Here is a 461,373-nt window from a genome sequence, read left to right as displayed (position 1 = left end):
ATTTCTGTTACTGTCTGTTTGGCACGAAATCTCGTAGCTTCCGCGTACGGATAATGATACGTCAGCCGGTCCTCTACTTCCGCTTTCCAGTCTGCAGTTTCTTCACCAGGCTGCCAGTTGCTAATACGCTGGAGCAGCTCCTGGTTTGCTTCTTCTGCTTGCTCCTCTGCCAGCACGTAATCTTTGCTAGCTTGCAAGCTGATTCGCCACTTGGATTGGTCCTGTGTGATTTCTTGCGGCAGATTTGCAGCGAGCTCATCGGCACGAAGTTCTTCTGCCTGCTCATGCCGCATCAATGCAGGTGCTACCCAATCCAGATAAGATGTCGCTTCTAAACGGTAATAAGATGGCAGCACCCAGTCAGGGTGTTCGGCTACCTGCCGCCATTTTTGCAGCTTTTTGTCTAAAGAAGCCACGTTACCGACCATGACAAGCTTTTCCTTCGCTCGTGTCAACGCTACATATAGTACCCGCATTTCTTCGGCTAATGATTCACGCTGCTTCTCCGCTTTTAACGCATGGTAAATCAACGTAGGATACATAAGCCGTTTCGAAGGGTCGATATATTTACTGCCAAAACCCAAGTCTTTATGCAGCAAATAGCGCTCCCGAAGATCTTGCTGATTGAACATCTTATCCATAGCGCCGGTAATAACGACTGGGAATTCAAGTCCTTTACTTTTATGAATAGTCATAATGCGGACGACATCTTCCTGCTCACCTAAAGCTTTGGCAGCTCCCAAATCATCTCCGCGTTCTTCCATTCGTTCAATAAACTTTACAAAGCGGAACAGCCCCCGGAAGGATGTGTTCTCATAATTGCGCGCCCGGTCATACAGCGCACGTAAATTCGCTTGACGCTGGCGGCCGCCTGGAATACCTCCGACAAAGTCATAATAACCTGTTTCTCGCATAATCGACCAAATGAGGGCAGATAATGCACCTTGCCTAGCTTCCATCCTCCAGCTGTGCAGCCATTCCAGCAATCGTTCAATTTTTACAGAAATAGCATCCTTTGCTGTTTTCGCATAAGATCTTGCTGCTTCAAAATAACTGCTTCGCTGATCAGCTAAGCGAATCTTGGCAAGATCGTCTTCCTTCAGCCCAATGATTGGCGAGCGCAGAACAGCTGCGAATGGGATATCTTGCAGTGGATTATCGATTATTTTCAGCACGCTCATCATTACTTTGATTTCAATTGCTTCCAAGTAACCAGTCGAAAGCTCCGCGTATACCGGAATACCTTGCTGCTTCAATTCATCAACAATAGCTGGCGCCCACGTCATAGAGCGCAGCAGAATGACAATATCGCGATACTGAAGATCACGCTGTTGCTGCGTGCTTTTATCGACGACTTGCATCGCCCCTTCGCCTTCATGTCCAATCCATTGCTGAATCATCCGAGCGTAAGCACGCCCTTCCAGCTGCGCCTTCTCCAAATCCTCTACCATTTCTGTATCAGTATCCGCCTCGTCTGTTTCCTCCGATCCATCTCGGTTAATAACAAGAAGCTCAACGTCAGTGTCTGCTTGTTTGAGCTCATCGTACATCGTATTGGCATAAATCAGCTCAGCTTCCTTCTCGTACTGCATCTCCCCGACATCCTCTGAAAACAGCTGACGAAAAATATAATTTGCTCCATCCAGTACTTGCTGGCGGCTTCGGAAATTGCTGGCGAGATCAATGCGCATACCAGGATGATCTGCGTCGGAAAAGGCTTTGTATTTCGTTAAGAATAACGATGGCTCCGCATGCCGAAATCGATAGATACTCTGTTTGACATCCCCAACCATAAATATATTCCCGCTTCCCGAACGGTCGGAAAGCAAGGTGACCAGCGTCTCCTGCACCAAGTTTGTATCTTGGTATTCATCTAAAAGCAGTTCCTTGAAACGGCTTTGATAGCTTTCGGCAATAGCAGAGGGAACAATATGTTGTGGATTACTATTTTCGTCTATCAGCACTTCCAAGCAAAAATGTTCCAAGTCTGAGAAATCGACTAAAGCCCGCTCGCGTTTTTCCGATTGATAGCGGATGCGGAACTGTTTAACAAGCAGAGCCAGCTGCTGAATGGATGGATAAAGCTCTTGCATATCAGCCAAGTAAACTTCCAGGTTTCGTGCAAACCAGTCCCCGGCAAGCTTGCCCCATCTTTTTTTATAAGAATCGCGCAATGCCTTCGCCTGTGCTTTTTTTGTATCATCACATTCTACTTTTTTAGCCGGCAACCGGCCGAATGACTGCTCTTTAATAAAACGAACGGCGTCATTCCAGCTGCCGCTTACAAGTTCTGTCGCTTTGGCAATGAATTGCTTCTCGGCTTCAAAGGTTTCGGCATAATGATATGGTCCATCTGGTTCTCGCGTCAGTGCTAATGCCTGCTCTGCTTCCTGCAGCATAGCATGCAGCTGATCATTTGCTTCCCGCTTTAATACTTGCAGCCATGGAAGCTCTTCTTCTTCCTCTATTGCTGCGACATCATATAATTGTGCCATTTGATCCAGCCATGTGTCTGGATACGGATTCTGCGTCGCAAAATCATACAGCTTGAGAATGAGGTCCTCTACTTCCAAATCATTTCGATCATTACTAAAACGATCAACAACACCGAAGAAAGCAGCTTGCTCCTCGCCTTCTTTGCCATACCATTCTTCCAGCAAATCACCCATTACTTCTTGGCGGATCAAGTCTGCTTCCAAGTCATCTGCAATACGGAAGCTCGGATCCAAATCTAGCATATACGCATACTTTCGCACTACGTCCAGACAAAACGAATGGAGCGTGGAAATAGATGCGTGCTGCAGCAAAGAAAGCTGTTTACGAAGATGCTGGGAAGATGGATCTGCTTCCAGGGCTTTTTCAAGCGCAGTTCCGATTCGACTGCGCATCTCCTGTGCAGCTGCATTTGTAAACGTAACGACGAGCAGCTGATCGATATCGACTGGATCGTCTTGATTCACTAGCTTTTGAATGATTCGTTCTACCAGTACAGCTGTTTTCCCTGAACCTGCTGCCGCTGCTACTAAAATATCATGTCCTTTCGCGTCAATCGCCAGCTGCTGTTCATTTGTCCACTGAACCATCTTGTTCCACCTCCTTCTTGATGCTATTTAATACTTCGTCATCCTTCATATCTTTTATGGCACGGTATTGATTGCTGGCGAGTGATGCATCAAATTGGCATACTGCCTTAAAGTCACAAAATGTACATGCGCTCCTATCATGATGGCGATACGGATTCAAATGCACACCGCCATTTGTTATATCAAGACCCGCTTGTTCCATCAAAAATCTTGTATGCTGCTGCAATGCACGGAATGTATCTTGATCGGCTGTCTGGGAACCAGAACGAAAAGCCCCATCCTTTTTCAGCCCTGCCGGAATGATTTTACTCATGCCAGATTCAAGTGACGTATCCATCATACGCGCAACCGATTCGTTTTCCAGCAGCATCCCTTGCATCTTGAACTTTTTAAAGATTTCTTCCTCAATATCTACTTGTGATCTGCTTGATTGGGAGATTAGCGGATTATGCACATGGAAATACAGCACACCCGCAGGAGTTGCCCGCAGTCCAAGCCACTGTTCGGAATGCGACAAAACGACATCCAAATAAGCAAGCATTTGCAGTGCAAGTCCATAGTATACTTCTGTCAGATTCAATGCTTTGCTGCTGGACTTGTAATCAATGATTCGGAGAAACAGCTCTTCTTGATCAATCGCTTTATCTACTCGGTCAATCCGCCCGCGAAGCTGGATGTCATACCCATTCGGCAAAGTCAGTTCAATCGGCGGAAGTGTCTGGTTCTCACCAAAATCAAGCTCCAGTCCGACCGGGGAGAATTTACTTTGTCTTGCTTGCTCACTTAGTGTATAGGCTGCCCGCGAAATAATTTCCTGGAGTTTCTGCTGAATATATTTGAATCGATTCGAGCTGTGAAGGATTTGATTTTGGAGCACTGGCGCCAAATTCCCCATCGCTCGTTTCGCATATCCGGAAGCATCCTCCTTATTCAGCTGTGCATAATTCCGCCCCTCAAGCTGCACCCAGTCCGTAATTTGTTTTAAAGCTTCATGGAATAACTGTCCAATATCAGGTGCGTCTAACTTGTATGTTCGTCTGTTTTCCAAGCCAAGACTGTACTTAGCAAAATGCTGGTACGAACAGCGATAATACGTTTCCATCCGTGACACACTTGCTTTCACCTTTTTGGGGAATAGCTGTTCTTTTGTTTCTTCAGCCAAATCTTCTACTTCGTTTTGATAGAAAAGACTTTGCAAAATTCTGCCTGTCAGCTCTTCTTCGCTCTCATGCAGGATGAACCAGTTTAGAACACTGTCCCAAATCGGATGAATCGGATAGCTGCGCATTTTCCGAGCAAGCTGTGTTGTCAGTGCCGACCGGCTCTGATCAATTGTCGCCACAAAACGAGCTGTGTCGAGACTATCCTCTGGGTCCTGAAGCAACCGCTCATCGCAGCACCAATCAAAGAGATCCTTTACTCGCTGTACAAGCGTGGATGCCATCTTGGCTTTTCCTTCTTGATCACTAATTGGATAACTCACCCACAACCGTTCACTCGCTGCCGTAAAAGCAACGTACATATAAAAACTTTCATCCAGCAGCTGTCGCTTGCTTCCGGCCGCAAGCTGAACACCGTACACAGCCAGCAGTTCTCGGTCTTCTTCGCTGATCAAGCCATCTGGCTTCGGCTTCATTGGCCAAACGCCTTCGTTGACTCCTAACAAAAAAGCACATTTCAGACCGCTCACTTTACTGTGATCAATTGTTCCAACGATGACTTGATCCAAACTTGGCGGAATATGGGCAAATTCAAGTGACTCAAAGCCTGTTTCCATCGTATGACGGAAGACCTGCAGCGAAACGCGCTCTTCCCCAACAATCTCTACTGCTTCATCTAAGAGCTGAAGCACGGCATCCCATACTTGGTCTTGTTCTCTTGCTCGCTCCAATTCGCCGCGTTCATCAAAGGCCATTTGCATTGCTTCCAGCCGCTGCGGAACGTGCAGCTGCTCCAGCCAGTTATAAACCGCAACTGCACGCTCACGGAATGTCTTTCCTTCACGCAGCTTGCGATCAAATTTCTTCATTGCTTCGGCTACTTGGCGGCGATAATGGTTTATCCGCTTTTGCGTCTCCAATTCCTTGTCTGTCTGCCGGCCCGATTCGAATCCGCGGAAACGCTGGAAGATCCAGTCTTCCTTTTGCAGCCACCGATCTCGAGAACGAATTCCATATTCCAAACAATAATTTTCTAGTTCATCGATTGCTTCTTCTGTTAGCGGGTATTCGTCATCAGATTTAGGAATGAGACCTGTCTTCAATACACGAAACACAGCTTCATAACGCCAGTTCCCATCCACAACTTCCATTCCAGAACGAATAAGCTCAAGCAGCGGATGATGAATCATTGGTTTCTTCTGGTCAATAAATACTGGTATATGATAATCAGCAAATACAGTTTCAATTAATTCGTGATATACATCAGCTTGTCTAAGCAGTAAGGCGATGTCTTGATAGCGATAGCCTTTTTCACGTACAAGCGTCACAATCTCCTGTGCTGCACCTTCAACCTCTGCTCGCGGGTGGACCGCTTGTGCCAGTGTTACCGGCACTTCTTCTTTTACAGCAGGAGCCGGACGTGTCTCAAAATGTTTTTCCAAATGGAGAAAAGCAGGATTATGACCAAAACGGCCTTCCGCTGGATCCAGTTTCTCTATTGCGGTAATTGGCACATTTCGCTCTTGTGCTGTTTGCTTTACCTGCACAAATGTCTCATGTGTGCGCGCGAACAAATCCAGTTCATCCACATCCTCACGATCCGCACCGTCTAATGTCAGTGTCACCGTTACCTGTTTCGCCTCGGTCATCAAGCTGCCAATCACTTCTAGCTCTTGGGGGGTGAACTGATGGAAGCCATCCAAGTATATTTCTGAATCCTTCACGGAACGGGACAGCGGTATTTTAGATGCCAGCAAATGCAGCTGATCTTCACTGTCAATATATTTATCCCGCAAAAGGGCAGTAAGTCTATCGTAGATATAACTGATATCTTCCAGCTTGTCCCGAAGTGAACCTTCATTAGAATGGGGCTGCTGGAACTGCTCCATCTCGCGAATCTGATCATGAAGCAGCTCAGGTGTTATGCGATAACGCTTCAATTCCGTAATCATGTTCTCCAGCTGTTCCATAAAGCCGTTCTTCTCAATCGCCTTCTGAAACACATTCCAATCTGATTTTCTTTCCTCTGTAATTTTACGCAGCATCATTTGGACACCAGTCGAGGTAATAAACTGTTTCGTTGCCCCGCCCGTTTCCTGCAGTACATACCAGGCCAGCCGGGATAAGCTATAAACTTGTGCCCGAATGCTTCCTTCTACGCCAGTTTGTCTGATCAGCGCTTGCTCTTGCTGAAAAGTCATTTGATCTGGCACTAAATAGAATATATTCGGCCCCATTGGGTCTGTTTGCAGCTTGTCTGCGATTTCATCCAGACAAGCACGTGTCTTGCCGGCTCCGGACCGGCCAATTATAAAACGTACACCCATGCTAGGCTTCACTCCTGTCTTCCAATCTAATATTCTTATTTTACCACGATACGTGCAGCAAAGGAAAAAAGATAAGCACGTTTGTTCGCTTGCATTTACTGGAAGCAGTGGCATAAAACGCTCAATTAACTTAATGGCGATTAAGTAGAGAATTACATCTTAGGTATAACTCCCCTCCGGCAGTCCAGCTAAAAAAGCCGAAGCAATTCTGGGAACCATACCTCAGAATTGCTCGGCTTTTCGTTTGTTAAGATTCTGGCGTTACAATCTCTAATTACTAAGTCCTGATGCTGACATTGGCCAAAACTGGGCGTCAACTTTTCCGACGACTTTTTCAATTGGTATAAAGCCGAATGAGCGGCTGTCCAGGCTATCTCTGCGGTTATCACCCATAACAAACAGCATACCTTCTGGAACTGTTTCTTGCTCCGTAACTTCTTCCAGTGTAAAATCTCTGGTTAGCGGACCATCAACTTTATCTCGATAATTTTCCAAGTAATGTTCGGGTCTGTATACACCATTGACAAACAATTGATCATTATGAACTTCGACTGTATCTCCCGGCATTCCGATGACTCGCTTTACATAGTCTTCTTCTTTTGTTGCATGAAATACGATGACATCAAAACGTTGAATACTGGATGCATCATCCATGAATTTATTTACCATTAGGAAGTTTCCATCCTGCAAGGTAGGCTCCATTGACTGTCCGTCCACACGGTAATCCGCAAATATTAATTCTCTAGCAAAGAAGAACACAAGCAATATACCGCCTAAAGAGAGGAACCACTTCCAGCGCTTTGTCTTTTTCATGTGTTTTCCTCCGGTGTAAGTGTTTTGCAACACTTTACCCCGAGCTAGGATGCTTTAATCCTTATGAGACTGCTCTAGTTTTTTGCTTTTCTTCTTCAATCTCGTTTCCACATACTTTCCGATTATCCAGAAGAGGATAATCGCTCCCGCTACAACAACAGCTTTTATTGGATTTTCAGCAAACGAACTCAGGCTGTCCCCTACATAAGCAATTGAGAAAATCATCAATGCTTTACCGAGAATAACCGCCAGTACAAATTGCTGCAGACTGACTCTCGATAATCCAGCTACTACATTAATGATAGCGGAAGGCGAGAATGGGAAGCATAACAGTATAAAGAGCGGACCAAAGCCATGACGGTCTAGCCACTCGGTTATTTTCTTTACTTGCTTATTATTCCGCAGCCAATTGATCATACGTGTATGACGGTATCGCCGAATCAGCCAAAACACCGAGATTGCGCCAAGTGATGTACCAATCCAGGAATATAGAAAGCCCCATAGCAGACCGTATGCCACTGTATTAGTTAAGACGAATACAACGAGCGGCAGAAATGGCAGAAAACTCTCCAAGTAGGGAAGTGCAATGCCGGGTATAGGACCCAAATTTTCATATTTATCTAACAGGGACCTTACGTAATCGTCCCATGTTCCATTGCGGAACATTTCCATAACATCGTTCCAACTAAAGCCTAAGAGCATCTAACCATTCTCCTATTCCCTGCAAAAAACATCTTTTTTTCCATTCTATACGAAAAGTCCAAGCATGCAAAGTCTGCTGGATCATCCCTTCTTTTCCTGCATTTGGATAATCAATTATAAATTACCGATATAATCCTGTTTTCACTTTACAAGCAATCGGGTATAATGGAACATATGTTCGTAATAGGGAGGGAAGGCAATGCGTTGTCTTAGTGAGTCGGAATACAGGCTGGGATCACGGTTTCTGTTTTTATCTATGGCCATTGTTGTTCTGCAGCAGGACATCCAGATTGTAGAGGAAGGAAAGCACAAAATTAAGGCCTATCTGCTGCATACATTACAGTCTTTGGAGAAAGCAGCTTTAGAGGAGCGCCGACAGCTGCGTTCCAAACTCCGAGCATGTAATATGCAAATCGTGACAGCTGAAAAAAATGATGCTTTTACTACCTTCCTGTTTATTACAAAAGAATGCGAAGAGAAGCGAAACTACTTTAACCCCGCCATACGAAAGAAAGTCGAGGCGATTCTGCTAGAGCTTACGCAAAGGGTTCCGCAATCTGGTCCCCGCCATACTTCCACAAATGCCTGATGCGCTTGTCCAGTAAGAATCTGTATTGGGCTGTGCGTTGTACTTGGTTCATCATAGAGCCATAAGATACATCAAGTGTGAGGGTATGCCCATTTTTGAAGATGATGCGTGTACGCTGATGAGGTGCAGCTTCCATGAGTTTAATGTGGGAATGAGATATCCAGGAGCACGTATGGGAAAGCGGCGAAGAAGTAGGGAAAAAATACATACCACTGACAGGGTCAATTGATATTGGCGCTTTATGCGTGATTCCGCAAATTTCTTTAACACCCGCCTGTCTTCCTTTCAAACTGCTTCCATAAAACTTACAAGCTAAGTCGATGAATTTACTTGGAGGGGTGCGATACGAATAGCTGTTTTCTGTTTCCAGTACTTCGCAGCCAGGATGACCGTTTTCTAGGATTTTCGGCAATACCGCCATCGTAAGCGGTGTAAGTTCTGCCACTGCAGGACTTTGATTTATCATTATGTCATTCCTTTCTGATGCAGGAAAAGAAGGATTACTTTTACAATAGCAAATAAAACGTCGAAAAACAGCAGAATTTTGCTTTCTTAATAGAAACCTTACAATTTAAAGCAGAAGCAAGATGTTTATCACTGCTTCTGCTTGTTTTCGATATATTCTTTTATTGTTTCAATTCGGTCCTGCATGGGCGGATGGGTTGAACGCATCCACGTTATAATCGGCCAAGGATCTGGATCACCTTTGGATACGCTTTGCATTTTTTGAAACATACGAATTCCAGCTTCCGTATCAGGTGCATGCTCAAGTGCATAGGCATCCGCTTGCTGTTCCATTTCCCGCGAAACGTATAACGATACAGGCTGACTGACAAGCTGAAAGGCAGTCAGCATGAGCAGGAAAAGAGGCACAGCTTGCAGCTGATGCGCCTGCAGCCGTCTCTTGGCCAAATAGTTAGCAGAAAGTCTTTTTGTCACCCACAAAAGCAGGAGTCCAAGCACAAGAAAGCCTGCTGTGCCCCAATACACATGATGCAGCACATAATGTCCGATTTCATGCGCCACAATGAACAGCACCTCTTCCTGCTCCAAGCCTTCTATCGTAGTATCGTAGAGGACAACACGCGCACTATCAAATACTCCCGTCACGTACGCGTTATACGTCACCGTATCTGAACTCTTTCCTATCTCCAGGAGTGTGGCATCCGGAATACCAGCTTCAGCAGTCAGCTGTTGAATTTGTGTACGCAGCTGTCCTTCTCGTAAACGATGAAAATCCTCATAAAGCGGATCAATCCAGATTGGCTGTACATAAACGACAAAGAAAGCGCACGGTACGAGCATAACCCAAAGAAGAATCCACCACTTTTGCGGAAACTTTTTCATAAGCAGCTGTGAAAGATAGACTACTGCTGTCACAGCCAAATAAAGCAGCAGTAAACTTAATGCATACTCCCGCAGCCAGTCAACAAAGGGCTGTACACTAATAGCTGCATGTCGCGCATTCCAGTACCCCGCTAGCCGAAACGGCAGCTGAACGACGCCGTACAGCAAAACTAGAACCAATACAAAGACAGCTGCGGCTGGCAGCCTGGAGAGTTGTCTTTCCAGACTAGCCGCAAGCTCCTTCCAGCGTTGGCTTTTCCAGACGATATACAATAACACTGGCAATAAAGGAAGACGTGAGAAATATACCGCATGCCCGATACTGGCGTAACGGCTTGCATCCGTATGAAGCTCCGGATAAATGAATGGAAAGAAGATCCATATAGCGATCACATACAAACTATAAGCAATTACGAGCCGTCTCATCATATTCCTCCTAGAAAAAAAGAGACGGCCCGCAGGTCGTCTCTATGCTAATTAATACATCAAATCGATGAGGTCATCTTTTTCAATCTTGCCAAGATAATGGCTTACATTCACATCTGCCAGCGCTTGCTGAATGGCAGCTCGCTCATAGCGTACACCTTGCAGTTTTTCCTCAAGTTCGCTAACTTCTCCAACGCCGAAGTAGTCACCGAAAATACGGATTTGCTCAATCATCCCTTTTTTCACGTCTAAACGAACGTCGACATTTCCTGCCGGGAACTTGTGCGTTTGCTGGATATTGAAGCTAGGTGATTTACCGTAGTTCCACTCCCATTGCTGGTATCGTTCTTCGCTCAGTTTGTGGATAGCCTTCCAATCTTCTTCTGTCAGTTTGTAACGCGGTACATCTTTTGTATCTTCGACGTTGAAGATATAACGAAGCAGCATATCTCTGAATTCGTCCATCGGAAGTTTGTGATCCATGAATTCAGAGATATTCGCTACACGGCTGCGAATCGATTTGATTCCCTTCGATTCGATTTTCTCTTTCTTCACCTTTAGCGCGGAAACAACATGTTCAATTTCTGAATCATACATCAATGTACCGTGGCTGAACATGAGACCTCTTGTAGAGAATTGTGCGTTTCCTGAGATTTTTCTTTCGCCTACAAGTAAGTCATTTCGTCCTTTTAACTCTGCCGGTACACCAAGCTTGTTCAAGGCATCTGTTACTGGTTTTGTAAACTTAGCAAAATCTTGGAAGCTATTGCCGTCATCTTGTGTGATAAAGCTGAAGTTTAAATTTCCAAGATCATGGTACACGGCTCCGCCTCCGGATAAGCGGCGCACCACATGAATGCCATTATCGTCTACATATTTCGTATTAATCTCTTCAATTGTATTTTGATTCCGACCAATAATAATAGATGGCTCATTTATGTAGAAAAGCAAATAAGTATCGTCTTTTCCGAAATTTTTTAAAACATATTCTTCGATAGCAAGATTAATCCTCGGATCGTTAATCCCTTCATTATCAATAAAGCGCAAAATAAAAACCCCCAGTGTCAATAAATGTTCATCCTAGTAATATTCTACCGAAACCGGAGCCTGATAGCAATTCAGACAAAAAGGGAAGGTGTTACCCTTCCCACGTCAAACCTTCATAAGCGAGATTCACTTTTCCGCCAAAGACACTGCTTGCTTGCTCTAACAGCTGACGATGCTCTCCGAAATGCGGCAGATGACTTAGAAACAACGTCTTTACACCAGCTTGTTCAGCAATTCCTCCGACTTGAAGACTATTCATATGACCGGCTGCTTCCCCATCCTGGTCTTGGTAGAAGTTGCAATCGGTAATAAGAAGATCCGCTCCTTTACTGAATTCCGCCCATTCATCCAAATAACTGGAATCAGCTGTATACACTATATCCGATTCGCCATCTGAGATACGCATACCATAGCAAGGTACTGGATGTTTTGTTTTCATAAAGCTAATCACAAAAGGACCAACGCTGAGAATTTCGTCCGGTTTGTAGGCAATACCTTTCGTAAATTTATGAGTTAAGTTTTTAAAGCCTGCCTCATTTTCTTCATGCGCATAAATTGGCAGGACATCTTCGGTTCCTTTCAAGCTATTCTGCACCTGCCAAACATGCTGCAGCGCTCCTATATCCGCCACATGGTCGGGATGATAATGACTTAAGACTACCGCGTCCAATTTTTTCGGATCTATGAACCCTGGCATACGTGATAAGGCACCGCTGCCGCAATCAAGCAATAGCGCATAGCCATCCTTTTCGACTAAATAACAAGAGCTGGCACTTTCCCATCCTGGGTATGCACCCCAAAAACCAATTACTGTCACTTTCATATTTGTGCACCTCTCCTTCTGTTAATACCATTTACCGATTGTTGCTTAACTAAACCTGCTTATCGCCTCGGAAACTGTTTGTCAAGACTAGTCTATAAATTGTATGTATGACATAATATAACAAAAAGAGAGAATAAAAACAGTTGACGGGGGCTAACTGATGCGACCAGAATTGACACGCGCTACAAATGCAGATGCTTTTTTGGATTATTACTGGCTGAAAGAAGAACTTATACACTTCTGCCGTGAAAATGACTTGCCTGTTTCCGGCTCTAAAATGGAGATTAGTGCAAAAATAGAGCATTTTTTACGACATCACATGGCCGAGCAGCAACCTGCTAAAAAAAGACCTCGAAATAAAAAACGAGCCAATCAACCGCTCAGCCGCTCCACAATCATTACCGAGAATCATCGCTGCAGCCAAGATGTACGTATATTCTTAAAACAGGAGATTGGACCGCATTTTCATTTCTCAACTCATATCCAGCAATACTTTCAATCAAATGCTGGTAATACCTATCAAGACGCAATTGATGCATGGCATGAAGAAGAAAAGAAACATCAGCAGTATGCCGCAACCAAGAAAATAATTGCGCCGCGGAGTGAATACAATCGATTTATTCGAGCGCTCTTCACGAATACTGTAAACAAAGAAAATATGCACAACCAGCCGCTTGAGACTTGGAATCACAATGAAAACGAGCCTTACACCCACAGTTCTTAACACACACATATAGTGATGCCTCTTTGTATAAAGAGGTTATTTTTGTGTACTTAAAAGAATCATATAGTTCAATTGCTGCAAGCCATCCAAGCATCGAAGCCATACTCAAACGATTAGCCGCTCTAGTTTATGCAGCATTCCTCACTCCATAAAACTAGAGCAACAGCAGAACTGTTTAAGCTAGTCTCCTGCTTTTTTTACCTACGAAAAAAAGCTCCTCCATTAGGAGAAGCTTTTATTGCGTAAGTAAGCTAGTACATTTTGCACCGCTTGTTCTCCGCTGTCAATACAATCTGGAATACCAATACCGTCGTAAGAACCACCTGCCAGGAAGACGCCTGGAGTATGGATCGCCATGTTTGCCCGTACGTCTGCAACGCGCTGCAAATGGCCGACAACATATTGCGGCATCGCTTGCTTCCAGCGGCTGACAACAGAAAAGAGCGGCTTGCTTTTTATTTTCATGATTTTATTCAAATCTTTTAACGCAATCTGAACAATTTCATCATCAGATAAATCCACTATGCCACTATCATCTGGTCTGCCGACGTAGCAGCGGAGCATCACCTTGCCCTCTGGCGTTGTGCCTTCCCACTTTTTATGTGTCCAGGTACAAGCGGTGATGCGATATTTGCTATTACGGGAGATAACAAAGCCTGTTCCATCGATGTCCTTTTTAATTGCAGAAGCATCGAATGTCATCGCAACTGTCGCAACCGAAGTTGCTTTCATTTCTTTTAGCTGTTCCATGAAATCATACTGGCTCAGCATACGCTGAACAGCAAAGAAAGGTGAAGCGAGAACAGCGGCATCAGCTCGGAAGACTTCACCATCTCCTAGCAGCAAGTGATAATGATCCGCTTTGCGCTCAATATGGTCAACACTTGTGTCCAGCTGGACAGTGCCAGGTTCAAGCTGTGCTTCCAGACCTTCTACCAATGACTGTAAACCATTTTCTAAAGAAAGGAAAGCACCCGGAGGCTTCACGTCTTTTTTCTGTTTTGGCGGCTTTGGCATCGTCGCCTGTAGGCCTTTGACTACACTGCCATACTGCTGTTCCAACTCATAAAACTTTGGATATGTAGCCATTATGCTCAGTTCATCTATATCTCCAGCATAAACACCAGACAATAGCGGCTCCAGCACGTTCACGACTAGTTCGTCACCAAAACGGCGGCGGAAGAATAATCCCATGGATTGATCCTGCATTCTCTTACCCTTAGGCAGCATCGGTTCAACACTAATGCGCGCCTTTCCTTTCGTGGATAACAGACGCGATTGATAGTATGGTTTCAAGTCAGACGGAACACCCATGAATGCACGTTTAGGCATTTTGTGCAGCTTTTTACCAGCAAGAATATACGATTGCCCCGTATTGTTGCGGATAAGACCATTTTCCATACCAATATCATGAATCAGGCGAGACGCAGATTCTTTACGTGCTAAAAAGGAGTCTGGTCCCCGCTCAATTGTAAATCCGTCTTTTTTTAGTGTATCAATCTTCCCGCCAAGACGGCTGGACGCTTCAAACAGCTTCACTTCATAATCAAGACGATAGGCACGAATCTGTTTCTGCAAGTAATAAGCGGTAGTTAGGCCGGCTATGCCGCCCCCAACGATCGCAATTTGTTTTTTATCAGCCATGGCGCTCAACTCTTGCCTGCTGTTCCAATACCACCTTCGCTAATGTATTGATGAATAGCTGGTCTGTGTTTGGCATAGCAGGACGATAGTATTTCGCTCCTAGTTCGTCACATACGACCTTACATTCATAGTCATTGTCATAAAGCACTTCTAAATGGTCCGTAATAAAGCCAACTGGCGCATATACGAAAGAACGGTAGCCTTTTTTCTCATACAGTTCACGTGTAAGGTCTTGTACATCTGGTCCAAGCCATGGATCTGGCGTATTACCTTCACTTTGCCAGCCAAGCTCCACATTCTTAATACCAGTTTGTTCTTGAATCAAATCAGCAGTTCGTTTCAGCTGATCAGGGTACGGATCGCCATTTTGCAAGATTTTCTCCGGAAGGCTGTGTGCAGATACAATTAGTGCTGCTTTATCACGCTCTTCTTTATCCATACCAGCAAAGATCTCCGCGATATTATCAGACCAGTATTTGATGAAACCGGCTTCGTCGTACCAGCTTTCTACAGAAGTAATTTGCAAATTGCCAGCTTCTTGCGCTGCTTTGTGGGCACGTTCATTGTAAGACTTTACACTGAATGTACTGTAATGCGGCGCCAAAACGATAGAGATAGCTTCTGTGATGCCATCGGCTGCCATTTTTGCTACGCCTTCCTCAATGAAAGGCTCAATATGCTTCAAGCCAAGATATGCTTTGAATTCAATAACATCTTGATATTTGTTCAAAGCTGTCTCTAAAGCTTGCGCTTGCTCTTCTGTAATACGTGCAAGCGGGGAAATACCGCCGATAGCTTTATAACGGCTCGTTAAGTCCTCCAGCATCTCAGGTGTCGGCTTACGACCATGCCGAATATCTGTATAATAACGTTCAATATCTTCTTCTTTATATGGCGTACCATACGCCATTACTAGTAAACCAACTGTTTTCTTTGCCATGTCTTACACCTCTGGTTATAGAATTGAGTTTTGTTTTGCTGAATACGAATGAATGAAGGCTGTCAACTGCTTCAAGACACTTGGACTTATCTCCGGCGTCACGCCATGCCCAAGGTTGAATACATGCGGACCAGCTTGACGTCCTTGGTTCAAAATATCTTTCGTCCGCTCCTCCAAGACATTCCAATCACTTGTAAGGAAAGCTGGATCCAGATTGCCTTGCAATGTTTTTGTAATGCCTTTGTCTCTCGCTTCTTTGATAGAGATTCTCCAATCCAGCCCAATAACATCTACCGGCAGATCATTCCACTCCAGGATCTGATGACTTGCACCTACACCAAACAAGATAAGCGGAACATTCAATTCACGAAGTGATCGGAAAATATGCTCCATTGTCGGCTTAATAAAGGTGCGGTAATCAGCAGCATTTAATGCGCCAACCCATGAATCAAAAATCTGAATGGCAGAAGCGCCAGCTTTCACTTGAGCTTTTGCATACGTAATGGAAACTTCTGCGAGTTTATCCATTAAAGCGAACCATGCTGCCGGGTCACTATACATAAGTGATTTTGTCTTATGATAGTTTTTAGATGGTCCTCCTTCGATCATATAGCTCGCAAGTGTAAACGGCGCACCGGAGAATCCAATTAACGGCACTTCCAGCTGTTCTTCTGTCAGCAGTTTGATCGTTTCTAAGATATAAGGGATATCTCGATTCGGGTCTAAGCTTCCGAGTTTTTCTATATCCTGAAGATTACGCACCGGGTTAGCAATGACTGGGCCAATACCCGACTTGATATCTACATCCACGCCGATGCCTGGCAATGGTGTCATAATATCCTTATACAGAATTGCTGCATCGACATTATATTGTTCGACTGGCAATCTTGTCACATAAGCTGCAAGCTCAGGTTGATGTGTAATTTCGAATAAGGAATATTTCTCTTTTAATTCCCGGTATTCTTTCTGCGACCTACCTGCTTGACGCATATACCATACAGGCGTGTAGTCCGTCGCTTCTCCACGGAAAGCACGCAGTATTGTATCATTTTTGATTTTAGACATAATCGTTCTCCTTTGTCTCCTCATTATCCGTTTCCAACTATACGAAATTTTATGAGCCTTTGTATAGCGATTGACTCATAAAAGCGCTATTTTTTGACGAATTGTGTCAGAGTCGTGAAATTCGTCAGAAACCGAATCCAGACAGGACAGTATGGTTGGATTCGGTGCCGCTTTCATCTGTCAGCGGATTGAAAGGCACAACATAATAAGATGTATCTTTCAGCAAGCTAACTTTATCTACGGTGTACGTACCCTTACCTTGTACTTCCCCTATTTTCTCCGCGCCATCATCGGTTTCTTTGTAGATATGATACACAATCCGTTTGTCATCACTTGCCGTCCATGTCAAATCAGCATTGACGATACGCAGACCGCCAAAACCATAATCGATGGAAGCATCCGTAATTGTCGGCAGCTCAACCGGTCCGCCAATATCCTCGGCATTTTCCGGTTTTTCAAAACTAGATGACATCGTCCGATACTGGGATACTTGGCGCAAAATCGATTTTGTCAGTGCAGTCGGTTTTGAGCTGCCGCTTTCCAAGTAGTTTTCTTCTGATGAATTATCATATCCAATCCAGCTAACTGCCACGTATTCCGGTGTGTAACCAGCAAACCAGGCGTCCTTATCCTTGCCCTCTGCTGAAGCGTGCTGTGTTGTACCCGTTTTACCAGCCAAGGCACCATAGTAAGTGCCAGCTGTTCCTGTTCCGCCGGTGATGACGCCTTGTAGCATACGGGTCATATCCCAAGCAGTTTGTTCGGAGAATACTTGTTCAGTCTGCGGTTCCGCATCGTAAGCTGCCTCTCCGTTTCGGTCATAAATGGCATTAATAGACTGTGCTTCAATCCATTGTCCTTCATGTGCAAACGTACGGAAACCTTCCGCAATTTGAAGCGGCGTTAGTCCTACCTTTAAACCGCCCAAGGCAATAGAAAGCCCTTTATCCTCTGGCAGCTCCATTTGCATCTTTTTCAGATAAGACTTGCTTGTCTTTATGCCAATTTGGTCAAGCAGCCAAACCGCCGTCGTATTTTTCGACTCCTGCAGTGCTTCGTACATCGTAATGTCGCCCTCATACTCATCGTTATAATTCGATACGCTGTATTTGCCGCCATCATATGACTTCTTCTCATCGGGCAGTTCGCTGTATGCATTATAATCTCCCGTCTCCAGCGCCGGTCCATAAACAGCTAGAGGCTTCATAACAGATCCCGGCTGGCGCTGCACCGTAACGCGGTTTAAGTCACCATATTCAAACTTACGCGCTCCGGCAGCTGCTACAATTTTACCCGACTTTTGGTCGAGCATGACGAACGCTCCTTGGATACCTTCTGATGACCCATTAAAATACGTATCATCTTGCATCGTCTTATAAGCTGTGCGCTGAATATCTTCATCCACATTTACCACAATCCGATATCCGCCCGTACGCAAATCTTCGAGGGAAAGGTCATATTTTTCTTTCGCTTCCTCTGCAACCAAATCAATATAACTCTCAATCCACGGGCGTTCCTGTTCTTCTTTCGGCTCTGTTACGCCTAAATCTTCCGCTTGAGCAGCTTCCTTCTCTTCAGTCGTAATATAACCGTGTTCTTCCATCTCTTCGAGTACCAAATTCCGTCTTTCCTTCGCCAAATCCGGATTGTTGTTCGGCGAATAAGTATTTGGTGCTTTTGAGAGAGCAGCAAGCAATGCACTTTCCGAAAGCGTCAAATCACTGGCACTTTTATTGAAATAATAGTTGGCAGCCGACTCAATGCCATACAGACCGTGCGCAAAATAAATTTCATTGAGATAATATTCCAGAATATGCTTCTTTGTGTAATGACGCTCTAAATAGACAGCAGCCATTGCTTCCTTCGCTTTTCGCGTGAATGTCTTGTCATTTTTAAAGAACAGATTCTTCGCTGTCTGCTGCGTAATTGTGCTGCCGCCTTCTACTTTGCTCATTGCAATGATATCCCGATACAAAGCTCGGGCAGTTGCCCGGAGATCAATGCCGTGATGCTTGTAAAAACGGGCGTCTTCTATCGAGACAAATGCATTTTTCACATGATCCGAAATCTTATCAAACTTCACCGGCTCCCGGTTTTCTTCATAGAATTCGGCAATCACTTCTCCATCTTGATTCTCAACTGTCGAAGCAGCTTTCAATGTTAAGTCATCTTTATCAATAACGAGTCTTCCCCCGAAAAAAAGCAGGATATAGGCAGCAGTCACGAATGCAAGCAGAATACCTGCTCCGAAAAGATAAAATGTCTTCCGGCGCATACGCATTCGCAATTTATGTTCTGATCGTTTCATTATCTTTTTATCACCTCTTACATATCCCCATGTCATTCTATAGCTTTATTATACGACAAATTATGCCATTTACCCATTATTCCTTACGAAGGCAGGGCAGTGCTTGCTTTTGAATGGGAACAATTGCTAAACTGACTCTAACATACTACCGGGAGGATGAATAGAATGGCCGTATATTTCACCAATGGTACAACTGAATTTCTACGCAAGCTAAAAGCAAAAGAAACAGCTAAGGTTTGGGTATTTGAAGGTGCGGAAGGTGCACTTGCATATACGGAGGAACCAAATGCTGCGAGCTTTACTTCTCCACGCACGTATGAACAAGTAATTGGTACAGGTGACCTTCCTGATAAAGGCTATATCGCAATTAATAACATCCCTGTAACGGATGAAGGGAAACCTATATTTGAGGACATGTTCAAGCGCAGAGCAGGAAAAATTGATCAGACTCCGGGCTTTCACGCGCTCCGTGTTCTAAGACCGCAATCCGGCAATACATATCTTGTATTGACAGCTTGGGAATCCATGCAGCATTTTGAAGACTGGAAGCAATCAGAGGCCTTTCAGCATGCGCATAAGAAAGATGATAAACAGCCGAAAAAACCACCATTCAGCGGCGGCCCTGCTTACGTTACGACATATCATATCGACAACGAAGCATAAGTAAAGAAGTCGTTGTAAGATAAGAGGCTGGCACAAAACAAGATTAATTCATCCTAAAAGCAAACGATAACTAGATTCATACTTTTTCATGCAGCCCTCTGACGGCTGCTGCTTTCCAAATCTAGCTGTTATCGTCGGTCAAAAATGGCTTTTGAAGTAGATGCCGACAAGAAAATCGCTTTTTATTTTCGAGGAGTCTACGTATTCTATCTACACTAGTAAGCTCCTCATAACAAGAATCAGTGTAGGAAATACACGGAGACTCCCGCGGGAGGAAGGCTAGGGGAGACCCCGCAGTGCGCTTTTTACACGAGGAGGCTTCCCAGCCGCCCGCAGGAAAGCGGAGCGTATTTCCGAAGCGATGCTCTCGTCTTCGTTTACAATACAAAAAATCCAAACAATACTGCTTTTAAAAGCAGTATTGTTTGGATTTTATATAGCTTAAACAGCTATGTCTCAACCTCTTTGTACAAAATTAATAGGAGCGCACTTTCTCTCTTCCATATTTATGCCGAAGCCATTTATACAGCAGAATCCAGATAATCAGGAATATTAATCCAAATGAATACCCGCCCAATATATCTGTTATGTAATGAACGCGCAATACATAGCGGCTCGCGCCAATTAACAACACAAGAAAACCTGCCAAGACAGCAATAGGAAGACGCAGTTTTTTCTTAAGATGCTTCCAGAGAAAATAAACAATGATACCGTACGTAATAAAAGATACCATCGAGTGACCTGAGGGAAAACTAAACCCTTCTCCATCAACCATTGCTAATATTAACGGCCTTTCTCTTTGCACCATTCCTTTTATTAGAAAATTGAATTGATAACCAAGAGCTGTTGCTGTAAACACAATACCTGCTCCGATTAGATCTTTTCTTTTCACAGCCAGAAACAGACCAAATACAAAAGCTAACACACTTAAAACTGTACTGGAGCCAAGCTCTGTTATCCAGCGGAATAAGTTATACCAAAATGTTCCTTCCAAAGTGGCAGGATAAGCAGATGTCCATTGATCAAGTAAAGGCACTGGGTGCAATCTGACATCCATCATTAATAGAAATGACAGTAAAATTGAGATAGTAAATAGCAGTATATATCTTTTTCTGTGCGGAAGTTCCATTATTTCACCTCATCCAGCATTGTACTATGCGTATTGTTTAGAAAACAAATCAAAGGGGAATATACAGAATAGATAGCCAATCAGAAAGGATGATAAACATGGCAGATAATATTAGAAAAATCAAAGATGACTCTCAATTACAGGAACTGATTGACGGCTTGAACGTAGACTTAGCGAATGAATATGCCGCTTCCATCATGTATACAACGTACGGTGCAGCTGTTTCCGGCTTATACCGCACCGTCTTGAAGCCATTCTTCGAGGATGAAATCACAGATGAAATTGGACATGCGAAGTATTTGGCAGATAAAATTGTAACACTTGGCGGCACACCTACGACTTCTCCAGCAGACGTACCGTACCATACAGATGTAACAAAAATGCTTACAGAGGCACGTGACGCAGAACAAGCTACAATTGAACGCTACGAAAAACGCAAGCAGCAGGCTGAAGAGCTGAACATGACCGAGCTTGTTATTAAGCTGGAGGATCTTATCTCCGATGAAACAAATCATCGTGATGAGCTGAATCGCCTCTTAAATGACTCTCGTTTATCTTAAGCAATGAAAAAGCTGAAGCATTTGCGTTTCGGCCAAAGTCCAAACCATCCTTTTTCGGACGGTTTGGACTTTTTACTATACCGATACATCTTGTTTTCTGAATAAAGTAATTATTAGCGTTTGGAGATATGCTATACTAGATTTATTTCATACTAGGAGGCGGGTTATGATGTTAACGAAATTATTTAATAAAATTGATGAATTATATGAAGATATGGTAGCAACAAGAAGATACCTGCACCAACATCCAGAACTGTCCTTTAAAGAAGAAAAGACAGCAGCATATATTGCCAATACATACGAGGAACTCGGCATCCCTTATCAAAAGAACGTCGGAGGAAATGGCGTCGTTGCTACACTGCAAGGTGGAAAGGCAGGCAAGAAAATCGCCTTGCGAGCCGACTTTGATGCGCTGCCAATACAGGAAGAAAATGATGTTTCTTATAAATCGACTGTAGCAAATGTGATGCACGCTTGCGGTCATGATGGCCATACTGCAACCTTGCTCGGTATTGCCAAAGCAGCAAAAGCGCTGCAAGATGAATTACCAGGTACACTCGTGTTTGTCCATCAGCATGCCGAGGAATATGCACCAGGCGGAGCCAAACCAATTATTGAGACTGGTATTCTTGATGATGTGGATGCAGTATTTGGCACCCATCTCTGGTCTAATACGCCGCTTGGCACTATTGAAACTGCTGATGAAGCATTTATGGCTGGTGCTGACCGCTTTGAAATTGAGATTATCGGTAAAGGCGGCCATGGGGCTCAACCGCACCAAACAAAAGACGCCGTTCTAATTGGCTCCCAAGTGGTAACTGCCCTTCAGCAAATTGTCAGCCGTCGCTTGGACCCTCTAAGCACAGCTGTTGTAACAGTTGGAACATTTGAAGCAGGCGCTGCATTTAACGTAGTTGCCGGAACAGCCAAACTGACTGGAACAGTACGTACATTTGATACAGCTGTACAAAAACAAATCAAAACGGAGATTGAAAAGGTGCTCCAAGGCATTACAACGTCTAATGATGCTGGCTATACGTATGAATATATTGAAGGCTATCCACCTGTCATCAACCATCCAGCTGAAGCTCAACTAGTGCTGAAAGCTGCTGAGCAGGTAACGGAAGTACAGCAAGCTAATAGCGTGCTGCCAACAATGACTGGAGAAGATTTTGCTTACTATGTGCAAAACAAACCTGGAGCGTTCTTCTTTACTGGCGCAATGAAAGAAGATCATTATTATCCGCACCATCATCCGAAGTTCGATTTTGATGAGCGCGCGATGGCTATTGCGGCTAAAACTTTGCTAAGCACCTATATTGCCTATCAATAAAAAAAATCAGCGTGATGCTCCACGCTGATTTTTTTAAGTTAACATACGCATGCGATACGCATGCATTGCTGCTGTTCCCAATTGTTCAAGAAATTTACCATTGATAATGGCACCAACAAAAGCACCGACACCTGGCAGGAGCTGCATCATTTTTACCAAATCAATATGATCACGATATTCCTGCTGCAAAACCCGCCAATTCACGTCATCTATCGCCCCAGTTACTTGATTCCAATTACGAATCTCTTTCCAGAGTTGTATTCTTGTATCGACGCTGGAAAAAGTAGCGCTGAAAACCTGCAGCAAAAACACACGTTCACTAAATGCCGTTACATCAAATCCGTATATTCTGCCGATATCAAAAAGACACTTCATTTTAATGCTAAGCAACAGAGGGAAATCCGCCGCTCCCAGAATTAATCCGCCGGCACCAGTGCCTGCTCCTTCAATTCTTGCAGTCGTTTTATAGCGGTTGATCACTTTCCGCACTTCTTTTTCTCTTTCTTCAAAACTCCAGTTATCGTCTACCTTTATAGGAAGGATATATTTAGAAGACGTCAAGCTCAGCTCGATCATTTGCCGGACAGCTGTCGTCATTGTACTGTGAACAGCCTTAGGGATTCGATCTGTAATGATATTCTGCGTCCCTTTCGACATCCTCTGAAACCTGCCGCCGCGGCGCTGCAAGGAGTTGTAGTAAAACAAGGCTTCCTTCCGTTTTCTTTCTTTGTAATGATCGTCCTGCATCTCCCACCCCTCCTATTTTAACCGTTTTGATACATACAAACGCACAAAGCCAATCGTGAAAACGATTCCGGCAGCTAACGTTAAGACAAAACCAATAACATTTGCATGCAGCAAAAAGACAACACTTAATAGGATTGCTTGTATAATTCCTAGTATTTGCAGCAGAGATAAAAGCGCATGCTTTCGTGTATCATCTTGTACAGGGTAAAGATCCATCCATGCAATTGTCCGATGATGCTTCCACATACCAACAAGCTGAAAACCGGTTAGATACAGGAACAAAAGAGCAAATGCCAGCTGCACCCAAAGATTTGGTATAAAGTAAATGATCACGCCAGCAAGTACCGTCAGCCGCAAAAAGAGACCGAAGTAATCCCCGCCTCTGACAAAAGTGACGCGGAATAAATAATCATACGTATGCTGCTGATCAAATGGAACCCTTCTTACAAACAAATTCACGATCGCTTGTCGCTTATGCACTTTTGTTTTCAAATGCGGTACATCCGCAAATTGATTTGCGATGCGGTAAAACGCCTGCATGCGGGCTTGGTCCTTCTCAATAAGTAAATCCCAAGCCAAACCGCCCTGCTTGCGGCTGTAGCTGTAATCGGTAAACAGCAACCCCACAAATAAAACTGTTATGACACCTGCCGCAATCAGATCGCCGCGGACGAGCAGCCAAAAGCTGCCTACATTGAGAATAACCCGCAGCGTCTGCTCCAGCCTTCTGTTATTCACATTGCGTATCTTCAGCATCCACCAATTCATATACAAATTCCAAATTTTGAAGATCAGCATCACCACGAAGATAAGCAAATAAGAAGTAAAATTATCTCCTAAGTTTGCTGCAAAAAACAACGGTGCAAGAGCCGCAGCCGCTAAAAGCAGCATATAGAGCTGCGTAAAGAAACTATACCCAATCGTCAATCGAAAATAACGATGCATTTTTGGTTCGAGCGGAAGTAAGAAAATTAAGTCTGCTTCCTTTAACAGGGTCCGCACTGGGCTGTAGCTGACAAGCAGGCCGAACACAGCACCTATTAGCAGTGCCGCAGGAAAGTCTGGAGATATTGTCTCCAGCCATTGCTGGTAATAATACGCCAGTCCAGAAATGATGAAAAGCATGGCAATGGCTAAATGCTGATTAAAAATATAGCGCAGGTAGCGGTTCAATTCTTTCATATGATCAGATAGCCGCTGTTTGAAAAAGATTTCCGCATTAAACATGGCTGTCTTCTTCCTTTGTCAGCTGCACATACAAATCGTCCAGTGTAGCATCTGACATATGAAATTCTTGACGAAGCTCGTCCATCGTACCAGCTGCACGAAGCTTCCCATCATGCAAGATAACAATACGGTCGCAATAGCGCTCCGCAGTAGCAAGTATATGGGTAGACATTAGCACACCTGCTCCATTCTCCTTTGCTTGATTCATTAGCTGTAAGTACGATTGAATACCAAGCGGGTCCAAACCAACGAATGGTTCATCCACAATATAAAGATCCGGTTCAACAAGGAACGTACACATTATCATTACTTTTTGGCGCATTCCTTTTGAAAAATGAACAGGAAACATCTTCAGCTTCTTCTCCAGTCGAAATTCTTTCAGCAAAGGCGGCAGCCGTTTATCAAAATCTTCTTTCGATACATCATATGCTTGAGCAGTCAGCCGCAGATGATCATATAGCGTCAGTTCATCATAAAGAACCGGCATCTCCGGAATATAGGAAAAATTGCTTCGGTATGTTTCTGGTGATTCAGCAAAATTACTTCCATTAATCCGAATGCTTCCTCCCTTTGGCTGCATCAGTCCAATAATATGTTTTATGGTCGTGCTTTTACCCGCCCCATTTAAGCCGATGAGTCCGACAATCTCACCAGCATTGACGTGAAATGACACGTCTTTCAAAACATTTTTATGTGTATACCCACCGGTTAGTGAATCAATATGTAATAAAGGCTGCATGGCCCTTTCCCCTTTCTCCACACTCTACTGCTAAAAGTTTACCAAAGCGAGCCGTATTTGCCAAAATAAAACGGTTATAACTTTTGTCAGCGTGCACATACTATTCTCGAAGCAAAGAAGTTGCCAAGAGGGTTTCCAAAGCAGGACCCATTAAATGAGATGAGGTGTTGGTAGGAGATACAGACCGCTACGTCCGAAAGTAAGCTGATTTACATTACAATCGTAAGCAAGCTGAAAGTGTACTGGCGCTAACTACGTAAGCCGCTGTACAGTTCGAAATGGTTTTTCCTCTTGGCACCTTGCTTCTGAGGCAGACACTCCCAAAACGCGAAGAATTCCAATATTCCGGCCGTTACGGGAGGTCTGCCTATTTTCATTCAACTTTACTTTACAAGCATGTCCATTCCTTTATACAATATGTATACATGCCAAAGGAGTGATCATATGCACGAAAAGGATTGTATTTTTTGTAAAATTGCTGCAGGTGAACTGCCATCTGCGAAAGTGTATGAGGATGATCAAGTTCTAGCTTTTATGGATATCGGTCAGGTAACAAAAGGCCATACCCTCATTATTCCTAAGACACATGCGAAGAATATATACGAAACACCGCCAGAACTGGCCCAGCAAGTGTTTGCACGTGTACCAAGAGTAGCAAACGCCATTAAAGAGGCATTCCAGCCCGCAGGTATGAACATACTTAGCAACACGGAAGCCGCAGCAGGTCAGACAGTCTTCCATCTGCATGTACATCTTATTCCCCGATACGGCAAAGATGATGGTTTTCAAGCTACCTTTGAGCAGCACGATACTAGTGCAAGCGACCATCTTGGTGAATTAGCAGCAGCAATCAGCAGCAGGATTTCATAAAGCTCGTCCGAAGAGGTTTCACTGCTACATAAGAAGAGAAAATAGTATAATGAAGTAGGAAGGAGTGAGATGATGGCTAGTAGCAAATCAATCGCTTTAGGTATACTCGTTGGGAGTACAGTCAGTGCCGCAATTACACTGCTGACAGCACCATCCTCCGGGAAGGATCTGCGTTCAGATGCAAAGCAGCGCAGCGACGAATGGAAGGTTACATTCAATAATCTTAAAAACGAAGGTATGCAGCTGAAAGAACAGATTTCCAAGACGTCAAAAGAAGGCTCTGCAATGTTCAAAGAACTGTCAACCGATGTTAAAAACTCCATCGACAGCTGGAAACGAACAGTTGAACCTCATCAAAAAAACATCCAGAAAAGCTTAACTCAAATCGAGAAAAGTTTAAAAGAACTGGAAGAAAAAGCGAACCAAAAAAATGATCAGTAAAAAATGCTCTCCGTGATGGAGAGCATTTTTACTCCTTTATAAATATCTATTCCTATATGGATCCATACCTTTAAAGCGGAGTCTCTAACGTCTCTCAAAACCATGCCGTTCTTCTATCCAAAGAAACCTCTCCCGCATGGAAGAGGTTTCTTCAGTTATTCTTTTATTTTGCTTCAAGATCTTCAATGGAATCGGCATCTACATAGTCAGGTACGACAAGACCTGTTTTTGCGCCTTCCAAGTTTGGTCCCAAGTCAACAACTTGATCTTTGTATTGGTCATACAAGTCACCATGCGTTGTTGGAAGCCAAGCTGCTACCATTGCGTCTGCTTCACCTTGTGCAACAGACTGCCACATAACAGCGTTATCGATGGGCGTAATCGTTGTATTGAATCCTAGGTCATCAAGTACCACTTTCATAACATTTGTAGAAGCTACCTCAGAGTCCCATTCTACGTATGCAAGGCTTACGTCTCCGCTGCCTTCCTCTACGCCCTCTGTCCACTCAGCCACTTTATCAGCGTTGTTGTCTACCCAGTTGCGAGCCGCTTCAGCCGGATCTGTACCATCGCTAACTTCCAGCATTACTTCTCCCATATCTTCGGTTGTCCAGTTAAACTGATCTAGCACTTTGTTAGCATCAGGCATATCGTCTGCAAAACCAAGACGTGTCATTGTATTGATTGTTTCTTCTTCACCGAAAGAACCTTTTGGATCTTCCAAATATTTCAGATCATATTTACTGAACATCCAATGTGGTGTCCAGCCTGTAATGATGATTGGTTCTTCGTCTTCAATAGCGTTGCCTAGCTCTGTCGCCATAGCACCGCTGGAAGATGGCTGCAATGTCCAGCCTTCTAGCGAATCATAATCTTCAATTGCTTTTTCTGTCGCTTTCATTACGCCGGCACCAGCTTCAATACCTGTAACCGTATAATCAACTTGTTCACTAAAGCTGCCAGAAGCAGAATCGTCATTTCCGCACCCTGCTGCTACCAATGTCAAAGCTAACCCTGCAGATACACCCAATGTTTTCCATTTCTTCATATAATGAAACTCCCCTTTTCTTACGTTTATTGAAAGCCTGTAACAGGCATTTCTACTTATTTGGATTTGTCTTTATAAACATTCTGCGTAAAGCGGTCGATGATGATTGCAAGCACAACAATACTTAGTCCAGCAACAAATCCCGGCCCTACTTGCGCGCGTTGCAGAGATGACAATACTTCGCGGCCAAGTCCAGGCGCACCGATCATGGATGCGATAACAACCATTGATAGCGCCAACATGACTGTCTGGTTAATACCAGCCATAATTGTATACTTCGCCATCGGTAATTCAACTTTAAACAGTTTTTGCGGCCCTGTTGAACCAAACGCATCAGCTGCCTCTACTAATTCATCGGATACTTGGCGTATACCAAGGTTTGTAAAACGAACTGTTGGCGGTGTAGCGAAGATCAATGATGCAAATATACCAGGCACCACTCCAATACTGAAGAATGCAACAGCTGGAATTAGATAAACAAATGCAGGCATTGTCTGCATAAAATCAAGTATTGGCGTAATAATAGCTTCAGCAATCTTGCTCTTAGACATTAAGATACCAATTGGGATACCAATGATGACACATAAAATACTAGCTGTTAACACGAGTGTAAATGTGTCCATCAATTCGCTCCATAACTCCTGATTCCAGATGAAAAGCAACCCAACAATACTGAATATCGCCAAACCAAACTTTTTCCCTGTCATGAAGAATGCTAAGATAGCGATTACTAAAATAAAGATTACAGGCGGGATTGCATCAAGACCTTGCGTTACCATGTCCATGAAGTTGCCTAATCCTTCTTTAATCGGATCAAACAAAAAAGCAAATGTATCTGTTAGTAAGTCAACGAATTCACTTACCCAGTCTGCAACTGGCAGCGATTCGACATTGTCCATAAAATTAAGCATTCACGTTCACCTCACCCTCACCAGCAAGTGCTCCGATAACTGCACCTCTGACGATAATTCCTAATAGCTTGCCATTCTCCGTTACTGCTAGAGGAACTGGCGAATCATGGATTACAGCAAACAAATCATGCAGCTGTGTATCTTTCTCTACTGTCGGTACTTCACGCTGAATAATTTCCGATAAGTTCGTCACTTCATTTTTGCGTGCTTCATTCGCTGCATCTGCCGTAATAATTCCCTGCAGCGTACGTTTGCTATCGACAACAAAAATACTGGACAATCCAGCTTCTCGCATCCTTTCTAACGCAACACGTGGACCATGCTTATCAATATTAATTGTTTCTGGACGTTTCATAATCTGATGAGCAGTCAGTACTTTCGCACGATCTACATCCTCAACAAATTTCTCAACGTAGCTGTTAGCCGGATTCATGAGAATTTCTTCTGGTGTTCCGATCTGCACAATATTACCGTCTTTCATTAAAGCAATGCGGTCTCCGATTCGAAGTGCTTCATCTAAATCATGCGTGATAAACAGAATGGTCTTTTTCATTGATTCTTGAAGATCAAGTAATTCATCCTGCATATCTTTGCGGATAAGCGGATCTAATGCAGAAAATGCTTCATCCATAAGTAAGACCTCTGGATCATTCGCAAGTGCTCGCGCAAGACCAACACGCTGCTGCATTCCTCCGGATAGCTGTCCTGGATACTGTTCCAGATAACCGCCTAAGCCAACTAGCTCCAAGGATTTCTTTGCTTTCTCCGCTCTTTCTTGCTTATCTACGCCTTGCACTTCCAGTCCATATTCCGCGTTTTGCAAGATTGTTCTGTTCGGAAACAGCCCGAAACGCTGAAATACCATACTTAGCTTTTCCCGACGCACGCGGCGAAGCTCTTTTTTATCCATTTTCGCAAGATTTTCCCCTTCGATGAAGACATCTCCGGTTGTTGGTTCAATCAATCGGTTAATCAAACGAACTAAAGTGGATTTACCGCTGCCTGAAAGACCCATGATGACAAATATCTCTCCTGCTTCCACTTCAAATGAAGCGCGATTAACCCCAACTGTGCTCCCTGTTTCTTTTAGTATCTCTTCCTTTGTTTTTCCAGATTCAGCCAACTGAAGTGCGGCCTTCGTATTCTTTCCAAACACTTTAGAGAGATTATTTACTTGAATGATTGGCACAGTATTCACCTCTTTTTCATTAGTTTTCTGTCATGTTCCTGTAACAATAAGGAACAATTACCCATTACTATGTTTCGACTCAATTAATTCTAAACATAAACTAAAAACAAATCAAACGTGATGAAGCGTCATTACTGAACATTTAGTACGTACAGAATATACTGTACGCACTAAATGGAATGTTTGCTTTGAATTCCTTTGATTTACTCTATAATGCTTTATTAAGAGATATTTCCTTTCTGCAAAAGTTTCATGTAAGCTTTACATACGGATAATATATATAAAGAAACAAAGGGGGGACTCTGATAAATGAAAGCGCAAAACTCATTGTACGATTCTCTCATCATGGAATTAACGCGGACCGGAGAGCTGTTCCGTTTATCACCTACAGAAGCACGGCTGCTTGCCGTTTTATATGTAGAAAACTCTTCGCAGACATTAGATCAAATGGCTAATTTAATTGGAAAAAGCAAAACTGCTGTCAATATAGCTATCCGCAATTTATCTCACTTAGGACTTGTTGAACGAGTGTGGGTAAAAGGTGAAAGGAAGGACTATTATACTAGCGCCAATTCAGTATACAAGAAATTGATGACGCTTCAAGTAAAACAGTGGCATACGCAGACCACGCGGCAAGTGGAAGTGATGGAGCAATTCAAGCAGGCAATACCGAAAAATAATCCGCAACGGCTGCAGATGCAGGAGAAACTATCTGCCAGCTTACAATTTCACGAACAAGCAGCAGGTATACTTAAAAAAATAACCGCTATTAGCCAGAGCTAATAGCGGTTTTTCATATCCAGTAAGATTAGTTCATCTACCAGATTTTTGTATGTATCATCTTCTTTTTCCTCACGAAGTGCCAATAGCACCTCCCAATAATGAAGCTTTTCCGGCAGCATGCCGACAAATTCTAGTAAAAGTGACGTGTAATCGAGCAAGCCTTCCTCTTTTTGTTCCAGAAATAACTTGTTTAATCGCTGAAACAATTGTAAGACAGCAGCATACTCCTCCTCATTTACATTGCGTTCAATGAGAAGCTTCCGAAAAGGATATTTGTCTAACACACCTGTCTCTGCAATTAACTGCAAATGAAAAGACAGCGTACTCTTTTTTTCTTCCTCCATAAAAACGCTTCCTTTGTCTTTAAAACTGACCGATTTGCACGATCGTAACTTGTCTCTTTATTTTAAAGTAAAATTTCTAGGAAAGCTATTGATTTTCCCATTAAAACGTACTAATATCTCATAAGTGACGAAGGCTCACCGCAATTTTCTAGATGACCGAAGGGAGCTATGAACTATGAACTGCTGGAGAAGTGTCAACGTCAACAAAGATCTCGGGAAACACCGAATTCTACTTGTATCCACTCTCATAGGAACTTTGACATTCATTATACTTTACCCGATGCTGACGCTGATCCATCCGAATTTTAAGATGAAAGAAACACATTTATTGTTAAGCATGCTATCTATTTATATACTTCCTTTTATCCATAGTATCTCACATTTGATACCTTTTTGGCTGACCAAAAAAAGCTGTATATACAGACTGCATTGGATTGGCCAGTGCACGCCAATGTTTCATTTTAAAGTAAGAACGGAAACCAGCCGTCTTATTCCTTTCTTTTCTTTAATTATGCCAACTGTTTTAATAACAATACCTTTGTTTATAGCTGCTGTACTTTCAAACACGATGCCGATTTATTTTCTGCTTCTTCTTAGTGTGAATGCGGCTATGACATTCTCCGATGGCTTCTATTTATGCAACCTGCTGCAAGCACCGCGTAAATGTGTCATTTCCGGTACAGAGAAGAGTTATGATATATTAACAAAGTAACGCTCCGTATTAGGAGCGTTTTTACATATGGAAAAACTGTGGAATTGCCCCCATAGGTTGCCTTTTCGTATCTGATATGTGATATATTGTCTTATGGGGAAACGGCGGACAAGCCGCCATTCAAATTCAAGTGGATTAGGAGTGTTTATTTACATGAAGAAATTGGCTATCGCTGCAGTATTCGCGACAAGCGTTGTCGCACTATCAGCATGTGGTTCCGGTGAGACAGTGGTAGAATCAAAAGCTGGGGACATTTCCAAGGAAGACTATTATCAAGAATTGAGTGGCAAATACGGCGAATCAGTATTGCAGACAATGGTGCTTGAGAAAGCCCTTGATGATAAATACGACGTGGACAAAGAACAGATTGACGAACAAGTTAACAAATTAAAAGATCAATATGGTGATTCATTTGATTCTGTTCTTCAGCAAGCAGGTTACAGTGATGAAGATGCTTTCCGTGAACAAGTGAAAACAAGCTTGCTTCAGCAAAAAGCTATCGCTGATGGGGTTGAAGTTACGGATGAGGAAATCCAAACTCGCTATGACCATATGAAGACAGATCTTAATGCAAGTCATATTCTTGTAGCGGATGAAGATACTGCAAAAGAAGTGAAAAAGAAGCTTGACGACGGAGAAGAGTGGGATAAACTCGTTGAAGAGTACTCTACAGATACTGGAACAGTTGAAGCGAATGGCTCTTTAGACTGGTTTAGCGCTGGCACAATGGATGCAGCTTTTGAAAATGCAGCATATGCCTTGGATAAAGGTGAAATCAGTGAACCTGTGGAAAGCAGCTTCGGCTGGCATATTATCCGTTTGGATGACAAACGTGATACAGAAAATGAAGTTGGCTCACTAGAAGAAGAAAAAGAGCAAATTAAGACAGAACTTGCCGTTCAAAAAGTTGACTCTGCTGAACAGCAAGAAAAAATCAATAAATTACTAAAAGATGCTGATTTCGATATTAAAATTGAACAGTACGAAGATTTGATTGATAATATGACAGCTGCTCCCACAACAGCTGGCTAATACAAGCAAAAGACCGAAACGTCATTCGTTTCGGTCTTTTTCATGCGTATTTACTTGTGTATGTCGTTTAGCTCGCTCCTCTTCCATTCGCTCCATATAGACATTTCCTTCCCGCTCGATGTATTGCTGCTCTGTTTGGTAATCGTGCCGCTGCGTTCGGAATGCCATGAAGCCGCTGCCTATCATACAAAGAAAGACGAGCATGACCCACATCGGTATATCTGGCATTATTCATTCCTCCTTGTCCTATTGGCTAATATCTATGCTATAGGACAAGCAATTATGCCAACGTTAAGCAGAGGCTCGCTGTTCTTTGTGATAGCGTTTGAACATCGCTTGATAGACGAAAGCACTAAGCAAAGCCAACACAGCAAGAATTGTAAACGTCAGCCGATAGCTAATATAACTCACCAATACGAGACTTAGCGGAGCCAGCAGCTTACCAAGCGTAAACCGCAAGCTTGCAGCTGAAAAATACTGTCCACGGCTCTCCTCTGACGCCAATGTTGCCACAAAGCTTTCCTGCAGCCCAACTACCATCAGTTCTCCCATAGTAAACAAAACCATCGCAATGACAAAGATCCAGAAGCTTTCGGTCAATCCATATAACAAAATACCGGCTGCATACGCAATACTAGATGCAACGAAGACACGTGCAATCCGAAACTTCGTGACCAGTTTCGTTATATATACAGTAAGTAAAGCGACTAATAAGCCGTTAAGAGCCAAGATTAGTGAAAATGCTTGCTTTCCACCTACTTGCATCCTAAAATCACCAATAGCAAAGATAGTCTGATTGGCGATAACCTCACTTGTATAAACAGCAATTAGAATATCCAGCTGTAAAAAGGTTTGCGCAACGAGGACCCCAGCAACAATAAAGAGCAGGAAAGTACGATCCTGAGCGATAAGCCGATACGTTTGCAGCTCGCGCCATACTGCTTTATACCAGGTTCCGTGGTCAGCTTTCGCTTGCTTCTGTTCCTGAACTGTCTCTCTGATAAACATTTGCATAATAACGAATAAGATACTAGTAAGTACAAATCCAGCAAGCAGCATCTGAAACCGGTAAGAATAAAATAATATCGTACCAATTAGCGGTCCAACTACAACGGCAATATTAAGACTTGTATAAAAGACTGCAAATACGGAAGCCCGATGTTTCTCCTTGACTACATCTGCCACCATGGCATGCGATGCCGGCCAATACAAAGCACTCCATATACCAAGTAAACTAAATGCCAAGAAAGTCAGGGCTGATGATGACAGCCAAGGAGAATTGGCAAATGCAAACACGAGAAAAGTGATGGATTGACCAGCCACTGCAATACTCATCATCTTTCTCCTGCCAAATCGATCCGCACAATATCCGCCTACTAAGCTAGCCAGTACGGAAAGGGCTTGCGAAAACATGAGCAAGACCCCGGCACGTCCTTTCCCGAACGCATCTTGAAAAAATATCGTCATAAATGGAAAATACGCCCAAAACAAAAAGTGCATCATTGCTTCTCCAAACAAGCGGATTTTCAGGTTACGATCCCAATCTTTCCATCTCATATTCTCCCTCTATTCTATTACTCTCTCTATTTATTCCCGTTCAAAAGCAGGTTTATAGAAACTGCGGTTTTCCATTGAAAAAATACGTTCAGAGAAATCTCCTGGCGCGACTTTATCCATCACCCGCTGCAAGGTATTCATTTTTGCATCAATTAAATCAATGATATGCAGCAGCTCTGCCTCTCGGACAAGCGGCGGCTTTGGACTTCCCCATTCGCCTTTGCCATGATGACTTAAGATCATATGCTGCAGCACCATTACTTCTTCTGCTTCTATTTTCAGCTCCCGAGCAGCTTTGGCTATCTCATCTGACATAATGGAAATGTGGCCAATTAGCTTGCCCTCTACTGTATAAGAGGGATTAGAAGCACCTGATAATTCCCGCAGCTTACCAATATCATGAAGAATAATGCCAGCATACAGCAAATCTTTATTGATTTCGGGGTAAAGGTTTTTCAGCTCTCGTGCAATGCGAAGCATTGACACAACGTGAAATGCCAAACCTGATACAAATTCATGGTGATTGCGAACTGCTGCCGGGAATGCCAGCAAGTCTTCCTGATAATTAGAAAGAAAATAGCGTGTGATTCGCTGCAAGTTCGGATTCTCCATTTCAAAAATGAAAGAAGTGAGTTCTTCTAATAACTGCTCTTTCGAGAGTGGCGCCCGTTTGACGAAATCATGCGGATGCACCCCGTCATTTGGCTCTGCCAGACGAATGGCTTGGATTTTCAGCTGCAGTCTGCCGCGAAATGCATTCACTTCACCTTGTACTTTAATGACCTGGTCAGCTTGATACCGCTGTTCATCCGCAGGTGAAGCATCCCACAGCTTTGCTTCTATATCCCCGGTATCATCTCCAAGTATTAAGGTAAGAAAAGCTTTCCCGTTACTTGCTACTGCTTTGTCTGCTTGTTTGATTAGTAAATAGCTATCGAATTTGTCTCCTACTTGAAAATATCCAATCCCTTTTTTCAACGTCTTTCTCCTCCCTCATAAATACAGCCCTTACTATACTAGCAAGGGCGTTTACGTTTCATTCCAAAAGCTTATCTCTTTGGCGGCTTTGGAACGTACTTAAATATCTCTCCGGATTCTACAACATGTAAAAATCGCAGAAGCCATGTATAGTAATCACAAGCATATAAAAGACGGTCTATATCCTGCTCAATTTGCTGACGAAGCTCCGGGTCATCTGACTCTTCCTTCAGCTGATGCAGCTCTTCAATCGTCTCTTCTGCTTCTTCCAAGTTAGATTGTGTTGTTTTCTCCCATTTATTTCCGAAGAGAGCTGTAAATGACTTGTACCAGTCTTCCTCTGATTTGTATAAATCTTTGCGCATACCCTTCTTATAAGCAGGTTCCACCATCTTCATCTCTGCTAATGCGCGTACGCCTGTTGACATGCTCGTTTTGCTCATTTCTAAAGCATCTCTCATATCATCCAATGTCATTGGGCGACCTGCAAAATACAGAGCTCCATATAGACGGCCGACAGATGAGGTGATTCCGTACAAATTCATATTCTTGGCGATGACTTGTATGAATTTTTCAATCGATTCCTCATACTTAGCCCAATTTTCTTCATTACTCGGCAATGCCCGTCCCTCCAGCTTACAATAATCCAATTTTTTATCCTATAAGTTTACCATCATTAACGTTTTTTTGCGACTGCTAAACGTTTACTGATAAGTTTCTTGCATTTTTTTCAGGCAAAGCACTTTTGCTTGCTGTGATAGCTCTGCTGCCGGTTCTTCCCATGAGAATAATATAAACTGCTGTGCATTTTTCTCTTCTTGAAGAATGCTGTAAAACATTGCCCTTCTTTTTTGGTCTGAATGACTGAATGCATCATCAATTAATAACGGAAAAGCTTGTATGCTTCCTATCTTCCTCGAAAGTGCCAACCTCAAACAAAGATAAAGCTGCTCCACCGTTCCATTTGATAAAGACTCGACTGAAAATTCTCTGCCGTGACAATCCTTTACAACTAAGCTCCCTGACTCTGTTAATAATAATTGCTCATAATGAGTAGTCACTTTCGAGAAAAGACGAGAAGCTTCCGCTAATACGTCCGGAAATCGATCTTCTTGAAATGCTCTCTTTGTCTGGAGCAGCATATCAAATGCCAGTTTCCTTACCATCCACTTGCGACCAGCGGAAAGCAGCTCCTGCCTTTGGTACTGCAGCTCATGATATGCACTTGAAGCAGCTGTATCCGATTCAATAGCAGCAAGGTTGAACTCCAGCATAGCCACTTGCTTTCGACATACATCTAATTCTTCTTCAACAGCCTCCAGCTTTGTTTCCAGTTCGGCAATTTTCCGCTCTGCTTCTTCTTGCAAGCAGTCAGGCTCTTCTGCAGCCAATTCTTCTTCAGGCAGAAATGATCGTGCTTGCATGTCATAGTGCTGTACATCTGCTTCTAACTGTTTTCTTTTCAGATAAAGTTCCGATAAGTTCTGGAATTGCTTGTCGTCCTCTGCTCCGACTGCAGCAAGCAGCATTGCTTTTTGTTCTCTCAAGGGGTTGAGTTGCTCTGCCAACGTTCCCATTCGATGCCGGATGTCTGCTGTTTGTACTAACAGCTGCTCTTTGCCATGCCTTAGCTTTCGCTGCCTTTCCATTACATATTCTGCTTCCTGCATAATCTCTCGTGTTGGTAGTGATTCGGATAAGCCGACGATTGTGCCTGCTTGTTCCACGACAGATGTGTAGGTGCACTGCAGTTGTTCCAGCTCATGATTTACTCTTTGTATTTCTTGATCCAGCTGCTCCTTCCATTCCCATTCCCGCACTGCTTTTTCCCAGTCAGACAGCGGTATAGCTTGTAGAAAAGGATAACGTTCCATATGTGCGGTTTCTTGGGCATTCAGTTTCTGATAGGCTAAAAACTGCATGTTTTGCTCCTGCTGCAGATCAGCAAGCTGTACTTCTAAAGGATGACGCTGTTCCTCCAGCTGACGCCACCTGAGCCGCAGTTCTTGCTGCTCTCTTACCTTTTCCTCCACATAAGAAGATGTTTCAGATTGAACAGTTGTATTTTTCTTTTCCAGCCGCCATAACAATAATGCACCACCAAGAAGAATAATACCGCTGGCCGCCAAAATCCAGCTAGTCATTATTATCCCGCTTCCAGCGAGCAGAATAGACAAGATCACTTGCATTTTTATAGCGAAGCGTTCATTAGCACTTGGAGAATGCAAGTTGTCATGGTCTCTCTGATCATGCAGCTGTCGATATTCCTTCTCTGGAATAAGGTTTTGCTGCAGTCTTTCCTGAAAAGTATTAACTTTGTCTATTTCTTGTTTTTTTACCGTGACCGCTTTCTCTGTATGTTCTCGTTCAGCGTTGTGAATCATAACTTGTTCGCGCAAAAGCCGCCACTGCTCTTTTGTTTCCGCTCTGTACATATTACTGGTGTAACGTTCCGGAAATGCATAATGAAGCTTTCTAGCTCTTGCTTCCATCTGCAGTTTAGCTGCTGTTTCCTGCAGTTTTTCCAGCCGCGCAAACTGTCCTCGCCAGTCGGAGCGTTCTATCAGTTTTTGTAATTGGTAATAGGCGGCTTCCTCAATCTGCTGCTCTTCTATCGATAGCAAATCATTGTTCAATCGTTCCGCTTCTTGCTGCTGTACATGCGCCTGTGCTTCCAAAGGCTGCAGTTGGATCTGCAATTCTTGCATACGCTTCATTCCATCTGGCGGAAAGGCTTCTATATGTTCGAGTTGACGTAATTGCTCTCTTGATAAAATGGCTTTTTTTAACCAAGGAACAGCTTGCAAAGATTGTTTTTGTATAGGGATTTGTCTGCGCAAGTCTGCTTTTTCATTTTGCAGTTCCACTATTTTAGCTGCTGTTTCCTGCAGTTTTTCTTTGTCTGGCAAGTAAGTCTCTTCCTTGTTATGCAGTTGTCGTACATGTTGTTCCTGTTCAGCAAACGCACGCAGCATGGAATTGATTTCTGGTTTTCTGCCTTGCGGGCGATAGAGCTGCTGTAAATCCTGAAGCAGCTTCTTCTCTAATTTGTGAATGGCTGCTGTACCAGCTTGTCCTGCTTCAAGCAGAACTCGACCTAGCTGTTCTTTATTTGTAAGCTGCAAAGATGACAGTGTTTCAGTGTCCAGCGTAAATACTTGCTTGTATACGGCAGCATCTAGCCCGCCAAGCTGCCGTTCCAGCCATTGCTGATCTTTTTGGTCTGCTTTTGTATAACAAACTGCTTGTCCATTATGTCGGTCTTGGATGCGTTCCACCATCACTTCCCCTTCCGGAAAGAGCAGCTTGAGTCTGCCGCCTGGTGTTCCGCCAGTTCTTGGCAGATACCGCTGCAGCTCACGTGGGCGCATGCCGAAAAGTATATAGATGAGAAAAGCTTTTAACGTGGATTTTCCTGTTTCGTTCTCGCCATGCACGATGACAAGCGATTGGTCAGCGAAGTCAAAAGTAAAATCATGCAGTTTACCAAAATCATAAATGTGTCCGCCGCTAATACGCATGTTCATTCTACCTCCATGACGGTTTGAAGCAGAAGCTGTTTCGCTTCACCTGCTAGCTCCTGCATCTCTTCTTCGGTATATGCATGCTTGATTTTTCGGAACTGACGATTTGCCATGAGCTCATCCAAGCTGCGTTTGATATCCTCCGTCTTGTACGAGCGGAAAAACAAGGTGGCAGTAAAATCATTCCGTTCCAAGAGCTTCTCTTCATCCAATTCAAATTCTACCTGTACGGTAAATCCTGCCAGTACCGTTAACCTGCCAAGCTGCATTTGCTGTTCATTGACCATATCAATCAGCTCCTCCAGCTGATTCTCCTGCTGCCATTTCACAAGCGGGTCGGCCGCTCCATGAAAGTGCACATATAATACCACATGACCGTACATTTCCTCCCACGCAGCACTTGCTTCCATTAATCTGGCTTCTGCTTCGTATAATGCCCAGCCTTCTTTCACAGAAAAGGTCACTTCTTCAAACCGGATAGCTTGTAAAGGAAGAAACGTCAGGGTACTGGCCTGTCCTTCCAATTCGACCAAATAACAGCCTTTCTCGCCTGTCTCTTTACGATGTCTGCCTTGCATGTTGCCGGGATATACGATGGGCGGCTGCTCTGTCAGTATTTCTCGTTTATGTATATGGCCGAGCGCCCAATAATCAAAGTCGGCTTGTTTTAAGTCCTCTATCGTAAAAGGTGCATAAACATCTTCCGGTCCGCCTGTCATGATACTTCCATGCAGCATGCCAATTTGATATATATTATCTCCCATAGATTGATACTGTTTGCTGACCCTCGTTTTCACATGACGAGCAGTATAACTGAATCCATGAATAGCTGCTGCAGGCACATTATTTTTTGAATGAATAAACGTCTCTACTTGCTCAGATTGAAATATATGTACATTGTCCGGATATCTCATCACTGGTTTATTCCCGGTATAATCATGGTTGCCATATTGCATGTATACAGCAATTTGCGCAGCTTGCAGTTCTTTGCATGCTTCGCGCAGCGCAACCAATGCCTTCAGCGACTGTCTGTTAGAATCAAAAATATCTCCAGCCAGTAAGACAAAATCAACTTGTAACGTAATAGCATATTGTACTAGTTGTTGCAACGCCTCAAATGTACTTTCTTGAAGACGCGTTTTCATCGCAGGGTGTGCAGCGGTCAAACCTTCCATTTTGCTATCCAGATGCAAATCAGCGGCATGGATAAACGTTAATTTTGGCAGCATAGGCATCCCTTTCCGTTTTTTAATTCTATAGTAGCATGCACAATCTGCGAATGCACGTTCGGTTTGTAAATATAAAAGAACTCCTTGCTGTCATAGCAAGGAGTTCTTTTATATTATTGCTCTTCTGATTGACCGTAAAGCTCTTCTAGAGGCTTTGTGATGATACGGCTGATATCATTGATTGCAACATTCAAACGTTGTTCTTGTTCCATCAATTTTGCAATGGATTCATTTTGCTGTACTACTTGCACAACGCTTTGTGCTTGCTGTACTTCTTCTTCTGTAATTTCTTGTCCTTGCATTTGCTTCTGCTGAAGTTCCAGCTGAACATTACGGAAATTCTCAAACATCTGTTTAGAAGAAGAATCGTTCATTACCGTATCATAAGCGGCTTTCAAGCCTTGGAATTCTTCACTTTCACGAATTGCTTTTTCTAGTTCATACGCATGATCGTACATATTAGCCATGGGTACGTACCTCCTCAAATTTACTCAAGTTCCACTATAACAAACAAGCGAACCGCTGTATAGTTCAAGCTATCAGATAAACAGTGCGATAATACCTTGGACAATGCCGATAATACCGCCTAACAGAAAGCCAAGATACGTGATGAGTTTGAACTCTCGTTTGGATATCGCCAGTACAAGGTCTTCGACACGATCCAGCGGAAAGCCAGATACCTCTTGTTCAACCATTTTTGCAAGCTCCAGCTGCTCCATAAGAATTGGAACCTGCCCTGCTAGCCGCTCAAGCAACCGATGCACAAGCAACGATACTTTTTCTGACAACACATCATCTTGGATTGGCTTCGTATACACAGAAAGCGGTGTATCAAGTAACTGGTCCAATGGAATAGCGTGTTCGATCAGCTGCTTTATTCCTTCTTCCACGGTATCTTGTCCAATTGCATGCGTTACATCGTTTATCTTTCTGTTTAAAAGTTTATCCATTTCTCCGGTCAACAGCTGTTGCAACCAACGATTCGTCCCCTCAGACCCTACTGATTCTGTAATAACCGGCTGGATTTTATCTGCGGCACTATTAGGATCCATGAAGGAAGACAGCATACTGCCGAGAAAACCTCTACCTTGCAAGAAACTGCGAACAAGATCCTGTATTTTTCTGCGGCCATCATAACTGTCGACATAAGAAAGCAGCATTTGCTGAATATGCGAAGCAGCATAAGCTGCGGCAGCTTCTTTCCTTCGCTTTAGTTCTTCGGGAAGTAAACTGCCCAGCTCCTTGTCTCCATGCTGATGCAATTGTTCCCTTACAAGAGCTGCCGCTTTTGTATAAAGCGTTTCAGCTTCCAACTTAACTTTCATATCCGCAAGCAGCTGTCTGACTGTCCGTTCAGAACGAAGGAAGCGAAGAACTTCCCGCTGTACCCCTGCATCTACTTTGTCTTGAAAATCTATATCTCGCAGTTTCGCCTGCATGCCTGCGGGTGTAAGCAAGTGCTCCACGACCGTTTTTCCTAAGGAACGCGCTAGGTCATCTCTGCGTTTCGGAATCAATCCCGGTGTAAAAGGCAGCCTCCATTTTCCTATATAAATGGCGCGGTGAGGCTTGAACAGCATTTTGATCGCTAAATGATTTGTAACTCCCCCGATCAGTGCTCCTACTGCCGCCATAGTTAATATCAACCAAATATCTCCACTATTCATGTTTTATCGACCTTTCTGTTTTCTTCGGTTTTAGTATAATACAATTAACACCAATTACAAAGAAACTGTCTGTATGAATAGGAGAGGTACATATGCTGGATGAACTGGAAAAAATGATTTCGGGCATCATAAGAGCTGCTAGTACGGAAATGCTTGATATGGAAAATTATCATTGGTTTCGCTTAGAAGATGGAGATATTATCGGGTTCCCAAAGGAGCAGCTGAATGAGCGTGAACTCGTTTTACTCCATCATCTCGGTTCCCCCATCACTGTCCCGCGAGGATCAAGCAGAGATACCGACTGGTATAATTTGCTTCACGGCATAAAAGACACAAACAACTTTCGTACAGATCCGCTGTATGCTAGTGGCTGCCGGTTTATTTTCTTTCATCTAGATGGCTATATCAGTGCTGATGTTTTCAGAGAAGCAATGGACAGCCTGAGCGATTACCCGCTTGCCTGTGTTTGGTATAATCGGCAATCCGGTTTACTAATTGAAAGCCGCCAGAAAGAGTCTATCTCCTACGAGGAGGTGGTGGATGTGGTGATGTATGATTTATCTGTTTCTCTCCGCCTCTTTGTCAGTCCGTGGCTTGCTTCTTTGGAAGATGCACCAGTTCAATATGCGTGGCTGCATGCCGCTTACAAACAGATGCCGCCTTACTCTGCTAAACATGTCCTTCATTTTCACGACAGCATTCCGCAGCTTCTAAGTACGCTGCTGCCGAACACAGACCGGAATTACATCGTGCAGCATATCCTGCAAGGTATAGATACAGACGAGGAACTGCTGCGGACTATTCAAACATACTTTGCCTGCAACCAAAATTTAACACTGACCGCTAAAAAGCTGTTTATCCACCGAAACAGCCTTCATTACAGATTAGAGAAATTAACAGAACGCACAGGATTGGATATCCGAAGATTTCAAGATGCCTTTGCTCTTTACTTTGCCATTCAGAATATGTAAAGTTTTTGATGCTTCCTTGATTACACTGTGGTCCAGCGAGCGAAATGCAACGCGAGCATCGTTGTGCCAATACCCACAAGAAAGGGACACCTAGTAGGTGCCCCTTCAGCCATTCAGATATAAAATTAGAATTGTTGTCCGCCGTTAAGCTGCTGCTGTGCAGTCGCTACAAGACGTTTTGTGATTTCTCCACCGACAGAACCGTTTGCACGAGATGTTTCGTTACCATCTAGAGAAACACCAAATTCTTGTGCGATTTCGAATTTCATTTGATCAAGAGCTTGTTGTACGCCAGGTACTAGCAATTCGTTTGAGCTGTTGTTGTTCGCCATGTTTGTTCACCTCCTATGCCTATAGTTTGAGCAAGAAGGTGTTTTTTATCAGACTTATATAATGGAACTTCTGGTCAAACATGGAAACCCTTATTTCGGGTACGTCATCTCTTCTGGTTTAATATAGGAATCGAATTGTTCCTCTGTTAAAAGACCGCTCGCCACAGCTGCTTCTTTTAATGTCGTATTGTCTGCGAAAGCTTTCTTAGCAATCTTTGCTGCATTTTCGTAACCAATATGCGGGTTGAGAGCGGTTACGAGCATTAAGGAATTCTGCAAGTTCTTGTCAATCTTTTCTCGATTCGGCTCCAACCCTACAACACAGCGATCATTAAAGGAAAGCATACTATCCGCTAAAAGCTGTGCCGATTGAATAAAGTTATAAGCAATAACAGGCTTGAATACATTCAATTCAAAATTCCCTTGACTTGCTGCAAAACCAATTGCTGCATCATTCCCCATCACTTGCACTGTTACCATGGTAACTGCTTCACTTTGCGTTGGATTTACTTTCCCAGGCATAATTGAGCTACCAGGCTCATTAGCCGGAATCTCAATCTCACCGATACCACAGCGCGGTCCGCTTGCCAGCCAGCGGACATCATTGGCAATCTTCATCATATCGGCAGCCAAGCCTTTTAGTGCACCATGTGCAAACACAATGTCATCATGACTTGTTAGTGCATGGAACTTGTTTTCTGCAGAGCGGAAGGCTTTGCCTGTAGCAGCAGCCAATTCTTCGCACACCTTTTCCGAAAATGCAGGATGTGCATTTAATCCCGTTCCAACAGCTGTTCCGCCAATCGCTAGTTCTTGGATGTACGGAAGGCTTGTACGAATCATCTGCTCAGATTTCTCCAGCATTCGATGCCAGCCGCTAATCTCCTGCCCAAGCGTAAGTGGCGTTGCATCTTGTAAATGTGTACGTCCAATCTTCACGATATCTTGATAAGCTGCGGACTTATCTTTTAGCGTCGTCTTAAGCTGTTCCAGCGCAGGCAAGACTATATCTTCCAACTGCGCCACAGCAGCTATATGTAGTGCTGTAGGATACGTATCGTTGGAGCTTTGTGATTTATTAACATCATCATTCGGATGAAGCCTTGTTTCCTTACCTTGTTCCTCTAGCCACTTATTACCGACGAATGCAATAACTTCATTCACGTTCATATTCGATTGGGTACCACTGCCCGTCTGCCAAACAACAAGCGGAAAATGAGCATCCAGATCGCCCGTTATAATTTGGTCAGCCGCATAGCCGATCGCATCACTTTTATCTTGCTCTAAAAGACCGAGTGCACAATTAGCTTTTGCCGCACTTTTTTTGAGTAATGCGAAAGCGTATACAATTTCTTTCGGCATTGTTTCTGTACCAATTGGGAAATTCTCTTTACTTCGCTGCGTCTGCGCTCCCCAAAATTTATCAGCTGGTACCTGAATTTCACCAATCGTATCTTTTTCTACACGAAATTCCATGATGACGTTCCCCTCTCCAAATGCATTTTTTAAAAGCTGTTATTTTCTTCATCAGACATCCCTATTGTACCAAATAATCTGCATTTTTGCGGCTTCTGCGATATAAGGTTATGTATCTTTTCATTTTTGAAAAAATTTAATAAATTCACTACCCATCTTCCTTACAATATGTTAAAATCAAATTGAATTCGTACACAGATGAGTTAGCTAGGTGCAGTAATTACAAGCACAATTTGACAAGTAAGTTTTAGGCATCTTTATGCCGCTGAATTAGTATGTGACCTCCCATCACATAAATATGGAGCCACCGCCTTCTTTAAGGCAGTGGCTCTTTTTCAGCTCTTTAAATCAGATTCCATTTGAAAATGTTCTTCTAATGTTACGCCCTCTTCATGTATCTGTTTTGCAAGATCTTTTCCGACATAACGAATATGCCAAGGCTCATAACTGTATCCTGTAATATCTGTTTTTCCTTTTGGATAGCGTACGATAAAACCATGCTCATAGGCATGATCTGCCAGCCATTTTCCTTCGTCCGTATTAATAAACGTCTCTTCCAGCGCAAGTGCCATCTCGGCGGATGTTAAATCGATTGCCAAACCAGATTGATGCTCGCTGCGGCCTGGTCTTGATGACACTTTATCTGTTTCTTCCTGGCCTTGTGAAGCGACATTATTTTCATAAATTTGCTTTTGTCGAGCTTCTGAGCGGTATCCGCTTGCTGCCACGAGCTCCATTCCGTCTTTTTGCGCGGCATCGAATAGTTCCTCCAGTGCAGAAGCAGCTTCTTTGCGCATCTTTCTTTTCTCGATATGTTCGTTAAAGTAAAATGGTACATCAGGCTCCACAAGATCCTTTGGTGCCCATCCATCTGGGAACTGTCTTGTCTTGTTAACAACCACTTCTATGCTATCTGGATTATCGACAGTGACTGGTTTCTCAATTGTTCCGATAACATCGTCTGCTTCCTGCTGATGCTGATCGGGCTTTGTTTCTACCGGTTCTTCCTCAACGGCTGCTTCTTCTTCCGCTGCCTGATCTGCCTGCTGATTCTCCGCCTGCTTCTCTGTTGTTTTTGTTTCGTTCGTATTCTCTTTCTGGCTTGTTTGCTGGTCTTGACAGCCGGCTGCTACGAGCACGGCACTTAGGACAGCAAACAACATCAAACGCTTCATTTCAAATTTCTCCTCTGCGTTACTTCTATTATGTAATTATTATAGCATAGCCGTACATTTATTTCGCACACAAAAAGACCCGTCATGTCCACAGCACAACGGGTACTTTTCTTATATATAATTATTCCCATGTGTAAGGTCGGTATGCGGCACTTAATTCCTCGAACAGCTCTTGATCATTTTGATCAATGCTGTCATTGATTTGGGCTTCTAGTCTGTTCTTGTTCCAAGTAAAAAGAAATTCATCCAGCATAAGTTTAGCAGCAAGTTTCACTTCATACGCAATCTCTCGTTTAGCAGATACATAAGAACGCTTTCGATTCGTTCTTTGCAGACGGTAGACAACTTTATGCTTTTTCATGGAACAATTCCCCCTGGTTCCTTTTTTTCATTATGCTGGATATACATCAATTTTGCAACAATTTTCTGACTTGTTCGTTAAATTAGTGTAAATGCGGAACTGGATGGTGCTTGTGATCTTTTGGATCAGGGGGTTTGATGAATTTCAATGTTAATAATGCAGCAATAAAAGCTGTACTGCTAAACGTGACGATAAGCCAGATAAGCTCTGTTTGTAAGAGCAGCGCAACAACAGGCGGACCAGCAGCTACGCCGACATACCGCATCGCACTAAATAGGGCCGTAATTGTACCTCGTACATCTTTCTCCATATTGCTTGTGATAAGAGAATCCAGACAAGGCAGCCCTGCTCCTATTCCAATACCAGCAATAAGGAACACAGCCATCATAAAGATGACATCTTTTGAAAAGTACAAAGCGATTGTGATAACTCCGGCACAAACAATACCAGTAAACGTAATCCATTTCATCAGTTTGGCGTTGCTTTTAATCCACTTCCCTGTCAAATAGGATGCCAGACACAGCGCAGCAAGCGGAATTGCCAGAACTGCTCCTTTCACGATACCGTGCATGCCATATTTTTCTTCTAGAACTGTACTCAAATAGAAAAGAATACCAAAGAGAATAAACATAAGAATTGCGCCTATCAGGAAGATTGCCGTTAACCAGCCGCCATGCTTGTGAAAGGTTGCTTTTGTGCTTTCCAGGAACGTTTTAAAGTCATTTCCCTTCTTGTCATCTTTCGGTTTTTTAATGAGAAAGAGTACGAGGGCAAAAGAGATAGCGCAAAATACAGGAATTGCATAAAAAGGCAGATACCAGAGAAATCCTGCCAGAAGCGCTCCCAGTACAGGACTCAACACCTTCCCCAACGTATTAGCAGTTTCAACTATACCAAGTGTAGCACTGACATCTTCTTCTTTTTCGAACATGTCTCCAACAAGCGGCAATACAACTGGTGCGGCCCCGGCCACACCTACCCCTTGCAGTATTCGGCCAATCATAATCCAAAGGTACGGGCTTTCGCTGACTACTGAAAAGATTCCCGCGATCAGTCCTCCTGCGCCAGCGATTATCAAAGAAGGCAAAATGACGACCTTCCGCCCAAATCGATCGGATAAAAAACCAGCAACTGGGATGAAAATAATGGCTACGATTGAATAGAATGTAATGATAAAGCTTGATTGTAACTTGCTTATCCCCAATTCATCTTCCATTAATGGAAGTACTGGAAGGAGCATGGAATTTCCGAGTGTCATAATCAGCGGAATGGATGCCAATGCAACAATTGCCCAGCGCATGTTTTTTGGTGAACTGCTGTTCGATGTCTTTTTAGTTGTGGCCATGAACTTGTCTCCTGCCTTTCGCAAACTACTCCTATCATTTGCAAAGCAGGTACTTTTTATCCAAATAAAAAATCCCGGCACAACGGCTGGGATCAATTCGCCTGCAGCAGATCTGCCTGATCCATATAAGTCCAATAACAATTGCGCCAGCCTTGTTCTCTGGCCAGCATGTCAAAACTCTCTGCGTCGCTTTCATAAAAACGAATGATTGCTTGCTCGGGAGTAACTTCCCCGGGGTCGATTACGATGTCCAGTTCTTTGTAAAAGCGCATCCCTTCCAAGCTGCCTTCGATAATAACTTTTTCCTGGTTCATTTTTTTCCAACCCCTTCGTATATTGATGTAATGGAAGAATATAATGTATTATCTTGTACCCATTCTGGACATGCAGTAATCTTTCCTGCTCCGGAATGAGATCGGAGGAATCTTTACATATGGGCCAGTATGATAACCTTAAAGCAGGCGAGAAAGGAGCAATGCTTAGCATCGCAGCTTACTTGGTGCTTTCATTTATTAAATTAATCGTTGCCTACATCGGTGATTCAGATGCCCTGCTGGCAGATGGCCTGAACAACACTACAGACGTTGTTGCTTCTGTCGCTGTACTGGCTGGATTAAGAATCTCACGTAAACCACCTGACTTGGATCATAAGTATGGTCACTTCCGGGCAGAAACAATTGCTTCACTTGTTGCTGCGTTTATAATGATTTCCGTCGGTCTTCATGTGTTACTTGATACACTAGAGCGGCTCATGCAGCCCGATTATGTGCAGCCGGACATGCTGACAGGCTGGACTGCTTTAGGATCAGCATTCGTTATGTGGGCAGTATATCGCTATAATTTAGCTTTAGCAAAACGCATTCAAAGTCCTGCTCTAATGGCTGCCGCGCAAGATAACCGTTCAGATGGACTGGTTAGTATTGGCGCATTTATCGGCATTTTTGGAGCCCAGTTCGGTTATTATTGGCTAGATCCGCTGGCGGGATTCATTGTTGGGGTGTTAATTTGTAAAACAGCATGGGATATTTTCTATGATGCGACCTATTCGCTTACGGATGGTTATGATGTGGACAGGTTATTAAAAATACGTCATACAATTGTGCAGGATGAAGATGTGTTGGAGGTTGTAGAAATTAAAGCAAGATTGCATGGAAATCAATCGCTTGTTGATGTAATTATCCGAGTAGATGCCTCCCTTAATGTTGCCCAAGGACATGCCATCACCGAAAGACTGGAAAAGCTGCTCGTTAAGAAGCATGATATATTCCATACATTCATTCACATCGAACCATAGAAAGAAGAGGCTGTGACAAAACAAGATTAATTCATCCTAAAAGCGAATGATGACTAGGTCCATACTTTTAATGCAGCCCTCAGACGGCAGCTACTTTCCAAATTTAGCTGTTATCGTCGAACAAGAATGGCTTTTGAAGTAGATGCCGACAAGAAAATCGCTTTTTATTTCGAGGAGTCTACGTATTCTTTTTATACTAGTAAGGGTCCTCATAACAAGAATCAGGGTAGAAATACACGGAGACTCCCGCGGGAGGAAGGCTAGGGTAGCGCTTTTTGCACGAGGAGGCTCCCCAGCCACCCGCAGGAAAGCGGAGTGTATTTCCGAAGCGATGCTCTCCTATTCCTTTACAATGCAAAATCCAAACAATACTGCTTTTAATTGCAGTATTGTTTGGATTTTTATATAGCTTAAACAGTTTTGTCCCAGCTTCTTATTTCATTTTATTCCTCATCTTGATCTGTCAGGATAACAGGGCCCTCTTTCGTAATAACAATCGTATGCTCATATTGAGCAGACAGCGATCCATCAATCGTACGTGCTGTCCAGTTGTTAGCATCCATCTGGCTGCCCCATTCTCCGATATTGAGCATCGGTTCAATGGTGATAACCATGCCTTCCTTTAAACGCGGTCCTTTATTCGGCAAGCCAAAATGCGGAATATGCGGATCTTCGTGGATTGTCGGTCCAATACCATGTCCAGTAAAGTCACGTACGACAGAATAACCTTCAGCTTCCGCATATTGCTGAATCGCATGCCCAATATCACCAATGCGAGAACCAGGAAGTGCCTTCTCAATTCCCTTGTATAAGGAATTCTTTGTTACTTCAAGCAAACGCTCGGCTGCTTCGCTGACTTCTCCAACAGCATAAGTCCAAGCAGAATCAGCTAATCCGCCATTTAAGTTGACAACCATATCTATGGTTACAATATCGCCATTGTTCAATGGCTCGTTTCTTGGAAATCCGTGGCAGATTTCATCATTAATGGAAGCACATGTGGCATAAGCGTAGCCATTATAGCCTTTCTGTTCAGCAGTTGCACCATGCTTTTCCAAATAACTCTCTACAAATTGGTCGATTTCCATCGTTGTAATACCAGGTTTTATCATTTTGCGGATTTCTTTATGAATAGCAGCAAGCAGCTTACCCGCCGCTTGCATCATTTCTATTTCACGCGTACTTTTACGATTGATCATTCGATTCTCTTCCTTTCTGACGACAATGCTTCCTAATCCATAATAGAGTGTATCATATTATGCCAGCACGGTTAAATTGTTACGCTGACTATCTGAATCAATCCAGCTCTTCATTTCCTTTTATATTAGAATGATTGGCAATGAGCAGCGCACATACGAGAAGTACGATAGCCATCGCATATAACAAAATGGTCAGCGGGTTTTCATGATCAATAATAATCAACCGGATGATGGCTGTAATACCGATGTAAATGAAGTATCGCAGTGGAAAATGATAATCATGGGTGAAGTATTTAATAATCAAACTAATAAACTCAAAATAAAGAAAATAAACTAAAATTCCTTCTGCAAGATAAAAATACGTAACTTCTTCGTTCCGTATTAGCAGCACATCAAAAATAAATACTGTCTTCTTCAACAGAAAAACAACCAGAATCATCGCAAGGATGGTTAACGTGATATTAAGTACTGTCTGCAGTAAAACGGCAATCAATGCTGTTTTCTTTTGTAACTCCCGCATCTATATTCCCCCTAAGCTCGTCTTAGAATATATGAAAAACACGATAGATTATGCGGGGGGATATAAGCTTTTTTTATAGAAAATATGCTTGAACAATTGGAAGATAACAGACAGAATGGAAGTAACAGACAGGAGGGTAAGTATTGATACAACTTGATCATGTACATAAACAATACGGTGGCAGGAAAGCTGTCAACGACATTCATTTAACTGTTCCAAGCGGAAAGATTTTCGGTTTCCTCGGACCTAATGGCGCAGGTAAATCTACTACCATTAAGATGGTAACAGGCATCCTGCCAATTGATTCAGGCACGATTACCATAAACGGCAAAGACATATCAACCGACACAATTGCAGCCAAGCATGAATTTGGCTATGTGCCAGATAGTCCTGATCTATTTCTGCGGCTGAATGGGATTGATTATCTGCATTTTATTGGGGATATTTACGGCATTCCAGCAGACGAACGAACTGCTCGAATTGAGGAATACGCCAAAATGTTCAGTATTTATGAAGCACTTAGCGATCAAATAAAAACCTATTCACACGGCATGCGGCAGAAATTATTTATTACCGGCATGCTCGTACAGCAGCCGTCTGTGTGGATTCTCGATGAACCAATGACTGGTCTGGACCCGAAATCGTCTTATCAGCTAAAAGAGTTAATGCGGCAGCACACAGCAAAAGGAAACACCGTCTTTTTCTCTTCTCATGTACTCGAAGTCGTCGAGCAGCTATGTGACGAAGTGGCTATCATCCGAAAAGGAGAAATGCTGTTTCATGGCACCTTACCGGAAATGAGAGAAAAATTCCATTCTGATGAAAGCTTGGAGCATATTTTCCTGGAGCTGACACAAGATGCATAAACCGATTCGTGCTCTTATTCGTATTCAGTTAAAAATGCAGTACAGTAATGTATTTAAAAAACCGAGCGTCATCATTGGCTTGCTTTTCGGGTTATTCGGTTTACTTTTAATCGCGCTGATGTTTGGCGGTTTTGTCCTGCAAGTGATTGATATAATCTACTCTATACTCGAACCATCAGGAAACGCGGATATTATTTTAGGCGCGTTGTTTCTCATGAATTTCTTCGTGGTACTTCTATTGTCATTAACTTTAATTATGAATGCTTTTTACTTTACTGAAGATATAACATCTTTCCTGCACTTCCCGGTACATTCTTATCAGCTGCTGATTGCGAAATCAGTGAACCCGCTCGTTTATGCTTATATAGTTACGGCGGGGACCTACTTTCCTGTCAGCATGTACTATGGCGTTCTGTCTGATGCCGGCCCGATGTATTATATTTTCGCTTTCCTTCTATACTTCGTTGTCCCAGTTATTCCTTACTCATTGGCGTCTGTCCTTGTCATGTTTGCGATGCAGTTTGTTAACAAAGGTAAAAATAAAGATAGAAGCAAAGTAATCGGCGGCATTCTCGGCTTTCTCTTGCTGATTTTGTTAAATGTCGTACTTCGGTTACAGCATGACCCAGAAAAAATTGCCGAAACGATTGCCTCCAGTGCAGAAGGTGGCGGGATGCTGCAAATGGCGACTATGTACTATCCTCCCGCATGGCTCATGACAAATTTGTTGACAGCAGACAACTTCGGATTGAGTTTGATGTACCTGATTATCGTTTTAGTAATTGCCTCAGCTGCCTTTTGGCTGTTTTATGCAGCATCACAAAAACTATATTTGAAAGGTGCATTAGGACTGAATACGGGATCAGGTAAGCAATTTAACAGCAAGAGATTGTACCGCAAAGAAAATTCCGTTGTCCATGCTTACCGCCGAAAAGAAATACAGACTATATTCCGCACGCCCACATACTTTTTGCAATGTGTTGCTGGCACACTTATTATGCCGGTTTTACTCGTCGTCATTGTTTTCATGGGTGATTTTACATCCGCTGCTTCTTTGGCCAAAAACTTGGACGGCAACGGCCTTTACGTTGCCATATTAGCAGCAAACATCCTTACAATAGGACTTAATCCAGTAAGTATTGTAAGCTTTTCAAAGGACGGACACAGCTGGGAAGCCCATCTTTTTCTGCCATTGAAAATGCGGCAAATTGTTTTTGCCAAGCTGCAATCTGCTTTTTTAATCAACCTGCTGCCAATCAGCGTTATGTTCCTTGTTGCCGTTTTCGTTTTACAGCTGACTGTTTTGCAAGCAGTACTTTGGCTGTTCCTTGCCTTGCTAGTGAATGCAGCTGTGACAATTATCGGGATGCTCAGCGATCTGTATTATCCTAAACTAGGCTGGACAGAGGAAACGGAATTGTTCCAAAACAGGCTCGCAAGTCTTATTGCCATTGTTCTTTCTGTTGGCTCCTTAGGCATTCTGATTGCATTGTTGCTTGTATTGAACATGCAGATGCTTGTTTCACTGTTTTTCACAGTTTTATACATTAGCATCCTTGCTGCTGCATTATTGTTCACTATCAGCCGGCTGCTGCGGTCTGTTGACCGCACAACTCTGACAAAGTAAAAAGAAGCTTTGCACGACCGCGTGCAAAGCTTCTTCGTGTTCATCTATTAATAACAGTAGCCACTGCCATATCCATAATCGTAATTGTTGCCACCTACGTAGCAAGAACCAACGATAATTAAAAGAATAAACAATACAACGAGAAATGCAAAACCGAAACCTTCGTTTCCATTTTCTTTTGACATCAGTACGTCCCCCTTTTCCTACAGGATAATGCATCCTATGTACATCACCTAGAAAAGGAAAGGGCAGATACCCAGTTTCAATTAAACATAATCCTTTACAGCATACCGTTTGCCATTTTCTATACTTTCACCTGTGAGAATATCGACAAGTACACCACCTACAAACATTGGGTCACGCAATGACTTGTTTGTGACATAGTCTTTGAATTTCTGAACATCCTGGAACTGTTCCGGCTCACTGGATCGTATATCTGCCTGCATCCCTGTATCCATGATACCCGGATTATAGGCTATGGCAATATTCCCGGATCCTGCCTCAGCTTCTTCCAACGCAACTGTCTCCGTATAACGGTTCAATCCAGCTTTCGATGTACTGTATGCACTCCAGCCATGCACAGAACGTTCTGCTGCACCTGAAGTGACATTTACGATTACAAGCGGTACGTTATGTGTTTTTGCATACTTTAAGAATATGGAGCAAACGAGCATCGGTGCCGTTAGATTAATCGCCAGATGTGCTTCCAGTTCCAGCAGACTATACGCATCAGCTGTCGCAATGGGACCGACTACACCAGCATTATTAATTAAGTACACTGTGTCCTTCGCAGTTGAAAATATGTCCGCAGCTAATTCCTCAAAGATTTGCGCACATGCCGCTGTATCCTGTAAGTCCCCATAACGATACGTGTAACTAGCATTTCCCTTCCCTTTATAGCAAGGAAGCGCGTTACTATCTTTTCTGGCGACACCGATTACTTTTACTTCCTTATCCATTAAGTGTTTGGCAATTGCTTCTCCCAACCCGCGGGATGTTCCTGTTACTACTGCTGTCTTCATTTACTCTCCTCCTCTATGTCTTTTAAGATAGCTGGTATTTCCGCATAAATGTGCACAATATCAGCCAACGGCATTCGTACAAGTCCGCTTGAAGACGGCGCAACAAATTCGAGTACAGCAGATGTAACAGGAGCCTTTTGCAAGCCCCAATTCGTTTGTTTCACGTTGCCGTACTGCTGATACACGCCTTTTCCAACAAAGCATGCAATCTTTGGCTGGTAGTGCGCTAATTTCTCCCGAAGCAATCCCGCTCCTTCTATGTATTCTTCCTTCGTAATATCAGCGGCTGCTTTCGTCGGTCTGGCCACAATATTGGTGAATCCTATTCCTTCTTGAAGCAAAGTACGATCTTCGTAAGGCTCATATTTGCGGTCCGTAATACCCGCTTGATAGAGGATATTCCAGAAGCGGTTATTTCGATTTGCGTAATGGTGACCGGTCTCAGCAGATCGTACACTCGGATTGAATCCAATAAACAAAAGCCGGAGACCCTTCTCTAAATGATCCGGTATCGGTTCAAGCTCCATCTGTAGCACCTCCATCTTCCTACATTGTAGCCCGGACTACTTGCAGACGCAAAAAGAAGCACAGCTCGCAGCTGCGCTTCCTTCTTATTTCTCAATATAAATAGCTTGACTGCCTAGCTGTTTCCAAGCTTTCTCAAAGTTTTCTCTGTCTACTTCCTGGTTTTTTTGTCCGTATGGATTATTAAGAAATACGGTATCCTCGGTGTAGCCTGTTACTGCCACACTATGAACACTGTAAGTAACATCTGCATTGCCATTCGGTGTTTTCCAAGACTCCATATCGCCAGTTTGCGTGAAACTTGCGGTAGTAACAATCCATACCGGGTTACCTGAATCAAGCGGTTCGTAAATTGCTTCTTCTACTGTCGCACCCGTTTTATCAACTGCTCTGTCGCCAGCTATTTTCTTAGCAAGGTCCATGACAGGTCCGTGATAAACGCCAAGTCCTGGACCATTCTGCATATCACCGACAAATCCTTCGTTCGGATCTCCTCGCAGCCCATTATCATATTGCAGCGGCACATATGGAATTTGTTCAGCTAATTCATTCTTTGTCACATCAAACCCCGCGTATAAAAGAATCATTGCTAAGCTCGTCACTTCACACCCATTATATAAACGCGGTGCATCCATTTGATTTAAAAGCGGCACATCTAAAGGACCGTCTTTAACCGCGGAAAGCTCTGGTACTTCCTCTTTGGTAGCAACTTTATGTTTTCTAAGGGAGATATCTGATGCTTCCGCCCGCAGTTCATCTGATCTATTTTGATATGTCAGCACTGCCAGAGCAATAGCGATTACTGCCAATGTACCAAGCATTATTACATATTTATTCTTCATATATTCTCTCCTGTGCGCAAAAGTATCAGCAGGTTTACTTTTCATTATAAATTAACCTATGCCGCAGGAACAATATCCATTCATTCATTTAATAAAAAATTACGATATAAGCCATACTAATGCTTGAGGTGATTACGATGCCAAAAAACAACAGCCGCAATAAAAATGCGGCTACGAGCGTAAATAAGCAAGGGCTTACAGAAGACACAGCCAATCAAGAGCCAAAAAGTCAGCTGGAACAGCGCGCCAAGAAAAAGAATACGAAAATATAAAAAACACAGCCTCTATTAAGAGGCTGTGCACATTATTTTTTTCTTGCAACGACAAACCAAGACTGCACATCTTTCTCTGCACCTGCTTCAAAATCAATTCGCTGATTGTGAAGGGTCATTTCGACAATTTGAAATGCATCTTGAAGCATTTCTTGCAACTCGTTCTCGTGGAAGAAATGCATAATTCGATCCTCCACTAAGAAGGTATCTTTCTCCAATTCTGCACCTGCGCCGTAGTACTTTTCATCTCTCGCTGACAAACAGGAGAAAATTAAAAGACCATTCTTATGCAAATGAGAAGTGAAATGATGAAATAGTTTATTTCTTTCTTCCTCTGTATACATATGAAGTATATTTGATAAATAAATGCCATCGAATCTTTCTGTCGAAGGAAAAGGCAAATTCATATAGTCTCCGACAAAATGCTTTACATTGGACAAGCCAACTGCTTTTGCATGATTACTGGCACGTTCAATTGCCACTTCTGAAATATCACATGCTGTTACATGAAAAGCATATTCTCCAAAGAAATTGCTATTTCTTCCATAACCGCAGCCCGGTACAAACAGCCGCTTTGCCTGATCTGCTGCAAAATATGGATATGCCATCACTGCTGATGGTGTTGCTTCCGTTCCCCAAATGTCCCCTGCTTCAAAACGATTATTCCAATAGGTTTGTAACGTTATACTCACAGTGCCATTTCCCCCAGCATAGAGTGTTATACATTGTTTTAGTAAATTACTTTACAAAGAATTTACTAGACATAGTGTAACATGTTTAGACAATGTTTAAAGGTTATTTTCTGAAAAAAATTGTAAAGAAATAAACAATATAATTTGTGCACTTCTTCACTTAAGCCATTCTTCCCGAAGCAGCCCCATCCGTATTGAATCATAATATTCACCATTATAATAACGGCATTTCCGCATCCGAGCTTCCAATGTCATGTTCAGCTTTTCTCCCAGCCGTATCATCCGTTTATTTCCGGACCATGTTGTATACCCTACCCGTACAATTGACAGCGTTTTGAATAAATGCGTAATCCACTGTTCCAATGCTGCTGTTCCATAGCCGCCATTCCAGTATGCTGGATCAAATATAGTTATACCCATTTCCAGCCATCTGGACGGTTTGTGTTCCCAATAATAGCTGACTGTTCCAATGACCGTACCTTCAGCTTCGATTACCCATTGATCTGGCGAGTGCTCACCAAATTGGTAGCTGGTTAAGAATTCCTCTTTCGTTTTGTGCGTCAATGGAAAATAGGGAGCATCCCATTTTTTCCATTCTGGTTCCTGTTCTCCATATTTCAGCTCCCATAAAAGGGCTCCTTCTGACTCTCTCGGCGGTCTAATTGTCACATCAGTCATATAGCACTTTCCTCCATTTGGACACGCGGCCACAGCCGCTGCCAATTCTTTTTGTTCACTCTATCAAGATAGATGGAATGATAAGCTTCACTTCTCACATAAGGCGGTGTTGGTGCAATACGACAAGCGAGCAAATCATCTATTCCATACGGTGCGATCAATTGCAGTGTTCCTTCCTCTAGCTTGACCCCAATACTTGTAGCTGTTTCTGGATAGCAAGCAATCGCATGCGCAGTATTACGAAACGCAGGCATCTGATTGATATGATGCATTCTCGCTTGGTTTTTCACTGACCACGGCACGCTAGGCATCATCTTTATAAGCATGTTTTCAAGTTCTTTCTCAATTGCTTTGTTTATGTCAGCTGCGTCAAAATAAACTACATCTACGTCTGTAAGCGGCGTTCGTTCTATATAACCATGCTGCACATCCCATGCTTTTGCTCGGACAAATCCAGCACTTATGCAGCAATCGGGAAGCTCTAGCTTGGCTGCTGTTTCCAGTACTAACATCATCCATTTGTCTTGTTTGATTGCTTCTAGTAAATCTGCTTCCGTCTGCAGCTGATCAGCTTGTATGCTACCTTGGCTCATAGCGATATTCCTCCAAGTTCACCCGCCCATTTTGTAGTTCCAACCCTTCCTCGTACAAACGCTCCAGTTGTTCATTCCGTGTCTCTTCATCCTGAATTTTCAGCTTTCCGTCCGCACTTATCACACGGTGCCACGGCAGGTCGTGTTTTTGGCTCATGCTATGTAAAATTCTGGATACCTGTCTCGCTCCGTGTGCTCGTCCTGCTGCCGCACTGATCTGACCGTATGTCATTACTTTCCCTTTAGGAATGGACCGAATAACACGGATTACCTCTTCTGTAAATGAATCCACCGTATCCCCTCCTTTTTTAGAACTATCTGTCAATTAGTATAGCAGAACATCTTGTCGCTATGATAAGCCATTTACAATATGATAGACTCTATTTAAATAGTCTAAAAGAGCATCACCTGTTTAACATCTTGCTGGACGGGCTATGTAGTAAACGAGAGGAGAATGTAAAATGAAACATATTGTGTTCTTTGATGCAAGCTGTCCCCTATGCTCCACTGCAAAGCAAGTGATTCAAAAATTGGATTGGTTAGATAATGTGAAATGGATACCTGCACAAAATATCGAGAATTATGAACGCTTCCGTTTTCTTGCCAAAGGGGATGTATACGATCGCATCCATATGATGTCCTTTAAAGGCGATATTTACAAAGGACATGAAACTGTCAAAAAAGTATTAACATTGCTGCCAGCTACTGCAGCATTAGGTTGGCTGTTATACCTGCCATTTTTAGATCCCTATTTAGAGTCTTTGTATAAATGGATATCAGACAACCGCCATGACTGGTTTGGTACAAAACAACTGAAAGCCATATAAAAAAACGGGCAGCGCTGCCCGTTTTTCTTTATAAATACTTTTTCAAAACGCGCTGCCCTTCATAACTGAACAGTACGTTTTTACCTTCCACAACCGTCTCCATGTGCACAAATCTGCCCCATAGCTGATAAATATAAGGCAATGTTCGTTCTAAATACGTCAAATCTAATTCGACCCCTTCATATTCGTGCTTCAGATACAGTTCTCCGTTCGACATATAATCACCATCTGTCACTGTCAGATATGGAAAACCGCCATTCACGCGCATTGTTATTAGCTGATCACGAACTGCTTCCCAATCTTTATCCGTCACTTTATACTCATTCCCTTGTTTTTGGAAAAGGTACATATCTTCACGGTGAACTAATTCCTTCGTTAGATAATTTCGCAAGAAGGAAATATCAGATTCAATTTCTCGGACTTCGAACATCTTCTCTCTGCCAGAACCCGGCTTAACCCCAAACCGCTGCATCTCTTCTGTTGGGTTATCAAAGCGTTCTTCGATATCCTCAAAAATCTTTATGCCTAAATAATAAGGATTAATCTGTGTCGGTGAAGGCTGTACGACACCTGCATTTAGTTTGGCGTACTCAATCGCTTCATCACTTGTCAAATTCATCTCTCTCAGAATACGTGCATGCCAGTATGACGCCCATCCTTCATTCATTATTTTTGTTTCCAGCTGCGGCCAGAAATACAGCATTTCCTCCCGCATCATTGTCAGGATATCACGCTGCCAATCCTCCAGATTACGGCTGTACTCTTCAATAAACAGCAGAATATCCTTTTCTGGGTGAGGGGGGAAAAGCTTTTTCTTCTTGTCTTTTTTCTCGTTCGTTTTTTTCTGATCAACAAACCAGATGTCATCGTATTCTGTTGCTCGTTCTGACACTTCTTCTTTTTCTGTGTCTTCCGCATCCCACCCTAGCTTTGGCCGCAGCAAGGAAGGATCAATATGCTCCTGGATTGCAAGCACTGCATCGAGGAAATCTTCTACTTCCTTCTTCCCATGTTCCTTCTCATACGCTGCTACGCGCTCAGCTGTTGCGGCCATGCTGTCTACCATATTTCGGTTCGTGTTTTGAAAGCGAACATTATTTTTGAAAAAATCACAATGCGCCAGCACATGTGCAACAATCAGCTTATTTTGAATTAAACTGTTCGAGTTAAGCAAAAACGCATAGCAAGGATTTGAGTTGATAACAAGTTCATAAATCTTGCTTAGCCCAAGATCATATTGCAGCTTCATTTTATGGAATTGTTTACCGAAACTCCAGTGGGTAAACCGCGTCGGCATGCCGTAAGCGCCAAATGTATAAATAATATCAGCCGGGCAAATTTCATAGCGCATCGGATAAAAATCCAGTCCAAATCCTTTTGCAATCTCGGTAATTTCTCCAATAGCCCTTTCCAATGCCTGTGTGTCGGATAGCTGCACGGGCTCTCTCCCCTTTGTACGTAATAGTATTTATACTTATGCAAAGAGAGCAGAAAAAAGACGCCCATATGGACGTCTTCCTTACTTATTCACTTACTTTTCCATAATAATAAACCAATGTCTCCATCCCTTTATCAAAACTTTCCAGCGGGAAGCTTTCATTCGGGGAGTGCAATCTGTCTTCTGGCGTGCCAAATCCAAGCAAGATGACAGGCATCTGATACACAGTATCAATCCACTCTACTACTGGAATCGATCCACCCATACGAACAAAGACCGTTTCTTTACCGAAGGCCTCCGTTAAACTGTCTGCTGCTTTTTGAATCAACGGATGATCTGGATCCACTTTATACGCTTTTGCTTTGAATGGTTCCGGTCTAACCTCGACACGAACCCCGGCTGGCGTATGCTTTTTAATATGCGCTGTGATTTTTTCCACGATGTCCGCTGGATCTTGTCCTGGTACAAGGCGGCTTGTTATTTTCGCTGTTGCTTCAGATGGGATAATTGTCTTCGTTCCTTCTCCTTGATAACCGCCATACATGCCGTTAACTTCTAATGTTGGTCGGGCCATGGTATGTTCTTTCGCTGTGTAGCCTTTTTCCGATACTGCTTCCGGAACGCCCACTGTTTTGGTAAAGTCTTCTCCAGGCGCTTGTGCCATTAGCTTGCGCTCTTCTTGCGGCAATTCCTCCACACCGTCATAGAATCCTTCTACTTGAACTACTTCTTCTGTATCTTTTAAAGAACTTAAAATATGTGTCATCGCTTGCAGCGGATTGCGGACCGCTCCGCCGTACAAGCCGGAATGCAAATCGCGATCTGGTCCGTATACCGAGAACTCGAGTGCAGCCGCGCCTTTTAAACCATACAGCATCGTTGGCTGTCCCGTTTCCACCATACCAGAATCACTGATAATCGCGAAATCAGCTTGGAACTGTTCTGTTTGTTCATGCAGAACCGCATGCAAATTCGTGCTGCCGATTTCTTCTTCTCCTTCAATACATACTTTTACATTGATTGGGAGAGCTCCTTCTGTTTTCATGAAAGCTTCAAACACAGCTAGATGCATGAATACTTGTCCTTTATCATCACTCACACCGCGAGCATAAATGCGTCCATTGCGTTCTGTCGGCTCAAATGGCTCACTATCCCAAAGCGGAAGCGGGTCAGCTGGCTGGACATCATAATGTCCATAAAAAAGTGCCGTCGGTTTATCTGAACCTGCACCAAGCCATTCTCCTGTTACGATAGGATGTTTTTCTGTCTGCTGAACGGTCACTTTATCAAAGCCGATTTCTTTTAAATAATTAGCTGTAAAGGCTGCTGCTTTCGCAACATCTTCTTTGTATGTACTGTCTGTGCTGATACTTGGAATACGCAAATAGCTATAAAGCTTTTCCAGCAGCTTCTCCCGATTTTCCTGTAAATAAGCGACTACTTGATTGGTCATGTATGCCACCCTTTCTTTTCTTTCTAGTTTAGCACAATTCTTGCGCTTCTTGTTTAGCTTGTACCTGCTAGTGGAATCGTAAAAGAAATATGACATTTGCAGGAGGCTACAAAATGGGTAAGGTATTAATTGTTGCAACCAACCATGACAGCTTGAAGCAGACACCTGAAACAACGGGGCTCTGGTTCAGCGAGCTGACGAACTTTTATGACAAGCTGAAAAATCGCCATTATATGACTGTTATCAGTCCAAAAGGGGGCAATATACCGATCGATCACCGCAGTCTGACCGGCTTGTTCAAGAGCCATAAACTGCGCAAATATTATCGAGCACCCGGTTTTCGGAGGTTATTGCGCGAAAGTTTATCGCCTAAAGATGTAAAAGCTGCTGATTACGATGCCATTTATTTCACAGGCGGTCACGGGACTTTGTGGGATTTCCCAGAAAGCAAAGAGCTGCAGCAGCTAACAAGAGAGATTTATGAAAACGGCGGTGTTGTGGCGGCGGTCTGCCATGGGCCAGCAGCATTGCTGAACGTCAAACTGTCAGATGGATCATACTTCATTCAAAATAAAACGGTCACAGGTTATTCGGACCGCGAAGAAAAAGCCAGCTTAAATAAGCATGAAATTCCTTATTCACTAGAAGAACAGCTGAAAAATCGTGCGCTCACTTATAACAAAGCCAAGATGCCATTCAAAGGGCATGTAGAAGTAGATGACAGAGTAATCACTGGTCAGAATCCAGCCAGCGTGAAAGGTGTAGCGAAAGCTGTTATTAACCGATTAGAACAGAAAGCATTCGCTGAACATCCAGATTCTTTCCGTGCTGTTTTGCGCATCTCAGAAGAGGATCAAATATTAAGAAGAAAGCCAGCCCCTTGAATGGGACTGGCTTTGCTTATTCTGTCATCGCTTGTTTTAAATCATCAATAAGGTCCTCACTGTCTTCTATACCTACACTAATTCGAATCAATCCTTCTGTTATGCCTAATTCTTCTCGGCGATCTTTCGGAATAGATGCATGTGTCATTTTAGCAGGCAGTGAAATGAGGCTTTCTACAGCTCCCAAACTTTCCGCCAAAACAAAGTACTTTGTTTTCCGCAAGACTTGGTCTGCTTTTTCTCCGCTGCCAACATCAAAGGAAATCATACCGCCAAATCCTTCTGCTTGTTTTGCAGCAATATCATGTCCTTTATGCTCCGCCAAGCCTGGATAATAAATGGTAGTCACACCAGGATGAGCTTTAAGGAACTCTACCAGCTTTCCACTGTTTTTTTCAATCGCTTCCATCCGAATACCAAGTGTCTTGATGCCGCGCAGAAGCAGCCAGCTGTCTTGCGGTCCAAGTACAGCACCAGCTGAATTTTGGATAAAGTGCAGTTCTTCTGCCAGTTTGTCACTGTTCACGACAACTAGACCAGACACGACATCGCTATGGCCACCGATATATTTGGTAGCACTATGCAGCACAATATCGGCTCCTAAATCAATTGGATTTTGCCAGTAAGGTGTGGCAAATGTGTTATCGACAATTAACAGCAAATTATGTTTCTTAGCGATTTCCGCCATTTTCTTTATGTCTGTAATTTTCAATAATGGATTCGTTGGTGTCTCCACGTATATTGCTTTTGTTTCCGGCTTAATTGCTTGTTCCACTGCTTCCGGTGAACTTGTATCTACGAACGTGTGTCCTAGCTGATAACGAGTCAGCACTTTTGTGATAAGACGGTAGCTGCCGCCGTATACATCATCAGTCATGACTACATGATCACCAGATTCAAACATCATCATAATAGAAGTGATGGCTGCCATACCGGAACTAAAGGCAAATCCAGCTTTTCCATTCTCCAATGCTGCGATTGTTTCTTCCAGCGCATGTCGTGTTGGGTTGCCTGTACGGGAATATTCGTATCCTGTATGTTCACCTGGTCCTGGCTGCTTATAGGTACTCACCTGATAGATTGGAACACTTACGGCTCCCGTTTTTTCATCTGTTGTAATTCCGCCATGAATCATTTTCGTTTTCCGTCTCATTTTAACCCTCCTTGATAGATCTGCTGGCTGAGGTAACGTTCACTGCTATCCGGAAAAATCGTTACAATTGTCGTTCCCGGCTTGGCGTCTGCCGCTTCTTTTAAAGCCGCACAAAAAGCCGATCCAGAAGAACTTCCGACAAGTAAACCTTCTTTCGCCGCCAGCTCTTTCACGTAATAAAATGCATCATTATCTGTAATGGTATGAATGGTGTCAAAATAAGCGGTATCCATATAACTTGGCAAAAATTCCATTCCAATTCCCTCTGTCCGGTGCGACCCAGGGGATCCGCCGTTCAGAATAGAGCCTTCTGGTTCTACGATAACGGTCTTTACCTCCGGATTTTGGTGCTTCAAGTAACGCGCTGTTCCCATAAAGGTACCGCCCGTACCTCCCCCTGCAATAAAGACATCGATATCGCCTTTGAGGTCATGCCATAGCTCGGGACCGAGCGTTTTATAATAGGTTTCCGGATTAGCAGGATTTGCGAATTGCTGCGGGCAATAGCTGTCAGGAATCTCATCCAGCAGCGCTTCTGCTTTCTTAATAGCTCCCTTCATCCCTTCCGATGTCGGTGTATTAATCACTGTTGCACCGAGCGCTCGCATCAGCTCCTGCTTCTCCTGACTGAATTTCTCTGGTACACAGAAAACAACGGATATATTGCGCTGCTGTGCAGCTAGCGCCAGACCGATACCAGTATTACCTGCAGTCGGCTCTATAATTGTGCCGTTTTCCTTCAGTTTGCCTGTGCGAACGGCTTCCTCTATCAAATGAACGCCAAGCCGATCCTTTACACTTCCACCGGGGTTATAAAACTCCAGCTTCGCAAATAAACGAACTCCCTCGGGCAGAGAGAAGTTCGTAATTTGCACAACTGGTGTGTTCCCAATCAGTTCATGTACAGATTTGTAAACAGCCATTTTCTCCCTCTATTCAGCGAAAACTTGACGCCATTCATCTTTTTTAGCAAGCATTTCTTTTGCGATCTCTTGGGCACCCTCTAAGCTGTGGTTGGCAGCCCAGCCGCACTGAACTTCATTGCATGCTGGCACTTCAGTTGCCTGCAGCACATCTTGCAATGTCTTTTCTAATGCGTCCAAAATTTCATCGTAACTGTCGTTATTCAAAATGGATACATAAAAACCTGTCTGGCAGCCCATGGGTCCGATATCAAGGATGTTTTCAATATGATTGCGGATATTCTCAGCCATCAGATGCTCCAGAGAATGAAGGCCCGGCATCTCCATATATTCTTGGTTCGGCTGTTTGAAGCGGATATCGTATTTGTATACTTTATCTTGTGTTCCCTCTGTAATACCGACAAGACGCACATACGGGGCAGCAACCTTCGTGTGGTCTAGGTTAAAACTTTCTACATTCATTTTTTTAGTCATTTCTCTCTCTCCTCTTACGCTTTTTCTGCTGTGATCAAGTAGACGAAGCGGTTCTTTTGCATAAATGTAACATAGAATCCGTGAGCTTGGAAAATCTTCTCGAGTACTTCTATTGTCGTATAATATTCTGTCGTTAAGTCTTTAACAAGCCGATCATAGCCTTTCTCCGTCTCTCTCTGAATAAGTTTATCACGGCCGTCTTCACTTGAAAAAACAGTATCTGCAAAAACGATTTTACCGCCTTTTGGCAAAAGTGCTGCATAGCTGGCAATGGCGTGATTTTTTTCATGGTCGGTCAGATGGTGAAACGCCCATGTACTCACTATAGAAGAAACCTGCTCTGCTGGTTCCGGAAATGACAGAAAATCGCCATCGGTAATAGAGAGTTCCGGAAACTTACGTGATGCATGCTCCCGCATCTCTTTAGATGGCTCAATACCAGTTACCTTCAACCCTTTTGCCAGCAGTTTTTCGGAAAGGTTGCCGGTGCCTACGCCAAATTCCAATGTATTTCCCTCTGCTGCATCGGCAACTGCCTGCAAGATGTCGTGGTAATTCTCGAAAACATCTTTATATTGCGGATCTTGGCCAGTAACTGTATCATCATATGATTCTGCCCATTCATCGAACATATCGATAAATTCGCGACCCATTTTATCACCTCAAGTGTAGTTTCCTTATATCCAAGTAAACGAATAAGAATTATCATGTTTATGTTAGAAGAATACCATAGTATCGCAATATATTCAATGAAAATATACGATGACAGTCTCGCTGTTTTAAACTATAAAAATAGTGGAAAAGTTATAAAATCTTGCTATATAATAGGAACGAGAGGAGTGTTCGAATGATTGATCTACGCAGTGATACGGTCACCAAACCAACGGAAGCAATGCGTAAGGCAGCTTATGAAGCGGAAGTCGGAGATGACGTATACGGAGAAGATTCAACTGTTAATGAGTTAGAAGAGACGGTTGCCGATTTACTCGGGAAAGAGTCCGCACTATTCGTGCCTAGCGGTACCCAGGGTAATCAAATCGCCATACTTACTCATTGCAGTCCAGGTAACGAAATTATTCTGCAGGAAGATTCACACATCTTCCTGTATGAAGGTGCTGCTGCATCCATTTTTGCAGGTGTGCAGACACGGACAATAAAGGGCGAGCGAGGCGCAATTTGTCCAGAAGAATTGGCTTCTGCTATTCGCAAGGATGATATCCATTTTCCGGAGACTGGCCTTATTTGCCTTGAGAATACGCACAACAAAGCTGGCGGTGCTGTTATACCGATTGAGAATATGATGGTAATTGCACAGATAGCACGTGAACATCGTATACCGATTCACTTGGATGGCGCACGTCTTTTCAATGCAGCCGCTGCGTCTGGTATTAGTGTGGCAAAATATGCGCAGCTAACGGACACGGTTCAAATCTGCCTGTCAAAAGGACTTGGCGCTCCCGTTGGTTCTGTTATTGCTGGCTCAAACGTGTTTATCGACAAAGCCCGAAAGTGGAGAAAACGTCTCGGAGGCGGCATGCGACAGGCAGGCATCCTAGCAGCTCCCGCTCTTGTTGCACTGCGCGACAATGTAGATCGGCTTTCTGAGGACCACGATAATGCCAAGCTCTTAGCAGATGGACTAGCTGAGATTGACGGAATTGAAATTCTAAACAGAGTAGAAACAAATATTGTGCTGGCTGATGTTCAAGGTACGGGTATGACTGCTGATGCATACGTGCAGCTTTTGAAAGAACAGCAGGTGTTAGCAAATAGTTTTGGACCTTATAGTGTCCGGTTTGTCACACATTATGATGTTGGAAAAGGTGCCATAAAAAAAGCATTGTCTATCGCAGCCTCTCTAACCAAACAGCCAAATTAAAAGGCTGGGATCAAACAAAATTAATTCATCCTAAAAGCGAACGATGACTAAATCCATACTTTTAATGCAGCCCTCAGACGGCTGTTGCTTTCCAAATTTAGCTGTTATCGTCAGACAAGAATGATTTTTGAAGTAGACGCCGACAAGAAAATCGCTTTTTATTTTCGTGGAGTCTACGTATTCTGTCTACACTCGTAAGGATTCTCATAACAAGAATCAGCGTAGGAAATACACGGAGACTCACCAGCCGCCCGCAGGAAAACGGAGTGTATTTCCGAAGCGACGCTCTCACCTTCGTTGACAATGCAAAAACTCCAAACAACGCTGCTTTTAATTGCAGTATTGTTTGGAGTTTTATATAGCTTAATCTCAGCTTCTTTACTATCTTTCGTTATTTGGGAAAACGCGATTCAGCATATTGCCGAACTCAAGGAAGAATCCTTTAACCGGCTGTCCTTCATCAATTTTGTTATTATAATCCTCTGCCATTCCCAAGAAATCAGGATCAGCTGAAACGTACACATTGTCAATGTCTTCATCTACTGACTTAACTGCTTTTTCTACTTCCTTTTTCATTTCATCTGTTACATCATTATTTTGGTTATCCCCCGTATTTTGGGTATCGCCAGTACTGATGTTGCCCATTCCATTATTACCGGAATTGTCATTGTCATCGTTGTTGTTCTGCATGTCAACTGCAACAAAAGCGTTGTTATCTGTTGTAAATACATACGCATTGTCTACACCTTTTACTTCTTTAACTTTTTTGGAAATATCATCTGCAACTTGATAACGCGGCTGCTGGTCATTCCCATTTTTTTGACGGTCATCTACATCCATCGTATCATCACTATTACGATGAACAAGGTTATTGTCCGTATTATTAAATCTGGTCGGCTCGACATTACCTCCCATTCCTGATTCATTATTATCGTCATTCTGACATGCTGTAAGGGTGATGGCAGCTAGGGCAGCCATACTTAACAATTTCCATTTCTTCATCTGGTGTTTCCTCCTTTAAAAGTGCAATACTGCGCTTAGTATGTACGGATTCAAACACCTTATACAAATGAACATAAGGCCTTCGCTTCTTATATCTGCCAGTGATTATCCCGCTCTTTGGAGAGATACTAAATGTACCCTGGCAGGAAGGGGATGCCGAATATGAAAATCCAGGATTATGAAAAAGCATTAATGTTCACGATATGGGGACAGTGGGATGACCTGCTTGTTCTCATGGTGCGCACGAATGATGACTTGCTTTCCAAACGGATTGAGATTTTCCTGCATGCATTTCATTATCCCTCCAAACAGCATGCTGTAGTGAGTTCACATGAAGAATTGCTTCAATATATTGATCATGCTCTGGGGCATACATCGTTATATGCCTTGGATGTATAAGAGAAGACTCGAGCACTTTAGCTCGAGCCTTCTTTATTTCTGCTTCTTATTTCTCAAATTTCTTATACCGCAACTCAAATAAATCTTTACGGCGGTCATGTAAATGACGCACCGTCCCGGTTTTGCGCTGCCGCTGCAATATCTCCAAATCCACATCGCCGACAACGACTGTTTCAATATTTGGCGGACATTCACCGACAATGCCATCTCGGGCAAATTCGAAATCGGATGGCGTGAAAATACCGGATTGTGCGTATTGTATATCCATGTTCTCTACTTGCGTTAAGTTCCCAACCGTTCCAGCAATAACCGTGTAAACCTGATTTTCCACTGCTCGCGCCTGTGCACAGTAACGGACACGCAAATAACCTTGACGATCGTCCGTACAGAACGGAACAAAAATAATATTGGCGCCCTGATCAACTGCATAGCGTGCAAGCTCCGGGAATTCAATATCATAGCAGATTTGGATTGCAATACGTCCGCAATCGGTATCAAACACCTGCACCGCATCACCGGGCTGAATGCCCCACCACTTTTTCTCGTTTGGCGTCACATGAATTTTATACTGCTTCTCAATCGTGCCATCTCGTCGGAATAGATAAGCGATATTATAGATATGATCATCTTCTTCAACGAAATGAGACCCACCGACAATGTTCACATTGTAACGAACAGCCAAAGCAGTAAACAGTTCGATATACTGCTCTGTAAATTCGGACAATTTCCGAACTGCTTGGGACGGTACTTTTTCTTCTAAGAAGCTCATCAGCTGGGTGGTGAAAATCTCCGGAAATACGGCAAAGTCCGAGCCAAAGTCGTATGCTACATCCACGTAATATTCTACTTGTCTGGCGAACTCCTCAAACGACTCGATTTGCTTCATCATGTATTGAATAACAGTAATACGTACTGGATATGATGTTTTATAGTGCCTTTTTGACTTCGCATGGTATTCAATGTTGTTCCATTCCATCAGCGTTGCAAAGGTTGCCGATTGCTTATCATCCGGCAAATAGTCACGATTGATTCGCATGACACGGAAGCCATTCATAACCTGGAAAGTCAGCACTGGATCAAATATATTCTGCGCCTCAACTTCCTCCACATATTGTCTTGGAGTCAGCTCATGACTGTATTTATGATAATTTGGGATCCTTCCCCCAATAATAATGCTTTTTAAGTTCTTTTCGGCAGCCAGTTCCTGCCTCGCTTCGTAAAGCCGCTTCCCTATTTTCATCCCCCGGTAGTCTGGGTGAACCATTACCTCAATTCCATACAAGTTGAACCCATCCGGATTATGGTTGGTGATATACCCTTCATCTGTAATATCATCCCATGTATGCTGATCATCATATTCATTGAAATTAACAATTAAGCTAGAGCAGCTGCCGATGATTTTCCCGTCCACTTCTACACAGAACTGGCCTTCCGGAAAGATATCAATATGACTTTTCAGGTGGCTCTTTTTCCATGGACTCATACCTGGAAAGCATAGTTTCTGCATATCCAGGATTTGATCAATATCAGCTTCTGTAATGTTGCGCAAAACCACTTTCTTCTCAAACTGCGACAAATCAAGTTCAGACATAGGCGGTATCCTCTCTATTGAAAAGTTCACTTCGTACTTACCCTTCATATTGCGCATATAATCCTATTATTAGCCACCGCCAGCCCTACTTTTAATCGTTTGTATCAGAATGATGGCCTTTGCCATGCCATCCTCGATTCTCCTTATCGTTCTTATGCGTATCAGATGATCCATGCTTCTTCTCTTTTTGTTTATCATGGCCATATTTGTGGCCCTGCTCCTGTGCACGTGCCACTTTTTCTTTCGAATTTTCCGACGCATGAGCATGCCCTTGTGAATGGTGTTCCCTGGTGTCTTTCTCTTTTTGCTGCTTTGCTGTATCACGATTAGGTGGTATTTGCCGCTGTTGTTTACTTTCCACCTTGGAATTTCCGTTCGACTTACTTGCTTGCGGCACAGCTTTCACATTTCTTTTTACTTCTTTTTGATTGGAAACAGTTATACGATCTTGATCCTGGTCTGTCTTCTGATTGGAAACTGGTGCACGCTCCTTCTCTTTTTTTGCGGATTGTTGCACAGTTTCATCAGCAGTGTTGTTTTGCTTACTTATCGTGTTTGCTTCTTTTTTTTCAGTTTCTTCTTTCACAACGTAAGCAGATTTTTGATTCACGCTGTCTATCGGTCTTCGGGAAGTCTCGTCTTGTTCTTTCCCATCCACTTCCACATTATCTTTATAGAAATCTTTAATAATGGCTGAATCTGATTGTGTTAGCGGCGGAACAGACGTAGACAAGTAAGTTCCTTCTAAAATGGACTGTGCCATAATCTCATTCATTGATTTCTGCTTATTCCGTGCAACTTCACGAACCTTGTCCGGTACTTGGAAAGAAGCAATATGTAGTGAGTTGTTAAATTCATTCACTGAACCTTCCAGAATGTTCGTCAGTTTCTTATCATCTTGTCTCGTATCAATATAATTAACTCCAATAATAATACTTTCCGAGTCAGCTAATAGACCTAAGTCACTCGACTTACGCAAAATATTCGCTGCTACTTCTTCAACAGCTTCTCCTTGCCAGTCATCCAGATTATCTATGACCGTTCTTGCTTCTTGATTTAAGCCTGTAATAGAAACAACATCCATTCGGTTATTTACTTTTAACTCAATGCTTGGGTTAAAATCCAAACTTACATACGCATAAGCTTTGTTACCAACGTACCAGGAATACATAGGGAATAATGCCAACACAAAAACAAGCACCAATACAGCTACTCGCATTAGATTTTTTACAGATGGGGTCCATTGGCTAATATGCGTTCTGCGAATCATTTCCTCTGCAGTAAATTCGACCTCTTGTCCAATTTCTGTTTTGCCTTTTGCACTGATTTCCAGGAATGTGCCTTCACTGGTCAACACGATTGTGCTCCGCCGGCTCTGCTTCACGACGACTCCTCTTTTCACTAACTCACCCCCTTCATATAATCCTTCAGGTAAATATAATCTTCGCTAAAAATAATAAATACAGCGAGAATATACTTCCTGTTCCTTTCCAGCGTCTTTTTACTGACAGAAACTTTCTCCACAAGCTGTTTTATCGGGATTTTCTTTTTCCGAATAACATAATCGCGCAAGTCCGGATCAGCATGCAAGATCTTTGCAGATTCAATTGCCGTTTCTCTCGCATCACGGTGCTTCGGCGCCACATTAATTAACTCCTGGAATGACAGCTTGTATTCTTTCAGTTTTTTATCGTACTCCTCAATCTCTGCTCGGCGATACCATGATTCTGTTTCTTGGATAAAAGCCGTCTGGGCAGCTTCGGCCTCCCGCGGATTCTCACTGTCATCTTCAAATAATTCATCCAATGACGCTGCAGGAAGACGAATCCGTTCACGTCTGATGTAATCAATCGTTTTTCGTTTAATTACGAGCTTGGCAAATGATAAGAAGGAACTGCCTTTGTCATCTGCATACGACATCATTGCTTCATTAAAAGCAGAAAGGCCGACACTGAATTCCTCATCCTTCACAGGATCAATAAATCTTTTGCATACCTCTGAAACTGACTTTGCGATAAAAGGCTGATACTTCTCAATCAGCTCATTTTGTTTGTCAGTATCACCAACTTGCACTTGTTTGACTTGTTCTTCTAATTTCCCGCGCTTAGGATCATTAGACTGGCGTAGATACAAGACCTATCACCTCCAGCCTTCTATATTTTTCGTAACATAATTGTAATTTTAGGGTGTAACGATTTAATTTCATTTGTAAAATTCGTTTATGATCATGTGTATTTTTTTGATATGACATATGACTTACTCCAATACTTCACCAATATGCCTATCATACATCATTACACAAAGAAGTCGCTTCACAAAACAATTACAAAATAATTAAATCTCTGCAACAATTGTCACCCGCAAAAAGACCGTCCTGTTTCCCAGGACGGCCTCATTTTACCCTGCAGATTGTTTGATACCGCTTTGCTGCATCAAATACATCTGATAATATTGTCCCTGTTTCTTCAACAGCGAGAGGTGATTTCCATTTTCCAATATCTCACCATGATCCAAAACGAATATTTGATCCGCGTGCATAATAGTGGAAAGACGGTGCGCAATGACGAGTGTTGTTCTGCCTTCTTTCAGTACTTCCAAGGCACGTTGGATAATCGCTTCTGTTTCTGTATCAATATTCGCTGTAGCTTCATCTAGTATCAGAATAGATGGGTTGAAAGCCAACGCTCTGGCAAAGGAGACCAGCTGCCGTTCTCCCATGGAAAGGGTTGCTCCGCCTTCTTTGACTGGCTCATCATATTGTTTCGGCAATTTGGAGATAAACTGTTCCGCTCCGACTGCTTGTAAAGCTTTTATAGCTATTTCCCGAGAAATAGCTGGGTTGTTCATCGTTACATTGGTCAGAATTGTACCTGTGAAAAGGAATGGATCCTGCAAAACAATCCCCATACTGCTGCGCACTTGCTGGCGTGACATGTCTTTTGTATCAACATTATCAATCGTAATGCTGCCTTTCTGGTGATCATAAAAACGAAACAGCAAATTCATAATAGAGCTCTTACCTGATCCAGTATGGCCGACAAAAGCCGCCGTTTGTCCGCTCTCTACTTTAAAGCTAAGATTCTTTAATACATAATCTTTCTCGTTATAAGCAAAGCTGACATCTTTAAATGCGATTTCGCCGCGGTTCTTTTCACGTTTCGCCTTCAAGTCCACGTCTTCGCCTTTTTCATCAAGCAGCTGAAATACACGGGAAGCAGCTACACGTGCTTGTTCTAAAAGCGGAAGCTGATTCACCGCATCTGTCATCGGGTTAAATAAGCGATTCAGGTAATCAACAAAGGCATACAATACACCTACTGTTACGATAGAGCCTCCTGTAACAGCTGAGCCGCCGAAGTACCAGATAAAAGCTACAAAAGCTAAATTGCGCAGCACTGTTACCAAGTTATGTGACGTAAGCGCACTCAGCTTCATCAGTTTCCGCTGATAAATAAAGTTCCGCTTATTCAGCACCTCGAATTCCTTTTCTGTCTCTTTTTCTCTGTTAAATGCTTGAATAATCGGCATCCCTTGGATTGATTCGTTGATGTTGCCATTAATTTCACTCACTGTTTTGCGGACCACTTTGTTGTATTTAGTACCAAAGTACTTATACACCTTCATCCATGCCCAAAAGATTGGAATGACGAGCAAACAAATCGCAGCGAGTTTTGCATTTAGAATGAACATTGCCACAAAAATACCGCCCATGTAAACAAAACTCGTCACAAATGTCGCCAGGACTCTTTCATACAAATCCCGAATCGCTTCTGTATCATTTGTAATACGTGCGACAATCGTGCCCGCAGGTCGATCTACATAATAATTAATCGGTACCCGCTGTGTATGCGCAAAGATATCATTCCGCATCGTGCGGACAATTTTATTGGAAGCTTGCTGCAGCAGGAATGTTTTCCAAAACTGAAATATTGCTGCGATAAATAGCAATGCCGCATACACAATCAGCAATATAATAATTGGTTGGAACTGCGGACGGAAAAAGTCATAAAGCTGACCTGCTGACAGTCTGGTACCAGAAGCTTCCTTTGCGCCTTGTGAACTATCTATCTTGATTGTGCCATCTTCATAAGTTCTGGAACCATCGAGTGGCAGAACCGCTTCTGAAAAATAAAAATGCTTGCCAATCTGCAGAATGGTTGCTTCTCCCATATCAGCTTCATCGGGTGCTATTTCATCAGCACGGATATATGTCTTCCCGTTATACTGAACTGTCTTATCTGTCTGATTCCCAACTTCATACCATGTCGACTCAATTCCTAATATGTGATGGTCAATAATTCGGGCTGCAATGAGCGGGCCAGCCAATTCTAACACGACAGCAATGAGCAGACAGACGAGTCCAATATTTATTGTTTTTTTGTTACTTAAAGCATAACGAAATAACCTACGTTCTGTTGTATTTTTCTTCATGAGGAGATTACCTCCTTTTCCTCCAGCTGCTGCAGTTGGTACTGGCTTGCATACCAGCCACTTGCTGCTAGCAGTTCTTTGTGCGTACCTCGCTCTATGATTTTTCCTTCTTCCAGCACAATAATCTGCTCTGCGTGCTTAACGGCAGAAAGACGGTGCGCGGCAATGATTGTTGTCTTGTCTTGACGCTCTTGTTTTAAATGTTCAATTATATTCGCTTCCGTTTTGCCATCTACCGCACTCATCGAATCATCGAGAATTAATATTTCTGGATTCTTAATAAATGCACGCGCTAGCGCCACCCGCTGCTTTTGGCCGCCTGATAAAGTTACACCGCTCTCGCCTACTTTCGTGTCTAACCCTTCCGGAAGACTTTTAATATCGGTGAGAAAATGCGCCAATTCCATTACTCGGTAGATCTCTTCATCTGTTGCATCGCGTTTCCCATATTGGATATTTTCTCGGATCGTTTTGGAGAAAAGAATCTGTTCTTGGGGTACATAACCAATCCAATTACGTGTCGTTTCCAATCTAAACTGTTCGACCGGTGTTCCACCTAATAATAACCTTCCCTCACTTGGCGGATACTGGCGCAGCAGCTGCTTGAAAAGCGTCGATTTGCCTGCTCCTGTCTTTCCAACTACACCTAACGTGCTGCCTTGCTGGATTTTTAGATTTATATGTTCAAGACGTTCCCTGTCGTTACCAGGATAACGGAAGCTCACCGATTCGAATTCAATATCTCCTGGCTTTTGCTGGTCTGCTGGTTTCTCAGGGTCTGTAACATCAGCCGGATAATGGAGTGTTGTATTGACCCGATCGAGAGACGCATTTCCGCGCTGCAAGACATTGATTAATTCTCCTACTGCAAACATCGGCCAAATTAACATTCCAAGGTACATGTTAAAAGCAACCAAGTTACCAAGCGTGATTTGATTTTGGAAAACGAGCAATGCGCCATACCCAATTCCAATTGTGTAAGAAAGACCCACCAGAACCTTCATCGTCGGCTCAAATAAGGCATCAATCTTCGCTACCTTAATGTTTTTCTGGTAAACATCTTCTGTCATGCTCTGGAACCGCTGCTCATCTTGCTTTTCTAATACATAAGCACGAACAACACGAATACCTCGGATGGATTCCAGCACTTCATTGTTTAAGTTACCAAACGCTTCTTGTGCTTCTGTAAAACGCTCGTTAATTGCATTGCCGTATTTGTGCATAACGACTGCCATAATTGGCATCGGAATTAAGGCTACCAACGTTAATTCCCAGCTGATTGTTATACCCATGACAGCAATAATCATCAGCATAAAAATACTTGAATCCACTAAGGTCAAGACGCCAAATCCGCTCGTCATATAGATAGCTCGTAAGTCGTTTGTACCTTGAGCCATCAGGTCTCCCACTTTCTTCTTATCAAAAAAAGTAGGTGTCATTCGGAACAAGTGCCCCATTAGTTTAGAGCGCATCAACCTCTCCAAAATAGCCGATCCGCTGAAAAGCGTATAATCCCACACATAGGAAATGACATAATGTAAGACAATTAACAATACAAATAGCCCGATTACCTGCCAAAGCCTTTCTGATGTGAGGGAATTATAACTAATCTCGTCAATTGTCATACCAATTAACTTCGGTGGTATCAGCCCAATTAAACTAGCCAGTAAAAGGGCGATAACGGCGACGGTATATCGCTTCCAATATTTCAAGAAAAACCAATCTAACTTCTTTAACACATCAAACATACTTTCCCCAACCTTCTCTATCGATTTTTTACACGGAGGCTCCGCTAACCATCATCATTCCAATCTTCCACCCACTGTCTTGTTTGAACAATACACATATTCATTCCTCCTCAAGGTTTTTTATGATAAAAGACTGAATAGCATGTTCAGCCTGTATCAATAATCTTGTAATTTAGGCATAAAAAAACGCGCACGCCCGCAGACGTACACGTTCCTAAAGTATGCAGCAAGCGATTGCGGCAGACCTCTTCAATTGATAAGACAAATGATCAAGATTCCGAACAAAGGAGGAACTGCCCAGTATGAAATTGGCTGAATAATGCTCGTTTCCGGTTATTCATCTTGGGTTCCTCCTCTCCATTGTTAATTTATGCATAATAAGTATATACATATCATTTCTAAACGGTCAATATTATTTTCAAATAATTTGCATAATAAACAATATGTAAACAGTTGTGCTGATATGGTAGACTAGAAAAGACAATGTAATAAAGGAGTGGCTTAATCTATGTTATTAGATGACATCTTAGTTCATAACCAGAAATTCGTTGAAGACAAAGCATATACACCTTACGAAACAGACAAGTTTCCTTCCAAGAAGGCTGTCATTCTAACTTGTATGGATGCCCGCTTACTCGAATTGCTGCCTAAAGCAGTTAATTTGAAAAATGGTGACGCGAAGATTATCCAAAACGCAGGCGCTATGCTTGTGGATACTTCTGATAGTGCGATGAAGAGTATTTTAGTAGCTGTTCATGCCTTAAAAGGAGAAGAAGTATTTGTAATCGGTCATAAAGACTGTGGTATGCATCATCTTCATGGAGCAGACTTGCTGGAACAAATCGGCAAACAAGGCGGAGACGTCGAAACCTATTTACGCCAAGCAGATAGCGAAGACGTTGCCAATACGTGGTTTAATGGCTTTAACAGTGTAGAAGAATCGGTGGAAAGCAGTGCATCACTCATTGCAAATCATCCTCTTCTCCCGACCAATGTTCCCGTCCATGCGCTCGTTATCGATCCAGCTACTGGTGAATTGACTACCATCCGGAACGGCTATGAGAAAACAAATAATTAAATGTTGACATGAAAGAAAAGGATCACACAATTAGACATATCTAATATGCGTGATCCTTTTCATTTTTCTAATAATCCTCTAATTTGATAACGAATAGATTTTTCACGTACTGGTACTGGTTTACATAAAAAAGGATAGTCATCCCAAATGGACGAACTACCCTTTAACACTAAATTAATTTTTAGCTTGTTCTTTTATAATTTCAATTACGCGTTGTTTTGCTTCTTGGCTTTCATAATGGCTCATATTACGCAGAATTTCATTTCTATGTTCTTTTAGATCCTGCAAATGCTGAATTAACGATGCACTAGTCAGTTCTTCTTCTTCTAGTACATCAGCATAACCTTGTTTTTTGAACGAGCTAGCGTTCAACAGCTGATCCCCGCGGCTTGCCTTCTTGGATAATGGAATGAGCAGCATTGGTTTGCGCAATGCAAGGAATTCAAAGATTGCATTCGATCCTGCTCTGGACAGTACGTAATCAGATGCCGCAAACAAGTCATTCAGCCCTTCATTCACATATTCAAACTGGACATAGCCTTCTCTTTTGACAGATTCATCTAATTGATTCTTTCCGCAAATATGGACAATCTGAAACTCCTGCAATAACGTATCCAGACTCGAACGAACGGATTCGTTGATGATCTGAGAGCCGCCGCTGCCGCCCATGATAAGCAGAACAGATTTTTCAGGAGAAAAACCCAGCTTCTCCAGCCCTACGCGCCGGTTGCCTTGGATAAGTTCATCCCGGACTACTGCACCGACCCACTCCGCCTTTTTAGCAGACACGTGGGAAACTGTTTCAGCAAAGGTCGTAACAATCTTCTTCGCAAACGGCATTGCCAGCTTATTTGCTAATCCCGGTGTAATATCTGATTCATGAATAACAGCAGGCAGGTTGCGAAGCCATGATGCAAACAGAACTGGAACGGAAACAAATCCGCCCTTAGAAAAAATAACATGCGGCTTCACTTTCCCCATAATTCGATAAGCCTGCATCGTTCCTTTCATCACCTTAAAAGGATCTTTAAAGTTTTCTTTAGACATATAGCGCCGCAGTTTTCCAGTGGATATACTGTGATACGTAACGCCTTCTAACGGCTCGATTAAATCACGTTCAATGCCATTTTTTGAACCGATATAATCGATCTTCCACCCCTCCTGCAAGAAAACAGGGATCAAAGCCACATTCACGATTACATGGCCAGCTGTGCCGCCCCCCGTAAATAGAATCCGTTTTTCCTTCATGTTGTAAATCCTTCCCTTTCCCATTAAAAGCACTTCTCTATTTAATATAACTGTAATTTATTTGTAATATAAACGAAACATTTCTTCGCCTATTCTATCCTAATGGATATCGCCAAAAAAAGAAAGGGCTTTTTGTCACATGACCAATATATGCTTTTCCTGTCCATTTTTTGCCACAATTAAAAAAGAACAGCAGGAAAATCCTGCTGCTCATACGGAAACTTCTGCTTTCTCATTTGAGAAAAATTGCTGCATGGCATAGAATACATCTGTTTTCTTACGGAGTACATAATATTTGAACTTAGGGTGCTCCAGCTTGCGAAAAATCTGCATCAATGTTGAATGGCGATTGTATTGATTAACTTCCCCATAGCCGAATAGGCTAGATACTTCAATCAGCTGATTAATTAACCCGACACATCTGCTGTTATCAGAAGTCAAATTATCACCATCTGAAAAATGAAATGGATAAATATTGTAAGCAGATGGTGGATATTTCTCATCAATTAGCTGCAATGCTTTTTTGTAAGCTGAAGAGCAAATTGTGCCGCCGCTTTCTCCTTTTGAGAAAAAGGACTCTTCATCGACAACATTCGCTTCCGTATGGTGCGCAATGAACTCAATTTCTACTGTCTCATATTTGGTCCGAAGAAAACGTGTCATCCAGAAGAAGAAACTTCTGGCAACATATTTCTCCCAATTTCCCATACTGCCACTTGTATCCAACATTGCAAGCACGACTGCTTTCGAATCCGGCTTTTCAATATTATCCCACGTCTTATACCGCACATCTTCTGGATAAATTGGCGCAAACGAAGAACTGCCTCCCAATGCATTACGTTTAAATGCTTCTAACATCGTTCTTTTCTTGTCAATATTTCCGGTCAGACCTGTTTTACGAATGTCATTAAAAGCTATATCGGTTACAATCATCTGTTTTTCATCTTTTTGTACTAAATTAGGCAATTCCAACTGGCTGTAAAAATTCTCCTCAAGCTCTTCAAACGAGACTTCTGCTTCGTAATAATCGTGACCAGGCTGGTCGCCAGCTTCTCCTTGCCCTTTACCCGGAGCTTTCTGCTGTTCACCGGCGCGTCCAAGTACATCTCCGACCTTGCTGTTTCCTTTTCCTTGACCTGCATGTTTGTTTTTATCCTGACTATAGCGGATTTTGTATTCATCCAATGACCTGATCGGGATTTTGATCAAGTCTTTTCCATTAGACATGATGATATTTTCTTCTGTTATCAAGTCGGGCAATTTATTTTTCAACACTTCCTGAACCTTATCTTGATGCCGTTTTTGATCATCATATCCTTTTCGATGGAGGGACCAGTCTTCTTCTGACACTGCAAAATGGTTGGAATCAGTCATTCGCCAGCCTCCTTAAGATAATTAGTCTATCTTATGCAGGACAGCCGGCATTGATTAAACAAACTCCAGAAAAGAGTTAAATTATCTGAAAATTCCGCGTGTCCGGATATTTAATTTGATATGCGGAACTATCTCTATATCTTTGTAATCTTTATCCCAATCAATTGTTTTCCAATAGTCCGGATAATGGCCGTAAATGGTCCGGCCAATGCCGAATGCATCACAACCAGCATCTTGCATAGTTTTTATGATATCCTCTGCTTCTTTGGTCAGAGCTTTTTCCATATCTTTTTTAAGTCTAGGTAAGACAGAGAGTGAAAGATTATCTGATGGATACTCCTCAATCATCACCGTTATATCAAGATTAATATCTGTTCTTACTTTATGTTCCTTGCTTGGTTTCGATTTAATTTTACTAGCGTAATCCTCCACGTGTACCGAAACATAGTTCGTAGGATCTGGCTCTTTTCCGTCATAAAGCTTTATTGTCATGCTAGCCACTCGTCCTTTCACATTCTTCATTAATAAAAATAAAGTCGTGTGACCAAATGGTATATCTTTTCCGGTATAACTTGAACCTTTGAAGAGAGCCAGTCCTTCATAAGAAACAGTTTTGCCGCCATCCCCTACCTTCATGGCTGGCGTAACAAAATCCTGCCCCTCCTCGAAAAGCTCCGCTCCAATCGTTTGCAGATTTACCTCTAAAGAACTTGTCGTTTCTACTTTGGATTCGAGTATTCCTTCTATATATTCACTAGGACGCATCTCTGATTCCGGAACTACTTTTAATGCTTGCTTAGCATCTCCCTTAACCACAGCTAGCACTGCATCTAAATGCAAACGCGGGTCACGGTAAAAGGCATCCACATACGGATATATATCTTGTTTAGCTAAGTTCTCACCTAAAAGTAAAACGTCAAGCTGCACTGGACTATAAGACGAAGATAACCGCCTGTCGATATTAGCCCGCGCTTCTTGCGGAGTGCCTCCGGTAGCTGTAAGAAACTGAACTGATTCCTGGCCTGGTCCAGCTGCACTATTTTGGACGTTTGGTATTAAGATTGTATTTTGATAGACGTTATCATCGGTTAAATCATACGCTGCCGTAATACCAAGTTTAACTTCCTTGAATTCTCTCGTATCCCAACACCCTGCCAATACAAGGGTACAGCTTATTAAAACAATAGTTAGTCTTTTCATGAAGCTGTCCCCCCTTGTTTATCTTTTCGGCGAAGAAAGGTTAAAAGAAACAATAAGATAGGAATGCCCAGCGTAAAATACTCAGTAATTTTATCTTGAAAATCAATAATCATTCTTAGATTTCTTTCGTTTAGTCCTCCCCACATTGAAACAGCCAGTACGATAAGTGAAGTAGTATACACATTGATCATTTTCTTTTTGGCCTTAGGAAGTTTTGCAAATGCCCTTTCTGCCGCATATAGATAAGAAGCAAATGCTGTCATTGCGAACACCGTCCATAAGGAAAGAACAAATATATCAATCCTTGTAATAATCGGTGTATCTGCAGTCTGCAGCATATAAAGTATTGGCTGCGAAATACGCTCCAACTGTTCAGACCCAAAGTGACAGAATGAAATTAAAACCGTATAAAGGTAAAACAATGTGACGACGATATTTGCTCCAACAGCAACACGCCTCTTTTGTTTGAAGCTGCCTTGTGTAAAAGGAAGGAATAAGAATAGCAGAACAAAACTGCTTAACGAATACACACTCACACTGACTCCATCTAGATAACCCGAAAACGTTGCTTGACCCATTGGCTGTAAGTAGATGAGTTTAGAATCTACAAGTCCAAACAGAAACAAAGCAGAAATTAAAAATAATACGACCGCAAAGAATGTGAATACTTTCGCAATAACTGTAAGTCCCCCTGAAATGGTGTAAAGCGCACTTATTAAAAGCAGTAAATACAGCACGAGAACCGGAGTCTCTGGCAGCAGCCATTGGTTAATCAATTCCCCATATGATGTTAAGAGGTAAATAGCAACAACAAGAAAATAAACATAATAACCAAATCCTGCTAAACTTCCGAGTCTCTTGCCTAAGCTACTTTTCAAAATGCCGAATAAGTCTTCACCAGGATAACATTTGCTCGTATGGGTAATCATCAAGACAAAAATAATGGATATTAATCCGCCAATAACCAATGTAACCCAACCGTCAGCACCCGCCGATCTATGCAATACTGTGGAGAGATTTAATATATCTACACCAATTTGACTTTGGATATAAATATAAGCCAATTGAGATAATGTGATCTTCTGATTCCTATTACTTGCCATTATTTTCACCAAGTTTATTTGATTTATAAGGTCGAGGCGAATTGAGCTGTTCGGGGCGGCGCTTCATTAAAAACTGCGGAACGCGAATAATCGTATCTTTTATATCTCGGAATTGAATTGGAGTAAAATAACTCAGACCTAATGACTCAATTCTGCACAGATGAATCAGCAGCAAAAGCAGTCCAAATCCGATGCCAATAAAACCTAATACGGCACTCAATATACAGAGCGGAAACGTTAATAGACGCAGCGCATCACTCATTTCATTCGATGGAACCACATAAGAAGCAAGTGATGTAAGAGCAATCACAATTACCATTAAGTTTGAAACCAAACCTGCTGTTACAATCGCATCCCCGATAACGAGTCCCCCTACGATACCAATGGTAGAACCGATTGGGGAAGGCAGACGAATAGCTGCTTCGCGTATGACTTCTAATATGGTAACCATTAGAACTGCTTCTACCAGCGGCGGATAAGCTATGTCCCTGATTGATCCCAAAACAGGAGCAATCAACTGTTCAGGAATGACTTCATAGTGAAATCCGATAACCGCGATATAAAAGGAGGGCAAGGTAATGGATATAATGAAACTGAATAAACGTATCAGCCGTAGATAGGTGGCGACAATCCAACGTGTATTATAATCATCCGGCGTTTGATAGAAGGCGAAGAAGGTGACCGGTGCAATTAGACATGTCGGGTTATTAGCAAACAGGATAGCGATTCTGCCCTCCATTAATAATGCTGTTGTTTTGTCTGGTCTTTCTGTACTTAAAAATTGCGGAAAAATACTGTACGACCGGTCTTCAATATACTCCGTAAACGCTCCTGCACTGAGAAGCGCATCCGTGTTTATATTGCTAATTCTTTTTTCAAGTTCTTTTGTAACATCCTGGTTCACTACACCGTCAACATAAACCATTGCTATCTCAGATTCTGTGTAATCGCCAACCGTCATTTTCTTTACCGTCAGGCTGCGGTGTTGGATACGGCGTCGAATTAGATTGATGTTGGTCTTAATATCCTCGTTAAAGCCATCATGCGAGCCTTTAATAACCTTTTCATTGACAGGTTCCATAATTGTTCTGCTAGCATCCATCTGTACATTAAATAGATAGCAAGTGGAATTACCCTCTACTAAATAAACAGCTTTTCCTCCGATAATTGCTGTTACTGCTTTATTTAAATCACTGCTCTCTTCTCGATCTTTAATTTGTCTGATATCTCCATCTGTTTTCAATAACGGTTCGAATATATACCGCTGCATCTTATCAGGGTCTGTTATATCATCCAAAAAAATTAACGCCTGTTTACTATCTGGCAGCAGTCGAATTTTCAAGTCTGCTGAGTTACGCATTTCTTCCTTAATGAAAGCGACATTCTTTTCCAGAGAAGTGGTGGATTGATGCGGCGGCACCTTGTCTTCCCGGATGACTTTTTCCTGTACTGGCTCTTTCTTTTTCTGCTTGAAAAACCCCATGTCGACGCACCTTTCCTAAATCATTTCCGTTAGTTTGTACATGTAATGGAAAGATATGTAGCAAATCAGGCACAAAAAAACGCCCTCACGAATGAGGACGTTAATATATGACAATCAGCCTTCTAGGAGCAAATCATATGGATCTTCCAGCAGCTGCTTGATTCGTACAAGAAACTGGACCGCGTCTTTCCCATCAACGATACGATGATCGTATGACAGAGCAAGATACATCATTGGGCGAATCTGGATAGTATCATCCGGCATGGCGACTGGTCGCTTCTGGATTGTATGCATTCCCAAAATACCGACTTGCGGCGTATTCAAGATTGGCGTAGACACGAGTGAGCCAAAGATACCGCCATTTGTGATGGTGAAGGAACCACCGTTTAACTCATCCAAGCTCAAGTCTTTATCACGAGCCTTCTTACCTAAGCGGGAGATTTCACTTTCAATACCAGCAAAATCAAGACGGTCCGCATCCCGGACAACCGGAACGACAAGTCCATCATCCGTAGATACGGCAATACCGACATCAAAGAATTTCTTCAAAACGATTTCGTTATCCTGGATTTCGGCATTGATGTAAGGAAATTCTTTCAGCGCACCAACAACTGCTTTTGTAAAGAAAGACATAAATCCAAGTTTCACATCATGCTTCTCTAGGAATTTATCTTTTCTTTCACTGCGGAGCTTCATAACTGCTGTCATGTCAACTTCGTTAAATGTAGTCAGCATCGCAGAAGTTTGCTGCGCTTCTACTAATCTCTTCGCAATCGTTTGACGGCGGCGAGTCATTTTCACACGCTCGACAGGCTTCTCAAATTCTGTCTTTTCCGATTGTTTCGGTTTATCGGCATTTGCCTGCTTAGCGGTTTTTTCTTTTGGTTTCGCTGCTTCTTCAACATCTTCCGGACGGATACGGCCAAACGGATCGCGGGCTGTAATATCTTCCAGACTGATGCCAAGCTCACGCGCACGTTTGCGCGCTGCGGGTGAAGCTAGTGTGTTCTTGTTAGAAGCTGCCGGTTCAGCGGCTTCGGCTTTCTTCTCTTCAGCCGGAGCTTCAGCTACAGCCGCCGCTTCTGCTTTTGTCTCTTCTGCAGCTGCAGAATCGTTCGACTCTTCGCCAGCTTCTCCGTTTTCATCAACTGTAGCGATAATATCGCCTACTTCTACATCGTCACCAGCATCCTTTAAGATTTCTTTTAGCACACCGCTGTATTCTGCATTCACTTCAACATTTACCTTATCTGTCTCTAATTCCAGAACAGGATCCCCTTTTTCCACATGTTCGCCCGGATTGACTAACCACTCGGAGATTGTTCCCTCTGTAATTGATTCTGCCAGCTCTGGTACCTTTAGTTCCTTCATACGCTAACTCCTCCCTTGGACAACTTTAAGGCTTGATTGATAATCTGCTTTTGTTCTGTCTTATGGATGTCAGGCTTACCTACTGCAGGTGATGCACGATCTGGACGCCCGATATATTCTAACGTCTGGTCTTCTGTCAGGATTGCTTCAATTCTGTCGCGAACAAATGTCCACGCCCCCATATTGCGCGGTTCTTCCTGTACCCATTTCACTTCACGAATAGAAGGATAATCTGCTAGAATCTGCTTAATTTTCTGAGCTGGGAATGGATAAAGCTGTTCAACGCGGGCGATATGAAGTGCTTCAAAAGCACCAGTTTCTTTTTCCATTGCTTCTTCGATATCGACCATCACTTTCCCACTGCCTAATACGAGAGTATTTGCTGTTTCTGGCGTTGCCTCGTTATTCGGCTGCGTACGGACAGAAGCAAAACTTCCTTCTGTAAATTCTTCTAGTTTGCTAGCTAAACGCGCACTGCGCATTAAGCTTTTCGGTGTCATCAGAACAAGCGGTCTTGCTTCTTCTCTTCCGCCAAGTTTAGCCTGCCTGCGCAGCAGATGGAAGAGCTGAGATGAGCTTGTAACATTTGCGACGATCAAATTATTCTCTGCAGCAAGCTGCAGGAATCTCTCTACCCTGCCGCTTGAATGCTCCGGCCCCTGCCCTTCATATCCGTGGGGCAGCAGCATCGCCATATTAGATGCTTCTCCCCATTTTGCACGGCCTGCAGCAATAAACTGATCAAACAGAACCTGTCCCGTATTGGCAAAGTCACCAAATTGCGCTTCCCAAAGCACGAAGGTATCCGGATTTTGGACACTATAGCCATATTCAAAACCTATAACGCCAGCTTCTGATAATGGACTATTGTGTAACGCAAACGATTTTGCTTCCTCTAGTCCGTGCAGCGGTGAATACGTGGCATCCGTCTCCACATCATGCAGCACCATATGACGATGAGCAAACGTGCCTCGCTCGGAATCCTGACCTGTCAACCTTATTGGCGTGCCCTCTTGGAGGATGCTGGCATACGCTAGAATTTCACCGACAGCCCAGTCCGCTTTTCCTTCTTCCTCAAATGCCTGGTGCCGTTTCGAAATAATTTTTGTCAGCTTTTTAAATACCTGAAATCCTTCCGGCCGTTTTTGCAGCTGTCTGTTAAGCGAAAACAGCGTATCAGCTGGTACAGAAGTCTGCATCTGCGGCAAATCACAACGCAAGGCTTCCGGCTCATCCTTTGGCATTTTCTCTTTTATTTCTTCCTCTTTCATGTTTTGGAAGATTTCTTTAAGATGGTCACCTACTTGCGCACTGAGCGTCTCATACCCTTCCTGGTCTGAGATAATTTTTTCCTTTTCCAAGTTAGCAGAAAATATTTTCGCTACTGTATCATGTGCGTCAATATCCTGATAAAGAATTGGCTGCGTCGAACGCGGTTCATCCATTTCGTTATGGCCATAACGGCGGTATCCGACAAGATCAATTAGAAAATCCTTATGGAAACGCTGACGATACTGGAATGCAAGCAGTGCTGCAGCAGTGCAAGCCAATGGATCATCAGCATTTACATGTACAATTGGAATTTCAAAGCCTTTCGCCAAATCACTTGCATATCGTGTAGACCGCCCATCTCGGCGGTTCGTCGTGAACCCAACCTGGTTGTTCGCGATTATGTGAACGGTACCGGCAGTGCTATATCCGGGCAAATCACCTAAATTGAGCGTTTCAGCTACAATTCCTTCCCCAATAAAAGCAGCGTCTCCGTGGATGAGTATGCTCAGCGCCTTGGATGGATCTTGATCCGGATAACCTGGCTTTGAAGTGTCGTCCTGAGCTGCTCTTGTAAAACCTTCTACTACCGGGTTAACGAACTCAAGATGTGAAGGGTTATTCGCCAATGTGACGGTTGTCTGCTTCTCTTGTCCTTCGTGATGCTCTGTTACCGCACCAAAATGATACTTTACATCCCCAGTCCAGCCGCCATGCAATCCTTTTGATCCTTCTGAAGGCAGAAGTGCTTTCTCTCCCGTATGATTAAACTCGGAGAAGATAAGGTCAAAAGGCTTCCCTAAAACATGCGCCAAAACGGACAATCTTCCTCTATGTGCCATACCAAGCATCACATTGTCTGTATCTGCAAGGCATGCTTCTTTAATCACTTCATCAAGCATCGGCACCATTGATTCGACACCTTCAATGGAGAAACGCTTCTGGCCGACAAAAGTACGGGACAAGAAGGATTCAAACCCCTCAACATCTGTAAGCCGTCTTAGAATTGCTTTTTTATCATCTTCGCTCCAATTAGGCACATAGGATGCAGTCTCTATTTGCTCCTGCAGCCATTTGCGCTCATCATGATTGCCGACATGGTCGTATTCGAAGGAAGTTGTTCCTGCATACCTTTCCTTCAATAGCTGTACGGCATCCAGTGCCGTATGTACATTGTCTGGCGCTTTTTCCCAGACGAAATTAGCTGGTATATCTCGTAAGTCACTCTCTGTTAAGCCGAAGTCTTCCATCTTCGTAAGTACAGATGTTTCACCATTATCTCCGCCAACCGGATAAATATCTGCTTCCAGATGCCCATAGCGGCGGATCGCTTCTACAAGCTGTATAGCTGCTGTGATTTTCTTGACTGGAGCGTGCGCCGACTGTGCAGATGGAGCGTCTTCCCCTTGACGCTCCATCAGGCTCGGTTCTCCATGCGTATCAAATAATTCCTTCAATGATGCATCCACTGATTCCGGATTTTGCCTGTATTTGTCGTATTGCTCTTCCACATAACCCATATTTGGGCCATGGAAGCTTTCCCAGAATCTTTCACTAGATTCCTTTTGTCTCACGACTGCTCCCCCCAATAGAAGTAACTTTTTTGAAAATCGAAAAGGCTTTTGAATTGGAAATTATTTTAAGTGACTTGTTAGGAATTTACACTCTCAATATACCGTAACGAAACAAAACTTACAACTAAAATGAAAATATTTTTAAAACGCTTTCTTTATTGATATAAAAGGATTTGTACAAGTACGTTACATAAATATCAACATTTTGAAAGCGTTTTTACATTTTTGTTTTTATAAGAAAAAATCATTGCTTTTTTAAGTTAAAAAACGGATAACCGAAAATGTTTTTTCCAGTTATCCGCCAATTATTTATTTGTTTGCCGCCTTACGTTTGTTTATCCAGAATAACGCTACACCTAGAACGAATAGTCCGGCTCCAGCTAAGAGATAATTAAACAGCTGACTTGCTGTTTGCGGCAAAATACTGCCGAATGTTGTCGTTTTACCGCTATCGCCCGAAACAGGCTTTATATTTGCTGCGTCATCAAATCCTGAAGGTATATGCGGCACCGTGGTAACAGGCGTTTCTCCATCATCATGCTGATCTGCCGGTTTACTAGTATCGCCGCCGCTAATTGGATCTTCAACCTTCGTGTTATTATCGTCACCTGGCGGCTTCTCTCCGCCGTTAATTGGATCTGGATCTTGATTGTTACCATTTGTGTCATCTGCTGGAAGCTCGTTTCCATTATCGTCAGGTGAAGGTGCACCACCGCTTGTTGTGAATGTCCAAAGATCCGATTTTGTCTTTCCGCCATGTGCATCTTCTGCAACAGCATACCACGCATACGCATGGTCGTCAGTTAAGCCTTCCCATGTAACAGAAGCTGTATCACCACTTTGCACATTTTCTGCGGTGCCAATCTCCTTTGTACCAAAAACATTTACTTCCACATAGTTAGTAGCTACGCGCTTCTTCTGCGCATCTAGTTCCAGCCCAATTGTAAATTCATCCGTGCCGGGAAACTCTTCTTCATCGTAATAGTTGTAATCATCCATATACGGTGAGTATGTCTTCACTTTAATTTGGTCTGTCTCCGTGTCAAAGAGCAGTATGCGCATGTATCCTTGCCCGCCTTCAGGTCCAGCTTGATAATCAGCCAGCATCTGATATACTTTTCGATCCGTCACACCATCGCCATTATCATCAATTTCATCAACAAGCATATCCGCCGCATGGTAATGCCCGCAAAGAACAGCAAAGACATTCTTATTATCAAGAACAAGCTCTTGATATAGCTGCTCACCAACAGGATGACGATTCCCGGAGGATAATAGATACTCATGGAAATTCAAGATCGCTTTCCGGTCAGGATGGGCCTTCAGCACAGCATCCGCCCAAGCAATACCTTCTTCATCTATACCCCAGCCAAGATAGACCATGATATAGTCATTGCCGTTAGAGGAGATTAAGTCATAATGTCCTCGGTTATTCTTATAGGAACCTCCGTACCAAGGCTTGTCCTCAAAACGGTCTGCTCCGAAATAACGGTAATAATCCTTGTAATCGTTGCTCTTTTGTTCTACATCATGGTTTCCTGCTAATACACCGTAAGGAATACCCGCATCATCAAGTACTTGCATGGCTTTATCTGCAACTTTCCATTGATATTCCTGATTGGAGAAGTTGACTAAGTCACCAGTATGGATGACATAATCAATATTATAGTTGTCTTTGTTTTCCGCAATCCAGTTCACTTGTTCGTTGTAAATATGCGGATAACTCTCTGTGTAATATTGTGTGTCTGACATCCATACGAACGAATAGTCATAGTCCTCTTCTTCTATGCTAATCTCATCCTGGATTAACACATTCATTTTGTAGTCTTTCACGAAATGATCCACATTAACTGTTCCTTGCAAGTCAAAGTCCTCATCGCCGGCCACTTTATAATCGACAAGCTGCCAATCTTCTTCCTTATGGTTCCATGCGTACATGGAGACTTTCCGGCCTGGCAGCGAGTTACCGCTCCAATTCACTTCAACGACATTTTTATTATCTACGTCTTTGGAAACAGGTACCTCAAAACGATGATAAGGGAATTGTTCCGTACTATCGTTGATCAGATACTTGTCGTCCACATTCGCAACTTTCTCGATATCCGTATCTGTGAAGGCTTGTTCTCCTTTTGGGGCATAGTCGGAAGGCGGTTCATAATCTGCAGCATTTTTAAATGCTTTAATGTCACTTTCCTGACTTACTTTATACTTATGCCCTTGATAAAAAGTAACATCCATTTCATCATCGGTAGGGTCCGTTACTTTCACTTCTAGCTCTGGATTTCTGCCAACGTCTCCCGCTTCATCTTCCGGCTTGATTAATTCCGGTGCGTCAGGGTGTTCTGCCGGAGTAACAAATTTAACTGTACGCACTTCTTCGTTCCCAGCCTTATCCACTGCACGCAGCACAAGCTGATGGTCTCCGCCAGTTAATGCGGCAGATGAAGTTTCATAAGGAAGGCCAATTTCTTCTCCGTCCAATTCAGCTGACAAGCTGCTGAGACCGCTGCCATCATCTTCAGCACTGCCATCAATAACAAAGTCACCTTTATATGATTTCCCATCTTCTATAACTGTCTTTATAACAGGCGCTGTATTGTCTACTGTTACAGACACTTTATCAGTATCTTGTCCATCATTTGCTTCTATTGTATGCACGCCATCTTCTGCTGCTGTTGTATCCCATGTGTAAGCATTAGATTGGAATTTTTCCTCGTCAATGGTAAAAGTGAAATCCTGTACTGGACGGTAGTTACCGTTATCTCCGACATCAATCACTTGATTTGGATCGGCAAACGCCGGATCATAGAGCACCGTGCCATCGCCTAATACGAGACGCACATTTTTTGCATCAAAGTCATCTCTGTTCTCAGGAGATTCAAGCTGGAACGGAGATGCTTTGTTTCCAGAGTGGATACTAATTGTATTTTTACCAGGATTTAATGTATTTGGATCAACTGGAACAGTTATCGTTGTGTACGTTTCAATCCAGTCATCAAACACATGCAACACCTCACCATCTTGAACGACAGCATTTTGGAAATACGTATTTATTCCCGTCACGTCAAAGGCAAAATATGCTTGTGTTTCTAGGGCTTTATCGGTTTTCGGTACTACCTTCCCGTCAATCAGCAGAGAAATATCATCCTGCTTTGCTTTGTCGGATGTTGCTTTCAGTTTGTAAGTTCCAGATAGAAGCTGCCCTTCCTCTACATTCAGACGGGGGCTGGTTTCTTTCTGTTCCTTTTCAATAGTCACACGCTTTGCTTCCGTTTTTGTTTCATTGAACCCATCTGTCGCTGCAACATAATACTCAACATAGTCTTTCCCTATCAATTCAGGTGTGTAAACTGTGTGATGATAATAGCCTGACTGTTCATTAAAGGCCAAATCTGTCCGTTTAAAATCTGTCTGATTGTCTGTACGATAATAAACTGTTACACGCTTAACAGTTTTATCGTCAGAGGCTTCTACTTCAATATCTAAGTTTTCCGTTTGCTTAACCATCTCTTTATCCGTCAAATCTGTCACTATTGGTGCTACTTTATCTTCTTCGATTTGAACTGGACTTCCAGGAACTTGGTCAGCTGTTACGGTTCCAGGAGTTCCAGCAGTTGTACCAGCATCTAACTTGAGCATATCTACAGAGCCATCCATCGGGTACTTATAGTTAATGCCCATATTAGCAGCTGTATCATCCTTACCATCAACTTCATTATAGGTAGCATTTACGATTTGACTGCCCGCTTTGGTAGCCACACCTAGACTGCGTTGGCTTCCATTTGCCATACCGCCAGTCTGAACCTTGAATAAATTCTCCCCCAATATAAGTGATGTATCGTAATTGGCATTAAAGTCTTCTGCTGTCAAATCGCTATTTGCTCCATTGTCAACCCAGAATACGACTGTTTCTCCCGACTGAATTACTGGAGATTCATCTGGAACCCACGTTGTCACTCTCATATCAGGATACGTGTAAGTCAAGTTATAGTTCTGCATATCAATAGGAGCAGTTGTATTATTGTATACTTCGATAAACTCGTAACCATCTGCACCGTTTACATTAATTGAATCTGGTGTAATTTCTGTAACCAAGAGTCCAGGCAAAGCAGTGAAGTCCGTATCTGGCTCTTTTACGTTCACTTTGTATGTGTCTGTTTTAGCACTATTGAAGCCATCCGATGTTTCGATGTAATACTCCAGCGTGCCTGCCTCTAAGCCAACAGTAGGGATTTCCGCTTCGTAAAACTCCCCCGCTTGCTGCATGTTAACTTGCTGATAATTAGCGTCTCCTTCTTTTTTAAAGAAAAGCGTAACATGCTGAATAAAGTTTTCCTCAGTTATCTTCGCTTTAATAGATAAAGGATTAGGGACTGCGATTTCCTTTACAGCTTCATGTGAGATTACTGGAGCAGTCTCATCTTTTTCCACTTTGACTGTTTCCGCAGGAACTTGGCCGTCTATCAGTTCTCCTGGGGAAGCAAAGGTCTGCAAGCCAACCTTTGTCATCTCTGAAGTCCCAGAAGCTTTAAATGTTATACCTTGATTCACTTTGGTATCATCGATTCCTTCTGCATCATTGTAGCTTGCTGATACAAGCTGAGCTCCGCTGTCGGATTGAAAAGCAATTGTCCGTTTCGATCCGTTGGCCATGCCACTATTAGCAAGCTCAATAACTTGATCTTCACTCAAGCTGGTTTGATAATGGCTGTTAAAATCAGCAAGGTTTAATGACTGGTTTGCATCATTCTTAATCCAAAAAACAGCTTTACCTGTTGGCTCCAGCTGTACTTTACGATCAATATCCCAATCCGCAGACGAACCATCCGGATATTGATAAGCCAGCTTATAATCTTGTAAATTCAGCGTTTGATCAGAGTTGTTATACACTTCGATAAACTCATATGCATCAGATCCACCAATATTATCACTATCCGGTGTAATCTCGGTAATAAGAACTGGCGGCTGTTCTTGCGAATCTAAATCTGTTTGCTCTATCACTGTTTGCTGATAGCCTTCTTCCGGGTAGCGCAGCGCAGACTCTGTTCCTTGCACTTCCATGCTGTACTGAAAACTTGGGCTCCAAAGCGCGTGTTTCGGCACAGTCGCTTCCCAATTTCCATCCCCCTTATTCGTCATCTCCACTGTTTGTTCGCTCATGCCTGGTGCGGATATATAGGTGAGAATGACTGACGCAGCGCTGCTATTCCCAACAGCTGCCCGAATGGTAAGATCCTCGCCGCCTTTGGCTGTCATGACCGGATCATGTATGAGTGTTGGCTGCTCAGCCTTTTCACTCTTATCGGCTTGTTCCTGCTCTTCGTTTTCAGACTGTGGCGCCTTCTCTTCAACAGACTCTGTTTCACCAGGAGCATTCTCCTGCCCGTCTTCGCTAGCAGGCTGTTCGTCTTTTGGCACTTCCAGTTGCTTTTCTAGTACCTCATTTTTTGTTACCGAATCGGATTCTTCTTCCGTTTTAGCAGAGGTTTCTTCGTCAGCTTGCTTCTTCTGATCAGATCCGTCCGCTTCCTTCTCTTCAGGAGCTTGTACAATCTCAGCAGAACCAGGTGAAGGTGCTGCGAGGATGGTAGGTGTTTTTTGATTATCTTGGAAGTGAATGCTGTCTGTCTGTGTCACATCTTGAAAATGAAATACAGAGACGGAGGTCTGTTCGGTGGCTGTATCCGTAATAGAAAGCTGCTGTTCTTCATCTAGAAATATGTAGGGTTCCGTTGTATTGGTGAAGGCTGTATCCGCTATATCGCTTCCAAAATGTGCATTAAAATCTGCAGCTTCAGCATCTGGATTCAAAGCAAGAACAGCATAACCGCCTGCTGGAATCTCTTCTTCGGCTTCTTGAGTGACAAGCTGTTTTTCTTGACCATTCTTGTATATAACGCTTAAGTCTTTCCACGCTTTCGCTTCATCTGTGCCATTGTGTACTTCGATGAATGCCAATTCTTCTGCATCTTGCTTTTGGCTCCCATAAACTTCCGTGATGGAAATCTTATTTTCGCGGAGCTTTTCCTCTGCTTTTGCTGCTGGCATAGATGCTGGGACTACTGCTTGCATCAGCAGCAAGCTTGCGCTAAGACCTGCTGCCGCTCGATAAAAACGTTTCATAAAGCTCCCCCTCTCAATTGTCGGGAATTGTCTCCCATCGTTCATTCTAATGTCTGTATATGAAGACTAAGTGAATGAATTGTAAATTGTCCTTAGAAGACTTCGACAAAATAATCGGAATGCTTCATATAAACTAAATAAACAATGCGTATTGCAGCTCTATCTCTGTAATTGTTTTGAATAAGCTAAAAGATGGTTAATGAATTGATCACAAGCAGAAGAACGTACACTACCATCTCGTATCGCAATACCGATATTTCTTTGTGTAGGCTCACGCAGGGGAATGCTGCGGACATGCTGAACTTGAAGATTTTCAAATGCCGGAAGCAGCGCCACGCCCTGACCAGCTGCGACGAAACCAAGAATGGTCATAATATCCTCACTTTCAAAAGCTACATTTGGTTTCAAACCATACTTCTCAACGATTTGTTCAAACATCACACGCGCACTGAATCCAGGACTGATAAGCAGGAAGGGTTCTTTCTCTATCTCTTCTAATGTCAGCTGCTGCTTCCAAGCAAGCGGATGTGCGTCCGACACATATACGTACAGCTGGTCGGACCATAACTGCTGCCAAGCCAGACCTTCTTCTCCTTGATTCATGTTACAAATACATAAATCTAATTTCCCCTCTTTCAGCTGATTGATCAATTCCTCGGTTGATCCTTGATTTAGCGAAAACTGTACCGATGGATAACTTTCTTTAAAATTTTTCATTACATGCGGAATATGCTGCAGTCCTTGTGATCGCATAAACCCCAGTGTTATTTCACCGTAATGCGGGTCTTTCATTTTTTGAATTTGCTTTTCTGCTTGCTCCATCTCTTCCAGAATTTTAACAGCATGGACATAAAAAGCATCTCCGTACACACTTCGAACAATGCCCCGTCCTCTTTTCTCAAATAACGGCACACCTAGCTGCTCCTCCAGCTTCCCAATCGACCGGCTGAGGGCCGGCTGAGAAATCGATAAAGCTCTCGCCGCATGTAAATAATGCTCGCGCTCTGCTACTTCTTTGAAATAAATAAGCTGCTGCCATTCCATAGAATCACCTATACCTTTTTTGCATAATTTATATGTTATTTATGCATTATACACTAGCATTTGTTTATGGTTAACTTAACATACAACAAGAAATGAGGGACGTATATGGCTATTGAAATTATTCTTATTATGATTGCTGCCGGACTTATCGTCGGTTTTGTCGGAGCAGGAGGCTCCGGCTTCATTATTAGTATTCTAACTGTGCTGTTTGGATTTCCAATTCATGTAGCGCTTGGAACAGCGCTTACTTCTATGCTCTTTTCATCTTTTTCGGGTGCGCTAAGTCATTACCGTGAAGGAAATGTGACGTTACGTGCTGGTATTATTATTGGCATCTTTGGCGCAGTTGGGGCCTTTGTCAGTTCTCACTTTTCCGGAATTATCCCAGAGGAAATCTTGAACTATCTTACAGCAGGTATGCTTGTATTATCCGGAGTTATTTTATGTATTCGTCTGCTATTGGTAGGCAAACCAACCGGCAAAGGAAATACGATCAGCAGTTTTATCTATTCAAATAAAATCATTTATCTTATTTCAGCAGCTTTGCTTGGCATCGTCACCGGCGCACTATCCGGCTTATTTGGAATTGGTTCCGCTCCATTCATCCAAATCGGCTTGCTGATGCTCCTAGGCCTGTCTGCACAGCAATCAGCTGGTACAACGATGATGATTATCATTCCAATAGCACTGGCTGGCGGAATAGGTTATGCGCAGCTTGGTTTTCTCGATCTAAAGTTATTATTGGAAGTCGTTGCCGGAACAATGATTGGTTCTTATATCGGAGCTAAATTCACGAAGCGCGTCCGGCCCGTCTATTTAAAAACAGCCATGGTACTACTGCCGATTTTTGCAGGCTTTCTGCTTTTATCCGCATAACAACACAAAGAAGCCGCCAGGATATCCTGGCGGCTTTTATTTATCTATTCAGCAAGCTTCCTACATAACGAAGCAGGTCGTTTGCTGATGTGGAATTATAGCCATACTCATCAATCAATGTGGCGACAACGTCATTCATTTTCTTCAGCTGTCGCTCATCTGGTGTTTTAGTGGATGTCGTAATTTTTACCACGTCTTTTAGGTCCGCAAATAACTTCTTCTGAATAGCCTCCCGCAGCCGTTCATGCGATTGATAATCAAATTTCTTTCCTTTACGGGCATATGCCGATATGCGGATAAGGATTTCTTCCCGGAATGCTTTTTTTGCATTTTCAGAGATTCCAATTTGCTCCTCTATAGAACGCATTAGTTTTTCATCAGATGGCATTTCATCTCCGGTTAATGGATCATGCAATTTCGTTTTATTGCAATAAGCCTCTACATTATCCAAATAATTATCCATTAGTGTCTTCGCTGATTCTTCATAAGAATAAACAAAAGCCTTTTGTACTTCTTTCTTGGCAATTTCATCATACTCTTTACGTGCTACCGCAATGAAATTCAAGTAACGCTCCCTGTCTTCTTTCGAAATAGACGCATGACTGCTAAGGCCATCTTTTAAGGAGCGGAGTACATCAAGTGCATTAATGGAACGCATTTCTTTTTTTATGATTGTACTGGAGATGCGGTTTATTACATAACGCGGATCAATACCGCTCATTCCTTCATCGCTATGTTCATTTTTCAATTCTTGAATATCTGCTTCGCTGAAGCCTTCCAGCAGCTTGCCATTATACAAATGCATTTTCTTTAATAAGCTGGTGCCGCCTTGATTTGATTCTTTTAATCTAGTCAAAATGGTAAACATGGCAGCAACCTTCAGTGTATGCGGCGCGATATGAACGTCCTTAATATCACTTTCAGAAATCATCTTCTCATAAATCTTCTCTTCCTCATCGACTTTCAAGTTATAAGGAACAGGCATAACGATCATACGGGAATGCAGGGCTTCGTTCTTTTTATTGGAGATAAAAGAGCGGTATTCCGACTCATTGGTGTGAGCTACGATAAGCTCATCAGCGGAAATTAACGCAAATCGGCCTGCTTTAAAGTTGCCTTCCTGCGTAAGAGATAACAAATGCCAAAGAAACTTTTCATCACATTTCAGCATCTCTTGAAATTCCATTAGACCTCTGTTCGCTTTGTTTAATTCACCATCAAAGCGATAAGCTCGCGGATCTGATTCTGATCCATACTCAGCAATGGTCGAGAAATCGATGGATCCTGTCAGGTCGGCAATATCCTGTGACTTGGGGTCTGAAGGACTGAATGTACCGATTCCAGAACGTTTGTCTTCCGAGAAGAAAATCCGTTCAACGATAACATCTTCAATTCTGTTATCGTATTCTTCTTCTAATCTCATTAAATTCAGCGGAGATAGATTTCCATCAATACGAATGCCATATTCTCTTTCAAAGTCTTTGCGCAAATGGACAGGAATTAAGTGAAGTGGATCTTCATGCATCGGGCAGCCCTTAATTGCGTAGACTGCTCCTTCATCTGTGAAAGTGTACTCTTCCAGCCCTCGTTTAAGCAGGCTGACAAGTGTCGATTTCCCCCCGCTCACTGGTCCCATAAGCAATAGAATTCGTTTTTTTACATCCAGTCTTCTTGCAGCCGGATGAAAATATTCTTCGACTAGCTTCTCTAGCGGTTCTTCTAAACCGAACAAGGCATCTTTAAAGAAATGATAATGTTTGACACCATCCACCTCGTCAATGCCTTTATGCTTAATCATATTATATACACGAGAATGTGCAGATTGAGCAAGATAAGGACGGTCCTTTAACAAGTTCAAATAATCAGCAAGTGTTCCTTCCCAATGGAGCTTCTCTTGTTCTTGGCGATACTGCTGTACCTTATCCAATATATTCATTATTCGTTAACCTCCCAGGCATTGTTAGACAAAAGGCGATTACCTTAATGTATGCCTGGGGCAGTGGTGTCATGCCAGTAAATCCATATTCCAGCTGCTTACGGTTTTCGTTTCCAGCCTATTTCAAGCGTTGCTTCGTCGGTATACGCACTAAACAAAACATCATCCATCTCCAACATCTCTTTTTCATTCGGGTAGACATGCATAAGCTGCGCCAGCTTTTTAACAATCTTTTTCGGATAAGCATCCGACATCTCCAGCAAAAGCTGAATAGCTTCTTCTGCTGGAAGTACTTCTCGATATGTTCGGGATAGTGTTAATGCTGAAAACGTGTCCACAACCGCTAATATTTGAATATCAATGCCGAGCTCTGGCAAATAAGCACCATCAGGATATCCTTTTTTATTCAGACGTTCATGATGGCTCCGTGCATAGCGTCCCATTAAGGGGTCGCCAGCTTGCTGCAGAAGCATTTCTCCTTTGACTGTATGTGTCTGGACAATCTCATATTCCTCTTTTGTTAATGCTGTCGTCTTATCGAGAATCTCACGCGGGATCTCCAGCTTGCCGACATCATGAAATAAATAACCTGTAGCACAAAAGTCCAATTGAACAACATTCATGTGATAGGCGAGCATCGTACCAATGACGAATACATCCAAGGAATGGATGAAAGCGTAAGGATCTCGTTGTTCTAACAAATGCCATAAACTGCTGCGTCCCATCGTTTTTAGGCTTTTAACATACAAGTCTTTTAGGAAACGAATGCTTTCTTCACCATACAGCAGTTTGCCATAACGATATTCAAATGCAATATAAGATAAATTCGTATAAAAGTGCTTCTCCATGCTGCGCTTGTATGTTGCTTGGTGATCTGTTTCCTTTTCCAGGAGCTGCTGAATCGTATGCTGCAGCCGGTCTGACTTGTTAAATAGATCGGCAGCCGCTTCTTCTGTCGTCTCCACAACGACGGAGGGCACGTTGTTCTGCTTCAGCTGTTCAAGCACTGCCTGGCTGATGACGGTTCCTTTTTCTACTGTGGCCTGGTCTGCTAAGATGATGTCATTTCCAATCACATCATCCAGAAGTATATCTTGGATGCGTTTGCGTTTTAATATCAATTCCATTCTCCTTTTCCATCAAAAAAGCTGCCATCATTCCGGCAGCCTAACAACCTATTTTGGAACTGGCCGGCATCGAGAAGTTTTATTCTTTCGCTCTTTAAGTATTACGTATCTATCCTTCAATCGTGCTGCCGTATATATATGTTATCGTTTCCTGTCGGTGTCTTGCATCTAATTCGAGCAGCTTATAATAGTCTTCTTTTGCCGGCAAGAGGTCCCGCATCTCTACATTTAGTGCAGCTGCCAGCTTGCTAATACCAATAAATGATATATTTCGTTTCCCATTTTCAATATCTGAGTAGTACGATCGATTAAAACCCGCCACGCCAGCCAATTCCTCTTGTGTCAGCATTTGTTTCTTTCTGAGATAACGGAGCTTATCTCCAAATGCCCGAAGCAATAGCGTGTAATCACTCACATTATTCATGCATTTCATTATACAGCGTCACATTAGTAAATCCACCGGATATAAGTGACATTAGTCTATTATTACCAAAAAAATTGTTCTATTAGCGCAGGTTGGCGGAAGGAATCTAAGTCCAATTAACTAGAAAAAAATAAACTGCACACAAGGTGCAGTTCAGGATAATCCATCAAAGTTTTGCTGACGAAGCGCTTCATAAATAATAATTGCTGCGGTATTAGACAGATTAAGGGATCGAACTTTATCCGTCATATGAATTCGAAGACATTGTTCTTCTTTCCCTATGAGCAAGTCTTTGGGAATTCCAGTCGATTCTCGACCAAATACAAACAAGATGTCTTGATTCGTATCACTGAAGTCATAGTCCGAATAATGTTTCGTACCAAAATTCTCTATATAATAATAGGCTCCTTCAGGAAATTGCTCATATAGTTCTTCCATACTATCGTAATAGCGGATATCCACGTCATGCCAATAATCCAGCCCTGACCGTCTTAGCATCTTGTCATCTGTCGAAAATCCAAGTGGACGAATAAGATGTAAAGTAGTATCGGTAGCGAGACAGGTACGGGCGATATTCCCTGTATTTGCTGGAATTTCTGGCTGGTATAGTACGATATGTCTTGGCATTAACTTTCACCTCTGTTTTTAACTTTCAACCTTACTAGTATAGCACAGCAGAGGTCAGACCCCAATCTGGAAAAATTTATAGACAACGTTTTCTGTATAGGCAGGGGAATCACGATACGCCCAATTCCGCATTCTGCTATTAGCAGTGTGCGCATTAACTAATGGTTCTCCTTGTGGATCCCGAGCTACCACAATTGTATTGTGATTAAAGTTTCCATCCCCTTCGAAGTCATAGCAAATAACATCTCCAGGCCGAAGCAATCGTGCGTCCGCAACTTCTTTTCCTTGCAGCCCTTGTTTAGACCCGCTCAAATACCACCGCAGCGCGTTCGCTACTGTGAAACTATAGCTCCAGCTATCTCCGTTATACCACCAGCCTGAGCTTCGGTCTGGCTCACCTCGCATTGGCGCCCCGCCTGCATGTAAGCATTGAGAAATATAATTCGTGCAATCGACCTCAAACTTTTTGTATGCCGGATTATAGTCGTTCCACCAGCGCTCGGCATATTGTACAGCAGCCCGTCTGTCATAGTTGAATTGCCGATCAAAGTTTTCATCATTGCTTTCATATCCGACAAGTCCATGCACATGCGGCTGAACTGCCTCTTCCTTTTGTTCATGGCGTACGATTTGACCATTACGCATATAAGCGGTATGCGTATGTACTTCTTCTTCATGATACGTTCCATGCTGCTTATGGACAAGAAAAGTAGCGCATAGGCTGTAGGTAATAATATCTTCCTCACTGTCATGCTCTTCCCTTAGAATTGTGCCTTTTCCTTTAACTTGAGCTACTTTTGCACCTTCGTGTTCATGAGCGGCTATCCGTTCAACGAGCCAATTGCCTTCTTTCCGCTCTTCGACTTCCTGCAGCCAAAAATTCACCAACTGTTCATTCTTCCCCATCTCTATCCCTCCTGTTCTTTCTGCGGTACGACATTGCAAAGCCCCGTAAGAGAAGCAACCCTCCAACAACAAAAACAGATATGATTGTCATGAACGTTTCCATATTGCCACCTCATTTGTATGTATGTAGAATCATGACAGTATATGCTTCAACAGCTTGACCGAAACACAAAATGAAAGCGCAAACATTTTTAGTTACAAATGTGTCTGTTTTGTGTATCCTTATAAGAAAGGGGGAGAATACGATGTCAGATGTTATGCAAACTATCCTTAACCACAAATCAGTAAGATCTTTCTCAGCTGATCCGCTTTCAGAGAAACAGGTACAGGAACTCGTCACGGCTGCCCAATCAGCATCCACGTCGAGCTTCCTTCAAGCGTATTCCATCATTGGCGTAAGTGACCCGTTGGTAAAAAAGGAGCTCAGTACGTATGCGGGAAGCCAAAATTATGTTGTGAAGAACGGTCACTTCTTTGTTTTTTGCGCCGACTTTTATCGTCATAAAGAAATGGCCCAAAACCTGCGAGCAGATATTTCTGAATCTATTCAAGGAACAGAAGCATTGCTGATTGGAACTATTGATGCTTCTCTTGCCGCACAGAATCTGGCAATTGCAGCTGAATCAATGGGACTAGGAATCTGCTATATAGGCGGTCTTCGCAATAACTTGGCAGGTGTCTCAGCCAGCCTTGGTATTCCTGCTCATGTACTGCCGCTATTCGGAATTGCCGTCGGCTATCCCGAAACAGTGCATGAAAAAAAACCACGTCTCCCTTTCGCCAGTGTTTATCACGAAAATCGTTATAATGTAGATAAAGGTACACTCAATGCACATCTTGAAGAATACGATCGTACAATCCAGTCTTATTATGTAAATCGAACGGAAAACATGCGTAACACGAGCTGGACACAACAGACTACCGATAAACTGCGAGTCCCCCGACGTACTTACATGAAAGACTTTATTACGCAAAAAGGCTGGGCGCAACATTAACCAACCGTAAAAGTTAGCTTTATCTATGCGGTTAACTGAGAGCATCATGTTCTCAGTAAATATATTGTCTTTTCATGACAAAACTAAAAAGGAGCATGCGCTCCTTTTTAATTTGCATTCACGTATTCTTTTTCGAATTTCAATCCCTTTTCCATTTCTTCTCGTACTTGTTCGTCTTCCTCTTCTCCCACCGCACGTTTGATAGCTTCAAAACCTTCCGGCAGCCCAATTTTACCGATTGCCCAGGCAGCAGTTCCGCGGATAACAGGACGTGGGTCCTTTTCCATAAGCTCGATTAAATCTGGGACTGCTGTCGTTGTTTTATAATGGGCCATCGTCAAGATAGCATTGCGTTGAATCGGTTTCTTACCGCGCCACGAACCAGAAATCACACCAAACTTGGTTTTGAATTCTTTATTGGACATTTTCAGCAATGGTTTTAATAACGGCTTCACAATCTCTGGATCAGGTTCCATCTCTTGATGAAGGTGGAAGTCCATGCCTTTGTTCTTTGGACAAACAAGCTGGCACGTATCACAGCCGTAAATACGATTGCCGATTTTTGTTCGAAATTCATCCGGAAGAAAATCCTTCGTTTGTGTCAAATAAGCGATGCAGCGCTGGGCGTTCAGTTGTCCGCCCTGGACAAGCGCTCCTGTTGGACAAGAGTCAATGCACTTTGTACAGCTGCCACAACTATCCTCAACTGCGTCATCCGGCTGGAAAGGTATATTGGTAATCATTTCACCAAGATAGACGTATGAACCAAACTCAGGTGTAATAACAAAGCTGTTTTTAGCGCTAAAGCCGATTCCCGCTCGTTCTGCCACTGCACGGTCAGATAATTCTCCTGTATCGACCATAGAACGATAAGCAAACCCTTCCACTCTTTCTGCAAGAAAAGCAGACAGCTTATTCAAGCGATCGCGCAGAACCTCATGGTAATCCATCCCCCAGGAGGCACGGCAAAACAGTCCGCGTGGTTCTTCTTTTGTACTTTTAGGAGCATTAGGGAGTCGGGAAGGATACGCAAGCGCAATGGCAATAATGGATTGAGCTGATGGCATGAGTTTTTTCGGTTCAGTTCGTTCTTCGATTGTCCCTTTTTCAAATCCAGATTGATAATTTTTTTCCTGCTGCTGCTTTAGTCTTTCCTTTAGCTCTTGGAAGACATCTGCCGTTGTGAATCTGATTTTATCAACACCGATTTCCTTACTGTAAGCAATCAGCTCTTGTTTTAGCTTTTCCGTATCCATTATGCCGCCTCCCTTTTTTATTAGTATTTCTAGCATTATTTCCATATTAGGCATAGTAAAAACGCAATGCCTCGTTACGTTTAAAACGAGACACTGCGTTGGCTCAAGGGTAATGTACAAGTTCATGATACGCGAAATGAATACCCCGGTTTATAAATAGTATGTTAAGTAGTATAACAAGGTTTTTACACACGTGCAACATTCAAAGCAAAATTCGACATTTTTTTCACTTTCCCGCTTTTTCTCCTCTGCTATACTTAATCTTAACAAAAAGGAGGTATCTGGATGAACTTGTATAATTATGTATGGACGCAAGATGGCATAACTGCAAAAGATTCTCTCGTCTATCCGTTCGAGGAAAGAGGATTACAGTTTGGGGACGGCATCTATGAGGTTATTCGTATCTATCAAGGAAACTATGACTTACTCGATGCCCATATTGAACGGCTTTATCGTTCAGCAGAAGCAATACGTTTGCAAGTACCTTTCAATAAGGAAGAACTCATCACCTCTCTGCAAAATCTAGCAGAAAAAAATGCTGTGCACACCGATGCAAAACTCTATTTACAAATCACCCGCGGCTCTGCACCGCGTGAGCATACTTTTCCAGATGTGCCGAGCAATCTATACGCCTATATCGAGGAAAGCCCACGTCCGGCTGCACAGCTTCAACAAGGTGTGCGAACGATTTTAACAGAGGATATTCGCTGGGATTTATGTTACATCAAAAGCCTAAACTTACTGCCTAACGTACTAGCAAAGCAAACAGCCAAGGAAAATGGTGCAGTTGAAGCTATCTTTCATAAAGACGGTCAAGTGACAGAAGGCTCTTCGTCCAACGTATTTATTGTGAAAGATAATATGCTTTTCACGCATCCAGCAGCACCAAACATTTTGCACGGCTGTGTCCGAGACCGCGTGTTAACTCTCGCAGCAGAATCAGCGCTGGAAGTACACGAGACAACCTTCTCAACACAGCAGCTCTTAGATGCAGATGAAGTGTTTATCACGAGTACAACAAGCGAAATTATGCCTGTTATAGAAGTGGACGGTAATCGTATTCGTAACGGTAGGCCAGGTATGATTACACGCCAGTTACAACTGGCTTATGAACAAGTTAGTGATATACAACAAACAGCATTTATATAATTGAAGAGCCTGGAACAAGTTAAGAGTCATTCATCCTAAAAGCACAACGATGACTTAATCCCCTTTGACAGCTGCTGCCTTTCCGCCTTAGCTGTTATCGTCGGACAAGAATGGCTATTTAAGTAGACACCTACATGAACATCATTACTAATTTCCGAAGCGATGCCCTCATCTTCGTTTCCAATGCAAAAAAACAAACCATGCTGCTGTTACTTGCAGTATGGTTTGTTTTTTTTATAGCTTAAACAAGCATTTCCCAGTCTCCTCATTATCTCTTTAATTAAAAAACAAAAAAAGACAGTCTAAGCTGTCTTAAGTTAGTATTTCCTTTATCTTATCTCTTTTCCAAAATCCAATCAGAACACAAATCAATATAACTAATATAATAATAGCGAGATACATAGAATTGAAGGATACAATACTTGCACCAACAAGGGCGTATGTCATCGTTCCTGGCAGCACACCTGCGATGCTTGCCACCATATAATGCTTAAATTTAACACGTGTCAGACCGGAAACATAACTAACCAAATCATAGTTGAAAACCGGCAGAATCCGCATGACGAGAACATAAAAAAAGCCTGCATCATGCAATTTTTGTTTGATTTTCTCTGCCCGTTCACCAAAATCTTTATCCCCAAACCGTTCAGAGAATATGCTAGCCAAGAAGTATGCGACAACGGCAGCACCAGCTGCGCCTATCAGAATAAAGATGGTTCCTTTTATAAAGCCAAAAGCCAGTCCCCCAGCAATTGAAAGTGCTGATGAAGGGAAAAAAATGATAGGTTTCACTGTGTAGATTCCAATATAAATTAATGGGGAGACAAATCCAAATGATATAATCCACTTTTGGATCTCCTCAGGTGAAAGTTCTATATGTTCCCGGACAAACCAAATCAGAAAAAGTACAAGCAGCCCTAAACCCAAGCCCTTGATAACTTTGCTTCCTTTCATGATAAGCCTGCCTTTCCAGTGGTATAGTCCAGTCTTTTCTATTGTAGCACAAAAGTTCGTTACCGATAGTATATGAAGGTTTCGCACAAGTGTTCGGACTATAGGAAAATTCTACATACAGGAATACTTATTCCCTATCTACTTCTACCGCGTTTAATGGTAAAATGGAGTTTATGTGCATATGAGAGAAGATGAAAAGCGCAGAAGGCCGTTTTTAAATGCAGGAAAGCGAAGCAACTCAAAGTAACCGTTCTTCGCCTCTTGATTTCTTGCCTTCCGAGCTGGAATTAGACAAGGAGCGTAATAGAGTGAACAATGCATGGTTTGAAGTTAGAAATAGCGGCCCGCTAAACGGAGAAGTCACGATTCCCGGCGCCAAAAATAGTGCCCTTGCACTGGTCGCAGCAGGCTGTTTGACAGATGAGATGATCACGATTCATGATATACCCGCCATCCGGGATATTTTATTAATAAAAGAAATTGCTGAAGATATTGGTTTGTATATGGAAGAAAAAGAGAAAAACACCTATGAGCTTACGGGAAGGCACATTACTTCCGGTAAATTAGATATAGCAAAAACATCAGATTTTCGCGCTTCTTATTATTTTGTTGGGGCTTTACTTGCGAAAGTGAAGACAGTCCAAATCGGCTATCCAGGCGGAGATGATTTTGGTTCCCGTCCGATTGATCAGCATGTAAAAGCTCTTTCGGCACTTGGGGCAACATTTGACTTCAAGCAAAAATATTATGAAGTAACTTGTGACAAGCTGACAGGTGCGGATATTACCTTTGATGTTATTACATCAGGCGCTACAATAAATGCGATGCTGGCTGCAGTTAAAGCTGAAGGCCGTACTGTATTGCATAACGCCGCTAAAGATCCGGAAGTCGTTGATCTAGCCAACTTGCTTAACTTAATGGGAGCGAAAATCAAAGGTGCGGGAACAGATAAAATCACCATTGACGGCGTTGCATCCCTGCATGGCGGTATTGAACATACTGTTATCCCAGACCGTTTGATTGCTGGTGCATTCTTAATGGCTGCCGGTGTAACAAACGGCCGTATCACCGTAAAAAACGTTATTCCGGAACATTTGGCAAGCTGTACAAACAAGTTGATCGAATTAGGTATGACGATTACCGAAGAAGATGATTCGATGACTGCTTCTGGTTCTGCTTTACATGGCGCACGAATCCAGACTGGTATGTACCCTGAATTAGCTACTGACCTGCAGCAGCCGCTGACGACGTTGCTCGTACTTGCTGCCGGATCCAGCTCTATCACAGATAAAGTATATCCAAACCGTACTGGACACGTAGCCGAACTGAAGAAGCTTGGCGCAGACATCAACGTAGTAGATCATCAAATTATGATTAATGGTGTTTCCAAGCTAATGGGCGCAACAGTGAAGGCGCATGACGTACGAGCTGGCACATCCTTGATTCTTGCTGGTCTTGCAGCTGACGGTATTACGAAGATTACCGATATTAAACATATCCAACGAGGCTATGAAGATATTGTTGGTCTGTTCACACAGTTAGGTGCCGACATTACGTTACATGAGCCAGCTCATCAAACGCAACATTAATTTGAACGCTCTCCTTATGACAGGAGAGCGTTTTTTATGATTGCTTAATGAAACATTTGGGTACTATGTCACTGACGGGAGGAAAACGGATGCACATTATCATTTTAGCTGATACACATATGCCTCGCATGGCAAAGATATGGCCTCCTGCTCTGCTTCCATATTTAGAAAGAGCCGACCATATTGTACATGCTGGTGATTTTAATGACCGGCGTGTGCTTGCATCACTCCAATCTTTTGCACCGGTATCTGCAGTTTACGGTAATACAGATGGTCCAGATATAAAGGAGATCTTACCTGAAAAACAGGTTGTTTCCTTTCACGGTGTAACAGTGGGTATTGCGCATGGTCACGGAAAAGGAAAAACAACGGCGCAGCGAGCTCGGGACGCTTTTGCAGATGAATCTTTGGATTTGCTCGTTTACGGGCATTCTCATATACCGGAACACAAGACAGAAGAAGAATTGGTTCTCTTTAATCCAGGTTCACCAACGGATAAGCGACGGCAGGAGCAGTTTTCTTTTGGCGAATTAATTATTGAAGAAGATAGCACATGGACAATCAAGCATATTTATTATAGCGATAAGAAAGGATGAACAAGATGGATTTTACAAACAAAGTAGTTGTTGTGACTGGAGCAGGAAACGGCATTGGTAAGGCTGTGGCTTTGCATTATGCAGCAGCCGGGGCTAAAGTTGCAGCAGTGGATTTGGATGAGTCCGCTGCCGAACAGACTGTTAAGGAAATGGAAGGCAAAGGACTTGCCTTACAAGCTGATATGCGTCTTCACAAAGAAGTAAGCCAATTTATGAAGCTGGCGTACGAGCACTTTGGGCAAATTGATATTCTAATCAATAACGCCGGTGTTAGTGCGTTTAAAAATATGTTCGAATTAGCTGTGGAAGAATGGGATAGTATTATCAATACGAACTTGCGCGGCACTTTTCTGGCTAGTCGTGAAGCAGCCGGCTATATAAAACATAGTGGTAAAGGCGGGGCCATTGTAAACATTGCTTCCACTCGCGCCTCCATGTCCGAACCGGATACAGAAGCCTACGCTGCCACCAAGGGCGGGATCACCGCACTTACCCATGCACTGTCTGTGTCCTTACAACATGACTATATTACAGTCAACTGTATAAGTCCGGGCTGGATTGAAACAGAGGATTACAACGCATTGCGGCCTGTTGATCACGATCAGCATCTTTCCAAACGCGTCGGCACTCCATCTGACATTGCCAGAGCTTGTTTATTCCTGACAACTGCAGAAAATAACTTTATCAATGGGGAAAACTTAGTTATCGATGGCGGTATGACACGCAAAATGATTTATGCACATTAAAAGAGACAATGCCCGCGGGCATTGTCTCTTTGCGTTTAGCCTCTTCCGGCTTGGAAGCTCGGATACTTTGTCATACCGCCATCTGCGAACAGTGTAATACCTGTCACATAGCTGGACTCTTCGGATGCGAGCCACACTGCCACCGCGGCAATTTCTTCTGGTTTTCCGATATATCCCATTGGAATCATACTTTCCACATCTGCTTTTTGCTTCGGATCGGCAAATTTCTCCGCATTAATCGGTGTATTAATGGCACCTGGTCCGATATTGTTCACTCGGATACCTTTCGGTGCATATTCAAGCGCTAGTGTTTCTGTCAGCAGTTTCACGCCGCCCTTACTCGCTGCATAATGTGCAAATAACGGCCATGGAATAACTTCATGCACACTGGACATGTTGATGATATTTCCTTTGATGTTGTTATCAACGAAGTATTTCAATGCTTCTCTGGAACCTAAAAACGCACCCGTCAAGTTCGTACCAATAACGCGATCCCAATCTTTCAGCGTTAATTCATGAGAAGGAACAGGATTCTCTACGCCAGCATTGTTAATCATAATATCAAGCTTGCCGAAGGAATCAATAGCTGTCTGGACGAGCTTTTGCACATCTTCTTCTTGCATGACATTTCCTTGTACTGCTACGGCATCACTGCCGCTATCTTTGATGAGGCGGACAACTTCCTCGCCCTCTTCTTGGTTTTTATAATAATTGATAACGATTTTTGCGCCTTCTTCGGCAAAACGTAATGCCATCGCTTTCCCTAACCCTGTTGATGAACCTGTGATTACGACTACTTTATCCTTTAAACTTGAATACATATTTCATACTCCTTCGCTGCTTTATGATTTTGTATAACCTAAGAGAAAACCTGCGATAACGATGAGCACAATACCAATTCCGACACTAACCAGTTGCCCCCTCGTTTTCTTTTCACCTAATATGAAAATACCGCCAAGTGTGGAAATCACAATTCCCATTTGAGATAAAGAGAAACTTGTTGCCACGCCGACTCGAGGCTGCGAGATGAATAAAAACATATTACCTGTTGCCCAGATGACACCGGGGATTATATTTTTTATCGTATACAAATCATATGGTTTGTACTTTACAGTTAAGATAAGTCCGCCTGCCACCATACCGACAGCTTGCGGGAATAAAGCCGTCCAGCCATCGACGCCAAACAATCTGGCGATAACGACATAAACTAAGTAACCTACGGTAGAGATAGCCAGGAAAACCAAACCCTTTCGGAAAGCCCCCCGACTTGCCTCATCCTCTTTTTCTCCTTTCGCTCGTCTGGAAGTAAGAATTGCCCCGCCAATAATAAGCAGTAATGCCAGAATTCCAAGAATAACGGATCTGGATGTACTCCATTCTCCAAACACAATAACACCAAACAGCGAAGTAGAAACGAGCTGCGCTCCAGTTGAAATTGGCATCGTTCGTGAAACACCGATTGCATGAATACTTTTCAACTGGAAAGTCTGGCCCAGCGACCAGAATACACCAGAAAGGAAACCTATTAAGAAGATGAAACCTGTTAATTCCGGGCGTACAAATAAATACAGTACAATTGATAACAGCAAGGCTCCAATTGTCGTACCGAGGATCTGATGATAAGGGGATCCGCCAAGCTTCACATTGAATAGAACGATGCTGCCCCAAAACAAGGCAGGCAGAACCGCCAGTAAGATATCCATCACGTCACTCCATTTCAGTTCTACTTTAATGCTAGTATGATAATGCTGGAATCTTTTTATGCAAAAAAAAATCCAAAGCAAATGCTTTGGATTAAGTAGTTTGAAATACCGCAGGACGGTCCAATTCGTACAATTTTTTATAATGCGGCGATTCCTGCAGCAATTGTGCATGCGTACCGCGCATCTTGATTTTACCTTCTTCCAAGAAGATGATTTCGTCCATTTCTTCCATTCCTACAAGGTGGTGTGTTACCCATAGCAACGATTTCCCAGCTAAACTGTCGAAAATTGTATGCAGCAGATCTCGCTCTGTAATCGGGTCAAGCCCTACTGTTGGCTCATCCAGCATAACAATTGGTGTATCTTGAAGCAGTACTCGTGCCAAGGCGATTCTCTGGCGTTCTCCGCCAGAGAATCGCTGACCGGTTTCCTGCATGGATGTTTGATATCCTTCTGGCTGACTGGCGACTAAATCATGGAGCTTCACTTGTTTCATAACCGCTTTTACTTGTGCTTCGGTCGCATCTTCATTTGCCAGCAGCAAGTTGTTGGCTACACTTGTATAAAAAAGATATGGATTTTGATTTAATACGGATACTAGCTTTGTCATATCCGGACGAATTGCCGAAGCATCATAGCCATTAATCCGAACAGATCCTTCGTCCGGCTTGAGCATGCCTTGAAGCAGTTTCAATAGCGTTGATTTGCCAGCACCACTCTTCCCAATAACTGCTATTTTCTTACCTTGGGGCAATTCAAGAGACAAGTCCTTGATGACGTTCGCTTGTTCATCATAATTAAAACTTACATTCTGCATTGTTAATGCAGCCGTATCCAATGGGCCTTTATACAGGAATGATTCGAGTGTTTTTTCTGCATCGTCTTCCAGCTTCGTCACTCGATTCAGCGACTCTTCATAGCGCGGATACTTTTCTACCGCATTAGATACTGGTAAAATTGCCTCTGATAATGGAATAATGACAAGTACAAATGCTGCAATGAATACACCAGCAATTTTGCCATCAGCAAATAGGTTCGCTCCGAAACCTAGCATGGTAACTAGCATAGCGGCAACAAGCACTTGCCCAATAAATTCCCGGTAATATGTCCAATTCTTCGACCGTTTATCCGCGATATCCTGCGTCTGCTGCTGTGTGAAGAAGCGGCTGAAGAAATGTTTTTTCTGCCCGCTTAACAGCCAATCATGAATTCCAAGGAAACCGTCTGTCACATATTGATAAAGCTGATCTTTATCTTTCTTATATGCTTGATTGACTGCCCGCATATGCAAGAAGGAGAAAATCGGCATAACAACAACAAGCACAAAGAAGTAAATTGACATAAGTAAAGCAAATCCTATGCTGAAATAACCGAGCGCACAAATACTGATAACATAAAGCAGAACTGCAGAGGCAGTAGGCAGAATCGTCCGTAAATACAGATCTTGTAAGCTCTCGATATCCTCGGACAAAATACCAAGCACTTCACCCGTTTTCATTGATTTACTTGTTGCCGCTTTCGGCTCAACCAAATGATACAATCGTATCCGCATTTTCGCCAGCACACGTAAAATGAAGTCATGGCTGACGAGCCGTTCGGAATATCGGAAAACGGAACGCCCAAGCCCAAATGCACGTACCAGAACAATCGGCACATAAACAAGCAAGATATTTTCTGGGCGCAAGGACGACTTCGAAATCAAAAAACCAGATGTGAACATCAAAGCTGCCGCTGAACCTACTGTCAGCATACTCAGCAGCATGATGGTCAGCATGCGATATTTATATCGTTTAACATATGGCATGATCCAGTCACGATGCTTCATGTTTATCCCCCATTTGTGCTTTCAGCAAACGGACATATTGGCCGTCTTTTGCTGCTAATTCTTCATGCGTGCCGTACTCTGTGATTCTGCCATGCTCCATCACGATAATAAGATCCATTTCCTGCATCCAATGCAGACGATGCGAAGCAAAGAACAGCAATTTATCCGCAACCAATTCCTCGATTACTTCTTTCAATTCATATTCTGTCTCAATATCAAGCTGCGCAGTTGGCTCATCCAAAAGAACGATGGAGCGATCACTAAGGAACGCTCTAGCCAACACGACTCGCTGCGCCTGCCCGCCGCTTAAACTGCGGGCTCCTTCACCAATAAGCGTATCAGAATCCTCGGGCAGGTTATGAATAACGTCGCGCAGACCCGCATAATCAATTGCTTTTTCCACTGCTTCATCACTAGCTTCCGGCGCATAAAAGCGAATATTATCTTTTACACTGCCTTGGAAGATAAATGGATGCTGCGGGATATACGCCGTTTGCTGCTGCCAAGTGTCTGCGTTAAAGTCGATGGCTTTTCCGTCCAATTCCATTCGTCCGCTGGCAGGGTCAATAAAACCGCTAAGCAAATCAATAAAAGTTGATTTACCTGCTCCGCTAGCGCCAATCAGTCCAACCTTTTGATTGCCTTTTATGCGAATGCTTAAGTCAGTTAAAGCAGACTGATTTTCTTCATAAGCAACTGTTACATCACGCAGAACCAGCTCGCTGTCTTGTTTCCACACACCTGCGTCTTTGCCTTTACGTTTCCCGTCAGCAAGCTGAATAACAGCAAGCATTTGGTCACCGGCATCTTTGCCGTCCAATGTGGCATGATAATCATTTCCTACTTCACGAATCGGCAGGAAATACTCAGGAGCAAGCAGCAAGATCATTAAAGCCGGCTCCAATAACAGCGTGCCATCAATTAAACGCAGCCCAAGCGTTACTGCAACAAACGCGATTGCCAGCTGCGTAAACAGATCAAGTGCAAAACTAGACAAAAACGCAATACGCAATGTCCCCAGAGTGGATTTGCGGTACTGCCCGCTTACCTTCTCAATCGTTTCGCCATGTTCCTTGCTGCGACCAAGAAACTTCAATGTTTCCAAGCCGCGCAGGGAATCAACAAAATGATTGGAGAGCATACGGTATGCCTTCCATTGACTATCCATTTTCTTTTGAGCTGCTAAACCTAGCAAGACCATAAATGCAATCAAAATAGGAATAGTTACGAGAAAGATTACACCAGAAATAGCATCGTGCATCCAAATATAAACAAGCACAAGCCAGGGCGTAATCATATTGGAAACGAGCTTTGGCAAAAATAGTTCAAGATAATCCCGAAGCTTCCCTACACTCTCCAACAAAAAAGTAACCAGATTTCCGGTACCTTCTTGCTTGGTATAACGTGGTCCAAGCTTAAAGACACTTTCTAAAAATGCTTTCCGCATCTCTTCTACAGTCGCCTGCGCAAAGCGGAAACAGATCTTTTTAATTATCAGCTGCAGCAGCTGTCTAACAAGAAAGGCTGCTACGAAGCAGCCTATAAGTGGAATTTGTGATGTAAAGCTATGTCCATGGAACAGGTGCGTAATGGCCTCCGCCAGCCACTTCGCTTGAAAGATAATGGCCACAGCTTGCAGCAGTGTGAATGCGGAGAGCACCACCAACACCGTTTTTATTCCTTTATAAGCCATTAAGTTTCTGCCCATTAGTATTCCATATGCTCCTTATGATCTACTCGTTTACGGAAAACGTAGTAGCTCCAAATTTGATAGCCTAACACGAAAGGCAATAGCGCCAAACTAAGGTAGGTCATGATTTTCAAAGAATAATCGCCTGAAGATGCATTTTGTACTGTCAGACTGTAAGCATCACTGATAGAACTAATCATCACCCGCGGGAATAGTCCGATAAACACAGATGCAATCAGCAGGATAATAATTAAACCTGACATCAAGAACGCCCAGCCATCGCGTTTACGCGTAATGAAATAGCCGGATGCGATATAAACCAAAATACCGACCATGAATAAATACTCTAAAATATTGCCATGAACTGCGAACATATCTGTTTTAAAGAAAGTCATGCCCAGGAAGGCAACGAGTAAAACAGCATTGATTGGCAGCAAGTTCTTTGCTGCGCGGCGGCAGCGCTCACGCAGTGTATCCATTAATCGTAGTGTCCCGAAAATTAGACCATGCCATACACACAGCATGGTTAATGTTACACCGCCAAGAACGGTATAGACATTAATAACATCCGTTACGCCTGCATGCATAATCATGTTTTCATCAATCGGTACACCTTGGATTAAAGCTGTGAACATAATTCCGAAAGTGAGCGGCGGAATAATACTGCCGATTAGGATAACCCAATCCCAGACTTTGCGCCAAGTCGGATGCTCTGCTTTGCCGCGGAACTCGAAAGCAACCCCGCGTCCAATCAACCCGAAAAGGATAAATGCAAAGCAGAGATAAAAACCGCTCAGCATAGACGCATACCAACTCGGAAAGGCAGCAAACATGGCACCAATAGCAGTTATGAGCCACACTTCATTTGCATCCCAGAATGGACCGATAGAGTTTATGAACGCGCGTCTTTCTAAATCATTTTTAGCGACGAATCTGCCTGCAATTCCAACACCAAAATCAAAGCCTTCCAAGAAGAAAAAGCCAACGAATAACACCGCAACAAGGATGAACCAAAATTCATTAAGAGAAAGCATGTTGACCCTCCTTCGTAAATGGATCCTCAATCGAATCCGATTGTTCCATATCGTGGTCTGGTCCTTTTTTAATCTCGCGGACGAATAGCGTTATCATGACCGCGAACAAAATTAAATACAAAGCAGAAAACGAAATGAGTGAGAATAACACTTGCCCTGCACTTACACCTGCACTAACTGCGTCTTCTGTTTGCATATAACCAAACACAACCCATGGCTGACGGCCGATTTCTGTCATAATCCAGCCGGCAGAACTTCCGATGAACGGGAAGCTGATGGCAACAATCATCATACGCAGATACCATTTACTATTTATAAGTTTTTTCCGTGCATACAAGTACGCACCCCAAATTGTTAATACAGCAATAGCCCCACCTAGCGCGGACATAATCCGGAAGCTCCAGAATGTTGTTTTCACTGGCGGAATATAATCGCCAGATCCGTACATATTTTCATAGCGTTCCTGAAGGGTATTCATCCCTTCAACAGAGCCGTGGAAATTACCATAAGATAAGAAACTTAACAAGTAAGGAATTTTAAGTTCAGCTGTGTTCTCCCCAGCTTCTGTATCAATGTTAGCAAGCACTGTCCAAGGAGCTGGATCAGCACTGTCTTCCCAAAGTCCTTCACTCGCTGCCATTTTCATTGGCTGTGTTTCGACTAGGTAAAGCGCCTGTTCGTGTCCGGACAATGCAATACCAATACCGCTAATTAAACCAACAATGATTGCTATTTTAAATGATCCTTTATAAAACGCTACATGCTTCTTGCGAAGAAGAGCAATAGCGCTAATTCCTGTTATGAATAACGCTCCAGTCGCAAATGAACCAAATAGTGTATGCGGGAACTCGACCCACAGCTGGCCATTCGTCAAGATAGCTAAGAAATCATTCATTTCTAATCTGCCGTTTTGCAGTACAGCCCCTACTGGATGCTGCATAAAGGAGTTCGCCGACAAAATAAAGAATGCCGAGAAGATTGTCCCTAAAGATACTAACCAAATGCATAATGCATGGAGCCATTTCGGCAGACGGTCCCAGCCGAAAATCCATAAACCTAAGAAAGTGGATTCCATGAAGAATGCTAATAAAGCTTCTATTGCAAGCGGCGCACCGAATACATCCCCAACAAATCGGGAATATTCCGACCAGTTCATTCCGAATTGGAATTCCTGCAGAATACCGGTGACGACACCGACTGCAAAGTTAATTAGGAATAAATGCCCCCAGAACTTTGCCATTTTTTTGTACTTATCGTCTTTTTTCACAACATACAATGTTTCCATGATTGCAATGATGAACACCAATCCTATACTCAATGGAACGAATAGGAAGTGGAACAAAGTCGTTGATGCAAATTGGATCCGAGATAGTTCTACAACATCCATCTTGCCGCCTTCTTTCTTTAACGTAATTTAAACGGATACTTTGTGAAGTTAATCACAATGTCCTGTTACATTTAGTATACTCCTTCTTTCCCATTCGAGATTGTGAAATATTGAACAAATTGTGGCGTAACTGTCACAGCTTTGTTAACAAACAAAAAAATCCCTTCACAAAGGGATTTTCATTGGGATACTCTCTATTTTAATTACGTTTATTCAGAAGCTTACCTATTGCATGGTCCGCTTTTGCCGGCATACCTATCCTGCGCGCTTCCTCTAGAATGTGACGGTTAGAAAGACCATGTAATTGGAAATAGCGCTCCATCAGCTTCCGTTTTGCTTCCTTATTTGGTAGCAGCCAGTATATCACAGACCAAGCCTCCATGCTGCCAAGCGGCAATATACCAGCAGTCGTTTGCTCCTTAACTGCAGTAAAAGGCATCCGGAAAAGAGCGTCTTCATATGTAACAGCAAAGTCGGCCATCAAATCTACTTGTATATTATCCAACATGGTAAAAGTAGTACATGCTTTTGTTATATAACGTCCTTGAGGCGGCTTATCCTCTATTTGAACGGCTCGTTTTTGCAGCACTTGTTTCGCTTGGGAAAAGTTCTCTGGCTTTACCAACAGATCCACGTCATTCGGCTGGACAGACAGTCCTTTTAGAAATAAAAGCAGCGAACCGCCAATGCTATAGGGCACCTCATGCTCCTCCAGCAGTTTTATAACCGGCTGAAAATGCAAACGACCACCCTCTTTCTGCTGATTATAAATTTCTTATATACCAAACATCACATGCATAATGCTCTGATTCGTTCAGCGGTTTGTCCATCTGCCGGAAACCTTGCTTCTGGTAAAAGCGATTGGCAGCATGCATATTGCTCAACGTTTCCAAGTAGCATTGTTTATAATGTTCCCCTGCAAAGGTAAGAGCTGTATCAAGCAACTTCTCGGCAATACCTGTTCCGCGCTGCTCTTTTGCTGCATACATTTTCTGCAGCTCACAAACATCCTCATGCGTTGCGACAGGCCCAATACCACAACCCGCCACAATACGTCCATCTTCCTCAGCAACCCAATATTTCGAACCCGACTGCTGATAAAGAAAATAAAATCGGCCTAAATCTGGGTCACTCCATGCTGTTCCAGGTTTGTCTGCACCAAATTCCTTTAAGCATGTTCGTATCAGCCGCTCTACAAGCAAGTTATCTTTTTCTTCGATTTCTCTAACTTTTATATTCCGCACTTTTATGCTTCCCTTTCAAATATCAGCTCAATACTAGCAGCCATTCCGTCATACCCAGGAATGGGATTCATACTGTGCAACCGCCATCCTTTCTGTGCATATTCCTGCACAGTTTTCCGGTAATCGTTTTTCATTTTTCCAGTAAAACTCTTCATTTCAATTGTCTCAAATGCGTATGTTATCATAAATAAAATCCTCCTCGGCTACTCTTATATACGTTTTCAAAGTCTTTTCACTAAATAGTACTGTGTATGACCGGCAGGGTGATCTTCTAGCTTGCCGTAAACAGAATAGCCGTGTTTCTGATAGAAATGAGGCGCTTGAAAACTGAAGCTATCCAACTTTATCAATCTAGCACCGTTTTTTCGGGCAAAATCCTCTGCCTTCATTAAAAGCTTGGTTCCGTATCCGCTATGTCGTTTCGTTTCCTCAACCCACAGAAAATCAATGTGCAAATGATGCCAGTAAAAGGTACAGGTAACCCCGCCAGTAATATCGCCACTTTCATCTTGTATGGTAAATTCAGTTGTTTCCTTTTTTGTCCCTTTTTCGCCTGGCAGCTGCTGCATGTTGTAAGTAATCACCTGATCCCGAACAAAATTTCTTACCTCTTCACTGCTCGTTTGTTTAATCTCCACTTCTGTCTCCCCCTACTTCCGGCAGTTTTTTAAGCACCTCCTAATTTTACCATTAACTTCGGAATGATGAATGACACAAAACAAAAGCGGTTGGGACAAAACAAGATCAATTGATCCTAAAAGCAAACGATGACTAGATCCATACTTTTAATGCAGCCCTCTGACAGCTGCTGCTTTCCAAATCTAGCTGTCATCGTCGGACAAGAATGGCTTTTGAATTAGATGCCGACAAGAAAATCGCTTTTTATTTTCGAGGAGTCTACGTATCCTGCCTACACTAGTAAGGGTCATCATAACAAGAATTAGCGTAGGAAATACACGGAGGCTTCCCAGCCGCCCGCAGGAAAGCGGAGTGTATTTCCGAAGCGATACTCTCATATTCGTTTACAATGCAAAAAAATCCAAACAATACTGCTTTTAATTGCAGTATTGTTTGGATTTTATATAGCTTAAGCAGTTATGACCCAGCCTCTTTATACAGTATCCCGCTTTTCTACTATTAAACCTATCTTATTCAGTGCACGCTCCAGATTCGCTTCTATCATAATATCCTTCAGCTCCATTTGCAGTGAACGAGCTTTTAATGCTAAATCTGGATGAAAGCCAGTCAGTATAGGTGTTACACCAACAAGCTTTAGTAAAGTTGCTATTTTCAGCAGCGAATTGCTGACAACATGATCTATTTGCGAAATGCCTGATAGATCAATAACCAGATAGTCCAAATTCAGATCCTGGCTTTTTTGCAATGCTAGCTGAATGATATTTTCCGCTCGAACTTCATTAATAAATCCCATCACTGGCAAGACAGCTACTCCAGAGGTAATCGGCACAAAGGGAGCCGATAGATTTTTAATTTGCTGATTGGCACTATCCAGTTCCAGCACAAAAGTTAAAAGTGATGCCATCGTCTCGAATAAACGTATATGTTCTTCTGTAAATGGAAACGACTTTTTATCCAATCCGCAAATCGTACCGTAATTATCGCCATTCTCAAAATAGATAGGAATGCCAATAAAGCTGCCGCCGCCTAAATCCTTCGCTATATCTAGTGATTGTGTCAGTTCACTTTCTGCTAAATCGGAAATAATCAATATATCTTCTCCATGATCAACACTTAGCTTACATAATGTTTCATTGTAAGGTAGGGTTTCTCCTTCCCGTATAAGCTCTTCCTCTTGATTGACGACTTTGACAATTTGATTACGCACATTATCATTTTTGGCGATGAACAGTGTATTGATTTTTACGAATTCACTTATCATATTCAGTACACCTTGCGCCGCTTCATCAAAATTATGAAATAACTTGACCCGCTTTGTCATTTCTGTAACTGTTTTCATTTATGTACCTTTCTCCCTATTGATAAATTCGAATATCATTCCTTTACCCTAAACCATTCTTTTTAAAACCATGCTAGCAACAAAAAAAGCACGCTGTCTATGCAGCGTGCTTCTATCGTTTAATTTGCTTGTTTATATGATTGTGTCAGCTTTTCTGCTTCGTTTGCGAATTTTTGCTCGTCTTGTTTGACCATCTTCATCCAAATTGCGAAACAGCCAATAATACATGCGACTGCAATGATTCCTAATAGGTAGATCATATTTGCACCTCTCCTAATCATTTGTCATGATTATGCCATGAGAGCGCAGGAGAGGGAAACCCTTTTGTGACGATGTTCACAAACCGTTCATATTCTTAGTGACACAGTTTTGTCACATAACTTTAATCGGCAATACGAACAAGATAGCGACCTCGAGCTTGCCCTTTCAGTAACTGAGGCAACGTTTCCGGCAGCTCATCTAAAGTTACTTCTTTCAATACGAAGCTTTCCATATCACCCGGTTTAAAAGCTGTCGCCATTTGCAGCCAGATCTTTTCACGGGTTGGCTTCGGACAATACACAGAGTCTATGCCAAGCAAATTGATACCGCGTAAAATAAATGGAATTACAGATGTTGGTACATTTGTGCCGGCTGTCAAACCGCTAACCGCAGCAGAGCCATTATACTTCAGCTGTGTCAGCAAAGATGCAAGCGGTTCTCCGCCAACAGGATCAACTGCAGCTGCCCATCTTTGGCTCGCAATCTGCTTTACCTCTCCATTATAAACTTCTTCGCGAGAAATCACGCGCGCAGCACCAAGTTCCTGTAGATATTCTGTTTCTTCCGCCTTGCCTGTGCTAGCTTCCACTTCAAAGCCAAGTTTGTTCAATATCGCTACAGCAAAGCTGCCTACACCGCCAGTTGCACCTGTGACAAGGACAGGTCCATTCTCTTTATCTAATCCATTTTCCAATAGACGCTGAACAGAGAGTCCTGCAGTGAATCCTGCTGTACCAATAATCATCGCTTCTCTTGTTGTCATTCCTTCAGGCAACGCTACAATATATTCGGCTGGTACCCGAGCGAACTCACTGTATCCGCCATACCGGCTCACACCTATTTCATAGCTTGTCGCAATTACATGATCACCAGGCTGAAAGCGTTCATCTTCAGAAGAAACTACTTCTCCGGACATATCGATCCCCGGAACCATCGGATAATTTCTTACAATGTTTCCATTCGCTATAGAAGCTAAACTATCTTTGTAGTTAACCCCCGAATAGTGAACTTTAATTAATACTTCGCCTTCAGGTAAATCGTCTACCGTTAGATTCTTCACCTGAACTGAAACGTCATCTGCTTGTTTATCTGCTACTAGTGCTTTAAAAGTATCTGTCATTTTGCATTACCTCCTGCTACTCATACTAGTTGTTTTCCTAATTAGATACAATTCATGTGCACTATAAAGGATACTTTGATACCTTTCCCTTTTCAGCTTCCTGATATTCTATTAAAAATCTTGTCAAGTAATATAGTAAGTCATCTGCTAGTATGATATAATCTCGTGGTTCATCAGTGAAAAAACAACTTAGAAGGGGGTTATCAGATGAAACAAGTAAAACAGCGATTTCTCCGTGACCTGGTATTCCTCATAGCTGGTTCATTCATATTTTCTTTGGCAGTAAACGTATTTGCTATTCCCAGTGAACTAGGAGAAGGCGGCGTAACGGGCGTAACAATTATCTTGTTCTACGCACTTGGCTGGGCTCCGAGTATTGTGAATCTCATAATTAACGGTTTTCTCATTATAGTAGGATACCGTTTTTTAGATAAACAGACCATTTACTACACGATCATCGTCATTATATTAAATTCATTTTTCTTGCATCTTACAGAAAGCTGGCGAATTGCTTCTGACCAAGTACTCGTTAATGCTTTGTTTGGCGGTTTATTTGCCGGAGTCGGCATCGGTTTGGTACTCAAAGTGGGCGGCACAACAGCTGGAACGGCAATTCTAGCGCGGCTTGCGAACAAATACCTAGATTGGAACACAAGCTTTGCTTTACTATTCTTTGACTTAATTGTCGTAGCAGCATCATGGTTTATTATTGGCACTGAAAAACTGCTGATCACCGTCATCATGCTTTATATTGCTACGAAGGTGATGGAGTTTGTTATTGAAGGCTTAAATCCCAAAAAAGCTGTCTTCATTATTTCCAATCAAAAAGACACCATCGCCGAGTCGATTTCAACACAGCTTGACCGCGGTGTTACCCTACTAGAAGGACGCGGCTATTATACGCAGAATCAAAAAGAAATTTTGTACGTTGTGATTAATAAACAAGAGTTGCTTCCTTTAAAACGTATTGTTCGAACGATTGATTCCTCCGCTTTCATCACGTTATATGACGTGCGCGATGTATTCGGCGAAGGTTTTATGGATATTTCAAAATAACAGCAAAAGCGCACCTATCTCCTGCTTGGTGCGCTTTTTGTTTTTTATATTTCTGCAGCAGGAATACACGTAAAGCTGCTTTGGCATTCAACAAATTTACCTAATGTAAGGTAAAACTGGCATTCAACATATAGACAATTTATAATAGTATATGGACATTTAAATTTAATTGCACAAAAGGAGTTCGGAGCCATTGGAGAAGATGAACATTGGTGGCCTTCAATTCGGTTGGGAACTGGATAAGGGTAGGTTCACTTACGAGAACGAAGATGCAGTACTTTTTTGGATCTCCAGTGCCATGCGGGCATTTTTTGATACCATAGAAGAAATATCTGGAAAAGAGGTATCTAACCTTGTTTTCGAAACAACCGGTTACCGCCAAGGCGTTGTAGTCGGCGAGTACTTTCAAAACAAGCCGGATGTTGGATTGCGTGAAGCTGCTGAATTAATTACGAATACATATGCTTCTGCCGGCTGGGGCAAGACAGCCATTAAAGATCTTGATCCGGATAAATTCACCTTAACAGCTGAGCTGATTGACAGCTGGGAACATAAGTTAAATGTTTCGCAAGGTAAAACAGAAGGCGGCTCCTTCCTGCCTGCCCATTATGCCGGGATTTTCAGCGGGATGTTCGGAACGAATATATGGTACAAAGTGGAACGGTATCAATTGGAAGGTTACGAAAGTACAATCATCCGTTACTTCCCTTCCGATATTACCGTCACAGAGAATATCCATCAATTGTCCCGAAGAAAAGAACAAGACCAAATAGTAGAGCTAGAAGCAATCGTCGAAGATAAAACCCGGGAACTGAAGAAGCTCGTCCGTGACTTATCCTCACCGATTATTCCTGTCCTTGATCACGTTGTTGTAGTCCCATTGATTGGAACATATGATGAAGAACGCTCTGAAGAGCTACTATTCAAAACGCTGGAGAATCTCCCAGCATACAAAGCCAATTATCTTCTGCTCGATTTAACAGGACTAGATAATGATATTAGCAAGTACACGGCAAACTTAATTAGCAAAGTAGGCTCTGCCGCTTCCATGATTGGAACGAAAACATTGCTAGTCGGCATCTCGCCAGAGCTTGGCATGGAAATCACCAACTCTGGAATTTCGTTAGACGCTTTTGATTGTTTCCAAACATTGCAGCACGGTATTCATTATGCTTTGGGACAAATGGGTAAAAGGATTATGTAAGCACAAGCCCTATCACACAAAAGTGATAGGGTTATTTTGTATGTAAAACCATTTGAACGAACGGAAACACATCGCCGTTTGTAGCCTGATTAAAACGAGCTGTCTCCTGAAATCCAATTCTCTTATATAAGGTGATTGCCCGCTGATTGAAAGTCGCGACTGCAAGTGTAATACTGTCGGGACTGTATGTCTCTTGAATGGTATCCACCAAGAAAGAAACAAATGCATGCCCAAGACCTTTTCCAGTCAGATCAGGACGCATGCCAAATCCAATTTCTGCTATGTTGTTTTCCATCATTACTTCGGCAAACCCAACAAGCTCCTCTCTTTTTTTTACAGCGAACACCTTATCTTTCCGCGCTTTTGGGTCTAAAAACAACGCTAAATCTTCCTCATCTTGATCTAGGTTATAAAAATGATACATACCATCATACTTCCACTCAGCTGCAATATGTTCTGCCTCACTCTGTGTCATCAGCGTCATTTGGTATTTTGCCATTTCTGCGTCTCCTTCTCTGCTTGCCATTCTTTTATCATTTGCTGCTGCCTTCTCCGGTTGAATAACTTAGATACTAAATAAACACCAATTACTGCGCCTATTAAAGCTAGGACAGTAAGTGCCCAAATTGCGACGGTATATAAGGATACAATCGTCATTTATTTCTCCTTCTAGTCTATGTAAGTTAATTCCATTATAGATTCAAAGCCAGGTGTACACCAGGGAGAATATAAAAGTAAATCTAATCTATCCTAGATCCGAAAACTTTCGTACGCTATTTTTATTTACAAGCTATGTAACAAAAAAATCCCGGCCATCAGCCGGGATTCTCTCATTTGTTCGCTTTTTCTTCTGCTCGTTTAATATCTTCTTCCGTTGGTGAGAGCGTGTTTGCGACCCACTCTTCCTTGTACGCGTGATCAAGTGCAGTCAAGCCTCTTTCTTCTCGCTCAAAATCTGCTTCCGGGCTCGGCTTCTTGTCTTCGCGTTCTTTATCTTGAAGATTTGATCCATTTACCTTGGGCTCATCTTTCTTCTTTTTTAAATAAGAAAAGGTACCTGCTGCTGCGGCTACTGCGACGGTTCCACCTGCAATTAATCCAATGTTTGATTTCTTCATTTGTTACTTCCCTCCACTCATTTGTGTGTTTCAGTAACGTGCTCTAAATTGTATATTCCTTGTTTGCGCTTCTTTTAAACTACTTTAAGCTTCTTGTTTTAACTCAAATTCTACTAAGTTCTCCCCAAGAACGCTCAGTGTAATATGGTTATCACTCATATTAATATAGCCGTATTTAGAACTCGAGGTGTCGGTAATACTTTGTCTTAGGTTGCCAGGTACTTTCCGTTCTCCATTTTTATAACATGTGTAAATATGATCTATGGTAACATCCGCTATATGCAGAACATTTTTCAAGTAATAAACTGCTACCGTGTTGAATTTGATATTTGAATTCACTTCATAGCGCTCCAGAAAATCACGGAATGGCTCTACTCCCGTCTTACCGAGTAAGTCTAAATCCTTCACCATGCTATAGGAGTCCTTGTTTCGGCGAATAGGACGCTTCTTAATTGGTTGAACGCGATTGGAGTCAACTACCGAAATATGCTGTACCGGCTCAGGCTCTGGTTCTTCCATAGTGGCAGCTTCATACGTTTGATCGCCAAGATAGCTTTTGACCATAATATCGAAAACCTTTCCTTGCAGATTCTCCGGGAACTTTTGAATCACTGTTGAAATACGTTCCATTTCCGCTACTAATTCTTCATAAGACGTCGTCATAATTCCCCTCCTATAGCCTTTTTTTATTTCTTTCTCGATGACAAACTGATTTTCCTGCATGTTTTTCAATTTTTCTATATTGAAAGATATCTTTAAATAACATTCCACAATCCTTTTCTTTTCACACTTCTTCAGATTACGCTGCTTCTATGTAGAAGAAAGAGCAGATTACTGCTCTCCTTCCCCTGCTTCCTCCGCTGCTTTTTGTTTGTCCCAAAGGCGAAAGAATGGATAATAGATACAAAACGACAATCCTAAAATAAGCAACTGTAAAATTGCCCCTGATATGCTGCCAGTTATTAAGTATCCCTGCAATATAGGCGGCATCGTCCAAGGGGGTACGATACCAATTGGCTTCGCGACAAGACCCCAGTCCATGGCGAGATACGTAATCAAAACAGATAGAAGCGGTGTAAAAATAAACGGTACAATTAAAAGCGGGTTCATAACAATGGGCATTCCGAATAATATCGGTTCATTAATATTGAAGATTCCTGGACCAATACTAAGTCTGCCCAGCTGTTTCATTTGCTGACTTTTTGCAAACAGAAGCATGGCAAGCACCAGACCGAGCGTTGTTCCCGAGCCGCCGATAAAAACAATATCATTAATCTCATTTGTCACAATATGCTGAACTGGTTCGCCAAGCTCAAATGACTTCGCATTCTCTGCTGTCAATGTCAGCCAAATCGGACCTGTGACAGCGCCGACAATTGTTGCCCCATGCAGCCCGGTACTCCAAAGCAACGTAATTAAAAGGAAGATAATCATTGTTCCAATAAGACTCGTTCCGACAGAAGTGAGCGGCTTTTGGAGCAGCATCGTAATAACATTATGAATGCTTCCAAAGGAGCCAACATTTTCTACCAACAGTCTTAGCAGCCAAACAGCCATGATGGCGAAGAATCCCGGTATCAGCGCAGTGAAGGAGCGAGCTACTGCCGGGGGTACACCGTCTGGCAGTTTAATGACGATATTTCGCTGTACTATAATCCGATAAATCTCTGTACACATTAATGCAATCAGCATCCCGACAAATAACCCTTTACTAGTAAACATCGCTGTTTGGTACGCCGTTTCTGTAATAGCTGCTCCTTCCGGGGTCTTGCCGATCACGTACGTAACAAACGGTGTACCGACAAAGTAAGCCGACAAAGAAACAGCACCCGCAGCCAGCGGATCAACTTTATAAGATTCGGCAAGCCGGTAACCAATACCAAAAACGGCAATCAGCGTCATCAATTCAAATGTACCGCGATATGGATACAGCAAACTTTCTTTCAGATGCGGCCTCTCTGCTAAGAAATCCATATAAGACTGAATAGGAAAGTTCGCAAGTATTAAAAAGAACGAGCCAATTATAATTAGCGGCATCGATAAAATAAGACCGTCACGTAATGCGTTCAAATGTCGCTGCTGCGCTACCTTTGCAGCGACAGGCATAACTTTTTCCTCTAAGAACTGGTTTACTTTGCTCATCATCGTACCCCCTTATCTGAATTACAGCAGTTTATGTAAACGCTTACAATTTGATGATGGATTATCCGCCCAAATAATAAGTACAAGCATATCTTTTGTTTTTCTATATAAATTGTGTAAAATTATATTGTGCACAATTTATATAGAAAGGGTGGCCATCCTTGTCAGTAGAAACTCTGCCATTGAATCAACAATTATGTTTCGCTTTGTATGCTTGTTCAAAGGAAGTAGCTAAAGCGTATCGCAACAAACTTGCTCCACAAGGCATTACGTATCCGCAATACCTTATTCTTTCAGCGCTTTGGGATCAAGATTATCGGTCTGTTACCGAACTAGGGCAAGAACTGCAGCTTGACTCTGGAACTCTGACTCCTATGCTTAAGCGACTTGAAGAAGCTGGTTGGGTATTGCGAAATCGACACAAACCTGATGAACGCCGCGTTTATGTAGAACTTACGGAAAAAGGTAAAGCATTGAAAGTTGACGCAGCCTGTTCTGTAGCTGATATTTGGAGCGAGCTTAACCTAGACAAAGATACTTACCATTTACTGCTAGAACAACTGCATGGAATCACAAAACAATTACAAAAAGGAGATATGTAAAATGAAACCTCTATATACAACTGCCGTTACTGCTACAGGAGGACGTGATGGCCACGTTGCTTCTGAAGATGGAATTTTGAAACTGGATGTTCGTACACCGAAGGAACTGGGAGGAGCAGGTGAAGCAGGAACTAACCCTGAACAGCTTTTCGCCGCGGGATATGCAGCATGCTTTGAAAGTGCTTTAGGCCTAGTTGCTAGACAAAAACGTGTAAAACCCGAACATACAGAAATCACTGCAAACGTAGCCATTGGCAAAGAAGAAGACGGCGGATTCGGATTGGAAGTTGAGCTTGTCATCACTCTCAAAGGTGTTTCAAAAGAACAAGCTGAAGAGCTTGTAGAACTTGCTCACCAAACTTGCCCTTATTCCCGCGCTACACGCGGTAACATAGACGTACAGCTGACCATTGCTTCCTAAACGGAACGTGGTGAGACAAAAAAATTAGCTAAATTGAAAAACCAAACGATAACGCAATACATCGGCGTCGTTTGGTTTTTTAATTATGCGCAGCGGCGGTTTGAGCATGAAGAGGCTGTCTTTATTTAAGTCCTTTTAATTTTTCTGTTAGATACTGCATGATTCCTGGTAAAACACGATCTTATGACAAAGTCAGGGCACAAGAAGTTCAGTACCTTAAGTATTTGCCATTTTATTCAGCTCTTTTTCTTCTGCTTCATTAAGTTTTTTCTCCACCTTATCTCCAGCTCAAATGCGGACCTGTTTTTCTTTAATTTAATTGACGACTTGTAACTTCTTAGCAATTTGAAATTTATATTCAACACTAGCACCAAAATTCAACATGCCTGTAGTAAACATAAACAACAAGAAAAGACGCTCCCTCTGGAACGTCTTTTCTTTTACTCAATTTGATTTTTCTTTTTCTTTGTTATGAAGAAGCGCTTCTCCTTCTACATCGATATTCGGCAAAATCTTATCCAGCCATTTCGGCATATACCAAGCTGCTTTACCCATTAAGGACATAATAGCTGGTACAATCGTCAAGCGAACGACAAAGGCATCAAACAGCACACCAAATGTAAGTGCCATACCGATCGACTTTATCATAGCGTCAGGAGTGACCATGAATCCGACAAATACGGATATCATAATTAATCCTGCAGCAACGACTACCTTCCCGCTATCCCGCATACCTGCGAGAATCGCTTCTTTAGGATCATGTGTTTTCGAGTACACTTCTCTCATACGACTAACAAGGAATACTTCATAGTCCATCGCTAAACCGAAAAGAATACCAATTGCAATAATCGGCAAGAATGCCAAGATTGGACTTTCGCCTGGGAATCCAAACAAATTGATTAAATTTCCATCTTGAATAACAAATGTCACAAATCCTAATGTAGCTCCGATAGAAAGCAAGAATCCTAGAACAGCCTTTAGCGGCAGCAGAATAGAGCGGAATACAAGAACTAGCAGTACATACGCTAGTCCGACTATAAGCAATGCAAAGATAGGCAGTGCATCGTTCAGTTTCTGCGCTATATCAATGTTAACAGCGGCAGTACCGGTAACAAGAAATTCAATATCTTCATCAGACATGTCTCTAATTTCGTTTACTATATCTTTTGTTTCTTGATCATTTGGTCCTGTTTCAGGTGTTACATTAATAATAAACACATCGCCTGTTTCATTCGGCATTGGCGGTGTAACACTTTTAACATTGTCCAGCTCACTGACATCTTGATTGAACGCTTGTAAATCTTGCTGTACTTGTTCAGCACTCTCAGCTGCTTCGTTCTTTGCTGCAACGATTAACGATGCATGATAGCCTTTCCCGTAAGCCTCTGCCAGTATATCGTATGCTTGTCGTTCTGTTGTATCTTCTTGTTTTGCTACTCCATCATCTGGGAGACCTAATTCCATGTGTGTAAACGGAATCGTAATGACTAGCAATATAGCTACAGCAAGAATTGTAACCAGCCATGGGCGTCTTGTAACAAACTTACCCCACACATTTTTACTCGTTTTCCCTTCTTTATATCCTGTGATTTTCTTTAAAAATGAATTGCCCTGCGCAGGAGCTATTCTGGAACCAAGCATTCCCAGTACGGCCGGCAAAACAATAATCGATACTAAAACTGCTAGTAAAATACTGATAGAAGCCGCAATTCCCATCACCGTTAAGAACGGGATACCGGTAACTGCCAGTCCTAATAAACCAATAATAACTGTGATACCTGCGAATACAACCGCACTTCCGGATGTACCAGTTGCGATAGCCACAGATTCTTTAACAGTATGTCCTTCTGCCAGCTGTTGTCTGAAGCGATTCATAATGAATAAAGCATAATCAATACCAACTGCTATCCCTAACATCGCCGCCAAAGATAAGGATACATTCTGAATATCAAAGAAATTAGATCCAATCACGATAGTCAGCAAACTGATTCCTAATCCAATCAGGGCAGATAGAATTGGCATACCTGCAGCCAAGAAGGACGTGAATGTGACTGCCAATACAAGGAAAGCAACCACAATCCCTACAACTTCACCGGCTCCGAGATGTGTACCTGAAAACTCTACATCCCCAGTCAGCTCCGTCTGAATGCCTGCGTCTCTTGTTTGTTCCACTTTATCGGTAATATTATCGATAGAATCTTGTGTTACTTCCTCTGCTTTGTTCTCAAATGTTACTGTACCATAGCCAATTGTTTTATCTTCTGTTAAATTTTGAAGCTGAGCCGGTGTTGCAACAGATACAACGTCAGTATCATCTTCTTTAATGCTATTCAGCATATCTGTAATAGCTGTGTTCGCCTCTTCTGAATCAAGGGTTTCGCCATCCTGCGCTTTGAACACAACTTGCACTTGTGCTCCTGCTTCTGCATTTGGGAAGGCATCCCGCAGCACATCATTAGCTTCTTCAGCAGGTGTGTTCGGTATAGACAAATCTTCATTAAATGCAGTGCCCATCTTTGCTGTTACAAGTCCTAATACAACAAGTAAAGCTAAAGCACCAAACACAATTGTTTTGCGGTGATTTACTGCCCATTCTCCTAATTTATATAAAAGCTTTGCGATTTCAATCTCCTCCAGTTGTAGTTGTTTGAAGTACAGTTACGTTTCCGTATGCAAACGCTGCTGCTTCTCACAGCTAAATTGACACATGTTATGCGTTCCATTACACTTACCCGTAAATAAAATTAACGTTTGTACTTACATTTGTAAGTATACTATCGTGTTAAGATTCTTCAATCATCTTGTGATAAATTGAGCATAAAACGAACAAACAGACGGGAAGTGTTAGCTTTTGAGAAAATCCAGACAAGATAGTTTGTATTCACAGCAATATATTATGGAGGCACTCAGTCAATTACTGGAAGAAAATGATTTAGAGGATATTACTATCACTGATATTTGCAAGAAAGCAGGTGTAGCACGCGTTACTTTTTACAAGTACTATCACTCTATTTACGATGTTATGAACGCCAATGTTGAAGTTACCGTAAAAAGCCTCATTGAGAGACATGTAATACCAACTCCTTATAAAGATATCCGCGATGTGATTACGAATATGATGGAAGAATTGGCTGCCAATCCAACCGCATTGAAACGCCAAATAGATACAAATATGTCTGGCATACTGCTGGATTACTTTATTTATGCCATCGACAAACTAGCCCAATCAGATGCATTCTTCAACAAAGATATGGATCGAGCCAGTGTATTGTTCGTCGCAGGCGGGATGTTCAGCGTTATTACAGATTGGTTTAAACATGATTTAAAAGAATCTCCGCAATCTATCGCTGCCAATATTACTGCTGTTCTGCCTGGTTCGGTGCTGAAAAAGGAATGAATGAAGAAGCAAAAAAAATCGAGAATGATTTTACCATTCTCGATCTTTTCAACGGCTTATCACAACATATTGCCGATCATACCACTGGAATTTTTGCGCTAAACTTTCTATGCGATTATCCTCCTTGAAAAAGCGCTCCGCTTCTGCAGAAATAAACCTGCCTTCTTCCAATAGGATTTCCGTATCATAGGATTCATTTCTTGGCTTCTCTTCTTCTCCATCCAAGCACGTATACAATTTCAGCTTATCGCCAAAATCCAAATTCTCTTCTATAAACCGAAACAGAATCTTATAAGCAAGCCTATCATCCGGGCAATCTAGTTCGTAAATAAACTTATTCTCAACGTGCGGGATGTACATCTCTTTTTGCCGTTTAATCGCAATACCTACTGCATCTTCTCTTGTCTTGCAGATGAGCCAGTATTTCTTCTTGTTTATCTCCTGCATTTGCGCGAAATAAATTTTCTTTAGTCTTTAGCATCTCATCATTTACCTCTTCACTGGGCAGCCAGATTTCGTTTCTTCCATAACTTCCTTGCTTCAATCTTTTGTTAACTGCAAGATAGTGTTTTTCTGTCACTTGTACATCCGCCCCTTTTCACATCTCACATCATATACAAAAACCGTGCTATACTAGTTCCACTATAACAAGCTATAACACATGGGAGATAGATTAGATGATTACAATTAATAAAAACGAAGCTATTCCCCTCTCGAAGCAAATCTATATGTCCTTCGTAGATAAAATTCGCTCTGGCTTATTGCCAAGCGGATCAAAGCTGCCAACCGTTCGGCAGCTGGCAAAAGATATTGAGGTAAGCCTTGTTACGATAATGAAAGCTTATAAACAGTTAGAGGAAGACGGCTTTATTGAATTGAGCAAAGGAAGAGGCACATATGTAAAAACGCAGCTTCAGCCAGAGACAAGCAGTACGGGACAGAATTTTGACTGGCAATTAAGCATCCCCGATTATTTGCATCGTTCCCAATATGCGCGATTTCAAGATTCTGATGCGAGTTACCATTTCTCTTCCTCTATAATTGATCCAGCTTTGTTCCCGAACCAATATATGGATCAATTAATTGAACAAGTTTTCAAGCAAAACCCACGAATTCTTTCCCAATATGGCGGTATTCAGGGCGACCTTGTCCTACGAGAAAAAATGGTTCAAAATCTAATGAAATCTAAGATTGAGACGTCGCCAGAGAATCTGCTGATTACGAGCGGGTCTCAGCAGGGAATTGACCTAGTCGCTCGTACTTTCGTCGGTCCTGGCGATGTGGTTATTATGGAGGCCCCTACTTACCCAGGTGCTATTGATGTCTTTCGCAGCCGTGGTGCTACTATCTTGACAGTTCCTATTGATGAAAATGGCATGCGTGTCGACATGCTCCACGCTTTATGCGAAAAACATAACCCGAAGCTTATTTACACGACACCGACCTTCCATAATCCTACGGGCACAATCATGCCCCTTCAGCGGAGGAAAGTACTGTTAGATATCGCTGAAAGCCATCATTGCTTAATTATGGAGGATGACCCTTTTAGTGATATTTATTTCGACAGAAAACCGCCCTTACCTATAAAATCTTTGGATAAGTCCGGACATATTATCTATTTAAAAGGCTTGAGCAAGACAATCGCACCAGGATGCCGAATCGGTTTGTTAGCAGCTTCTGGTTCTATCTTTAAACGCTTATATGCCGCCAAGGCCAACATGGACCTTGGCAGCCCGCTGCTTACACAAAAGGTAATCGTCCCGCTTGTAGATTCTGCAAAGATGGAACAGCATCTTAAGCGGCTGCGAGCTGCCTTGAAAAGCAGACGCGATGTTGTATTGGCCGTTCTAAAAGAGCATGCACCCAGTGGCGTGACATGCTTTATCCCAAAAGGCGGCCTGAATGTATGGATCCAGCTGCCCGCTTGGATTGACAGTAATGTTCTATTATACGAAGCGAATAAGCGTCATGTTTCTTTCCTGACCGGCTCTGCTTGTTTTGCAATTGAAAATGAACACAGCACGCTACGGCTAAGCTATTCCTACGCGAATGAGAAATTGCTGCAAGATGGTGTTATGATTCTTTGTGAGATTATGCGGGCGATGCAGCCAGCAAGCACCTCTTCGCCTACATTCTAATAAGTTCAAAGCTATCCCTAAACAGATAGCTTTAAATCCAAAAATAAAGCAAATTACTGCCTTGTGAAGATTTTTTATAACGTTGTTAAATTCAGTCCCTCAGCTCTTCGCTATGAAATTAGTCAGTTAACTTAAAATAGGGAGCAGATAAATTTAAGCAGAACCTTTCGATTAAATACATACAAAAGAGGAGTCAGTCCAACACGACTGACTCCTCTTCTAATTTCTTCATTCATCTTAACGCTTCAATATACTCTTATAATGAGAAAACGTATCAAAGCTTGCTTTTCCGTGATATGCTCCCATTCCGCTTGCTCCGACTCCGCCGAATGGCAAGTAATGAGATGTCATATGGCTGAGCGTATCATTTATTGCGCCGCCGCCGAATGAAATGTTAGCTAGGATTTCATCTTGTAACGCCTCATCTTCTGTAAATAAGTAAAGCGCAAGCGGTTTTGGCCGCTCTGTTATACGGTTGATGATATCGGATGTATCGCTGTATTCTATCACTGGCAAAATAGGTCCGAAAATTTCATCCTGCATAATCGGGTCCTCCCAAGAAATAGCATCCAAAATGGTTGGTTCGATGATTAGTTGATCGCGATTGCTTTGTCCGCCTGTCACCACTGTTCCATTGTCCAAGAAGCCTTTGAGACGGTCAAAATGTCTGGCACTTACAATGTGACCAAAGTTAGGGTTTTCTACAATGTTTTCGCCGTACATGCTTGCGATAGCAGCTTTCAATTTAGCTAACAACGTATCTTTTACACTACTGTGGACTAATAGATAGTCTGGTGCAACACATGTTTGACCAGCATTAGCAAATTTACCACGCGCAATACGGAGCGCTGCTTCATCCAAGTTCGCATCGTTATAGACAATCGTCGGACTCTTTCCGCCAAGTTCAAGTGTTACTGGTGTTAAATGCTTGGCTGCTGCTTCTGCCACAATCTTACCGACACCTGTGCTGCCTGTGAAAAAGATATAATCAAAGTCTTCTTTTAACAGCGCCGTGCTCGTCTCCACTTCTCCCTCTACAACATGCAGATATTCTTCTGGGAAATGGTCATTAATAAGACCAGACAGAACGGCTGATGTTTTTGGTGTTAGTTCAGATGGCTTTAACACCGCTGTATTTCCGCCCGCAATCGCGCCTACTAATGGTGATACGGCTAGCTGGAATGGGTAATTCCATGGCGCAATGACGAGTGCACTGCCATAGGGTTCCGGCTGGATAAAGCTTTTTGCACCCGCATGTGATTCGGCTGTTGGAACCTCTTTCGTTTCTGCCCAAGATTCTATGTTATCCAGCGTGAAGTTGATTTCACTTATTACTAAACCAACCTCTGCGCGCTTTGCCTCCATCTCGGACTTGTTCAAATCTTCTTTTACAGCATCCAAAATAGCTTGTTCATGTGCTTGAATAAGATCTTTCAACGCTTGTAACGATTTTATCCGAAATTGTACATCCTTCGTTCTGCCGCTTCTGAAGAAAATACGCTGTTTATTTAAAAGCTCTTGATAGTTCTCCATGGTAAGTCTCCTCTGCAAATTAGGTACATCTAGTAAAACTAGCAAATCTTGCAATATATAATTAATTGATAGCTCAATGATTAGCCGAGGAAAAATATATTACACTGGATAACATATTGCAAGAGATACGAATCGCAGGGTAAACAAAAGAAGAAGATCCCTGGAGATCTTCTTCTTAACGATGCGCTACTTTCCCAGCCGCCTCTTCTACCATTCTTAAAAAATAGCTCATTAATCTCGTATCTTCCGTCAGCTCAGGATGGAAGGCTGTTGCTAAATAATGACGATCTCTCGCCGCTACAATGCGTCCTGTATTCTCACTTAATATCTCGACGCCATCTCCCGCTTCAAGAATATAAGGAGCCCGAATGAATACTGCTGGAAAGTCCTCCCCCACATCTTTAATGGCGAGGTCTGCTTCAAAGCTGTCCACCTGTCGTCCGAAAGCATTTCGCTCGACCGTCACATCCATCAAACCAAGATGACTGGATGCTTGATTATGAATCTGTTTTGCCAACAAGATCATCCCGGCACAAGTCCCGAAGATTGGCTTACCTGATTCTCCAAAAGCGCGTAACGGCTCCAAGAAGTCGTACCGATCAATCAGTCTGCGCATCGCAGTACTTTCACCGCCAGGCAAAATTAATCCATCCAAATCAGCTAGCTGTTCCACATGTTTCACTAGAACCGCTTCGGCACCAACAGCTTCTACTGTTCGCGCATGCTCCGCTACTGCACCTTGAAGTGCTAAAACACCGATTTTCATGATTTGATCTCCTTCCCTTACCAGCCGCGCTCCTGCATTCTGTTTTCAGGAGATAAACTAGCAATATCAATACCTTTCATCGGTGTGCCAAGTCCTTTGGAAAGTTCAGCAATCAGCTTATAGTCCTGGTAATGTGTTGTTGCTTCTACAATTGCTTTAGCGAATTTCGCTGGGTTATCAGATTTAAAAATACCAGATCCGACAAAGACACCATCTGCTCCAAGCTGCATCATCAAAGCCGCATCAGCAGGCGTTGCAACACCGCCAGCAGCAAAGTTTATAACAGGAAGTTTGCCAGCTTCACGGATTTGAAGCAATACTTCGTAAGGCGCTCCTATTTCTTTCGCAAATGTCATTACTTCATCCAAATCCATGGAAGTCAATTTGCGAACTTGCGACTGCACCATACGCATGTGCCGAACAGCTTCGACAATATTGCCTGTTCCTGGCTCCCCTTTTGTTCGCAGCATGGAAGCACCTTCTCCAATACGGCGTGCAGCTTCACCAAGGTCACGGCTTCCGCATACGAATGGTACTGTGAAATCACGCTTGTTCAAATGATATTGTTCATCTGCTGGGGTGAGTACTTCACTTTCATCTATGTAATCCACACCCATTGATTCCAATACGCGAGCTTCTACGATATGCCCGATACGAGCCTTTGCCATGACAGGAATAGATACAGCATTTACTACTTCTTCTACAATTGTCGGATCGGCCATCCGCGCAACACCACCAGCAGCACGAATATCAGAAGGAACACGCTCTAGCGCCATAACCGCTACTGCACCAGATTCCTCTGCAATTTTCGCTTGCTCAGCATTTACGACATCCATTATGACGCCACCTTTTTGCATCTCTGCCATACCTCGTTTGACTAAATCTGTACCTGTTTTTGCCATGTTGACTCCCCCTGCTCTTTTTCCGTTGTCGGAAAAGTTTGATAGGTACATTGTACATAGGTATGGGGTATAACACGCAAGAGAAGAGTATAACAATGTAACAAGGCATTTATAGACCAGCTATGTACTGTTTTTTCTAATAATCTGGTCCTTCCATTGCTTTTTTAGGGATTAGCTTTTCCCGATAGAAAAACACCTCCAGGTTTTATTTCGGATAACAATCCGTTTAAAAACTAAAGGTGTTTTTAGTTTAGAGGAAAACCCTTTGACTTTTGTTTTCACTAGAGCGTAAGAGAGAAGGAGTTCTAACTATCGCCGTATTAATTATGAAATCAAAAAGCCTGCCTATTACCCTGCCGCTTTCGTTTTCTTAAATGGCCGGTTTAATGACTAGTTCGCTTACATCAACGTTATCTGGCTGTTCAAGCGCATATATAATAGCGCGGGCAATCGCCGTCGCTGGCAGTGCAATACGCCGATATTCTTTCATAACTTCTCTTGCCTCGTTGTCTGTAATGCTTTCCGCTAGTTCTGATTCTGTTACACCTGGCGATACGAGCGTCACGCGGATGCCTTGCCCCGCAGTCTCTAGTCGTAATCCCTCTGATATGGCGCGCACGGCATATTTAGTCGCGCAATAAACAGCAGCTGTAGGACTCACTTCATAGGCGCCGATAGATGCTATGTTAATGAAATGCCCAAATCCTTGTTCTTTCATAACCGGAAGCCCTGCAGCAATGCCATGCAGTACTCCGCGAATATTGACATCTATCATTCGGTTCCATTCTTCAATCTTCAAAACTTCCAGCGGAGAGAGCGGCATCACACCAGCATTGTTGATAACAGCGTCCACTCGACCGAAACGACTTTGTGCTCTGTTAAGAAACTCCTGCATCTGTTCCAAATCTGTCACATCAAGCTGTTGAACTGCTACAATACCGCCTTCTGCCCGAATATCTGAAGCGAGTGCCTCTAGTCTCTCCACTCGTCTTGCCCCAATTACAAGATGAGCTCCTTGTCTTGCAAGAAGCCGTGCTGCCGTTTCACCAATCCCGCTGCTTGCCCCAGTAATCACAACCACTTTCCCACGAAGTAATGTCATCATTTCTTGCTCCCTTCCCTGTTTTCTTCCCGCTTGAGCACCATACCGGCATGGTATAGTACCCCGTCGATGAAGTCCCCGTCCGCAGTAAAACCTGTATCATCGACATATTCGATATGATCGCCTTTCATCGTATAACAGCCTTGATAGGCACTTTTGCGGTTACCGCGGGCTTCATCGTAACGTCCGTTTGGAAGTAACTCATGTCGAATATGACCGTCTGCCGTTACCCACATGCCGATATAAGGATGAGCATTTCTATGTTCATTTTTCATTACACTATCTCCTTTCACTGATCAAGAATGATACTTTAATAATAATAGAGCCGATAACCAGAAACATCCTCCCGCCACAAAGTTTTCTGACCACAATTTCATTATGAATTGTTCCGGATAATGAGGGGTATTCGAAAGCTACATGATGATTCCCTAATCCTCCAATAAAAAATATAATATGAAGAACCAGAGTAAAAAAACATTAAATGGTAATGGAGGAGTTGTTATTGCACAGAATGAAGGAACTAGTAGTGTCAATAGAGCGAAGTGCAACAGCGGATGGAACACATGACACATCTATACCTGGCTTACAGCTTGTTCGAGCTTCTCGAGTATCTGATCCTGTATACACTGTTTATGAACCTTCCCTATGTGTCGTGGCACAGGGCTCAAAGATGGTGATGCTAGGAGATGAAAGCTATACATACGATTCGGCCAGTTATTTGACTGCTTCTGTTCATCTGCCAATCACAGGGCAAGTAGTAAAGGCTTCACCGGAAAGTCCTTATTTAAGTGTAAGATTACAGCTTGATATGAATTTAGTTTTAGAAGTGCTTCAATCCTCAACTCAAATTACCCAAGACAAATCCCCAAGTCGTGGTCTAGTCATCAATCAGGTAGACAACTCGCTTATCGAAGCCGTGCTGCGGCTCATCAAGCTGCTAGAAACCCCGCAGGATATACCAGTACTTGGAACCAGTATTAAGCGAGAGATCATTTACCGTGTTCTGCAGCAAGATTACAATGATTCCATGAAGCATTTTGCGCTTGCAGGAAGTCACGGGCAGCGAATTGCGAAAGTACTTAAAATGCTGAACCGGGAATTCATACAGCCCCTAAAGGTAGACGAATTGGCGAAAGAGGCCAATATGAGCTCTTCCTCGTTTTATAGCCATTTTAAGGAAGTTACAGGCATGAGTCCCGTCCAGTACCAGAAACAACTCCGTCTTCAGGAAGCACGCCGATTGCTCTTAACAGAAAACCTGGAAGCAGCTGAGGCTGCGTTCCAGGTAGGGTATGAAAGTCCATCACATTTCAGCCGAGAATACAGCCGAAGGTTCGGTCTGTCCCCAATCAAAGACATACGGCGTCTGCGAGAATTGTTATAAGAAAAAGGCATTGCTGATAACCCTTATTCACGATGTAACTTAAACAAAATAAAAACAAAACGGCATTGTAATTTAAGCAGTACCGTTTGGTTTTTCTCTTACAGCAAATATAATAAAGTTTCTTTGATCCTACCTCACGTCATTCCGCTCTCGACTATGTCTCGTCTTTCATCACATCATACTCACTATTCTGCCGTACCAAAAACAGCAGCACTCCAATCAAAGCAATCGCCCCGCCTGCAAGCTGAAGCCAAGTCAATTTTTCACCTAACAGCCAAACTGCAAGAAGCGTGGCGCCCACAGGTTCACCTAGCACACTCATGGATATGGCAGTTGTATTAACATAGTTTAATAACAGATTGAAGATGACATGCGCTATTGTCGGGAAAATAGCCAATAAAATAAAGATTTTCCATTCATCAAAATTATAACCGCGAATTGGAATGCCTGCTGCAAGATTGTAGATATTCAGCCACATAGCTGCTGACAAGAAGACACAAAAGCTGTAGATCCAGTGCGATACTTTCTTTACATTATTTTGACCGATTAACAAATACCCAACAACAGCAATAACACTGCAGAAAGATAACAAATCTCCAATCAGAACGGTTGATGATTGTAAACCAAAGTCTCCCCACCCAACCATCACAACACCTATAATAGAAATACAAATAGTTAAAACAACTGTTTTTGACGCTCGCTCTTTATACAGAATAAATCCCCCAGCCATTGCAACAATCGGCTGGAGAGAAAGAATGATGGTAGAGCTCGCCACAGTTGTCAGTTTTAAAGAACTGAACCAAAGTGCAAAATGTGCCGCTAAACAAGCACCTGCCAAGACGAAAAACACGGCCTCTTTTCTACCAATTCTCTTAAATTCTTTCCTATTCACCCAAACAACCGGCAAAAGAAAAATGCAAGCCAAGTACATACGGTTCATACTGAGAATCGAAGCTGGCGCATCAGACCACTTCACGAAGATCGCCGCAAAAGATATAGCAATAATAGAAAGTATTAAAAGAATGGCAACCCGGTTCGACTGCATAACGACCCCTCCTCACTTGTGACTGGAATATTTGGTTTGTTAGTTAGCTTTATTCAGTTATACCAAACAACTCTATATTTAGGGATTACGTATGTACCAATAGTAAAGGAACATACCTACCAGGCATGTTCCTTTTGTTTTATTGCGCACAGCCGCCAAACTGACGCTGTCTGGCTTCTGGATTTACTTGTTCATCTGCGTGATAGGAGGAACGGACCATAGGGCCTGCTTCACAATGGCTGAAGCCTTTTTGCAATGCAATTGCTTTTAGTTCCGCGAATTCATCTGGATGATAGTATTTCTGAACTTTCAAGTGCTTGAAAGATGGCTGTAAGTATTGGCCAATTGTCATAATATCCACCCGATGTTCCCGCAAATCATCCATCGCTTGAATGATTTCTTCTTTTGTCTCACCTAAACCGAGCATGATGCTGGACTTGGTCGGCACATCAGGTGCAATTGTTTTTACACGATCAAGCAATTCAAGTGAACGATCATATGTGGCACGGTGGCGAACGGACGGCGTAAGTCGACGCACTGTTTCAATATTATGGTTAAAGATATCCGGCTTGCTGTCCATCAATGTTTTAATGCTTTCGTATGTCCCTTTCATATCAGATGGCAATACTTCCACTGTTGTATTTGGCATTTTACGGTGAATTGCACGTACCGTTTCTGCAAATACTGCGGATCCGCCATCTTCCAAATCATCACGTGCAACAGCTGTTACAACTGCATGACGCAATCCCATCTTGGCAACAGAATCAGCAACTCGCTCCGGCTCAGCCCAATCAAGCTCTGTTGGTTTGCCAGATGTGACGGCACAGAATCGACAGCCTCTTGTACAGATGGAACCTAGAATCATAAATGTTGCCGTTTTCCGCACAGACCAGCATTCATAAATATTCGGGCATTTGGCTTCTTCACATACTGTATGTAAATTCATTTCCCGCATCATTTTCTTTAGATCCATATAATCTTCGTTCGTATTGAAATCAATTTTCAGCCATTCCGGTTTGCGGAGCATGCCTTCCCGCCGCTCTGCCATTGTTTTTTTTACCATTTCCGTTCCTCCTTAACGTGCATATAAGTATTCGTGATTCTGGTATTTTTCCTTCGCTAGCTGTTCAATTACTTCTAGTTGATCTGCTGATAACTCCAATCTTTCAAACGTTACACCCAGCCCTTTTTGAAAACCGTCTAAGAACGCAGCGCGTATATCTTCAATGGTCGTTTCGGGCGGAATAAATTCCTGCAAACTGGCTGCCTTTTTGGCGAAACTTTTGTACGTACGTTCTTTCACTCGTTCATTCGGATAGATAAATAATTCCAATAAATCCTCCAGATCAAGCCAAATTGGAATTGATCCATGCTGGAGAATGACACCTCTCTGCCGTGTCTGCGCACTGCCGGCCGTTTTTCTTCCATCGACATTGATTTCATACCAAGAAGCTTCCTCAAAACAATTCGCTGTACCTTTTGGCTTGGAATCAACCGGTATAGCAAAATCTGCTCTGATACCAAGATTTGCAAATCCAAGCAGCAGTCCTTCTGATAATACCTTGTATGCTTCTTTAATAGTCGATGGCATACCAGGATAGTCTTCTGAAACTATCATGCTATACGTTAGTTCGTTATGGTGCAGAACAGCCTGTCCGCCAGTTGGACGACGCACCAATTCAAATCCTCGCCTTTGAATTTCGTCCAAATCGAACCTCTTATTCGTCTTTTGAAAATAGCCAATCGAAAAACCACCAGGCTTCCACCCATAAAAACGCAATACCGGGGCGATCTGTCCCTCTCGGTGCCATTGCATCAGCATGTCATCAGCTGCCATGTTAAAGGCAGGGGAATGATCACCGTCGTCCCAGAAAATCCAATTCTGCACATTGTCACCTTCTTAGTTTAAAAAGTTTAAATAATCTCAACATTTTCCATTTTAGCTCCCGTTAAGTGCAAATCGCAACCGCTTTCTTAAAAACCGACTATTATACTAGGATAATTGTATCTTTTCTTCCATGGAAATTTCTAAGAGATTGCAAATGTTATAATATCTGTACTGGCATGGCTTCCTGCGCTTAACCTGTCACCTCGTGCACGAAAAAGACCGTCAATTAAAATTGACGGTCTTTTTGTCCTTACTTGTCTTCCCAAACAGTGTTCGCAACATCCACAATAAAGCGCAGCTTATCCCACTGCTGTTCTTCTGTTAGTTTATTGCCATGATGTGTGGAAGCAAAGCCACATTGCGGGCTAAGGCAAATTTGATCTAACGGCACATACTTTGCTGCCTCCTCGATACGTTTAATGACATATTCTTTATCTTCCAATTCACCAAACTTGGATGTTACGACTCCTATAACAACCCTTGCTCCACCTTCTGGAATGTAAGCAAGCGGTTCAAACGAGCCAGAACGCTCATCATCGTACTCTAAGAAGAAACCATCTACTTTTTCCTTTGCCAGCAAGTCTTTGGCAATAAGATCATAGCTGCCTCCAAACATGTAAGTAGAACGATAGTTTCCGCGGCACAGATGTGTTGTCACTGCCAAATCTTCTGGTTTGCCTTCCAGCACACCATTGATAACACGGCGCGCTAAATCAATTAGAAATTCCCTGGAATGGTCCCCACTTAGTTTTAAATCAGGTGAAGATAATCCCGCGATATATACATCATCCAGCTGTAAATAACGGACACCAGCATCATAGAATGCTTGAATTGCATCACGATAAGCTTGAATCACATCAGCAGCAAAATCCTCGATATCTGGATACACGCTGTGATCACGGATATCTTCATGGAATAGCTGATTCGGACTAGGAATGGTCTGCTTTGCAACTGCACGTCCGTCTACAATTTCGTGAAGGACTTTGTAATCTTCAATAAATGGATGATCTGGATTAAATGAGATCTTTCCCGTGTTTTTAATATTGTAGCGTTCCGTTTCTTCACCTTTAAATAGATATCCGGTGTCCGGAACATACCCTGTAATACCATTCAAATTTTCCAGAAAATCAGTATGCCAGAATCTTCTGCGGAATTCCCCGTCTGTCACAAGCTCCAGACCTACTTCAATTTGTTTGTCAACAATCCGCTTAATTTCTGTTGTTTCGATATCGCGAAGTTCTTTCTGGCTGATATCGCCATCTTTAAACTGCTGTCTCGCCTTGTGCAGGCTTTCCGGGCGCAGTAAGCTTCCTACGTGATCGGCTCTGAATGGTGCTGTTTTTGTTGTCGTTGTCATGTTCATCTCTCCCATTATGGTTTTATCGTCTCTGTTACTTGTGCTGCAGCAGCTAAGGCTTGCTGCAGGTCTTCCAGCAGATCGTCTGCATGTTCTAATCCGACGGACAAACGAAGCAGTCCATCTGTTATGCCTCGTTTTTTCCGCTCTGCTTCTGGCATCGCAGCATGCGACATGGAAGCTGGATACGATAGAATCGATTCTACTGCCCCAAGACTTACAGCAAAGATTGGAATTTGCAGCTGTTCTACAAATGCCTTTGCATGCTCTCTGCTCGGCAGAACAAAAGATAATACGGCACCATCTCCACTGGCTTGCCCTTTATGTATGTCATGCCCCTGATGGTTGGGCAAGCCAGGGTAATACACATTTTCCACAAGTGGATGCGCAAGCAGGAAACCAGCAACTCGCTCTGCTGTGCTTGATGATTGATGCAATCTTGCTCCTAGCGTTTTCATTCCTTGGAGCAGTAAATAGCTGTCCTGAGCACCGAGTATCGCTCCAAATGTGTTTTGAATAAACGCCAAGCGGGAGCCAAGTTCCTCATCCTTTGTAATTGTGAGACCGGCAATGATGTCACTGTGACCAGACAGAAACTTCGTGGCGCTATGAATCACCACATCTACTCCAAGTGACAAGGGCTGCTGATACAGCGGCGTCAAAAATGTATTGTCCAAAAATGTTAAGCAATCATGCTGTCTGGCCAGCTGAACAATGGCACGGATATCTGTCACTTTCAAGCAAGGATTTGAAGGTGTCTCCAGGTAGATTACTTTTGTATTTGGACGAATGGCTTCTCTCACAGCAGTCTGATCTGTCAAATCAACGAAAGAGTAACTAATTTGGAATTTAGGCAGAATTTCACTTACAAAACGGTATGTTCCCCCGTACACATCCTCTGTCACAATGACATGATCCCCTGCTGACAGCAGCATGAATGCAGAAGATATAGCGGCCATGCCAGATGAAAATGCCAGGGCGCGCGTGCCTCCTTCCAGCTCTGCCGCTTTTTGTTCCAATGCTTCGCGAGTCGGATTACCCGAGCGGCTGTAATCAAAAGGACCAAAGTCGTCAAAGCTCTCCTGATGAAAAGTAGAAGATAAATAGATTGGCACATTCACCGCACCTGTGCGCTGTTCTCTATGTGTTCCGCGGATACACGTTGTTTCTGTTTGTTGTTTATACATAAGATGACCTCCTAATCCAAATTAGCAAAAGCCTGCTGCAAATCAGCAATCAAATCTTCTGCCTCTTCAATTCCGACTGAGAAACGAAGCAGCCGATCACAAATACCTCTGGCTTCTCTTTCTTCAACGGGTATGTCTGCATGCGTCTGTGTGGTCGGGTAAGTAATAAAACTTTCTACCCCGCCAAGACTCTCGGCAAATGTAATGACGTTTAAGCTGCGAAGAAACGGATCGATCCAGCTGCTGTCCTGGACACGAAACGATAGCATCCCGCCTTTTCCTGCGTATAGGACATCCTTCACTTTTGGCTCTTCTTCGAGATAAGCAGCAATCCGCGCTGCATTGGATTGATGCTGCCGCATTCTTAGCGGCAATGTTTTCAACCCTCGAATGAGCAGCCAGGCATCCAGCGGTGATAGTACGGCACCTGCACCATTATGGAGCACCGCCAAACGATCGGATATCTCTATGCCTTTGCTGACAACCAATCCGGCGAGCACATCATTATGACCGCCAATGTACTTCGTTGCACTATGAATAACAATGTCTGCTCCATCTTTAATTGGCTGCTGCAAAAATGGGGTTAAAAATGTATTGTCGACAATCAGCAGCAAATTATGATTCTTTGCTAATTCGCTGTAAGCCGCAATTGAAAACTCCTGCATAAGTGGATTTGTAGGTGTTTCAAGGAAAATGGCTTTTGTATTTGCTGTAATTGCAGCTGCAGTCTCTTCCACCGTCCGAAATGGGGAGTAGATCGGCTTTATGTCGTATGCTTCTTCATAGAAATCAAACAGCCGGTATGTGCCGCCATATATATCTTCTGGTACAAGAAGTTCATCGCCGCTGCGAAATAAAGATAAAACCAATTGAATGGCTGCCATCCCTGAACTGCATGCAAAGGCGCGATCACCTTTCTCCAGCTCAGCAAACCCTTCTTCAAGTACCGTTCTAGTTGGATTCTTCGTACGTGTATAGTCATAACCTGTTGATTCGCCAATTCCCGGATGCGCATAAGCAGTTGATAGATACAAAGGCGGATTTACTGCTCCTGTTGTACGATCACTGCGATTTCCTAATTGTACGAATGCTGTTTCCAAGTTGTTTTTCATCCTGCTTCTCACCCTTCTAATCAAAAAAAAGAACCTTCTCCCCAAAAAGGAAGAAGGTTCAGTAATTACCGAATCAGCTTCTTATCTTTAAGGCAGATACCTTTTGGATTTAGCACCGGGTCTTTTCGACTGGTTGCTGAGACATCACAGGGCCAATTCCCTCCGTCTCTCTTGATAAGAAATTATTTAATTTTTAATATTAAAGTTATTCTAACATACAAAAAATAGCAGTCAATATATTTTTTAGAACTTTTTTGCTAATTAAACTTTCTTTGTTGATATTTTTAGCATCAGCTGGCAATTTCGTAAGTATGTATAAAAAGAGGATTGACAATCTAGAGTTTTCCGTCTATTCTGTTTCTTACAACTGATATTTCTTATCAAGATTGGTGGAGGGAATGGCCCGTCGAAACCAAAGCAGCAGGCTGTTAACACCAGCACTGTGCTAATTCCAAGTGTGATACACACTGAAGATAAGAAGAGCGGAATTACGACATCATCCCTCCTCTTCTATCTGAAGAGGATTTTTTTTGCAAACAATCCCGATTAATTTGATTGGATATATCAAGATTTTTATAGGAGGTAGAGAATGGAAACAAATACAACAACACTAGCAGATGTACATAATGACTTAGAAACCAATTTTACAGAGGTTGTTGAATGGCGGCGACACCTGCACCAGCATCCGGAATTAAGTTTCCAAGAAACCGAGACTGCCAAGTTCATTGCTGACAAACTGCAAAGTTTCGGCTATGAAGATATCAAGACAAATGTTGGCGGGTATGGGATTGTTGCCACGCTCACAGGAAAAACAGAGGGGCCGACAATCGCCTTGCGAGCAGATTTTGATGCGTTGCCGATCGATGACGAAAAAGTTGTTCCTTATCGTTCTAAAACAAACGGTGTGATGCATGCTTGCGGACATGACGGTCATACGGCTGCACTTCTCGGAACCGCTAAAGCGCTTTTCAAACAAAAGGATAGTCTCAAGGGGAAAGTAGTATTTCTATTCCAGCCAGCCGAAGAGGTTCCGCCAGGCGGTGCAAAAGCGATGATTGAGGATGGCGCACTTGAAGGGGTCGACTATGTGTATGGCGCTCACCTCAACTCTGCTTCTCCGGTAGGAAAAGTAAATGTTGGCGAAGGCTTCAAGATGGCTGCTGTCGATAAATTTGCGATTACCATTCAAGGCAAAGGCGGTCATGGCGCAGCACCGCAAGAAACAGTTGACCCAATTGTTATTGGCAGTGATATTGTCAGCGCGCTGCAAAAAATCGTCAGCCGTCGCGTCAGCCCGTTGGAATCAGCCGTCGTAACACTTGGTGTTTTCCAGTCCGGTCAAGCGTTCAACGTCATTCCAGACACCGCAAGAATTGAGGGTACAGTCCGGACTTTTAATGCCGGTATCCGTCAGCAAGTACAAGAGCAAATTGAAGCAATTGTTGCTGGGATTACGAGTGGCTTTGGTGCAACGTATTCTATTGATTACTTGAACGGTTACCCTGCTCTTTACAACCACCCAGAAGAAACAGCTTTGCTCAAACAGCTATTTACGGAAGAGTTTGGTGAAGAACAGGTTATACCGTTTGAAACCGGCATGGGTGCAGAGGATTTTGCTTATTACTTACAAGAGAAGCCGGGCAGCTTCTTTAAAGTCGGCTCTCGCAACGAAGATACGAGCACGCATTACCCGCACCATCATCCGAAGTTTGACATCGATGAACGCGCCCTGCTCATGACAGAAAAAGCTTTTACAAAAATCGTATTCTCGGTATTAGGAAGCTAAGGAGGAATTAACTTGAAGAAACTCGCACTTATTTTATTTGGATTAATAGGAGCAATTGCACTAATCGGCTGCTCCAGCAATTCCAGCAGCAGTTCGGCCGGCGGCAGCGGAGAACCTGTCGAAGGCGGCGAATTAAATGTTGCGATGGGCTCAGAACCTGACACATTGGACTGGATGTATTCCGGTGAAAGTGCTACACGAAAGATCGGCTGGCATATCTATGAAGGATTATTCGCATTAGATAAAGATTATCAGGCCCGACCGTTACTAGCTGAAGATTATACAGTAAGTGATGACAAGAAAATCTACACGATCACCCTTCGTGATGGTCTCAAGTTCCACAACGGCCAAGATGTCACCGCTAATGACGCAAAAGCATCTCTTGATCGCTGGACAAAGGTATCTTCTGTCGGAAAAATTGCATCAAGCCATATCAGTTCTATTGAAGCAACAGACGATAAAACAATTGTTATTACACTAAATGACGTGTATACATCTTTACTGACAGACCTAGCTGCACCAAAAGCTTCTGCAATTGTCATCCCGGCTGAAATTGCCGAAGCAGCAGGTGAGCAGCCGCTGACAAATGAACAGTTTATTGGTACTGGACCATTCCAATTTGATTCTTGGAAAAGCGGGAATGAAATTGTTCTATCGAAGTTTGCAGATTACAAATCTCGTGATGAAGAAGATTGGGGCGGTTTGACAGGTGAAAAAACAGCTTACCTGGATACTATCCATTTCAAAGTGGTGAAAGATCCGCAAGTTATGCTCAACGGGTTGAAAACAAATTTGTATGATTATGTGCAATCCATTCCGCTAGATTTGTATGAAGTAGTCACTTCCACACCAAATGTAGAAGCTGTCACATCAAGTAATGGTTATTCCGTTATCACACCGGATAAATCAGAAGCGCCATTTGATGACTTGAAAGTCCGTCAAGCACTTCACGCCGCTTTAGATAAAGAAGCAATGGCGAAAGCAACTTACGGAAATGACGATTTTTATGAGCTGGACGGTGCCTTGTTCACGCCAGACCAAACAGCACTATATTCCGGTGAAAACATTGATGACTTTGCTGCCTTTGATCAAGATGAAGCGAAAAAACTGTTAGAAGAAAGCTCCTATGACGGACAGCCGGTGAAGATTATCTTCTCTAATGACAATGCAGATTATAAAAAGATTGCTGAGATTGCAGAGCAGCAGCTAGAAGCAGTTGGATTTACGGTAGAACTAGAATCTTATGAATGGGCAACCTACTTGGAAAAATGGGGCGATGCAAAGAATTGGGATATGGTTGTTGTTGGCTGGTCACCATTCTTCTCTCCAAACCAAGCTGGTATGGTAAGTCGTGAAAATAACAGCAGCGGCTGGTATCACAGTGATCGCTGGCAAGAACTTCTTGCACAGTGGGGAACTGCAGATGAAACAGAACAGCAGCAGATTTTAGCTGAACTTAACAAAACACTTTATGAAGAGCTTCCGTTTGAAAAAGTGACGAATATTTCCGCTTTGGATGCCCGCACGACAAAGTTACAGGGCTATGACGAGTGGTATGGACCTCGCTTCTGGAATACTTGGAAAACGAAGTAATGCCTGCAGAGAATCGCCTGCGTTACATGCAGGCGATTCTCTTCCATTTTAATTAAAAAGGAGTGTAGAAACGTGCTCGGTTATGCGATTCGCAGATGCTTGTCTGTTATTCCGGTTATGTTTGTTGTGAGCATTATCGTTTTCTTACTTGTCCACCTGACACCAGGAAATCCTGCACATATTATTCTAGGAGAAGATGCATCTCCGGAAGCGGTAGCACAGCTGGAAGAGCAGCTCGGATTAAATGATCCATGGTATATTCAATTTTTTGACTGGCTGAAACAAGTCATAACTGGCGATCTCGGTACAAGTGTATTCTCTGCTCAGCCGGTAACCGAATTGATTTTCACTAACTTTGGGCCGACCTTGAGCTTGATGATTCTGTCGCTTCTTTTCATCTTGGTTATCTCGATACCATTAGCCATCTTGATTGTATCTTTGCGAAAAACAATCTTAGATCCTTTATTCACATCCGCATCGCTTCTCGGTGTCTCGGTGCCTGAATTTTGGCTGGCTATCTTGCTTGTACTCGGACTCGGTGTTTCGATTCCGATTTTTCCTGTGGCAGGCTATATGCCAATTGCAGAAGGATTTGGATCCTGGCTTTACCATTTGCTGCTGCCAGCATTTGTGTTAGCAATAGTAGAAATCGGCATTATCGCCCGTATGCTTCGTGACAGCATGCTTGATTCTGTTAATCAGGATTATACAAAAACTGCCCGTGCCAAGGGTGTTCGTGAACGCGATGTGTTAATGAAACATGTTTTTGCCAATGCCTTAATCCCGACAACAACTGTACTTGGTGCCACCGTTGCCGGTTTGCTTGGCGGAACAGTTATTATTGAGACGCTCTTCACGATACCGGGAATTGGACAGCTGCTGATCGACTCTATCCACCGCCGCGATTATCCAGTAATTCAAGGTGTGGTGCTGTTTATCGCTGCAATCTATGTATTGGTTAACTTAATTGTCGATCTGCTATATGCGTTTCTAGATCCAAGAATTCGTTATGACGAATAAGGAGGTACATAACCGATGTTGTCCAAAAAAAGGAATCTAATTGCTTTAGCTATTTTCGTATTAATAGCATTAGGGACAATCACAGCCAACTTGTGGCTGCCACTCTCCCCTTCCGCCATTGACGCAGAACAGCGGCTGCTGTCACCATCTGCTGCTCACTGGTTTGGCACGGATGACTTTGGGCGCGATATTTTTGCCCGGGTTGTCGTCGCTGCTCGCGTCTCACTTGCTGTCGGCGTCATTGTAGCAATTGTCGCTACAATCGTCGGTACATTGATTGGACTTATATCAGGCTACTTCCGTAAAACGGATTTTATCCTCATGCGTATTGTAGATGGATTTCTTGCCTTCCCTGCCTTATTGCTGGCATTAGCGCTAGTCGCAGCACTTGGCGGAAGTATTACAAATATTATTATCGCATTGACTATTGCCTTTTTCCCAGTCATGTCACGTGTCGTTCGTTCAGCTGTATTGCAAATTAAGAACGCGCAGTATATTGAAGCTGCCAAAACAACCGGAACCAATAACGTTGTCATCCTATTTCGATATGTTTTGCCAAATGTACTTTCACCAATAATTGTGCAAAGCACCTTCATCTTTGCTAAAGCAATATTGGCAGAAGCTGCGCTCAGCTTTCTCGGTGTCGGGGTTAATCCTTCCACGCCAACATGGGGAAATATGCTGCAGGAGTCGCAGATTTATATTACCATTGCCCCTTGGTTTTCCATCTTCCCAGGAGTTGCAATTGTCATTACGGTATTGTCATTGAATATACTCGGTGATGGTCTTCGAGATGCTTTCGATCCGCACAGCATGAAGAAGAAAAAGAAAAAGCGCAAACCGAAACAAACAGCACCAGCTGCTTAAGGGGGAATTACGATGCTAGAAGTCAATGATTTGCATGTACATTTAGAGACACCAGCTGGTCTTGTCAAAGCAGTTGATGGTGTCTCCTTCCGGCTTGAAGCTGGTCAAACAATTGGTATCGTCGGCGAATCTGGCAGCGGAAAAAGCGTTCTTGCTCACTCGCTGACAATGCTGAATCCCGAGCCGCCGGCAACTTATCCAAAAGGAGAAATTCTTTTTCAAGGGGAAAATATTTTAAAAATGGATAAACGCCGGCTCCGCAATATGCGCGGGAATGAGATTGCGATGATCTTTCAAGATCCCATGTCGAGCTTAAATCCGGTCTTCAAAATCGGAAAACAACTGATGGAAGCAATCCAAACGCATCAGAAGCTATCCAAAAAAGAAGCCCAGCAAAAAGCGATTGAATTGCTCACAGATGTCGGTATTCCCGATCCAGAACGCCGGATGCAAAGCTATCCGCATCAGTTTTCCGGCGGGATGCGCCAGCGCGTGCTCATCGCTATTGCCTTGGCAGCCAGACCTAAGCTGCTTATTGCCGATGAGCCGACAACAGCCTTGGATGTAACGATTCAAGCACAGATTATCGAACTGTTGAAATCCATTCAGCAAAAATACGGAACAGCAATTATTATGATTACGCATGATCTTGGCGTTGTAGCCAACCTTGCTGACCGCATCCTTGTTATGTATGCCGGCAAAATTGTTGAATCCGCTAGTACAGCCGATATTTTTTATAAGACGGCGATGCCTTATACATGGTCCTTATTACGATCCATTCCCAGACTTGATGCTGGCGCTTCGGAAAGGCTGCTGCATATTGAAGGACAGCCACCGAACCTTATTGATCCGCCACAAGGCTGCAATTTCCATCCGCGCTGCCCATTTGCTAGAGACGCGTGCCTCCAGGAAGATCCGCCGCTTGGGGAACGCGGCTCCGGACACTTGGCTGCTTGCATACTCAGCCAGACGGAATTCGAGAAAGAAAAGAAAGGAGTGCTGCTGTCATGACCGCGTTATTGGAAATTAAAGATTTGCACGTACATTTTCCGATTAAGAATGGCACATTCCAGAAGAAAACGGGCGAAGTAAAAGCATTAAACGGTGTTGATTTGGCTGTAAATAAAGGAGAAATATTAGGCATAGTTGGTGAGTCAGGCTGTGGAAAAAGTACACTAGCCAGGAGCATCGTTGGGCTGCAAAAGCCCACTTCCGGCGACATTCTTTTCAACGGAGAGTCATATACCGACGCATCCGCCAAGGAAATTTACGAGCTGCGCCGCAATATGCAAATGGTCTTTCAAGATCCCTATACTAGCTTGAATCCACGCATGAAAGCGAGCGAAAGCATTGCCGCTCCGCTGAAGGCATATAAACAAACGAAAAATCTAGAATCTCGTGTCAAAGAATTGATGGAGCTAGTTGGCTTAAATCCTGATATGCATTATAACCGGCTGCCGCATGAGTTTTCCGGCGGACAGCGACAGCGTATCGGAATTGCACGCGCAATTGCACTTGAACCGAAGCTAATTGTATGCGATGAACCAGTCAGCGCACTGGATGTTTCCGTTCAAGCTCAGGTCATCAATCTATTTCAGGATTTGCAAAAGAAACTGAATCTGACTTATGTGTTTATTGCGCATGATTTATCGGTCATCAATCACATTGCCGATCGGGTTGCAGTGATGTATCTCGGAAAAGTAATGGAAAAATCCAATCGAGAAACATTCCAGGCGCACGCTCAGCACCCTTATACGAATGCACTGCTATCCGCTGTGCCATTGCCTGATCCAGACAAGGAACGAGCACGTGAACGTATTGTGCTAAAAGGCGAGCTTCCCTCTCCTGCCAATCCGCCATCCGGCTGTGTGTTTCATACCCGCTGCCCAAAAGCGACAGATTTTTGCAAGACAAACATTCCTTTACCGGAAGAACGAGGCGTACCCGGACAGGAAGTTGCTTGCTTTTATCCTGTTGGTGAGGAAGAGAAAGTGAAGATTACATTATGAGAAAAGCAGCCTGTTTTAGCAGGCTGCTTTTTTATGTCTTCCATTGTACCTATCACTTACATATATACTTTTTATAATTATTAATCTTCTTCCGGCCCAAGTTGATGTAGATATAGGCTTAATAAAAACCACATATGCTCCTTAAGTCTAAAGTTGGTAGCAATCAATTTATTAATAAGCCCCTTTAATTTATTTCTGTTGTCTAATATGTCGTTTGGAATATCGCACTCGGCAAAGAATAACTTCATATAATCCAATTTCTTACCTGTCAATCTATATTTATCATCTACTTCAAATACCGCGTGCTCGTATAAAATCTGTTTCACTACATCAGGGATATCCTGTGATTTACATATTTTCTCTACGACAGTTTTTGCTTTCATCTCTATCGCTACTTCTTTATACTAGCAGGTATACGGCTGTCTAATACATAATCTCTAATTTTCGAAACACTGACATTTAGGCATTTTGCAATCTTTTCTATTGTCATATCATGATCTTCTATCAATCTCATCACATGGACATTTTTGAATAACCAACTCGTTCTGTTTGTAGAAGATATTGCTGTATTTAAAATGTGCATCAGACGTTTTTCTTCCAATGTACTTGGACAAACATAACAAAGAATCGGGTAGCCCCGCTTTGCTGTTAGCCATGCAGCATAACAATTAAAATCCTCAATCAGAATGTAGTTACCTGATGGCAATTGCTCGACTGCAACGTCTGCTATTTTATTCTTTCTACTTTTTTCAGCATCTATAATTCTTTATGCTCTCCCGCGATTATCTATTTTGTCATGAAAATAGGTCTCAATTCTTCCTAAATCTATGAGTATATTCTTAGTTGTCATTAGTCGTCACCTCATTCATACGTATGAGGGTCATAGCTTGTCATATACCTTTTCAATTACGTCTAATCTTCACATCATCTTTGGAGAAATGATATTTAAGGAAAATTATAGTAATTTTATTAATCAAAGCAAGCAAGACGTTAATCAAACACACTCTGCTTTTGTTGGTCATCCAAAAATTTATATAACTGTCGGATTTGTTCTTCTGTATTCCGCTTCAACGACAATGGCGGCAGCTCTGCTTCTCCGAAAAAACCAATCTCACTCGTTTCTACACCCTCCAGTGCTCCGCCGCCAACAATCTCGCATTGAAGAAAAACTTTATAATAATGAAACAGCTGTGGTATGTCGGTGTGCTTATCAGAATCCAAAACTGCCAGCAGCTTCACAGGTTTCACATCAAATCCTGACTCTTCTTTTATCTCTTTTACGACATTCTCTCCAGCTGATAAACCTATTTCACAAAAACCACCTGGCAGAGACCAGCGATTGTCCATCTTCTCTTTCACGAACAGCAGTTTATCATCCTTAAAAACAATTCCCCGCACATCAAGTTTCGGCGTAGGATACCCTTTTTCTGCTGCCAACATCTTCCCAATATGCTCTGCCGTTTCCCCTGTATAAGCGGCAATTATCTCTGAACTAAGCTGCTGAAGCTCTGTGTATCTTTCTTTGTCGAAAACATCTTTTGAAAAATGCAGTCCTGCTTGGGAGATTGCCTGCATTCTTCTTGCCCATTCTAACCATTTTTCCAAGACTATCACCTACTATCCTGTTGTTTTTTATGCTTCGTCTACTAGTTTATGCATCAGTTCCTGCACAGTGATAGGCATTGCAGCATTTGGGTTTTGTCCGCACCACAAGCTCATAGTTTCTCTATCATGTTTTTGTGCGGCAGCGGAACGAATCGATTTGGTTAATGTATTTTGTATAGGAAAGGGAGGTAGTTCTGTCTCCACTTTACGCATGTCACGAATAAAGTTATTTTCAATACCCCGGGCTGCCTTGCCAGAAAAAGCACTTGTTAAAATTGTTCTATCTTCTTGGTGCTTTTCAAGGATCACTTGCTTATGTAACACATGTGCACCGCTTTCCTGACAAGTTAAAAACGCTGTACCAAGCTGTGCTGCTTGTGCACCAAGACATGTGGCAGCTTGTATTCCGCGTCGATCCATAATGCCGCCTGCAGCAATGACAGGTATACTTACTTGATCGACAGTTTGGGGAACTAGCGCCATCAGCCCAATCATACTTTGCTCTACTCCTGCTAAGAAATTGCCGCGGTGGCCGCCCGCTTCACTGCCCTGCATCACGACAGCATCCATGCCCGACTCCTCAACGGCTAAAGCTTCAGCCACTGTAGTTGCTGTGCCGATTGTATAAATTCCTGTCAGCTTGAGAGAGTGGATTACCTCATCAGGAGGAATACCGAATGTAAACGAACATACCGGTACCTTTTCCTCTATTATCACAGCGACTTGATCATGGAAATCCTTTTTTGTTTGCTCATAAGATTTGAATACACGAACCTTGCTCGATCCCCGGATAGACTGCATCACTTCCTCCGCTTTCCTAATCTTCTCCTCGTCTATTTGATAAGACTGCGGAACGAACAGATTAATACCAAAAGACTTTTTTGTCTTTTTCTTCACTTCTTGAATTTGCTGTCGTGTGCTTTCTGCATTTAAGTACCCTGCCCCAATCATCCCTAATCCGCCCGCTTCAGACACAGCCGTAACTAATTCTGTTGTCGTAGTGCCCCCTGCCATTGGTGCCTGAATGATGGGATGATCGATGGCTAACACTTTAAGGAAATGGTTCGTCATCTTCCGGCTCCTCTCTTAGTCATCCGTTTGATTGGTTCTTCTTCTCCCATTCGCTTAAATACATCCGGCAGGTTATCTTATTCGGGTTTTCTATTTTTGTAATAAGCTCCAGGCTGTTTCCATCCAAATCATTAAAATGAATCTTGGCATGCGCCATATTATCATGCGCCATAACAAAGGGTTCATGAGGCCCAAAACCAAAAGCTTCTCTCGGCTGGTAACCCCTATCTCTTAACCATCGCGAGGCACCTTTTAAATTCTCCAAGCTCACTTGAAATGCTACGTGTCTGATGGATGGATGGTAAGCAAGATCAGCTTTATCTGATTCCCAAAGCCCAAGCCAGCTATGTTTTTTCTTTATCCAGAAAAATGCTAAACGATCTTCATGAATATGAGACAGCTCTAGTCCTAAACCTTCATAAAATGCAATAGATCTTTTCAAGTTTTTAACCGGCAAATGTGCTTCATATAACCCTTCAATCATGCTTAACTCCCCCTTCACCAACTAACCAAAATATAACAATTATTAGTGCTTTTGAGAATCACTTTTTTTATTTTAGTTCGGCTACACCTTAGTAAAGTGTGTTTAATTTGGAAGAACAATAGGGAAGAAATGAGTATATCGATTAATAATAAGGGAGTAATTAATAATGGGAAGACTAGATAATAAAGTTGCATTGATTATAGGTGGTACTTCAGGGATTGGTGAAGCCACGTCTAAACTATTTTCTAAAGAAGGAGCTAAAGTTATTGTCAGCGGTTTAAACGATGATCAAGGGAATCAAATTGTAAACGATATTAAACAGAATAATGGGGAAGCTACATTTATAAAAATAGACGTAACGAATCAAAAATCTATTGAAGATGGCGTTAATAAAACGCTAGAAGCTTATGGCACAATTGATATATTGTATAACGGAGCTGGAATCCATGACGGCTATAAAGATGTATTGGAAACCGATGAAGAAACATTCGATAATTTAATGAAAATTAATGTGAAGGGGCCCTATCTTGCTGCTAAGGCTGTATTGCCGATTTTCTTAGAAAAAGGGAAAGGAAATATTATAAACATTGGCTCTCAATCTTCATTTGTCGCCGGAGCTGGTGGTAATACGTACGTTACAAGCAAATTTGCAATCAATGGTTTCACGAAACAATTGGTTTATGATTTTGGAAACAAAGGGGTTAAGGCAAATTTAATTGCACCAGGTTTCGTTGATACACCTATGACTGAGGGAATCCAAGATGAGCGATTAAAAGATATTCCTGCAGAAAGGGCTGGAAAACCAGAAGAAATTGCTTCAGTAGCAGCTTTCTTAGCATCTGATGAGTCTGATTATATGCAGGGCTCAGAAATTAAGGTTGACGGTGGCTGGACAGTCGGCCGTTAAGAAGAGAAATGCATCAATTATATACGAATAATACGTCATAACAAAGGAGGAGTGGGTCAGCCCACTCCTCCTTTCAAATTAGTTTGTATGTCTTATTTCAAGCTGCTCGCCAATTCCGTAAATATAACACCTAAGGCATGTGCTCCGGCGTCCGGATAGCCAAGACTGCGTTCACCAACCGTGCCAGCGCGTCCCATGCGTGCCACAATATCCTTTGTTTTTTCTGCCCCATCCACTGCTGCTTCTGCACCTTTATAGAAGGCAGTCTTTATGTTATTTCCATCTGCTGCACTTTTCTGCCAGCTGTTTGCACACGGAACAAGCGCATCAATCAGTGTCTTATCACCAACATCTGCTCCCCTGCCAAACGAGCGTTCACCAATATCCTGAATACCCGCGACCACACGCTGCAGCATGTCAGCAAATTCCGCTACCGAAAGCTCCGTTTTTTCTCCAGCTGCTTTACCAGCCGCACGGAAGGCACCTCCCCAAATCGGGCCAGATGCGCCGCCGCAATGCTCCATAATCACCATAGAAGAGCTATTTAGGAAACGCTCAATCGTGAGGTTATCCTGCGCAGTTATATGCTTCCATTCTCGTTTCAGCTGGCGGAAGCCTTTCGCAACACTATTGCCGAAATCGCCATCCCCCGCATACGTATCCAGCTTATTGAATGCCGCCTCATTTTCAATAATAATCTCACTCATCTTATCTACTAAATAGATGATGTTTTCCAACGTGATTGTTTCCTTTGCTACGTTTGCATAAGCACTTGGTGTTTCCACTGTAAAGCTTGCTTCTGTCTCTCCATCTTCCTCTGCTAGTTCAGTAAACACTGGCTGATCAACCGGTCCGTTCACTTTAAATGCAGGCGTATCAGATGGATTGGATAACAGGGTGCGCAGTTCCTCGTCCAAGGACATCATCGTAACCGACACACCAGCCATGTCGATGCTTGTCATATAGTTGCCGACGAAAGTCCGATTCACTGAGATGTTTCGCTTGGCAAGCTCCCGACTGACAGATTGATTAAACAAATACAGCTCTTGAAGCGGCGTTCCGCCAAAGCCATTGATTAATAATGCGATATCTTCTTCCGGCTCTCCTTCTTTCAGTAAATCATCTACCATTCGTTTCGCTAGTTCATCTGCTTTTAGTACTTTTTCACGACGAATTCCTGGTTCTCCATGAATACCAACACCATACTCCATTTCATCCTCAGCTAGCTGGAAAGTCGCTTCTCCACCTGGTAACGTACAAGAAGTCAACGCCACACCAATGCTGCGGACTCTGGAAGCCGCTTTTTCTGCTGCTGCTTTCACTTGCTGCAAATCTCGGCCTTCTGCTGCAGCTGCACCAGCAATTTTATGTACCAGTACCACACCAGCGACCCCGCGGCGTCCGACTGTATACAAGCTATCTTCCACCGCAATATCGTCATCTACTTTCACGTAATCTACTTCTAATCCATCTTCTTTAGCAAGATGTGCTGCATTCTTAAAATTCATAATATCGCCACTGTAATTCTTGATAATTAGCAGTGTGCCGTTCTTACCTGCCGTCTTTTTAATCGCTTGATAGACTTGAATTTGAGAAGGCGAAGCGAACATATCTCCGCACACAGCAGCATCCAGCATACCTTCTCCGACAAAACCAGCATGCGCCGGCTCATGGCCGCTGCCGCCCCCGCTAATCAACGTCACCTTATCAGCTTGCGATTGTTTTCGTTTAATCACTTTATACTTTTTCAGCAATTCGAGCTCCGGATGTGCGAGAACCATCCCATGACACATTTCCAGGACAACATCCTCTGGTCGATTAATAATCTTCTTCATTCTGTAGTCCTCCTCTTATACAAGCAAAAGTGTTTTTCTGTTTTCAGCTTAACAGAACAGTTTAAGAATTGCACAAACTAGGTAGACTAGTCTGAATAATCTCCGACTAACATTTACTTATACTCGAATGAACAGATTATAAAACAGTAGCAAAGACGACAAAAGACAAGAAGTTTGATCCGCTCCTGGCTTCTCCACCATTAATCAAACAGCTTTTTTCAAACCAAAATACTCTAATAAAGAACCCTTGCGACCTTCTGCGTGCCAATTGTGATATTCCGCAAATACACGCAATACGTCATTATCAAACTCTTCCTCTACCAGATATTTAACCGCATAGCCGCTGCGCCAATAATCATACATGATACTCGTCAAGCTACCCGCGTAAGAACTGCTGCCAAATTCCTCTAATGAATGTGTGCCGTATTTCTCTTTAAACAAACTGATTAACTTTGATTCAACATCTGCAATCGCTTCAAACTCTTGTTTATCTAATAAATGCCTCCGCGATAAGTAATCACACATGCCTTCCTCAAACCAAATACCATCGCTACGGTCATCATTGAATTCATCTAAGAATAGATTCGAATGATGCGTCATTTCATGACCTGCTATGGCTAATACTTGATTAATAGAGATTGTTTCATAAAAAGCTTTAATTTCTGGATAATCACGCTCTTCCAATTGTGCCATAAACAAAGATCTCCACGCTGATAGATCGGGTGTCATATAGATGACATCTTTGTTCGTGAATGCCGGAATGGGAACATTAGAATAGACAGATGTTGCAAGCTCTGAAGTAGTCCATACAAACGCTTTTGGCTTATCTATCAGTTTATATTCTGTCTGAAGCACCTGCTCATAAGCTGCTAGCTTCTCTTTGAATTCCTCTGTAATTACCTGGTACCTATCATAATCTTCGCGATTCTCTACAGAAAATATAAAACGCATAATCAAAACCCCCATATTCTGTTTCATCTCCAAATTTTAACATAAACAGTCAAAATCTTATCTGCAAAACCTAACAGTAAAAGTGACGTTTCGCAGCTCCTGTCTGTGTTAAAATAAATGAACATGCTTTTCATTCTATGAATAAGGAACGGGAATCTATATGAATAAAAAAGATATCGCAACAATCCGAAGACAATTCAAAAAAGGCAATGATAAACTCCGAATTTCGGATATTTTTAACGTATATATTATGAAAGAATCCAGTGATATCTATCATCACGAAAGTATGCCATTTGGGATGTTAGATGAAGACCAGCAAGAACTGTTTCTTGGTAATTTCAAAAAGGTGCTGGCCGGTAATCTTGATGAGAAGTTGTTTGAACTGAAATTCAAACGAGATGCAGAAGACAGCAGTCAATTGATTTTGCACCGTGGGTTGCTTACCAACGATGTGGAAGAGTGGACAAATGACATGCTTGCTCTTGTCGCTAAGATGCTGCAGGACAGGCAGTATGAGCATGATGTTGTTATCTCCTTTATTAAAGCGGAGTATTTAAAAGCACAGAAACGTCCAAATGCAGAAGCAGAAGAAAGCGCAAATGATACGATGTATTCCCACTCCTTCTTGCTATGCAGCATCAACAAAACACAGGAATCAAAGAAAGAGTTGGAATTTGATTATGTGGAACGTGAATTCAAGTACAATGTCACAGTCAATCCCGTTATCAACTTACAGGCGCCGCTTTCCGGCTTTCTCTTCCCTTGCTTTAATGATAGCGCAGCAGACGTAAATCATGTGCTTTACTCTACCGCAAAAGCATACGAGCCAGACACAGCTTTTATTGAAGATGTTCTGACAGCAGAAGAAATCATGACCGCAAGAGATGATAAAAGTGTATTTGAAGAAATCGTCAAAGATATAACGGGTGATCACCTCAGTACGTCAGCCCTCGCCAATGTATACGAAGAAATTAATCGCGTTGTGGAAGAAAACGAAGAGGAAGAAGCACCAAAACTTGATCGGAACGATGTCCAGCGCGTCTTGACGCTTAGCGGTATAGAAAACGTCACGCCAGAAAAGGTCGAAACTGCTTATCAAAAGGTAATTGATGATGAGAAGTATGAAATGAAAGCAACAAGTGTAATACCTAAGTACAACTCTAAATCGATTAAGATTAAAACAAAAGTTGCTAATATCGCCATCAGCCCAGAAGATTTGCGTTATGTACGGCAAGTTGTCTTCAACAATAAACGCTGCATTATGATTGAAGTAGAAGAAGATACAGTTATCGAAGGATTTACAATGGCAGAAGAGTCACTAGTAAATAAGGTAAGCGAGAAAGAACCAGAAAACGCCATTACAGAATAAAACAAGGATGCTGCAGGCTGCAGCATCCTTGTTTTATTTTATTTAAGCTTTTGCTTTCTTTCTTTTGAAAAGATACATAACTGCACCTGCAGCGAGCAATACAGCTCCTGTCAGTATATACGTAAACATATTTGTTGCCGTGTTTGGAAGCTGGTTGCCTTTCACAACCTTATCATTGTCATCGGCAACTTGGACAACTTTATCATCTGAAACATTGTTCAAGTTATTTCCGCTGTTGTTTCCAGCACTTGGCGGTGGTGTCACTCCACTTTTATCTTGATCGTCGTCATTTGTGTCGTTACCTTTATGATCATCTTTTGGATCTTCTTGTGGCTGTGGTTTGTCATCCTTGTTATCACCATCACCGTTTGGGTCTTTGCTGTCATCACCGTTTGGATTTTCATCAGTTGGATTAGGATCCGGCTTTTCATCACCTGGTTCTTCCGGTTTAACAGGACTTGACGGTTCTGGTTTCTCGCCTAACAAGTCAGTAATTCTTCCCTCGGTTACAGGGTCAACAACACCGTTTAAATCTTCTACCATATAATCACGGAACTGTTCCCAATCAATCTCGCCTAAATCTTGTACACGGCCTTCTGCATATGCGTTCGCAAATACATCATAACCATCTCCGCCTTTGGCAGTGAAGTTATTCGTTGTTACAAGATAGGTTTGGTCCGGTTGGATATCTGTATACGTCTCGCCATTCTTCACTTGCATGGAAACGATTCGGGATCCTGCTTCCTTCGTGCTATCATAGCTGAACTTCATCCCAGCAACTTGCATGAATCCGCCGCTTTCCTCAGGAGCCAAGCGAACACTGTATTCTAAAATCTGCTTGATTTCATTCCCACTCAACTCTACTACTGCAGGATCATTTCCGAATGGCAGAACAGTAATGACTTCACCCACTGTAATTGGACCTTGATCAATTGCTGCACGAATACCGCCGCCGTTTTGCATGGCAATGGAAACTTCCGGCATTTTCTCCTGTGCTTTTGCCAGCATAGCATCCGTAATAAGGTTTCCTAATGCCGTTTCATTTGCTCGTACACTTACATCACTGTCAGAAAGACGCGGGTTGGTAAGCGGCTTCTGTGCGACTGCACCTGTTTCTTGGTTGGACATTTCATCAACTTCTGCTTTATAAGAAGCCAGTACTTGAGATGCTTTCGGATCTGCGGTTTTACTTTCAACGTCAATTAAATGACCATCAGCATGTACAACTTGTCCTTCTTCATTAAACGCTACATGCAATTCCCCTAAGTTCTGTGCGTACTGATATCCTTGCACAATGACTGTCGGATCTTTCGGAGCACCGTTTTCATCTTTATCAACTATTGTCGGCTCTTCCAATTTTGTATGCGAGTGACCGCCTACAATAACATCGATGCCATCCACTTGTTCTGCTAGCATCAAATCATTCCCAACGGCTGGATTACTGTCATAGCCGAGATGCGTAAGTGCAACAACCTTATCTATACCTATATCTTCAAACGCTTTAACAGCTCTTTCTGCTTCTGCAGCGTAGTTCGTTATTTGTGCATTAACAGGGCTGGAAGTTTCCAGTGTTTCCTCGGTTGTCAGCCCGAAGATCCCAATCTTTTCACCGTCTACTTCTTTTACAATACCATCATATACATTGCTGTCTTGCGCATCTTCTGTAAATGTATTATTTACTTTATTTCCAACAAATGGATCGCCAGAAAAATCTACGTTGGCAGAAATGAAAGGGAAATTCGCTTTTTCAATGAAGGCTGACAATGATTGATGTCCATTCTCTGAAGAACCTAAATCAAACTCATGGTTACCAAATGTCATTGCATCGATATTCATCATGTTTAATAGCGCCAAGTCCGCTTGCCCTTGAAACTTGTTAAAATAAAGTGTGCCAGAGAATACATCTCCCGCATTAAGAAGCAGCGCATCTGGATCTTGTGCCCGCACTTCTTCAATCGCCGTAATCATCTTCGGCAAAGGCTCCACATGCGCATGTGTATCATTCATGTGCATAATTGTTAAAGAAAAATTCTCTGCCTTCTCGTCCGCAGCGTACGTACTCGTTGGCAAAGCAATGGATGATGATAAAATTGTAATAATAGCAGCAGTGCTAAATGTAAACTTGAACCGTTTCTTACCCTTCATAAATAACATTCCCCCAAATAGTTAAAATTCGACAAGAGATGTATTTCTACCGTACGCAGCCTTTGTCGACTCTCCTACTATATTGTAGAAGCATACTATTAACTTAACATGAAGAGATTGTTAATTTATAAAAAAATTTCGTTTTCTTCCAGATCTCAATCTGTTCTTATTCATACAGCTAAAAGGCTGAGACATAACTGTTTAGTCTATATAAAAATCCAAACAATACGGCCATTGGCTGAGAGCATCGCTTCGGAATTACACTCCGCTTTCCTGCGGGCGGCTGGTGAGCCTCCTCGTGCAAAAAACGCACTGCGGGGTCTAACCTAGCCTTCCTCCCGCGGGAGTCTCCGTGTATTTCCTGCGCTGATTTTTGTTATGAGAAACCTTAACTTGTGTAGAAAAAATACGTAGACTCCTCGAAAAAGATAGCGATTTTCTTGTCGGTGCCTACTTCAAAAGCTATTCTTATCCGAGAATAACAGCTAAAGTTTGAAAACAGCAGTCAGAGGGATGCATAAAAAAGTATGAATCTAGTAATCGTTCGCTTTTAGGATGAATTGATTGTTTTGTCCCAGCCTCTTAGAGATTATATTTTAATTGATACCTCATTCATAAGAAACCCACGAAAATTCCTGCTAATACAACCGACACAATCGTAACGGTAATAAACCCTCCGACAAGCATTGGCGGCAGCATGTGGCTCGTTAATGCTTCTCTTTCTTTTTCATCTTCGGTTAATGACTTGATCACTTCGTTTGTAATAATATAATCAGCTGGGAAACCATAAAGAGCTGTTAAAGAGACGGCAAACGCCATATTCTTGCTCACATTTAAAATCTTGCCTGCTAGGAAAGAGAAGATATACATTCCAATAATTCCAATGATGATTGTTCCTATTAAAGGATATAATATTTCCAGCATCATGCTTGGTGTTGCCTTATTTAAACCATCAAAGATAAACAGCATTAATACTAGTACTGCGATTCCAAAACCATTCGCTTTTTGCAATGTTTGCTTTTCCAGGAATCCCATGCTAGTGGCAATTACCCCAAACAATAAGCAAAGTACATATGGGCTGATCTCAACCACTGGTCCCAGTAAAGTTGAAACAAGATAAGCTGCATAAGACACAAGTGCCAACTTGAAAAACTTATAGAAGTCGGTATTGTACTTTTCCGGCAGTCTCCATCTTTGTGCGTGCGGTTCTACTGTTGCAGCAATTTCTGCTTTAGCATCCTTTTGCTCTGTTACTTGCAGTTCACCATTTCGATAAAGCTCCAGCAGTCGCTTGCCTTCTTTTTTCAAAAAGATTGATGTAATTGGGTAGCCAGCAAATCCTTGAATCACATAGATAACAACGGCAAATACCGCTAATGAAGAAAGACCAGCCGCACTAGCTGCATCTGACATGAGAAGCGAAGAAACAATTCCTCCGACCAATGGAGGCACCGCAACAACCATCGTTTCAAATCCAAAGATTAACGTTCCAACACTCAATAATGTAACGACAACTCCTAATATGCCAGCAAGTGCAATCACGATTGTTTTCCACTGCGCCTTCAGTTCTTTCAAAGATAATAACGTTCCCATGTTCGTAATCAATAAATACATGATCATTGTCGCTACCACAGGCGGCACACCAGCTAATGACACAATATCTTTCGGGAAGAAAGTCCAATATCCGGCGAGAAATAAAATAGCACAAACAAATACAGACGGGACCCATGCTTTCGTTCGAACTGCTACCATATCACCAATAAATAAGATAAAAGTAAGGATTACTAGAGCTAATAATTGTGACATAAGGACCCTCCTACCAACATTTGCATGAATTTTCTTAAAATATAAACATGTTAGCATGGTATTACATTTTAAGTTTTCAGTCAATTGAATGTGTTAATTTTTTTATCTATTTTGGTTCTGCATGCTCTTTTTCTAGCTAGTTTGAGAGATTACAATATGGGGCAATAGAATATATGTAAGTTCTCCGCTACTACAAGCTTAAAGGATAGATGCTCGTGAATAATGCATATGCTGTTGATTACAATTTAAATCCGCCGCTATTTTTACTTGTCTTTATCGTATTTTTTATTTTCTTGTATTTCTACTACAATAAAATAAAAAGGAAGCATTTTAATCTTAGAAAATTATTTATCATCGGTGCCATTCTCTTTTATGCATTGTCTGTTTTTAAGCTCACCCTCCTCCCTATTACGATAGTTTACAATGCTTCTATATTCTTTGACCTACCAAGTCAGCATATGTATCAGCTAAACCCTTTTGAAACAATCACAAGCTCATTACATGCAGGAAATTACAGACAAGTGGTTGGAAACCTTATCATGCTCCTGCCTCTCCCGATACTAATAGGTGTGCTAAACAGAAGAACACCTAGCTTTTCTAAGTTCTTCATAGGTACCGTACTTCTAGTCCTAATCATTGAACTAGCACAGTTAGCATTGGATTTTATTACCGGCGTACCGAATGCAGTAACAGATATTGATGACTTTATAATGAATGTGCTAGGAGCACTTCTCGGTTGGATTATTATAAAGATATACTTTTTAAATTTAGAACATAAAAAAAGATTGCGTAGAAACTGAGGATTCTAGGCAATCTTTTTCTGTATTATTCATCAAGTGAAGCACGAACAGCCTCCAGTGCATGAATTGTCGTTGTATCAAATAAAGGGACTTGTGAATCAGTTTGCTGCAGCAGTAAACCAATCTCTGTACAGCCTAGGATTATTCCTTCCGCACCTTGTTTTTCCAAGTCTTCTATAACACTTTTATAATATTGTCTAGAAGGCTCCGAGATTATCCCTAAGCATAACTCTTCGTAAATCACTCTATTCACTTCTTGTCTCGCCGTTTTATCTGGAACAATTACTTCTATACTATTGGACGCAATACGTTCCCGGTAAAAATCCTGCTCCATTGTATAAGATGTCCCTAATAAGCCTACTTTTTTTATGTTCGCTTCTCGTATTTGTTTGGCCGTTGCATCAGCAATATGTAAGATTGGAATGTTAATATTCTCTTCTATGGAAGCTGTTACCTTATGCATGGTGTTAGTACAGATGACGATAAAGGAAGCCCCGGCTTTTTCCAAGGAAGATGCCGCTTCGCCGAGCAGTTCCCCCGCTTTCTGCCAGTCACCTTCCGCCTGATATGTTTCAATCTCGTGAAAATCAACGCTGTACATCACGCACTTTGCAGAATGTAGTCCGCCTAATTCCTTCTTTACTTCTTCGTTTATAATACGGTAGTATTCGGTGGTAGACTCCCAGCTCATACCGCCAATAAGGCCAATATTTTTCATCCGCTCTCCCCCTTCTCATAGATTTGTTCTATTTAAATTACCTAGTAACAGAACAATTGTCAAACTTAAAAAACAATGCATAGTGATGCTGGCATAAGCTTCAGTTTTACTATATCAAGCACCGGGTAAATTAACTAAAATGCTAATTATGCACAAACAGGAGGATATCATGGAATATATCAATTTAGGTAATTCTGGTCTGCGTGTTCCGAAGTATATTTTAGGAACGATTCCGTTCAGCGGAACGAATGGCTTTGAAGCGACCGGCAATGTACAGAAAGATGAAGCGCGTCGTATGGTAGATATGTCTTTAGAAGCTGGTATAAACATGTTTGATACGGCCAATCTTTATTCGAAAGGTGATGCGGAGCGTGTACTCGGCGCCGCTATTAAGGGACGCCGAGACGACGTGCTGCTCACATCTAAGACTGGATTTCAATTAGGTGACGGTCCAAATGACGGAGGCGCATCACGTGTTAATATCGAGAAATCAATTGATCAGTCCTTGCAGCGTCTAGGTACTGACTACCTCGACTTGTACTTTGTGCACCTATGGGACGGGCGCACGCCAGTTGAAGAGACAATTGAGGCTATGACAAACCTCGTCAAATCCGGAAAGATCCGATATTGGGGAGTATCCAACTATAGCGGCTGGGCGCTTGCGCGAACTTTCTCTGTCGCAGAACAGCAGCCGGGTTATATTCCACCAATCACGCAGCAAATCTACTACACACCAGAAGCACGCGAAGCAGAATATGAGCTGCTTCCAGCAGGAAAAGAACTTGGTATCGGCAACATGATCTGGAGCCCGCTTGGTGAAGGTCTTCTTAATGGTAAAATAGGACGCAATAAAACAGCACCAGAAAACACCCGCCAAGGCGGAGGCTGGCCAGAGCCTTGGGTACAGGATGAAGAACGCCTTTACAAAGTAATCGATGCACTCGAAGAAGTTGCATCCAACCATAACGCATCCGTACCGCAAATCGCTTACACCTGGACTAAAGACCGTCCAAACGTCGGCCCAATTGTTATAGCAGCCCGCAATGAACAACAATTAAAAGAAAACATCGATTCCTTTGACATGCAACTGACCCAAGAAGAACACAACCTAATTGAGTCAGCAGCACGACCAGCACCTCTCTACCCAAACTGGCACCGCGCCATGAGCTCCTTCGAAAAAGGAAGCCCAGTAGAAATGCCTTATTTGGAAGGGTATAAGCAGTCGATGGGGTTGGATGACTAATTAAAATACCAAAATAGAGCCTTATAAGGCTCTATTTTGGTATTTTATCAATTAACTTATAATGCAGCTTGGATTTATCACAACATTTTTGCAGTTATTGCTGCAATAACTGAATAAGATTACCACATGTATCATCGAAAACAGCAATCGTGTTTTCTCCCACCTTTGTCGGTTCCATCGTGAATACCACGCCTTTTTCCTTTAACTGTTTGTACTCTTGATGTATATCAGCAACCCCAAACATGGTCGCTGGTATACCTTCAGAAAAGATTTTCGTCTGATATTCTTTTGCGGCGGGATGAATATTTGGTTCGAGTAAAAGCTCGGTACCTCCTTGATCATCTGAAGAAACTAGTGTTAGCCATCTGTATTCTCCTGCGGGGACGTCATTCTTTTTTGTAAAGCCTAGTATTTCGGAGTAAAATGTCAATGCCTTGGCTTGATCATTAACAAATAGACTGGTAACAATTATTTTCAAGATTCTTTCTCCTCCTTGGTGTATATTATGTTGTGACGCATTTGTAATCTTACTATAGATAGAAGCTCTTTTTAAATAATAACTTGAAACTTACTCCCTAGGATTCCTCAACCACAAAAATTTCAAAGCATTTATCAATAAGCGATATAAGGTTCATTTTAACAGAAGTGACATCCTTCACTTCACGCTGAACTCCTATATGCTCCATCAAGTGTTTATGCTCTCCGCTCTTAAGGCAAAAGTAATTACCTTTATCACCTGTACAAGTAAGCTCATAAATTTTCTTTATTGCATTGCCTTGTAACAAGCAGTTTCTGTCAAACAGGAACTATGCTTGCATCAAAACATCTTCTGTGGCATCTGATTTTAAGTGAATCTTCCATGTGTTGTTAGTTCTATAAATGTTGATTTCCACTGCGAACTAGTGGTTGTTCAAGTTAAAGAAGCCTCTGCTAAATCATGATTGAGCTTTAAAAACTAAGGGGGGAAAGAGAACTAAATTATAGTTCTCTCCTCCCTTATATAACAATCAGTTTATTATAAAAATATTGATTTTTAAATCTACAACTTATTCGCAAACTGATTCAGCTTATCTGCCATTACTTTAATTTCTTCGATAAAAGCGGATGTCTGTTTAATGGAATTTGCTTGTTCTTCTCCAACAGCTGCTACCTTTTCTATATAAATTCCCATCTGCTGGGCTGTTTGTTGCATTTGATTCATTGTTTTATTGATAGAGTCTGTTGATGCAACAGTTTCATTAGATAATTTACGTATTTCTTTGGCTACAACTTCAAATCCTTTACCATATTCCTTGGCACGCGCAGCTTCAATGGCAGCGTTTAATCCTAATAAATTCGTCTGATCTGCCACTTGCTTAATAATAGTCAAGACTTCAGCTGTTTGACTGACATCTTCACCAGCTTTGTGCGATTGCTTGAGCAACTCGTGGGAGTGACTCTCTAAAGAAGCTGAACCTGATTTAATCTGATCAATTTGTTCATTTGCTTGAGAAAGAGAGATTGAAATTTGGTCTGCAATCGTTCTCAATTCTGTTTGCCTTCTTAATTGAACTGCAATTCCTCCAATAATGTTACCTTTTCTATCCTGTACCGGATTGGCGGTACCAGTAAACTCAAAGCCATAAAAATCTGCTGGTACATTTTCTTGTAAATAACGATCTTCTCTTATAGCTATAGCTAACGGTTCTTTAGGATTAAGTTCTTGTCCCTTCTTTATATTCAGATCAATCTCTTCACCAGGAAAGTAGGCAACGAACTTTTGTAAATCACATACTGCTATTGATAAATCTGCTGGTACGGAAGCTTTTATTACAGGAATAATAGCAATAATACTATCTAAAGAATCGACTCTTTGTAACATATGAAGTTGTCCCCATTTCTTTTTTTACCTTACCTACATGCTAAGTTTGTTTGTTAAGCAGCTGAGAAATTTTACAAATAAAAAAAGGACTTAGGAATAATTATCCTAAGTCCTTTCTAAGGCATAATGCCTTGTGATACCGGTGGCCGGGGTCGAACCGGCACTCCTTGCGGAACACGATTTTGAGTCGTGCGCGTCTGCCAATTCCGCCACACCGGCATGTTATAAATGCAATGGAGGCGGCAACCGGATTTGAACCGGTGGTCAAGGTGTTGCAGACCTTTGCCTTACCACTTGGCTATGCCGCCAATATTATGGAGCGAAAGACGGGATTCGAACCCGCGACCCCCACCTTGGCAAGGTGGTGTTCTACCACTGAACTACTTTCGCATAAACTTAAGGTATCGGATTCCGGTTGGAATCCTTACCTGTTTCTTGGCTATAGCCTGAAAGCTATATAGAGGGCGATCGATGGGGATTGAACCCACGAATGCCGGAGCCACAATCCGGTGCGTTAACCACTTCGCCACGACCGCCATAGAATTAAAATAAAATGGCAGGGGTAGTAGGAGTTGAACCCACATCGACGGTTTTGGAGACCGTTGTTCTACCATTGAACTATACCCCTATGGTGGAGGGAGTAGGACTCGAACCTACGAACCCGATGGGAGCGGATTTACAGTCCGCCGCGTTTGGCCAACTTCGCTATCCCTCCGATTAGAGTGGCTCGGGACGGAATCGAACCGCCGACACACGGATTTTCAGTCCGTTGCTCTACCGACTGAGCTACCGAGCCATATGTAACATATACATGTTGTATAAGTGGCGGTCCGGACGGGACTCGAACCCGCGACCTCCTGCGTGACAGGCAGGCATTCTAACCAACTGAACTACCGGACCACTTAATAGATTATCAATTTCACTAGCTAAGAAGTAAATCAACGTAGAAAGTGAACTGTAATGGTTGCACCTTTCAGGTACTCCATTTTAAAAGATAATAATGGTTGCACTCTTCGAGTACTCCCCATGTTCACTGCTAAGAAGCAAGCCGACGTAGAAAGTGAACTAATATGGTTGCGGGGGCAGGATTTGAACCTGCGACCTTCGGGTTATGAGCCCGACGAGCTACCCCTGCTCCACCCCGCGATAATAAAAGGTAATATAGATATGAAGTTAAATCATATGGTGGAGGATGACGGGCTCGAACCGCCGACCCTCTGCTTGTAAGGCAGATGCTCTCCCAGCTGAGCTAATCCTCCAGGATTGGTCTTAATAAAGTATAATGGTGACCCGTACGGGATTCGAACCCGTGTTACCGCCGTGAAAGGGCGGTGTCTTAACCGCTTGACCAACGGGCCATTTATGTAAGTCTTATGGCGGAGAGCGAGGGATTCGAACCCTCGAGACCGCGTTAGCAGCCTACACGATTTCCAATCGTGCTCCTTCGACCACTCGGACAGCTCTCCAATGGCTCCACAGGCAGGATTCGAACCTGCGACCGATCGGTTAACAGCCGATAGCTCTACCACTGAGCTACTGTGGAATGATCGAGATTGCCTGGCAGCGTCCTACTCTCGCAGGGCGAACCCAACTACCATCGGCGCTGAAGAGCTTAACTACTGTGTTCGGCATGGGAACAGGTGTGACCTCTTCGCTATTACCACCAGACCTCTTATGTATCTTGTTGCCTTTTCTCAAGGACAAATTATATTATATATGCTCTAAAGACGAAATGCAATAGTTTTTTTAAGAAAAGTTATTTTTTGTTCTGACGTGCATTTTGCTAAGTCGACTGACTTAACAAAGTCTTTATATAACAACCTTAACTATAATATACTGCACGTCCAAAATACGCAACACTTTTTTATATATGATGTAAATCTGGTAACAGTCTCTTTTCGTACATTTGTAACTGTATATTCCTGCACTGACTACTTTTGCTTCTTTTCCAGTCAAAGTGATTCTCGTACTGCTGCTCGTACTGCTTCTCGCCGAATAGTTAGAAGTTCCTGCTCTCTTCCCTATTTTAAGAATAGGCTTGTACCTGCAATAGAAAAAGCCGCTGGACACAATATACCAGCAGCTTTCAGTTTCGCTTACTACGTAATACACACTTCACTTTAAAAAGAAGCCTTTCTTAAAGTATCATCTTCTCCACTTGTTTCACGTAGAAGAATCGTACAACCAAGAAATAAATTACCTGGATGAATGCGAAGCTTCCTAATACAAAGCCAGCTTCTGCAGTTAGATTGTAGTTAAACAAGCGCGATAATGCAGTTAGCGCTACGGCACCGTGGATAAGCGCGACAACAATTGGCGAGAAGAACAAAATGGCAATCTGTCGTGTAACGACTTTCTTCAGCTCAGATTGTGTTAATCCAATTTTGGCAATCGAGCGGAACTTGCGCTTTTCTTCATCTATATCCATGAATAGTCGGAAATAAAGAAAGCTCCCAGCTGAAACAAAGAATACAATGCCAATAAACAAGCCAATAAATAGAATCGGTCCATATGCTTTATTGATTTCATAGAGTGCGTAATCAACAGAAAACACCTTATGCTCCACTTGCTGCGCTAATTTTTCTCCCGCCTGTATAACTTGCTCTTCGTTTGTTCCATTTGCTTGCCATACCGCATTTGTCTCCGTTCTAACTGGTAATGTCAGCTGTTCATAAACAGCGTCGCTTACGACATAGTAGCCATTCACTTCAGCTAATACAGCAGATTTAATAACAGTGCTTGGTTGGATCTCCTGGCCATCTTGTAATGGGACCGTCGATTTCATCAGTACTTCACTTGCTTTTTGCTGCGTCATCATCGCATCACTCTGCTCAATTATGATTGCTTCGTTATCCTCAGGATGAATCTCCTTTTCGTCAATCAAAGCCGCAAAGCGATTGTAAACCGATGCTTTCGCGATTAAAACCGTAAAATCTTCTGTTGTGTCAAAATAGCCGAGCTCTGCCAATTCCATTTCGGCGTCTACGTTTTCTTCTTCCAAGATTGTATTAACTTGCTCCAAATCGTTTTCAATTACTTCTTTGCTGTCATCCAAAAACGGACTATACGTATAGGTGTAAGGATTCATCTCCTTTACTCCTTTGGTGAGGTACGACTGAAATCCATACAGTGCTCCAATCGCACTAAATGCAACCGTTGATATAATCGCCACCATAAAGAAGGTTCTGGCATTGTCCTTCATTCGGAAAGATAAATCAGAGAAAAACAACATATTTGTTTTGCGCCAAAAGATGGACTTGTTATCTTTTAAAAGACGGATGCAATACACACTCAATTGGGTAAATAAAATATACGTCCCCAGTGTAACAACGATGATCACTGGTATCATGGCTGCAACAACTCCAAACCCCTTCACAGCCAAAGCGGTACCATATCCTGCGAAAAGTAGTAAAGCTGCAAGTATGGAAAGAACAATAGACGCTTTTGGTTCTCCTTTGGATTGCTTATCACCTTTAATCAAATCTACCAATTTATTTGTGCGCAAAATGAATGCAACAAACATGGAGATACAGAAAAACAGGAGCATAAAGCTGACAAATGTCACCACAATCGCAAGCATAGGAAAATAAAAATCGAGCGATTCGTCAATGATTAGTACATTTTCCGCAATTAAAAGAATCGCTTTTGCAAAAACCAAACCAGCTAAAATTCCGCCAACTGTAGAAAAGAATCCAATTAAGATATTCTCCAAAAATACCATAATCCGAATTTGCTTGTTTGAAGCACCAAGATTAATTAGCAAACCAAATTCTTTCTTTCTCGATTGAATGAAAGCGCTCATTGAATAGAGAATAAAGAAGAAAGAAAACACATAAATGATTCCGCCAGAAGCAGCCATTCCGATCATTACATTCTTATTAATAGAGCCTCCTGAAAAAGCTGGATGGAATGCAAAGATGGCAAAAGTGAAGAATACCATTACCGTAAACAGACTGCTGAGGAAATATGCAATATACAGTCGCTTGTTGCGTAATACGTTCCTAAACGCGAACTGACGAAAAGTCATTGCCATCTCCCCCCATCAGTGAAAGCATATCAATGATCTTCTGGAAGAATGCCTGCCTGCTCTCTCCGCGAAGGATTTCGGAATGCAGCTTTCCATCCCGGATAAACACCACACGATCCGAATAACTGGCTGCTTGCGGGTCATGCGTTACCATTAACAAGCTTGTTTTATTGTTTTCATTAATAGACACGAGCATTTTCATAACATCTTTGGACGCTTTTGAATCCAAGTTACCTGTGGGTTCATCAGCCAACAGCAGCTTCGGTTCATGAATCATCGCCCGGGCAATTGCTACCCGCTGCGCCTGTCCTCCAGATATCTCATAAGTGCGCTTGTTCATGATGGGAGCGATGCCAAGGTTTTCTGCAATAGCTTGCGCTTTTTGCTGCATATCACTGACACGAGCTCCGTCTAGTGTTAATGGCAGCACAATATTTTCTTGAACAGTTAGTGTATGCAATAAGTTAAAGTCCTGAAATATAAACCCTAATTCGTTACGACGAAATTTAGCCAAAGCATTTTTCTTTAGCAGATGCGGATTTTCCCCTTCTAGTTCTATTTGTCCAGTCGTTGGGGTATCATTTGTGGAAATAATATTCAGCAGTGTTGTTTTTCCGCTTCCGGATGGTCCCATAATGGCAACAAATTCGCCTTTTTCTACCTCTAGATTAATATCCGTCAGAGCTCGATACGCTACTTTCCCTTCGTAAACCTTACTTACTTTTATAAGATTAAGCATCATTATTCTCCTCTCTATTACGCTCCTAGCATATCCTGTCTGCTGTACGTCGCACTATCGATTATGCTTTCAAGAACCTTACATCGCTGTAAGGTTCTGCGTTTTAGAGAAAATGATACGGAATGTCGTGCCTTCTCCGACAACTGATTCCATTTCAAGACGGTGCTCCAGAATATCTGCAACCTCTTTAACCAAATACAATCCCATGCCTGTTGATTCCCGAAAGATGCGCCCATTCTCTCCGGTATAAAATTTGTTAAAAATACGTTTTCGATCAACAAAAGGAATTCCAATTCCAAAGTCCTTCACTTCCAATACCAGCTCGCCGGCTCTTTCGTAAAACGACAGCACAATATGATTTGATTTGCCCGCAGAGTATTTTACTGCATTATGCACGAGCTGCGACAACATGAAAAACAGCCACTTTTCATCCGTCTCTGCCATAGCTCCTGTTGCTTCCTCTTTCAGCTGCGGATACACTTCATTGCGGATATAGTACCGCTTGTTTTCCTGATTCACTTCATGGACTAGCTTAGAAAGGGTAACTGGCTTAATATGAAAATCTTCTGTAATGGTGCGAAGCCTGGCTAAATAAAGCACCGTATTCAAGCCATCCCGCATACGGTCCGTTTCTTCCCGGATACTGGACGATTCGGGCTCATCTAATGTTTGCGCCGACAGTTCAATAACAGAAAGCGGTGTCTTCATTTGATGCACCCAGCGATCCATAAATAACACATGCTCCTCCTGCCTCTCCTCGCCTTTGCGCAGCTCCTCCTGATACAATCGATACTGAGAAGTAAGCAATAGATCCAATGCTTCACTAATCGGAGCACGCTCCGTCGTTTTCAAAGAATCATCAAGAGCGGGCAATGGATGCTGCAACCTTTGATAAAAGCTTCTTCTGCTTAGATACCGATAAATGAGATATGCCGTTGTGAGTATTAAAGTCAGAAAGAAAGCGTATATGCTTACACCTGTATTTCGGTAGCCGTCTAACCAAAATAGCACAGGAACGATTGCACATTGGCAGAGCTGGACTACAATAAGCAGCACATGCTCACGAAGAAATAGTTTCATGCTTTCTCCTCTTTCCATGTAATGCGCAATCGATATCCCGCTCCTCTGACAGTTTCTACCGCATCTTCAATGCCGACTTCCTGGAACTTATTGCGCACACGCGCGACATTCACGTTTAACGTATTTTCATCCACATAGGCTTGGTCATCCCATAATTTTGCCAGTAAATCTTGCCGGCCAGCAACACGAGGATATCGCTCCAGCAGACTTTCAACAATATCGGTTTCTTTCTTCGTTAGCTGCGTTGATTGGCTGCCAAATCGAAGTTCCAATCGTTCCGGGTAAAAGTGTAATCCATCTTGGATAAGCACCCTCTCTTCATTCTTTGCTGCATACTCTCCATATGCACGACGCACTTGACTTCTAATTTTGGCCATGACGATATCCGGGTGAAATGGCTTTGTAATAAAGTCATCTCCTCCATTTTCAATTGCCATCACTTGATCCATCTCACCAGTTCGAGCCGAAATGAAAATAACAGGACAGATGGAGGCTTGTCTAATTTGTCTGCACCAATAATACCCGTCATAGCTAGGCAGATTAATATCCAGCAACACCAAATCTGGCTGTGCATCTAGGAACGTAGCCAATATATTTTCAAAATCTGGTGCGATTATTACTTCATATCCGTATTTTTCAATATGAGAACATAAATGTTCCGCTATTTTTATGTCATCTTCTATGATCATAATTTTTTTCATACTTTATGCCCCCTGCTTCATTGATTCACTATCATCTTATCATTGAATCGCATTAGATTGTTGCTCCAGCGAAATCGGTTCTGTATATACGAAAAACAAAAAGGACCCTAACACTTTGTTAGAATCCCTTTGTAAAATAATCACCGCAGAAGCCATATCTCCCAAAATTAAGTACCACTCTGTCTGCCAGTATACTGCTTTTCAAATCGGTGCATAGCGAATAAGCTAACTCGCATCCATATCCAGCTGTAAAGCAGACAGAAAGCAAGGATACCAGCAGTCACCGACATGTTCAGCTCACCTGTTAATGACGGACCAAGAATAGGAAACTGAAACAGGTAAAGCAAAACAGCAATCCCCAGCGCCAATGTTAAAGCGCCCGCAGCCGTAACGAATAATCTCCTTTTTAACAGCTTAAATCCGATCCCTAACCCAATACCTAATATGCCCGTCGTAAATAAAAAGACTAGTACTTCTGTAGGCTGGATAACGAGCAGCAATAATGCTGTTAACACATAAGTAAGTAATCCCACCCTGATAGACATAATTGTTGCGAGAATAATGGGGCCGGTAGCTAACATGCTAAACACATAACCTATCCCGGAAAACAGACCTGCCGCTTGCAAAAGTGCTGCTATCACGCCTAATAAACTGCCAAAGACAAGTTTTAAGGTAGCTGAGTAATGGTCTGTTGTAATTCCATGATTTGCATGATAGACGCGCATTCCAATCGTTTTCATTCTCATTGCTATCGCCCCTTTCTATCTAAAATTTAATATCCAGCAATCAAAAATATTCCGAAAGGCTCTGACTTCATAGCTAGGACGATCATATATTTCTTTTGTACAAAATCGATATTGGAGCCATCTCCAGCATATATTCCTGCAGCACAATATGATGCATTTGCTTTTCATGGGTAACAGAAAAACCGATATCCACTATTTCTTTCATTCCGAGCGAATAACCGAGCTGTTCTACGACCGCAAATGCGCCCATAGCTTGCTGATTTAGTAACAGCAAATGATGCAGTCCCTGCCACGAACCAACAGCCCCGCCGAAAAGATCTTGGAAACCAAGTATGCCGACTTCCAGTTTTGCTGTAGCAGCAGCTACTACACTATCTGTTTTCTTATTATATTTTCTGTCAATGAAGGAAAATAGCTGTTTCACACCATGTGCGTGATGCTTATTCGCATCTGCGACCTTTTCTATTGCTTCCCGAATATGCGGTTCTTCTATTTTCGGAATCGCTTTTTGTAATTTTTCCATTAAGATAAATTGTGCTGTCGCTGTATGATCCAGCCAGCTTTCGACTTTGTCCAGCTGATCCGCTAAATAAACTTCATCTAATTCAATCAATGTGATTTGATTCAAGTAAATCCCCTCCCATCATTCTCTGCTTCATATCTTTGTCACTTTCCAAAGCACACCTGTATGGCCGTAAGCTTGCACAAGTCCTTCTGTTACCGGAGAATGTCCAAAATCAAGCACATACAAACTCTTTCCATCGGGATGAAACTTACAATCAACAGGGCGTTCCATTCCGCCTTTTGGACGATTGGAATCGTTAGGCTGTTTATTCCGCAAAAACACTTCTGACTTTCCTGTATGCACATTCACTCGGACAACCTGAAAACCATTATCTTTATCCTTTTCATGCGGAGAGTTCAGCGGCGCATAAGTGCCCCACTCTGTGACAAACAGCTCACCGCGGTATCCGAATGTATCTGAAGTAGAGAATTCCATCTTTGTCATGGCTGAATGCGGCTTTTCTAAATAAGCTGGAGGTCCAGCCCACTCTGGCAAGTTTTCAATCAACTGCTCAGCTGGTTTCCCCTTTTCCGGCTTTGCCCGTTCATCCCACACCGGTACACCGTCAGCTCTTAATTCAGGAAACCCATACCAATCTGGTTTCTTCACACTGCCATAAGGCTTTTTAGCATTTCGAATATGCCATACGCGATCCGGATCTCCCGCCACGCCACGCTCGCCTTTTTCCTCCAGACAATTGTCCGAAGCATATAACTCACCATCTTCGCTAAACGCGAGCCCATAAGGATTACGCAATCCCCAAGCTAACAGCTCCACATCACTGCCATCTGGCTTCGAACGCCATAATCCAGTTGTGCACCAAAGCTCACCCTTCAATTTCTCGCCCTTCTCAGCTGGGGTACCAAACGGTTTAAAAGCACCTGTTTCTGTTAAATAAGGGAACGGCATTAACGGGTCACGTGATGTCACATTATTTCCTGTTAACGTAATATCCTCCCCTGGCACATCATGGGCATGCGGATGTTTCGCCAGATCCACTGTAAAACCAGAAGGCAGGCAAACACCGTTCTGTGAAACAGACCCATTCGCAAAGTACATTAACCCATCCACCGGACTAAACACCGGACCGCCAGGCTCATGCCATCCGCCACTCGGAATATCTTCAATCAACACTTCTCTTTCTCTCGTTTCGACATTGTAGCGAACAATCCGCGCCAAATAGCCCCCCTTACAACTCACATAAATATAGCCATCCCGATACGTAACACCCCGTGGTCCACCTAACGTCTCCTCCGCAAAAACCTCTATATTACCCTCCGGATCCATTTTCAAGATTCTCGGAGGCAGTGCAGGCCGCGTCGGCCACGTACTGCCTCCTTCTAATATGTATAAAGAACCATCTTCTGCAAATCCCATACCGGTAGGAAACGACAAACCAGCTGCAACTACCTCAACCTTATATCCTTCCGGCACCCAAATATCATCCGGATCAATAAGCGGGCGTGCACTTATGGGCAGTTTAAGAATTCTTGTATCTATCTTTTTAGTAGAGAGATTTTTCAATGTTGTTGCCTCCTGCCAGCAAGTATTTTTGATTTCAGCTTCTCCAGATGTTGGTGTTTCTAACCGCGAGTAAAGAAAGAGGTCACCTAGTTGTCCCCGTAAAGTGTTCTTTTTACACAACCCTATCAGGGATTCGGCTATCATACCTTTGAATATATACAAAACAAGATTAGCAGCAAAAAAAAAGACCCTAACTTTACGTTAGAGTCCTAAGTAAACAGCTTAGATATGCTTCTTAGTGACAGCAATTAAGGCGTTACATTTATTTAACCTTAATTACAATTTTCCCTTTAGCGTGATGTGTCTCACTTAATTCATGTGCTTTTTGTAAATCTTCCACTGAAAATCCATATACACTGCCCACTTGAGGCTTCACTATTTCTTTCTCAAGTAATTCCCCTATTTCACCTAATTGTTTACCATTTGGCGTTAACCAATAAGAGCTTGCTGTTACTTGATGCTTTTCTGCTAATTCTTCATCCGGTTGTCCGGCAATCGTCACCAGTCTGCCGCCAGACTTTAATATTTGGAAGCTTTTATCTAGAATGTCTCCGCCCATTGTGTCAACAACTGCATCATAATCACTTAATTCTTCTTCAAACTGTTGTGTGCGGTAATCAATGAATTCATCTGCACCTAGCTCTTTGACATATGCTTCATTTTTTTCACTTGCAGTTGTAGCGACATACGCTCCCAAATGTTTTGCCATTTGAATGGCTAAGCTTCCTACACCGCCAGCACCTGCTTGGATAAGTACTTTATCTCCTTGCTTCACTTTTGTATTATCCACTAAACATTGCCAAGCGGTTAAGCCTGCTAGCGGAATAGAAGCAGCTTCTTCAAACGTCAGGTTGCTAGGCTTTTTCGCCAGCAATTCCTCATCCACAGTCGTAAATTCCGCATAAGTACCTTCTCGGGTTGTATCCGGTCGCGCAAAAACTTCATCCCCAACCTGATAATCCTTCACTTCATCCCCAACTTCTACGATTTTACCTGCAACATCCCAACCGAGGATAATGGGGAATGACCAGTCAAGCATCTGCTTCAAGTACCCTGCACGAAGCTTCCAATCAATCGGATTAATAGAAGTAGCATAAACCTCAACAAGTACTTGGTTTGCCTTTAATTCTGGTTTCGGCAGCTCTTGCTCTTTCAACACATCTTTACTGCCATATTCATTAATAATAATTGCACGCATCATTAGCACTCCCTTTTTACAAGATATATCTGCAAGATCTAGTATTAGTTGCTTCCTAAAAAGTCATTCCTTTTCTCAAAGCTTCCTAAAATCTAATTAAGTTTATCTATCCTGTATATATATTTAAATACAATTATTATTGTAGCTTTATACAACTCGAAATTAAACTAAAGTGCTTAAGGCGATAATTCAACATAAAAGCGGTCTCTTACATGTCAACCTCTGTATCTTCAATTGCATGTACAAATCATTTCTCCTTAAGAATGTGCGCCGCAAAAAATATGCTCTTCATACATTAAAATAATTGATGCTTAAAATAACTGGATTTTTGAATGTCTTTTATAATATAATGATGAAAACGTTTACAAATGTATTGATGGAGGGGAACAATATGATTACTTTTTTTGTAGCGATACTAGCATTGGTTGCTGCGTATTTCACGTATGGAAAGTACGTTGAGAAGGTATTTGGACCGAATGAACAACGACAGACACCAGCATATGCTAATAAGGACGGTGTCGATTATGTACCAATGAACAAACAGAAAAATGCATTAATCCAATTACTAAATATAGCCGGTACTGGTCCTATCTTTGGTCCCATTATGGGCGCATTGTACGGCCCTGCAGCATTCTTATGGATTGTACTTGGTTCAATCTTTGCTGGAGCAGTACATGATTACTTAACTGGCATGATCTCCATTCGTAATAGAGGTGCTCATATTCCGGAACTTGCCGGAAAGTTTCTAGGCAAAGTTTCCCGTCATTTAGTGAACGTTTTTGCTTTACTGCTTTTATTGCTGGTTGGTACCGTATTTGTTACAACACCAGCCTCACTATTGCATAATTTAATTGATGGCAGGGTTGCTTTAGTAGCTATTATTCTCGTTATCTTTGCTTATTATTTTTTATCTACTATTCTCCCAATTGATAAGATTATTGGGCGCGTCTATCCGTATTTTGGAGCTCTATTAATTATTGGTACAATCGCTGTAGGTGCCGCGTTATTAATTAAAGGCTATTCAATCCCTGAATTATCATTAACAAATATGCACCCGGCTAATTCACCCATATTTCCGATACTATTCTTAACAATTACTTGTGGTGCATTATCAGGATTTCACGCAACACAATCTCCACTTATCTCAAGAACAACACAAAATGAAAAACAAGGACGTTATATTTTTTACGGCATGATGATTGCCGAAGGTGTTATCGCAATGATATGGGCAGCCGCCGCAATGACAATCTTTGATGGACAAAGTCTGCAAGGGTTAATAAATGAGGGTACAGCTTCCCTGGTAGTTAGTGAAATCTCCATGACCTTACTAGGAGCGGTTGGCGGTACAATAGCCGTTCTTGGTGCAGTAGTGTTACCAATTACCTCTGGTGATACAGCGTTCCGAGCAGCACGAAATATTATTGCCGATTACATCAATATAAGCCAGACCAAAACAGCAAAACGGTTAGCGATTGCGATTCCGATGTTTGTAGTTTCCTACTGGTTAACAACCATTGATTTTAATCTCTTATGGCGCTATTTCTCATTTGCCAACCAAGGAACGGCAGCACTTGCTCTTTGGATCGGCACCATGTATCTGTTTGTGAAAAAGAAAAACTACTTCATCGCCTTACTTCCAGCGTTATTCATTACTGATATGGTGTTAACTTACATCCTTTACGATAGTAATCTCGGTTTTGGCTTATCCTATGGGACAGCACATACAGGAGGTATTATCATAACAGCCATCATCACTGCTCTGTTCTTCTGGAAAGGAAGCAAAAATAGAAAAGAAAACTTAGCTGTCGATATGGAAGTACTTCCTCTTCGTAAAGCTGAGAAAATCAATTAATTAAAAAGGAGTTAGGTGAGCGCATTCACCTAACTCCTTTTGTTCTTATAGGTAAGAGAGGATGCTTGTTTAGCAAACGCCTTAATAAATATTCTCAGACTAAAGTACTGCAGTTTGTTGAAGAATGCTATTGTTCACTTTATCTTTCTAATAAGATATTTATCAAAGGTTACCGACTAACTTTTAAAAGTAAAATAGTTTCACTTTCCTCTAACAACTCGCCTGTGTTTATGAATCCAAGTGATTCATAAAATCGAAGTGCCGAATAATTATCTGGTTCTGTTGAAAGACCAATATAATGACAGTCATCATTCTTATTAAGCATATCTATGACTTGCTGCATTGCCTCTTTCCCGTATCCTTTTCTTTGATAAGAGACATCAATCATAAATCTAGGAATCCAATGCTTCCTTTCTTCAATCTCGTCTGGATCATATTCCGTTATCACAAAACCTATAACTTCATCATCCAAATGTATGGCGTACGGTGTAAAATTGGAATGTACCTTAGACTCTGCAATAGAGTAGACATTAGGAGCAATTCGAGCAACTTGATCCTCTGCTAGCTTTAGGTTTAGACATGCATACATATTTTTTACAGTTAATTCCTGAATTGATATTTGAGCCATACACATTCTCCTCCAGATAATATTAACAGCTAAAATTTCTGAGTAAATAAACATGACGAATAGCTTAACGGTTTTACTTAAGCGGGACAAAACAGAAAAACGCAGGAAAATTCACAAGCTCAATCAAACAACGCTTTTATAATACAAATCTGCATTATTGCTACTACTTAATAAATCAAGAACTAACTATACAAAAGCACTTTCTAATGAATCAGCAGCAGCAGTTATAACAGCTCTTAAGTAAACCTATGCACCTAAATTTGATACTCCTGTAACTAGTAATGAAGAGGAGGATATTTACATCGTTCTATCAAGTGAATCCAAACTCATTCCTAAAATCTATGTTTATTATCTCCCGGAAATTACTTCGATAATTTATCTTCACTTTTTACATAGAATAATCCTCTTCAAAGTTCTTTACCCTAGTAAGAGAAACTGCTTGACCTGATACATAGTATACGTCCCATCTATATCTTTTAATAAATAATTGAACGCAAAAAAGACCCTAACTTAACGTTAGCGTCTTAATTTGACAGCTTTGGCATACTGTCTGATGATACCGGTGGCCGGGGTCGAACCGGCACTCCTTGCGGAACACGATTTTGAGTCGTGCGCGTCTGCCAATTCCGCCACACCGGCATATTGCAAATGCAATGGAGGCGGCAACCGGATTTGAACCGGTGGTCAAGGTGTTGCAGACCTTTGCCTTACCACTTGGCTATGCCGCCAATATTATGGAGCGAAAGACGGGATTCGAACCCGCGACCCCCACCTTGGCAAGGTGGTGTTCTACCACTGAACTACTTTCGCATAAGATATAGGCATAGGATTCCACTAGGAATCCTACCCTTTTTCTTGGCTATAGCCTAAAAGCTATATAGAGGGCGATCGATGGGGATTGAACCCACGAATGCCGGAGCCACAATCCGGTGCGTTAACCACTTCGCCACGACCGCCATAGAATTAAAATAAAATGGCAGGGGTAGTAGGAGTTGAACCCACATCGACGGTTTTGGAGACCGTTGTTCTACCATTGAACTATACCCCTATGGTGGAGGGAGTAGGACTCGAACCTACGAACCCGATGGGAGCGGATTTACAGTCCGCCGCGTTTGGCCAACTTCGCTATCCCTCCGATTAGAGTGGCTCGGGACGGAATCGAACCGCCGACACACGGATTTTCAGTCCGTTGCTCTACCGACTGAGCTACCGAGCCATACATAAGATATACATGTTGTATAAGTGGCGGTCCGGACGGGACTCGAACCCGCGACCTCCTGCGTGACAGGCAGGCATTCTAACCAACTGAACTACCGGACCACTTAATAGATTATCAATTTCACTAGCTAAGAAGCAAGTCGACGTAGAAAGTGAACTAATATGGTTGCACCTTTCAGGTACTCCCTTTAAAAGATAATATGGTTGCACTCTTCGAGTACTCCCCTTGTTCACTGCTAAGAAGCAAGCCGACGTAGAAAGTGAACTAATATGGTTGCGGGGGCAGGATTTGAACCTGCGACCTTCGGGTTATGAGCCCGACGAGCTACCCCTGCTCCACCCCGCGATAATAAAAGGTAATAGATATGAAGTTAAATTCATATGGTGGAGGATGACGGGCTCGAACCGCCGACCCTCTGCTTGTAAGGCAGATGCTCTCCCAGCTGAGCTAATCCTCCAGGATTGGTCTTGATAAAGTATAATGGTGACCCGTACGGGATTCGAACCCGTGTTACCGCCGTGAAAGGGCGGTGTCTTAACCGCTTGACCAACGGGCCATCTATGTAAGTCTTATGGCGGAGAGCGAGGGATTCGAACCCTCGAGACCGCGTTAACAGTCTACACGATTTCCAATCGTGCTCCTTCGGCCACTCGGACAGCTCTCCATGGCTCCACAGGCAGGATTCGAACCTGCGACCGATCGGTTAACAGCCGATAGCTCTACCACTGAGCTACTGTGGAATAATCAAGATTGCCTGGCAGCGTCCTACTCTCGCAGGGCGAACCCAACTACCATCGGCGCTGAAGAGCTTAACTGCTGTGTTCGGCATGGGAACAGGTGTGACCTCTTCGCTATTACCACCAGACAAATCAAGAATTCAATTGGATGAACCCTCAAAACTAGATAAGAAACTTCATGCTTTTACATCTCATGCGCTGCCAAGCACCGGAGTGCTTGGTCTTTGGCGTTGACTTACTAAGTTCTAGCTGCGTTGAGCTAGATCCAGCTACAGAAACCAGAAACTACGGCTTAAGCGATAAATCCCTGCGTGAAGAAATACACTTCACTCCGGGCTTTCTCACTTATTCCTCCGTTTCTAAACGGTTTCTTTCGCTTTTCGTTTTTAGTTAAGTCCTCGATCGATTAGTATTCGTCAGCTGCACGTGTCACCACGCTTCCACCTCGAACCTATCTACCTCATCGTCTCTGAGGGATCTTACTCATTTAAAATGATGGGAAGTCTCATCTTGAGGGGGGCTTCATGCTTAGATGCTTTCAGCACTTATCCCTTCCGCACGTAGCTACCCAGCTATGCTCCTGGCGGAACAACTGGTGCACCAGCGGTGCGTCCATCCCGGTCCTCTCGTACTAAGGACAGCTCCTCTCAAACTTCCAACGCCCACGACGGATAGGGACCGAACTGTCTCACGACGTTCTGAACCCAGCTCGCGTACCGCTTTAATGGGCGAACAGCCCAACCCTTGGGACCGACTACAGCCCCAGGATGCGATGAGCCGACATCGAGGTGCCAAACCTCCCCGTCGATGTGGACTCTTGGGGGAGATAAGCCTGTTATCCCCGGGGTAGCTTTTATCCGTTGAGCGACGGCCCTTCCATACGGCACCGCCGGATCACTAAGCCCGACTTTCGTCCCTGCTCGACTTGTAGGTCTCGCAGTCAAGCTCCCTTCTGCCTTTGCACGCTACGAATGATTTCCAACCATTCTGAGGGAACCTTTGGGCGCCTCCGTTACTCTTTGGGAGGCGACCGCCCCAGTCAAACTGCCCACCTGACACTGTCTCCGAACCGGATAACGGTTCTGGGTTAGAATGTCAATACAGCCAGGGTGGTATCCCACGGATGCCTCCACCGAAGCTAGCGCTCCGGTTTCTAAGGCTCCCACCTATCCTGTACAAGCTGTACCAACATTCCATATCAGGCTACAGTAAAGCTCCACGGGGTCTTTCCGTCCTGTCGCGGGTAATGCGCATCTTCACGCATAGTATAATTTCACCGGGTCTCTCGTTGAGACAGTGCCCAAGTCGTTGCACCTTTCGTGCGGGTCGGAACTTACCCGACAAGGAATTTCGCTACCTTAGGACCGTTATAGTTACGGCCGCCGTTTACTGGGGCTTCGGTTCACAGCTTCGGGACGAAGTCCCTAACCATTCCCCTTAACCTTCCAGCACCGGGCAGGTGTCAGCCCCTATACTTCGCCTTACGGCTTTGCAGAGACCTGTGTTTTTGCTAAACAGTCGCTTGGGCCTTTTCACTGCGGCTTCTCCTAAAAAGAAGCACCCCTTCTCCCGAAGTTACGGGGTCATTTTGCCGAGTTCCTTAACGAGAGTTCTCCCGATCATCTTCGGTTACTCACCGTGCCTACCTGTGTCGGTTTGCGGTACGGGCACCTATTTCCTCACTAGAGGCTTTTCTTGGCAGTGTGAAATCAGGAACTTCGGTACTAAATTTCCCTCCCCATAACCGCCTGGAATATTGTTGAGTGGATTTGCCTGCTCAACTTCCTCACGGCTTGGACGCGCATAACCAGCAGCGCGCTTTCCTTATCCTCCTGCGTCCCCCCATCGTTCAAGCGGATTTAGGTGGTACAGGAATATCAACCTGTTGTCCATCGCCTACGCCTTTCGGCCTCGGCTTAGGCCCCGACTAACCCTGAGCGGACGAGCCTTCCTCAGGAAACCTTGGGCTTTCGATGAAAGAGATTCTCACTCTTTTTTCGCTACTCATACCGGCATTCTCACTTCTAAGCGCTCCAGCCGTCCTCACGATCGACCTTCACCGCCCTTAGAACGCTCTCCTACCACTGACATCGTAGATGTCAATCCGCAGCTTCGGTGGTGTGTTTAGCCCCGGTATATTTTCGGCGCAGCGTCACTCGACCAGTGAGCTATTACGCACTCTTTAAATGATGGCTGCTTCTAAGCCAACATCCTGGTTGTCTAAGCAACGCCACATCCTTTTCCACTTAACACACACTTTGGGACCTTAGCTGGCGGTCTGGGCTGTTTCCCTTTCGACCATGAACCTTATCACCCATGGTCTGACTCCCAAAGTAGATTGATTGGCATTCGGAGTTTGACTGAATTCGGTAACCCGATGAGGGCCCCTAGTCCAATCAGTGCTCTACCTCCAACCATCATCCTTTGAGGCTAGCCCTAAAGCTATTTCGGAGAGAACCAGCTATCTCCGTGTTCGATTGGCATTTCACCCCTACCCACACCTCATCCCCGCACTTTTCAACGTGCGTGGGTTCGGGCCTCCAGTCAGTGTTACCTGACCTTCACCCTGGACATGGGTAGATCACACGGTTTCGGGTCTACGACCACCTACTATATCGCCCTATTCAGACTCGCTTTCGCTGCGGCTCCGTCTATACAACTTAACCTTGCAGGGGATCGTAACTCGCCGGTCCATTCTACAAAAGGTACGCCGTCACCCATTAACGGGCTTCGACTACTTGTAGGCACACGGTTTCAGGTTCTATTTCACTCCCCTTCCGGGGTGCTTTTCACCTTTCCCTCACGGTACTGGTTCACTATCGGTCACTAGGGAGTATTTAGCCTTGGGAGATGGTCCTCCCGGATTCCGACGGAATTTCACGTGTTCCGCCGTACTCAGGATACACTCCGGAGGAAACCACATTTCAAATACAGGGCTCTTACCTTCTATGGCGGGCCATTCCAAGCCGCTTCATTTACATGGTTTCTTTGTAACTCCAAAGGAGTGTCCTACAACCCCAGAAGGCAAGCCTTCTGGTTTGGGCTAATTCCGTTTCGCTCGCCGCTACTCAGGAAATCGATTTTTCTTTCTCTTCCTCCGGGTAATGAGATGTTTCAGTTCCCCGGGTCTGCCTCATATCACCTATGTATTCAGTGATACGTACTATCCAATAACGAATAGTGGGTTCCCCCATTCGGAAATCTCCGGATCAAAGCTTACTTACAGCTCCCCGAAGCATATCGGTGTTAGTCCCGTCCTTCATCGGCTCCTAGTGCCAAGGCATCCACCGTGCGCCCTTCTTCACTTAACTAATTAAACGCATGATGCTAAAAATTTGCGACAATAAAAATTGTCATTGCTTTAAAGTTTGATGTTCTGGCATGTTGTTTCTTATCTAGTTTTCAAGGTTCACAAGAGAGTTTGATCTCTCAAAACTGAACAAACAACCAATTACGATTTGTCTACTACGAAGTAGTAGTTCCAATTATCCTTAGAAAGGAGGTGATCCAGCCGCACCTTCCGATACGGCTACCTTGTTACGACTTCACCCCAATCATTGATCCCACCTTCGGCGGCTGGCTCCAAAAGGTTACCTCACCGACTTCGGGTGTTACCAACTCTCGTGGTGTGACGGGCGGTGTGTACAAGGCCCGGGAACGTATTCACCGCGGCATGCTGATCCGCGATTACTAGCGATTCCGGCTTCATGCAGGCGAGTTGCAGCCTGCAATCCGAACTGAGAATGGTTTTATGGGATTTGCTTAACCTCGCGGTCTTGCTGCCCTTTGTACCATCCATTGTAGCACGTGTGTAGCCCAGGTCATAAGGGGCATGATGATTTGACGTCATCCCCACCTTCCTCCGGTTTGTCACCGGCAGTCACTCTAGAGTGCCCAACTGAATGCTGGCAACTAGAATCAAGGGTTGCGCTCGTTGCGGGACTTAACCCAACATCTCACGACACGAGCTGACGACAACCATGCACCACCTGTCACGCTGTCCCCGAAGGGAATGCCTTGTCTCCAAGGTTGTCAGCGGATGTCAAGACCTGGTAAGGTTCTTCGCGTTGCTTCGAATTAAACCACATGCTCCACCGCTTGTGCGGGCCCCCGTCAATTCTTTTGAGTTTCAGCCTTGCGGCCGTACTCCCCAGGCGGAGTGCTTAATGCGTTAACTTCAGCACTAAGGGGCGGAAACCCCCTAACACCTAGCACTCATCGTTTACGGCGTGGACTACCAGGGTATCTAATCCTGTTTGCTCCCCACGCTTTCGCGCCTCAGCGTCAGTTACAGACCAGAGAGTCGCCTTCGCCACTGGTGTTCCTCCACATATCTACGCATTTCACCGCTACACGTGGAATTCCACTCTCCTCTTCTGCACTCAAGTTCCCCAGTTTCCAATGACCCTCCACAGTTAAGCTGTGGGCTTTCACATCAGACTTAAGAAACCGCCTACACGCCCTTTACGCCCAATAATTCCGGACAACGCTTGCCCCCTACGTATTACCGCGGCTGCTGGCACGTAGTTAGCCGGGGCTTTCTGGTCAGGTACCGTCAAGGTACGAGCAGTTACTCTCGTACTTGTTCTTCCCTGACAACAGAGCTTTACGACCCGAAGGCCTTCATCGCTCACGCGGCGTTGCTCCGTCAGACTTTCGTCCATTGCGGAAGATTCCCTACTGCTGCCTCCCGTAGGAGTCTGGGCCGTGTCTCAGTCCCAGTGTGGCCGATCACCCTCTCAGGTCGGCTATGCATCGTCGCCTTGGTGGGCCATTACCCCACCAACTAGCTAATGCACCGCGGGCCCATCTGTAAGTGACAGCCGAAACCGTCTTTCCATTTTCAATCAGGAGAAAGAAAATATTATCCGGTATTAGCCCCGGTTTCCCGGAGTTATCCCAGTCTTACAGGCAGGTTGCCCACGTGTTACTCACCCGTCCGCCGCTCATTCCACTAGAATCACCCCGAAGGGGTCATCTAGCTTCCTGCGCTCGACTTGCATGTATTAGGCACGCCGCCAGCGTTCGTCCTGAGCCAAGATCAAACTCTCCATGAAAGTGTGATACTTTGCTTCTTGCGCTGACGTTGATCTTATAAAAGACCATGTCGTTTAGTTCGTAATTGGTTGTTTTGTTCAGTTTTCAAAGATCAATTTTGTTCCGCCGCTCAATTGGCGACTAGAACATCATATCATGTTTCAACTTTCGTTGTCAACATGTTTTTTATTTTCTGTTTGTCAGCCGTTGATGCTCATCGGCGACGCATACAAATATAACACGCTGTTTTATCTATCGTCAACAGTTTTTTTGAGAAAACCATAAAACTAATTAATAACACGATAATATAGCTTTCCCAACTTATCACAGCAGTATGCTAGAAACAACGTGATACAAGCTTTCTTTCTCACTAGGGCAGCCTTTAGAAAACAAAAGCTGCCCACTTATCCAGTTATCATTATTCTTTGATTTGGTACTCTCGATGATAAATTGCTTTTCCTTTTGTCTCAGTCAGCACCGCTTCAATAATCTCTTTTTCCTCTAAATAGTTAAGTAGCGCACTCAAATCAGCAGCATATGCTTCCACTTCCGGCCGGTTCTTCAGTTCGCCAAAAGTCCAAGCTTCTTCCTTCACACGCATAACGCTCAGCAAATGATGCGCGGCGGAGTGTGACCTGGCATTGATAGCGACATTAACAGCGAGCAGCATCAGCTGCACACGCTGATCCGTTTCTTCATTGCTTTGAATAAATTCTTCGCAAAGCTTATATACTTCCGAATCTATTCTACGCACTTGATTCCAAACGGTTACTTCCGGATGATGTCCTTTTTCAATAATCGAAAGCCGTGCTAAATAATGCAAACATCTGACCATCCTTGTATAAGCATCTAAGAATTGTCCGCTGTCATGAAGATCTTTTGTTTCTGCATAAGCACGAATCAGCTTCGCAAACTCGATTGTCATCTTCAGCTTCCGCTTCTCATAAGGAAAGCTTGCCAGCTCATGTTTTAAGTTATCGATATATTCATTCCGATCGAAGACGACCTTTCCCTCGAAGATCCATTCAACAGCACGTCTATATGTACTTGTATCGATCCAGTACTGAAGCAGCGACTCTTCGACAATGTGCATCGCAGCAATTCTTCCTTCATAACTGTAATGCTTCGTATACCATGGTTCCTTAGCATCTTTTACAATGATAAGCAGGATCATATCAAAGTTATCGGTTGTCGGGCTATTGGGGCGCGTTTTCTCTACTAAGATTATTCCAAGTGTATTCGGCATACTTGCACGTTCTTGATATATTGGTCGAAGAATGTTCTCCAAGGCAAATCCCTCCGCTGCTGTTTTCTATATATTTTAGTAATAATTCAACATACTTCTTCAAATTCCCTTTTAAAAGGACAAAAAGAAAAACCTTCATCACGAAAAAGTGACAAAGGCTTTTCTATCTATAGAAGAAATCCGCTGAGGTTAATGCTTGGTTGTTTGCTGACAATCCGGGCACGTACCATACAGTTCCAAACGGTGATGCGTTACATCAAAGTTTGTCACCTGGGCAGCGAGTTTCTCTACTTCATAAAGGCTTGGATAATGGAAGTCGACGATTTTGCCACACTGATCACAAATCAAGTGATAATGTTCTTCCGTATCACAGTCGAATCGGCTGGAAGAATCTCCATATGTTAATTCTCGCACCAGACCGTTCTCACGAAATACGCGAAGGTTATTATAAACCGTCGCCACGCTCATATTCGGAAACTTATCCTCCAGCGCTCGATAGATATCATCAGCGGTAGGATGGATCTTGGAATTCAGCAAGAACTCAAGCACCGCATGACGCTGTGGTGTAATTCTGACGCCGGATTCTTTTAGTCGCTCCACTGCTGCTTGTAATCTCTGTTCAGACACCGTCATGCACCTCGCTTTCACTTGTAGATAATACATTATTTCTAAACGATGACTATTATTAGATTATACTTCTTCTAAATTGTAATGCCGTCTCCCTTATCTTGTCAATAAAAAAACCATAGCTGTATCAAATATCCGGTACAAGCAGCACCTCTTCTGTCTCATGCAGAAGATTAGCATACCTAGCCGCTGTGAAAAGATAATCCGATAAACGGTTAACAAAACGAAGGACTTCTTCCGTGCGTGCTTCTGTTTCCATAGACACAATTAACCGTTCTGCTCGCCTTACAATTGTTCTTGCCTGGTGCAGTGCAGCAGCACTTGGACAGCCGCCTGGCAGAATGAATTGCTTCAATGCTGGCAGTTCGGCCGCCCACTGATCGACTTCTTTTTCCAGCATCTCGGTATGCTTAGGCGCTAACTTCCAATGTACTTCTTTATCAGCTGGTGTTGCCAGTTCACTGCCGGCATGAAACAGCAATGTCTGCACACGCTGCAAGGATTTTATAAATGATTCGCTTTCTGCGGTCAGCAGACTGACTGCTGTACCGATTGCCGCATTCGCTTCATCTAAGGTACCATATGCTTCTACCCGAGGATGATTTTTAGGAACACGTGCGCCATAGATAAGAGATGTATCTCCCTTATCGCCTGTTTTTGTGTAGATTTTCATTAGTATCCTCTGTTCAAATCAATTTTATTTATATATTGCTTTTCCTTTGCGTCTTCGGTATAGAGACCTAAATTTTGCTCAAAGATATTCATTGCTCGTTCCATATAATGAGGAGATTGACCTGCCATATGCGGAGTCAGGATAACACGAGGGTGATCCCAGAATGGATGGCCCTCCGGAAGCGGCTCTTCCTCAAACACATCTAGTACGGCTGCTTTTATTTTGCCTTGATTCAAAGCGTCAAGCAACACATCGGTCGCTACTGCGTCTCCGCGACCCATATTCAGGAATACTGCGTGCTTTGGCATTTGATCAAAGTGTTCTTTCTTATAGAAGTACTTCGTTTCCTTTGTACTTGGAAGAATAGAAATTAAGTAGTCTGCATGCGGCAATACTGATTCAACCTCAGTCTGTTTATACACTTCATCAAAATGCTCTTTTGAGGAGCCGCTGCGGCTCACGCCAATTGTATGCATACGAAAGGCCTTGCCTAAGCGCGCAACTTCCTGTCCAATTGCACCAGCTCCAACTACCACGAGTCTTTTTGCGGTAATTTCATCAATCTTCAGCTCTTTATCCCATACATGTTCTTCCTGCTTTTTCAGATAGTCACGCTCTTTACGGGCTACTGCTAAAATAGAAGAAATCGCGTATTCAGCCATTTGTATACGGTGTATGCCATTGGCGTTCGTCAGCATGATACCTTTTTCACGCATCAATTCAAGCGGCAGGGTATCGACTCCAGCAGAAATGACATGAACCCATTTGAGCTTATCTGCTGTGCGAATGGAATCTTCGTCCGCTCCTCTTCCGCCGGTTACTAGTATCTCTGCTTTCTTGATTAGCTCAGCCACTTCGTCTTTTTCTGTACTGTAATGGAATGTTACACTTGGATAAGAAGTCTCAAAATGCCACTTCATCTGCTGATCTACTCTCAACGCTACAAGAACTTGCATATGTATCCCCTCCAAAAGTGTTGTTGTCTTTCTTCTACTATACCTCTTTTCCTTTCTGTACGAAAAGCATCATCCCTTCATAAAAAAAGCTCAGACGATAAACGTCTGAGCAACTATCATGTAGGGGAGGTTTCGTACTGTACTTTATGCACAGCAAGAGGCCCTGGTATAAGCACTTGTCACGGATTGAGACCTTTCAGTTCATTAAGAACGAATATTCCGTCTTTTCTGATGAGAACATCATCAAAATAAATCTCCCCGCCGCCATATTCCGGACGCTGGATAAGCACCAAATCCCAATGAACAGAAGAGCTGTTGCCATTTTCCGTTTCATCATAACTATCACCTGGTGTAAAATGCAGGCTTCCAGCAATTTTCTCATCAAATAGAATGTTACCCATCGGCTCCTTGATTGCAGGATTTAACCCTAAAGCAAACTCGCCAATGTAACGCGCACCTTCATCTGTATCTAACACTTCATGCAGTTTAGTTGTTTGATTAGATGTTGCTTCTATGATTTTTCCATCCTTAAAAGTAAAAGATACTTGCTGGTGGACAACCCCTTGATAAGGACTCGGCGTATTATATGTAATCTTGCCATTCACACTGTTTTTGACAGGAGCCGTATATACTTCTCCATCCGGCACATTATGCGATCCCGCACAGATAACAGCAGGAATATCTTTTATAGAGAAACTTAAATCTGTTCCTGGGCTGACAATTCGCACTTTGTCTGTTCTTTCCATCAATTCCTTTAAAGGCTGCTGCGCCCGATGCATTGCGTCATAATCGACCGCGCTTACATCAAGCACGTAGTCATAAAACGCGTCGAAGTTCATTTTTGCCTTTTGTGCCGCGCCTGGCGTTGGATACTCAAATAGCACCCACTTCTGATTTTCATACAGATAATCATCTGATGCCTTCATCAATTCTCCCCTCTTGACGAACTGTTCGTTCCGGATACTTGCATATTCAGAATCATTTGCTTCGCCTCGGATGACAAGTAGTGCATCGGTATCCTTGAACTGCTCCAAATCCCATTTGTTTGTTAAGCGAAACTGCTCGTCAGGAGCATGCTCCATTATAATACGAGTTGTTTCTTCGTCATCCCAATATAAAAACGGAACAGCTCCAAGCGTGTATACTTCTTTCAAGATTTCCTTTACGAGCGGTTTACTCGACGGTACAGCATTAATAATCACTTTCTCTTTTTCTTCAAGCTTTAAACTATGCGATAACAGCAGCTTAGCCAGCTTATTTAAACGCGGATCTTTCATAGCATTCCCTCCTTTATTTTCCACCATAACAAAAAAGCGATCCAACGTATCTACATCGGATCGCCATTTTCTTATTGTAAGTTATCTCGGATAAACGCGAGTGCTTCTTCTGTATGACCATCGACTTTTACTTTCCGGAATTCCTTCTGCAGGTTTCCTTCTTTATCAATAATAAAAGTAGATCGTTCAATGCCGTAATATTCTTTGCCGAAGTTCTTTTTCAGTTTCCAGCATTCATAATCCTCTGCCACAGTATGTTCCACGTCTGCAAGTAATAGGAATGGCAAGTCAAATTTATTAATGAACTTCTCATGACTTTCAATCGGGTCTGGGCTGACGCCGATGATGATTGCATTCAGATCAGTAAATTTCTCATGATTGTCACGGAAACTGCATGCTTCCGTTGTACAGCCTGGTGTGTTGTCTTTCGGGTAGAAGTAAAGCACAATGTTTTTGCCTTTGAAGTCCTGCAGCGAAACAATATCGCCATTTGTTGCTGGCAGTGTAAAGCTTGGAGCTGCTTTGCCGATTTCTGTTGTCATGGATAGGCCTCCTTTAATCTGTATATATCTTAGCGTATCCGATTTAGAACGGGAGCACAACTATTCTCCATCACCCTTCATCCGCTGGCGAACGACCGTATGCTGCCATACTTTCAGCACAAGACCTGAAGGAAGCAAGTAGCCAATCAAAGCTTCAATTAATGCGAGTAAACGACCGACCCCAACAGGCAGGATATCCCCGTAGCCGACGGTGAGCAGCGTGACACCGCTGAAATAAATCGAATGCAGCAAGGACCCTGCCAGTGAAGAGTCAATCAAGTCGCCGCCTTCTGCCAAAACTATGCCCTCAATGGATAGCATAAAATAGATTAAACCGAAAGCCAGCATCACACTGATATAGAGAAACAATAAGGATAAGAACAAATCTATGGAAAACATTGAAGAGGCTTTTACTTCATGTTTAAAAAAGGAATACATGCAGCCAATCAAGGCAATGAATATAAAAATCACCAGTACAAATACCATGTTCATCCCTCCGCACTAACAGTTTACGAGCAGCCTGTCCATACTATGTGCAGCAAGCTGCTTTTTTCGAAGCTTTCTATCGCGTATGCTATACTAAAATAGAGAAAGATACGGAGGTTTTCCTATATGAATAAAACAAAATCAGAACAATTACATAAAGAAGCGCTCGAGCATATTGTGGGCGGCGTTAACTCTCCTTCCCGCTCGTTTAAAGCGGTAGGCGGCGGCTCACCAGTTTATATGGAAAAAGCCGAAGGTGCTTATTTCTGGGATGTTGATGGCAATAAATATATTGATTACTTGGCTGCGTACGGTCCAATTATTACAGGGCATGCGCACCCGCACATCACAGAAGCCATTACCAAAGCCGCACAAAACGGTGTGCTTTATGGAACGCCGACACGTCTGGAGAACCAATTTGCCCAAATGCTGAAGGAAGCAATCCCTTCCTTGCACAAAGTCCGTTTCACGAACTCTGGAACAGAATCCGTTATGACAACAATCCGTGTGGCACGTGCTTACACTGGACGCAACAAGCTGATCAAGTTTGCCGGTTGTTATCACGGCCATTCTGATCCTGTACTTGTGGAAGCAGGCTCGGGTCCCTCCACATTAGGCACGCCTGATTCTGCTGGTGTTCCTGCATCCATTGCAGCTGACATGATTACGGTGCCTTTCAATGATCCAGAAGCATTGCATGATGCTTTAGAAAAATGGGGCGATGAGATTGCCGGTGTGCTTGTAGAACCAATTGTCGGCAACTTCGGGATTGTTACACCGGAACCTGGATTTCTTGAAAAAGTAAATGAGTACGCCCATGCAAAAGGCGCTCTCGTTATTTACGACGAAGTTATTACAGCTTTCCGCTTTACTTATGGCAGTGCACAGCAGCTGCTTGGCGTTGAGCCGGACCTTACGGCAATGGGGAAAGTTATCGGCGGTGGTTTGCCAATCGGTGCCTACGGTGGTAAAAAAGAAATCATGGAGCAAGTTGCACCACTAGGCCCCGCTTATCAGGCAGGTACGATGGCCGGAAACCCAGCATCTATGGCGGCGGGAATTGCGTGCTTGGAAGTACTGCAGCAGCCAGGTGTTTATGATCGCTTTGAAGAGCTTGGCGCGAAACTGGAGGCTGGCATTAAACAGCATGCTGCTGAAGCTGGCGTCACGATTACAGTTAACCGCCTGAAAGGTGCGCTTACTGTTTACTTTACAGACGAGAAAATCACGAACTATGCACAAGCATCCAATTCGGATGGCGAGAAATTCGCTCAGTTCTTCCAGCTCATGCTAGAACAAGGCATCAACCTTGCACCTTCTAAGTATGAGGCATGGTTCCTTACGACAGCACATACAGAAGAAGATATCGAACAAACATTAAAAGCTGTAAAAACAAGCTTTGAGCAAATGAAATAAGGGTATTCTAAAAGGCATCAGCACTTTCGCTGATGCCTTTTAGTATGAAATAATTCTGCAGTTAATACTTTATTATCTAGGAGCATTCGTGTAACATCATATAGAATAGTCTTTCATAGAAAGATCGGAGGATCCGAGCATGAAACTTGGAGCCAGAATGTTAAAAACTGGCGTGGCAATTACACTGGCTTTATATGCAGCAACTTTACTTAACTTGACGCCGGTATTTGCTGCTATCGGTGCTGCTTTTTCAATGCGGCAGTCTGTTTATCAATCTTATATTGGACTCATGGATCAAGTAAAAGGGAATATCGTCGGGCTCGTTGTCGCTGTTACGATGTTCTACACATTCGGTACGGAGCCTATTATTATAGGTGTATCGGCCATCTTAACAATTGGACTTTGTGTAAGTTTGAAGATAAAGGAAAGTGTCATCGCAATTGTTTCACTCGTTGCAGTGATGGAGAATAACAGCGGAATAGATTTCCTTCCTTTCGCTATGCTCCGTTTCTCGACATTGACACTAGGGATTCTGTCCGCCTTCTTCGTGAATTTAGTATTTCTGCCGCCTAAATATGAAGTGGTATTACTACAGAAGATCGATCAATTCAGTACAGAGATTCTGCAATGGCTGCGCGTCGCGACACGCAGCTGGTCTGATCAGCCCGCTTTAAAGGACGAAATCGCAAGAATACAAGCAGAGATTGGCAAGATTGATGATATCTATACCCGCTTCCAAGAAGAACGCACATACACGAAAAAGCAAAAACTCGTGAAAGCGCGTAAGTTAGTCGTCATTCGCCAAATGATTACGACCTTGAAACAATCACATGGAATCCTGGAAGAAGTCTATAATCTTGGCGATAAGATGAATGATCTGCCAACACGCTCCAGTGATACATTTGTAGAAGAACTCGACAAAGCCATTATGTCTCACGAGAAACTAATCTTATGTGCAATGGGACGAATCAAGCTGCAGCAAGATGAAAGCACTTTAAGAGAAACGCTTGATCCCGACATTCCAGCGCTTGTTGATCTGTTAATCCATGTATTCGAAAACAAAGAGAACGAAGAGAAAATGCTCTTCCTTCCGCTTTCTTCTCGATTGATGGAATACCATCGAGAGCTTGACCACTTAAAACGACTGCTGAACAGTTACCTGCAGTATCATAATGAAGATTCTACGGTAGTCATGCCTAAGGAATAGCAATTGATACATCACTCTTATCGGGTGGTGTATTTTTTGTTGTCTTCCTAATACGATTTGTTTTGTTCTCCCCTATACCATTTCAGAGCTTTTTCTTCTATTTCTCTTACAAACCGTTCCTTCCCCCTACTATATGCATGCGCATTATACGGGAATTGTTGAGCCAATTCTTCCTTTAATTATATAAAAAATTTGCAGAGAAAAATCCAACTCCATTTGTACAAAAAAAGATAGATGAAACAGGTCTCCCTGTTCATCTATCCTTTTTCTGTCGTTAATGTAGAATGATCATCCAGATGTTGAATTTGATACAAATTGAAATAGTTCCCTTGCAGTGCCATTAAGTCGACGTGCGAGCCTTGCTCGACAATTTCACCGTTTTGCACGACAACGATGCGGTCTGCATGTGTGATGGTAGCCAATCGGTGGGCAACGATAAAGGTTGTCCGGTCGGATGCGAGTTTTTCTAATGCTTCTTGAATCAAGTGCTCACTTTCCAAGTCTAGCGCGGAAGTAGCTTCGTCCAAAATGAGAATCGGCGGATTCTTCAAGAATATGCGGGCGATAGCAATACGCTGCTTTTGACCGCCAGATAGTTTCACCCCGCGTTCTCCGACGAGTGTGTTGTATCCTTCTGAGAGATTTTCGATAAACTCATGAGCATTCGCTGCTTTAGCAGCCGCTACCACTTCTTCATGGCTCGCTTCCGGTCTGCCAAGCTTGATGTTCATTTCGACTGATTCACTGAACAGAATATTATCCTGCAGCACCATGCCGATTTTATCGCGCAAAGAACGAGACTGCACATCGCGGATATCCGTACCATCGATTGTAATTCTACCGCTCGTCACTTCATAAAAGCGCGGAATCAAGCTGACAATCGTTGACTTACCGCCTCCGCTCATCCCGACAAAGGCTACTGTTTCTCCTCGCTTTACATCTAGTGAGATATCTTTGAGCACAAGCTCTTCATGCTCGCCATATTGGAACGATACATTCTCTATTGATACATCCCCAGCCACATGCTTCAATTCTGGAGCATTTGGTTTGTCCTCAATATCGTATTTCTCATCGATAAACTCAAATACACGATCCATTGAAGCAACTGCTTGCGTAAGTGTGGTGGAAGAGTTAGCCAGCCGGCGGAGCGGACTGTACACACGATCCATAAAACCAGCAAAAGCAACCATGGTTCCTAACGTTAAATTACCATGTATCACTTCATACGCTGCATAGGCAATAACGATGAGCGGTGCTAAATCGGTGATTGTGTTAATAACAGCAAAGGTCTTCGCGTTCCAAGACGTATGCTGAATGGCGCTATCTAGGAAGTTACGGTTTTGTGTGTCAAATTGACGTTGTTCGTAATCCTCCAGCGCAAAACTTCTTGTGACCGGTATGCCTTGAACCCGTTCATGTAAATGGCCCTGCACTTCAGCTAATGCTTGTGATCGTTTCCGCGTCAGACTGCGAAGGCGCTCATAAAAGTACTTGATCGCCACCCCATATACTGGAAACAGGACAATCGCGACAAGTGTAAGCGACACGTCCATCGTAAACATAATAGCAACTGCAATAATGATGGTGGCCAAATCAAGCCAAACGTTCATCAAACCTGTCATAATGAAGTTCTTCGTCTGTTCGACATCATTAATGACCCGGGAAATAATTTCCCCTGTTTTTGTTTGCGAGTAATAGCGCAAACTTAAGCGCTGTATATGATCAAACAGTTTATTCCGAATATCATAAAGCACCCGGTTTCCTGTCCATTGCGCTAAGTATTGACGGTAATACTCAATTGGCGGTCGCAAGACGAGGAAGACAATCAAGGATCCGCCAACAATCCAGAAGAGCCGCTGTACTTTATCTTCCATCGCTAAATCTGCATTCACGATATGATCGACAACGTACCCTAAAATTAACGGAATCAGTAAAGGTATAGCAAATTTTACTATACCAATTAAAATCGTAAAAATGATTTTCCATTTGTACGGCTTCACAAAATGTAAATAACGTTTTGTACTGCTCAAACGTATCACCTCTCTGTTGTATACAACGACAAATCCCTGCCGAGGCTGGCAAGGATTTGCAGCTTACTTTATTTATCTGTAGGTTAGGAACAGCTCATACCAGGTATCAATAAAATCTGGGGAAAATGGACCTTTTCCTTGCCGGATCCAGCTAATCAGGATATCCACCTGATTCCACAAAATCCGTTCTATCTCGGGCGGATAGTTCATTTGGCGCTTATGAATATTAAACTCGTCCTCATCAAGCAGCGTAAAAGTCATATCGGGATATATCTTAATATCCAAATCGTAATCAATATACTTCAGCGCCTCCCCATCGTATACATACGGGGAACTAATATTACAATAATAATAAATGCCATCTGTGCGCAGCATACCGATAATATTGAACCAGTACTTCGCATGGAAATAGACAATGGCTGGTTCACGCGTTATCCATGTCCGTCCGTCACTCTCCGTTACCATTGTCCGATCATTGGCACCGATCAAGATCTCTGCCGTACTCTTCAATACTGTGCTGCTTTCCCATACCCGATGGAGCTGGCCATTATGCTTATAGCTCTGTATCTGAATTTTCGTACCTGTCTCTGGGCCAGCCATGCGAATCTTCCTTCCTTGATTATTTTCCTATATGTATGATCATTTCTTTTATTATAAAGATATTTCAGACACAATGGAAATGAAACACGCTGGCTGCCATCATATTATGACTAAAATAGCCCCCCAGCGTGCGCTGAGGGGCTGCATTTACTTATACGAAAATAACAATTCAAACAACATTCGCCTTACTTACGAGACTGCTGGTTCTGCTGCTGTACTTGCTGTACATCAGTTTCAGAAGCGAATTCAGTTCCGAACTGCTGGCTGCTGGAAGCGCCAGTTGCTTTCTGACGAGACTGCTGGTTCTGCTGTTGAACCTGCTGTACGTCTGTTTCAGAAGCAAATTCAGTTCCGAATTGCTGGCTGCTGGAAGCGCCAGCTGCTTTCTGACGAGACTGCTGGTTTTGCTGAGTAACGTGGTTTACTTCAGTACCAGATTGTGTCTTCTTGTTCAATGTTATCACCTCCGCCACATTACTTTCTCCCGAATGTGACGTTGTTATCCAAGAAATATAAAAAAGTATCTGGTTTATTCTGGAATGATAATTTGCTGGAGAATTTTCTGGTGCGGTACCGGAAAAGGATAATTTGCCGTGTCTTCAAGAGAAATAAACTGCCCCTTGTCTGGTACTTCTCCATGATTTACTGTTGTTGCACGAAGCACAATCACTTCCCAAATGATGTGCGAGAAAACATGCCGGACCGGCGATAATGTTTCTTCTAACTTAATCTCCACACCGTACTCCAGTTGGAACCAATAAGCCAGCTGCTCTATTGTCACTTCGGTCGCATCAGCCATTGGAAACTGCCATAAACTTGCCAGTAAGCCTTCCTCCGGTCTTTGCTCAATGAGCAGCTCTCCTTTTTCATTTTCCACGATTACAGACAAGTAAGGCATGGTTCGCTGCTTCTTGCCTTTTGATTTGATCGGTAACTCTTCCTGAATCCCTTGCTTGAAAGCAGCACAATGCTCTTGGACAGGACATAGCATACAAGCTGGTTTTTTCGGTGTACAAATTAAAGCGCCGAGCTCCATGAGTCCTTGGTTGAAGGATGAAGGGTCTTCCTGCGATATCGTTTTCTCTACTGCTGCTTCGAAAATTTTTCTCGTCTTTGGTTTGGCAATGTCTTCTGTGATAAATAATATTCTGGACAGAACGCGCATTACATTACCATCAACTGCTGGCTGCGGAATGCCGTAAGCGATACTGAGAATCGCACCTTTTGTGTAAGGGCCCACTCCTTTCAGCTTTCCTAGCTCTTCGGCATCAGCAGGTACTTGTCCCTCATATACTGTCGCCACTTCCCGTACAGCGTTTTGGAGATTACGTGCTCGGGAATAGTAACCTAAGCCTTCCCACGCTTTTAGAACATCTTGCTCGTCTGCATCCGCTAATGCCTGGATGGTTGGGAAACGTTCCATAAAACGGTGGTAAAATGGAATCACCGTATCTACCTTGGTCTGCTGAAGCATAATTTCGGAAACCCAAACCCGGTACGGATCTTGATTTTCACGCCATGGCAGTTCGCGTTTTTCTTGCTGAAACCAATTAATTAAGTCATCTTGAAATAAATCAATCGAAAATTGCTGAAACTTATTATATAAATCGTCTATTTCCAAATTCATTCACGCTCCGTGTTACAATATAATTAATATGGGTGGTTTGGTTTGATCAGAAGGAGGACTCAACAGATGGACACTGGTACCCATATCGTCATGGGGGTAGCCCTAGGAGGGCTTGCCACACTCGATCCTGCTGTTCACCAAGATCCTGTCTTGTTCAACGCTGTACTTGCAGGCACAATCCTTGGTTCACAGGCACCAGACTTTGATACAGTACTGAAATTACGGAACAACGCTTCTTATTTACGAAACCACCGGGGAATTACCCATTCCATTCCTGCCGTCATTTTGTGGGGATTGGCAATATCACTTCTTTTGTACCTGTTAATACCAGATATCAGCTTCCTGCACCTATGGTTATGGACTGGCGGCGCAGTCGTACTGCACGTTTTCGTTGATGTATTCAATGCATACGGCACACAGGCTTACCGGCCATTTACCCGGCGCTGGGTAGCCTATGGCTTTATTAACACATTCGATCCGTTTATCTTTGCGATGCATGTAGTCGGCATTGTCTTATGGCTTATCGGTTTCGAACCTGGTATCACTTTCCTCGTCATTTATGGTATCCTTGCGCTTTATTATGTGAAACGTTACATGGATAAACGCAGGATTATCAAACAAGTAAGGGAAAAAATACCCGATGCTCAAATCATTGCCACTTCTCCAACAATGAAACAAGGATACTGGCGTGTTGCTATCACTGCCCCTGATCGATTCTGTGTTGGGAAGGTAGAAAATTGGCAGCTGCGCCTTATTGATGAATTCGAACGAAAACCATTACCAGATAACGAGCTAATGGAAGTAGCTAGAGAAGACAAAAATATCTCCGCATTTCTCAGCTTCTCTCCCGTATTTACTTGGGAAGTGAATCTGTATGATGATTTTACTGAATTGCGGCTGATTGACTTGCGCTATCATAATAGTGCGCAGCATTATCCATTTAAAGCTGTCGTGCAGATTAATGATAATCATGAAGTTATGAGCTCGTATACAGGATGGATTTTCTCCGAGCAAAAACTGCAGCGCAAGCTGTTTACAGATGACAATCCTTCCGCATTATAAAACCTGGAGAATTTTTTCTCCAGGTTTTATTATTGTTTTCGCTGTATAAACAAATAGTGATATTTCGGGTTTCGTTCCAGGAACTCATCTAATCGTTGTCCATAATGCTGAATCCACTGCCGAACAATAGACTCTGTCATCTCTTGCCCTTGATATTTACGTCCCGCTTTTGCACGTGTTGCCTCAAAATCTTCCCATAATATCTCTACCCAAGTACGGGCCTCATCCATTGTCAGCCGCTCATTTTGCTGCTGGAGCAACTCGGCAAGCTCTTGAAATTTTGTTTCCATCATTTTTTCTTCCTTTCCAGCATAAACCCAACATAAAGATTAATAAAAGCGCGCAAGCTAGTAGTATTGCGGGACACCCAAATTGTTTGAGGAGGCAGATAGCATGTCCAAGTTTGATCGTTTTTCCAAGTATGGCACCATTAATTCCATTATTCAATCCCCTCGCTCATCCGCGAAGCATGCGAATAATCAGGTGAACGGGGAAACACGTCGAACACAAACCGATATGATCGTCGCTACTCAATCAACGAAGAATAACCGCAAATAAAAGCTGCCTCGGCTCTTGTGAGCCGAGGTGCTTACATCGTTACCTTGCCTAACACACTTATTGGCAGGGCTTCCAGCTCTTGACCTGCTTCACTGCCTTGTCTGCGATAACCCCAAGCAAAGACACCATTCATATAATCAATAGTAAAGACATGTGAGCGATCGCCTTTGATTTCATACGTAGCACCAGCTTTAAAGTCATGCGGATTCAATGTGTAAGCTTTTGCCATCTGACGCTTGCGCTCCAAAATCTGATATTCACTGAAATTGCCCATTTGCTCAGCCTTTTGCTGCTGAATCTTCAGCTGTTTCATTTCATCTTTTAATTGCTCTATTGTCAAATCACTATAGCGTAATTGCATCCTTTGCACCTGCTTTCCCTCAGTAAAGATCTTGTTCCTTTGCTTCTTCCAGATATCTCTGTATCAAATCCATTGAGAAGCCTTTCCGGTACAGTCCCATCTTTATTTTCTGCACCAGCTCATAGCCTTCTGCTTTTTGTACATACTTACGCACCAGCTTGTCTCCTTGATAGCGGACAGCGTCCAGTTCGGCATCAACATCTGGTTCTGCTTCTGACAGCGCCTGGGAAACAGCTTCTTTTGCTGCAGAAGATGTGAATCCTTTTGAGAGTAGCTGCTGCTGCGCAAGCTGACGCTTTTCTTGTTGGGATTTTTTTGACTTGGACTGCAGCTTAGTGTTTGCCAGCTTAACAGCTTTTTCGAGTTCTTTTTCAAAACTATAAAAGGTCATGGCATCATCCGCAATTTTACCGGCAATGCCTTTTTCCTGCAGTTCTTTGCGAATTACAAGCGGCCCTTTGCTCGTTGTATTTACTTTTGTCCGGACAAAGGCACCAGCGAAAGCAGCATCATCCGTATACCCCTGTTCTTCAAGTCTTCGCAAAGCTTCCTCCACATGGTCAGGATGCTGCTCTTTTTTTAGCAAATATGTCTTTATTTCTTTTTTCGAACGCATACGGTAGCTTAAATATTGTAGTGCCAGGGTAAAGCACTTATGAGCAGCATCTTTTTCAATGAGAGATTGAAGTGCTTCTTCGGACATTTCTTTCCCTTTCGCAATTCCGCTGCGTATGAGAAGGTCTTCATCTAGACCAAAGCCGAATTTCTCGCCCTTACCATCATCAAGGAAAATGTTATAGCGGCCAATGTTATTTTTCTGGGTCGTGATTTTCGCGATTTTCACCATTTTCGACACCTCTTATGTGTCTATTCTACCATGAAATAACGTCATGCAAAATTGTAAGCTTAAGCGATGAGGAGGATTTAAAATGAACATTGTAATTAGCGGCGGTACTGGATTCGTTGGGAAACAGCTAGCTGAGACTTTAATGGAACAAGGCCATCATGTATACATTCTGACAAGATCTCCAGAAGAAAAGCTGGATACAAAACAAGTTACCTACATTGGCTGGCTGAAGAAAGGTTATGACCCTCTCTCCCAGTTGCCGGAAGTCCACGCTGTAGTAAATTTAGCTGGGACTAGTTTGTTCGGTAAATGGACGGAAGAGAAAAAGAAAAGCATTCGCAGCAGTCGACTGGAAGCAACCGAAACACTTGTTGATATGATTGGGAAAATGCCAACGAAACCAAAAGTCTTGGTCAGTGGTTCTGCTGTTGGATTTTATGGTACGAGTGAACAGGATTCTTACACAGAAGAAACGAATAAACGTGGAGAGGACTTTTTAGCAGATGTAACTTACGAATGGGAACAAGCAGCTCTCCAAGCAAACGCTTTTGGTGTCCGAACTGTTCTGGCTCGCTTTGGCATTGTCCTTGGTGATAAAGGAGCACTTCCGCTGATGCAGCTGCCTTTCCGTTACTTCGCAGGCGGTAAGATTGGCAGCGGCGAACAGTGGCTGTCTTGGATTCATGTACAAGATGCGGCAGGAATAATCGCTTATGCAATCGAACAAGAATCCATCAATGGAGCTCTAAACGTGACTGCTCCGCACCCGCGCCGAAATAAAGATTTCAGTAAGGCGCTTGCGAATACACTGCACCGTCCTTATTGGACAACTGCTCCAGCACCAATTATTCAAAAAGCATTAGGAGAAATGAGCACATTAATTTTAGAAGGCCAATGTGTGTATCCGAAAAAAGCCATGGAGAGCGGCTACACTTTCCAGTATCCTAACTTATCTGAAGCATTGGAACATGCGTTGTAAAGCTTGATTACGTAGAGAAAAGTAATGTCTCGAGGAGCAGACTTGTGCACAAATATCCCATTTATTCCTGTGGATAATGTGCATAAGTCTGTTTTTCGTTTTCATGTCACTATCATGCGTGTGGATAAAAATGTTTATAACTTTATCTGCTGTTTCTATCTTCATTTTATATAATGCACTCGTTTGCCTCAGTAGCTAAATTCATTTCGAACGATTACAATGAATATACGATTACTCGCCATAATTTTAGGCTATAATGGTAGAAAACTAGAATTTTGAAATAGCAGGCCACAAGAGGAGAGGATTGCCATGCCAGATTTTCAAAGAACCAAGCAGGGGAAATTTCGCAAATTTTTCTTGAACAATAAATTTGTAATTGCCATGCTGATTCTGTTTATTATCGGTTTGAATATATTAGTTTATTCGCATGTATCCTTTATATTTACACCAATTGTTGTCATTGTAAAGACAGTGATATTACCTATCATACTTACCGGAATCGTCTATTACTTGACAGTTCCAATCGTCAACTATTTAGAAAAGAAACGTATCAAACGAGTTTACTCGATTATCGCCCTTTATCTTGTGATCGTTGGACTGCTGACGATTCTAATCGTTTCTGTTATTCCAGTGTTGAAGGAACAGACATTAAGTCTTATTAACAATAGTACAGAGTATTTTGACCAAGGTGTTGACATTGTTCAATCAATAACTGGCAGCAATATTGTTAATCAATTACAGCAATCTGGTAATTTTGATCTGAACCAAATTCTGAATGAGCTGCAAACACGCGGAACAAGCTTATTGAATAATTTATTCGCCAATTTGACTAGCTTTGTTGGTGCTGTAACAGAAGTAGTTATAGCTATCGTTACTGTGCCTTTCATCCTCTTCTATTTACTGAAGGATGGTAAGAAACTTCCTGCATATATTCTGAAACTGCTTCCGGTTCGCTTCCGCAGCCAAACCTTCGAAGTGATGTCTGAAATGAACCATCAGATTAGTTCTTACATACGCGGTCAGATTATTGTCAGCTTTGTCATCGGTATTCTTTTATATATCGGCTATTTGATTATTGGTCTGGAATACGCACCCGTGCTTGCTGTTATCGCAGCATTTACAAGTGTCGTACCCTACCTCGGTCCAGCTATTGCGATCACTCCTGCGATCATCATTGCAATTGTCACGTCGCCGTTTATGCTGCTAAAGCTTGTTATCGTCTGGACGGTTGTACAGTTAGTGGAAGGAAAATTAATCACACCGCAGATTATGGGGCGCAACATTCGCGTACATCCGATTACGATTATCTTTGTTATTCTGACAGCCGGAAACCTATTTGGCGTCGTCGGTGTTATTCTCGCAGTACCTGGATATGCGATTTTGAAAGTAATTGTCACGCATACATTCCATTGGTTTAAGAAAAGATCTCATCTGTATGAGGAAAAAACAAAATAAAACGAGGAAAAGGAGCTGCTTTTTTTTGCAGCTCCTTCTTCTTATGGCTTTAATAATACTTTTATATTATTATCTGCTCTTTCATCGAAAATCTTATAAGCTTCTTTTGCTTCGCTAATTTTCATCGTGTGGGTAATTATATCTGTCGGATCGAAGACACCCTCTTCTACCATTTGATACAACTTAGGCATCAAGTGAATGACGGGAGCTTGCCCCATAGTCAATGTCACATTGCGAGAAAAGAAATCGCCAATTGGAAAACCATTCGCTTCTGTTCCATACACACCCGTCAGCTGCACGGTACCAAATTTGCGCACTGATTCACTTGCGGTAATAATCGGCTGGATTGTCCCAAATTGATTATCGTGTTCAGAACCGAATTTCACGCCCTCTGGTACGGTACCATCCATGCCAACACAATCAATTACTACATCTGCCCCTCCATTTGTTTCACTATGAAGCAAAGAGCCGATTTCTGCGTTATCAGCAAAATTATATGTTTCGACATTATTCATTTTTTTAGCATGATCCAGCCGATGGGCTACGCTATCTACAGCTATCACACGCTTGGCACCTTTCAGCCAGGCAAATTTCTGCGCCATTTGGCCGATAGGTCCTGCTCCAAGAATAATAACGGTATCCCCGTTCTTGAGACCACTGTTTTCTACACTCCAGTAGGCTGTTGGGATAACATCAGATAAAAACACAACGCTTTCATCTTTCAGCTCACTTGATTCCGGTACTTTAAAAGAGGTAAAGTCGGCATAAGGTACACGCAAGTATTCCGCTTGTCCACCCGGATAATCACCGAATTGATCCGCAAAACCAAATAGACCTCCTGCATCAGTATGCGGGTTAGCATTCGAATTATCACATTGACTCTCCATTTGGTGATTGCAATAGTAACATTCCCCGCAGCCTATGTTGAATGGAATAACAACTCGGTCACCTTTTTGCAGGTTTTTCACTTCAGATCCTACTTCTTCTACTATTCCCATCGGCTCATGCCCAATAATATAATCCTTCTCAGGTGTAATACCGCCATGATACAAATGAAGATCTGATCCACAAATACCTGTCGCTGTAATTTTCACTATCATATCCGTTGATTTCTGAATGGAAGGTGCTTCGACTGACTTGACTTCAATATTTTCTTTGCCTTGAAATGTGACGGCTTGCATCATAAATGTCTATCTCCTTTTTCAAGTAGTTGCTCAACTATACCTGTTGCTCACTGTCTCTAAACCTTGCAAAACATTTCTTAAAAAAGTTGAAACCTTTTCCTAAACACGTACGTCTATATATTGAGAACGAAAAATATGTATTTCTAACAACATTATCTCCCGCATATTTTGTCTTCTCACCACACTTATTTCTAACAACAACAGAAAAGCAGGCAGCCCCCGCTGCCTGCTTTTCCACGTATGTGAGCATTGTCACTTTCTCTCCGTGCTCACTTTCTATATAATAGATAAGTGATTCCTTTTTTATCTCTCGCATTTATATATTTTTAAGGTTACATTAAACGAATAAAACACCTATGCTTTTGTAATAGAGATTTCTTTAGGGTCCTATCGATTTATGAGAGGAGAGCATCATGTTCAAAGTCATAGCAGTTGATTCCAACCAAGTGAAGCTTGAATTCGCTAGTAAGGACGGCGAGAACTTCACCTTTGAAACATATGAGGAAGCAGAATCCTTTATGCAGGAAGTAAAAGCAAAAGATACACTCCCAGAAAGATATCGTGTGCTCATCAAAAAGATCGACTAACCCCATTCTTGCATGATAGAAGACGATTCCATCATAATAGAAACAGAAGAAACAAGGAGGCAACCAAATGAAATGGAACTTAACACAGCTCCTGGAAAAAAGGCATGCTTATACACCAAAAGCAAAAGCATTGCTGCAGGATAAGGAAAAATCAAAGGAGCTCCTTGCGAACGTTTCAACAAAAGCAAGCGACAATAAAGGTAAGTTAGCAGAGATTTGGTCGGATTTGCAGCTTATGGTAAACATGCTCCGCGACTGGCGCAAAGGCACTTATAAACAGCTGCCGAAGAAGTCCTTGCTCATGATTGCGGCGACATTTCTCTATTTTCTAAGCCCAATTGATTTTGTACCAGATTTCATACCAGGTGGCTTGCTTGATGATGTCGCATTGATTGGTTTTACTTTCAAACAAATTCAATCAGATGTTGCAGCCTATAAAGAATGGAAAAATCAACAGCCAATTGAAACCACAACATCAGATATTTCGTAAAGAAGAGTGCATTGGGCACTCTTTTTTTGATAGATGCATTCAATTTACTTTTTAATTAAAATCTGTTATACTTGTAGATTAAGAGCCCAAATTTACTGTTTGGGTTTTACTTGTTTTTTAGAAATATAATCTGATAGAATATTTGTCGCAGTTCCATTCAAAAGACATTGCCTGATAAGAAAACGAAGAGGTGAAAGATAATATGAAGAAGCTTCTTGCTTCAAAGAAAGGATTCTTTGCGCTGGCCGTTATTTTCTTATGGGCCAAGACGTATTTTTCCTACCAAACAGTATTTAATTTAGATATAACGAACGCCATGCAGGAATTCTTGCTGGTACTCAACCCACTTAGTGCGAGTATTGTATTCTTAGGTCTTGCTTTCTTAGCGAAGGGCCAACGGATGGGGGTTTGGCTCCTTGTCATAGATTTCCTAATGAGTTTCTTGCTTTATGCCAACGTTCTGTACTACCGATTCTTCAATGACTTTGTTACGCTTCCAACTTTGAAGCAGACGGACAATTTAGGTTCTGGTATGGGCGGAAGTATCTTTGGCCTGATGGAAGGCTATGACTTTGTCTACTTCATAGACATTGTCTTGCTTATTGTGTTGTATGTTATCACAAGAAAGAACTGGAGCACCGAGCGTCTCGCATTCAGAAAGACTGCTATGGTAGTAATCTCCGGTGTCGCTTTATTCGCAGTCAATCTTGGACTAGCAGAGGCCGATCGTCCGCAGCTGCTGCAGCGAACGTTTGACCGTACGTATTTGGTGAAATATCTCGGGCCGTACAACTACACAATTTATGATGCTATACAGAACGCCAAGACTTCTACTCAGCGTGTTATGGCTAGCCCAAATGATATGAACGAAGTAAAAGAATATACGGATGCAAACTATGCTGAACCAAACCCAGAATACTTCGGGAAAGCAGAAGGCATGAATGTAATTAAGATTCATCTGGAAAGCTTCCAAAGCTTTTTGATTGATTACAAACTTCATGGTGAAGAAGTAACACCGTTCTTGAATTCTTTGGTGCATGATAAAGAAGTAACCTACTTTGATAACTTCTTCCATCAGACAGAACAAGGAAAAACAGCCGATGCAGAGCTATTAATGGATAACTCGCTTTACGGACTGCCGCAAGGGTCTGCCTTCTCGGTAAAAGGTACAAACACTTACCAAGCAGCACCTGCTATCTTAAATCAAGAACAAGGCTACACAAGTGCAGTTTTCCACGGTGACGAGAAAACATTCTGGAACCGTGATGAAATTTACAAACAATTTGGAGTCGATCACTTCTTTGATTCCACGTATTACAACATGGAAAACTCCGTGAACTATGGATTAAAAGATAAACCTTTCTTTGAAGAATCCATGCCATTGCTCGAATCGCTGGAAGAGCCGTATTATGCCCATCTCATCACGCTGACAAATCATTATCCGTTCCCGCTTGATCCGGAGGACGCAACGATTGAGAAAGCTGATACGGGTGATACAACGGTTGATAACTACTTCCAAACAGCACGCTATTTGGATGAAGCACTAGAACAGTTCTTCAAAGATCTGAAGGAATCTGGTATGTATGAGAATTCCGTTATCCTGCTTTATGGAGATCACTACGGTATTTCGACGAACCATAACAGAGCAATGGAACAGATTATGGGGAAAGAAATGACCGAATATCAAAATGCACAAATGCAGCGCGTACCGCTTATGATCAAGGCACCCGGTCTTGAAGGCGGCGTGAATCACACTTATTCTGGTGAACTTGATGTGCTGCCAACATTAGAACATTTGCTTGGCATTGACAGTTCAAAATATATCCAGTTCGGAACAGATATATTATCCGAAGAGCATGATGGTACTGTCGGTTTCCGTAACGGTAACTTTATCAACGCAGACTACACAGTGCTTGGCGATGATTACTACGACACCGAAACCGGTGAAGTGATTGAAGATGAAGCCCAGATTGAAGAGATAAAAGCTGAGAAAGACCAGCTTGCAAAAGAATTAAGTCTTAACGATAAAATCCTTTATGGCGACTTGCTTCGCTTCTACGATCCAGAAGGCTGGACACCAGTTGATGCGAGCAATTACGATTACAACCATCGACCAGAATCAGAAGAAGAATAACAATTGCACCTGCCTTCATGGCAGGTGTTTTTTTATGACTTATTAATTTCTTTAGACAATAACATCTAACATCGATACAATGAATAATGCTGTATATAATAGAAAACAGGGAATACATTAGCTGAAAGGAGGAACGTCTTATCGTAAGCTTTATTTATGCAATATCCATCATTCTGGTTGGACTTATTATCGGCCGATTTATAAGGCTAATTGTCGAGAAATACCGGCTTCCCGAGGGCTTTTCACTCAACTATTTTATGAATGCACTTATCCGGATTGTGCTGCTTGTTCTCAATCCAATTATCTTAATCAGTGCTTTCTGGTCAGCTGACTTAACGAATGTCCGGCTCATTTACTTGCCGGTATTCGGTATCGCAACAATATTCCTTGGTGCGGGCTTCGCATTTGCATTTGCAAAGTGGAAGCGTCTGCCAAATGATCAGATTGGTTCTATGTTTGTATCCGGCGCTTTTTTGAACCTAGGAAGCTTTGGCATGCTGTTTTGTGTGCTATTCATCGGGGAAGAAGCAGTTGCATACGCAGCCATGTTCCGTCTTCTTGAGGAATTCACGTACTATACAATTATCTATCCAATTGCGAAGTCTTATGGATCAAGTGAAGAGAATGTTTCAGGATCCCGTCTTATGCGTATTCTGAAAGATCCTTTTATTATGATTACCTTCTTCTCTATCATCATTGGCGCCATATTAAATCTATCTCCTGTTGATCGGTTTGGCTGGCTTGGTGCGAGCAACTCCGCATTGGTTGCATTGGCATCAATTTTGCTTCTTGTACCAATTGGCTTTAGCATGCGCATTGTATCTGTGAAAAAATACTGGAAACTCAGCGTCTGGCTTATCCCGTTAAAATTCTTGGCTGTGCCGCTTATTATTACTGGCACTGCATATCTTATCGGCCTTGGCAGCCTATATGACGGGATTCTTTTACAAGTTCTGCTTATCATGTCCGCCATGCCGCCCGCAGTCGCTTCCCTCGTACCTCCGCGACTGTATAACCTCGATATGGAATTGGCGAACTCAAATTGGATTGTAGCAACTTCCTCCCTTATTTTTGTACTGCCACTTCTCTTTGTCATCGTTCATTGGATGGCGTAGAAAAAAACAGGAGCCTCTCTTAGAGAGACTCCTGTTTTTTTAATCTTCCTTAGCAGAAATATATTCGTTTTCCGCACCGCCAGATCCATTAACGTTATTTTTGAACTGGCTCAATCGGCCATTCCGCTTCTCGCCGTGATTTTTGTTTTCCTTGAATTGATGATCATTATTGGCTTTTTTCTTTGGCATAATGTGAACCCCCTTTTCCGCTTAGTATGCAGAAAAGAAATGATGTTAATCCATCTTTCCAGCTAATAATTGCTGCTGGGAGGCAAATTGCCGGTACAGTTCATGGCGTTCAAATAGTTCCTCATGTGTTCCAATGCCAGTAATGCGTCCTTTTTCAATGAAGACAATTTGATCCGCATCCACGATTGTAGATAAACGGTGCGCTATCACAAATGTTGTTCTGTTTTGCATTAAGTTTTGCAAAGCACGTTGTACATAGATTTCTGAGCTGCTATCCAAACTCGATGTTGCTTCATCCAGCATTAGTATTTGCGGGTCACGCAAAAGCGCCCTGGCTATTGCAATTCGCTGGCGCTGTCCTCCCGATAGTTTAACACCACGCTCGCCCACTTTAGTTTCGAAGCCATCCGGAAGCTCCTCAATAAATTGTTTTGCATAAGCCATTTCTGAAACGCGTTTTAGTTCATCCTGGGGTATTTCCCGTTCCAGCCCATAACAGATATTCTCTCGAATGGTACCAGACAACAAAGCCGTTTCCTGTGCCACATAGCCAATTTGGCGGCGCCAGTCTTGCAGCTTAAAATGTCCAATAGGGTCTGCACCCAATCGAATCACGCCGCTTGTAGGCTCATAATAGCGTTCCAATAAACCAAACAACGTCGATTTTCCGCCGCCGCTTGGCCCGGCAATGGCGGTTACTTTACCCGCTGGTGCTGTGAAGCTGAGGCTGTGTAAAACTTCCTCTGCTTGATAAGCAAAGCTCACCTCATCAATGTGCAAATCACCGTCAACGCGTGTGATTGGTTTTCCTTTCTCCGCATCTTCCGTCTCTTCACCAAGGACATCGTAAATACGCTCTGTTGCTCCCATTGCCTTTTGCAAATGTGTGAAGAACATCGAAAGCTGTGTCATTGGCATGATGATCTGGAACAAGTACAAAATAAATGCGACCATATCTCCCGCCGATAAAGCGCCTGAAGCAACTCGAACACCGCCATAACCGATGATTGTCACAAGAAGCAGCATCATAATAAACAGCATAAGAGGAGATAACAGCGCCTGGATTTTTGCTTCCTTCAAGCCATAAGTGAATAAAGTACGGATGCCTTTATTGCCGCGTTCCTGCTCTACATGCTCTGCATTGGAAGCTTTGACGAGTTTCATTTCCGGAAGTACTTGGTTGAGTACTGCCGTGAATTTAGCTGTTTCTTCCTGCATCATCTTCGATACACGGTACATTTGGCGTCCCAGCACCATAATAATAATGATTGCCACAGGAACAGCCAGCAGCATGACAATTGTCATTTTCCAATCTAAAATAAGCAAAATAATAATCGATCCAACAATCGAAATAATACCAGTAACGAAACTAGTAAGATGTTCGGTAATTAACTCTTTTACGATAGCTGTATCATTTGTAACACGGCTGAGCGTTTCACCTGTATCGTTATTATGATGAAAACGAACCGGCAAACGAAGCAGTTTATCCCATAATTTCTCTCGCAGTTTGGCCACTACATGATGCCCGACTTTAGCGAGCAGATAAATGGATAATCCGCTTGCGAGAGCTTGTAGCACAAACGCAGTAACCAAAATAGCTATCTGGCCGCCAGTAAACGACTGTCCGGAAAATCCATCAACAAGTCTTTTTGTAAACAACGGAACGGCAAACCCAACACCTGTCGTCAGTAAACTCATGACAAGCGCCGAAATGATAATTCCACGCGGCGGATTCGTCCCTTTTACTAACGCAAGAAATAAACGCCAATCAAATTTTCTATTTTCTACTCGGTTTTGTTCCATTTTGTCCCCCTAAGTTCTGCTATATATCTATCTTCTGCAAACAGTATGGCGTAACCTTCATGTGCATTTGTCACGAAATACTCCTTCCCTTTCCTCAAAAAGGACAAGTCCTCCGGGAGCGCTGGCTGCTGCCAGTGAAAGATGCTTTCGGCTGCCCGCAGCAGCACGCTTTGGGATTCTTTACATAGATGGTATTCGTAATTCGGCACCGACACATGGGAATCGAATAGATTTGCTCTTGTACCATTTGTATGTACAATCTCTTTTAAATATGGTTCTAGGTCCGCTAATATACCGCGCAGCGTTCCACTCGGTTTTCCCATCATACGTTTTGGCAGCACAGCAAAGGTAAATGTATCGCAAACGTCACATAATCTGTTAACCAAAGGCTTATACGCTTCCGCATTTAGGTCTGTTTCCATTATTTCATACATAGTATCCCTCCATTAAAATAGGAGTCCTCACACCGAGAACTCCTTATACTAAGGATAGAAATTTTTCTTCTGAGATGATGCGCAGCGGTCGTCCGCTCTCAATCATGCGCTCTGCTTGTACAAGCTTACTCGTTTTCTTGCCGTTGGCGAATTTCTCATAATCTCTCGCACCAACGATCACATAACGTGTTGATGCATCCATCTTGTCTGTATGCACGCCGCCAACATTGACCAGTCTTTGTATAGCATCTTTTCGCTTCATGCTTTTCATCGTACCCGTGAACATAACTTGCTTCCGATAAAATGGATGCGATGGGTCAAATTGATCTGTCTGCGGTTTAATATCGCCATAACGCGATCTGCTGCCCGAGGAACTTGTATCATGAATACTTTTCCGCTTTACTTTTAAAGCTTGCGTCAAATCTTCAATCGTCTGGACACCGCAATCTGCCATCGCATGGAGGAAGATATTTGCTGCCACACAAGCATCTTCCATTGCATTATGATGCTGGAACGTAATCTCCTTACTAGCAGCTAGCGTATTCAGACGATGATTTTCCATATCCGGCCATACTTTTTTCCCGATAATCCGTGTGCATAAATAGTCAAAGTCCGGCATCTCCAATCCAAAGCGCGCAACTGCTTTCCGGATAACACCCATATCAAAACTCGCATTATGTGCAATCACCACATTACCAGCCAAGTAGCTGCTCAATGTGGGCCAGATTTCTTTGAACGTTGGCGCATCTTCTACATCACGGGGTAAAATGCCGTGCACTTGGATATTCTGACTTTCAAACTCCATCAGCGGATTGATCAAGGTATACCATTCATCAATCACACCAGTCTCATCCGCAACCGCCACTCCGACTGAACAAGCACTCGACCAATACCGATTCGCCGTCTCAAAATCTATACTTACAAACCGCACTAACTCGTCCTCCACATACTCTATTAGTAAGACAATTATAGCATAGCAGCCGATAGATTCTTGCGTTGCGTGCTTGAGAAAAAATATTGCCAAGAGAGGAAGGAAGCGCTATAATATCCTTGTGACGAATCAATTACATACGGGGCATTAGCTCAGCTGGGAGAGCGCTTCGCTGGCAGCGAAGAGGTCAGCGGTTCGAGCCCGCTATGCTCCATCATAATATTGATGTGGTGCGGTTCCGAAGGATTTCTATGAAGTCTTTCACTCAACTTTTGAGCGCATTACTACGTTAAATCAACACTCTTTCTTCTGCAAAATTGTAGAATCGAAGGAGTGTTATTTTTATGTCTTTTAATTATTACGAAGAAAAATCAAAAATCTCTAAACGTGCGCCACACAAACGAAAGACCGAAAAAGTTGTAAATAGGGAAACATTGAAAAAGCTGAAGGATAAGTTACAAACAGCAGCGTTGATGTTAGCTGTACTATCCATGATTGCGTGTATGATAGGAATATTCATTGTAACTGCATTTCCTGATCCCAAAGATGGACTTACAGAAGAAGAGCGAGAATTGATTAAAGAAAAGCAGGAACAACGTGCTGAACGATACGCTGAATGAGAATAAAAAAGCGCATTACAAAAAGGTAGCCTACTTATCGAGGCCACTGAAAAACTAGCTCTTTCGTTTTTTCAACGTAAGAAATGATAAAGAAAAGGGGCTCTGTCCGTTCAATTCTGAACGGACAGAGCCTCTTTTCCTTGGTTTTATTCTTTTTGTTCGTTTATCAACTTCATTATTCTTTTTATGTTTACTGTGAATATCGCCATTGCTCCTTGCATTTCCATGCCAATTAGACCCGAGGAAGATGCCACATCATACCCGTGTCTATGTTTCAATTCACTATTTTTCGCCTCAATTTTGTATCGTTCTTCTGCTTTTTCACGAAATTCGGCACTTTCCTGAAAAGCTGCCTGTTCTTGATGCTCAGTGGATTTAATGGTTACGGAGTAAGTCTTCGACTTCGCTCCTTCTTTATAACACCCTTCACGAAGAGGACAGACCTTGCACTTCTCTATGTCGAAAAAATAAGTATGGCTTTGATTAAATGACTTACTTCCAGTGCGCGCTTTCCGAACAGCCAGGTGTCCAGCTTTACACACATACATACCGGCATCCTTATTAAATTCAAACTCATCCTCTTTTTGACGTGCTCCATGAGTAATTTGAGGGTGAAGTTTTGAAATCAATTCTAATCCATGTTGACTTGCGTATTGTATATTCCCTTTTTCGGAATACGCAGTATCTCCGATAACGCTCTTGACTTTCATATCTGTACTTTGCGATTTTTCAATAAGCGTCTGTAGATATTTCCCATCGCTCTTTTCTCCAGTAGTGACAACCGCAGCTGTAATCAATCGTTCTTCACTCATGGCTATGTGTGTTTTGTATCCAAAGAAAGAAGTATCGGCCGATTTATGCCCTTTTCGGGCATCCGGATCGTCGGAGGAAGGCAGGTGCTCTTCGTGATCTTCCTCTAGTTCTTTTAAGTAATTCAGCTTTTCTTTCACTTTCGGATAGGTGGATACAGCTTTTTCTGAATCTAACACGTCAATAAGTTGCTTATTGTATTGAAGTTCATCAGCTAAATTCTCAGTAACGTTTTTAGAAGGGAATTTTTCTTTCAAACGCTCATCCACTTGGTAAACAGCTTTACGCAACAGCTTAGATTTCTCCCTCAGAAATTCAACCGGTGATTTCTCATTAAAGCGCGCTTTTGTATGAGTGGCATCAACAATGATGGAATGACTCGCAATAAGCTCTTTTTCCAGAGCTAACTCCACTGTTTTCTGAATCAACATATCCAGTAACTGTGTATCCTTTAGCCGTAACTTCCGGAACTTAGTTAATGTACTCAAATGAATAACTGCGTCTTCTGGAGCCATCTTTAAAAAATATTTAAAGGACATATCGTATTTTGAGCGCTCGACAACATCTACATCAGACAAATCGAAGATTGTCTTGAGTAAGAGGTGGATAGGCTACACTTGATTGGACAGTTTCGTTAAGGGGCGTTAAACTTTACGAAATATACAGTCGAGGAGAACAGAAAATGACAAAACGAAATCGTCGTACTTTTACAGAAGAATTCAAGAAACAAATTGTGCAGCTTTATGAAGCGGGGAACGAATTACAGGGAATAAATATGTATTCCACAGTTCATCAAATGGCAAATATGTTCCTCCTAGCAATTAGAATATAATAAGTATATTATACCAAAAATATCTGAATTGAAATCTGCATTTGCATCACTCTACAATCCATTTTAGTTCTTTCTAGTATTCTCCTATTGACTACCCCATCAGCGTGTATTTGGCAAGTGTACATTGCAAAATAAAAGTACATAGTCTTGCAATGTCGAAAAGTATTAGCAACTTTATATGGAGAGGTGGGCATGCTAGACTAAATGGCAAGCCAAGCCCTTTATATACTGGCTTCTTGGCTTACAGAGCTTGCCCACAGAGGCTCCATGTCAAGTTGCGGATCTCTGCACTTGCAGTTGCAATATTGTGTATTTTCATTTTGCAAAATACAGCAAGTAGAAAATGCACTGTTTGGCACTTAAAAATGTAGCGCTTGCCAACCTAATTTTATTGTTGCTGATTCATTATGGAATCCTTGTGACGAAAACTATCTCGATTAAACACGATTAGATGAGAGTAGTGTATTAGGCGATCAATAAAAGCTTCTGTTAAGATAGGATCGCCAAATACATGATTCCATTGTCCAAACTGTAGATTTGTCGTTATGATAATGCTTCTCTTCTCATAACACAGATTTAGTACTTGGAAGAGTAATTCTGCACCTTGTTTATGAAGAGGTACATAGCCAAGCTCATCTAGGATGAGAAGGTCCAGATTCTCAATCTGCTTGAATAATTTGCTTAAAGTTCCTTTTTCATTTGCTTCTAATTAAAATATTTACTAACTGAGCTATAGTATTAAAATCGTACTTTTTTCCTTTTTGCCGAACTACGTTCCACCCGACTGTTGCTGCTAAAAAGGTCTTGCCGACGCCAACACCGCCATACAAAATCAGATTTTCTTTTCTTTCCAAAAACTCTCCATCAACGATATCTTTCTTTGTTAGTCCGCCACTCATAGAATTCCCTGCCACTCCATTTCTCTGCCGAATATATCTGGCAGATAAGACTGTCGTATAAGCAGATTGAGTTTTCTGTCTTCTCGTTGTTGTATTTCTCTCTCGAAGAGAGTAAGCAGGAATTCCTCGTTTGTTGTTGCATCTATTTCATGAAAATGCTCTCTAATCCAACTCAGCTTGTGACGTTTGGCATATTCCTCAATCAACTGCTTCATTTGTCATTCTCCTCTGAATTTGGCTTCATTAGTTGATCATAATGGGCCAGTCCTCTCGTTGGAGGAGAAGTTGCCGGTACATTAATTGACAGGGAAATAGTCTCTCGTATACCTCGTCCATTCAACAGTTGATAATAAACATGTTTAATTGTTTCGACGGAAGGATGACTATGCTGAGATGCCAGTTTTAAAGCTTCGACAGATACATGGAAGTCTTGATCCTTCAGAAGCACTGCTAACAGCTGTAATCCATTTCTTTTCTCTTCGGATGTGCAGTTTTCAAAGAAATCTTTCCACTCGTCTGGCAACTGATCGTAGAAGGTACTGTATTTTAAAGCAGTAGGACGTCTTGCCATTAATGTTAAATATGGCTGCCAATCCATTGACTTCGTCTCTTCACCGTAAAGTCTTGGATGCTGTACAATTAGTTCATTCTTCTCGTTCAATATGGTAACGGTATCAAATGATATTCTGGCGGTTACAAGTTCTCCAGCGAAGCGGGGAGAAGTAGAATATTGCATGGTATCTACACGAACAAATCTGTATTTGTTGGCTCGCAACTGCTCATATCTCACGCATTCAAATGCTTTACCTGGTAGCTGAAGAAAATGATTCTTATCTTCCAAATATAATTTGGCAATCATTTTGCCTTTCTCGTAATGTAATCTTTCCCGGTCCCTTTGGCACCAGTTCCATATCTTATAGTTTAAGTCTGCTAATTTCTCGTACGGGACTTCCGGTAGTAAAAAGTTGTTTCGTATATATTTGACCATTGCTTCGACATGACCTTTTTCATTTCCGCTTTCAGGATTGCAAAATTCAGATTGAAATCCGTAATGAGCTACAAAGCGGGAGAATTACTCGGTTAATTGCCGTTCCCCGTTTGGCAGTATCTTTTTCACCGCAGGTGAAACATTATCAAAGCGTATCGTATGCGGGACACTGCCCAAATGGGCAAACATATCAGCCACCCAGGCGTCCTTGAATTTGTTCAGGAGACCAGGTACGCTTCAACTTTTCTTCAATTGTTAGTCTGAGTTCTTTTGTGAATTTCCCCCGAGGAAAGCTGGATTCTCTCCGGATTCGATAAGCCTGATCAGCAGCTTCCGCTGTATAGCTGCTTTGGGAGTTGCGATTTAACTCTCTTGAAATAGAAGCATGATGCCTTCCCATTTCTTTTGCGATGCGACGCGCAGACCAGCCTAGCTTGTGTAGTGTTTCTAGTTTTCCACGTTCAAATGTAGTAAGATGTGTATAGCTCATGTTTTCCTCCGTTAAGGTTAGGTGTGGTAACTTCATCTTACACGAGGAAACATGGGCTTTTCTATTGTTTAACGTGTGTCGCACTTAATATTACAATTCATCAAATTAAAAAAGCAACCTGTACCCAAGAAGGGTAAGGTTGCCACCGTAGCTTGCATGAACAAGCTTCTCAAGTGTATTTATTCCATGGTCAAGAATAATACACAGTACGATTACTCATACACGGTCTCTATGGACCACTAATAGCTATATTGTATCACGAAATCCCCTCGTTTTAAAAATAAATATAACGAGGGTTATTTCCCATACCCAAAAATAGATATAATGTGAAATTATAATTTTAAACACTTGACTAATCGTAGGAATATGAGGCTGGGACAAAACCCGGTGAAGTAAATAAATGAAATAGGCAGGCATCTCCGAGAATCGGAGATGCCTGCCTATTTTATACGTGCATTTACTTGTTTATAGAAGCAAAAAAAGGACCCCTCTGATAGAATTAAGTTACCACACCAAACACAAAAGAGGAGGACCCTTATGTTTAAACATTATACCATGAATGAAGTTGTTTTACCGCTAGATATGGAAAGAAAATTACCTGAACATGACATTGCTTTCACTGTAAAACCGTTGGTGGAAAGTATCCCTGATGAAGCCTTTGACGGTTTCCTTCGAGATACCGGGCATCCTGCTTACCATCCTCGTATGATGATGAAAGTGATTTTGTGTGCTTATACGCAATCGGTCTTTTCTGGTCGTAAAATTGAAGCGTTACTTCGAGATAGTGTAAGGATGATGTGGCTGGCGCAAGGTTATGAACCGAGCTATCGCACCATCAATCGTTTCCGGGTGAACCCACATGTCAAAGAGCTGTTAAGGCAGTGTTTTGTCCAGTTTCGTTGCCAGCTTGTCGAGGATAAGCTGATTGAAGAAGAAGCCATTTTCATCGATGGTACGAAGATTGAAGCTAACGCCAATAAGTTTACATTTGTTTGGCGCAAGTCCATCGAGAAATATAGTGCACAATTGGTGGAAAAATCGAACCAGAGATACGAGGAATTATTAGAAAAAGAAATCATCCCATCCATCGAACGAGAAGATTCGGATAGCTTATCAGCCCAAGAAATGATGCAGGTTGTAGAAGGATTGGACGACAAGGTGCAGGAATATGACCGAAAAATTAACGCAAGTGACGATGTAACAGAACGCAAACATCTCCGCGCTGAGCGTAAAGTGCCAAAACAATATCGGAAGCAGTTTGAAGATTTCGCCAAGCGAACGCAAAAATATCAAACTGACATGATTATCTTGGAAGACAGAAACAGCTACTCCAAAACGGATAAGGATGCCACTTTCATGTGTATGAAAGATGACCATATGAGAAATGGCCAGCTTAAACAAGGCTACAATGTACAGGTGGCAACCGAGGGGCTGTATGCCCTTGCATATGATGTGTTCCCGAATCCTACGGATACGAGAACATTTCCTTTCATGGATAAGATTGAACAAGATTTCTTTTCCCTACCCAATTATATTGTCGCCGATGCCGGTTATGGCAGTGAACCGAATTACAACGATATCGTGGAAAGTCGGAATCGCATCCCTCTTATTACGTATAATCAGTATCGGAAAGAGAAACAAAAGAAATACAAGCAAGACCCTTTCAACGTTAATAATTGGGAATATAACGCGAAAGATGACAGCTTCATATGTTCCAACAACCAAAATCTCCCTTTCAGCCACCTCTCAGATAAACAGGATAAATATGGATTCAACCGAACATATCGTGTATATGAATGTGAGGACTGTACGGCTTGCCCACTGCGCGCCCAGTGTACAAAAGCGAGAGAAGGCAACAACCGGAGAATCTTATACAACGAAAGATGGGAACAACAAAAAGCGTACACGAAACAGCTGCTTTCCGATAAGGAAACAGGCAAGATCTATGGCAGACGCAAAATAGATGTAGAACCAGTCTTCGGATTTCTGAAGGCTAATTTGTGCTTCACTCGATTCTCCGTAAGGGAAAAAGAGAAAGTAGAAAACGAATTAGGATACGCCTTTATAGCGGTGAACTTGAGGAAGTACACCGCCCGGCAGGTAAACTATCTCTTCAATTTAAAGAATGAACAAACAAAAAAAAAATCTCCATCACCAAATACCGGTGACGGAGATCTTTTTTCAATGCATTTGGCTAGTTATGTCCCAGCCTATGATTATCACGTTAATTAAAAAAATGCGTTTTTCAATGATTGAAGAAACATTCAAGCAGACTTACAATCATTAAAATAACGTATGTCCATGTGCTTTTTCAGTTCACAAAAAAAGCTGCGTAAATAAAATAATCGCTACTCTCAGATACCAAATATAACTCATTTATGATCTATATATAACTAGGATTCTTAATGAGGCCTTGCTAGATAAACAGCAAAAAGAATGAGAATGATTCCTAGCACTAGGAAAAACTTGTACAAAAAATTCCGTTTTCTACGAGAAGCACCAAGAATGGTGAAGAATATGCCAAGTACGAATGACATGATCATTGTATAGAATCCCATTTTATTCATTCCTTTCGAGAGTAATTATTCGTTCATGACGATTGGCTACATCTAAATCATGAGTCACTGTAATAACAGTAGTATTAAATTCTTTATTCATATCAAAAAGTAGATTGATAATTTTTTCTTTATTTTCTAAGTCTAAAGACGCAGTTGGTTCATCTGATAAAATTATTTGGGGATTCATAATTACAGCCCTAGCAAAAACAGCTCTAGATCGTTGGCCACCAGAACAATCAAGTGGTTTTTTTTTCAAAATGGGCTCAATCCCAATTTTATTAATAATTCGTTTAAAGTGATCTTGGACAGTTAGGTCTTTTTCAATGTTAGCATACATAAGCGGCAATTTAATATTATCCTCTATGGTCAGAGAATTAATTAGTGAGGACTCCTGAAGAACAAAACCAATTTTTTTATTGCGCCACTCAGCTAGTTTATTTCGTGATAAATCCTTAACAGATGAATCAAAAAGCTTATAGCTCCCTTGATATTGTGAATCAAGTAGACCAATAATATTAAGTAAAGAAGTTTTTCCAACTCCAGACTCCCCTATAATAGAAAGTCTTTCGCCAGGTTCAACCTCCAAATCAAAATTATTTAAGATAGAAAAACCTTTCTTCTTGAATGTCTTTTTCTGGATTTCTAGTTTAATTATACTATTCATTGTAACACCCCTACGGAGATTGGAATACTTTTAATTTTTCTTATCGTAAGTTCAACAATTATAAATCCAATAATGAGATCTATAAAAAGAACAATCAGTAAAGCTATCCAATCCATACTTATTAAGCCAAATATTCCGTAAGTAGCAAAAGTTGGGTCTTTGCTTAACCAATAGCCGTATCTATTGAAAGCGGTTATTGCAAATAATATGGCTAGAATAATAGAAAACAATATTCCAAAATAACTATAAAAAATCACTCTTAGTTTTGAATAACTTAATCCAACTAATAAATTGATTGTAAAATCTTTTCTCATTAATCGAATACTCACCAAAGTATTCCAGATAGCTAGACAAACAATGATTATGAGTAAAATAAAGGTGATAGTACAGATAATCATTAATGAATTGACATAATAATCTTCAAAGTAAGTAAAGTTTTCTTGTTGATTAAAAAAGTTAAACTCCAAATCTAGATTTTCCTGGATATGTTCTTTTAAAATCATTGCTTTCTCTTTTGTCGAATCAAGAAGCACAATGTCCATCAAACCATTAACGTGGAGATCAAGACCCGCACTTTGAATAAATTCTTTATTAACAGGTAGAAAAATCGAAAAATTAAAATAAGTCTTTGAATTGGGAGCATAAAAATTAGAACGATGCGTATTATCCTCCAAGACTCCTTGAACTTTTAAATTTACTTGTTGTTGGGTGACAGGGTCCGTAATATCAATATTTGACCCAATAGGATATGTTTTGGCCAGACCTGCACCTACCAAAACAGGTATTTCTTCTTTATTAAATTTATAATTGAAGTTTAAGTGGCTTCCTTGAGATAATTTAAATTGGTTAATCTTATAAGCCTCTTCATTGATATAATTGAAAGGAACATTCATCTTGTGGCTATTATGTAATGAAGTAACAAAACCATCGACTTGCAGAGCATATGTATAATTGTTATTTAAATATTCATATACTTTTTGCGTTTCATCTTTTTTAATTTTAGCAAAATCAGGATTACTATTTGGGTCTAGATTAGAAATAAAAGTTCCTTCTTGATTCAGATTTTCTATTTCTTGATAACCTTGAAAGGTTGAAACAACTGAACGAGCAGTAGTAAAAGAAAGATAATTGGCTAAAAAAAGTAACATTATCATACCCAAAGCAAGTATCCATCTTTTTAAAAGTATTCTAACTATAAAAAAACGTAAAATTCTCATTCTTTTTCCACCTTACCTGCACTAATTAATATATATATAATAAAAATAAAAACTAAGTAAAGATTGCTGGTTACATTCAGCTTTAAATAGAAGTTTAATAGGAGTGATAGTAAAAAGCTAAAAACTAATATAGCTAGACTATTCAAAATATATCGGAATATAATATTTACCATTGTATCTCCTACAAGTATTCGGCAGGATATTTCTGTTTTTCTACGATTTAAAAATTGATAGTGAAATACTATAATGATAAATGTAAGTAAAATATTTATTATTAGCCGATAATCTATAATACTTTTTAAGAAAGACATTAAAATATAAGAACCTTCTAAATTCAAAGTTTGTACATAAATAAATATTAAGTTTGAAGAAAAACAGATTAGATAGCTAACAAACACCTCAAAAACGTCGATATATCTAAATAATGAATATCTCAATAGTATCACCTTTTAATAATTATCATTCTACGTATTTATTCATAATTAAATAATGCGGTAACTTATAAGATTTAAAAGTAAAATTCGGGCCTTGTAGGAAAATGCCTATTAGGCCCGAACCATTTCTTATAATTCATTGATAATTGAATCTCATAGATACTTTATTAAATATATTGAGAGAGTATTCAATAAATTTACACTATAAAAATTATTTTCTTTAATTACGGCCCCAATTAAATTTCGTAGTATACTTGTCTCCCCATCTTAAATCGTCCCAAACAGAACCTGTTACTTTGCCATTATAAGCTGTCTTACTTAGTAGAGTTCTACCATTTCGTGAATATTTAAACCAAGTAGAATTATAAGGCGATTTAGAGTAATTCCAAGCGGCACCATTGTATCTAATTTGGAAAGATTCTTGAGAAGAAGCTCCACTAGCAGAGTTTCCGAATGATGCTGCATCCGCTGTACTACTTGCACCTAATCCAATTGTGCCAACTACCAACATCGAGCAAATAAACTGTTTAGTTTTCTTTTTCATAGTACGTCCCTACTTTCTATTAATTTTTACTACAAATATAAACTAACATATACTTCATTAAAATACAATTAATTGGTAAAAAAATAAAAAATTTACAGGAAAAATTAATATTATAACGTAAATGGTTTAGGATTGCCCCCCCCCCCAAGCATCTGATTGTAAACGCATTAGTATTCTCTCTTGATACTATCCAGATTAAGTACCCCTTCATATAATAATTGTATTTTGTTTATAACTAATTAAAATATTATAAAGAAAAGTCCCCTTGCTTCATGCGAGAGAACTTTAACATCTACTAATTTACTAATCTACTATTCAAAAGTATCCCACACAAACGGCACCATCAATGCAACCATAATTGTTCCGAACTTCCATCGGTAGCTCCACTCTTTATGTGACTGCCTCTCTTTTTTATACCAATACACACACATATAGATGAATGATGGATTGTCAACACAAAACTAGACAATTTAATTAAGGTGTCTTTCTCTGAATTCTACTGGACTAAAATAGCCTAATTTTCCGTGGATCCGGATGTGATTGTACCAATGGACATAATCAAATAAAGCCAGGTCCAGCTGCTTCTGGCTCTCGAATTTTTGTCCATAAATAAATTCTGTCTTCATCACTTTGTATGTAGCTTCTGCTACCGCATTGTCATAAGGGCAACCTTTCATACTTAAAGACCGATCAATATTGAATGACTCCAATAACTCTTCAATTGCCGTGTTCTTGAATTCGTTGCCATGATCTGTGTGGAAAAGGGCAATATCTTCGAGATTGCCTTCAATGGAAGCGAAGGCCTTTTGCACTAAAACAGCGTCTTTTCTCGGGTCGGAGCTATAACCAATGATTTCACGGTTATACAAATCTAATATCGTACAAATGTAATGCCATTTTGTGTGAACACGCACATAAGTCAAATCACTTACAACTACTTTTCGGATTTGTTCGGCTCAAATTGCCGGTCTAGTGTATTACTTTGTTCCGATTCATTTACCGTCTTTTTTGTCGGCTTGAATTGTGCTACCGTGTACTTCGAGACAAGCCCTTGTTCCTTCATAATTCGCCCGATTTTTCGACGGGAGACGGTATGCCCTTTTTTGTGTAGTTCGTGCTTTATTTTCCTTGTACCGTAATTCTGTCGGCACTGGTGAAAAATAGCTGTAATCAAGTTCGTAACCTCATCATCTTTCACTGTATCTTTCTCTTTCGCTTCATAATAAAACGTGCTTTTTGCTAGTTTTAGGACGGCGCACATTGCTGATACCGAGTATTTGTGTTGGTTTTGCCGAATCACATTTACTTTCGTCCCATGATCAGCGCTGCTTGCTTTAAAATGTCATTCTCCAGGGCTAACTGTTTGACCTCTTTGCGAAGCCGAAGCAATTCTTGTTCCTCAGGGGACCGATTGTCCGCCTCTTTAAATGAACCGGACTGCTTATATTGGCTGACCCAGCGATCAAAAGAAGAGGCTGTCAGTTCGTATTCCCGGACTTCCTCGTATTCTGTCTAGTCCTAGGTTACCACATCCGTCTCCCTGTTAATATATCCCTTTTATTTATAAATCCCATGCTCCTTAATATACCGATAACAACTCTCCGGCAACAAATACCTTGGCTCCCCTTCCATTGCGAATTCATCGCGAATATAAGAAGAGCTGATTTCCATTGCCAAACCTTTATCAATAAGATGAAAAGTGTGTCCGTCGTCATGATTGCGCAAGAGCGGGGAATGGCTGATAACTTTTAGCATATCGATGTCGTTGCGGGCCATGACAATAAAGCGGTTGTCGCGGACGACCTCTTCGCTGTTGTACCATTTTCCTGCACCGATATCTTCCAGCAGGTCAGCTCCCATAATAAAGTAAATTTCATCGTCAGGATAAAGCGCACTAAAATGAGCTAGGGTCTTCTCAGTATACACATCCCATGCTTCCTGCTCCATTTCATAGTTGTTCGCTTCATACAATTCATTATCTTGGATTGCCATATTGACCATGTTCCAGCGGTGTTCGTCCGTCGTATGCAACTGTTTGTCTTTTCGCTTGCTGGAGCATGGCAGGAATATAACTTTATCCAGTTTGCAGCGATGTGCAACCGTGCTGGCGGTCCATAAGTGTACGTTGGTAACTGGATCGAAGGAGGAGCCATAGATACCTATTCTCATGTTATTTTTCCTCCAGTTTCGCTTTTATTCGATCAATCAATTCCATCTTATTGTTCCAGCAAGCAGTACTCAAATCAACCGGATACGCTTCTGGATTATGTGTCCGCTTATATTCATCCCATAGGAAAGTTAAGCTGTGTGTGACATGTTCACGCGTTTCCTCTAAAGAAGGCAAATTGTAAACCAGCTCTCCGTTTTGGAAGATTGGTTTCTGTAATTCTATTGCATCAAAGTCGGTAACAAACTTGCTGATATAGGAGTATGTTGGATGGAACATTTTAAGCCGCTCTTCTTCTTGCGGGTTTTCATCTTTCAGCGCAATATAGTCACCTTCTGATTTTTGATTCATGCGGTTAATAATTCGGTAAACACGTTTCAATCCAGGTGTTGATACTTTCTCTGGGTTCGCACTAATTTTAATTGTATCGACCATCTCGCCATTGTCATCCTCCACGGAAACGATCTTATACACTGCTCCTAATGCTGGCTGATCGTATGCCGTAATCAGTTTTGTTCCAATGCCCCAGTTATCAATCTTCGCCCCTTGTGCTTTTAATGCACCAATGGTTTCTTCATCCAAATCGTTAGATGCGGTGATTTTCGTTTCTGTAAAGCCCGCTTCATCCAACATCGTTCGGGCCCGTTTGGACAGATAAGCTAAGTCACCGCTATCTAAGCGAATAGCGTTAAAGCGTATCTTGTCGCCCATTTCTTTTGCTACTTTAATGGCATTCGGCACGCCTGACTTTAATGTGTCGTACGTATCCACCAGAAATGTACAGTCTACATGACTTTCAGCATACTTTGTAAATGCTTCATATTCGTCGCGGTATGCTTGCACAAGCGAATGTGCATGCGTCCCGGCAACCGGAATGCCAAACTTCTTCCCAGCACGAACATTAGAAGTGGCATGGAAGCCGCCGATATAGGCAGCTCTTGAACCCCAAATGGCTGCATCCATTTCCTGTGCGCGTCTAGAACCAAATTCCATTGCAGTATCTTTCTCATCCAGCACATGCATGATACGAGCAGCTTTCGTAGCAATCAGCGTTTGATAGTTCACGATATTAAGTAAAGCTGTTTCAATCAACTGTGCCTGCGCAAGCGGTGCTTCCACGCGAATGATTGGCTCTGTTCCAAAGACGAGCTCCCCTTCCTGCATACTGTATACATCACCCGTGAAACGAAGATCCCGCAAGTAAGCAATAAAGTCTTTGTCGTATCCAATTTCTGACTCTAAGTAAGCTAAATCTGATGTGGAAAAACGGAATTCCTGCAGATAATTTATCACCCGCTCCAAGCCGGCAAATACAGCGTAGCCATTGCCAAAAGGCTGTTTACGGAAAAATAGCTCAAACACTGCTTTACGATTATGCTTGCCATCTTTCCAATACGTTTGTGCCATGTTGATCTGGTAAAGGTCTGTATGCAGTGCAGTACTGTCATCTTGAAAGTTTGTCATTTGCTTACTCCTCCTTCTATAATCTCTGCTCCTAATACGTTCTTGAAATGATGCAGCGCATATGCATGCCCTTCTTGATGAAAGCTTGCGACTGCATCGGCGTGTACAACCATGCGGAAGCCATAATTGTAAGCATCGACTAGTGTGTGCAACACACAAATATCTGTCGCAACACCAACTACATGTATGTCCTTTATGCCCCGTTCATTTAAACGCTGCAGCAAATCCGTGCCTGCAAACGCGCTGTATCTTGTTTTATCCATATAGTACACGTTTGCTTTGTGTTTCGCTTTGTCATACACAGCTGCCAGCTTGCCATACAAATCACGTCCATCTGTGCCTGCAATATTATGTGGCGGATACAGCTTTGTTTCTGGGTGGTAGGCATCCTCGGCTTCGTGTTTATCGATGGCGAACACAACATAATCACCTGCCTCAATGCATGCAGAGGTAATGGCTGTTAAGCGCTCCTCAATTTTTTGTCCAGGCTCCCCGCAAGTTAGTGCTCCATTGTAAGCAACAAAGTCATTTGTATAATCAATATTAATCAAAGCTTTCATCTTGCATCCCCCTTTGCATTAATGACGAGCTGTATAAATGGATTGTTTTACTTCTGCCTCAATAAAACGATAAAGCTGTGTTGGCAGCTTTGATGTTCGCTGTGTTTTCTGCCCTTCAACCGCTTCGATAAAGGGAAGCGTCTTAATTTTACGAGCAAATGCTTGATCATTTTGAATCGCTTTATCATCTGTTACTGTCAGCAGAACCGCTTGCAGTTCAGAGTACGTAAACAAATCCGGCAGAAATTGCTTTGCTACTGTAGTTTGCAGTAAATCCCGCGTTATATGAGTGATAGCATCTTGGATGATGTTTTTATGATCAAAAGCCAATACCTGCTCACTTAACTCCGCTACAGAGAACAGTTCCACATCCGCTGCATCGTCACTCGCTTTTCTTTCAGATAATCGATATTCCGGAACAATTACATAATGAGCATTGGAGATAATCCAGCCACGCGGATCACGGCCTGGCTGATCATATACCCCAAATTGCTTGAGATGTATTCCAGCTATACCTGCTTCCTCCGCCAGCTCTCTGCTGGCTGCGGTGCAGGCTGTTTCCTCTGGTGTTACAAAACCTCCAGGCAATGCCCATTTGCCGGCTTCGATGTTCGGATTCCCTTCTGTATCTTGTTCTGCTCGCTGAATAAGCATCAGCTTTAAGTTCATTTTTGGCGGCGCGTATGCTTTTGTCTGTTCTGAGGTTATCGTGAACACAGCAATGTCTGACGTGTATCCATCAGGCGTGCGGTAACGGCTGACATCATACCGCGCTTCTGTTTTATTCGACTTCAAACTGTCAATCTCCTTTTAATTAACAATATGTTAAATGTTAATTGTATTGTATGCAAGAAGATCCTCTATTGTCAAGGATAAACAAAAAAGCCTCCTCCTATAAGGAGAAGACTTTACGCTTGCGTTAAAATTAAGTATGTCGCACTGACTGTAATGACGAAAACAACTAGATATAAACAAGCTATGAGCTTCTTTTTGTTCATAAACGCTTCAATTGAAAATAGTAAGAACATAATAGATAAAAGCGGCAGAATGAACTTCGGATTTACTTCATAATCTTTATCAATTAAGCGGTAAACGCCGATTCCGATAATGATAAGCGCGAGCAGTCCATTTATTTTACGTAACATTTGCATTCTCCCTTTCCAGGACGCATGATAGATCATAGACAGTATAACAGGACATTGCTCCTTAATGAATAGAAAGGGGTATGAAACATGCCAACTCATGACGAATGGCAAGTAACCTACAAAGAAACCGCACTCCGGGAAATCCAAAAATACTTCCGTCTCTACGAAATCGGAAATATTTCAGAAGCCGTATTAGAAACAGGATCTGCGCGTGTCGCACAGCAAGCTGACCGGATTGATGATACTGTTTTTGCTTCCCTGCTGGAACAAATCAGCCGCAGCATAGCAAGTAATCATATCCAAGATGTTCGAAATAAATACTATGAACTGGAACAGCTGCCTATTTAGCCAACTTGCTAAAATACGCTGCTGTCTGGTCCAAGTACTTTTGCTGCTTCCCATTCTTTTTTTCCATGCCACCAAACTCAAATAGCTTTACTTTGCGAATGCCTACAAACCGAAACAAAGCTTTTTTCATGAGAACTTGATGCGCATTATGTAAGAAAAAGCGGCTGTAAAAACGCGGTCCTTTCATCGTGGATACGCACACTGCTCGCTTTCCTGCAAGCAGTCCCTCTGGCAGTAAACTGTCATGACGATAAGCAAAATTCGCAGCAAAAACTTGGTCGATAAAGCCAAGCAGCATCGCTGGCGGCCTTCCCCAAAAGATCGGATAAACGAAGACGAGCAAATCTGCTTGCTGGATTTTCTCCCTGTAAATCTCAAGTTCTGGATCTTTGTGCATATCGCGGCGACGCTTGTTTTCGCCGAAGACCAAAACAGGATCAAACTTCTCCGCATACAGATCGAGTGTGTCTATTTCATGGATGGCAGAATTTTGCTGCAGACTCTTTTGCGCTGCCTCGAAAAAAGCGTGGTTTAATGAACGATGATTCGGGTGGGCATAGATAAGTAGCGCTCTCATTTGCTTCAACTCCAATAATTATGATAATAATGCATACGAGAGCAACTAGAAAAAAGTTACAAAAAAAGAATGCATGCGTTGGTCACGCTGCATTCTTTTCTTATGCTGTCAGAAGAATAACTAATATTCCTACGATCTGATAGCCGGCTCCGATAACGCTCGTAGCTAAGCCGCCAATAGCCATTTTTCTCCCTTTTTTTTCTGTTTTCTTGTCATTTCTAATTGTATATAGTGCAAGAATAAACCCTACAATACCAAAGAAAATGCCGTACACAGAAAGAAACAGACTAATGATACCAAATACAAGTGATAGCAAGGATCTATTTTTCATGATAACATCTCCTTGTTCTGTAAGCTTACTTCCATTGTAGACTTTCCCTCTAATTCAATCCAATTTCTTAACTAATCTAAGTGTTTGGAAGTTAGATAAAAGCAAAAAAACCGAACGCGTGCGAAATCTAAAGGAAGATTTCACGTTCGTTCGGTTTTTTAACAAGAATAATCTCGTTTTATTCAGGTGATTCATCTTTTCTTGGCCAAGCATCAATGTTTTTGAGGCCTTCAATGCTATCAGCATAAAATACTGGGTCTTTCCCTGCTTTGCGCTGACGCTTATAGTCGCGTAAAGCTTTAACCGCTGTATTACTCAAGAGGGCAATAACAATTAAGTTCAAGACAGCCATCAAGCCCATGAATAGATCGGCAAGCGTCCAAACAAAGTCAAGGCTGGCAAGTGAACCAAATGCTACCATCGCGACAACAGCTATGCGATAAATGAACAGCCACACTTTACTGCGTTTAATAAACTCGATATTCGATTCGCCGTAATAGTAGTTGCTAATGACGGAACTGAATGCGAATAATAGAACGATAATCGCTAAGAAAATTCCGGCCCATTGCCCAACACCTGACTGAAGCGCTTCCTGTGTCAGGACAATACCATCACTTTCAGTGGACTTATGCATCCCAGAAAGCAGAATAATAAATGCAGTAGAGCTACAGATCATTAATGTATCAACGAACACACCCATCGCTTGAATCAAACCTTGCTTCGCTGGGTGAGAAACAGTAGCAGATGCTGCAGCATTTGGCGCACTACCCATACCCGCTTCGTTGGAATAAAGTCCGCGTTTAATCCCTTGCATCATCGCAGCACCTAGTGCACCAGCACCAATTTGTTTTATTCCATCCCATGCATCAGAAAAAATAAGTGCAATAACATTCGGTAATTCTGTAATATTCATAATCATAATAACTAGTGCGATTAGAATATAAGCACCAGCCATTACTGGAACAATTACTTCAGATAATCTTGCAACTAATTTAACACCGCCGAAGATTATAACAGCGGTAATGACGCATAAAATAACTGTCATGATATTCTTATCTAATCCAAATGAACTTTCAAAAGCATTCGTAATTGTATTCGCCTGAACCGAGTTGAAAGCCAAACCAAATGTGATTGTAATAAGAACAGCAAAAATAATACCTAACCAGCGTGCACGTAAGGCTTTTTGCATATAATAAGCCGGTCCGCCTCGGAATGTGGAGCCGTCTTTTGTTTTATAAATCTGCGCAAGTGTACTTTCTACAAATGCAGAAGCAGAACCAATCAAAGCAATAAGCCACATCCAGAAAACCGCTCCCGGTCCACCAGCAGTAATTGCTAGTGCAACTCCAGCCAAGTTACCTGTACCTACCCTAGCTGCTGTACTGATACAAAAAGCCTGAAAAGAGCTTACGCCTGTCTTTCTGCCTTGCCCGCTTTCCCCTAAAAGACGTATCATTTCCGGAATCATGCGGAACTGCACAAATCCTAATCGAATAGTAAAATAGATTCCTAGACCAATTAATAGAATAATAAGTAGACTTGACCATAGTAGATCACTAGAAGTTGTCACGATTTTTGTAATTCCATCACCAATCGTGTGCATCATATCATTAAAACCCTGCATATCGAACCTCCATCTTTAGCATACATATACAATCTAATGTAACATTATCTAACATGGTACGCAATGTTTATTACTTCCAAAGAGCGGTACCTTTCGTGCTATACTAGGAAGTACTTAGACAAGGTGGTAATAAAAATGAAACGTTCCAAAGAAAAGAAACCGTTCCGTTATCCTTTGGCATTCACCGTCGGTATTATCGCAGCAATACTGTTTGGCATCGCTTTTCAAAGTCCGTCCTTCGGTATATTTATGGGCTTGTTACTTGGTATTGTGTTCGGATCCATGCCAAAAGGGAGAAATAAGGAGGATTCGTAATAATCACCCTCAGACGTTATGAGGCAGCCGACTTGGACAGCGTTATTGTTTTGCTTCACAAGGAAGGCTGGCATGCGCTCGCAGCTGATTCAAATCAAATAAATAGTCCAAATGATACATTTTATAATAAAATGTTTGTCTAGCTGTGTGCTGGGAATACATTACTAACTCAACAAGAGGAGGTAATGAAAATGGCACAAGAAGATCGCGCACAACAAGCTGCGGAAAATCTATCTCAAGAAGATAAGAACGAAATTCTGAACAATTTCCAGAACTTCCAAGATTATTTAGGAAACAAAGTAAAACAAGGTGAACGTCTTGGTTTAAGTGAAGATGCCATGACGAAAGCTGCCCAACGCGTTGCTGATTATCTGGCAGACAAAGAAGAGCCTCGCAACCGTGAGGAATACTTGCTCAAACAGCTATGGCTGGTAGCAGATGAAGAAAATAAAAAGCCGCTTGCGAATACACTCGTCAAGCTTGCTGATCAAACAAATTAACAGAAAGAGCGGATCTCTCAGCAGATCCGCTCTTTTATTTGTATTCGTATATAGGGTCTTTCTTCTCGCTGCTAATTTGACAGGACAGTCCGTTCGTTTCAATGCTGATTGTTCCGCCTTTAGCTGTGCTGTAAAGAATCGCTCCGGCCTGCCGAAGGTTTTGCACCACTTCTTTGGTTGGGTGACCCAATTGATTATCTATTCCATAGGACACGACTGCATAATCAGGTTTTACTTTCTCCAAAAAGTCCAATGTATTGCTCGTCCGAGATCCATGATGTGCCACTTTATACACTTCTGACTCCACCTCAAAAGTACGCCCCATGTTCTCTTCCTGTTCCGCTTCTGCATCGCTCATGAGCAAAAAATCGACCGTTCGATAAGTAAGGCGAAGTACCGTCGACGCTTGATTATTCGACGCATCCAAATGGTTGGCATTTAGCACTTGGATAGAAAGCAGCGGATCCAGTGTCACATACGTTCCTTCTTCTGCGATTGTCACCGGTATGTTTTTCTTTTCTAATAGCTCTGTATAACGCTGGTACGTTTTCGTAGTATATAACTTCCCGCTATCAAGTACATTCTTCACTTCTATTTCCTCTAGCACAGGCAGCAATCCGCCAATATGATCAATATCCGGATGCGTTGCTACTAACAGATCCAGCTTTTCCACACCTCTGTTGCGAAGCTCGGTCATAACTTTCTCCCCTGCCTCCCGATCTCCCCCATCAATTAAAATCGTATAATGAGATGGTGTTTCAATCAGTATGCTGTCCCCTTGACCAACATCGAGAAAATGCACGCGCAATTTCCCAGCTTCTTCTGTATGGGAAAAGATATAATCCCATACACCTGACCCACTCTCCGCCGCCACATTCACTGGGGTAATGCCGCCAAGCAGCAAGACTAAACAGATAATCCGTAAGCAATACTTCATTGCGTTCCGCCCCCTTTCCCATAGGATGCAGTCCGCTTTGCTTTCGTATGCATGCTGATTAATCTCCTAATTTTAACAAACTGCCGAAAATGCTATACTAAAATCAGATGAAAGGAGCGACATAGTATGTTTACACATCGTATTGATTCAGCTACTTATTTAAAGCTATTGGAAGTTCAGGAAAGCGAGAAGCTTTTTCAGCTGATTGACAGCTCTCGTGAGCATTTGCGCAATTGGCTTCCCTGGGTGGATAAGAACACAACGGTTGAGGACAGCAGACAATTTATCCAGCATACGTTAGACCAGTTTGCTGCCGGCAATGGTTTTAATGCTGGCATTTGGTATCAAGGCGCTTTAGCAGGGGTTATCGGTTTTCATAAGATTGATTGGCAAAATAGCACCACCAGTATCGGTTACTGGCTGGGTGAAGATTATACAGGGAATGGCTTGATGCAAAAAGCGGTCAGTAAATGTCTCGATTATGCTTTTCTCGAGCTGCGGCTTAATCGTGTAGAAATTCGTTCGGCTATTGGGAATGTGCGCAGCCGAAAAATTCCCGAAAAACTTGGCTTTACGCTCGAAGGGACGATTCGCCAAGCAGAGAAACTCGTTTATGGCTATGTGAACCATAATGTGTACGGTATGTTGCTGGAAGAGTGGGAAGCAAAAGAAAACAGCAGTATAAATGATGATGAGACCTACGAATAGAAAGTTTATTTCAAATTAATTACAAATTCTTCTCATATGTTTATTCTCTTCGTGTGCCGGTAATATACACACTAAGGAGATGAGAGAACAATGAAGAAGAAAATGCATATTGTATCATCAACGGATGACAACTACGCGCAACATTTGGGTGTAACACTAAGTTCGTTACTTGAAAACACAGCGACTCCCGAGGATTTTGTTATTTCAGTTATTGACGGAGGAATAAGTGAGCAGAAAAAACAACTGCTGAAAGATACAGCAGTGGCCTACGATACCCCGCTTCATTTTCTAGAAGTTGACTTGAACGCATACGATGGTGCGATTGCAAGCCGTCATATTTCCAAAGCAGCTTATTACCGTATCTCCATTCCTGAAATGATGGATCAGTCTATCGAACGGACGCTGTATGTTGATTGCGATATGCTGGTTTTTGAAGATGTGAAAAAACTATTTGAGATCGACTTGGAAGGTAACATTGTTGCAGCTGTTAGTGATTATGGTGAGCACAATCGATTACCGAAAATGGGAATTACAAGCGAAGATCGCTACTTTAACTCTGGTCTGCTTTTGATTGATATGCAGGCATGGCGAGATCATAACATGACAGATAAAGTACTGACATTTATAGATGAAAATCCAGACAAACTAGCTTGGCATGATCAAGATGCACTCAATGCGCTCCTTTGGGATAAGTGGCTTATTCTGCACCCTAAATGGAATGCTCAAGCACATGTTACGTTAAAAGAATACAAAGCAAAATCAGTTGAAGAAGAACGTACATTGCGTACGGTGAGGGAGCATCCAGCTATCGTCCACTTTACCGGAGCTGATAAACCTTGGCAGAAAGGCTGTACACACCCTTATACGGATGCTTATTATGCATACTTAGCCAAAACACCTTTCTCGCCTAAATCCAGTAATTCATTAAGTGTATAAACGCAGTGTAAAACCGGAGTTAAGATAACTCCGGTTTTTTCTATATACTCGTTTCCTGTGATACACTAGTTCAAAAGGAGGTGCTTTCCCTGAAAGCTAGACGCAGGCTATATGCTGTGCTGCTGCCGCTTGGCATTCTCATCGCAGTCTTGTTCGTATTCCGTTCATATTTCTACTTTCCGAGTACTGTTTATGGTGAATCAATGGCACCGACACTGGAAGATCAGAACAAGATTATCATCAGCAGAATCGGAGATATCAAACGTTTCGATGAAATTGTCTTTCGTGCTCCTAATGAAGAAGCAAGTTATGTGAAGCGTGTCATTGGAATTCCGGGAGATACAATTGAGTACAGAAATGACGTTCTTTATGTTAATGGCAAGAAGTATGCAGAGCCCTACTTGAATGAAATGAAAAACGGAATGCAGGGTGATACTCTATTCACGAATAATTTTAAACTTCGTGACGTCATTGGGGAAGATACAATTCCTGATGGTTACCTGTTCGTCATGGGAGACAATCGCAGAAATAGTAAAGACAGCAGGATGTTTGGCCTTATCCCACAAAGCTCCGTCATCGGGGAAGTGAAATTTCGCTATTACCCTATCCCGCAAATCGGATTGACCAATTAAATAAGTTGAGTTGACGAACAGTGCAGGCAAATGCACTGTTTTTTGCATTCTCCAAAATTTGGTTGACATCGTTAAGAGTTTAGTTATATAGTTAGTTACATAAGTAATGAACCAATTACCCCTCACCAAAAGAAAGGAGCGCCAGGATGCTTGATGATGCAAAACCAATCTTTCTCCAGATTAAAGAACAACTCGAAGACGCCATTCTCAACGGGTCCATTGCTATCGGTGAGCGAGTACCATCAACCAATGAATTTGCCCAGCATTACAAAATAAATCCAGCAACCGCAGGTAAAGGTATTAATCAGCTTGTAGACGAAGGTATATTATTTAAGAAAAGAGGCGTAGGTATGTTTGTTACAGAACCAGCCCAGGAGATTCTTTTAGAAAAACGAAAGCAACAGTTCTTTGATGCCTATATTATCCCGCTGAAACAAGAAGCATCGAAACTGCATATTGCCCGAGAAGAAATTATTCGCATGCTCAAAGAGGAGGAACAGTGATGACAATAGTCGCGGATAACCTTACAAAAGTGTATAAAACAGCGACAGCTTTAAAAGAGATTGACTTGCGAATTACGGAACCGAAGATTTACGGTCTGCTCGGGCGAAATGGCGCTGGTAAATCTACCTTCATGCAGCTGCTGGCTGGTTTCGACAAACCAACCCAAGGTAATTTACTCGTCAACGGTATGAAGCCTTTTGATAATCAAGCTGTTACAGAGAACATCTGTTTAATCAAAGAAGCGGATAACTTCAAGAAAGATTTGACCATCGAGCAAACCTTAAAGATTGCATCTATGTTTTATATAAATTGGGATAAACAATTAGCCGGCGACCTGCTGCAACGTTTCGATTTAGACAAAAAGCGCCGAATAAAAAATCTTTCAAAAGGAATGGAATCTGCACTTGGCATTATCGTCGGTCTGGCCAGCAATGCATCTGTCACTATGCTAGATGAACCCTACATCGGACTAGACGCAGCATCTCGCGCTTATTTTTACGAAGTACTGCTCGAAGAATTCCAACGCAACCCCCGTATCATCATTCTTTCCACACATCTCATAGACGAAGTCAGCAACTTGTTTGAGGAAGTAATTATTTTCAATAAAGGCACTATCCTGCTTCGAAAAAATGCCGAAGAGCTCCGATCTGAAAGCTATTGTATTTCAGGACCAGCAGCACAGGTCAAAGCCTTTGCTGCTGGCAGAGACATTATTAAGGAGAAAAGCTTTGCCGGCACAACACAAGTTTATCTGCTGTCCCCTAACAAACCCGATTTAACTGATGATTTAGCTCTCTCTGGAGTGCCGCTGCAGGATATGATGGTTCATCTAACAGAAAAAAGAGGTGTGCGTGTATGAATAAACAAACGCAAGCTTTATTGTATTTTTTCGCTGTTGACAGCAGACGTACTGTTACGATTTTCTTTTCAATCCTGCTATTCTGTATCGCCGTATTATCCGTACTTTCGGTTATTGTAATAGACGTTATGTATATTAGCATCACGGGACCCGCTTATGTCTTTATGGCAATCTTTGGCTTTCGAACAATTCAAGAGAGCCTGCCCTTCGCTATTAAAAGAGGCGCAACACGAAGAAACTATCATGCAGCCGTAGGTCTTTTCATCTTACTGATTAGCTTTGTAATGACAGTTCTCCTGGCCGCAATCCAGTTGGCGCTTTATGCAGTGCTTCAAGCAGTCAATGTGACGAATATCCACATCCTTCGTCCATTTGCATCAAACACAGAGCTGAAAAATATCCTTTACAGCTTACCGCTCGATTTTGGTTTCTTGCTGCTTTTCTTTGCTGCCGGTCTGTTACTTGGAATTATCGTCTATAAATTTGGTTTTCTTGGAGGTTCCATTCTTGGCGGTGGGTTTTTGATTGGAATTACGCTGGCACTAACTAGCCGAGACAAACTCATCAATTTTCTGACATGGGTGCAAGACTTGGATTTACTTCCAGCTTTCGGCATATTGTTCTTAATTGCCTCCATTTGTTATAGCATCAGCTGGTTCTTCATCCGCACCAGTACCTCTATCGGTGAGCGCGCTGCATAAAAAAAAGACTCACGCCCAAAAAGCGTGAGTCTCTTCTCATTTATTTACTTGCTACTGTAAGTTGATCTTCAACCAAGTCTACTACCATACTGCTTATATTTTCTTCTTCAAGGATAAAATCAGTAATCTTATCTTCTACTTCACTTTGGATAACCCGGCGTAATGGGCGAGCACCAAATCGTGGATCATAGCCTTTTTTCGCTAAGAAGAGTTTTGCAGCTTCTGTTACTTCAAGCTGATAGCCTTCATCTTTCATATTGGCAGCCAAGTCACCAATCATAAGCTCGACAATTTGTACGAGGTCTTCCTCTTTTAATTCATCAAAGCTAATAATAGAATCAAAACGGTTTAGGAATTCTGGTTTAAAGTAAGCGCCAAGCTTCTCCATAACAGATACCGCTTCGTTGCTTGAATTTGTAAAGCCGACAGAATTCTGTTTATCTCCTGTACCAGCATTACTTGTCATGATAATGACAGTATCTTTAAAGCTGACTTTCCGGCCTTGGCTATCCGTCAAGTGACCATCTTCCATGATTTGCAAGAACATATGCTGTACATCTGGGTGTGCTTTTTCTATTTCATCCAAAAGCACGATTGTATAAGGGTTACGACGTACACGCTCTGTGAGCTGACCTGCTTCTTCATGCCCTACATATCCAGGAGGAGAACCAATTAGTTTCGCCACAGAATGACGCTCCATGTACTCACTCATATCTAACCGAATAAACGATTCGCGCGTTCCGAACATCTCTTCTGCCAACGCTCGGGTAAGCTCTGTTTTACCTACCCCAGTCGGACCTACAAAGAGGAAAGAACCAATCGGGCGCTGTTTGGATTTCAATCCAGCACGGCTGCGCCGAATTGCTTTAGCCACTCGTTCAACCGCCTGCTGCTGACCAATTACTTTGCTGGACAAATTGGCAGCCAAGTTTTTCATTTTGTTTTGTTCTTCAGATTGAATCTTTGTTACAGGAATACCTGTTTTTTCTTCTACAATCTGCTGGATGACTTCAACTGTCACTTTGCCTTTTTCTTCATCCTTCGGCTCTTCCAGCTTGTGTTCGAGCTGAATCTCTTCCTGACGAAGATACGCGGCACGTTCATAATCCTCACGCGCTGCTGCTTCTTCCTTCTCTTTAGAGATTTGCGCAAGACGCGTTTGGATAGCGTCTTCATCGGTTGTTACTGTTAGTAAGTTAATGCGAGAGCCTGCTTCATCAAGCAAGTCAATTGCTTTATCCGGCAAGAAACGATCTTGGATATAACGCTGAGACAAGTTGACGCTGGCAATAATTGCATCTTCACTGTAAGCAACTTGATGGTACGCTTCGTATTTTTCTTGCAACCCTTTTAGAATCTCGATCGCCTGCTCTGTTGTTGGTTCTTTGACCATAACTGGCTGGAAGCGGCGTTCAAGCGCTGCGTCTTTCTCTATTTGACGGTACTCTTTTAATGTTGTAGCACCTATCAACTGGAGTTCACCGCGAGCAAGTGCAGGTTTCAAAATATTCCCTGCATCCATTTGCGAGCTTTCAGCAGTACCAGCACCTACTAACAAATGGATTTCGTCAACGAACAGAATGACGTTTTTACGCTGCTGCAATTCAGAAATAAGCTGTTTCATTTTTTCTTCAAACTGTCCGCGCATCCCTGTGTTAGCAACGAGCGATGCAACGTCAAGCAAGTAAATCTCTTTGTTTTGCAGCTTCACAGGGACATTACCTTCGATGATTTGCAGAGCTAGTCCTTCTGCTATAGCTGTTTTACCTACCCCTGGTTCCCCGATTAGAACTGGGTTATTTTTATTGCGTCGGTTTAGTGTTTCAATGACGCGTTTCACTTCTTGTTCACGACCAATAACCGGATCAATCAGACCCGCTCGCGCACCGTCTGTTACGTTTTTGCCAAGTGAATCAAGCAATCCACCGCGACCATTACCGCCTGCTTGTGCTTGCTGATTTCCGCCAGCTTGAGAACCGGACTGCGATCCTCCGAACATATTTTTAAAGAAATCATCCATTGTTCCGCCATTAGAAGCGAAACCAGCTGGGTTTTTAGATGTATTTTTTATTTCATTATAGCAAGTATGGCAGAGCTGTAATTGCTGTTTTTGGTTATTGAATTGCATTAACAAGTTTACATTTGCTTCTCGTTCACCACAATGTTGACATTTCATATTACAATTACCTCCCCAATTAGGTTAAATCTTTTATTTGGCCAAGCGTCAATTTGACTTTGACTATCTTTGACCTTGTAAATCTATTATAGTCTGACCTTCTTTGACTTTCAAGTCTTTTGCATTACTTTTTTATAATTATTTTAGATAAGCAGTTAGATATGGACATAACTAATTTATAGCAGAATGTTGACAGCATCTACTTTCACCGTATTCACTATTTTCATTAGAAATAAACCTAAACAAAAAAGGCTGCCGAGATTTACTCGACAGCCTGCACTGCTATATAGCGCAGTTTTTATTTATTTCGCGTTTCGTCTTTCATTGTTGCGAAGTTCCACTCGTCTGATCTTACCAGAAGAAGTTTTCGGCAAATCTTTGACGAATTCAATTTTTCGTGGGTACTTGTATGGTGCAGTTGTATTTTTTACATGTGTTTGCAACTCTTTCACAAGACCAGGCTTGTTCTCGTCAACACCTTCGCGCAGAATGATAAATGCTTTGACGACATTCCCGCGAATCTCATCTGGGCTTGCTACGACAGCACATTCTGCAACAGCAGGGTGCTTCACTAAAGCGTCTTCTACTTCGAACGGTCCAATTGTATATCCAGAGCTGATGATAATATCATCGCTGCGTCCTTCAAACCAGAAGTAGCCGTCTTCATCAATCGATGCTTGATCACCTGTAACGAAATAGCCATTGCGTTCCGCTGCTGCTCGGCGTTCTGGCTCACGGAAATAAGTTTTGAACAAAGCAGGACTATCGAGCTTCAAAGCGATATCGCCGACTTCACCTGTTTTGACTTTGTTGCCATCTTCATCAATGACAACTACTTCATTTCCTGGAGTCGGTTTACCCATAGAGCCTGGTCTTGGCTCCATGCCTTTCATAATACCTAAGAGCAATGTGCTCTCTGTCTGACCATACCCATCACGCACAATAATGTTAAAGTGCTTTTGGAATACGTCGATTACTTCTCTATTCAATGGTTCACCAGCAGAAACCGCACTATGCAGCTCATTTAAATTATAGCTGCCAAGATCCGTCACTTTCGCCATGAGACGATACTCGGTCGGCGTGCAGCAAAGCACATTGATTTTATAGTCCTCTAATAAAGAAAGATACGTTTTCGCATCAAAACGTCCCATATAAACGAAGCCAGTTGCTCCCGTTCCTAATACGGAAAGGAAAGGACTCCATACCCATTTCTGCCAGCCTGGTGCAGCTGTTGCCCATACGATATCTCCTTCAGAAGCAGATAGCCAATTTTCAGCAGCTGTGCGCAAATGCGCATATCCCCAGCCATGTGTATGCACGACCGCTTTTGGATTACCTGTTGTTCCGCTCGTATAAGACAGCAATGCTAAGTCGTCTCTCGTAGTTTGTACTGTTTCCAATTCAGCTGACGCTGTTTCTTTTAATGATTCAAGATTATGCCAGCCCGCAGCAGGACCGCCGATAGCGAGCTTAATCAAGCTATCTTGATTCTCAATAGCTTCAAACTGCTCTGCGAACGCGTGATAGCTAATAATGCTTTTCACCTTTCCGTGATCAATACGGTATTGCAGGTCCTTTGTTTTCAGCATTTCGGAGCTAGGAATGATTACAAGTCCGAGCTTCAATGCTGCAGCGTAGATGTGATACGCTTCTACGACACGTGGTACCATAACAAGAATCGCATCGCCTTTTTCCAAGCCCAGCTGTTTCAGAACATTACCGGTGCGGTTTACATCCTGAAATAACGTTTTATACGTTACTTCCTTATTATTTCCCGCTTCATCCATCCAAATAAGCGCCTTCCGTTCTTCATCTGTAACGAAACGCTCCATTTCATTCACGATGTTGTACTGTTCTGGTGCAATCAAATCTTTTCTTTCCATACTTACGCCTCCTAAATGGCTGCCTGTTTTAACTAATGCACCTATTATAGCAGACGAGGGCGTGAGTTCCCACTAATAATTGTTACCAAATTATAAAACTTGATATTAGTATCAGGTCTCAATACTCCTCCAAAGGGTTACAGCCGCGTAACTGCGGTATGGAGCCCATCTTTCTCCTCGTTCATATATACTTGCTGGTGTTGGTTTTTCAGGCAAATCTTCATAAAACTTCAACGCCTTTTGTATTCCGATATCAGCAGCTGGTAATAAGTCTGGACGCCCTAACCCAGAGAGCATCCAGTTCTGAGCAGACCAGCTCCCCAGACCGCGAATTTTTGTCAGTTCTGCTGCAATTGTCGCATTTGATTCAGTTGATAATAATTCAAGATCCAGCTTCCCTTCTGCAATAAGACGACTTGTATCAATTACATACTCCGCTTTTCGCTGGGAAAACTGCATGCTGCGTAAGTCTTCATATGATAAGGAAGCAACTCTTTCCGGCGACGGATAAAACCTGACACCTTCCTCATACGTTCCATACGCTTCTACAAAACGATTAGTAAGTGTATAAGCGAATTTCAAATTCAATTGCTGATGAATGATTGTCTTCATTAAACAATAATAGAGGTTTGTATCTTTTACGATTGGTGTACCTGCGTGCGCGAAAAAAAGCTGTTCCAAATCTGATTCAACAAAATGGGCGGCAACCTCCGCCAAATCTCTGTCCCATTGCAGCCAGTTTTGCACCCAATCGATAATCTCTTCACTTTTGGCTGTATCTGCAGAAGACACCCGCACAGCAGGCGCTGTAATCGGTCCACTGAATTGCAACAGAACCATATGTCGTGATCCATCTTCTAAAACAACCGGAAGCTTTATAAGATGTTCATCCGCGTCAACAACATTTAATGCATCCATTTTCCATCTTTTCATTAAATAATGATAATCGTATGTATGCTTTCCGATAAGGTCTTTTTCCCACAAAAATAGCCTCTCCTATCCCGCTTGATTTATAACAAATTCAATTGTATCCGCATAACTTGTGGCAACTTGTCTTGGAAGTAGGAACTTGGTGGTAAGCTGATGTATGAATGTATCGCATACTAATGAGTCCTATATATGGTTGAAGTATACACTTTTTCATTAGAAGTTAGAAAAGATGCGATTGTGTTTATCGGATCAATAGTCACAGAAGTAGTGTCGAGCGAACATAAATAAAAGCTGATCCCCTGAACGGATCAGCTTAAAATTGCGTAACAGCTTTTGGCAGGATATCCTGCTTCACTAAGTCGTCAAGTGTACGGAAGGAATAACCTTGCTTTTTAAGTTCAATGATTAATTTCTCCAGAGCTACAGCATTGTCTTCAGAAACGCTATGCAGCAGCACGACTGCTCCTGGATGCATTTGCGTTATTACTTGCTCATACGCATGCTGCCAGCCTTTTTGCTCGCCCGTCTTCCAATCGGCATAAGCAAGCGACCAAAATACATTGGTGTAGCCCATGTCTTCCGACCACTTCAGAGAACGCGCACTGAAAGTACCGCGAGGCGCCCGGAGATAATGCATCTCATCCTGTTCCGTTAAGTCTGCTACCGCAGTCTCCAGCATGTCGAGCTCCTTCTGCATTTTCTCTTTGGAAACCTTGGTTAAGTCAGGATGATGATAAGAGTGATTGCCAATAATATGACCTTCATCCACCATTCGTTTGACCAATTCTGGCGCAGAATCTACATAGTGACCAGTTATGAAAAAGGCAGCTGGTACTTCATGCTTTTGAAGCACGTCCAAGATGTCATCTGTGTAGCCTTGTTCATAACCATTATCAAACGTAATATAAACTGTTTTATCTCCAGAAGCATCCAAATAATAGCTATGGTATTTATCCAACAGCTGTTGATACTTCCCTATTTCCGGGATGCTGCCATTCTTACTTTTTACAAATCCCCATCCGTAGCTGACAGAGCTTTCAGCTGCTGTATATGTTGGTGCACCCAGCAGCATGACGAGAATTAACATAATTGATTTATATCGCATTTGTCACACGCTCCTTACTCCTAGCGTGCGCTAATCAGAAGGCAAGTATGCGACGTAAAAAATAGCAAAGGGCCTGGGACAGAACAATATTAATTCATCCTAAAAGTGAACGAGGACTAATCCATACTTTTCAAAGCAGCCCTCTGATGGCTGCTGCTTTCCAGCTTTAGCTGTTATCGCCAGACAAGAATGTTTTTTGAAGTAGACTCCCGAGGAAAGCGGAGTGTATTTCCGAAGCGATGCTCTCCCCTTCATTTCCAATGCAAAAAATCCAAACAATGCAATATTGTTTGGATTTTTATATAGCTTAAACAGTTATGTCCCAGCCTCTTACTTGAATCTATTCTCCATGTCGTCAAGCATCCGGAGCATTTCGTCAATCTCATCTAGAGATGTCTGTTCCGGTTCAATATTGTCAAGATAGTCCATGAATGCAGCGAGCCGCTGCTTCAAGTCATCTACTTTATGCGTTGGAATTGTCAAGGCTAAAACTCCTTTAACGTATCGTCTGTTTATCATGCAGTGTATACATCATTATAGCATACCCGTACATTTTATTGAACGTTGAAGGTGAAGGATAGATGATCTTGAATTGGAATCCATGCACCAATTCCCTGTTTTGTAACATTTTTAATAATAATTCGTTTCTTAGACCCTTTTAATTCCACATACACTTCACCAAACGTGATCGTCCCCTTTTCATTGACAGCAGGTGCATAAGCAGTAAGAATGCCCGCTTTATTCAATGGAACACCGTATTCATTCTCTTTATTTGTTCCTTTTCCTATGACTGTCTGGAACGATAACGGAAGCTTGGTATTCTTTTGTGCTTGTTGCAGCATCATGAGCTTGATATCTTTTGGATTGTCAATTTCGGCTGTCAGACCGCCTTTTACATAGCGTTCTTCCTGCTGCTCGTAATTCATTTGCTTAGCAGATTCGCCGCCTGCATTGCTCACTTGATTGGAATTCACTTTTTGATATTGCCAATTGATATTTGTTTCTTCAGACGTATATTCCAGCGGCCAGTGCCCCATAAATATCATACCTCGGTAGCCGATAGCCAATGGTGATGGTTTCAGAGAAGATTCATTCAGTATTCGAATAAGCTCTGGATTTTGAATTGCAATGTTGCTTTCTTCTGTCAGTTCTTTTACTAGCTCACTTGGCTCCAAAACAATTTGATCTTTATTCGAATTCGGATAGGTATTTTCTTTGGAGATATTTAAAACGTGGTTCGGAATTTCAGTAATATCCTTCTTTTGTACATTATCTGCCTTTCCTGTGGCTGAAAAAGAAAGTGTCAGCATGAGCAGTGCCATCATTGCAATTAAGATTCTCGTGAATTTCATAAAGAAAAGCCCCTGCCTTTCAGATTTTTTCCTAGTATCTGAAGACAGGAGCTTTCCTATACATTTTAATAATGGTTCAAATGGATGACTTCCAGTCGTTCTTCAATATCAATACTGTCCTTAACTGTTTGGACCATTGAACAGTTTTTATGTGCAAGCTGAAGGTTTTTCTCCAGCTGTCCTTTGTCTAAATGAAAACCGCGCACAATGTAAGTTAGTGTAATTTTGGTAATGCGGTTTGCAGCTTGTTCATCTCGCTCGACTTCTGTCAGAACTTCCATATCATCTATTTCCAAGCGCTGCTTTTCCATAACTTTACGAAAAACAGACGCGCTGCAGCCTGCTATGGAGGACACCATTAACTGATAGGGTCTGATACCAAATGTCTCATCTCCATCGATATCCAACGTCTGATGGGGCAGATCAATTCGAAAACCATGCTGCTTCATCGTTAACTTCATTTCCCTCACCTCTTCTTCACTTTCTAAAGCATATATTCCCCTTTTGAAGCAGTTCTAACCTACTAGCTTCATTGACCATGTAAAGGAAAAACTATACAGTAGAAATGGGAATTTATCTTACATACAGGGGTAATGACAATATGAGAAATGCTTATAGTTTTTGGATCCTTGTCAGTATTGTTGCGATCTCCGGCTTCAGTCAAGGGCTTCTTCTCCCATTGATTGCCATCATCTTTGAACAAGATGGTCTGTCATCTTCCTTGAATGGACTGAACGCCATCGCTATTTACATCGGGATCCTAGCAATATCACCGTTTATGGAGGCACCATTGCGTAAGTTTGGTTATCGGCCGGTTATTATAACAGGAGGACTACTTGTTGCCGTCGCTTTGTTTGCTTTTCCATTGTGGAAATCCTTCTGGTTTTGGTTTGTGCTGCGCTTATTAATCGGGATTGGAGATAATGCACTGCATTTCGGTACGCAGACATGGATTACTTCCTCTTCACCAGAAGCGGCGCGAGGAAGAAATATCTCTATTTATGGTTTATTTTTCGGAATTGGTTTTGCAGTCGGTCCATTAATGACGTCATTGGTTAAGGTATCAGAATCCTTGCCATTTATCTTATCTGGTGCCCTTTGCTTGGTTGCATGGTTTACCCTCTTCCAGCTGCGCAACGAGTTTCCTGAGTCCGAAAATACGCAAGCTGCAAATCAGCAAGGACTTGTGCAGCGGTTTGGATCAACTCTGAAGTATGCATGGGTCGCGTTTTTGCCGCCCCTTGGGTATGGCTTTTTAGAGTCTTCTCTCAATGGCAGTTTCCCTATCTACGGGCTGCGCCAGGAAATTGGCGTTGCTGAGGTGTCTATTTTGCTCACGAGCTTTGCAATTGGAGGCATCGTATTTCAAATTCCGCTTGGTATGCTAAGTGATAAATTTGGCCGCAAATATACGCTGCTCACTGTCATACTCCTAGGAACAATCTGTTTCGGTGCTGCCGGCATCTTGGAAGCTCATTACGCTGCCTTAATGGTTTGCTTATTCGCTGCTGGAATGATGCTGGGATCCACTTTTTCACTAGGAATCAGCTATATGACAGACTTAACACCGCGTCATTTGCTGCCTACTGGCAATCTGCTCTGCAGCATTACATTTAGTCTTGGCAGTCTCGGCGGACCGTATCTTAGCGGGGTATTTATTGAGGAACTGCCGCATGTCAGCTTTTTTCTTATTATGACAGTCATTTTTGCAGGCATCTTTATTACTCTACTTGTACATGCTATTTTTTCCAGACGTGTTGCAGCTTCACAGCAGTATTAAAAGGGGATGCACCCAATCGGGCGCATCCCCTTTTCTTTAATTAATATAGCGTGAAAAGCGCTTTTCCAGCCGCTCCTGAAAATAAGAAATAATAATACAAAGCGGCCAATAAACCAGCGCCACGGTAATGTACATCGTCATGGAGTCAAATGTCCGTCCAGCAACGATCTGTGCCTTTTGAAACATTTCGGGCACTGTTATAACCGCCGCCAAACTTGTCGCTTTCACTAAATCAAGAAACACATTTGTCAGTGGCGGCATGGCGACCCGTATAGCTTGCGGTGTAATGACACGCGTCAGCGTCTGCCAGTAATTCAGTCCAAGGGCATACGAAGATTCCCATTGTCCATAAGAAATGCTGCTCAGCGCTCCGCGATTAACCTCCGCAATGTATGCAGCGCTGTTTAAACCAAATGCGAGTACGGCACACGTAAAAGCATCTAGTTGAATTTTGACGACAGGCAGTCCTTGATACAGGATGAATAAGAAAACGAGAATCGGTGTTCCTCGCATAAAGGAAATATAGAATCTCGTTGGCCACCGTAAGAAAAAGAATCTAGAGCTGCGGCCTATTGCCAAAAAGAAGCCTAGGAGCAGCCCGATTGCCATCGCAGCAAAAGCAACAGCTATTGTCATTGGCAAACCTTCTAAAATGAAAGGAAGGTTCTCCCAAGCTAATGTTGGATCAAAAAACTTCCCTATATCCATTAGCTCAAATGGCATCATTTTGCTTCGTCTTCCTGCTGTTTCACTAATTCATCGATGGAAGGAATGTCTTCTTCCGGCTCCTTTGATACGTCCGCGCCATCAAAGAACTTTTTCGAGAGCTCCGTTAGTGTTCCGTCTTCTTTCATTTCACCAAGCACCTTGTCCACTTGCGCTTTCAATTCAGCTGCATCGTTCGACATAATCACTGCGTTTGCAGATCCGTCAAATTTGAAATCAGGATGAATCGTAATATTGAAGTCTGGGAATGCCTGCAGCGCTAATGATTGTAAGTAATAATCATTGATGATTAGATCAGTACGGCCGTTATCAACATCACGCAAATACACATCATTGGTTGTATTACCATAAGCTACAACCTCGGCACCTAAACGTTCGGCGATTTTACTGTACCCAGTTGTTGCTTCTCCGCCCGCTTTTTTACCTTTCAGGTCAGACAAACTTTCAATACCTGACAAATCATCTTTTCGTACAATCATCGTTGTGTAGGAGTATTTATACGGTTCACTATATGCAAACTTTTCTTTGCGCTCATCTGTGATGCCAATATCATTGGCTGCCATATCCACGCGTCCATTTTGTACAGAAGCAAGCATATTGTTGAAATCAGACGTTTTGAATTCAACTTCCAAATCCAAACGCTTGGCAATTTCTTTTACTACTTCTACATCATATCCTGAAATTTCATCCGATCCCTCTGGATAATAACTTGCTGGATATAAGGTGCCGGAAGTTCCGACAGTTATCTTGCCTGTTTCTTTAATATTTTCCCAAACCTTATCATCAGCAGCTTGCTGATCACTTTCTTTATCGTCAGAAGCACCACATGCACTTAACACTAGGACGAATAGCAAACTGCATAGAATAAAAACGCGCTTTTTCATCGTGAAGTTTCTCCTTTTCTATATCCTTATTTTTGTTCTTCAAGCAATTCCTTCACTGTTGGCAAATCTTCTGCTGGTTCCTTGGACACATCCGCTCCGCCGAAGAACTCCTCAGACAGCTTCGTTAAGGTTCCATCTTCGCGCATCTCATTTAACGCACTGTCCATTTGTTTCTTTAGTTCAGTCGCATCTTTTGGCAGCAATGCTCCCTGCGTAATTTGATCAAATTTGAAATCGGGGTGAATTGTGATGTTGAAATCAGAAAAAGCTTCGAGTGCTAAGGACTGCAGATAATAATCATTGATAATCAAATCTGTACGGCCATTATCTACATCACGCAGATATACATCATTTGCTGCATTATTGTAAGCAACAACTTCAGCACCCAGCTGCTCTGCTATTTTACTATGATTTGTTGCCGCTTCTCCGCCCGCACGTTTTCCTTTAAGATCCTCCAGGCTATGAATGCCTGACATATCATCTTTACGAACAATCATTGAAGTGAACGAATACTTATATGGTTCTGTAAAGGAAAACTGCTCTTTTCTTTCTTCTGTTATTTCTATATCATTCGCCGCAATATCGACCCTTCCATTCTGAACAGATGTCATCGCATTACTAAAATCAGACGTTTTGAATTCTACTTCTAAGTCCAGTCGCTTGGCAATCTCTTTGATGACTTCCACATCATATCCAGTAAGCTCATCCGAGCCTTCTGGATAGTACGAAGCAGGATACAATGTTCCGGATGTTCCGACTACTAGCTTGCCCGCATCTTGAATTCTTTCCCATGCCGCGTCACTGTCAGCGCTTTCAGAAGCGCCATCTGAATTGGTCCCACAAGCAGCTAAAAGAAGCATAATCACAAATAAAGATCCTATAATAACTAATCTCTTCTTCAAAATGACAATACACTCTCCTCTTGTTATATTTGAATATATTTTAAAAGATAACAGGTAATTACCACTATTTCAACATTATTCTTAACTGTTTCACTTTTTTTCATCATCTGTTTCACTTCTGATTAGAATAGCTTCTTTTTTAAATTGATTTTAGTTAGATACTCACATTTGCTTCTCGTTTTGCTGCTTTTTCTCATTCCGCCGATTATTTCGTCTTGGCAGTGCTTCTTTTATGCATCATGCAATTGAAGACTATTTTGCGGAAAGGTCGAGAAAACTTGCCGGGGGAAATCCCTTGTATATGTGGAGAATGAAGAAGCAGTAGCCACCGTGTTCGCACTGCAAGATACAATTCGTCCAGAAGCAGAAGCTGCCATCCGCGCGTTATCCAAGCAAGGGATCGCTACCATCATGCTTACAGGTGATAATGCACAAACAGCACAAGCAATAGCTAAGGAAGCTGGTATTACAACATACCGTTCAAACTGCATGCCAGAAGAAAAAGCTGCCGCTATTAAAGAATTGGAAAGCCGTTACGGGACAATCGCCATGGTTGGCGATGGCATTAACGATGCCCCTGCACTTGCCACTGCTCAAATTGGAATTGCCATGGGGAATGGAACAGATGCTGCACTGGAAAGGGCGGATATGGTGATAATTAAAAATGACTTAGGTAAATTTACAGGTGCTTCGGAATTATCTCGAAGAATGCACCGAGCTAATAAACAAAATATTGTCTTTTCCGTTGCAGTGATTGTGCTGCTCATCCTAGCGAACGGCAGTCAATCTCTCGACTTACCGCTTGGCGTGATAGGACACGAAGGCAGTACAATCCTTGTTATTTTAAACGGATTACGATTATTGCGATAAAAAAAGAAGGCTTTCTCATTAGGAAGCCTTCTTGCCTTTTTTTCTTTCATCCAGCATAGCGTTAATTTCGCCGCCGGTAATAATAATTATGCCCGATAAGTAGAACCAAATCATCAGAACGATGACTGCACCAAGTGATCCGTACGTAGCTGAATAGTTACCGAAGTTATTTACATAAAACGAGAATAACCAGGATGCGATCATCCAGAAGACGGCAGCAAAAGCAGCTCCTGCCATTGATTCTTTAATAGAAATCTTCTTACTTGGCGCCAGCACATAAAGTGCAAGCAGTACAATGAAGAATATGATTAATGAGATAACCCAGCGTAAAGCTCCCCAAACAGTAAGAAAGCCTTCATCCAATCCAAAAATGGAAAAAATATAAAGACCGATTGATTTTCCGAAAATCGGCAATAGAAATGCTACTGCTATAACAAGAACCATCGCAATCGTTAAAACAACAGCTACAGCTCTGGCAACAATAAATGAGCGTTCCTCATCTACATTGTAAGCCTTGTTTAATGCACGAATAATGGCATTGACACCGTTAGAAGCTGACCACAGAGTTGCCAAAATACCAATGGATAATAATCCGCCATTGTGATTACTGACTATACTGGATATATTCTCCTCCAGCAACTGCATCGTTGAGTCTGGCGCAAATGATGATACAGTGTTCATAATATCTTCCTGACTGATTGGCAAAAATGCAATCAGGGATACAAGGAAGATAATAAATGGAAATAGTGATAGCAGTAAAAAATAAGCCAGCTGGGCAGACAAACCGGTCACTTCATCGTTTCCGACCCGCTGCCCAAGCTGTTTAAGAAAACTCCCCATGTCTTCTCCTCCTTCTTCTCTCTCAAGTAGACACACGCTTTGTCTTTATCTAGCTGATGCTGCACCTGCCAGCTGCTTTGTTTGATTTCCTGCCGGCAGTTCCAGCTGGTCGTCCAGCTTACTTACCTTCTGCAAAGCATGCTGCACTTCTTCTACGCCTCTTAACCCTTTGTCTGCTGTTGTGGACAAACTGGTCGCAACTTTTGCATAAGAAGTTTTCACATCATCCACAAATACACCGGGGTTGCGAAGGTAGAACATCGTCTCAGATCCGACACGCATCATGCTGCCTCGCACATGGTGCCTCGTTTGTGCATCATATAACGAAATCAAGCCGCCGACTGTAGCACCTATCGTTAAACCTAACGTAAATTTACTTTTCATCAAACCGGCTCCCTTCCTGTATCTGTTGTTTTATTGCTAACAGCGCCGCCCGCCTAGCTCGCGCATGCGTACAATAAACAACATATTTATGATGCACGCAAACCCTTCATTTTATCAAAACAGATAAATTCGAATGCCTGCTATCCCTTTCCCTCGGAAACCTAAGTTCAAACAGTCAATCTTCCATGCTATAATATGGAAAAGAAAGGAATGATAGTAATGACAATAACGTTTCCGGCAGCTTTAACAGCCACCTCTACTTTCGCCGTGACCGCTCCATCCAGCGGCGTACCCGAACACCTTCATATGCGCGTACATAAAGCTAAAAAGCAGCTGGAGCAAGTTTGTAACCATGTCATTATCGGAGAAACTGTCTGGACTCAAAAAGCCGCACGAAGCTGCCCGGCTGAGATCCGCGCAAAAGAACTAATGCGCTTTATGACAGATCCTGCTATCGATGCTGTGATGCCGCCTTGGGGCGGAGAATTGCTTGTACAAGTATTACCAAAGCTTGATTGGGAGAAGCTAGCTAAAAGCAAGCCAACTTGGCTCATCGGCTATTCTGATACAAGCACATTGCTTTGCAGCTATACACTCCAAACCAATATCGCCAGCGCCCACGCTACTAACTTTTTCGACTTACATATGGACAAGCTCGATCAGACAACAAAGCAGTGGCATAACTTGCTGTCTGCTCCATCTCGCGAAAATTTCGTTCAGCATTCATCTTCTCTTTATCAATCTTCCTGGGATGCTCTTTTTGAACAAGATGACGCGTCGGGCTTTGATTTGGACAGCAAAACAGAATGGAAATCCACAACTGGTAATTCCGTGTCCTTTACCGGCCGGTTGATTGGCGGATGTTTGAATACATTAACCGCCATTGCCGGGACGCAATATGCACCAATTGAAAAATGGCGGAATGGTTTTACAGAGAACACCATTGTTTATTTGGAATGGGGCGACTGGGGGACAGCTGAAGTTTATCGAAATCTTTGGCATTTACGAGAATTAGGCTGGTTTGAGGGGGCAAGCGGTGCTATATTCGGACGACCTGCCAGAAGCACCTCTACGGAAGACTATACAATTGAACAAATGATTCATGAATTTGCAGCCGAACTTGAACTACCTATTATTTATGATGCCGATATTGGCCATATGCCGCCCCAGCTGACAATGATCAATGGTGCGCTGGCCACCATCTCTTACCAAGACGGCAGCGGCACATTGACTTATCTGGAATAGAAAAAAGAGGGGCTGACTATCAGCTCCTCTTCCTTTGTTTTGCTGGGTGTCCAGACTGGAGGTACGGGTGGTTGTATAGTTTCTCTCGAAAAGTACCCTCTTTGTACGCTTTTTTATATAACCCGCGCTCCTGCAGAATTGGAACAACTAACTCGACAAAATCTTGCAAATCTTTTGGTGTAATATAATGTGTCAGGTTGAATCCATCTACTCCGCTGCGAACAAAGAATTCTTCTATTTGATCTGCTACTTGTTCCGGACTGCCGACAAAAATGTCCATCTCAGCAGGTTTACTGAATTTTTCCTGAATCTCTTTAACCGTAAATGGTCGTGCAGCGTCTTTTGTCAGATATGCCGCTCGAGATTGTCCTTGTTCAGTATGCTTATATGTGAATAAATCTTCTTCATTCTCATAAGCAGCCAGATCATACCCCGTTGAACCGCCATATTGCGCCTTAGCTGCATCGGCACTCCAGTATTTTTTTATTTCCTCATACTTGCTGTAAGCTTTTTCTTCCGTTTCAGCTACTACGACCTGCAGGAAGGTGAATGCTTTAATCTCGTCCTTCCTTCTGCCGTAAGCTTCTGCCCGCGACTTAATATCCTCTATATAATACTTAATTTTTTCCGGTGTCGGTCCCCCTACAAAAACACATTCCGCATGTTTTGCAGCAAAATCCCTGCCCTTCTCTGAAGTGCCAGCTTGGTAAAGCACTGGCGTTCGCTGCGGAGAAGGCTCACTCACATGCGGTCCTTCCACGGAGAAATAACTGCCTTTATGCTTGATGCGATGGACTTTTGCAGCATCAACAAGCACACCGCTTTCCGGGTCTGCAATGACAGCATCCTCCTCCCAGCTATCTTCAAGCAGCTTATAAGAAACCTCTAAAAATTCATCGGCAATTTGATAACGTTCATCGTGCTTGACCATTTTTTCCAAGCCAAAATTTTGGGCTGCATTCGGTAAATACGACGTAACAATATTCCATGCAATACGTCCGTTGGTCAAATGATCAAGTGTCGAAAACTTACGGGCATTATGGAACGGCTGTTCATACGAAGTGCTTACCGTAACAGCGAAAGACAAGTGCTTTGTTACGGCAGCCATTGCCGGTATGACAAAAGCTGGATCATTGAGCGGCACTTGCACACCATCGCGCAAGGCTGCTGCCTCATCTCCTCCATACACATCATAAACCCCTAGAACATCGGCAAAAAACACCGCATCAAACTTCCCTTTCTCTAAAAGCCGCGCTAGCTCAATCCAATAGTCGAGCGATTTATACTCGCGGTGCCTTCTGCTTTCCGGGTGTTTCCATAGACCATGCGCATTATGCATGGCGGCTGTCATATCAAAAGCTTGCAGAATGATTTGTTTACGCATTTTGTTCAGCTCCTCTTTTCTATGTAAAAAAGCCTCTTCTGCTTAACAGAAGAGGCTCCTTATCCAAGGTAAATCGCTCCTCTTATCTGCCAGACATATCGTCTGCTGGAATTGGCACAGTGCATTACTGCCTGCTGCCGAAGCTTCAAAGGGCCAGTCCCTCCACCTCTCATGATAAGAAAGTACCATATAATTAGGTTAGTTTATGTTCTATTTGGTCTTGGTATTGCCTGAGGGCACCTGGTGCGTGCTGACGAAGCTTCTCAAGCAGCGCTTCATATTGGATTTCCTTCTCGCTGATCCTTTTTCGATAAGCTGCTCGTTCCCCGTCATCGATGCAAGATCGAAGCAGATCACGCATGCTCATAATCTCTTTTTGCAGCTGCATCTCTGGCGGGATATATCCTGCGTTTTTCAAGATTTTATAGCTCATCCGCATATCTTCCGGCACCCCAGACAAATCCTCTAATTCCAATGGTTTACCCGCGCCAGGCAGGTTGCGAAATTCACCATTGGCTTCTGCTTGCTTGATTTTTTCTTCTGCAAGCAAGGATATCAGATCCATGATTTCCCCTCCTACATACAAGAAAAGCAGCCGCAATAACTACGGCTGCTTTTCATTATATAGTAATCAGAATTATTTGCCAATAAATTGCTGTGTCCAGTAGTTACCGTTTTCGACATATCCGACTCCGATGTTTGTGTAATCAGGGTTCATAATGTTTTCGCGGTGACCTTGGCTGTTCATCCATGCTTGTACTACTTCTTCTGGTGTCTTTTGACCTTGGGCGATGTTTTCACCTGCAGTTTTATAAGAGATACCGAAAGATTTCATCATGTCAAACGGAGAACCGTAAGTTGGGCTGTTGTGGTCAAAGTAACCATTGTCAGCCATGTCCTGTGATTTTGCACGTGCTACTTTGCTTAGTTCAACATCTGCTTTTAAAGGACTAAGACCATTCTTTGCACGCTCTTGGTTTGTTAGTTCTACTACTTGTTGTTCAAAAGCACTTAGGCCTTCTGCTGCTTGCTTTTCTTCTGTTTGCTTGTTGTCAGCTGCAGGTTGCTGCTTTTGAGCTGGAGCCTGTGCTTGCTCTTCTGTTGCTTGCTCTTCTTTTTGTGGTACAGCTGCTTCTTCTTGCTTCGGTGCTGCTGGAGCTGTTACTTCTTCTGCCTCAGGTGCTTGTTGTGCTGGAGTTTTTGTTTCTTCCTGCTTAGGTGCTTCCTGTGCTGGTGTTTGTACTTCTTCTTGCTTAGGTGCTTCTTGTGCTGGAGCTTTTACTCCTGTTTGCTCTGTTGCTGGAGTTTGTACTTGTTTCTGCTCCGTTGTTTCTTGTGCTGGAGTTTGTGCTTGTTCTAGCTGCTGTATACCATAACCTGCTAGCAAGCTATTAAGATTAACTTGAATTTTATAAGGTGATAGGTAGTTATTCACCAAGGTATTTAAATCTTCAATAGAAGAGAAAGATCCTTTTACGACATGCACTTGTGCCTCTGCTTTTACTGGGTGAGCTGAAGCAGCATCTGCTGTTCCTGCCAAAGCACCTCCGGCTAGGATAGCTGTAGATAATGTTGTTACGAGTACTTTCTTAAACATGTATGTTGCTCCTTTCAAGGATGTGTTTTTCTTGTTGCAGCAACATCATAGCATAGGTTTTTGTGTAATATTTCAGCCTAGAATTACCAACAGTGCCGTTCCTCTGGTCTAAAACATACGAAGCCAGACTTTATGCGGAATACTACCCGATTAACAGATGAAGAAACTAGCAAAATCAATCTTGTATGCTAGTTTTTGGATGAAAATAGTGATTGACAGACTTTTTTATTCCTAGTTTCTGTAACAATCCCTCATTATTTGTAATCTACCTGTAAATTGACTTTCTTTTATTCCTTCCTTATAATCCTTTTCTCCTAAGTCTATTAGTTTTATCTGCCAAATTAGGATAAAGGTATCTCTTTAATGCTTTTATACCAGGTGATAGAATGAAATATGTTGAATCGTAGCAGCTTTTTAGCTCTTTCATCGACACACCCCCACAAAGCTTCAGTCTTTAGAGAATGAATATAGTAGAAATATGTCATTATTGGAGGAAATACAATGTTCGCTAACCCCGAAATCGGAATAGACCTTGGTACCGCAAATATTCTTGTATATACGAAACAAAAAGGAATTGTATTGAATGAGCCATCTGTTGTGGCAATTGACTTAGAAACGAAGAATGTCGTTGCTGTAGGTGCAGAAGCGAAGGAAATGGTCGGAAAGACACCGCAAAATATTGTTCCAATCCGTCCATTAAAAGATGGTGTAATTGCTGATTATGATGTTACCGCTCAATTACTGAAAGAAATACTTAAAAAAGTAAGCAAAGTGATGGGGTCTTCCCTTCGCAAACCAACCATTGTTGTCTGCACACCGTCTGGCAGTACTTCTGTTGAAAGACGCGCTATCCATAATGCAGTTAAATCTTATGGCGCGAAAAATGTCCACTTGATTGAAGAACCGATTGCAGCAGCAATCGGCGCTGATCTGCCCGTTGATGAGCCAGTTGCGAATGTGATTGTGGATATTGGCGGCGGAACAAGCGAAGTTGGCATTATTTCATTCGGCGGCGTTGTTTCCTGTCGTTCTGTCCGTATCGGCGGAGATTCAATGGATGAAGAAATTGTGCAGTATATCCGCAAGCAGTACAATATCCTAATCGGTGAAAGAACTGCAGAGCAGATTAAAATGGAAATTGGCTTTGCTTTAATCGATCATGATGAGATGACAATGGATGTTCGCGGTCGTGATATGGTGACCGGTTTGCCGAAGACAATTCAAATCTCCTCCAAAGAAGTGCAAGTGGCACTAAAAGAATCATTAGAACAGATTCTTGAGACAATCCGCATGACCCTAGAAGACTGCCCGCCAGAGTTAAGCGGCGACATCGTAGACCATGGTGTTATTTTAACAGGCGGCGGCGCACTGCTAAAAGGCATGCAGCAATGGCTGGCTTCTGAGATCTCTGTCCCTGTTCACCTAGCACCTAATCCTTTAGAATCTGTTGCAATCGGTACAGGCCGTGCCTTGCAAATGATTACGAAACTGCAAAAAGCAGCCAAATAAACAACAGGCGTATCAGTCAGCTGATACGCCTGTTTCTTTGTATTCTACCAACCCAATACCAACGCCAACTGGGTCGATTAAATAAGCAAGATAGAATCGCTCAAAGTCCATTTTTTCACGAACAACAACTGCTCCCTCTGCCTTAGCATCCTCTATCGCCTGATCCAGATTCTCTACTTGAATCTGTATACGTGTTCCATGGGGAAAATCATGCGGTCCCTTACTAATTCCCCCATTAATTGGTCCATCTGTTGTTACATCATGATAACCCCAATTCGGTTCCATGACCTCCCAGCCAAAGACGTTGGAATAAAAGCTGACTGCTTTTTCCGGTTCTTGGCTATTTAGTTCAAAACCAATCACTTTTCCTTTTATCATGTTCCCGCTCCTATCGATTTAAGAGTTCACGTATTGTATAGGCATGTTCTTCAATGACCGGCCGCAGTCCCGGATTGTAAAAGACGGACGCTGGATGGTAAGTCGGGAAGATACGATACATTTTCTCAGAAAAGATAAACGCATTATCCTCCAAACTTTTTAACTGCTGAATCGGCTGTTCAATAATTTTTCCAGCAACATGTGTGATTTTCTCCTTGGAGCCAGTTAACCGCTCCCAGCCAATTCTGCCTAGCGTTATAAGCATTTCTGGTTCAGCTTGGGCAATTTCATAATCCAATACAGGAGCATGAGCTAAAACTTCAGCTTTTGTTGGCGTTCGGTTGTATTTCTTCGTAATCGTTTCTCCGCGAATCTGCTTCGTCTTGTACTGATAAGGTCTGCTTCGGACAGAGCTGGAAATAAATATTTCATCTCTTTTAACTCCGGCTCGCTCGAGAAATAAATCCAGTTCCTTACCGGCTCTGCCGCTGAACGGTACGTGCGTATGTATTTCCGTCTCACCTGGTGCTTCTCCGACAAAAAACAACACGGGATGTTTCGGTCCTCTGCCTGGCAGAAAACCTTCGCACGGATAAGGAGCCATTCTTTCTTTTGCCAGCTGCACTAATGCTTCTGGAAGCATGCTATTTTTGCTCCAAGAGCAGCTTACGCAGTTCATTAGCTTCTTCGACTGATAACGTTACACCTTTACCCATCTTCTCATGGTTCGGCGCCCAATCCCGAATGTCATATTTCGGTTCCCGTCCATTCCAGCTGATCATGTTAAGTTCCTTCTGCCAGCCTTTCGGAGATACCGAAAGTACGCCTAGTTCTTTAACAATTTCATATGACAATTCCGCCATTTGCACTCCCACCTTTTCCCTTTTCTAAAGTCTAGCAGAACTTTTTGCTATAATAAAACGAAAACAGAGCTTTATGGAGGGATATACTATGCAACAGCCAATTCAACTAAACGACGTGCAGCGAAACGATATGCTGCAATCACTAAAGACTTATTTCGAACAAGAAAAAGACGAGCAGCTAGGCGACCTGGCCGCAGGGCTGCGCTCGACTTCATCCTGGAAGAACTAGCACCTATCTTTTATAATGCCGGAATTGAAGCATCTTATCAGTTTATGAATGAAAAGATAGAAGATCTGTTTGGGATTCAAGTGCGCGAACGGTGACCCACATGGGCAAACGATACAAGTTCTACTTCCTGACTATGCGTAAGCCAATCGATGACTCGCTTAGATGTGAGCAGTTCCACTTCATCTAGCCGCGCGTAGTTATAAGCAGATCCAGTATAAATTGCTTTATCTAAATAGCCAGGATGGGACATGACTTCCAAGGTCTCGGCATCTCCGAAGATCGCAAGCAGCGCTTCTTCATTTGCCAATGCTTTTTCGAGAGACGGCTCAAATTTATCAGTCGCTATCTGTCCCGAAGGAAGCTGCATATTATGGCGAACTGGCAGATCATATTTCTTAGCCAGCCGCAAGAACACCTTGTTGATGCCGTTATACGTATTAATATGATGATGGCTATCCAAATGCGTAGGAGTTAAACCGAAAGATAGAAAACGCTCGATTTGCGCCTCCCATTCTGCTTCTACTTCATCAGCATCAATCGTATACGAGCCTTGATAAAAGGCTAAGTTCCGAAACAAACCATGACTATCTACAATCGTGTTATGCGTTGGGAGAAGCGGCTTACCGCATGTAAGCACTAAGTGGATACCTACACCTAACTGCTTATGCGCTTTTGCTAGAACAGCAGCATGCTCAGCACCTGGCATATTCGGCATCATCGTAGCCGATGTTAAAACGCCATCTTCCAGGCAATCGATAATTCCATAATTGACTGCGCGCGAATACCCAAAATCATCGGCGTTGATAATCAGTTTTTTCATTCGTATTGCCTCCTCTTGGAACAGCGAAAGTGTTATGCACTATTTCTCCACAACCAAGAGAAACTCCTTTACCAATCCTGCAATAAAAAATAAAGACCGAGCAATTTCTGCTCGATCTTCTTAATGTGGAATATATTGTGAATCAGACGCTGCTTCCAACTCATCCAGCACTTTCAAATCCTCCGTCAAGTGCAGGAACCAATCCTTATCACCAGACATCAAGGAAAGGTCAATTAAGTTCAACAGATGCGCACGGCTCTGTTCCTCCACTGGCGGGAAGAATTTGATTTTACTTTGGAACGTCTCAATCGTTTTCCCGATTGTATTTTTATGATCACTTTCTGTTACATATACTTTTACGGTATTTAATTTTGCATTTACTGCTTCTACGAAACCAGTAAATAATTCATCATTTATCGAATGTCCAGTTACCCAGTCACCAACAGTTACAAAACTTTGATTATCAGACATATCATTGTCCTCCTTCAGCTTAACCGGCTGGCTAAGCAATGGTGATTGTTGTAGGTTGAAGAATACTATAAAAGATTCACTCCAAAAGCGCAATACTTTCGCATGATAAATTTTAAAATATTCAGACAAAAGGTCTATTGCTGCCTTAATAACAGTTATAATGCTTACCTGTCTATTCATTTTATACCCCGTATGACGTTTTGTTAATCTTGCTGCTGCGAATCGTTTTCTCTCTGCAGTTGAATGCGATATAATGTGGCTACATATTGCAGGAGGTTGTACCATGATACGCAGCATAGCGATAACACGTGACAACAAAATACGTACCGACCTGCCGTTCCAGGAATTGAACAGCCCGGAAATTATCTGGTATTGGGTGGATTTCAGCATGCCGACAGAGGCTGAATCAAAGAAGCTTAGCGAAGTCTTTCATTTTCACCCTTTGGCAATTGAGGATTGTTTTCATTTTTTGCAGCGGCCGAAACTTGATGAATACGACGGCTATCAGTTCCTTGTCCTCCACGAGCTGAATCACGACACTTTCGTTTCAGATGAGTTGGATATCTTTCATTCTGACCGTTATATCGTTACCTTTCATTTGACGGAATCAATGGCAGCAGATCATGTCTGGAAGCGCGTGATGGAGGAAGGTGCAGCTGAACATAGCCCTTCTAAAATTGTTTACCATCTTATTGATAAATTGGTAGATGACTATTTCCCTCCTTTATACAAAATGGAGGATCGATTGAATGAAATTGAAGACGAGGAGAGTCACAAATCACCGCAAACAGTGATTAATGAAGTATTTGATATACGCAGTGATTTGCTGCGGGCAAGGCGTACGATTGCACCGATGCGGGATTTGATTTACCGTTTACTAGGCATTCAGAAATTTGATTTTGTGCAAAAGCAGAAAGCCTATTTTAATGATATTTACGATCATTTATTAAAGCTGACTGAAATTGTTGATTCCAACCGCGAGCTCACATCTGATATGCGAGACAGCTACGAGTCGATCAATTCAAATCGGATGAATTCGATTATGATGACTTTGACAATTGTATCCACGATTTTTATTCCGCTTACGTTCATAGCAGGTGTGTACGGCATGAACTTTACGAATATGCCGGAACTGCGCTGGGAATATGGTTATCCAGCTGCAATGTTTCTGATGGGTGTCATTGCGCTTGTTATGCTATGGCGCTTCAAACGAAAAGGCTGGTTCAATATCTTTAAATGACAAAATGCGTGCAGACTTGATCTGCACGCATTTTTCATTGGTCGTCTACTACTTCTTTAAGCAGTGACATAGCTTTTAGCGAAGGCGGAAACCCATTTAATAATGCACAATGTTGGATTGTCTCCATAATCTCATGAACAGAAATACCGGATAGAAGAGCAGCTTCAAATTGCTGACGAAGCGACCGCTCATCTCCATTTGTAAGAAATACAGCGATATTCAGCAAAGATAGAAATCTGCCATTAAGTCCCCTGTATTCTGACTGTCCGCTTTCCGCGACGAGATTCTCCTCTTCCTTCATCAGCTTGGCCACTAACGCCCAACCTTGATCTTTCGCTTCCTTCATGGGTAACCCTCCGCTCAATCATTGAGCAAGACTAGAACTATTTTACTAGTTGCACATGTTTATTATCGGAATAATACACTTTATGTGAACTGTAAAAAGGAAAAAATTAAACTTTTTTCCATGTCATCTACTTTTATAATCAGGGGCGTTTATCCCATGGTTCAACGGTACCGACAACATATTGGGGCGGCTTTTGTTCTGCTGCATGCACAACACCCGCGGCTATTTCGGTGTTCGTGAGCCACCTGGAAACACCGCTATCCAGCTGAAATCCGAGAATCACTTCATGATAGATGATAGAATTCGAATATGGCGGAATGAAGTTTTGCTTTGGATTATGCGCACTGCTCCCTTTAATATGAAAAAAAGCTATTCTAGTGTCTGACACCTTATAATGATTGCAAAGCCATTGAATTGCATCATTGCCGCTGCGATGAATCCAGCTGACAATCACATCCGGCGCAGAAAGCTGCGCTAGTTGGTTCTTAAATTTCTCCAATTGAAGATAGTCCGATTGCACTATGTGAAGTCTTTTAGGAAAATCCGCCCGGCTTACTAATCGCTTTAGCTTTTCTTTTTTCCTGGCCACTACGGTTACCGTATGGCCTTGTTGATTCCAAGTCAATACAGCATCCTCCAGCATACCCGTCCCGACAATTACTAAAAAGTGACTCATAAAATGCTCCTTTCAAGCAGAAAGGAGCCTGCAGTAGGCAGGCTCCTCGTATTCTACTTCCATGATTCAGGATACACACTCAAATCCAGTCCCCATATTGGACCAACTAATGTGAAGACACCAAGAATAAGAAGCAGAAGTGTAAAGATATTCAAAGCAAAGCCCGTTTTGACCATATCAGCAATGGAAATTTTACCTGTAGCAAAGATAATAGCGTTAGGAGGTGTACCAACCGGCAGCATGAATGCACAATTGGCTGCCATTGCCGCTGGCACCATAATGGCATAAGGATGTATGTTCAGTGCTAATGCCAAGGAAGCCATCACCGGAAGTATCATCGTAGCCGTTGCTGTATTGGAGGTGATTTCAGTTAGGAACAGCACCAGTGTTGTCGAAATGATAATAATAAGGATGATGTTAAATCCTTCGAGTACTGTAAGCTGATCACCAATCCATTGGGATAAACCGGAGCTCGTAAACCCGGCTGCAATTGCCAAGCCGCCTCCGAACAGAAGCAGTACACCCCATGGCAGATCTTTCGACACTTCCCAAGTCAGCAGCCTTTCCCCTTTCTTACTTAAACTCGGTATAAGGAAAAGCAGCACACCTGCAAGCACGGCAATCATCGTATCACTTAACCCTGGTATCGCAATAATCTCCCACACAGCATCAGCTTGCCATAAGAATGTACGACTTACCCACATAAAAGCTGCAAAACTAAAGATTATGAGTACAGCTTTTTCTTCAAAGGACATTTTGCCTAACTTTCTTTTTTCCTGGAGGATTAAATCCTTTCCTCCCGGAAGTTCCTTCATATTAATTCGAAAGATTATCTTCGTCAGATATATCCAAGCCGAGAATAACAGGATAACAACAAGCGGAACCGCTACGAGCATCCAGCCACCGAAAGAAATTTCGACACCAAACAAACTGCTCGCCATCGCCGCCAGAATGATATTCGGCGGTGTCCCGATTAGTGTACCAAGTCCGCCGATAGTTCCTGCATAACCTATGGCAAATACGAGTGTTTTCTCAAATTTCTTGCTGTCTGCTCCCATGCCCTGCTTACTCGCCTTAACAGCTTGAGTTGCTTGATAAATAATAGCAGTACCGATTGGCAGCATCATCATAACTGCTGCTGTGTTGGATACCCACATGGATAAGAAAGCTGTGGCAATCATGAACCCTAACACAATTCGCGACGTACTTGTTCCGACCACACTGATAATATTCAATGCGATCCGCTTATGCAAATCCCACTTCTCCATCGCCATCGCAATTAAGAATCCGCCTAGAAACAGAAATACAATCGGATCTCCATAGCTGGATGCTGCCGTCTCCCCATCCAGCCCTTGCGTGAGAGGCAGCAAAATGAGCGGCAGCAAGGATGTTGCTGGAATTGGTATTGCCTCAGTAATCCACCAAGTGGCTACCCACAAAGTTGTTGCTAATACCATACGTCCTTCATAACTTAATCCTTCTGGATAATAAAAGAAAATAACAGCGAAGAAAAACAGCGGACCTAACAATAAGCCAATCAATTGGGGACGTTTGTACGATCGAGGTGCTTTTTTGGCAGTTCCAGACTGCTCCGAAGCCTGCGCACGCTCCGCATTTCCTGAGGTAGGTACAGCAAATCGAAGTAACTGTTTCGTTTTGTCATGGGCGTTCCATAATTCATTCCATACAGCTGACATACTATTTTTCATCCAATCCCTCCTTAAAATAAAACGCTTACAAAAAATATAACTTAAGACTATTCGACTTAAGCTTGCTCGTCAACTATTTGTGCTAAAAAAAGAAGCGAGGAAGATTTCCTCGCTACAAATCGTAATTAATTTTGTGTAACTCTAATTTCGCTTTAAAAAACAAGCTCCTCGGCAATACCTAAAAATAGATTAACGCCATCTTCCATACCTGCCTCATCTATCCGGAAATGCGGATGATGATGAGGGGCTGGAGTTGGATTGTCTGCTTCTTTGGCGCCGACAAATACAAAGCAGCCTGGAACAGCGTTGGTGAAAGATGAAAAGTCTTCGCCACCCATAATCGCACTGCCTCGAAGTACTGCATCCTCACCAAGCCGCCGCTGGATAGCGCGTTCCGCAACAGCTGTTGCTGCCTCTTCATTGAAAACAGAATCATATCCATAGATAACGTTAAAATCGTAGCTGGCGCCATTTGCTTCGGTTATTCCTTTTACCATCCGCTCAATTGCTTGAATGGCATTATTCCGTACGTCCTGTTTCAAGGAACGCATGGAAGCTCCAATCTGCACTTCATTCGGAATAACATTTACTGCCTCTCCCGCCTGTAATGTAGTGATGGAGACGACTAGTTCTTCATTCGGACTTGTCATGCGAGAAACAACCGACTGCATATTACTTATAATTTGCGCACCGATGACAATCGGATCGACCGTTTTGTCAGGCTGCGAGGAATGTCCCCCTTTTCCTTTTACTGTCACATGAAACTGATCGGAATTGGACGTAGCAGGTCCGTAAATAACACCCACTTTGCCGCTAGGCAGCTGTGATGCAACATGCAGACCATATACCATATCAACTCCATCGGTAACGCCTGCTTCTACCATCTCTTTCGCACCGCCAGGAAGCAGCTCTTCTGCGTGCTGAAATAAAAATCGAATTTCCCCGCTTATGTCTGCCTGCTTAGCACTTAAAATCTCCGCCACTGTTAACAGGATAGCTGTATGCGCATCATGACCGCATGCATGCATAACGCCATCAACTGTGGAAGCAAACGACAGGTCTGTTTCTTCTTGGATTGGCAAAGCATCCATATCAGCACGGAATGCAATTACCTTTCCTTGCTTTGCACCTTTCAATTTTGCCATCACACTTGTTTTTGTCGGCCGGCTTAACTCCAGGTTGCCGAAACTAGCTAGCGTATCGTAGACAAATTGGGAGGTTTGCTCTTCCTGGAATGAAAGTTCCGGATTCGCGTGTAAATGTCTTCTCCAATTTATAAGATGCTGTTTGTGTAAGTCTGTGGCTTCCAAAGTAACCTGTTTCATCTTCATTACAATTCTCCTGTTCGAACATTTATTTTATATGAGTGAATATTTTTATTGTATTAATCATATGAACTATGCACAAGAGACGAAAGATGGAGTACCGATGCCTAGAAAATTTCCAGTAATTTCTTCTATATCAGCTGCACTAAAAAAGGCTTCCTAAAAAGGAAACCTTTCACGAAACAGCCTGTTCAGCTGATTTTCGAATTCTGTTTGCAAGCATTCGAGTCCATTCCCGTTCTAAAACACCGAACCCGTCCAATGTTTTATATGCTTTAAACGCATCTTTTGTATATATCATTGCTTCTTTAGGCTTTGAACATACCAGCATCGCCTGCATTCGGCTGTATGTCCCCTCACTGAGGCTTGATACACCCGCAGCATACTGCTGAAGCTTCTTCTCATTCACAGAACCATTCAGCACATCAGCCAGCATTCGCCATTCTAAAAATGGTCCGTAATAAACGGAAAGCTGTTTATTAGGCTTCATCTCAAATTGCTCAAACAATCGTTCAATCGCTGGCTTTATCCCTTCCTTATCAGCTTCCACATAGAACACAAACATCGCTTCAATAAAAATATCTTTCAGTTCAGCTGCATCCTCCATTTTCTTGCGGCATGTCTTATACATAGAATCGGACCAATGCGCGGGGCGCTTCGAGCCATACATTTCGCCCATTAAACTAGCAGTTTGAATCTTGTACATGCCTATTTTTGTCTTTCTAAATAAATGATAACAGGCAACCCCATCTGTTTGAAACGGACCGTTTGGCAGTGGCAGAATAGTAGCTAAAAGAATGACTGCATGAAATAAACTACAAGTCCTGAAGAAATCAATAGTTGTAAGCTGCCAGATTGCCAGTGTTAATAAGCTGAGCAACAGACTCATAATTGGTCCGCTAATCGTCATCATCGCTAAGTCTTTTCTGTGTCTCTCTTCCGTCCTGCCTGGAGCAGGCAGCATTAAAGCTACTCCGCCAAACAACCCCCAGCTACGGTTTTCCCGCACCCTTATTCTCTTTCGTCCTTTTTCAACATAAAACGGACCAACAACAAAATACCCAAAATTCATGCCCATCAGCTTACCGCCGATAACATGACCCAATTCGTGCAGTGCGATTGCCAAAAAAGCCGCCATGCCGAGCTGAATCAATAAGAGAATGTCCGCCTGCAGATTAGGAAGAAGGAAATATACTCCTGCCAGAAGACAAACGGCCAAAATAGATCCGAAGAGTGGTCGTCTCACCATTAATCGTCACCCTTCCGGATTAGCTTAATGGTGCGATAGTAGAAAGCAAGTGTCATAGCAACACTACAAATTGCAAGTATGAGTAGTATCGTGCATATGATAGTAGCCATCCAACTATCAGCAGGATCCATAATCAAGAATGCTATGACAGTAAGCGCAGTCCATATCAATGCTGACTTCGGTATAAACGAGCTAGCGCGCTTCAATTTATCTTGTTTTGTATCGGTATCGGTATAAATTGGTGCAGTATCTATCGAAGCCTGGAAAATATACATCCCGTAAGAATTGCAAACGAGTGTCCAGCCTGATTCTTCAAACATTCCTATATACTCTTGCTCTTCCGCTGTGTCCAGCGTCCGATAGTCAATCATGTATTGTACGTGCTTGGGCTCCCCTCGAACGAGCCGGTAACCCATAAAAGCAAAATCCTGCAGATGCCAGCCCCTCGCTGCCTGCTGGGAAAGCTTGCGCATATCTTGTTTTTCACTAAAAGCTAGTCCGCCAGAAGTTATATACTTTTTCTTCCTCATTAACTCTTCCTCCCTTTTCCCTGCAGTACAGACATACCTAAGTCGACCATTCGCTTTCGCCTTTCCACTTCTTCTTCCAGCTTGGTTATACCGGCAGCTGTCGCGGCATATGTTTTCCGCCTGGGGTCGCTTTCTGGTTCTGCTTCAATTAGTCCAGCGCCTACTAGTTTCTTAATAATGGTATAAAGTGTCGCCGGTCCTATCTTGAACGTCCCTTGTGTTTCTTCCTCCACATTTTGCATGATTGCATACCCGTGCCTGGGTTCGACAAGAGCTGTTAATATATAGAAAACAGGGTCTGTTAATTCCTCTAAGGATTTTCCTTTTGCCATAACTGTTCTCCCTTATATCCGTTTTTGATATATCACTTATGGATATAGTAAAGGATATGGAATTTGCTGGCAATGGGTATAAATTCTTTTTATACTATAAGTGTTCCTTTTTTAATGTGAATTGAGGTGACACGTATGTTGATTCTAATTTGCGGAATTGGAGCGATAATCGGCAGTTTTATGCTTCGAGCTTCTGCACATGATCACATAAATAAGGTGTTTGGTTATCGGACAAAACGTTCAATGAAGAACCGAGTATTGTGGGAGATTTCGCAAGTATATGCAGCTAAAATCATGTTGTTTACCGGGATAGCGAATAGCTTTATTGGAGGCCTGATTGTTATTGTCACTCGCTTTTTTCCTTACAAAAACGAGTATTATTTGTTCTTTGAACTGCTATGGGTGATTGGTATGTGGAGCTCTGTCTTTGCTTTAACGGAGAAAAAGTTAAAAGAAGCAGAAAAAGAGTCGTATCGTGCATAGAAAAAAGCAGAGCGCGCTGCTCTGCTTTTCCTTATCTTGATTTAGATTTGAATAGATTGGGAATGTCCGTCACAAATCGAAGTGCTAGCCCTGTAACCGGATGGCTGAAGTTCAGCTTGCGCGCGTGCAGGCAAAGCCGTTTTATCGAGCGATCACCCGCTCCATATTTTCGATCTCCTGCGATTGGGTGACCGATGTCATGCATATGAACACGAATTTGGTTTTTCCGTCCTGTGTCCAGACTGAGCTCCATTAGGGTAAAGTTGTTATTTCCTTGCACAACTTTATAATGCGTGATCGCCTTTTGTCCATCATTCTCGTACTTGCTGGAAAACATCTTATGCGTGCTCGTTTCCTTCAGCCACGAAGTGATCGTGCCTTCTGGCTTGGATACACTTCCTTCAACAAGCGCTACATAAGCTCGCTCTTTTGTAGTTGTCCATTCTTGCTGCATTTTTTGTTTGATTTCTTCCGATCTGGCGAAAACCATAACGCCAGATGTATCCCGATCCAAACGGTGAACGACAAAGATCTTATTGTCACTGTGCTGTGCTTTCACATAGTCAGACAGCTGACGATAAGCTGTATTCGACTTTTCATTATCGGAAGCAATAGAAAGCAATCCGGAAGCTTTTTCAATAACAATAATGGCATCATCTTCATGAAGAATCGTAATACCTGACATTGGCGGGGCTTCGGTTACCATATCGGTCCGGATGGTTACTTTCTGCCCCGGCTGAAGTTTGTCATTAAACTGTGTAGAAACACGGCCGTCAATGGCTACCTGTCCTCTTGATAAGATAGATTTAACGGAGTTTCGGCTTTTATTTACGACTTTGATCAAAAAAGGCAATAGCTCTTCCGCTTCTGTTACATTATATTCTTTCGGCTTCGCAGGCTGGAACCCACGAGTACGCGGTCGTTTATTTTTCATAGTTGAATCCTTTCTGTACCATTCACATGGCATCATTGCTGCATCTTTTCATCATAATTGTTATTGGAAGGAAACACAAGCTTTGCTCCAAATGGCTTCAGGAATATTCTAGAAATATCTATACTTTTTTCCTTAAAAAATATAATATAGACTCGACAGAATGGCAGGAGTGAAGAACCATGAATAGAGACGGATTGGAGTCCTTTTTAGCAGTTGTCGCTAATAAAAGTATATCCAAAGCATCAAAAGCTTTACATATTACGCAGCCAACTTTGAGTACAAGAATTCGGAAACTGGAAGAAGAACTTGAGTTTGTCTTATTAAATCGGAGTTGGGGCGGTATTGAACTTACCGAAGAAGGACACTTTTTCCTTCCTTATGCAGTTGAACTATTAGGAGATTTGCAGGATGCAGCGTTTGCTCTAACTGGAGACAATAAGATTAGCAATCAGCTTCTTAGCCGTATCGCCAACAGTAAAAACGAACTGCGCATCGGCATTAACATTTGGCTGGCGCCTGTGTTCAACCATGTCATTATCCCGTATATGCAAACTCATTTTCCGCATAATTCGTTCAAGTTTATTACAAGGCCTACCAATGTATTGAAGAAGCTAATGGAGTACGAGAGCATTCACTTTTCCATTCATTTCGAGAACTTAGCGAAGACGTCTTATTTATGTGAGCAACTTCTTCAAGATGAAGTGGTTTTCCTTTGTCATAAAAATGATACCTCACTTCTGGATAGCAAACTAGCAAATGCCAGCAAGCTCGATAAAAAATTCATAGTCTTCGAGCACGCTGCACTGACAAACAATTTGGAGAAGGTCAGTTCCGTACTTAACAAATTGCAGGATTCCGATTATCAGATGGTAGATGACGTACAGAATATGCTGGCGTTTGTCCAAAGCGGATACGGCTTCACGATGTTACCTCGGTCTATTCTTTACCATATGAATTTCCCCAGAATGGCTAATATTGCGATAACACCTATAGAAGATATCGACCTCACAGCCCCTGTCTGCTTTGCGTATCGGGAAGACAGCCACTTTCAAGAGGTCATTGGCCAACTCAAACAGGAATTGCAGCGCTATGTAAAAGTGATGTACAAAGAAGAAGAGCTAAGCATATGATCCGCTTAGCTCTTCTTTGTGCTTGACTGTATTTCGTCCAGCACGCTTTGCTTCATATAAAGCTTCATCAGCTTGTCCAAGAAAGTGAGATAGCTGCTCATAATCCGATATAGATGCGCTGTAGACGCCAATGCTCACCGTAACGTTCTCCGCTGCTGGAGAATAGGCATGGTCAATATGTAAGGAAATAACAGACCGGCGAATCGCTTCAGCAGTCTCCTTTAGCTTCTCATCGGGATGATCAAAGATGGCCAGTACAAATTCCTCACCGCCATATCTAGCCCAGCCTGCTGTTGGAATAGCAGCCTCTTGATGCACACTTTGCGCGATTGACCGCAGCACCTCATCCCCGCGCAGATGTCCATAATGATCGTTATACGATTTAAAAGCATCCACATCAAGCAGGAATAGTGACAGCTCTCTTTTTGACCCGTCTGCCAACATAGTATAAATATAACTTTGGAAACCTCTTCTGTTTAAGATACCTGTCAATTCATCCATCGTGGCTTGTTTCTTCAGCTTGTCATTCATAACCTCGTTTTGCTGAATCTGTACCTCCAGTGCTTTATTCATATCGGTAAGCAGCAGCTTATTATAAAAATTTGCCGCAAACCCGTTATAAAGGAGCTGTGATGCAAGCCAGCAAAAGAAAATAAACACACTGACATTGACGTAGTGACCAAACAGCATACCGGCTTCAACCTGATAAATAGGCAGCCCAACGTAAAGCAGCGCCACACTTGGCAAAGCAATCAATATATACCGCTTTCGCTCGGTCAAAAACAAAGCAGAAACGCACATGTAATTAACTACAAATGCCATCACGTGCCCGTAATGCAGCTGATCTTGTAAGGTAATCATCGTTCCCCATACGAGAAACAGAAACACAAAGAAATGCATGAACTGCATTCGGCTCCGTATAGAAGCGTGTTTTCTTTCCATTAGATTTCCAACGATTAAATATATACCAGCCGCGAGAAAAAGACCAATATACATTACTATATAAAAGTCCCACCCTTCAGGCAGCTGCATGATCGTCAAAATCGCTTCAAAGAACATAATGATGACGGCAAATAGTTTTGTCCGCTTCCAGTTCTCTTGCAGAATCAACTCACGAAGTTTCTGCTTGTTTTCCTTTGTGGCAGGCGGCAGCGTAAAGGCTTGCATAATCCCCATTTTTCTCCTCGATTCTCTGTAACTGTGCTTATTATACAAAAAAGTCCTCTTCCAGCCTAGCTTCGATAAAGATATTAATTGTATATTATGTTGACAATTTTCTGAATATGGTTTAATTTTTATTAATATTCTTATTATGTACGATGGAGGCGAGCGTAAATGTGGAGTGAGATTAGTAGCAACCCTGTCATGATTACACTTTTGCTGATTGCTGTATTAGGTTTAGGAGAGCTCATCTCCATCTGGACAAAAGCACGTATTCCTATGCTGCTGGCGGCCTTGCTGCTTTATATCTGCCTGCTGTGGACCGGAATTATTCCGAATGGACTTATGTCAGATTCTGTTGTGACGGCATTCGGTTCCTTAATTGTCGCTCCGTTTATTGTTCACCTTGGAACGCTTGTCCCTTTTTCATTAATTCGAGGACAGCTTAAGCCGATTCTTATCGCTTTGGCCGGTTCCCTCACTGCTGTACTCCTCGTTTTAGCAGTGGTTCCGTTGTTTTTCGACTACCAGACAGCAGTTGCTGGTGCAGGTCCTGTTGTAGGCGGTATTGTAGCCTATCTGGTTACGAGTGAAAAGCTGACAGAACTAGGATTATCCAGCTTAGTAATTATTCCTGCATTAGTGCTCAGCATCCACAAACTGTTCGGTATTCCGCTCGCTTCTTTCTTCTTAAAGCGGCATGCGCTTTCTGTCAAACAGCAAGTACAATCTCGTTTCCACAGCGGTGCCGCTCTTGAAAAAGAAGCAGCTGCAGAAGCTCGTCCGAATACATTGACCAAAGCTCAGAATGAACGGAAATTACTTTTGCCCAAAAAATATCAAACATCGCTTATTCTTATTCTGCAGCTTTATTTGGGCAGTGGTATTGCTGTTTTGCTTGATGCACTTACTGGTGTCAACTACACCATCTTCTGTTTGATTATTGGTGTAATTGGAGCTTATATCGGCTTTTATCCGCCAAAGTCGATGGAAAAAGCAAATGCGACCGGCTTTGCCATGATTGCCGTTATCTTTATTGTCATATCCTCTATGGACGACGTTACACCGGCTGCCTTGGTTAGTTATATCCCTGAAATCCTGCTCATTTGCGCATTAGGAACTTCAGGTGTCACCTTAGGAGGACTGCTTGCCTCAAAACTGCTTGGAGTTGGTAAATATCTTGGCATGCCAGTTGCACTTACCGCACTCTTCGGGTTTCCTGCTGATTATATTCTGTGTGAAGAAATCAGCCGTGAAGTAGGAGAAACAGAAGAAGAGCGAGAAGCAATCATGAACGAGATTGTAACACCAATGCTCATGGGCGGATTTACAACTGTCACAACATGCTCCATTTTGATCGCTACAGTATTAATCGGTACATTGAACTAAGCAATAAAGGAGAATTTGATGGATACTGCCAGAATGAAAGACTATATTCAAACAAATAAACAGCAATTTTTGGATCAGCTTTTTACCCTTCTTCGCCAGCGGAGTATTAGTACACAAAATGATGGGATAGCAGAATGCGCAGCTCTCCTGCAAGGAATGATGCAGGAAATTGGCATTGATACAAAGATTCTTCCAACAGCCGGTCATCCCGTCGTCTATGGGGAATTAATACAAGATCCGAATGCTTTCACCCTGCTCATTTACGGTCACTATGATGTACAGCCGCCAGAACCTTATGAAGCATGGGAATCTCCCCCCTTCGAGCCTGAAATACGCAATGGCAAAATTTATGCACGTGGTGTCGGTGATAATAAAGGCCAGCTGATGGCACAGCTTTTTGGCGTGAAAAGCTACCAGGAAACGGTCGGGAACTTGCCAATTAATATTAAGTTTGTCTTTGAGGGTGAAGAAGAAAAAGGAAGCACCAATCTTGCTGCATTTGTGGAGGAACACAAAGAACTGCTGCAGGCTGATCTTGTTTACACATCTGACGGCCCATCTCATAACAGCACCTCTCCGCTAGTACTGCTTGGCGTACGAGGAATGCTCTCTATTGAATTCCACGCGAAAGGTGCTGATCGCGATAACCATTCTGGTAATACAGGGAATATCGTGCCGAATCCTGCCTGGAAGCTGATTGAGCTCATGCACACGATGCGCGATGCAAACGGTCACGTGAAAGTCGAAGGATTTTATGATAATATACGAGCTTTCACACCTTATGAAGAACAACTGCTCATGAAACTGCCTTATGACAAGGATTCATTAGGAAAGAAAATTGGCTATCCAGCGCTTTCCATGAACGGACTCTCTTATTATCAGAAGATGACTGGTGAACCGACATTTAATATTTATGGAATGGAAAGCGGTTATACAGGTGAAGGAACGAAAACGATCATACCATCTACTGCAAAAATCAAAATGGATATTCGGCTCGTTGTCGATCAAGATCCGCTTGCTATCTTGGAAAAAATTAAAAAGCATGTTGAAACATATGCACCAGATGTAGAAGTCAACTATCTTGGCAGCATGCAGCCTTCCCGCACAAAGGCCGAGCTGCCAATCGTCCAAAAAGTCGTCAGTGCTGTGGAGGCAGCTTATCAAACAGAGCCGCTCATCCAGCCAAGCATGGGCGGATCACTCCCCGATTATGTATGGACGAAAATACTCGGTCTTCCATCTGTTATTGTTCCTTACGCGAATTTTGACCAGCACAATCATTCACCGAATGAGAATCTGGATGTCGAATACTTCTTGAATGGTATTTGCTGCACCGCCTCTGTCATCCATACGTTAGGCAAGACGGACATATAACCACACGCATGAAGAGGTAGGACGTAACTTGTTTAAGCTATATAATTCCAAACAATACTGCAATTAACTGCAGAATTGTTTGGAATTTTTGCATAGGAAACGGAGATGAGAGCATCGCTTCGGAAATACACTCCGCTGATTTTTGTTATAGGAAACCTTCACAGATTTAGGAATAATATGTTGACTCCTCGAAAATAAGAAGTTATTTTCTTGTCGGTCTCTACTTCAAAAGCAATTCTTGTCCCACATAGCAGCTAAAGTTGGAGAGGCAGCAGCCGTCTGAGCTGCATTAAAAAGTATAAATCTAGTCATCTTTCGCTTTTAGGATATATTAGTCTTGTTCTGTCTCAGGTTACTTTCAAAATATTTACAACCACATTTGAGAAGTTACGGCTCTGTCTAATAAGATTTGCTCTTCCTTCTGCTTTATTCTATGAATGTAAGCGCTTTAAAAATATAAGGAGGATTGATTATATTGAAGAAATGTCTGGTAATTTTGCTAGCTTTGCTTCTGACACTTGCTGTCCCCTTCTCTGCTGATGCAAAAAAACTCCCCAAAAGGCAAATGGAGTATTTGGATCGAGGCGCTGTTGCTGTCGAAACAGAGGACGGTATCTTTTTAAGCTGGCGATTCCTCGGCAACGACAAGAAAAAGACTTCATTCCATATTTACCGTGATGGGAAGAAAATCACAAGAAAACCAGTGAAACATGGCACGAACTACTTAGATGAAGCCGGCACCGCGGACAGCGTTTACCGAGTAGAAGCTATCGGAAAAGGTGCGGACCAAGATGACATCAAAGTGTGGCAGAACAATCAGTTGCACATCCCGCTTCAAAAACCAGCTGATGGCAAAACACCAGATGGGAAGTCCTATACGTATAATGCCAATGATGCAAGTGTCGGCGATCTGGATGGTGACGGAGAATGGGAAATTATTTTGAAATGGGATCCATCTAACGCCCAAGATAACTCACGATCCGGCTATACAGGAAATGTATTTATTGATGCTTATGAAATGGATGGTACTCATAAATGGCGTATTGACCTCGGTCATAACATTCGTGCAGGTGCCCATTACACACAAATGCTCGTCTATGATTTTGATGGCAACGGCAAATCAGAATTAGTTGTAAAAACAGCAGACGGCACGACGGACGCAAAAGGAAAAGTCATTGGCGATAAAAATGCAGATTACCGTAACAGCTCCGGCTATATTCTCGAAGGACCTGAGTATTTAAGTGTTTTTGAAGGGAATACAGGTAAACTGAAAGAAACCGTGAATTATGAACCAGCCCGCGGCAATATTTGCGACTGGGGTGACTGTTACGGAAACCGCGGTGATCGATTCTTAGCCGGCGTTGCGTATTTGGACGGCAAAACACCGAGTATCATTGAAGCCCGAGGCTATTATGAAAAAACAACGATTGCAGCTTACACCTATAAAGATGGCAAGCTAAACAAGCAATGGCTGTTTAATAGTGAGACCGACGGTAATGAAGCATATGCACAACAAGGGAATCATAACTTGAGCATCGCGGATGTCGATGCAGATGGAAAAGATGAAATCATTTATGGCTCCATGGCGCTTGACCATGACGGTACAGGCCTTTACTCGACAGGACTCGGACATGGTGATGCTATGCATGTGAGTGATTTAGATCCAAGTCGTCCTGGCTTAGAGGTTTTCCAAGTGCATGAGTCTTCTCCTAATAAAGCCGGCATTGAATTACATGATGCCCGTACTGGCGAACTGCTGTGGGGGATTCCGACAAACAGAGACATCGGCCGCGGTCTCTCTGCTGATATTGACCCACGCTATCCTGGGGCTGAAATGTGGGCCGTTGACGGTGCGTGGAACAGTCCGACAGGCGGACTATATGCAGCTTCAGGTGAGAAAATCTCAACTAATATTCCTCCAGCCAATTTTGCTATATGGTGGGACGGCGACCTGTCTCGGGAAATCCTAGACCACACTTTTGACGAATCTATCCAAACAGGCACAGGATTGATCGGTAAGTGGAATCCGAAAACCGAGAAAGTTGATACATTGCTGGATGCTGAAGGCACGTACTCTAACAACGGCACAAAAGGAACTCCTACCCTGCAAGCAGATTTGATTGGTGATTGGCGGGAAGAAGCAATTTGGCGAACAGAAGATAGCAGCGCACTTGTGCTATACACCACAACTGACATGACGGAACAAAGACTGCCAACACTGATGCATGACCCTGTGTATCGATTAGGCGTTGCATGGCAGAACGTTGCCTATAACCAGCCGCCACACACAAGTTATTTCTTGGGAAATAATATGAAACAGCCCGAAATGCCTCGAATCGAGGTTGTAAAAGCTAAATAATTGCAATGAGCGCACAGAATCAGATTCTGTGCGCTTTCTATTTGCCTTTTTAAAGCAGAACTCGACGCTGACATTCACATAGGATAATAAAAACAGCAGGAAAGGAGCTAAAAAATGTTTTACAGCAATTATTATCCTTGGCAGCCTGCTTCTGTTAATTATAAGCGACAGCAATGGCCGTACGCTGCACATGATTATGGTAATTCACCATATGTTATCAATATTGAACAAGCAACTGCACAAAACCCTCTCTATCGAACAGCCTTATGGACAGGAAAACACTTGCAATTAACAGTGATGACCATCCTCCCTGGTGAAGATATCGGTTTGGAAAAGCACCCAAATACCGACCAATTTCTTCGTGTCGAATCTGGTCATGGACTCGTTCAGATGGGAACAAAAAGAGAGCACTTGGATTATCAGCAATATGTCCAAGATGACTACGCTATTCTTGTCCCTGCCGGCATGTGGCACAATCTAACCAATACTGGTCATACGCCGTTAAAACTTTACACGATTTACGCGCCGCCAGAGCATCCCTATGGAACGACTCATCCTACCAAACAAGACGCCATAGCTGCTGAATAACAGGAAGAACGCAAAAGACCAACAGCCTTCAAGCTGTTGGTCTGACGTTCATTAGCTATATGGATATTGTCTGCGGTCATGCTGAATGCTGATCCATTTCGTCGTTGTAAATGCATCCAGACTCCACTCGCCATTCAAGCGGCCAAGACCAGAATTTTTCACACCGCCAAATGCTACATTTGGTTCGTCATTAATCGTACCATCATTAATATGAATCATGCCTGTATCCATCTGCTTGGCAAGCTCTGCGCCGCGCTCAACATCTCTTGTGTGAATAGCACCACTTAGACCATAGTCACTGGTATTCGCATAAGCTAGTACTTCTTCATCACTACTTACTTTCATAATGGATACAACAGGTGCAAATAATTCTTCATTCGCAAGCGTCATATCAGGTGTAACATCACCAAATACTACTGGTTCCACAATGTTGCCTTCCACTTTTCCTTTAATCAGCGGTGTTGCGCCTTCTTCGATGCCTTTCTCAATCAAAGCTACTGTCGTTTTCACTTGCTGCTCATTAATTAGCGGTCCGATAATCGTGCTTGGATCTTTTGGATCACCGCATGTGAGCGTGGAAACCTTCGCTATATATTTTTCAACAAATTCATCGTACACGTCTTCATGTACAAGTAAACGATTAGCAGACATACAGATTTGACCTTGATGTGTAAAGCGGCTGAACACAGCTGCACTTACCGCAAGTTCCATATCTGCATCTTCTAAAACAACTAAGGCACTGTTGCCGCCTAGCTCCAGATGCGCCTCTTTTAAATTCTTACCAGCTACCATTCCAATATGCTTCCCTACCTTAGTAGAGCCTGTGAAGGAAACAGCACGCGGTATTTTATGCTCCACAAAGTTGTCGCCAATTTCACTAATTTCTGTCACGATGACATTCAACAGCCCTTTCGGAAGACCTGCTTCTTCGAAAAGCTTTGCAATCATTGTTCCGCCGGTAATAGCCGTATGTTCATGCGGTTTTAGCACAACACCATTCCCAGCAGCCAGTGCGGTTGCTACTGATTTCATAGATAGGAAGAATGGGAAGTTAAAAGGACTGATTACACCGACAACACCCACTGGTACACGGTAGACACGATTCTCTTTGCCATCAATTGGCGACGGAAGAATTTGGCCATTCATGCGGAATGGGAAGGTGGAAGCTTCTTTTATAATATTTGTTACAAGACCGATTTCGAATTCCGCTTTTAGCCTTGTGCCGCCGATTTCTTCGATAATTGTTGCAACGAACGCTTCATGATTTGCTTCGATATAGGCGACAGCCTTCTCGAAGACAGCTCGCTGTGCAACTGGATTTGTTTTCGCCCATTCTTTTTGTACTCGAGCAGATGCTTCATATGCTTCGTTTAAATCTCCCAAGCTGGCTGCTTGATACGTAGCGATAATATCACCGTTATATGGATTGCGATTCTCCATTTTCACACTGCTCTGCCCTTCACGCCATTCACCGTTAATATATTGACTGTTCAAATGCTTGAAATTATCCATGCTGGTCACCTCTATTAGTCTTTGATTGAAATATTATCTTTTGCTAATTGTGCAAGAATGTGTACATTTCCATTGATTTCTTCCATCGTAGCTGTCAGTTCTTCAATCGCTGCAGATTGCGTATCAGATTCAGCATTTGCTTCTTGAATGGAATTGCTGAGCTTCGCAATATGCGCCTTGATTTGTTCCGTAATTTGGTGAATTTCAGTTACTTGATCCTTAGATCCAGCCGCCATCTTACGTATCTCATCGGCAACAACACTGAAGCCTCGGCCATGCTCGCCGGCGCGTGCTGACTCAATGGCAGCGTTCAAGCCAAGCAAGTTGCTCTGATCAGCAATGCCCTTTACCACGTTGGACACTTCTTCAATTGTGTCTACACTCTCCGTTACTTCTGAAGCTTTCTTGGATATGTATGTCATACCTTCTGCCAAACCAGAAATAGATTTCGCCATCTCTTGAATCGTAGCAGTCACATCACCGATTACGCTCGATAAGTTCGTAGCAATAGAAGACAGCTGGTTGGCACTCTCTATACTCAAACCAACACCAACACCGCCAATGACATTGCCTGCTTCATCATGAAGCGGAATAGCACGTGCAATAATGCTCACACCAAAAAGCCCTTCTGGCACGACAGCAGATTGATTCTTATTCTGACGAATTGCTGCTGCTACGATGTCTCCATCTACTAAAGGATCACCAGGTGTAACATTCAATGAAAAGGTCTTAGCTGGGAAATTGATGATTAGTTTTTCTGTATTATAAATACCAATGGTGACATCTTCGTTAATTAGGTCCTGTAAAAAAGGGCCCACTCTTACAAAGGCGTCCAACATCGGATGTAATGCCTGCTCCGTCTGTTCATGTAGTTGTATACTCATGGCATCATTCTCCTGTTCATAGTTTTTAACACTATTACTATATATAGACATTTTCTCCAATTTGTAAAGTGATATGGTAGAAAAGGTACAGATAAGATTCAACTTTAATAGGAATAAAGATTCATAAAAGAAAGGGATAGCCTATCTTTTAACGAATGACCGTCTATCAGCAAAACATAAAAAAAGCCAGCTGATTGGTATTCCTCCCATCAGCCGGCTCCCTTATCTATCTTCTGTTCTTTCTTCTTTCACGCGCCCTCACCATACGCCAGTATCCAACCTGGAATAAGACGACACCTATTACGATAATAGCTATCCCCGATATAACAGCAACCTTATCATTAATATCCCAAAACAGAATTAAGAGGATACCGATAATCTCCAATAGTACAGCGGTTATCATAAAACCCTTATTCATTTTATACCCTCTCCTTCACATGAGGTCTCGAGGGTTAATCATAGCAAGAGTTTGATGATCCTGCCACTTTCCCCTTTCTACTTATCTATAATGCGATAGAATCATTCTTACTAGTAAAGCTAATGATTAGCACCTCTAATTACATCCGCTTTTCATAATACACTAACGTAGCACGCGCATTCAGTACTTGGCTCTTGCCAGTCCTCTGATAGCCTGCCTTTTCGTATAAGTAGCAATTTCCTTGTTCTTCCTCTATTGTTGCCAACCGCCAAGCTTTTGCATCTGCAAAAATAATCTCAACCTGCTTTAAGGTTTCTTGAGCATAGCCTTTCCCTTGAAAAGATGGATAAACAAACATAGGGCTGATCCAGTAGATTCCTGGCTCCTTTGTAAAGAGGCAGATAGCGCCGACAAATACTTTGTTGTCCTTCATAATTTTATAAAAGCCGCCGTCTGTTCTGTTAATACGAGTTATTGTACGTGCAAGCGGCTCATTGGCAGGGTTTGAATCTGTATCTTGATACTTAAACAGCAGCGGCTGAAACGCAGCTACTTGACATGCGTGTATCTCTTCGGCATCTGCCATTGTCGCTTTCTGTAATTCGATTGTCATCTGATTTCGCCTCCATCACGGATTATGAAAAAAAGTATGAAACAAGCCAATCCACAGCAGAAGATGCTGTTCTGCTTCTGGATCAGTTAGTTCTATATTCACTTTCGAAGGGGGAATTTTGACAGTATGCTTCCAGCGAGCAACCTCTTTTCCATTTCTCTGAATGACAGCCCAGTCTCCGATCTTCTTCAGAATGACATATACATCATTATGTAACGAAAAAGAAGTCTTTTTCATTGAGTGCAATTTTGTGTCTTCTTTTATTTGCAGTTCATGGACATCTGAAGCCGTCCGATACTTTATGGTAAATGTTCTTCGCAATAAGCGGAATTGTTCCTTCGCTTGGAATACGATCTTACCATCCTTATCTTTCACTTGGTAAATGGAGGATACGAGCCCCTCTTGCCAATAATCAAAGATACGATGGAAAAGAGTAGGATAAACCCTGCTTATATAGCCCACAATGTTATTTGCACCATCATAAATTGCTGCCGGCTTTGTCGATTGAACATGTCGAAATGTGTAAGAATACATTTAATAGTTCCTCCGATGCAAACGATACAGCTTGCTAGTACTCACTTTTACGACTAAAACGAAGTACATACATCGTCAAAGAAAGTACTATTGCTGCACAGATGAGCAAATCAGATATCCACAACACATACCCGTCTATATGTAACCGAATACCAATCAAATAAATGCATGAAAATACCCAAAACCCTACTTCTTTCAATACTTGAATTGTCCGCACGGTGTAACTCCTCCTAAAAGGTTATACATTTTCATACGGAGGATTAATGGAAAAAGTTCCAATTATTGCAACATTTTTTGTCGTTATGATACACCTGTTACACAACCATTTAGATGCAAACGCACCCAGACTACTATAAATTTCTTTTAAAGACATAACTCACTTTATCGTAGCCCATCTTCTCTTGATAAAAACGATGTGCTCCCTCACGTTGCAAACCGGAAGATAATGATACAGTTTGATAGTTGTTTTGCGCCGCCCATTCTTGAACAAAGGTGAGCAATTTCTCTCCATAACCTTTCGATCGTTTTTGGTTGTCAGTAACAAGATCACACACCCATACAAATCGGCCATAATACAAGGTAACCATTGGTTTAAAGCCAACTACCGCCGCAATCATGCCATCATCATACAATGCAAATAGTTTATATCGCTCTTTTTCTTGCGCTTCTGCTACTAAATCAAGGTAAGTGTCTTCATCCAAGTGCGTTCGTAATTGGTTCATTATCGGATATGCTTGAAGTATTTGATCAGTTGTTCTTACTTCTTTAATAACTTTCTGAATCAAATCAATCACTCCTTATGGTCAGCAATGCAGAAATGAGCGACCTGCATCGACATTTTTCGTTAAAAATAAGTTTACTAGAGTCCCTCTTATGAGATACTAATACAGCAAGAAAGGAGATGTTTATGTACGCTTACTTTAATTTTGCTGATGCAGCTGGTCAGACCCAGCATCGGCAATTCATAGAGCAGTATACGTTGTTAACAGCTCATACAATTGATGAAGTTATTCCTTGCTTAGAGCAGGTGCAAGCATATACAGAACGCGGGTATTACGCTGCAGGATTTCTTTCTTATGAAGCGGCTGGAGCTTTTGATTCCAGTTATCTAACAATCCCTGGCTCCCAGCTTCCTCTATTACAATTTGGCATTTATAAGCATTTTATCGCTGCGCAGCCAGAAACTCTAGATTCTGCAACAAAAAAACTAAACTGGCAGCCGGCAATAGAAAAGGCAGCATACGAAAAAGCTATTCAAACCATTAAGGAAGAAATTGCTGCAGGAAATACGTATCAAACTAATTATACAATGCGTTTGCGCACGCCGTTTACAGGCGACCCTGCAGCTTTATTTCGCCAAATGCAGCGAGCGCAGCGTGCTGACTACACTGCCTACCTGGCGTGGGCAGATCACGCTATTTTATCGGCTTCTCCAGAGTTGTTTTTCCGTTGGGATGGTAAACAAATACGCACAAAGCCGATGAAAGGAACGATTAAACGGGGCCGTACATATGCTGAAGATCTCAAGAATCGGGAAACACTCATACAATCGGTAAAAGATCGCGCCGAGAATGTCATGATTGTAGATTTGTTGCGTAATGATATCAGCCGGGTTGCCAAGCTGGGCACAGTACAGGTTCCCGCTCTGTATACTATTGAAAAGTATCCAACTGTCTACCAGATGACATCAACGGTAACAGCAGATACGGCGCCAGGAATAACGATTACCGATATTATGCGCGCCCTTTTCCCTTGCGGATCAATTACTGGTGCTCCGAAAGCAAGTACGATGAAAGTCATAAACGACCTTGAACGGGAACCTCGTGAAGTATATTGCGGTGCTATTGGTTATATAACACCCGGTGGAGAAGCAGTCTTTAATGTCCCAATTCGTACAGCCATCGTTAATCAGAAACAGAAACAAGCAACTTATAGTGTTGGCGGGGGCATCACATGGGACTCGACTAGCAATGGAGAATATGAGGAGGCACTTGCAAAATCCTCTATACTGCAGGAAGAGCTTCCAATATTCAATCTCTTGGAAACAATCAAATACGAAGACGGCAATTACACTATACTAGCAAAACATATCCAGCGGTTCCTGCAGTCTGCTGATTATTTCAACATACAGCTGCAAGAAGCGGACGTGCGGCAGCTTTTGCAGGAACACCAGTTAAAGCACCCTGGTGAGTCCCAGCGAATTCGCCTATTAGCGGATCAAACCGGAAAATTGAAACTTACGTATAGTGAAATGCCCGAACCGATACTTACAAAGCAGCCATTTAAGCTAGCAGCCACCCCAATTGATCGGAACAATCGATTTTATTATCATAAGACAACTTACCGGGATATTTATGCTATGCACAAAATAGATCAACATCAACTGTTTGATACACTGCTTTGGAATGAAGCTGACGAACTGACTGAATTCACCATCGGCAACCTTGTCATCGAACAGGATGGCAGATTGCTTACACCACCAGTTGCAAGTGGTCTTCTGCCCGGTACCTTCCGGGAAGAATTGCTGGAGAACGGTAAAATCGAAGAAGTTATTTTGACAAAGAAAGCCCTGAAAGCTGCTTCTCGTATTTGGCTGATTAACAGTGTACGAGGATGGATAGAGATGGAGCTCGTCTAGTAAAGACGAGCTGTTTTCTTCGCTTTTAAAATAATAAAGGAAGGGCGGCGCAGTTCATGTGCAATCCGCGGTAACTGCGCGATAGCATGGACATCTGGAATTGGCTCATTGACTTCAAGCAGGCTGAAACCATTATGCATCAATCCGTTGCATAGCGCAGAAAACGATCGGTGGTAATAAACAACATCATCTACAAACCAATCTGCCTCACGCCTGCCTTCTTCCTGATAATCATCTATCGCAAAGTGAAGTCGGTTCCCTTCTTCATCCTCAATCCACTTCTTCCCTGCTTTTCGGGCTGTTACAATTGGATGTTCTGACGAAAACAATAAAACGCCATCCTCTTTTAAGGCTGACTGTATGGAGTTAATGACTTTATCGTAGTTGGCTACATAATGCATAACGAGGGAACTAACGGCAATATCGTAATGTGCTTTGGCCAACACAGCATCCTCCAATGATGTCTGCACATAATCAATAGCTGGATGCGCGTTCCTCGTTTTCGCTTCTTGCAGCATGTTTGAAGACGGGTCAATTGCGGTAACGCTAGCCGCGCCCTTTTCCGCGCAATACATAGCCAGATTGCCCATTCCGCAGCCAATATCCAATACATGCTTGCCTTTTAAATCTGGCAGCATACTTTTCATCTGCGGCTGTTCCATGAGTTCATTGTAGTTGACTGGATTCTCACGCAACGCTTTGTAATGCGCAAAGAAGATCGCATTATCATAAATATTCTGGTTCATATAACGCCTCCTCATCTAAAATCGAATACACATTTATTTTCGTATCAAATAAAATTACAAGTTTCATAATTCTGAATTTTTTCTCTAAGATTGAGGTGAACCTTCTTTACGGTAAAGAAAACAATCACCTGCGTGACCTGCTTAAGCCTTCTTCTTTTTAAGCTTCTTCATCTCTTTTTTCATTTGTTTCTTCAGCTGTTTGAACAGCTTTTCCTGTTCTTTCTTTACTGCTTGTTTTACTGCATGAGAGACAATCTTCTCTAATTCATCTGCTTTTAATACTTGATAATCAATCTTCTCCGATTCATTGGACGCCAATGCCGGAGCTTCTGATTCCTTGGCCGGTTGTTCTGTCGATTTGTCATATCCCGTCAACTGCTGAATTGCGTCTGCAAAAGCGTGCTTCTCTGCTAGTAATCTCTTTAATTCTTCTAACGTCGCAAGATCTCTCTCTGCATAAATCCGCTGCCCTTTGCTATTCCGCTTGAACGGGTAATGAGCGCTTTCCAATGCAATGGCCCATCGCCGTAATGTCGAAGTTGTCACTTCTAATGAAGCAGCTAAATCCTTTGCCGTGTACTGTATCTCTTGTTCAAACAAATTTACTCCCCCTTGACTATGTATGATGGAAACGATTTCCTACAGTATACTATAGCCTGTTTGGAATCCCAACAACGGTATACTCATCTCACTCTGGCGGACAGTCCAAAATAGCACCGAATTGCCCATGTCTGATGTTCATGAAATAAATTAGCTGCTGCTTCTTCTGGTGACATCCAAAGTAGTTCATGATCTGCTTCTATGGGGTCACATATTCTAGCTCCGACAAAACTGCTATAAAAGTCAGCAACATTTTGTATATACGCGCTTCTGCCCCTAGATTGGAAGTATTGTGCTCCTTTGCAGACGTATACTGGTTGGCTAATTGAATAACCCGTTTCCTCCATTACTTCCCTTTCCAAACACGATAACTTGTCCTCCCCCTTCTCCATTCCGCCGCCAGGGAGTACGAGCAATCCGTTTGTTTTTAAACGGATGACACCTATTTTATCACCTGTTTTTTGTTGTACGATTCCGTATACAGCTTTTCGTTCTATGTATTGTGCGCCTAATACTTTCTTGCCGAATTGTCGCATAATGCATGCCCCTTCTTTATTGCTTCCCATTAAAAGCTGCCAGCTTTACCGGCCGGCAGCTCCATACAATAAACATAGCTTTGACGGCTGATAGGTTATCGCAAACGAAGGTAATGCTTCTTGCAATTTGGCAACTAGCACTTCCCCTTTTTGGTTAAAAACTTCTTCTGTTTTTTCTGCATCACATGTGAGTCGATCACTATCCCAGTCAATCCACTTACCAAAGCCTCTAGTCCAATCGTCTAACTGTTGTTTCAGTTCTCCAGATATAGGCAACTCATCCACTTCCAAGTTCACTTTACATACTGCACACCACACTGCATCACCAAAATCCGCTTCTATTAATAAATTTGATGTTTTTCCACAACTGCACGCCATCTGCTTTTACTTCCTTTCTTGCTGTTGTACGAGGGAATCCAACAGCTGGTAGAGCACCTCTTTATTATTTTTCGGGATATGGGCAGACAGCATAGTCTGCGCATTTTGAACATAATTGCCATGATCAATATAATCTTGATCATGCGTAATTAACTTGGTTATGCTTTCCACTGTCATTTCCAAGTGGAATTGCAACCCTATTACAAATTCTTTATAGATAAAACCTTGATTCTCACATACTGTATTACCAAAAAGTCTAATTGCTTCGTCAGGTAAGAAGAATTGCTCTCCATGCCAATGAAAAGCTGTCATCTGATCAGGCAGGAAAGAAGAAAAATGCTGGGTGACAGTTTGAATTGGATACCATCCTACTTCCTTATATTCTCCCTGAAAAATGTCTGCTCCTAATGCTTTGGCTATTTGCTGGGCTCCTAGACAGATACCAAACATCGGCTGCCGTTTTGTGATTAACTCTCGAATTAGATCACGTTCCGCTTCTAACCAATCCTCGGTATCATTTGCGCTCATCGGTCCACCTAAGATAATGAGCATGCTTACATCTATTGAAGCTGGCAGTACCGGCTCCTCGTACAAATGATGAATACGAAATTGATGCCCCCGATTTTGTCCCTAATCTTCTATAGCAGCAAGCCCCTCAAACGAAACGTGCTGCAGTACATCAATTAGCATCTGCTTCCTCCTAATTTAAGCTCAGCTCATAATGATAAAATTGCTGATCGCGAACATAACCTTTCCGTTCATACAGACGTTGCGCCTTTTCATTATCTGGAGCTGTACTAAGCGCGATGCTAGCAGCACCCGTTTCCAGCGCCAAAGCCTCAGCTGCATCAAGCAGTTTATCTCCTACGCCTTGTTTCCGGCTGCTTTCAGCTACAAATAAATCGTTTAATATCCAAGCCCGCTTTATGCTAATCGAAGAATAAGTCATATAAAGCTGAACAAAACCAACACATCTCTCTTCATCTTTTGCTAGGAATATAACAGATTCCTCTTTTTCCAGTCTTTCTGTTAAGTAAGCCTCTGCCCCGTTCAGGTTAGAAGATTGATTATAGAACTGGCGATACTGTTCAAATAATGCTGCTGTTTGGTTTACGTCTTGCAGAGTTGCTTTTGTTATCGCCATATTTTCACCTCTTCAAGTGATCTATTAACTTTAATTTACTAATTTATCTATTCAGCTCTTCTTGTTTATCACAATTCCTTATCTTTGAAATAAATGATGTAACAGTCTGCCTCTGTCCTCAAAGAACTGTTTCATAATTTTATAATGTTGTGTCTCTTCCAGCTTCGTAACGGCAACACCATCTGAATCCAGCTCAAAAATCTTTGCATCAGGATAGCCCATTAAAAGCGGAGCATGCGTTGAGATAATGAACTGCGAGCCTTGTTCAACTAGCTCATCAATCCGGGCAAGCATGGACAATTGGCGTATGGGTGATAATGCCGCTTCTGGTTCATCAAGTATGTAGAGACCATTTCCGCCGAAACGTTCCATAAAAGCAGCAAAAAATGCCTCCCCATGAGATTGTTCGTGTAACGAAGTACCCCCGTAAGAGTCAATCACTTTTCGCCCGCTTCCAGGCTCCTGGTCCAACATCTCAATATGCGTTGCTACATTATAAAATGTCTCTGCTCGAAAAAAGTAACCATCCTGGGGCCGGTTACCACCGCGGACAATCCGCATAAATTCATGTAAATCGGAATGCGAGGCATAACTCGAAAACGAGAAATTCTTTGACCCGCCTTCAGGGTTAAATCCAAGCGCAACAGCCAGCGCTTCAAGCAGCGTTGATTTTCCCATACCATTTTCTCCAATGATATAAGTTACATTAGGGTGAAACGAGAGTTTGCCGAGATTTTGGATTATCGGCAGCGTGAACGGGAAATGATTAGGAAGTGGCGATTTTTCTTTCACACTCATTTGTCTCACATACTGGTTCTTCTCATCCAATTTCATATGATTTCACCTGTCTTTATAGCTAGATGTTTTATTTCTAGAAAGGAGAATATAGTCATGCGCGAATACACGCTGTTTGCTATTATGATTATCTTATTCTTAGCGGTCATTCTCTTCACCCGCTACTTAAACAAACCAATAAAAGGTCTATTTGTCGTATACTATCTTGCGCTTGGTACTTTATTTGTTATTGTCAAGGAACGTATCAATAACAAATATGAAGTTTCCTCCCAAACGCCAAATGCTTACTGGCTCGTAAATAATGAATGGGTTGCCGATATCCGTCACTTTCTATTTGTACCGATAATAGGATTGCTAATCTATTTGCTTTACAAAGGCTATACAGACCCGAAAGGCCCGTGGAAACGATCGAACATTTTAGGTGTTATTTTTCCGCTCGCCGCACTGCTGGCGGTTTGTTATTGGTTGTTCTCTTACACGTACGGTTATCATTTTTGAGCATGCTCATTTTCCAGAATGCTATAAAGAAAGGAATCTCGCCATCCTGATTCCATCTGGATATGCTCCCGCAGATGACCTTCTTTAGACATGCCTATCTTGTTTAATACAGCAGCAGAAGCTAGATTAGACGGAGCACAAGTTGCACTGATTCGATGCAGTCCAAACTTATGAAAACCAATGGATAAGACAGCTTGAGCAGTCTCGGTCGCGAAGCCTTTGTTCCAATAATCGGGATGGATGATATAACTGATCATCCCTTCCTGATTCTGTTGGCTAATGATCTGTAATTGCGCAGAACCTATCATTTCCCTTTAAAGAATGACAGCATAAACATATCGTACTCGCGGCTCTTCCTGCGCGTCCCGCAAGACTTCCTCCACGTACTGTTTGGACTCTACCTCGGTGTTTGGCCCCCAGGCCTGATACTGGCAAACTATTTCTTGAGAGGCATATGCATGGACTGCAAGCCAATCCTCGTTCTTTAGTTCACGTAACTTTACCCTCAAAGATATTTCCCCTCCATTCCATTAACCAACAAATGTACTAGATGACTATCGCTATGTGCCGCTAGTAGTTTTACTTTAGAGAAGCCGATTTTTTGTAACAATGGAGTGCTGCTTGTTCCATCTGCTTGCTTTTCCATATGCAGAAAACAAGTCATTGTCTGGACAAGCATATTGTCCCTCCCTCCTGTTGGACAGGACATTCCATCACTTATGTGGAAGATATATAATATTAATCAACAAAGGAGATAGGTTATGGATTTCAAAGCGCAGCAAAATAAGTACACGTATTCATCCAGGCAAGCTGCTCCTGCATGGATGGACTTTATGAGAATAATAGTTCCTTACCAGCAAATAAACCATGCAGTCGACATTGGCTGTGGCGGCGGTATTTATACAAAGGCACTAGCAGAGCTAGGTATACCGCTCGTCACAGGTGTAGATTCTTCAGCTGTTATGCTCGAGGCAGCAGCTGAAAATTGTCAGAAGGAGCAAGGGGTTCAATTCCATAAAGGAGACGCCCTGGCAACCGGTTTGGAAAACGCTAGCTGTGATTTAATTCTGGAACGCGCCTTGGTTCATCATCTGCCAAGCCTGCAGCCTTGTTTCTCGGAAGCATACCGGCTGCTGCGTCCTGGCGGCACGCTGTTGCTCCAAGATCGCACACCGGAAGACTGTCTTCTGCCTGGAAGTCCCGAGCACATAAGAGGCTATTTCTTCACCTGTTTTCCGAAGCTTGCGGAGATAGAAATTAGCAGAAGGCATACTGCTGAACACGTATTTGAGAAGTTAAAAAGTTGCGGATTTCACACATTAGAACAACATACAATATGGGAAGTTCGTCACGTACATGAAACAAAAGAAAAACTGCTGGCCGACCTGCGCTCCAGACTGGGGAGGAGCATCCTGCATACGTTAAGAGATGATGAGCTTGAAGAGTTGGTTTTATATATGAACGATTGTATCACAACAGAAAGGGATATTGTGGAAAAAGATAGGTGGACGATTTGGAAGGCGGTAAGATAAAAAGCCGTGCATGCGGAATTCTGCTATGATGTGAATAGAAAGCATGTATTGAGGAGCGTGAGTCATGCCGCTGGAATATTGGTTAAGTCTAGTTTGTGCGTTTGCATTCGTTTTACAACTATACGCACTAATTGAGCATAGGAACAAGCTGAAAAAACGCCAGAAATTTGGTGGCTATGTAATGCTGTTTATTCTATTTAGCTTAATTTTATCACAGATATTTTCTTAGTTTATACTTCTACTCTCTACCATTCATTAAGAAGACCTTGAAAGGATTGTCCCTTTCAAGGTCTTTTAACTTAAAGCTCTTCTCCATCTGAAGCAATCACATTTTGATACCACGCAAACGAGTCTTTCTTCGACCGTTTCATTGATCCAGTCCCTTCATTATCACGGTCGACGTGAATCATGCCATAGCGTTTCTTCATTTCGCCTGTGGTGAAGGAGACGATGTCAATGATACCCCATGGTGTGTAGCCGAGCAGGTCTACGCCATCATAGGTAACGGCTTTTTTCAACTCTTCGACATGGGATCGCAAATAGTCGATTCGCTGCGGGTCATGGATGGAACCGTCTTCTTCTATGTGGTCGACGGCGCCGAATCCGTTCTCCACGATAAACAAAGGAATTTGGTAACGATCATAGAATCGGTTTAACGTATAGCGCAGACCGACTGGATCAATCGACCAGCCCCAATCGCTCGCTTTGATATATGGATTTTCTACACTTTGCGCCATGCCCCCGTTTGTAATATTGATATTCTGTTCAATTTCTTTATCACTTTTAACAGTTGTACTCATATAGTAGCTAAACCCTAGATAGTCCACTGTTCCGTTACGGAGGATTTCGTCATCGCCTTCTTCAAAAACAATGTTATAGCCTTCCCGTTTGAATTCTTGTAACACGTAGCTTGGGTAATAGCCGCGGACATGGACATCTGGGAAGAAATACCGTTCACGCATTAGTTCCTCAGCAAGCATCACGTCAGCTGGGTTGGAGGAGTAAGGATATACAGGGACATGTGATACCATCGCACCAATCTGGAAATCTGGATTAATCTCCTTCCCCTTACGCACAGCGCGCGCACTGGCAATCAGCTCATGATGTCCTGCTTGGTACATAACTTCGCGCGCGTTTTCCCCTTCCTCAACTGTTACACCGGAATTAGTCCAGAGGAATAACGGATTGTCTGTGTCCATTTTGTTATTGATTTCGTTAAATGTCATCCAGTATTTGACCTTATCTTTATAGCGGCGGAACACGACTTCAGCGAATCGAACGAAATGCTGCACGACTTCACGATTGCGGAATCCGCCATATTCGCGTGCTAAATGCAAAGGCATCTCAAAGTGGGACAGCGTGATAACCGGCTGAATATTATGCTTCAGCAGCTCATCAAATAGATCATCATAGAACTGCAAGCCAGCTTCATTCGGTTCTGCTTCGTCACCTTTCGGGAAGATTCGCGTCCAGCCAATTGATGTACGCAAACATTTTAGGCCCATTTCTGCAAATAGCGCTACATCTTCTTTATAGCGATTGTAAAAATCAATCGCTTCATGGTTTGGATAAAACTTATCTTCCTCGATTGTCTCTGTAATCTCTCTTGGTACACCATGTGCACCTGCTGTCATCACATCAATGACGCTTGGCCCTTTACCGTCCTGATTCCAGCCACCCTCGAATTGATGCGCGGCAAGTGCGCCGCCCCATAAAAAGTCTTTCGGTAATGTTTTCATTTCTATCTCCTCCTATTTAATAGCTGTCATTAAGTTATTGCCGTGCGCTGTCATCTCTGTTTCATCAATCGTAATCTCCGTATAGTTAGCTGGATTCGTCACAATAATTGGGGTAATCGTTTGCACGCCCGCGGACTTAATGGCTTCTGCATCAAACTCATTGATAACATCCCCTTGTTTGACACTGTCTCCTTCTTTCACACGAAGCGTAAAAGGCTCACCATCCAGTTTGACTGTATCAAGACCAACATGTATTAATACCTCTACACCATTGTCGGACTGCAGACCAATCGCATGTTTCGTCGGTGCAATCATGACAACTTTCCCATCAAATGGGGCGTAAACCTTATTTTCATTCGGCTCGATTGCCAGACCCATTCCCATTGCTCCTGAGCTGAATACCTCATCAGGTACTGTTTCCAGCGACATCAGTTTTCCGCTCAATGGCGCGTGAATCGTGTCTTCACTAGTTTGTGCAGCGGATGCTTCTGCTTTGCTGTCTTCCGTAGTGACTGCATCTTTCCCTTTTGCCAAGTCTTCATCGGCTTGTTTGGCTGTATCTTCGCCAAATCCGAAGATCTGAATCAAAATGATTGGCAGCACAATTGCAATGACAGAACCGATTAAGATGCCCCATACGCTTGTAGGATAGTCAGCGTTGATACCGTTTACAATTGTCAGCGGGCCCGGCAATCCGGCGTAAGCAAAGTAATATGGATTGAAAAAGCTTGCTGTAATTGCTCCAATCGCACCTGAAATACATCCAATAATAAATGGTTTCTTAAAACGTAATGTTACGCCGTAAATGGCTGGCTCGGTAATACCAAATATGCCAGTCGTACCAGCGGATATACCGATTCTCTTTGTTTCCTTGCTTTTTGCTTTGATGATTACGCCGACAACCGCTCCAACTTGCGCAATAACCGCAATCGTTTGGTATGCCTGGAAGGAATCCATACCATATTGTTCATAGTTTGCTAGAGAAAGCGGCGTAATACCCCAATGAACACCAAAGATAACAATTACCTGCCAAAAGGCACCAATAATAGCTGCTGCGAGCCAAGGTACATTATCAGCCAGTATATTGTATCCGTTTGCAATTCCATTCGCACCAAGTGTTGTAATCGGTCCAATAATGACTAATGTCAACGGAACGATAATTAAGATACTTAGAAATGGCACAAAGATAGGACGGACAACTTCATGAATGCTCTTGTTTAAGAAGCGTTCCAAGTAAGAGAGAATCCACACTAGAAATAATGGCGGTAAAACGGATGATGTATAGGTTGTTTCTGTCAGTGGCAGCCCTAAGAAGTTCAAACTGCTGCCATTCCCAATACTTTCAGCCATTGCTGTCCACTCCGGACTTACAAGAGCCGCTGTGGCTGCTACCGCAATATACGTATTTGTCTTAAAATGCTTGGATGCTGTAATGGCGATAAAGATAGGCAAGAATGTAAACGGTGCCCAAGACATAAAATCCAAGACTGCAAACGTACTTGTATTTTCAAAGTTTGAAAATAGCATTTTTAGCAGAATCAATACACCTTGCAATATACCAGCAGCAGCAAGTATATAGATGAACGGCGCAAAAACTGCCGACATGGTTGCAATAACTCGGTTCAAAATTGAACCTTTATTCTCATAGTCTTCATTCTCTGTATCTACGTTCACCAGTTTGGCAAACTCTTCGTACACTTCTCCAACATGCTGTCCAATAACAACTTGGAACTGTCCGCCATTTTCAACTACTGTAATAACACCTGGCAGATTGTTCACCTCTTGTTTCGCAGCCGAATTGGAGTTTTTTAGTACTAAACGTAAGCGTGTTGCACATCGGGTAGCACTGACGACATTTTCTTCGCCGCCAACCGCGTCTAATATATCACGAGCAAGTTTTGAATAATCTCTTACCTTCTCAGCCATATTAACACCTCTTTTTTATTTAGTATACGCTTACATTATAATTATACCGTTATAATTTATCAAGTATAATCTAATTTTATTGATAAGCTATAGTTTTAAAAGAGGGTTTTCGTTAACGCTTTGCTGTGCTAAAATCGCCCTATCTAAACAAATAAGGAATGTAACTATGCTAAAATACCAGCAAATCGCAAACGAGATTCAACAGGATATCGAAAAGGATGACCTTGCACAGGGTACCAAGCTGCCTGTACTGGAAACATTTATGTCCAAATACAAAACGAGTAAAAGTACGGTTATTAAAGCACTTAGTCTGCTCGAGCGAAAAGGACTTGTTTATCAAGTGCGCGGCAGCGGCATTTTCGTTCGCCGCCGAAACCGCAAAGGCTATATTGGCTTCTCCAATCAAGGCTTTAGTGACGAATTGAGTGAATTCGATATTACGGCGCATGTAGTGGAGCTTGATATTCGCAAACCTCCTGAAGATGCAGCATTTAATCTCAAAATCAATCCAGAAGAAGATGTTTATTACGTAAAACGTATTCGCTATATTAACGGCCAGACACTTTGCTTAGAAGAATCCTATTACAACAAGTCTATTGTTACGTACTTGAATACTGAAATCGCTACCGGCTCCATTTTTGACTATATTAGTAATGCGTTAGGTGCAAAAATTGGCTTTTCCGATTTATATTTCCACATTCAAAAACTGGACCAAGAGGAAGCACAACAATTACAGCTAAACAAAGGTGATCCAAAGCTATTTGTCGAGACAATATTTTATCTCAATAATGGGGTGCCATTCGACTTTTCCAAGGTCACATATAACTACCAGCAGTCACAGTTCTTTTTCCAATCTACGGGGCATTCGCTGTAAGATGAAAGATCGCTTATGGAAGATTTACGAAAACTGGGAAATAGAGTTAGACAAAAACGAATGGTATTTCAGTGATTGCTACGATGAACTGACTGAAAATCTTTCTTCTTCAGATGCATATGATGCCATTCCAGCTGTTCTCGATGTTTTACTGCATGTGAAGGATACGTATCTAGTTAATGAAACACTCGACTTCCTGCTCATTATCTACAACATCGCCGATACGACAGAAGTGCATCCTATCCTTTTAGCAGAATGGCATGAGATCAATCGTAAATTAGAACAGATGGGAGATTCGTTTAGCGTAAGCGCATGGGATGAACTAAGACAGATGCTGCGTATAACTTAATTTCACTCAAACATAAAGCCACCAAATCTAAGCAGATTTTGGTGGCTTTATGTTTGCTTCTTTATTTATTTTTTTCAATCAACATTCACTGCTCTAGTAATTACTGGATCTGAATCTTCAAATCCATTTGAATCCGCTTGCCGCTTATAATCTCCGTCCGAGCTTTTACGGTACAAGCCGATACCAGATTCGTACTTGACTGAAATGTACTTACCACCTTTATAAACAGTCACTTCGGAGTCCATATTGTTTAGTTCTAAGGAGCTGCCTTCTTTTAAATAAGCTTTTTCCTGGGCAAACACCATGTCCATTTCATCATCGTAGCTTCCTTGGGCACATCCAGTCAAAAACAATAGCAACAAAACAAGAATTAGAGAGCCTTGCTTGGCCATTCTGTCTCCTCCATGCGATAGATTTCGATATATCTATTGCTCGTAAGGTATATATCGATAAGGTTTAATAACATAAGTACAAATATACTTCAATTTAGTTAGCAGAAACTCCTTCCTAGCAATCGATAGCTTCTCCTACGAAATATTCATGCCTTAAACTGATTCATTTAAATATCGTTGTATTAGCTGCTTACGGTAAATCCAATAGACTCTTGCTACAAGACAAATTAATACAATACCGCACCCTGCTAACAGCGGTATATTGGTCCGGAGCTACCCAATAAACATAATTGTATCGGCTAAACGCCATGCAAACCAATAAAACATCAGCAAGAAACAGGTGTATATACTATCGAAAAATAGATTCTCGATTAGTGATATGAGGTATGTCTTTTTGTTTAGTTTGCCTTGTAGGTACAAAGTTATGTCTCCTTTATCTAATCTATTAGTTGTTTCATTTAAAGATAGTTGGTAAATTTCTAATCCATATTATTAATCTATCGACAATAGATTTTTTGTACCAATACTTTATATAACTCTTCACCGTGGATAGAGTGGCAAACTAAATTACTTACATTATCCCTATTCAAAAATGGTACAATTTATTTATATTTCTAGTAAAAGGGAAGGATGAACGCACATGAAATTTTGGAAACAACCTGTGACTATCGTACTAATATTTATTTTATTGGCAGGGTGCAGTACTTCTACATCCAAGGGGTCTGCTTCTGAACTAAAAGATAATCCAGAGAAGGAAGAAATGATAGCTAAGAAGCTATTAAACTATGAAACTGTTGAGTTAAAAGATAAAACAGAACGAAGCGATATCCAAATAGCATATCCAAAGTTCGATTATGAACCTTTGGATAAACTTATTGAACCAAATGCCACTAATTTATTCGAGCACCACAAGACAGAGAAAAATGATGAAGGATATTACCAACTCCTGCCCAACATGATCTATACCTATACGAGCGAGTTTGATGAGCCTATCATTTCAGATGAATTTGTATCAATTCATTATAATAATTACATCTATGCAGGTGGTGCCCATGGTTCGCCAAGTTCCGAAAGCCTATATTTTGATCTAAAGGAAAATCGAGCTCTAACCATTGATGAAGTTTTAAAGAAACATGATGTTTCATTCAGGGCATTATCGGATTTTGTTTCAAATGCACTCATTACCGATGCGAGATTTAGTGAATATCGAGAATCTCCCGTATCCGAGCGCTATAAACAGTATGCTATGAAATCCACCACACCAGTACCCGAAAACTACAAGAATTTTAAAGTAACTGAAAACTCAATCACTATTTATAATGATTATTATTATATCTTTCCGATGGCTACAGGGATTGTAGATATTGAAGTAAAATGGGAAGATTTGAAAAAGCGAACAAAAGAGTTGGAGAAAGAATCGACTGCAAATGGAATGATCACTTACACTAATAAAGAATATGGCTTCGAATTGGAACTTCCATCTTCTTGGAAAAATAAATTCACAGTTGAAAAAAGCGTTTCTCAAATCACGGATACGAGTTATAACTTCAATTTTAAAATAGACGATGCGGTCATATGTAATATATTTACTATCTACGTATACGAGGAAGAAGATTATATGGAAGGTCCACTTGAAACCTATATAGCAACAAAAGATAGAAAAGTTTTTACTTACGGAACTATAATGGAAATGCCACTTGAATTCAGTACGGATCCAAACCTCCAAAATGAAGCAGAAGTATTGTCTAAGATGGTTAATGAGGATGTACCCAAGGTAATGCTGAACTTTACCTTCTAACATAAACATAATTTCTAAATAAACATCATGGAATGTAGTATCGCTTTTTATTTGTACTAAACAACCTCCTAGTGCTGCCAATACAGCTGTTCTTGGAGGTTTCATTTCCTTATTAATTAACTATACTTAACTTAGAAAATTATCACTTTCAAAACTTAAATTCGAATACTTATAGAACCTTCTGCATTTAATATGGCGAATGGTCCTTTAAGAGATCCTGTGGGAACCATCCCTGTCTTATCAATTGTTTCCATATAAAATATTTCATTGACGAACAGTTTTTGATTCGCACCTAGCAGGGTACTAGCAAGGAGTTTAGTCTGGCTGTTCCTTTTAAAGAGGCAACAACTCTTGCTAAATCACTGCTTTAAGCTATGAAATGCGGGCTATACCTCTACTTTTGAAACGTAAAGGCTTGTATATAATCCATTTGCAGCTTTCTCAGTCTTTCCCTCGCTTTTCCGGTTGCTTTCTTATTTAATTCCATAAACGGTGGCGCTGCACTCTACGTATGCTGATTGAAAGGAGATTTTGCTTCCTAATATACCGCCTCTCCAGTAATAGTTAGCTGCTTGAATTTCATTTTCCTCTTTTATAACTTCTCTTTTTCAACAAAAAGGACTGCACCTGTGTCAGGTGCAGTCCTTTACCTTTATGCTGTTTTATTCGAGATAGATATCTTCTCTCCTGCTTTTCGCCTATCCTTAAATTCAGCAACAGCTGTAAATAAGACATCAGTGGAAGAATTGAGTGCCGTTTCAGTGGAGTCTTGCACGACACCGATGATAAAGCCGATTCCGACTACTTGCATGGCAACATCGGCTGGGACGCCGAACAGGCTGCTCGCTAGCGGGATCAATAGCAGAGAACCGCCGGCTACACCAGATGCACCACATGCACTTATAGCTGCTAAGACACTCAATAGCAGAGCTGTAACAAAGTTCACTTCAATATTTAATGTGTGGACAGTGGCTAAAGTTAAAACAGATATTGTAATGGCAGCACCAGCCATATTGATTGTCGCACCTAACGGAATAGACACAGAATAGCTATCCTTATTCAATCCAAGCTTCTCACTTAGCTTCATATTAACAGGAATGTTGGCTGCCGAGCTACGGGTAAAGAAGGCCGTAATGCCACTTTCCTTCAGACATGTAAACACAAGCGGATAGGGATTCTGCCTAATATATATAAAAGCAATTAGCGGATTAACGACAAGCGCAACAAATACCATACTTCCTAACAGGAGAGCCAGTACCTGCCCATAACTCGCCAATGAAGACAAACCATTCTCTGAAATTGACTGGTAGACCAGTCCCATAATTCCTAGAGGAGCGAATTTTATGACCCAAGTGATTACTTTCGTTATTGCATCAGATACACCTGCAATCATCGTCTTCGTTGTATCCGGGGCACTCCGCAGTGCTAGGCCAAACAGCACTGACCACGCGAGGATCCCAATGAAGTTAGAATTAACAAGTGCACTAACTGGGTTGTCAACAACATTAAGTAATAATGTCTGCAGCACTTCTCCAAGACCGCCTGGCGCCGCAGTATCTTCCGGAGGATCAGCTAACGATATACTGACTGGGAATAGAAAACTTGCTACTACCCCGACAACCGCAGCAGCAAAAGTACCGAGAAGATACAGTGTAATAACTGATTTCATATTGGTTTGCTGTCCTTTTTTATGCTGTGATATAGCTGCCATCACTAAGAAAAGAACAAGCAAAGGCGCGATTGCTTTTAATGCACCGACGAACAGTGTTCCAAAAATCGTAATAGGTGTTCCTGCATCGGGAATTGTCAGTGCAAAGATGATACCGATAATAAGACCAATAATAATTTGCTGCACTAAACTAAACCGATTCCACTGCTTAAGTACGTTCTTCATCAAATACCCCCACTCTAATGTTCACACAAGCTGCTAAAGAAAAGCATCTTTTGTCCTCTCTATAAATACAACTGTCTTTATAATAAGAACAATTATAGAGCTAATTAGAAGGGATTACAAGAATTTTTGACGATTTTTATATTTGGCAGATGATACTTCTAGCGTAATTATTTTCTCGTTCTGACTTAAGCATGCTTCAATAGTCTTTTCCCATCATTTTTGTCAAGACTCTTGTTATAACTAGATGTTTACCAGCTTTGACGACGATACTGCTTTTCTGTTTCCATCCAAGATTTGTGCCGCGTTCATGTAAGCCATAGCCTGCATGATATAGGTTACTATCTTCCGGTGGATTTGCATGCCTATTTTTATCCTATTGGGTCGACGGAAATACAGTTTCCCACAACTTATCTGTTAAGCTTTAAGTATAGAGCCTCTTTTTAGAGGACTTCTACTTATTTCCCCATAAGAAAAATTACCAAAATCAGGTTGTACCCTCTCCCTAGTTCTCATAAAATAGAACAGTAGAAAGGGAGTATAAAATGCGTTATATTGTTGGTTTTTGTCTCTGTTTACTTCTGCTCACAGGCTGTCAAAAAGAAGAAGAAGCTGAAAAGCCCGAGGAAAAACCAGAACCTGCCGGGCCTGCTATAGCATATAAGATTGACCAGTCAGGCTTGCAAGTGACTGCGAACAGTGGACAGGACTGGAATAAAGTCCCTGTAGAAGTTAACAAACTTTTTGGTGGAGAACATCAAGGATCAGAGACAGAGTTAATTGATCAAAGTTATGTTTTAACCGAAGACAGATTCGCTTTTATTGTTGGAGGATTTGAAGAAACATCTGTCTTATCTTCTACGGACCAAGGAAAAACATGGGAAACGGCAGTACTGCCAGATGCAATAGAAGGCATACGATTCCGAAACATCGGATTTACCAGCGAGAAGAATGGTTTCATCATTTTGTCTGGTGGCAGAACAATGTCTGCAGAAGGAAATCAAATCTACCAAACAACCGATGGCGGCGAGACGTGGAAACTGATGGGAAGTGCACCAACTACAAGGATTGTCCAAAGCGGAACTTTCGTTTCCAAAGATTTAGGCTTTATGAGCTTTGCTTTGACCGGACAAGCAGAATATTATCGCACAACCGATGGAGGAGTAAGCTGGCAGCCATTCCAAGTTGACTTGCCTGGCATATACAGTGAGGTCTTTACTACAATGGAATCTGCAGAACAAGATGGAGACCAAATTATTATGACGATGGGACAAGGCGCTAATGGAGATTATTATGGCGGAAACGTTAAAGCCAAACTCGTTTCCAACGATAATGAAGCCAGATTTGAGATGACTGGCTTGATTGACCTTGACGATGTGATGACGGAGGAAGAAGAGAAGAATTGGCGAGAAAATGATGATTGGAATTCGTATTTGCAATAAATACAAAAGGCTTTGCTCATCTAGTAAGGGGCAAAGCCTTTTCTTCTTGATTAGGAATGTATAATTGCTGCTTCTTGCGCGCTCGTTGAAATTAAGTTATATCTGATAATCTCTCTGCTGTAGCTGCTATTCGTTCATAGGAACCTTTCAGCTCTCCAATAGATCCGTAATTCTTCTCAATGCTATTCATTACTTTGTTTACCATTTCTGACATAACTGCTACTGATTTGGTAATCTGATTTAACTGGTTCGAAATATCCTCAACTGAATGTTTACTCGTGTCTGCCATTTTACGAACTTCACTTGCCACCACGGTAAAACCTCGTCCGTGCTCCCCCGCTCTTGCCGCTTCAATGCTGGCATTCAGACCTAAAAGATTGGATTGATCTGCTATCCCTTTTACTGTGTCGGAGATGTTTTTAATTTTATCGATATTTTCTTTTACAACCTGAAATTCGCCGATTAGTTTGTCCATATCTGTTACAGCCAGCTGAGATGATTGATGCACTTCATTTGTGCTGCTATTCATTTCTTCCACTAAAGTCATGAATTCTCTAGAGCTTTGCTTTAAAAGGTTCTCCTGATTCGTTACATCCGTTGCAATTTTAAGAATACTGTCTACTTTGCCATCTTCATTTACTACTGGTGTATAAAAGGCATCCAGCCATAAACTGCTTCCATCTTTCTTAACTCTTTGCACCTTATCATTATACATCTTATTATTACGCAGGTTATTCCAAAAATCTGTGTATTCTTCACGCTGTGTATATGCTTGCAAACACAACTGCCGGTGATTCATGTCTTGCAGCTCGTTAATCTCGTATCCAATTACTTCAGCGAAAATAGCATTTGCCCACAAAATATTTCCTTGTGCGTCAAATAAGATCATTGCTATCGAACGCTCAATAGCTGTAAACAATTTATCTTGATTTAAACTATACTGCACTAATGTTCCTCCACCTTCTTAATCTCTCTTTTTATCTTGCTGTCATTTCTTCATGTACAACTAAAAATAGGATTACCTGTATATGTGTTAACCAATTTGAGAATGAACACTAGTAATATCGGTATATAATTTACAATCATAAAGTCATTAAGTGATTTAGTTAAATGTTGGTTAAGAATTAAGATATTCGATAGATTCTGCTAGGACTAACTATGAAATACGACTGTTTTTTCTTTGGGAGCGGCGCTGGTTGCTATATTTACCCAGACAAATAGTAGTTCTCCCCCCTCTATACCTTTACCCATGCACTTTTATCACCTCTACATACAATATTCTGTTACAAGTTTCCTTAAGCATTACATTTAATTATGGAGGTGTTAGTCATCGCATCAGAAACGAAATTAACCGGTCGTGTTATTTTCAGAGGCGAACCTGGTTATGAAGAGGCACGGCTAAATTGGAATCCGTACACGAACACATATCCCCTCGTTATTGTGTTCGCACAAGAGCATGATGATGTGGTTCATGCAATAAAATGGGCACGAGAAAATAATGTTCCTCTTCGTGCTCGGGGCGGACGCCACGCATTGGAAAGAAGTATGTCTGTTGTGAAAGATGGTATCGTCATCGACGTCAGCGAAATGACTCGAGTTCGATTAAATAGTAAGAAAGAAATAGCGCTTATCGAAACCGGCATTGATGTAGGTCCGCTTGTCAGTTCATTAGCTGCAAGAGGCTTTATGTCTCCCTTTGGAGATAGTCCTACCGTCGGGATTGCTGGTCTTACATTAGGCGGAGGAATTGGGCCGCTCCAACGTACAATTGGCCTTGCTAGTGATAATTTGATTGGTGTGAAAATGGTTGATGCTGAGGGAAGAACTATCATAGCTGATGAAAATAACAATTCTGACCTTCTGTGGGCTTCGCGTGGCGGAGGCGGAGGGAATTTTGGCATCGCTACAGAATACAAATTCAAGGTACACCGTGCCCCTGAAAGCGCAACAGTATTCGATATCAATTGGCCGTGGGGGCAATTCGAAGACGTAGTGAAAGCTTGGCAAAGATGGTCTCCTTCTGTTGATTACAGATTAGGCACTAGTTTAGAGGTTTATACGAGAACAAATGGGTTACTGCAAGCAACAGGACTGTTTCTCGGACCAAAAGAAGAGTTAACTGATTTGTTGGAACCATTGTTAACAACAGGTACGCCGACAGAGGTTAACATCCAAACGTTACCTTGGCCAGCTGTCGTTGAGAATCGCCTGCAGCCTGACCAAATACCGACAGACGCGGCAAACAAATTTTCTTCATCCTATGGTTTTCAGCCATTCCCTGATGAAGCAATCAAAGCCATGCGCTATTTTCTCGAAAATGCAACCGGCACCGATTCTAACTTCTTCTTCCTAAATTGGGGAGGCGCCGTAAGCAGCGTTCCGCCTGAAGCAACAGCATTCTTCTGGCGTGATCCAGCGTTTTACTTTGAATGGAGTGCAACCTGGAAAAAATCTTCTGACGCGCAAAGAAACATTGCTGTAGTAGAAAGAACACGCCAGATGTTAGCGCCATTCTCTAAAGGCTCTTATGTAAACGTGCCTGACTTTAATATAAGCAACTTTGGAAGTGCTTATTATGGAGCAAACTTTGACAGACTCCGGCAAGTAAAAACAAAATATGATCCAAATAATGTATTTAACTACCCGCAAAGTATCCCTCCATTAAACGGGAGATCTGGTTTTAGGTTGTTCTAAGTTTCATCTAAATAACTAAGAGAGGGAGAAACCAAGAAGGTCTCTCCCTTTTTTACCAGTACACATAGAAAAAGACCCTGAGGTCGGAATATTATTCTCACGAGATCAGGGCCATAATTGAAAATGTTTAGTTAGATTCTATCTTCTCCAGCATTGCAACACACTCAACGTGTACCGTATGCGGGAACAAATCAACTGGCTGCACTTGATCAAGGCGGTAGCCGAATTGCTCAAGCTCTTTGATATCTTCTGCAAATGTTTCTGGATTACAAGAAACGTAAATGACTTTCTTCGGTTCAGAACGTCCGATTTTACGCATCACTTTGCCGCCTGCACCTGCGCGTGGCGGGTCAAGCAGCAGCAAGTCTGGTGTGCCAAAGTGCTCTAGAACTTGGTCAATTCCGTGTCTTGCATTTTCAGCAAGGAAATACGTGTTAGAAATGCCATTATCAGATGCATTTCGTTTGGCAGATTCAATTGAACTTTCTACTATCTCAATACCAGCAAGTTTTTTCACTCGGCTGGCAAATGGCAGGGAGAAGGTTCCAACGCCGCAGAATAGCTCCAGCATATTTTCCGTGCCTTGTGGATTGGCCATTTCAAGCGCTAGGTCGATTAGCTTTTGTGCTTGTACCGGATTCGTCTGGAAGAAGGTGTCAAACCATAGACGATAACGGTAGCCGCTGATTTCATCATAAATGAAGTCGCGTCCAGACAAGAGATGCATGTCCTCTGCTTGTGTACGGTCTGCCAAGTCTGTATTGACGAACCACATGAAGCTCTTTACTTTCGGGTAGTTCTGTTCAATACGCTCTTTCAGCTGTTCAACAGCATCTGCCAAGTCCGCATCTGGTGCTTTTGTGGCGAAAAGACCTAACATGATTTCGTCTGTTACGAAAGACTGTCTTACCATTAAATGGCGAAGCAATCCTTCATGCGTATCTTTGTTATAACCGCTTAGCTCATACTCTTTTACCCAAGCAGAAATCTCCATCGCAGCATTCTTCATATCTCCCCCGGCAATCAAACATGTCTCAAGCGGGATAATATTGCGGAAGTTGCCTTGCTCATGAAGTCCCATGGAACCATCAGCTGCGAATGTGAACTCCATCTTATTGCGATAATGCCACGGGTCTTCCTCCATGCCGATTGTATCCTTCACAAGCTCTGGATCAAAACCTTGGCTGATAAGTGAATTCTTCACAAAATTTGTCTTTTGTTTTAGCTGGCCCTCATACTGCCAATGCTGCCACACGCACCCCCCGCATAAGTCAAAATGCGGACATGGTGCCGTAACACGCTCTGGATGTGCCTCAACTATTTCCTCTAAATCGGCTTTCGATCTTTTCGCATGCGGCCAAGCTACAGTGGCGCGCACCTTTTCACCTGGCAGTGTTTTTGGGATGGTTACTTTTATGTTATGAGTCTTGACCAATTCGTGTTCATACCGAACAACTGCTTGGCCAGCCCCTTTATGATCTAACTGGTTAATTTCTAGTTCCATTAACTCTGGATCCAATTCAATGCGTTTTGCTTTTGGCATTATTCTTCCTCCTTTCTTACTGGAATCTTTAATCTATTATCTAAATGAAAGGTAATTTATAAAAAGGATTCCTATACTTTTTTATCATGTTTTGCGGTTTGATGCTAGCTAAAATTGCAAAAGTCTCGTTACATAAGAAAAAGACTCGATCCTTAAAAGAATCGAGTCTAGCTTTTCATACAGATTACTGCGTGTATACAGTAGGAGTTCCAGGACCTATTGGAAGCCCTATCAGCATCCAAATTAACAGCATCGCCACCCAGCCAATCGTAAAAACAATCGAGTAAGGAAGCATCGTGGAAATTAGTGTTCCAATTCCCACCTTTTTGTCATACTTCTGAGCGAAGGCGATGACAATGGCAAAATACGGCATGAGCGGAGAGATAACATTTGTAGTGGAATCTGCTATCCTGTATACGAGCTGTGTGAACTCAGGTGAATAGCCTGACAGCATCATCATCGGCACAAAAACCGGAGCCATGATAGCCCATTTAGCAGATGCACTTCCAATAAATAAGTTAATGAAGCCAGATACAGCGATAAAAGTGAGGATTAGCGGAATTCCTTTAAAACCTGTGGCATCAATAAACGCTGCACCTTTCACAGCAAGCACAGTTCCTAAATTGGATTCGCTAAAGTAAGCGACGAATTGGGCTGCCGCAAAGGCCAGCACGATATATGAACCCATCGTAGCCATTGTTTCCGATAGTTGGTTAGCAACGTCTTTATCATTCTTAATTTCTTTTGTGATAAGTCCATACACTAATCCAGGTATGAAAAATATGATTAGAATTACAGGCACAAGTGTTCCAAAGAAAGGTGCATCAATCAGGTTTGCATGCCCCGCACGTAATGGGCCCCAAGAAGGCAGAACCAGTATTGCCATACCAGCAATCGTTATGAGAAATGCAATAAGTGCTCCCCACAAGCCTCTCTTTTCCTCTGGTCTCAAGTAATTCACATCTTCTTTCACACTTCCCTGGTATGTTCCGAGGCGTGGTTCCACTATCTTATCTGTGACCAGTGTGCCTAGGATTGTAAGCAGGAATACGGAGACAAACATAAAGTAATAGTTCATCGCATAGTTGATACCTTCCGCATAGGCGGGATTAATAATGGCAGCAGCATCTTTTGTTAAACCGCCAAGAAGCGGATCAAGTGATGTGAGCAAAAGGTTTGCACTAAATCCACCAGATACCCCCGCAAATGCGGCAGCCAGACCTGCTAATGGATGTCGTCCAAGGCCAGCAAACAACACTGCTCCTAACGGTGTTAGCACAACGTAGCCGGCATCTGCCGCCATACTGGACATAACACCGCCGAATACTAAAGCTGCTGTCATCAATGTACGAGGAACAGAAGTAACGAGCCCACGTAAGGATGCACTAATTAATCCAGACCGTTCCGCAATTCCAATACCAAGCATCGTGACCAAGACAGTTCCGAGCGGCGCAAAATTTGTAAAGTTGGTAACAGCACTCTCAAAAAGATAAAGAATGCCTTCTGAGCTAAGCAGATTCTTTACTGCAATCGTCTCTCCATCGTTAATTGGATCTTCTACACTTAGTCCGATAGCAGAAAAGATGGCTGATAAAATAACCACAGCTGCAGCAAAAATAAAAAATAATGTAACAGGATGCGGAAGCTTATTACCGACTCGTTCGATACCATTCAAAGCGCGCATAATGAAACCAGTCTTCTGAGAATTCTCCATGCACTTTACCTCCTATAAATAAAGATTCAAACAATTGCGTAAAAATACACCCTAAGTATAGACAAGAGTTCCTGTGATTGAAATAGGTAAAAAACCTAGTTCTTAAAGCAAATTAATCCATAAAAAAGACCCAGCATATGGTAAAGTCTTCTCACCACTACTAGGTCTTACTAAGGAATACTAATTCAGTTTACATTGACTCGCTGCATGAGCAGATTAGTTTCTTCCGCCCCGAGAGTTTGATTTCGCTTTCCCTCTTCTTTGTTCGTCTGGACGCTTACCTTCACCATTTTTCTTTTCCCGAGGTGCATAAGAATCTTTTACCATGGAATGTCCCTCCTCTTATCGTAATCGTACAGAGTTAGGATTTCCGGAAGAAGGTGGGTTATGCAAATCGATATGTAGGATTAAAAGTGTTTTTTTAATTTCATTTTTGAAAAGGAATACATGGTCATACCAAAGAATATACCACCGATAACCCAAGCTATTGATCCCCAACTTATGTCTACTTCTTCGTTCGAGAAGAATGGAAAAATATAATCCATTGTAACAAGCATGGCTCCGCCCCAGAATATACCCATAAAAGTTGCAGATTTTTTGAGTCTTGCTTTTCTCTCTTCATATTCTTCTTCTGTAACACAATCCGTCTCATCAAGACTTTTCTTTCTGATTCTTGTCGTCATCAATCCTGCATAGACCATATTTATGATAAAAAGGCAGACGGTAGTAAAAGATACACTATCTTTAACTGTATCAACAACAAGAGCCACAAACATTACCAGTATAGATAAACACCACAACAATATACCGGAAAAAGCTAATTCTTTATGTATCTCCTGCTGCTGATATTCATCTCTATCATCCATGACTCCTACAAAATGATTCAATATTTTGTTCTTCATTCTTTCTCCTCCCAAAACAAAGCATTTAAATCTGTTTCTAATTCTCTGGCTAATGAAATACACAAGGATAAGGATGGATTGTATTTGCCATTTTCAATCAGATTGATGGTTTGTCTTGCAACCCCAACCTTTCTTGCCAATTCAATTTGCGTTAAGCCTTGCTGCTTTCTAAACGCTTGGACTTTATTCAAGTCATCACCCTTTTCGCTTCTCGTGTACATTATATATGACATTCATAATTGGTGTCAATTATATGTGACATCGATATATATAGATAACATTTTGCATCTCTTTAGCACATATAAAGACGCGTGAATTAGAGAGTTCTCTAATTTGTGCAGCCTTCTGCTGTGTGTTATAACCATATTTAGTGTATAAACTTCTACCTTTATTACTTGTATCTATACATAGACAGGAGTGTTCATCCCCTTGGCACAGCAGGATTTTACAAAAGGCCCGATTATGAGGCAGCTAATTACGTTTGCTGGCCCAATAATGCTTACAAATTTATTGCAAGTTTCTTATCAATTCATTGATAGCCTTTGGGTTGGTAACCTTTTAGGCGCAAATGCACTTGGCGCGGTAACTATTTCTTCGACCATCGTGTTAACGATTCTGGCGTTTATTATCGGAATTAATAACACTACACTGACGATTCTTTCTCAGCAAAGCGGCAGCGGAGACAAACGTGGACTGAAGGCGTATTTAAACGCCTTTGTTATTGTGCTAGGTTTGCTATCCATACTCGTGGGCATCATTGGATTGTTGTTCTCCCGACAAATGCTGAGTCTGCTTAACACACCGGCAGGCATGGTCGAGCAAGCACAGACATATTTGCAGGTTAACTTTCTAGGCGTTTTATTTTTAATGGGTTATAACTTTATCGGCACTGTTTTAAGAGCTTTAGGAGATAGTAAAACACCGTTAAAATTTGTTTTTGTGGCTGTTCTTTTGAATTTCGTACTAGATCCGCTATTTATTTCAGTCTTTGACTGGGGAATTCAAGGAGCAGCATATGCGACTATCTTATCGCAAGCAGTGGCATTTTTGTTAGGACTAGGTTATATTCTCCGCCACCGCCTCGCTCCATTTTCTATCCCTTCTTACCAAAGAAAGAGCAAGTGTGGCTGATTCTAAAGCTTGGTATTCCATCCGGACTGCAAATGATGGTGATCTACGCTGGCGTAACGGCGATTATGAGTGTCGTCAATTCTTTCGGCGGAGCCGTTACAGCTGGATTCGGCGCATCACAGCGAATCGACAGCTTAATTACACTGCCTGCCATGGCCTTAGGAACAGCGGTGAACAGCATGGCCGGCCAAAATATCGGGATTGGCCGCTGGGACCGGGTCAAGGAAATTGCTAAATATGGCGCCCTCTACAATCTAGGAATCATGTTCGTCATTGCGGTTCTCGTCTTTTTATTAGCAGAACCTCTAACCAGTCTGTTTATTGAAGAAAAGCCAGCCCACGCATTTGGTACGGATTATTTAAAAATCATCGCCTTCTTCTATCCATTTATCGGCCTTAATTTTATCTTAAACGGTATTGTCCGAAGTTCAGGCGCGATGTACCAAGTCCTAATCTTGAACATCATATCCTTTTGGCTGCTGCGATACCCACTCACCTACGTTTGTTCGGCTCTTATCGAGCAGAACGGAATCGCTTTAGGGATGGGAATTAGTTTTATCCTAAGCAGTATCTTTTCTTTTTCCTATTATAAATGGGGCAAATGGAACAAGAAGCAGTTATTTAGTGAAAAACATTAACTCGTAATAAAGGAAGGCGTGACATCTGCACAACAGATGCCACGCCTTCCTTTTAGATCATATACAGAAACAAAAAGAACAAATAGGGAGATTAGAATAACGTAATCGCCATAGGTTGGCGCTTTGCTTTAATCCCTGCTATTCACATATAATTCTCATGGTGAAATGTATCAACTCTCCACATGAAAGAGACCCGAATTTCGGAAATGTTTATTTACCGAAATCCAGGTCTAATGGAAAGTTTCTATTATTATAATATCTTCGGCTTGTTCCTTATTGTCCTTCCACCACAGTAAGAAATTCCGCCTCAAACTCATCCAACAATTCTCTTGCTTCATTGGTTGACTTTGTATTCATCAATTCATTTCTTAATTTACTTGCCCCTTTGAAACCTTTCACATATATCTTAAAGAAACGTGGTAGCGGCTTGAATGGGCGTTTTACTTCTTGTGAGTATTTATCGTGAAAATCCAGATGCAGCCTTAGAAGATCCAGCAATTCCTTGCTAGTATGTTCTTTCGGCTCTTTTTCGAAGGCGAATGGATTTGTGAAAATTCCGCGCCCAATCATAACTCCGTCAACACCGTATTTTTCAACGAGTTCTAACCCAGTTTTACGATCTGGAATATCGCCATTGATTGTTAGGAGCGTGTCTGGTGCTATTTCATCACGAAGTTTCTTAATTTCGGGAATTAGCTCCCAATGTGCGTCTACTTTACTCATCTCTGCTCTTGTACGCAAATGAATGGAAAGATTTGCGATGTCTTGCTTCAGCACGTGTGTTAGCCAGTCACGCCACTCTTCAATATCCGTGTATCCAAGTCTTGTCTTCACACTTACAGGCAAGCCACCTGCTTTTGCAGCTTGAATTAATTCAGCCGCAACTTCGGGACGACAAATCAGGCCGCTTCCTTTCCCATTCCCAGCTACATTGGGGACAGGACAGCCCATATTGAGATCCACACCCTTAAAGCCTTGTTCCGCCATACCAATACTCATCTCCCGAAAGTTCTCCGGACGATCTCCCCATATATGCGCAACCATTGGCTGTTCATCTTCTGTAAAAGTCAAACGACCGCGCACGCTATCCTTCCCATCAGGATGACAATAGCTCTCCGAGTTCGTAAATTCTGTGAAGAACACATCAGGTCTAGCAGCTTCACTCACTACATGACGAAAAACAACATCCGTCACATCCTCCATAGGAGCCAACACAAAAAATGGACGCGGTAAATCACGCCAGAAATTTTCTTTCATATATAAAACCCTCTCGTTTTAGTTACCAAATTAGATATATATTTAAGAGCAATGCCTCTATTTCTTTTACTTATCACATGCTGAAGCATGATGTATATAACTACAGCAAAATTACAACATTTTATTTTACTACTAACCAATAGAAAGTGCAAAGGTAACTAAGTCCAAGGATGAGTACACTAGAAAAAAAAACCTGAAAACCGGAGTTATTTACTTTACCGGGATCCAGGCCTATATATTGTTTGTATTTATATTTCACGAAGAGCTTAACAATCAATTTATAGTCTCCACAAACCTTTCCGTAATCTGCTGCGGCCTAGTAATTGCACCACCAACCACCACGGCATGCGCACCAATCTGTAAGCATCGTTTAGCCATTTCCGGCGTCACTACATTTCCTTCAGCAATGACAGGTATACGAACATGTTCAATTACTTGTCTTAAAAATTTAAAATCATAATCGTAAAGCTTCTGCTTATTTGTTTCCTCTGTGTAGCCGTACAATGTAGTAGAGACACAGTCAAAATTAAGTTGTTCCGCTTGTATAGCTTCTTCTAGGGTAGCAATATCCGCCATCAATTGCACCGCTGCATCTTTTTCTCGAACATACGCTACTAGTTCACTTAATGCAATATTTTCAGGTCTTCTCCGTGCTGTCGCATCCATGGCAATCATCTCACAGCCACTTTCTAGCAGTTCATCCATTTCTCGATAAGTGGCTGTGATGAACACAGAGGAATCTTTATAGTCACGCTTCACTATTCCTATAACTGGCAAGCTTACATCTTTTTTTATTTCTATAATATCTGTCTTGGAATTTGCCCGTATCCCTTTTGCGCCGCCCTGCTTTGCAGCTAATGCCATTTTCGACATAATAAAGGAGCTATGCAAGGCTTCGTCGGGTAAAGCTTGGCAAGATACGATGAGATTATTTTTAACAGCGTTTAACATTCTGTCTTTCCTCCTGCGAGATAAACAGATTCCAATAGACCTGTTCCTTAATAGATGTTTTTTTCTTTCATCGCATAAAAAAGCTCGTCGTCCGTCATGTGGTTACGCAAATTGGTCAGCAGCATAATTCTTCTATCTTCTTCTGCATACATGAGTTCTCGCTGCCAGTCAAAAAATCTTGGTCCCTCGCCAATCATGCGTATGTAGCTCATCAGATTTTTGAGGATATAGGCAGTAAACTTACAATTACTTAAGCAATCATTTTCATAAAACCCGTTCCAGACGCCGTATTCACTATTTCTCATTTCTGCATTTGCTGCTTGGAACTTTTCAGAAGCCCTGCCAGCCTTGTAAAAAGCACGCATATATCTTTCACCCGTAAAATCCTCATAAGCATCGCAAAAATCTAATACGCCCTGTATACAATACAAATGCAACTTTGACTGCATATATATGGTAAAATCAAACACCTTTTTTTGTGGCTCTGGCAGTGCATTGCTAACTTTCTCGCATTTACTGACCAAATCAGAAAAAGAATTCAATCCCTTTGTACAAGTATTTTCAAGAAAGGCTACTTGTCTGCCAAGTGATCCATTTCCCGCTGCCCATGCAAAATCTGGTGAATGATTGTTGTTATCCTTCATCCATTGCGTAGCCAGCACTCTTACACCGTAATTATAAAATTGCTCACCAGCGTGGTCATCTTCATGATTGCCATACTTCACCGTACATTTCGCGTAATCTGAAAAACAAGCCGCAACATCTCCAAAATCACCAAAATATTCTGAAACAAATACTTGTGCATGGCCCGTACTATCAATCTCTTTTCCTTCCCAAATCTTTTTAATAGCATCTAAATAAAACACATGCGGCCGTATATTAGAGCAATTTACGATTAGGAAATCATCTACACCTTTTGTGAATGCATGATGCAATTCCTGGTTAACAAAGTCGATAGAGTTTGGAAGCATCGTAATATGGTTTGCTGCTTGCAGATCATAAAAGGACACATGATAATAAATTCCATGACGTCCTTTATTAGTTGGCAGAGCTGGTACTCTCAAGTTAGTGCTTTCTTGCCTTCTAGAAACCATTTTACCGTACCCATTATCCGCCCATATCTTTATGATTTCTGGATTCAGCTGAATATGACCTTCATTGTAAAGTTCCATAACCTCGCCATATAAATTTGTACAGCAAACAGGATTATCTACATATTTTTCGACCAGCTCATACTGAATATTGATTAATTCGCTAATTAACGCGCCTCTTTTTTGAGGAGTATCATATGCCGAATCCTCTGCCCAAAAAGGATAATCCCCTTGTCCTCGAAACCCTAAATTAAAAATCGTCTTATGACCCTTCTGCTCCGCTATGCCCTCTTCCCATAACGCATGAAAAAGTTCAGGATACTTCTTATAAGACGCCTCTAAACGAGGATATTCTCGTGTAAACATTTCCGCACCCAAAGGCTCCGCATGATGATGCGTTATCCAAAGTCCAGTATCCACAGCTTTTTGCCGAAACTTCCTCGAATTCCGATCTGTCCCTGGAATAACCATATTCCCCCCGCACCTAAGCAACGCCTCAAAAGCCATATCCCACAATTCTTCCGATTGATTTTTCTCACACATATAATCAATTAAAACCTCATCATTAATAAACCAGCCTCTGTATTTTACTGCCTTCCTTGGAGAGGTATATGTCTGTATAGGAATTTCAATATAATCCACAGACTCGATTTCTTGATCCATCCAAAACCAGAATGGCTTAATCTTCAGAAATTCATTACTTAAGTAAAGTAATGCATACACAAATCCTAAATCATCGGAGGCTCTTATCTCCATAGCGTCTGGAGCGGAAAATACAATCTTATATTCTTCTTGATTAAGCTCAGAATCATGCACTAAGTCAATTTTATTCTCCATTAGCTTTGCCTCATTGAATCTCTTTTCCATATCTCGCTCTAAGATACTTATACAGTTTACTATTGGATTGGAAAGTAAGTCTGAATTGATCCTTGTTCCTCTATTAAAGTAATAGCAGTTGTTCATTAAATCCTTCCCTTTATAATTAATATCGGTGACCTTTTCATTCGAAGTACACCTCAAATTAGATGAACAGGATTCATAATCCTATATTCCATTATACAGAATTGAAAGCGTTTTAATACCAATTCCTGATTTTCACTTAAGCTAACGTTTGTACAAGTGGTTGCGTTAAATTAAGAGAAGCGAAAGCTGAATAGAATAAAATAGACCCGCATCCATTTGATTAGAATACGAGTCCTACACAATGCTATATTACTAAACAACTGGTGTACTTTCTACCCAGGTCCAAGTAGACTATCTTTTAGAAAGTATTTAAAAGTTAATGCTGAATATGAATTCTTATACTATCAGTATGTAAATATAAAAGTCAGCATAGATCCTACTAAAACCAGAAAAATCAAAAATAAAATGGACGCTAATTTAATTATAATAAAAGGGAGTCTTCTGAATATGACTTGAATATAGTAATTAATCTCAGATGTCATAATGGCAATATATTTGAATAAATAGTCTCCTATGCTTTCCGGCTCTTCAAAAACATTCACCTCGTAGAATACAATGCCCCCTCGTTGAATAAAAAAATTTGTGACCTTTCCTTAAAATGTTTCTAAATATCTACTTCATTTTAAAAAATAAATCTTTTCACTTAATTTTTTACTATATGACTTGCAAGCATATGGAAATACATCTTGGCATATCAAAAACTTCGCATGCGCTGCCTGATAGATCCGATAATGTGATGACAGAAGACGAAATAGAAAGCTAAAACGACAATAAATGTTTTCAACGCAAAAAAAGGCTTTGCATCTTTTTAGAGCGCAAAGTCTTTTTCTCCTGTGTGATCCTCATAGGTTACCGATAGACGCTGTTTCTTCATCTCTTCCACTTGCTCATTAAAAGAGTTGACAGCTTTATTTATTTTTTCGAACACATCTTTAAAAAGTTCCTCGCTGTGATCCTTGCGCTGATTCGTCTCTTTTTTCATTGCTTCGATGATTTTACCTTTTTGATCTTCTCCAACGATGATATTGTTGACTAATGTATAAAACTCATCATCGTTACCTTGGATATCTTCCACAAGTTTTCGCAAGGTCTGCTTTTTATACGTATAATCTTCATACGGAATCATCTGCTCTGTGACAGTAAATGTAAACTGCGGCATCTATATCCTCCTCGATAAATCGAATAATTGCGACAGTTCTTCTTCTTCTTCAAACAAGTCCTGTATGGATTTACGGTAATTCTCGATATAAGCATATCCCGTTTCTACCGTTTTTGTAAGCTCTGCCAGCTGTTCTTCAAAATCATTATTTTCAAGCGGTGGGAAGATCTCATGTACAGATATCTTCTTCATCTCTTTCATAAACGTTGGATAATAGCCATGCTTACTCAGCAGAAATTTGTAAGTACCCGGACTGCCTTCCATTTGATCAATTTCGTCTCGTACTTTTCGTTCTTCATCTTTGTAAGACGTATCCAATTCATCATGAATGGCCTGTTCCAGTTCACTGATCTTTGCTGCTTTTGCCTCTAAGATAGGGATAGAGTGCTGATACATTCGGAGTGCCGCGGAGATGTTTACTTTGATAGGCTCGCCATCGCCTTTTGTTGCATTGTACACCATATCGGTGCCTAAGTAGCCTTTCTTGCCGTCTGACATGACAGAAAGCAATTCTGAGATGCTGTGGCTGTCTGTAATGGCACTCAGATTGTCTAGAATTCCGCTTTCTTTTATGCGATCAACACTCTCCATGATAGCTTTTACATGATCAAGATAAATTTTCAATCCCGCCCCTATGTCTCCGCCGAATCCAGCGTTAGGGTTTCCTAAATCACGGATGTCTACATTTCTCCCGATAGCCTCGTTTATTTTTTGCAGTTCTTGTTCAATTATGGCTATCTCCTCAACCATGACATCTTTCTGTTCTTTCGTGATATATTCTGCTTCATATAAGCTGCTGAAGATTTGCTCCGCATTTTCTGTTATGGGCGTTAACTTATCCAAAAGGGTAGGGACCTTTTCTTCTAAGGATCTAATCATAGTATCTATTTCAGATGAATGAGTGAAATAAAAGCCTACGCCACTCCAGAAACCGTCGATACCCTCGAATTCCTTTAAGTCCACTCCTATTAATGCTTCAACCCCACCGTACGTACCATCTCTCTCAGACCCCACAGCAAAATCAATAGCCAGATCCTGAAAATTCTTTACTACATCATCGGGGATATATTCCATCAATTCACGAAGGCCTGGTGTATCAGGATTGGTATCTACCATCGTCACATTGCCTAAGGTAAAGAAACCGCGAACCGCGCTTGCTGCGTAAAGCGGATCGTCTTTTGAGATGATTTGGTGGATGTTATCGGATTTATCTTGATAGTATTGTATTGCGAAGTCATTTAACTTCTGCGGTTCAATATCATAGACATCCATATCTTCTCTTATAGCAAATTCTTTTCTAACCGCCTCATAAAAAGGAATATCTACTTTAAATAGCTCGTAATAATTAGGCTGAGCTCCATTAATACTAAAAACTTCATCAAATGTTCCAAAAGCAAGGTATGATACCGTATTATTGTTATGCCCTAACGAATGTGATAATCCGTATGTTTTCGTATCTTCATCTACTTCTAGATGCTGTTTTGCTTCCATTACAAATTCATTTGTTGCTTCAGCCTGCAGAGCTGTTTGACCTGCCAGCATTGATTTGAGGTTATACAGCCAATCCTCTCCTCCTTGAGTACCTTGAGAGATAACATACATTTCCTCATGACCGTCATTACTAATATGAATAGCTGTACCATCATAATTGGAACTAGTTATAGTTTCATTTTTTGTTTCTGAGGAATGTAAAATATCTATTTCACCTTCGAACAACTCTCCAGTTTCCTCTAGATACAACTGTTTTAGTCTATTTTCTAATTCTTGCGGCTCTAGATCCTCGTATTCAATATCAATCAATCGTGCTTTAATTTCTGGAGACTCTAAAAATTCCATACTCAATACAATCACTCACTTTCTTTCGCCGTGAATTCTATTGATTTCAGCATTTCCATGATTGTTTCCTTTTCAGAAGACTTTGCTGTTGCGCACTGTTGCTTAGTTAAATCCTCTTTACAATCAATATGGCTGAATATGGTTATACCTTGATTATTGTCGTTCCATATAAATGCAGCTACTACACTAAAAGGATCGCTTTCATATTCAGATATCTCTAGCTTTTGACCCTTATGCTCTGTTTCTATCACTTTGAAGTCCAATTCTCTTTTAGAACTGCTTCTCATACGCTCTTTTCCATTTTCAGGATCGGACATAAAACTGATATAGCTGATTTTCTGATTGATAAAACCATCTTTTTGTTCATCACTATGCGAAATGCTGATAAACTCACTTTCATTCTCAGTGCCTATTTCATAACTCCTTTTATTTACCTTCATATCTTGAGGAAAGTTCATAGTAAAACTACCTGAACCTGATACAAATGGATAAAATCCATCTTTGACCTGTTCTGCGGATTGCAGAAAGTCACGAGTAAATTCATCCTTAAACGCCGGCACATCTGGCAGATCATTTGCATTCATCTCAGATGGAGACACCGAATTACTTTCGTTATTCATTCCGCACCCTCCTACAATTAATATTATTACGATTATTACGATGACCGTCTTTAGTCTCATCTAGCCTTACCTCCAATAATGGATAGCTATTGTCCCTAAGAGTATACAAAAATGAGTTATTAGATCCCAGTTGTTTAGATTAATTTTCCAAAAACACTTCTTTAGGCGTAGGTATAAAATGCTACCCATTCTTTTACAACTAATACAAAAGCCGATACTATTATATTTTCTTGATTTAAAATAAAGATCTCCAAAAAAAGAATGAAGAGAATCTCGAGGAAAACCAGTAAGGACAAGGCTGCTCATGAAAAAGACCCAGAAATCGGAATTGTTTATTTTACCGAAATCCAGGTCTTATTAGGAAAAGTTTATTTTTACTGGGAAGTGTTTATTTTAGTTAGACACCTTCAACTCAATCTCCGACACACACTCAATATGTGTAGAGTGCTAGGTGTAGACAAACCATAGCAAATTTTCTTGAGCAGTGGAATCACCTTTAGTAAAGATTTAACGAGTTTTAGATAAAGTGGTTCATTAAAATTTCCAAATACCTCTTATCATTTGAGTTTTCAACTCTTTCTTTTAGTACCTCAATCACATGATGTTTCATATGTTTATTTCCAGCAATTTTACCAAGTAATTTATCATTATAATTTTTTAGCCACGATGGTATAAACTTTTTGTAATCAAAACTCTCAGGGTCTACAAAAAAGTCATACTGATCATCCATTCCTATAAACTCTTCCATTTTTGAATTATTTATTTCTTCAATAAAATACCAGATACCAAAGGTACTCATATAGTCGTTAGAAGAAAAAGTTTGTATTGCCTTTTCCTTCTCAACAATATAATCTACCTTTCGTGTCTCAAGATATTCAATAATTAATTCTTCATGCTCTGGATTGAACTCATCAATTAAGCCTATTCTAATTCCATTCATTAAATCATTTATATTTTCAACTTTTTTAAAATTAAATAGATGATTTTTTGCATTGGTGGATAGTAAGGGTAATAATTTAAACAAAAAATCAATTTGTTTTTGCTTATCTTGTTTTAAACATAAAGTGATTTCTGATAGTCTCTTTGAAGTGAAATTCTTCTCAAAATGCTTAATTAAAGCACCATAGTCCCTGGAATGTAAACCATTTGATGATACCTCGGAATAATTCTGATCAATATGTTTTTCTGCCTGTAACACTAGAAAATCATCAATAATTGAAATTATCGACTTGGGTAATCTATTACATTTAGTTAATCTCTCTAACCATACATAGCGTTTTCCTATATCCAGATCTCTCTCAGGAAAATAAAACAACAATGCTTTCACTATTTTCCCAAGCCCCTCTTCAGATAGTTTTACATATTTAGCAAGGTAGAGTGCTGCCTTTGCTTCCGAAATAAACTGAGTATAAAAAACGACGTTCATTCCATTAGCAGAAAATTCCTTAGTAATTTCTTCTGCTATACCAACTAAGTATTCTTCTGTTTTTTCCTGATCAACAAACCTAATTTTATCAATAGAGCAACTTCTCTCAAGGTTCTTTATATCATCAATTTTAAAGTTTCTCGATATATTAACAAAACCGTAATAATCAATAAAAAAATCTGTTTTTCTTCCCCCAAAAGAGAATCCAAATTCATCTATATCCCTCGTCCGCTCATATTCAGCCTTTTCAATTAGTAGGCTCATTGAGTTTCGCATATATTGATGAAATTCATGAAAAGAAACAGACCATAAGCAATTATCATATAAAAACCGTAAATTATCATAAAGTCGAAGAAGAACAACAATATCAGATGACATTCCAAAAGAATAAGATCCTTTACTCATTTCAGAACGCACTTTATTAGTCAACTCAAAAAGTTTTACGGTATCATCATATAAAAACTGATTATCACTTAAAAACTCAAGTATCTTATATTTCTTTTGAAACTCAAATGGCATACCATTAAATAAATCATCAATACTAAAATTTGTCATTTCCCTTTCAATCCTAGCAAGAAATTCATCAGTAAATGGTTTATAATGCCTACCAAATGTTAATAAACCAAGACCATTGAACTGCGTTACAGCTTGTGTTATTGATTGATAGATCCTATATCTATTTATTTGTGATAGATAATGTACACACCAATTTGACTCATCTATAGAATTTAAGATGATATTTGAATAAAGGTCATAGGATTCTTCCCACCTACCTAAACACGCAAGAAAAAATGCTTTTTTATAATCATCCTCAATACTTACCGATTGTTCTTCAATAAATTTCTTCATCTCATCATATTTGCCGTGATACGCCAAACTATTAATCTCTATTGAAGTATTCAGAGTACCTGCATCTTTCGCCATACAGATAACGCCATTCTTCTCAAAGAAAATAGAAAGAGCATTAAACCTTTCACATTGTTTTTCGGAAAGTTTACTTCTCTCATCGCAGCTCTCTCTTAATTCAAAAAAACGCTCCATGTAACCAAATCCCTTATTCTTATGACGAACAACAGTACCATTGACTTCAAAGTGATAGTCGTATTCAAAGACATGTTTGAGATCAATTTTACGAATATACTGAAGGGCAAATAGTGGGCTTATTTTTCCGTATATATAATCAATTACTTCGTCATCTTTAGTGATAAATTTATTTTCTTTTGATTCAATAAGAAGATCCATTACTGCTGAATAACGTTCTAAATAATCATATTTATTACTATCTATCAAACTAGCTGCATCAATTATTCGTAAACCTTTATTTTCGTAATAGATTGAAGTCTCATTTTCAATGGGCGAAGGATCTGTTCTAATAAAAAACGGTTTATGAAAACTGTCCTTTTGTAAATTTCTTACCCAATTTAACAACATATTAATATTATAATCTCCTAAACCATAACCTATGAAAACAATGGTATGCGTTGCAATTATTGTCTTCATAAGATTACTGATAAGAGGATAATTCTGATCATAATTTAGATAGTCATCTTCCTTTAAAACTACATTTCCCCCTTTATAGCCCCGTCTAAAATCCCCATGAACCTTTAGTAAATACCTTGATGAATTAGCATTAGCAACGTCTTCTTCAGCACTTATTACACTAAAATATCTCCCTCTCTTCCAACATGCAGTATCAATCAAATTATCATAATTAGTTGTAATTACATGTGCTGGATTCATAGCTAATATCTTGTCATGTATCGGATTCGTAGGCTTATCTACCTGAAAAAAATCTTTTAGTATACTATCAAATGCCATTTCACCTTTGACATTATAAAATATTTGAGGAATTCGAAGATATTCATCAGAAGAATAGTTTCCTTTCTTTGGACTCCCATAGAGCTCTTCATGATACTTATCTACCAACCTCCACCATTGAGGATAATCCGAAAGTGTTGAAACTCCCGCACCAACAAAAAAGACAAGTTTTCCATTTCTTGAGGATTCTGTGATTTCCTTTATACATTCAACTACATTATTTTCCAACATGAGAAACACCTCTTTTAATTTTTCTGCGTACCTTTTACTTTCCAGATCCACCTTCAACACTTCCAGTTATCGTGCTACCTTTTATAGTTGAGAGGTTTAAATTAGTTGCTTGTGCAAAACCATCCTCTATTACTACTAATTAGTCAATAACAATCATTTAGTTTAGATAGGTAGTAATAGGTAATACAAATTCTCTCTCAGTTTTTTTAATGCATTTCCTTCTCATATGGAATAAAAGAATCTCTTTCTTTCTATAATACTATAACTTCACAAAAAGAAAGGGGGTGTGCCTATGAACAAAGACATATTCTTTACAATGAAACCATCTATTCGAGTCAAAGAGGTAAATCAACTAAAAAAAGTATGACTTGAAGAAAGTAGCCGAAATCGTCGGTATCCCATACAGCACTTTCACAAAAGAAATGAGAGTTGGTGATTATTTTTATCATCAGTCGGACAAGCAGTATTACCCATTCGTGAAGTCAGAAGACGAACGTATTAAAGCAGATCAGAAGGACAAATCAGACGAACTATCCTTTCTAACGGAACACTGTGATGCTTTAAAAAGTTTGGTCCAATTGTACCAATCTAATAGATTATTGGTGCTAGATGAAAGGATTTACAGTAAGGAAGCTAAGTATGAAAACAAAAGCCTCAAAATGAACAAAGAGCTATATGATGAATTCAAGATATTCTGCGAGGAATATTACCCTCAATTCAAAATCCAAGATTTGATCTGTCAATCTTTATTGGATTTCCAAAGCAAGTACAGTCGGTAACGAGAAAAGAGCCCAAAGGCTCTTTTTCTAAGGAGTTCAGTGCCGATTCTATGGAATTTTCAACAATCTCAATACCGGCAAGCTTTTCCACTCTGCTAACAAATGGCAAGGAGAATGTTCCGACACCGCAAAACAGCTCCAGCAATTTTTCATCTTTTTTCCTCAATTAAAATAAATATCTCCGATAAAAGAAGGTACAGAAAATCGAGAAAAGCCTGGAAGGACATGGGCTGCGCATGATAAAGACCTGGAAATCGGAATTGTTTATTCTACCTAAATCCAGGTCCTATAAGGAAAAGTCTATTTTTACTGGAGAATTTTAGTTAGACGTCTTCTGTACAACAATAATAAGCATTTTCTAAATAAGACCGCTACCGCATTCGAACGTTCGAGTTAAAATAAAGATCTCCGATAAAAGAAGGATGAGAATATCAAGAAAATCCTAGAAGGACAGGGCTTCGCATGAAAAAGACCCGGAAATCGGAATTGTTTATTTTACCGAAATCCAGGTCTTATTAGGAAAAGTTTATTTTTACTGGGAAATGTTTAAATTAGTTAGACACCTTCAACTCAATCTCCGCCACACATTCAATATGCCCCGTCTGTGGGAACATGTCGACTGGCTGTACTTGTTTTGTCTCGAATCCGCCGTCTTCTAGGAAGCGCAGGTCACGGGCTAGTGTGCTTGGGTTGCAGCTTACGTAGACGATGCGTTTTGGTTTCATATCGATCATGGCTTGCAGCAGTTCTTCGTCGCAGCCTTTGCGTGGGGGATCAACGACGATAACATCTGGGTTGAGGCCTTGTGCTTTCCACCATGGCATTACTTCTTCGGCTTTGCCGACGTAGAATTCAGCGTTGTCCATGTAGTTCAGCTTGGCGTTCATTTTAGCGTCAGATACTGCTTGCGGTACGATTTCGACTCCGTAAACTTTTTTGGCTTTTTGTGCTAGGAACAAAGAGATAGTTCCAATACCAGAGTAAGCGTCGATGACTGTTTCATTACCGCTTAAGTTTGCGTATTTTAATGCTTGGTCATACAGCACCTTTGTTTGGGCTGGGTTCACTTGATAGAAGGACTGCGCTGAGATGGCGAATTTGATATCTCCGATTGTATCGTAGATGTACTCTTCTCCCCATAGAAGCTTTGTCTTCCGGCCAAGTATGACGTTTGTGCGTTCTTTGTTGATATTTTGCACGATTGATTTGATATGCGGGTACGTTTCATGCAGCTCGGCTACAAGCTCTTTCGCATATGGCAGTTCATTGGTACGTGTAACGAGCACAATCATCGTTTCATTTGTCTGTTGGCCAGTACGGACCATGATGTGACGTAACACGCCGCGGTGCTGCTCTTCGTTATAAGCCGGAATGCCAAGACGGCTGGCAATACGACGAACTGCTTCGACCATGCGGTCATTGACCTCGTCTTGTATAACGCAAGTTTCCATGTCATCAATGATATCGTGGCTTCGTTTACGATAGAAACCGGTAATCATCTCTCCATTGCGTTCGGCTGCTGGGATTTGAATTTTGTTACGATAGCGCCACGGATCATCCATGCCAAGAGATGGGTGTACAGGTACATGCTCTAAATGGCCAATTTTCTTCATTGCGTTCTTCACTTGTCTTTGCTTCATGTCCAGCTGCATCGTATAGCTCATATGCTGCAGCTGACAGCCGCCGCATTGGATGTACACATCACATGGCGGTTCTACTCGATGTTCACTTGGCTTGGTTACTTCAAGCAGCTTACCAAATCCGAAGTTCTTTTTCGTTTTAATTACTTTTACTTGCGCTGTCTCACCTGGCAGCGCATATGGAACAAACAATGGATAGCCGTTTACTTTTCCTACACCGTCCCCGTCATGGGTAAGATCTTCGAAAGTGAGCTCAATTGTCTGATTCTTTTCAACTGGTGGCGTCGTTTTTGCCATTTTCATCGTCCTTTTTGTGTTTGCTTTCATGAGTGTATCACATTGTGACTAAAATCCGAAATACAGGTCTATTGCCCGGGAAATATGTCGAAAAAAGAAACAAGACAGCTTATTTTTGCAAGCTATCTTGTTTCTTTATGAATTCATCTGTTACGAAGTATTCAATGTGCTGATGCAGATTGACGAATTCACCTGGCAGTGAGCCGCCGTATTCGCCGTCAATATTCAGCTGCATCTTATCAGCTGGTTTTACTTTAATCCGGTTAGCTCTTGTATAGAAGATCAGATCATGATCCAAGTGTGCTCCTCGAATGGCTAAGGAAACAACACGAATGAATTCTGCAATATTTGTCTTCCGTAAAATAACCAAATCGAACAAACCATCGTCCAGCAAAGCATCTGGAGCTAGTTTTTCGAAGCCGCCGACAGAGTTTGTATTGGATACGAGGAAGAGCATGATCTCATCTTCAAACCATTTGCCGTCATACTCAATTTCCACCTTGATTGGGCGAAGTGATGGCAACATCTCAATACCTTTCAGGTAATATGCCATCTGACCGAGCATCGTCTTTGTTTTGCTGGGCACGTCATAAGTAAGCTCTGTCAGCTTTCCGCCTCCAGCAATATTCATAAAGTACTGGTCGTTTACTTTCCCAATATCAAGTTTGCGTGTCTTGCCTTCTACTATAATCTCCGCTGCTCGTTTGATATTGCGGGGAATATTTAATGCACGAGCCAAGTCATTCGTCGTTCCGACCGGAATAATGCCTAGTTTCGGGCGGTTTGGCTGTTCAGCTAAACCAGAGACGACTTCATTCACCGTACCGTCTCCGCCGCATGCCACGACAAGCTCGTAGCCTCGCTCTACTGCCAAGCGTGCTGCTTCCTTTGCGTCGCCTTCACAGGTGGTCGCGTGTGCGGACGTTTCATAGCCTGCTTTTTCAAAGATTTCAAGTACATCCGGGAGCTCCCGTCTGAACGCTTCTTTACCTGAAGTTGGATTATAAATGATCCGAGCGCGTTTCATCGTATTGCCTCCTACCAAACCTTACGTTCACATTGTCCATGCTCTATCATAGCTTTTTTTTCCTATTTTGAAAAGGTCTTTGCCACCGCAGGAAGCCTGTCTACACACAGTATAGGAAATACAAGCTCTATTTAATCCGTTTTCAGGAAATTCCCTGCTCTTTTCGCCAAGATCCCTGCACTTTGCGAATATGAACGATTTGACCTGTATGATACGTGATATGCTGGCAAATATGAGCTATCTCTTTTGCCCATGTCTGGAGCTTTTCTTCATCCGCTTCCTCTACTGCCTGAAGCCAGCTATCCATGATGACAAATAGCTGCTGTACCGTTTTCTCCCAGCTTTCTTCTCCCGCAAATGTTTGCTGAATTTCGGTAACCTCTGTTCTCTCCTTACTATCTGTAAACTGCTTCAAATAATCAGCTTTGTAGAAAAGCAAATGCTGATAATGTCGTGAATGGAATTCGTCTCTTCTGCCTGTATCCACGCCGCTTGCTCTGCCGACAGTCCCTCGATTGCTATTTTTAACGGCACAAACCAAGTAGTTTTGTTATAGGAAGCTTCGAGCTGATCGAGTATGTATGGTTTCATTTGTATTCCCCGTTTCTAAATTGATATCTTATTCTTTTCCTGCTCGATCCCTCTAAAATTGCGCATTCAGCCAACTCTTCAGACCTTCAACCATATCAGCTGTAAACTGATGATTCACATCCTTATAAATTTCAAATATAACCTTCGAGCTATTACAATGAGCAGCATACGCATACTGACCTTCCACATTTATGATTGTGTCCTTGTCACCGTGCATAAGCAAGACTGGTGCTCCGCTGTACTTCCGCTCTACAGGATCATAATCTTTTAATCGCTCTATCTCTTCTTCTGTTAAGGCGCCTCTTCCATCTTCCTGTCGAAATAATTCTTCTAATAGGGTAAAAGCACCTGATCCATTCACATTCACCAAACCTTGTATTTCTTCATACCTAGCGAAGATGCCACTGGCGATAAAGCCGCCCATAGAGCTGCCTATGACGAGTATGTGTTTCTTAGCCATATGTAAGTCAGCTATTAGGCTTTCGAATTCATCGATTGTTTGGAACACTGTGCTCCAAAACAATTGCTGTCGTGATTTGCCATCAAAATGATTAGCTATCGGATTTCTGCTGTCATGGTGAATAATATCCGGTAAGACTACTGTATACCCTTCTTCCTGCAACTCTAGAGCCAGGTCATCATAGCCAGCTGTACTTCCTCCCCAGCCGTGATAAATAAAAAGAATCGGTGCTTCTGTGTCCGAACCATTATACATGTGATAAGGGAGTTGTGCTTTCTCTCTTTTCCTCATGTTAATCCCCCTGTTCCATTTCACTCTGCTTCTAGTCTATCAAATATCAAAGCGGCAAGCAGAATGTATAAAAACCTTCTATACAAAAAAAGACCCTGTCACAAGACAGGATCTTCATTTTTAGCGTTTATTCATTTCCGCAACGAGGATTTTGTTTACCATCGGTGGGTTGGCTTGGCCTTTTGTCTGTTTCATAACTTGACCAACTAGGAAGCCGAGGGCACGGTCTTTCCCGTTCTTGAAGTCAATAATAGATTGTTCGTTCTGGTCAAGGATTGCTGTGATGATTTCGGTCAGCTGTCCTTCATCAGAGATTTGAACAAGTCCTTTATCTTTGATGATCTGTTCTGGATCGCCACCATTTTCGATAAGTTCAGCGAATACTTTCTTCGCCATCTTAGAAGAAAGCGTGCCATCTTCAATCAAAGTAATCATCTTGGCAAGTCCTTCTGGTGTCAAAGCGACTTCAGCAAGGTCTTTCTGCTGTTTGTTCAAGTAAGCAGAAACCTCACCCATTAGCCAGTTGGAAGCTCCTTTTGCATCCGCACCAGCTTTCAAGGTTGCCTCGAAGAAGTCGGACATTTGTACGCTAAGCGTCAATACCATTGCATCATATGCTGGCAAGCCAAGCTCATTTATATAGCGTTCTTTACGAGCATCCGGAAGCTCAGGAATTGATGCGCGAATGCGCTCTTTCCAAGCGTCGTCGATGTACAATGGCACAAGGTCTGGTTCTGGGAAGTAACGGTAATCGTCAGCGCCTTCTTTAATACGCATTAAAATCGTCTCTTTTGTGGACTCATCGTAACGGCGTGTTTCTTGAAGGATTTCACCGCCGGCAAGCAATACTTTCTGCTGGCGTTTTTCTTCGAATTCAAGCCCTTTTTGAACGAATGTGAAGCTGTTTAAGTTCTTCAGCTCTGCTTTTGTACCGAATTTCTCTTGTCCAATTGGACGAAGTGAAATATTGGCATCACAGCGCAAGGAACCTTCTTCCATCTTCACATCAGAAACGCCCGTGTACTGGATAATGTTGCGAAGCTTCTCCAAGTACGCGTATGCTTCTGCAGGTGTACGAAGGTCTGGCTCTGATACGATCTCAATTAGAGGCGTACCTTGACGGTTGTAATCAACAAGAGAATAGCCATCGCCTGTGTGCGACAGTTTACCAGCATCTTCTTCCATGTGGATACGTGTTATACCGATTTTCTTTGTATAACCGTCTACTTCAATTTCAATCCAGCCGTTTTCACCGATTGGCTGATCAAATTGTGAGATTTGATAGGCTTTCGGGTTATCTGGATAGAAGTAGTTTTTTCGGTCAAATTTAGTATGTGTTGCAATTTCACAGTTCAGTGCCATCGCAGCTTTCATCGCAAAGTTGACTGCTTCTTTATTTAAAACTGGAAGCACACCTGGGTACCCAAGATCGATTGGGTTTGTGTTTTCATTTGGTTCGGCACCGAATGCATTTGGGCTCGGGCTGAAGATTTTAGATTTTGTCTTCAGCTCTACGTGTACTTCGAGTCCGATAATAGTTTCGAAATTCATCCTTTTACGCCTCCCAATGCCGGTTTCTGTTTATGGTGATCTGTCGCTTGCTCGAACGCATGAGCAGCACGGTAGATCGTCGCCTCATCAAAATGCTTACCGATGATTTGCAAGCCAATCGGCAGCCCTTCACTTGAGAATCCGCATGGCAGGGAGATTCCTGGAACACCTGCAAGGTTTACAGGGATAGTCAGGATATCAGTTGCATACATTGTCAATGGATCTTCCACTTTTTCGCCCACTTTGAAAGCAGGAGTTGGTGTAGTTGGTCCAACGATGACGTCATAGTCTTCGAACACTTTATCGAAGTCATTTTTAATCAATGTACGAGCTTTTTGAGCTTTCTTATAATATGCATCGTAGTAACCAGAGCTAAGTGCAAATGTACCAAGCATGATACGGCGTTTTACTTCCTCACCGAATCCATCACGACGGGAATATTTGAACACATCCACCATGTTCTCAGCTTGTGTAGAACGTACGCCATAACGTACACCGTCAAAGCGTGCAAGGTTTGCCGATGCTTCTGAAGAAGACAGCAAGTAGTATGCTGCTACTGCGTAACGAGAGTGCGGCAAGGAAACTTCTTCCCAAGTTGCGCCCAAGTCTTCATACACTTTTAATGCAGCTTTGATGGATTCACGTACTTCATCGGATACACCTTCACCAAGGTATTCAGAAGGAACCGCGATGCGAAGACCTTTCACATCTTGCTTCAATGCTTCTGTGTAATTGGGAATTTCCACATCAGCACTTGTCGTGTCCATTTCGTCATGACCTACGATTGCTTGAAGCAAGTGTGCATTATCTTCTACTGTACGTGTCATCGGTCCGATTTGGTCAAGAGAAGATGCAAATGCAACTAAACCGAAACGGGAAACAAGACCATATGTAGGCTTCAAGCCGACAACGCCGCAGAATGCTGCTGGTTCACGAATAGAACCGCCTGTATCAGAACCTAGGGAGAAGAAAACCTCTCCTGCTGCTACAGCTGCAGCAGATGCACCACTGGATCCGCCTGGTACATAATCTGTATTCCATGGGTTGCGTGTTGTGAAATAAGCAGAGTTCTCATTCGAAGAACCCATCGCGAATTCATCCATGTTCAGCTTACCAATCGTTACCGTGTTTTTCTCTTTTAGCTTAGAAACAACTGTTGCATCGTAAAGCGGGTCTGTGAAGTTATCCAAAAACTTACTCGCACAAGTAGTACGAAGACCTTTCGTTACGATATTATCTTTAATACCAATCGGGATACCGAATAGCGGATTGTCGCCGCCCTGCTCGTCCAATTCCTTCGCATGAGCACGCGCCTTTTCTTCATCAAGTGTCAAGAAAGCTTTTACTTCATCATCCACTTCCTTAATACGATCATAGGAAGCATCGACGAGATCCGTAACCGTGATCTCTTTGTTATGTAGCTTCTCTTGTAATTCTTTCAATGTATAATCAAACAAAGACATAATCTTCCTCCTTAGTCCAAAATCGACGGCACACGGAACTGGCCATTCTTCTCATCCGGTGCATTCTTCAATGCATCCTCCCGGTCGATCCATTTACGCGGTTCATCCTCACGCATAACGTTCTTCAAATCAAGCACGTGTGTCGTAGGCTCCACGTTATCCGTATCAAGCTCATTCAAAAGCTCAGCATACCCAATAATCGCATCGAGTTCCTTCGTCATTTTCTCTGCTTCTTCATCAGTAATGGCAAGACGCGCCAAATGCGCAACATGCAAAACCTGTTCTTTCGTAATCTCTGACATACTGTCACCTCCGGAATTCACCATACATGTATATAAAAATGATCATAGCAAAAGGAGCTGCCGTAAAGCAACCAGACTATAACATATAACTATTTTAGCACGTTTTAATCAACAAACGAAGTCCAGCACCACAAAAAGAAAAAGCCCGCCTTATTCGAGAATAAAGCGAGCAATTGAGGGTCTTACTTAAGGGAAATAGTACATGTTGTATATATTCGGTGAAGGTTTGGAATCTCCTTCTAGGAAAAAGAAAAAATGCAGCCAAAAGGCTACATTTTTAGAATGGTAGATTTATGATAGTGTATGCACTCGGCTGATTATCAGCAGTATCAATCTCGTTAGAGGAAGAGAAGAATACACCTGCCCCAATTACAACTACAGCAACAATACCCATAACTAATTTCTTCATTTAATTTCCTCCTTAGATTTTTAGCAAGCCTTCATAAGATTTACTTGCTAATTTATAATAGTGTGCAGAATTCTTATATTTCTTTATATCCTCATAATGAGCTGCAATCATATTTGAATAAATAATTGTATAAACTTTATTCTCTTGATCCAGCAAATATGGTATTAACTGATTTGTAACCAGGTCTTCATAAAGCGCATAATCTTGACTTAACACTGCCTTAAATACACTTATTTCCAACTCTGATAGCTTACTCCCTATTGAAAAATTATCCATAATTTGCTCTGCTTTAACTATATAAGTTTCAGCCGACACATAGTCTTTTATAAGAATATATTCCCGTATGAGAGAAGTTACGGTAGTAAGTTTATAGTTTAATGGTACATTCTCTAGATTAAAAGCTGTCTTGTAAAATTCAATAGCCTCAGTAGAATTCCCCGCTCGAGAATGCAAATATCCTAGATTATGATTTGTAAGTTGTATAACATCATTACTATCTGTTATATCACCCAAGTGCTTTGCTAAATTGTACTGCTTGATTGCTTCTTCAAGCATATGCAATCTTCTGTAAGAAATCCCCAATATTATATGGCACTGTGCACAACGTACAAATTTATAACTATTTCTAAAGATAGCTAATGCTCTGTTTGCATACTCTAAAGCGCTGAGATCATTCACCAATTTACTGTGTAAGATACTAATTACATATAAAAGGTCTGCCTTCTCATCATCTAATAAATCTAATTTGTCCATAATAGACTCTGCTTCTTGATAGAGTTTAAGCGCCTTGGTGAATTCAGCCAATTCCATATGATAATAGTTACCAACAAACTTGTTCCAGTAAAAAGCTTGTAATGAAGTGAAAGAGTTTTGAACTTGATCCAAACGCTCAATCTGTTCCTTTGCTTCCTCAACTCTGCCTTCCACCAAATAAAACCTGATCTTCTGAATCTCGAACAACATTTCATGGTCGGAATTATTTGCTTTAAACAGAACTTCAAGTTCCTCGAATCGCTGTCTTCTTTCGTCGGCGTTGTGTACCTCGTACAGCATGCTGTACCATTCCTCTGCCTTCTCCTTAATCATATCTTCATTCTCTGCGTTCAGCTGGATACCGAGTCGTTCACAGAGGAGGCTGATGACTTCGGGGCTGGCGTCGGTTTTTTGGTTTTCGATTTTGGACAGATAGGATTCTGAAACAATGCCCGCTGCAAGGTCTTCTTGTGTCATATTTTGCTTGATTCTATGTAGTTTAATTAAAGGGCCTATTTCCATTTGGGCTACACCTCGAAACATTTTTTTCTTTCTGCGTAAGAGCTTGTGCCCAAGACCATTGCTGGAATGTGTTCCTGTTTCCATTTTAACACATCCCAGTCTATCGTATATTGGGAAAGTAGGGATTAAAGCGTATGCTTCTCTACCTATTTTCAGGGGATACTTTCCTGGTCTTGTCTACTATTGTATGATTTTGTCTTTTAATATTGGCTGCTTTAATTAAGAATATAAACTTTTGGTTCTTTTGTATCGTGTTCTCTTGTGATGAGCGCTTCGGTTTGATCATTGGATGTGATGTTCATTTCCAAATCATAATAGTTTGGAAAGATATCCATAATCTGTCCGTATGCATACTGCGAAAATGCAACGACTTCGGCATTTCCTTCAAATTGAATTGGTATGTCAATTATCAGCTTTTTCAGCTCGCCATCCTGGTAAAAACCTCTGCCGACCATGCCTGTATAGTTCGGGAAGAAGCTTGCTACTTTTGTTTCAAAAGCGGTAATGTATTGGCTCTCATCAGGATAGTTTTCTTCCGCCTCATCAGATGGGAATAAAACATTATCTTCCTTAATCTTCTTCCAATCTCCTACTGAACTGCTGCCTTTTTCCACTGTCGTTTCTGCAACGAAGTTACCTGGTACAACAGATTCTTTCTTGGCTTCACGGTAGATAGCAATATGAATTGGCACTTGTCCAAGTCCTTCTTCTTCACGCATTCTTTCCACAATTTTCTTTGCCATTTCATTGGCTTGCGATAACATTTCATCTTGTGAAATTTCTTCACGGTAAGGACCTTTACCGCCTGTTGTGAATTGGTATTCCGACTTCATCGCAAGCGCAATGGAAACTCCGCCTAGCTTAATGTCGCCGTTGTCATCCTCTGTCATATAATCCTGCTCGAGAATGTGAGATAGATATTTCGGGTTATTACGAAAATCTTCTACTGAAGCTTCTTCTTCATTCAGCTCCGGATTCAGACCAAGTTCTTTTGCTTCTTCTTCTTCAGAGATTTTTCCTTTATCATCTTTTTGTGCTTTTGCATAACGGCTCAGCCAGCTGTACAGGATGTCGCTGCTGAGCATTTGCCCTTCACGGAAATAATAATCATCCGGACTAAATACATCCTTGGAATGATTACGCAGTCCTTCCTCGACTTCACTAATATCCAATCGGTTGGCAATCTGATTGATGATTACGCCACGTGCTGCACTCGTTTCGTAATTCACAACACCTTTAGCTTTGCTTTTTTCATACGGAAGCAGCACTTTGTATTCTTCATCTGAATAATTATAGCTGGAAACAACCGACGTTTTTTCCCCGCCGTCTGCTGTTTCCTGCTTCACTTCTTCTTCACCGTTGCCTACCGGGCCGCAGCTTGCCAGCAAAAAGAGTGCTCCTATACCAAGAACACCTGCTATTTTTTTCATGTGTTTCTCCTCTCTATTCCTGTAACGCTTCGATCAAACGTGCTTCATCCCATATCTCTATCCCGAGCTTCTCTGCTTTATCATATTTTGATCCAGCATCTTCACCGGCAATCAATAAATCTGTCTTCTTGCTTACACTGCCTGTGACAATACCGCCCAGCGCTTCGATTTTCTCTTTCGCTTGCGGGCGTGAGAGAGCCTCCATTTTACCAGTCAGTACAATCGTCTTTCCAGTAAATACACTATCAGCTGTTACTTCTTGCGGCTTGATGCCTTTGTACGTCATATTTACGCCGACTGTTTTCAGCTCTTCAATCAATTGGATTACTTTATCCTCTTGGAAATGCTGATAAATAGAATCGGCCATTTTTTCGCCAATCTCATCAATTGCAACAAGCTCTTCCACGGTTGCCTGCTGCAGTCTGTCGATTGTTTCAAAAGCTTGTGCTAATGTTTTAGCTGCCTTGGATCCAACAAAACGGATACCCAATCCAAACAATAGACGCTCCAGTGAATTTTCTTTGGATGCTTCAATGGATTGCAGCATATTATCCGCAGACTTCTCGCCCATGCGCTCCAGATCGAGCAGCTTGTCTCGCTGTAATTTGTACAAGTCATCAATCGTGTGCACCAATGCAGCTTTGTACAGCTGCATAATGACTTTTTCACCTAAGCCATCGATATTCATGGCATTTCGGGAAACGAAGTGAATCAATCCTTCTACAAGCTGTGCCGGACAGCTTGGATTGATACAGCGCAGCGCAACTTCATCTTCCAAGCGGACCGTTTCACTGCCGCATTCCGGACAATGCGCTGGCATATGAAATTCCTGCTCATCTCCAGTGCGAGCATCGGTTACGACACGGACAACTTCCGGAATAATGTCGCCAGCTTTTTTGATGACAACTGTATCGCCAATACGAATATCTTTCTCGCGAATAAGATCTTCGTTATGCAACGTAGCGCGCTGCACAGTTGTGCCCGCTACTCGGACCGGCTCCAGCAGCGCTGTTGGTGTAATAACGCCAGTACGTCCGACGTTCAGCTCGATATCATACAGCTTGGTTGTCACTTCCTCGGCTGGAAATTTATATGCAATTGCCCAGCGTGGTGTTCGTGCTGTAAAGCCAAGTTCATCTTGCTGCTCACGCTTGTCCACTTTGATAACAATGCCATCAATCTCGTAGCGAAGATCAGCACGTTTCGCGCTCCACTCTTCCACGAAAGCTAGCACTTCTTCGATCTTTTCGCAGCGGCGGCGTTCTTTATTTGTCTTAAAGCCTTGCTGTTCCAAATAATCAAGCAGACCGCTATGGGAATCCAAATTGTTTGTCTCCCATTGACCAGAACCATACAAGAAGACATCTAAGTTACGGCTGGCAGCAATTTTCGGATCTAGCTGACGTAGAGAACCAGCCGCTGCATTACGCGGATTTGCAAACGGCGCTTCGCCGTTTTCTTCCTTTTGTGCATTTAGAGCAGCAAATGATTTTTGCGGCATAAAAGCTTCGCCGCGCACTTCGATTGCTTCCTCTAAATCAATTCGAAGCGGAATGCTGCGGATTGTCCGCAGATTTTGGGTAATGTCTTCACCTGTCGTTCCGTCTCCGCGAGTCGCGCCTTGAACAAATTCACCATTCTCATAGCGCAGAGATACAGCAAGACCGTCAATTTTCAATTCGCATATATACGAATACTCCTCCGTCTCCAGCCCATTTCTGACTCGCTTGTCAAAGCTTCGCAGATCCTCTTCATTAAAGGCATTGCCAAGCGAAAGCATCGGGACGCGGTGCTCCACCTTCTGAAAACCTTCAAGCGGTGCCCCGCCTACACGTTGGGAAGGCGAATCACTCGTAACTAGGTCAGGAAATTCTGCTTCTATGTCTAAAAGCCGCTTTAGTGTCTGATCATATTCATAATCAGACACTTGCGGATTATCAAGCACATGATAATCATAATTATATTGATTGAGCTTTTTGCGCAAATCAGCAAGCTCTTGCATTACTTCTTCTTTTTTCATGCTGTGCCACCTCAGTTAAGCTTTTGTAATCGGTGCGAATGTCGCGAGCAGCCGCTTAATTCCAACTGGTGCCGGGAAAGCAATATCAAGCTCCATCGCTTCTCCTTCACCGTTCACTTTTACGACTGTTCCTTCTCCCCATTTCTTATGAACAGCCTTATCACCAAGCCCCCATCCAAGAGCATCGGCACCTGATTTTGGCTTTGGCTTGCGTACAACACGCTTAGGAGCTTGCTTTTGAGCTGCCGCTTGTCTGCTGCTTTGGCCAAATGGATTTTGTTTGGTTTCCTGCATCCCTTCCAGCAGTTCACTTGGAATCTCACTAATAAAGCGGCTGACAGCGTTCATGTTTGTTCGGCCAAACAATGTCCGCATCTTTGCACGAGTCAGATAGAGCTCTTCTTCTGCGCGGGTAATTCCAACATACGCAAGACGGCGCTCTTCCTCCATCTCTGTTTCGTCCATTTGTGACCGGCTGTGCGGGAAGACATTCTCTTCCATGCCGATAAGAAACACAACTGGAAACTCCAGTCCTTTTGCACCATGCAATGTCATTAAGATGACTTTGTCGTCGCTGGCTGGATCTTCATCCATCGAATCAATATCTGCAATTAAGGCAAGGTCAGTCAGGAAGGCAATCAATGACTTGTCCTCACTCGTTTGCTCAAAGTTTTTCGTTACTGTCTTGAACTCTTCTAAGTTCTCCAGCCGACTTTGTGATTCGATGCTTTTCTCCGCGCGCAGCATGTCTTCATAGCCGGATCCCTCCAGCACTTGCTGCACCATATCTGTCGCTGTTAAAAATTCAACTTGCTTCGTCCAGTTGCTAATCATCGTTCCGAATTCACTTAATGCATTGGCAGCTTTTGCACTGACACCAGTGAAATCGACTTCTTTTAATGTATCGAATAAAGATATCTCATGCATATTTGCATAAGCTTGCAATTTCTCGATAGAAGTTTTGCCAATACCGCGTTTTGGTTCGTTAACGACACGCTCAAAGCTGATGTCATCATCTGGGTTGGCAATTAAGCGAAGATAAGCGAGCATATCTTTGATTTCTTTGCGGTCATAGAACTTCGTGCCGCCTATCATTTGATACGGAACGCCTGCTTTTACAAACGTTTCCTCAATAGAACGAGATTGGGCATTTGTGCGGTACAAAATTGCAATATCGCGATAATGTTTTTTCTTTTCGGTAATAACCATCTCTTCAATCTTCTCTGTTACATATAAAGCTTCGTCTCGCTCTGTCGCTGCTTCGTAATAACGCAGCTTAGAACCATCCATGTTATCCGTCCACAAATTTTTCGGCTTTCGTCCTGTATTGTTGCCAATTACTTTGTTGGCTGCATCAAGAATCGTCTTCGTCGAGCGGTAATTTTGTTCGAGCATAACGACCTTTGCATTTGGATAATCCTTTTCAAAGGAGAGGATATTCGCAATATCAGCTCCGCGCCAGCGATAAATCGATTGGTCGGAGTCTCCTACTACACAAAGGTTTTTATAACGAGATGCCAGCTGATTTACCAGGCGATACTGCGCGTGGTTGGTATCTTGGTACTCATCCACATGAATGTATTGGAAACGGCGCTGGTAGTATTGCAATACTTCCGGTACGCGGTCGAACAGCTGGATTGTTTGCATGATCAAGTCATCAAAATCGAGTGACTGGTTGCGGCGCAGTGTTTTCTGGTACAAATCAAATACTTCGGCCACTTTCTTTTCATACAAGCTACCAGCTTCTTTGAGGTACTCTTCCGGTGTAATCAATTCGTTTTTTGATGAACTGATAGCGCCTAGCATGGCACGCGGATCATATTGTTTTGGATCGAGATTAAGCCGTTTTAGTGCCTGCTTAATAACAGACAGCTGGTCACTTGTATCTAAAATAGAAAAGTTGCTGTTGTATCCTATTCTGTCTATATCGCGACGTAAAATGCGCACACACATGGAGTGGAAAGTGGAAACCCAAATTTGAGCACCTTCTTCTCCGACTAATTTGTGCACACGTTCCCGCATTTCACGAGCTGCTTTGTTTGTGAATGTAATCGCCAATATACTGCGCGGCGATACTTCTTTCTCTCCAAGCAAATAAGCAATTCGGTTTGTCAGCACGCGGGTCTTCCCGCTTCCGGCACCTGCCATAATTAAAAGCGGTCCTTCTGTATGCTGCACAGCTTCTGCTTGCTCTTTATTTAAACCATTTATTAAATCATTCGCCAATTGGCTCATGTTTGCACCGCCTTTATTTCTATCCTTTTACTGCTTTGACTGTCTTCAGAGCAGCTTTTATATTATCATACACGTGGTTTCCGACAATAATCACATCCGCATGCTGCTTCATCTCTGCTGCTTGTTCGGCTGACGTAATGCCTCCTCCGTAAAATAACAGCGTATTAGACAGCTGTTTTTTCACTTTCTGTACGAGCGCCGGTTCCGCATAGGCTCCGCTGTTTTCTAAATAAAAAACGGGGAGCTTGTACATATGCTCGGCCATATAAGCATAAGCGATTGTATCGTCCTCAGATGGCATGTCGCATTGCGTATGTGTAAACACTTTTGCATCCGGATTGATAACACAATACCCTTCCATGACAATCTCGTCCCAATGCATCATATCCCGGTAAGCCTTTACTGCTTCATGGTGCAGCCCCATAATCCATTGCTTATCCTTACTATTCATCACCATTGGCACATAATAGTAATCAAAACCTGGCGTAATTGCCTCCATATTGCTAATCTCCAGGATAACCGGAACGGTATGTCGGCGAATCCGCGCAAGCAAATCAAGTACACCATCCAGTGTCACATTGTCCGTGCCTCCGACAATAATCGCATCCGTACCAGACTCACAGATTTGCTCTAACTCCTCATCGCCAATATCTTTGGCCGGATCAAGCTTGAATATATGTTTCCACTCTTTCATGTTATACACGTGTACGTCCTCCATTACTTGCTTCCATAACGTACATTATAGCAAAAATCGACGGGATAATTTAGTGGTTGCTAGAGGAAAATACGAACAGTTGACGAACGAAGAAAGCCTGGCAACAGATTGCCAGGCTTTTCTTGTTCATTGGATTCGATCAGCAGGGAATACTAAGCCGATTTGGCTGCGTGCTTTATCCATAATTTCTGCTACAGCAAGCGCCAATTCATGTGTATTCGTACTAGATTCTCGTTTACCGGATTGAATTAAGTTTACAAATTCCTCTATTTCATATACCATGCGGTGCTCATTATCTTGCGGTCCGCTAATGTTTTTTTCGGTGCTGTCATGATATTGAATGGTGACATCTTCAAAATGGCCGATATGGTCAATCTTAATTGTTGCATCTTCCCCTTGTATTTCAGAAGGCTGCGTGGAGCTGGTAATTTTGGAATAATAAACGACTGCTTCCATTCCTTCATACGATAGCGTAATGGTTGCTTGTCCGTCCACGCCTGATTCGAGCAACGTCCCGCTCGCTTTTATCTCCTGCGGTTTACCGAACAACGCAATAAGTGGATACAAACAATAAATACCAATATCCATTGTGGCTCCGTTACTGAGCTCTGGATTGAAGGCGTTTAGTATCTCCCCTTGCCTGTAAGCATCATAACGAGAAGAATATTGGCAAAGCTGTGCTACATAACGGCGAACTGGCCCAATCTTATCCAAATGCTGCTGTAAGATTCGGTAGTTCGGCAAAAATGTTGTCTTCAACGCTTCCATTAACAGCACATCATGCTGTTTAGCGGTTTCAATCAAGTCTTTCACTTCTGCAGCATTGGATGCAAGCGGTTTTTCACACAATACATGTACGCCATGCTGCATAAAGATCTTCGCTTGGCTTGCGTGCAGTGCATTCGGGCTGGCAATATAAACAGCGTCCACTTTCCCGCTTTTCGCCATCTCCTCCATGTCGGTGAACGTATGTACAGCGCCTTGCTTCTCTGCGAATGCTTCAGCTCGCTCAGCATGTCGAGAATACACAGTTGTCAGTTCAAATCCTTCAACCTTTCTTCCTGCTTCCAAAAAAGATTCCGTTATCCAGTTCGTTCCGATTACTCCAAAGCGCACCATCCACGTCAGCTCCTTAATCCTCTTTTTTATCTTCCAAACGTTCCAAAACAGTGTTATAACCATCGTTCCCATAATTCAAGCAACGCTTCACACGTGAAATTGTCGTTGTAGACGCACTTGTTTCTTGAACAATTGCGTGATACGTTGCACCTTCACGCAGCATTTTCGCCACTTGCAGGCGTTGTGTTAGTGATTGTATTTCACTGATTGTCGCAATATCATCGAAGAAGCGATAGCAATCTTCCTTATCTTTCAGTGTCAGAATTGCCTCGAACAATTCATCTAAATGCTCACCACGGAGCTTGTCAAGCTGCATACAGCTTCCCTCCCCATACGCACGATTGTGCTTGTTACCTTATCCTTTATCATACATCATCTGAAGCATTTTTGCGTCATATGCGTGCAATGGAATTTTTATACTCGCATAGACAGCTCGCGCAGAGGGAAAATAAGGTCAAAAGAAAAGAGGTGCCACAAATGCTGAAACCGAATATCGGGATTGTCCAGGCTTTCATCCGGATTGCCGCTGGCGTCAGCATGGTCGGTTATGCGACAGCTGCTCTCGTCACTAAACCGAAGCAGCTCACTGCCCACTTAACACTGCTAGCTGGTGCAATTAAAATTGCTGAAGGGATTGTGCGTTACTGCCCAAGCATGGCATTGATCAATCAATTCCGGCATAAAGAAGAATCAGAATCAGAGGAATCATGAATAAAGGACCTGAGACAAAACAAAATTAAGTCATCTATACTTTTTAATGCAGCCCTCTGACAGCTGCTGTTATCGTCAGACAAGAATGGCTTTTGAGGTAGGCACCGACAAGAAAATTGCTTCTTATTTTCGAGGAGTCTACGTATTTCTGCCTACACTCGTGAAGGTTTCCATATACAAATCAGCGCAGGAAATACACGGAGACTCCCGCGAGAGGAAGGCTAGGGGAGACCCCCGCAGTGCGTTTTTCGCACAAGGAGGCTCACCAGCCGCCCGCAGGAAAGCGGAGTGTATTTCCGAAGCGATGCTCTCACCTTCATTTTCAATGCAAAAAATCCAAACAACGCTGCTGTTAATTGCAGTATTGTTTGGATTATTCATGCCATAGCCTATTGCTTGTTATTCCCCGAACCCAATGTCAGTTCGATAATGGAAATGGGTATTACCCTCAAATATTTTCAGCCCTTCTTTGACACTTTTTACAGCGTCAGACCGATTTTGATGTACAGCGCCAATGAACAAAATACGTCCGCCATTGGAAACATAGCCATCTGCAGTTTTTTCTGATCCAGCATGGATGCAGTAAACATCTTGCGGCAAAGAAGACAAATCTGGAATAGGAAGCTGTTTTTGGTAACTTCCAGGATACCCGCTGGCTGCAATCACAGTGCCGGTTGCGTAGGCATCTTTCCACTTCAGCAGTGGATCTTTACCAGCAGTTACATCCTGCATCACTTGCAGCAAGTCATTTTCCAATAACGGCAAAATAACTTGTGTTTCCGGATCTCCGAAACGTGCATTAAATTCAATTACTTTTGGTCCGTCCGTTGTTTCAATTAAACCTGCGTATAGAACACCTGTGAAAGAACGCCCTTCCTTAACTAAACCAGCTGCTGCTGGGATGAGAATATGCTCGATTGCTTCATCAATAACTGCTTGCTGCAAATCCGGAATAGGAGCATACGCCCCCATGCCTCCCGTATTCGGCCCTTGATCATGATCATAAACGCGCTTATGGTCACGAGCAGGAACAAGCGGGTACACACTTTTTCCGTTTACAAAAGCCATAAGTGAAAATTCTTTGCCATCCAAGAAGTCCTCAATAACAACCAGACTGCCAGCCTCACCGAATTGATTTCCTACAAGCATGCTTTCTACAGCCTCATTCGCTTGATCTACTGTTTGCGCCACAACAACACCTTTTCCTGCCGCTAAGCCGTCTGCTTTCACAACAATTGGTGCACCTTTTTCAGCAATATACGCTTTTGCTTTCGCTGCATCTGTGAAGGTCTGACTTGCAGCTGTAGGAATGTGATGTGCTTGCATAAATTGTTTAGCGTAATCTTTACTTCCCTCAATTAAAGCTGCTTCTTTTGTCGGTCCAAACACATGTAATCCTGCCTGCTGAAAAGCATTGACAACACCAGCCAGCAATGGAATTTCCGGTCCGACGAATGTCCAGTCAATTTGCTCTTCTTTTGCAAAACTTACCAGGTCATCCACCGCTGTTACATCAATTGGCACACAGGTAGCCAAATCAGCTATTCCGCCATTTCCTGGCGCTGCGTATATCGCGGTTATTTTCGTACTTGAAGCTAGCTTCGCAACGATACTATGCTCCCGGCCGCCGCTGCCGATTACAAGAACTTTCACATGTACTCCCCCTGACAATTAATGCTTAAAGTGACGCATTTCTGTAAAGACCATGGCAATATTATGCGCATTACACACAGCGATAGACTCTTCATCTCGTTTTGATCCGCCAGGCTGAATGATTGCCGTCACGCCAGCTTGAATCGCTGCTTCCACTGTGTCTGGCATTGGGAAGAATGCATCCGATGCAAGAACACTTCCTGCTGCTTTTTCACTAGCTTGCTCTAGTGCAATTTTCGCCGCACCGACACGGTTCATCTGGCCTGCACCAACACCGATTGTTTGATCATCTTTTGCTACGACAATCGCATTAGATTTCACATGCTTCACGACTTTCCAAGCGAAAAGCAAATTCTTTAATTCTTCTTCTGTTGGCTTACGGTCGGTCGCCACGGTAAGATCTGCTTCTGTAACTGCTCCCGTATCATAGTCCTGTACAAGCAATCCGCCGCTAACGCTGACAACTTTTTTCGGCTGCTCTATTTTATCGGCAGCAAGCTTTAGCAAACGAATGTTTTTCTTCTCGGTAAGCAGTGCAAGTGCTTCTTCTGTGAAACTTGGGGCAATTACAATTTCTAAGAAGATTTCTTTCAGCTGTAAGGCTGTGTCTTTGTCTACCTCTCGGTTCAAAGCTACAATCCCGCCAAAGATTGAAGTAGAGTCTGCTTCAAATGCTTTGCGGAAAGCATCCGAAATTGTTCCCCCGATTCCGACACCGCATGGATTCATATGCTTAACTGCCACCGCAGCAGCTTCTTGGAATTCCATTACGATCTCCAGCGCTGCGTTAGCATCTTGGATATTATTATAAGAAAGCTCTTTTCCGTGCAGCTGTTTTGCATTCGCAATCGAAGCTCCTTTTACGATCGGGTCTTTATAAAATGCGGCTGCTTGGTGCGGGTTTTCGCCATAACGTAAGGATTGCACCTTTTCGTACGTAAGCGTCAGTGTTTCATTATCCTGCTCGTCATTCAATTCTGCCATGTAACCAGCAATCATCGCATCATAGTTAGCTGTATGACGGAACACTTTCCCAGCCAAGCGACGTTTTGCTTCATAAGAAAGCTCTCCTTCTCGCAAAGCCGCTAGTGTTGTATCATAATCAGCTGGGTCGACCAAAACGGTGACGCCAGCAAAGTTTTTTGCTGCAGAACGAAGCATTGTCGGCCCGCCAATATCAATGTTTTCAATTGCATCGGCTTCTGTTACATCTGGCTTCTCGATTGTATTTTTGAAAGGATACAGATTGACAACGACCAAATCGATTGGTGTGATGTCACGTTCTTTCAGCTGCTGCATATGGCTGTCATTATCTCTTCTAGCCAATAAACCGCCATGAATGGCTGGGTGCAATGTTTTCACACGTCCGTCCATAATTTCATCAAATTTCGTCACGTCAGCTACTGCTGCAGCTGGAATTCCTGCTTCCTGCAGCTGCTTAAGCGTTCCCCCAGTAGAGATGATGTCATAATCCATCGCCGCCAACTCCTTGGCAAATGGGATGATTCCTGTTTTATCTGAAACGCTGATTAACGCACGTGGCATTAGCTGTCATTCCTTTCCTTCTCGTGTAAGTATGTAATGAATTGTTTCTGGATATAAGCGGTGCTCAATTTGCTGGATCCGCTGATGCAAGGTTTCATGCGTATCTCCTAGTTGCACAGGAACTGCTTCTTGAGCAATGATGGTGCCTGTGTCCATGCCGCTATCGACAAAATGAATCGTCACTCCGCTCACTTTTACTCCAGCGGCCAACGCTTGTCCGATGGCATCTTTACCGGCGAATGCAGGCAATAAGGACGGGTGAATATTTATAATCCGATTTGCAAATGCGTCTAGCAAAGTAGATCCAATTAAGCGCATATAGCCCGCCAAGAAAATCCACTCAATTTGCATATCCTGCAATTTCGTTAAAATTGCTTGTTCATAAGCTTGCTTATCTGGGAACGTTTTTGGATCGCAAACTAAGACTTCTACATCCCAGCGGGCTGCTTTTTGGATAACTGGAGCTTCGGGTTTATCACAAACAAGCAGGCGAACAGCACATGGTAATGCGGAAGCTTGCACAATCGCCTCTGCATTACTGCCGCTGCCAGAAGCAAAGACAGCAGCTGCAATCATGCTTGAAACTCCACGCCGTTTTGCTCTGTCACTTCACCGATAATCCAGGCTCTTTCGCCAGCATCTTGAAGCAAGCTCAGACACTGCTCGGCATCTTCTTGTGATACAATCAGCGCCATGCCGATACCGGTATTAAATACGCCAAGCATATCGTCAAAAGCAATTTCTGCTTTGTCCATTAAAAATTCATAAACAGCGGGAAGCTCCCAGCTATCTGTCTGAATGCGTACACCTAGGTGCTCTGGCACTGCGCGAGGCAGATTCTCATGAAAGCCGCCGCCGGTAATATGAGAAATACCGTGAATATCTATTTTTTCTTGAACAGCGCGGACAGCTTTTGCATAAATTTTCGTTGGCTCCAGCAAAACCTCTCCTAAAGGACGGTCAAACGGTGCATATACGTTATCTAGCGATAGATTGTGTTTCTCCAGCAATCGGCGAACTAATGAAAAGCCATTGGAATGCAAACCGCTGGATGCAATGCCAATGATCGTGTCCCCAGCTTGCACAGCATCTCCGCTGATGAGCTTCGACTTTTCGCCGATACCAACAACAAAACCAGCCAAATCATATTCGTCTTCCGCATACATGCCAGGCATTTCCGCTGTCTCACCGCCAATTAACGCAGCGCCTGCTTCAACACAGCCATCCGAAATTCCTTTCACAATCTGCTCAATTTTCTCCGGTTCATTTTTTCCGCAAGCAATATAATCAAGGAAAAATAATGCCTGTGCGCCTTGGGCGATAATGTCATTCACGCACATCGCAACCAAGTCAATGCCAACAGTATCATGCTGATTCATATCAAATGCCAGCTTCAGCTTTGTGCCCACTCCATCTGTTCCAGAAACAAGTACCGGCTCTTTATAAGAAAACGACGATAAATCAAACAGTCCAGCAAACGCTCCGACACCGCCGATGACCTCGGGGCGGTTCGTTCGTTTAATATGCTTTTTCATTAAGTCCACTGCGCGATAGCCTGCTTCCACATCGACGCCGGCTTGCTTGTAAAGTTCACTCATGCTTGGCCTCCTAACACTTGTATGCCGGAAGTACAGTATCCGGGTAGATCTCAGTTGGGTAATTCCCTGTAAAGCATGCTTTGCAGATGCCATGTGTCATGACGTCGTTATCGCCAACAATGCAATCTTGCAGACCATCGACGCTAAGGAAAGAAAGGGAATCTGCTTCAATCAGTTCGCGCATTTCTTCGATGCTGTGATTCGCTGCAATCAGCTCTGAAGTTGTCGACGTATCAATGCCGTAGAAACACGGATTCTGAATTGGCGGTGATGCAATTCGCACATGTACTTCTGTTGCTCCGGCTTCTTTCAGCATGCGGACAATCCGCTTGCTCGTCGTACCGCGAACGATAGAGTCATCGACCATTACGACACGCTTGCCTTTCACGATTCCGCGTACAGCAGACAATTTCATCTTCACGCCTTGCTCCCGCAGCTCTTGAGACGGCTGGATAAACGTTCGGCCAACATAACGATTTTTAATCAATCCAAGCTCATATGGAATGCCGCTCGCTTCGGAAAATCCGATGGCAGCAGAAATACTAGAATCCGGTACTCCTGTGACAACATCTGCTTCAATTGGCGCTTCCTGCGCGAGCACTTTGCCCATTTTTTTACGAGAAGCATGCACATTCTGACCGTTCAAATCGGAATCCGGACGAGAGAAATAGACATACTCCATGGAACAAAGGGACCGCTCCAACGTGGAGGAAAAGCGTTGCGAATGCAGGCCAGTATCGCTGATTGTAATCAATTCGCCTGGCTCTACTTCACGTACATATTCCGCTCCTGTTACATCAAAAGCACATGTTTCCGAAGATACAACCCAGGCATCTCCGAGTTTACCGAGCGATAAGGGACGCAAGCCTTTCGGATCTACTGCAACGAACATTTGCGTTTCAGTAAGAATCGTCAAGCTGTACGCACCTTTGACCATGCTGAGTGCAGATTTGATCGCTTCATCCAGTTCAATTTGACCGCTGCGCTTGATCAAATGCGCAATCACTTCTGTATCAGAAGAAGTTTGCAAGATGCTGCCTTGTGCTTCCAGCTGCTGTTTTAATCCGTATGCATTAACAAGGTTGCCGTTATGGGCAATTGCGAGACTGTCTTTTTGGGAACGAAACAGCAATGGCTGCACGTTTTCATAGCCACCGCCGCCCGCAGTTGCATAGCGAACATGACCAATCGCGGCATTGCCGTTCAGCTTATTAAACGCACTACCAGCAAACACCTCATTAATCAAGCCAAGTCCTTTATGCAAATGCAGATTTTCTCGGTCTGTTGTTACAACGCCGGCACCTTCCTGTCCTCGATGCTGCAACGCATGAAGACCGTAATACGTTACTTCTGCTGCTTTTTCGTGACCCCAAATCGCAAAGACACCGCATTCCTCGTTCAAGCCTTTGATTTCAGCAAGCATGGAATAGCTCCTTTCCAAAGTCCCTCAAGTGTTGGTACTGCTTCTGCGATGATTGTCTTGTCTCCTCGGACAACTGTAAGTTCCGCTGTATCTGTCACGACGCCGATTTGCGCTGCCGCTGGTACTGCTTCTTCAAAAGCTGCTTGTTTTTCAGGTGAAACAGATACAAGGAAACGTGATTGTGATTCACTGAAAAGTGCTGCCATTACATCTTCCTCTACTGTCACTTGCGCCCCAAGCCTTGTACCAAACAAGCTTTCTGCTAATGCGACAGCCAAACCACCTTCGGCAAGATCATGTGCGGATGCTGTTAGCCCTTGCTGGATGCTAGTTAGAACGGCTTGCTGATTGCTCGCTTCGATATCAAGATCAATAGCTGGAGCTTTTCCGTAGTAGCGTCCTTCAAGCAGATTTTGCAGCTCACTGCCGCCGAACTCTGCTTTTGTTTCGCCTACTAGATAGATCGCATCGCCAGCTTGCTTGAATGTGCTCGTTGTTACATGTGCGATGTCTTCCACTAAGCCAACCATACCGACGATTGGTGTTGGGAAAATAGACTGTTGGTTCGATTCGTTGTAAAGTGATACATTTCCGCTGATAACTGGCGTTTCCAATGCAAGACAAGCAGCACTCATGCCTTCGACACTTTTCTCCATCTGCCAGAAATTCTCCGGCTTATCTGGATTACCAAAGTTCAAGCCATCCGTCAGAGCTAGCGGCTTGGCACCAGAACTAATGATGTTTCTAGCTGCTTCTGCTACTGCAATTTTCCCGCCTGTTTCCGGATCGAGGTAAATATAACGAGAATTACAGTCAGTCGTCATGGCAATGGCTTTTTGTGTGCCGCGAACGCGAACGATCGCTGCGTCGCTTCCTGGTGCGACAACTGTATCCGCTCCAACCATGCTGTCATATTGATCGTACACCCATTCTTTGCTGGCAATAGTCGGCTGCTGCAGCAGTTGTTTGAGCGTTTCCGCATAATTTGAAATAGCTGGCTTGTAATCAATTGTTTGGAACTCTGTGAAATAATCCGGTACTTTGGAATCTTTATAGTAAACTGGTGCATCTTCTGCCAAACTATCAACTGGTATTTCAGCAGCAACTTCTCCATGATGCAGCAAGCGGAACTGCTTATCGTCCGTCACTTTACCAACTGCCACAGCTTGTAAGCCGTATTTCTCAAATACATCAATAATGCCTTGTTCCTGTCCTTTTTTCACCACGAGCAGCATGCGCTCTTGTGATTCAGACAGCATCAATTCGTAAGGTGTCATATGCAGCTCTCGCTGCGGTACAAGATCCAAATTCATCTCCATTCCCATGCCAGCTTTACTTGCCATCTCACTCGCACTGGATGTTAAACCAGCAGCACCCATGTCCTGCATACCAACAAGCGCTTCATGCTGGATAACTTCCAAACAAGCTTCGATCAGCAGTTTTTCCATAAACGGATCGCCAACTTGCACGGACGGACGTTTTGATTCGGACTCTTCGCTTAAATCCTCTGAAGCGAAGGTCGCGCCATGAATTCCATCACGACCAGTTGGAGCACCAGCGTAAATAACCGTATTGCCAACGCCGGCCGCGATTCCTTTTTGAATATCCTTCTGGTCAATCAAGCCGACACACATGGCATTCACTAGTGGATTGCCTTCATAACTTGTATCGAATTGAATTTCACCGCCGACGGTTGGTACACCAACACAGTTGCCGTACCCTGCAATACCATGAACAACTTCCTCTAGTAAATATTTCACACGAGGTGTTGTCAGATTGCCAAAGCGCAAGGAATTCAACAGCGCAATTGGGCGCGCTCCCATGGAAAAAACATCACGGATAATACCACCGACACCTGTCGCAGCACCTTGGTAAGGCTCGACCGCGGACGGATGGTTATGACTCTCGATCTTGAACACGACTGCCTTGTCATCGCCAATATCAACAATGCCGGCTCCTTCACCGGGTCCTTGCAACACATGCGGTCCCTTGGTCGGAAATTTACGCAATAATGGCTTGGATGTTTTATAGCTGCAATGCTCGGACCACATAACGGAGAAAATGCCTGTTTCGGTGAAGTTTGGCTGTCTGCCTAAAATGTTTTTAACAGATTGGAACTCTTCATCTGTCATACCCATATCGCGATACAGACGGTCTTGTTCGATTTTTTCTGGGCTGATTTCAGCTTGTTGTAACATACATTTCCCTCCAGTGGTGTAATACAGATTGGAATAGTGCTAAACCGTCTTTTGAACCAAGCAGATCCTCCATCGCTCGTTCCGGATGCGGCATCATGCCGAGTACGTTTCCGGCTTTGTTGGCGATCCCGGCAATATCAGCACGAGAACCGTTCGGATTATTTTTGTAAGTGAAAACAATCTGATTATTTCGCTGTAACGTCTCCAACGTTTCATCGTCACAATAGTAATTACCTTCTCCATGCGCGATGGGAATTTGAATTTCCTGTCCCTTTTCATATCCGCTCGTAAATAGTGTATCGTTACGCTCAACTACTAATGTTTCGTAATGGCACATAAATTTCAGTTTTTCATTTCGCAGCATAGCTCCTGGCAGCAATCCTGTTTCCAAAAGAATCTGGAATCCGTTGCAAACACCAAGGACAGGTGTACCTGTTTCAGCTTTTTGTTTAATCTGATTTAAAACGTTTGATACCGACGCGATAGCCCCGGAGCGAAGATAATCACCATAACTAAAGCCGCCTGGCAGCAAAATAGCGTCATAGTCTGCTAGATTCGCATTTTCATACCATACAAGATCAGCTTCTTCTCCTAAACCGTCCCGGACCGCATGATACATGTCTCGGTCACAGTTGGAGCCTGGAAAAACGATGACAGCGAATTTCACGACTTGATGCCCTCCTCGACTGTATAGCTGTATTCTTCCATCACAGGGTTAGCTAGCAGCTTATCACACATACGCTGCACTTCTTGTGCTACATCGGCATTATCCGGCAAGCTCATTTCGATATATTTTCCGACACGCGTATCCGCTACTTCCGGAAAACCATTTGCCTGCAATGCTTCTTGTACAGCCTTACCTTGTGGGTCTAAAACCCCTTCTTTCAGCGTGATGAAGATTCTGACTTTTTTCATTTTGCTGCCTCCAGTCGATTTAAAATTGCATCATACACATCAATCAAATTCCCAATGTCTTCACGGAACACATCTTTATCCATCTTGCTTCCGCTCTCTTTATCCCAAAGCCGGCATGTGTCAGGTGAAATCTCATCTGACAGAAGAATAGAGCCATTCTGATCACGGCCGAATTCCAGTTTAAAATCGACCAGCTGCAGGCCGACTCTGTCGAAGAACGCCTGCAAATGCTGGTTGACTTCCAATGCTGCTTGCTTTATGAAAACAAGCTCCTCTTCATTCAGATCCGTCAGCAAAAGCGCGTGCGCGTCATTGATAATCGGATCATCCAAGCTGTCATCTTTGTAGTAAAACTCTGTCAAAACGGGTTGAAAAACGGTCTTTTCAGGAATACCAAGTCTTCTCGTAATGCTTCCTGCTGCGACATTTCGAACAACTACTTCGAGCGGTATGATTGACGTCTGACGCACTAACTGCTCTGTCTCATTAAGTGACTTAATAAAGTGTGACGTAATACCTTTCTCTTTTAAATAGTCAAAAATATGAGCAGAAATAAGATTATTGTAACGGCCTTTTCCTTCGAAGCTTGCTTTCTTCTTGCCATTGAACGCTGTCGCATCATTCTTATAGGAGAGCACGAGCTGCTGCTCGTCCTCCATGGATTGAAATACTTGTTTGGCTTTTCCTTCATAAAGCAATTTGCCTTTCACGTTCTCCACCCCGTTTGTCAAAGTATTATTCTAAGCCGATTTTATGGAAGATCTGATCTACGTTTTTCAAGTGATACGTATAGTCGAAGCAGTCGTCAATCTCTTCCTGGCTAAGGAAAGCAGCGATTTCTGTTTCTGCTTCAATCAGCTGTTTGAAGTGTGTCTCTGTTTCCCATGCCTCCATCGCTTTCGGCTGTACAATATCATAAGCTTGCTCGCGGCTCATGCCTTTGTCGATAAGTGTTAATAGCACACGCTGTGAGAAGATAACGCCGTACGTGCGATCAATATTGCGCTTCATGTTTTCCGGGAAAACCGTCAAGTTCTTCACAATGTTAGAGAAACGGCTCAGCATGTAATCCAGTGCAATTGTTGCATCTGGTAAAATCACACGCTCTGCAGAAGAATGAGAGATATCTCTTTCATGCCAAAGTGCAACGTTCTCGTAAGCTGTTACCATATGTCCGCGAATCAGACGAGACATGCCGACCATGTTCTCTGAACCGATTGGATTGCGCTTATGCGGCATTGCCGAGGATCCTTTTTGCCCTTTAGCGAAGAATTCCTCTACTTCACGCGTTTCCGTCTTTTGCAGACCGCGAATCTCAGTTGCAAATTTTTCAATGCTTGTTGCAATCAATGCCAGTGTGCTCATATATTGTGCATGACGGTCACGTTGCAATGTTTGTGTAGATACTGGCGCTGGCTTTAAGCCTAGCTTTTTCGTCACATATTTCTCTACATACGGATCGATGTTTGCATATGTACCGACCGCACCGGAAAGTTTGCCGTATTGAATCGTATCAGCTGCTGCATCGAAACGCTCCAAGTTACGTTTCATTTCTTCGTACCACAATGCCAGTTTCAAACCGAATGTTGTCGGCTCTGCGTGCACCCCATGAGTACGTCCCATCATGACGGTATGCTTATGTTCTTTTGCTTTTGCTTCCAAAATATCGATAAAGTTAACAATGCCTTTACGGATGATCTCGTTGGCTTGCAGCAATATATAAGAAAGTGCTGTGTCGACAACATCTGTGGACGTCAGCCCATAATGCACCCATTTGCGCTCTTCACCAAGCGTCTCAGAGACAGCACGTGTGAAGGCAACTACATCATGACGTGTTTCTTGCTCAATCTCTAAAATACGGTTGATATCAAAGGATGCGTTCTTGCGTAATGCTTTGACGTCCGCCTCTGGGATAATGCCAAGATCACTCCAAGCTTCACATGCTAAGATTTCTACCTCGAGCCATGCACGGTATTTATTTTCATCTGTCCAAATCTTGCCCATTTCTTCTCTTGTATAACGTTCAATCATGCCTTGTTTCCTCCTAATGATTGTGTAAAGGCGTCGGTTGCATCCAGTAAAGCTTCTCTTGACGTACCAACCATTGTGAAATGTCCCATCTTCCGTTTTGGCTTCGCTTCTTGTTTGCCGTAATCATGAAGATGCGCAAGCGGTTTGTCAGGGGCTTCCCAATACTGGTCCAGCGCTTCTCCTAATAAATTTATCATAACAGCAGCCCCAATAAAATGGACCGGCAAAAGCGGCAGTCCGCAAATAGCGCGAATATGCTGCTCAAATTGCGATACCGTGCACGCTTCAATTGTATAATGACCGGAATTATGCGGGCGAGGTGCCACTTCATTCATATACAGCTGATTGCCAGCAACAAACATTTCAACGGTGAATGTACCAACAACTCCGGCCGCCTCAGCGAGCTTGCCAGCTGCTGTGCGCGCTTGCTCTGCTACTTGTTCTGGTATAGCGGCTGGCACAACTGTTCGAGACAAGATGTGGTCACGGTGCTCATTCTCAGCTACTGGAAAATACGTGATCGCTCCATCTGCACCTCTTGTGAGTACAATCGATATTTCTCTATCGAATGTCAGCCATGATTCAAGTATGCAGCGTCCGTTTTTACGGACAAATTCGGCTGCTTCTTGCAGATCATCCTTCTTATTCAGTTTAAGCTGTCCTTTGCCATCGTATCCGCCGCGGCATGTTTTCACGACAGCCGGAAAACCGATGCTTCTAATTTCAGTCAGCAATTCTTTTTCATCATTCACAATCGCGAAGGATGCTGCTGGCAGATGAAGCTCTTTCATAAGATTCTTTTCATTTGCTCGGTCCCGGCTGATTTCTAAAAGCAGGGAACCTTGCGGAAGCTTCTCCGCTTCTTCAAGTAATCTGGCTGCTTCCAAATCTACATTTTCGAATTCATAGGTGACAACATCACTAACGCTTGCTAGTTCTCGGATGGCTGTTAAATCATCATAAGCCGCTTCAATATGGGTGTCTGCAACTTGTGCTGCCGGACAATCAGGCGTTGGATCGAGAACAACGATTCGATATCCCATATGTTTAGCAGCTGTGGCCATCATCCGCCCAAGCTGACCTCCGCCAAGAATGCCGATTGTTTTATAATTATTTGGTCGCAAGCTGATTCCTCATTTCTGCAACTTGTTTCTTCATATTTTCTTGGTAAGCAGCTAGTCGCTCGGCTATTTGCAAATCATGGATACCGAGCATCTGTGCGGCTAGGATGCCTGCATTCTTTGCTCCTGCCTTCCCAATTGCTACGGTCGCAACAGGTACGCCGCTAGGCATTTGGACAATCGAGAGGAGGGAGTCCATGCCATCGAGCGCTTTTGTCTGGACTGGTACACCTATTACCGGCAAGGTAGTCTTGCTGGCCACCATTCCTGGCAAATGTGCTGCCCCGCCAGCTCCGGCAATGATTACTTTCAGTCCTCTGTCTCTAGCCGATGCCGCATACTCGAACATATCCTCAGGCGTACGGTGCGCTGAAATAACTTCTTTTTCATAAGGTATATTCAGCTCTTCCAATAGCTTGCACGTATGCTCCATCGTCTCCCAATCTGAGATGCTGCCCATGATGATTCCAATCTCCGCCAATCCAATCCCTCTTTCCTCTTTTTTGCCGTAAAAAAAGCCTATTCATCCCTCCCGTAAAATCAGAGAGAAGATGAATAGGCTAACATTGCTGTAAGCTCATAATCATGCACACGTCCAGCCGGAATTCGGCTGTTCCATCTTCCCTCATAGTCCGCCATTTACGGTAGCAGGTAGAGACTTCCGGACCGTATTTCCGGAAATATATGAGGTGCGATCTATAAGTACAGCGAGCTACTGTACGATATTATCAAATCTAGCCGTGTCTTTCATGCATGTATTATGATAACAATTTTGATACATATCGTCAATGAAAAAATCGAACGATGATCATATCGTTATATTTATTGTTCGGTTTTTAGGAGCTTCGCGTCAAACATGACACTCTTTCCAATCGGCTCTACCTTCTTTATGCCGTTCTCGGTTGTTTCCCGGAAGATTGGTTCTTCTACTTTTCGAACCGGCATATAGCCCTCCGCTTTTATACGGGCAAGGCAAGCATCGATTGTTTCATTCTCACCGAGCTCAAACCGTTTCTTTGTCAGCTTTTTTTGGTTTGCCATTTCGACGAATTCGCTCCCTTTTTACACTTTTAACCCAGAAACCGCCTGAGATTTGCCGCGGTTCGTAAGAGATGATAAATGCTTTTGGATCAATCTCCTGAATTGTTTCATAAAGCTTCAGTTCATATTTTCGCGGTGTCAGGATTTGCATCGCCAGTCGGTCGCCTTCCATGCCATATGCGAACCAGCTCGTAACGCCGTATCCTTTTTCACGAAGTTTTTTCGTAAACTCAATACTCGGATCGGAGGAAATAACGTTGGCGGTTATATAACCTAATGCCAGCTTTTCTTCAATTTTCGAGCCGAGTACAACACCAATACCGAATCCGAGCGCATAAGCAATCAAATTCTGAATTTGATCGAGGTTATTCAGCACTAGTCCCAGACCGACTGTATAGATTGTAACCTCAAACACACTGACTGTTGCTGAAATATAGCGCCGTCCTTTTAATGTCAAGATAACACGCAAAGTATTGAGGGTAACATAAACGATGTTTACAACAAAGATGATAAGCACCATGACGAGTGGTATTTCTAACAAATTACTTCCTCCTTAAAAGCTATCACATACTGTAATCAATAGCCGTATTGCTTGCGCTTACGCCGAAACAAATGAATCGGAATGGTGATAAGAATAACCAGTGCCATAATGCTTGCGACAGCTGTAATGGCCGAGAAATCCTCTGCCCTGGCAACAGCAATAGCTACATATGCCCAAATGAACACGAGCGGATAAATACTGTCACGGAATATATGCATAAAGCTAATTGCTAAGATAGCTCCAATAATGAGCAGAATAATTGTCCAAACCTCGCCGGACAACAGCCACCCCTCTACATTATCGACACCAAGTGACACAAATAGAATACCTACATTTAAGATAGTTGCAATAGATACCCAGCCAATATAAATGGAAAACGGAAATAAATCAAACTTTCCGCGATCTGAGGATGTTGAGACAGACTGATATAAGATAATCAACGAAATGAGAAGTGCAGCCATTGGGATAATGGAAAGGCTGAATAGCTGATAATGGAAACTGAACAGCCAAGCAATGTTGAAGATACAGCTGGCGACAAATGCACTTGCTGCTTTTCCATACCACTCCTTTTCTCGTGTCGACCGGAAAAACAGGCGGATTATCCAAATGAAAACAAACAGATAAATAATACCCCATATACTAAAAGCATAACCTGCTGGCTGAAACAGCACACCAAGCTGGTCTGATAATTGCTGGGTCGTTTTGCCTCCAAGCGGCAAGGCATTGGACAGGTAATTGACGACGATCACTGCGATGAATGCAAGTAAGCTGATCCAAGCCAGCTTAACAGAGCGGTTACTCATGTAAATTTCCTCCTCCTCGCCCAAACAGACGATTATAATCTCTCGTTAGTATAATACAATTATACCCTCAAGCCTCGCAAACAACGCATAAAGGGAAAATCCGCCTAGAGAATTGTCCTATTTCGCTATAAGAAAAGCCGCCCCAAGTAGGACGGCTTTTGTTTAGGCCAAATAAATGAAATACAAAATGAATATTACGAACAGGAACCACATGACCGGATGAACTTCTTTCACACGACCTTTGACAAGCAATGTCAGCGGGTAGAAGATAAATCCAATTGCAATACCACTTGCGATACTTGCTGTCAGCGGCATCATAAGGATCGTGAAGAATGCTGGTACAGCAAACTCTATTTTATCCCATTCAATCTCTTTTAGTGAAGTACACATTAACACGCCAACAACAATTAGAGCAGGTGCTGTTACTTCGTTCGTGATGACAGATAACAGCGGGCTGAAGAACAATGCCAATAAGAAACAGATAGCAGTGACAACAGCTGTGAACCCACTTCTACCGCCAGCACCTACGCCTGTTGTGGATTCTACATATGCCGTTGTATTGGATGTACCGATGATCGCACCAGCAACGGTGGCACCAGAATCAGCCAGCAATGCTTTTCCTGGATTCGGCAGCTTGCCATCTTTCATTAACCCTGCTTTTGTAGCTACTGCCACTAACGTACCAGCAGTATCAAAGAAGTCGACAAACAAGAATGTCAGGATAACCGTCAGCATCTGGATGGTGAAGATATCACCAAAATGATCGAATGCTGCACCGAATGTCGGTGCTAGGCTAGGTACGCTTCCGACAACATCAGTCACTGCCGTTGGCGGAGCAATCAAACCAAAGATCATACCAGCAGCAGCTGTAATCAGCATACCGATGAAGATTGCTGCACGTAGTCCTTTTACTAGTAAAAGAGCTGTAACAAAAACACCAAAGACCGTCAGCAGAACAGGTCCGCTTGTAATATCGCCAAGCGCTACAACTGTATCCTCACTTGCAACTACTAAGTTCGCATTTTTCAAGCCAATGAAAGCGATAAAAAGACCAATACCTGCACCCATCGCTAATTTTAAGTTCGGCGGGATTGCATTGATGAGCAATTCACGCAATCCGGAAAGAGACAGAATCATGAAAATCACACCGGAGGCAAACACACCAGCCAATGCAGTTTCCCAAGGGATTTGATAAGTTAGGACCACCGTGAATGCGAAGAAAGCATTCAATCCCATACCAGGTGCCAATGCAATCGGCAATTTAGCGAATAAGCCCATAATCAGCGTACCAACGGCTGAAGCAATCGCTGTTGCAGTAAAAATTGCACCCGGGTCCATACGGCCTGAACCAGGCAGTGCATTATCTGGAATGCCTTGTAAAGAAAGAACATTTGGGTTAACGAACAAAATATATGCCATCGCTAAAAATGTTGTTACGCCGGCAATAATCTCCGTCCGGTAAGAAGTGTTCAATTCGTCAAAGCGGAAAAAACGTCTCATAGCTTGTTACTCCTCCTGTTGCTTCGTTGGGGCAGGATAAGCTTTCAAATAAAAAACACTTCTGCCCAAAGAGCAAGAAGCGTTTCTTATCTACACCACATCTGCGTATGTAACTCAGATCGAAATGTCAGCGTAGTCAGGTTAATGACGGTAACCTGGTAGAAACTCATGGGCCATATTCCCAAAATTATACGAAGACGAAAAATATAAGTATTATTACTATTTCACTATAAAAGCAACTTACGCGATTCGTCAATGTTTTTTCGGTAATTGGAACTAAATATAGTATTAGTAATCGTTTCCAAATTATTCAGCTGATTGTTGATTGCATTTTTACCGGAGTGGTGTTTGTAAAATAATCTTGAATAATAGCATGATCCGAATGCGGAATTGCTTTCCCTTTTACGAGCTGGGCACCGTTGATTTGTCCGCTTGTTAAAAGTACAATGTCACCTTCTCCGCTAAGATCCAGCGCAAGTCGCACTGCTTCTTCTCTTGTTTCTGCGGTAGATACAGGTTGCATGCTAGAAAACCCGTCGCAAACTGCTTTTATAACATCTTTTGGATTATTATAGCCTGGGTGATCAACAGACACGACAATTTCATCGGCTCTGCCTTCGACTGTCTGCGCCATTTTTGGCATTTTACCAAAGTCTCTAATGCCGATTCCCATAATCATGACAATCAGACGTCGATGCGGTATTGCAGTTACAGCGGTGAGCAATTGATCCAAAGCCACCGGTGTATGCGCGTAGTCGAGGATAATTTTTCTTTCGCCATACTCCTCCATCATTTCAAATCGTCCTTCAGGGCTTTCGATTGTCTTCAATGTACTTATAATAGCTTCGATATCGTATCCAAGCTGGATAGCTGTGCATATTGCAGACAGCAGGTTGGCGACATTGTATTCACCGAAAATCGGCGCGTGCGCTGGGTACACTTTTCCGCTTATCACCAGCTCGAAATGCGTGCCATGCGCATCTGTGTGAAGCTGCTGTGCAATTACATCTGCCTTACTTGCTGGATTCAAGCTGTAGGTCATCAAGTCACCTGGATAGCAGTTCAAGATATCTTGAGCCATCCCCTCATCGTCCAGATTTACCACTGCGCTTTTTGCTTGCTGGAACAGCTTTAGTTTTGCGCGTTTATAATTTTCGAATGTTTCATGAAACTCCAGATGTTCAGGTGACAGGTTCGTATGAATTGCCACATCAAATGTCATGGCAGCTGTGCGCTTTTGATCGAGTGCAATGGAAGTCGCCTCCATCACAACAGCTTTTTCTCCATCTGTCTCAAGCTTTTGGAACAACGCATGCAAATCAGCTGATTCAGGCGTCGTTGGTGTGCTTTTAAAGAAATCAATTTTTTCTTTTGAGGTAATGATGCCGCAGGTTCCAATGGAAGTTGTCTTTAAATGGAGCTGATTTAGCAAGGAATGCACATAAGCTGCGACTGTTGTCTTGCCATTTGTCCCGGTCACACCAATTGTCGTGAGCTTTTCCCAAACATTATCAGACAGCAGCACAGCCATCTGAGCCATAGCCAGCCTGGCATCTTCTACAGCTAGAAATGTCCGGTTTTCATGCTGAAGGTAGTGCGCCTTTAAGAGATTTTCATCGGTGCCGACAATCACAGACGCGCCTTGCGCAAGCGCCTCCTCTATATAAGCGTGTCCATCATGATTCGTACCTGTCACACATACAAACACATCATTGTTTGTGACCTGACGTGAATCAAAACGCACTAGATTGGCAATTGTACTAGACGCACCATAAATGCGCTTAAAATGAACTTTATTTTGTTTCATCATGTTGATTATCATGGCTACCCCCTATATTTCCGGTCAAAGTGTTTTCTTTGTTTACCCGAAATGCAGGACACTTATACTATGTACACGAAAATCACGCAGCAAGTCCTATAGATTTACCAGTTCTGCCCATTGTCTTGCCTTCTCGATTTTGTTTTAATGTAAACATGTTAGTTTAAAGGTGTTGACAGAAAGTGAAGAAGCCTATTATCGGCAACCGCGTCATTAAGACGGGCATTGCCGTATTTTTTACTGCATTAATATGTGAGTTTGTGCATATAACGCCTGCTTTTGCAGTTGTTGCCGCGATTGTTACGATTGAACCAACGATTCATGCATCTATTCAAAAAGGATTGATCCGTTTACCTGCCAGTATGATTGGAGCAGCATTTGCCATATTATCCATCTATCTATTCGGCTCCTCTCCGCTGACCTATACGGCAGCGGCTTTTTTGACGATTGTCGTCTGTTACAAGTTGAAGCTGCATGCTGGCTTAATTGTAGCGACCATAACTGCTGTTGCCATGATTGACGTAACCCACACTAGTCTATGGATAGACTTCTTAGCGCGGCTAGGAGGCAGTGTGATTGGTATTGTTATTTCGACTCTCGTAAATATGATGATATTGCCGCCTGACTATCTTAAAAAATCACACCAGCAGCTGGAAGTGGTCATTACCTATACCAATCAGCTTTTAAACGATTTTATAGACATCAGAATTAAACAAACAGAAGGCAGTCATCCTGCGCCTGTGCTTACAAAATCCTTTCAAAAGCTGACAAAAGAACGGCTGCGTTTGGAGCAATATATTCAGCAACAGCAAAGTGAAATGCGCTATCATCTTCCTAACTCTGAAACCAAAGCAATTCTGGAAGAAGAAGCTGCCGAAGCACGACAGCTGACACTCATTCACTATCATCTGTGGAACTTGATCCACGCTGGCCGAAGCGGCAAACAGCTGCATTGGAATGACGAACAGCGTCATCACTATATATTAGCTGCTGAAGCTGTGCAGCAAAACCTACTTCGCTGGACAAGTACAGATTGCGCAATAAATAAAAAACCATTTGAGGATTTGTTCCAGCTGTATTGGAGTATTGAAATACCAGAAAATCCAGAAGAAGTGTATTTTCCTATTGAAAGCATTTACTTGTATGAACTATTGTCGATCAACCAGCTGATTGAAGAGCAGCAAAGCGGAAATACGCATTTGCCACAAAAAAAGGCCGTGCTATCGGATTGATAGCACGGCCTTTTTCTCTATTATTCCCACTCAATAGTAGCAGGTGGCTTACTTGTAATATCATACACAACACGGTTCACGTGGTTTACTTCATTTACGAAGCGCACGGAGATACGCTCTAGTACATCCCATGGGATACGGGCCCAGTCGGATGTCATGCCGTCGATGCTTGTTACCGCACGGATACCTAGTGTGTAGTCGTACGTACGGGCATCTCCCATAACGCCGACACTCTTGAAGCCTGGAAGAACGGTGAAGTACTGCCAAATATCACGGTCTAGTCCCGCTTTTACGATTTCTTCTTGCAGGATAGCGTCTGATTCACGTACAATTTCCAGCTTCTCTTCCGTGATTTCGCCGATCACACGGATAGCCAGTCCTGGTCCAGGGAATGGCTGACGATGCACGATAGCATCTGGCAAGCCAAGTTCTGTTCCAAGTTCACGTACTTCATCTTTGAACAATGTTTTTAGCGGTTCAATCAATTCGAATTGCATGTCTTCTGGCAGTCCGCCCACGTTATGGTGAGATTTGATTGTCTGTGCTGTTTCTGTACCACTTTCCACAATATCTGTATAAAGGGTACCTTGTGCAAGGAAGTCCATGTTTTCTAGCTTAGACGCTTCATCATCAAATACGTAGATGAATTCATTACCGATGATTTTACGTTTTTGTTCCGGATCAGAAACACCTTCAAGCTTGCTCAAGAAACGCTCTTGTGCAGGCACAGCAATTAAATTAATTTTAAATTCATCGCGGAATGTTTTCTCGACCATTGCACCTTCGTTTTTACGCAGCAAACCGTGATCAACAAAAATACATGTTAGCTGATCACCGATTGCTTTATGAATCAAGGCAGCTACAACAGAAGAATCCACACCGCCGCTCAATGCACATAGTACATTACGATCGCCGACTTGCTGACGGATTTTTTCTGTTTCCATTTCGATGAAGTTCTCCATCGTCCATTCTGCTTTTGCATGACAAACGTCAAATACGAACTGCTTCAGCATATGGTTGCCGTATTCAGAATGGCGCACTTCTGGGTGGTACTGCACACCGTAAAGATTGCGCTCTTTGTTGCTGATTGCTGCAACTGGGGTGGACGGGCTTGTCGCATCAACGCTGAAACCAGGTGCCGGATCAAGCACTTTATCACCGTGGCTCATCCAAACAAGCTGTGTTTCCGGTGAATCTTTAAAGATAACAGAAGGATTCGTTAGCGTAATCTCTGCACGGCCGTATTCCCGGCTGTCTGCACGCTGTACATTTCCGCCGAAATGCTGCGTCATTAGCTGCATGCCGTAGCAGATACCCAATACCGGAATACCTAGCTCGAAGATTTCTTCGTCACAGCGGAAACTATTTTCATCATAAACACTGTGCGGTCCGCCAGAAAGGATGATGCCTTTCGGGTTCATCTTACGAATCTCATCTGCTGTGAGTCTGTGGGAATGCAATTCACTGTACACGCCGAACTCCCGGATTCTCCGTGTGATTAATTGATTGTACTGGCTGCCAAAGTCCAGTACTAATATCATATCTGTATCGATATCCAAGTCTGTCCACTCCTTCATAGTTCGTTCTCTAGATATAAGCAGGTCGGGTGCAAGCACCACATTTTACCTTTATCACGTTGTGAAAAAACAGAAGCTGAATCCGCGCCATCTAGTAAGGCGGAATCCAGCAAAGGTAACGCTGTCGGCTCAAGCCTTCACCAACATCAGCAGCGAATCTGCACGTGTCTGAAGGTGCTTATTGCCTCTTATTCTATCAATGAGCCTAAATGGGGTCAAGATGCCGCTTGTTTAATTAAATTTTCCCACAATTCGACGGCATTTTCCCACAAAGGTTCGCTTTTTTCGTTTCGGTAGAGAATTCGCTCATACGCGGCTGTTAATTCGGACATCCGCGTATTGCCGTACGCTTTGTCAATTGTCTGCGCATATTCTCGCAATGTTTGCCCGGATTGCCGCTTATAGCCTTTATGAGCCAGCAGACGTAACAAGTAGTCATATGCTTTTTCGTATGTTTCCTCCGAACGTTCTTTTCCATACTTGCGAACGTAATAAGCTGTCAGCCATTTGTAGCGAGTTACGTACAGAAGCAATGCCGCAAGCACAATTACAGCGACTGGAATAATCCAATATAACGGGGAGACAGCTGCGCTTGTTTCTGATTGCGCTGTTTCATTTTCTGCTTCTTCCGCTTGCTGCTGCTCTTCCTGTTGTGGTGCAGCTGCTTCCTCTTCTTGCTCTGGTTCAGGTGTTTCTGCTTGTGGCGTTTCCGGAGCTGCATCGTCCTCGGTTGTGAATTCTGCTGGATTGCTAAAGCCTTGCGTTGGCTCGAACGGAACCCAGCCGGTCTCCGGAAAATACACTTCTACCCACGAATGTGCATTGGCATTTGTTACAACATAGGAATCCATATTATCAGGGGTAGAAACATTCGGATTGGAACCTGGCTGGCCTTCGGTAAATCCTTTCACCCACCGCGCAGGAATGTCTGCTGCCCGCAGCAGTACGACCATCGCAGACGAAAAGTTATCGCAATAGCCAATCTTTGACTCAAATAAGAATTGATCAACATAATCCTGATTCTCTTCCGGTACCGGTACATCTTGCGTCCGGTACTGGAATCCATTTTGATTAAAGTACTGCTCGACCGCTTTTGCTTTATCGTAACGCGTAGCTTCAGAGCCTGTTATTTCCGCTGCCAGCTCTCTAACCCGATCTGGCAATGTTTCAGGCAGCTGTGTATAGCGGTTATGTGTGTTTTGATCCTCAATACCAGGATCCCGCTGCAGATCCTCGATATTATATTGCGGCTCGTTAACAGCAATCGTATATGGTTCAGCCGGGTATTGTGATCGATTAAATGTTTCTACTACACCAAACTCTGCATCCACAGCTGCCGAAACAGGATCACTGAAAAATGTTTGCGTGCCATAAGGATACAGAAGTCGATCCAGCACTTCATTGACATTCGGATACACAATGGCTTCTCGCGGCTCCGTCACTACATCTTCTTCGTAAAGGTCTAAGTTTAGTGATTCTCCGCTTCGGAAGTTTTGCGGCTGCACTTGCCTTGAGCGTTCCCAGCCTTTCCCGGTGTAAACATCTTTGCTGTCTGCTCGCCAATAACCGCTAGCTTCGGTGGCTGCCCAAAAAGCAACCGAATTATCTTGCACAAATGGTCCGCCAAGCTGGGAATCGTCTTCACCAAAGCCAACTTTTCGAACACCTCCGCTGCCTGATTCTTCGTTATCCGTCCCCGACATTTTCTGAATGAAAGGCACGGGATCTGCCCATTGCGGCGGTAGCTTCGGCGCTGTATAACCAACTGCTGCTGACAAAACGAGCAAAGCTAGCAGTGGGCCGCTCCAGAGCAGCAATCGCTTTGGAAGCTGCTGCTTTTCACCACTCTGATAAATTCTAGTAAAAGCAGCGATTCCCATCGCAAAGAAGCTAAGTACAAAGACACGGACAATTGGACCGCTGCCATCGTATGGCGTAAACGTATCCAGTACAGCAATGTAAACGAACGTCATGATAATAAAGAAGAAAATTCGATTGGCAATTATAAACCAATAATACAGAAGATAGCTCATCAGCCATAAAAGGATTAAAAACAGCAATGTTCGGAAAAATGGCGTCAGTAACGCGAACTCTCCCGTAAACAGCAGCTGCAGATTAGTTTGAATCTCGTCTTGGAACAACGCTACCCAGCTTCCGAATACCAAGTTCTCTTCTGCTAAAATCACTTGCAGTACAACTGCAGTAAGCACGAGCTTTAACAGGAAGCTAAGCCACCAGCGCAGTTTTAGCGCCGACAGCAGAAAACAACCCGCTGTAAACAGCACGAACATTGGCAAACTGCCTGTATCACTAATCTCTTCCAGCGGACGAAGCCACTCCCAAAATAAGAGAAATCCACATAAATAGACAAGGTAGCGAAGGACTTGCAATTGCTTGTCTTTTTTAGGCATTTTGCCGCACCTCCGACCTGTCAGCCGTTTCTTGTATCGGATAAATCTCTATATTGTGTCCAAGCTGACGAATACCGCTGATTAAGCTGCTATCCGCTTCAACTTGACGGCAAATATACAAAACAACAAGCAAATAACCGCTTTGTCTAAGTGCACGCAATACCGGAAAATCTCCGATATCCAGCTGTGTTGTCACATAATAAACCGTAGAACCCTTCGGCTGCTTGGACAGCTCTGCAGCAAGCGATTGTAGCCGACTAGGTGCTTGCTCGTAACGGACTGTGGTCAAATGCTGCTGCACACGCTGTATCTGTGCACTGCCCATTGTTGCTGGCAGCCATTTGACTTCTTTGCCAACACTTAAGAAACCAACTTGTTCATTGCGTCGCTTAAGCTGCTGATAAACAGAATAGACAATTACAATGCTGTGTTCGAAAAGATCCTCCGAATGCGCCGCTGTTCTTCGATCCAAGGCAATCAGCACATCCGCACTTTTTTCTTGCTCAAATTCCTTAGTCATCATATCTTGTTTGCGCGCCGATGCTTTCCAGTCAATCCAGCTGAAACGGTCACCTGGCGTATATTCACGGATGCCGGAGACAACATTCGTTTGTTTCGAACGAGGAGTGAATGCAACAGCAGCTCCTTCCTCAAACACACTTGGCGGGTTGCTGAGCGTGATCTCTCTTGGTGCAGGATACACATTCAGCTGCTGAGGAAAACTAAAGACTGCCTCTTTTACAATTAGCTGAAATGGATCACCTGTACGAATACGCACGCGATACAAATGATGCTCGCCACGAGGAAGCTTGTCCAGCACGTATTCCACCTGCAGCTGTTTACGGAACACTGGGAAAAGAATATGCTGTTTTACTTGACGCGATTGTGCCGGCAGCATCGTCCCATCCGGATTTGTCAGTTTTAAAAGCGACTTGTCAAACAAATCTTCTATTTGCACATATGCAAGCGGGAATGGAAATCGCCGTCGCAAAGAAAGCTCCACTTTTACTTCATCGCCGCTTTTCACGTAAGTCTTAGACAGCGCGCGATCAATCTGCCAGCTTCCTATTGGGTAAAAAAGCAAAAGGAGCACATAAAGCAGAATTGGCATATAGGCGTAAAACAGAAACCAGCTGACAAATCCGCCTTGAAACATACTATAAGAAAACAGGATGCCTGCAAGCAGGATTAGGCTTCCTAACTTCATAGCAAAACGCAATCTACCTTTCATGTACAGATTCCTTCTCCACCGGTACCTCCACTGCTGCTAACAAACGCTGTATCAGTTTCTCCGATGTCAGCCCATCATAACGTGCTTCCGAACGAAGCAGAACACGGTGACCAATCACGTAAGGTGCCAGCGTTTGCACATCATCTGGAATAACGTAGTCGCGATAATGGATATACGCATAAGCTTTCGCCGCCCGAACCAATGCAATAGAGCCGCGCGGACTAAGGCCAAGATATACATCTGGATGTTTGCGTGATGCTTGAGCCAAATTCACGATATATTGCTGTATTTGCTGGTCCATGTATACATTTGTTACATCCTTTTGCATCTGGACGAGCTCATTCTTTGTCATAACAGGCTCCACTCGCGTAATCGGATGGTTCTCGCCAACTGATGCCAGCATACGAAGTTCCTCGGCAGCATTCGGATAACCCATCTGTATTTTCAGCAGAAAGCGATCCAGCTGTGCTTCTGGCAGCGGATAAGTTCCTTCATAATCAACCGGGTTTTGTGTTGCCATAACAAAAAATGGATCCGCAAGCGGCAATGCATTGCCCTCCACTGTAATGTTCTTTTCTTCCATCGCCTCCAGCAAAGAGGACTGCGTTTTCGGTGATGTACGATTGATTTCATCTGCTAAGACGATATTGCCAAGAATTGGACCTGGACGGAATTCAAATTCAAGCGTCTTTGGATTATAAATAGAAACACCTGTTACATCAGACGGCAATAAATCAGGTGTAAATTGAATACGTTTAAAGTCACAATCAACAGAGCGCGCCAGAGAGCGGACAAGCATCGTTTTACCGACTCCAGGTACATCCTCCAGCAAAACGTGACCGCCCGCCAGCAAAGCTGTCAGACTAAGGATAATCGGTTCTTCTTTCCCGATGATTACTTTATTGATATTCTCTATTATCCGCGTAACAGCGGGATGATAGGTTGATAGCTTCGTCATAAAAGCATTCCCTTCCAAGTTAAATTCGACAGAAAATTTTGGACAAGTGTTCCTTTTATGTTACCTGCCATAGGAGGCATCGGCAAGCTATATACATGTAAAATTAATGCAAGAATGTAAAGAGAGCGGGACATAACAAGGTTAATTCATCCTAAAAGCGAACAATAACTAGATCCGTACTTTTTAATGTAGCTCTCTGACGACTGCTGCTTTCCAACTTTAGCTGTTATCGTCAGACAAGAATGGCTTTTGAAGTAGACACCGACAAGAAAATCGCTATCTTTTTCGAGGAGTCTACGTACTATGCCTACACGAGTGAAGATTTCCTATAACAAAAATCAGCGTAGGAAATACACGGAGACTCCCGCGGGAGGAAGGCTAGGTTAGACCCCGCAGTGCGCTTTTTGCACGAGGAGGCTCACCAGCCGCCCGCAGGAAAGCGGAGTGTATTGCCGAAGCGATGCTCTCAGCTTCGTTTCCCATGCAAAAATCCAAACAATGCTGCTGTTAATTGCAGTATTGTTTGGATTTTTATATGGCTTAAACAGTTATGTCCCAGCCTCTTAAAAGATTTATGATTCACGAACTCTCTTCGGCTTCATTTCCTGCCATTTGAATATCTTGTTCAAGAAGAGGAAAATCCACTTTGATTCCTTCGTTAGCAAAGGACCAAGAATGGCGAGAATCAGTACATATAAAGCTGAGAATGGCTGCAGCACACCCATTAATCCGCCGGCCATACCTAAGTTCGCCATAATGATGGAAAATTCACCTCGAGATACGATGGTTAAGCCAATATTTGTGGATGCTTTGTGAGATAAGCCCGCGCGGCGTCCTGCAATCATGCCGGCAACAAAGTTTCCGATAATGGTGATAACCACTGCCCCTAGCGCAAGCCATACCGCATCACCAAGTGTTGTTGGATCAATACTCAAACCAAAACTAAAGAAGAAAATGGCTCCAAAGAAATCTCGGAATGGAACTACCATATGTTCGATCCGTTCTCCTTGATCTGTTTCCGAGAATACTAGTCCGAGTAAGAGGGCACCGATTGCTTCGGCCACATGAATAGTTTCCGAGAATCCGGCAATAAAGAATAGAGATGCGAAAATGACAATAATAAATACCTCATTAGAGGATATACGCAGAAGTTTGCTTAATAGAGGCGCCGCCTTTCGTGCGATAACAAAAAACAGCAGCATATAACCAAGTGCAATTAGAATAGATAGAATTGTTCCGCCTAATGAGTTGGAGTCTCCTAAAACTAGGCCTGATACAGTGGATAAATAAACAGCGAGGAAGATATCTTCAAACATGATGATACCTAAAATCAGCTCCGTCTCGGTATTACCAGTACGCCGCAGATCAACGAGCACTTTAGCTACAATTGCACTGGAACTGATTGTGATAATACCTGCGATGATTAAGGTCTCTTTAATTGGAAATCCGAGCAGGAATGGATAAAGAAAGCCTAATGCAAAGTTAATTCCGATGTAAATACTGCCGCCAACGACAATCGATTTACCAGATTTAATTAACTTCCCAATCGAGAATTCAAGGCCCAGATAAAATAGGAGGAATAGGACACCAATCCTTCCAAGGAATGCAATGATATCCTCACTGTGAACAAATTGGAGGTTGATAATGCCAATACTAGGTGCATGCGGTCCGACCAGCATCCCAATAATAATGAGAAATGGAATGATGGAAAAGTTCAACTTGTTGGCTAAAATGGCTGCGATTGCGACTAAAACAAGCGCAGTTCCTACTTCAAACACTAAATGATCCATCGCTTATCCCCTTTCCCTTAAAAATAGCTCATTGTTGGCGCGTTTCAAATCTGCACGCTCACCAGAAATGACAAGGGTGTCACCGCTCTTGAATACAGAATCAACACCAGGATTAAGCTGCTTGGAGTGATCTTTACGAATAATACCAATAATATTGATATTATAATTTTGACGGATGCCGATTTCTCCGATTGTCTTCCCGACAATTGGCGCGCTTGGCCCAAGCTTATACCATTCAATTACCAAGTCATCAAATGCAACTTCAATCGTTTCCACCGCTTTTGGCTTATACGTCATGCCGCCGATAATGGAAGCGAGCTGCCTTGCTTCGGAATCTGTAAACGTCACACCGGAAATGCTTTCTTCCAAATCATCATCGTCATAGTGGTATACTTCTCTGCGGCCGTCATCATGAATAACCACCACAACTTTATCGTCATTGTCCGTCATCAGCTCAAACTTCTTTCCAATACCAGGTAGATCTGATTCTCGAATATTCATCTATGTACCTCCTATTTTAGTGATTTAGCTTTCTGGACGACTTCCTTGAATTTGCTGTCACTTAGAATTTCCTGCAGGCCATGAATAGAATTAAGATCAGCTTTTGACATGAACACAATCCCGCCTTCTTCTACAAATGCCACATGGTCCCCTTCCCCGACATCCAGTACCTCCCGAATGTGCTTCGGCACTGTAATTTGCCCTTTTGAGCTAAGCTTTGCTAATTCCATGATTTCGCCCTTCTTTCAGATATTCCTTACATTCTTTACTTTCCTTACAAGTATAGTTTACTAAACGTACCTCCTTTTCACAAGTAAGGGGTTACATTTCTGTGATTTTTCTGCTCATCTATTCAAATTTCTGACACATTTTTTTGCTGAGATTGGCATTTTACTAGCCATACTGCAGCAATTCCAGTATACTCAAAATAGGAACTAATGTTCTTGTTTTTTTCACCAAACAACAGGAGGACTGGCAGCCAGATGCAATTTCGATACGCATATACTGCAGGGAAAGAAGCAGTTGTCCGGCACGAGCTGGAGCGGAGTATTTCCAATTATGTGAAGGAGATTATCCCAGATGCACACCGACTCTATTCAAAGAGGACTTCTTCTTCCAATAAAGGTCAGATTCGACAAGATTGGCGTAATGTCATCAACAAAGAAGGTCAGGAAATAAATCAAATTTACATCGAGATGTATAAGGAACGAGCAGATGATTCATCCTATTACGTCGCTGATGTAGATTTAACAAAATAAAAACGATGCGGAATTTCCGCATCGTTTTCTATAATTCATTGATAATAAGTCTCGAGCCCTTTCACGATTCCAGTGGCAGCTTTTTGCTGGTAGCTGTCTGTTAACAGGTTGGCAGCTTCAGCTGAGTTCGTAATATAACCGATTTCGGCCAAGATTGCTGGTGCCTGTGTATTGCGCAGCACACTAAAATCAGCTGCTTGCGTGCCGCGATCAACGGAACCGAGCTGGGATATTAAGTTCTCCTGCACAGTAGAGGCAAGCTGCACACTTGTATCACCATCCGGATAATAATATACTTCTGTCCCATTCACATATTCTTCGGATGTTGCATTTAAATGAATGCTGACGAACATGGAGGCATGAGCAGCATTTGACATAGCTGCCCGGGTCTCTAGTTCAACGAATGTATCATCATCTCGTGTCATAATGACATCTGCTCCGAGATTTTCCAGTTGCGCCTGGGCTTTTAAAGCAATAGATAGAACAGCAGATTTCTCATAAAAGTAATCTCCAACTGCTCCGCTGTCTTTTCCGCCATGACCTGCATCAATTACAATCGTTTTCCCTTTCAACGGTGACAAGCTATAACTCGCTTCATTCTCACTAGTAGTAATATAATCCATACTCACATAACCCGTATTACCATCATGCTCAACTTGTGCCCAGTTATCTTGAATAGAAACAATAGAGACTGCTTCTCCATTGTACAAGCTATCTGTAACAGCAGCAGACATATTCGGTGCTGACCTGACATTCAGCGAAGTGGCAACTTGAACATATCCTTTCGTTGCAGCATGAGACGGAGCCGCTGTTTGCTGTACGTCCGGAGCTGCCGTCGCGGATTCTTGAACACCGCTGACAAATACCATACTTATGTATCCTTCTTGCCCATAATAGTCGATTTTACCCCAGTCGTGTGCTACTTCCAGGATTTCAACTGCCTGTCCACCTTGAAGTTTGCCGATTACTTCCGCATTATTCGAAGGCTCAGCGCGTACATTCAGAGACGTCGATACATCGATTGTTCCACTTGCCGCATAGCTCGCTGCTGGTAAAAATGCTACAGCTGCAATAAGTGCAATAATAACAACCAAGCATGAGCGACGGAATAGATGTTTATCTAGCATACGATTCTCCCTTCACATTGTAGAATTTTGTAGATTCGCCATTATTATAGATGAATATCTTGCCATTGAATAGTCTAATAGTCTTACCAATTAATTGACAGTATGTGTCGATTCTAAAATTCCTTATTATTCTTGTCTCTCTTGAACAAGTTTTCTAGCCAAAAAGCAGCAAAATACAAGATTTGCTGCTTCTATTTGCATCATTACAATTGTTAATCCATATAGTCACGTACACCTTGCACAAGTCCGGCTGCCGCTTTTTCCTGATATGCAGCAGATGCTAGTTTCTGTGCTTCTTGCGCATTTGTCAAAAAACCTATTTCAGCCAATACAGCTGGCATGCTTGTATTGCGGAGCACATTGAAGTCAGCGCTCTTGACACCGCGGTTATGTGAGTCAAGCTGATTTATTAATCCAGTCTGTACAGCAGCAGATAAAGCATAGCCGCTTGATGAGCCCGGATAATAGAATACTTCTGTTCCGTTTGCCGCAGCTGCTGAGGCTGCATTCGCATGAATACTGACAAACACATCTGCTCCGGCTGCGTTTGCTCTCCTTGCTCTGTCTTCCAATTCAATATAAGAATCACTTGTTCTCGTCATGATTACTTCTGCGCCTTCCGCTTGAAGTTTGGCTTGCGTTTTCTGTGCAATTGGCAGCACAACTTGCTTCTCTAACGCGCCATTAGCGATAGCACCACTGTCTTTCCCGCCATGGCCGGCGTCAATTGCAATCACTTTTCCTGCCAACTCACTTGCGCCTGTATGTATGTAATTCATGCTCACATAACCTGTCCCGCCCTTATAGGTAATGCTCCCCCAATTATTGGCAACTTCCTTCAATTCGACTATTTCCCCTGGATATAAGCTGCCGATGATAGCTGCTGAGGTGGATGGCGCTTGCCGTATATTCAATGTGGTATCCACATCCACCGTACCGCTTTGAGCAAAACTTACTGTCGGGTACAGTACGATGGCTGTGAAAATAATGCATATTCTTATCAAAAGCTGTCTATTTCTGATCATACATGCCCTCCTATACTGACAAAAAATCGAATGTTGTCACAATTATAGAAGACATGCCGAACAGCAGGTAGACCCATTCGCAGAAAAGGTTCGGACGCTCTAGGTGATAGACTTGTTTTTCCAGACACCTCTCCTAATTCCTAACCTTCTGCCCATTACGAAACAGCCACAAGCTGTATTATCGATTCGCAAAGATTTGTTCGGTACTGTGAGAATACACTTCAATAATATTTCCAAAAGGATCCTGGCAGTAGACGAGATAGTAGTCGCTGTCTTCGTTTAATGGCCAAAATTGACTAATAATCTTTCCCCCGGTCTTTTCAATTTTCTTCGCCAAGCGATGTACATCTCCATCTTCCGCTACTACACAAAGATGAAACATACCCGGGTCCCATGGGTGTCTTTCGGTCTTCCCAATTGTTTTAGGTTCCATAAATTCAAACAATTCAATACCAACTTGATTTGCCGCACTCATGTGAACATTGCGAATATGTTTTACTTGGTCACCTTGCAAGTCTCGGGTCATATCCCCTGCTTCTGGTTTCATATCAAATGGACCTGCAATGATTCGGAATCCAAGCGCCTCCTTATAAAAATTCACCGCTGCATTTAAATCCGATACCGTCAAACCAATGTGCGTAATTGCCGCCATACCCTATTCCCCTCCCCCTATTTAGCTGTTTCTTACAAAAAATTAATATCCTATACCTATTTCACTTCACAATTGATTTTAAACACCGATTATATAGGTGAACAGTTCTACGTTCAAAGGGGGATGACCATGAAAAAAAGACATGGATTAGCAGGAAAATTAATGGTTGCTGTTGCATTGATTACGATTATTTGCGGGGCAGCTGTTGGTACAATCAGCTACTTAACAGCTAAAAATCAGCTGATTGAAGCTGGAAAAATGGACTTACAGCATATGGCCAACAGTGCCACTAGTGTATTAATGCTTCTCAATGAGCAGGTGGAAAATGGGGAACTTACGTTAGAAGAAGCGCAAGAAGAAGCTCGCGTTATCTTGAATGGTCCTATCGAGACTGGCGAGCATGATTTATCGCAATCAAATTTCAATTATAAAAATGGTGCCGGTTACATTCTGGCTTATGATGATCAAGCTAATATGGTGCTTCATCCTCGAGAAGAGATTAACTCAGCTGCAACAGATGAAAGTACCAAGAAAAACCGGGAAGACATGATCAATTTAGCACAATCAGAGGACGATGCAGATAGTTTCTTAAGCTACGATGATACCGATGAGAAAACAGGTGAAGTCCGGGAGAAAATGGCGTATGCAAACTATTTTGAGCCTTGGAATTGGACAGTTGGTATTACCGTCTACACGGACCTCTTCTACGCAGACCTGCAAACGGTAAAATGGATCATTATTGGTGTTACTGTTGGCATTACACTTCTCAGTCTTGTTCTGTTTTACTTTATTATCCGACCAAAACTCATACAGCTTAAGTCGGTTACAGATGCAGCAACACAGCTTGCTGCTGGTGACTTCCGTGAACAGCAGCTGAAAGAATCAAAAGATGAGATTGGTGTATTGAGCCATGCATTCACTAAAATGGCTGGCGAGCTGCGCCTATTGGTGCAAAGTATTATTCAATCCAGCGACAAAGTATCGGACGCAGCATCCGAGCTGTCTGCAGTGAGTGAAGAAACTTCTGCCAGCAGTGAACAAGTTGGTGTAGCAGTTGATGATATCGCCAACGGAGCAAGTTCCCAAGCAGCTGACTTGGAAACAACAGCACACCATTTGAGCGGATTCAATAACTCGATTCGGATGATGACCGCTCAAAGTGATGCGATTGCCCAAGCAGCACTTCAAACAAGTGATGCGACGACGAAAGGCAGCACGATGATGTTTGATTTGCAATCAGCAAACGATGCCTCTATGCAAAAAGTTGAAGCCATTTCTGATGGTATGAGAGAACTAGATAACAATCTGCAGCAAATTGTTAAAATTACAGATGTTATTGAAAATATTACCGAGGAAACTAACTTACTTGCATTGAATGCAAGTATTGAAGCAGCGCGTGCTGGAGAGCATGGAAAGGGCTTTGCTGTGGTTGCGAGTGAAGTTCGAAAACTTGCAGATCAATCCAATGCTGCCACAAAAGAAATTCAGCAAATGATCTCTTCTATTACGAAAGAAGCAGCAGAGAACGTTGCCCTAATTGAATCAAACAAACAACAAGCAGAACAACTGAATCGTTCCGTCATTTCCACAGCAGCTGAATTTGCAAGCATTGAAGCTGCTGCAGAAGCTACGAAAAATGCAGGTAATAAACTTATTGACGAAATTAAGCAAGTCACATCCCAAACGAATGGCATAACAGACAGCATCCAAAATGCATCTAGCGTCTCCGAAGAAACGGCTGCCAGCGTCGAAGAAATTGCTGCATCTATTGCAGATCAAATTCAAGCAGTCGCCAATATTGCCACATCAGCTGAGGAGCTGACACATATTAGCAGACAGTTGAATGAATCAATCGCTGTTTTCAAACTATAAAAAAAAGACCCGAAGCTGAGGAGCTTCGGGCCTTTTTAAATCAGGTACAGCCTTCACATTCGTAGTATTGTTTGCTCGCATCCAAGGTGCGAAGCAAGCTGCCGATTTCGACTTCTTCTGGTTCTACGAATTCCAAATCTGCCACACGTTCCTTAATGGACTGGCGAGCTTCTTCTTCAGATTCAGCTACATAGCTGAATTCGCTCTTTTCGCCAGTTGGCAGAATTTTGTACTCGAATAAGTATCTTTGCATATTACCGGCCTCCGTAACACAATATCTAGTGTACGTACACTATACACCATCCCATATATGCAGGTCAATTGTAAAAATCCTATTCTGCTATATTGCTAGTTTTCTTAATAATCTGTTACCCTGGTAATCCGTTTCATTAAACCGTTTTCTTTAAAGCATGAAATTTATTTTCAAGTTTAATATGTTGGGACAACCAAGCATACGCTATACAAAGGAGGTAGGGACGTTGGAATTTCCTATGATTATGACGAACTTCTGGGATGCTGTGCTTGGGGTCCCCATCGTTCTCATATTTACTCAGATTGTAAAGCATTTGCTTCCGCTCCCCGGCAAGTATACACCTACAATTGCCTTGCTGAGCGGCTTGCTATTGTCTTTTCTTTTCAGTCATCCTCACAACTTGATAGCAGCGATTTTTATGGGATATTTTTATGGTTATGCCGCCATTGGCAGTTATGCTGCGCTTCGAACTGCTTTCCGCGCCTACCGGAAAGACAAGCATGATTATCGCTGACAAAGCTGAACGCCAATTTTGGCGTTCTTTTAAGTACCATAAACGTGCTCGAATATACTTTGTTTCACTTGACTAAAATTCTTAGCATCAAGAGACCGCGGGTAGCTCATCAGCTGCAAAGGCACAGCAGAGCTTCCTGGTCGCAGAGCTGGCTGCTCATAAGAGTAATCGTTCAGATGAAAACCTAGCTGCTCATAAAAGCGCACACGCCGGGCTGCGTTTATCGAGTCAGCGGTTGGTTCTACTTCTAATACAATACGCTGCTCTGTTCCAGCTATTACTTCACGCATGATTTGACTGCCCAGCCCTTGCCCCCGATAACGCTCATCCACTGCTATATGTTCAATGAAAGTTAGTTCAGCCAGTATATACCGTGCATAGAACGCTGCTAAGCTGTTGTTTTTTTCATATGTATGAATATGATAATCTTCTCTTTCCAGAAGTGCCAGCTGATCTTCAAAATTTCGATATTCCGCCTGTGGAAAAGAACGCTGCATTAAGTTGTAAACAGATTGAAAATCCTCCATTAGAATACTTCCTTTTTCTTATTAGTATACACGAAAAAAGCGCCAGCTTCTGCTGACGCTTTTCTGCTCCGTTAGGATACCGCTTCTGATATCCCCTTCGCAACTGCAATAAAGGTAACCCATAACGGAATACTTAGGCCTGTACCATATAATAATCCGACGAAAAAATTATTGTCATTCTTTTTCATGTCACGTCCACTCCTTCTATTGTGAGGATGTAGAATAGCTTCCTGCTTACATACATTTTATATTGAAAGCGTTTACATTGCAATATATTTCACTTGCTAAATTTCTTCAATATCCACCTTCATATTTATATTTTTCCCAATGAGGTTTTGTTATAAACACTTCAATTAATAAACAGGAGTTTTGCTGTGTATTACAGGGAAATTCTTCAAATGAAAGAGTGTGGCATATTCTGTGCACACTTTTGAGAAACTAAGGCTTAATTGGAAGGAGGCATACAAAATGGCAAAATCAAAAAAACGAGCGCAAGAGAATGCAAATAAAGTTGCAGAAAAGCAATACGATCCTTCAGACTATGGAGCGACTAGCGAGATTGATCAAGGAACAGCCGTGACGCACGAACAAGTAACAGACACGTACACAGAAGGTACAATTGACGGGCATATTGATAATGTAACTAAGGATGGTTCCCTAAAAAACAAACAAGGAAAAGAAATCCCACGAGAAGGATTCTGAACAAACAAACAGGACAGCCCACTTGTGAGCTGTCCTGTTGTATGAGGCTGGGACAAAACAAGATTAATTCATCCTAAAAGCGAACAATGACTAGATCCATACTTTTTCATGCAGCCCTCTGACAGTTGCTGCTTTCCAAATCTAGCTGTTATCGTCGGACAAGAATGGCTTTTGAAGTAGATTCCGACAAGAAAATCGCTTTTTATTTTCGAGGAGTCTACGTATTCTTTCTATACTAGTAAGGGTCCTCATAACAAGAATCAGCGTAGGAAATACACGGAGACTCCCGCGGGAGGAAGGCTAGGGTAGACCCCGCAGTGCGCTTTTTGCACGAGGAGGCTCCCCAGCCGCCCGCAGGAAAGCGGAGTGTATTTCTGAAGCGATGCGTTCATCTAAATTCCCAATGCAAATAATCCAAACAACGCTGCTGTTAATTGCAGTATTGTTTGGATTTTTATATAGCTTAAACAGTTATGTCCCAGACTCGTTGTATGCTGTTATTGCTTGCGAACATCCTCTGTTCGCTGGTAAAACCATGCGTAGAATCGCGCTGCTTCTGCTGCAGGTATATCTTTAATCTTATTATGCAAAACAGGTTTTGCACGGTTAATGGATGTAATGGTAGCTAACCCGAGCCAGCGCTGCAATGGATTTTGCATACTGGCAATCTCAATCATTTTATTTCGCTTTGTAACAAATGTCTTTGTCGTAAACGCGCCTGATTTTATTTGGAAGAACTTCTCACTAATTACATACTGCGTATGCTTAAAGTCTAGATATCGATATAGCTCGATAAAACAGAACAGTACTATGGCTGCGATCCACCATTTGATTTCAAAACCCAGCACATCCGGCCGCCAGAAAAACAGCGTGATGGTAACAATCAGCCAGATGATGCTTGGCTGCAGCATGCGGTAAACAAGAACTTTTGGCTCTAATTTAGACATGTTTCGCTTTACTTCGTATTCTGGAAGTATCTCTGCGAGCATCGCGTATGCCCGTTTTAAAGGGAAATAAGGATACAAGGAATTAATCTCTTCTGTGTCTTCGCTTAAATCCAATGCACCTGTAGTAATCAGCTTTATTTTAGCTAACCCGAGGAGACGATGCAAAAGCGGTTGGGCTATTTCAATTCCCTGCACGCGATCTTTGCGAATGGAAAACGATGATTCATCCAGAAGCCCGGTGCGTATGTAGATATGGTTATCGTCTGTTGCTAATTCATAGTTGCCATATTTCTGCAGTACTCGCCACATCCCAATCAGCATGGACAGTACAAGCAGAATGACAAGTCCAATCGCTGTAATCCACCACACCTTCAATAATGGTAAATACTGACGAACATCATCCCAATCAAAGAAAATGTCTGCCTTTAATATAAAGGATACAAGTAACGGAGGTATAATTAGGAAGCTTAACGATGTAAACGAAGCCTTTATCAGCTCTTTTTTGGTTGGTTTGAAATGGATGAATCGCTCTTTGACCTTAGGCTGGGGTGCTTCAACCGCAAATTCATCCGACTCTTCTTCTATTACTGCTGCCTCCTGAGTTGGAACAGTTTCCTGATTTGCCAGCTGCTCCAGGCGATCCGCCTCTGCTTTTCGAAGCACTTGAAATTCAACTGCTTGCTCCTGCGACCCTGTCTCAAACTTTATTGCAGCCAAGCCTAACAATCGATGCAGCATTTTTTTATGTTTCGTTACATTCTGGATCTTCTCATATGGTACAGTGCGACTTGATTTAGTAAAGATTCCGCTGTATAAATGAAATGCATAATCATCCGTTGCATATTTCTCAAAAAACCATTTTAAGATATCATGAACAATGGATAGCAGTATAATAGCCAACACGATATAACCGGCATATTTCCCCCACCAGTTATCCGCACTATTAAAAACTGTGACAATTATAAGCGGAACAATCCAAGCCTTTATCACCTTTGCAATACCAAACAGCATAATGGCCGGATGATAACGTTTTGTCTCCATTAGTCATCCTCTTCCTTTGCTTTGGCGTACGCTGCGATTTCATTTCGCAATGCATATGCTTCCTTCTCTGGCAGCCCTGGAATACTATACTCGCCTGCCATCGTCTCTATTTCAACTTCCCGAAGTTTATATTTCCTTAGCAATGGGCCTTGCTTTGTTTCAACTGACTGAATCTTCGTCACGGGAATAAGCTGATCCTTTTGGAACCAAGCTCCCTGTCGCAGCTGGACATATTCTTCATCTATGTCGTAGCGCCAATTACGATGATCAATGACCGTTGCGAAATAGCCGATAATACCAAACGGCACAGAAGCAATTAGCAGGATTATGAGCACTGTCCCTATCCAGGCTGGCCACTCAAATAGATAATCAAAAACAAATAAACCCGCAAAAATGAGCAGAATAATCGCCTCAAAAATAATGTCACCTATAATTCCGACCCGCAATGATTCTTTGGGCAGTTTAAATTTCGGTTCTTTTACTTGTGTCTCCATATACTCCCCCACTTTATCTCTATTTCTGTTATTTACGTGTACTAGTTATAATGGTTTCAAAATTGTACGAATCTAATAGTACAATTCGCGGAGCAAGCAGGCAATAGATTTTCTGTTAAAAATAAGTAAATGAGGGTTATCGTGGGTATAGGAAGGTAGAGAGGACCTGCAATTATTTAAAATACTAGAAATACAAAAAAAGAATGGACCCGGTAAAAACCGAATCCATTCTTGTTAGTTTGCAGGCTTGACCTGACCAACGTCTTGCTTTTCAATTTTTGCAACAGCTTCACTGCTTGTATCTACTCGCTTCACAAACAATGCAAGCACCAATGCCAAGATGTTAATACCAAGTGCTACGTAGAAGGAAGCATGAATACCAGCAAGCAATGCTTTTTGTGTCATTAAAGCAGTTGCTGTTTCTGTCAGAGTTGCTGGATCTACGCCTGCCATCAAGTTTGTCGCCTCGTCCTTGGTTACAGAGTTCATGATGGTAACAAGAACGGCAGTACCGATGGAACCAGATACTTGCTGTGCTGTGTTATTCACCGCTGTACCGTGTGGGTTCAAAGCAGTTGGCAGTTGATTCAACCCATTTGTCATAATTGGCATCATCACCATAGACATACCGAACATACGTAATGTATAAACAACGATAATGTAAGCATAGCTGGAATCGAGCTGCAGATTCGCCAGCATATAAGTGGAAACAGCCGTAATTGTTAAGCCGACAGCTGCTAGGATACGCGGTCCGAATTTATCAAAAAGACGACCAGTAATTGGCATCATCAGCCCCATAATAATCGCACCAGGCAGCATCATTAAGCCGGAATCCAACGGTGAAATACCACGTACGTTCTGTACATATGCTGGTGTTAAAATCATACCGGAAAACATCGCCACGGCATTTACAATTGAAATGACAGAACCTAGCGCAAACATTGGATGTTTATAAACGCGAAGGTCCAGCAAAGGTTTCGCTATTCGCAATTGACGTAAAACAAAAATAACGAGTGCAATCGCTCCTGCAATCAAAGTTGTCAACACAACTGGATCAGTCCAGCCATCAGAGCTTGCAGAACTAAAGCCGTAAAGCAAGCCGCCAAAACCGATGGAAGACAATACAATTGATAAATAATCTAGTGTTGCTTCTTTATTTTGCGGCATGACATTTTTTAGTTTCCAGACAGCCAGCAAGACACTGATTACTGCCAATGGAAGAATCATTTCAAACAATACACGCCAGTCATAATATTCCACGATATAACCAGACAAAGTCGGTCCGATAGCTGGCGCTGTAATCATGACCAGACCAAAAATCCCCATCGCTGCACCACGTTTTTCACGCGGGAAGCTGACAAGCATAATATTCATAAGCAGTGGCCCCATAACGGAGGAACCAGCCGCCTGAATCATACGACCAGTTAGCAATAGGCCGAAGTTTGGCGCAAAGGCGGCCAAAGCAGTACCTAATGTAAAAATAACCATTGCCGTAATAAATAACATACGGTTAGAAAAACGTGTGACTAAGAACGCCGAAGCAGGAATCAAGACCCCGCTCACCAGCATATAGCCAGTTGCCAGCCATTGGACAGTCGAGTAATCTTTGATATTTAAGTCCACCATGATGGAAGGCAGCGCGACGTTTAGTAAAGAGTTATTTAAAAACGAAACAAACGCTCCGACAAATAAAATCGCCAACATCAAGTATGGCACTTTTCTTGGTTGTGATATTTCTGAGTTCAACTTTCTATCTCCCTTTAGATAATTTTAATGCTGTAAAGACGGCCGTTTACAAAGGCTAGCGTTGATCCCTTGTTTTTGCAGTGTCTCAACTACTTTCTTCATAAGTTTGTCGCTTTTCTTGATCACCTTGCTATACATCACATATCCTCTTTTCTTTGCAGACCTCTTTTTATTAAGTCAATCTGCGTCGTATAATTCGCAATCGCCTCTTCTTCCGTCAAATCATGAACAAATACCTGAACAAGATTATGAAACGTAATTGCACCGACAATCTTGATGATATGCAACAATTCCTGCTTATCTTTTATATTCAAATAAGAGGTATCTACCAATTCTAATGTCTGAGATCGCTCATTTTTTAAGCTTTCTTTATACATGCTGTTGGCCATCGTATTTTCTTTGCGATAGTTCATGTTACGAAAAGCATGATTTAACAGCTCGCCGTGTTCTGGGTCATGACGCAAAGAAATCATATGACGGAATGCATCCTCCAACGTCCCTAGCAGGTCGCCATTCTTCTCCTTCAGAATAGCTGTTATCTTTTTATTATTCTCTTGAGACAGCTGATTCAGCAGAAAATAATAAAGATCTTCCTTATCCTCAAAATATTGATAAAAGCTGCCTCTCGGTATACCCGCACCTTTTATAATGTTAGCGATAGATGCTTCGTGGAGAGGTACACGTGAAAATTCTTTCTTAGCTGCATCTATTAATGTTCGTTGTTTTTCTTCTGGTAATTGAAGAAACGTTTGTTTTGGCATCCTTCATTTCTCTCCTGCCTAACATATGACAACGTGTCATATTGATGATATGTTCATTATAATGTGACACCGTGTCATATGTCAATACAATTCACTCTCTGTTCCACTGATGCATTAAAAAAACGGATTTCCATTCACTAGGAAATCCGTTTTTGCCTCTTCTATTAAGGTAAATTATTGCCGGCAGCCCGGTAAAGGCCGTACCATTCTTCCCTCGTTAGCTTCACGTTCTGCGCTTCACTAATGGCGTGAATTCTATTTGGATTCATTGATCCAATAACAGCTTGAATCTTGGCAGGATGTCGCAATATCCAAGCAATAGCAATTGCCGATTTACTAACGTTGTACGTTTCAGCAACCTCCTGCAATACCTTGTTGACGCCTGGATATGCCGGGTTATCGATAAAGACGCCTTCAATCATGCCATATTGGAATGGCGACCAAGCTTGCACCGTCATCTCATTCAGCTGGCTGTAAGGCAGTACACCAGCGTCACGCACGACTGATTCCCGGTTTTGCATATTAAGATTCAAGCCGGCGTCCAGCAGGGGTGTATGCATTAAACTGAATTGCAGCTGATTGATAATAAGATCTTCTTTTATATACTGCTTTAACAGATCAATTTGATAGGGCTGATGATTGCTGACACCAAAATGTCTTACCTTTCCGCTTTCCTTCAGCTGCCCAAACGCATCCGCTACTTCTTCTGGTTCCATTAAAGCATCTGGCCGATGCAGCAAAAGTACATCAAGATAGTCTGTCTGCAGCCTTTCCAGTATTCCATCGACACTAGATAAGATATGCTGCTTCGAAAAATCAAAAAAACCATTTCGAATGCCGCATTTCGATTGCAGAATAATATCCTCCCGCTTCACCGCGCTTTCTTTCAGCGCCGCAGAAAATGTTTCCTCTGATGATCCTGCACCATAGATATCTGCGTGATCATATAAAGTGATGCCTGCCTCTTTACTTGTTTCAATTACTCGTAAAGCGTCCTGTTTATTTAGATCTTTCATTCGCATACAGCCAAGCGCAATTGGAGCTGTTTCAAGTTTGCTTGCTCCTAATTTCATTGTGGTGCCTCCTTTTACTGCAATACTTGCTTCAATCTATCTATTGCCCATTCGAGCTCATCTTCGGTGATAATTAGAGGCGGAGCGATTCGAATAACAGTTTCGTGTGTTTCCTTGCACAGCACACCTAGTTCTTTGAGTTGTTCACAGTACGGTCGCGCAGGCTCGGTTAGCTCTATTCCAACAAACAAGCCTCTTCCTCTAACTTCTTTTATTTTGTCCGAGGCCAGCTGCTGCAGCTGTTCTTGAAGATAGGTGCCAAGACGATTGGACCTCGCCGCAAGATCTTCCTGTTCTATTACGTCCAGTGCTGCAATGGATACCGCACATGCCAGCGGATTTCCGCCAAACGTAGAACCGTGCGAACCAGGATTAAATACCCCTAACACTTGCTTATCCCCCGCCACACAGGAAATAGGAAACACACCGCCGCCAAGCGCTTTGCCTAGAATGTATACATCCGGTACAACATCTTCCCAGTCACAGGCAAACCGCATACCTGTACGTCCTAAACCTACTTGAATTTCATCCGCAATAAACAACACATTTTCTTCTTTACATAGCTCGGAAGCTGCTTTTAAATAGCCGTCTGGCGGAATAATGATACCCGCTTCTCCTTGAATCGGCTCCAGCAGGAACGCTGCAGTATTCGGCGTGATGGCAGCCTTTAAGCTTTCCAAATCACCGTAAGGAATAATTTTAATACCAGGCAGCATCGGTCCAAATCCACGTCGATATGCAGATTCTGAAGACAATGACACAGCCGTCATTGTCCGGCCATGGAAATTCCCGCTGCAGACGATAATCTCTGCCTGGTCGTCCGCAAGGCCCTTGACGTCATACCCCCAGCGCCTGGCAACTTTAACAGCTGTCTCCACTGCTTCGGCACCAGTATTCATTGGTAAGATCATTTCTTTTTCAGTGAAAGCTGCCATCTTTTCGTACCATAACCCGAGCTGGTCATTATGAAAGGCACGGGAAGTGAGTGTTACCTTTTGCGCTTGTTCGATCAGAGCTGTGATGACTTTCGGATGCCGGTGTCCTTGATTCACTGCCGAATAGGCACTCAGCATATCCATATACCGCTTCCCCTCGGTATCCTCCACCCATACGCCCTCTGCCTTCGAAATAACGATAGGAAGCGGGTGGTAGTTATTTGCCCCAAACTGATCCGTCAACTGCAACAAGTGCTGTGCATCTGTAGCTTTCATCCCAACTGCCCCTTTCCAGGTTCATTTGGCGCCCATGATCAGCGCAATATTTCTGACTATTCTTATATTCTAACAAAGCAGCTTCTCTTTGTAAGCGTTTTAACTCGAAACCAAAAAAATGTCCAGCTGTACTGGACATTTTAGCTGCTATTTTATAGAATTGTTGCCGTTTTTTCCTGCTTCTCCATCACCACATGTGGAATACCGTCTTCATCAAAAACTTCGGAAGCTTCCACATAACCGAGCTTCCGGTAAAAGCCGCTCGCCTGCACTTGTGCATGCAGCTTGAATTTTGTTTTACCAGCTTGACGGACAAGGTCCTCTAGACTCTCAATAATAACGCGTCCAAGTCCATGCTTACGAAATTCCTTCCGCATACAAATACGCTCCAGCTTTCCGAAATCTCCCACAAACCGAAGCCGTCCTGTTCCAACAGCTTCTCCGTCATGGAAAACCAATAAATGCTGACAAGCACCGCCCAGCACATCAAATTGATCAAATTCATCCTCATGCGCTACACCTTGTTCTTCTACAAACACTGCCGTACGCATCGCTTTTGCTTTCTCAAAATCTTCTTCCGTTGTAATGACTTTGTATGTATTCAATGAGTTACCTGCCTTTACTTATTTGCTAGTTTTATTTAAACAAGCCATATGTTCTAATTGCAAGACTTTTCACTCATCTGACCAATATAAAATCTGATTGCACTCTTAGCAGATTTAAACCTTCTTCCCCTCCAGCGGCTTATTCCGAAACAAAGCCAAAATCCCTACGATCACGCCACCTATCAGCCCTGCAATCAAATCGGTCATTGTATCTTTGTTTCTGCTTCGCTGCATCACACTCGTTACCGTCATATCTCCAATAAATTCAATACTTTCCCAAATGGCACTCCCTAGAGCAGCTATACCTAACACAAAAAGAAAGATAATCCACCGTGAAATCTCAATTCCTGATGGCCGCAGTACTTTATAACGGTATATAGCCAGACCGAGCCATGCAACATACATAGCGCCAACAACATGCAATGTGACATCCCACCATTTGTATGTATCATAAAAATGAAAGATAGCTCCTAAAATAAAGGTACAAACGAGCAAGGCGTAATAGCCCAAAATATGCGGCACACGAAATGGCGTACGCTGGAGAAACAGCAATCCTAATGGCAAAGCACTCATAATTACCCGGCCGCCGCCTTTTGTCCAAGAGTTTGTGTCTCCATTTTTAATTTCTATTACAAAAGAGACTAGCATAAAGCTGATAAATAAGATGCTTAACGCAATAATTGTTTTTTTCATATTCTCTCTCCTTTGACTCTTTTCCTTAGTCTAACCAGTCAAAGCAGTTCTTAATGCAAATACAAAAAAGACGATTCACCTCTCAAGTGAATCGTCTCCATGCTAGTTGAGGAACTCTTGTATATCCTCATCTAAATAAACCCAGCCTTTCCAGCCGATATGAATTGTGTCCCGCATAAAATACGGATCATGTTCGTGACCGGAATAATCGGCGTAAGTAAACCCGCTATCTGAAATCTGTTTTTTAATTCGGTCATAGTAGGCTTCTCTTCCTTGCTTTGGAAAACCGGTGTAATCGTAGTATGCACCGTTTACAGGAATCACAACAAACAATGGTTTCGCTTGTGCTTGTTGGAGAATATCCAGCATCAGCTGGAAGTCCTCATATTCAAGTGACTCCGCATAGGAATGCCCTTTATTCTTTCCTTCCATCTTCTTGATGTAGTGCTGCTTATGCTTATACACCTTATCATCCATATAGAATTGGGAGTGCTGTGTCCGTTTCTCACCATATATATCGGCTTGGGCTCGCAGTTCTTCCCATGACTTGTTCTTCACTGTATCTGACTGATGCCGATTGGTTGGCTTCTCTTTTAGAAGTGTGAAATACAAATCTTTTTTCTGAAGCATGGATAGATACGCTTTTGCAGGAACTGATAAACTAGTAAACAACACTTTGTTGTCATTCAGATACGCATCATACAACTGATATAGCAACGTGTCGTTTTTAACTGCGTCGTATGTCATCAAACGCTCCATCAACTTTCGTTTCACCTGCTCGTCTACATCCTTGTTGAAAGGCAGCTGAAATGCCTGCAGCGAAGAATAGTTTGGTGCAAAATGCTGCTCGTCTGTACCATGTTTAACAAACCATTGCGGTGATACGATAATTACTATCTGCTTGTTTTTCAGTTGATCAGCATGTGTTGCAAAGTTCACATCATGAATAATAGAAGTCATTCCACCTTTTCCTATTAAATAAGGTGTAAAGGCAGCATCAGTTGTTTCGAAATAATTCGATGGATGAAATGGGTCCCAGCGCGACAGTTCAGAAGAACCATAAATCGGCACATATGATGCATCTTTAAGCATTTCACTTTGTAAATATGTTCCCTGGAACATAGCAGGCTCCAGATTGATAGCTGCTTCTTCCAAACGATCTGCTGGAACTAACTTAGCCAGCCATGATGCCGGTACGAACACAAATCCGGCAAACAGGACCAATGCAAGAATGATTGGTCCGAAAAGATACTTCCTCTTCATTATTTCAGCTCATTTAAACGATCTACAATCGCATTTGGTGTGTTCCATGTATCTCGGTCGAATTCAGTAATTGGTACATTGATAGCTAGCTGCTCTTCAAATTGAACAAGTAATTCTACTGTCGCGAAGGAATCAATCAATCCTGCGTCGAAGATATCCATATCATGCTCTTCTTTTACCACATCATCTTCACAAACTTCTGCAATCACTTGTAGTACTTTCTCTTTAAATTCCATCATTCTATTCCCCTTTTATTGAAATGGTCTGCCCGAAAACAGATAAAATCCGAAACAGACAACATGAAAAGTAATGACGATTGACACAACCGTCATCATTCTGCCTGTTGGCCAGCGTTTATGTTTTTTATTCCAAGTCTCAAAGAAATTAAAACCGGTCATCATCAAGGCGTGGTATGCACCATAGATGATGTATTGAATGGCTAATCCATGCCACACTCCCATCAGCAGGAACAGCAGGATATACCCTAAATTCGAGACGAGCATTTTGTTTTGTATCCATTTTTTCTTCTTCATCAAAAAGACGAAGCGCATGAACACATAATCACGAAACCAGAACGAAAGCGACATATGCCAGCGGTTCCAGAAATCTTTGATGTTGCGGCTGATGAATGGCTTATTAAAGTTCTCCGGCGAGCGTATTCCCATTATATAGCTCACTCCGACTGCAAACGCTGTATAACCGGCAAAGTCGAAGAATAAGTACAAGCTGTAGCTGTACATGTACAGCAAATGATACGTAAACTTACCATCTGCTATCTGATCAAGATTCATAATGAAGTACGTATTGATGCTGTAGCCAATAATGAACTTATATAAAAATCCAAGGAAAATCTTGTTAATTCCTTTATAGAGCAGTTCCTTGTATTCCTCCGGCGTCCAGCGCATTTCTTCATCTTTCTGAAAGCGGCGGAAACGGTCAATCGGACCTGACGAGATGGTCGGGTAAAACAGCATAAAATAAACAAGCTGATAAATAGACAGCTGCTGCTTCATTAAACCATCTCTTGTTTCGATAATGATTTGGACAGCTCGAAATGTAAGATAAGAGATACCGAGGAAGCTCGCCCAATTATCCACTGCCAATATCGGTAACACCTTTGATAAGATCAATGGCAGGATGGACAGCATACTCATTACATAGAATACGAGACTGCTATTCTTTTTCTGCCTATAAGCAATGTAGCCTTTGATTAGTAGCAGCTGCAGAGCTGTAAAGGCAACTAACGAGAGAAAACCTGCGCTTCCTTCTGAAAATATAATAGCCAATACAATAATGGAGACGAATACATTGTAATACCGAAGGCGCTTGCCCAATATGCCGAGAATCATTGTCGGCAGCAGCAAGAGACCTAGAATAATAAAGAAAAAGAAGGAACTATACGGGGTCATGCGAATACCTCTTCCTTCATTCCCTTACGGTCTGCTTTTCCATTCATCGTCATCGGAATTGCAGTGTGATACGTGAATTTCCGCGGAATCATGTATGCTGGCAAACGCAAGGCAAGATCCTTACGAATAGCAGCTGTCAGCTGGTATTCTTTTTCAAAATTATGATCTGCTGGTACAACTGCTGCAATCAAGTATTCAATTTCCTCATTCGGTGCATGCGGAATAATAAGTGCAGCCTTTATGTACGCAGATTGATTCAGGTGGAACTCAATCTCTTCCAGCTCCATCCGATAGCCATGCAGTTTGATTTGATAATCCAGCCGACCTTGGCAGTACACCAATCCGTCCTGCATAAAGCCCGCATCTCCAGTACGATAGGCAGCCATTCCGTTTATGATGCCAAATGCATTCTCCGTCAGCAGCGGCTCTCCAAGATAGCCTTTTGACACACTCGGACCTGCAAGGATAAGCTCTCCTTTTTCGCCATCAGCCAGCGGATTACCCGCTTCGTCCACAACGAGAATACGCATATCAGGTTTCACATACCCAACCGGCAGTGCTGCTTTCTTTTCAAGAAATTCGCCGGTAATCTCAACAGATGTCACGGCAACTGTTGCTTCGGTCGGTCCATACGTATTAAAAATCCTTGCACTTGGGAAACGTTTTTTCAGTTCTTTGGCCACCGCAAGCGGCAGTACTTCCCCGCAGAACAGGAATAACTCAAGCTTCGGAAGCATCTTTTCATTAAAATCCGGATTTGGGAGACACATTTGTACGAAAGAAGGAGTCGATGTCCATACTTGTACGCTAGAATGACTCAAGCTCTCAAACAAAAGCTTAGGCTTATTGATTACTTCTTTCTCCAATGCATGCACAGTTCCACCGCTTTGCAGCGCAGGATAAAAATCCATGACAGACAAATCAAATGAAAATGGTGCCTGATTCAAGAATACTTTCCCTTGATGTAATGGAAAGTCACCTGTCATCCAATCTGTGAAAGACTGCAGATTTGCAGCAGTTATTTGAACGCCTTTTGGATTTCCGGTACTGCCGGAGGTATAAATGATATAAAACACTTCATCTAGCTGCACCCAGTGTTCTTCACCGATAAACTGTTCTGTTTCCAAATGCAGTGTCTGCATATGTAAAACAGCAACATGATTCAGGTCCAGTACGCTATCTGTCGTATTGATTACTAATTGTGCACCGGATTTTTCCACGATAAGACGCATCCGTTCCATTGGAATGGATGTATCGACCGGAATATAAGGGTGGCCAGCCTGTACACAGGCGAGGAAGGATACCGGCATATCAGCTCCCATATGACCATACACAACAATTGGCGTCTGCCGACCAAGCTGCGCGGCGTGTATAAAACTTGCCAGTCTGCTTGCCCTGTCCCAAAGCACTCCGTAAGTCAGCACGTTGTCGTCTGTCCGAAATGCTGCCTGCTCTGGGTTGCTTGCTGCATGCTGTGCAATGCGTGTTAAAAGTCTCATCTTATTATCTTCTCCATTTAAAAATCATTATAAATATAGTTGCCTGTATTGGCCGTGTGGAATCCGTACATCAAAAACAGGGTGACAAGGATTGCCAGATAAAAACAAGTATGTAAAGCAAATCGGACACCTGTGTGTGTATACAGCTGCTTAAGCTTATCCATTTTCTTTCTTCCTTCTATTCAAATTTGTAGCCAGTTCCAATAACCGTTCGAATATGATGGGATTCGCAGTTTAATTTGGCGCGCAGCTTCTTTATATGTGTATCAACTACTCGACTGTCTCCATCAAAATCTAACCCCCACACGTGATTCAAAATTGTTTCACGTGAAAGGACGTTATTTTTGTGTTGAAGCAGGAACACCAATAATTCATATTCTTTTGGTGTCAATTCGACTTGCTGGCCATCGAGCTCAAGCTGATGAGACTTTGTATTAACGATTGCTTGCCCGAAGCTGATCATATGACCAGTCGGCAAATAATGTTCGGTTGCCCGCTTCATTAACGAATTGGCACGTGCTACTAGCACTTTTGGGCTAAATGGCTTGGTAACATAATCATCAGCACCAAGTTCAAATCCATGAATCTTATCATTATCACTAGATTTCGCTGTCAGCAAGATAATTGGTACACCAGACCTCATGCGAACTTGCTTGGTAACAGCAAATCCATCCATTTGCGGCATCATAATATCGAGAATGACTAAATCGGGATAAACCGCATCAAACCAATCAATAGCACTGCTGCCATTATCCGTTTCATACACTTCCCAGTCGTCTTTTTTGAAGTAGTCAGCTACTACTTCCCGGATTCTCACTTCATCCTCGACAAGCAACACTTTCTTCCCCATCGTGAATCTTCCTTCCACTCTATATACATAAGTTAACAAGCTTGTATGTCTTTCATGTGTCCTCTAAGCAATTTATCCTACTATTTATCAAACTTAACGAAGAAGCGGACACCTTCTGTCGTGTTTTCCACTCCGTAATCAAATCGATGAAGCGTGAGAATTTGCTGGATGATTGCTAATCCCAGTCCGGTACCACCTGTCATGCGGCTGCGTGAGGCTTCTGTCCGATAAAATCGTGTCCAGATTTTCTTCATTTGCTCCTCCGGTATATGCAGCCCTTTGTTCTCAATGCTAAAGTTACTGCTGCCAGTTTCCTGGTCTGACGCTATTCTTATGGTAATGACAGAATCAGCTTCGCTGTGCCGGATAGCATTCACAAGAAAATTCCGCATCACGCGTTCCATCCATTCATAATCGGCCGTTATAGGCAGTTCGTTTTGCGGAATGATTTCTATTGTCACATTTTTCTCTTTTGCCATATTAAATAGCTTGGCAGCTAATTCTTCTATCATTTCACTGAGCATAATAGACGTTTTGCGCAGCTTAATAACACCGTTCTCCAGCTTTGCTAAATCCAGCATGTCTTTAATCAGGACTTCCATTTTATCTGACTCTTCTATAATTACTTGCACATAATGATCTTGCTTATTAGGGCTAACGCCATCCTGAAGTCCTTCTGCAAAGCTTTTGACAATACTAAGCGGTGTTTTCAGCTCATGTGAAGCATGCTCGAAAAACTCCCTTTGTGCCTTTTCCATCCGCTTTCTTTTCTCCATATCTTGCTTTAGCTGTCCATTTGCTTGCTTTAATTCACTCAAAGCAGCATCAAGGTTTTGCGCCATTGTCAGCATATTATTGGAAAGGCTCCCCAACTCGTCCTTTTGTTTTATCGGCTTAGCTGAGGAAAAATCAAGATGTACCATCTTTTTGGCCATTTCATTTAGCTTGATCAGCGGTCTGCTGACAAGACGGGAATAAATAAGAGACAGCAAAAGAATTAGCACCAAACCAGCAATACCGATATAAAAATAAAACAACTGCAATGCTTCATTTGTATCCTTAATCTCCTGCAGTGACGTTATAGAGAATAAGTATTGTTTTTCTCCTTCTTTTTCAACGGGATCAATTAGTACAAGGTTATGTTTTCCGCTCCATGGTTCTATCCAATCTAACTGCAGACTTTCTCCTTTGGATAGCTTTTTCAACTCGGCTTTTTCTAATGGGAACCACTCCAGCAAAGCGTCATAAAGCAAACCTATTCCTTTATTCAACATTCCTGACTCGGGCAGCGAGATACTTGTTACTGTTCCTTGCATGGTTACTTCATTATCTACTAAATCTTCACCGACACTGGCATCTTCATTGGTAATAACAGAAGGATACATCACCGTTGTGACTGTTCCATCAGTTTCTCCTTGGACAGTTAGTGTGTCTCCCTTCTTGATGTCCAGCGTACGCAAATCATTCCCATAATCTGTTACGAGTAAAGAAAGTGCTACTTCCACTTCTTCACCACTTTCTGTCTTCATCATAATGTTAAACGGATCTCGCACAAGCTGATAGCCATCTTTGTCGACGATTGTTAAAGGACTCTTTGTTTCCCTCATATAAGCTAACGTCTGCTTTGTCAGTTCTTCCTCACTCCAGGAATCATCTTCATAGCCATTTGCTAACCGGTGCAAATGCGCTGCAGCTTCTTTTGTTTTATGGTGCTCGTAAAATCGATCAAAAAACAACAGCTGAAAGATCATAATCATGGCGTAAAAAGCCAGAAAGAACAGCGCTGTCACAGCAAACAACTTAACAGTAATGCCGCGTTTTCTCATGTTGTACTCCTTTATTTCTTACGACGATTTGGTATATATACTTTAAATCACGAGTATGTTTTTTGTGTGTCCACCGATACAGCCTCCATATCGTACCTGTTTTTCATAAAATGCGGAACCTTTTTTTGTAAAATCCAAACTTTGATTTGCTGCATAAGCTAACTTCGGGACATATCACCAGAAAAGAGGGTACACATGGGGAAAGATAACGGATATATAGACTACACCAAAAACAATGTGCAATATTTTAATGATGTAAATAAAAATCGTTTATTCACCAGAAATAACCAAAATTATATCAACCGACTTGGCCGTGATGTATTAAATACATTAGGAAATGTATCTTTGCTTGATATTTTCCTGAGTAAGGGAAAGACGGTTGAACCACATTATCACCAAAATGCAGCTGAGCTGATTTATGCAATTCAGGGTTCCGCACACGTTTCGCTTATTAACCCTTTTACCAATAACGTGGAGTCTATCTCCATTACACCAGGTCAGGTAGCAAATATTCCGCAAGGCTGGTGGCATTGGGAGACAGCAGCTGAAGATGAAACGCACTTGCTGACAATATTTGATGCACCTTACCCTGAATATATTTTCGGATCCGACATCTTGGCTAAAACGCCAGTCGAAGTATTGGCACAAACATATTGCCTCGATAAAAAGAAGCTGCGCGAAACGTTGAGACCGCTTGACAATCAAACGATTGTTATTGGTCCGCCTGATGAATGTAATCAAAGAACTGTTCTAGAAAACAGTTCACCTTATCAAGACCCGAACATATCTCCTCCAACATATAATACGGATGGACAACAATATTACCGTTTCAAATAAAAACAGCCTCTCCCCTTAGGGAAAGGCTGTTTTCTTACTTATTCATTATTGAAGCAGCATCCGCAAATCGGCTTCGTTTTGCAATAAATCCTGTAGCGTATAAGCATCCAGCACCTGCAAATATGCATGCAATGCCTTGCCAAGAACCCCTCTTAGGCCACAAACAGAAGCAATCGGACACGTATTATTTTCCCGATTAAAGCACTCCACCAAGTGAAAATCATCTTCCATTTGCCGTACGACAGCTCCTACATTAATGTCCTTTGGATCACGAGCCAGCCTGATACCTCCTGACCGACCTCTTACTGCTTCTATATAACCTGCTTGCCGCAGTTCATGCGACACTTTCATCAAGTGATTTTTAGATATTTTATAGGCAGTCGCGATTTCCTGAATCGTCGACAGCTTGACTTTTTCTTGTGTTCCCAGATATAGAAGGATCCGCAGGGAGAAATCTGTATACATTGTTAACCGCATTATTATTCCTCCTCTTCTTGAGGATTATAGCACAAGTAGCCTGGAGATTGGACATAAAGAGAATGTGACACTTTTGTTAAAGTGGTATTCTAAATATATCTTTTAACCAGAATTAGCTTTATGATAAAAGTAATTCAACGAAAGAAGGAATCAACCATGTTATCAAAAGAGACGATTAACATTATTAAAAGCACTGTACCTGTACTAGAAGTACACGGAACCCAAATTACGACTGTCTTTTATGAAGAACTATTTAAAGCTCATCCAGAACTGCTGAACATTTTCAACCACGCTAACCAAGCTCAAGGAAAACAACAGACTGCACTCGCGAATGCTGTCTATGCTGCTGCTGTGCATATTGATAAACTAGAACAAATTCTCCCGACTGTTGTACAAATAGCACATAAACATGTAAGCCTTGGTGTTAAACCAGAGCATTACCCAATTGTAGGCGAATACTTACTCAAAGCGATCAAGATGGTACTAGGAGATAACGCAACTCCAGAGATTCTTCATGCATGGGGAGAAGCATACGGTGTTATCGCGGATGCGTTCATTGGTGTAGAAGCCACGATGTATGAAGAAAACGAGAAAAAAGAAGGCGGCTGGGCGTATTTCAAAGACTTTGTTGTTGAAAAAATCGTTCCAGAAAGTGACGTTATCACTTCCTTCTACTTGAAACCTGCTGATGCAGCGCATGTACCTTCGTTTGCACCAGGTCAGTATATTTCCGTACGCGTATCCATTCCTGGCGAGAAGTACATGATGATCCGTCAATACAGTTTATCTAAAACACCGTCATCAGATATGTTCCGTATTTCCGTCAAAAAAGAAGACGATAACAATCCAGACGGTAAGGTTTCTGTCTACTTGCATACCCAAGTAAAAGAAGGAGATACACTGGAAGTAAGTGCACCTGCTGGTGACTTCACGCTTAGCGAAAAGTCAGATAATGCTATTACATTCATCGCTGGCGGTGTCGGAATCACACCAATCATGAGTATGATGGAAACACTCGCAGCAGAAGAGCCAACTCGGGAAATTGTCTTCCTGCAAGCAGCACGCACACCAGCATACGCTGCCTTTACGAAGCAGATTCAAACTCTTCAAGAGAAGATGCCCAACTTAACTTATCAAACATACTACGAAGAAAATCGAATTAACGAAACGGTGCTCCAAAATATGGTCCACGCAGATAGTGATGTTTATGTCTGTGGTCCAGCTGGATTCATGGAATTCGTCATCTCTACACTCTTTCGCACTGGCTTCAGCAAAGAGCAGATTCATTTTGAATTTTTCGGACCAGCAGCAGACTTAGAGAAAGCAGAATAACACAAATAAAGCGCATTGCCTCATCATCGGCAATGCGCTTTTTTAGTTGACCTCTTTCTATTCTCCCATATTTTCCGCCCCAAAATATACGCAAACAGTAAAGCGACTGTTTAATGACTTAACGTCTAGCTGACTTCCTTTAAAAATTCTTTCTAAATAGAATAACGCGAAATGAATAGGGTAAAAGGTATGTACAGGCAAGTTTTAGATTGCAAACAAAAAATAAAGGAGACATACAAATGAAGATTGGAATCATTGGCGCAACAGGAAAAGCCGGAAGCCTCATTACAAAAGAAGCTGCGGAACGCGGCCATGAAGTAACAGCTATTGTACGGAACCCGGCTAAAGTTCAAAAAGATGATATTAACATATTAGAAAAGAATATTTTTGATATCAAAACAGAGGATATTAATGACTTCGAGGTGATTGTTAATGCCTTTAATGCACCTTCTGGTCAAGAAGAGCAGCATATAGAAGCAGGCCGCATACTCATGCATGCACTGAAAGGTGCTCCTTCGACTCGCCTCCTCGTTGTTGGCGGTGCTGGAACTTTGTTCACAGATGAAAAGAAAACGACTCGTATTCTGGAGACAGAAGACTTCCCGGAAAGTTTCTATCCGACAGCTTCTAATATGGCTGAGAATCTAAAAGAATTGCAAGACAGCAACGACATTCAATGGACATTCATCAGTCCAGCCAGTATTTTTGACGCAGATGGGAAACGGACTGGCAACTACCAAACTGGCGGCGACATCCTTCTATTGAATAATCAAGGTGAGAGCTATATCAGCTATGCTGACTTTGCGATAGCTGCCTTAGATGAAATTGAAAAACCAGCTCATCCAAATGAACGCTTCTCCGTTGTAGGAGAAAAAGCATAAAAAAGAGCGCTAGACTCGAAGTCTAGCGCTCTTCGCTTATTTCAATAGATTCAAAGATTCGCGGTTGAATGCTTCCAAATCATCCGGCGTTCTGCTTGTTACGATATTATGGCTTACTACCACTTCTTCATCTTTGAAGTTAGCACCAGCGTTGATTAAATCTTTACGAACACTGCGGAAGCCTGTAATGTCTTTGCCTTTAAGCAAGTCTGTATCAATCAATACTTGCGGACCATGGCAAATAGCAAAAACTGGTTTCTCATTCTCTACGAAAGCTTTTGCGAATTCACCTGGACGATCATCTGCACGAAGCAAATCAGGAGAGAAGCCTCCAGGAATAAGCAGCGCATCAAAATCACTTGCATCCACATCAGAAAGCGCCTTGTCAATCTTCACTTTCTCACCATGCTTGCCCGTAACTTCCTTGCCAGCTTCCAAGTCAATGCTGACCACACTGTGCCCAGCTTCTTCGTATGCTTTTACCGGACTAGTATACTCTACATCTTCGAATTGGTCGGTTACTAAAACTGCAATCTTTTTACTCATATATAGTCCCTCCTACTTTAATCTGTTACTATCGTAGCAAAAGCTTTTGTGAGTATTCAATTATGTTGCTCATTGCTTCCATTAAAAAAAGCCCTCCGAGGAGAGCTTCTTCTAGCTTATCTTATGATTGTTTCGCCTTCACTCGAATCTGATAAACAACCAGCAATAAAATAAACCACACTGGTGTGACAAACAAAGCAATTCGTGTGTCTTCAGCTAAGGCAAGCACCACGACAACGAACGCTAAGAAAGCTAAGATTAAGTAATTCGAAATGGGTGATAACGGCATTTTGAACTTGCTTTTCTTCGCCAATTCCGGGCGTGTTTTGCGATATTTCAAATGAGCAAGCACGGTTATGCTCCAAATGAAGATGAAGCAAACTGTCGATATACTCGTGATCAGCGTGAAAACACCTTCAGGTATGATGTAGTTAAGCACGACTGCAATCAAAATGATAATCATAGAAAAGAACAGCGCGTTTCTAGGTACTTTTCGCAAGTTCAATTTCTTAAATGGCTTCGGTGCATGATCCTCTTTTGCCAGTGAATATACCATCCGGCTTGTACTGAACACGGCGCTATTACAAGCGGAAGCAGCCGATGTTAACACAACAAAGTTGACAATACCTGCCGCAGCTACGATTCCAACAGCTGTAAATACTTGTACAAACGGACTTTTGGCCGGATCGATTGCATCCCACGGATAGATACTCATAATGACGATGAGTGCCCCAATATAGAAGACAAGAATTCGAATCGGAATATTGTTAATTGCTTTTGGAATAACTTTTTCCGGATTCTCTGTTTCACCCGCAGTCAGCCCGACAAGTTCAATTCCGACGAAGGCGAACACAACCATTTGGAATGACAGGATAAATCCATGTACGCCGTTCGGGAAGAAGCCGCCATGATCCCAAAGGTTCGAAAAGCTGGATGGACCAGCGTCAGTGGAGAATCCACGAAGAATCATATACACACCAACCACAATCAAAGCCAAGATAGCGATAATTTTTATTAGAGCAAACCAAAATTCCATTTCTCCAAATAATTTCACTGTCGCAAGGTTCATAATCAGCAAAATGACAAGTGCGATTAATCCTGGCATCCACTGCGGTACTCCTGGAAACCAGAACTTCGTATAGATACCAACAGCTGTTAAATCGGCCATTGCAATGGAAACCCAACAAAACCAGTATGTCCAACCAGTGACAAAGGCAGCTCTGTCACCAAAGTAATCTCCGACAAAGTCCACAAAAGATCCGTATCCTAAATTACTAAGCAAGATTTCTCCTAATGCTCGCATGATAAGAAAACAGAAAATACCGGTAATCAGATAGGCAAAAAGAATAGATGGTCCAGTTAGATGAATCGATTTGCCGGCACCTAGAAACAACCCCGTTCCGATTGCACCGCCAATTGCGATTAATTGAACATGCCTATTCTTTAATCCTCTGGCTAGTTTTTCTTCAGCCATGTTTATGCTCCCCTCTTCTTCATTTCGAGTATGGAACATATAAAAAGCCCTGACTCAAAATAAGTATACTATTATATAGTATCGAAACAGCTAGAGGGGTGCAATAATCAAATATTTCTAAACCTTACTATATCGTATGTGTATTAAATCTTATTTCTGCGTCTCTTTAGGACATACGCCCCAATAATAATGAGATAAATAACCAATGTTATCCCAGTAATAACTACCGCTGTTGTCCAAATCACACCTATTAAGATGAGCAGCAACGCAATAATCGCAAGCCACGTTGTCACCGGAAAAGCTTTGACATAATAGGTGCGCTTATCAGGCTGGCTCTTTCTCGATTTCAAATGTGCAAAAGAGATAATCAGCCAAATGAACAAGACGGTGTACCCAAGGGACCCCATCAAGTAATCAAACGTCTTACTGCCGATAAAGAGTGAAATAAGAACCCCTACATATAAGAAAGACGTACAAACAAGTATCGAAACGACCGGTACTTGCCGTTGGGAAAGCCAAGCGAAACGTTTGGAAATCCTTCCGTCCAATGCTTGCGTGTAAAGAACGCGAGATGAACCATACAAACCAGAGTTCATGGACGAAATAATTGCCAGAAGAATAACAGCATTCATCACATGATCCGCACCGGGAATTCCGACAAGCTGGAAGACGAGTACGAACGGACTTACTGCCGATTCGTTCACTTCATTCCAAGGAATTAGACTTACAATAATAAAAAACGGAAACAGATAAAAAGCAATAATACGTGTTAACGTGCTGCGAACTGCTTTTGGTACAACTTTCTCCGGATTTTTTGTTTCAGCTAATGTGACACCAATAATTTCTGTTCCGCCATATGAATAAATAACGACCAACATCGCTGAAATCAAACCGCCTGCTCCATTTGGCAGAAATCCGCCATGAGCTGTCAGGTTAGAAAAGCCGGGTGCTGTATGATCTCCGAAGGATACAAGCAGCAATACAATACCAGCCAAGATGAACAAAATAATAACACTTATCTTTATCAATGCCAGCCAGTATTCTGTCTCGGCAAATGTTTTTACAGAGAATAAATTAACAGCTGTCACAAGCACTGCGACAATGAGTGTCAAAAGCCAAACCGGGTAATCTGGCAGCCAATACTGCAGAAAGATTGCCGCAACTACAGCTTCAGCAGCAATATTTAATACCCACATCTTCCAGTAAATCCAATCAAGGAAGAAAGCTGGAAACTTACCGATACTGGATTGGACCAGATCACGAAATGTTCTTGCATCTTTATTTTGTACTGCCATTTCAGCAAGACCTTGCATAACAAATAATAGAATAATGCCGCCTAGCAGATATGCAAATATAACAGCAGGTCCTGCCAAATCAACAGCTGAGCTTGAGCCTTTGAAGAGCCCTGCACCAATTGCACCGCCTAATGCCATCATCATAATATGGCGCGCTGTCATGGTGCGCTTCAGTCCATGTTGTTCTTTTTTCATCATCTTTACCTCCATTTAAGAAATTCATTTCAGCTTCTAACGAAAAAAAGCCTTCCGTCTCTTCTCCATATATGATGGAAAAGAGACGGAAGGCTTCTTGTGCTTTCCGCGGTACCACTCTCGTTGGTTCTAAAGAACCCGCTTTTCACCTTGTAACGAAGGTAACTCGTCAAAACCTAAGAATCTTACCGTTAGCTTTGCTGCTCCAGGGTGAGTTCGAGGAAAACACAGGCTGCGTTCCACCAATCCGCAGCTCTCTGTCAGCTGTGTCTGTTCCTCTACTACTCCCATTCGTCGCTTTTGTTAAAATATTTCGACCAAATTAATAATCCTAACTATAAGCGCCGCAGAACAGCTTGTCAATATATCTTACAAATTAGTTGATTTCCAATTTTATCTGACCTATAAGACTAAAATCAGCTTTAAAGATACCTCTTGCTAATGGAATCGGAGATAGAAATGTACCGGAGCTTATTGCCATGCCTTTCTTTAAATATTGATTTTTTTCGGCCAGTTTCTGCGTCAGCCACGCAACGGATGAAACTGGGTTCCCCATTACCTCTGTTGCATAGCCCGTATCAATTTGCTCCCCATCTTGTGTAAGTGTCAGCTTAATTTGCGCAGCTTCCTCTAGTGTCAGATCATCTCTTCCATCTGCGGCCAGTACAACTTTTCCGGTAACACCATTATCACAAATTAAATCAGACAACTGAAATTTCGGGAACCAATCAGCAAATCTGGAATCCGGTATTTCTATCCCTGCATGAAGAATGCTTTTCTCCAAAATCTCTTCTTCCTTAGCTCCGATGCTTAAATCATCTTTCAGAACGAATACAACCTCGGGCTCCAGCAGCGGTGAAAGCATCGAAGCTAGCTCTAGCTCCGTATCACCTCTATATAACGTATCTTCAAATAATGTTCCAAATGCCGGTTCGCTTGCATTGAATAAAGCCTGTGTACCAGGACTTGTCATGCTGATTTTATATCCCTTTATTTCTTTTCCAGTCTGCTCTGTTCTTTTAGCTGCAAACACGTGCTGTACAGCATACGATTCTTCAATTGAAAGATTATGTACTTTGCTAAAGAAATCGATCGCTTGCTTCGTTTCATACACTTCTAGGAGTTGTGCTGCTAGCTGCTCTTTCGTAACCTGTTTCACCTGTTCTGCCATCATGCCCTCTCCCCTTTTATCTAAATAATCAGATTTTATAGAATTATAGTACACCTCCCAGGTCATTGCCAGCTGTTTTTCCTTATGTTTATAAGTTTTTGGCCATAAAAAAGACATCTACCCCTCGATAGATGCCTTCATATTTATTTTTCTATTACTTTCGCAGATGTCACATTCGCTAGATTGACAACTTCGCCAGCTACTCCGAACCAGCCATTCTCACTAGCTTTTATCTCGTTCACTACATGCACATAGGAACCAGACTGGTAATCTGTGAATGTATACTTCTCTCCGCCGACAAATGTAAACTCTACATCAAACTTTTCCTGCACGAATAGTGCCTCCTTTGATTTTACCTTCTTAATTAAATAACCCAAAGTCAACACGGTTAAACACATATTTGCTTATTATCAAACTATTTAGTAATCTTGAGGTATAGCAGCTTGCTACAGAGGGAGATCATGATGGAAAAACATATATTCTTGCATCTTGTTGGCACCTTTATTCTAATTGGCGGCATCTATTTATCACTTACGAACACAATTATTGGTGTTGGAATGGCAATGGTCGGAGCTATTTTGCTTGGAGCCAGCTCCTATTTCGTACCTAGTAAGAAATCAAAGCGACCTAAACCTTAGCACACATTACTCTTTTTCCGTTTAAGATATACTAGGATAAACAGCAGATTTGGAACCCAGCAGAGCCAAGCTGTGTAGGCATAATACACGTCATATTGCTGGAGCCCGAAAACAAGCATACATAACCCCAGCCATATTCGCAGTGTTACAGCAGCAAATGTTAGGCTGTAATTCACCATAGTCCAGCGCCGATGCTGGACTATTTTTTCTCGCACCTTTGGTCAAAATTCTCTTCCATTAATGCAGATAACGCTTTATTTTTCAGACAGCAATCGACACAATCTACCAAAACCTTACAAAATACCCCTCTACCAACACACTCCCTATTTTCTTACAATAAAAGCAAGACAAGTACATGACGAGAGGGTGAACAATATGACATTACTCCAGAAGTACATATCGAGTCTGTATCCATTCAGAAAAGGTGATCCTGGCGGTGCGACTATCCTGTATTTGGCTGCCGCTTCTCACTTAGAGCTTTCTCATTTTTACTACTCCTAAATGTTTCTCCTACATATAATAGTAGATTTTGCGTCACTTATATTTGTCATTCATTACAAATACGTCATATTAAGATACATATAGCAGGTTGGCAGAATTAGCATTGTATACATTTTAATACTTCTGTAGCCGCTTCGGTTTGAGTATCAACAATTGTTCCATTTCCATATTCCCGATATATACCAGTGGTTCCTTCTCTTAATTAACCCCACAGAGAACCTAGTGGGGTTAACTAAGAAGGAACCATTTTGGTATTGATCCTATCAGGATAAGACAAATAAAAAATAAGACAGATAACACTTAATGATGTACCAGCAAAGAAGATTACGCTGTGTTTAAAACTCTTTTCTCCAGTCTTCTTGTTCCAGAATAGCCCCGCTTTCGGCTACATAGGAAAAAATAACGGTACCGTGTTCTAAAATACCCTCCTCTTTTAAATAGGAGACAAACGCATTAAAATGCTCATCGTCTTGTTCTTCTTTCTCGCGCGCCACATCTATACGGATAAGTGGTGAGACTTCATGCTCTTTATAGCTTCCCGGTTCAGAAGATTTTATTGATAATTTTTTCCCTATCTCATTATCAAACAGAGCGAAATAATCATGCACATCTGTAAAATTTTCTTCTAGATAGACTCGAATATCACTTTCCAGCTCTTCCCTCCATTTATCAGACACGTAGGTATCAATTAGCTTCCTGGTGTCATCGTCTTCATATATGAAAAATTCTATGCCATTGTTTGTGCTACGAGCTTTCGCGGCGTATTCGAATTCAAAGTTCCCCATATTATCATATAAAGTGTCAACTATCTCAAAGTCCTCGCTAAAGTTCTCATTCAGATAACCGCTGGCTTTATTCTTGATCGCTTCCTCTTTTTCACTGTCGGGAGACATTTCGGTTATAAAAGAAACTGCCAGAAAAGCAATGATTACAACTGCCCCAATTATTATTCCAAGAATAACCTTTAGAAACGTATTCAAGATACCCGCTCCTTTATAATTTCTAGACTACCTATAGACCACCTACAATCCCCTCCCTTCATTATAAAGAACTACGCAGTTGCTTTATACATATATGGTTATTTTTAACAATATACAAGTCCGAAGTTGCATTACCTACCTGCAGCAACAAAAAGAGGCAGCCATCTTTTCAGACAGCTGCCTCTTCTAGTTTCTTTAAAAATCATATGCTGCTTCTTTTTTCTCACGCACGCTTGCTTGTGCTTCTGCTAAGTCAAACGCGTCCTCTGCCAATCGCTGAAGTCGGAGATGTACGTCGTCATTGATGACCTTTCCATTCAGGAAGTCCTTTTCTTCAACAAATACATACGATGCTACGATATGTGCTTTCATATAAGACAAAATTGGTTTTAGCTGCTGTTCTGCAACAAGATAATGCTTTGCTGAGCCTGCCGTAACAACAATACCTGCTACTTTGTCGCGAAATGCCTGCGTAGGCAAAAGATCAAATACATTTTTCAATGTCCCTGGTATGGAAGCTTGGAAAATTGGTGTACCAATAAACAGAATATCTGCTTCCATCAGCTTTTGCGTCACATATGCCGTGTCACCTGTGTACTCTAAATAGTTTCTTCCATCACTAAACTGAAGCTCATAATCCGCCAGATCTAATAGCTCATGGTTTGCATCCGGATAAGCTTTGAGCATTTCTTCCCAAAGTAATGACATCGCTGCTTTGGTTTTTGATCCGACGATTGACCCTGCTATGCCTACTACCTTCATGCATCTGCTCCTCCTTGCTTCGTATATTTCTTAATTGCCGGCAAAATCTCCGTTCCAATCAGCTCAATATTACGTTCCATCTTCTCAAACGGTACGCCGCCGAAGTCAAGCTGTGCTAAATAGCGCTGATGACCGAATTGCTCGTGCTGATAAAGAATCTTCTCAATAATCTGCTGCGGGCTGCCGACATTGATGATGCTGCGGTGATCTTGCGCCTGTGCAAATAACTGTTTCGGGAATCCTTGCCCGTTTGTTTTCTTCATACCCTCATTGATGTGTGGATAATAGTCACGCAGAGCTTCTTGTGTTGTTTCTGCTGCGTAAAAGAAGCCTGTTGTTGCTACTGGAATCTGTGTTGCGTCAAATCCACGTGCTGTTAATGCTTCGCGGTATGCATCAATTGTTCGCTTGAATACACTTGCAGGTCCGCCAAGCATGGCAGTGATCATTGGTACGCCGGCATAACCAGCTTTGATCGCACTCGCTGGTGTTCCCCCTACTGCTCGCCAGATTGGCAATGAGCCATTCACCGGACGCGGAAGCACTTGTGCGTTACGCAATGGTTTACGGAATTCTCCGCGCCAATTTACAACCTCTTCCTGGTTGATCTGCAATAGCAAGTCGAATTTCTCTTCAAACAGTGCTTCGTAATCATGTAGATCATAACCGAGCAATTCAAATAATCCGATACGCGAAGCACGTCCAGCTACAATTTCAGCTCTTCCGCCTGATAACAAATCAAGCGTAGCAAAATTCTCATATACCCGTACTGGATCAGATGTACTAATAATTGTTGAAGAACTGCCGATTTTTATTTTCTCCGTCGCTTGCGCAATTGCGGCCAATATAACTGCGTGCGCCTGCGATGCAAAATAGGGCTGATGGCTTTCCCCGACACTAAAGAAATCGAGACCAGCTTGATCTGCTAACTGAGCCAAGCGCACCAACTGCTGCACCCTTTCTTGCGCAGAAATTCGTTCTCCTGTATGCGGATTGGCTAAATGATCACCTAATGTGTAAATACCAAACTCTATACCTTTACTTGGATCAATACGATAATTTTCCATAAAATCTGTCTCCCTAATTTTTATCTTACAGCCATTATCCACCAAAGCTCACTTATTGGAAAGTACGCACTTAAAAGTGGTATAGTATAGAAAAGGATACTGTAGAATCGGGGGATAAGAGATGAGCGATTATAATGAAGAAATTGTACCGGAAATGTGTAAAGTGACAGATGCACTTGGCATTTTAGTCGGAAAGTGGAAGCCGGTCATTTTGCTTCATCTGCTGAAGAATGGAACGCAGCGTTTTAATGAACTGAAACGTAGTTTACCCGGAATCACACAGAAAATGCTGACAAACCAGCTTCGTGAGCTAGAAGAAGAAGACATTATCGAGCGCAAAGTGTACGCTCAAGTGCCTCCGAAAGTGGAGTATTCGATTACAGATTACGGCACAAGCCTGGAGCCCATTTTGCATGCCATGCATGTATGGGGAGCAAATCATACAATTCATAAGCAAACAAAAAGAAATAATCAAGCGGAAGCCAAATAAAAAGATAAAGAGCAACTGATTTCCTCTGCATAAAAAAAAGATGAACTGTCTCCAGTTCATCTTTTTTTTATTATACTTAGTTTTTCAAGCGTGCTGCTGCTTCTTTTACTTGTCCAAGACCATCTTCGATGATTTGAGCTGCTTGATTAGGAGACGCGTTATGGCCTTCGATTACAACTTCATCGATGATTTCCATACCGAAAACGCCGCCGAATACGTTGCGCATGTAGTTAAGAGACATTTCCATTGGTGCAGCTTCTGGTAGAGAGTAAACGCCACCGCGTGCATTAAGGAAGATTGCTTTCTTGTCTGTCATCAATGGAATTAAGCTGCCTTCTGCACTGTATTTGAATGCAAAGCCTGCCGCATATACATAATCGATGAAAGTCTGCAATTTAGCAGGAATTGTCAAGTTCCATAGTGGGAATGCGAATACAACAACATCTGCCGCTGTAACCAAATCCATTGCTTTTTGCTTAGCAGCCAATAGACGCTGCTCTGTATCATTCAGTTCAGCACCGTTTTGTACTTTACCGAAAGCATCGAACAATTCTTGTCCGAAGTATGGTGTATCTTCTGCGAATACATCATAAGTAGTAACAGAAAGATTTTCTGCACCTTCTATTTCCTGCATGAATGTTTCATACATTTTACTTGAAATCGCCTCAGAAGCTGGACGATTATTTGCTTTAACTACTAATACGTTCATTTGTAAAACCTCCATATTATCTCAATCTGGAATCGTATTCCCCTAAATCCCCTAGTGCCTATTATTATGTTTTTTAGTTAAAACAACAAGTACGCACTTAAAAGTGGCATAGTATCTTAAATGATACTATTGGAGAATAACAGCAAAAAAGCAGCCTTTGTGGCTGCTTTTTTGGTTAACCTTCTTTAGTTGGCTGATGCAGCGGCGGTGGCATAAGCCAGCCTTTTTCCTTCAATAACTTCAGGAATTTTGCACCTAGCATTGCTTTATTTGTATGGAACTGTCCGAACATCAAACCAACATCTTCTCGAATAGATTGTCCCATCATTGTGCTGCACGCCACAAGACCTGCAGCTGCACCAGCTGAAGCAGTTGCTGCTACATCAGGATCAATAAATCGTGCACCAACTGGAATAGATTCCAGTTCCACTTTTGGCGGTTCAGGTGCAGACGGCGGTAAGGCAATACCATTCGCCCGCAAAATTTCCGATACTTGTTTTACTTCTTCTTTTGCTCCGTCAATTGCTTCTACCATAAGTTTTTTCAAGTCGTCATCGCCTACATGGTTTAACAGCATTTGATGATTTGCAATCATCTTATTGCCTGTCAAAACGAAAGACCATAGTCCGTAAACTTCCCCGTAATGCAACGGCTCGTCTTGCGGATTTCCACTCAAGATTCCCATCGTCATCCTCCTAAATATATTCATCTTTCAGTGCCGCCTTTCTGTTGCACATTATTAGAATGACCTGTTCTGCCAAGTTTATGTAGAGATGTTTAAACGTATATGCAAGCAGGTATTAGGCAGTAAAAGGAGATGACGGTAATGGAAGTATTGTTGATTATTCTAGGCATCGCCCTAATTGGACTTGTTATTTTAGATTTCGTCTGGACAACTCTCTGGGTACAAGGCGGAGCAGGTCCAATTACGAGCAAGCTGACAAGCAGTATATGGACTTTATTCAGAAAAGGGAGCAGAAGCAATAAAACGGTACTGAGTCTTGCTGGACCAATGCTGCTCGTTACAACTGTAATGAGCTGGATTCTTCTGTTCCTGGCAGGATGGTTCTGCTTAATCACCAGTAATCCAGATATCCTTTCAAATAGTCAGCATAAAGGAAATGCTGGCATTATCGACCGAATCTATTATGTTGGTTATACATTCTTTACTTTAGGCAGCGGAAATTGGACACCCAGTGGTGATATATGGAAAGTGATCGCAATTATCATAACTGCATCTGGCATGATTTCCATTACATTCGCTGTAACATATCTAATTAATGTAGTTAGTGCGGTGAGCAGCAAACGAAGCTTCGCACAAGATGTGTTAAGTATCGGGCAGACAGGTACCGAGATTCTTCTGACAGCCTGGAACGGGAATGATCTTCATCATTTAGATAAACCGCTCAGTATAATAAGTTCTAATTTATCTACATTAAGTACACAGTATAATGCTTATCCAATTCTGCACTATTACTTCAATAAAGATTCGAGCAAATCTGCTGCTTTGGCTATTGCAGCTTTGGATGACGCACTTCAAGTGATGGAACATCACCTTCCAAAAGAGACATTGCCAAACCCCGTCATTGTAAAACAGACACGTTCGTCTATTCTTACATTTCTAGACACATTGGATTTAATTTCTGTTTCTGATAAGACTGAAGAAGCTCCTGCCCCTGACTTAACGGACCTACGTGAAAAGGGTTTACCTGTTCAACAAGCGCAAGGAAAACAACAACAATCTGATCATAGAAAAAAACTTCTTTCGTTAGTCCATTTAAATGCCAGGGAGTGGCCAACTTAATTCAAGCGCTGAGAATGATCTGGCTGGTGGCTACCATCAATTTCGGAAAACAAATTAGAAGCTGCAGGTTGTTCGTTTGCTAAATCCGACTCAGCTTGTTCACCAATTTGCATCCCTTTCATCAATTGATACAACGCAGCCACATCCTCTTTTGTTGCAGGCTGCTTGTTTTCTTTCAGCATATAGCCCAGTTGGCCGCTCGGCTCGACGGTAGCCCATTTTAAATCTTGAATGGATGCAATTCCTTGCTGCCGGAGTCGCATTTCTAACTTATCAACAGATAGTTTTAATTTTTTTAGGGTTTTTATATCCAGCTGTCCGTTCTCAATGACAATTTTAGCTTTGCCAGTGAAGAAGGATTCTGCTTTATTCCATTTTAATTGAACAAATTCCAGAATCATTAGCGTTACAATTAAAAGCGCAGCAATCGCAAAAGTACCCCAAAGATTTTTCCCGCTGACTGGCTGGATGAGTAATGTCCCAATTGAGATCATGATAACAGTCTGGGATATTGTCATTTGGGAGATAGACCTTCTCCCAGAGAACCTTATAAGCAAGATACCGACGATTATAATGAGGATAGATTTCCATATAACATTTAAATCCAATTGAATCACCTTCTGCAGCTTATTTTCTTTTTAACTTGCCTGTCTAAGTGAAAAACATACACGCAGAAACAGAAAAAAGCCAGCTTGGCTGGCTTTACTATTCTTCCTCTTCCTTTGCCTGCAGAGTTAAACATGATACAGGGTGGGATACAGGGTGGCTCATTACAACAAGCATTCCTTTACTACCCATCACTCGGCGGCCAGTATCCTGTTAGCCTGCCTTTTCATAAAGCCTGCGGGCTAATGCATTTCCTTCATTCACCGCTAAAACAATCTCATCAATATGCGGAAACGCTTCCCGCACAAACGCTGGCAATTGTTCCAGCGTTCCTTTTCCATATCCTTTTTCAAGGCAGTGATAATCCGTCGAAAAAGTCCGCAAAAGGATAGCTGCAGGGTTAGCCGAAAAGCGCTGAACACACACCCTCTTGCTCATGAAGAACAAAATAAGTCACCAGTACAGCATCTTCAATACCCAAGATAGCATGACGATTCGGATCCGCTCGGCACAAAGCGATACTTTCAATTGGATGCCCAGTAAAACGCAGCTGCTCATCTGACAATGTATACGTCTCAATTAAGTGTGCATGTTCTTCTTGAAAGCGAGTTAGATTCATGTCTAATTCTCCATTCAATAGATTTGATGAACTAAATTTTATGGATGCAAGTAAATTCTATTATAAAAATGATTATACTTTAATTTTAATTTTTTCAAAAAAATATACAATTATATACTTGATTCAAGTATATAATTGTAATAATCTTATTTTATGAACAAAACAAGTTTGCTTAAAGGTCACTTAGAAATGTGTGTCTTGTCCATATTGAAGAAGCACAAAAGCTATGGGTATGAAATCATGAAAGAATTGGAGAAATACGATTTAAAACTGAAAGGAGTAAGCAGCATCTATCCCATTCTCACCAAATTAAAAGATCAACGATGGGTGGATGTGAGCAGCGAAATCACTGATAGTGGTAAAGCACGCATCTACTATACGATTAATCACCAAGGGGAAAAACATCTAGAAAATATCATGAAAGAGTGGAAAGAACTACAGACCAATATAAAGGCTTTACTCATCTATAATGAGGAGGAGTTGTAATGGGGATGGAACTGACAGAGAAAGAAAAGATGTACTTGGATGACATATCTCGTGAACTAATTACTAGGAAAGCGAAAAAGGAACAAGTTCTCTTTATCAAACAGCAGCTATTGGAACATATAGAAGAATCGCGTTTACACGGTATTGATCCTTTCGACGACTTGGAAACACCCGCTGAATTTGTCACAGAATACTGCGAGTTAAATGAAGTACAATTTGTATCACCTCAGAAAGCCTCATTTCCAAAAAGTTATTATTTTATAGGACTCTTTTCCTTTACAGTTACTTACCTGCTATCCCAGCTTATTTTAACAATGTGTCTCACCCAAACCTTCAGTCCAGCATATCAACATACAAACTTTAACTATAATTTACTCTATAGCATTTCTGATAATCTCTGGTGGAATAGCATGCTCATTAGCATCAGTTTAATCTCTGCAGCAGCGATAACGTCTCTAACAGTTCTATCCATCTATAGAAAAGGTAAATTTATATCTTGATGAAAAGATCCTTTGTTTTTTCACTTATTATCATTTTATTTGCTCTCTCTGCCTCCCCAGTTGCAGCGTCATCTAATATGGAGTCAAAGTTAACGCACTACGCAGATAATTATTTTGAACAAGAGAAGATACCAGGAGCAGCTATAGCTATCGTAGAACAAGGGGAAGTAATGTATGAGCATGTCTGGGGCATTGCCGGAGAAGATAAGCAGCGTGTCACTAACCAAACTCCCTTTGCTCTAGGTTCCATTAGCAAATCTTTCACAGGACTGGCAATTGCACAACTAATCAGTGAGGAGAAGCTCTCTTTAGATTACTACATAAGTGATTATTTGCCATGGCTGCAGCTCAACGGAGCTGAGGATCATATAACCATACGCCATCTGCTGACGCATACAAGCGGCATTAGCAGTTATGACGGGCTAAAAGTTGCTGATCAGGGGATTGCCGAACAGATAAAATTAAAACAAATCGTTCAAAGACTTTCTACTATATCGCTGACAAATAATCCGGGTTCCGAGCATCAATATAGTGCTGCGAATTATTTAATTTTGGGCGCTATCTTAGAAGAAGTAACCGATAAAACATTTGCGGAGTATATGAAGCACACAATCTTCTCACCGCTACATATGACACACACTGCAGCCGATAAAGATTCAGCCAATCGCACTGGGTATCGCGTTGGTTATCAATCATGGTTCGGTTTTCCAGTACAAAGCACAGTCCCATATGACAACAGTGGCGCTGCCTATAGCAGTATCACCTCCAGCGCAGAGGATATGACAAAATTTATCCAACTATTCTCTGGCAAGAGTTCTCCTATCTTGAACAAATACACTGAAAAACTATATAAGAAAGAATCAGAAGTGTATTATGGCTATGGACTCCGCCACACCAAGCTTGATTCAGGAAAAGATATAATCTGGCATTCCGGCTCGACTCCTGATGCACACGCAGAATTTTTCTACCTCCCCGAAGAAGATTGGGGAGCAGTAATTCTAACTAACAAAAATCATATTCTTGAAGAAACTTCTCTCCCTCTTTTAAAAGAAGGGATTATTGACATCATGCATGGAATCGAGCCTGAAAGGATCCCCAGTTACTTTCCGTCCACTCAATTAATTTTGTGCTTTATTATGGCAGCAATCCTGCTCTGGTCAATATTCTTAATAATAAGAAGAAAGGTGTATCAGAAGAAAAAGCCGGTACTTATAGGTGGTTTCCTATCCTTAATCTGTAGTTCATTGCTTATACCCATCCTTATCTATAGCTCGCAATCGCCTTGGCATTCTATATCTGCATTCGCTCCAGACCTAGCCTTTCTTATAATCACGATCGTTGGTCTCTTATGCCTGCACGGAATAATATGCATTGTTACTTATTTTAATCAACCGGCTAGAAAACACAAAGAGCTCGGAACATAATTAGTCTCTGACAAAAAACTCGTTTACCAAGAAAATGGTGATTAATATTCACCACCAGAGCAATCTCATCTATATACGGATACGCTTGCTTCATAGACGCTGGCTATCTTTCCAGAGCTCCTTCTCCAAGATTTCTCATAAAAGAAAAAGCCCCAAAAAGTAGCAATCAACATAATATTGATCGCAAACTCTAGGGGCTTATCTTATATAATTCGTCATGTACCGGGGCAACTTTTTCATCCTGCAGGTTATCTTTTACACTATATTGTACTGCTCTTACACCAACTGGCTTATGATACTTTCTAGTCTGGATAACCCTGTACACGTTATACTTCTTTATAAGTAAGTCAGCACATACTTATAACCGATACATTATCTAACTAACCCTTTTCTTAATTCTTTCTCTGTTGGAAATGATTCTTGTCCTCCTTCTTTCATCACTGTTTTTGCACTAACTTCTGTAGCGAATTTCATACACTCATCTAGCGATTGGCCTTTGGACAAGCTATATACCAGTGCTCCAATAAAGGAATCTCCTGCTCCTGTTGCGTCTACAGCCTTTACTTTTTTTGCCGCAAAATATTCATTCTTCTCATTATTAACAGCTATGGATCCTTCTTTTCCTAAGGTGATAATTACTGTATCTCCTGTAATTTCCTGCAATTTTTTTCCTGCACTTGAGGCTTCTTCTATTGTAGTGATAGATTTACCTGTCATAAAAGCAGCCTCCGATTCGTTTACAACCAGTAGGTTAACGCCGCGTAAAACATCAGACGGTATATGGCAAGCAGGTGCATTATTCAAAACTATCTGAGTCTCCGAATCTTTAAAGCGTTTAATTATATATTCTGTTACCTGCTGCGGAATTTCTTGTTGTAAGATAATAAAAGCTGCATTCATTAAATCTCCAACAATTTCATCAATATCTTGTATTGTTATCAACTCATTCGCGCCTTTAATAATCGAGCTATAATAGTCTCCGTCCGGCATGACATGAACTATCCCAAGCCCAGTTGATCCGGTTCTCTTGACATATGATGTATCTACCCCAATGGCAGTAAGCGAACCAACCAGTGCATCACCGAATCTATCTTGTCCCACCTTCCCAACCATTATGGTGGGCATACCTAATTTAGCGCACTGGGCAGCTTGATTTGCTCCCTTTCCTCCCGGACCTTGTACCAGCGTATCTGCAATGAAGGTTTCTCCTTTATACGGCATACGCTGCTGTTTAACAATAATGTCATAGTTTAAACTACCAATTACAGCTACTTGTTTTGTCATCCATTTTTACCTCCGGTTTTTCTCAGGTTCTATGTGAACTTACAGATTCTTGTGTTTTCAATAAGTTTTTGTAGGAGAGATTTTGTCGATGTAAACTTAGTGCTGTAAACAGAACATCTAAGATATTCAACTGTGCAATTCTAGCAGCGGCATTTTCTCCCGTAATAGGAGAATTACGCGCAGAAGAATGAAGAACAACATCAGAGAATTCCGTTACTGGACTCATCACATGGTTCGTGACACAAATTGTCATCGCACCATTTTCTTGTGCTGCTTTAAAAATATTAATTACATCCGTCGAAGTACCTGAATGAGATACGCCAACGACAACATCTCCTTGCTTGGCCAAAGACGCTCCCATCAACTGCATGTGCGAATCCCTATATAGAACGGAAAAGATGCCAATTTTCAGTAATTTATGCTGAAAATCTTCACATAAAATACCGGATCCGCCATTCCCAACCAAAATAAGTTTACTTTCACCTTTCAGTGACTGAAGTGCAGCAATAGCTTTACTTAGCGCACTCCGATTAATCACTGCTAATGTATCTTGTAGAGCAATCATAGAGTACAGAAATACTTTCTCAAGAATATTATCGTTATCATCTGTATGGATGAAGTCTTCATGTAATTCATCACTGATACTCTCTTCACCATTAGCTACATATTCAGTAATTGCATGCTTTAATTCGTAGAAACCCTCACAGCGTAGCTTTTTGCATACCTTTGTAATGCTAGACTCGCTCACTTGTAAGTGTTTAGCCAAATTACTAATTGTCATATTAGTTAGTTCCTGATACTGATTACTTATAAAATTTGCAATACGCTTCTCTTTTTTACTTAACGATGGCGAGAGACTGCGAGCGTAGAGAATTATTTCTTTTCCCTTCAATTTATCTGCATGCATTGTCGAACCTTCCCTTCCTTCCACCTCATTCTACTATCACTTTGAAAGCGTTTCAATATTTTACTTTATATTTTACTAAAATAAAATTTATATCCCTAAAGATCGCAAATAAAAATATTCTCAGTCAAGTTTTTTCATTCTTATTTACTTATCAGTAATCCCCTGTTTATAATCCGATTAAGTTGAACCTTCCCTCAACAACAAAAAGGAGTGTGCAAAATGAAATTCTCTACTCGCCTTAATTCTTTTAAAACACAGCCAGAAAACTTCTTTGGAAGTGTGGATCCAAAATCACTAACAGTATTTGACTACATTTCAAGGATGGTAACAGTGGATGGCCTAACTCACGTCGAACTAAACTACCCTGAACATTTTGAGAATACTACTGTTGAAGAAGTGAAAAGCTTTTTAACAGAAAAACAAATCCAAGTAAGCGGAATAGCACTGCGTTTCAAAAATCACTATACATTTGGGGAATACGCAAACCCAGATTCACAGATTCGAAAGAAAGCTATCCAGGAAACAATGGAAGCTATCGAAGTTTGCAACGAACTTGGCGGCGAAGTCACGACAATATGGCTAGCGAATGACGGCTTCGATTATGCTTTCCAAATGGATTACGAGAAAGCATACGATAAAATTGTTGACGCCCTAAAACACATAACTTCTAGATATCCAGATAATAAAATTAGTTTTGAATATAAACCTTATCAGCCAAGAGCATTCTCTTTAATTGGAAATATTTCAACTACTCTCATGTTACTAGACGATGTCGGAGCTCCAAATATGGGTGTTACTCTTGATTTCTGCCATATGCTAATGACTAAGGAAAACCCAGCCTACTCTTTGGCTCTCGCAGCTCGAAAGAACAGACTGATGGGCTTCCATTTAAATGACGGACATAAGGACAATGATGATGGTTTAATGCTAGGTTCTGTGCATTTTATGCAAACGCTAGAATTTATTTACTATGCAAAACGCTATAACTATGATGGTCTTATATACTTTGATACTTTTCCACTTCGTGAGGATCCAGTGGCAGAATGTGAACAAAATATTAAAATATACAAAGCCTTGGACTCGTTTCTTGAACGTTTCGGTTTAGAAAAGGTGGAAGAAATCATTCGGAATGAAAATGCATTGGAAGCTCAAAAACTTTTATACGCTTTTACACAGCAGCAGACACTTACTAATATTTAATTAGGGGAGCTTTAAAAATGTGGAATAAAATAGGATTACCAAGAAATTTGTTGTGGGGATATATTGGTTTAGCTATATTTATGCTTGGAGACGGCGTTGAGCAGGCGTGGATTTCACCCTATCTAGTAGAAAGAGGGATGAGCATTGAGAGCGCTTCCCTCTTGCTCACCGTTTATGGTATAGCTGTTGCTCTTTCCGCTTGGCTATCTGGTATCTTTGTTCAAACTATGGGACCTCGTAAAGCGATGGTAATTGGGCTGATTGCTTTTATTATTGGAAGTCTTGGATTCATCGGCCTAGGTGTTTATGAATTAAATCTAGCTGTCATGCTGCCATTCTATGCTTTAAGAGGATTGGGTTACCCTCTCTTTGCATATTCCTTTTTAATTTGGATAAACTATAGCTCCCCTTTGGAAAGCAGAGGAGCGGCAGTGGGTTGGTTTTGGTTTATGTTCTCACTTGGACTAAGTGTTTTAGGTCCCTTCTACTCATCGTTGTCTATTCCTGTAATCGGACATGTCAACACCTTATGGTCATCCTTAATTTTCGTATTCATTGGGGCTTTCTTGGCTATATACGCTAATAAAGACAAAGTACCTGCCAGTGAAATACACCCATTTACACTCTCGGAATTTATGAAAGGGATTACAATACTTAAACAAAAGGAAATTTCTTTAGGGCTTATTGTGAAGACAATTAATGGTCTGGCACAGTATGGACTTGCTGTGTTTATGCCTATCTATTTATTAGGATTTGGTTACTCTACCACAGAGTGGCTGCAAATGTGGTCTACCGTCTTTACCGTTGCAATATTTGCCAACTTATTCTTTGGTTATGTGGGAGACAGATTTGGCTGGAGAAATACCATTCAATGGGTTGGTGGGGTTGGTTATGCCATTGTACTGGTAATGATATACTTCACTCCGCAGCTAATTGGCCATAACTATCTTGTTATGACGATTGTCTTAAGCCTGTGTGGGATTACGATGGCAGGATTTGTACCACTATCAGCATTATTCCCTATGCTATCCCCTGACAACAAAGGGGCATCTATGTCTATTCTAAATCTTGGAGCAGGTTTAAGTACTTTTTTAGCACCCGCTATAGCTGGTTTATTCTTCAGTTCATTAGGTGCTGGTGGTGTATTGTTTATTTACGCTGGTTTCTATGTCCTGAGTGCAATCTTAACACCATTCCTCAAAACACCTGAAGAACTACAAAAAGACAAGCCAGACAGGCTAACAACAGATAACGTAAATATTAAATAATTGTTGTTACTTGTGTCACATGCAATTCTGAGGGACAAAAGAGCTGTTTAACAATAGCTCTTTTTTGTCTCTAGTTAGAAACTAACTCAATATTTCCACTTGAAACATCCTCATCACCTCCAGATAACACATGAGTTGCGCTACTTAAAACAACGGTCCATTAAATCCATTTAACCTGGCAATCACACCAACTTGCCCCGCATGATACGCTTCATGTGAATAAACATGGTGGAATAGCCACTGCATTGTCGGCTCAGACGGCGGCCGCCAGCCATCCGAAAAATTAGGTACATCAACTAATCGGTCCCACTCTTCCTCTTGCAAAGCATGTAAAACCTTGTCTGTTTCTTCTCTAATATGTGTATAGTTGGTTAAAGGATCCTGACCGTTCAATATCCTGCTATTTTGTTTCAGTCCAACTTGAAAAACCCAGTAATCTTCTGTTTGCGCCATATGTTCGATTACCCAGGAAATACTATTATGATAGGCATTAGCCTGCCATTGTTCATTGGTTAGCTGCTGTAAATAAGGTATTAAAATTTTTCTTACATCATTACGATATGGAAACAAACTGACTCAACTCCTTAGATTCACAAGTGACAATATATAGAATATATTATCACTACAAACAATCTTTTGAAAGTTAAGTCACTAGCATTTAACGCAATCTTTGCTGCATACAAAAAAGTCCCTGTACGTACATGCAGGGACTTTTCGTTACTCTACTATAATTTTCGCTTTTGGCACTACTGCTATATCTGTCTTATACCCTGGTTCGCCGAAATACGGCATCTCATCTTTCCAGAAGAAACGCTGTACACGGGCATGCCTGTTCGGATCGTAAAGCGGGTTGCCTTCAATCTCTTTGTAAGGTCGGGCATGGTAGACGAGCAGGTCAAAGCCATCTTCTGTCACCGTAAAGCTATTGTGCCCTGGACCGTAAAGACCAGTATCAACTGAGCTCGTCAGCACAGGCTCCGGTACTTTCGTCCAAGAAGCGGGATCTAGCAAATCAGCATTTTCATCCGCATACAGGAGTCCCATAACATAACGGTCATCCGTCGCACTTGCGGAAAAGGTTAGAAACACTTTGCCGTAACGACGGAGAAACGCCGGGCCTTCATTCACATCAAAACCCGCCCTCTCCCAGTCGTACTCTGGCTTGGTAAGCAGCACCTGTTCACCTTTGATAGTCCAGGGGTTCTCCATCTCAGCAATATAAAGATTGGAAATGGTGTCGTTCTCTGTTTTTTGTGCCCAGACAAGATACTGTTTGTCAAAATGATTGAACGTTGTTGCATCTAGTGAGAAACTCTGAAATTCAGTATTGATGGCTCCCTTTACCGCCCATTCATCTTGTAGCGGATCACCACTACATTCAAATACATACGGGCGGATGGCCCACACATCATCCTTGTCTCCTGCTGCAACATGTATGTACCATTTACCGTTAATATGATGCAGCTCAGGAGCCCAAATATGTTCTGACAGAATACCAGATTCGTGCGCACGCCATACTGTATGCTCTTCAGCTTCTCGCAATCCTTCTATTGTCTTGGCACGGCGCAGAACGATTCGGTCATACTTCGGGTAAGAACCAGTAAAGTAGTAGAATCCGTCATCTGCTTTCAAAATATAAGGGTCAGCTCGCTGGGCAATGAGAGGCTCCGGATAATCTTCTACTACCATTTCCCCTTGTATATCATACGCTCCAGTCTTACTCGTGTCAGGTAACTCCGGCCAGCTGACACGATAAGCAGCTTGTACGCCTTCTTCAATTTTAACATCAACTGCTGTCGGCAATTCGATCGTTTCTCCTTGTTTAACACGTACTTCAATTGGATCAACACTGACGATTTTCATCTTATCTCCTCCAACTTCTTAAGCGAATGAAGTTCTTTAATGGAAGGCAGAATGATATCGGGCTTGATGCTCGAAATAGCTGCCTGCTCCTTTGTTGTATTGCCGGTCAGCACTAATGCTGTTTTCAACCCAAACATAGCACCCATAGCTATATCTGATGACAAGCTGTCGCCGACAATCATTGTTTTTTCGGGCTCGCTGCCTGCTTGCTGCATGACTTTCTGATACATAAAGTGTGATGGTTTACCGACGATAATATCGGTTTTCTTCCCTGTTGATGCTTCAATGGCACCGATTAAACCGCCGACGTCGAGCTGCAGACCGTCCTTTCCTGGAAAAACAGGATCTTGGTTTGTTGCAAGTATTCTCGCTCCATGAATAACAGCGCGGAACGCTTGATTCAAATCATGATACGTAACCCCAATATGCAAAGAAATAACCAGCCAATCGGCATCTTCAGGCTTTGCAGCAAGTGTCAAACCCGCTTCCTGCAATTCCTCTCGAAGCCCCTCTTCGCCAAGCACCCAAACTGGCAGCTTCGGATAATGTGTCTGCAAGTAATCAGCCGCAAGATACGAGGACATAATAATGTCTTCCTTCTCCCAGTGAATACCCTGTTCTTGAAAATAAGCAGCAATCTGCGTTCTAGAATGTGTACCTCGATTACTCAATCCAATCACGCGCTTACCAGCATCCTGCAAGGTGTGTATCGTCTCTGCAGCTCCGTCAATTAGCTTGAAATCCTTCCATACGGTACCGTCCAAATCAAATAAAATAGCATCCAGCTCCTGATAATACGTCATAGCAGTCGCCTCCTTTCTTCCATTATACCTGCTGCCATCGGTCTCCGTCAGGATCAGGACAGCGCTTATACGGAAGGGAAGCCCGAAACTGAACAAAACAGCCGCAGCGAGCGCAAGTATCTTCTGCAGTCAAAGATGGACACCTATTGCAGATTGCTAAACGCGCCGACACTGTAGCTTCATCTGCCAAGATTGGTTCCATCGCTAATTGCTCTCTCACAAGCGCCGCGGCTTCCGCTGCAGAATAGCTTTTCTTCTTCTGACAAGTCGGGCAAGTCATCGGCTGCCGATTCGGTCCTGCAGCGGATAGCTGATGTGTTCGCTTTTAAATTGATTTATGAGCAGCAATCCTGTACAGCGATCACGCAGATGATACGCTTCATTCAAACTATCCTGGACAAGTGATTCTTGGATGCCAATCTCTTCTGCCGTCGCAGGAGCACCGACCTGATATAAGTAATATTGCAATGCTTCTGGTGTAGGCAATGCGGCGATTTTCAGCCGGACATCCTGCCAGTACTTCTGCAGTAAAGGAGCATAATCACCTTCTGCTTCCAGCGGGTCAAACTGTTCAATCCAGTTTTTATAAAGTTCGGTGATAATTGCACACGCGACACCAACTTTGGATCCGTGCAGCAGCTGCCGTTTGTCAGCTTCCAGCAAATGCATCTCCCAGTAGTGAGACAAATGGTGCTCTGCTCCAGAAGCGGGGCGGGAAAAGTCCAGTACTTGCATGACAAGACCTGATTCAATCAGTGCCTCCATCAAGATTTTGATGCCAGCTTCATCTGCTTTGGCGATTTCCTCAACATGTTCCACACAGTTATCAAGTGATTGCCTTGTCATCTTGGCTGCTAGTGCATTATACGGTTCGTTTCCAACGAAAGCAGAAATCTCCCAATCTAGCAGCGATGTGAACTTTCCTAAAATATCGCCAAAACCCGCTGCTGTCAGGGCACGTGGTGCAGCAGATAAAATATTGAGATCAGCAAAAACGGCGACTGGTGCTGCCGTTTGAATTGTCTGCTTCACGCCGCGTAAGATTAATGGCGCGCCTTTGGAGGTAAAACCATCAACAGATGCCGCAGTCGGGACACTCACAAATGGAATGGAAAGCTTTTGGCTGCAAAAACGAGTAATATCGTGAATCGTCCCTGCCCCTACAGCTAGCAGCACATCTGTATCCATTGGTGTTTCAACCAGCACTTGCACGAGCGAGGCTTCATCTGCGTTCACTTGCTCATGGTGATTGGCAATCATTTCAATTATCTGGACTTGAACGCCGCTGTCTTGTAAATGCACCGCGAGCTGCTCACCTGCTGCAGCTTTCGTTTGAGCATCCACAAGAAGAACGGCCTGCGACCAGTTTTTTTCTTTTAAAAAGGTTGCGACAGAAGTGAGTGCTCCTGCTTCCACTTCCAAACGCGGAAAAGTATCGGAGTTGACTCCATATTCTTCAGCCAATGCGAGCAAATCTGCTGAAAGCTGCATTACGCTCCCTCCTCGATTGTAAGTACCGTCACGCTCATTGGCGCTAATGTCACTTGCAGTCCTTTGTCATGCTGTGTGAAATTCGTGAACGCAGTTGTCTGTACTGCATCCGGCTTTTCAAATGTATTTCGGGCATCCTTTTCGTCCGCCGTTAGCACCTGACCTGTTATCTTCCCTGCTGCAGCGCCGCGAAGTTCTGTATCAACTTCCACGTCATTTGTATGGTCCAGATTACAAAAACTAATATGAATCTTGCCATCTTGCCCTTTTGATACAGAGGCAGTGACAGACGGATATTCAAGTTCGCCATGTGTCAGATTATCTGTTTCCAGATGGAAGGATAGACGGTCTGCATCTTGGTGCACCTGATACAAATCAAATACATGATACGTTGGTGTTTTGATCATTTCCTGTCCTTCTGTCAGAATCATTGCTTGCAGCACATTAACGGTTTGTGCGATATTAGCCATTTGCACACGATCGCTATGATTATTAAAAATATTGAGTGAAGCTCCGGCTACGAGTGCATCCCGGATAGTATTTTGCTGGTAAAGGAAACCTGGATTCGTGCCTGGTTCTACGTCAAACCATGTACCCCACTCATCGATAATCAAGCCGACACGTTTCTCCGGATCGTACTTATCCATGATGGTACCATGCTTTTCGATCAGCTCTTCAATCCATAGCGCACGCTTCAGCGTTAAGTGCCATTCATTCTCAGTGAAGTCTGTCGCAGACCCTTTCCCAAGCCAGAAGTCACCCGGAATGGTGTAGTAATGCAGACTCAAGCCATCCATCATAGAGGCTGCCTCTCGCATGAGTACGTCCGTCCATTGGTAATCATCAATATTGGCGCCACCGGCGATTTTGTACAGCTTGTTATCACCATAATTGCGTACATATGTCTGGTAGCGACGATAAAGATCTGCATAATATTCCGGACGCATATTTCCGCCGCAGCCCCAGTTTTCGTTACCAACTCCAAAGTACTTCAGCTCCCAAGGTTCTTCGCGTCCGTTTTCCTGACGCCAAGCAGTCATCGGCGATTCACCGTCGAACGTCATATACTCCACCCACTCTGACATTTCCTGCACCGTTCCACTGCCAACATTCCCGCAAATATAAGGCTCGGCATCCAAAAGTTCGCAAAGTGTGAAAAATTCATGTGTACCAAAGTGGTTATTCTCGACAACACCGCCCCAGTGCGTGTTAACCATGCGCTTCCGTTCCTCGCGTGGACCAATGCCATCTTTCCAGTGATATTCATCGGCAAAACAGCCGCCTGGCCAGCGAAGCACAGGAATGTGCAGCTGCTTCAATGCTTCAAGCACGTCATTCCGAATTCCTTTTGTATTCGGTATGGATGAATCTTCTCCGACCCAAATCCCTTCATAGATTCCTCTTCCAAGATGCTCAGCAAAGTGGCCGTAAATGTTTTTGTTGATTTTCCCTTCGGTAACGTCAGCCTGGATTAGTAGTTTCGTTGACATGCGAATCGCTCCAATCTTTATTCAAAATGAATTAGCTCGCTAATTGTTTTTGCTGTTTCATCGTGCTGAATACTTTCAGACTCAGCCACATCCATCCAAAGGCACTGAAGCTGAAACAAAAGAACAGCAGCAGCACCGGCAAGCCGATGGAGTGATACAGAACCGCAAATAAAAGCACTCCGATCGAGAGTGTCATATGAAATCTCGTCAGGCCAATAATGAATGCATTCTTCACTATCTGGAAAGTTCCTGCCTTATATTGCGCCAACAGCGGAAAGCTCCAGATGACAACTGTTACATAAAACAAAATGAGGACGTAGAAAAGGAAAGGAACGAGGAAGAACAATTGTCCATCCGCCTGCCTAATAAGCAGAAAGTTGATATATAGAATGCACCCTGCTGCGGCCAGCAGCCATCCGAGCTTGTTCGCTGCCCAGAACTCTTCTTTGTAAGCTTGACGGAATGCTGGATGAAGCTTTACTTCCTCCCCGTTCAATAGTTTTCGAGAAACCTGTAAAGCAGCTGCTGTTGCCGGTGCCACACCAGCAATAAACAAACCTAAAATACTATAAAACAAAAACAAGCTATTCAAGTAGGCAAAACGCGTAATCCATAAGAGCGTTTTATCCAAGTTTTTCATCGCTTTTTTCAGCATCTTCCTAGCTCCTTTCCTAAAATCCTCAGGCTGCTAGTTTAATAGACAAACTAGCAGCCCACCCATCAGCCCTTCACACCGCCGACAGTCAAACCAGAAATAAAGTAACGCTGGAAGAATAAGAACAGGATAACGATTGGAATAATCGTCATAACTGATCCAGCAATCAGGATGTCATAGTTATTGCCGTATGGTGTCAGCAGTGTTGCGAGTCCAAGCGGCAAAGTGAACATATCATTAGAACGGAGTACCAAAAGCGGCCATAAGAAGTTATTCCAGCTGCCCAGCCCTTGCAATATAGCCATTGCCGCCAGTGACGGTCCCATTAACGGCAGCATGATTTTAAAGAAGATGCCGTATTCGGTAGATCCATCAATCCGAGCTGCGTCCATTAATTCTTTCGGCAAGCCAAGTGCATATTGCCGGAAGAAGAACACAGCTACAGGTGCCACCACACCCGGCAGGATAACACCCAGATACGTATCAACGAGCATCATATCAATCATTAGCTGGAAGAGCGGCAACATAAGAATCTCAAATGGCACCATAAGGATAAATACTACAGCAACGAAGAAAATGTTGCTGCCTTTAAAGTCGTACATCGCCAGCGCATAGCCGACCATAGAAGAAAAGAATAGGGACAGTACGATCATGAGCGCTGAAATCCATAAACTGTTGCCATACCAAGTCCAATATTCTGCTGACTGGGTAAAGATGTACGTGTAGTTACTGAGTGTTAATTCACTCCAAGGAAAACTGAATGAAATCCCATTCCGCATTAAGGAAGAAGACGGGATAAACGAAGACAGCACCATACTGATAATCGGGAAAAGCGCAATCAAGCTGACAATGGCTATGACAATAGTGGCAATGATGCTGAATAGTTTGCTGTTATTCTTTTTCATCATCTGCCCTCCTTCTTAAATGTTCCTGTCGCAATCAAGTAGATAATACTGATGACGAAGATGATAAGCATGAGCACAACACCTAATGCAGCACCAAAGCCCATGTCATTTTGCTGGATACCTTGCTGATAAATATAAGCAGCAATCGAAAGACCAATGTTACCTGGTGAACCGACAGCCCAGAATACATAGCTTTCTTCAAACATTCGGAAACCATTAATAATCGTAATCGTGCTAACGAATACAATGATTGGCTTCAGCATTGGCATCGTAATAAAGCGAAAACGCTGCATTCTTGTAGCACCATCAATTTGTGCTGCTTCATACATTTCATCCGGCACATTTTGCAAAGCGGCCAGGAAGTACAGTATATTTACACCTATCCAACGCCAGCTGGCTAGAAGTACCATGAGCAGGATTGCCGCCCATGGTGAAAACATCCATTTTACGGAATCAAAACCGAAAAATCCGATAAACTGGTTTGCCACTGCACTCTCTTGTTCACTGAACATGAAGCGGAAGATCATCCCGCCGACGATTGTTGATGTGAGGGCAGGAATAAACAGCGATGCTCGGAAAATATTTCGGAAACGCACATGTTTCGAGTTCAGTATAACGGCGAGAACCATCGGAATGATGGTCAATATTAATACCGTGAGAATCACGTAAAGCGTCGTATTTGATACAGCTCGGTAGAATGTCGGATTAAATACTCGTTCATAGTTGCTCATCCCAATGAATTCCACTTGTCCTGGCAGCACGCTTTGAAAACTCATCATCACACCTTGAATCGCTGGATAAACGGTAAACAGTAGCAGCGATAAAACAAATGGAGAAATGAAAACAAAAGGCACTACTTTTTTAGAATTTAGAAACCGAATGAGCTTGTTTTGTTTTTTCCGAGCTGGTACCGGTGTCACCGGATTAGTAACTGTGTTCACAACAATCCCCCCTCACCATTAATTAGCTTTTGTTTTATGCAGCCGAATGACATTCCAAGAAGTATGATGCAGCTGCGCATGTAATTTCCCATCTGCCAAGCTGGAATCACCGTTTGTGTGCGGGGTCACACGTGCTGTATCTTTTGTGTTAGCAGCTTTCAAGTCATGATGCTCTAGTACAATATGTTCTTTGATTGTATAGCCTTCGAAGCTACGTACATCCACCTCAAGCGGAATTGTGTCTTCTAAATGTTTATTAACAAGGAAAATGGTTAACCCCTCTCCTTGCTCATCGTACACAGCTGCACAATCGATAAACGGTACATCTGTGAAATCTTTGCTGTCGTATTTTGGAGAGGAAAGGATTGGCTGTAAGCTTACCCCTCGGCCATATACAGATGCGTGCAAGTACGGATAATAGATTGTCTGTTTCCAAGATTGGCCGTTATTTTCGGTCATAATCGGCGCAATAACATTTACCAGTTGCGCCATACACGCCATCTTCACGCGGTCTGCATGGCGAAGCATCGTAATCAACATACTTCCTACCAGCAAGGCGTCCTCGAAATTGTATACATCCTCTAGCTGCGGCGGCGCTACTGTCCATGGCTCCAGCTTTTCATCATGCTCTCTGGAGTGATACCAAACATTCCATTCGTCAAAGCTTAAGTTGATCGTCTTCTTGCTGCGATGTTTTGCTTTGATATAGTCACAAGTCGCGGTTACGGTTTTAATGAAATGATCCATGTCCATGTTCTTTGCCAAGTAATTAGCAGGATCGTTGGAAGTGTTGCCATAATATTGATGAAGTGAAATAAAATCAACTTCTTCGTAAGCGATATCAAGTGTTGTGGCTTCATATTCCGGGAATGTCGGCATATCGGTATTGGAGCTGCCGCATGCCACAAGCTCAATTGTTGGATCAACAAGTTTCATTGCTTTGCCTGTTTCTTTTGCAATCTTTCCATATTCGGCAGCTGTTTTCTGCCCTACCTGCCATGGACCGTCCATTTCATTACCTAAGCACCAAGTCTTAATTTGATGCGGCTGTTCATAGCCATGCGCTCTTCGTAAATCGCTCCAGTAGGTGCCGCTTGGATGATTGGTATACTCAATCAAGTTACGTGCAGCATCAATACCTCTCGTACCAAGATTTACTGCCATCATTACGTCTGCTCCTGCCTTTTTCGCCCAATCAACAAATTCATTCGTTCCCATTTCATTTGTTTCAATTGTGCGCCACGCCAGCTCAAGCCGTCTCGGCCGCTCTTCTTTTGGTCCGACGCCATCTTCCCAGTTATAAGCAGACACCATATTACCGCCAGGGTAACGAACAATTGGTACTTGCAGTTCCTTGACCAGATCTATTACATCTCTTCGAAAACCTTGTTCATCCGCTTCCGGGTGGCCTGGTTCATAAATTCCGCCATATACTGCTCTTCCAAGATGTTCAATAAACGAACCGTAAATACGTTGATCGACCTCGCTGATTTGATAACTCTTATCCAGCACCATTGTCGCTTGCAGCTTATTTGCCATTCATCCCACTCCCCTTATATTGATAACGCTTACAAATATAGTGAAAAAAGAAGGCGATTCGCATCGCACCTTGTACGAACATATTTTAGATAAATCTCATTAGTTAAATATATGTACGTATAAGTTTATATATTTAGTATAGTCAGATATCATTTCAAAAACAAGCATTTTTGCAACATTCACTATACAAAAAACCGAGCAGCTTGCTGAACCGCCGCTCGGAGATGGTTAAAATCGTAATTATTTCTTCATGGTGCTCTCAATCTTATCAGCAGCTTCTTGCATTGCTTCTTCTGGTGTTTTATTCTTCTGTCTTAACACAGAATCGGCAATGATCGTGTTATATTCAGTGGAGACGTCTGGTGTATTTTCCGTAATATTAAGCGTGTTGATCTCATCTTTTACTTCCAATAACATGTCGAAGATGCCATCACCAAAGAACTGATAGTATTTGTTATCTTCTTTGACTGCATCGCTTTCCCATACATCCCAGCGAGGCGGGTCAAATCCAAGAACCTTCCACAAGTTAATACTTCCCTCTTCTGAAATCTTCGTATACGCAAGGAATTCTTTAGCCAGATCTGTACTTTCGGACTGGTTTGTTACCGCTGTGCCTGTTCCGCCCATACCAGCTGAACGCTTGCCACCTTCTTCCCACGCAGGAAGTGGTTTAATCGCAATCTTCCCTTCCATCTCCGGCATATTATCAAGGAAACGTCCCATATACCAAAGCGGAGCTAAAATGGCAGCAGATTTACCTTCTGTGTAATACTTATAAAAATCTTCTGACTGGTTGTTTCCGCCAGGAGTAAGCTCTGCAATTTTATCTGTATAAACGGTGTCATAAAGGAATTGCAATGTATCTATGTTTGTTTCGTTATCGAGTGTTAAATTTCCTTCTGCATCAAAGAAATCGGAATCCTGCTGAGAGACCATCGGCCAAAGATCCATTAGGAAGTCGGCAGTTCCAACATTCCACATGACTGCATCTGTCTTTTCTGTTACTTGTTTGCCAGCATCTACAAAATCATCCCATGTCTGGATAGAATCAATATCAACGCCGGCTTGGTCCATGATTTCTGTATTATAATACATGACCGTAGCACCTACATGTGTTGGTATTCCATAATAGTCTCCGTCTTTTGCATACAATTCAAAACGAGCTGAGACGGAATCTTCCAATACAGGCTCCACATATTCATTCATCGATTCCAACTGTGGTTTACCTTGCATAAAGTTTGGAAACTTACTCAATTCAATATCTGCAATATCTGGTGCACCTTTACCAGACTGCAAGCTTAGAAGCAAGTTGTTGTGCATTTGATCAAATGGATATGTTTCTGCTGTAAGCTTGATCGGTCGGTCCGGAAATTCTTTATTCCAGCGTTCTGCCGATTCTTTAAACAAATCCATATGCTGCCCAACAAATGTCCAATAAGTCAATTCTGTAGCACCCTCTAAATCTGCACCAACAACTTCTGTTTCATCTGCTTCACTGCCTCCACCGCCGCTGCCTTTGCTGCAAGCAACTAATACGACAACCATGAGACCAATCATCAGCGTTTTTAGAACTTTCTTCATCAAAGCTCCCCCTCATTTTTATTCATGGCAAGCACTTCTTTGAAAGCGTTTACTAAAGAGGTCATACCTCCCTTACCGTAATCAGCTAACGTGAGACAGTCTGGATGATAGCGCATACATTTTGTTTGTCAGCTTTTACGATGCGTGTTACATATATCCTAGCACCAGGATATCAATCAGTCAATAAGTTTTCTTTCTTTTCCACTATAACTTATACGAACAACTTTAGAGCTTTATTTATAGCACAGTTTATTTTCCGTGATATTAAAAAAAGCTGATCTAACGTCAGCTCTCTTTGTTACTATATCTTTTCTAATCTATTTACACCTATCGTTTGTGTTGAATGCCTCGTTACCAGCTCTGTCGGAAATACAACACTATCAATCGTCTTTCCTGAGCCCTTGCCATGCTTGCTTTCAATCAAATCTATAATCAGCTTGCCCGCTGCTCGGCCAAGTTCAGCTTTTGGATGCTCAACAGAAGTAAGTTTCACTTCTGATAACTCAGCTAAGTTAGAATTATCGAATCCAATAATCGACATATCTTGCGGGACCTTCATATCTCGGGCGCGCAGTACATCGAGCAACTTGATTGCGAGCTCATCATTGTAGCAAACTAGTCCTGTCGGCTTTGCATCTGCTTGATCAAGCAGCACTTCCAGCTCGTGTATTGGCTTGTGTTGCTTCTCTTCTGTTTTGTACGTGACAATATGTTTAGGATTAATTGGTACTTTATTTTCGCGATGCGCCTTTAAATATCCTTTCATCCGAAGTGTTCCTTGCATATCATCGGTCTTGAAGAAACCAACAATATCACGATGTCCTTGCTGAATTAGATGTTCGGTTTGCAAGAACGCACCACGTTCGTCGTCCACAAGCACCCGAAAAGGCTCCAGGGCATCATAGTAAGCATTAATCATGATGTAGGGAATTTGAAGTCGCTCTAAATTCAAATAATAATTGATGTTTGGATTGGCAGAAGCACTTTTCGTCGGCTCAATAATTGCTCCGTCAAATCCTGTCGTAATAATCCGCTCCAAGTATTCCCGTTCCTTTTCATGGTTGTTGTCTGTATTAAATAAGCTCACATTATAACCATGTTCACTTAAAAAGGCTTCTGCTCCACGAATAATTGAGGGAAAGATATAATCAGAAATGTAAGTAGTTACAATAGCGATATTTTTATTCTGCATACCGTTTTGCTGCAGCTGATGCTTGGAACGATCCGCACAAAAAGTACCTGCACCTTGTTCACGGTAAAGCCAGCCTTCATTCACCAGCTCACCAATTGCCAGCCGCACTGTATGACGGCTAACATCGAACTGCTTCATCATGACACTCTCGGATGGAATTTTCGCGTGCGGCTCATACGTACCATCGAGAATTTTAGACTTGATTGCTTGTTTTACAATTGCATACTTTGTCTGCATAACTCACACCAGCTTCCTTGACATGTTCGTATAAGTTAGCATACCACAGGTGACGGGAAAGGCGCACTATGTTGTTATTTTTTATTTAGTTCCTTCTTGTTCCACTAATTTAATGTACGGAATACATGCTTAACTCTTTTTTTAGAGGTAAATAAAGGATTGAAAAATACCAGACTGCTTATGAAGTCTGGTATTTTTCAATTAACGTCTTCTCAATCCGTAGTTACCGTGGTAGTTCTACCGATCATATTCTATTATTAATCTAGTAACCTACTAGTTCTTGCCCCGTGGTACATCCTCAGCTTTAGCTCCATCGTCTTTTTGCTTGCAGCTCACAAAAATAAAACCGTAAGTACTTACTTTACTCTTCAAGAATCATCTTCTTGTATTTATCTTTATATTGCTCAAACTTTTCATCGCTTCTAGTTAATATAAAACAGCCTCTGTCATCATAAAAATGAAGAATACAATCAGTTGTTTTATTAATAATGAAAATCTCCGGAGCCCTACCATAATACCTTTTTAACCTGGGCTCTAGATTAGGAAAATCTTGATTACAAATCGCTCGGATTAAATATTCTATTTTTAAATCACTCTTTTTACAACTTATATATATCTGATGTATTTCATTGTTATCACGATTAATTTTACTGAATTTAAGTTTGCTGGAAAGTACCCTATCGTTTGTAAATTTATCTATTAAGGAAACTCTCTTAAATCTATGGTCACGCTCTTTAATAGTTTGAAAGACAAAGAATAACTCATCTTGATCACCTATCAGATCATGTAGAATTTGTTTGGCAGAAGTATAAACTGCATTGAAGTACAAGGGATTAGTTTCTTCATATTCATCCAATTGATAGTGTCCATCTTCTAATTCTATATGCAACGTTTGAAGATAATCGATAAAAGAATCTGTTATATCAAATCCTTTAAAATTTTTTTCTAAATAAGATTCTAGTTCTTGCACTATTTATATCCACCTTTATTTACGTAATACTTTACCTTCTTTAGTAAGAGTAGCTTTACGGCTTCCTTTCGCATTTCTCAATTTCGAAAAACTATCACAATAGGAATTACCTTTTCCCCTATCACGTGGAATAGTCCATTTACTCTTTGGCTCTTTGTACTTTGGATTCTTATTATCAATTCTTTGAGTAAACATACTTATTGTTACCTAGAAAGTTCATCTTTCTTTATCTTCATATCCTTACCCTATAGTTAGCTTAAATTGATCAAGTAGTTTCATACAGCTTCTTTAACATGTGTGTGAAATAAAAGTTAAAACAAATTTAACTGATCTAATAGTGTTAATTTAGCACTTTGAATCAAACATAGTAACTAGGTTAATAAACACCGTTTCGAATAGTAGATTAAATCTCAAAAAAATAATATGTGTTAAAAGTCACGTTACCAAAGTCTCAATTTGATATTTTTTCCAATTACAAATATACAATCTATCCCATTTATGTTTAATTATTATTACGGGGCTGTAATTAGGAAAGGGGTATCATTCAATTAAGAGTGGAATTTTAGTAATAGCTTTTTATATAGATAAACTTGGTAGGGTATAGAAGCCATTATTGCATTCTCTAGTCCTACATGTTGTGTGTTGGTTAGGATATTTTTAATCCCGATAGATTTTTTTCAGGAAGCCTTTTCGTACTACATACATTAAATTTATTACCTATATTTAATGACGGACAAAATATACTTGAACAATTCGTTAGAAAAGAGGGATAATATGAAGTTAATTAAAAGCTTATCAATTGGTTTTCTAGTATTTATCCTACTATATATAGTAGGTGTGATTATCGCTTTACCAGTTATTTTTGATCTGTTAGATAAAAATGTATCCCTTGACCTTCAACTTTTTGGCATTCCTTTAGCCGCTATTGTGCATAATACAAACGAAATGTATGGAGGTGTTTCAATTTGGGGTATATTAGCAGCCGGTACGCTTGGAGGTATAATAAATTATTCAATATTCCTATTATTTAACAGAAAACATGCATAGCTCTTTTCATGTTACTTATAAGTACAAGGCTTTATCCTTTAAGCAATGGATAAAGCCTTATTAATTTATCAATAATATCTATCTTTTTTCAAGATAACTGACAAAACAGTCGATCCTAATTCCACACTGCCTGATTCCACTGCAGCTCTTTTCGGAATTGCTTTAACTTGGTATCGTTATCAATCGTTACACACTCTATGCCAATTATGTCAGCAAAGTCTTCCAGCTGCTCCGCAGTCAGAGTGAAGGTAAGTGCCGTATGATGGGCACCGCCAGCATAAATCCATGCTTCTGTTGCTTCACTTAAAGATGGCTGCGGTTTCCACAACACTTTGGCTACCGGCAGATTCGGTGTTTCGTTTTCTGCCTCGACTGCATCAACTTTATTGATGATCATACGGAATCGGCCGCCGAGCTCAATGATGGAAACGTTTATTGCTTCACCGGCAATCCCATCAAATACAATCCGTGCTGGGTCATCTTTGCCGCCAATGCCTAACGGGTGCACTTGGATAGATGGTCTGTTTTTGGCAACCGTCGGACAAACTTCCAGCATATGTGATCCTAAGATTAATTCCGCGCCTTCTTCTAAATGATACGTGTAATCTTCCATAAAGGATGTTTTTTCATTATTGGCCATTGCTTTTAACAGTCGAACGAGTGCTGCTGTACGCCAATCTCCTTCGCCAGCAAATCCGTAACCTTGCGCCATCAGATGCTGAACAGCGAGTCCTGGCAGCTGGTTCATTCCATGTAAATCCTCAAAGTTGGTGCTGAACGCTTGGTAACCGCCGCGATCTAAGAAGCGCTTTAGTGCCACCTCAATTTTAGCCTGTTCACGTACGGAAGCTACTTGTTCTGCTGCTGTCGGCAGATCGTACACTTCCTTATACGCCGCAACGAGGTCATCTACATCTGCGTCACTTACTTCATTCATTTCCGCAACCAGATCGCCAACACCGTAATAATCGACGGTCCAGCCAAACTTAATTTGCGCTTCCACTTTATCGCCGTCCGTAACCGCAACGTTACGCATGTTATCGCCAAAACGCGCTACCTTGATCTGCTGACTTTCGTTAACGCCGACAGCTGTGGTCATCCAATCAGCAATGCGTCTCTGTATTTTGGCATCGCCCCAATAACCGACAATCACTTTTCTGGCTTTGTTAAGTCGCGTTCCCATAAAGCCATATTCACGGTCGCCATGAGCGGCTTGATTCAGATTCATAAAGTCCATGTCTATCGTATCCCAAGGAACATCGCGGTTGTACTGCGTATGCAAATGCAAGAGCGGCTTCTGCAGTGTCTTTAGTCCGCCAATCCACATTTTGGCTGGTGAGAATGTGTGCATCCATGTAATCAAGCCCGCACATTCCGGATCAGCATTCGCCTCCAAACTCACTCGCTGAATGTCTGCTGCGTTCGTGAGCACTTCTTTGAACGTAATTGGAAACGGCAGATTGCCTTGCTCGTTTAATTTATGAATTAAATCCTCCGAATTACCTTGCACCTGCTTTAGTGTTTCTTCCCCATACAAATGCTGACTTCCTGTAACGAACCAAAATTGATAAGGTTTCACTTGTAACATGCTTTCTCCCCCTTAATTCTGTGCAGTCAGTTTTCTTTCCGATTGTGAACGAATTGCTTTCAGCCGCTTCATGACATCATTAGCTCCACGTCCGAAATAGTCATGCAGCGTATTGTACTCCTCGTAAAGCCGCTCATAAATGTCCACATTTTCTGGGATCGGCTGTATAACTTCTTCCTTTACCCGCGCCATATGCTCAGCTGCCTCCAGAATGCTGTCATAGCCACCAGCATCTGCTCCTGCAGCAACCGCGCCAAACATCGCCGCTCCAACTGCTGGTGTCTGGACCGAGTCAGCAATATAAATCGGCCGGTTCGTGACATCAGCAAAGATTTGCATAAGCAGCTTATTTTTCTGCGGCAGTCCGCCACATGCATATAATTCATCAACAGCTACGCCATTTTGATGGAAAGCATCGACGATTTTACGCGTACCAAAGGCAGTCGCTTCCAGCAACGCCCGATATACTTCTTCCGGTTTGGTCTGCAGTGTCAGCCCAACTACCAGCCCGCTCAATTCTGTATCCACGAGCACAGATCGGTTGCCATTCATCCAGTCCAGCGCCAGCAAACCTGTTTCTCCAGGCCGGTAAGCAGCCGCACGAGCTTCCAGCCACTGGTGCACATTCTGTCCAGCTGCTTCTGCCTGCTTGTGCACATATTCCGGCACTTGTTCATCCACGAACCAGCCAAAAATATCGCCAACTGCAGACTGCCCTGCTTCATAACCGTAGTAGCCTTCAATAATACCGTCCTCAACCACTCCGCACATGCCTTCGACTGTACGTTCCTCTGCGCCAAGCACCATATGGCAAATAGAAGTTCCCATTGCCATTACCAATTTGCCCGGCGTCACCACACCCATTGCTGGCACTGCCGCATGCGCATCCACATTTCCAACAGCCACTGCAATACCCGCCGGCAGATTCATCGGCATAGCAAGTATGGATTGCAATTCGCCAGCCTTGGATCCAAGCGGATAAACCTCTCCGCGCAGCTTTGTTTCCGCCACATCTTGCAACGCAGGATGCAGACTGCCGAAGAAATCTTGTGAAGGATAGCCGTCTTGCTTATGCCATATTGCTTTGTATCCAGCAGTACAGCTATTTCGTTTCAATTCACCTGTAAGCTGCGAAATTACCCAATCTGTTGCTTCGATAAATTGATCTGCTGCCTCATAGATTTCTGGTGCTTCATCGGCAATTTGCCAGATTTTTGGTATCATCCACTCGGAGGAAATCTTGCCTCCATAACGCGATAGAAAGGTCTCGTCTTTGTCCTTCGCAATATCATTTAGCTTATTGGCTTCATCCTGCGCAGCATGGTGTTTCCAAAGTTTCACCCAGCTATGGGGATTATCACGGTACAGCGGGTTAAAACACAATGGTTCCAAATTTTCGTCGACTGGCAGCATCGTGCAGGCTGTAAAATCAATTCCTAAGCCGATCACGTCTGCTGGTTCCACCCCTGCTGTTTTCATGACAGCTGGCACGGAATTTCGCAGGACGTCCAGATAATCCATCGGATGCTGCAAGGCCCATTCATAGCCTAATGCTTTATCTAAATGCGGAAGCTTTACATCCATCACCCCATGCGCATACGCTGTTACATGGTCAGCCATCTCTATTCCATCACGTAAGCGGACGAGCACTGCTCGGCCCGACTGCGTGCCATAATCAATTCCGATTGTGTATTTTTCCGTCCCCATTTACATTTCCTCCTATGTGGTCTTCTGGCCGTAATAGGCATCTGCACCATGTTTTCGCAGATAATGTTTATCTAACAGCTCTTGATCCATATCCTCCACTTGGTGATCCAGCTGGTACGATAAATGTGCAAGTCTGGCCACTTCCTCCAAGACAACTGCATTATGCACAGCTTCCGCAGGTGATTTACCCCAGTTAAATGGCGCATGCTTATGCACGAGCACACTTGGGATTTGATTTGGATCTAAGCCTTGCTTCTGAAATGTCTCGACAATGACATTGCCTGTCTCTAATTCATAATTATGCTGTATCTCTTGTACGGTCATTGGCCGAGTACAGGGCACTGTTCCATAGAAATAGTCCGCATGAGTTGTCCCAAGCGCCGGCACCCCTTTGGCAGACTGCGCAAAAGCTGTCGCCCACGTAGAATGTGTGTGCACAATGCCGCCAATAGCATCAAAATGCTTATACAAAACAAGATGGGTTGCTGTATCAGATGAAGGCTTCAAATCTCCCTCCACCACTTCGCCATCCAAGTTAACAACAACCATGTCTCTCACAGTCAGCTTCTCATAAGCCACACCGCTAGGCTTAATCACAACTAATCCGGAATCCCTGTTGATACCGCTTACATTTCCCCACGTAAAAGTTACCAGCTCATGCTTAGGCAGATCCAGGTTCGCTTGCAGCACCTGTTCCTTCAAATCATTCAGCATCAGGACCACCTCTTCTTGTACGTATATTTAACTCCTTAACGTGATTTTAACTCAATTGGTACGTACAATCAATCTATTTCTCTTCGATTCTGACATCTTACACGTACAAGTGAAGAATAATAAGGCTATCTTTCCATGTGAGCTAAAATTCTTGGTAATGGTATATTTTTCTTTATCACTGCTTGTGCACTGCGTTACGATAAAAGAAAAAGCAGGAGGGTGTTTATGAAGAAAAAGATATTCGGAGTCCTTGGTCTTCTGCTGTTCTTATGCATGGCTGCTTGTTCTGCTGCTGAGGAAGACATAAGTATTGAAACAGTGGATTATCATGCATTAGCAGCATATGAAGAAACGTACATAGGTAACAACAGTGATGTTGGTGCTATCCTTACGAAGCTGCCGGGCAGCAATGCACTGGTAGAGACAAGCTTGTCTAAGGGAAATCTAATCGTACATTATGATACAAATAAAATTGACAAACAGAATAAAAATGCGTGGTACAACAAACAATTAGAAATTCAGACTGTCTTTCTTCACAATATCTTGTATCTCTCTGCTTTAATTACTAATGAGGAGAACATCACCTTAACATTAAATAATGACGAAACGAACTACAAAATTGAACTTTCCTCCTCGGATTTGGAACGATTTCTAGACATTGACTTAGCAGAAAAAATAAACCATGAGCAGGAATGGAATAGCTATTTAGAAGAGGCATTACGAGCAGATAATCAGCAGGAACTAGTGAAGAAATTCCCATTACAAGTGCAATGACTTTTATTTTTAGAAACGACTGATCCTTCTTTGAAGAAACGGTACCAGCGGTCAATTTTCTCGTCTTCCCTTACCTCAAGAAGCTTCAGTATTTCCCGTGCAAACTCTAAAGGCGCGGTGCCATTCGCAGTGATCAAAGCTTCAGTGCGCACTGCTTGAGAATGGATGTATAAGTTTTCACCTTTGTAGGCAGGCGCACCTTCTTGCAAGTACTCCAAACTATTACTTGTATGCGGTGCTTTATCTAAGAAGCCATATCTTCCAAGAAAAACGGTAGCATCGCAAATAGCTGCAATCGGTATGTTATTTGCTGTACAATGCACAAGCAGCTCTTTTACCGGAACAGCAGCAGCTTCTCGCCACGTGTTTCCACCCGGAAGAATGAGCATGTGAATATCCTCATGTCGTAATACTTCCTCTAAGCTATAGTCAGGAAGCACCTTAAGTCCGCCAATAGAAGAAACCGGCTGTCCATCTAGTGTTACTGTTTTTACAGTATAAGCAGAGTGCGGCGCTTGCAGTTCAGCTGCCGCATAGCTCGCTTCCCAATCAGCGTATTGCTCTGTCAAAAAGATAAGCACCGTTTTTTCATCGTACTGCCACCTCTCTTTTTCTCACTTAAACGTCTCGACTTAAAAACATTATTCTTTCAATCTCGTTAAAGCCATTTCTTTTATAAAATGTTTCGGCTGGAAGTCCGCGATCTGTCAGCAAGCTGATGGTCTCTGCGTCTGTCGTTCTAAGAAGATAATTCATTAGCGCCTTACCTGTACCTTTACTTTGCTGGTCAGATCGCACACACATCTCGTTTATGAAAAACTCATCTCCAGACCACCACTTTCGATTCACTCCGAAGATGAAGCCGATAATATCCTGACTTTCTACCGCTAAAATGCCTGTAAATCCAGGAGTGTGATAAAAATCCTTCAAGTATTGCTGAGCCGCTTCTGGAGTCCAAGCTTCATTCCACGGTTCCTCACGAAAAACATTCACAAAGATATCACTGCACACTTTCAGATCACTTTCCATGCATGCACGCATGTTCATAGAATTCCTCCTACAGTTTCTTTGTCTTCACAATAGATGCTGTTTCATACCCTAACCGCTCATATAATCGCTGGGCATCCTCATTTGCTGCAAACACATTAAGCGCCATCCTGCTTACGTTTTCTCTCCTCGCCACGTCTTCTACTAATGTTAACGCAGCATGCGCATACCCTTGCTTCCGAAATGCCTCTTCTATGTAAATATGATAAATGAAGACACGATCACGCTCTGCTTGCGTGTTGTACCAAATGATTCCGACACGCTGTTTTTTCTCCTCACAAAAAATATGCCCAATATATTGACCGGTCTTTCTATTCTCTTCCGATAAAAGCTTGTATGTTTGTTCGGCATCACGAAGTGCCTTTTCTTTCGGGATACCTTGGTTGCTTGATACATTTTCCGCATAAATGGGACTTTGTAACTCTATGTATTGCTGAACTTCTTCTGCGGTCAATTCTTTGAATGAAATATGCATTGTTCAACCTCCTATATTCTGTCTATTTCTATTGTACAGGAAAGAAAATAAAAAATAGTAAGCGAACATTATTTAAAGGTTTTATATCGTTCGTTCATGGATATATGGAAAATAAAGGAGGTATATAATGGATTGGAATCTTATCCTCTTCACGTTTCTCGTTACGTATTCGATTACGATTACTTTTTTATATTTGTCTAACAGCAGGAAGTTAAAGGCTTCAGAAAAAAGACAATAGCATGTCGAAGCAGCTCTATTCTTCCATAAATAAATATCTCAAATATGCATCGCGATCCTGCAAAAAACCTCGCGTTAGTTGGTAATGCTCTGTTTCTTCATACTCCATCTGCTGGATGCCTTCCTCACTGAAGTGCAAGATCTCTGCTTTAGGATATCCAAGCAATATAGGTGAATGAGTAGCGATGATAAATTGCACATTACCTGTTTTGACAAGATCATGGATAAGACGAAGAAAGGAGAGCTGCCTTTGCGGGGATAGTGCAGCCTCTGGCTCATCCAGCAAGTAAATTGCCTTGCCGCCGAAGCGATTTTGGAACAAAGAAAGAAATGCTTCTCCGTGAGACTGATGATGCAGCGACTTCCCACCATACGCATCAACTGAACCAACCTCATCAATGTGCGAGGCAAAATGATAAAAAGACTCTGCTCGGAGGAAGAACCCATTTGTCACTTTTGGCAGCCAAGACAGGCGGATATAATCTGCGAGTGCAGCTTCCGACGCGTCCACATCATATGCATTATTTCGACCTCCTCCTGCTGTATTAAATTCGCATTTATCCGTGATTGCTTCCATTAAAGTTGATTTTCCACTTCCGTTTTCCCCGACAAAGAAGGTGACTGATTGATTAATATCCAGCTCGTCCAACTGCCGAATTGCCGGAATCGAAAATGGGTACGCATTCTGCTTATATGCAATATGATCTTGCAAGAGCTTGATTCTTTTTAGGAACATGTCTTCAGCTCCTTTTATGCTGATTACTTATTAGAAATACAACTAACATAACATAAATTCTCTACAACGGTGTTCACCTCCTTAACCATTCGCTGCTTATTACAGAAAATCCTCTGTCTGTTCTGCTTCCTCACTGGACCAAGATAGAAGACGAAGAAAAAAACAGAAAGAAACCCTTCTTAGAGGCTTCTCTCTGTCTCGATAAAACAGTTATCTTTCCCTTATGAGTACACAGTTGGCGTTGGATACTCCCCAGTTAACACCCATAGTCCAATGTTTTTCCGTTTGTATTCAATTGGATTATGAAGCGAATGTGTGCGGACATTTCGCCAGAAACGATCAAAATTATTCTTTCTAGTAGCCGAACGAGCACCCATTACTTGAAAAATGCTGCTTGTTACATGTAAGGCTACCTTCGTACCGAAAGCATTGGCTGCTCCAGTTAAAAGAGCCGTTTCTCCTCGTTCTTCTTTTGTAAGGGAACGATCTCTGCTCCAAGCTTCATCGACTTTATTTCCCGCCTTTTCGACTAATTGAACAGCTGCCTGAATATCAATCCAAAATTCCCCGTAATCTCGCTGAATAAATGGATCATCCACAGCTTTTTCATAGTCTGTCAGATACCAAGGCCGTGATTTAGTAATTGTATATTTTTTTGCCTCTTCCAGTGCTCCCTCTGCAGAACCCACAAACACATTTGCTAAAACAATCTGAGATAAAATAGCATCAAATGTGGCAAAAGGCGTTCCTTTCGATTCTGTTAAATCAATAATCTCATCTGCTTCCACTAACACATTTTCGAACGTAACGGACCCGCTATCTGTTTGTCTTTGACCCATTCCATCCCAGTCATCATGAATGGTGATTCCATCTCTAACAGTAGGAATAATTCCAATGTACAAAGTCGTTTTCTCAGGATTGTCGTACCACGTAATCGCTAAACGGTCTGAATCTTTTGCACCTGTGCTGAACGTATTATGTCCATTTACAACAAATGCGTCTCCCACTTTTTCTCCAATTAAACTAGGTTCAATCGGATTAGACGAGTTGCCCCAAAACCAATTGTTTTTTGCTGATTCTTTATAGAAGTATTCCTTTTGTTTTGCTGTACCGGCAGTATGCGGCAAAACAGTTTGAAAAGCATGGTAGCCATACAGATGACCAAGTGCTGCATCTGTCTTCGCTAGTTCGCGAACAACCTGAAGAACAACTGACCAAGGCTGTCCTGCGCCTCCGTATTCTTTTGGAATATGAAGATTTAACAAGCCGCTGTCTCTTAAAGCGTCTCGCTGTGCTTTAGCCGTACCGCCCACTTTGTCCCGAGCTGCTGCATCCGTACCAAATGCTTGAGACAGCAGTTCTGCTGTTTTCAGATATTGCGCTGATTCGTTTACAATTGTTGTTGCCATTGTAATCTCCCTCTCCCCATCATCTTTTAATTTCTTAGATTGAATTAATACATACACAAAAAACCTCTTCTAAAATAAGAAGAGGTTTCCTAACCGTTCACATTTACTCCTCTTATCTCTCAAGCATACGCTTGCTGGATTTGGCACAGTGCTTCAAAAAGTCTGTTGCCGAGGTATCACAGGGCCAGTCCCTCCACCTCTCTTGATAAGCTTATTTAATTGTTACTTGAAAATATAATCTAAGTAAAATCTAAAGTCAACAACTTTTCTGAATATTTTAGAATTTAGGCGAATGTTACACAAAGCGTCTAATTAACCTTCCTTATTTTACCAAAAATAAAAGGTTCTAAATTAGAATACTAGTTCATGTTAAACAGTTTTAAAAAAGCAAAATGAGGTAACAGAAATGTAATCACTTTTTGCTCCAATAGTCACATGACAATACCTTCCATCTGCGCTACTATAATATTTGTGCATAGAAAAAGACCGTCCGGTGCTGCCAACACCAATCGGTCTGTCCAGGAATAGCATGATTCCTTAGGGGATCTGCGCGAAAAAAGAGGTAAGATAACCATCCTTCTCGAGCTGCCAACTCAAGGGTGGTTATTTTTTCTGGTTCTTGTCAGACATGATTGCAACAATTAACGTTCCAAAGCCGATCATCAACGTCAACGCCTCTGCCACCGTCATCCGCTACACCACCCTCCATGAAACAAAAGGTAATGCGCAAACCACCCTTGAGTCACCTATGCTATTGTCCTACAATTATAACAGAGGATGTAAAAACCCCATACGTTACAAAAGTCCATATTTTACCAAGGTAACCGTTACTTTTGCACCTAAAGCAAGCCTTATTACTTTAGTGAATCTATCGCCTCCAGCACTTGATCAATCTCTTCCGGTGTATTGTAGATTCCTGGTGTTAATCGTGCAAATGCGTTTTGGTATGGAGCAACTGTCCCAATAATCTTCTTATCATGCAGTTTTTTTATTACGTTTTTTGATTTCATTCCTTTTACTTCAAATGCAGTAATACCCGCTGATAATTCATCTGCAATTGGTGTGTGCAGTGTAACATGTGACATGGAAGCCAAACCTTCCTTTGCTTGCCTGTTCAGCTGATGCACTCTTTCATAAATAGCCTCTTTGCCAATATCCAATGCAAACTCAAATGCGTCCTTTAATGCCCATCTATGCTCCATGGAATGAAATCCGCCCGGTGTCATTTGGGTACCATCCATTGCTCTCGGGTGCTTTTCGTTTAGGGATACCATACTCAAAATCGTATACGATGGGATAACAGGAGTCACAGAACCCCAAGCTTCCTTTTTGGCAGCGACAAAACCCGTACCCCGTGGACCGTATAACCATTTGTGACAGCTTGTAATAAAGAAATCACAGTCCAATTCCGGGAAGGTTTCGGTTTCAATGCCGAAACCGTGTGTACCGTCTAATACAACGATAATTTGATTAGCCTTCTCCCGCTGCTTGTTAATCTTTTTTAGTTTGTTCATGAATTTCCTTACAGGGAACTTCAGCCCAGTATCAGACTGCACCCAAGTCAAGCCAATCACAACCGTGTTGTCCCTTATTTCGTTCAGCAGCGCCTGCACAAGGCTTTCTTCTGTTACATCTTTCATCTGATGGTAAATTGGCACTTCACGGAAGCTGGCGCCTGTCCGATTCGCCACCTGCCGTATTGCTTCCTGATGAGAGTAGTGGTTATGTTCCGGTGTGAGGATATCATGCTCTTCATTAATATTTAAACCTGTATAAATGATACCCAAGCCCATCGTAGCGCTATCTGTCAATGCAATAAGATTAGGGTCATCTATTCCCATATACTGCACAAGCTTCTTCCTAACCTGCAATGGAAAATTCTCTTCATTATTTTCCGTGAAGTTCGTCGGATTCTCATCCAATTGCTTCCGGTACTTCTCAATTGCGTCCCGAATGTGCTTCGGATGTGATACAAAATATTGTGACGTACCAATATGTATGTACTCTCTATCTAAATTAAATAATGCCCTAACTTTATCCCATTCCACTTGTTTAGCCATTATCCTTGCTCCTCTTCTCATCGTAAAATATTCCATCATTTCATTATGAGAAGAGAAGCAAGGTTTTATACTTAAAGGGTAAAACATAGGTGACAGTTCTATGATTTATTAAGCATGAATCCCAATAGTTTACAATCCTACGGGATACTAAAAGAAATAACCTTAGCAGAAGAAGATAAGCTATAATGTTTGCCCTTTTTCTGCCTAACATGTACTAGTTTTTCGCACGATCCAATTCTTCTCGACAACAAAGCTGAAACCCTCTGCCAAATCTGCATATGTATGAATGTCTGCTGCTTGGAATAATTCCGGAAACCTATTTTCTGGATAGCATTCATCCTTTTCAAGACTATCCCAACCAGTTACTGTTAAAAATAAGTTTTCTTGTTTGTATGATTCTCCAAAAAGCGTTCTCCCCACATTTCCGGCTGATAACATCCCCGGTAGCAACACTTGTGTGAAATGGAACTTCTGCAGCCTGTTAAATAGAAACTGCTCAATTCGAATACAGCTGCTGTCTGTAAAGTAATCAGCTGTTTCTTTAACTTCTGGAAACGGAAGAGATATAGCAAAGGTTCCCTCTTCTATGTGTTGTATAGATGGAGATTGAGGTATATTTTGATATATTTCATCATGCATATTATTCATAAAATAGTGATAAGAATTGGCATCTTCCCACATGGAAACTATATGCGCCATCTGATTATCTTTGATGTCCCATCCGCCAATTTGCCCTAAAAACCCTGATATCGTATTCAATTGACCCCACGAAGCTTGTCCACTATTAAACATAGTTTTTTTCCTGTACAAACCTGACATTTAATTAGTCTTAATAGCAAGTCTGCCTGCTCCTTTAGTAAAGATTAAGAGAACATCGTATTACAGAAGTCTCTCCGGCTCTTCTGCATACCATTCCACAAACCCACAATTACTGCACACGTTGGGATTAATCTTTGTATGTTTTTTATTACTAAAAAGTTTTTCACCTGCAGGATTCTTAACGGTCAGTCCTTTGAAACCTTCATCTGCGTAACAAACAATCATATCGCCATTGCATCTTGGGCAACTGATAATAACACTCCTTATAAGATTAAATAAAATTCACTAATACTTCTACGGAAATTTTCTTCTATTCGTTTCAGACATTTATAATTTCTTTGTTTGATCTGCAGACAGGTTTTACTTATAGAAATTAGAAACCATGCATTAAAAAAAGGACACTCTAACAAGTATCCTTTTTAGATCTATTGGATTACGAAATGAATCTATCAGCCATATTGCCGATAATCGGAAGTTTATAATATTCTTCCTGGTATGCTTTAGCCATCAAAATAACCCAACATACTAGTGAGATAGGAGCGATAAGAAGGCTGATCAGCAAGCCGATAATCGGAATAAACACGAAGACAATATGGATAACCAATAAAGATGCAGAAAATAGAATAGACTGTAGTGCATGAAATCGAACGAACTCATTCTCTTTCCTTAAAACGAGAAATATAATGCCTGTAATTAATCCAAGTATATAAGATAGCATTGCTGCAGTGTTGGAGTTTATGCTAGCAGAAGTTTTGTTTTCTTGATGTGAAGATACGGCATCCTTACTCTGTGGTATGTTGTTATCCGTCAATTAGAATTCCTCCTTTTATGTGATCGGGTCGGCAACGTATAACTACTTTGATTATACAAACCGTTTTGGAGATTCATTCCGATTTATTGTGATTATCATTTTTACGGCCCTTTTCTAGCAGAAAATTTGCAGCATCACAGCATTCAATTCCCCTTTTTATGCGCAAGAAAGCTTGTCAAACAAAAAAAGTTCATCCCACTTTCATGGGATGAACTTGGCTTTCATATTGGTATTGCCACCTTAATGAATGTCACTCTTCCTAAAGTTGCCGCCTTTTACTTCAGCAACATCATAAATTGTTACGAATGCTCCATCATCAATATCATTGATAATTTCTTTTAGCTTACTTTCTTCCAGACGGTTAATAACACAGGTAATCTCCATAAATCTTTCGTGTGTGTAACCACCGTATGCTTCTTTGTATGTCGCACTTCTTCCTAACCGGTCACGTATGGTATCGACCATCAATTTCGGATCGGTAGTAATAATCTTGAAGGTTTTGGATCCGCTAAGACCTTCTTCAACAATGTGGATGACTTTTGAAGCGATAAAGTAGGCAATTGCGGAAAGAATAGCTCCTTTTAAACCGAATACAGTGGAAACAAAGATAAAAACAAACAAGTTAAGGAATAAAATCAGGTCACTTGTTCCAAATGGTAATTTTCGCGCTAACAATACGGCCAGCATATCAATTCCATCTACTGCGCCGCCATTACGAAGTGCAAGCCCCATACCTAAGCCTAGAATAATACCGCCGACAACAGTAACGAGCAGTGTATCTCCACCTATAATAGCTGGTGTGTGATGCATAAGTACTGTTCCAATAGATAAGGATGCAATACCAATAACAGAATAAACGGCAAAGCTCTTTCCTATCTGTTTATAACCTAACCACACAAACGGAAGGTTAAGAATCGCGATGAGTAAGCCTAACGGAAGACCGGCTAATTGAGAAATACCAATGCTGATTCCCGTGACGCCTCCATCTGATACATTATTAGGAATTAGGACAGTTTCAAGACCATAAGCTGCAATTAATCCCCCGAGAACAACAGCCAATCCTCGTAAAAAAATAAATAATTTACTGCGATTGCGTTTCTTGCCTTTAACTATGATGTGTCACCTCAATCTACGTTATATCCTTTATTTTATCATATTACAAAGCGTGTTGCTGTTATGCCGTTTGTGACGCTATCGCACTAAACTCATTTAAATGTGTCCATGCTTAATTCACCAGGACTATTATTCACAACTGTTGCACTAAATATCAGTTCACACGCTTTCTAATCTAATATTAATTTTTCAAAGGATGTAACATAGTTTTTTTATTAAGATTGTTATAAACTTCCTATTATTGGAAGCAAATAACTTGTATCCCTAAGAACTATATAATACGCTTAAACGTAGGGATATTTTTTATTTTCGGGAAAATAAATACAGCACATAATCGTAAGTTTCTCTTATAATAGAATAAGGTAAACTATACATATACGATTTAGTTTTAAAGGAGCTATGCAACGGTGAATACCAAATACTTAGACTTACTGGCACAAAAATATGATACGGAAGAGAAAGTTGTTACGGAAATCATTAATTTAAAAGCCATCCTTAACTTACCAAAAGGGACAGAGCATTTTGTCAGTGATTTGCACGGCGAGTATCAAGCCTTTCAACATGTGTTGCGCAATGGTTCCGGGAGAGTAAAAGAGAAAATCAGAGATATTTTTAGCGGCAGCATTTATGAGAAGGAAATCGATGAATTGGCTGCATTGGTTTATTATCCGGAAGACAAACTTCAAGTTATCAAAAATGACTTTAATAAAGATGAAGCATTAAATGAGTGGTACAAAAAAACGATCAAACGGCTGATCAAGCTCGTTTCTTATTCTTCTTCTAAATATACGCGCTCAAAATTACGGAAGGCGCTTCCTAGCCAGTTTGCTTATATCATTGAAGAGCTTCTATATAAAACAGAAGAAAACGGTAATAAAGAACAATATTACTCCGAGATTATTGAGCAAGTGATTACCCTTGGACAAGCTGAAAAGCTCGTGATTGGACTAGCTTACAGCACGCAGCAGCTAGTCGTAGACCACTTACATGTTGTCGGCGATATTTACGATCGCGGACCAGAACCAGATAAGATTATGGAGGAGCTTATTAATTACCACTCTGTTGACGTGCAATGGGGAAATCATGATGTGCTCTGGATTGGTGCTTTTGCTGGATCAAAGGTGTGTTTAGCAAATATTCTTCGTATTTGTGCACGTTATGATAATCTGGACATCATTGAAGATGCTTATGGTATTAATCTTCGTCCTCTGTTGAATCTAGCGGAGAAATATTATGATGACAATCCTGCTTTTCGTCCAAAAACGCAGACAGATAAAAAAACTTCAGAGCATGAGATACAACAGATCACTAAAATGCATCAGGCAATTGCCATGATCCAGTTTAAACTAGAAAGCCCGATTATCAAAAGACGGCCGAATTTCAATATGAAAGAACGCTTGCTGCTTGAAAAAATTGACTATACTTCCAACGACATTACGCTAGGCGGCAGCACATATGATTTGAAAAATACTTGTTTTGCTACAATTAATCCGAAACAACCCGATATGCTATTAGAAGAAGAACAGCAAGTTATCGATAAGCTGTTATTCTCTGTCCAGCATTCTGAGAAATTAGCTCGACACATGAATTTCTTAATGCGAAAAGGCAGTCTGTATTTACGATATAACGGAAATCTATTAATTCACGGCTGTATTCCAATTGATGAAAACGGCGATATGGAGAAGATGGAGATTGAAGGCAAGTCTTACGCAGGTCGTGAACTGCTCGATCGCTTTGAAAAGTACCTTCGTGAAGCATTTGCTTCGCCAGAAAAAACAGACGATCTTGCAACGGACATGGTCTGGTATTTATGGACAGGCGAATACTCCTCCCTCTTCGGGAAACGAGCGATGACAACATTTGAACGTTACTTTATTGAAGATAAAACCATTCATAAAGAAGTGAAAAATCACTATTATTATTTGCGCGAAAATGAAGATACATGTCACAAAATCCTGACAGAATTTGATTTAGACCCACAACATGGGCATATTATAAATGGGCATACTCCAGTAAAAGAGATTGAAGGCGAGAACCCGATTAAAGCAAATGGACGAATTATCGTTATCGACGGCGGTTTTTCTAAAGCCTATCAATCCACAACCGGCATTGCCGGCTACACCTTGCTGTACAATTCCTATGGCATGCAGCTTGTCGCTCATAAGCATTTTAACTCAAAAAATGAAGTGCTAAACGACGGAACAGATGTCTTATCTGTGAAACGATTGGTCGACAAAGAGCTAGAACGGAAAAAGGTGCTTGAAACCAACGTCGGCGAGGAGTTATGCCAAGAGATATCCATTTTGAAAGATTTGATGGAATATCGGTATATGAAGTAAAGGTACAAAAAGACTCCAGAGCATTGAGCTCTGGAGTTTCTTTGCATAGCTTAAAATGCATACGTTGTTACGCCGCCATCGATAAAGAGGTTTTGTCCAGTAATGTAGCTCGAGCTGTCAGAACTGAACATGATGACAGGTGCAACTAGCTCTTCTAATTTGCCAAGTCGCTTCATTGGCGTTCGTTTCTCTAATGTACTGCGGAATTCTTCGTTTTCTAATGATGCTGCATTTAATGCTGTTTTAAAGAACCAAGGACTAATCGCATTTACCGTAATCCCTTTTGTTGCCCATTCGTTTGCCATTTGCCTCGTTAGCTGCACAACGCCTGCTTTACTTGGTCCATAGGGCGTGCCTGACGATAGCGTTAAAGCAGATGCAACAGACGCGACATTAATGATTCGTCCGAAGTTTTGTTTTACCATGTATTTACCGGCTGCTTTAGACATTAAGAATACCGATTTAAAGTTCACATCCATAACCATATCCCAGTTTTCTTCTGATAGTTCCAAGGTTGTCTCCCGAACGCTAGTACCAGCATTATTTATTAAGATATCAAGATGACCAAAGTGCTCATACACTTTTTTTACCGTGTTTTGCACCGACTCACTGTCCGTAACATCGCACACTAATGCTAACGTACTGCAACCAGTAGTAGCCGCTATTTTATCAGCAGCTTCGGTCACTTCTTTTTCTGTACGTGCCACTAATGCCACATCTGCGCCAGCATTAGCCAAACCTTCTGCAAGCGTACGACCTATCCCTCTCCCTGCTCCTGTTACAATAGCCGCTTTGCCAGTTAAATCAAACATTCCTGTCATACTTTAGTTCGCCTCTTTCAGTGCTTTTACTAACTCTTCTCCCATTAGTTTAGACGAAAATGGATCACGGCTTGTAACAATCTGCTTGTCAGCCCAAACAGCATGAGCTGGTTTATCCAGATTCCCTTTTTCATAATCAGCGACCTTCGTCATTTCCTGCTCCAGGCTGAAAGGCAGAATATCCAATAAGCCTTCTGGTTCAATTTCATCCGGATAGCCCGTCACTTTTTTGCCAGCTATAATGCTGGATCCATCTGGCCGCATCGTCCAAATCAGTGGCGCTGGCCCATGACATTCTGCCGCAACAATTCCGCCATTGTCATAAATAGTATTGATAATCCGGTGCAAATCTTCATTCTTAGCTAGATCATACATCGCGCCATGACCGCCTACGATTAAAACAACATCGTAATCCTCCGGGTCTGCATCTGCTATTCTTTGCGTCTCATCCGCCCGCCCAGTTTCATACAGCGCCTTAAACGTTCCCTCTGGATCATACTCTGGTAAGAAGCTTGTCTGATCAACCACAGGTTTTCCGCCTAATGGAGAAGCCAGATCCACCTGATGTCCCGCTTCTTCCAAAGCATGAAGAGGTGCAAACAGTTCCTCCCCCACCAGCCTGTTTCATAGTTATTAGCTTCATCTTTATATCCGCTTGATAAGACAGCTAAGATTTTCGCCATTTCATATTCCTCCTTATTTCTGATGATGGGCTTTACCCGATTCCCCATAAAAAACGACCATATAAGTCATCCTTTTTTTAGAAATTTCTTCTTTATTGTTCGATATAGTTAGGCAGCTAATACATGAGATTTACTATGCAGCAAGCCAAGTTTAAAACCATATTGCTTTCTTTTTACTCCTTAAAATATTACTCCTCCTACTCTCCTTACGAGTAGTTACTCTAACTCAACTAAATCTTCACTCAAACAAAATGTAAAATAATGTACAATTCTCGACAAATCTACAGTAGAATAAGAAGAAAACTGGAAATTAATTCAAGTGAAGGAGGAGTCACTTTGAAGAAGATATTGTTATTGCTAGCCTCTATATTTTTATTAGCTGGATGTTCTTTTGAAGTACGGGAAGCCGACCCAGAAAAAAAAGATGGCCACTCGTTTGAATGGATTAACGAAAATGAGGATAAGTAAGAAAAAAATTAACGAATATATAGGCAGTAGATGCTTGTTATTGAAAATAGTCGTTTTTCCTTTTACATGCTTTTCGCGATTTCTCTATTCATAATAAACGTAAGAGTTATTACCTCCACACAAGACATTCACCCAACCCCAAGTCGCAAACCTACATATCCTACAGGGAATGCACGGGAGGTATGTTTATGACCAACTTTTATTCCTTCCAGGGAACTGTTACGACAATTCGTGACTTTCCTCAGAATGGCGAGGGCTGCTATAAGTTTATAACATTAGAAAACAATGCCGGCGCGGTTGTCAATTTTATCGCATCTCCTTCCACTTACTTTGTGGACCATAGCATGCTAGCTGTCGGCGATGTCGTAACTGGCTACTATAATGGCGATGCACCGGCAATTCTTATTTACCCGCCCCAATATGCAGCGCTTGTTATGGTGAAAGAAAACAGGAATCAGAATGTAAAGGTAAGTTACTTTAATGAGCAGCTTATAAGTAATGATGGACAGCTGCAACTAAACCTTTCTCCGTATACGCCATTGCTGCTTACAAACGGGCAAGCGTTTACGAGTAACCTAGCCAATAGGGACCTTATCGTGGTGTATGGACCTGCGACAAAGAGTATCCCAGCTCAGACTGTCCCTTACAAAGTAATCGTTTTGTGTTTGCAGCAGAATTAGATGAAAAAAGGCGCACCTTATGGTGAGCCTTTTTGGTAAATTCCAGGTAATCTTTGCGATTGCTTTATGTTGTAGTCAGCTTCGCATAGATAATAAAAAATATAGTCATTTCCGCTACGATAAGGATATATGGCATTGGCACTAGCAAATTAAAGACAAAGAACACACCTAAAATCCCAAGAAATAGTCCTAAATGATAGACTTTCAATCGATGGTGGGCATGTCTGTATTGATGGAACACAAATGTAGTTGAAAAGAAATAAAGTAAAACAGAACCGAAGATAAAGTATAAGTTAAAATAATAGTCCACCTCATCTAAAGCCATAATTCGGATGGACGCTGCTATTGCACTCAAAGACATTAAAATAAAGAGATGACCATAAATAATCGTTTGTCCGGCGGTTTGGATTGATTTGTCTACTTTTTTCTCTACATTATCAAAATACTGCCACCACATAGCGATAATCAGCAAGAATGAGATAACAGCAAATCCAATCGAATTCCAATCTCCTTGTGTGGGCTGAATAATCGCCAGCGTACTGACAAGTGATTCACCAAAGAGAATAATAGTGAATAAGCCAAACCGTTCCAATAAATGCGCTGTATTGGTCGGCACTTTTACTAGATATCTTCTCCCTAGTATAGGTACGATGATATCAATTAAGATACCTGCGTATAGCACCACATAGCGCAGCCATGAATCAAAGAACAGAGAAAGCAATGAAACGACAATGCCTACCCAAAAATACTTCCCGAGGTACAAAGCAGCTTCTTTCCTGGCTCCTTCTTCTATACGCTGCACTACAAAGTATTGGATAGCAGTAACTGCTCGCAAGCCAATATAGCCAATTAAGAAGGAAAGGTAATACGGATCAAAATCAACGGATAAACTTGAAGTCATAACTAAAGCAAAGAACATCTGCACAATTAAAAATAACCGTTGATGAAACAAGTCCATTCCAAAGCGGTTCACAAACATCGTCTGCCCTACCCAAGCCCACCAAATCGGCACAAATATCAGGACAAACTTAAACAGATACTCGGTATGTACGTGGCCATCTTCTACATGAAACAATACATGAGTAGCCACTGCAACAGACGCCACAAACAGTAAATCATAAAAAAGCTCCAACCATGTTACTTTCTTCTCGAACACCCCACCACTTCCTCCACGTTATAATCTATTTTAGACTCACTATTCAGAACATTTTTCTTGTCATAAGGCATAACCTGTTTTCTACCATTTAGGTAAGTACATAACAATTGAATGCTCTATATAAGCATATTACCAGAATAATCATTCTATAAGTAGCTGGTAGTTAGTTATGTATGATTTGCTAAAAACCTAAATCTGCTTAAAGCATTAAAAAAGCGCACCACAGCGGCACGCTTATAAAAACTATGTTAATTGGATTCTTCTTCCTCTGTACCTTCATCTGTTTCACCTGCATCATCTTGATCTTCTTGCTCTTCAATTTGTTCATCATCAGCTGGTTCTTCATCGTCATTACCGCAAGCCGCCAACGCTAATACTGATACTAATCCCACAGCCAGCATCCATTTTTTAAGCAAAGAAAACCTCTCCTTTTTGATAAACAAAATAAGATACGTAAGTAAGATACCAAACTGTTGTTAAGGAGTGGTCAAGCTATCGTAAATAAGTGTTAAGCTTAGCGATAATCGGCTGTTATATTTAATAGAAACTTTTTGCATAAATTAAAGGAGTTTTTCATATACAGTGAGAGCTTCATTTCTCCTCCTGCTGCACCCTGTTCGCCCTTCTCCTTAGATGAATAATAATAAAACCAATTCCCATCACCAGCGCTAATAGCGGCCACCACAATATACTGCCGGCATATGCACTTTGACTTCCGCCCGCATCAGAAACGATTTCATGCGGAGAAATAAGAGATAAGACTTGAATTACAAAGAACATCACAAATGAAGCTAAAAGTGATAAAACACCTGATAATAAGTACATCTTCGCCATCCCCTGCCTATAGGTAGTTATATTCCTATCTTAGCTTTTATTTGCAGTATTTGGTAGATTATTTTGGTGCTTGTAACCAAATAGAACTCTCCATATGTTAAAATATTCTAAAATAAGAAATAAAATAATAGTTTAGGAGCTTAGCCATGTCTGAACAAGATATGATTCAAAACACAAATACTCCGCAAACGCGCAGTTCCATAGCAAACGATCTGCGAAATCTAGGTTTAACAGAAGGAATGACCGTCTTAGTCCACAGCTCTATGAGCACATTGGGTTGGGTTTGCGGCGGTCCAGTAGCTGTCATACAAGCACTGCAAGATGTCTTAACACCGAGCGGGACACTAATTATGCCTGCTCACAGCGCCAACGTATCGGACCCTGCAGAGTGGGGAAACCCGCCAGTGCCAGAAGCATGGTGGCAAACAATCCGAGAAGAAATGCCAGCATTTGACCCCCAGATAACTCCCGCCTTCTTTATGGGGAAAATTGTTGATACGTTTCTAACCTTCCCTGATGTGAAGCGCAGCTATCATCCTGTTTCCTCCTTCGCAGCCTGGGGGAAGCATCAAGACAAAATCACAGGCACTCATTCTTTAGATTATGGGCTTGGAGAAGACTCTCCGCTGGCAAGCATCTATGATTTAAATGGACACGTTCTGCTGCTCGGAATCGGTTATGACAACAATACTTCCATGCATCTTGGAGAGCATAGAGCTGGACATATGCCAGTTATTACGAAGAGCAGTCCAGTATTTGAGAATGGGAAGAAGATTTGGAAGACATTTTCTGATATAGAATATGATGAAGAACGCTTTCCCGCTATCGGAGAAGCATTCGAGAAAGAACATCATGTAAGCCTTGGTAAGATTGGAGATGCAGAGGCGAGACTGATGTCTCAGCCAGCTATTGTTGATTATACAGCTAGTTATCTTCAAGGATAGATGTTTCCTAGTATAATATTTTTTGCTTAAACGAAGCGTGGGTGACCAAATGATAATGGTCACCCGCTTTTTTCTTCCTTCATTGCCTAAAAGATAAAATAGCATGCTTCACTTTAAAAAAGATTGAAGTTACCGATATAAAGAAGTGCATGTTATTACAAATTCTGTAGCTTGCATAACTTAATATAAGCAAAATGCTTCAGATAGATACTTTTAGGAAGAAAGGAATGGCATGGTGAAAATTAAAACAAAACTCTTAGGGATTATCTCCATATTGATATTTTCATTAGTTTTAATTGGAGGTTCCTCTCTTTATATCAATTCTTCTATGGTCGAGAAGAATGAAATCTTAAAGGATAAAATGGAATTTCAGAATCAAATCAAACATGTACAGTACCGATTAGCCGGCTTGTCCAATGATGAGAGAGGGTTTCTCGTCACTGGTGATAGTCAATTTGCTGATGGAATGCAAGAAAAAAGTGACGACATCTTTTCTACTTTGGATCAATTAGAAACACTGATCCACAACCAAGCGTATACGCAAAATGTAGATGATATCCGAACGAATTTCACAGCTTTCTGGGGCATGAATCAGGAAGTTATTTCTCAATATACTTCCAATTCAGAGGAAGCTGAAGCACTTCACTTCGGCGAGGAACGAACCTTACGGAAGGAAGTATTAGATCCATCCGTAAATGACTTAGTCGATCAGTTGAATGAGGATGTAACAGACCTTAAAAATGATATTCATAGCTACGGATTGGTTAGCAAGTGGTTCATCACAGCTGTGACAATCATTTCTATTGTACTAGGAATTATTTTAAGTCTGCTCCTGCTAAGGTCTATCTTAGTACCGCTTAGAAGCTTGAATCAACAGCTGGAAGAGATTGCACAGGGAGATGCAGATCTCACACAAACAGTAGATGTAAACAGTAAAGACGAATTCGGCCAGCTCGCTACTTCGTTTAATGCATTTGTTGACTCTCTTGCAGGTATTGTAAAGCAAATAAGCAGCTCATCTCAGCAAGTGGCAGCTTCTTCAGAAGAATTATCAGCAAGTGCCGAGCAGTCCAGAGCAACTTCTGATCAAATTTCGCAATCTATGAAGGAAATTGCTGCAACGAGTACAAACCAAAGTACAATGACCGAGAAAAGCAATGCATCAATCACGGAAATATTAGCGAGTCTCTCCAGCGTGGCGGAAAATACCACTAACATTGCGGAAAGTTCATCTCTTATGAAAGACAAAGCAGAGATAGGTGCCGCGTCGATACATACAACCTCCGAACAAATGGCATTAATTGACCAGTCCGTTCGCGAAGCTGGCAATGGATTAGCATCATTAATGAAGGGCACAACCGAGATAAGTCACATCTCCTCCTTTATCACAGATATCTCGGAACAAACGAACCTCCTTGCATTAAATGCTGCCATAGAAGCTGCACGAGCAGGAGAACACGGAAAAGGCTTTGCTGTTGTAGCAGAAGAAGTTCGCAAGCTTGCTGATGAAACAAATACATCAGCAAGCCATATCAAGCAACTCGTTTCCACAATCGAAGCAGACTCAAAAGATACGGAACTTAATATCAATAACGTACAGCAAAACGTAGCTTCAGGAATGAATCTAACGCTTGAAACTAAACAGCAATTTGACGAAATAGTAAGCTACGTAGAACAAGTAACCTCTCAAATTCAAGAAGTTGCAGCTGCCACACAACAACTAACGGCAGGCGTTGACGTTATTCAGCATACGATTTCAACTCTGGACACAGGAACGAAGGAAACAGCAAACAGATCCGGCGCAGCCGCAGTAGCAACAGCGGAACAGTTAGGGTCAATGGAGGAAATCTCAAGTGCTGCTGTTTCACTTTCGCATTTGGCGGAAGAATTGCAGATGGTGGTTGGTCGATTTAAGTATTAGAAAAACAATTCCATGTTGTTGAAAGAATTAAAGTAGGTCCCGCAGTTATTTTCTGCGGGACCTACTTTCGTCTTAATGTATTTCATGTATATACCTCTTACTTTATAACAATTTGTAGTATCAACTCTACTATTTGCATGCTAATAGTAATTTTTATAGTAGAGCTTGCCTATCGTTTTTCTCTGTTTTATAGAAGATTGCCATATGTATGCTCACCCATTCTTTATCTATATCGTTAAACCAATATTATCCTTTTTCTAGTATAACAAGAATTTTATTTCTTTTACTAGATTAGCAACATAGAAACCAGCCAACAATCTGACAACAAGATTAAACTCCACTACTTGCAACCATCGTATATCAAAAAAGAGCCCAGAGAAAATTCCTCTGAACTCTTATCCCATTTATTCGCTTTTAACATTCTCAGTATCCACAAAGATCTTCTGATTCTTACCCGCTATTGTCCCTAGGAACGCTATGCACAGAGCAGCGGTCATAAGAATCAGGAGTGGTATCGTCCATCCATTTGTCTGCTCAGCAATGGTTCCAAGCAGGAGTGGCCCCAGCGAAGCTAATAAATAGCCCACTGATTGGGCCATACTGGACAGCTGCGAAGATTCGGAAACTGTATTGGTGCGCAGTACAAAGAACATCATTGCTACACTAAAGGCTGTTCCTGCGCCAATGCCTGTAATAATCAGCGGTACAATAATTAAACTAGATGAAATAAGCGAGACTCCTAGTAGACCGAAGAAGAATAAAAGACCTGCCAAACAGCCTATCAGCCGCTGACTCTTCATTCTGCCGGCGATAATAGGTGCTAGGAAGGTTGTTGGCATCAATCCAACCTGATAGATGGCAATAAGCCAGCCCGCTTCACTTTCATCAAATCCTTTTGTCATTAAAATATCCGGCAGCCAGGTGAACAGGCTGTACGGTATAAAGGATTGCAAGCCCATGAATAAAGTGACTGCCCAAGCAATTTTCGATCTAAATATTCCCCTTGATGGGCTGATCTCTACTTGCACAAACGTTTTCTTTCCCGACGCACGCATTGCTGGAATTCGTAGAACCAATATTATTATGGCAATGATAGAGAGGATACTCCAGATCTGCATCGCATTTCGCCAGCCGAAGCTGGGCACAGAAGCTATCGGAACAGCGATACCGGAAGCCAGCGCACCGAAGATATTCATCGAAACAGAATAAATACCCGTCATCAGCCCAATTTGATAAGGAAAAGTTGACTTAATCAACCCTGGCATCAGCACGTTACCAAAAGCTATCGCCATGCCGAGCAGCAACGTGCCAAATAGCAGCAGTGGAACTCCGCTTAAAGCCCGAATAAAAATACCGACGGCAAGCATACACATCGCAGCTAACAGCGTTAACTCCATGCCAAATTTACTCGATATTTTTGGCACCAACGAAGAAAAAACACCAAATGCAATAAGTGGCAGTGTATTCACTAAACCTATTAGCGCATTGGAAACATCCAGTTCTTCACGGAAGAAAGGAATCAGCGGGCCTACCGAAGTAAGCGGTGAACGCAGTGTTGCGGCAATGAAGATAATCGCCAAGATTAATAAGATTGTATAATAGCGTTGTTGTTTATTTGTTCTAAGTCTGTTCACAGAAGAAGTCCTTCCTATTTTAGATGCGATAATTAATACTAACAAAGATATCATAACGGAAGTAGAAGTTAATTCATGAATTCCAACTTTTAACCGAGTTAACTCTTAGAAAAAGGGAGCAGCTGTTGGCTACTCCCTTACGAATTATTAAAAACCTTCTGAGCAAGGCATCTCTAGAATTTAATCCTGCTAAAAGCGTTTTGTTCGTCATCAACGCTACTATCAAGGACGCTCTAATGCCTTATAATCCTCCATATATTTACCGCTATTCGCTACAAAAGAATGATAAAGTGCCTTAACAGCAAAATCTTTTTCTAAGTCCATTTCAGCTTAGAGCCTTTTTAATTCTTGACGTAATTCGCTGTTTTGGTCAATTAATTTCGTCATGGTTGCTTTGTTATATTTCATGTTCGACACATCCCTACTTCATTACTTTTATAAATACGACTTTTAAATAGTTAAATTCGGGGTAATTGTTTGGTACAGTAAAATCTTCTGGCAGCTGGTGTTCTTCTAAGATTTTGTAGCGTGTATTCGTTTCGGTAAATGCTTTATCAATAAATGTTTTAAACTTCTTCATGTTGAAGCTAGCGTTATTTGTGGATGCAATAATTACGCCATCATCACTTGTTATCTTCAAGGTATCTTTAAGCAGCTTCGGATAATCCTTGGCTGTACTGAACGTGATCTTCTTTGTTCGCGCAAAGCTGGGCGGATCCAATACGACAACATCAAACTTCAAATCATGTCGAGCCGCATATCGGAAGTAATCAAATACATCCATCACTTTAATATCCTGCGCTTCATAATCAATTTCATTTACGGCAAATTGCTCGATTGTTTTTGGCAGGCTTCGTTTTGCTACGTCCACGCTTGTTGTCTTCACCGCACCACCAAGAGCAGCTGCTACGGAAAACGCACCTGTATAAGAAAATGTATTCAGGACCGTTTTTCCATCTGAATATTGGTCACGTAATGCCTTCCGCACATTACGCTGATCTAAGAAGATACCTGTCATGGCTCCATCATTTAAATCAACCGCATATTTCATCCCGTTTTCCAAAACAATCAAAGGAAATTCTCCCTTTTCACCGGACACATAATCATCTTGTTCCACGTATTGGCCATTTGTATTAAATCGTAATTTCTCATATAGACCGCGCACTTCTACCGCTTCACCCAAAGCTTGATAGATAGCTTCACGGAAGGAATACATCCCTTCACTATACCAGCTCACCATATAAAAGCCGTCATAGTAATCAATGATTAAACCGCCGATACCGTCACCTTCCCCATTAAATACACGGAAAGCAGTCGTATCTTCTGTTTCGTATAAATTCTTCCGTCTAGCAACAGCAGCACTAAGTTTCTTAACAAAAAACGTCGCATCAATCTTTTCCTGTTCTTTACGCGTTAAAACCCAGCCTATCCCTTTATTTTGCAGGCCATAATATGCTGTTGCAAGATATTTGCCGCTAGAATCAACTAAGCGTAAAATACTTCCTTCATCCATTGTTACTCCTGAAATTTCAACCGCTTCCTTAGCGAGTAACGGATAGCCATTTGTTATATTTTGAACCGACTTCGGTTTTACTTTTACTTCTACTAACTGTCTCATACTGTCATCCTTACTTTTCTGGTTTATATTAATTATGCCATTGTTTAATAAAATTAGCGAAATTCCTGTTAAAACAAACCCGACTCAACCTATTAAGAAAGAAAAAAGGCTTCTCAAAAGTCTATTGACTGATGAAAAGCCTTTTGGCTCTGTTAATTACCTATTGATTTACTTACCAATTATGCTTTTTTTCTTCTTATAACTAAGAAAATCGTTCCACTTACAAGAAGAATCAACCCAGCTAACAAGTACTGATAGGTATTAGTGGCGGTGTTTGGTAGTTTCTGTCCGTCTCCTGCTTCAGATTGTTGCTGTGTTTTCCCGTTTTCCGTTTCAGGTTGATGCTGTGTTTTTCCGTTCTCTTGTTCAGGCTGCTGTAATGTTTCTTCATCTTCTGTTACAGGTTGCGGAAGTACTTCTCCATCTTCAAAAGCGGTGTAGGTACTTAGATGATTGGTTTGTGCTGTCACGTGTCCATCTTGCCACTCTCCGCCAATTGCTTCCCATTCTTCGCTTTCTGGATTTTGATAGAAGATTTGTACCTTGTCTTGATTGTTTACCTTGTCGCTATCAACGGAGAAAGTCAGTGTCACTTTTTCCTCGAAGGTTTTTAGTTCTTTTCCGCCTTGTGTGATTGTAAAGTCATAAACTGCACTTACCGCTTGATCAATATCAGCAAGACGTTCAAACTGAATAGCTGCAGATTCGGATTCATTAGTGAAATTCGAAGCTGCTAGTTGTAAGCTTACATTCTTCAACTCAATGTTAATGCTTATCTGATGCTCTTTCAGCCATTCTATTTGCTCTGAAGTAAATACTAGCTTAACAGAGTCATTCTGTTCCTGTAAATCTATCAATAATTCACCTTGGTCAGTTAGTTGATAAAGCGAGTCTGTCTGAATTGTTGCCTCGCCATCGATAACCTCAGGTGTTATGGTAACACTCGTTTGTTTCTCTGGGCTTTCTGGTTCATCCGTATCTTCTGGATCTTTAGGACCCTCTTCGTTGCCTGGTGTTTCAGGCTCTTCTGTACCTGGATCAGAACTATCGATTGGTTCGATATGTGCTACAGCACTGTTGTCGTTATATGTGACTGTTACATCATAACCATCTGCGGTTACCGTATCGAATTTACCGTTCACCTTGTCCGCAGTCATTAACGTAATATCCGCAGCCTTGTCTATCTCATAATTAGAAAGATCTAGTTCCAGCTCTCCGCCATCAAGGTATAACTGTCCGTCTGCATGTAGCTGCGTATCGCTATTATCCATTGCGATATCCAGACTGCCGTCTTCCATCGTTACATTACCATTTACATGTAGAGGCTTTTCACTTGTAACTAAAACTGTACCATCTTCTACATAAAGGTCCCCATCACCAAAGGCAGTCGCAGAAGCAGCTTCTAACGTTCCTCCCTCCAGCAGTGTACCTCCTGCATAACTATTATTTCCTGTCAGTGTAAGTGTTCCTGTTCCTTGCTTGGTTAGCATACCACTGCCAGTTATATCATTTCTCCACCAATCCTGGGCATTAAATCTTCCTTTTGAAGCATCCATATTGACTGTTACATTGCTTAAAAACGCACCGTATCCATCAGAAGCTGTTACCAAATCAAGTCTTCCCCAACCATTTGATTCGTCTATTACAGGGTAACCTGATTCAATTTCTGTTGTATACAATACTTCTCGACGCTGTGTATCAGTCAAATAAGGCTGACGCGTTTCCAATAAAGCTTCAGCGCCTTTAGGAACTACAGGGTCTAAACCTTTTTCGCCGGTTTGAGGCAATCCGTATGTAAGTTTTTCCCGGTAGAATGCTTTATTTGCATCATGATCTTCCCATTTTTGTTCATCGTATGCACTTTCAAACGTATAGTCCTCCGTTACCGTATGTGCATAGTCGTACAAACTCATTCCATTTGCATCAGCTACTTCACCAAATACTTCCCCAGCATTTTTATAGGCCTTATCTAATACCGCTTCGTTTTCTGCCAGGTTGAATGCGTATGCAGTCATTGCAGTCGATTGTATTCTTGCTCCTATAACATCAAGAGGCGAATGCATACCAGTAACAATTCTATTTTCTCCCATTTGAGCTGCTCTGGTTAAAAATTCAGCATATCTTTCAGGCGTTGCGTATGCAAATCCGAATGTAGACAAATAAGATGCGCTTGTATGCCCGCTTGGAAAGGCTCCATCTTTCCCTCTACCGTCTTCTGCTTTTCTTTTTACATATTCTAATGCAGGAATTACTTTTACATTTGTTTCGTATTGTTGATGATGTTTTTCTCCTGTTTCCTTTTTACCACCTGAAGGTAATTCTTCTACCTTACTTTCCCCACTGCCGATTGTTTCCCATTCTGATAAACCATTTTCATCCACAACTTCTTTCACTTCTCCATTTGAATTCATTCTATAAGGCCTTGGAGAGGAGAAAAAGTACTTAGAGGGATTGGAAGAAGCGGGATTCCTAAATCTGAGTAAATGAACTACGTCTAAAGCATCTGATAGTTCAGATCCCTCCCATTGCCCCATTCCTTGACTCTGATCTTCTGCAGTGGCTTCTTCCAATAATACATTCATGTCGTCTGGTGATCTGACAACACTGGTCACCGGATTTACCATATCTACATAGGTATTAGCTAACGGTCCATAAGCTTCCATCATACTGTATATCTTGTCTCTTTGATCATCATAATAAGCCGCTAAAGCCTCTTCGTCCGTCCTGTTGTTCGTAACGTCTTCTACATACCTAATATTAGCTTGCCAAGTCGCCGGATCTCTGATTTCTGCATTAGCATATGTCTTCTTATCCGCTACTATCTTTGTCTCATCATTTTTATACCCATCAAAATAAACGGTAGGCCCGTCACCATACTTCGCAACCTCACCGTTTGCGCCTGGTACCGTTAAAGCAGTTCCGTCTCGCCAATCCGGTTGATTCATCGACCAAACCTGATCAAAACCGTCTAAAATACCTATAAAAGGATTAGTCCCAGCTATATTCTTTAGTATAGGGTCATTAGCATTTCCGCCATGATCTACTGCTGGTAAAGGGTACCCAACTTCAGGAGGAGTTGTATTTATTTCTCCTGCTACCCCTTGAGGTTTGGCAGGCTTTGTCAATTCCTGTTGACTAGCTGCCAAAACAGGAAGCTCCGCAGAATTCACAGCTAGCACTGCAAGTAATAGTATGATTGCGGTTTTCTTAAAGAATTTCATACATATTCCATCTCCTTTTCAAGTGTATGTTATAATCACAACTTCAACTCTATGGGATTCTTGTTAAATGAATGCAGGGATTTTGTTGAATTTTGGTGTTTTTTTTGTAAAGTTGAAGAACGGTGGGGGTACTTGTTGAAAAAAAGCAAGTCTTTGTTTAGAAGTGAAACAATACATTGCTATTGATGAAAGTACGTGGTTGAGAGGTCCATATCGAACTCATTTTTGCCATTCAGGAAATAAAAAGAAACCTCTCAAAAGTGTAACCACTAATGGCAAGCCCCTATTTGTTAATACCTAGTTAACCAATACCTTCAGAATCTGCTTACATCAAACGTTATTAGACATTCCACATCCTCCTATAATCAAAGTAGTGGTAGGATACGGATTTAGATTTTCTGACACTGGCCCGAGGATGGAATGAGATTGAAAATCGGGCGAAGTTGCTGCCAGCGAAACAGAATTCGATTTTTAATTGTATGAGAGATAATTTACAAGGAATATCCTCATTATCTGTCGAATAAAGACGGAAAGGGAGGAATTGTAGTATGTGGATGAGAAACTATGTGAGGTCATTAAATGATATGTACTTTAGCAAAAGTGAAATAAACCAAGAAGCTGATAAATTCAAAAAGGATATAGATGAAGCTTTTAACGGAGTGGGTTATGGAGAAAAGAGTTATTATTCTCCCAGCAATAAAAATTGTAATTGAAGGTAAGTGGATTACTTTCACTAAATCTAATAAAGATAATCATATCTTAGAAAATGGCAGAGTTATAGTTACATCTCATCTTGACTCATATAGGATTGAATCAATGGAGGGTAATGATATCAATATCTTCACTGACTCATTAAAAGATGCTTATTATGAGGCAATGAAAATATTACTTATTAGATAAACGTCAAGGGATCACATCCCCGGTTCCAAATTATCTAACGAATTTGAAAAATCAAGAGATTACATTACGTTAATCTACCTAGGTGTTTACTTGTTGCACTCTTCACATTTAATTAAGAATTTGGATTGTAAAAAAATTGTTAATAAGGGTGAAATACAGACATAGTTATAGTACAATGAAAAACCTAATATCAGATAATATTTTTCCATTTTTAGAAAATGCCAGAAGAAAAAATGAGAGAAGGGAAGGATATCATATGGTTTGGTTTGTCTCTGGTGTAATTGCAGTAGGGCTTTTAATATGGTTGATCACTAGAAAAGTATTTTACATGCTTGTGTATTTCGCGTTATTTTCTCTAGGGTCTTTTATCTATAGACTAAGCAATGGTAATTCGTTTGCTGATGCATTATCTAACTCACTTAATTTAATTGACATTTTGATTATTGGAATTACAGTGGTATGGTCGATTGAAAAATTAAAGAATAGAAAAAAAGCTGACTATTAAAGTCAGCTTTTTTTAGTTTAAAGGACAAGAAATGTAATTGTTTTAGTAGTAGCTGTTGCCCAAAAATTTGACATACCTATATCTTTGAATCCTTCAATTAAAGCTGCTTCTATGCTGCCTGTATAGTTTTCTACAGTCTTTAGTACAGTTCCAAAAGCTGCTAACCCGCCAATTCTGTTCTTAACACTCTGAGGGAAAGAATCATATGCTTCTCTAAGTATTTTGACTGCCCAAGTTAGTCTTCCCTGTGTTGAAAACCCGTCAGTTACTATTCTGTCACCATTGCTATTAAAGGCTACTCCGTTAATCAAATAAACTTCACTAAGATTTTTGATTTCTGATTCGCTAACTGTTTTACCACTAATTTCGGGAACGCTTTCTTGTGTAACAGAAGTAGAAGATGAAATACTTGAATCCTTGTAATCTTTTTCAGCGGCGAATGCTCCTGTAGTAGGAAGCAGAGCTGTCCCTAACATAGCAGCGAGTGACAGAGTTACTAGAGGCTTTTTACTTTTCATTTTCATACTTTCCTCTCCCGTTCCTTAGTTGATACAACTTATTCTTCCTATGTAATGGATGAATTTAATTGTTCAACCATAGATTACACTATAATACAAAATAGGTAAATAATTTACATGTAAAAAATATGTAAATTGATTTGTCGAATTTTATAGATAATTAACTGAGAAGGTTATAGTAAATCTTTCTGAAAAGATATAAAAGATATATCTACTTCTTATAAATGTATAAGACTAGACTTAAATGATCTCAATTGTCAATATAAGCTAGACAAAAAAGATTCATCTAGGTAACTCAAAAATTTCTCCATTGGTGTACGATAGTTTAAAGACTTTCTCGGTATGTGATTTCGCCTGTTTGCGACTGCTGAAACGAAATTCTGGTCAATTATAGTAAAGTCCATTTCCTTAGGCAGCCCATCTTTTCGCAATAGACC

General features: G+C 42.2%; 443 protein-coding genes, 27 tRNA genes, 4 rRNA genes, 8 pseudogenes, 6 riboswitches and 1 other annotated feature (2 of these 489 only partly in view). Of the genes and pseudogenes, 116 read left to right on the top strand and 366 right to left on the bottom strand.

Translation table 11 applies throughout. The features are described from left to right. The 4 genes from addA to KS242_RS05765 all read right to left on the bottom strand — a co-directional run. Positions 1-3,083, bottom strand: partial view of a helicase-exonuclease AddAB subunit AddA gene (gene addA / locus KS242_RS05780; protein ID WP_217323406.1) — the 5' portion only. The gene continues 643 nt to the left of window position 1, outside the view; only the first 3,083 of its 3,726 coding nucleotides appear in the window; the start codon lies at positions 3,081-3,083; its stop codon lies beyond the left edge, outside the window. Further along, positions 3,064-6,570, bottom strand: coding sequence for a helicase-exonuclease AddAB subunit AddB (gene addB / locus KS242_RS05775; protein WP_217323405.1), 3,507 nt, complete (start codon positions 6,568-6,570; stop codon positions 3,064-3,066). Before addB ends, addA begins: the two co-directional genes overlap by 20 nt. A 270-nt stretch (positions 6,571-6,840) precedes the next feature. Beyond that, positions 6,841-7,383: a signal peptidase I gene (gene lepB, locus KS242_RS05770; RefSeq protein ID WP_217323404.1), complete on the bottom strand. Its 543-nt coding sequence runs from the start codon at positions 7,381-7,383 to the stop codon at positions 6,841-6,843. Between the two features lie 54 nt (positions 7,384-7,437). Continuing rightward, positions 7,438-8,085 (bottom strand): TVP38/TMEM64 family protein, encoded by a 648-nt coding sequence (locus KS242_RS05765; protein ID WP_217323403.1) that lies wholly within the window; start codon positions 8,083-8,085, stop codon positions 7,438-7,440. A 199-nt stretch (positions 8,086-8,284) separates the two neighbouring features. Between KS242_RS05765 and KS242_RS05760 the strand changes: the two genes are divergently transcribed. Next, positions 8,285-8,674, top strand: a complete 390-nt coding sequence (locus KS242_RS05760; protein WP_217323402.1) for a YhjD family protein — start codon at positions 8,285-8,287, stop codon at positions 8,672-8,674. Here the strand turns inward: KS242_RS05760 and KS242_RS05755 are convergent. The 4 genes from KS242_RS05755 to KS242_RS05740 form a co-directional block, all read right to left on the bottom strand. Continuing rightward, a complete protein-coding gene (locus KS242_RS05755) occupies positions 8,622-9,140 on the bottom strand; it encodes a competence protein ComK (RefSeq protein ID WP_217323401.1) in 519 nt (172 codons plus the stop codon). The two genes, KS242_RS05760 and KS242_RS05755, sit on opposite strands and share 53 nt — an antisense overlap. A 128-nt stretch (positions 9,141-9,268) precedes the next feature. Continuing rightward, entirely contained in the window at positions 9,269-10,447 is a 1,179-nt protein-coding gene (locus tag KS242_RS05750) for a M48 family metalloprotease (protein WP_217323400.1), read from the bottom strand. Positions 10,448-10,498: 51 nt separating this feature from the next. Beyond that, the gene (locus tag KS242_RS05745) at positions 10,499-11,494 is read right to left on the bottom strand and encodes a lipoate--protein ligase (protein ID WP_217323399.1); all 996 of its coding nucleotides are present in this window, start codon (positions 11,492-11,494) and stop codon (positions 10,499-10,501) included. A gap of 91 nt (positions 11,495-11,585) precedes the next feature. Then, on the bottom strand, positions 11,586-12,317 hold the full coding sequence (locus KS242_RS05740) for an MBL fold metallo-hydrolase (protein WP_217323398.1): 732 nt from the start codon (positions 12,315-12,317) through the stop codon (positions 11,586-11,588). 160 nt (positions 12,318-12,477) lie between these two features. Between KS242_RS05740 and KS242_RS05735 the strand changes: the two genes are divergently transcribed. Next, positions 12,478-13,041 carry a DUF6434 domain-containing protein gene (locus KS242_RS05735; RefSeq protein WP_217323397.1) on the top strand — a complete coding sequence of 188 codons (564 nt, stop codon included), beginning with the start codon at positions 12,478-12,480 and terminating at the stop codon, positions 13,039-13,041. Positions 13,042-13,263: 222 nt separating this feature from the next. On the opposite strand, the gene hemY is transcribed toward KS242_RS05735, so the two are convergent. The 4 genes from hemY to KS242_RS05715 form a co-directional block, all read right to left on the bottom strand. Continuing rightward, on the bottom strand, positions 13,264-14,685 hold the full coding sequence (hemY, locus tag KS242_RS05730) for a protoporphyrinogen oxidase (protein ID WP_217323396.1): 1,422 nt from the start codon (positions 14,683-14,685) through the stop codon (positions 13,264-13,266). Next, complete coding sequence (gene hemH, locus KS242_RS05725) at positions 14,678-15,625, bottom strand: ferrochelatase (protein WP_217323395.1); 948 nt, start codon at positions 15,623-15,625, stop codon at positions 14,678-14,680. The genes hemY and hemH overlap by 8 nt, the downstream gene beginning before the upstream one ends. Before the next feature lie 15 nt (positions 15,626-15,640). Further along, the gene (gene hemE, locus KS242_RS05720; RefSeq protein ID WP_217323394.1) at positions 15,641-16,690 is read right to left on the bottom strand and encodes a uroporphyrinogen decarboxylase; all 1,050 of its coding nucleotides are present in this window, start codon (positions 16,688-16,690) and stop codon (positions 15,641-15,643) included. Between the two features lie 124 nt (positions 16,691-16,814). Beyond that, the gene (locus tag KS242_RS05715; protein WP_217323393.1) at positions 16,815-18,998 is read right to left on the bottom strand and encodes a transglycosylase domain-containing protein; all 2,184 of its coding nucleotides are present in this window, start codon (positions 18,996-18,998) and stop codon (positions 16,815-16,817) included. A gap of 165 nt (positions 18,999-19,163) precedes the next feature. On the opposite strand from KS242_RS05715, the gene KS242_RS05710 reads away from it, so the two are divergent. After that, positions 19,164-19,661 (top strand): antibiotic biosynthesis monooxygenase family protein, encoded by a 498-nt coding sequence (locus KS242_RS05710; RefSeq protein ID WP_217323392.1) that lies wholly within the window; start codon positions 19,164-19,166, stop codon positions 19,659-19,661. A 475-nt stretch (positions 19,662-20,136) separates the two neighbouring features. Here the strand turns inward: KS242_RS05710 and KS242_RS05705 are convergent, their stop codons facing one another. Continuing rightward, a complete protein-coding gene (locus tag KS242_RS05705) occupies positions 20,137-20,790 on the bottom strand; it encodes a phosphatase PAP2 family protein (RefSeq protein ID WP_217323391.1) in 654 nt (217 codons plus the stop codon). A gap of 98 nt (positions 20,791-20,888) precedes the next feature. Here KS242_RS05705 and KS242_RS05700 point away from each other — a divergent pair, with 98 nt between their 5' ends. Further along, positions 20,889-21,350 (top strand): ferritin-like domain-containing protein, encoded by a 462-nt coding sequence (locus KS242_RS05700; protein WP_217323390.1) that lies wholly within the window; start codon positions 20,889-20,891, stop codon positions 21,348-21,350. Between the two features lie 169 nt (positions 21,351-21,519). Next, positions 21,520-22,683, top strand: coding sequence for a M20 metallopeptidase family protein (locus KS242_RS05695; RefSeq protein WP_217324078.1), 1,164 nt, complete (start codon positions 21,520-21,522; stop codon positions 22,681-22,683). 33 nt (positions 22,684-22,716) lie between these two features. Here KS242_RS05695 and KS242_RS05690 read toward each other — a convergent pair whose 3' ends face one another. The 3 genes from KS242_RS05690 to KS242_RS05680 are packed head-to-tail and all read right to left on the bottom strand — an operon-like array spanning position 22,717 to position 25,396. Further along, positions 22,717-23,430: an EcsC family protein gene (locus KS242_RS05690; protein WP_217323389.1), complete on the bottom strand. Its 714-nt coding sequence runs from the start codon at positions 23,428-23,430 to the stop codon at positions 22,717-22,719. A 12-nt stretch (positions 23,431-23,442) separates the two neighbouring features. Further along, complete coding sequence (locus KS242_RS05685) at positions 23,443-24,657, bottom strand: ABC transporter permease (protein ID WP_217323388.1); 1,215 nt, start codon at positions 24,655-24,657, stop codon at positions 23,443-23,445. Then, positions 24,650-25,396: an ABC transporter ATP-binding protein gene (locus KS242_RS05680; protein ID WP_217323387.1), complete on the bottom strand. Its 747-nt coding sequence runs from the start codon at positions 25,394-25,396 to the stop codon at positions 24,650-24,652. The genes KS242_RS05685 and KS242_RS05680 overlap by 8 nt, the downstream gene beginning before the upstream one ends. A 444-nt stretch (positions 25,397-25,840) precedes the next feature. Between KS242_RS05680 and KS242_RS05675 the strand changes: the two genes are divergently transcribed. Beyond that, positions 25,841-26,266, top strand: a complete 426-nt coding sequence (locus KS242_RS05675; RefSeq protein WP_217323386.1) for an HIT family protein — start codon at positions 25,841-25,843, stop codon at positions 26,264-26,266. A 72-nt stretch (positions 26,267-26,338) separates the two neighbouring features. Then, positions 26,339-26,707: a YtxH domain-containing protein gene (locus KS242_RS05670; protein WP_217323385.1), complete on the top strand. Its 369-nt coding sequence runs from the start codon at positions 26,339-26,341 to the stop codon at positions 26,705-26,707. Between the two features lie 163 nt (positions 26,708-26,870). On the opposite strand, the gene KS242_RS05665 is transcribed toward KS242_RS05670, so the two are convergent. From KS242_RS05665 to KS242_RS05655, 3 genes are read right to left on the bottom strand one after another with little or no spacing between them, the layout of a single operon-like run. After that, the gene (locus tag KS242_RS05665) at positions 26,871-27,755 is read right to left on the bottom strand and encodes a glycine betaine ABC transporter substrate-binding protein (protein WP_217323384.1); all 885 of its coding nucleotides are present in this window, start codon (positions 27,753-27,755) and stop codon (positions 26,871-26,873) included. A gap of 56 nt (positions 27,756-27,811) precedes the next feature. Further along, a complete protein-coding gene (locus KS242_RS05660; RefSeq protein ID WP_305852601.1) occupies positions 27,812-28,666 on the bottom strand; it encodes an ABC transporter permease in 855 nt (284 codons plus the stop codon). Beyond that, positions 28,659-29,855 carry a quaternary amine ABC transporter ATP-binding protein gene (locus KS242_RS05655; protein WP_077310320.1) on the bottom strand — a complete coding sequence of 399 codons (1,197 nt, stop codon included), beginning with the start codon at positions 29,853-29,855 and terminating at the stop codon, positions 28,659-28,661. The genes KS242_RS05660 and KS242_RS05655 overlap by 8 nt, the downstream gene beginning before the upstream one ends. Positions 29,856-30,164: 309 nt before the next feature. On the opposite strand from KS242_RS05655, the gene KS242_RS05650 reads away from it, so the two are divergent. Then, positions 30,165-30,638, top strand: coding sequence for a GbsR/MarR family transcriptional regulator (locus tag KS242_RS05650; RefSeq protein ID WP_077310321.1), 474 nt, complete (start codon positions 30,165-30,167; stop codon positions 30,636-30,638). Here the strand turns inward: KS242_RS05650 and KS242_RS05645 are convergent. Beyond that, entirely contained in the window at positions 30,635-30,982 is a 348-nt protein-coding gene (locus KS242_RS05645; protein ID WP_217323383.1) for a DUF1878 family protein, read from the bottom strand. The genes KS242_RS05650 and KS242_RS05645 overlap by 4 nt on opposite strands. A gap of 175 nt (positions 30,983-31,157) precedes the next feature. On the opposite strand from KS242_RS05645, the gene KS242_RS05640 reads away from it, so the two are divergent. Next, positions 31,158-31,694: a DUF3267 domain-containing protein gene (locus KS242_RS05640; protein ID WP_217323382.1), complete on the top strand. Its 537-nt coding sequence runs from the start codon at positions 31,158-31,160 to the stop codon at positions 31,692-31,694. Between the two features lie 153 nt (positions 31,695-31,847). Beyond that, on the top strand, positions 31,848-32,726 hold the full coding sequence (locus tag KS242_RS05635) for a peptidylprolyl isomerase (RefSeq protein WP_217323381.1): 879 nt from the start codon (positions 31,848-31,850) through the stop codon (positions 32,724-32,726). Between the two features lie 21 nt (positions 32,727-32,747). Here KS242_RS05635 and KS242_RS05630 read toward each other — a convergent pair whose 3' ends face one another. The 8 genes from KS242_RS05630 to KS242_RS05595 form a co-directional block, all read right to left on the bottom strand. Next, the gene (locus tag KS242_RS05630) at positions 32,748-32,954 is read right to left on the bottom strand and encodes a sporulation YhaL family protein (RefSeq protein WP_217323380.1); all 207 of its coding nucleotides are present in this window, start codon (positions 32,952-32,954) and stop codon (positions 32,748-32,750) included. A 63-nt stretch (positions 32,955-33,017) separates the two neighbouring features. Continuing rightward, positions 33,018-34,283, bottom strand: coding sequence for an MDR family MFS transporter (locus KS242_RS05625; RefSeq protein WP_217323379.1), 1,266 nt, complete (start codon positions 34,281-34,283; stop codon positions 33,018-33,020). Positions 34,284-34,313: 30 nt separating this feature from the next. After that, positions 34,314-35,261, bottom strand: a complete 948-nt coding sequence (gene yhaM / locus KS242_RS05620) for a 3'-5' exoribonuclease YhaM (RefSeq protein WP_217323378.1) — start codon at positions 35,259-35,261, stop codon at positions 34,314-34,316. A 71-nt stretch (positions 35,262-35,332) separates the two neighbouring features. Then, positions 35,333-35,881 carry a GbsR/MarR family transcriptional regulator gene (locus tag KS242_RS05615; protein WP_217323377.1) on the bottom strand — a complete coding sequence of 183 codons (549 nt, stop codon included), beginning with the start codon at positions 35,879-35,881 and terminating at the stop codon, positions 35,333-35,335. A gap of 84 nt (positions 35,882-35,965) precedes the next feature. After that, positions 35,966-38,788: an AAA family ATPase gene (locus KS242_RS05610; RefSeq protein WP_217323376.1), complete on the bottom strand. Its 2,823-nt coding sequence runs from the start codon at positions 38,786-38,788 to the stop codon at positions 35,966-35,968. After that, positions 38,785-40,014 (bottom strand): metallophosphoesterase family protein, encoded by a 1,230-nt coding sequence (locus tag KS242_RS05605; RefSeq protein ID WP_217323375.1) that lies wholly within the window; start codon positions 40,012-40,014, stop codon positions 38,785-38,787. The genes KS242_RS05610 and KS242_RS05605 overlap by 4 nt, the downstream gene beginning before the upstream one ends. A gap of 113 nt (positions 40,015-40,127) precedes the next feature. Next, the gene (locus tag KS242_RS05600; protein ID WP_097042380.1) at positions 40,128-40,481 is read right to left on the bottom strand and encodes a YlbF/YmcA family competence regulator; all 354 of its coding nucleotides are present in this window, start codon (positions 40,479-40,481) and stop codon (positions 40,128-40,130) included. Between the two features lie 72 nt (positions 40,482-40,553). After that, a complete protein-coding gene (locus tag KS242_RS05595; protein ID WP_217323374.1) occupies positions 40,554-41,660 on the bottom strand; it encodes a DUF445 family protein in 1,107 nt (368 codons plus the stop codon). Positions 41,661-41,773: 113 nt separating this feature from the next. Between KS242_RS05595 and KS242_RS05590 the strand changes: the two genes are divergently transcribed. Continuing rightward, a complete protein-coding gene (locus KS242_RS05590; RefSeq protein WP_217323373.1) occupies positions 41,774-42,652 on the top strand; it encodes a PucR family transcriptional regulator in 879 nt (292 codons plus the stop codon). A gap of 125 nt (positions 42,653-42,777) precedes the next feature. On the opposite strand, the gene KS242_RS05585 is transcribed toward KS242_RS05590, so the two are convergent. The 6 genes from KS242_RS05585 to KS242_RS05560 form a co-directional block, all read right to left on the bottom strand. Beyond that, on the bottom strand, positions 42,778-42,984 hold the full coding sequence (locus KS242_RS05585) for an alpha/beta-type small acid-soluble spore protein (RefSeq protein ID WP_077310334.1): 207 nt from the start codon (positions 42,982-42,984) through the stop codon (positions 42,778-42,780). A 90-nt stretch (positions 42,985-43,074) separates the two neighbouring features. Beyond that, the gene (gene fumC / locus KS242_RS05580) at positions 43,075-44,460 is read right to left on the bottom strand and encodes a class II fumarate hydratase (RefSeq protein WP_217323372.1); all 1,386 of its coding nucleotides are present in this window, start codon (positions 44,458-44,460) and stop codon (positions 43,075-43,077) included. A gap of 335 nt (positions 44,461-44,795) precedes the next feature. Further along, positions 44,796-45,635 (bottom strand): M15 family metallopeptidase, encoded by an 840-nt coding sequence (locus KS242_RS05575; RefSeq protein ID WP_217323371.1) that lies wholly within the window; start codon positions 45,633-45,635, stop codon positions 44,796-44,798. A 121-nt stretch (positions 45,636-45,756) separates the two neighbouring features. Next, positions 45,757-45,996 carry an IDEAL domain-containing protein gene (locus KS242_RS05570; protein WP_217323370.1) on the bottom strand — a complete coding sequence of 80 codons (240 nt, stop codon included), beginning with the start codon at positions 45,994-45,996 and terminating at the stop codon, positions 45,757-45,759. 82 nt (positions 45,997-46,078) lie between these two features. After that, positions 46,079-47,341, bottom strand: coding sequence for an MFS transporter (locus KS242_RS05565; protein WP_217323369.1), 1,263 nt, complete (start codon positions 47,339-47,341; stop codon positions 46,079-46,081). A 92-nt stretch (positions 47,342-47,433) separates the two neighbouring features. After that, positions 47,434-47,655 (bottom strand): hypothetical protein, encoded by a 222-nt coding sequence (locus tag KS242_RS05560; protein WP_217323368.1) that lies wholly within the window; start codon positions 47,653-47,655, stop codon positions 47,434-47,436. A gap of 119 nt (positions 47,656-47,774) precedes the next feature. Here KS242_RS05560 and KS242_RS05555 point away from each other — a divergent pair, with 119 nt between their 5' ends. Further along, positions 47,775-48,635 carry a cation diffusion facilitator family transporter gene (locus KS242_RS05555; RefSeq protein ID WP_217323367.1) on the top strand — a complete coding sequence of 287 codons (861 nt, stop codon included), beginning with the start codon at positions 47,775-47,777 and terminating at the stop codon, positions 48,633-48,635. Between the two features lie 443 nt (positions 48,636-49,078). Here the strand turns inward: KS242_RS05555 and map are convergent, their stop codons facing one another. Both map and psiE read right to left on the bottom strand, forming a co-directional pair. Then, the gene (gene map, locus KS242_RS05550; protein ID WP_217323366.1) at positions 49,079-49,834 is read right to left on the bottom strand and encodes a type I methionyl aminopeptidase; all 756 of its coding nucleotides are present in this window, start codon (positions 49,832-49,834) and stop codon (positions 49,079-49,081) included. Between the two features lie 97 nt (positions 49,835-49,931). Then, complete coding sequence (psiE, locus tag KS242_RS05545; protein ID WP_217323365.1) at positions 49,932-50,354, bottom strand: phosphate-starvation-inducible protein PsiE; 423 nt, start codon at positions 50,352-50,354, stop codon at positions 49,932-49,934. A gap of 143 nt (positions 50,355-50,497) precedes the next feature. Here psiE and KS242_RS05540 point away from each other — a divergent pair, with 143 nt between their 5' ends. Together KS242_RS05540 and KS242_RS05535 are read left to right on the top strand one after the other, a co-directional pair. Next, complete coding sequence (locus KS242_RS05540) at positions 50,498-51,220, top strand: ABC transporter ATP-binding protein (RefSeq protein ID WP_217323364.1); 723 nt, start codon at positions 50,498-50,500, stop codon at positions 51,218-51,220. After that, positions 51,213-52,847, top strand: a complete 1,635-nt coding sequence (locus tag KS242_RS05535; RefSeq protein WP_217323363.1) for a putative ABC transporter permease subunit — start codon at positions 51,213-51,215, stop codon at positions 52,845-52,847. Before KS242_RS05540 ends, KS242_RS05535 begins: the two co-directional genes overlap by 8 nt. Positions 52,848-52,894: 47 nt before the next feature. On the opposite strand, the gene KS242_RS05530 is transcribed toward KS242_RS05535, so the two are convergent. The 4 genes from KS242_RS05530 to KS242_RS05515 form a co-directional block, all read right to left on the bottom strand. Next, positions 52,895-53,032: a YjcZ family sporulation protein gene (locus KS242_RS05530; RefSeq protein ID WP_217323362.1), complete on the bottom strand. Its 138-nt coding sequence runs from the start codon at positions 53,030-53,032 to the stop codon at positions 52,895-52,897. Positions 53,033-53,113: 81 nt separating this feature from the next. Further along, entirely contained in the window at positions 53,114-53,869 is a 756-nt protein-coding gene (locus KS242_RS05525) for an SDR family NAD(P)-dependent oxidoreductase (protein ID WP_217323361.1), read from the bottom strand. Then, positions 53,866-54,396, bottom strand: a complete 531-nt coding sequence (locus KS242_RS05520; RefSeq protein ID WP_217323360.1) for a mismatch-specific DNA-glycosylase — start codon at positions 54,394-54,396, stop codon at positions 53,866-53,868. Before KS242_RS05520 ends, KS242_RS05525 begins: the two co-directional genes overlap by 4 nt. 84 nt (positions 54,397-54,480) lie before the next feature. Then, positions 54,481-55,236, bottom strand: a complete 756-nt coding sequence (locus tag KS242_RS05515) for a C39 family peptidase (RefSeq protein WP_217323359.1) — start codon at positions 55,234-55,236, stop codon at positions 54,481-54,483. Between the two features lie 137 nt (positions 55,237-55,373). On the opposite strand from KS242_RS05515, the gene KS242_RS05510 reads away from it, so the two are divergent. Continuing rightward, on the top strand, positions 55,374-55,508 hold the full coding sequence (locus KS242_RS05510) for a small, acid-soluble spore protein L (RefSeq protein ID WP_101896434.1): 135 nt from the start codon (positions 55,374-55,376) through the stop codon (positions 55,506-55,508). 32 nt (positions 55,509-55,540) lie between these two features. Here the strand turns inward: KS242_RS05510 and KS242_RS05505 are convergent, their stop codons facing one another. From KS242_RS05505 to KS242_RS05490, 4 genes are all read right to left on the bottom strand, one after another. Next, the gene (locus tag KS242_RS05505; RefSeq protein WP_217323358.1) at positions 55,541-56,200 is read right to left on the bottom strand and encodes a class I SAM-dependent methyltransferase; all 660 of its coding nucleotides are present in this window, start codon (positions 56,198-56,200) and stop codon (positions 55,541-55,543) included. A 156-nt stretch (positions 56,201-56,356) separates the two neighbouring features. Then, a complete protein-coding gene (locus tag KS242_RS05500; protein ID WP_217323357.1) occupies positions 56,357-56,878 on the bottom strand; it encodes a GNAT family N-acetyltransferase in 522 nt (173 codons plus the stop codon). Further along, entirely contained in the window at positions 56,875-57,471 is a 597-nt protein-coding gene (locus KS242_RS05495; RefSeq protein WP_217323356.1) for a nucleotidyltransferase family protein, read from the bottom strand. Before KS242_RS05495 ends, KS242_RS05500 begins: the two co-directional genes overlap by 4 nt. Then, the gene (locus tag KS242_RS05490; RefSeq protein WP_217323355.1) at positions 57,458-57,763 is read right to left on the bottom strand and encodes an MGMT family protein; all 306 of its coding nucleotides are present in this window, start codon (positions 57,761-57,763) and stop codon (positions 57,458-57,460) included. Before KS242_RS05490 ends, KS242_RS05495 begins: the two co-directional genes overlap by 14 nt. A gap of 169 nt (positions 57,764-57,932) precedes the next feature. Here KS242_RS05490 and KS242_RS05485 point away from each other — a divergent pair, with 169 nt between their 5' ends. Then, positions 57,933-58,298, top strand: coding sequence for a thiol-disulfide oxidoreductase DCC family protein (locus tag KS242_RS05485; RefSeq protein ID WP_217323354.1), 366 nt, complete (start codon positions 57,933-57,935; stop codon positions 58,296-58,298). Between the two features lie 28 nt (positions 58,299-58,326). Here the strand turns inward: KS242_RS05485 and KS242_RS05480 are convergent, their stop codons facing one another. Both KS242_RS05480 and KS242_RS05475 read right to left on the bottom strand, forming a co-directional pair. Continuing rightward, positions 58,327-59,736 (bottom strand): SpoVR family protein, encoded by a 1,410-nt coding sequence (locus KS242_RS05480; protein WP_217323353.1) that lies wholly within the window; start codon positions 59,734-59,736, stop codon positions 58,327-58,329. An 85-nt stretch (positions 59,737-59,821) separates the two neighbouring features. Beyond that, positions 59,822-61,189 (bottom strand): dipeptidase, encoded by a 1,368-nt coding sequence (locus KS242_RS05475; RefSeq protein ID WP_217323352.1) that lies wholly within the window; start codon positions 61,187-61,189, stop codon positions 59,822-59,824. 113 nt (positions 61,190-61,302) lie between these two features. Here KS242_RS05475 and KS242_RS05470 point away from each other — a divergent pair, with 113 nt between their 5' ends. Next, positions 61,303-62,073 (top strand): type 1 glutamine amidotransferase domain-containing protein, encoded by a 771-nt coding sequence (locus tag KS242_RS05470; RefSeq protein WP_217323351.1) that lies wholly within the window; start codon positions 61,303-61,305, stop codon positions 62,071-62,073. 16 nt (positions 62,074-62,089) lie between these two features. On the opposite strand, the gene KS242_RS05465 is transcribed toward KS242_RS05470, so the two are convergent. Genes KS242_RS05465 through KS242_RS05450 form a run of 4 tightly spaced genes read right to left on the bottom strand, consistent with a single transcriptional unit; the run spans position 62,090 to position 65,276 of the window. Next, positions 62,090-63,226 (bottom strand): bifunctional cystathionine gamma-lyase/homocysteine desulfhydrase, encoded by a 1,137-nt coding sequence (locus KS242_RS05465; RefSeq protein WP_217323350.1) that lies wholly within the window; start codon positions 63,224-63,226, stop codon positions 62,090-62,092. After that, a complete protein-coding gene (locus KS242_RS05460; RefSeq protein WP_217323349.1) occupies positions 63,223-64,149 on the bottom strand; it encodes a PLP-dependent cysteine synthase family protein in 927 nt (308 codons plus the stop codon). The genes KS242_RS05465 and KS242_RS05460 overlap by 4 nt, the downstream gene beginning before the upstream one ends. Positions 64,150-64,158: 9 nt before the next feature. Further along, positions 64,159-64,623 carry an S-ribosylhomocysteine lyase gene (locus KS242_RS05455; RefSeq protein WP_217323348.1) on the bottom strand — a complete coding sequence of 155 codons (465 nt, stop codon included), beginning with the start codon at positions 64,621-64,623 and terminating at the stop codon, positions 64,159-64,161. A 14-nt stretch (positions 64,624-64,637) separates the two neighbouring features. Then, positions 64,638-65,276 (bottom strand): class I SAM-dependent DNA methyltransferase, encoded by a 639-nt coding sequence (locus KS242_RS05450; protein ID WP_217323347.1) that lies wholly within the window; start codon positions 65,274-65,276, stop codon positions 64,638-64,640. A gap of 194 nt (positions 65,277-65,470) precedes the next feature. On the opposite strand from KS242_RS05450, the gene ltaE reads away from it, so the two are divergent. Beyond that, positions 65,471-66,502: a low-specificity L-threonine aldolase gene (gene ltaE / locus KS242_RS05445; protein ID WP_217323346.1), complete on the top strand. Its 1,032-nt coding sequence runs from the start codon at positions 65,471-65,473 to the stop codon at positions 66,500-66,502. A gap of 381 nt (positions 66,503-66,883) precedes the next feature. Here the strand turns inward: ltaE and KS242_RS05440 are convergent, their stop codons facing one another. Continuing rightward, a complete protein-coding gene (locus KS242_RS05440; protein WP_217323345.1) occupies positions 66,884-67,504 on the bottom strand; it encodes a YhcN/YlaJ family sporulation lipoprotein in 621 nt (206 codons plus the stop codon). Positions 67,505-67,666: 162 nt separating this feature from the next. On the opposite strand from KS242_RS05440, the gene KS242_RS05435 reads away from it, so the two are divergent. Next, positions 67,667-67,903, top strand: a complete 237-nt coding sequence (locus KS242_RS05435; RefSeq protein ID WP_077310391.1) for a YhdB family protein — start codon at positions 67,667-67,669, stop codon at positions 67,901-67,903. Between the two features lie 46 nt (positions 67,904-67,949). Here the strand turns inward: KS242_RS05435 and KS242_RS05430 are convergent, their stop codons facing one another. The 5 genes from KS242_RS05430 to KS242_RS05410 form a co-directional block, all read right to left on the bottom strand. Continuing rightward, positions 67,950-69,494 carry a bifunctional GNAT family N-acetyltransferase/carbon-nitrogen hydrolase family protein gene (locus KS242_RS05430; RefSeq protein ID WP_217323344.1) on the bottom strand — a complete coding sequence of 515 codons (1,545 nt, stop codon included), beginning with the start codon at positions 69,492-69,494 and terminating at the stop codon, positions 67,950-67,952. Positions 69,495-69,585: 91 nt separating this feature from the next. After that, positions 69,586-70,896, bottom strand: coding sequence for an anti-sigma factor domain-containing protein (locus KS242_RS05425; protein WP_217323343.1), 1,311 nt, complete (start codon positions 70,894-70,896; stop codon positions 69,586-69,588). Then, entirely contained in the window at positions 70,896-71,627 is a 732-nt protein-coding gene (sigI, locus tag KS242_RS05420; RefSeq protein WP_217323342.1) for an RNA polymerase sigma-I factor, read from the bottom strand. The genes KS242_RS05425 and sigI overlap by 1 nt, the downstream gene beginning before the upstream one ends. 264 nt (positions 71,628-71,891) lie before the next feature. Next, the gene (locus tag KS242_RS05415) at positions 71,892-73,925 is read right to left on the bottom strand and encodes an ABC transporter ATP-binding protein (RefSeq protein WP_217323341.1); all 2,034 of its coding nucleotides are present in this window, start codon (positions 73,923-73,925) and stop codon (positions 71,892-71,894) included. Then, positions 73,922-75,673, bottom strand: coding sequence for an ABC transporter ATP-binding protein (locus tag KS242_RS05410; protein WP_217323340.1), 1,752 nt, complete (start codon positions 75,671-75,673; stop codon positions 73,922-73,924). The genes KS242_RS05415 and KS242_RS05410 overlap by 4 nt, the downstream gene beginning before the upstream one ends. Positions 75,674-76,181: 508 nt before the next feature. On the opposite strand from KS242_RS05410, the gene KS242_RS05405 reads away from it, so the two are divergent. Beyond that, positions 76,182-76,751: a beta-class carbonic anhydrase gene (locus KS242_RS05405; protein WP_217323339.1), complete on the top strand. Its 570-nt coding sequence runs from the start codon at positions 76,182-76,184 to the stop codon at positions 76,749-76,751. A 174-nt stretch (positions 76,752-76,925) separates the two neighbouring features. Here KS242_RS05405 and KS242_RS05400 read toward each other — a convergent pair whose 3' ends face one another. From KS242_RS05400 to KS242_RS05360, 9 genes are all read right to left on the bottom strand, one after another. Continuing rightward, positions 76,926-77,999 carry an undecaprenyldiphospho-muramoylpentapeptide beta-N-acetylglucosaminyltransferase gene (locus tag KS242_RS05400; RefSeq protein ID WP_217323338.1) on the bottom strand — a complete coding sequence of 358 codons (1,074 nt, stop codon included), beginning with the start codon at positions 77,997-77,999 and terminating at the stop codon, positions 76,926-76,928. A gap of 210 nt (positions 78,000-78,209) precedes the next feature. Beyond that, positions 78,210-79,373 carry a sporulation protein YhbH gene (gene yhbH, locus KS242_RS05395; RefSeq protein WP_217323337.1) on the bottom strand — a complete coding sequence of 388 codons (1,164 nt, stop codon included), beginning with the start codon at positions 79,371-79,373 and terminating at the stop codon, positions 78,210-78,212. 81 nt (positions 79,374-79,454) lie between these two features. Beyond that, entirely contained in the window at positions 79,455-80,573 is a 1,119-nt protein-coding gene (locus KS242_RS05390) for a Ger(x)C family spore germination protein (RefSeq protein WP_217323336.1), read from the bottom strand. Beyond that, positions 80,570-81,676 carry a GerAB/ArcD/ProY family transporter gene (locus tag KS242_RS05385; protein ID WP_217323335.1) on the bottom strand — a complete coding sequence of 369 codons (1,107 nt, stop codon included), beginning with the start codon at positions 81,674-81,676 and terminating at the stop codon, positions 80,570-80,572. The genes KS242_RS05390 and KS242_RS05385 overlap by 4 nt, the downstream gene beginning before the upstream one ends. Next, positions 81,666-83,159 (bottom strand): spore germination protein, encoded by a 1,494-nt coding sequence (locus KS242_RS05380; protein ID WP_217323334.1) that lies wholly within the window; start codon positions 83,157-83,159, stop codon positions 81,666-81,668. Before KS242_RS05380 ends, KS242_RS05385 begins: the two co-directional genes overlap by 11 nt. Positions 83,160-83,273: 114 nt before the next feature. Then, the gene (gene odhB / locus KS242_RS05375) at positions 83,274-84,530 is read right to left on the bottom strand and encodes a 2-oxoglutarate dehydrogenase complex dihydrolipoyllysine-residue succinyltransferase (protein WP_217323333.1); all 1,257 of its coding nucleotides are present in this window, start codon (positions 84,528-84,530) and stop codon (positions 83,274-83,276) included. Beyond that, on the bottom strand, positions 84,527-87,373 hold the full coding sequence (locus KS242_RS05370; protein WP_217323332.1) for a 2-oxoglutarate dehydrogenase E1 component: 2,847 nt from the start codon (positions 87,371-87,373) through the stop codon (positions 84,527-84,529). Before KS242_RS05370 ends, odhB begins: the two co-directional genes overlap by 4 nt. 309 nt (positions 87,374-87,682) lie before the next feature. Further along, on the bottom strand, positions 87,683-93,496 hold the full coding sequence (locus KS242_RS05365; RefSeq protein ID WP_217323331.1) for a lamin tail domain-containing metallophosphoesterase family protein: 5,814 nt from the start codon (positions 93,494-93,496) through the stop codon (positions 87,683-87,685). A 159-nt stretch (positions 93,497-93,655) separates the two neighbouring features. Continuing rightward, positions 93,656-94,540, bottom strand: a complete 885-nt coding sequence (locus KS242_RS05360) for a LysR family transcriptional regulator (protein WP_217323330.1) — start codon at positions 94,538-94,540, stop codon at positions 93,656-93,658. 105 nt (positions 94,541-94,645) lie between these two features. Here KS242_RS05360 and KS242_RS05355 point away from each other — a divergent pair, with 105 nt between their 5' ends. Continuing rightward, positions 94,646-95,416 (top strand): sulfite exporter TauE/SafE family protein, encoded by a 771-nt coding sequence (locus KS242_RS05355; protein WP_217323329.1) that lies wholly within the window; start codon positions 94,646-94,648, stop codon positions 95,414-95,416. 40 nt (positions 95,417-95,456) lie between these two features. Here the strand turns inward: KS242_RS05355 and KS242_RS05350 are convergent, their stop codons facing one another. The 5 genes from KS242_RS05350 to KS242_RS05330 all read right to left on the bottom strand — a co-directional run bounded on the left by KS242_RS05350 (position 95,457) and on the right by KS242_RS05330 (position 100,436). Continuing rightward, positions 95,457-97,352: a PrkA family serine protein kinase gene (locus KS242_RS05350; protein WP_217323328.1), complete on the bottom strand. Its 1,896-nt coding sequence runs from the start codon at positions 97,350-97,352 to the stop codon at positions 95,457-95,459. A gap of 98 nt (positions 97,353-97,450) precedes the next feature. Beyond that, on the bottom strand, positions 97,451-98,473 hold the full coding sequence (locus KS242_RS05345; RefSeq protein ID WP_217323327.1) for an HD-GYP domain-containing protein: 1,023 nt from the start codon (positions 98,471-98,473) through the stop codon (positions 97,451-97,453). A 115-nt stretch (positions 98,474-98,588) separates the two neighbouring features. Beyond that, positions 98,589-98,912, bottom strand: a complete 324-nt coding sequence (locus tag KS242_RS05340; RefSeq protein ID WP_217323326.1) for a helix-turn-helix domain-containing protein — start codon at positions 98,910-98,912, stop codon at positions 98,589-98,591. Positions 98,913-99,056: 144 nt separating this feature from the next. After that, on the bottom strand, positions 99,057-99,530 hold the full coding sequence (gene trmL, locus KS242_RS05335; protein WP_217323325.1) for a tRNA (uridine(34)/cytosine(34)/5-carboxymethylaminomethyluridine(34)-2'-O)-methyltransferase TrmL: 474 nt from the start codon (positions 99,528-99,530) through the stop codon (positions 99,057-99,059). A gap of 54 nt (positions 99,531-99,584) precedes the next feature. Next, complete coding sequence (locus tag KS242_RS05330; protein ID WP_217323324.1) at positions 99,585-100,436, bottom strand: amidase domain-containing protein; 852 nt, start codon at positions 100,434-100,436, stop codon at positions 99,585-99,587. Positions 100,437-100,681: 245 nt separating this feature from the next. On the opposite strand from KS242_RS05330, the gene nfsA reads away from it, so the two are divergent. Beyond that, complete coding sequence (gene nfsA / locus KS242_RS05325; RefSeq protein WP_217323323.1) at positions 100,682-101,431, top strand: oxygen-insensitive NADPH nitroreductase; 750 nt, start codon at positions 100,682-100,684, stop codon at positions 101,429-101,431. Positions 101,432-101,538: 107 nt separating this feature from the next. On the opposite strand, the gene queG is transcribed toward nfsA, so the two are convergent. After that, positions 101,539-102,687, bottom strand: a complete 1,149-nt coding sequence (gene queG, locus KS242_RS05320; protein WP_217323322.1) for a tRNA epoxyqueuosine(34) reductase QueG — start codon at positions 102,685-102,687, stop codon at positions 101,539-101,541. Positions 102,688-102,972: 285 nt separating this feature from the next. Here queG and dat point away from each other — a divergent pair, with 285 nt between their 5' ends. Next, positions 102,973-103,836, top strand: a complete 864-nt coding sequence (gene dat / locus KS242_RS05315) for a D-amino-acid transaminase (protein WP_217323321.1) — start codon at positions 102,973-102,975, stop codon at positions 103,834-103,836. 312 nt (positions 103,837-104,148) lie between these two features. On the opposite strand, the gene KS242_RS05310 is transcribed toward dat, so the two are convergent. Then, entirely contained in the window at positions 104,149-104,790 is a 642-nt protein-coding gene (locus KS242_RS05310) for a TVP38/TMEM64 family protein (protein ID WP_217323320.1), read from the bottom strand. Positions 104,791-105,008: 218 nt separating this feature from the next. On the opposite strand from KS242_RS05310, the gene murA reads away from it, so the two are divergent. From murA to KS242_RS05295, 3 genes are all read left to right on the top strand, one after another. Next, the gene (murA, locus tag KS242_RS05305; RefSeq protein ID WP_217323319.1) at positions 105,009-106,379 is read left to right on the top strand and encodes a UDP-N-acetylglucosamine 1-carboxyvinyltransferase; all 1,371 of its coding nucleotides are present in this window, start codon (positions 105,009-105,011) and stop codon (positions 106,377-106,379) included. Between the two features lie 89 nt (positions 106,380-106,468). After that, a complete protein-coding gene (locus KS242_RS05300) occupies positions 106,469-106,975 on the top strand; it encodes a metallophosphoesterase family protein (protein WP_217323318.1) in 507 nt (168 codons plus the stop codon). 5 nt (positions 106,976-106,980) lie between these two features. Beyond that, positions 106,981-107,721: an SDR family oxidoreductase gene (locus KS242_RS05295; RefSeq protein WP_217323317.1), complete on the top strand. Its 741-nt coding sequence runs from the start codon at positions 106,981-106,983 to the stop codon at positions 107,719-107,721. 35 nt (positions 107,722-107,756) lie between these two features. Here KS242_RS05295 and KS242_RS05290 read toward each other — a convergent pair whose 3' ends face one another. The 13 genes from KS242_RS05290 to KS242_RS05230 form a co-directional block, all read right to left on the bottom strand. After that, positions 107,757-108,542 carry a glucose 1-dehydrogenase gene (locus tag KS242_RS05290; protein ID WP_217323316.1) on the bottom strand — a complete coding sequence of 262 codons (786 nt, stop codon included), beginning with the start codon at positions 108,540-108,542 and terminating at the stop codon, positions 107,757-107,759. 21 nt (positions 108,543-108,563) lie between these two features. After that, the gene (locus KS242_RS05285; protein WP_217323315.1) at positions 108,564-109,424 is read right to left on the bottom strand and encodes a GRP family sugar transporter; all 861 of its coding nucleotides are present in this window, start codon (positions 109,422-109,424) and stop codon (positions 108,564-108,566) included. 91 nt (positions 109,425-109,515) lie between these two features. After that, complete coding sequence (cydC, locus tag KS242_RS05280) at positions 109,516-111,249, bottom strand: thiol reductant ABC exporter subunit CydC (RefSeq protein WP_217323314.1); 1,734 nt, start codon at positions 111,247-111,249, stop codon at positions 109,516-109,518. Next, entirely contained in the window at positions 111,236-112,957 is a 1,722-nt protein-coding gene (gene cydD / locus KS242_RS05275) for a thiol reductant ABC exporter subunit CydD (protein ID WP_217323313.1), read from the bottom strand. The genes cydC and cydD overlap by 14 nt, the downstream gene beginning before the upstream one ends. Continuing rightward, on the bottom strand, positions 112,957-113,973 hold the full coding sequence (gene cydB / locus KS242_RS05270; protein WP_217323312.1) for a cytochrome d ubiquinol oxidase subunit II: 1,017 nt from the start codon (positions 113,971-113,973) through the stop codon (positions 112,957-112,959). The genes cydD and cydB overlap by 1 nt, the downstream gene beginning before the upstream one ends. Then, positions 113,960-115,360, bottom strand: a complete 1,401-nt coding sequence (locus KS242_RS05265; protein WP_217323311.1) for a cytochrome ubiquinol oxidase subunit I — start codon at positions 115,358-115,360, stop codon at positions 113,960-113,962. The genes cydB and KS242_RS05265 overlap by 14 nt, the downstream gene beginning before the upstream one ends. A gap of 199 nt (positions 115,361-115,559) precedes the next feature. Next, positions 115,560-116,102 carry a nucleotidyltransferase family protein gene (locus KS242_RS05260; protein WP_217323310.1) on the bottom strand — a complete coding sequence of 181 codons (543 nt, stop codon included), beginning with the start codon at positions 116,100-116,102 and terminating at the stop codon, positions 115,560-115,562. Between the two features lie 22 nt (positions 116,103-116,124). Continuing rightward, positions 116,125-116,604 carry a GNAT family N-acetyltransferase gene (locus KS242_RS05255; protein ID WP_254391818.1) on the bottom strand — a complete coding sequence of 160 codons (480 nt, stop codon included), beginning with the start codon at positions 116,602-116,604 and terminating at the stop codon, positions 116,125-116,127. Between the two features lie 2 nt (positions 116,605-116,606). After that, positions 116,607-116,789 carry a DUF4177 domain-containing protein gene (locus tag KS242_RS05250; RefSeq protein ID WP_217323309.1) on the bottom strand — a complete coding sequence of 61 codons (183 nt, stop codon included), beginning with the start codon at positions 116,787-116,789 and terminating at the stop codon, positions 116,607-116,609. Positions 116,790-116,825: 36 nt separating this feature from the next. Next, on the bottom strand, positions 116,826-117,242 hold the full coding sequence (locus KS242_RS05245; RefSeq protein ID WP_217323308.1) for a GNAT family N-acetyltransferase: 417 nt from the start codon (positions 117,240-117,242) through the stop codon (positions 116,826-116,828). A gap of 473 nt (positions 117,243-117,715) precedes the next feature. Then, the gene (locus KS242_RS05240) at positions 117,716-118,582 is read right to left on the bottom strand and encodes a GAF domain-containing protein (protein ID WP_217323307.1); all 867 of its coding nucleotides are present in this window, start codon (positions 118,580-118,582) and stop codon (positions 117,716-117,718) included. Positions 118,583-118,701: 119 nt separating this feature from the next. Then, complete coding sequence (locus KS242_RS05235) at positions 118,702-118,842, bottom strand: hypothetical protein (protein ID WP_217323306.1); 141 nt, start codon at positions 118,840-118,842, stop codon at positions 118,702-118,704. A 122-nt stretch (positions 118,843-118,964) separates the two neighbouring features. Further along, complete coding sequence (locus KS242_RS05230) at positions 118,965-119,963, bottom strand: acrylyl-CoA reductase family protein (protein WP_217323305.1); 999 nt, start codon at positions 119,961-119,963, stop codon at positions 118,965-118,967. A 207-nt stretch (positions 119,964-120,170) separates the two neighbouring features. Between KS242_RS05230 and KS242_RS05225 the strand changes: the two genes are divergently transcribed. Both KS242_RS05225 and KS242_RS05220 read left to right on the top strand, forming a co-directional pair. Then, a complete protein-coding gene (locus KS242_RS05225) occupies positions 120,171-121,019 on the top strand; it encodes a YitT family protein (RefSeq protein WP_217323304.1) in 849 nt (282 codons plus the stop codon). 202 nt (positions 121,020-121,221) lie between these two features. Next, a complete protein-coding gene (locus tag KS242_RS05220) occupies positions 121,222-122,223 on the top strand; it encodes an STAS domain-containing protein (protein WP_217324075.1) in 1,002 nt (333 codons plus the stop codon). A gap of 31 nt (positions 122,224-122,254) precedes the next feature. On the opposite strand, the gene KS242_RS05215 is transcribed toward KS242_RS05220, so the two are convergent. The 5 genes from KS242_RS05215 to celB all read right to left on the bottom strand — a co-directional run bounded on the left by KS242_RS05215 (position 122,255) and on the right by celB (position 125,483). Then, entirely contained in the window at positions 122,255-122,722 is a 468-nt protein-coding gene (locus tag KS242_RS05215; RefSeq protein ID WP_254391817.1) for a GNAT family N-acetyltransferase, read from the bottom strand. Next, positions 122,704-122,880 carry a hypothetical protein gene (locus KS242_RS05210; RefSeq protein ID WP_217323303.1) on the bottom strand — a complete coding sequence of 59 codons (177 nt, stop codon included), beginning with the start codon at positions 122,878-122,880 and terminating at the stop codon, positions 122,704-122,706. The genes KS242_RS05215 and KS242_RS05210 overlap by 19 nt, the downstream gene beginning before the upstream one ends. A gap of 173 nt (positions 122,881-123,053) precedes the next feature. Continuing rightward, entirely contained in the window at positions 123,054-123,341 is a 288-nt protein-coding gene (locus tag KS242_RS05205; protein ID WP_217323302.1) for a hypothetical protein, read from the bottom strand. An 84-nt stretch (positions 123,342-123,425) separates the two neighbouring features. After that, positions 123,426-124,004: a hypothetical protein gene (locus KS242_RS05200; protein ID WP_217323301.1), complete on the bottom strand. Its 579-nt coding sequence runs from the start codon at positions 124,002-124,004 to the stop codon at positions 123,426-123,428. Positions 124,005-124,172: 168 nt separating this feature from the next. Next, on the bottom strand, positions 124,173-125,483 hold the full coding sequence (celB, locus tag KS242_RS05195; RefSeq protein WP_217323300.1) for a PTS cellobiose transporter subunit IIC: 1,311 nt from the start codon (positions 125,481-125,483) through the stop codon (positions 124,173-124,175). A 161-nt stretch (positions 125,484-125,644) separates the two neighbouring features. Between celB and KS242_RS05190 the strand changes: the two genes are divergently transcribed. After that, a complete protein-coding gene (locus tag KS242_RS05190; RefSeq protein ID WP_217323299.1) occupies positions 125,645-126,085 on the top strand; it encodes a MarR family winged helix-turn-helix transcriptional regulator in 441 nt (146 codons plus the stop codon). Position 126,086: 1 nt separating this feature from the next. Beyond that, a complete protein-coding gene (locus KS242_RS05185) occupies positions 126,087-126,506 on the top strand; it encodes an organic hydroperoxide resistance protein (protein ID WP_217323298.1) in 420 nt (139 codons plus the stop codon). Between the two features lie 444 nt (positions 126,507-126,950). Here KS242_RS05185 and KS242_RS05180 read toward each other — a convergent pair whose 3' ends face one another. Beyond that, a complete protein-coding gene (locus KS242_RS05180; protein WP_217324073.1) occupies positions 126,951-129,128 on the bottom strand; it encodes an MMPL family transporter in 2,178 nt (725 codons plus the stop codon). Between the two features lie 229 nt (positions 129,129-129,357). Here KS242_RS05180 and KS242_RS05175 point away from each other — a divergent pair, with 229 nt between their 5' ends. Further along, positions 129,358-129,903 carry a TetR/AcrR family transcriptional regulator gene (locus tag KS242_RS05175; RefSeq protein WP_217323297.1) on the top strand — a complete coding sequence of 182 codons (546 nt, stop codon included), beginning with the start codon at positions 129,358-129,360 and terminating at the stop codon, positions 129,901-129,903. A gap of 48 nt (positions 129,904-129,951) precedes the next feature. Here the strand turns inward: KS242_RS05175 and KS242_RS05170 are convergent, their stop codons facing one another. Then, a complete protein-coding gene (locus KS242_RS05170) occupies positions 129,952-130,350 on the bottom strand; it encodes a hypothetical protein (protein WP_217323296.1) in 399 nt (132 codons plus the stop codon). A 230-nt stretch (positions 130,351-130,580) separates the two neighbouring features. On the opposite strand from KS242_RS05170, the gene KS242_RS05165 reads away from it, so the two are divergent. Continuing rightward, entirely contained in the window at positions 130,581-132,041 is a 1,461-nt protein-coding gene (locus KS242_RS05165) for a MocR-like pyridoxine biosynthesis transcription factor PdxR (protein WP_217323295.1), read from the top strand. A gap of 237 nt (positions 132,042-132,278) precedes the next feature. Here the strand turns inward: KS242_RS05165 and KS242_RS05160 are convergent, their stop codons facing one another. The 5 genes from KS242_RS05160 to KS242_RS05140 form a co-directional block, all read right to left on the bottom strand. After that, entirely contained in the window at positions 132,279-133,574 is a 1,296-nt protein-coding gene (locus KS242_RS05160; RefSeq protein ID WP_217323294.1) for an aldehyde dehydrogenase, read from the bottom strand. 175 nt (positions 133,575-133,749) lie between these two features. Then, positions 133,750-134,340, bottom strand: coding sequence for a pyridoxal 5'-phosphate synthase glutaminase subunit PdxT (pdxT, locus tag KS242_RS05155; RefSeq protein WP_305852600.1), 591 nt, complete (start codon positions 134,338-134,340; stop codon positions 133,750-133,752). A 17-nt stretch (positions 134,341-134,357) separates the two neighbouring features. After that, a complete protein-coding gene (pdxS, locus tag KS242_RS05150; RefSeq protein ID WP_217323293.1) occupies positions 134,358-135,242 on the bottom strand; it encodes a pyridoxal 5'-phosphate synthase lyase subunit PdxS in 885 nt (294 codons plus the stop codon). A gap of 370 nt (positions 135,243-135,612) precedes the next feature. Next, positions 135,613-136,344 (bottom strand): SDR family oxidoreductase, encoded by a 732-nt coding sequence (locus tag KS242_RS05145; RefSeq protein ID WP_217323292.1) that lies wholly within the window; start codon positions 136,342-136,344, stop codon positions 135,613-135,615. Next, positions 136,344-136,619, bottom strand: a complete 276-nt coding sequence (locus KS242_RS05140; RefSeq protein ID WP_217323291.1) for an Atu4866 domain-containing protein — start codon at positions 136,617-136,619, stop codon at positions 136,344-136,346. Before KS242_RS05140 ends, KS242_RS05145 begins: the two co-directional genes overlap by 1 nt. Before the next feature lie 236 nt (positions 136,620-136,855). Here KS242_RS05140 and KS242_RS05135 point away from each other — a divergent pair, with 236 nt between their 5' ends. Further along, positions 136,856-137,728, top strand: coding sequence for an AraC family transcriptional regulator (locus KS242_RS05135; RefSeq protein WP_254391857.1), 873 nt, complete (start codon positions 136,856-136,858; stop codon positions 137,726-137,728). Positions 137,729-137,882: 154 nt separating this feature from the next. Here the strand turns inward: KS242_RS05135 and KS242_RS05130 are convergent, their stop codons facing one another. The 6 genes from KS242_RS05130 to KS242_RS05105 all read right to left on the bottom strand — a co-directional run bounded on the left by KS242_RS05130 (position 137,883) and on the right by KS242_RS05105 (position 144,317). Then, complete coding sequence (locus tag KS242_RS05130) at positions 137,883-138,773, bottom strand: DMT family transporter (protein ID WP_217323289.1); 891 nt, start codon at positions 138,771-138,773, stop codon at positions 137,883-137,885. A gap of 139 nt (positions 138,774-138,912) precedes the next feature. Further along, the gene (gene lipA, locus KS242_RS05125; protein ID WP_256444529.1) at positions 138,913-139,836 is read right to left on the bottom strand and encodes a lipoyl synthase; all 924 of its coding nucleotides are present in this window, start codon (positions 139,834-139,836) and stop codon (positions 138,913-138,915) included. Positions 139,837-139,848: 12 nt separating this feature from the next. Further along, entirely contained in the window at positions 139,849-140,610 is a 762-nt protein-coding gene (locus tag KS242_RS05120) for a lipoate--protein ligase family protein (RefSeq protein WP_217324070.1), read from the bottom strand. Between the two features lie 301 nt (positions 140,611-140,911). Further along, positions 140,912-142,018 carry a 5-methyltetrahydropteroyltriglutamate--homocysteine S-methyltransferase gene (locus tag KS242_RS05115; protein WP_217323288.1) on the bottom strand — a complete coding sequence of 369 codons (1,107 nt, stop codon included), beginning with the start codon at positions 142,016-142,018 and terminating at the stop codon, positions 140,912-140,914. 14 nt (positions 142,019-142,032) lie between these two features. Beyond that, positions 142,033-143,205 (bottom strand): aminotransferase class I/II-fold pyridoxal phosphate-dependent enzyme, encoded by a 1,173-nt coding sequence (locus KS242_RS05110; protein ID WP_217323287.1) that lies wholly within the window; start codon positions 143,203-143,205, stop codon positions 142,033-142,035. A gap of 11 nt (positions 143,206-143,216) precedes the next feature. Next, positions 143,217-144,317: a methionine biosynthesis PLP-dependent protein gene (locus KS242_RS05105; RefSeq protein ID WP_217323286.1), complete on the bottom strand. Its 1,101-nt coding sequence runs from the start codon at positions 144,315-144,317 to the stop codon at positions 143,217-143,219. Between the two features lie 78 nt (positions 144,318-144,395). Beyond that, positions 144,396-144,498: riboswitch (SAM riboswitch) on the bottom strand. 193 nt (positions 144,499-144,691) lie between these two features. Continuing rightward, a riboswitch (SAM riboswitch) is annotated at positions 144,692-144,797 on the top strand. A gap of 109 nt (positions 144,798-144,906) precedes the next feature. On the opposite strand from KS242_RS05105, the gene KS242_RS05100 reads away from it, so the two are divergent. The 6 genes from KS242_RS05100 (at position 144,907) to KS242_RS05075 (ending at position 151,592) form a co-directional block, all read left to right on the top strand. Further along, positions 144,907-146,103, top strand: coding sequence for a M20 metallopeptidase family protein (locus KS242_RS05100; protein WP_217323285.1), 1,197 nt, complete (start codon positions 144,907-144,909; stop codon positions 146,101-146,103). Positions 146,104-146,115: 12 nt separating this feature from the next. Continuing rightward, positions 146,116-147,696 carry an ABC transporter substrate-binding protein gene (locus tag KS242_RS05095; RefSeq protein ID WP_217323284.1) on the top strand — a complete coding sequence of 527 codons (1,581 nt, stop codon included), beginning with the start codon at positions 146,116-146,118 and terminating at the stop codon, positions 147,694-147,696. Between the two features lie 72 nt (positions 147,697-147,768). Then, positions 147,769-148,716: an ABC transporter permease gene (locus KS242_RS05090; RefSeq protein WP_217323283.1), complete on the top strand. Its 948-nt coding sequence runs from the start codon at positions 147,769-147,771 to the stop codon at positions 148,714-148,716. Between the two features lie 15 nt (positions 148,717-148,731). After that, positions 148,732-149,583: an ABC transporter permease gene (locus KS242_RS05085; RefSeq protein WP_217323282.1), complete on the top strand. Its 852-nt coding sequence runs from the start codon at positions 148,732-148,734 to the stop codon at positions 149,581-149,583. 12 nt (positions 149,584-149,595) lie between these two features. Continuing rightward, positions 149,596-150,594: an ABC transporter ATP-binding protein gene (locus tag KS242_RS05080; RefSeq protein WP_217323281.1), complete on the top strand. Its 999-nt coding sequence runs from the start codon at positions 149,596-149,598 to the stop codon at positions 150,592-150,594. Next, on the top strand, positions 150,591-151,592 hold the full coding sequence (locus KS242_RS05075) for an ABC transporter ATP-binding protein (RefSeq protein WP_217323280.1): 1,002 nt from the start codon (positions 150,591-150,593) through the stop codon (positions 151,590-151,592). Before KS242_RS05080 ends, KS242_RS05075 begins: the two co-directional genes overlap by 4 nt. An 80-nt stretch (positions 151,593-151,672) precedes the next feature. Here KS242_RS05075 and KS242_RS05070 read toward each other — a convergent pair whose 3' ends face one another. The 4 genes from KS242_RS05070 to KS242_RS05055 all read right to left on the bottom strand — a co-directional run bounded on the left by KS242_RS05070 (position 151,673) and on the right by KS242_RS05055 (position 154,752). Further along, a complete protein-coding gene (locus KS242_RS05070) occupies positions 151,673-151,975 on the bottom strand; it encodes a hypothetical protein (RefSeq protein WP_217323279.1) in 303 nt (100 codons plus the stop codon). 607 nt (positions 151,976-152,582) lie between these two features. Further along, positions 152,583-153,197, bottom strand: a complete 615-nt coding sequence (locus tag KS242_RS05065; RefSeq protein ID WP_371747599.1) for an NUDIX hydrolase — start codon at positions 153,195-153,197, stop codon at positions 152,583-152,585. Positions 153,198-153,224: 27 nt separating this feature from the next. Then, complete coding sequence (locus KS242_RS05060) at positions 153,225-154,268, bottom strand: NAD(P)H-dependent flavin oxidoreductase (RefSeq protein WP_217323278.1); 1,044 nt, start codon at positions 154,266-154,268, stop codon at positions 153,225-153,227. Positions 154,269-154,287: 19 nt separating this feature from the next. Beyond that, positions 154,288-154,752, bottom strand: a complete 465-nt coding sequence (locus tag KS242_RS05055; protein ID WP_217323277.1) for a VOC family protein — start codon at positions 154,750-154,752, stop codon at positions 154,288-154,290. A gap of 166 nt (positions 154,753-154,918) precedes the next feature. Between KS242_RS05055 and KS242_RS05050 the strand changes: the two genes are divergently transcribed. After that, complete coding sequence (locus KS242_RS05050; RefSeq protein WP_217323276.1) at positions 154,919-155,659, top strand: SDR family NAD(P)-dependent oxidoreductase; 741 nt, start codon at positions 154,919-154,921, stop codon at positions 155,657-155,659. 92 nt (positions 155,660-155,751) lie between these two features. On the opposite strand, the gene dhaK is transcribed toward KS242_RS05050, so the two are convergent. Both dhaK and KS242_RS05040 read right to left on the bottom strand, forming a co-directional pair. Beyond that, positions 155,752-157,494: a dihydroxyacetone kinase subunit DhaK gene (gene dhaK / locus KS242_RS05045; RefSeq protein WP_217323275.1), complete on the bottom strand. Its 1,743-nt coding sequence runs from the start codon at positions 157,492-157,494 to the stop codon at positions 155,752-155,754. A 204-nt stretch (positions 157,495-157,698) separates the two neighbouring features. Beyond that, on the bottom strand, positions 157,699-158,445 hold the full coding sequence (locus tag KS242_RS05040; protein WP_217323274.1) for a hypothetical protein: 747 nt from the start codon (positions 158,443-158,445) through the stop codon (positions 157,699-157,701). 160 nt (positions 158,446-158,605) lie between these two features. Here KS242_RS05040 and KS242_RS05035 point away from each other — a divergent pair, with 160 nt between their 5' ends. Continuing rightward, the gene (locus tag KS242_RS05035) at positions 158,606-159,814 is read left to right on the top strand and encodes a DUF4317 domain-containing protein (RefSeq protein ID WP_217323273.1); all 1,209 of its coding nucleotides are present in this window, start codon (positions 158,606-158,608) and stop codon (positions 159,812-159,814) included. Positions 159,815-159,856: 42 nt separating this feature from the next. On the opposite strand, the gene KS242_RS05030 is transcribed toward KS242_RS05035, so the two are convergent. Together KS242_RS05030 and KS242_RS05025 are read right to left on the bottom strand one after the other, a co-directional pair. Further along, a complete protein-coding gene (locus KS242_RS05030) occupies positions 159,857-161,959 on the bottom strand; it encodes a bifunctional metallophosphatase/5'-nucleotidase (protein ID WP_217323272.1) in 2,103 nt (700 codons plus the stop codon). A gap of 612 nt (positions 161,960-162,571) precedes the next feature. After that, positions 162,572-163,765, bottom strand: coding sequence for a hypothetical protein (locus KS242_RS05025; protein ID WP_217323271.1), 1,194 nt, complete (start codon positions 163,763-163,765; stop codon positions 162,572-162,574). A 215-nt stretch (positions 163,766-163,980) separates the two neighbouring features. Here KS242_RS05025 and KS242_RS05020 point away from each other — a divergent pair, with 215 nt between their 5' ends. Continuing rightward, the gene (locus KS242_RS05020; protein WP_217323270.1) at positions 163,981-164,565 is read left to right on the top strand and encodes a VanZ family protein; all 585 of its coding nucleotides are present in this window, start codon (positions 163,981-163,983) and stop codon (positions 164,563-164,565) included. 25 nt (positions 164,566-164,590) lie between these two features. Here the strand turns inward: KS242_RS05020 and KS242_RS05015 are convergent, their stop codons facing one another. Further along, positions 164,591-165,283 (bottom strand): aspartate/glutamate racemase family protein, encoded by a 693-nt coding sequence (locus KS242_RS05015; protein WP_217323269.1) that lies wholly within the window; start codon positions 165,281-165,283, stop codon positions 164,591-164,593. Between the two features lie 169 nt (positions 165,284-165,452). Between KS242_RS05015 and KS242_RS05010 the strand changes: the two genes are divergently transcribed. Beyond that, the gene (locus KS242_RS05010; protein WP_217323268.1) at positions 165,453-166,526 is read left to right on the top strand and encodes an aldo/keto reductase; all 1,074 of its coding nucleotides are present in this window, start codon (positions 165,453-165,455) and stop codon (positions 166,524-166,526) included. A gap of 94 nt (positions 166,527-166,620) precedes the next feature. Here KS242_RS05010 and KS242_RS05005 read toward each other — a convergent pair whose 3' ends face one another. From KS242_RS05005 to KS242_RS04890, 24 genes are all read right to left on the bottom strand, one after another. After that, positions 166,621-167,004 (bottom strand): VOC family protein, encoded by a 384-nt coding sequence (locus KS242_RS05005; protein ID WP_217323267.1) that lies wholly within the window; start codon positions 167,002-167,004, stop codon positions 166,621-166,623. Positions 167,005-167,565: 561 nt separating this feature from the next. After that, the gene (locus tag KS242_RS05000; RefSeq protein WP_217323266.1) at positions 167,566-168,387 is read right to left on the bottom strand and encodes a methyl-accepting chemotaxis protein; all 822 of its coding nucleotides are present in this window, start codon (positions 168,385-168,387) and stop codon (positions 167,566-167,568) included. Between the two features lie 137 nt (positions 168,388-168,524). Beyond that, positions 168,525-168,606, bottom strand: a tRNA-Leu gene (locus tag KS242_RS04995). A gap of 15 nt (positions 168,607-168,621) precedes the next feature. After that, positions 168,622-168,695, bottom strand: a tRNA-Cys gene (locus KS242_RS04990). Positions 168,696-168,702: 7 nt separating this feature from the next. Then, positions 168,703-168,777 (bottom strand) — tRNA-Gly (locus tag KS242_RS04985). A gap of 73 nt (positions 168,778-168,850) precedes the next feature. Next, a tRNA-His gene (locus tag KS242_RS04980) sits at positions 168,851-168,923 on the bottom strand. 18 nt (positions 168,924-168,941) lie between these two features. Continuing rightward, positions 168,942-169,015 (bottom strand) — tRNA-Trp (locus KS242_RS04975). 1 nt (position 169,016) lies between these two features. Further along, a tRNA-Tyr gene (locus KS242_RS04970) sits at positions 169,017-169,102 on the bottom strand. An 8-nt stretch (positions 169,103-169,110) separates the two neighbouring features. Next, positions 169,111-169,183, bottom strand: a tRNA-Phe gene (locus KS242_RS04965). A gap of 27 nt (positions 169,184-169,210) precedes the next feature. After that, positions 169,211-169,287: transfer RNA gene (locus tag KS242_RS04960), tRNA-Asp, on the bottom strand. Between the two features lie 171 nt (positions 169,288-169,458). Then, positions 169,459-169,533: transfer RNA gene (locus tag KS242_RS04955), tRNA-Met, on the bottom strand. A gap of 37 nt (positions 169,534-169,570) precedes the next feature. Next, positions 169,571-169,646 (bottom strand) — tRNA-Val (locus tag KS242_RS04950). A 24-nt stretch (positions 169,647-169,670) separates the two neighbouring features. Further along, positions 169,671-169,745: transfer RNA gene (locus KS242_RS04945), tRNA-Glu, on the bottom strand. A gap of 16 nt (positions 169,746-169,761) precedes the next feature. Beyond that, positions 169,762-169,853: transfer RNA gene (locus tag KS242_RS04940), tRNA-Ser, on the bottom strand. A 2-nt stretch (positions 169,854-169,855) separates the two neighbouring features. After that, a tRNA-Asn gene (locus KS242_RS04935) sits at positions 169,856-169,930 on the bottom strand. 12 nt (positions 169,931-169,942) lie between these two features. Further along, positions 169,943-170,055, bottom strand: a 5S ribosomal RNA gene (rrf, locus tag KS242_RS04930). Positions 170,056-170,524: 469 nt separating this feature from the next. Next, the gene (locus KS242_RS04925) at positions 170,525-172,414 is read right to left on the bottom strand and encodes an ABC transporter permease (protein WP_217323265.1); all 1,890 of its coding nucleotides are present in this window, start codon (positions 172,412-172,414) and stop codon (positions 170,525-170,527) included. Next, on the bottom strand, positions 172,389-173,153 hold the full coding sequence (locus tag KS242_RS04920) for an ABC transporter ATP-binding protein (RefSeq protein WP_217323264.1): 765 nt from the start codon (positions 173,151-173,153) through the stop codon (positions 172,389-172,391). The genes KS242_RS04925 and KS242_RS04920 overlap by 26 nt, the downstream gene beginning before the upstream one ends. A gap of 78 nt (positions 173,154-173,231) precedes the next feature. Continuing rightward, positions 173,232-174,233 (bottom strand): sensor histidine kinase, encoded by a 1,002-nt coding sequence (locus KS242_RS04915; RefSeq protein ID WP_217323263.1) that lies wholly within the window; start codon positions 174,231-174,233, stop codon positions 173,232-173,234. Then, positions 174,230-174,934 (bottom strand): response regulator transcription factor, encoded by a 705-nt coding sequence (locus KS242_RS04910; RefSeq protein ID WP_217323262.1) that lies wholly within the window; start codon positions 174,932-174,934, stop codon positions 174,230-174,232. Before KS242_RS04910 ends, KS242_RS04915 begins: the two co-directional genes overlap by 4 nt. Positions 174,935-175,101: 167 nt before the next feature. Further along, positions 175,102-175,680 (bottom strand): hypothetical protein, encoded by a 579-nt coding sequence (locus KS242_RS04905; protein ID WP_217323261.1) that lies wholly within the window; start codon positions 175,678-175,680, stop codon positions 175,102-175,104. An 82-nt stretch (positions 175,681-175,762) separates the two neighbouring features. After that, on the bottom strand, positions 175,763-176,308 hold the full coding sequence (locus KS242_RS04900) for a hypothetical protein (RefSeq protein ID WP_254391815.1): 546 nt from the start codon (positions 176,306-176,308) through the stop codon (positions 175,763-175,765). Positions 176,309-176,335: 27 nt separating this feature from the next. Next, the gene (locus KS242_RS04895) at positions 176,336-177,769 is read right to left on the bottom strand and encodes a PQQ-dependent sugar dehydrogenase (protein ID WP_217323260.1); all 1,434 of its coding nucleotides are present in this window, start codon (positions 177,767-177,769) and stop codon (positions 176,336-176,338) included. A 262-nt stretch (positions 177,770-178,031) separates the two neighbouring features. Then, on the bottom strand, positions 178,032-178,967 hold the full coding sequence (locus KS242_RS04890) for an NADP-dependent oxidoreductase (RefSeq protein ID WP_217323259.1): 936 nt from the start codon (positions 178,965-178,967) through the stop codon (positions 178,032-178,034). Positions 178,968-179,358: 391 nt separating this feature from the next. Here KS242_RS04890 and KS242_RS04885 point away from each other — a divergent pair, with 391 nt between their 5' ends. Next, a complete protein-coding gene (locus tag KS242_RS04885; RefSeq protein ID WP_217323258.1) occupies positions 179,359-180,819 on the top strand; it encodes a carbon starvation CstA family protein in 1,461 nt (486 codons plus the stop codon). Between the two features lie 169 nt (positions 180,820-180,988). Here the strand turns inward: KS242_RS04885 and KS242_RS04880 are convergent, their stop codons facing one another. The 24 genes from KS242_RS04880 to KS242_RS04765 form a co-directional block, all read right to left on the bottom strand. Beyond that, on the bottom strand, positions 180,989-181,447 hold the full coding sequence (locus KS242_RS04880; protein WP_217323257.1) for a GNAT family N-acetyltransferase: 459 nt from the start codon (positions 181,445-181,447) through the stop codon (positions 180,989-180,991). Between the two features lie 557 nt (positions 181,448-182,004). After that, a tRNA-Leu gene (locus KS242_RS04875) sits at positions 182,005-182,086 on the bottom strand. 15 nt (positions 182,087-182,101) lie between these two features. Beyond that, positions 182,102-182,175 (bottom strand) — tRNA-Cys (locus KS242_RS04870). 7 nt (positions 182,176-182,182) lie between these two features. Beyond that, positions 182,183-182,257: transfer RNA gene (locus KS242_RS04865), tRNA-Gly, on the bottom strand. 73 nt (positions 182,258-182,330) lie between these two features. Next, positions 182,331-182,403: transfer RNA gene (locus KS242_RS04860), tRNA-His, on the bottom strand. 18 nt (positions 182,404-182,421) lie between these two features. Further along, positions 182,422-182,495: transfer RNA gene (locus KS242_RS04855), tRNA-Trp, on the bottom strand. 1 nt (position 182,496) lies between these two features. After that, positions 182,497-182,582 (bottom strand) — tRNA-Tyr (locus KS242_RS04850). A gap of 8 nt (positions 182,583-182,590) precedes the next feature. Then, a tRNA-Phe gene (locus KS242_RS04845) sits at positions 182,591-182,663 on the bottom strand. Positions 182,664-182,690: 27 nt separating this feature from the next. Beyond that, positions 182,691-182,767 (bottom strand) — tRNA-Asp (locus tag KS242_RS04840). A 169-nt stretch (positions 182,768-182,936) separates the two neighbouring features. Then, positions 182,937-183,011: transfer RNA gene (locus tag KS242_RS04835), tRNA-Met, on the bottom strand. A 36-nt stretch (positions 183,012-183,047) separates the two neighbouring features. After that, positions 183,048-183,123, bottom strand: a tRNA-Val gene (locus tag KS242_RS04830). Positions 183,124-183,147: 24 nt separating this feature from the next. After that, positions 183,148-183,222, bottom strand: a tRNA-Glu gene (locus KS242_RS04825). Between the two features lie 16 nt (positions 183,223-183,238). After that, positions 183,239-183,330 (bottom strand) — tRNA-Ser (locus KS242_RS04820). A gap of 1 nt (position 183,331) precedes the next feature. Next, a tRNA-Asn gene (locus tag KS242_RS04815) sits at positions 183,332-183,406 on the bottom strand. Positions 183,407-183,418: 12 nt separating this feature from the next. After that, positions 183,419-183,531: ribosomal RNA gene (gene rrf, locus KS242_RS04810) — 5S ribosomal RNA — on the bottom strand. 258 nt (positions 183,532-183,789) lie between these two features. Continuing rightward, positions 183,790-186,714, bottom strand: a 23S ribosomal RNA gene (locus tag KS242_RS04805). 184 nt (positions 186,715-186,898) lie between these two features. After that, positions 186,899-188,460 (bottom strand): 16S ribosomal RNA (locus KS242_RS04800). The 16S, 23S and 5S rRNA genes sit together here with 13 tRNA genes alongside, the layout of an rRNA operon. A 398-nt stretch (positions 188,461-188,858) precedes the next feature. Continuing rightward, on the bottom strand, positions 188,859-189,728 hold the full coding sequence (locus KS242_RS04795; RefSeq protein ID WP_217323256.1) for a nucleotidyltransferase-like protein: 870 nt from the start codon (positions 189,726-189,728) through the stop codon (positions 188,859-188,861). A 147-nt stretch (positions 189,729-189,875) separates the two neighbouring features. After that, positions 189,876-190,319: a peroxide-responsive transcriptional repressor PerR gene (gene perR, locus KS242_RS04790; protein ID WP_038558837.1), complete on the bottom strand. Its 444-nt coding sequence runs from the start codon at positions 190,317-190,319 to the stop codon at positions 189,876-189,878. Positions 190,320-190,440: 121 nt separating this feature from the next. Next, positions 190,441-190,986: a cob(I)yrinic acid a,c-diamide adenosyltransferase gene (locus KS242_RS04785; RefSeq protein ID WP_217323255.1), complete on the bottom strand. Its 546-nt coding sequence runs from the start codon at positions 190,984-190,986 to the stop codon at positions 190,441-190,443. Next, positions 190,986-191,942 carry a D-2-hydroxyacid dehydrogenase gene (locus KS242_RS04780; RefSeq protein WP_217323254.1) on the bottom strand — a complete coding sequence of 319 codons (957 nt, stop codon included), beginning with the start codon at positions 191,940-191,942 and terminating at the stop codon, positions 190,986-190,988. The genes KS242_RS04785 and KS242_RS04780 overlap by 1 nt, the downstream gene beginning before the upstream one ends. A gap of 179 nt (positions 191,943-192,121) precedes the next feature. Further along, positions 192,122-193,219 (bottom strand): aminopeptidase, encoded by a 1,098-nt coding sequence (locus tag KS242_RS04775; protein WP_217323253.1) that lies wholly within the window; start codon positions 193,217-193,219, stop codon positions 192,122-192,124. A gap of 71 nt (positions 193,220-193,290) precedes the next feature. Further along, a complete protein-coding gene (gene bcp, locus KS242_RS04770) occupies positions 193,291-193,761 on the bottom strand; it encodes a thioredoxin-dependent thiol peroxidase (protein WP_097043159.1) in 471 nt (156 codons plus the stop codon). Positions 193,762-193,821: 60 nt separating this feature from the next. Further along, complete coding sequence (locus KS242_RS04765; protein WP_217323252.1) at positions 193,822-194,247, bottom strand: potassium channel family protein; 426 nt, start codon at positions 194,245-194,247, stop codon at positions 193,822-193,824. Between the two features lie 126 nt (positions 194,248-194,373). Between KS242_RS04765 and KS242_RS04760 the strand changes: the two genes are divergently transcribed. After that, positions 194,374-195,663 (top strand): glutamate-1-semialdehyde 2,1-aminomutase, encoded by a 1,290-nt coding sequence (locus tag KS242_RS04760; protein ID WP_217323251.1) that lies wholly within the window; start codon positions 194,374-194,376, stop codon positions 195,661-195,663. 139 nt (positions 195,664-195,802) lie between these two features. Next, positions 195,803-196,870, top strand: a complete 1,068-nt coding sequence (locus KS242_RS04755; protein ID WP_217323250.1) for an FUSC family protein — start codon at positions 195,803-195,805, stop codon at positions 196,868-196,870. Between the two features lie 257 nt (positions 196,871-197,127). Here KS242_RS04755 and KS242_RS04750 read toward each other — a convergent pair whose 3' ends face one another. The 4 genes from KS242_RS04750 to mutY form a co-directional block, all read right to left on the bottom strand. Then, a complete protein-coding gene (locus tag KS242_RS04750; protein ID WP_217323249.1) occupies positions 197,128-198,900 on the bottom strand; it encodes an ABC transporter ATP-binding protein in 1,773 nt (590 codons plus the stop codon). Positions 198,901-198,972: 72 nt separating this feature from the next. Beyond that, the gene (locus tag KS242_RS04745; protein ID WP_217323248.1) at positions 198,973-199,500 is read right to left on the bottom strand and encodes a nucleoside tri-diphosphate phosphatase; all 528 of its coding nucleotides are present in this window, start codon (positions 199,498-199,500) and stop codon (positions 198,973-198,975) included. A 185-nt stretch (positions 199,501-199,685) separates the two neighbouring features. Next, positions 199,686-199,964 (bottom strand): gamma-type small acid-soluble spore protein, encoded by a 279-nt coding sequence (locus tag KS242_RS04740; RefSeq protein ID WP_371747626.1) that lies wholly within the window; start codon positions 199,962-199,964, stop codon positions 199,686-199,688. 65 nt (positions 199,965-200,029) lie between these two features. Continuing rightward, positions 200,030-201,127: an A/G-specific adenine glycosylase gene (gene mutY, locus KS242_RS04735; RefSeq protein WP_217323247.1), complete on the bottom strand. Its 1,098-nt coding sequence runs from the start codon at positions 201,125-201,127 to the stop codon at positions 200,030-200,032. 66 nt (positions 201,128-201,193) lie between these two features. On the opposite strand from mutY, the gene KS242_RS04730 reads away from it, so the two are divergent. Next, on the top strand, positions 201,194-202,189 hold the full coding sequence (locus KS242_RS04730; protein WP_217323246.1) for a metal-dependent hydrolase: 996 nt from the start codon (positions 201,194-201,196) through the stop codon (positions 202,187-202,189). A 29-nt stretch (positions 202,190-202,218) separates the two neighbouring features. On the opposite strand, the gene KS242_RS04725 is transcribed toward KS242_RS04730, so the two are convergent. Continuing rightward, on the bottom strand, positions 202,219-202,479 hold the full coding sequence (locus KS242_RS04725; protein WP_217323245.1) for a YfhJ family protein: 261 nt from the start codon (positions 202,477-202,479) through the stop codon (positions 202,219-202,221). Between the two features lie 103 nt (positions 202,480-202,582). Between KS242_RS04725 and KS242_RS04720 the strand changes: the two genes are divergently transcribed. Further along, positions 202,583-202,747 carry a YpzG family protein gene (locus KS242_RS04720; protein WP_077304285.1) on the top strand — a complete coding sequence of 55 codons (165 nt, stop codon included), beginning with the start codon at positions 202,583-202,585 and terminating at the stop codon, positions 202,745-202,747. Positions 202,748-202,778: 31 nt separating this feature from the next. Here the strand turns inward: KS242_RS04720 and KS242_RS04715 are convergent, their stop codons facing one another. Both KS242_RS04715 and recX read right to left on the bottom strand, forming a co-directional pair. Further along, positions 202,779-203,108: a YfhH family protein gene (locus tag KS242_RS04715; RefSeq protein WP_217323244.1), complete on the bottom strand. Its 330-nt coding sequence runs from the start codon at positions 203,106-203,108 to the stop codon at positions 202,779-202,781. Between the two features lie 19 nt (positions 203,109-203,127). After that, positions 203,128-203,955 (bottom strand): recombination regulator RecX, encoded by an 828-nt coding sequence (gene recX, locus KS242_RS04710; protein ID WP_217323243.1) that lies wholly within the window; start codon positions 203,953-203,955, stop codon positions 203,128-203,130. Between the two features lie 82 nt (positions 203,956-204,037). On the opposite strand from recX, the gene KS242_RS04705 reads away from it, so the two are divergent. Both KS242_RS04705 and KS242_RS04700 read left to right on the top strand, forming a co-directional pair. Beyond that, a complete protein-coding gene (locus KS242_RS04705; RefSeq protein WP_217323242.1) occupies positions 204,038-204,934 on the top strand; it encodes a TIGR01777 family oxidoreductase in 897 nt (298 codons plus the stop codon). A 309-nt stretch (positions 204,935-205,243) separates the two neighbouring features. Beyond that, the gene (locus KS242_RS04700) at positions 205,244-206,389 is read left to right on the top strand and encodes an AI-2E family transporter (RefSeq protein ID WP_217323241.1); all 1,146 of its coding nucleotides are present in this window, start codon (positions 205,244-205,246) and stop codon (positions 206,387-206,389) included. 41 nt (positions 206,390-206,430) lie between these two features. On the opposite strand, the gene KS242_RS04695 is transcribed toward KS242_RS04700, so the two are convergent. Next, positions 206,431-207,570: an alcohol dehydrogenase catalytic domain-containing protein gene (locus KS242_RS04695; RefSeq protein WP_217324067.1), complete on the bottom strand. Its 1,140-nt coding sequence runs from the start codon at positions 207,568-207,570 to the stop codon at positions 206,431-206,433. Positions 207,571-207,986: 416 nt separating this feature from the next. Between KS242_RS04695 and KS242_RS04690 the strand changes: the two genes are divergently transcribed. The 4 genes from KS242_RS04690 to KS242_RS04675 all read left to right on the top strand — a co-directional run bounded on the left by KS242_RS04690 (position 207,987) and on the right by KS242_RS04675 (position 211,899). Further along, positions 207,987-208,160: a hypothetical protein gene (locus KS242_RS04690; protein ID WP_217323240.1), complete on the top strand. Its 174-nt coding sequence runs from the start codon at positions 207,987-207,989 to the stop codon at positions 208,158-208,160. A gap of 67 nt (positions 208,161-208,227) precedes the next feature. Then, positions 208,228-208,650, top strand: coding sequence for a YkvA family protein (locus tag KS242_RS04685; protein WP_217323239.1), 423 nt, complete (start codon positions 208,228-208,230; stop codon positions 208,648-208,650). 202 nt (positions 208,651-208,852) lie between these two features. Further along, positions 208,853-210,784: a lipoteichoic acid synthase gene (locus tag KS242_RS04680; protein WP_217323238.1), complete on the top strand. Its 1,932-nt coding sequence runs from the start codon at positions 208,853-208,855 to the stop codon at positions 210,782-210,784. A 257-nt stretch (positions 210,785-211,041) separates the two neighbouring features. Then, the gene (locus KS242_RS04675) at positions 211,042-211,899 is read left to right on the top strand and encodes an AEC family transporter (protein ID WP_217323237.1); all 858 of its coding nucleotides are present in this window, start codon (positions 211,042-211,044) and stop codon (positions 211,897-211,899) included. A gap of 39 nt (positions 211,900-211,938) precedes the next feature. Here KS242_RS04675 and KS242_RS04670 read toward each other — a convergent pair whose 3' ends face one another. Genes KS242_RS04670 through KS242_RS04655 form a run of 4 tightly spaced genes read right to left on the bottom strand, consistent with a single transcriptional unit; the run spans position 211,939 to position 215,256 of the window. Next, positions 211,939-212,088 carry a hypothetical protein gene (locus KS242_RS04670; protein WP_179637098.1) on the bottom strand — a complete coding sequence of 50 codons (150 nt, stop codon included), beginning with the start codon at positions 212,086-212,088 and terminating at the stop codon, positions 211,939-211,941. Positions 212,089-212,133: 45 nt separating this feature from the next. Next, positions 212,134-213,891 carry an ABC transporter ATP-binding protein gene (locus KS242_RS04665; RefSeq protein ID WP_217323236.1) on the bottom strand — a complete coding sequence of 586 codons (1,758 nt, stop codon included), beginning with the start codon at positions 213,889-213,891 and terminating at the stop codon, positions 212,134-212,136. Then, a complete protein-coding gene (locus tag KS242_RS04660; protein ID WP_217323235.1) occupies positions 213,873-214,325 on the bottom strand; it encodes a hypothetical protein in 453 nt (150 codons plus the stop codon). The genes KS242_RS04665 and KS242_RS04660 overlap by 19 nt, the downstream gene beginning before the upstream one ends. A gap of 43 nt (positions 214,326-214,368) precedes the next feature. After that, a complete protein-coding gene (locus KS242_RS04655; RefSeq protein WP_217323234.1) occupies positions 214,369-215,256 on the bottom strand; it encodes an exonuclease domain-containing protein in 888 nt (295 codons plus the stop codon). Between the two features lie 141 nt (positions 215,257-215,397). Here KS242_RS04655 and KS242_RS04650 point away from each other — a divergent pair. Next, positions 215,398-215,470, top strand: a tRNA-Ala gene (locus KS242_RS04650). 130 nt (positions 215,471-215,600) lie between these two features. Further along, positions 215,601-215,876 carry a hypothetical protein gene (locus tag KS242_RS04645; protein ID WP_217323233.1) on the top strand — a complete coding sequence of 92 codons (276 nt, stop codon included), beginning with the start codon at positions 215,601-215,603 and terminating at the stop codon, positions 215,874-215,876. Positions 215,877-216,022: 146 nt separating this feature from the next. On the opposite strand, the pseudogene KS242_RS04640 reads toward KS242_RS04645, so the two are convergent. Further along, positions 216,023-217,291 (bottom strand): annotated as a pseudogene (locus tag KS242_RS04640) (IS1182 family transposase); the annotation flags it as partial. Between the two features lie 77 nt (positions 217,292-217,368). On the opposite strand from KS242_RS04640, the gene KS242_RS04635 reads away from it, so the two are divergent. After that, positions 217,369-217,518 carry a transposase gene (locus KS242_RS04635; protein WP_217323232.1) on the top strand — a complete coding sequence of 50 codons (150 nt, stop codon included), beginning with the start codon at positions 217,369-217,371 and terminating at the stop codon, positions 217,516-217,518. Between the two features lie 388 nt (positions 217,519-217,906). On the opposite strand, the pseudogene istB reads toward KS242_RS04635, so the two are convergent. From istB to KS242_RS18295, 3 genes and pseudogenes are all read right to left on the bottom strand, one after another. After that, positions 217,907-218,632, bottom strand: a pseudogene (istB, locus tag KS242_RS04630) (IS21-like element helper ATPase IstB). Then, positions 218,629-219,276, bottom strand: coding sequence for a Mu transposase domain-containing protein (locus KS242_RS04625; RefSeq protein ID WP_217323231.1), 648 nt, complete (start codon positions 219,274-219,276; stop codon positions 218,629-218,631). The pseudogene istB and the gene KS242_RS04625 overlap by 4 nt, the downstream one beginning before the upstream one ends. 483 nt (positions 219,277-219,759) lie before the next feature. Next, positions 219,760-219,895, bottom strand: a pseudogene (locus tag KS242_RS18295) (helix-turn-helix domain-containing protein); the annotation flags it as partial. 537 nt (positions 219,896-220,432) lie between these two features. Here KS242_RS18295 and KS242_RS04615 point away from each other — a divergent pair. Further along, a complete protein-coding gene (locus KS242_RS04615; protein ID WP_254391814.1) occupies positions 220,433-222,127 on the top strand; it encodes an IS1182 family transposase in 1,695 nt (564 codons plus the stop codon). Positions 222,128-222,454: 327 nt separating this feature from the next. On the opposite strand, the gene KS242_RS04610 is transcribed toward KS242_RS04615, so the two are convergent. From KS242_RS04610 to KS242_RS04565, 9 genes and pseudogenes are all read right to left on the bottom strand, one after another. Continuing rightward, on the bottom strand, positions 222,455-223,117 hold the full coding sequence (locus KS242_RS04610; RefSeq protein WP_217323229.1) for an ABC transporter ATP-binding protein: 663 nt from the start codon (positions 223,115-223,117) through the stop codon (positions 222,455-222,457). Continuing rightward, positions 223,114-224,334 (bottom strand): ABC transporter permease family protein, encoded by a 1,221-nt coding sequence (locus tag KS242_RS04605; protein WP_217323228.1) that lies wholly within the window; start codon positions 224,332-224,334, stop codon positions 223,114-223,116. The genes KS242_RS04610 and KS242_RS04605 overlap by 4 nt, the downstream gene beginning before the upstream one ends. A 654-nt stretch (positions 224,335-224,988) precedes the next feature. Beyond that, positions 224,989-225,312 (bottom strand): hypothetical protein, encoded by a 324-nt coding sequence (locus tag KS242_RS04600; RefSeq protein ID WP_217323227.1) that lies wholly within the window; start codon positions 225,310-225,312, stop codon positions 224,989-224,991. A gap of 470 nt (positions 225,313-225,782) precedes the next feature. Continuing rightward, positions 225,783-226,815: pseudogene (locus tag KS242_RS18045) on the bottom strand (IS3 family transposase); the annotation flags it as partial. Positions 226,816-226,869: 54 nt separating this feature from the next. Beyond that, positions 226,870-227,481: a nicotinate (nicotinamide) nucleotide adenylyltransferase gene (gene nadD / locus KS242_RS04585; protein ID WP_217323224.1), complete on the bottom strand. Its 612-nt coding sequence runs from the start codon at positions 227,479-227,481 to the stop codon at positions 226,870-226,872. A 1-nt stretch (position 227,482) separates the two neighbouring features. After that, a complete protein-coding gene (locus tag KS242_RS04580; RefSeq protein WP_217323223.1) occupies positions 227,483-228,943 on the bottom strand; it encodes a nicotinate phosphoribosyltransferase in 1,461 nt (486 codons plus the stop codon). Next, positions 228,940-229,503 (bottom strand): cysteine hydrolase family protein, encoded by a 564-nt coding sequence (locus KS242_RS04575; RefSeq protein WP_217323222.1) that lies wholly within the window; start codon positions 229,501-229,503, stop codon positions 228,940-228,942. The genes KS242_RS04580 and KS242_RS04575 overlap by 4 nt, the downstream gene beginning before the upstream one ends. Before the next feature lie 18 nt (positions 229,504-229,521). Then, entirely contained in the window at positions 229,522-230,298 is a 777-nt protein-coding gene (locus KS242_RS04570) for an NUDIX hydrolase (RefSeq protein WP_217323221.1), read from the bottom strand. Between the two features lie 113 nt (positions 230,299-230,411). Further along, positions 230,412-230,648, bottom strand: a complete 237-nt coding sequence (locus KS242_RS04565) for a DUF3953 domain-containing protein (protein ID WP_217323220.1) — start codon at positions 230,646-230,648, stop codon at positions 230,412-230,414. Between the two features lie 87 nt (positions 230,649-230,735). On the opposite strand from KS242_RS04565, the gene KS242_RS04560 reads away from it, so the two are divergent. Beyond that, positions 230,736-230,996 carry a hypothetical protein gene (locus KS242_RS04560; RefSeq protein WP_217323219.1) on the top strand — a complete coding sequence of 87 codons (261 nt, stop codon included), beginning with the start codon at positions 230,736-230,738 and terminating at the stop codon, positions 230,994-230,996. Here KS242_RS04560 and KS242_RS04555 read toward each other — a convergent pair. The 3 genes from KS242_RS04555 to KS242_RS04545 form a co-directional block, all read right to left on the bottom strand. Further along, positions 230,989-231,573 carry an NAD(P)H-dependent oxidoreductase gene (locus KS242_RS04555; RefSeq protein WP_217323218.1) on the bottom strand — a complete coding sequence of 195 codons (585 nt, stop codon included), beginning with the start codon at positions 231,571-231,573 and terminating at the stop codon, positions 230,989-230,991. The two genes, KS242_RS04560 and KS242_RS04555, sit on opposite strands and share 8 nt — an antisense overlap. A 100-nt stretch (positions 231,574-231,673) precedes the next feature. Next, the gene (locus KS242_RS04550; protein WP_217323217.1) at positions 231,674-231,904 is read right to left on the bottom strand and encodes a DUF4190 domain-containing protein; all 231 of its coding nucleotides are present in this window, start codon (positions 231,902-231,904) and stop codon (positions 231,674-231,676) included. A gap of 178 nt (positions 231,905-232,082) precedes the next feature. Further along, the gene (locus KS242_RS04545; RefSeq protein WP_371747598.1) at positions 232,083-233,528 is read right to left on the bottom strand and encodes an alanine/glycine:cation symporter family protein; all 1,446 of its coding nucleotides are present in this window, start codon (positions 233,526-233,528) and stop codon (positions 232,083-232,085) included. A 135-nt stretch (positions 233,529-233,663) separates the two neighbouring features. Here KS242_RS04545 and KS242_RS04540 point away from each other — a divergent pair, with 135 nt between their 5' ends. Together KS242_RS04540 and KS242_RS04535 are read left to right on the top strand one after the other, a co-directional pair. Beyond that, on the top strand, positions 233,664-233,843 hold the full coding sequence (locus KS242_RS04540) for a hypothetical protein (RefSeq protein ID WP_217323216.1): 180 nt from the start codon (positions 233,664-233,666) through the stop codon (positions 233,841-233,843). Between the two features lie 191 nt (positions 233,844-234,034). Beyond that, positions 234,035-234,343 (top strand): DUF3243 domain-containing protein, encoded by a 309-nt coding sequence (locus KS242_RS04535; protein WP_254391813.1) that lies wholly within the window; start codon positions 234,035-234,037, stop codon positions 234,341-234,343. A 34-nt stretch (positions 234,344-234,377) separates the two neighbouring features. Here the strand turns inward: KS242_RS04535 and KS242_RS04530 are convergent, their stop codons facing one another. Further along, positions 234,378-235,280 carry a ComEC/Rec2 family competence protein gene (locus tag KS242_RS04530; protein ID WP_217323214.1) on the bottom strand — a complete coding sequence of 301 codons (903 nt, stop codon included), beginning with the start codon at positions 235,278-235,280 and terminating at the stop codon, positions 234,378-234,380. A 126-nt stretch (positions 235,281-235,406) separates the two neighbouring features. Between KS242_RS04530 and KS242_RS04525 the strand changes: the two genes are divergently transcribed. From KS242_RS04525 to KS242_RS04500, 6 genes are all read left to right on the top strand, one after another. After that, positions 235,407-235,988 (top strand): GNAT family N-acetyltransferase, encoded by a 582-nt coding sequence (locus tag KS242_RS04525; RefSeq protein ID WP_217323213.1) that lies wholly within the window; start codon positions 235,407-235,409, stop codon positions 235,986-235,988. 90 nt (positions 235,989-236,078) lie between these two features. Further along, positions 236,079-236,924: a glycosyltransferase family 8 protein gene (locus KS242_RS04520; protein WP_217323212.1), complete on the top strand. Its 846-nt coding sequence runs from the start codon at positions 236,079-236,081 to the stop codon at positions 236,922-236,924. A 116-nt stretch (positions 236,925-237,040) separates the two neighbouring features. Then, a complete protein-coding gene (gene lepB, locus KS242_RS04515) occupies positions 237,041-237,556 on the top strand; it encodes a signal peptidase I (RefSeq protein WP_254391812.1) in 516 nt (171 codons plus the stop codon). A gap of 146 nt (positions 237,557-237,702) precedes the next feature. Next, complete coding sequence (locus KS242_RS04510) at positions 237,703-238,059, top strand: GntR family transcriptional regulator (protein ID WP_217323211.1); 357 nt, start codon at positions 237,703-237,705, stop codon at positions 238,057-238,059. Continuing rightward, positions 238,059-238,919 (top strand): ABC transporter ATP-binding protein, encoded by an 861-nt coding sequence (locus KS242_RS04505; RefSeq protein WP_217323210.1) that lies wholly within the window; start codon positions 238,059-238,061, stop codon positions 238,917-238,919. Before KS242_RS04510 ends, KS242_RS04505 begins: the two co-directional genes overlap by 1 nt. After that, a complete protein-coding gene (locus KS242_RS04500) occupies positions 238,916-239,620 on the top strand; it encodes a hypothetical protein (protein ID WP_217323209.1) in 705 nt (234 codons plus the stop codon). The genes KS242_RS04505 and KS242_RS04500 overlap by 4 nt, the downstream gene beginning before the upstream one ends. 40 nt (positions 239,621-239,660) lie before the next feature. Here the strand turns inward: KS242_RS04500 and KS242_RS04495 are convergent, their stop codons facing one another. The 7 genes from KS242_RS04495 to KS242_RS04465 all read right to left on the bottom strand — a co-directional run bounded on the left by KS242_RS04495 (position 239,661) and on the right by KS242_RS04465 (position 247,527). Beyond that, positions 239,661-241,796, bottom strand: coding sequence for an ATP-dependent Clp protease ATP-binding subunit (locus tag KS242_RS04495; protein WP_217323208.1), 2,136 nt, complete (start codon positions 241,794-241,796; stop codon positions 239,661-239,663). 302 nt (positions 241,797-242,098) lie between these two features. Next, a complete protein-coding gene (gene mbcS / locus KS242_RS04490) occupies positions 242,099-243,679 on the bottom strand; it encodes an acyl-CoA synthetase MbcS (RefSeq protein ID WP_217323207.1) in 1,581 nt (526 codons plus the stop codon). Positions 243,680-243,790: 111 nt separating this feature from the next. Beyond that, positions 243,791-244,663 (bottom strand): DNA-3-methyladenine glycosylase family protein, encoded by an 873-nt coding sequence (locus tag KS242_RS04485; protein ID WP_254391811.1) that lies wholly within the window; start codon positions 244,661-244,663, stop codon positions 243,791-243,793. A gap of 259 nt (positions 244,664-244,922) precedes the next feature. Further along, a complete protein-coding gene (gene pdaA, locus KS242_RS04480; RefSeq protein WP_217323206.1) occupies positions 244,923-245,714 on the bottom strand; it encodes a delta-lactam-biosynthetic de-N-acetylase in 792 nt (263 codons plus the stop codon). Between the two features lie 330 nt (positions 245,715-246,044). After that, positions 246,045-246,197, bottom strand: coding sequence for an SE1561 family protein (locus tag KS242_RS04475; protein ID WP_254391810.1), 153 nt, complete (start codon positions 246,195-246,197; stop codon positions 246,045-246,047). A gap of 71 nt (positions 246,198-246,268) precedes the next feature. Then, a complete protein-coding gene (locus tag KS242_RS04470) occupies positions 246,269-247,066 on the bottom strand; it encodes a YfkD famly protein (RefSeq protein WP_217323204.1) in 798 nt (265 codons plus the stop codon). 65 nt (positions 247,067-247,131) lie between these two features. Beyond that, a complete protein-coding gene (locus KS242_RS04465) occupies positions 247,132-247,527 on the bottom strand; it encodes an OsmC family protein (protein WP_217323203.1) in 396 nt (131 codons plus the stop codon). 140 nt (positions 247,528-247,667) lie between these two features. Between KS242_RS04465 and KS242_RS04460 the strand changes: the two genes are divergently transcribed. After that, positions 247,668-248,846, top strand: coding sequence for an MFS transporter (locus KS242_RS04460; protein WP_217323202.1), 1,179 nt, complete (start codon positions 247,668-247,670; stop codon positions 248,844-248,846). A 36-nt stretch (positions 248,847-248,882) separates the two neighbouring features. On the opposite strand, the gene KS242_RS04455 is transcribed toward KS242_RS04460, so the two are convergent. The 3 genes from KS242_RS04455 to KS242_RS04445 are packed head-to-tail and all read right to left on the bottom strand — an operon-like array spanning position 248,883 to position 251,316. Then, entirely contained in the window at positions 248,883-249,572 is a 690-nt protein-coding gene (locus KS242_RS04455; RefSeq protein ID WP_217323201.1) for an amino acid ABC transporter permease, read from the bottom strand. Then, on the bottom strand, positions 249,569-250,456 hold the full coding sequence (locus KS242_RS04450; RefSeq protein ID WP_217323200.1) for a transporter substrate-binding domain-containing protein: 888 nt from the start codon (positions 250,454-250,456) through the stop codon (positions 249,569-249,571). Before KS242_RS04450 ends, KS242_RS04455 begins: the two co-directional genes overlap by 4 nt. Before the next feature lie 26 nt (positions 250,457-250,482). Then, on the bottom strand, positions 250,483-251,316 hold the full coding sequence (locus KS242_RS04445) for a transporter substrate-binding domain-containing protein (RefSeq protein ID WP_217324063.1): 834 nt from the start codon (positions 251,314-251,316) through the stop codon (positions 250,483-250,485). A gap of 330 nt (positions 251,317-251,646) precedes the next feature. Here KS242_RS04445 and KS242_RS04440 point away from each other — a divergent pair. Continuing rightward, positions 251,647-252,228: pseudogene (locus tag KS242_RS04440) on the top strand (HAD-IC family P-type ATPase); the annotation flags it as partial. Between the two features lie 18 nt (positions 252,229-252,246). Here KS242_RS04440 and KS242_RS04435 read toward each other — a convergent pair. Continuing rightward, on the bottom strand, positions 252,247-253,068 hold the full coding sequence (locus KS242_RS04435) for a YihY/virulence factor BrkB family protein (RefSeq protein WP_217323198.1): 822 nt from the start codon (positions 253,066-253,068) through the stop codon (positions 252,247-252,249). Positions 253,069-253,113: 45 nt separating this feature from the next. Next, on the bottom strand, positions 253,114-253,452 hold the full coding sequence (locus tag KS242_RS04430; protein ID WP_217323197.1) for a hypothetical protein: 339 nt from the start codon (positions 253,450-253,452) through the stop codon (positions 253,114-253,116). 219 nt (positions 253,453-253,671) lie between these two features. Here KS242_RS04430 and KS242_RS04425 point away from each other — a divergent pair, with 219 nt between their 5' ends. Then, positions 253,672-254,697 (top strand): S66 family peptidase, encoded by a 1,026-nt coding sequence (locus tag KS242_RS04425; protein ID WP_217323196.1) that lies wholly within the window; start codon positions 253,672-253,674, stop codon positions 254,695-254,697. 19 nt (positions 254,698-254,716) lie between these two features. Here the strand turns inward: KS242_RS04425 and KS242_RS04420 are convergent, their stop codons facing one another. From KS242_RS04420 to KS242_RS04410, 3 genes are all read right to left on the bottom strand, one after another. Beyond that, the gene (locus tag KS242_RS04420; RefSeq protein WP_217323195.1) at positions 254,717-256,081 is read right to left on the bottom strand and encodes an LLM class flavin-dependent oxidoreductase; all 1,365 of its coding nucleotides are present in this window, start codon (positions 256,079-256,081) and stop codon (positions 254,717-254,719) included. A 79-nt stretch (positions 256,082-256,160) separates the two neighbouring features. Beyond that, positions 256,161-256,262: riboswitch (SAM riboswitch) on the bottom strand. 12 nt (positions 256,263-256,274) lie between these two features. Continuing rightward, positions 256,275-256,646: a DnaJ family domain-containing protein gene (locus KS242_RS04415; protein WP_217323194.1), complete on the bottom strand. Its 372-nt coding sequence runs from the start codon at positions 256,644-256,646 to the stop codon at positions 256,275-256,277. A gap of 72 nt (positions 256,647-256,718) precedes the next feature. After that, positions 256,719-257,678 carry a CAP domain-containing protein gene (locus KS242_RS04410; protein WP_217323193.1) on the bottom strand — a complete coding sequence of 320 codons (960 nt, stop codon included), beginning with the start codon at positions 257,676-257,678 and terminating at the stop codon, positions 256,719-256,721. Positions 257,679-258,179: 501 nt separating this feature from the next. Here KS242_RS04410 and mreBH point away from each other — a divergent pair. Beyond that, positions 258,180-259,187, top strand: a complete 1,008-nt coding sequence (mreBH, locus tag KS242_RS04405; protein WP_217323192.1) for a rod-share determining protein MreBH — start codon at positions 258,180-258,182, stop codon at positions 259,185-259,187. A gap of 12 nt (positions 259,188-259,199) precedes the next feature. On the opposite strand, the gene KS242_RS04400 is transcribed toward mreBH, so the two are convergent. From KS242_RS04400 to KS242_RS04390, 3 genes are read right to left on the bottom strand one after another with little or no spacing between them, the layout of a single operon-like run. Then, positions 259,200-259,565: a VOC family protein gene (locus tag KS242_RS04400; RefSeq protein WP_217323191.1), complete on the bottom strand. Its 366-nt coding sequence runs from the start codon at positions 259,563-259,565 to the stop codon at positions 259,200-259,202. 10 nt (positions 259,566-259,575) lie between these two features. Then, positions 259,576-260,208 (bottom strand): uracil-DNA glycosylase, encoded by a 633-nt coding sequence (locus tag KS242_RS04395; protein WP_217323190.1) that lies wholly within the window; start codon positions 260,206-260,208, stop codon positions 259,576-259,578. A gap of 1 nt (position 260,209) precedes the next feature. Further along, positions 260,210-260,428, bottom strand: a complete 219-nt coding sequence (locus KS242_RS04390; protein ID WP_217323189.1) for a YdbC family protein — start codon at positions 260,426-260,428, stop codon at positions 260,210-260,212. An 88-nt stretch (positions 260,429-260,516) separates the two neighbouring features. On the opposite strand from KS242_RS04390, the gene KS242_RS18040 reads away from it, so the two are divergent. Continuing rightward, positions 260,517-260,657 (top strand): DUF2164 family protein, encoded by a 141-nt coding sequence (locus KS242_RS18040; protein ID WP_254391808.1) that lies wholly within the window; start codon positions 260,517-260,519, stop codon positions 260,655-260,657. Continuing rightward, entirely contained in the window at positions 260,642-260,752 is a 111-nt protein-coding gene (locus KS242_RS18290; RefSeq protein ID WP_371747625.1) for a hypothetical protein, read from the top strand. Before KS242_RS18040 ends, KS242_RS18290 begins: the two co-directional genes overlap by 16 nt. Here the strand turns inward: KS242_RS18290 and chbG are convergent. Further along, positions 260,734-261,477 carry a chitin disaccharide deacetylase gene (chbG, locus tag KS242_RS04380; protein ID WP_217323187.1) on the bottom strand — a complete coding sequence of 248 codons (744 nt, stop codon included), beginning with the start codon at positions 261,475-261,477 and terminating at the stop codon, positions 260,734-260,736. The two genes, KS242_RS18290 and chbG, sit on opposite strands and share 19 nt — an antisense overlap. Before the next feature lie 120 nt (positions 261,478-261,597). Next, on the bottom strand, positions 261,598-261,948 hold the full coding sequence (locus KS242_RS04375) for an IDEAL domain-containing protein (RefSeq protein ID WP_217323186.1): 351 nt from the start codon (positions 261,946-261,948) through the stop codon (positions 261,598-261,600). Positions 261,949-262,231: 283 nt separating this feature from the next. Between KS242_RS04375 and corA the strand changes: the two genes are divergently transcribed. Next, positions 262,232-263,188: a magnesium/cobalt transporter CorA gene (gene corA / locus KS242_RS04370; RefSeq protein ID WP_217323185.1), complete on the top strand. Its 957-nt coding sequence runs from the start codon at positions 262,232-262,234 to the stop codon at positions 263,186-263,188. 34 nt (positions 263,189-263,222) lie between these two features. Here corA and KS242_RS04365 read toward each other — a convergent pair whose 3' ends face one another. From KS242_RS04365 to KS242_RS04335, 7 genes are all read right to left on the bottom strand, one after another. Further along, positions 263,223-263,534 carry a carboxymuconolactone decarboxylase family protein gene (locus tag KS242_RS04365; RefSeq protein WP_217323184.1) on the bottom strand — a complete coding sequence of 104 codons (312 nt, stop codon included), beginning with the start codon at positions 263,532-263,534 and terminating at the stop codon, positions 263,223-263,225. Positions 263,535-263,673: 139 nt separating this feature from the next. Next, a complete protein-coding gene (locus KS242_RS04360) occupies positions 263,674-264,210 on the bottom strand; it encodes a Rossmann-fold NAD(P)-binding domain-containing protein (protein WP_217323183.1) in 537 nt (178 codons plus the stop codon). A 53-nt stretch (positions 264,211-264,263) separates the two neighbouring features. Next, positions 264,264-265,919 (bottom strand): SLC13 family permease, encoded by a 1,656-nt coding sequence (locus KS242_RS04355; protein WP_217323182.1) that lies wholly within the window; start codon positions 265,917-265,919, stop codon positions 264,264-264,266. A 152-nt stretch (positions 265,920-266,071) separates the two neighbouring features. Further along, entirely contained in the window at positions 266,072-267,250 is a 1,179-nt protein-coding gene (locus KS242_RS04350) for a M20 metallopeptidase family protein (protein ID WP_371747597.1), read from the bottom strand. Positions 267,251-267,419: 169 nt separating this feature from the next. Then, positions 267,420-268,493 (bottom strand): site-2 protease family protein, encoded by a 1,074-nt coding sequence (locus KS242_RS04345; RefSeq protein ID WP_217323181.1) that lies wholly within the window; start codon positions 268,491-268,493, stop codon positions 267,420-267,422. Then, a complete protein-coding gene (locus KS242_RS04340) occupies positions 268,493-269,023 on the bottom strand; it encodes a DUF2812 domain-containing protein (RefSeq protein ID WP_217323180.1) in 531 nt (176 codons plus the stop codon). The genes KS242_RS04345 and KS242_RS04340 overlap by 1 nt, the downstream gene beginning before the upstream one ends. Beyond that, positions 269,023-269,355, bottom strand: a complete 333-nt coding sequence (locus KS242_RS04335; RefSeq protein WP_217323179.1) for a PadR family transcriptional regulator — start codon at positions 269,353-269,355, stop codon at positions 269,023-269,025. Before KS242_RS04335 ends, KS242_RS04340 begins: the two co-directional genes overlap by 1 nt. Positions 269,356-269,490: 135 nt before the next feature. On the opposite strand from KS242_RS04335, the gene KS242_RS04330 reads away from it, so the two are divergent. After that, a complete protein-coding gene (locus KS242_RS04330) occupies positions 269,491-269,838 on the top strand; it encodes an SdpI family protein (RefSeq protein WP_217323178.1) in 348 nt (115 codons plus the stop codon). 31 nt (positions 269,839-269,869) lie between these two features. Here the strand turns inward: KS242_RS04330 and KS242_RS04325 are convergent, their stop codons facing one another. Continuing rightward, positions 269,870-270,772, bottom strand: coding sequence for an RluA family pseudouridine synthase (locus tag KS242_RS04325; protein ID WP_217323177.1), 903 nt, complete (start codon positions 270,770-270,772; stop codon positions 269,870-269,872). A gap of 179 nt (positions 270,773-270,951) precedes the next feature. Here KS242_RS04325 and KS242_RS04320 point away from each other — a divergent pair, with 179 nt between their 5' ends. Beyond that, positions 270,952-271,902 (top strand): LysR family transcriptional regulator, encoded by a 951-nt coding sequence (locus KS242_RS04320; RefSeq protein WP_217323176.1) that lies wholly within the window; start codon positions 270,952-270,954, stop codon positions 271,900-271,902. Here KS242_RS04320 and KS242_RS04315 read toward each other — a convergent pair. Beyond that, the gene (locus tag KS242_RS04315) at positions 271,891-273,078 is read right to left on the bottom strand and encodes a sensor domain-containing diguanylate cyclase (RefSeq protein ID WP_217323175.1); all 1,188 of its coding nucleotides are present in this window, start codon (positions 273,076-273,078) and stop codon (positions 271,891-271,893) included. The two genes, KS242_RS04320 and KS242_RS04315, sit on opposite strands and share 12 nt — an antisense overlap. 159 nt (positions 273,079-273,237) lie before the next feature. On the opposite strand from KS242_RS04315, the gene KS242_RS04310 reads away from it, so the two are divergent. The 4 genes from KS242_RS04310 to KS242_RS04295 all read left to right on the top strand — a co-directional run bounded on the left by KS242_RS04310 (position 273,238) and on the right by KS242_RS04295 (position 278,773). Further along, positions 273,238-274,452, top strand: a complete 1,215-nt coding sequence (locus tag KS242_RS04310; RefSeq protein ID WP_217323174.1) for a hypothetical protein — start codon at positions 273,238-273,240, stop codon at positions 274,450-274,452. Positions 274,453-274,470: 18 nt separating this feature from the next. After that, complete coding sequence (locus KS242_RS04305; protein ID WP_217323173.1) at positions 274,471-275,826, top strand: M20/M25/M40 family metallo-hydrolase; 1,356 nt, start codon at positions 274,471-274,473, stop codon at positions 275,824-275,826. A gap of 565 nt (positions 275,827-276,391) precedes the next feature. Further along, the gene (locus tag KS242_RS04300) at positions 276,392-278,185 is read left to right on the top strand and encodes a rhamnogalacturonan lyase (RefSeq protein WP_217324061.1); all 1,794 of its coding nucleotides are present in this window, start codon (positions 276,392-276,394) and stop codon (positions 278,183-278,185) included. Positions 278,186-278,299: 114 nt separating this feature from the next. Next, a complete protein-coding gene (locus KS242_RS04295; RefSeq protein ID WP_217323172.1) occupies positions 278,300-278,773 on the top strand; it encodes a cupin domain-containing protein in 474 nt (157 codons plus the stop codon). Between the two features lie 51 nt (positions 278,774-278,824). On the opposite strand, the gene KS242_RS04290 is transcribed toward KS242_RS04295, so the two are convergent. The 7 genes from KS242_RS04290 to KS242_RS04260 form a co-directional block, all read right to left on the bottom strand. Beyond that, a complete protein-coding gene (locus KS242_RS04290) occupies positions 278,825-280,285 on the bottom strand; it encodes an aldehyde dehydrogenase family protein (protein WP_217323171.1) in 1,461 nt (486 codons plus the stop codon). A 14-nt stretch (positions 280,286-280,299) separates the two neighbouring features. Beyond that, positions 280,300-281,169, bottom strand: a complete 870-nt coding sequence (locus KS242_RS18245) for a methyl-accepting chemotaxis protein (RefSeq protein WP_217323170.1) — start codon at positions 281,167-281,169, stop codon at positions 280,300-280,302. 226 nt (positions 281,170-281,395) lie between these two features. Next, positions 281,396-281,587: a hypothetical protein gene (locus KS242_RS04280; protein ID WP_217323169.1), complete on the bottom strand. Its 192-nt coding sequence runs from the start codon at positions 281,585-281,587 to the stop codon at positions 281,396-281,398. A 139-nt stretch (positions 281,588-281,726) separates the two neighbouring features. Next, positions 281,727-282,200: a GNAT family N-acetyltransferase gene (locus KS242_RS04275; RefSeq protein WP_217323168.1), complete on the bottom strand. Its 474-nt coding sequence runs from the start codon at positions 282,198-282,200 to the stop codon at positions 281,727-281,729. A gap of 15 nt (positions 282,201-282,215) precedes the next feature. Beyond that, entirely contained in the window at positions 282,216-282,734 is a 519-nt protein-coding gene (locus KS242_RS04270) for a tubby C-terminal domain-like protein (protein WP_217323167.1), read from the bottom strand. Between the two features lie 34 nt (positions 282,735-282,768). After that, a complete protein-coding gene (locus KS242_RS04265) occupies positions 282,769-282,951 on the bottom strand; it encodes a hypothetical protein (protein WP_217323166.1) in 183 nt (60 codons plus the stop codon). A 133-nt stretch (positions 282,952-283,084) separates the two neighbouring features. After that, entirely contained in the window at positions 283,085-283,456 is a 372-nt protein-coding gene (locus KS242_RS04260) for a GNAT family N-acetyltransferase (RefSeq protein ID WP_217324060.1), read from the bottom strand. A gap of 185 nt (positions 283,457-283,641) precedes the next feature. Between KS242_RS04260 and pabB the strand changes: the two genes are divergently transcribed. After that, positions 283,642-285,372, top strand: a complete 1,731-nt coding sequence (gene pabB / locus KS242_RS04255; protein WP_217323165.1) for an aminodeoxychorismate synthase component I — start codon at positions 283,642-283,644, stop codon at positions 285,370-285,372. On the opposite strand, the gene KS242_RS04250 is transcribed toward pabB, so the two are convergent. The 7 genes from KS242_RS04250 to KS242_RS04220 form a co-directional block, all read right to left on the bottom strand. Further along, positions 285,369-286,118 carry a class I SAM-dependent methyltransferase gene (locus tag KS242_RS04250; protein WP_217323164.1) on the bottom strand — a complete coding sequence of 250 codons (750 nt, stop codon included), beginning with the start codon at positions 286,116-286,118 and terminating at the stop codon, positions 285,369-285,371. The genes pabB and KS242_RS04250 overlap by 4 nt on opposite strands. A 141-nt stretch (positions 286,119-286,259) precedes the next feature. Continuing rightward, the gene (locus KS242_RS04245; protein WP_217323163.1) at positions 286,260-286,718 is read right to left on the bottom strand and encodes a MerR family transcriptional regulator; all 459 of its coding nucleotides are present in this window, start codon (positions 286,716-286,718) and stop codon (positions 286,260-286,262) included. An 83-nt stretch (positions 286,719-286,801) separates the two neighbouring features. Then, entirely contained in the window at positions 286,802-287,254 is a 453-nt protein-coding gene (locus KS242_RS04240) for an NUDIX domain-containing protein (protein WP_217323162.1), read from the bottom strand. A 45-nt stretch (positions 287,255-287,299) separates the two neighbouring features. Then, entirely contained in the window at positions 287,300-287,632 is a 333-nt protein-coding gene (locus KS242_RS04235) for a hypothetical protein (protein ID WP_217323161.1), read from the bottom strand. Between the two features lie 6 nt (positions 287,633-287,638). Then, the gene (locus tag KS242_RS04230; protein ID WP_256444528.1) at positions 287,639-288,226 is read right to left on the bottom strand and encodes a type 1 glutamine amidotransferase; all 588 of its coding nucleotides are present in this window, start codon (positions 288,224-288,226) and stop codon (positions 287,639-287,641) included. A gap of 106 nt (positions 288,227-288,332) precedes the next feature. Continuing rightward, on the bottom strand, positions 288,333-288,776 hold the full coding sequence (locus KS242_RS04225; RefSeq protein WP_217323160.1) for a GNAT family N-acetyltransferase: 444 nt from the start codon (positions 288,774-288,776) through the stop codon (positions 288,333-288,335). 78 nt (positions 288,777-288,854) lie between these two features. Next, positions 288,855-289,610, bottom strand: a complete 756-nt coding sequence (locus KS242_RS04220) for an AAA family ATPase (RefSeq protein ID WP_217323159.1) — start codon at positions 289,608-289,610, stop codon at positions 288,855-288,857. Positions 289,611-289,667: 57 nt separating this feature from the next. Here KS242_RS04220 and KS242_RS04215 point away from each other — a divergent pair, with 57 nt between their 5' ends. Further along, positions 289,668-290,069 carry a hypothetical protein gene (locus KS242_RS04215; protein ID WP_217323158.1) on the top strand — a complete coding sequence of 134 codons (402 nt, stop codon included), beginning with the start codon at positions 289,668-289,670 and terminating at the stop codon, positions 290,067-290,069. Here KS242_RS04215 and KS242_RS18035 read toward each other — a convergent pair. Both KS242_RS18035 and KS242_RS18030 read right to left on the bottom strand, forming a co-directional pair. Then, on the bottom strand, positions 290,060-290,377 hold the full coding sequence (locus KS242_RS18035) for a GNAT family N-acetyltransferase (RefSeq protein WP_256444527.1): 318 nt from the start codon (positions 290,375-290,377) through the stop codon (positions 290,060-290,062). The two genes, KS242_RS04215 and KS242_RS18035, sit on opposite strands and share 10 nt — an antisense overlap. Positions 290,378-290,383: 6 nt before the next feature. Further along, positions 290,384-290,578: a GNAT family N-acetyltransferase gene (locus KS242_RS18030; protein WP_254391804.1), complete on the bottom strand. Its 195-nt coding sequence runs from the start codon at positions 290,576-290,578 to the stop codon at positions 290,384-290,386. Positions 290,579-290,830: 252 nt separating this feature from the next. On the opposite strand from KS242_RS18030, the gene KS242_RS04205 reads away from it, so the two are divergent. Further along, a complete protein-coding gene (locus KS242_RS04205) occupies positions 290,831-291,601 on the top strand; it encodes a class I SAM-dependent methyltransferase (RefSeq protein WP_217323157.1) in 771 nt (256 codons plus the stop codon). A gap of 299 nt (positions 291,602-291,900) precedes the next feature. Here the strand turns inward: KS242_RS04205 and bglA are convergent, their stop codons facing one another. Both bglA and KS242_RS04195 read right to left on the bottom strand, forming a co-directional pair. After that, positions 291,901-293,340 (bottom strand): 6-phospho-beta-glucosidase BglA, encoded by a 1,440-nt coding sequence (bglA, locus tag KS242_RS04200; RefSeq protein ID WP_217323156.1) that lies wholly within the window; start codon positions 293,338-293,340, stop codon positions 291,901-291,903. Positions 293,341-293,352: 12 nt separating this feature from the next. Then, complete coding sequence (locus tag KS242_RS04195; RefSeq protein WP_217323155.1) at positions 293,353-295,266, bottom strand: beta-glucoside-specific PTS transporter subunit IIABC; 1,914 nt, start codon at positions 295,264-295,266, stop codon at positions 293,353-293,355. Positions 295,267-295,432: 166 nt separating this feature from the next. Here KS242_RS04195 and KS242_RS04190 point away from each other — a divergent pair, with 166 nt between their 5' ends. Further along, the gene (locus tag KS242_RS04190) at positions 295,433-296,140 is read left to right on the top strand and encodes a GntR family transcriptional regulator (protein WP_217323154.1); all 708 of its coding nucleotides are present in this window, start codon (positions 295,433-295,435) and stop codon (positions 296,138-296,140) included. 1 nt (position 296,141) lies between these two features. Then, positions 296,142-296,489, top strand: coding sequence for an ABC transporter (locus KS242_RS04185; RefSeq protein WP_217323153.1), 348 nt, complete (start codon positions 296,142-296,144; stop codon positions 296,487-296,489). Positions 296,490-296,563: 74 nt separating this feature from the next. On the opposite strand, the gene KS242_RS04180 is transcribed toward KS242_RS04185, so the two are convergent. Then, positions 296,564-296,881, bottom strand: a complete 318-nt coding sequence (locus KS242_RS04180) for a hypothetical protein (RefSeq protein WP_217323152.1) — start codon at positions 296,879-296,881, stop codon at positions 296,564-296,566. A gap of 640 nt (positions 296,882-297,521) precedes the next feature. Here KS242_RS04180 and KS242_RS04175 point away from each other — a divergent pair. Continuing rightward, positions 297,522-298,679 (top strand): DUF3298 and DUF4163 domain-containing protein, encoded by a 1,158-nt coding sequence (locus KS242_RS04175; RefSeq protein WP_217323151.1) that lies wholly within the window; start codon positions 297,522-297,524, stop codon positions 298,677-298,679. A gap of 652 nt (positions 298,680-299,331) precedes the next feature. Here the strand turns inward: KS242_RS04175 and sstT are convergent. Continuing rightward, positions 299,332-300,573 carry a serine/threonine transporter SstT gene (gene sstT, locus KS242_RS04170; RefSeq protein ID WP_217323150.1) on the bottom strand — a complete coding sequence of 414 codons (1,242 nt, stop codon included), beginning with the start codon at positions 300,571-300,573 and terminating at the stop codon, positions 299,332-299,334. A gap of 542 nt (positions 300,574-301,115) precedes the next feature. Here sstT and KS242_RS04165 point away from each other — a divergent pair. Then, positions 301,116-302,012, top strand: coding sequence for a WD40/YVTN/BNR-like repeat-containing protein (locus KS242_RS04165; RefSeq protein ID WP_217323149.1), 897 nt, complete (start codon positions 301,116-301,118; stop codon positions 302,010-302,012). A gap of 91 nt (positions 302,013-302,103) precedes the next feature. Here the strand turns inward: KS242_RS04165 and KS242_RS18285 are convergent, their stop codons facing one another. Together KS242_RS18285 and KS242_RS18280 are read right to left on the bottom strand one after the other, a co-directional pair. Next, positions 302,104-302,487, bottom strand: coding sequence for a methyl-accepting chemotaxis protein (locus tag KS242_RS18285; protein WP_371747624.1), 384 nt, complete (start codon positions 302,485-302,487; stop codon positions 302,104-302,106). Between the two features lie 111 nt (positions 302,488-302,598). Further along, positions 302,599-302,958 (bottom strand): annotated as a pseudogene (locus KS242_RS18280) (PAS domain-containing protein); the annotation flags it as partial. Positions 302,959-303,326: 368 nt separating this feature from the next. On the opposite strand from KS242_RS18280, the gene KS242_RS04155 reads away from it, so the two are divergent. Next, a complete protein-coding gene (locus KS242_RS04155) occupies positions 303,327-304,706 on the top strand; it encodes an FAD-binding oxidoreductase (protein WP_217323148.1) in 1,380 nt (459 codons plus the stop codon). 127 nt (positions 304,707-304,833) lie between these two features. Here the strand turns inward: KS242_RS04155 and rlmD (KS242_RS04150) are convergent, their stop codons facing one another. From rlmD (KS242_RS04150) to KS242_RS04135, 4 genes are all read right to left on the bottom strand, one after another. After that, positions 304,834-306,249 carry a 23S rRNA (uracil(1939)-C(5))-methyltransferase RlmD gene (gene rlmD, locus KS242_RS04150; protein WP_254391802.1) on the bottom strand — a complete coding sequence of 472 codons (1,416 nt, stop codon included), beginning with the start codon at positions 306,247-306,249 and terminating at the stop codon, positions 304,834-304,836. 184 nt (positions 306,250-306,433) lie between these two features. Further along, positions 306,434-307,963: an AbgT family transporter gene (locus KS242_RS04145; RefSeq protein WP_217323147.1), complete on the bottom strand. Its 1,530-nt coding sequence runs from the start codon at positions 307,961-307,963 to the stop codon at positions 306,434-306,436. 407 nt (positions 307,964-308,370) lie between these two features. Then, on the bottom strand, positions 308,371-308,865 hold the full coding sequence (locus KS242_RS04140; RefSeq protein ID WP_217323146.1) for a DUF3278 domain-containing protein: 495 nt from the start codon (positions 308,863-308,865) through the stop codon (positions 308,371-308,373). Next, on the bottom strand, positions 308,862-309,086 hold the full coding sequence (locus KS242_RS04135) for a helix-turn-helix transcriptional regulator (protein WP_371747596.1): 225 nt from the start codon (positions 309,084-309,086) through the stop codon (positions 308,862-308,864). Before KS242_RS04135 ends, KS242_RS04140 begins: the two co-directional genes overlap by 4 nt. A gap of 241 nt (positions 309,087-309,327) precedes the next feature. Here KS242_RS04135 and KS242_RS04130 point away from each other — a divergent pair. Then, positions 309,328-310,634 (top strand): annotated as a pseudogene (locus KS242_RS04130) (MATE family efflux transporter). A 273-nt stretch (positions 310,635-310,907) separates the two neighbouring features. Here the strand turns inward: KS242_RS04130 and KS242_RS04125 are convergent. The 7 genes from KS242_RS04125 to KS242_RS04095 form a co-directional block, all read right to left on the bottom strand. Continuing rightward, on the bottom strand, positions 310,908-311,891 hold the full coding sequence (locus KS242_RS04125) for a tRNA dihydrouridine synthase (protein WP_217323144.1): 984 nt from the start codon (positions 311,889-311,891) through the stop codon (positions 310,908-310,910). Between the two features lie 273 nt (positions 311,892-312,164). Beyond that, positions 312,165-312,842, bottom strand: a complete 678-nt coding sequence (locus tag KS242_RS04120; protein ID WP_217323143.1) for an N-acetylmannosamine-6-phosphate 2-epimerase — start codon at positions 312,840-312,842, stop codon at positions 312,165-312,167. Positions 312,843-312,889: 47 nt separating this feature from the next. Beyond that, entirely contained in the window at positions 312,890-314,770 is a 1,881-nt protein-coding gene (locus tag KS242_RS04115) for a glycosyl hydrolase 115 family protein (RefSeq protein WP_217323142.1), read from the bottom strand. 934 nt (positions 314,771-315,704) lie between these two features. Next, entirely contained in the window at positions 315,705-316,055 is a 351-nt protein-coding gene (locus KS242_RS04110; RefSeq protein WP_217323141.1) for a hypothetical protein, read from the bottom strand. After that, positions 316,056-317,891: a DUF6792 domain-containing protein gene (locus KS242_RS04105; protein ID WP_217324057.1), complete on the bottom strand. Its 1,836-nt coding sequence runs from the start codon at positions 317,889-317,891 to the stop codon at positions 316,056-316,058. Positions 317,892-317,902: 11 nt separating this feature from the next. Then, positions 317,903-318,511, bottom strand: a complete 609-nt coding sequence (locus KS242_RS04100) for a hypothetical protein (protein ID WP_217323140.1) — start codon at positions 318,509-318,511, stop codon at positions 317,903-317,905. Positions 318,512-319,028: 517 nt separating this feature from the next. Beyond that, positions 319,029-322,037: a defense-associated sirtuin 2 gene (locus KS242_RS04095; RefSeq protein ID WP_217323139.1), complete on the bottom strand. Its 3,009-nt coding sequence runs from the start codon at positions 322,035-322,037 to the stop codon at positions 319,029-319,031. Positions 322,038-322,354: 317 nt separating this feature from the next. Here KS242_RS04095 and KS242_RS04090 point away from each other — a divergent pair, with 317 nt between their 5' ends. Next, complete coding sequence (locus tag KS242_RS04090) at positions 322,355-322,765, top strand: hypothetical protein (RefSeq protein WP_254391890.1); 411 nt, start codon at positions 322,355-322,357, stop codon at positions 322,763-322,765. On the opposite strand, the gene KS242_RS04085 is transcribed toward KS242_RS04090, so the two are convergent. The 17 genes from KS242_RS04085 to KS242_RS04010 form a co-directional block, all read right to left on the bottom strand. After that, positions 322,704-322,931 (bottom strand): hypothetical protein, encoded by a 228-nt coding sequence (locus tag KS242_RS04085; RefSeq protein ID WP_217323138.1) that lies wholly within the window; start codon positions 322,929-322,931, stop codon positions 322,704-322,706. The genes KS242_RS04090 and KS242_RS04085 overlap by 62 nt on opposite strands. Positions 322,932-323,316: 385 nt before the next feature. Next, positions 323,317-324,702, bottom strand: a complete 1,386-nt coding sequence (gene rlmD / locus KS242_RS04080; protein ID WP_217323137.1) for a 23S rRNA (uracil(1939)-C(5))-methyltransferase RlmD — start codon at positions 324,700-324,702, stop codon at positions 323,317-323,319. Between the two features lie 109 nt (positions 324,703-324,811). Further along, positions 324,812-325,729, bottom strand: coding sequence for a diacylglycerol kinase (locus tag KS242_RS04075; RefSeq protein WP_217323136.1), 918 nt, complete (start codon positions 325,727-325,729; stop codon positions 324,812-324,814). 142 nt (positions 325,730-325,871) lie between these two features. Continuing rightward, positions 325,872-326,144, bottom strand: coding sequence for a hypothetical protein (locus KS242_RS04070; RefSeq protein WP_217323135.1), 273 nt, complete (start codon positions 326,142-326,144; stop codon positions 325,872-325,874). Continuing rightward, positions 326,141-326,320, bottom strand: a complete 180-nt coding sequence (locus KS242_RS04065; protein WP_217323134.1) for a hypothetical protein — start codon at positions 326,318-326,320, stop codon at positions 326,141-326,143. The genes KS242_RS04070 and KS242_RS04065 overlap by 4 nt, the downstream gene beginning before the upstream one ends. A gap of 52 nt (positions 326,321-326,372) precedes the next feature. Further along, positions 326,373-327,071 carry an alpha/beta fold hydrolase gene (locus tag KS242_RS04060; RefSeq protein WP_254391801.1) on the bottom strand — a complete coding sequence of 233 codons (699 nt, stop codon included), beginning with the start codon at positions 327,069-327,071 and terminating at the stop codon, positions 326,373-326,375. A 120-nt stretch (positions 327,072-327,191) separates the two neighbouring features. Continuing rightward, positions 327,192-328,622 (bottom strand): Asp-tRNA(Asn)/Glu-tRNA(Gln) amidotransferase subunit GatB, encoded by a 1,431-nt coding sequence (gene gatB, locus KS242_RS04055; protein ID WP_217323133.1) that lies wholly within the window; start codon positions 328,620-328,622, stop codon positions 327,192-327,194. Continuing rightward, entirely contained in the window at positions 328,619-330,085 is a 1,467-nt protein-coding gene (gene gatA, locus KS242_RS04050) for an Asp-tRNA(Asn)/Glu-tRNA(Gln) amidotransferase subunit GatA (RefSeq protein ID WP_217323132.1), read from the bottom strand. The genes gatB and gatA overlap by 4 nt, the downstream gene beginning before the upstream one ends. Before the next feature lie 11 nt (positions 330,086-330,096). Continuing rightward, positions 330,097-330,387 (bottom strand): Asp-tRNA(Asn)/Glu-tRNA(Gln) amidotransferase subunit GatC, encoded by a 291-nt coding sequence (gene gatC, locus KS242_RS04045; RefSeq protein ID WP_077304702.1) that lies wholly within the window; start codon positions 330,385-330,387, stop codon positions 330,097-330,099. Between the two features lie 277 nt (positions 330,388-330,664). Next, the gene (locus tag KS242_RS18190) at positions 330,665-330,796 is read right to left on the bottom strand and encodes a hypothetical protein (RefSeq protein WP_256444525.1); all 132 of its coding nucleotides are present in this window, start codon (positions 330,794-330,796) and stop codon (positions 330,665-330,667) included. 12 nt (positions 330,797-330,808) lie between these two features. Beyond that, positions 330,809-332,155 carry a helix-turn-helix domain-containing protein gene (locus KS242_RS04040; protein ID WP_217323131.1) on the bottom strand — a complete coding sequence of 449 codons (1,347 nt, stop codon included), beginning with the start codon at positions 332,153-332,155 and terminating at the stop codon, positions 330,809-330,811. Positions 332,156-332,286: 131 nt separating this feature from the next. Then, a complete protein-coding gene (locus KS242_RS04035; RefSeq protein ID WP_217323130.1) occupies positions 332,287-333,501 on the bottom strand; it encodes a CamS family sex pheromone protein in 1,215 nt (404 codons plus the stop codon). 13 nt (positions 333,502-333,514) lie between these two features. Next, the gene (gene ligA, locus KS242_RS04030; protein WP_217323129.1) at positions 333,515-335,521 is read right to left on the bottom strand and encodes an NAD-dependent DNA ligase LigA; all 2,007 of its coding nucleotides are present in this window, start codon (positions 335,519-335,521) and stop codon (positions 333,515-333,517) included. Between the two features lie 15 nt (positions 335,522-335,536). Beyond that, the gene (gene pcrA / locus KS242_RS04025) at positions 335,537-337,756 is read right to left on the bottom strand and encodes a DNA helicase PcrA (protein ID WP_217323128.1); all 2,220 of its coding nucleotides are present in this window, start codon (positions 337,754-337,756) and stop codon (positions 335,537-335,539) included. Positions 337,757-337,775: 19 nt separating this feature from the next. Continuing rightward, positions 337,776-338,459, bottom strand: a complete 684-nt coding sequence (locus tag KS242_RS04020; RefSeq protein ID WP_217323127.1) for a heptaprenylglyceryl phosphate synthase — start codon at positions 338,457-338,459, stop codon at positions 337,776-337,778. 138 nt (positions 338,460-338,597) lie between these two features. Further along, the gene (locus tag KS242_RS04015) at positions 338,598-339,590 is read right to left on the bottom strand and encodes a Gfo/Idh/MocA family protein (RefSeq protein WP_217323126.1); all 993 of its coding nucleotides are present in this window, start codon (positions 339,588-339,590) and stop codon (positions 338,598-338,600) included. A 13-nt stretch (positions 339,591-339,603) separates the two neighbouring features. Continuing rightward, on the bottom strand, positions 339,604-339,906 hold the full coding sequence (locus KS242_RS04010) for a YerC/YecD family TrpR-related protein (protein ID WP_077304727.1): 303 nt from the start codon (positions 339,904-339,906) through the stop codon (positions 339,604-339,606). 161 nt (positions 339,907-340,067) lie between these two features. On the opposite strand from KS242_RS04010, the gene KS242_RS04005 reads away from it, so the two are divergent. Continuing rightward, a complete protein-coding gene (locus tag KS242_RS04005; protein WP_217323125.1) occupies positions 340,068-340,301 on the top strand; it encodes a YgaP family membrane protein in 234 nt (77 codons plus the stop codon). 399 nt (positions 340,302-340,700) lie between these two features. Here KS242_RS04005 and purD read toward each other — a convergent pair whose 3' ends face one another. From purD to KS242_RS03920, 17 genes are all read right to left on the bottom strand, one after another. Continuing rightward, positions 340,701-341,954 carry a phosphoribosylamine--glycine ligase gene (gene purD / locus KS242_RS04000; protein ID WP_217323124.1) on the bottom strand — a complete coding sequence of 418 codons (1,254 nt, stop codon included), beginning with the start codon at positions 341,952-341,954 and terminating at the stop codon, positions 340,701-340,703. 18 nt (positions 341,955-341,972) lie between these two features. Beyond that, a complete protein-coding gene (gene purH, locus KS242_RS03995; RefSeq protein WP_217323123.1) occupies positions 341,973-343,499 on the bottom strand; it encodes a bifunctional phosphoribosylaminoimidazolecarboxamide formyltransferase/IMP cyclohydrolase in 1,527 nt (508 codons plus the stop codon). A 6-nt stretch (positions 343,500-343,505) separates the two neighbouring features. Further along, positions 343,506-344,075, bottom strand: coding sequence for a phosphoribosylglycinamide formyltransferase (gene purN / locus KS242_RS03990; RefSeq protein WP_217323122.1), 570 nt, complete (start codon positions 344,073-344,075; stop codon positions 343,506-343,508). Further along, positions 344,072-345,097 carry a phosphoribosylformylglycinamidine cyclo-ligase gene (purM, locus tag KS242_RS03985; protein WP_217323121.1) on the bottom strand — a complete coding sequence of 342 codons (1,026 nt, stop codon included), beginning with the start codon at positions 345,095-345,097 and terminating at the stop codon, positions 344,072-344,074. Before purM ends, purN begins: the two co-directional genes overlap by 4 nt. Before the next feature lie 10 nt (positions 345,098-345,107). Next, positions 345,108-346,520 carry an amidophosphoribosyltransferase gene (purF, locus tag KS242_RS03980; RefSeq protein ID WP_217323120.1) on the bottom strand — a complete coding sequence of 471 codons (1,413 nt, stop codon included), beginning with the start codon at positions 346,518-346,520 and terminating at the stop codon, positions 345,108-345,110. After that, positions 346,496-348,718, bottom strand: coding sequence for a phosphoribosylformylglycinamidine synthase subunit PurL (gene purL, locus KS242_RS03975; RefSeq protein WP_217323119.1), 2,223 nt, complete (start codon positions 348,716-348,718; stop codon positions 346,496-346,498). Before purL ends, purF begins: the two co-directional genes overlap by 25 nt. Then, the gene (gene purQ, locus KS242_RS03970) at positions 348,702-349,385 is read right to left on the bottom strand and encodes a phosphoribosylformylglycinamidine synthase subunit PurQ (RefSeq protein WP_217323118.1); all 684 of its coding nucleotides are present in this window, start codon (positions 349,383-349,385) and stop codon (positions 348,702-348,704) included. Before purQ ends, purL begins: the two co-directional genes overlap by 17 nt. Next, positions 349,382-349,633: a phosphoribosylformylglycinamidine synthase subunit PurS gene (purS, locus tag KS242_RS03965; RefSeq protein WP_217323117.1), complete on the bottom strand. Its 252-nt coding sequence runs from the start codon at positions 349,631-349,633 to the stop codon at positions 349,382-349,384. Before purS ends, purQ begins: the two co-directional genes overlap by 4 nt. Next, complete coding sequence (purC, locus tag KS242_RS03960; RefSeq protein WP_217323116.1) at positions 349,630-350,343, bottom strand: phosphoribosylaminoimidazolesuccinocarboxamide synthase; 714 nt, start codon at positions 350,341-350,343, stop codon at positions 349,630-349,632. The genes purS and purC overlap by 4 nt, the downstream gene beginning before the upstream one ends. A gap of 25 nt (positions 350,344-350,368) precedes the next feature. Further along, on the bottom strand, positions 350,369-351,664 hold the full coding sequence (purB, locus tag KS242_RS03955; protein ID WP_217323115.1) for an adenylosuccinate lyase: 1,296 nt from the start codon (positions 351,662-351,664) through the stop codon (positions 350,369-350,371). Further along, positions 351,661-352,788: a 5-(carboxyamino)imidazole ribonucleotide synthase gene (gene purK / locus KS242_RS03950; protein WP_254391800.1), complete on the bottom strand. Its 1,128-nt coding sequence runs from the start codon at positions 352,786-352,788 to the stop codon at positions 351,661-351,663. Before purK ends, purB begins: the two co-directional genes overlap by 4 nt. Further along, entirely contained in the window at positions 352,775-353,266 is a 492-nt protein-coding gene (gene purE / locus KS242_RS03945; protein WP_217323114.1) for a 5-(carboxyamino)imidazole ribonucleotide mutase, read from the bottom strand. The genes purK and purE overlap by 14 nt, the downstream gene beginning before the upstream one ends. Positions 353,267-353,393: 127 nt before the next feature. Continuing rightward, positions 353,394-353,493, bottom strand: a riboswitch (purine riboswitch). A 114-nt stretch (positions 353,494-353,607) separates the two neighbouring features. Beyond that, positions 353,608-353,826: an NETI motif-containing protein gene (locus KS242_RS03940; protein ID WP_217323113.1), complete on the bottom strand. Its 219-nt coding sequence runs from the start codon at positions 353,824-353,826 to the stop codon at positions 353,608-353,610. Next, complete coding sequence (locus tag KS242_RS03935) at positions 353,789-354,367, bottom strand: DUF2179 domain-containing protein (protein WP_217323112.1); 579 nt, start codon at positions 354,365-354,367, stop codon at positions 353,789-353,791. Before KS242_RS03935 ends, KS242_RS03940 begins: the two co-directional genes overlap by 38 nt. Before the next feature lie 35 nt (positions 354,368-354,402). Next, a complete protein-coding gene (locus KS242_RS03930; RefSeq protein ID WP_217323111.1) occupies positions 354,403-355,170 on the bottom strand; it encodes a TspO/MBR family protein in 768 nt (255 codons plus the stop codon). A 162-nt stretch (positions 355,171-355,332) separates the two neighbouring features. Next, positions 355,333-356,670 (bottom strand): NCS2 family permease, encoded by a 1,338-nt coding sequence (locus tag KS242_RS03925; RefSeq protein WP_217323110.1) that lies wholly within the window; start codon positions 356,668-356,670, stop codon positions 355,333-355,335. 113 nt (positions 356,671-356,783) lie between these two features. Further along, positions 356,784-356,885, bottom strand: a riboswitch (purine riboswitch). A 95-nt stretch (positions 356,886-356,980) separates the two neighbouring features. Further along, entirely contained in the window at positions 356,981-358,492 is a 1,512-nt protein-coding gene (locus tag KS242_RS03920; protein WP_217323109.1) for a UDP-N-acetylmuramoyl-L-alanyl-D-glutamate--2,6-diaminopimelate ligase, read from the bottom strand. Positions 358,493-358,671: 179 nt separating this feature from the next. On the opposite strand from KS242_RS03920, the gene KS242_RS03915 reads away from it, so the two are divergent. After that, on the top strand, positions 358,672-359,721 hold the full coding sequence (locus KS242_RS03915; protein ID WP_217323108.1) for an FUSC family protein: 1,050 nt from the start codon (positions 358,672-358,674) through the stop codon (positions 359,719-359,721). A gap of 20 nt (positions 359,722-359,741) precedes the next feature. Here KS242_RS03915 and guaA read toward each other — a convergent pair whose 3' ends face one another. From guaA to KS242_RS03880, 7 genes are all read right to left on the bottom strand, one after another. Continuing rightward, positions 359,742-361,262 (bottom strand): glutamine-hydrolyzing GMP synthase, encoded by a 1,521-nt coding sequence (gene guaA / locus KS242_RS03910; RefSeq protein ID WP_371747623.1) that lies wholly within the window; start codon positions 361,260-361,262, stop codon positions 359,742-359,744. A 251-nt stretch (positions 361,263-361,513) separates the two neighbouring features. Beyond that, positions 361,514-363,709, bottom strand: coding sequence for a DUF4129 domain-containing transglutaminase family protein (locus tag KS242_RS03905; RefSeq protein ID WP_217323107.1), 2,196 nt, complete (start codon positions 363,707-363,709; stop codon positions 361,514-361,516). Beyond that, complete coding sequence (locus KS242_RS03900; protein WP_217323106.1) at positions 363,702-364,940, bottom strand: DUF58 domain-containing protein; 1,239 nt, start codon at positions 364,938-364,940, stop codon at positions 363,702-363,704. The genes KS242_RS03905 and KS242_RS03900 overlap by 8 nt, the downstream gene beginning before the upstream one ends. Further along, a complete protein-coding gene (locus tag KS242_RS03895) occupies positions 364,930-365,898 on the bottom strand; it encodes an AAA family ATPase (protein WP_217323105.1) in 969 nt (322 codons plus the stop codon). Before KS242_RS03895 ends, KS242_RS03900 begins: the two co-directional genes overlap by 11 nt. A 572-nt stretch (positions 365,899-366,470) precedes the next feature. Further along, positions 366,471-367,688 (bottom strand): cation:proton antiporter, encoded by a 1,218-nt coding sequence (locus KS242_RS03890; RefSeq protein WP_217323104.1) that lies wholly within the window; start codon positions 367,686-367,688, stop codon positions 366,471-366,473. Between the two features lie 3 nt (positions 367,689-367,691). Further along, positions 367,692-368,189, bottom strand: a complete 498-nt coding sequence (locus KS242_RS03885; RefSeq protein ID WP_217323103.1) for a cation:proton antiporter regulatory subunit — start codon at positions 368,187-368,189, stop codon at positions 367,692-367,694. A gap of 11 nt (positions 368,190-368,200) precedes the next feature. After that, the gene (locus KS242_RS03880) at positions 368,201-368,419 is read right to left on the bottom strand and encodes an AbrB/MazE/SpoVT family DNA-binding domain-containing protein (protein WP_217323102.1); all 219 of its coding nucleotides are present in this window, start codon (positions 368,417-368,419) and stop codon (positions 368,201-368,203) included. A 252-nt stretch (positions 368,420-368,671) separates the two neighbouring features. On the opposite strand from KS242_RS03880, the gene KS242_RS03875 reads away from it, so the two are divergent. Then, on the top strand, positions 368,672-368,947 hold the full coding sequence (locus tag KS242_RS03875) for a hypothetical protein (protein ID WP_217323101.1): 276 nt from the start codon (positions 368,672-368,674) through the stop codon (positions 368,945-368,947). Between the two features lie 35 nt (positions 368,948-368,982). Here KS242_RS03875 and KS242_RS03870 read toward each other — a convergent pair whose 3' ends face one another. From KS242_RS03870 to KS242_RS03860, 3 genes are all read right to left on the bottom strand, one after another. Further along, on the bottom strand, positions 368,983-370,074 hold the full coding sequence (locus KS242_RS03870; RefSeq protein WP_217323100.1) for an N-acetylmuramoyl-L-alanine amidase family protein: 1,092 nt from the start codon (positions 370,072-370,074) through the stop codon (positions 368,983-368,985). A 212-nt stretch (positions 370,075-370,286) separates the two neighbouring features. Then, on the bottom strand, positions 370,287-371,099 hold the full coding sequence (locus KS242_RS03865) for an N-acetylmuramoyl-L-alanine amidase family protein (RefSeq protein WP_217323099.1): 813 nt from the start codon (positions 371,097-371,099) through the stop codon (positions 370,287-370,289). Between the two features lie 178 nt (positions 371,100-371,277). Next, positions 371,278-371,751, bottom strand: a complete 474-nt coding sequence (locus tag KS242_RS03860; RefSeq protein ID WP_217323098.1) for a VOC family protein — start codon at positions 371,749-371,751, stop codon at positions 371,278-371,280. A gap of 129 nt (positions 371,752-371,880) precedes the next feature. Here KS242_RS03860 and KS242_RS03855 point away from each other — a divergent pair, with 129 nt between their 5' ends. Beyond that, positions 371,881-373,623: a methyl-accepting chemotaxis protein gene (locus KS242_RS03855; protein WP_217323097.1), complete on the top strand. Its 1,743-nt coding sequence runs from the start codon at positions 371,881-371,883 to the stop codon at positions 373,621-373,623. Between the two features lie 40 nt (positions 373,624-373,663). Here KS242_RS03855 and KS242_RS03850 read toward each other — a convergent pair whose 3' ends face one another. Continuing rightward, positions 373,664-373,876 (bottom strand): hypothetical protein, encoded by a 213-nt coding sequence (locus KS242_RS03850; protein WP_217323096.1) that lies wholly within the window; start codon positions 373,874-373,876, stop codon positions 373,664-373,666. Positions 373,877-374,102: 226 nt separating this feature from the next. On the opposite strand from KS242_RS03850, the gene KS242_RS03845 reads away from it, so the two are divergent. Then, positions 374,103-374,390, top strand: a complete 288-nt coding sequence (locus tag KS242_RS03845; protein WP_217323095.1) for a hypothetical protein — start codon at positions 374,103-374,105, stop codon at positions 374,388-374,390. Positions 374,391-374,419: 29 nt separating this feature from the next. On the opposite strand, the gene KS242_RS03840 is transcribed toward KS242_RS03845, so the two are convergent. Continuing rightward, on the bottom strand, positions 374,420-374,917 hold the full coding sequence (locus KS242_RS03840) for a GNAT family N-acetyltransferase (RefSeq protein ID WP_217323094.1): 498 nt from the start codon (positions 374,915-374,917) through the stop codon (positions 374,420-374,422). Positions 374,918-375,385: 468 nt separating this feature from the next. Here KS242_RS03840 and KS242_RS03835 point away from each other — a divergent pair, with 468 nt between their 5' ends. Beyond that, the gene (locus KS242_RS03835) at positions 375,386-375,619 is read left to right on the top strand and encodes a YozQ family protein (RefSeq protein WP_217323093.1); all 234 of its coding nucleotides are present in this window, start codon (positions 375,386-375,388) and stop codon (positions 375,617-375,619) included. Between the two features lie 497 nt (positions 375,620-376,116). Here KS242_RS03835 and KS242_RS03830 read toward each other — a convergent pair whose 3' ends face one another. The 15 genes from KS242_RS03830 to KS242_RS03760 form a co-directional block, all read right to left on the bottom strand. After that, positions 376,117-377,607 carry a PH domain-containing protein gene (locus KS242_RS03830; protein WP_217323092.1) on the bottom strand — a complete coding sequence of 497 codons (1,491 nt, stop codon included), beginning with the start codon at positions 377,605-377,607 and terminating at the stop codon, positions 376,117-376,119. After that, complete coding sequence (locus tag KS242_RS03825; protein WP_217323091.1) at positions 377,607-378,101, bottom strand: PH domain-containing protein; 495 nt, start codon at positions 378,099-378,101, stop codon at positions 377,607-377,609. Before KS242_RS03825 ends, KS242_RS03830 begins: the two co-directional genes overlap by 1 nt. Positions 378,102-378,335: 234 nt before the next feature. After that, the gene (locus KS242_RS03820; protein WP_217324054.1) at positions 378,336-379,805 is read right to left on the bottom strand and encodes a DHA2 family efflux MFS transporter permease subunit; all 1,470 of its coding nucleotides are present in this window, start codon (positions 379,803-379,805) and stop codon (positions 378,336-378,338) included. 179 nt (positions 379,806-379,984) lie between these two features. Continuing rightward, positions 379,985-380,608, bottom strand: a complete 624-nt coding sequence (locus KS242_RS03815; RefSeq protein ID WP_217323090.1) for a TetR/AcrR family transcriptional regulator — start codon at positions 380,606-380,608, stop codon at positions 379,985-379,987. A gap of 164 nt (positions 380,609-380,772) precedes the next feature. Continuing rightward, on the bottom strand, positions 380,773-381,681 hold the full coding sequence (locus KS242_RS03810) for an aldo/keto reductase (RefSeq protein ID WP_217323089.1): 909 nt from the start codon (positions 381,679-381,681) through the stop codon (positions 380,773-380,775). 14 nt (positions 381,682-381,695) lie between these two features. After that, positions 381,696-382,892, bottom strand: coding sequence for an ornithine--oxo-acid transaminase (locus KS242_RS03805; protein ID WP_217323088.1), 1,197 nt, complete (start codon positions 382,890-382,892; stop codon positions 381,696-381,698). Positions 382,893-383,044: 152 nt separating this feature from the next. Beyond that, positions 383,045-383,497 (bottom strand): GNAT family N-acetyltransferase, encoded by a 453-nt coding sequence (locus KS242_RS03800; RefSeq protein ID WP_371747592.1) that lies wholly within the window; start codon positions 383,495-383,497, stop codon positions 383,045-383,047. 114 nt (positions 383,498-383,611) lie between these two features. Then, the gene (locus KS242_RS03795) at positions 383,612-384,190 is read right to left on the bottom strand and encodes a DUF2238 domain-containing protein (RefSeq protein WP_217323087.1); all 579 of its coding nucleotides are present in this window, start codon (positions 384,188-384,190) and stop codon (positions 383,612-383,614) included. A 102-nt stretch (positions 384,191-384,292) separates the two neighbouring features. Next, entirely contained in the window at positions 384,293-385,453 is a 1,161-nt protein-coding gene (dltD, locus tag KS242_RS03790; RefSeq protein WP_217323086.1) for a D-alanyl-lipoteichoic acid biosynthesis protein DltD, read from the bottom strand. Then, complete coding sequence (gene dltC, locus KS242_RS03785) at positions 385,453-385,689, bottom strand: D-alanine--poly(phosphoribitol) ligase subunit DltC (RefSeq protein ID WP_254391799.1); 237 nt, start codon at positions 385,687-385,689, stop codon at positions 385,453-385,455. Before dltC ends, dltD begins: the two co-directional genes overlap by 1 nt. Before the next feature lie 15 nt (positions 385,690-385,704). Beyond that, a complete protein-coding gene (gene dltB, locus KS242_RS03780; protein ID WP_217323084.1) occupies positions 385,705-386,862 on the bottom strand; it encodes a D-alanyl-lipoteichoic acid biosynthesis protein DltB in 1,158 nt (385 codons plus the stop codon). Further along, positions 386,859-388,361 (bottom strand): D-alanine--poly(phosphoribitol) ligase subunit DltA, encoded by a 1,503-nt coding sequence (dltA, locus tag KS242_RS03775; protein WP_217323083.1) that lies wholly within the window; start codon positions 388,359-388,361, stop codon positions 386,859-386,861. Before dltA ends, dltB begins: the two co-directional genes overlap by 4 nt. Positions 388,362-388,378: 17 nt before the next feature. Continuing rightward, on the bottom strand, positions 388,379-388,525 hold the full coding sequence (locus KS242_RS03770) for a teichoic acid D-Ala incorporation-associated protein DltX (protein ID WP_217323082.1): 147 nt from the start codon (positions 388,523-388,525) through the stop codon (positions 388,379-388,381). 14 nt (positions 388,526-388,539) lie between these two features. After that, the gene (locus KS242_RS03765) at positions 388,540-389,211 is read right to left on the bottom strand and encodes a response regulator transcription factor (RefSeq protein WP_217323081.1); all 672 of its coding nucleotides are present in this window, start codon (positions 389,209-389,211) and stop codon (positions 388,540-388,542) included. An 80-nt stretch (positions 389,212-389,291) separates the two neighbouring features. Then, on the bottom strand, positions 389,292-391,037 hold the full coding sequence (locus KS242_RS03760) for a sensor histidine kinase (protein WP_217323080.1): 1,746 nt from the start codon (positions 391,035-391,037) through the stop codon (positions 389,292-389,294). A gap of 195 nt (positions 391,038-391,232) precedes the next feature. Between KS242_RS03760 and KS242_RS03755 the strand changes: the two genes are divergently transcribed. Further along, positions 391,233-391,874: a cupin domain-containing protein gene (locus KS242_RS03755; protein ID WP_217323079.1), complete on the top strand. Its 642-nt coding sequence runs from the start codon at positions 391,233-391,235 to the stop codon at positions 391,872-391,874. 45 nt (positions 391,875-391,919) lie between these two features. Here the strand turns inward: KS242_RS03755 and KS242_RS03750 are convergent, their stop codons facing one another. Continuing rightward, complete coding sequence (locus tag KS242_RS03750) at positions 391,920-392,351, bottom strand: RrF2 family transcriptional regulator (protein ID WP_217323078.1); 432 nt, start codon at positions 392,349-392,351, stop codon at positions 391,920-391,922. A gap of 156 nt (positions 392,352-392,507) precedes the next feature. On the opposite strand from KS242_RS03750, the gene hmpA reads away from it, so the two are divergent. Continuing rightward, positions 392,508-393,683 (top strand): NO-inducible flavohemoprotein, encoded by a 1,176-nt coding sequence (gene hmpA / locus KS242_RS03745; RefSeq protein WP_217323077.1) that lies wholly within the window; start codon positions 392,508-392,510, stop codon positions 393,681-393,683. 239 nt (positions 393,684-393,922) lie between these two features. Further along, positions 393,923-394,564 carry an NAD(P)-dependent oxidoreductase gene (locus KS242_RS03740; protein WP_217323076.1) on the top strand — a complete coding sequence of 214 codons (642 nt, stop codon included), beginning with the start codon at positions 393,923-393,925 and terminating at the stop codon, positions 394,562-394,564. Positions 394,565-394,600: 36 nt separating this feature from the next. On the opposite strand, the gene yraA is transcribed toward KS242_RS03740, so the two are convergent. The 5 genes from yraA to KS242_RS03715 all read right to left on the bottom strand — a co-directional run bounded on the left by yraA (position 394,601) and on the right by KS242_RS03715 (position 399,577). Continuing rightward, positions 394,601-395,110 carry a cysteine protease YraA gene (yraA, locus tag KS242_RS03735; RefSeq protein WP_217323075.1) on the bottom strand — a complete coding sequence of 170 codons (510 nt, stop codon included), beginning with the start codon at positions 395,108-395,110 and terminating at the stop codon, positions 394,601-394,603. A gap of 121 nt (positions 395,111-395,231) precedes the next feature. Continuing rightward, a complete protein-coding gene (locus KS242_RS03730; protein ID WP_371747591.1) occupies positions 395,232-396,584 on the bottom strand; it encodes an amino acid permease in 1,353 nt (450 codons plus the stop codon). 143 nt (positions 396,585-396,727) lie between these two features. Beyond that, positions 396,728-398,074: an amino acid permease gene (locus KS242_RS03725; RefSeq protein WP_217323073.1), complete on the bottom strand. Its 1,347-nt coding sequence runs from the start codon at positions 398,072-398,074 to the stop codon at positions 396,728-396,730. Positions 398,075-398,152: 78 nt separating this feature from the next. Then, positions 398,153-398,378, bottom strand: a binding site (T-box leader). Between the two features lie 72 nt (positions 398,379-398,450). Beyond that, positions 398,451-399,248 carry a 2-keto-4-pentenoate hydratase gene (locus KS242_RS03720; RefSeq protein ID WP_254391798.1) on the bottom strand — a complete coding sequence of 266 codons (798 nt, stop codon included), beginning with the start codon at positions 399,246-399,248 and terminating at the stop codon, positions 398,451-398,453. Positions 399,249-399,388: 140 nt separating this feature from the next. Further along, a complete protein-coding gene (locus KS242_RS03715; RefSeq protein ID WP_217323072.1) occupies positions 399,389-399,577 on the bottom strand; it encodes a hypothetical protein in 189 nt (62 codons plus the stop codon). 132 nt (positions 399,578-399,709) lie between these two features. On the opposite strand from KS242_RS03715, the gene KS242_RS03710 reads away from it, so the two are divergent. Beyond that, positions 399,710-399,883 (top strand): hypothetical protein, encoded by a 174-nt coding sequence (locus KS242_RS03710; protein ID WP_217323071.1) that lies wholly within the window; start codon positions 399,710-399,712, stop codon positions 399,881-399,883. Here the strand turns inward: KS242_RS03710 and KS242_RS03705 are convergent. After that, positions 399,880-400,098, bottom strand: a complete 219-nt coding sequence (locus KS242_RS03705) for a DUF2306 domain-containing protein (protein ID WP_256444524.1) — start codon at positions 400,096-400,098, stop codon at positions 399,880-399,882. The two genes, KS242_RS03710 and KS242_RS03705, sit on opposite strands and share 4 nt — an antisense overlap. A gap of 160 nt (positions 400,099-400,258) precedes the next feature. Between KS242_RS03705 and KS242_RS18185 the strand changes: the two genes are divergently transcribed. Then, positions 400,259-400,384, top strand: a complete 126-nt coding sequence (locus KS242_RS18185) for a hypothetical protein (protein WP_256444523.1) — start codon at positions 400,259-400,261, stop codon at positions 400,382-400,384. 335 nt (positions 400,385-400,719) lie between these two features. On the opposite strand, the gene KS242_RS03700 is transcribed toward KS242_RS18185, so the two are convergent. From KS242_RS03700 to KS242_RS03690, 3 genes are all read right to left on the bottom strand, one after another. After that, the gene (locus KS242_RS03700) at positions 400,720-401,364 is read right to left on the bottom strand and encodes a hypothetical protein (protein ID WP_217323070.1); all 645 of its coding nucleotides are present in this window, start codon (positions 401,362-401,364) and stop codon (positions 400,720-400,722) included. 195 nt (positions 401,365-401,559) lie between these two features. Continuing rightward, the gene (locus KS242_RS03695; RefSeq protein ID WP_217323069.1) at positions 401,560-402,126 is read right to left on the bottom strand and encodes an NADPH-dependent FMN reductase; all 567 of its coding nucleotides are present in this window, start codon (positions 402,124-402,126) and stop codon (positions 401,560-401,562) included. Beyond that, entirely contained in the window at positions 402,123-403,193 is a 1,071-nt protein-coding gene (locus KS242_RS03690) for an LLM class flavin-dependent oxidoreductase (protein WP_217323068.1), read from the bottom strand. Before KS242_RS03690 ends, KS242_RS03695 begins: the two co-directional genes overlap by 4 nt. A gap of 121 nt (positions 403,194-403,314) precedes the next feature. On the opposite strand from KS242_RS03690, the gene KS242_RS03685 reads away from it, so the two are divergent. Continuing rightward, a complete protein-coding gene (locus KS242_RS03685) occupies positions 403,315-403,683 on the top strand; it encodes a winged helix-turn-helix transcriptional regulator (RefSeq protein WP_097042923.1) in 369 nt (122 codons plus the stop codon). A 76-nt stretch (positions 403,684-403,759) separates the two neighbouring features. Here the strand turns inward: KS242_RS03685 and KS242_RS03680 are convergent, their stop codons facing one another. Then, on the bottom strand, positions 403,760-404,392 hold the full coding sequence (locus KS242_RS03680; RefSeq protein ID WP_217323067.1) for an FMN-dependent NADH-azoreductase: 633 nt from the start codon (positions 404,390-404,392) through the stop codon (positions 403,760-403,762). 175 nt (positions 404,393-404,567) lie between these two features. Then, complete coding sequence (locus KS242_RS03675) at positions 404,568-405,077, bottom strand: DUF3231 family protein (protein WP_217323066.1); 510 nt, start codon at positions 405,075-405,077, stop codon at positions 404,568-404,570. Between the two features lie 141 nt (positions 405,078-405,218). On the opposite strand from KS242_RS03675, the gene KS242_RS03670 reads away from it, so the two are divergent. Then, positions 405,219-406,196 (top strand): potassium channel family protein, encoded by a 978-nt coding sequence (locus KS242_RS03670; RefSeq protein ID WP_217323065.1) that lies wholly within the window; start codon positions 405,219-405,221, stop codon positions 406,194-406,196. Here the strand turns inward: KS242_RS03670 and KS242_RS03665 are convergent. The 3 genes from KS242_RS03665 to KS242_RS03655 form a co-directional block, all read right to left on the bottom strand. Beyond that, positions 406,193-406,714 carry a DUF421 domain-containing protein gene (locus tag KS242_RS03665; RefSeq protein WP_217323064.1) on the bottom strand — a complete coding sequence of 174 codons (522 nt, stop codon included), beginning with the start codon at positions 406,712-406,714 and terminating at the stop codon, positions 406,193-406,195. The genes KS242_RS03670 and KS242_RS03665 overlap by 4 nt on opposite strands. Positions 406,715-407,015: 301 nt before the next feature. After that, positions 407,016-407,186: an N-acetyltransferase gene (locus tag KS242_RS03660; RefSeq protein WP_217323063.1), complete on the bottom strand. Its 171-nt coding sequence runs from the start codon at positions 407,184-407,186 to the stop codon at positions 407,016-407,018. A 16-nt stretch (positions 407,187-407,202) separates the two neighbouring features. Next, entirely contained in the window at positions 407,203-407,421 is a 219-nt protein-coding gene (locus tag KS242_RS03655) for a hypothetical protein (RefSeq protein WP_217323062.1), read from the bottom strand. A 153-nt stretch (positions 407,422-407,574) separates the two neighbouring features. Between KS242_RS03655 and KS242_RS03650 the strand changes: the two genes are divergently transcribed. From KS242_RS03650 to KS242_RS03640, 3 genes are all read left to right on the top strand, one after another. Beyond that, positions 407,575-407,907, top strand: coding sequence for a PadR family transcriptional regulator (locus tag KS242_RS03650; RefSeq protein WP_217323061.1), 333 nt, complete (start codon positions 407,575-407,577; stop codon positions 407,905-407,907). Beyond that, positions 407,907-408,407: a hypothetical protein gene (locus KS242_RS03645; protein ID WP_217323060.1), complete on the top strand. Its 501-nt coding sequence runs from the start codon at positions 407,907-407,909 to the stop codon at positions 408,405-408,407. The genes KS242_RS03650 and KS242_RS03645 overlap by 1 nt, the downstream gene beginning before the upstream one ends. Before the next feature lie 77 nt (positions 408,408-408,484). Next, positions 408,485-409,831 carry a serine hydrolase domain-containing protein gene (locus KS242_RS03640; protein ID WP_217323059.1) on the top strand — a complete coding sequence of 449 codons (1,347 nt, stop codon included), beginning with the start codon at positions 408,485-408,487 and terminating at the stop codon, positions 409,829-409,831. Between the two features lie 372 nt (positions 409,832-410,203). Here KS242_RS03640 and KS242_RS03635 read toward each other — a convergent pair whose 3' ends face one another. After that, on the bottom strand, positions 410,204-411,115 hold the full coding sequence (locus KS242_RS03635; RefSeq protein ID WP_217323058.1) for a ribokinase: 912 nt from the start codon (positions 411,113-411,115) through the stop codon (positions 410,204-410,206). 22 nt (positions 411,116-411,137) lie between these two features. Next, positions 411,138-412,022 carry an SIS domain-containing protein gene (locus tag KS242_RS03630; RefSeq protein ID WP_217323057.1) on the bottom strand — a complete coding sequence of 295 codons (885 nt, stop codon included), beginning with the start codon at positions 412,020-412,022 and terminating at the stop codon, positions 411,138-411,140. 219 nt (positions 412,023-412,241) lie between these two features. On the opposite strand from KS242_RS03630, the gene KS242_RS03625 reads away from it, so the two are divergent. Then, complete coding sequence (locus KS242_RS03625) at positions 412,242-413,222, top strand: sugar phosphate isomerase/epimerase family protein (RefSeq protein WP_217323056.1); 981 nt, start codon at positions 412,242-412,244, stop codon at positions 413,220-413,222. Positions 413,223-413,239: 17 nt separating this feature from the next. Further along, positions 413,240-414,490 (top strand): MFS transporter, encoded by a 1,251-nt coding sequence (locus KS242_RS03620; protein ID WP_217323055.1) that lies wholly within the window; start codon positions 413,240-413,242, stop codon positions 414,488-414,490. A gap of 144 nt (positions 414,491-414,634) precedes the next feature. Here KS242_RS03620 and KS242_RS03615 read toward each other — a convergent pair whose 3' ends face one another. From KS242_RS03615 to KS242_RS03560, 13 genes are all read right to left on the bottom strand, one after another. Continuing rightward, a complete protein-coding gene (locus KS242_RS03615; protein ID WP_217323054.1) occupies positions 414,635-415,060 on the bottom strand; it encodes a DinB family protein in 426 nt (141 codons plus the stop codon). A gap of 147 nt (positions 415,061-415,207) precedes the next feature. Continuing rightward, positions 415,208-416,353 (bottom strand): family 43 glycosylhydrolase, encoded by a 1,146-nt coding sequence (locus KS242_RS03610; protein WP_217323053.1) that lies wholly within the window; start codon positions 416,351-416,353, stop codon positions 415,208-415,210. Beyond that, entirely contained in the window at positions 416,350-417,156 is an 807-nt protein-coding gene (locus tag KS242_RS03605) for an HAD-IIA family hydrolase (RefSeq protein ID WP_217323052.1), read from the bottom strand. The genes KS242_RS03610 and KS242_RS03605 overlap by 4 nt, the downstream gene beginning before the upstream one ends. A 22-nt stretch (positions 417,157-417,178) precedes the next feature. Next, positions 417,179-417,358: a DUF6171 family protein gene (locus KS242_RS18020; RefSeq protein ID WP_254391797.1), complete on the bottom strand. Its 180-nt coding sequence runs from the start codon at positions 417,356-417,358 to the stop codon at positions 417,179-417,181. A gap of 74 nt (positions 417,359-417,432) precedes the next feature. After that, complete coding sequence (locus KS242_RS03600; RefSeq protein ID WP_217323051.1) at positions 417,433-418,647, bottom strand: sn-glycerol-1-phosphate dehydrogenase; 1,215 nt, start codon at positions 418,645-418,647, stop codon at positions 417,433-417,435. Further along, positions 418,647-420,137 carry an alpha-N-arabinofuranosidase gene (locus tag KS242_RS03595; RefSeq protein ID WP_217323050.1) on the bottom strand — a complete coding sequence of 497 codons (1,491 nt, stop codon included), beginning with the start codon at positions 420,135-420,137 and terminating at the stop codon, positions 418,647-418,649. The genes KS242_RS03600 and KS242_RS03595 overlap by 1 nt, the downstream gene beginning before the upstream one ends. 31 nt (positions 420,138-420,168) lie before the next feature. Then, on the bottom strand, positions 420,169-420,792 hold the full coding sequence (locus tag KS242_RS03590; RefSeq protein WP_217323049.1) for a YesL family protein: 624 nt from the start codon (positions 420,790-420,792) through the stop codon (positions 420,169-420,171). Positions 420,793-420,857: 65 nt separating this feature from the next. Further along, positions 420,858-421,697, bottom strand: coding sequence for a carbohydrate ABC transporter permease (locus tag KS242_RS03585; RefSeq protein WP_217323048.1), 840 nt, complete (start codon positions 421,695-421,697; stop codon positions 420,858-420,860). Next, positions 421,697-422,638: a carbohydrate ABC transporter permease gene (locus tag KS242_RS03580; RefSeq protein WP_254391796.1), complete on the bottom strand. Its 942-nt coding sequence runs from the start codon at positions 422,636-422,638 to the stop codon at positions 421,697-421,699. The genes KS242_RS03585 and KS242_RS03580 overlap by 1 nt, the downstream gene beginning before the upstream one ends. Before the next feature lie 18 nt (positions 422,639-422,656). After that, positions 422,657-424,177, bottom strand: coding sequence for an arabinosylfuranosidase ArfA (locus tag KS242_RS03575; RefSeq protein ID WP_217323047.1), 1,521 nt, complete (start codon positions 424,175-424,177; stop codon positions 422,657-422,659). A 240-nt stretch (positions 424,178-424,417) separates the two neighbouring features. Continuing rightward, on the bottom strand, positions 424,418-425,758 hold the full coding sequence (locus KS242_RS03570; RefSeq protein WP_217323046.1) for an ABC transporter substrate-binding protein: 1,341 nt from the start codon (positions 425,756-425,758) through the stop codon (positions 424,418-424,420). Between the two features lie 301 nt (positions 425,759-426,059). Then, positions 426,060-427,187 carry a GntR family transcriptional regulator gene (locus KS242_RS03565; protein WP_217323045.1) on the bottom strand — a complete coding sequence of 376 codons (1,128 nt, stop codon included), beginning with the start codon at positions 427,185-427,187 and terminating at the stop codon, positions 426,060-426,062. 361 nt (positions 427,188-427,548) lie between these two features. Next, positions 427,549-428,157, bottom strand: coding sequence for a DUF3885 domain-containing protein (locus KS242_RS03560; RefSeq protein WP_217323044.1), 609 nt, complete (start codon positions 428,155-428,157; stop codon positions 427,549-427,551). Positions 428,158-428,931: 774 nt separating this feature from the next. Here KS242_RS03560 and KS242_RS03555 point away from each other — a divergent pair. Next, positions 428,932-429,204 (top strand): hypothetical protein, encoded by a 273-nt coding sequence (locus KS242_RS03555; protein ID WP_217323043.1) that lies wholly within the window; start codon positions 428,932-428,934, stop codon positions 429,202-429,204. Between the two features lie 115 nt (positions 429,205-429,319). Here KS242_RS03555 and araA read toward each other — a convergent pair whose 3' ends face one another. Genes araA through araD form a run of 3 tightly spaced genes read right to left on the bottom strand, consistent with a single transcriptional unit; the run spans position 429,320 to position 433,213 of the window. Next, on the bottom strand, positions 429,320-430,792 hold the full coding sequence (araA, locus tag KS242_RS03550) for an L-arabinose isomerase (protein WP_217323042.1): 1,473 nt from the start codon (positions 430,790-430,792) through the stop codon (positions 429,320-429,322). A gap of 12 nt (positions 430,793-430,804) precedes the next feature. After that, positions 430,805-432,499: a ribulokinase gene (locus KS242_RS03545; RefSeq protein ID WP_217323041.1), complete on the bottom strand. Its 1,695-nt coding sequence runs from the start codon at positions 432,497-432,499 to the stop codon at positions 430,805-430,807. A 12-nt stretch (positions 432,500-432,511) separates the two neighbouring features. After that, positions 432,512-433,213 (bottom strand): L-ribulose-5-phosphate 4-epimerase, encoded by a 702-nt coding sequence (araD, locus tag KS242_RS03540; protein ID WP_217323040.1) that lies wholly within the window; start codon positions 433,211-433,213, stop codon positions 432,512-432,514. A 225-nt stretch (positions 433,214-433,438) separates the two neighbouring features. Here araD and KS242_RS03535 point away from each other — a divergent pair, with 225 nt between their 5' ends. Then, complete coding sequence (locus tag KS242_RS03535; RefSeq protein WP_217323039.1) at positions 433,439-433,987, top strand: DUF4825 domain-containing protein; 549 nt, start codon at positions 433,439-433,441, stop codon at positions 433,985-433,987. On the opposite strand, the gene KS242_RS03530 is transcribed toward KS242_RS03535, so the two are convergent. The 10 genes from KS242_RS03530 to KS242_RS03490 all read right to left on the bottom strand — a co-directional run bounded on the left by KS242_RS03530 (position 433,945) and on the right by KS242_RS03490 (position 442,694). Beyond that, positions 433,945-434,568, bottom strand: a complete 624-nt coding sequence (locus tag KS242_RS03530) for a type 1 glutamine amidotransferase family protein (RefSeq protein WP_217323038.1) — start codon at positions 434,566-434,568, stop codon at positions 433,945-433,947. The two genes, KS242_RS03535 and KS242_RS03530, sit on opposite strands and share 43 nt — an antisense overlap. 37 nt (positions 434,569-434,605) lie before the next feature. Continuing rightward, positions 434,606-435,034, bottom strand: a complete 429-nt coding sequence (locus KS242_RS03525) for a GNAT family N-acetyltransferase (protein ID WP_217323037.1) — start codon at positions 435,032-435,034, stop codon at positions 434,606-434,608. A 10-nt stretch (positions 435,035-435,044) separates the two neighbouring features. Continuing rightward, the gene (locus KS242_RS03520; protein WP_217323036.1) at positions 435,045-435,509 is read right to left on the bottom strand and encodes a GNAT family N-acetyltransferase; all 465 of its coding nucleotides are present in this window, start codon (positions 435,507-435,509) and stop codon (positions 435,045-435,047) included. Positions 435,510-435,762: 253 nt separating this feature from the next. Next, a complete protein-coding gene (locus KS242_RS03515; protein ID WP_217323035.1) occupies positions 435,763-436,482 on the bottom strand; it encodes an AAA family ATPase in 720 nt (239 codons plus the stop codon). Between the two features lie 221 nt (positions 436,483-436,703). Beyond that, the gene (locus KS242_RS03510; protein WP_371747590.1) at positions 436,704-437,948 is read right to left on the bottom strand and encodes an acyl-CoA dehydrogenase family protein; all 1,245 of its coding nucleotides are present in this window, start codon (positions 437,946-437,948) and stop codon (positions 436,704-436,706) included. 52 nt (positions 437,949-438,000) lie between these two features. Further along, positions 438,001-438,103: riboswitch (SAM riboswitch) on the bottom strand. Positions 438,104-438,494: 391 nt separating this feature from the next. Next, positions 438,495-438,581, bottom strand: a complete 87-nt coding sequence (locus tag KS242_RS18015) for a putative holin-like toxin (RefSeq protein WP_256444542.1) — start codon at positions 438,579-438,581, stop codon at positions 438,495-438,497. A 164-nt stretch (positions 438,582-438,745) separates the two neighbouring features. Next, complete coding sequence (locus KS242_RS03505; RefSeq protein ID WP_217323034.1) at positions 438,746-439,951, bottom strand: aminotransferase class V-fold PLP-dependent enzyme; 1,206 nt, start codon at positions 439,949-439,951, stop codon at positions 438,746-438,748. 204 nt (positions 439,952-440,155) lie between these two features. Continuing rightward, entirely contained in the window at positions 440,156-440,743 is a 588-nt protein-coding gene (locus tag KS242_RS03500; protein WP_217323033.1) for a DUF4937 domain-containing protein, read from the bottom strand. A 460-nt stretch (positions 440,744-441,203) separates the two neighbouring features. After that, positions 441,204-441,581 (bottom strand): DUF4870 domain-containing protein, encoded by a 378-nt coding sequence (locus tag KS242_RS03495; RefSeq protein WP_254391794.1) that lies wholly within the window; start codon positions 441,579-441,581, stop codon positions 441,204-441,206. A 240-nt stretch (positions 441,582-441,821) separates the two neighbouring features. After that, entirely contained in the window at positions 441,822-442,694 is an 873-nt protein-coding gene (locus tag KS242_RS03490; RefSeq protein WP_217324047.1) for a YitT family protein, read from the bottom strand. Positions 442,695-443,101: 407 nt separating this feature from the next. Here KS242_RS03490 and fbp point away from each other — a divergent pair, with 407 nt between their 5' ends. After that, a complete protein-coding gene (fbp, locus tag KS242_RS03485; protein ID WP_217323032.1) occupies positions 443,102-445,033 on the top strand; it encodes a fructose-1,6-bisphosphatase in 1,932 nt (643 codons plus the stop codon). 50 nt (positions 445,034-445,083) lie between these two features. Here fbp and KS242_RS03480 read toward each other — a convergent pair whose 3' ends face one another. The 3 genes from KS242_RS03480 to KS242_RS18010 are packed head-to-tail and all read right to left on the bottom strand — an operon-like array spanning position 445,084 to position 446,537. After that, positions 445,084-445,854 carry an SDR family NAD(P)-dependent oxidoreductase gene (locus KS242_RS03480; RefSeq protein WP_217323031.1) on the bottom strand — a complete coding sequence of 257 codons (771 nt, stop codon included), beginning with the start codon at positions 445,852-445,854 and terminating at the stop codon, positions 445,084-445,086. 3 nt (positions 445,855-445,857) lie between these two features. Next, positions 445,858-446,415, bottom strand: a complete 558-nt coding sequence (locus KS242_RS03475) for a type 1 glutamine amidotransferase domain-containing protein (RefSeq protein ID WP_254391793.1) — start codon at positions 446,413-446,415, stop codon at positions 445,858-445,860. Next, on the bottom strand, positions 446,394-446,537 hold the full coding sequence (locus KS242_RS18010) for a hypothetical protein (protein ID WP_254391792.1): 144 nt from the start codon (positions 446,535-446,537) through the stop codon (positions 446,394-446,396). Before KS242_RS18010 ends, KS242_RS03475 begins: the two co-directional genes overlap by 22 nt. 336 nt (positions 446,538-446,873) lie before the next feature. Here KS242_RS18010 and KS242_RS03470 point away from each other — a divergent pair, with 336 nt between their 5' ends. Both KS242_RS03470 and KS242_RS03465 read left to right on the top strand, forming a co-directional pair. Then, entirely contained in the window at positions 446,874-447,005 is a 132-nt protein-coding gene (locus KS242_RS03470) for a lipoprotein (RefSeq protein WP_217323030.1), read from the top strand. A gap of 188 nt (positions 447,006-447,193) precedes the next feature. Beyond that, entirely contained in the window at positions 447,194-447,685 is a 492-nt protein-coding gene (locus KS242_RS03465) for a hypothetical protein (RefSeq protein WP_217323029.1), read from the top strand. Positions 447,686-447,749: 64 nt separating this feature from the next. Here KS242_RS03465 and KS242_RS03460 read toward each other — a convergent pair whose 3' ends face one another. The 3 genes from KS242_RS03460 to KS242_RS03450 all read right to left on the bottom strand — a co-directional run bounded on the left by KS242_RS03460 (position 447,750) and on the right by KS242_RS03450 (position 449,666). Then, positions 447,750-448,841: a low temperature requirement protein A gene (locus tag KS242_RS03460; RefSeq protein ID WP_217323028.1), complete on the bottom strand. Its 1,092-nt coding sequence runs from the start codon at positions 448,839-448,841 to the stop codon at positions 447,750-447,752. A gap of 248 nt (positions 448,842-449,089) precedes the next feature. Beyond that, positions 449,090-449,257: a hypothetical protein gene (locus KS242_RS03455; RefSeq protein WP_217323027.1), complete on the bottom strand. Its 168-nt coding sequence runs from the start codon at positions 449,255-449,257 to the stop codon at positions 449,090-449,092. Between the two features lie 175 nt (positions 449,258-449,432). After that, the gene (locus KS242_RS03450) at positions 449,433-449,666 is read right to left on the bottom strand and encodes a hypothetical protein (protein ID WP_217323026.1); all 234 of its coding nucleotides are present in this window, start codon (positions 449,664-449,666) and stop codon (positions 449,433-449,435) included. Positions 449,667-449,821: 155 nt separating this feature from the next. Here KS242_RS03450 and KS242_RS03445 point away from each other — a divergent pair, with 155 nt between their 5' ends. Further along, positions 449,822-450,619 (top strand): AAC(3) family N-acetyltransferase, encoded by a 798-nt coding sequence (locus tag KS242_RS03445; protein ID WP_217323025.1) that lies wholly within the window; start codon positions 449,822-449,824, stop codon positions 450,617-450,619. 235 nt (positions 450,620-450,854) lie between these two features. Beyond that, a complete protein-coding gene (locus KS242_RS03440; RefSeq protein ID WP_217324046.1) occupies positions 450,855-452,540 on the top strand; it encodes a methyl-accepting chemotaxis protein in 1,686 nt (561 codons plus the stop codon). Between the two features lie 404 nt (positions 452,541-452,944). Here the strand turns inward: KS242_RS03440 and KS242_RS03435 are convergent, their stop codons facing one another. The 3 genes from KS242_RS03435 to KS242_RS18240 form a co-directional block, all read right to left on the bottom strand. Beyond that, complete coding sequence (locus KS242_RS03435; protein WP_217323024.1) at positions 452,945-454,174, bottom strand: CynX/NimT family MFS transporter; 1,230 nt, start codon at positions 454,172-454,174, stop codon at positions 452,945-452,947. Between the two features lie 421 nt (positions 454,175-454,595). Then, on the bottom strand, positions 454,596-455,792 hold the full coding sequence (locus tag KS242_RS03430) for a class I SAM-dependent rRNA methyltransferase (RefSeq protein ID WP_217323023.1): 1,197 nt from the start codon (positions 455,790-455,792) through the stop codon (positions 454,596-454,598). Positions 455,793-455,971: 179 nt separating this feature from the next. Further along, the gene (locus KS242_RS18240; RefSeq protein WP_217323022.1) at positions 455,972-459,013 is read right to left on the bottom strand and encodes a phosphatase PAP2 family protein; all 3,042 of its coding nucleotides are present in this window, start codon (positions 459,011-459,013) and stop codon (positions 455,972-455,974) included. Positions 459,014-459,655: 642 nt separating this feature from the next. Here KS242_RS18240 and KS242_RS03420 point away from each other — a divergent pair. Further along, complete coding sequence (locus KS242_RS03420; RefSeq protein ID WP_217323021.1) at positions 459,656-459,913, top strand: hypothetical protein; 258 nt, start codon at positions 459,656-459,658, stop codon at positions 459,911-459,913. A gap of 522 nt (positions 459,914-460,435) precedes the next feature. On the opposite strand, the gene KS242_RS03415 is transcribed toward KS242_RS03420, so the two are convergent. Both KS242_RS03415 and KS242_RS03410 read right to left on the bottom strand, forming a co-directional pair. Next, complete coding sequence (locus tag KS242_RS03415; protein WP_217323020.1) at positions 460,436-460,942, bottom strand: hypothetical protein; 507 nt, start codon at positions 460,940-460,942, stop codon at positions 460,436-460,438. A gap of 251 nt (positions 460,943-461,193) precedes the next feature. Then, a pseudogene (locus tag KS242_RS03410) lies at positions 461,194-461,373 on the bottom strand (IS30 family transposase) (it continues 780 nt past the right edge of the window).

The organism is Terribacillus sp. DMT04, assembly GCF_019056395.1.
In the GTDB taxonomy this organism is placed as follows: domain Bacteria; phylum Bacillota; class Bacilli; order Bacillales; family Amphibacillaceae; genus Terribacillus; species Terribacillus aidingensis_A.
The sequence above is the reverse complement of the archived record's forward strand: the minus strand, read 5'-3'. Positions and strand labels throughout refer to the sequence as shown.

Excerpts from the sequence above, each read along its gene's own strand:
- hmpA (WP_217323077.1), top strand. The coding sequence starts at position 392,508 with ATGTTATCAAAAGAGACGATTAACATTATTAAAAGCACTGTACCTGTA.
- KS242_RS04715 (WP_217323244.1), bottom strand. The coding sequence starts at position 203,108 with ATGCAATTACGCTATAGTGATTTGACAATAGAGCAATTAAAAGATGAA.
- KS242_RS04775 (WP_217323253.1), bottom strand. The coding sequence starts at position 193,219 with ATGAAAGATCCGCGTTTAAATAAGCTGGCTAAGCTGCTGTTATCGCAT.
- KS242_RS03900 (WP_217323106.1), bottom strand. The coding sequence starts at position 364,940 with ATGAAAGGTAGATTGCGTTTTGCTATGAAGTTAGGAAGCCTAATCCTG.
- KS242_RS03940 (WP_217323113.1), bottom strand. The coding sequence starts at position 353,826 with ATGGCAAACCAAAAAAAGCTGACAAAGAAACGGTTTGAGCTCGGTGAG.
- KS242_RS03720 (WP_254391798.1), bottom strand. The coding sequence starts at position 399,248 with ATGATGGCAGAACAGGTGAAACAGGTTACGAAAGAGCAGCTAGCAGCA.
- KS242_RS05700 (WP_217323390.1), top strand. The coding sequence starts at position 20,889 with ATGGCAGATAATATTAGAAAAATCAAAGATGACTCTCAATTACAGGAA.
- KS242_RS04470 (WP_217323204.1), bottom strand. The coding sequence starts at position 247,066 with ATGAAATTCACGAGAATCTTAATTGCAATGATGGCACTGCTCATGCTG.
- KS242_RS03605 (WP_217323052.1), bottom strand. The coding sequence starts at position 417,156 with ATGACGTATTATCAGGAGCTGGATGCTATTTTATTTGATTTGGACGGT.
- KS242_RS04420 (WP_217323195.1), bottom strand. The coding sequence starts at position 256,081 with ATGCGTAAACAAATCATTCTGCAAGCTTTTGATATGACAGCCGCCATG.
- KS242_RS05715 (WP_217323393.1), bottom strand. The coding sequence starts at position 18,998 with ATGAAACGATCAGAACATAAATTGCGAATGCGTATGCGCCGGAAGACA.
- KS242_RS04035 (WP_217323130.1), bottom strand. The coding sequence starts at position 333,501 with ATGAAAAAAATAGCAGGTGTTCTTGGTATAGGAGCACTCTTTTTGCTG.
- KS242_RS03535 (WP_217323039.1), top strand. The coding sequence starts at position 433,439 with ATGAAGAAAAAGATATTCGGAGTCCTTGGTCTTCTGCTGTTCTTATGC.
- KS242_RS18020 (WP_254391797.1), bottom strand. The coding sequence starts at position 417,358 with ATGGAACCAATCTTGGCAGATGAAGCTACAGTGTCGGCGCGTTTAGCA.
- KS242_RS05705 (WP_217323391.1), bottom strand. The coding sequence starts at position 20,790 with ATGGAACTTCCGCACAGAAAAAGATATATACTGCTATTTACTATCTCA.
- KS242_RS05520 (WP_217323360.1), bottom strand. The coding sequence starts at position 54,396 with ATGGAGCTTGAACCGATACCGGATCATTTAGAGAAGGGTCTCCGGCTT.
- KS242_RS05680 (WP_217323387.1), bottom strand. The coding sequence starts at position 25,396 with ATGCAGCCTTTATTACATATTGATTCACTAACCGGTGGGTATACACAT.
- KS242_RS04015 (WP_217323126.1), bottom strand. The coding sequence starts at position 339,590 with ATGGTGCGCTTTGGAGTAATCGGAACGAACTGGATAACGGAATCTTTT.
- KS242_RS03930 (WP_217323111.1), bottom strand. The coding sequence starts at position 355,170 with ATGAGTAACCGCTCTGTTAAGCTGGCTTGGATCAGCTTACTTGCATTC.
- KS242_RS03655 (WP_217323062.1), bottom strand. The coding sequence starts at position 407,421 with ATGAATCTAACTCGCTTTCAAGAAGAACATGCACACTTAATTGAGACG.
- KS242_RS04400 (WP_217323191.1), bottom strand. The coding sequence starts at position 259,565 with ATGATAAAAGGAAAAGTGATTGGTTTTGAACTAAATAGCCAAGAACCG.
- KS242_RS03650 (WP_217323061.1), top strand. The coding sequence starts at position 407,575 with ATGAACAAAACAAGTTTGCTTAAAGGTCACTTAGAAATGTGTGTCTTG.
- pdaA (WP_217323206.1), bottom strand. The coding sequence starts at position 245,714 with ATGCGATATAAATCAATTATGTTAATTCTCGTCATGCTGCTGGGTGCA.
- KS242_RS03665 (WP_217323064.1), bottom strand. The coding sequence starts at position 406,714 with ATGACAATATCCCAGACTGTTATCATGATCTCAATTGGGACATTACTC.
- KS242_RS04005 (WP_217323125.1), top strand. The coding sequence starts at position 340,068 with ATGCTGAAACCGAATATCGGGATTGTCCAGGCTTTCATCCGGATTGCC.
- KS242_RS03855 (WP_217323097.1), top strand. The coding sequence starts at position 371,881 with ATGAAAAAAAGACATGGATTAGCAGGAAAATTAATGGTTGCTGTTGCA.
- KS242_RS03640 (WP_217323059.1), top strand. The coding sequence starts at position 408,485 with ATGGAGTCAAAGTTAACGCACTACGCAGATAATTATTTTGAACAAGAG.
- KS242_RS05465 (WP_217323350.1), bottom strand. The coding sequence starts at position 63,226 with ATGAGACGGAAAACGAAAATGATTCATGGCGGAATTACAACAGATGAA.
- mutY (WP_217323247.1), bottom strand. The coding sequence starts at position 201,127 with ATGAATTTGGAAATAGACGATTTATATAATAAGTTTCAGCAATTTTCG.
- KS242_RS03570 (WP_217323046.1), bottom strand. The coding sequence starts at position 425,758 with ATGAAGAAAGTTCTAAAAACGCTGATGATTGGTCTCATGGTTGTCGTA.
- KS242_RS04615 (WP_254391814.1), top strand. The coding sequence starts at position 220,433 with ATGTTTAAACATTATACCATGAATGAAGTTGTTTTACCGCTAGATATG.
- hemH (WP_217323395.1), bottom strand. The coding sequence starts at position 15,625 with ATGGCAAAGAAAACAGTTGGTTTACTAGTAATGGCGTATGGTACGCCA.
- KS242_RS04665 (WP_217323236.1), bottom strand. The coding sequence starts at position 213,891 with ATGGAACAAAACCGAGTAGAAAATAGAAAATTTGATTGGCGTTTATTT.
- KS242_RS03805 (WP_217323088.1), bottom strand. The coding sequence starts at position 382,892 with ATGAAAGCTACAGATGCACAGCACTTGTTGCAGTTGACGGATCAGTTT.
- KS242_RS03520 (WP_217323036.1), bottom strand. The coding sequence starts at position 435,509 with ATGCATATTTCATTCAAAGAATTGACCGCAGAAGAAGTTCAGCAATAC.
- dat (WP_217323321.1), top strand. The coding sequence starts at position 102,973 with ATGAACTTGTATAATTATGTATGGACGCAAGATGGCATAACTGCAAAA.
- gatC (WP_077304702.1), bottom strand. The coding sequence starts at position 330,387 with ATGTCAGAGATTACGAAAGAACAGGTTTTGCATGTTGCGCATTTGGCG.
- KS242_RS04670 (WP_179637098.1), bottom strand. The coding sequence starts at position 212,088 with ATGCCAAAGAAAAAAGCCAATAATGATCATCAATTCAAGGAAAACAAA.
- KS242_RS18015 (WP_256444542.1), bottom strand. The coding sequence starts at position 438,581 with ATGACGGTGGCAGAGGCGTTGACGTTGATGATCGGCTTTGGAACGTTA.
- KS242_RS03850 (WP_217323096.1), bottom strand. The coding sequence starts at position 373,876 with ATGCAAAGATACTTATTCGAGTACAAAATTCTGCCAACTGGCGAAAAG.
- KS242_RS03645 (WP_217323060.1), top strand. The coding sequence starts at position 407,907 with ATGGGGATGGAACTGACAGAGAAAGAAAAGATGTACTTGGATGACATA.
- KS242_RS05515 (WP_217323359.1), bottom strand. The coding sequence starts at position 55,236 with ATGAAGAATAAATATGTAATAATGCTTGGTACATTGGCAGTAATCGCT.
- KS242_RS04350 (WP_371747597.1), bottom strand. The coding sequence starts at position 267,250 with ATGAAGATGAAACAGGTTACTTTGGAAGCCACAGACTTACACAAACAG.
- KS242_RS05075 (WP_217323280.1), top strand. The coding sequence starts at position 150,591 with ATGACCGCGTTATTGGAAATTAAAGATTTGCACGTACATTTTCCGATT.
- KS242_RS05475 (WP_217323352.1), bottom strand. The coding sequence starts at position 61,189 with ATGACCAATCAAGTAGTCGCTTATTTACAGGAAAATCGGGAGAAGCTG.
- KS242_RS04730 (WP_217323246.1), top strand. The coding sequence starts at position 201,194 with ATGGACACTGGTACCCATATCGTCATGGGGGTAGCCCTAGGAGGGCTT.
- KS242_RS04510 (WP_217323211.1), top strand. The coding sequence starts at position 237,703 with ATGCTTGATGATGCAAAACCAATCTTTCTCCAGATTAAAGAACAACTC.
- KS242_RS03545 (WP_217323041.1), bottom strand. The coding sequence starts at position 432,499 with ATGGGGACGGAAAAATACACAATCGGAATTGATTATGGCACGCAGTCG.
- KS242_RS03595 (WP_217323050.1), bottom strand. The coding sequence starts at position 420,137 with ATGTCAACGAAACTACTAATCCAGGCTGACGTTACCGAAGGGAAAATC.
- KS242_RS04345 (WP_217323181.1), bottom strand. The coding sequence starts at position 268,493 with ATGGTGAGACGACCACTCTTCGGATCTATTTTGGCCGTTTGTCTTCTG.
- KS242_RS03755 (WP_217323079.1), top strand. The coding sequence starts at position 391,233 with ATGGGGAAAGATAACGGATATATAGACTACACCAAAAACAATGTGCAA.
- KS242_RS05560 (WP_217323368.1), bottom strand. The coding sequence starts at position 47,655 with ATGAACCAGGAAAAAGTTATTATCGAAGGCAGCTTGGAAGGGATGCGC.
- KS242_RS04785 (WP_217323255.1), bottom strand. The coding sequence starts at position 190,986 with ATGAAAATCTACACAAAAACAGGCGATAAGGGAGATACATCTCTTATC.
- KS242_RS04445 (WP_217324063.1), bottom strand. The coding sequence starts at position 251,316 with ATGCTTCTTTTAGCTGCTTGTGGGACCAATTCAGATGGCGCTTCTGAA.
- KS242_RS03770 (WP_217323082.1), bottom strand. The coding sequence starts at position 388,525 with ATGGATAAGCTTAAGCAGCTGTATACACACACAGGTGTCCGATTTGCT.
- KS242_RS03670 (WP_217323065.1), top strand. The coding sequence starts at position 405,219 with ATGGAAGTATTGTTGATTATTCTAGGCATCGCCCTAATTGGACTTGTT.
- araD (WP_217323040.1), bottom strand. The coding sequence starts at position 433,213 with ATGCTGAATGATTTGAAGGAACAGGTGCTGCAAGCGAACCTGGATCTG.
- ltaE (WP_217323346.1), top strand. The coding sequence starts at position 65,471 with ATGATTGATCTACGCAGTGATACGGTCACCAAACCAACGGAAGCAATG.
- chbG (WP_217323187.1), bottom strand. The coding sequence starts at position 261,477 with ATGAAAAAACTGATTATCAACGCCGATGATTTTGGGTATTCGCGCGCA.
- KS242_RS05570 (WP_217323370.1), bottom strand. The coding sequence starts at position 45,996 with ATGAAAAAGCATAAAGTTGTCTACCGTCTGCAAAGAACGAATCGAAAG.
- KS242_RS05030 (WP_217323272.1), bottom strand. The coding sequence starts at position 161,959 with ATGAAGGGTAAGAAACGGTTCAAGTTTACATTTAGCACTGCTGCTATT.
- KS242_RS05200 (WP_217323301.1), bottom strand. The coding sequence starts at position 124,004 with ATGACGACGTCTTATGAAGAATTAGTAGCGGAAATGGAACGTATTTCA.
- KS242_RS05650 (WP_077310321.1), top strand. The coding sequence starts at position 30,165 with ATGAAAGCGCAAAACTCATTGTACGATTCTCTCATCATGGAATTAACG.
- KS242_RS03500 (WP_217323033.1), bottom strand. The coding sequence starts at position 440,743 with ATGTTTAATAGTGGACAAGCTTCGTGGGGTCAATTGAATACGATATCA.
- KS242_RS18245 (WP_217323170.1), bottom strand. The coding sequence starts at position 281,169 with ATGAGTATACAACTACATGAACAGACGGAGCAGGCATTACATCCGATG.
- KS242_RS04905 (WP_217323261.1), bottom strand. The coding sequence starts at position 175,680 with ATGAGAATGAAAACGATTGGAATGCGCGTCTATCATGCAAATCATGGA.
- KS242_RS05130 (WP_217323289.1), bottom strand. The coding sequence starts at position 138,773 with ATGCAGTCGAACCGGGTTGCCATTCTTTTAATACTTTCTATTATTGCT.
- KS242_RS03795 (WP_217323087.1), bottom strand. The coding sequence starts at position 384,190 with ATGAAAAAAACAATTATTGCGTTAAGCATCTTATTTATCAGCTTTATG.
- KS242_RS05355 (WP_217323329.1), top strand. The coding sequence starts at position 94,646 with ATGGCTATTGAAATTATTCTTATTATGATTGCTGCCGGACTTATCGTC.
- KS242_RS03610 (WP_217323053.1), bottom strand. The coding sequence starts at position 416,353 with ATGAAAATCGTCAGTGTTGATCCAATTGAAGTACGTGTTAAACAAGGA.
- KS242_RS04100 (WP_217323140.1), bottom strand. The coding sequence starts at position 318,511 with ATGAATAACGAAAGTAATTCGGTGTCTCCATCTGAGATGAATGCAAAT.
- KS242_RS05610 (WP_217323376.1), bottom strand. The coding sequence starts at position 38,788 with ATGAACATGCGTATTAGCGGCGGACACATTTATGATTTTGGTAAACTG.
- KS242_RS03905 (WP_217323107.1), bottom strand. The coding sequence starts at position 363,709 with ATGCCTAAAAAAGACAAGCAATTGCAAGTCCTTCGCTACCTTGTCTAT.
- KS242_RS04235 (WP_217323161.1), bottom strand. The coding sequence starts at position 287,632 with ATGGCGTGCAGTTGTGGAAAAACATCAAATTTATTAATAGAAGCGGAT.
- KS242_RS05635 (WP_217323381.1), top strand. The coding sequence starts at position 31,848 with ATGAAGAAATTGGCTATCGCTGCAGTATTCGCGACAAGCGTTGTCGCA.
- KS242_RS04280 (WP_217323169.1), bottom strand. The coding sequence starts at position 281,587 with ATGAATAAGGGTTTTATGATAACCGCTGTACTATTGGAGATTATCGGT.
- KS242_RS04920 (WP_217323264.1), bottom strand. The coding sequence starts at position 173,153 with ATGCTTAATCTTATAAAAGTAAGTAAGGTTTACGAAGGGAAAGTAGCG.
- KS242_RS05080 (WP_217323281.1), top strand. The coding sequence starts at position 149,596 with ATGCTAGAAGTCAATGATTTGCATGTACATTTAGAGACACCAGCTGGT.
- KS242_RS05360 (WP_217323330.1), bottom strand. The coding sequence starts at position 94,540 with ATGGAATGGCAGCAGCTTATTTATTTCAAAGAAGTAGCAGAGCGCGAG.
- dltA (WP_217323083.1), bottom strand. The coding sequence starts at position 388,361 with ATGAGACTTTTAACACGCATTGCACAGCATGCAGCAAGCAACCCAGAG.
- KS242_RS04365 (WP_217323184.1), bottom strand. The coding sequence starts at position 263,534 with ATGAAGGAAGCGAAAGATCAAGGTTGGGCGTTAGTGGCCAAGCTGATG.
- KS242_RS04450 (WP_217323200.1), bottom strand. The coding sequence starts at position 250,456 with ATGAAAAAGCGCGTTTTTATTCTATGCAGTTTGCTATTCGTCCTAGTG.
- KS242_RS03465 (WP_217323029.1), top strand. The coding sequence starts at position 447,194 with ATGACCAACTTTTATTCCTTCCAGGGAACTGTTACGACAATTCGTGAC.
- KS242_RS05170 (WP_217323296.1), bottom strand. The coding sequence starts at position 130,350 with ATGCAGGAGATAAACAAGAAGAAATACTGGCTCATCTGCAAGACAAGA.
- mreBH (WP_217323192.1), top strand. The coding sequence starts at position 258,180 with ATGTTCGCTAACCCCGAAATCGGAATAGACCTTGGTACCGCAAATATT.
- KS242_RS04120 (WP_217323143.1), bottom strand. The coding sequence starts at position 312,842 with ATGTTAAACGCTGTTAAAAATAATCTCATCGTATCTTGCCAAGCTTTA.
- KS242_RS05205 (WP_217323302.1), bottom strand. The coding sequence starts at position 123,341 with ATGAAGAAATCAAACATTGGATTAATTGCAGGTGGAACCGTCGCAGTA.
- KS242_RS05665 (WP_217323384.1), bottom strand. The coding sequence starts at position 27,755 with ATGAAGAAATGGAAAACATTGGGTGTATCTGCAGGGTTAGCTTTGACA.
- KS242_RS05000 (WP_217323266.1), bottom strand. The coding sequence starts at position 168,387 with ATGTTACAAAGAGTCGATTCTTTAGATAGTATTATTGCTATTATTCCT.
- KS242_RS05025 (WP_217323271.1), bottom strand. The coding sequence starts at position 163,765 with ATGTCACAATTATTAGCTCTAGTAATCCTTACTTTTATCTTATTTATT.
- KS242_RS03675 (WP_217323066.1), bottom strand. The coding sequence starts at position 405,077 with ATGGGAATCTTGAGTGGAAATCCGCAAGACGAGCCGTTGCATTACGGG.
- KS242_RS04430 (WP_217323197.1), bottom strand. The coding sequence starts at position 253,452 with ATGAAAAGTAAATTTACGTTAGGTTTAACGATAGGTGCTACAGTCGGC.
- KS242_RS03480 (WP_217323031.1), bottom strand. The coding sequence starts at position 445,854 with ATGACAGGAATGTTTGATTTAACTGGCAAAGCGGCTATTGTAACAGGA.
- KS242_RS04435 (WP_217323198.1), bottom strand. The coding sequence starts at position 253,068 with ATGGGGAGTTTTCTTAAACAGCTTGGGCAGCGGGTCGGAAACGATGAA.
- araA (WP_217323042.1), bottom strand. The coding sequence starts at position 430,792 with ATGTTACAAGTGAAACCTTATCAATTTTGGTTCGTTACAGGAAGTCAG.
- cydC (WP_217323314.1), bottom strand. The coding sequence starts at position 111,249 with ATGAAGCATCGTGACTGGATCATGCCATATGTTAAACGATATAAATAT.
- KS242_RS05400 (WP_217323338.1), bottom strand. The coding sequence starts at position 77,999 with ATGAAGGAAAAACGGATTCTATTTACGGGGGGCGGCACAGCTGGCCAT.
- KS242_RS05210 (WP_217323303.1), bottom strand. The coding sequence starts at position 122,880 with ATGACGATTGTATCCTTATATACCGTCGCAATTTGGGCACTTACTGTC.
- sstT (WP_217323150.1), bottom strand. The coding sequence starts at position 300,573 with ATGAAGAACGTACTTAAGCAGTGGAATCGGTTTAGTTTAGTGCAGCAA.
- KS242_RS04705 (WP_217323242.1), top strand. The coding sequence starts at position 204,038 with ATGAACATTGTAATTAGCGGCGGTACTGGATTCGTTGGGAAACAGCTA.
- KS242_RS04575 (WP_217323222.1), bottom strand. The coding sequence starts at position 229,503 with ATGAAAGCTTTGATTAATATTGATTATACAAATGACTTTGTTGCTTAC.
- KS242_RS04760 (WP_217323251.1), top strand. The coding sequence starts at position 194,374 with ATGAATAAAACAAAATCAGAACAATTACATAAAGAAGCGCTCGAGCAT.
- KS242_RS04300 (WP_217324061.1), top strand. The coding sequence starts at position 276,392 with ATGGAGTATTTGGATCGAGGCGCTGTTGCTGTCGAAACAGAGGACGGT.
- lipA (WP_256444529.1), bottom strand. The coding sequence starts at position 139,836 with ATGGTAAAAAAAACAATGGCAGAGCGGCGGGAAGGCATGCTCCGCAAA.
- corA (WP_217323185.1), top strand. The coding sequence starts at position 262,232 with ATGATACGCAGCATAGCGATAACACGTGACAACAAAATACGTACCGAC.
- KS242_RS03920 (WP_217323109.1), bottom strand. The coding sequence starts at position 358,492 with ATGATAATCAACATGATGAAACAAAATAAAGTTCATTTTAAGCGCATT.
- KS242_RS04455 (WP_217323201.1), bottom strand. The coding sequence starts at position 249,572 with ATGATGCCATTTGAGCTAATGGATATAGGGAAGTTTTTTGATCCAACA.
- KS242_RS03825 (WP_217323091.1), bottom strand. The coding sequence starts at position 378,101 with ATGGAGACACAAGTAAAAGAACCGAAATTTAAACTGCCCAAAGAATCA.
- mbcS (WP_217323207.1), bottom strand. The coding sequence starts at position 243,679 with ATGGAAAGAAAAGATTTGATTGCACCAGAACAGTACAACATCGTGAAT.
- KS242_RS04180 (WP_217323152.1), bottom strand. The coding sequence starts at position 296,881 with ATGGCCAAGCAAGGCTCTCTAATTCTTGTTTTGTTGCTATTGTTTTTG.
- KS242_RS04910 (WP_217323262.1), bottom strand. The coding sequence starts at position 174,934 with ATGAAAAAAATTATGATCATAGAAGATGACATAAAAATAGCGGAACAT.
- bcp (WP_097043159.1), bottom strand. The coding sequence starts at position 193,761 with ATGACAACAGAAATCGGCAAAGCAGCTCCAAGCTTTACACTGCCAGCA.
- KS242_RS04695 (WP_217324067.1), bottom strand. The coding sequence starts at position 207,570 with ATGCAAGCCGTCACATTTCAAGGCAAAGAAAATATTGAAGTCAAGTCA.
- rlmD (WP_217323137.1), bottom strand. The coding sequence starts at position 324,702 with ATGGCAAAAACGACGCCACCAGTTGAAAAGAATCAGACAATTGAGCTC.
- KS242_RS04605 (WP_217323228.1), bottom strand. The coding sequence starts at position 224,334 with ATGAGAATTTTACGTTTTTTTATAGTTAGAATACTTTTAAAAAGATGG.
- KS242_RS03895 (WP_217323105.1), bottom strand. The coding sequence starts at position 365,898 with ATGACGAAGCTATCAACCTATCATCCCGCTGTTACGCGGATAATAGAG.
- KS242_RS05050 (WP_217323276.1), top strand. The coding sequence starts at position 154,919 with ATGGGAAGACTAGATAATAAAGTTGCATTGATTATAGGTGGTACTTCA.
- KS242_RS04720 (WP_077304285.1), top strand. The coding sequence starts at position 202,583 with ATGTCCAAGTTTGATCGTTTTTCCAAGTATGGCACCATTAATTCCATT.
- KS242_RS05265 (WP_217323311.1), bottom strand. The coding sequence starts at position 115,360 with ATGGATGTTGTAGAACTATCTCGGATCCAATTTGCATCAACGACTTTG.
- queG (WP_217323322.1), bottom strand. The coding sequence starts at position 102,687 with ATGGATACGGAAAAGCTAAAACAAGAGCTGATTGCTTACAGTAAGGAA.
- bglA (WP_217323156.1), bottom strand. The coding sequence starts at position 293,340 with ATGAAAACATTACCGAAAGACTTTTTATGGGGCGGCGCACTTGCCGCG.
- KS242_RS05555 (WP_217323367.1), top strand. The coding sequence starts at position 47,775 with ATGGGCCAGTATGATAACCTTAAAGCAGGCGAGAAAGGAGCAATGCTT.
- KS242_RS05675 (WP_217323386.1), top strand. The coding sequence starts at position 25,841 with ATGCACGAAAAGGATTGTATTTTTTGTAAAATTGCTGCAGGTGAACTG.
- KS242_RS05220 (WP_217324075.1), top strand. The coding sequence starts at position 121,222 with ATGAACATTGGTGGCCTTCAATTCGGTTGGGAACTGGATAAGGGTAGG.
- KS242_RS03830 (WP_217323092.1), bottom strand. The coding sequence starts at position 377,607 with ATGGAGACAAAACGTTATCATCCGGCCATTATGCTGTTTGGTATTGCA.
- KS242_RS05105 (WP_217323286.1), bottom strand. The coding sequence starts at position 144,317 with ATGAAAAACAACTTGGAAACAGCATTCGTACAATTAGGAAATCGCAGT.
- KS242_RS04360 (WP_217323183.1), bottom strand. The coding sequence starts at position 264,210 with ATGAGTCACTTTTTAGTAATTGTCGGGACGGGTATGCTGGAGGATGCT.
- KS242_RS05625 (WP_217323379.1), bottom strand. The coding sequence starts at position 34,283 with ATGAGATGGAAAGATTGGGATCGTAACCTGAAAATCCGCTTGTTTGGA.
- KS242_RS04195 (WP_217323155.1), bottom strand. The coding sequence starts at position 295,266 with ATGGCTGAGAAGGTAAGAGATTATTCAAAACTTGCTCGTGATATATTA.
- KS242_RS05670 (WP_217323385.1), top strand. The coding sequence starts at position 26,339 with ATGGCTAGTAGCAAATCAATCGCTTTAGGTATACTCGTTGGGAGTACA.
- KS242_RS03730 (WP_371747591.1), bottom strand. The coding sequence starts at position 396,584 with ATGGCTGAAGAAAAACTAGCCAGAGGATTAAAGAATAGGCATGTTCAA.
- recX (WP_217323243.1), bottom strand. The coding sequence starts at position 203,955 with ATGGTGAAAATCGCGAAAATCACGACCCAGAAAAATAACATTGGCCGC.
- KS242_RS03600 (WP_217323051.1), bottom strand. The coding sequence starts at position 418,647 with ATGCAGCTTTCAGCAGATTTGCTCGCATTGGCTGAAGAATATGGAGTC.
- KS242_RS05330 (WP_217323324.1), bottom strand. The coding sequence starts at position 100,436 with ATGGGGAAGAATGAACAGTTGGTGAATTTTTGGCTGCAGGAAGTCGAA.
- rlmD (WP_254391802.1), bottom strand. The coding sequence starts at position 306,249 with ATGCCAAAAGCAAAACGCATTGAATTGGATCCAGAGTTAATGGAACTA.
- KS242_RS03740 (WP_217323076.1), top strand. The coding sequence starts at position 393,923 with ATGAAGATTGGAATCATTGGCGCAACAGGAAAAGCCGGAAGCCTCATT.
- KS242_RS04560 (WP_217323219.1), top strand. The coding sequence starts at position 230,736 with ATGCCAACTCATGACGAATGGCAAGTAACCTACAAAGAAACCGCACTC.
- KS242_RS03525 (WP_217323037.1), bottom strand. The coding sequence starts at position 435,034 with ATGAACATGCGTGCATGCATGGAAAGTGATCTGAAAGTGTGCAGTGAT.
- KS242_RS03450 (WP_217323026.1), bottom strand. The coding sequence starts at position 449,666 with ATGTACTTATTATCAGGTGTTTTATCACTTTTAGCTTCATTTGTGATG.
- KS242_RS05010 (WP_217323268.1), top strand. The coding sequence starts at position 165,453 with ATGGAATATATCAATTTAGGTAATTCTGGTCTGCGTGTTCCGAAGTAT.
- KS242_RS05605 (WP_217323375.1), bottom strand. The coding sequence starts at position 40,014 with ATGCTGCCAAAATTAACGTTTATCCATGCCGCTGATTTGCATCTGGAT.
- KS242_RS18010 (WP_254391792.1), bottom strand. The coding sequence starts at position 446,537 with ATGGCGAAAATCTTAGCTGTCTTATCAAGCGGATATAAAGATGAAGCT.
- KS242_RS04635 (WP_217323232.1), top strand. The coding sequence starts at position 217,369 with ATGACAAAACGAAATCGTCGTACTTTTACAGAAGAATTCAAGAAACAA.
- KS242_RS18185 (WP_256444523.1), top strand. The coding sequence starts at position 400,259 with ATGACATTACTCCAGAAGTACATATCGAGTCTGTATCCATTCAGAAAA.
- KS242_RS04110 (WP_217323141.1), bottom strand. The coding sequence starts at position 316,055 with ATGCCGCAGTTTACATTTACTGTCACAGAGCAGATGATTCCGTATGAA.
- KS242_RS04755 (WP_217323250.1), top strand. The coding sequence starts at position 195,803 with ATGAAACTTGGAGCCAGAATGTTAAAAACTGGCGTGGCAATTACACTG.
- KS242_RS04415 (WP_217323194.1), bottom strand. The coding sequence starts at position 256,646 with ATGGATCTGATATCCTTGCTTGCAGAAGAAAAAATCAAGCAAGCAGAA.
- KS242_RS03575 (WP_217323047.1), bottom strand. The coding sequence starts at position 424,177 with ATGGCAAATAAGCTGCAAGCGACAATGGTGCTGGATAAGAGTTATCAA.
- nadD (WP_217323224.1), bottom strand. The coding sequence starts at position 227,481 with ATGAGAATAGGTATCTATGGCTCCTCCTTCGATCCAGTTACCAACGTA.
- KS242_RS05405 (WP_217323339.1), top strand. The coding sequence starts at position 76,182 with ATGTTATTAGATGACATCTTAGTTCATAACCAGAAATTCGTTGAAGAC.
- purM (WP_217323121.1), bottom strand. The coding sequence starts at position 345,097 with ATGAGTGAACTTTACAAGCAAGCCGGCGTCGATGTGGAAGCAGGCTAT.
- psiE (WP_217323365.1), bottom strand. The coding sequence starts at position 50,354 with ATGCGGGAGTTACAAAAGAAAACAGCATTGATTGCCGTTTTACTGCAG.
- KS242_RS05410 (WP_217323340.1), bottom strand. The coding sequence starts at position 75,673 with ATGTTTGATGTGTTAAAGAAGTTAGATTGGTTTTTCTTGAAATATTGG.
- KS242_RS03750 (WP_217323078.1), bottom strand. The coding sequence starts at position 392,351 with ATGCGGTTAACAATGTATACAGATTTCTCCCTGCGGATCCTTCTATAT.
- purB (WP_217323115.1), bottom strand. The coding sequence starts at position 351,664 with ATGATTGAACGTTATACAAGAGAAGAAATGGGCAAGATTTGGACAGAT.
- KS242_RS05565 (WP_217323369.1), bottom strand. The coding sequence starts at position 47,341 with ATGGCCACAACTAAAAAGACATCGAACAGCAGTTCACCAAAAAACATG.
- KS242_RS05310 (WP_217323320.1), bottom strand. The coding sequence starts at position 104,790 with ATGAAAGGAAGCAAAGTTATCAAGGGCTTGGGTTTAGGGCTGCTTGTA.
- purS (WP_217323117.1), bottom strand. The coding sequence starts at position 349,633 with ATGAAAAAAGTCAGAATCTTCATCACGCTGAAAGAAGGGGTTTTAGAC.
- KS242_RS03620 (WP_217323055.1), top strand. The coding sequence starts at position 413,240 with ATGTGGAATAAAATAGGATTACCAAGAAATTTGTTGTGGGGATATATT.
- KS242_RS04225 (WP_217323160.1), bottom strand. The coding sequence starts at position 288,776 with ATGGCGATAACAAAAGCAACTCTGCAAGACGTAAACCAAACAGCAGCA.
- KS242_RS03860 (WP_217323098.1), bottom strand. The coding sequence starts at position 371,751 with ATGGCGGCAATTACGCACATTGGTTTGACGGTATCGGATTTAAATGCA.
- KS242_RS04550 (WP_217323217.1), bottom strand. The coding sequence starts at position 231,904 with ATGAAAAATAGATCCTTGCTATCACTTGTATTTGGTATCATTAGTCTG.
- KS242_RS04215 (WP_217323158.1), top strand. The coding sequence starts at position 289,668 with ATGCGCGAATACACGCTGTTTGCTATTATGATTATCTTATTCTTAGCG.
- KS242_RS04165 (WP_217323149.1), top strand. The coding sequence starts at position 301,116 with ATGCGTTATATTGTTGGTTTTTGTCTCTGTTTACTTCTGCTCACAGGC.
- KS242_RS04410 (WP_217323193.1), bottom strand. The coding sequence starts at position 257,678 with ATGTTTAAGAAAGTACTCGTAACAACATTATCTACAGCTATCCTAGCC.
- guaA (WP_371747623.1), bottom strand. The coding sequence starts at position 361,262 with ATGATATTAGTACTGGACTTTGGCAGCCAGTACAATCAATTAATCACA.
- KS242_RS03415 (WP_217323020.1), bottom strand. The coding sequence starts at position 460,942 with ATGAAAATGAAAAGTAAAAAGCCTCTAGTAACTCTGTCACTCGCTGCT.
- KS242_RS04155 (WP_217323148.1), top strand. The coding sequence starts at position 303,327 with ATGGAGGTGTTAGTCATCGCATCAGAAACGAAATTAACCGGTCGTGTT.
- KS242_RS03815 (WP_217323090.1), bottom strand. The coding sequence starts at position 380,608 with ATGCCAAAACAAACGTTTCTTCAATTACCAGAAGAAAAACAACGAACA.
- yhbH (WP_217323337.1), bottom strand. The coding sequence starts at position 79,373 with ATGACTGATTCCAACCATTTTGCAGTGTCAGAAGAAGACTGGTCCCTC.
- KS242_RS04530 (WP_217323214.1), bottom strand. The coding sequence starts at position 235,280 with ATGAAGTATTGCTTACGGATTATCTGTTTAGTCTTGCTGCTTGGCGGC.
- KS242_RS05500 (WP_217323357.1), bottom strand. The coding sequence starts at position 56,878 with ATGACTGATGTGACAATTAGACCGCCGAGAGAGTCAGAAGGAGCCCTT.
- KS242_RS05710 (WP_217323392.1), top strand. The coding sequence starts at position 19,164 with ATGGCCGTATATTTCACCAATGGTACAACTGAATTTCTACGCAAGCTA.
- celB (WP_217323300.1), bottom strand. The coding sequence starts at position 125,483 with ATGAGCAAAGTAAACCAGTTCTTAGAGGAAAAAGTTATGCCTGTCGCT.
- KS242_RS05740 (WP_217323398.1), bottom strand. The coding sequence starts at position 12,317 with ATGAAAGTGACAGTAATTGGTTTTTGGGGTGCATACCCAGGATGGGAA.
- KS242_RS05485 (WP_217323354.1), top strand. The coding sequence starts at position 57,933 with ATGAAACATATTGTGTTCTTTGATGCAAGCTGTCCCCTATGCTCCACT.
- KS242_RS05455 (WP_217323348.1), bottom strand. The coding sequence starts at position 64,623 with ATGACTAAAAAAATGAATGTAGAAAGTTTTAACCTAGACCACACGAAG.
- KS242_RS03835 (WP_217323093.1), top strand. The coding sequence starts at position 375,386 with ATGGCAAAATCAAAAAAACGAGCGCAAGAGAATGCAAATAAAGTTGCA.
- KS242_RS03420 (WP_217323021.1), top strand. The coding sequence starts at position 459,656 with ATGAAGCTTTTAACGGAGTGGGTTATGGAGAAAAGAGTTATTATTCTC.
- KS242_RS04535 (WP_254391813.1), top strand. The coding sequence starts at position 234,035 with ATGGCACAAGAAGATCGCGCACAACAAGCTGCGGAAAATCTATCTCAA.
- KS242_RS03820 (WP_217324054.1), bottom strand. The coding sequence starts at position 379,805 with ATGTTGGCGATTTTATTTGTCGGAGCGTTTGTTTCGTTTTTAAATAAC.
- KS242_RS04250 (WP_217323164.1), bottom strand. The coding sequence starts at position 286,118 with ATGAACCAGAATATTTATGATAATGCGATCTTCTTTGCGCATTACAAA.
- KS242_RS18285 (WP_371747624.1), bottom strand. The coding sequence starts at position 302,487 with ATGGACAAACTAATCGGCGAATTTCAGGTTGTAAAAGAAAATATCGAT.
- KS242_RS05285 (WP_217323315.1), bottom strand. The coding sequence starts at position 109,424 with ATGGATATCTTACTGGCGGTTCTGCCTGCCTTGTTTTGGGGCAGCATC.
- KS242_RS04525 (WP_217323213.1), top strand. The coding sequence starts at position 235,407 with ATGTTTACACATCGTATTGATTCAGCTACTTATTTAAAGCTATTGGAA.
- KS242_RS04340 (WP_217323180.1), bottom strand. The coding sequence starts at position 269,023 with ATGAGGAAGAAAAAGTATATAACTTCTGGCGGACTAGCTTTTAGTGAA.
- KS242_RS04075 (WP_217323136.1), bottom strand. The coding sequence starts at position 325,729 with ATGAAACGCGCTCGGATCATTTATAATCCAACTTCAGGTAAAGAAGCG.
- KS242_RS05430 (WP_217323344.1), bottom strand. The coding sequence starts at position 69,494 with ATGTCTGAACTTGATTTGTCGCAGTTTGAGAAGAAAGTGGTTTTGCGC.
- cydB (WP_217323312.1), bottom strand. The coding sequence starts at position 113,973 with ATGCTTTCTCTTAATGAATTTTGGTTCATCCTTGTTGCGGTGTTATTC.
- KS242_RS03925 (WP_217323110.1), bottom strand. The coding sequence starts at position 356,670 with ATGAGACGTTTTTTCCGCTTTGACGAATTGAACACTTCTTACCGGACG.
- KS242_RS04425 (WP_217323196.1), top strand. The coding sequence starts at position 253,672 with ATGACAATAACGTTTCCGGCAGCTTTAACAGCCACCTCTACTTTCGCC.
- KS242_RS03885 (WP_217323103.1), bottom strand. The coding sequence starts at position 368,189 with ATGAATATTCGAGAATCAGATCTACCTGGTATTGGAAAGAAGTTTGAG.
- addB (WP_217323405.1), bottom strand. The coding sequence starts at position 6,570 with ATGGGTGTACGTTTTATAATTGGCCGGTCCGGAGCCGGCAAGACACGT.
- KS242_RS04290 (WP_217323171.1), bottom strand. The coding sequence starts at position 280,285 with ATGGATAATTTCAAGCATTTGAACAGTCAATATATTAACGGTGAATGG.
- KS242_RS04220 (WP_217323159.1), bottom strand. The coding sequence starts at position 289,610 with ATGAAATTGGATGAGAAGAACCAGTATGTGAGACAAATGAGTGTGAAA.
- KS242_RS04395 (WP_217323190.1), bottom strand. The coding sequence starts at position 260,208 with ATGCTTCCAGAAGCATTAGTGCAGCTGGCAAAAGAAAGAATGGCTCCT.
- KS242_RS04765 (WP_217323252.1), bottom strand. The coding sequence starts at position 194,247 with ATGGTATTTGTACTGGTGATTTTTATATTCATTGCCTTGATTGGCTGC.
- KS242_RS05630 (WP_217323380.1), bottom strand. The coding sequence starts at position 32,954 with ATGCCAGATATACCGATGTGGGTCATGCTCGTCTTTCTTTGTATGATA.
- dltB (WP_217323084.1), bottom strand. The coding sequence starts at position 386,862 with ATGACCCCGTATAGTTCCTTCTTTTTCTTTATTATTCTAGGTCTCTTG.
- purN (WP_217323122.1), bottom strand. The coding sequence starts at position 344,075 with ATGATTGCAGCTGCTGTCTTTGCTTCTGGCAGCGGCAGTAATGCAGAG.
- KS242_RS05755 (WP_217323401.1), bottom strand. The coding sequence starts at position 9,140 with ATGATAAATCAAAGTCCTGCAGTGGCAGAACTTACACCGCTTACGATG.
- KS242_RS04320 (WP_217323176.1), top strand. The coding sequence starts at position 270,952 with ATGAATAGAGACGGATTGGAGTCCTTTTTAGCAGTTGTCGCTAATAAA.
- KS242_RS04885 (WP_217323258.1), top strand. The coding sequence starts at position 179,359 with ATGATTACTTTTTTTGTAGCGATACTAGCATTGGTTGCTGCGTATTTC.
- KS242_RS04325 (WP_217323177.1), bottom strand. The coding sequence starts at position 270,772 with ATGAAAAATAAACGACCGCGTACTCGTGGGTTCCAGCCTGCGAAGCCG.
- KS242_RS05100 (WP_217323285.1), top strand. The coding sequence starts at position 144,907 with ATGGAAACAAATACAACAACACTAGCAGATGTACATAATGACTTAGAA.
- KS242_RS05290 (WP_217323316.1), bottom strand. The coding sequence starts at position 108,542 with ATGTATTCAAGTTTAAAGGATAAAGTAGTCGTAATCACAGGTTCATCA.
- KS242_RS03430 (WP_217323023.1), bottom strand. The coding sequence starts at position 455,792 with ATGAGACAGTTAGTAGAAGTAAAAGTAAAACCGAAGTCGGTTCAAAAT.
- KS242_RS05035 (WP_217323273.1), top strand. The coding sequence starts at position 158,606 with ATGAATAAAAAAGATATCGCAACAATCCGAAGACAATTCAAAAAAGGC.
- KS242_RS04555 (WP_217323218.1), bottom strand. The coding sequence starts at position 231,573 with ATGAGAGCGCTACTTATCTATGCCCACCCGAATCATCGTTCATTAAAC.
- KS242_RS03685 (WP_097042923.1), top strand. The coding sequence starts at position 403,315 with ATGAGCGATTATAATGAAGAAATTGTACCGGAAATGTGTAAAGTGACA.
- KS242_RS05435 (WP_077310391.1), top strand. The coding sequence starts at position 67,667 with ATGAAAATCCAGGATTATGAAAAAGCATTAATGTTCACGATATGGGGA.
- KS242_RS04135 (WP_371747596.1), bottom strand. The coding sequence starts at position 309,086 with ATGTACACGAGAAGCGAAAAGGGTGATGACTTGAATAAAGTCCAAGCG.
- KS242_RS04310 (WP_217323174.1), top strand. The coding sequence starts at position 273,238 with ATGTGGAGTGAGATTAGTAGCAACCCTGTCATGATTACACTTTTGCTG.
- KS242_RS18035 (WP_256444527.1), bottom strand. The coding sequence starts at position 290,377 with ATGATAGGTTCTGCGCAATTACAGATCATTAGCCAACAGAATCAGGAA.
- KS242_RS05695 (WP_217324078.1), top strand. The coding sequence starts at position 21,520 with ATGTTAACGAAATTATTTAATAAAATTGATGAATTATATGAAGATATG.
- KS242_RS03695 (WP_217323069.1), bottom strand. The coding sequence starts at position 402,126 with ATGAAGGTAGTAGGCATAGCAGGGTCAATCGTCGGATCAAAAACCAAA.
- KS242_RS04685 (WP_217323239.1), top strand. The coding sequence starts at position 208,228 with ATGAAATGGAACTTAACACAGCTCCTGGAAAAAAGGCATGCTTATACA.
- KS242_RS04125 (WP_217323144.1), bottom strand. The coding sequence starts at position 311,891 with ATGAAAGAAAATTTCTGGCGTGATTTACCGCGTCCATTTTTTGTGTTG.
- KS242_RS03890 (WP_217323104.1), bottom strand. The coding sequence starts at position 367,688 with ATGGATCATTTAGTGTTTGAAGTAGGAACTGCGCTTGTTTTAGTCGCA.
- KS242_RS04355 (WP_217323182.1), bottom strand. The coding sequence starts at position 265,919 with ATGAAAAATAGTATGTCAGCTGTATGGAATGAATTATGGAACGCCCAT.
- KS242_RS03690 (WP_217323068.1), bottom strand. The coding sequence starts at position 403,193 with ATGGAAAATTATCGTATTGATCCAAGTAAAGGTATAGAGTTTGGTATT.
- KS242_RS05685 (WP_217323388.1), bottom strand. The coding sequence starts at position 24,657 with ATGTTTAATGCGGAAATCTTTTTCAAACAGCGGCTATCTGATCATATG.
- odhB (WP_217323333.1), bottom strand. The coding sequence starts at position 84,530 with ATGAAGGAACTAAAGGTACCAGAGCTGGCAGAATCAATTACAGAGGGA.
- KS242_RS03635 (WP_217323058.1), bottom strand. The coding sequence starts at position 411,115 with ATGACAAAACAAGTAGCTGTAATTGGTAGTTTAAACTATGACATTATT.
- KS242_RS05765 (WP_217323403.1), bottom strand. The coding sequence starts at position 8,085 with ATGCTCTTAGGCTTTAGTTGGAACGATGTTATGGAAATGTTCCGCAAT.
- KS242_RS03875 (WP_217323101.1), top strand. The coding sequence starts at position 368,672 with ATGCAATTTCGATACGCATATACTGCAGGGAAAGAAGCAGTTGTCCGG.
- pcrA (WP_217323128.1), bottom strand. The coding sequence starts at position 337,756 with ATGAGCCAATTGGCGAATGATTTAATAAATGGTTTAAATAAAGAGCAA.
- KS242_RS05165 (WP_217323295.1), top strand. The coding sequence starts at position 130,581 with ATGATTACAATTAATAAAAACGAAGCTATTCCCCTCTCGAAGCAAATC.
- KS242_RS05060 (WP_217323278.1), bottom strand. The coding sequence starts at position 154,268 with ATGACGAACCATTTCCTTAAAGTGTTAGCCATCGATCATCCCATCATT.
- KS242_RS05140 (WP_217323291.1), bottom strand. The coding sequence starts at position 136,619 with ATGAAAAATGAACATAGAAATGCTCATCCTTATATCGGCATGTGGGTA.
- KS242_RS05640 (WP_217323382.1), top strand. The coding sequence starts at position 31,158 with ATGAACTGCTGGAGAAGTGTCAACGTCAACAAAGATCTCGGGAAACAC.
- KS242_RS03625 (WP_217323056.1), top strand. The coding sequence starts at position 412,242 with ATGAAATTCTCTACTCGCCTTAATTCTTTTAAAACACAGCCAGAAAAC.
- KS242_RS04645 (WP_217323233.1), top strand. The coding sequence starts at position 215,601 with ATGTCTTTTAATTATTACGAAGAAAAATCAAAAATCTCTAAACGTGCG.
- KS242_RS03630 (WP_217323057.1), bottom strand. The coding sequence starts at position 412,022 with ATGCATGCAGATAAATTGAAGGGAAAAGAAATAATTCTCTACGCTCGC.
- KS242_RS05645 (WP_217323383.1), bottom strand. The coding sequence starts at position 30,982 with ATGGAGGAAGAAAAAAAGAGTACGCTGTCTTTTCATTTGCAGTTAATT.
- KS242_RS05115 (WP_217323288.1), bottom strand. The coding sequence starts at position 142,018 with ATGACAACGACAACAAAAACAGCACCATTCAGAGCCGATCACGTAGGA.
- KS242_RS05015 (WP_217323269.1), bottom strand. The coding sequence starts at position 165,283 with ATGAAAAATATTGGCCTTATTGGCGGTATGAGCTGGGAGTCTACCACC.
- KS242_RS05240 (WP_217323307.1), bottom strand. The coding sequence starts at position 118,582 with ATGAAAACAGTTACAGAAATGACAAAGCGGGTCAAGTTATTTCATAAT.
- KS242_RS05120 (WP_217324070.1), bottom strand. The coding sequence starts at position 140,610 with ATGGCAGCTGATGACATGCTGATGCAATGGCACCGAGAGGGACAGATC.
- KS242_RS05160 (WP_217323294.1), bottom strand. The coding sequence starts at position 133,574 with ATGGAGAACTATCAAGAGCTTTTAAATAAACAGCGTATTTTCTTCAGA.
- KS242_RS04105 (WP_217324057.1), bottom strand. The coding sequence starts at position 317,891 with ATGGAATTTTTAGAGTCTCCAGAAATTAAAGCACGATTGATTGATATT.
- KS242_RS03505 (WP_217323034.1), bottom strand. The coding sequence starts at position 439,951 with ATGGCTAAACAAGTGGAATGGGATAAAGTTAGGGCATTATTTAATTTA.
- KS242_RS04275 (WP_217323168.1), bottom strand. The coding sequence starts at position 282,200 with ATGACAATCGAATTACAGAAAGCGACAATGGCAGATGCCGAAGAGATA.
- dltC (WP_254391799.1), bottom strand. The coding sequence starts at position 385,689 with ATGGAATTTAAAGAGAAAGTACTACAAGTGATTGCAGAAGTTTGTGAA.
- KS242_RS03710 (WP_217323071.1), top strand. The coding sequence starts at position 399,710 with ATGGAAAAACATATATTCTTGCATCTTGTTGGCACCTTTATTCTAATT.
- perR (WP_038558837.1), bottom strand. The coding sequence starts at position 190,319 with ATGACGGTGTCTGAACAGAGATTACAAGCAGCAGTGGAGCGACTAAAA.
- KS242_RS05735 (WP_217323397.1), top strand. The coding sequence starts at position 12,478 with ATGCGACCAGAATTGACACGCGCTACAAATGCAGATGCTTTTTTGGAT.
- map (WP_217323366.1), bottom strand. The coding sequence starts at position 49,834 with ATGATCAATCGTAAAAGTACGCGTGAAATAGAAATGATGCAAGCGGCG.
- KS242_RS05300 (WP_217323318.1), top strand. The coding sequence starts at position 106,469 with ATGCACATTATCATTTTAGCTGATACACATATGCCTCGCATGGCAAAG.
- KS242_RS05415 (WP_217323341.1), bottom strand. The coding sequence starts at position 73,925 with ATGAAGAAAAATACAACAGAACGTAGGTTATTTCGTTATGCTTTAAGT.
- KS242_RS03725 (WP_217323073.1), bottom strand. The coding sequence starts at position 398,074 with ATGAAAAAAGAACAACATGGACTGAAGCGCACCATGACAGCGCGCCAT.
- KS242_RS04890 (WP_217323259.1), bottom strand. The coding sequence starts at position 178,967 with ATGCGTGCAATTATTATTAATGAATATGGCAGTAAAGATGTGTTGAAA.
- KS242_RS03515 (WP_217323035.1), bottom strand. The coding sequence starts at position 436,482 with ATGTTCCTAAAAAGAATCAAGCTCTTGCAAGATCATATTGCATATAAG.
- KS242_RS05040 (WP_217323274.1), bottom strand. The coding sequence starts at position 158,445 with ATGCGTTTTATATTTTCTGTAGAGAATCGCGAAGATTATGATAGGTAC.
- KS242_RS04270 (WP_217323167.1), bottom strand. The coding sequence starts at position 282,734 with ATGTATTCTTACACATTTCGACATGTTCAATCGACAAAGCCGGCAGCA.
- KS242_RS03565 (WP_217323045.1), bottom strand. The coding sequence starts at position 427,187 with ATGCAGACAAAGTATGCAATTGTAAAACAAGCAATCAAGTCTAAAATT.
- KS242_RS04600 (WP_217323227.1), bottom strand. The coding sequence starts at position 225,312 with ATGAAAAAGAAAACTAAACAGTTTATTTGCTCGATGTTGGTAGTTGGC.
- KS242_RS04660 (WP_217323235.1), bottom strand. The coding sequence starts at position 214,325 with ATGTATGAAATAATGGAAACAGACCTAAATGCGGAAGCGTATAAGCCT.
- KS242_RS05750 (WP_217323400.1), bottom strand. The coding sequence starts at position 10,447 with ATGAGACGGCTCGTAATTGCTTATAGTTTGTATGTGATCGCTATATGG.
- KS242_RS05585 (WP_077310334.1), bottom strand. The coding sequence starts at position 42,984 with ATGGCGAACAACAACAGCTCAAACGAATTGCTAGTACCTGGCGTACAA.
- KS242_RS05135 (WP_254391857.1), top strand. The coding sequence starts at position 136,856 with ATGAAGGAACTAGTAGTGTCAATAGAGCGAAGTGCAACAGCGGATGGA.
- nfsA (WP_217323323.1), top strand. The coding sequence starts at position 100,682 with ATGTCAGATGTTATGCAAACTATCCTTAACCACAAATCAGTAAGATCT.
- KS242_RS03555 (WP_217323043.1), top strand. The coding sequence starts at position 428,932 with ATGAAGTTAATTAAAAGCTTATCAATTGGTTTTCTAGTATTTATCCTA.
- KS242_RS04915 (WP_217323263.1), bottom strand. The coding sequence starts at position 174,233 with ATGAAACTATTTCTTCGTGAGCATGTGCTGCTTATTGTAGTCCAGCTC.
- KS242_RS04175 (WP_217323151.1), top strand. The coding sequence starts at position 297,522 with ATGAAATTTTGGAAACAACCTGTGACTATCGTACTAATATTTATTTTA.
- KS242_RS05390 (WP_217323336.1), bottom strand. The coding sequence starts at position 80,573 with ATGAAAAGACTAACTATTGTTTTAATAAGCTGTACCCTTGTATTGGCA.
- KS242_RS04680 (WP_217323238.1), top strand. The coding sequence starts at position 208,853 with ATGAAGAAGCTTCTTGCTTCAAAGAAAGGATTCTTTGCGCTGGCCGTT.
- KS242_RS03445 (WP_217323025.1), top strand. The coding sequence starts at position 449,822 with ATGTCTGAACAAGATATGATTCAAAACACAAATACTCCGCAAACGCGC.
- purF (WP_217323120.1), bottom strand. The coding sequence starts at position 346,520 with ATGCTTGCTGAAATCAAAGGCTTGAACGAGGAATGCGGTGTCTTTGCG.
- KS242_RS04700 (WP_217323241.1), top strand. The coding sequence starts at position 205,244 with ATGCCAGATTTTCAAAGAACCAAGCAGGGGAAATTTCGCAAATTTTTC.
- KS242_RS05460 (WP_217323349.1), bottom strand. The coding sequence starts at position 64,149 with ATGGCTGTTTACAAATCTGTACATGAACTGATTGGGAACACACCAGTT.
- KS242_RS04375 (WP_217323186.1), bottom strand. The coding sequence starts at position 261,948 with ATGTCTGATAATCAAAGTTTTGTAACTGTTGGTGACTGGGTAACTGGA.
- KS242_RS04185 (WP_217323153.1), top strand. The coding sequence starts at position 296,142 with ATGAAAGATCGCTTATGGAAGATTTACGAAAACTGGGAAATAGAGTTA.
- KS242_RS18190 (WP_256444525.1), bottom strand. The coding sequence starts at position 330,796 with ATGAAGAAATTAGTTATGGGTATTGTTGCTGTAGTTGTAATTGGGGCA.
- KS242_RS05450 (WP_217323347.1), bottom strand. The coding sequence starts at position 65,276 with ATGGGTCGCGAATTTATCGATATGTTCGATGAATGGGCAGAATCATAT.
- KS242_RS04295 (WP_217323172.1), top strand. The coding sequence starts at position 278,300 with ATGTTTTACAGCAATTATTATCCTTGGCAGCCTGCTTCTGTTAATTAT.
- KS242_RS03840 (WP_217323094.1), bottom strand. The coding sequence starts at position 374,917 with ATGGAGGATTTTCAATCTGTTTACAACTTAATGCAGCGTTCTTTTCCA.
- KS242_RS04675 (WP_217323237.1), top strand. The coding sequence starts at position 211,042 with ATGAATGCACTTATCCGGATTGTGCTGCTTGTTCTCAATCCAATTATC.
- KS242_RS03765 (WP_217323081.1), bottom strand. The coding sequence starts at position 389,211 with ATGGGGAAGAAAGTGTTGCTTGTCGAGGATGAAGTGAGAATCCGGGAA.
- KS242_RS04495 (WP_217323208.1), bottom strand. The coding sequence starts at position 241,796 with ATGAAATGTCAACATTGTGGTGAACGAGAAGCAAATGTAAACTTGTTA.
- KS242_RS04040 (WP_217323131.1), bottom strand. The coding sequence starts at position 332,155 with ATGGAAACAGGAACACATTCCAGCAATGGTCTTGGGCACAAGCTCTTA.
- KS242_RS05250 (WP_217323309.1), bottom strand. The coding sequence starts at position 116,789 with ATGATAACATACGCATTTGAGACAATTGAAATGAAGAGTTTTACTGGA.
- KS242_RS04315 (WP_217323175.1), bottom strand. The coding sequence starts at position 273,078 with ATGGGGATTATGCAAGCCTTTACGCTGCCGCCTGCCACAAAGGAAAAC.
- KS242_RS05225 (WP_217323304.1), top strand. The coding sequence starts at position 120,171 with ATGAAACAAGTAAAACAGCGATTTCTCCGTGACCTGGTATTCCTCATA.
- KS242_RS04460 (WP_217323202.1), top strand. The coding sequence starts at position 247,668 with ATGAGAAATGCTTATAGTTTTTGGATCCTTGTCAGTATTGTTGCGATC.
- KS242_RS04505 (WP_217323210.1), top strand. The coding sequence starts at position 238,059 with ATGACAATAGTCGCGGATAACCTTACAAAAGTGTATAAAACAGCGACA.
- KS242_RS04335 (WP_217323179.1), bottom strand. The coding sequence starts at position 269,355 with ATGGCAAAAGGAAAATCCTTAGAGGAATTAACAGACCCTGTTTTCTAT.
- KS242_RS03865 (WP_217323099.1), bottom strand. The coding sequence starts at position 371,099 with ATGATCAGAAATAGACAGCTTTTGATAAGAATATGCATTATTTTCACA.
- KS242_RS05215 (WP_254391817.1), bottom strand. The coding sequence starts at position 122,722 with ATGGCAAAATACCAAATGACGCTGATGACACAGAGTGAGGCAGAACAT.
- KS242_RS05440 (WP_217323345.1), bottom strand. The coding sequence starts at position 67,504 with ATGAAGAAATGGAAATTGTTAAGTATGGCTGCCCTAGCTGCCATCACC.
- KS242_RS04545 (WP_371747598.1), bottom strand. The coding sequence starts at position 233,528 with ATGCAGGGTTTTAATGATATGATGCACACGATTGGTGATGGAATTACA.
- KS242_RS04010 (WP_077304727.1), bottom strand. The coding sequence starts at position 339,906 with ATGCAGCTTGACAAGCTCCGTGGTGAGCATTTAGATGAATTGTTCGAG.
- KS242_RS04520 (WP_217323212.1), top strand. The coding sequence starts at position 236,079 with ATGAAGAAGAAAATGCATATTGTATCATCAACGGATGACAACTACGCG.
- KS242_RS03590 (WP_217323049.1), bottom strand. The coding sequence starts at position 420,792 with ATGCTGAAAAAAGCGATGAAAAACTTGGATAAAACGCTCTTATGGATT.
- KS242_RS05690 (WP_217323389.1), bottom strand. The coding sequence starts at position 23,430 with ATGCAGGACGATCATTACAAAGAAAGAAAACGGAAGGAAGCCTTGTTT.
- yraA (WP_217323075.1), bottom strand. The coding sequence starts at position 395,110 with ATGAGTAAAAAGATTGCAGTTTTAGTAACCGACCAATTCGAAGATGTA.
- KS242_RS05495 (WP_217323356.1), bottom strand. The coding sequence starts at position 57,471 with ATGAGCCAAGGTAGCATACAAGCTGATCAGCTGCAGACGGAAGCAGAT.
- dltD (WP_217323086.1), bottom strand. The coding sequence starts at position 385,453 with ATGAAGAGGAAGTATCTTTTCGGACCAATCATTCTTGCATTGGTCCTG.
- pdxT (WP_305852600.1), bottom strand. The coding sequence starts at position 134,340 with ATGAAAATCGGTGTTTTAGCACTTCAAGGTGCAGTAGCGGAGCATGCG.
- KS242_RS05760 (WP_217323402.1), top strand. The coding sequence starts at position 8,285 with ATGCGTTGTCTTAGTGAGTCGGAATACAGGCTGGGATCACGGTTTCTG.
- KS242_RS04725 (WP_217323245.1), bottom strand. The coding sequence starts at position 202,479 with ATGGAAACAAAATTTCAAGAGCTTGCCGAGTTGCTCCAGCAGCAAAAT.
- KS242_RS05085 (WP_217323282.1), top strand. The coding sequence starts at position 148,732 with ATGTTGTCCAAAAAAAGGAATCTAATTGCTTTAGCTATTTTCGTATTA.
- KS242_RS04060 (WP_254391801.1), bottom strand. The coding sequence starts at position 327,071 with ATGAGGAAAAGAGAGAAAGCACAACTCCCTTATCACATGTATAATGGT.
- KS242_RS05530 (WP_217323362.1), bottom strand. The coding sequence starts at position 53,032 with ATGTCAAAAGAAAATGGAAACGAAGGTTTCGGTTTTGCATTTCTCGTT.
- KS242_RS04065 (WP_217323134.1), bottom strand. The coding sequence starts at position 326,320 with ATGAAACCATACATACTCGATCAGCTCGAAGCTTCCTATAACAAAACT.
- KS242_RS05385 (WP_217323335.1), bottom strand. The coding sequence starts at position 81,676 with ATGGCAAGTAATAGGAATCAGAAGATCACATTATCTCAATTGGCTTAT.
- KS242_RS03880 (WP_217323102.1), bottom strand. The coding sequence starts at position 368,419 with ATGGAATTAGCAAAGCTTAGCTCAAAAGGGCAAATTACAGTGCCGAAG.
- KS242_RS04390 (WP_217323189.1), bottom strand. The coding sequence starts at position 260,428 with ATGGCGGAATTGTCATATGAAATTGTTAAAGAACTAGGCGTACTTTCG.
- KS242_RS05660 (WP_305852601.1), bottom strand. The coding sequence starts at position 28,666 with ATGCTTAATTTTATGGACAATGTCGAATCGCTGCCAGTTGCAGACTGG.
- hemE (WP_217323394.1), bottom strand. The coding sequence starts at position 16,690 with ATGTCTAAAATCAAAAATGATACAATACTGCGTGCTTTCCGTGGAGAA.
- KS242_RS03870 (WP_217323100.1), bottom strand. The coding sequence starts at position 370,074 with ATGCTAGATAAACATCTATTCCGTCGCTCATGCTTGGTTGTTATTATT.
- gatA (WP_217323132.1), bottom strand. The coding sequence starts at position 330,085 with ATGTCTTTGTTTGATTATACATTGAAAGAATTACAAGAGAAGCTACAT.
- KS242_RS05230 (WP_217323305.1), bottom strand. The coding sequence starts at position 119,963 with ATGACAGATACTTTTAAAGCACTAGTAGCAGATAAACAAGCAGATGAC.
- KS242_RS05380 (WP_217323334.1), bottom strand. The coding sequence starts at position 83,159 with ATGGGGTTTTTCAAGCAGAAAAAGAAAGAGCCAGTACAGGAAAAAGTC.
- KS242_RS04305 (WP_217323173.1), top strand. The coding sequence starts at position 274,471 with ATGGATACTGCCAGAATGAAAGACTATATTCAAACAAATAAACAGCAA.
- cydD (WP_217323313.1), bottom strand. The coding sequence starts at position 112,957 with ATGGGCAGAAACTTAATGGCTTATAAAGGAATAAAAACGGTGTTGGTG.
- KS242_RS04330 (WP_217323178.1), top strand. The coding sequence starts at position 269,491 with ATGTTGATTCTAATTTGCGGAATTGGAGCGATAATCGGCAGTTTTATG.
- murA (WP_217323319.1), top strand. The coding sequence starts at position 105,009 with ATGCAGGAAAGCGAAGCAACTCAAAGTAACCGTTCTTCGCCTCTTGAT.
- KS242_RS03680 (WP_217323067.1), bottom strand. The coding sequence starts at position 404,392 with ATGAACGTATTAGTAGTTAAAGCAAATAATCGTCCAGCTTCTGAGGCG.
- KS242_RS05340 (WP_217323326.1), bottom strand. The coding sequence starts at position 98,912 with ATGAAATGCATGAATAATGTGAGTGATTACACGCTATTGCTTCGGGCA.
- KS242_RS04205 (WP_217323157.1), top strand. The coding sequence starts at position 290,831 with ATGGATTTCAAAGCGCAGCAAAATAAGTACACGTATTCATCCAGGCAA.
- gatB (WP_217323133.1), bottom strand. The coding sequence starts at position 328,622 with ATGAATTTCGAAACTATTATCGGACTCGAAGTACACGTAGAGCTGAAG.
- KS242_RS05590 (WP_217323373.1), top strand. The coding sequence starts at position 41,774 with ATGCTGGATGAACTGGAAAAAATGATTTCGGGCATCATAAGAGCTGCT.
- KS242_RS04610 (WP_217323229.1), bottom strand. The coding sequence starts at position 223,117 with ATGAATAGTATAATTAAACTAGAAATCCAGAAAAAGACATTCAAGAAG.
- KS242_RS04500 (WP_217323209.1), top strand. The coding sequence starts at position 238,916 with ATGAATAAACAAACGCAAGCTTTATTGTATTTTTTCGCTGTTGACAGC.
- dhaK (WP_217323275.1), bottom strand. The coding sequence starts at position 157,494 with ATGAAGAAGATTATTAATCGACCAGAGGATGTTGTCCTGGAAATGTGT.
- trmL (WP_217323325.1), bottom strand. The coding sequence starts at position 99,530 with ATGCCAAGACATATCGTACTATACCAGCCAGAAATTCCAGCAAATACA.
- KS242_RS05350 (WP_217323328.1), bottom strand. The coding sequence starts at position 97,352 with ATGAATATATTGGATAAGGTACAGCAGTATCGCCAAGAACAAGAGAAG.
- KS242_RS04145 (WP_217323147.1), bottom strand. The coding sequence starts at position 307,963 with ATGGAGAATTCTCAGAAGACTGGTTTCATTATGCGCGCTTTGAATGGT.
- KS242_RS05110 (WP_217323287.1), bottom strand. The coding sequence starts at position 143,205 with ATGTATAAACAACAAACAGAAACAACGTGTATCCGCGGAACACATAGA.
- KS242_RS04780 (WP_217323254.1), bottom strand. The coding sequence starts at position 191,942 with ATGCAAGTTCTTGTAGCGTTGAGAGTAGATCAGCAGATGAAGTGGCAT.
- KS242_RS04190 (WP_217323154.1), top strand. The coding sequence starts at position 295,433 with ATGCTAAAATACCAGCAAATCGCAAACGAGATTCAACAGGATATCGAA.
- KS242_RS04925 (WP_217323265.1), bottom strand. The coding sequence starts at position 172,414 with ATGACTTTTCGTCAGTTCGCGTTTAGGAACGTATTACGCAACAAGCGA.
- KS242_RS05365 (WP_217323331.1), bottom strand. The coding sequence starts at position 93,496 with ATGAAACGTTTTTATCGAGCGGCAGCAGGTCTTAGCGCAAGCTTGCTG.
- KS242_RS05055 (WP_217323277.1), bottom strand. The coding sequence starts at position 154,752 with ATGATTGAAGGGTTATATGAAGCACATTTGCCGGTTAAAAACTTGAAA.
- KS242_RS05185 (WP_217323298.1), top strand. The coding sequence starts at position 126,087 with ATGAAACCTCTATATACAACTGCCGTTACTGCTACAGGAGGACGTGAT.
- KS242_RS04140 (WP_217323146.1), bottom strand. The coding sequence starts at position 308,865 with ATGAAGAACAAAATATTGAATCATTTTGTAGGAGTCATGGATGATAGA.
- fumC (WP_217323372.1), bottom strand. The coding sequence starts at position 44,460 with ATGGAATTTCGTGTAGAAAAAGATACGATTGGTGAAATTCAGGTACCA.
- KS242_RS05295 (WP_217323317.1), top strand. The coding sequence starts at position 106,981 with ATGGATTTTACAAACAAAGTAGTTGTTGTGACTGGAGCAGGAAACGGC.
- KS242_RS04240 (WP_217323162.1), bottom strand. The coding sequence starts at position 287,254 with ATGCGACAATTCGGCAAGAAAGTATTAGGCGCACAATACATAGAACGA.
- KS242_RS05535 (WP_217323363.1), top strand. The coding sequence starts at position 51,213 with ATGCATAAACCGATTCGTGCTCTTATTCGTATTCAGTTAAAAATGCAG.
- KS242_RS03810 (WP_217323089.1), bottom strand. The coding sequence starts at position 381,681 with ATGAAATTAGGAGCAAGCAAACTTGAAACAGCTCCAATTGCGCTTGGC.
- purL (WP_217323119.1), bottom strand. The coding sequence starts at position 348,718 with ATGTTACAACAAGCTGAAATCAGCCCAGAAAAAATCGAACAAGACCGT.
- lepB (WP_217323404.1), bottom strand. The coding sequence starts at position 7,383 with ATGAAAAAGACAAAGCGCTGGAAGTGGTTCCTCTCTTTAGGCGGTATA.
- KS242_RS03585 (WP_217323048.1), bottom strand. The coding sequence starts at position 421,697 with ATGAAAAAGAATAACAGCAAACTATTCAGCATCATTGCCACTATTGTC.
- pabB (WP_217323165.1), top strand. The coding sequence starts at position 283,642 with ATGTACGCTTACTTTAATTTTGCTGATGCAGCTGGTCAGACCCAGCAT.
- ligA (WP_217323129.1), bottom strand. The coding sequence starts at position 335,521 with ATGAAAAAAGAAGAAGTAATGCAAGAGCTTGCTGATTTGCGCAAAAAG.
- KS242_RS05470 (WP_217323351.1), top strand. The coding sequence starts at position 61,303 with ATGGGTAAGGTATTAATTGTTGCAACCAACCATGACAGCTTGAAGCAG.
- KS242_RS04565 (WP_217323220.1), bottom strand. The coding sequence starts at position 230,648 with ATGTTACGTAAAATAAATGGACTGCTCGCGCTTATCATTATCGGAATC.
- KS242_RS04540 (WP_217323216.1), top strand. The coding sequence starts at position 233,664 with ATGAAACGTTCCAAAGAAAAGAAACCGTTCCGTTATCCTTTGGCATTC.
- KS242_RS18240 (WP_217323022.1), bottom strand. The coding sequence starts at position 459,013 with ATGAAATTCTTTAAGAAAACCGCAATCATACTATTACTTGCAGTGCTA.
- KS242_RS04880 (WP_217323257.1), bottom strand. The coding sequence starts at position 181,447 with ATGGCTCAAATATCAATTCAGGAATTAACTGTAAAAAATATGTATGCA.
- KS242_RS04580 (WP_217323223.1), bottom strand. The coding sequence starts at position 228,943 with ATGACAAACTTTCAAGATGACAGTACTGCACTGCATACAGACCTTTAC.
- KS242_RS04260 (WP_217324060.1), bottom strand. The coding sequence starts at position 283,456 with ATGAACCAATTACGAACGCACTTGGATGAAGACACTTACCTTGATTTA.
- KS242_RS18040 (WP_254391808.1), top strand. The coding sequence starts at position 260,517 with ATGCAACAGCCAATTCAACTAAACGACGTGCAGCGAAACGATATGCTG.
- KS242_RS05525 (WP_217323361.1), bottom strand. The coding sequence starts at position 53,869 with ATGAAGACAGCAGTAGTAACAGGAACATCCCGCGGGTTGGGAGAAGCA.
- purH (WP_217323123.1), bottom strand. The coding sequence starts at position 343,499 with ATGCCACGTGCGTTAATCAGCGTTTCAGATAAAACAGGAATCATCCCA.
- KS242_RS05070 (WP_217323279.1), bottom strand. The coding sequence starts at position 151,975 with ATGAAAGCAAAAACTGTCGTAGAGAAAATATGTAAATCACAGGATATC.
- KS242_RS04115 (WP_217323142.1), bottom strand. The coding sequence starts at position 314,770 with ATGGAGAATAAAATTGACTTAGTGCATGATTCTGAGCTTAATCAAGAA.
- hemY (WP_217323396.1), bottom strand. The coding sequence starts at position 14,685 with ATGGCTGATAAAAAACAAATTGCGATCGTTGGGGGCGGCATAGCCGGC.
- KS242_RS05600 (WP_097042380.1), bottom strand. The coding sequence starts at position 40,481 with ATGGCTAATATGTACGATCATGCGTATGAACTAGAAAAAGCAATTCGT.
- KS242_RS05510 (WP_101896434.1), top strand. The coding sequence starts at position 55,374 with ATGCCAAAAAACAACAGCCGCAATAAAAATGCGGCTACGAGCGTAAAT.
- KS242_RS05235 (WP_217323306.1), bottom strand. The coding sequence starts at position 118,842 with ATGATCTACCTATTAGGAATCATTGCAGTCGCATGTATTATTGGCTGT.
- KS242_RS03760 (WP_217323080.1), bottom strand. The coding sequence starts at position 391,037 with ATGAGAAAACGCGGCATTACTGTTAAGTTGTTTGCTGTGACAGCGCTG.
- KS242_RS04745 (WP_217323248.1), bottom strand. The coding sequence starts at position 199,500 with ATGGCTGGCCCAGAGACAGGTACGAAAATTCAGATACAGAGCTATAAG.
- KS242_RS05575 (WP_217323371.1), bottom strand. The coding sequence starts at position 45,635 with ATGAAGCGTTTGATGTTGTTTGCTGTCCTAAGTGCCGTGCTCGTAGCA.
- KS242_RS04465 (WP_217323203.1), bottom strand. The coding sequence starts at position 247,527 with ATGAAGTTAACGATGAAGCAGCATGGTTTTCGAATTGATCTGCCCCAT.
- pdxS (WP_217323293.1), bottom strand. The coding sequence starts at position 135,242 with ATGGCAAAAACAGGTACAGATTTAGTCAAACGAGGTATGGCAGAGATG.
- KS242_RS04625 (WP_217323231.1), bottom strand. The coding sequence starts at position 219,276 with ATGATTGCCAAATTATATTTGGAAGATAAGAATCATTTTCTTCAGCTA.
- KS242_RS05145 (WP_217323292.1), bottom strand. The coding sequence starts at position 136,344 with ATGACATTACTTCGTGGGAAAGTGGTTGTGATTACTGGGGCAAGCAGC.
- KS242_RS04690 (WP_217323240.1), top strand. The coding sequence starts at position 207,987 with ATGTTCAAAGTCATAGCAGTTGATTCCAACCAAGTGAAGCTTGAATTC.